At 48.7% G+C, this 404648-nt stretch carries 369 protein-coding genes, 1 tRNA gene, 3 rRNA genes, 1 pseudogene and 8 riboswitches; of the genes and pseudogenes, 116 read left to right on the top strand and 258 right to left on the bottom strand.

Features of this window, described 5'->3' with window-relative positions:
* From DFR62_RS12105 to DFR62_RS12010, 21 genes and pseudogenes are all read right to left on the bottom strand, one after another.
* Positions 1 to 87: ribosomal RNA gene (locus DFR62_RS12105) — 16S ribosomal RNA — on the bottom strand; the annotation flags it as partial.
* 472 nt (positions 88 to 559) lie between these two features.
* Positions 560 to 1897, bottom strand: a complete 1338-nt coding sequence (locus DFR62_RS12100; RefSeq protein WP_121300614.1) for an NCS2 family permease — start codon at positions 1895 to 1897, stop codon at positions 560 to 562.
* Between the two features lie 109 nt (positions 1898 to 2006).
* Positions 2007 to 2108, bottom strand: a riboswitch (purine riboswitch).
* 114 nt (positions 2109 to 2222) lie between these two features.
* Positions 2223 to 3761, bottom strand: a complete 1539-nt coding sequence (gene guaA, locus DFR62_RS12095; protein ID WP_101189849.1) for a glutamine-hydrolyzing GMP synthase — start codon at positions 3759 to 3761, stop codon at positions 2223 to 2225.
* Between the two features lie 126 nt (positions 3762 to 3887).
* Positions 3888 to 3989: riboswitch (purine riboswitch) on the bottom strand.
* A 31-nt stretch (positions 3990 to 4020) separates the two neighbouring features.
* Positions 4021 to 6207: a transglutaminase TgpA family protein gene (locus tag DFR62_RS12090; protein WP_121300613.1), complete on the bottom strand. Its 2187-nt coding sequence runs from the start codon at positions 6205 to 6207 to the stop codon at positions 4021 to 4023.
* Entirely contained in the window at positions 6204 to 7379 is a 1176-nt protein-coding gene (locus tag DFR62_RS12085) for a DUF58 domain-containing protein (protein ID WP_241663060.1), read from the bottom strand. The genes DFR62_RS12090 and DFR62_RS12085 overlap by 4 nt, the downstream gene beginning before the upstream one ends.
* A gap of 35 nt (positions 7380 to 7414) precedes the next feature.
* Positions 7415 to 8365, bottom strand: a complete 951-nt coding sequence (locus DFR62_RS12080; protein WP_101189847.1) for an AAA family ATPase — start codon at positions 8363 to 8365, stop codon at positions 7415 to 7417.
* 178 nt (positions 8366 to 8543) lie between these two features.
* Complete coding sequence (gene nadE / locus DFR62_RS12075; protein WP_121300611.1) at positions 8544 to 9377, bottom strand: ammonia-dependent NAD(+) synthetase; 834 nt, start codon at positions 9375 to 9377, stop codon at positions 8544 to 8546.
* Between the two features lie 12 nt (positions 9378 to 9389).
* A complete protein-coding gene (locus DFR62_RS12070; RefSeq protein ID WP_121300610.1) occupies positions 9390 to 10859 on the bottom strand; it encodes a nicotinate phosphoribosyltransferase in 1470 nt (489 codons plus the stop codon).
* 479 nt (positions 10860 to 11338) lie between these two features.
* Positions 11339 to 13024: a dihydroxy-acid dehydratase gene (gene ilvD, locus DFR62_RS12065; protein WP_121300609.1), complete on the bottom strand. Its 1686-nt coding sequence runs from the start codon at positions 13022 to 13024 to the stop codon at positions 11339 to 11341.
* Between the two features lie 336 nt (positions 13025 to 13360).
* Positions 13361 to 14797 carry an aldehyde dehydrogenase family protein gene (locus DFR62_RS12060; RefSeq protein ID WP_121300608.1) on the bottom strand — a complete coding sequence of 479 codons (1437 nt, stop codon included), beginning with the start codon at positions 14795 to 14797 and terminating at the stop codon, positions 13361 to 13363.
* Positions 14798 to 14812: 15 nt separating this feature from the next.
* Positions 14813 to 15886 (bottom strand): annotated as a pseudogene (locus DFR62_RS12055) (homoserine dehydrogenase); the annotation flags it as partial.
* Between the two features lie 10 nt (positions 15887 to 15896).
* Positions 15897 to 17090 (bottom strand): M20 metallopeptidase family protein, encoded by a 1194-nt coding sequence (locus tag DFR62_RS12050; RefSeq protein ID WP_121300606.1) that lies wholly within the window; start codon positions 17088 to 17090, stop codon positions 15897 to 15899.
* Positions 17091 to 17110: 20 nt separating this feature from the next.
* Positions 17111 to 18310, bottom strand: a complete 1200-nt coding sequence (locus DFR62_RS12045; RefSeq protein WP_121300605.1) for a cystathionine gamma-synthase family protein — start codon at positions 18308 to 18310, stop codon at positions 17111 to 17113.
* A 60-nt stretch (positions 18311 to 18370) separates the two neighbouring features.
* Positions 18371 to 19567: a M24 family metallopeptidase gene (locus tag DFR62_RS12040; protein WP_121300604.1), complete on the bottom strand. Its 1197-nt coding sequence runs from the start codon at positions 19565 to 19567 to the stop codon at positions 18371 to 18373.
* Between the two features lie 177 nt (positions 19568 to 19744).
* Entirely contained in the window at positions 19745 to 21448 is a 1704-nt protein-coding gene (locus DFR62_RS12035; RefSeq protein WP_121300603.1) for a PucR family transcriptional regulator, read from the bottom strand.
* 87 nt (positions 21449 to 21535) lie between these two features.
* On the bottom strand, positions 21536 to 22201 hold the full coding sequence (locus DFR62_RS12030; RefSeq protein WP_121300602.1) for a GNAT family N-acetyltransferase: 666 nt from the start codon (positions 22199 to 22201) through the stop codon (positions 21536 to 21538).
* Positions 22202 to 22363: 162 nt separating this feature from the next.
* Positions 22364 to 22507: a hypothetical protein gene (locus DFR62_RS17415; RefSeq protein ID WP_158290796.1), complete on the bottom strand. Its 144-nt coding sequence runs from the start codon at positions 22505 to 22507 to the stop codon at positions 22364 to 22366.
* Between the two features lies 1 nt (position 22508).
* Complete coding sequence (locus DFR62_RS12025) at positions 22509 to 23741, bottom strand: helix-turn-helix domain-containing protein (RefSeq protein ID WP_121300601.1); 1233 nt, start codon at positions 23739 to 23741, stop codon at positions 22509 to 22511.
* An 89-nt stretch (positions 23742 to 23830) separates the two neighbouring features.
* A complete protein-coding gene (locus tag DFR62_RS12020; RefSeq protein WP_121300600.1) occupies positions 23831 to 25093 on the bottom strand; it encodes a S8 family peptidase in 1263 nt (420 codons plus the stop codon).
* A 237-nt stretch (positions 25094 to 25330) separates the two neighbouring features.
* On the bottom strand, positions 25331 to 26989 hold the full coding sequence (locus DFR62_RS12015; RefSeq protein ID WP_121300599.1) for an alpha-glucosidase: 1659 nt from the start codon (positions 26987 to 26989) through the stop codon (positions 25331 to 25333).
* Between the two features lie 106 nt (positions 26990 to 27095).
* Positions 27096 to 29117: a penicillin-binding transpeptidase domain-containing protein gene (locus DFR62_RS12010; RefSeq protein WP_121300598.1), complete on the bottom strand. Its 2022-nt coding sequence runs from the start codon at positions 29115 to 29117 to the stop codon at positions 27096 to 27098.
* Between the two features lie 274 nt (positions 29118 to 29391).
* Between DFR62_RS12010 and DFR62_RS12005 the strand changes: the two genes are divergently transcribed.
* On the top strand, positions 29392 to 30675 hold the full coding sequence (locus DFR62_RS12005; protein WP_121300597.1) for a glucose-6-phosphate isomerase: 1284 nt from the start codon (positions 29392 to 29394) through the stop codon (positions 30673 to 30675).
* An 83-nt stretch (positions 30676 to 30758) separates the two neighbouring features.
* Here DFR62_RS12005 and DFR62_RS12000 read toward each other — a convergent pair whose 3' ends face one another.
* The 7 genes from DFR62_RS12000 to DFR62_RS11970 form a co-directional block, all read right to left on the bottom strand.
* Complete coding sequence (locus DFR62_RS12000; protein ID WP_121300596.1) at positions 30759 to 32375, bottom strand: glycoside hydrolase family 13 protein; 1617 nt, start codon at positions 32373 to 32375, stop codon at positions 30759 to 30761.
* Positions 32376 to 32387: 12 nt separating this feature from the next.
* Positions 32388 to 33407, bottom strand: a complete 1020-nt coding sequence (locus tag DFR62_RS11995; RefSeq protein ID WP_121300595.1) for a LacI family DNA-binding transcriptional regulator — start codon at positions 33405 to 33407, stop codon at positions 32388 to 32390.
* A 13-nt stretch (positions 33408 to 33420) separates the two neighbouring features.
* Positions 33421 to 34236 (bottom strand): carbohydrate ABC transporter permease, encoded by an 816-nt coding sequence (locus DFR62_RS11990; protein WP_101189832.1) that lies wholly within the window; start codon positions 34234 to 34236, stop codon positions 33421 to 33423.
* On the bottom strand, positions 34236 to 35096 hold the full coding sequence (locus DFR62_RS11985; protein ID WP_121300594.1) for a carbohydrate ABC transporter permease: 861 nt from the start codon (positions 35094 to 35096) through the stop codon (positions 34236 to 34238). The genes DFR62_RS11990 and DFR62_RS11985 overlap by 1 nt, the downstream gene beginning before the upstream one ends.
* A gap of 76 nt (positions 35097 to 35172) precedes the next feature.
* Positions 35173 to 36477 carry an ABC transporter substrate-binding protein gene (locus DFR62_RS11980; protein WP_121300593.1) on the bottom strand — a complete coding sequence of 435 codons (1305 nt, stop codon included), beginning with the start codon at positions 36475 to 36477 and terminating at the stop codon, positions 35173 to 35175.
* A 258-nt stretch (positions 36478 to 36735) separates the two neighbouring features.
* Entirely contained in the window at positions 36736 to 37608 is an 873-nt protein-coding gene (locus DFR62_RS11975) for an ROK family protein (RefSeq protein WP_121300644.1), read from the bottom strand.
* 21 nt (positions 37609 to 37629) lie between these two features.
* Positions 37630 to 39240, bottom strand: a complete 1611-nt coding sequence (locus DFR62_RS11970) for a glycoside hydrolase family 13 protein (protein ID WP_121300592.1) — start codon at positions 39238 to 39240, stop codon at positions 37630 to 37632.
* Between the two features lie 163 nt (positions 39241 to 39403).
* Between DFR62_RS11970 and DFR62_RS11965 the strand changes: the two genes are divergently transcribed.
* The gene (locus DFR62_RS11965; RefSeq protein WP_121300591.1) at positions 39404 to 39988 is read left to right on the top strand and encodes a biotin transporter BioY; all 585 of its coding nucleotides are present in this window, start codon (positions 39404 to 39406) and stop codon (positions 39986 to 39988) included.
* A gap of 36 nt (positions 39989 to 40024) precedes the next feature.
* Here the strand turns inward: DFR62_RS11965 and DFR62_RS11960 are convergent, their stop codons facing one another.
* A complete protein-coding gene (locus tag DFR62_RS11960; protein ID WP_121300590.1) occupies positions 40025 to 40981 on the bottom strand; it encodes a ketopantoate reductase family protein in 957 nt (318 codons plus the stop codon).
* 350 nt (positions 40982 to 41331) lie between these two features.
* On the bottom strand, positions 41332 to 42414 hold the full coding sequence (locus DFR62_RS11950) for a YkvI family membrane protein (protein ID WP_121300588.1): 1083 nt from the start codon (positions 42412 to 42414) through the stop codon (positions 41332 to 41334).
* Positions 42415 to 42587: 173 nt separating this feature from the next.
* Between DFR62_RS11950 and DFR62_RS11945 the strand changes: the two genes are divergently transcribed.
* Both DFR62_RS11945 and DFR62_RS11940 read left to right on the top strand, forming a co-directional pair.
* The gene (locus DFR62_RS11945) at positions 42588 to 43151 is read left to right on the top strand and encodes a TVP38/TMEM64 family protein (RefSeq protein WP_338324979.1); all 564 of its coding nucleotides are present in this window, start codon (positions 42588 to 42590) and stop codon (positions 43149 to 43151) included.
* Between the two features lie 80 nt (positions 43152 to 43231).
* Positions 43232 to 44008 carry an alpha/beta fold hydrolase gene (locus tag DFR62_RS11940; protein ID WP_121300587.1) on the top strand — a complete coding sequence of 259 codons (777 nt, stop codon included), beginning with the start codon at positions 43232 to 43234 and terminating at the stop codon, positions 44006 to 44008.
* A gap of 59 nt (positions 44009 to 44067) precedes the next feature.
* Here the strand turns inward: DFR62_RS11940 and DFR62_RS11935 are convergent, their stop codons facing one another.
* Together DFR62_RS11935 and DFR62_RS11930 are read right to left on the bottom strand one after the other, a co-directional pair.
* On the bottom strand, positions 44068 to 44844 hold the full coding sequence (locus DFR62_RS11935; protein ID WP_121300586.1) for a 3-hydroxybutyrate dehydrogenase: 777 nt from the start codon (positions 44842 to 44844) through the stop codon (positions 44068 to 44070).
* A gap of 24 nt (positions 44845 to 44868) precedes the next feature.
* Entirely contained in the window at positions 44869 to 46188 is a 1320-nt protein-coding gene (locus DFR62_RS11930; RefSeq protein WP_121300585.1) for a GntP family permease, read from the bottom strand.
* Between the two features lie 198 nt (positions 46189 to 46386).
* Here DFR62_RS11930 and DFR62_RS11925 point away from each other — a divergent pair, with 198 nt between their 5' ends.
* Positions 46387 to 47268 (top strand): LysR family transcriptional regulator, encoded by an 882-nt coding sequence (locus DFR62_RS11925; RefSeq protein ID WP_121300584.1) that lies wholly within the window; start codon positions 46387 to 46389, stop codon positions 47266 to 47268.
* Between the two features lie 44 nt (positions 47269 to 47312).
* Here the strand turns inward: DFR62_RS11925 and DFR62_RS11920 are convergent, their stop codons facing one another.
* The 5 genes from DFR62_RS11920 to DFR62_RS11900 form a co-directional block, all read right to left on the bottom strand.
* A complete protein-coding gene (locus DFR62_RS11920) occupies positions 47313 to 48119 on the bottom strand; it encodes an ion transporter (protein WP_121300583.1) in 807 nt (268 codons plus the stop codon).
* A gap of 227 nt (positions 48120 to 48346) precedes the next feature.
* Entirely contained in the window at positions 48347 to 49042 is a 696-nt protein-coding gene (locus DFR62_RS11915) for a class F sortase (protein ID WP_121300582.1), read from the bottom strand.
* Positions 49017 to 49817: a DUF4397 domain-containing protein gene (locus DFR62_RS11910; protein WP_121300581.1), complete on the bottom strand. Its 801-nt coding sequence runs from the start codon at positions 49815 to 49817 to the stop codon at positions 49017 to 49019. The genes DFR62_RS11915 and DFR62_RS11910 overlap by 26 nt, the downstream gene beginning before the upstream one ends.
* Positions 49818 to 50012: 195 nt before the next feature.
* Complete coding sequence (locus DFR62_RS11905; RefSeq protein WP_121300580.1) at positions 50013 to 50678, bottom strand: reverse transcriptase-like protein; 666 nt, start codon at positions 50676 to 50678, stop codon at positions 50013 to 50015.
* 36 nt (positions 50679 to 50714) lie between these two features.
* A complete protein-coding gene (locus tag DFR62_RS11900) occupies positions 50715 to 51395 on the bottom strand; it encodes a potassium channel family protein (protein WP_158290793.1) in 681 nt (226 codons plus the stop codon).
* A gap of 213 nt (positions 51396 to 51608) precedes the next feature.
* Between DFR62_RS11900 and cysK the strand changes: the two genes are divergently transcribed.
* From cysK to DFR62_RS11880, 4 genes are all read left to right on the top strand, one after another.
* Positions 51609 to 52526: a cysteine synthase A gene (gene cysK, locus DFR62_RS11895; protein ID WP_121300579.1), complete on the top strand. Its 918-nt coding sequence runs from the start codon at positions 51609 to 51611 to the stop codon at positions 52524 to 52526.
* A gap of 149 nt (positions 52527 to 52675) precedes the next feature.
* Positions 52676 to 53464, top strand: coding sequence for an ABC transporter ATP-binding protein (locus tag DFR62_RS11890; protein WP_058381454.1), 789 nt, complete (start codon positions 52676 to 52678; stop codon positions 53462 to 53464).
* Positions 53448 to 54203 (top strand): ABC transporter permease, encoded by a 756-nt coding sequence (locus DFR62_RS11885; RefSeq protein WP_121300578.1) that lies wholly within the window; start codon positions 53448 to 53450, stop codon positions 54201 to 54203. Before DFR62_RS11890 ends, DFR62_RS11885 begins: the two co-directional genes overlap by 17 nt.
* Positions 54204 to 54234: 31 nt before the next feature.
* A complete protein-coding gene (locus tag DFR62_RS11880; RefSeq protein ID WP_121300577.1) occupies positions 54235 to 55227 on the top strand; it encodes an ABC transporter substrate-binding protein in 993 nt (330 codons plus the stop codon).
* 47 nt (positions 55228 to 55274) lie between these two features.
* Here DFR62_RS11880 and DFR62_RS11875 read toward each other — a convergent pair whose 3' ends face one another.
* The 8 genes from DFR62_RS11875 to DFR62_RS11840 form a co-directional block, all read right to left on the bottom strand.
* On the bottom strand, positions 55275 to 56822 hold the full coding sequence (locus tag DFR62_RS11875) for a Na/Pi cotransporter family protein (protein ID WP_121300576.1): 1548 nt from the start codon (positions 56820 to 56822) through the stop codon (positions 55275 to 55277).
* A gap of 128 nt (positions 56823 to 56950) precedes the next feature.
* The gene (locus DFR62_RS11870; protein ID WP_121300575.1) at positions 56951 to 57805 is read right to left on the bottom strand and encodes a YusW family protein; all 855 of its coding nucleotides are present in this window, start codon (positions 57803 to 57805) and stop codon (positions 56951 to 56953) included.
* Positions 57806 to 57928: 123 nt separating this feature from the next.
* Positions 57929 to 59227: an MFS transporter gene (locus DFR62_RS11865; protein ID WP_121300574.1), complete on the bottom strand. Its 1299-nt coding sequence runs from the start codon at positions 59225 to 59227 to the stop codon at positions 57929 to 57931.
* A gap of 112 nt (positions 59228 to 59339) precedes the next feature.
* Positions 59340 to 59687, bottom strand: a complete 348-nt coding sequence (locus tag DFR62_RS11860) for a hypothetical protein (protein ID WP_167456533.1) — start codon at positions 59685 to 59687, stop codon at positions 59340 to 59342.
* Positions 59688 to 59808: 121 nt separating this feature from the next.
* Positions 59809 to 60954, bottom strand: a complete 1146-nt coding sequence (locus tag DFR62_RS11855; protein WP_121300572.1) for a glycerate kinase — start codon at positions 60952 to 60954, stop codon at positions 59809 to 59811.
* 255 nt (positions 60955 to 61209) lie between these two features.
* Entirely contained in the window at positions 61210 to 61662 is a 453-nt protein-coding gene (locus tag DFR62_RS11850) for a hypothetical protein (RefSeq protein WP_101805356.1), read from the bottom strand.
* A complete protein-coding gene (locus DFR62_RS11845; protein ID WP_121300571.1) occupies positions 61655 to 62476 on the bottom strand; it encodes a DUF3100 domain-containing protein in 822 nt (273 codons plus the stop codon). The genes DFR62_RS11850 and DFR62_RS11845 overlap by 8 nt, the downstream gene beginning before the upstream one ends.
* A gap of 200 nt (positions 62477 to 62676) precedes the next feature.
* On the bottom strand, positions 62677 to 64710 hold the full coding sequence (locus tag DFR62_RS11840; protein ID WP_121300570.1) for a Na+/H+ antiporter: 2034 nt from the start codon (positions 64708 to 64710) through the stop codon (positions 62677 to 62679).
* A gap of 140 nt (positions 64711 to 64850) precedes the next feature.
* Here DFR62_RS11840 and DFR62_RS11835 point away from each other — a divergent pair, with 140 nt between their 5' ends.
* The 3 genes from DFR62_RS11835 to DFR62_RS11825 all read left to right on the top strand — a co-directional run bounded on the left by DFR62_RS11835 (position 64851) and on the right by DFR62_RS11825 (position 67160).
* A complete protein-coding gene (locus tag DFR62_RS11835) occupies positions 64851 to 65228 on the top strand; it encodes a YidH family protein (protein WP_121300569.1) in 378 nt (125 codons plus the stop codon).
* A gap of 186 nt (positions 65229 to 65414) precedes the next feature.
* Positions 65415 to 66551, top strand: coding sequence for a CapA family protein (locus DFR62_RS11830; RefSeq protein ID WP_121300568.1), 1137 nt, complete (start codon positions 65415 to 65417; stop codon positions 66549 to 66551).
* Between the two features lie 12 nt (positions 66552 to 66563).
* A complete protein-coding gene (locus DFR62_RS11825; protein ID WP_121300567.1) occupies positions 66564 to 67160 on the top strand; it encodes a hypothetical protein in 597 nt (198 codons plus the stop codon).
* Between the two features lie 85 nt (positions 67161 to 67245).
* Here DFR62_RS11825 and DFR62_RS11820 read toward each other — a convergent pair whose 3' ends face one another.
* A complete protein-coding gene (locus DFR62_RS11820) occupies positions 67246 to 68088 on the bottom strand; it encodes a YitT family protein (protein WP_121300566.1) in 843 nt (280 codons plus the stop codon).
* A 247-nt stretch (positions 68089 to 68335) separates the two neighbouring features.
* On the opposite strand from DFR62_RS11820, the gene DFR62_RS11815 reads away from it, so the two are divergent.
* Positions 68336 to 69553: an EAL domain-containing protein gene (locus DFR62_RS11815; protein WP_121300565.1), complete on the top strand. Its 1218-nt coding sequence runs from the start codon at positions 68336 to 68338 to the stop codon at positions 69551 to 69553.
* A 50-nt stretch (positions 69554 to 69603) separates the two neighbouring features.
* Here the strand turns inward: DFR62_RS11815 and DFR62_RS11810 are convergent, their stop codons facing one another.
* Both DFR62_RS11810 and DFR62_RS11805 read right to left on the bottom strand, forming a co-directional pair.
* Positions 69604 to 70467: a PPK2 family polyphosphate kinase gene (locus tag DFR62_RS11810; protein WP_121300564.1), complete on the bottom strand. Its 864-nt coding sequence runs from the start codon at positions 70465 to 70467 to the stop codon at positions 69604 to 69606.
* A gap of 191 nt (positions 70468 to 70658) precedes the next feature.
* The gene (locus DFR62_RS11805; RefSeq protein WP_121300563.1) at positions 70659 to 71309 is read right to left on the bottom strand and encodes a hypothetical protein; all 651 of its coding nucleotides are present in this window, start codon (positions 71307 to 71309) and stop codon (positions 70659 to 70661) included.
* 441 nt (positions 71310 to 71750) lie between these two features.
* Here DFR62_RS11805 and DFR62_RS17410 point away from each other — a divergent pair, with 441 nt between their 5' ends.
* Positions 71751 to 71921: a hypothetical protein gene (locus tag DFR62_RS17410; protein WP_158290794.1), complete on the top strand. Its 171-nt coding sequence runs from the start codon at positions 71751 to 71753 to the stop codon at positions 71919 to 71921.
* 47 nt (positions 71922 to 71968) lie between these two features.
* Here DFR62_RS17410 and DFR62_RS11800 read toward each other — a convergent pair whose 3' ends face one another.
* Both DFR62_RS11800 and DFR62_RS11795 read right to left on the bottom strand, forming a co-directional pair.
* Positions 71969 to 72409 carry a VOC family protein gene (locus DFR62_RS11800; protein ID WP_121300562.1) on the bottom strand — a complete coding sequence of 147 codons (441 nt, stop codon included), beginning with the start codon at positions 72407 to 72409 and terminating at the stop codon, positions 71969 to 71971.
* A 71-nt stretch (positions 72410 to 72480) separates the two neighbouring features.
* A complete protein-coding gene (locus tag DFR62_RS11795) occupies positions 72481 to 72903 on the bottom strand; it encodes a hypothetical protein (RefSeq protein ID WP_121300561.1) in 423 nt (140 codons plus the stop codon).
* 253 nt (positions 72904 to 73156) lie between these two features.
* Between DFR62_RS11795 and DFR62_RS11790 the strand changes: the two genes are divergently transcribed.
* From DFR62_RS11790 to DFR62_RS11780, 3 genes are all read left to right on the top strand, one after another.
* On the top strand, positions 73157 to 74014 hold the full coding sequence (locus tag DFR62_RS11790) for a GNAT family N-acetyltransferase (protein WP_121300560.1): 858 nt from the start codon (positions 73157 to 73159) through the stop codon (positions 74012 to 74014).
* Positions 74015 to 74104: 90 nt separating this feature from the next.
* Entirely contained in the window at positions 74105 to 75430 is a 1326-nt protein-coding gene (locus tag DFR62_RS11785) for a Glu/Leu/Phe/Val family dehydrogenase (protein WP_338324980.1), read from the top strand.
* Positions 75431 to 75570: 140 nt separating this feature from the next.
* Positions 75571 to 77385, top strand: a complete 1815-nt coding sequence (locus DFR62_RS11780; RefSeq protein WP_121300559.1) for an LTA synthase family protein — start codon at positions 75571 to 75573, stop codon at positions 77383 to 77385.
* Between the two features lie 38 nt (positions 77386 to 77423).
* Here the strand turns inward: DFR62_RS11780 and DFR62_RS11775 are convergent, their stop codons facing one another.
* Positions 77424 to 78224, bottom strand: coding sequence for an SDR family NAD(P)-dependent oxidoreductase (locus tag DFR62_RS11775; RefSeq protein ID WP_121300558.1), 801 nt, complete (start codon positions 78222 to 78224; stop codon positions 77424 to 77426).
* Between the two features lie 214 nt (positions 78225 to 78438).
* Here DFR62_RS11775 and DFR62_RS11770 point away from each other — a divergent pair, with 214 nt between their 5' ends.
* Both DFR62_RS11770 and DFR62_RS11765 read left to right on the top strand, forming a co-directional pair.
* Positions 78439 to 79020, top strand: coding sequence for an MEDS domain-containing protein (locus DFR62_RS11770; RefSeq protein ID WP_158290795.1), 582 nt, complete (start codon positions 78439 to 78441; stop codon positions 79018 to 79020).
* Positions 79021 to 79153: 133 nt separating this feature from the next.
* A complete protein-coding gene (locus tag DFR62_RS11765; RefSeq protein ID WP_121300556.1) occupies positions 79154 to 80176 on the top strand; it encodes an STAS domain-containing protein in 1023 nt (340 codons plus the stop codon).
* 19 nt (positions 80177 to 80195) lie between these two features.
* Here DFR62_RS11765 and DFR62_RS11760 read toward each other — a convergent pair whose 3' ends face one another.
* Entirely contained in the window at positions 80196 to 80558 is a 363-nt protein-coding gene (locus DFR62_RS11760) for a DUF3784 domain-containing protein (protein ID WP_241663082.1), read from the bottom strand.
* 534 nt (positions 80559 to 81092) lie between these two features.
* Positions 81093 to 81827: a phosphatase PAP2 family protein gene (locus DFR62_RS11755; RefSeq protein ID WP_121300555.1), complete on the bottom strand. Its 735-nt coding sequence runs from the start codon at positions 81825 to 81827 to the stop codon at positions 81093 to 81095.
* A gap of 180 nt (positions 81828 to 82007) precedes the next feature.
* Here DFR62_RS11755 and DFR62_RS11750 point away from each other — a divergent pair, with 180 nt between their 5' ends.
* Together DFR62_RS11750 and msrB are read left to right on the top strand one after the other, a co-directional pair.
* Positions 82008 to 82514: a TlpA family protein disulfide reductase gene (locus DFR62_RS11750; RefSeq protein WP_158290848.1), complete on the top strand. Its 507-nt coding sequence runs from the start codon at positions 82008 to 82010 to the stop codon at positions 82512 to 82514.
* A gap of 16 nt (positions 82515 to 82530) precedes the next feature.
* Positions 82531 to 83643, top strand: a complete 1113-nt coding sequence (gene msrB / locus DFR62_RS11745; RefSeq protein WP_121300553.1) for a peptide-methionine (R)-S-oxide reductase MsrB — start codon at positions 82531 to 82533, stop codon at positions 83641 to 83643.
* A gap of 64 nt (positions 83644 to 83707) precedes the next feature.
* Here msrB and DFR62_RS11740 read toward each other — a convergent pair whose 3' ends face one another.
* From DFR62_RS11740 to ilvA, 5 genes are all read right to left on the bottom strand, one after another.
* Positions 83708 to 83941: a hypothetical protein gene (locus DFR62_RS11740; protein WP_058381483.1), complete on the bottom strand. Its 234-nt coding sequence runs from the start codon at positions 83939 to 83941 to the stop codon at positions 83708 to 83710.
* The gene (locus DFR62_RS17405; protein WP_158290847.1) at positions 83904 to 84071 is read right to left on the bottom strand and encodes a hypothetical protein; all 168 of its coding nucleotides are present in this window, start codon (positions 84069 to 84071) and stop codon (positions 83904 to 83906) included. The genes DFR62_RS11740 and DFR62_RS17405 overlap by 38 nt, the downstream gene beginning before the upstream one ends.
* Positions 84072 to 84100: 29 nt before the next feature.
* Positions 84101 to 84313 carry a hypothetical protein gene (locus tag DFR62_RS11735; RefSeq protein WP_121300552.1) on the bottom strand — a complete coding sequence of 71 codons (213 nt, stop codon included), beginning with the start codon at positions 84311 to 84313 and terminating at the stop codon, positions 84101 to 84103.
* A 33-nt stretch (positions 84314 to 84346) separates the two neighbouring features.
* Positions 84347 to 84703 (bottom strand): hypothetical protein, encoded by a 357-nt coding sequence (locus DFR62_RS11730; protein ID WP_121300551.1) that lies wholly within the window; start codon positions 84701 to 84703, stop codon positions 84347 to 84349.
* A gap of 461 nt (positions 84704 to 85164) precedes the next feature.
* Entirely contained in the window at positions 85165 to 86451 is a 1287-nt protein-coding gene (gene ilvA, locus DFR62_RS11725; RefSeq protein WP_121300550.1) for a threonine ammonia-lyase IlvA, read from the bottom strand.
* A gap of 205 nt (positions 86452 to 86656) precedes the next feature.
* Between ilvA and DFR62_RS11720 the strand changes: the two genes are divergently transcribed.
* The 3 genes from DFR62_RS11720 (at position 86657) to DFR62_RS17400 (ending at position 89632) form a co-directional block, all read left to right on the top strand.
* Positions 86657 to 87580: an oxidoreductase gene (locus tag DFR62_RS11720; RefSeq protein WP_241663165.1), complete on the top strand. Its 924-nt coding sequence runs from the start codon at positions 86657 to 86659 to the stop codon at positions 87578 to 87580.
* A gap of 111 nt (positions 87581 to 87691) precedes the next feature.
* Positions 87692 to 88579 (top strand): fructose bisphosphate aldolase, encoded by an 888-nt coding sequence (locus DFR62_RS11715; RefSeq protein ID WP_121300548.1) that lies wholly within the window; start codon positions 87692 to 87694, stop codon positions 88577 to 88579.
* An 882-nt stretch (positions 88580 to 89461) separates the two neighbouring features.
* Complete coding sequence (locus tag DFR62_RS17400; RefSeq protein WP_167456532.1) at positions 89462 to 89632, top strand: hypothetical protein; 171 nt, start codon at positions 89462 to 89464, stop codon at positions 89630 to 89632.
* A 50-nt stretch (positions 89633 to 89682) separates the two neighbouring features.
* Here the strand turns inward: DFR62_RS17400 and DFR62_RS11710 are convergent, their stop codons facing one another.
* The 3 genes from DFR62_RS11710 to DFR62_RS17395 all read right to left on the bottom strand — a co-directional run bounded on the left by DFR62_RS11710 (position 89683) and on the right by DFR62_RS17395 (position 92089).
* Complete coding sequence (locus tag DFR62_RS11710; RefSeq protein WP_121300547.1) at positions 89683 to 90165, bottom strand: YehS family protein; 483 nt, start codon at positions 90163 to 90165, stop codon at positions 89683 to 89685.
* Between the two features lie 88 nt (positions 90166 to 90253).
* Positions 90254 to 91837 (bottom strand): class I adenylate-forming enzyme family protein, encoded by a 1584-nt coding sequence (locus DFR62_RS11705; protein WP_277751613.1) that lies wholly within the window; start codon positions 91835 to 91837, stop codon positions 90254 to 90256.
* Between the two features lie 114 nt (positions 91838 to 91951).
* Positions 91952 to 92089, bottom strand: a complete 138-nt coding sequence (locus DFR62_RS17395; protein ID WP_167456531.1) for a hypothetical protein — start codon at positions 92087 to 92089, stop codon at positions 91952 to 91954.
* A 134-nt stretch (positions 92090 to 92223) separates the two neighbouring features.
* Here DFR62_RS17395 and DFR62_RS11700 point away from each other — a divergent pair, with 134 nt between their 5' ends.
* Complete coding sequence (locus DFR62_RS11700) at positions 92224 to 92685, top strand: BsuPI-related putative proteinase inhibitor (protein ID WP_121300545.1); 462 nt, start codon at positions 92224 to 92226, stop codon at positions 92683 to 92685.
* Positions 92686 to 92732: 47 nt separating this feature from the next.
* Here the strand turns inward: DFR62_RS11700 and DFR62_RS11695 are convergent, their stop codons facing one another.
* On the bottom strand, positions 92733 to 93254 hold the full coding sequence (locus DFR62_RS11695) for a YcxB family protein (RefSeq protein WP_121300544.1): 522 nt from the start codon (positions 93252 to 93254) through the stop codon (positions 92733 to 92735).
* Between the two features lie 107 nt (positions 93255 to 93361).
* Here DFR62_RS11695 and mug point away from each other — a divergent pair, with 107 nt between their 5' ends.
* From mug to DFR62_RS11680, 3 genes are all read left to right on the top strand, one after another.
* Positions 93362 to 93907 (top strand): G/U mismatch-specific DNA glycosylase, encoded by a 546-nt coding sequence (mug, locus tag DFR62_RS11690; protein ID WP_121300543.1) that lies wholly within the window; start codon positions 93362 to 93364, stop codon positions 93905 to 93907.
* A gap of 140 nt (positions 93908 to 94047) precedes the next feature.
* Positions 94048 to 94548: a DUF2798 domain-containing protein gene (locus tag DFR62_RS11685; RefSeq protein WP_121300542.1), complete on the top strand. Its 501-nt coding sequence runs from the start codon at positions 94048 to 94050 to the stop codon at positions 94546 to 94548.
* 87 nt (positions 94549 to 94635) lie between these two features.
* A complete protein-coding gene (locus DFR62_RS11680) occupies positions 94636 to 95385 on the top strand; it encodes an SDR family NAD(P)-dependent oxidoreductase (RefSeq protein ID WP_121300541.1) in 750 nt (249 codons plus the stop codon).
* Between the two features lie 42 nt (positions 95386 to 95427).
* On the opposite strand, the gene DFR62_RS11675 is transcribed toward DFR62_RS11680, so the two are convergent.
* Both DFR62_RS11675 and DFR62_RS11670 read right to left on the bottom strand, forming a co-directional pair.
* Positions 95428 to 96204, bottom strand: a complete 777-nt coding sequence (locus DFR62_RS11675) for an SDR family NAD(P)-dependent oxidoreductase (RefSeq protein WP_121300540.1) — start codon at positions 96202 to 96204, stop codon at positions 95428 to 95430.
* A gap of 16 nt (positions 96205 to 96220) precedes the next feature.
* Complete coding sequence (locus DFR62_RS11670) at positions 96221 to 97786, bottom strand: AMP-binding protein (RefSeq protein ID WP_121300639.1); 1566 nt, start codon at positions 97784 to 97786, stop codon at positions 96221 to 96223.
* A gap of 499 nt (positions 97787 to 98285) precedes the next feature.
* Between DFR62_RS11670 and DFR62_RS11665 the strand changes: the two genes are divergently transcribed.
* The gene (locus DFR62_RS11665; RefSeq protein ID WP_241663176.1) at positions 98286 to 98876 is read left to right on the top strand and encodes a TetR/AcrR family transcriptional regulator; all 591 of its coding nucleotides are present in this window, start codon (positions 98286 to 98288) and stop codon (positions 98874 to 98876) included.
* Positions 98877 to 98929: 53 nt separating this feature from the next.
* Here DFR62_RS11665 and DFR62_RS11660 read toward each other — a convergent pair whose 3' ends face one another.
* Genes DFR62_RS11660 through DFR62_RS11645 form a run of 4 tightly spaced genes read right to left on the bottom strand, consistent with a single transcriptional unit; the run spans position 98930 to position 102518 of the window.
* Positions 98930 to 99919: an SPFH domain-containing protein gene (locus DFR62_RS11660; protein WP_121300538.1), complete on the bottom strand. Its 990-nt coding sequence runs from the start codon at positions 99917 to 99919 to the stop codon at positions 98930 to 98932.
* Positions 99920 to 99948: 29 nt separating this feature from the next.
* A complete protein-coding gene (locus DFR62_RS11655; RefSeq protein WP_241663177.1) occupies positions 99949 to 100728 on the bottom strand; it encodes a TPM domain-containing protein in 780 nt (259 codons plus the stop codon).
* Positions 100725 to 101753 (bottom strand): TFIIB-type zinc ribbon-containing protein, encoded by a 1029-nt coding sequence (locus tag DFR62_RS11650; RefSeq protein ID WP_121300537.1) that lies wholly within the window; start codon positions 101751 to 101753, stop codon positions 100725 to 100727. The genes DFR62_RS11655 and DFR62_RS11650 overlap by 4 nt, the downstream gene beginning before the upstream one ends.
* 48 nt (positions 101754 to 101801) lie before the next feature.
* Positions 101802 to 102518 (bottom strand): PspA/IM30 family protein, encoded by a 717-nt coding sequence (locus DFR62_RS11645; protein WP_121300536.1) that lies wholly within the window; start codon positions 102516 to 102518, stop codon positions 101802 to 101804.
* Positions 102519 to 102833: 315 nt separating this feature from the next.
* Here DFR62_RS11645 and DFR62_RS11640 point away from each other — a divergent pair, with 315 nt between their 5' ends.
* Positions 102834 to 103649, top strand: a complete 816-nt coding sequence (locus tag DFR62_RS11640; RefSeq protein ID WP_121300535.1) for an alpha/beta fold hydrolase — start codon at positions 102834 to 102836, stop codon at positions 103647 to 103649.
* A 233-nt stretch (positions 103650 to 103882) separates the two neighbouring features.
* A complete protein-coding gene (locus DFR62_RS11635) occupies positions 103883 to 104602 on the top strand; it encodes a 3-ketoacyl-ACP reductase (protein ID WP_121300534.1) in 720 nt (239 codons plus the stop codon).
* A 41-nt stretch (positions 104603 to 104643) separates the two neighbouring features.
* On the opposite strand, the gene DFR62_RS11630 is transcribed toward DFR62_RS11635, so the two are convergent.
* Both DFR62_RS11630 and DFR62_RS11625 read right to left on the bottom strand, forming a co-directional pair.
* Entirely contained in the window at positions 104644 to 104871 is a 228-nt protein-coding gene (locus DFR62_RS11630; RefSeq protein ID WP_121300533.1) for a hypothetical protein, read from the bottom strand.
* Between the two features lie 94 nt (positions 104872 to 104965).
* Complete coding sequence (locus DFR62_RS11625; RefSeq protein WP_135449683.1) at positions 104966 to 105154, bottom strand: hypothetical protein; 189 nt, start codon at positions 105152 to 105154, stop codon at positions 104966 to 104968.
* A 223-nt stretch (positions 105155 to 105377) separates the two neighbouring features.
* Here DFR62_RS11625 and DFR62_RS11620 point away from each other — a divergent pair, with 223 nt between their 5' ends.
* Positions 105378 to 105665 carry a hypothetical protein gene (locus tag DFR62_RS11620; RefSeq protein WP_101189774.1) on the top strand — a complete coding sequence of 96 codons (288 nt, stop codon included), beginning with the start codon at positions 105378 to 105380 and terminating at the stop codon, positions 105663 to 105665.
* Between the two features lie 99 nt (positions 105666 to 105764).
* Here the strand turns inward: DFR62_RS11620 and DFR62_RS11615 are convergent, their stop codons facing one another.
* From DFR62_RS11615 to DFR62_RS11605, 3 genes are all read right to left on the bottom strand, one after another.
* Entirely contained in the window at positions 105765 to 107075 is a 1311-nt protein-coding gene (locus DFR62_RS11615) for an endonuclease (protein ID WP_121300531.1), read from the bottom strand.
* Positions 107076 to 107671: 596 nt separating this feature from the next.
* Positions 107672 to 108223: a DUF488 domain-containing protein gene (locus tag DFR62_RS11610; RefSeq protein WP_121300530.1), complete on the bottom strand. Its 552-nt coding sequence runs from the start codon at positions 108221 to 108223 to the stop codon at positions 107672 to 107674.
* 82 nt (positions 108224 to 108305) lie between these two features.
* Positions 108306 to 109109, bottom strand: a complete 804-nt coding sequence (locus DFR62_RS11605; protein ID WP_121300529.1) for a metallophosphoesterase — start codon at positions 109107 to 109109, stop codon at positions 108306 to 108308.
* Between the two features lie 601 nt (positions 109110 to 109710).
* Between DFR62_RS11605 and DFR62_RS11600 the strand changes: the two genes are divergently transcribed.
* Positions 109711 to 110469, top strand: coding sequence for an alpha/beta fold hydrolase (locus DFR62_RS11600; protein WP_167456530.1), 759 nt, complete (start codon positions 109711 to 109713; stop codon positions 110467 to 110469).
* Positions 110470 to 110532: 63 nt separating this feature from the next.
* Here the strand turns inward: DFR62_RS11600 and DFR62_RS11595 are convergent, their stop codons facing one another.
* Both DFR62_RS11595 and DFR62_RS11590 read right to left on the bottom strand, forming a co-directional pair.
* Entirely contained in the window at positions 110533 to 111030 is a 498-nt protein-coding gene (locus DFR62_RS11595; protein WP_121300527.1) for a ferritin, read from the bottom strand.
* Positions 111031 to 111367: 337 nt separating this feature from the next.
* Positions 111368 to 111616: a PF20097 family protein gene (locus DFR62_RS11590; RefSeq protein WP_121300526.1), complete on the bottom strand. Its 249-nt coding sequence runs from the start codon at positions 111614 to 111616 to the stop codon at positions 111368 to 111370.
* 190 nt (positions 111617 to 111806) lie between these two features.
* Positions 111807 to 111986, top strand: a riboswitch (cobalamin riboswitch).
* Positions 111987 to 112153: 167 nt separating this feature from the next.
* On the opposite strand from DFR62_RS11590, the gene DFR62_RS11585 reads away from it, so the two are divergent.
* Complete coding sequence (locus DFR62_RS11585) at positions 112154 to 112696, top strand: hypothetical protein (protein WP_121300525.1); 543 nt, start codon at positions 112154 to 112156, stop codon at positions 112694 to 112696.
* Complete coding sequence (locus DFR62_RS11580) at positions 112693 to 113652, top strand: ABC transporter substrate-binding protein (protein WP_121300524.1); 960 nt, start codon at positions 112693 to 112695, stop codon at positions 113650 to 113652. The genes DFR62_RS11585 and DFR62_RS11580 overlap by 4 nt, the downstream gene beginning before the upstream one ends.
* A 129-nt stretch (positions 113653 to 113781) precedes the next feature.
* Here the strand turns inward: DFR62_RS11580 and DFR62_RS11575 are convergent, their stop codons facing one another.
* The gene (locus DFR62_RS11575; protein WP_121300523.1) at positions 113782 to 114588 is read right to left on the bottom strand and encodes an IclR family transcriptional regulator domain-containing protein; all 807 of its coding nucleotides are present in this window, start codon (positions 114586 to 114588) and stop codon (positions 113782 to 113784) included.
* A 188-nt stretch (positions 114589 to 114776) separates the two neighbouring features.
* Here DFR62_RS11575 and DFR62_RS11570 point away from each other — a divergent pair, with 188 nt between their 5' ends.
* The 8 genes from DFR62_RS11570 (at position 114777) to DFR62_RS11535 (ending at position 122671) form a co-directional block, all read left to right on the top strand.
* Entirely contained in the window at positions 114777 to 115544 is a 768-nt protein-coding gene (locus DFR62_RS11570) for a dioxygenase family protein (protein WP_121300522.1), read from the top strand.
* A 114-nt stretch (positions 115545 to 115658) separates the two neighbouring features.
* Entirely contained in the window at positions 115659 to 116492 is an 834-nt protein-coding gene (locus tag DFR62_RS11565; protein ID WP_121300521.1) for an alpha/beta fold hydrolase, read from the top strand.
* 66 nt (positions 116493 to 116558) lie between these two features.
* A complete protein-coding gene (locus DFR62_RS11560) occupies positions 116559 to 118217 on the top strand; it encodes an SLC13 family permease (RefSeq protein ID WP_206662502.1) in 1659 nt (552 codons plus the stop codon).
* Between the two features lie 21 nt (positions 118218 to 118238).
* A complete protein-coding gene (locus DFR62_RS11555; protein WP_121300520.1) occupies positions 118239 to 118973 on the top strand; it encodes a carboxymuconolactone decarboxylase family protein in 735 nt (244 codons plus the stop codon).
* A gap of 3 nt (positions 118974 to 118976) precedes the next feature.
* On the top strand, positions 118977 to 119663 hold the full coding sequence (locus DFR62_RS11550; protein ID WP_241663100.1) for a CoA transferase subunit A: 687 nt from the start codon (positions 118977 to 118979) through the stop codon (positions 119661 to 119663).
* Entirely contained in the window at positions 119660 to 120304 is a 645-nt protein-coding gene (locus DFR62_RS11545; protein ID WP_121300519.1) for a 3-oxoacid CoA-transferase subunit B, read from the top strand. Before DFR62_RS11550 ends, DFR62_RS11545 begins: the two co-directional genes overlap by 4 nt.
* A gap of 37 nt (positions 120305 to 120341) precedes the next feature.
* Positions 120342 to 121481: a muconate cycloisomerase family protein gene (locus tag DFR62_RS11540; protein ID WP_121300518.1), complete on the top strand. Its 1140-nt coding sequence runs from the start codon at positions 120342 to 120344 to the stop codon at positions 121479 to 121481.
* A complete protein-coding gene (locus DFR62_RS11535; RefSeq protein ID WP_121300517.1) occupies positions 121478 to 122671 on the top strand; it encodes a thiolase family protein in 1194 nt (397 codons plus the stop codon). The genes DFR62_RS11540 and DFR62_RS11535 overlap by 4 nt, the downstream gene beginning before the upstream one ends.
* A 40-nt stretch (positions 122672 to 122711) precedes the next feature.
* On the opposite strand, the gene DFR62_RS11530 is transcribed toward DFR62_RS11535, so the two are convergent.
* The 3 genes from DFR62_RS11530 to DFR62_RS11520 are packed head-to-tail and all read right to left on the bottom strand — an operon-like array spanning position 122712 to position 125186.
* Positions 122712 to 123161, bottom strand: coding sequence for a biotin/lipoyl-containing protein (locus DFR62_RS11530; RefSeq protein ID WP_121300516.1), 450 nt, complete (start codon positions 123159 to 123161; stop codon positions 122712 to 122714).
* A gap of 14 nt (positions 123162 to 123175) precedes the next feature.
* Positions 123176 to 124198 carry an alpha-ketoacid dehydrogenase subunit beta gene (locus DFR62_RS11525; protein ID WP_121300515.1) on the bottom strand — a complete coding sequence of 341 codons (1023 nt, stop codon included), beginning with the start codon at positions 124196 to 124198 and terminating at the stop codon, positions 123176 to 123178.
* Between the two features lie 22 nt (positions 124199 to 124220).
* Entirely contained in the window at positions 124221 to 125186 is a 966-nt protein-coding gene (locus DFR62_RS11520) for a thiamine pyrophosphate-dependent dehydrogenase E1 component subunit alpha (protein ID WP_112233304.1), read from the bottom strand.
* 351 nt (positions 125187 to 125537) lie between these two features.
* On the opposite strand from DFR62_RS11520, the gene DFR62_RS11515 reads away from it, so the two are divergent.
* From DFR62_RS11515 to DFR62_RS11505, 3 genes are all read left to right on the top strand, one after another.
* Complete coding sequence (locus tag DFR62_RS11515; RefSeq protein ID WP_121300514.1) at positions 125538 to 126017, top strand: DUF2975 domain-containing protein; 480 nt, start codon at positions 125538 to 125540, stop codon at positions 126015 to 126017.
* A gap of 9 nt (positions 126018 to 126026) precedes the next feature.
* Positions 126027 to 126236: a helix-turn-helix domain-containing protein gene (locus DFR62_RS11510; protein ID WP_121300513.1), complete on the top strand. Its 210-nt coding sequence runs from the start codon at positions 126027 to 126029 to the stop codon at positions 126234 to 126236.
* 80 nt (positions 126237 to 126316) lie between these two features.
* On the top strand, positions 126317 to 126742 hold the full coding sequence (locus DFR62_RS11505) for a hypothetical protein (protein ID WP_121300512.1): 426 nt from the start codon (positions 126317 to 126319) through the stop codon (positions 126740 to 126742).
* A gap of 72 nt (positions 126743 to 126814) precedes the next feature.
* On the opposite strand, the gene nhaC is transcribed toward DFR62_RS11505, so the two are convergent.
* From nhaC to DFR62_RS11490, 3 genes are all read right to left on the bottom strand, one after another.
* Positions 126815 to 128209 (bottom strand): Na+/H+ antiporter NhaC, encoded by a 1395-nt coding sequence (gene nhaC, locus DFR62_RS11500; protein WP_121300511.1) that lies wholly within the window; start codon positions 128207 to 128209, stop codon positions 126815 to 126817.
* A 320-nt stretch (positions 128210 to 128529) separates the two neighbouring features.
* Positions 128530 to 129057 (bottom strand): DinB family protein, encoded by a 528-nt coding sequence (locus DFR62_RS11495; protein WP_121300510.1) that lies wholly within the window; start codon positions 129055 to 129057, stop codon positions 128530 to 128532.
* Positions 129058 to 129147: 90 nt separating this feature from the next.
* Positions 129148 to 129501 (bottom strand): helix-turn-helix domain-containing protein, encoded by a 354-nt coding sequence (locus DFR62_RS11490; RefSeq protein ID WP_121300509.1) that lies wholly within the window; start codon positions 129499 to 129501, stop codon positions 129148 to 129150.
* A gap of 192 nt (positions 129502 to 129693) precedes the next feature.
* On the opposite strand from DFR62_RS11490, the gene DFR62_RS11485 reads away from it, so the two are divergent.
* Positions 129694 to 130374 carry a GIY-YIG nuclease family protein gene (locus DFR62_RS11485; protein WP_121300508.1) on the top strand — a complete coding sequence of 227 codons (681 nt, stop codon included), beginning with the start codon at positions 129694 to 129696 and terminating at the stop codon, positions 130372 to 130374.
* A 67-nt stretch (positions 130375 to 130441) separates the two neighbouring features.
* Here DFR62_RS11485 and DFR62_RS11480 read toward each other — a convergent pair whose 3' ends face one another.
* Positions 130442 to 131086 carry a DUF1643 domain-containing protein gene (locus DFR62_RS11480; protein ID WP_158290807.1) on the bottom strand — a complete coding sequence of 215 codons (645 nt, stop codon included), beginning with the start codon at positions 131084 to 131086 and terminating at the stop codon, positions 130442 to 130444.
* A 117-nt stretch (positions 131087 to 131203) separates the two neighbouring features.
* Positions 131204 to 132331: an NADH-dependent flavin oxidoreductase gene (locus DFR62_RS11475; protein WP_121300506.1), complete on the bottom strand. Its 1128-nt coding sequence runs from the start codon at positions 132329 to 132331 to the stop codon at positions 131204 to 131206.
* Positions 132332 to 132488: 157 nt separating this feature from the next.
* Between DFR62_RS11475 and DFR62_RS11470 the strand changes: the two genes are divergently transcribed.
* On the top strand, positions 132489 to 133517 hold the full coding sequence (locus DFR62_RS11470) for an NADP-dependent oxidoreductase (protein WP_121300505.1): 1029 nt from the start codon (positions 132489 to 132491) through the stop codon (positions 133515 to 133517).
* 409 nt (positions 133518 to 133926) lie between these two features.
* On the opposite strand, the gene DFR62_RS11460 is transcribed toward DFR62_RS11470, so the two are convergent.
* The 4 genes from DFR62_RS11460 to nadB form a co-directional block, all read right to left on the bottom strand.
* Complete coding sequence (locus DFR62_RS11460) at positions 133927 to 135090, bottom strand: iron-containing alcohol dehydrogenase (protein ID WP_421958187.1); 1164 nt, start codon at positions 135088 to 135090, stop codon at positions 133927 to 133929.
* A 179-nt stretch (positions 135091 to 135269) separates the two neighbouring features.
* A complete protein-coding gene (gene nadA / locus DFR62_RS11455; RefSeq protein WP_121300502.1) occupies positions 135270 to 136364 on the bottom strand; it encodes a quinolinate synthase NadA in 1095 nt (364 codons plus the stop codon).
* A complete protein-coding gene (nadC, locus tag DFR62_RS11450; RefSeq protein ID WP_121300501.1) occupies positions 136361 to 137215 on the bottom strand; it encodes a carboxylating nicotinate-nucleotide diphosphorylase in 855 nt (284 codons plus the stop codon). Before nadC ends, nadA begins: the two co-directional genes overlap by 4 nt.
* Positions 137212 to 138768 carry an L-aspartate oxidase gene (gene nadB / locus DFR62_RS11445; protein WP_121300500.1) on the bottom strand — a complete coding sequence of 519 codons (1557 nt, stop codon included), beginning with the start codon at positions 138766 to 138768 and terminating at the stop codon, positions 137212 to 137214. Before nadB ends, nadC begins: the two co-directional genes overlap by 4 nt.
* 99 nt (positions 138769 to 138867) lie before the next feature.
* On the opposite strand from nadB, the gene DFR62_RS11440 reads away from it, so the two are divergent.
* The 4 genes from DFR62_RS11440 (at position 138868) to DFR62_RS11425 (ending at position 142096) form a co-directional block, all read left to right on the top strand.
* Entirely contained in the window at positions 138868 to 140001 is a 1134-nt protein-coding gene (locus DFR62_RS11440) for an IscS subfamily cysteine desulfurase (protein ID WP_338324986.1), read from the top strand.
* Positions 140002 to 140137: 136 nt separating this feature from the next.
* Positions 140138 to 140512, top strand: coding sequence for a GntR family transcriptional regulator (locus tag DFR62_RS11435; protein ID WP_121300499.1), 375 nt, complete (start codon positions 140138 to 140140; stop codon positions 140510 to 140512).
* Entirely contained in the window at positions 140512 to 141384 is an 873-nt protein-coding gene (locus tag DFR62_RS11430; protein WP_121300634.1) for an ATP-binding cassette domain-containing protein, read from the top strand. The genes DFR62_RS11435 and DFR62_RS11430 overlap by 1 nt, the downstream gene beginning before the upstream one ends.
* Position 141385: 1 nt before the next feature.
* On the top strand, positions 141386 to 142096 hold the full coding sequence (locus tag DFR62_RS11425) for a hypothetical protein (RefSeq protein ID WP_121300498.1): 711 nt from the start codon (positions 141386 to 141388) through the stop codon (positions 142094 to 142096).
* A gap of 64 nt (positions 142097 to 142160) precedes the next feature.
* On the opposite strand, the gene DFR62_RS11420 is transcribed toward DFR62_RS11425, so the two are convergent.
* The 7 genes from DFR62_RS11420 to DFR62_RS11390 form a co-directional block, all read right to left on the bottom strand.
* A complete protein-coding gene (locus DFR62_RS11420; RefSeq protein ID WP_121300497.1) occupies positions 142161 to 143096 on the bottom strand; it encodes an acetamidase/formamidase family protein in 936 nt (311 codons plus the stop codon).
* A 288-nt stretch (positions 143097 to 143384) separates the two neighbouring features.
* Positions 143385 to 143999, bottom strand: coding sequence for a DUF998 domain-containing protein (locus DFR62_RS11415; RefSeq protein WP_121300496.1), 615 nt, complete (start codon positions 143997 to 143999; stop codon positions 143385 to 143387).
* A gap of 154 nt (positions 144000 to 144153) precedes the next feature.
* On the bottom strand, positions 144154 to 146088 hold the full coding sequence (gene ltaS / locus DFR62_RS11410; protein ID WP_121300495.1) for a lipoteichoic acid synthase: 1935 nt from the start codon (positions 146086 to 146088) through the stop codon (positions 144154 to 144156).
* A 126-nt stretch (positions 146089 to 146214) separates the two neighbouring features.
* Positions 146215 to 146955: a hypothetical protein gene (locus tag DFR62_RS11405; RefSeq protein WP_121300494.1), complete on the bottom strand. Its 741-nt coding sequence runs from the start codon at positions 146953 to 146955 to the stop codon at positions 146215 to 146217.
* A 4-nt stretch (positions 146956 to 146959) separates the two neighbouring features.
* A complete protein-coding gene (locus DFR62_RS11400; RefSeq protein ID WP_121300493.1) occupies positions 146960 to 150724 on the bottom strand; it encodes an AAA domain-containing protein in 3765 nt (1254 codons plus the stop codon).
* A 281-nt stretch (positions 150725 to 151005) separates the two neighbouring features.
* Positions 151006 to 151746, bottom strand: coding sequence for an SDR family NAD(P)-dependent oxidoreductase (locus tag DFR62_RS11395; RefSeq protein WP_121300492.1), 741 nt, complete (start codon positions 151744 to 151746; stop codon positions 151006 to 151008).
* A gap of 68 nt (positions 151747 to 151814) precedes the next feature.
* Positions 151815 to 152369, bottom strand: a complete 555-nt coding sequence (locus DFR62_RS11390; protein ID WP_121300491.1) for a DUF1697 domain-containing protein — start codon at positions 152367 to 152369, stop codon at positions 151815 to 151817.
* Between the two features lie 142 nt (positions 152370 to 152511).
* Between DFR62_RS11390 and DFR62_RS11385 the strand changes: the two genes are divergently transcribed.
* Positions 152512 to 153387 carry a sulfurtransferase gene (locus DFR62_RS11385; protein ID WP_121300490.1) on the top strand — a complete coding sequence of 292 codons (876 nt, stop codon included), beginning with the start codon at positions 152512 to 152514 and terminating at the stop codon, positions 153385 to 153387.
* Positions 153388 to 153463: 76 nt separating this feature from the next.
* Here DFR62_RS11385 and DFR62_RS11380 read toward each other — a convergent pair whose 3' ends face one another.
* From DFR62_RS11380 to DFR62_RS11360, 5 genes are all read right to left on the bottom strand, one after another.
* A complete protein-coding gene (locus tag DFR62_RS11380; RefSeq protein ID WP_121300489.1) occupies positions 153464 to 154711 on the bottom strand; it encodes an AI-2E family transporter in 1248 nt (415 codons plus the stop codon).
* Positions 154712 to 154905: 194 nt separating this feature from the next.
* Positions 154906 to 155592 (bottom strand): FusB/FusC family EF-G-binding protein, encoded by a 687-nt coding sequence (locus tag DFR62_RS11375; protein WP_175578522.1) that lies wholly within the window; start codon positions 155590 to 155592, stop codon positions 154906 to 154908.
* A gap of 228 nt (positions 155593 to 155820) precedes the next feature.
* Positions 155821 to 156075 (bottom strand): hypothetical protein, encoded by a 255-nt coding sequence (locus DFR62_RS11370; protein WP_101189719.1) that lies wholly within the window; start codon positions 156073 to 156075, stop codon positions 155821 to 155823.
* A gap of 129 nt (positions 156076 to 156204) precedes the next feature.
* Complete coding sequence (locus DFR62_RS11365; protein WP_121300488.1) at positions 156205 to 156714, bottom strand: pyridoxamine 5'-phosphate oxidase family protein; 510 nt, start codon at positions 156712 to 156714, stop codon at positions 156205 to 156207.
* Positions 156715 to 156853: 139 nt separating this feature from the next.
* Positions 156854 to 157879, bottom strand: a complete 1026-nt coding sequence (locus DFR62_RS11360) for an SDR family oxidoreductase (protein ID WP_121300487.1) — start codon at positions 157877 to 157879, stop codon at positions 156854 to 156856.
* Positions 157880 to 158264: 385 nt separating this feature from the next.
* On the opposite strand from DFR62_RS11360, the gene DFR62_RS11355 reads away from it, so the two are divergent.
* A complete protein-coding gene (locus DFR62_RS11355; RefSeq protein WP_121300486.1) occupies positions 158265 to 158735 on the top strand; it encodes an SRPBCC family protein in 471 nt (156 codons plus the stop codon).
* Positions 158736 to 158843: 108 nt separating this feature from the next.
* On the opposite strand, the gene DFR62_RS11350 is transcribed toward DFR62_RS11355, so the two are convergent.
* Entirely contained in the window at positions 158844 to 159302 is a 459-nt protein-coding gene (locus tag DFR62_RS11350; RefSeq protein ID WP_121300485.1) for a DUF1579 family protein, read from the bottom strand.
* A gap of 24 nt (positions 159303 to 159326) precedes the next feature.
* Positions 159327 to 160022: an MgtC/SapB family protein gene (locus tag DFR62_RS11345; RefSeq protein ID WP_244201658.1), complete on the bottom strand. Its 696-nt coding sequence runs from the start codon at positions 160020 to 160022 to the stop codon at positions 159327 to 159329.
* Positions 160023 to 160365: 343 nt separating this feature from the next.
* Between DFR62_RS11345 and DFR62_RS11340 the strand changes: the two genes are divergently transcribed.
* A complete protein-coding gene (locus DFR62_RS11340; protein ID WP_121300484.1) occupies positions 160366 to 160851 on the top strand; it encodes a DUF2975 domain-containing protein in 486 nt (161 codons plus the stop codon).
* Positions 160852 to 160937: 86 nt separating this feature from the next.
* Positions 160938 to 161303, top strand: coding sequence for a PH domain-containing protein (locus tag DFR62_RS11335; protein WP_121300483.1), 366 nt, complete (start codon positions 160938 to 160940; stop codon positions 161301 to 161303).
* A gap of 124 nt (positions 161304 to 161427) precedes the next feature.
* Here the strand turns inward: DFR62_RS11335 and DFR62_RS11330 are convergent, their stop codons facing one another.
* The 11 genes from DFR62_RS11330 to DFR62_RS11280 all read right to left on the bottom strand — a co-directional run bounded on the left by DFR62_RS11330 (position 161428) and on the right by DFR62_RS11280 (position 172225).
* Positions 161428 to 163272, bottom strand: coding sequence for a helix-turn-helix domain-containing protein (locus DFR62_RS11330; protein WP_121300482.1), 1845 nt, complete (start codon positions 163270 to 163272; stop codon positions 161428 to 161430).
* Between the two features lie 15 nt (positions 163273 to 163287).
* Positions 163288 to 164760, bottom strand: coding sequence for an aldehyde dehydrogenase (locus DFR62_RS11325; RefSeq protein WP_121300481.1), 1473 nt, complete (start codon positions 164758 to 164760; stop codon positions 163288 to 163290).
* Positions 164757 to 164957 carry a 4-oxalocrotonate tautomerase gene (locus tag DFR62_RS11320; protein ID WP_112233143.1) on the bottom strand — a complete coding sequence of 67 codons (201 nt, stop codon included), beginning with the start codon at positions 164955 to 164957 and terminating at the stop codon, positions 164757 to 164759. The genes DFR62_RS11325 and DFR62_RS11320 overlap by 4 nt, the downstream gene beginning before the upstream one ends.
* 5 nt (positions 164958 to 164962) lie before the next feature.
* The gene (locus DFR62_RS11315; RefSeq protein WP_121300480.1) at positions 164963 to 165757 is read right to left on the bottom strand and encodes a 2-keto-4-pentenoate hydratase; all 795 of its coding nucleotides are present in this window, start codon (positions 165755 to 165757) and stop codon (positions 164963 to 164965) included.
* Positions 165754 to 166548 carry a 2-keto-4-pentenoate hydratase gene (locus DFR62_RS11310; RefSeq protein WP_121300479.1) on the bottom strand — a complete coding sequence of 265 codons (795 nt, stop codon included), beginning with the start codon at positions 166546 to 166548 and terminating at the stop codon, positions 165754 to 165756. Before DFR62_RS11310 ends, DFR62_RS11315 begins: the two co-directional genes overlap by 4 nt.
* Before the next feature lie 58 nt (positions 166549 to 166606).
* Positions 166607 to 167617, bottom strand: coding sequence for a 4-hydroxy-2-oxovalerate aldolase (dmpG, locus tag DFR62_RS11305; protein ID WP_121300478.1), 1011 nt, complete (start codon positions 167615 to 167617; stop codon positions 166607 to 166609).
* On the bottom strand, positions 167614 to 168525 hold the full coding sequence (locus tag DFR62_RS11300; RefSeq protein WP_121300477.1) for an acetaldehyde dehydrogenase (acetylating): 912 nt from the start codon (positions 168523 to 168525) through the stop codon (positions 167614 to 167616). The genes dmpG and DFR62_RS11300 overlap by 4 nt, the downstream gene beginning before the upstream one ends.
* A 12-nt stretch (positions 168526 to 168537) precedes the next feature.
* Positions 168538 to 169542 (bottom strand): catechol 2,3-dioxygenase, encoded by a 1005-nt coding sequence (locus DFR62_RS11295; protein WP_241663101.1) that lies wholly within the window; start codon positions 169540 to 169542, stop codon positions 168538 to 168540.
* An 18-nt stretch (positions 169543 to 169560) separates the two neighbouring features.
* Positions 169561 to 170037 (bottom strand): flavin reductase family protein, encoded by a 477-nt coding sequence (locus tag DFR62_RS11290; RefSeq protein ID WP_121300476.1) that lies wholly within the window; start codon positions 170035 to 170037, stop codon positions 169561 to 169563.
* Positions 170038 to 170049: 12 nt separating this feature from the next.
* Positions 170050 to 171552, bottom strand: a complete 1503-nt coding sequence (locus DFR62_RS11285; protein ID WP_121300475.1) for a 4-hydroxyphenylacetate 3-hydroxylase family protein — start codon at positions 171550 to 171552, stop codon at positions 170050 to 170052.
* Positions 171553 to 171796: 244 nt separating this feature from the next.
* Positions 171797 to 172225, bottom strand: coding sequence for a hypothetical protein (locus tag DFR62_RS11280; RefSeq protein WP_121300474.1), 429 nt, complete (start codon positions 172223 to 172225; stop codon positions 171797 to 171799).
* 223 nt (positions 172226 to 172448) lie between these two features.
* On the opposite strand from DFR62_RS11280, the gene DFR62_RS11275 reads away from it, so the two are divergent.
* The 4 genes from DFR62_RS11275 to DFR62_RS11260 all read left to right on the top strand — a co-directional run bounded on the left by DFR62_RS11275 (position 172449) and on the right by DFR62_RS11260 (position 177393).
* Positions 172449 to 174038, top strand: coding sequence for an ABC transporter substrate-binding protein (locus DFR62_RS11275; RefSeq protein ID WP_121300473.1), 1590 nt, complete (start codon positions 172449 to 172451; stop codon positions 174036 to 174038).
* Between the two features lie 195 nt (positions 174039 to 174233).
* Positions 174234 to 174557, top strand: coding sequence for a PadR family transcriptional regulator (locus DFR62_RS11270; protein ID WP_121300472.1), 324 nt, complete (start codon positions 174234 to 174236; stop codon positions 174555 to 174557).
* Entirely contained in the window at positions 174550 to 175581 is a 1032-nt protein-coding gene (locus tag DFR62_RS11265) for a DUF4097 family beta strand repeat-containing protein (protein ID WP_121300471.1), read from the top strand. The genes DFR62_RS11270 and DFR62_RS11265 overlap by 8 nt, the downstream gene beginning before the upstream one ends.
* A gap of 138 nt (positions 175582 to 175719) precedes the next feature.
* Entirely contained in the window at positions 175720 to 177393 is a 1674-nt protein-coding gene (locus DFR62_RS11260; protein WP_121300470.1) for a DUF2207 domain-containing protein, read from the top strand.
* Between the two features lie 202 nt (positions 177394 to 177595).
* On the opposite strand, the gene DFR62_RS11255 is transcribed toward DFR62_RS11260, so the two are convergent.
* From DFR62_RS11255 to DFR62_RS11225, 7 genes are all read right to left on the bottom strand, one after another.
* Positions 177596 to 179683: a GAF domain-containing sensor histidine kinase gene (locus DFR62_RS11255; protein ID WP_121300469.1), complete on the bottom strand. Its 2088-nt coding sequence runs from the start codon at positions 179681 to 179683 to the stop codon at positions 177596 to 177598.
* Positions 179684 to 179980: 297 nt separating this feature from the next.
* Positions 179981 to 181666 carry a peptide ABC transporter substrate-binding protein gene (locus tag DFR62_RS11250; RefSeq protein WP_121300468.1) on the bottom strand — a complete coding sequence of 562 codons (1686 nt, stop codon included), beginning with the start codon at positions 181664 to 181666 and terminating at the stop codon, positions 179981 to 179983.
* A 175-nt stretch (positions 181667 to 181841) separates the two neighbouring features.
* Complete coding sequence (locus DFR62_RS11245) at positions 181842 to 182522, bottom strand: protein kinase family protein (RefSeq protein ID WP_121300467.1); 681 nt, start codon at positions 182520 to 182522, stop codon at positions 181842 to 181844.
* Positions 182523 to 182628: 106 nt separating this feature from the next.
* Positions 182629 to 183513: a proline iminopeptidase-family hydrolase gene (locus DFR62_RS11240; protein WP_121300466.1), complete on the bottom strand. Its 885-nt coding sequence runs from the start codon at positions 183511 to 183513 to the stop codon at positions 182629 to 182631.
* 80 nt (positions 183514 to 183593) lie between these two features.
* Positions 183594 to 184373 (bottom strand): aspartate dehydrogenase, encoded by a 780-nt coding sequence (nadX, locus tag DFR62_RS11235; RefSeq protein ID WP_121300465.1) that lies wholly within the window; start codon positions 184371 to 184373, stop codon positions 183594 to 183596.
* 130 nt (positions 184374 to 184503) lie between these two features.
* Positions 184504 to 187653 carry a bifunctional cytochrome P450/NADPH--P450 reductase gene (locus DFR62_RS11230; protein ID WP_121300464.1) on the bottom strand — a complete coding sequence of 1050 codons (3150 nt, stop codon included), beginning with the start codon at positions 187651 to 187653 and terminating at the stop codon, positions 184504 to 184506.
* 76 nt (positions 187654 to 187729) lie between these two features.
* A complete protein-coding gene (locus tag DFR62_RS11225; RefSeq protein ID WP_121300630.1) occupies positions 187730 to 188305 on the bottom strand; it encodes a TetR/AcrR family transcriptional regulator in 576 nt (191 codons plus the stop codon).
* Positions 188306 to 188471: 166 nt separating this feature from the next.
* Here DFR62_RS11225 and DFR62_RS11220 point away from each other — a divergent pair, with 166 nt between their 5' ends.
* A complete protein-coding gene (locus tag DFR62_RS11220; protein ID WP_121300463.1) occupies positions 188472 to 189164 on the top strand; it encodes an AIM24 family protein in 693 nt (230 codons plus the stop codon).
* 77 nt (positions 189165 to 189241) lie between these two features.
* Here DFR62_RS11220 and DFR62_RS11215 read toward each other — a convergent pair whose 3' ends face one another.
* Positions 189242 to 189724: a hypothetical protein gene (locus DFR62_RS11215; RefSeq protein WP_121300462.1), complete on the bottom strand. Its 483-nt coding sequence runs from the start codon at positions 189722 to 189724 to the stop codon at positions 189242 to 189244.
* 450 nt (positions 189725 to 190174) lie between these two features.
* Positions 190175 to 191161, bottom strand: a complete 987-nt coding sequence (locus tag DFR62_RS11210; RefSeq protein WP_121300461.1) for an aldo/keto reductase — start codon at positions 191159 to 191161, stop codon at positions 190175 to 190177.
* A 256-nt stretch (positions 191162 to 191417) separates the two neighbouring features.
* Between DFR62_RS11210 and arr the strand changes: the two genes are divergently transcribed.
* Positions 191418 to 191834, top strand: coding sequence for an NAD(+)--rifampin ADP-ribosyltransferase (arr, locus tag DFR62_RS11205; protein ID WP_121300460.1), 417 nt, complete (start codon positions 191418 to 191420; stop codon positions 191832 to 191834).
* A 131-nt stretch (positions 191835 to 191965) separates the two neighbouring features.
* On the opposite strand, the gene DFR62_RS11200 is transcribed toward arr, so the two are convergent.
* Both DFR62_RS11200 and DFR62_RS11195 read right to left on the bottom strand, forming a co-directional pair.
* Positions 191966 to 192961 carry a bile acid:sodium symporter family protein gene (locus DFR62_RS11200; RefSeq protein ID WP_121300459.1) on the bottom strand — a complete coding sequence of 332 codons (996 nt, stop codon included), beginning with the start codon at positions 192959 to 192961 and terminating at the stop codon, positions 191966 to 191968.
* Positions 192958 to 194361 carry an FAD-binding oxidoreductase gene (locus DFR62_RS11195; protein WP_121300458.1) on the bottom strand — a complete coding sequence of 468 codons (1404 nt, stop codon included), beginning with the start codon at positions 194359 to 194361 and terminating at the stop codon, positions 192958 to 192960. The genes DFR62_RS11200 and DFR62_RS11195 overlap by 4 nt, the downstream gene beginning before the upstream one ends.
* A gap of 531 nt (positions 194362 to 194892) precedes the next feature.
* On the opposite strand from DFR62_RS11195, the gene DFR62_RS11190 reads away from it, so the two are divergent.
* Positions 194893 to 195594, top strand: a complete 702-nt coding sequence (locus DFR62_RS11190) for a FadR/GntR family transcriptional regulator (RefSeq protein ID WP_241663102.1) — start codon at positions 194893 to 194895, stop codon at positions 195592 to 195594.
* A gap of 228 nt (positions 195595 to 195822) precedes the next feature.
* On the opposite strand, the gene DFR62_RS11185 is transcribed toward DFR62_RS11190, so the two are convergent.
* From DFR62_RS11185 to DFR62_RS11175, 3 genes are all read right to left on the bottom strand, one after another.
* Entirely contained in the window at positions 195823 to 196008 is a 186-nt protein-coding gene (locus DFR62_RS11185; protein WP_121300457.1) for a hypothetical protein, read from the bottom strand.
* A gap of 93 nt (positions 196009 to 196101) precedes the next feature.
* The gene (locus DFR62_RS11180; RefSeq protein WP_121300456.1) at positions 196102 to 196548 is read right to left on the bottom strand and encodes an SRPBCC family protein; all 447 of its coding nucleotides are present in this window, start codon (positions 196546 to 196548) and stop codon (positions 196102 to 196104) included.
* A 168-nt stretch (positions 196549 to 196716) separates the two neighbouring features.
* Entirely contained in the window at positions 196717 to 197319 is a 603-nt protein-coding gene (locus tag DFR62_RS11175; protein WP_121300455.1) for a DUF2238 domain-containing protein, read from the bottom strand.
* 119 nt (positions 197320 to 197438) lie between these two features.
* On the opposite strand from DFR62_RS11175, the gene DFR62_RS11170 reads away from it, so the two are divergent.
* The 3 genes from DFR62_RS11170 to DFR62_RS11160 all read left to right on the top strand — a co-directional run bounded on the left by DFR62_RS11170 (position 197439) and on the right by DFR62_RS11160 (position 200448).
* The gene (locus DFR62_RS11170; protein WP_121300454.1) at positions 197439 to 198278 is read left to right on the top strand and encodes a DUF4097 family beta strand repeat-containing protein; all 840 of its coding nucleotides are present in this window, start codon (positions 197439 to 197441) and stop codon (positions 198276 to 198278) included.
* A gap of 15 nt (positions 198279 to 198293) precedes the next feature.
* The gene (locus tag DFR62_RS11165; RefSeq protein WP_121300453.1) at positions 198294 to 199109 is read left to right on the top strand and encodes an alpha/beta fold hydrolase; all 816 of its coding nucleotides are present in this window, start codon (positions 198294 to 198296) and stop codon (positions 199107 to 199109) included.
* Positions 199110 to 199248: 139 nt separating this feature from the next.
* Positions 199249 to 200448: a cytochrome P450 family protein gene (locus DFR62_RS11160; RefSeq protein ID WP_121300452.1), complete on the top strand. Its 1200-nt coding sequence runs from the start codon at positions 199249 to 199251 to the stop codon at positions 200446 to 200448.
* Positions 200449 to 200558: 110 nt separating this feature from the next.
* On the opposite strand, the gene DFR62_RS11155 is transcribed toward DFR62_RS11160, so the two are convergent.
* The gene (locus DFR62_RS11155) at positions 200559 to 202061 is read right to left on the bottom strand and encodes a phytoene desaturase family protein (RefSeq protein WP_121300451.1); all 1503 of its coding nucleotides are present in this window, start codon (positions 202059 to 202061) and stop codon (positions 200559 to 200561) included.
* 245 nt (positions 202062 to 202306) lie between these two features.
* Here DFR62_RS11155 and DFR62_RS11150 point away from each other — a divergent pair, with 245 nt between their 5' ends.
* Together DFR62_RS11150 and DFR62_RS11145 are read left to right on the top strand one after the other, a co-directional pair.
* Entirely contained in the window at positions 202307 to 202900 is a 594-nt protein-coding gene (locus DFR62_RS11150; RefSeq protein WP_121300450.1) for a class I SAM-dependent methyltransferase, read from the top strand.
* 237 nt (positions 202901 to 203137) lie between these two features.
* Positions 203138 to 203243: riboswitch (SAM riboswitch) on the top strand.
* A 97-nt stretch (positions 203244 to 203340) separates the two neighbouring features.
* A complete protein-coding gene (locus tag DFR62_RS11145) occupies positions 203341 to 204468 on the top strand; it encodes a 5-methyltetrahydropteroyltriglutamate--homocysteine S-methyltransferase (RefSeq protein WP_121300449.1) in 1128 nt (375 codons plus the stop codon).
* A 141-nt stretch (positions 204469 to 204609) separates the two neighbouring features.
* Here DFR62_RS11145 and DFR62_RS11140 read toward each other — a convergent pair whose 3' ends face one another.
* Complete coding sequence (locus tag DFR62_RS11140) at positions 204610 to 205656, bottom strand: aldose epimerase family protein (protein ID WP_121300448.1); 1047 nt, start codon at positions 205654 to 205656, stop codon at positions 204610 to 204612.
* Between the two features lie 50 nt (positions 205657 to 205706).
* The gene (locus DFR62_RS11135) at positions 205707 to 206858 is read right to left on the bottom strand and encodes an ROK family transcriptional regulator (RefSeq protein ID WP_121300447.1); all 1152 of its coding nucleotides are present in this window, start codon (positions 206856 to 206858) and stop codon (positions 205707 to 205709) included.
* 104 nt (positions 206859 to 206962) lie between these two features.
* Between DFR62_RS11135 and DFR62_RS11130 the strand changes: the two genes are divergently transcribed.
* Genes DFR62_RS11130 through DFR62_RS11115 form a run of 4 tightly spaced genes read left to right on the top strand, consistent with a single transcriptional unit; the run spans position 206963 to position 211782 of the window.
* Positions 206963 to 208150 carry a galactokinase gene (locus DFR62_RS11130; RefSeq protein WP_425273632.1) on the top strand — a complete coding sequence of 396 codons (1188 nt, stop codon included), beginning with the start codon at positions 206963 to 206965 and terminating at the stop codon, positions 208148 to 208150.
* Complete coding sequence (gene galE / locus DFR62_RS11125; RefSeq protein WP_121300445.1) at positions 208147 to 209148, top strand: UDP-glucose 4-epimerase GalE; 1002 nt, start codon at positions 208147 to 208149, stop codon at positions 209146 to 209148. Before DFR62_RS11130 ends, galE begins: the two co-directional genes overlap by 4 nt.
* A complete protein-coding gene (gene galT / locus DFR62_RS11120) occupies positions 209145 to 210641 on the top strand; it encodes a UDP-glucose--hexose-1-phosphate uridylyltransferase (RefSeq protein ID WP_121300444.1) in 1497 nt (498 codons plus the stop codon). The genes galE and galT overlap by 4 nt, the downstream gene beginning before the upstream one ends.
* A gap of 43 nt (positions 210642 to 210684) precedes the next feature.
* A complete protein-coding gene (locus DFR62_RS11115; RefSeq protein WP_058381611.1) occupies positions 210685 to 211782 on the top strand; it encodes an ABC transporter ATP-binding protein in 1098 nt (365 codons plus the stop codon).
* Between the two features lie 385 nt (positions 211783 to 212167).
* Here the strand turns inward: DFR62_RS11115 and DFR62_RS11110 are convergent, their stop codons facing one another.
* From DFR62_RS11110 to DFR62_RS11075, 8 genes are all read right to left on the bottom strand, one after another.
* Complete coding sequence (locus DFR62_RS11110) at positions 212168 to 214198, bottom strand: beta-galactosidase (RefSeq protein WP_121300443.1); 2031 nt, start codon at positions 214196 to 214198, stop codon at positions 212168 to 212170.
* Positions 214199 to 214595: 397 nt separating this feature from the next.
* A complete protein-coding gene (locus tag DFR62_RS11105) occupies positions 214596 to 216320 on the bottom strand; it encodes a glycoside hydrolase family 35 protein (protein WP_241663124.1) in 1725 nt (574 codons plus the stop codon).
* Between the two features lie 57 nt (positions 216321 to 216377).
* Positions 216378 to 218588, bottom strand: a complete 2211-nt coding sequence (locus DFR62_RS11100) for an alpha-galactosidase (RefSeq protein ID WP_121300442.1) — start codon at positions 218586 to 218588, stop codon at positions 216378 to 216380.
* A 456-nt stretch (positions 218589 to 219044) separates the two neighbouring features.
* Complete coding sequence (locus DFR62_RS11095; protein ID WP_121300441.1) at positions 219045 to 219872, bottom strand: carbohydrate ABC transporter permease; 828 nt, start codon at positions 219870 to 219872, stop codon at positions 219045 to 219047.
* Complete coding sequence (locus DFR62_RS11090) at positions 219869 to 220816, bottom strand: carbohydrate ABC transporter permease (protein ID WP_121300440.1); 948 nt, start codon at positions 220814 to 220816, stop codon at positions 219869 to 219871. The genes DFR62_RS11095 and DFR62_RS11090 overlap by 4 nt, the downstream gene beginning before the upstream one ends.
* Positions 220817 to 220927: 111 nt before the next feature.
* Complete coding sequence (locus tag DFR62_RS11085; protein WP_121300439.1) at positions 220928 to 222226, bottom strand: ABC transporter substrate-binding protein; 1299 nt, start codon at positions 222224 to 222226, stop codon at positions 220928 to 220930.
* A gap of 147 nt (positions 222227 to 222373) precedes the next feature.
* Positions 222374 to 224182 (bottom strand): cache domain-containing sensor histidine kinase, encoded by a 1809-nt coding sequence (locus tag DFR62_RS11080; protein WP_121300438.1) that lies wholly within the window; start codon positions 224180 to 224182, stop codon positions 222374 to 222376.
* On the bottom strand, positions 224142 to 225719 hold the full coding sequence (locus DFR62_RS11075; RefSeq protein WP_241663123.1) for a response regulator transcription factor: 1578 nt from the start codon (positions 225717 to 225719) through the stop codon (positions 224142 to 224144). The genes DFR62_RS11080 and DFR62_RS11075 overlap by 41 nt, the downstream gene beginning before the upstream one ends.
* A gap of 390 nt (positions 225720 to 226109) precedes the next feature.
* Here DFR62_RS11075 and ade point away from each other — a divergent pair, with 390 nt between their 5' ends.
* Positions 226110 to 227864 carry an adenine deaminase gene (ade, locus tag DFR62_RS11070; protein WP_121300436.1) on the top strand — a complete coding sequence of 585 codons (1755 nt, stop codon included), beginning with the start codon at positions 226110 to 226112 and terminating at the stop codon, positions 227862 to 227864.
* 175 nt (positions 227865 to 228039) lie between these two features.
* Here ade and DFR62_RS11065 read toward each other — a convergent pair whose 3' ends face one another.
* Positions 228040 to 229137: a D-alanyl-D-alanine carboxypeptidase family protein gene (locus DFR62_RS11065; protein WP_121300435.1), complete on the bottom strand. Its 1098-nt coding sequence runs from the start codon at positions 229135 to 229137 to the stop codon at positions 228040 to 228042.
* A 410-nt stretch (positions 229138 to 229547) separates the two neighbouring features.
* Positions 229548 to 230516, bottom strand: a complete 969-nt coding sequence (locus tag DFR62_RS11060) for an NAD(P)-dependent alcohol dehydrogenase (RefSeq protein ID WP_121300434.1) — start codon at positions 230514 to 230516, stop codon at positions 229548 to 229550.
* 501 nt (positions 230517 to 231017) lie between these two features.
* Here DFR62_RS11060 and glcT point away from each other — a divergent pair.
* The 3 genes from glcT (at position 231018) to DFR62_RS11045 (ending at position 234996) form a co-directional block, all read left to right on the top strand.
* A complete protein-coding gene (glcT, locus tag DFR62_RS11055; RefSeq protein ID WP_121300433.1) occupies positions 231018 to 231860 on the top strand; it encodes a glucose PTS transporter transcription antiterminator GlcT in 843 nt (280 codons plus the stop codon).
* Positions 231861 to 232046: 186 nt separating this feature from the next.
* Positions 232047 to 234107, top strand: coding sequence for a glucose-specific PTS transporter subunit IIBC (gene ptsG / locus DFR62_RS11050; RefSeq protein ID WP_121300432.1), 2061 nt, complete (start codon positions 232047 to 232049; stop codon positions 234105 to 234107).
* 97 nt (positions 234108 to 234204) lie between these two features.
* Entirely contained in the window at positions 234205 to 234996 is a 792-nt protein-coding gene (locus DFR62_RS11045) for an endonuclease/exonuclease/phosphatase family protein (protein WP_121300431.1), read from the top strand.
* A 163-nt stretch (positions 234997 to 235159) separates the two neighbouring features.
* Here the strand turns inward: DFR62_RS11045 and DFR62_RS11040 are convergent, their stop codons facing one another.
* Complete coding sequence (locus DFR62_RS11040) at positions 235160 to 236098, bottom strand: Gfo/Idh/MocA family protein (RefSeq protein WP_121300430.1); 939 nt, start codon at positions 236096 to 236098, stop codon at positions 235160 to 235162.
* A 362-nt stretch (positions 236099 to 236460) separates the two neighbouring features.
* Here DFR62_RS11040 and DFR62_RS11035 point away from each other — a divergent pair, with 362 nt between their 5' ends.
* Entirely contained in the window at positions 236461 to 237897 is a 1437-nt protein-coding gene (locus tag DFR62_RS11035) for a carbon starvation CstA family protein (protein ID WP_121300429.1), read from the top strand.
* 163 nt (positions 237898 to 238060) lie between these two features.
* Here the strand turns inward: DFR62_RS11035 and DFR62_RS11030 are convergent, their stop codons facing one another.
* The 9 genes from DFR62_RS11030 to DFR62_RS10990 all read right to left on the bottom strand — a co-directional run bounded on the left by DFR62_RS11030 (position 238061) and on the right by DFR62_RS10990 (position 248753).
* Positions 238061 to 238777, bottom strand: coding sequence for a GIY-YIG nuclease family protein (locus DFR62_RS11030; RefSeq protein ID WP_121300428.1), 717 nt, complete (start codon positions 238775 to 238777; stop codon positions 238061 to 238063).
* A gap of 186 nt (positions 238778 to 238963) precedes the next feature.
* Positions 238964 to 239611 carry a vWA domain-containing protein gene (locus DFR62_RS11025; RefSeq protein WP_121300427.1) on the bottom strand — a complete coding sequence of 216 codons (648 nt, stop codon included), beginning with the start codon at positions 239609 to 239611 and terminating at the stop codon, positions 238964 to 238966.
* An 82-nt stretch (positions 239612 to 239693) separates the two neighbouring features.
* Positions 239694 to 240680, bottom strand: a complete 987-nt coding sequence (locus DFR62_RS11020) for a macro domain-containing protein (protein WP_121300426.1) — start codon at positions 240678 to 240680, stop codon at positions 239694 to 239696.
* A gap of 214 nt (positions 240681 to 240894) precedes the next feature.
* Positions 240895 to 242391 carry a glycerol kinase GlpK gene (gene glpK / locus DFR62_RS11015; RefSeq protein ID WP_121300425.1) on the bottom strand — a complete coding sequence of 499 codons (1497 nt, stop codon included), beginning with the start codon at positions 242389 to 242391 and terminating at the stop codon, positions 240895 to 240897.
* A 36-nt stretch (positions 242392 to 242427) separates the two neighbouring features.
* Positions 242428 to 243267 (bottom strand): MIP/aquaporin family protein, encoded by an 840-nt coding sequence (locus DFR62_RS11010; RefSeq protein ID WP_121300424.1) that lies wholly within the window; start codon positions 243265 to 243267, stop codon positions 242428 to 242430.
* 393 nt (positions 243268 to 243660) lie between these two features.
* On the bottom strand, positions 243661 to 244329 hold the full coding sequence (locus tag DFR62_RS11005) for a type 1 glutamine amidotransferase domain-containing protein (RefSeq protein WP_121300423.1): 669 nt from the start codon (positions 244327 to 244329) through the stop codon (positions 243661 to 243663).
* A 108-nt stretch (positions 244330 to 244437) separates the two neighbouring features.
* Positions 244438 to 245250, bottom strand: coding sequence for a TspO/MBR family protein (locus DFR62_RS11000; protein ID WP_121300627.1), 813 nt, complete (start codon positions 245248 to 245250; stop codon positions 244438 to 244440).
* Between the two features lie 218 nt (positions 245251 to 245468).
* The gene (locus DFR62_RS10995; protein ID WP_121300422.1) at positions 245469 to 247739 is read right to left on the bottom strand and encodes an excinuclease ABC subunit UvrA; all 2271 of its coding nucleotides are present in this window, start codon (positions 247737 to 247739) and stop codon (positions 245469 to 245471) included.
* 264 nt (positions 247740 to 248003) lie between these two features.
* Positions 248004 to 248753: an LPXTG cell wall anchor domain-containing protein gene (locus DFR62_RS10990; protein ID WP_121300421.1), complete on the bottom strand. Its 750-nt coding sequence runs from the start codon at positions 248751 to 248753 to the stop codon at positions 248004 to 248006.
* Between the two features lie 311 nt (positions 248754 to 249064).
* Between DFR62_RS10990 and DFR62_RS10985 the strand changes: the two genes are divergently transcribed.
* Positions 249065 to 250117 (top strand): aromatic acid exporter family protein, encoded by a 1053-nt coding sequence (locus DFR62_RS10985; RefSeq protein WP_338324991.1) that lies wholly within the window; start codon positions 249065 to 249067, stop codon positions 250115 to 250117.
* Positions 250118 to 250260: 143 nt separating this feature from the next.
* On the opposite strand, the gene DFR62_RS10980 is transcribed toward DFR62_RS10985, so the two are convergent.
* The 3 genes from DFR62_RS10980 to DFR62_RS10970 all read right to left on the bottom strand — a co-directional run bounded on the left by DFR62_RS10980 (position 250261) and on the right by DFR62_RS10970 (position 252478).
* Positions 250261 to 250779 carry a YfiT family bacillithiol transferase gene (locus DFR62_RS10980; RefSeq protein ID WP_121300420.1) on the bottom strand — a complete coding sequence of 173 codons (519 nt, stop codon included), beginning with the start codon at positions 250777 to 250779 and terminating at the stop codon, positions 250261 to 250263.
* Between the two features lie 129 nt (positions 250780 to 250908).
* On the bottom strand, positions 250909 to 251775 hold the full coding sequence (locus DFR62_RS10975) for a hypothetical protein (RefSeq protein WP_121300419.1): 867 nt from the start codon (positions 251773 to 251775) through the stop codon (positions 250909 to 250911).
* Positions 251768 to 252478 (bottom strand): beta propeller repeat protein, encoded by a 711-nt coding sequence (locus tag DFR62_RS10970; protein ID WP_121300418.1) that lies wholly within the window; start codon positions 252476 to 252478, stop codon positions 251768 to 251770. Before DFR62_RS10970 ends, DFR62_RS10975 begins: the two co-directional genes overlap by 8 nt.
* Positions 252479 to 252678: 200 nt before the next feature.
* Here DFR62_RS10970 and DFR62_RS10965 point away from each other — a divergent pair, with 200 nt between their 5' ends.
* Complete coding sequence (locus DFR62_RS10965) at positions 252679 to 253488, top strand: CPBP family intramembrane glutamic endopeptidase (protein ID WP_158290826.1); 810 nt, start codon at positions 252679 to 252681, stop codon at positions 253486 to 253488.
* Positions 253489 to 253579: 91 nt separating this feature from the next.
* Here DFR62_RS10965 and DFR62_RS10960 read toward each other — a convergent pair whose 3' ends face one another.
* The gene (locus tag DFR62_RS10960; RefSeq protein ID WP_121300416.1) at positions 253580 to 254257 is read right to left on the bottom strand and encodes a metallophosphoesterase family protein; all 678 of its coding nucleotides are present in this window, start codon (positions 254255 to 254257) and stop codon (positions 253580 to 253582) included.
* A 369-nt stretch (positions 254258 to 254626) separates the two neighbouring features.
* On the opposite strand from DFR62_RS10960, the gene DFR62_RS10955 reads away from it, so the two are divergent.
* The 4 genes from DFR62_RS10955 (at position 254627) to DFR62_RS10940 (ending at position 257767) form a co-directional block, all read left to right on the top strand.
* Positions 254627 to 255145 carry a TetR/AcrR family transcriptional regulator gene (locus DFR62_RS10955; protein ID WP_121300415.1) on the top strand — a complete coding sequence of 173 codons (519 nt, stop codon included), beginning with the start codon at positions 254627 to 254629 and terminating at the stop codon, positions 255143 to 255145.
* A 147-nt stretch (positions 255146 to 255292) separates the two neighbouring features.
* Positions 255293 to 256441 (top strand): MFS transporter, encoded by a 1149-nt coding sequence (locus DFR62_RS10950; protein WP_121300414.1) that lies wholly within the window; start codon positions 255293 to 255295, stop codon positions 256439 to 256441.
* Between the two features lie 144 nt (positions 256442 to 256585).
* Positions 256586 to 257038 carry a VOC family protein gene (locus tag DFR62_RS10945; protein WP_121300413.1) on the top strand — a complete coding sequence of 151 codons (453 nt, stop codon included), beginning with the start codon at positions 256586 to 256588 and terminating at the stop codon, positions 257036 to 257038.
* A gap of 90 nt (positions 257039 to 257128) precedes the next feature.
* Positions 257129 to 257767, top strand: coding sequence for a peptidoglycan-binding domain-containing protein (locus tag DFR62_RS10940; RefSeq protein ID WP_158290825.1), 639 nt, complete (start codon positions 257129 to 257131; stop codon positions 257765 to 257767).
* 144 nt (positions 257768 to 257911) lie between these two features.
* On the opposite strand, the gene DFR62_RS10935 is transcribed toward DFR62_RS10940, so the two are convergent.
* A complete protein-coding gene (locus tag DFR62_RS10935; protein ID WP_121300411.1) occupies positions 257912 to 258754 on the bottom strand; it encodes an aldo/keto reductase in 843 nt (280 codons plus the stop codon).
* Between the two features lie 224 nt (positions 258755 to 258978).
* The gene (locus DFR62_RS10930; RefSeq protein ID WP_241663127.1) at positions 258979 to 261738 is read right to left on the bottom strand and encodes a M14 family metallopeptidase; all 2760 of its coding nucleotides are present in this window, start codon (positions 261736 to 261738) and stop codon (positions 258979 to 258981) included.
* 296 nt (positions 261739 to 262034) lie between these two features.
* Between DFR62_RS10930 and DFR62_RS10925 the strand changes: the two genes are divergently transcribed.
* Entirely contained in the window at positions 262035 to 263492 is a 1458-nt protein-coding gene (locus DFR62_RS10925) for an amidase family protein (RefSeq protein ID WP_121300409.1), read from the top strand.
* Positions 263493 to 263707: 215 nt separating this feature from the next.
* On the opposite strand, the gene DFR62_RS10920 is transcribed toward DFR62_RS10925, so the two are convergent.
* Positions 263708 to 264259, bottom strand: a complete 552-nt coding sequence (locus tag DFR62_RS10920; RefSeq protein WP_121300408.1) for a TetR family transcriptional regulator — start codon at positions 264257 to 264259, stop codon at positions 263708 to 263710.
* A gap of 154 nt (positions 264260 to 264413) precedes the next feature.
* On the opposite strand from DFR62_RS10920, the gene DFR62_RS10915 reads away from it, so the two are divergent.
* Together DFR62_RS10915 and DFR62_RS10910 are read left to right on the top strand one after the other, a co-directional pair.
* Positions 264414 to 265343 (top strand): DsbA family protein, encoded by a 930-nt coding sequence (locus DFR62_RS10915; RefSeq protein WP_121300407.1) that lies wholly within the window; start codon positions 264414 to 264416, stop codon positions 265341 to 265343.
* A 15-nt stretch (positions 265344 to 265358) separates the two neighbouring features.
* A complete protein-coding gene (locus DFR62_RS10910) occupies positions 265359 to 265664 on the top strand; it encodes a monooxygenase (RefSeq protein WP_121300406.1) in 306 nt (101 codons plus the stop codon).
* Between the two features lie 341 nt (positions 265665 to 266005).
* Here DFR62_RS10910 and DFR62_RS10905 read toward each other — a convergent pair whose 3' ends face one another.
* The 7 genes from DFR62_RS10905 to DFR62_RS10875 all read right to left on the bottom strand — a co-directional run bounded on the left by DFR62_RS10905 (position 266006) and on the right by DFR62_RS10875 (position 274935).
* Positions 266006 to 267238: a DUF1572 domain-containing protein gene (locus tag DFR62_RS10905; protein WP_121300405.1), complete on the bottom strand. Its 1233-nt coding sequence runs from the start codon at positions 267236 to 267238 to the stop codon at positions 266006 to 266008.
* A gap of 26 nt (positions 267239 to 267264) precedes the next feature.
* Positions 267265 to 267420: a hypothetical protein gene (locus DFR62_RS17390; protein ID WP_158290828.1), complete on the bottom strand. Its 156-nt coding sequence runs from the start codon at positions 267418 to 267420 to the stop codon at positions 267265 to 267267.
* A 98-nt stretch (positions 267421 to 267518) separates the two neighbouring features.
* Complete coding sequence (locus DFR62_RS10895; protein WP_158290829.1) at positions 267519 to 269177, bottom strand: SWIM zinc finger family protein; 1659 nt, start codon at positions 269175 to 269177, stop codon at positions 267519 to 267521.
* A 234-nt stretch (positions 269178 to 269411) separates the two neighbouring features.
* On the bottom strand, positions 269412 to 270752 hold the full coding sequence (locus DFR62_RS10890; RefSeq protein ID WP_121300402.1) for a uracil-xanthine permease family protein: 1341 nt from the start codon (positions 270750 to 270752) through the stop codon (positions 269412 to 269414).
* Between the two features lie 31 nt (positions 270753 to 270783).
* Entirely contained in the window at positions 270784 to 272085 is a 1302-nt protein-coding gene (locus tag DFR62_RS10885; RefSeq protein ID WP_121300401.1) for a glycosyltransferase, read from the bottom strand.
* Positions 272075 to 274114: a glycosyltransferase family 4 protein gene (locus DFR62_RS10880; RefSeq protein WP_121300400.1), complete on the bottom strand. Its 2040-nt coding sequence runs from the start codon at positions 274112 to 274114 to the stop codon at positions 272075 to 272077. Before DFR62_RS10880 ends, DFR62_RS10885 begins: the two co-directional genes overlap by 11 nt.
* Positions 274115 to 274476: 362 nt before the next feature.
* Complete coding sequence (locus DFR62_RS10875) at positions 274477 to 274935, bottom strand: hypothetical protein (protein ID WP_121300399.1); 459 nt, start codon at positions 274933 to 274935, stop codon at positions 274477 to 274479.
* Positions 274936 to 275260: 325 nt separating this feature from the next.
* Here DFR62_RS10875 and DFR62_RS10870 point away from each other — a divergent pair, with 325 nt between their 5' ends.
* The 3 genes from DFR62_RS10870 (at position 275261) to DFR62_RS10860 (ending at position 279154) form a co-directional block, all read left to right on the top strand.
* Entirely contained in the window at positions 275261 to 276217 is a 957-nt protein-coding gene (locus DFR62_RS10870) for a calcium/sodium antiporter (RefSeq protein WP_121300398.1), read from the top strand.
* 248 nt (positions 276218 to 276465) lie between these two features.
* On the top strand, positions 276466 to 277350 hold the full coding sequence (locus DFR62_RS10865; protein WP_121300625.1) for an oxidoreductase: 885 nt from the start codon (positions 276466 to 276468) through the stop codon (positions 277348 to 277350).
* Between the two features lie 268 nt (positions 277351 to 277618).
* Positions 277619 to 279154, top strand: a complete 1536-nt coding sequence (locus DFR62_RS10860; protein ID WP_121300397.1) for an FAD-dependent monooxygenase — start codon at positions 277619 to 277621, stop codon at positions 279152 to 279154.
* A gap of 130 nt (positions 279155 to 279284) precedes the next feature.
* Here the strand turns inward: DFR62_RS10860 and DFR62_RS10855 are convergent, their stop codons facing one another.
* A complete protein-coding gene (locus tag DFR62_RS10855; protein WP_121300396.1) occupies positions 279285 to 279611 on the bottom strand; it encodes a hypothetical protein in 327 nt (108 codons plus the stop codon).
* A gap of 221 nt (positions 279612 to 279832) precedes the next feature.
* Between DFR62_RS10855 and yfkAB the strand changes: the two genes are divergently transcribed.
* The 3 genes from yfkAB (at position 279833) to DFR62_RS10840 (ending at position 281976) form a co-directional block, all read left to right on the top strand.
* Positions 279833 to 280963: a radical SAM/CxCxxxxC motif protein YfkAB gene (gene yfkAB, locus DFR62_RS10850; protein WP_121300395.1), complete on the top strand. Its 1131-nt coding sequence runs from the start codon at positions 279833 to 279835 to the stop codon at positions 280961 to 280963.
* A 292-nt stretch (positions 280964 to 281255) separates the two neighbouring features.
* Positions 281256 to 281789 (top strand): DUF6773 family protein, encoded by a 534-nt coding sequence (locus tag DFR62_RS10845; protein WP_121300394.1) that lies wholly within the window; start codon positions 281256 to 281258, stop codon positions 281787 to 281789.
* Positions 281776 to 281976 carry a helix-turn-helix transcriptional regulator gene (locus DFR62_RS10840; RefSeq protein ID WP_121300393.1) on the top strand — a complete coding sequence of 67 codons (201 nt, stop codon included), beginning with the start codon at positions 281776 to 281778 and terminating at the stop codon, positions 281974 to 281976. The genes DFR62_RS10845 and DFR62_RS10840 overlap by 14 nt, the downstream gene beginning before the upstream one ends.
* 775 nt (positions 281977 to 282751) lie before the next feature.
* Here DFR62_RS10840 and DFR62_RS10835 read toward each other — a convergent pair.
* The 3 genes from DFR62_RS10835 to DFR62_RS10830 all read right to left on the bottom strand — a co-directional run bounded on the left by DFR62_RS10835 (position 282752) and on the right by DFR62_RS10830 (position 288462).
* Complete coding sequence (locus DFR62_RS10835; RefSeq protein ID WP_121300392.1) at positions 282752 to 285730, bottom strand: tetratricopeptide repeat protein; 2979 nt, start codon at positions 285728 to 285730, stop codon at positions 282752 to 282754.
* A gap of 524 nt (positions 285731 to 286254) precedes the next feature.
* Entirely contained in the window at positions 286255 to 286407 is a 153-nt protein-coding gene (locus DFR62_RS17385; protein ID WP_158290831.1) for a hypothetical protein, read from the bottom strand.
* A gap of 183 nt (positions 286408 to 286590) precedes the next feature.
* Positions 286591 to 288462, bottom strand: coding sequence for a PDDEXK-like family protein (locus DFR62_RS10830; RefSeq protein WP_121300391.1), 1872 nt, complete (start codon positions 288460 to 288462; stop codon positions 286591 to 286593).
* 288 nt (positions 288463 to 288750) lie between these two features.
* On the opposite strand from DFR62_RS10830, the gene DFR62_RS10825 reads away from it, so the two are divergent.
* Positions 288751 to 289206 carry a deaminase domain-containing protein gene (locus tag DFR62_RS10825; RefSeq protein WP_121300390.1) on the top strand — a complete coding sequence of 152 codons (456 nt, stop codon included), beginning with the start codon at positions 288751 to 288753 and terminating at the stop codon, positions 289204 to 289206.
* 42 nt (positions 289207 to 289248) lie between these two features.
* Positions 289249 to 289533, top strand: coding sequence for a hypothetical protein (locus DFR62_RS10820; RefSeq protein WP_121300389.1), 285 nt, complete (start codon positions 289249 to 289251; stop codon positions 289531 to 289533).
* A gap of 128 nt (positions 289534 to 289661) precedes the next feature.
* Here the strand turns inward: DFR62_RS10820 and DFR62_RS17480 are convergent, their stop codons facing one another.
* The 11 genes from DFR62_RS17480 to DFR62_RS17380 form a co-directional block, all read right to left on the bottom strand.
* A complete protein-coding gene (locus DFR62_RS17480; protein ID WP_206662507.1) occupies positions 289662 to 290522 on the bottom strand; it encodes an MAG6450 family protein in 861 nt (286 codons plus the stop codon).
* A gap of 1 nt (position 290523) precedes the next feature.
* Entirely contained in the window at positions 290524 to 291588 is a 1065-nt protein-coding gene (locus DFR62_RS10810; protein ID WP_121300388.1) for an AAA family ATPase, read from the bottom strand.
* On the bottom strand, positions 291578 to 292714 hold the full coding sequence (locus DFR62_RS10805) for a GmrSD restriction endonuclease domain-containing protein (RefSeq protein ID WP_121300387.1): 1137 nt from the start codon (positions 292712 to 292714) through the stop codon (positions 291578 to 291580). The genes DFR62_RS10810 and DFR62_RS10805 overlap by 11 nt, the downstream gene beginning before the upstream one ends.
* Positions 292715 to 292764: 50 nt before the next feature.
* Positions 292765 to 294009, bottom strand: a complete 1245-nt coding sequence (locus DFR62_RS10800) for a restriction endonuclease subunit S (protein WP_121300386.1) — start codon at positions 294007 to 294009, stop codon at positions 292765 to 292767.
* Positions 293984 to 295567 carry a type I restriction-modification system subunit M gene (locus DFR62_RS10795; RefSeq protein WP_121300385.1) on the bottom strand — a complete coding sequence of 528 codons (1584 nt, stop codon included), beginning with the start codon at positions 295565 to 295567 and terminating at the stop codon, positions 293984 to 293986. The genes DFR62_RS10800 and DFR62_RS10795 overlap by 26 nt, the downstream gene beginning before the upstream one ends.
* A 72-nt stretch (positions 295568 to 295639) precedes the next feature.
* Positions 295640 to 298399: a type I restriction endonuclease subunit R gene (locus tag DFR62_RS10790; RefSeq protein WP_121300384.1), complete on the bottom strand. Its 2760-nt coding sequence runs from the start codon at positions 298397 to 298399 to the stop codon at positions 295640 to 295642.
* A gap of 443 nt (positions 298400 to 298842) precedes the next feature.
* Positions 298843 to 299058: a hypothetical protein gene (locus DFR62_RS10785; protein ID WP_121300383.1), complete on the bottom strand. Its 216-nt coding sequence runs from the start codon at positions 299056 to 299058 to the stop codon at positions 298843 to 298845.
* Positions 299051 to 299626 carry a DUF3990 domain-containing protein gene (locus DFR62_RS10780; protein WP_121300382.1) on the bottom strand — a complete coding sequence of 192 codons (576 nt, stop codon included), beginning with the start codon at positions 299624 to 299626 and terminating at the stop codon, positions 299051 to 299053. Before DFR62_RS10780 ends, DFR62_RS10785 begins: the two co-directional genes overlap by 8 nt.
* A gap of 537 nt (positions 299627 to 300163) precedes the next feature.
* Positions 300164 to 300820, bottom strand: coding sequence for a hypothetical protein (locus tag DFR62_RS10775; protein ID WP_121300381.1), 657 nt, complete (start codon positions 300818 to 300820; stop codon positions 300164 to 300166).
* 33 nt (positions 300821 to 300853) lie between these two features.
* Positions 300854 to 301519 (bottom strand): hypothetical protein, encoded by a 666-nt coding sequence (locus tag DFR62_RS10770; RefSeq protein WP_121300380.1) that lies wholly within the window; start codon positions 301517 to 301519, stop codon positions 300854 to 300856.
* Positions 301520 to 301816: 297 nt separating this feature from the next.
* Complete coding sequence (locus DFR62_RS17380; protein ID WP_158290797.1) at positions 301817 to 301972, bottom strand: hypothetical protein; 156 nt, start codon at positions 301970 to 301972, stop codon at positions 301817 to 301819.
* 214 nt (positions 301973 to 302186) lie between these two features.
* On the opposite strand from DFR62_RS17380, the gene DFR62_RS10765 reads away from it, so the two are divergent.
* Entirely contained in the window at positions 302187 to 302453 is a 267-nt protein-coding gene (locus tag DFR62_RS10765) for a hypothetical protein (RefSeq protein WP_121300379.1), read from the top strand.
* Positions 302454 to 302480: 27 nt separating this feature from the next.
* On the opposite strand, the gene DFR62_RS10760 is transcribed toward DFR62_RS10765, so the two are convergent.
* The 4 genes from DFR62_RS10760 to DFR62_RS10745 form a co-directional block, all read right to left on the bottom strand.
* Complete coding sequence (locus tag DFR62_RS10760; protein ID WP_338324982.1) at positions 302481 to 303773, bottom strand: M48 family metallopeptidase; 1293 nt, start codon at positions 303771 to 303773, stop codon at positions 302481 to 302483.
* Positions 303774 to 303960: 187 nt separating this feature from the next.
* Positions 303961 to 304203 (bottom strand): hypothetical protein, encoded by a 243-nt coding sequence (locus DFR62_RS17375; RefSeq protein ID WP_101189601.1) that lies wholly within the window; start codon positions 304201 to 304203, stop codon positions 303961 to 303963.
* A complete protein-coding gene (locus DFR62_RS10750; protein WP_121300378.1) occupies positions 304200 to 304406 on the bottom strand; it encodes a DUF2061 domain-containing protein in 207 nt (68 codons plus the stop codon). Before DFR62_RS10750 ends, DFR62_RS17375 begins: the two co-directional genes overlap by 4 nt.
* Complete coding sequence (locus tag DFR62_RS10745; RefSeq protein ID WP_121300377.1) at positions 304399 to 304623, bottom strand: hypothetical protein; 225 nt, start codon at positions 304621 to 304623, stop codon at positions 304399 to 304401. The genes DFR62_RS10750 and DFR62_RS10745 overlap by 8 nt, the downstream gene beginning before the upstream one ends.
* Positions 304624 to 304802: 179 nt before the next feature.
* On the opposite strand from DFR62_RS10745, the gene DFR62_RS10740 reads away from it, so the two are divergent.
* The gene (locus DFR62_RS10740) at positions 304803 to 305093 is read left to right on the top strand and encodes a hypothetical protein (RefSeq protein WP_121300376.1); all 291 of its coding nucleotides are present in this window, start codon (positions 304803 to 304805) and stop codon (positions 305091 to 305093) included.
* Positions 305094 to 305140: 47 nt separating this feature from the next.
* Here DFR62_RS10740 and DFR62_RS10735 read toward each other — a convergent pair whose 3' ends face one another.
* The gene (locus DFR62_RS10735) at positions 305141 to 307726 is read right to left on the bottom strand and encodes an ABC transporter permease (protein ID WP_121300375.1); all 2586 of its coding nucleotides are present in this window, start codon (positions 307724 to 307726) and stop codon (positions 305141 to 305143) included.
* The gene (locus DFR62_RS10730) at positions 307723 to 308406 is read right to left on the bottom strand and encodes an ABC transporter ATP-binding protein (RefSeq protein WP_121300374.1); all 684 of its coding nucleotides are present in this window, start codon (positions 308404 to 308406) and stop codon (positions 307723 to 307725) included. Before DFR62_RS10730 ends, DFR62_RS10735 begins: the two co-directional genes overlap by 4 nt.
* Positions 308407 to 308660: 254 nt before the next feature.
* Here DFR62_RS10730 and DFR62_RS10725 point away from each other — a divergent pair, with 254 nt between their 5' ends.
* On the top strand, positions 308661 to 308891 hold the full coding sequence (locus DFR62_RS10725) for a hypothetical protein (protein ID WP_121300373.1): 231 nt from the start codon (positions 308661 to 308663) through the stop codon (positions 308889 to 308891).
* Between the two features lie 84 nt (positions 308892 to 308975).
* Here DFR62_RS10725 and DFR62_RS10720 read toward each other — a convergent pair whose 3' ends face one another.
* The 3 genes from DFR62_RS10720 to DFR62_RS17370 all read right to left on the bottom strand — a co-directional run bounded on the left by DFR62_RS10720 (position 308976) and on the right by DFR62_RS17370 (position 310951).
* Positions 308976 to 309980 (bottom strand): sensor histidine kinase, encoded by a 1005-nt coding sequence (locus DFR62_RS10720; RefSeq protein ID WP_121300372.1) that lies wholly within the window; start codon positions 309978 to 309980, stop codon positions 308976 to 308978.
* Positions 309981 to 309982: 2 nt separating this feature from the next.
* A complete protein-coding gene (locus DFR62_RS10715; protein WP_121300371.1) occupies positions 309983 to 310666 on the bottom strand; it encodes a response regulator transcription factor in 684 nt (227 codons plus the stop codon).
* A 117-nt stretch (positions 310667 to 310783) separates the two neighbouring features.
* Positions 310784 to 310951: a hypothetical protein gene (locus DFR62_RS17370; protein WP_158290798.1), complete on the bottom strand. Its 168-nt coding sequence runs from the start codon at positions 310949 to 310951 to the stop codon at positions 310784 to 310786.
* Between the two features lie 148 nt (positions 310952 to 311099).
* Positions 311100 to 311199, top strand: a riboswitch (purine riboswitch).
* 298 nt (positions 311200 to 311497) lie between these two features.
* Here DFR62_RS17370 and DFR62_RS10710 point away from each other — a divergent pair.
* On the top strand, positions 311498 to 312700 hold the full coding sequence (locus tag DFR62_RS10710; protein ID WP_121300370.1) for an MFS transporter: 1203 nt from the start codon (positions 311498 to 311500) through the stop codon (positions 312698 to 312700).
* An 81-nt stretch (positions 312701 to 312781) separates the two neighbouring features.
* On the opposite strand, the gene DFR62_RS10705 is transcribed toward DFR62_RS10710, so the two are convergent.
* Complete coding sequence (locus DFR62_RS10705; protein ID WP_121300369.1) at positions 312782 to 314140, bottom strand: aspartate aminotransferase family protein; 1359 nt, start codon at positions 314138 to 314140, stop codon at positions 312782 to 312784.
* Between the two features lie 21 nt (positions 314141 to 314161).
* On the bottom strand, positions 314162 to 315628 hold the full coding sequence (locus DFR62_RS10700) for a CoA-acylating methylmalonate-semialdehyde dehydrogenase (RefSeq protein WP_121300368.1): 1467 nt from the start codon (positions 315626 to 315628) through the stop codon (positions 314162 to 314164).
* 148 nt (positions 315629 to 315776) lie between these two features.
* Here DFR62_RS10700 and DFR62_RS10695 point away from each other — a divergent pair, with 148 nt between their 5' ends.
* Positions 315777 to 317393: a PucR family transcriptional regulator gene (locus tag DFR62_RS10695; protein ID WP_121300367.1), complete on the top strand. Its 1617-nt coding sequence runs from the start codon at positions 315777 to 315779 to the stop codon at positions 317391 to 317393.
* A 34-nt stretch (positions 317394 to 317427) separates the two neighbouring features.
* Here DFR62_RS10695 and DFR62_RS10690 read toward each other — a convergent pair whose 3' ends face one another.
* The 8 genes from DFR62_RS10690 to DFR62_RS10655 all read right to left on the bottom strand — a co-directional run bounded on the left by DFR62_RS10690 (position 317428) and on the right by DFR62_RS10655 (position 326968).
* The gene (locus DFR62_RS10690) at positions 317428 to 318903 is read right to left on the bottom strand and encodes an aldehyde dehydrogenase family protein (RefSeq protein WP_241663085.1); all 1476 of its coding nucleotides are present in this window, start codon (positions 318901 to 318903) and stop codon (positions 317428 to 317430) included.
* Positions 318900 to 319646, bottom strand: a complete 747-nt coding sequence (locus DFR62_RS10685) for an SDR family NAD(P)-dependent oxidoreductase (protein WP_121300366.1) — start codon at positions 319644 to 319646, stop codon at positions 318900 to 318902. Before DFR62_RS10685 ends, DFR62_RS10690 begins: the two co-directional genes overlap by 4 nt.
* Positions 319647 to 319659: 13 nt before the next feature.
* A complete protein-coding gene (locus DFR62_RS10680) occupies positions 319660 to 320733 on the bottom strand; it encodes an isocitrate/isopropylmalate dehydrogenase family protein (RefSeq protein ID WP_121300365.1) in 1074 nt (357 codons plus the stop codon).
* 5 nt (positions 320734 to 320738) lie between these two features.
* A complete protein-coding gene (locus DFR62_RS10675) occupies positions 320739 to 321965 on the bottom strand; it encodes a M20 family metallopeptidase (protein WP_121300364.1) in 1227 nt (408 codons plus the stop codon).
* Positions 321943 to 323436, bottom strand: a complete 1494-nt coding sequence (gene panF / locus DFR62_RS10670) for a sodium/pantothenate symporter (protein WP_121300363.1) — start codon at positions 323434 to 323436, stop codon at positions 321943 to 321945. Before panF ends, DFR62_RS10675 begins: the two co-directional genes overlap by 23 nt.
* Positions 323433 to 323714: a YhdT family protein gene (locus tag DFR62_RS10665; protein ID WP_404467088.1), complete on the bottom strand. Its 282-nt coding sequence runs from the start codon at positions 323712 to 323714 to the stop codon at positions 323433 to 323435. The genes panF and DFR62_RS10665 overlap by 4 nt, the downstream gene beginning before the upstream one ends.
* 304 nt (positions 323715 to 324018) lie before the next feature.
* Positions 324019 to 324963 carry an Abi family protein gene (locus DFR62_RS10660; RefSeq protein WP_121300362.1) on the bottom strand — a complete coding sequence of 315 codons (945 nt, stop codon included), beginning with the start codon at positions 324961 to 324963 and terminating at the stop codon, positions 324019 to 324021.
* 16 nt (positions 324964 to 324979) lie between these two features.
* Positions 324980 to 326968 carry a penicillin-binding transpeptidase domain-containing protein gene (locus DFR62_RS10655; RefSeq protein ID WP_121300361.1) on the bottom strand — a complete coding sequence of 663 codons (1989 nt, stop codon included), beginning with the start codon at positions 326966 to 326968 and terminating at the stop codon, positions 324980 to 324982.
* A 446-nt stretch (positions 326969 to 327414) separates the two neighbouring features.
* Between DFR62_RS10655 and DFR62_RS10650 the strand changes: the two genes are divergently transcribed.
* From DFR62_RS10650 to DFR62_RS10640, 3 genes are all read left to right on the top strand, one after another.
* The gene (locus DFR62_RS10650; protein WP_121300360.1) at positions 327415 to 328269 is read left to right on the top strand and encodes a CPBP family intramembrane glutamic endopeptidase; all 855 of its coding nucleotides are present in this window, start codon (positions 327415 to 327417) and stop codon (positions 328267 to 328269) included.
* A 135-nt stretch (positions 328270 to 328404) separates the two neighbouring features.
* Positions 328405 to 328827: a hypothetical protein gene (locus DFR62_RS10645; RefSeq protein WP_121300359.1), complete on the top strand. Its 423-nt coding sequence runs from the start codon at positions 328405 to 328407 to the stop codon at positions 328825 to 328827.
* 98 nt (positions 328828 to 328925) lie between these two features.
* The gene (locus DFR62_RS10640) at positions 328926 to 329486 is read left to right on the top strand and encodes a hypothetical protein (RefSeq protein ID WP_121300358.1); all 561 of its coding nucleotides are present in this window, start codon (positions 328926 to 328928) and stop codon (positions 329484 to 329486) included.
* Between the two features lie 171 nt (positions 329487 to 329657).
* Here the strand turns inward: DFR62_RS10640 and DFR62_RS10635 are convergent, their stop codons facing one another.
* The 3 genes from DFR62_RS10635 to DFR62_RS10625 all read right to left on the bottom strand — a co-directional run bounded on the left by DFR62_RS10635 (position 329658) and on the right by DFR62_RS10625 (position 332029).
* Positions 329658 to 330134, bottom strand: a complete 477-nt coding sequence (locus DFR62_RS10635; RefSeq protein WP_121300357.1) for a DinB family protein — start codon at positions 330132 to 330134, stop codon at positions 329658 to 329660.
* Positions 330135 to 330299: 165 nt separating this feature from the next.
* Positions 330300 to 331040: a nucleotidyltransferase domain-containing protein gene (locus DFR62_RS10630; RefSeq protein WP_121300356.1), complete on the bottom strand. Its 741-nt coding sequence runs from the start codon at positions 331038 to 331040 to the stop codon at positions 330300 to 330302.
* Positions 331041 to 331144: 104 nt separating this feature from the next.
* Positions 331145 to 332029 carry a TIGR01777 family oxidoreductase gene (locus DFR62_RS10625; protein ID WP_121300355.1) on the bottom strand — a complete coding sequence of 295 codons (885 nt, stop codon included), beginning with the start codon at positions 332027 to 332029 and terminating at the stop codon, positions 331145 to 331147.
* 179 nt (positions 332030 to 332208) lie between these two features.
* Between DFR62_RS10625 and DFR62_RS10620 the strand changes: the two genes are divergently transcribed.
* Positions 332209 to 333468 carry a dicarboxylate/amino acid:cation symporter gene (locus DFR62_RS10620; RefSeq protein WP_241663086.1) on the top strand — a complete coding sequence of 420 codons (1260 nt, stop codon included), beginning with the start codon at positions 332209 to 332211 and terminating at the stop codon, positions 333466 to 333468.
* A 958-nt stretch (positions 333469 to 334426) separates the two neighbouring features.
* Here DFR62_RS10620 and DFR62_RS10615 read toward each other — a convergent pair.
* The 8 genes from DFR62_RS10615 to DFR62_RS10580 form a co-directional block, all read right to left on the bottom strand.
* Positions 334427 to 335191: an SDR family NAD(P)-dependent oxidoreductase gene (locus tag DFR62_RS10615; protein WP_121300353.1), complete on the bottom strand. Its 765-nt coding sequence runs from the start codon at positions 335189 to 335191 to the stop codon at positions 334427 to 334429.
* 1 nt (position 335192) lies between these two features.
* On the bottom strand, positions 335193 to 336131 hold the full coding sequence (locus tag DFR62_RS10610) for a 3-hydroxyacyl-CoA dehydrogenase family protein (protein WP_121300352.1): 939 nt from the start codon (positions 336129 to 336131) through the stop codon (positions 335193 to 335195).
* A gap of 81 nt (positions 336132 to 336212) precedes the next feature.
* A complete protein-coding gene (locus DFR62_RS10605) occupies positions 336213 to 337529 on the bottom strand; it encodes a GntP family permease (RefSeq protein WP_121300351.1) in 1317 nt (438 codons plus the stop codon).
* A 31-nt stretch (positions 337530 to 337560) separates the two neighbouring features.
* Positions 337561 to 338841 (bottom strand): histidinol dehydrogenase, encoded by a 1281-nt coding sequence (gene hisD, locus DFR62_RS10600; protein WP_121300350.1) that lies wholly within the window; start codon positions 338839 to 338841, stop codon positions 337561 to 337563.
* 129 nt (positions 338842 to 338970) lie between these two features.
* On the bottom strand, positions 338971 to 339957 hold the full coding sequence (locus DFR62_RS10595; RefSeq protein WP_121300349.1) for a LacI family DNA-binding transcriptional regulator: 987 nt from the start codon (positions 339955 to 339957) through the stop codon (positions 338971 to 338973).
* A 378-nt stretch (positions 339958 to 340335) separates the two neighbouring features.
* Entirely contained in the window at positions 340336 to 340695 is a 360-nt protein-coding gene (locus tag DFR62_RS10590) for a hypothetical protein (RefSeq protein ID WP_121300348.1), read from the bottom strand.
* Positions 340696 to 340765: 70 nt separating this feature from the next.
* Positions 340766 to 341212, bottom strand: coding sequence for a DUF4385 domain-containing protein (locus DFR62_RS10585; protein ID WP_121300347.1), 447 nt, complete (start codon positions 341210 to 341212; stop codon positions 340766 to 340768).
* 86 nt (positions 341213 to 341298) lie between these two features.
* Positions 341299 to 341964 (bottom strand): alpha/beta family hydrolase, encoded by a 666-nt coding sequence (locus DFR62_RS10580; protein ID WP_121300346.1) that lies wholly within the window; start codon positions 341962 to 341964, stop codon positions 341299 to 341301.
* A 139-nt stretch (positions 341965 to 342103) separates the two neighbouring features.
* Between DFR62_RS10580 and DFR62_RS10575 the strand changes: the two genes are divergently transcribed.
* Together DFR62_RS10575 and DFR62_RS10570 are read left to right on the top strand one after the other, a co-directional pair.
* A complete protein-coding gene (locus tag DFR62_RS10575; RefSeq protein WP_121300345.1) occupies positions 342104 to 342358 on the top strand; it encodes a hypothetical protein in 255 nt (84 codons plus the stop codon).
* Between the two features lie 24 nt (positions 342359 to 342382).
* Complete coding sequence (locus DFR62_RS10570; protein ID WP_121300344.1) at positions 342383 to 342943, top strand: maltose acetyltransferase domain-containing protein; 561 nt, start codon at positions 342383 to 342385, stop codon at positions 342941 to 342943.
* Positions 342944 to 342994: 51 nt separating this feature from the next.
* Here the strand turns inward: DFR62_RS10570 and DFR62_RS10565 are convergent, their stop codons facing one another.
* The 3 genes from DFR62_RS10565 to DFR62_RS10555 are packed head-to-tail and all read right to left on the bottom strand — an operon-like array spanning position 342995 to position 344959.
* Positions 342995 to 343492: a methylated-DNA--[protein]-cysteine S-methyltransferase gene (locus tag DFR62_RS10565; RefSeq protein WP_121300343.1), complete on the bottom strand. Its 498-nt coding sequence runs from the start codon at positions 343490 to 343492 to the stop codon at positions 342995 to 342997.
* Entirely contained in the window at positions 343489 to 344391 is a 903-nt protein-coding gene (locus DFR62_RS10560; RefSeq protein WP_121300342.1) for a DNA-3-methyladenine glycosylase family protein, read from the bottom strand. Before DFR62_RS10560 ends, DFR62_RS10565 begins: the two co-directional genes overlap by 4 nt.
* Entirely contained in the window at positions 344384 to 344959 is a 576-nt protein-coding gene (locus DFR62_RS10555) for a bifunctional transcriptional activator/DNA repair enzyme AdaA (protein WP_241663138.1), read from the bottom strand. The genes DFR62_RS10560 and DFR62_RS10555 overlap by 8 nt, the downstream gene beginning before the upstream one ends.
* 219 nt (positions 344960 to 345178) lie before the next feature.
* On the opposite strand from DFR62_RS10555, the gene DFR62_RS10550 reads away from it, so the two are divergent.
* Positions 345179 to 345757 (top strand): biotin transporter BioY, encoded by a 579-nt coding sequence (locus DFR62_RS10550; protein ID WP_121300341.1) that lies wholly within the window; start codon positions 345179 to 345181, stop codon positions 345755 to 345757.
* Positions 345758 to 345853: 96 nt separating this feature from the next.
* On the opposite strand, the gene DFR62_RS10545 is transcribed toward DFR62_RS10550, so the two are convergent.
* The 3 genes from DFR62_RS10545 to DFR62_RS10535 form a co-directional block, all read right to left on the bottom strand.
* Positions 345854 to 346843, bottom strand: a complete 990-nt coding sequence (locus DFR62_RS10545; protein WP_121300340.1) for an NAD(P)-dependent alcohol dehydrogenase — start codon at positions 346841 to 346843, stop codon at positions 345854 to 345856.
* On the bottom strand, positions 346843 to 347592 hold the full coding sequence (locus DFR62_RS10540) for a DUF4386 domain-containing protein (protein ID WP_121300339.1): 750 nt from the start codon (positions 347590 to 347592) through the stop codon (positions 346843 to 346845). The genes DFR62_RS10545 and DFR62_RS10540 overlap by 1 nt, the downstream gene beginning before the upstream one ends.
* Positions 347593 to 348146: 554 nt before the next feature.
* Positions 348147 to 348380, bottom strand: a complete 234-nt coding sequence (locus DFR62_RS10535; protein WP_121300338.1) for a hexameric tyrosine-coordinated heme protein — start codon at positions 348378 to 348380, stop codon at positions 348147 to 348149.
* A 355-nt stretch (positions 348381 to 348735) separates the two neighbouring features.
* Here DFR62_RS10535 and DFR62_RS10530 point away from each other — a divergent pair, with 355 nt between their 5' ends.
* Positions 348736 to 349587, top strand: a complete 852-nt coding sequence (locus DFR62_RS10530) for an SDR family oxidoreductase (protein WP_121300337.1) — start codon at positions 348736 to 348738, stop codon at positions 349585 to 349587.
* A 300-nt stretch (positions 349588 to 349887) separates the two neighbouring features.
* On the opposite strand, the gene DFR62_RS10525 is transcribed toward DFR62_RS10530, so the two are convergent.
* From DFR62_RS10525 to DFR62_RS10515, 3 genes are all read right to left on the bottom strand, one after another.
* Positions 349888 to 350772: an SAV1803-related protein gene (locus DFR62_RS10525; protein ID WP_121300336.1), complete on the bottom strand. Its 885-nt coding sequence runs from the start codon at positions 350770 to 350772 to the stop codon at positions 349888 to 349890.
* Between the two features lie 395 nt (positions 350773 to 351167).
* Positions 351168 to 352151, bottom strand: coding sequence for an ornithine cyclodeaminase family protein (locus tag DFR62_RS10520; RefSeq protein WP_121300335.1), 984 nt, complete (start codon positions 352149 to 352151; stop codon positions 351168 to 351170).
* A 27-nt stretch (positions 352152 to 352178) separates the two neighbouring features.
* A complete protein-coding gene (locus tag DFR62_RS10515) occupies positions 352179 to 353489 on the bottom strand; it encodes an MFS transporter (protein ID WP_121300334.1) in 1311 nt (436 codons plus the stop codon).
* 181 nt (positions 353490 to 353670) lie between these two features.
* Here DFR62_RS10515 and DFR62_RS10510 point away from each other — a divergent pair, with 181 nt between their 5' ends.
* Positions 353671 to 354186, top strand: a complete 516-nt coding sequence (locus DFR62_RS10510; RefSeq protein ID WP_121300333.1) for a helix-turn-helix domain-containing protein — start codon at positions 353671 to 353673, stop codon at positions 354184 to 354186.
* Positions 354187 to 354301: 115 nt separating this feature from the next.
* Here the strand turns inward: DFR62_RS10510 and DFR62_RS10505 are convergent, their stop codons facing one another.
* The 5 genes from DFR62_RS10505 to DFR62_RS10485 form a co-directional block, all read right to left on the bottom strand.
* The gene (locus tag DFR62_RS10505) at positions 354302 to 354799 is read right to left on the bottom strand and encodes a GerW family sporulation protein (protein WP_121300332.1); all 498 of its coding nucleotides are present in this window, start codon (positions 354797 to 354799) and stop codon (positions 354302 to 354304) included.
* Positions 354800 to 355307: 508 nt separating this feature from the next.
* Positions 355308 to 356246, bottom strand: a complete 939-nt coding sequence (locus DFR62_RS10500) for a magnesium transporter CorA family protein (protein WP_121300331.1) — start codon at positions 356244 to 356246, stop codon at positions 355308 to 355310.
* Positions 356247 to 356498: 252 nt separating this feature from the next.
* Positions 356499 to 357257 (bottom strand): class I SAM-dependent methyltransferase, encoded by a 759-nt coding sequence (locus DFR62_RS10495; RefSeq protein WP_121300330.1) that lies wholly within the window; start codon positions 357255 to 357257, stop codon positions 356499 to 356501.
* An 18-nt stretch (positions 357258 to 357275) separates the two neighbouring features.
* On the bottom strand, positions 357276 to 357566 hold the full coding sequence (locus DFR62_RS10490) for a DUF5316 family protein (protein WP_101189552.1): 291 nt from the start codon (positions 357564 to 357566) through the stop codon (positions 357276 to 357278).
* Positions 357567 to 357997: 431 nt separating this feature from the next.
* Positions 357998 to 358552, bottom strand: a complete 555-nt coding sequence (locus tag DFR62_RS10485) for a GNAT family N-acetyltransferase (RefSeq protein ID WP_121300329.1) — start codon at positions 358550 to 358552, stop codon at positions 357998 to 358000.
* 143 nt (positions 358553 to 358695) lie between these two features.
* Between DFR62_RS10485 and DFR62_RS10480 the strand changes: the two genes are divergently transcribed.
* The 3 genes from DFR62_RS10480 (at position 358696) to DFR62_RS10470 (ending at position 360876) form a co-directional block, all read left to right on the top strand.
* Complete coding sequence (locus DFR62_RS10480) at positions 358696 to 358917, top strand: SHOCT domain-containing protein (RefSeq protein WP_068872156.1); 222 nt, start codon at positions 358696 to 358698, stop codon at positions 358915 to 358917.
* Between the two features lie 88 nt (positions 358918 to 359005).
* Complete coding sequence (locus DFR62_RS10475) at positions 359006 to 359335, top strand: four-helix bundle copper-binding protein (RefSeq protein ID WP_083388992.1); 330 nt, start codon at positions 359006 to 359008, stop codon at positions 359333 to 359335.
* A 59-nt stretch (positions 359336 to 359394) separates the two neighbouring features.
* On the top strand, positions 359395 to 360876 hold the full coding sequence (locus DFR62_RS10470; RefSeq protein ID WP_121300328.1) for a phytoene desaturase family protein: 1482 nt from the start codon (positions 359395 to 359397) through the stop codon (positions 360874 to 360876).
* A 38-nt stretch (positions 360877 to 360914) separates the two neighbouring features.
* Here DFR62_RS10470 and DFR62_RS10465 read toward each other — a convergent pair whose 3' ends face one another.
* The 4 genes from DFR62_RS10465 to DFR62_RS10450 all read right to left on the bottom strand — a co-directional run bounded on the left by DFR62_RS10465 (position 360915) and on the right by DFR62_RS10450 (position 365014).
* Positions 360915 to 362288 (bottom strand): sensor histidine kinase, encoded by a 1374-nt coding sequence (locus DFR62_RS10465; RefSeq protein ID WP_121300327.1) that lies wholly within the window; start codon positions 362286 to 362288, stop codon positions 360915 to 360917.
* A complete protein-coding gene (locus DFR62_RS10460) occupies positions 362285 to 362962 on the bottom strand; it encodes a response regulator transcription factor (RefSeq protein ID WP_121300326.1) in 678 nt (225 codons plus the stop codon). The genes DFR62_RS10465 and DFR62_RS10460 overlap by 4 nt, the downstream gene beginning before the upstream one ends.
* On the bottom strand, positions 362959 to 363912 hold the full coding sequence (locus DFR62_RS10455; protein WP_121300325.1) for a YncE family protein: 954 nt from the start codon (positions 363910 to 363912) through the stop codon (positions 362959 to 362961). The genes DFR62_RS10460 and DFR62_RS10455 overlap by 4 nt, the downstream gene beginning before the upstream one ends.
* A 118-nt stretch (positions 363913 to 364030) precedes the next feature.
* Positions 364031 to 365014 carry a F510_1955 family glycosylhydrolase gene (locus tag DFR62_RS10450; RefSeq protein ID WP_121300324.1) on the bottom strand — a complete coding sequence of 328 codons (984 nt, stop codon included), beginning with the start codon at positions 365012 to 365014 and terminating at the stop codon, positions 364031 to 364033.
* 163 nt (positions 365015 to 365177) lie between these two features.
* Here DFR62_RS10450 and DFR62_RS10445 point away from each other — a divergent pair, with 163 nt between their 5' ends.
* A complete protein-coding gene (locus DFR62_RS10445; protein WP_121300323.1) occupies positions 365178 to 365804 on the top strand; it encodes a DUF1541 domain-containing protein in 627 nt (208 codons plus the stop codon).
* A gap of 35 nt (positions 365805 to 365839) precedes the next feature.
* Here the strand turns inward: DFR62_RS10445 and nagA are convergent, their stop codons facing one another.
* The 13 genes from nagA to DFR62_RS10380 form a co-directional block, all read right to left on the bottom strand.
* A complete protein-coding gene (gene nagA, locus DFR62_RS10440; protein ID WP_241663050.1) occupies positions 365840 to 366979 on the bottom strand; it encodes an N-acetylglucosamine-6-phosphate deacetylase in 1140 nt (379 codons plus the stop codon).
* A gap of 859 nt (positions 366980 to 367838) precedes the next feature.
* Positions 367839 to 369866 carry a TRAP transporter permease gene (locus tag DFR62_RS10435; protein WP_208640410.1) on the bottom strand — a complete coding sequence of 676 codons (2028 nt, stop codon included), beginning with the start codon at positions 369864 to 369866 and terminating at the stop codon, positions 367839 to 367841.
* On the bottom strand, positions 369863 to 370288 hold the full coding sequence (locus tag DFR62_RS10430; RefSeq protein ID WP_241663155.1) for a DUF1850 domain-containing protein: 426 nt from the start codon (positions 370286 to 370288) through the stop codon (positions 369863 to 369865). Before DFR62_RS10430 ends, DFR62_RS10435 begins: the two co-directional genes overlap by 4 nt.
* Before the next feature lie 31 nt (positions 370289 to 370319).
* Positions 370320 to 371300: a TAXI family TRAP transporter solute-binding subunit gene (locus tag DFR62_RS10425; RefSeq protein WP_121300321.1), complete on the bottom strand. Its 981-nt coding sequence runs from the start codon at positions 371298 to 371300 to the stop codon at positions 370320 to 370322.
* Positions 371301 to 371474: 174 nt separating this feature from the next.
* Complete coding sequence (locus tag DFR62_RS10420; RefSeq protein WP_121300320.1) at positions 371475 to 372476, bottom strand: LLM class flavin-dependent oxidoreductase; 1002 nt, start codon at positions 372474 to 372476, stop codon at positions 371475 to 371477.
* Between the two features lie 89 nt (positions 372477 to 372565).
* Positions 372566 to 376003, bottom strand: a complete 3438-nt coding sequence (gene metH / locus DFR62_RS10415; RefSeq protein ID WP_121300319.1) for a methionine synthase — start codon at positions 376001 to 376003, stop codon at positions 372566 to 372568.
* Positions 375996 to 377843 (bottom strand): bifunctional homocysteine S-methyltransferase/methylenetetrahydrofolate reductase, encoded by a 1848-nt coding sequence (locus tag DFR62_RS10410; protein WP_121300617.1) that lies wholly within the window; start codon positions 377841 to 377843, stop codon positions 375996 to 375998. Before DFR62_RS10410 ends, metH begins: the two co-directional genes overlap by 8 nt.
* A gap of 104 nt (positions 377844 to 377947) precedes the next feature.
* Positions 377948 to 378050, bottom strand: a riboswitch (SAM riboswitch).
* A 103-nt stretch (positions 378051 to 378153) separates the two neighbouring features.
* Positions 378154 to 378987, bottom strand: coding sequence for a DUF6920 family protein (locus DFR62_RS10405; RefSeq protein WP_121300318.1), 834 nt, complete (start codon positions 378985 to 378987; stop codon positions 378154 to 378156).
* Positions 378988 to 379251: 264 nt separating this feature from the next.
* Positions 379252 to 380313: a copper resistance D family protein gene (locus DFR62_RS10400; RefSeq protein ID WP_121300317.1), complete on the bottom strand. Its 1062-nt coding sequence runs from the start codon at positions 380311 to 380313 to the stop codon at positions 379252 to 379254.
* A complete protein-coding gene (locus DFR62_RS10395; protein ID WP_121300316.1) occupies positions 380310 to 380885 on the bottom strand; it encodes a copper resistance CopC family protein in 576 nt (191 codons plus the stop codon). The genes DFR62_RS10400 and DFR62_RS10395 overlap by 4 nt, the downstream gene beginning before the upstream one ends.
* Before the next feature lie 432 nt (positions 380886 to 381317).
* Complete coding sequence (locus DFR62_RS10390) at positions 381318 to 382832, bottom strand: sodium:solute symporter family protein (protein ID WP_121300315.1); 1515 nt, start codon at positions 382830 to 382832, stop codon at positions 381318 to 381320.
* Positions 382833 to 382948: 116 nt separating this feature from the next.
* On the bottom strand, positions 382949 to 384340 hold the full coding sequence (locus DFR62_RS10385; RefSeq protein ID WP_121300314.1) for an LLM class flavin-dependent oxidoreductase: 1392 nt from the start codon (positions 384338 to 384340) through the stop codon (positions 382949 to 382951).
* Between the two features lie 113 nt (positions 384341 to 384453).
* A riboswitch (SAM riboswitch) is annotated at positions 384454 to 384562 on the bottom strand.
* A gap of 171 nt (positions 384563 to 384733) precedes the next feature.
* Positions 384734 to 384955: a hypothetical protein gene (locus DFR62_RS10380; protein ID WP_101189535.1), complete on the bottom strand. Its 222-nt coding sequence runs from the start codon at positions 384953 to 384955 to the stop codon at positions 384734 to 384736.
* A 250-nt stretch (positions 384956 to 385205) separates the two neighbouring features.
* On the opposite strand from DFR62_RS10380, the gene DFR62_RS10375 reads away from it, so the two are divergent.
* On the top strand, positions 385206 to 386000 hold the full coding sequence (locus DFR62_RS10375; protein WP_121300313.1) for a hypothetical protein: 795 nt from the start codon (positions 385206 to 385208) through the stop codon (positions 385998 to 386000).
* Between the two features lie 41 nt (positions 386001 to 386041).
* Here DFR62_RS10375 and DFR62_RS10370 read toward each other — a convergent pair whose 3' ends face one another.
* The 6 genes from DFR62_RS10370 to DFR62_RS10345 all read right to left on the bottom strand — a co-directional run bounded on the left by DFR62_RS10370 (position 386042) and on the right by DFR62_RS10345 (position 392651).
* Positions 386042 to 387034 (bottom strand): tRNA dihydrouridine synthase, encoded by a 993-nt coding sequence (locus DFR62_RS10370; protein WP_058381748.1) that lies wholly within the window; start codon positions 387032 to 387034, stop codon positions 386042 to 386044.
* Positions 387035 to 387275: 241 nt separating this feature from the next.
* Positions 387276 to 388376, bottom strand: a complete 1101-nt coding sequence (locus DFR62_RS10365) for a threonine aldolase family protein (RefSeq protein ID WP_121300312.1) — start codon at positions 388374 to 388376, stop codon at positions 387276 to 387278.
* Between the two features lie 33 nt (positions 388377 to 388409).
* Positions 388410 to 389351 (bottom strand): sensor domain-containing diguanylate cyclase, encoded by a 942-nt coding sequence (locus DFR62_RS10360; RefSeq protein WP_121300311.1) that lies wholly within the window; start codon positions 389349 to 389351, stop codon positions 388410 to 388412.
* A 217-nt stretch (positions 389352 to 389568) separates the two neighbouring features.
* Positions 389569 to 390414, bottom strand: coding sequence for a DegV family protein (locus tag DFR62_RS10355; protein ID WP_121300310.1), 846 nt, complete (start codon positions 390412 to 390414; stop codon positions 389569 to 389571).
* 212 nt (positions 390415 to 390626) lie between these two features.
* Positions 390627 to 391799, bottom strand: coding sequence for an acyl-CoA dehydrogenase family protein (locus DFR62_RS10350; RefSeq protein ID WP_121300616.1), 1173 nt, complete (start codon positions 391797 to 391799; stop codon positions 390627 to 390629).
* 21 nt (positions 391800 to 391820) lie between these two features.
* Positions 391821 to 392651 carry a MetQ/NlpA family ABC transporter substrate-binding protein gene (locus DFR62_RS10345; RefSeq protein ID WP_121300309.1) on the bottom strand — a complete coding sequence of 277 codons (831 nt, stop codon included), beginning with the start codon at positions 392649 to 392651 and terminating at the stop codon, positions 391821 to 391823.
* Between the two features lie 97 nt (positions 392652 to 392748).
* A riboswitch (SAM riboswitch) is annotated at positions 392749 to 392867 on the bottom strand.
* Between the two features lie 356 nt (positions 392868 to 393223).
* Between DFR62_RS10345 and DFR62_RS10340 the strand changes: the two genes are divergently transcribed.
* Positions 393224 to 393979: an SDR family NAD(P)-dependent oxidoreductase gene (locus DFR62_RS10340; protein ID WP_121300308.1), complete on the top strand. Its 756-nt coding sequence runs from the start codon at positions 393224 to 393226 to the stop codon at positions 393977 to 393979.
* A gap of 77 nt (positions 393980 to 394056) precedes the next feature.
* Here the strand turns inward: DFR62_RS10340 and groL are convergent, their stop codons facing one another.
* Positions 394057 to 395688 carry a chaperonin GroEL gene (gene groL / locus DFR62_RS10335; protein WP_121300307.1) on the bottom strand — a complete coding sequence of 544 codons (1632 nt, stop codon included), beginning with the start codon at positions 395686 to 395688 and terminating at the stop codon, positions 394057 to 394059.
* 37 nt (positions 395689 to 395725) lie between these two features.
* Positions 395726 to 396010, bottom strand: a complete 285-nt coding sequence (groES, locus tag DFR62_RS10330; RefSeq protein WP_058381756.1) for a co-chaperone GroES — start codon at positions 396008 to 396010, stop codon at positions 395726 to 395728.
* Positions 396011 to 396206: 196 nt separating this feature from the next.
* On the opposite strand from groES, the gene DFR62_RS10325 reads away from it, so the two are divergent.
* Positions 396207 to 396977 (top strand): CPBP family intramembrane glutamic endopeptidase, encoded by a 771-nt coding sequence (locus DFR62_RS10325; RefSeq protein ID WP_175578549.1) that lies wholly within the window; start codon positions 396207 to 396209, stop codon positions 396975 to 396977.
* A gap of 431 nt (positions 396978 to 397408) precedes the next feature.
* Here the strand turns inward: DFR62_RS10325 and tatC are convergent, their stop codons facing one another.
* The 3 genes from tatC to DFR62_RS10305 form a co-directional block, all read right to left on the bottom strand.
* A complete protein-coding gene (tatC, locus tag DFR62_RS10315; protein WP_121300305.1) occupies positions 397409 to 398182 on the bottom strand; it encodes a twin-arginine translocase subunit TatC in 774 nt (257 codons plus the stop codon).
* 20 nt (positions 398183 to 398202) lie between these two features.
* Entirely contained in the window at positions 398203 to 398415 is a 213-nt protein-coding gene (locus DFR62_RS10310) for a twin-arginine translocase TatA/TatE family subunit (RefSeq protein WP_121300304.1), read from the bottom strand.
* 90 nt (positions 398416 to 398505) lie between these two features.
* Positions 398506 to 399138: a redox-sensing transcriptional repressor Rex gene (locus DFR62_RS10305; RefSeq protein ID WP_121300303.1), complete on the bottom strand. Its 633-nt coding sequence runs from the start codon at positions 399136 to 399138 to the stop codon at positions 398506 to 398508.
* Positions 399139 to 399269: 131 nt separating this feature from the next.
* Between DFR62_RS10305 and DFR62_RS10300 the strand changes: the two genes are divergently transcribed.
* Entirely contained in the window at positions 399270 to 401213 is a 1944-nt protein-coding gene (locus tag DFR62_RS10300) for an ABC-F family ATP-binding cassette domain-containing protein (protein ID WP_121300302.1), read from the top strand.
* Between the two features lie 364 nt (positions 401214 to 401577).
* Here the strand turns inward: DFR62_RS10300 and tsaD are convergent, their stop codons facing one another.
* The 7 genes from tsaD to DFR62_RS10265 all read right to left on the bottom strand — a co-directional run.
* Positions 401578 to 402597: a tRNA (adenosine(37)-N6)-threonylcarbamoyltransferase complex transferase subunit TsaD gene (gene tsaD, locus DFR62_RS10295; protein WP_121300301.1), complete on the bottom strand. Its 1020-nt coding sequence runs from the start codon at positions 402595 to 402597 to the stop codon at positions 401578 to 401580.
* Positions 402590 to 403045 carry a ribosomal protein S18-alanine N-acetyltransferase gene (gene rimI, locus DFR62_RS10290; RefSeq protein WP_121300300.1) on the bottom strand — a complete coding sequence of 152 codons (456 nt, stop codon included), beginning with the start codon at positions 403043 to 403045 and terminating at the stop codon, positions 402590 to 402592. The genes tsaD and rimI overlap by 8 nt, the downstream gene beginning before the upstream one ends.
* Positions 403042 to 403734, bottom strand: a complete 693-nt coding sequence (gene tsaB, locus DFR62_RS10285; RefSeq protein WP_121300299.1) for a tRNA (adenosine(37)-N6)-threonylcarbamoyltransferase complex dimerization subunit type 1 TsaB — start codon at positions 403732 to 403734, stop codon at positions 403042 to 403044. Before tsaB ends, rimI begins: the two co-directional genes overlap by 4 nt.
* The gene (gene tsaE / locus DFR62_RS10280) at positions 403731 to 404183 is read right to left on the bottom strand and encodes a tRNA (adenosine(37)-N6)-threonylcarbamoyltransferase complex ATPase subunit type 1 TsaE (protein WP_121300298.1); all 453 of its coding nucleotides are present in this window, start codon (positions 404181 to 404183) and stop codon (positions 403731 to 403733) included. Before tsaE ends, tsaB begins: the two co-directional genes overlap by 4 nt.
* Before the next feature lie 119 nt (positions 404184 to 404302).
* Positions 404303 to 404375: transfer RNA gene (locus tag DFR62_RS10275), tRNA-Asp, on the bottom strand.
* Between the two features lie 9 nt (positions 404376 to 404384).
* A 5S ribosomal RNA gene (gene rrf, locus DFR62_RS10270) occupies positions 404385 to 404500 on the bottom strand.
* Positions 404501 to 404562: 62 nt separating this feature from the next.
* Positions 404563 to 404648 (bottom strand): 23S ribosomal RNA (locus DFR62_RS10265); the annotation flags it as partial.

Genomic DNA, 404648 nt, shown 5'->3' with positions numbered 1-404648 from the left:
GAGCAAGCTCCACTATCTCCGCTCGACTTGCATGTATTAGGCACGCCGCCAGCGTTCGTCCTGAGCCAGGATCAAACTCTCCATTATAGAGTAGTTGATTGCTCAATACTGCTGGCGCATCGCCGTCTCGAAAGACGCGCGATTCGCTTGATCTGCCGAAGCTGATCAGTACGTTTGCCGCGATCACTCGCGGCTGTATTGTTGACGTTTTGCTGTTCAGTTTTCAAGGTTCATGTTGTGCGCCTCTCTTGGCGACTTGACTAATATAGCACGCTGAAAAAATCCCGTCAAGCTTTTATGAGAAACTTTTACTCTTCTTATTATAACGTAATATTCTAAATATTCAACTAAAAAATTATTACAGTTTTGAAAGGAGTTAGCTTCCTTTCATACAAATACTTACCTCCTTCCCCAGTCGTTAATAATGGTGTCTGTAAATAGAAAGATAACCATAAATGAAACACTCATCACCGATTCATTTAAATGAGTTTTCTTCTATATAGAAGAAAGATTTCTTATATATACAAAAAAGCCGCCGACATAAGCCGGCAGCTTCTCTTTAAGCAAGAAATATAAAATACAAAACGAAGATAACAAACAATCCATACATGATAGGATGAATTTCTTTTCTTCTGCCTGCGACCATCATCGTGATTGGATAGAAAATAAATCCGATTGCGATCCCCGTTGCGATACTATAACCGAGCGGCATCGCGATCATTGTAAGGAACGCTGGAACAGCGATTTCAAATTTGCCCCATTCAATCTGGCCAAGAGCTGACACCATCAAGACTCCGACGATAATCAACGCTGGCGCCGTGACCGCACTCGTGATCACTGACAATAATGGATAGAAAAGAATCGCAACCAAGAAGAGGATTCCAGTAACTACTGAAGCAAAACCGGAACGAGCTCCGGCTGCTACGCCTGATGTCGATTCAATGTACGAAGTCGTTGTCGATGTTCCGAAGATTGCCCCGCTAACTGTTGCAATTGAATCAGAGAGCAAAGCTTTTCCTGCACGCGGTAATTTATTATCTTTCATCAAGCCCGCTTGGTTTGCAACTGCCACCAATGTTCCAGCTGTATCAAAAAAGTCTACAAACAAAAATGTTAGGACGATAACCAAGAATTGAATAGTCATCAATGAACCAGGATCATTGAAGATTGGTTCTAGCGCGACGCCGAATGTCGGCGCAAGGCTTGGAACATTCAAATCGATGATGGCAGTCGGGAAGCTGATTACTTGGAAGATCATCCCGACTACAGCAGCGATTAAAATTCCGAAGAAAATTCCACCCTTCACTCCGCGAACCATCATGATCACTGTGACAAACAAACCAAAAATCGCGAGTAAAGCTGAACCAGTCGTCAAATCTCCGAGTCCCACAAGCGTATCGGGATTGCCTACAACGATTCCTGCATTCTGCAGCCCGATAAATGTAATATAAAGCCCGATACCGGCACCGACTGCATATTTCAGTTGGGCTGGGATGGCGTTGATGATCGTTTCACGAATGCCTGACAATGTCAGCAGAATGAAAATCAATCCTGAAACGAGCACTCCAGTCAAAGCAGTTTGCCACGGCACTCCGTACGTTAGAACAACTGTATAAGAGAAGAAAGCGTTGAGCCCCATGCCTGGCGCCAGAGCGAGCGGGTATTTAGCGACGATCCCCATTAACAGGCTGCCGATAGCGGCTGCTAAAGCCGTTGCCATAAATACTGCTCCGTAATCCATTCGGAGGGCAGGATCTAAATCAGGAATCGAGTCCATCGTCAGCGTCAACGGATTGACGACCAAGATATAAGCCATTGCCAAAAATGTTGTTAAACCACCAATGAATTCCTGACGGTAGTTTGTTCCAAGTTCTTCAAATTGAAAATACTTCTTCATACATAATTCCTCCGTATGCTTTTGTATAAGTCTACGAAAAAAACGCATACAGCGATTTGCCGTATGCGTCCGATTATCCCCGCCCGAAAACAGAGAGTCCGCCTATTTTATAAGGCGGACAAAAAATCGTAGTCGGATCATTTACGGTGAACCGGTAGAGACTCTCAGGCCATATTCCTGAATTTATACGACAAGCTTATTTAATTTCATTTATAGAATACCACGATAGGTATGGAAAAACAAGGTGAAACACGAACAATTATCTATTTTTTTAACTGAAAGTTCGTAAAATAGAAAAACAGCTGCTAATGGCAGCCGTTTGTTTCTATTCCCACTCGATGGTTGCAGGTGGCTTACTCGTAATATCGTATAATACGCGATTGATGTGATCTACTTCGTTGACGAGGCGGACGCTGATTTTCTCGAGCACATCCCATGGGATACGCGCCCAATCTGATGTCATGCCGTCGATTGAAGTAACTGCGCGGATACCGATTGCATAATCGTATGTGCGGGCATCGCCCATGACACCGACGCTGCGGATATCCGGAAGCACCGTGAAGTATTGCCAGACGTCGCGATCAAGGCCGGCTTTTTTGATTTCATCGCGCAAAATCCAATCCGATTCGCGGACGATTTCAAGTTTTTCTTCAGTGACAGCCCCCATGATGCGAATGCCGAGGCCTGGGCCTGGGAATGGCTGACGCCAAACGATTTCATCTGGCATGCCAAGCTCGGTGCCGAGCGCACGCACTTCATCTTTGAACAAAGTGTTGAGCGGTTCGATCAATTCGAATTGCATATCTTCCGGCAATCCGCCCACGTTGTGGTGGGATTTGATTGTTTGGGCAGTCGTTGTGCCGCTTTCGATAATATCTGTATAGAGCGTCCCTTGTGCAAGGAAGTCCATGCCTTTCAGTTTCTCTGCTTCATCGTCGAACACATAGATGAATTCATTGCCGATGATTTTGCGTTTCTGTTCAGGATCGCTGACACCTTCAAGTTTTTTCATGAAGCGCTCGCGGGCATCGATCTTGATGACGTTCATGTGGAAACCGTCGGCGAAGGTTTTCATGACGCTTTCCGCTTCCCCTTTACGGAGCAAGCCGTGGTCTACGAACATGCACGTCAATTGATCGCCGATTGCTTTGTGGATCAAGACGGCAACAACTGAAGAATCGACGCCGCCGCTTAGTGCGCAAAGGACTTTCTTGTCGCCCACTTGCTCGCGGATTTTCGCGATTTCCAATTCGATGTAGTTTTCCATCGACCATTCGTCTTTCATGCCGCAGACATCGAAGACGAACTGGCGGAGCATTTCGTTTCCGTAAACGGAATGGCGGACTTCCGGATGGTACTGGACGCCGTATAGTTTACGCTCTTCGTTTGCCATTGCTGCAATCGGGCAGCCAGGGCTTGTAGCGATGACATCAAACCCAGGAGGCGCCGCTGTGACGAGGTCGCCATGGCTCATCCAGACGATTTGTTCTTCTGGCACGTCTTTAAAAATGGAGCTTTCTTTCGTCAAGGTTAGTTCGGCTTTGCCGTATTCGCGGTTGGAAGCTTTTTCGACCTTCCCTTCCATACGCAATGCCATCAATTGCATGCCGTAGCAGATGCCGAGTATCGGCAGTCCCATTTCAAAAATTTCCGGATCGATGGAGAATGCATTTTCGTCATAGACGGAATTCGGTCCGCCTGAGAAGATGATTCCTGTTGCGTTCATTTCTTTGATTTCTGTCGCGGTAATCGTGTGCGGATGGAGTTCGCTATAGACACCGATTTCACGGATGCGGCGCGTGATCAATTGGTTGTATTGGCTGCCGAAATCCAAGACGACGATTTTTTTCTGTTCCTTCAACATAGGGCTGACTGGCAAATCCTTCACCTCTTCTATTCGATTCAGGCCACAATATAAAAAAGAACGCGAAAAAATCACTCCTCGCGTTCTTGTCCTCTACGTTAAAAAGACGAATGCGCATGCAAATAAGCATGCGTCATCCGCCTTCATAGTCAAGTCATTTCCGGTGACTTGGTAGAGACATCCGAACCGTATCATCGGACATATATGAGGGCACTGTATTCTATAATTTTCTCAATTGTACAGGCTAGTGTTTTCAAAATCAACCGCTTGTCCGATTGATTAAATTTTCCCAACTTTCCTTCAGTTTCGGCCAGTCGACTGATTCGGCGTCCCCACCGTACACGGATTTTTCATACGCTGCCGTCAATTTCGTCATCTCTTTCGTTCCAAAGAATGAATCGACGTATTCAGCATAAGAGCGCAATGTTTGGCCTGGCGCTCGTTTTATTCCATAAAGCTCCAGTTGCTTCAAGAGCCGCAGATAGGCTTTTTCAAAGGTTTCCGCGTCCCCCACTTTACGGCGGTAATAAGGAATCAACACTTTGGGCATCCATTTCTTGCGGATCTTGAATAGCATGAATGCGAGCAATAACAAGACGATTGTTGCTGCGATGAGCTTGCCAGCCTGTTCGGAGACAAAAGCAAGGAAACGCTCACCCACTGTTGGGCTGGCATTTGTTCCTGCGTCGCCATCCGGTTGTTCTGGCTGCGCTTCAGGTTCAGGTTCAGGGCGGTCGGGCATCTCCTCTTCTTCCGGTTCCGAAGCGTCGATTTCCAAATCGAAATCAATGGAAGAGGATCCAGTGAAACCGATGGTCGGCTCGAACATCATCCAGCCCACGCCTGGCATGTAAGCTTCTACCCAAGAATGCGCGTTATTATTGGTGACTTCGTATACGTCGTAGCCATCTACTGTATCGATGACTTCGCCTTCATTGAAGCCTTTCACCCAGCGTGCTGGAATATCCAATGAACGCAACAAGACGACCATCGAAGTTGAGAAATTATCACAATACCCCCGCTGCGTCTCAAAAAGGAATTGATCAACATAGTCTTGGTCTTCCGCTGGAATAGCTATATCGCTTTGGCTGTATTCAAAGCCATTGGTGCCGAAATAACGTTCGACAGCCTGTGCTTGGCCGTAAACAGTATCTGACCCGGCAGCGATTTCTTCCGCTAGTTCCCCAACCCGCTCCGGCAATTCATCAGGCAATTGCAAGTAGCGGTCGTATTCTGGCGGCAGTTCAGACAGTTGTTCCGTATCTGTTTCACGCAATGCTGTCAGGCTGTAAGAAGGTTCACTATAGAACACTTCATAGACATCCGGTTCAAAAGCGGTATTCTCTTGCAATGTGTCAAAGCGCTGCTGGACCGGATCATAACGATAATCCAGTGTTTCTTCCATTAAGAATGAAGCAGTGCCGTAAGGATAGAGAACGAACGGAAACGGTAGCTGCATATCCACTAGGGCTGAAGAACGCTCTTCCCCTGCTGGCGGAAAGTCTGTCGTAACTTCATCGCCGTTTCGGTAAAGCTGCTCATCCGCATCTTCTTCCGAAAGCTCCCAGCCCTTTGTGGTATAGACATCTTTTACTTCGACTTTCCAGTACTGACCTTCTTCGACTTCCGCCCTGAAAACAGTCGCATCATCAGAAACGAACGAGCCCCCAAGCTGTGAATCATCAACGCCGTAACCGATGCGCCCGACGCCTCCTTCACCGACACCTCCTTTTCCGGAATAGGAGGTGATGTACGGAACAGGGTCCGGCCAAATTGGATCTGCTTTTGGCAGATAAAACGCAAGCGCGGTCGAAGCGACCAACAGTAGTAATAAGGGAATCGAAAAGACTAGCAGTTTATCCGTTTTCGCTGCTGCGCCGTGTCGTTCCATCCATCTGGCCAAATGCAATAAGCCTGCTAGCAATAAGCCGATGACCATGATGCGGACAATCGCTGCATCGCCCGAATAAGGACTGAATGTATCCAGAACAGCAACGAAAATGACCGTCAAAAGATAGAATAAGAAGATGCTAAGGCGGAAACTGACCCAATAATGGATTAGATAGATAGCCATCCACAACAGCGCAAAGAACAGAACGGTGCGAAATACATCAGTGGTTGCCTGCCAATCTTGGCTGAAAAGCGCCGATAAGCTGATACTCGCCTGCTCCACGACAAACCGTATGCTTTCTGCCGTAAAGAAGAGATTTCCTGTGTAAACATAGACGATAAACCACAGAATATAGAACAACTTCAAGGGACCAGTGATCCACCACGGAATGTCAAAGAATGCCATCACGAGACCCAGTGCCACAAAAGCCAAAAACAGCCGGTGATGGCCGGTTTCGGTTAATTCGATGACAGGGCGCAACCATTCAGACAACAAGAAAAATACCAAAATATACAATAAGCCCATAAATACTTTATTTTTTCTGATCGATGTCATGAACGATTCGCCTCCATAAACGCCGAAGCGAAATTCTCTGGCCCGATAACTTTTACGTGGAAGCCTTTAGATTTTGCATATTGATGGTTTTTTTCGTCTTCCGGGGTGACCGACTGGCCAGCTTCTGTCACGACCAGGCACAAACACTGGCTCAAACTCGTTACGTTCCGGCGGATTTCATCGACCATTTCGCGTGACAACGAACCCGTTACATAGACTAGGCTCGACACTCGGACTTGCTTCAAATCCTGTCCGACAACCGCTTCGATCGGCCGGTCCAAATCATCCTGGACTTTCGCCAAATGATAGAGCGCGCGCTGCAATTGTTCATCGCTTTGGATCAGCGGGAAAAAGGCGCGCGGCGTGCCGGCGGATAAATAGGCGACACTGGCATGGGATGCCACTACAGAAGTGAGAATCGAAGCGATTAGCTCGACTTGAATTTCGAAGCTTTCGGATGGGGAACGGTCATCAAGCAAGAACAAATCTTGCGATTGACGGTCTTCGAATTCTTTCGTGCGCATCGTCTGCGTTCGTGCAAACGATTTCCAGCGTATCCAGGAGACCCGGTCTCCCGGCTGGTAATCGCGGATACCGCTCGCCATCGTGGTATCTTTCACTAAAGTAAATGGCGCCGCGATCGAACCTTGGTCAAAACTGGAACCGATGGGGCGGTACATCATTTCAACAGTGTTCGGATAAACTAGGACGGACTGGCGGGCTGGCAGCAGTTGGCGTTTTTTTACCCACCCGAAAAAATCGGCGGTTTCTACCGTGACGCCTTCTAAAACATGTTCGCCTCTTGGCATTTCCCCGATTTCATAAGTCCAGGAAAATTCACGGCGAAATCCCGGGAGCAGCAGCTGACGGCCTGCATCGGCCATGCGGACTTTAAGCCGTGCAGATTGTGCCTGTTCCTCGAGGACGGTGTAAAGCAACGGGAACGGAAACGCCCGCCGAACGGTGACAGTAGCCGAAAAACGGTGGCCGCTCCGCACTCGCGGGGTATGGACTACCCGTTCTGCGCGCAAATTCCGCAACGGATAGAACGACAGCAAGACAGAGTATAGAATGAAAGGAACAGATACGTAGAAAATGAACCAACTGACGAAGCCGCCTTGGAACATGGCGAACGAAAAAGTCAAAAAAAGCAGGATGAGCACAAATATCATCCTGCCCGAAGAACTTAAAATTTGTTTGACCCGCTTCATTGATTCACAAGCCTTTGTACAGGAACACGCGTCTTAGCGATGATGCGTTCCGTTAGTTCTTCGGCTGTAATCCCGTCATAGCGGGCTTCCGAACGGAGCATGATGCGATGGCCAAAGACGAATTTCGCCAAGTACTGGATATCATCCGGCGTGACATAATCACGCCCTTTGAGCATGGCATAAGCTTGTGCCGCCTTCATCAAGGCTATCGAGCCGCGCGGGCTGACACCGAGATAGACATAAGGGTCGCGGCGGGTTTGAGTCGCCAATTCTACAATATAAGTACGGATCGTATCATCCACGCGAATCGTCCGCACTTCTTCCTGCAATTTGAGCAGTTCTTCTAGCGTCAGCACTGATTCAAGCTCTTCAATCGGCGGAATCGACTGGGAACGGGTCAATACTTCAATTTCTTCTTCTCTCGTCGGGTATCCCATTTTCACTCTCAGCAAAAAGCGGTCCAATTGCGCTTCCGGCAATGGATAGGTTCCTTCATATTCAATCGGGTTTTGGGTCGCCATGACGAAAAATGGTTTCGGGATCTGCATCGTCACGCCATCTGTCGTAACTGACGCCTCTTCCATTGCTTCCAATAATGCGGACTGCGTTTTCGGTGACGTCCGGTTGATTTCATCCGCTAAGACGATATTGCCCATGATCGGGCCAGGGCGGAAATGGAATTGCATGTCTTTCGGGTTATAGATGGAAACGCCTACTACGTCTGAAGGCAATAAGTCCGGGGTGAACTGGATACGTTTGAAATCCGCCCCGACTGATTTTGCCAGCGCCCGGACAAGCATCGTCTTGCCGACGCCCGGAACATCTTCAAGCAAAACATGGCCATGCGATAATAAAGCGACCAGACTCAACTCGGCGATTTCGCGTTTTCCGATAATCACTTTTTCGATATTATCTATGACTTTTCCTAATCGTTCTGTCGCTTTCATATCGGTTCCTCCCATATAAGTGAAAAAGGTTTTGAATAATCACAATCTTATTGCCATCATATCGGATTCCAGGCGATAACTCAACTGAGCCATCACGGCATGCCGGTTTGAAGGATTCCTTTGAACCACTCTTGAAATTGAAAAAACGGGAAAAGCATATGCTTTTCCCGTTGTCTTATTAATTATTTTTCCAGAAGTCATCGAAAATCGTCACCGGCAAATTGCGCTTATGCTGGGTTTTCAAGTAATAGCCTTCCAGCTTTTCACGCGCATCGTCGGCAATTTCCTTGCCTTCCAGATAGTCGTCAATTTGCTCATATGTGATGCCCAGCGCGACTTCATCCGGTATGGCCGGTTTGTCTTCTTCCAAGTCGGCGGTCGGGATTTTTGTATACAAATGCTCCGGCGAGCCAAGTGCCTTCAGCATTTCACGCCCTTGACGCTTATTCAATCGGAACAATGGCACTACATCAGCTGCGCCATCGCCGTATTTCGTATAGAAACCGGTAATCGCTTCAGCTGCGTGGTCAGTACCGAGCACGACCGCATTGTGCATGGCCGCAACCGAATATTGCGCTTTCATGCGTTCACGCGCTTTTTCGTTGCCTTTGGCAAAATCCGTCAATTTGATGCCTTCCGCTTCTAGTGCGCGGTCGCTGCCATCGACAGCTTCTTTGATGTTAATGGTATAGACTTTCGTCGGCTGGATAAATTGGATGGCATCCTGTGCGTCGTGCTCATCGGATTGGACGCCGTATGGCAAGCGCACACCGTAAAAGCTATAAATTTGATCGCCTGCTTCCTCGTTCAGTTCATCGACTGCCATCTGTGCCAGTTTACCGGCAAGTGTCGAATCTTGACCGCCCGAAATACCGAGCACAAAACCTTTCAGAAATGAATGGTGCTTTAAGTATTCTTTGAGGAATTCGACCGTACGCTTGATCTCTTCCTGTGGATTAATAGAAGGCTGCACCTTCAATTCATTGATGATCTGCTGTTGTAATGTCGACATGTGGATCCTCCCTTATTTGTTCGTGAATTCTTGAACCGATTCCCGCACTTCCTGGATATTCCGCATTTTATTGTTCCAACATTTTTCGCTTAAATCAACTGGGTATTCTTCCGGATTAAGCGATCGCTTATATTCATCCCACAGCAAGTCGAGCGTCCCTACCGCATATTTTTGTATTTCATTGAGCGGCGGATTTTCATAAACGACTTCGCCTGCTTTAATGACTTGTTGATGGATGTTGACGGCATCGAAATTGGTGACGAATTTCGAGACGAATGTATGGACGGGGTGGAACATTTTCAAACGTTCTTCAGAAGCCGGGTTTTCATCATGCATCGTGATGTAGTCACCTTCTGATTTTCCGTTTTCCCTATCTATAATCCGGTAAACGTTTTTCAACCCGGGCGTCGTCACTTTTTCCGCATTGCCCGAAATTTTGATGGTGTCTTCCATTTCGCCTGCACTGTTTTCAATTGAAACGAGTTTATAGACTGCGCCAAGTGCCGGCTGGTCATATGCAGTAATAAGCTTTGTCCCGATTCCCCATGCATCGACCTTTGCTCCTTGCGCTTTCAAGTTGAGGATGGTGTATTCATCCAAATCGTTGGAAACGACCACTTCGGTATCAGGGAACCCTGCCTCATCGAGCATTTTCCGTGCTTCCTTGGATAAAAAGGCAATATCTCCGCTGTCTAAGCGGATGCCGCGGAAGTTGATTTTGTCACCGAGCTCCTTCGCCACTTGGATAGCGATCGGCAAGCCAGATTTCAACGTGTCGTAAGTATCGACTAAAAAGACGCATTCACGATGGCGCTTTGCATATGCATGGAACGCCTCGTATTCGTCTTTATAGGCCTGTATCATCGAATGGGCATGGGTGCCGGCTGCTGGAATGCCAAATAATTTGGCGGCACGGGTGTTGCTCGTTGCTTCCAAACCGCCAATATACGCTGCGCGTGTGCCCCAAATCGCTGCATCCATTTCCTGTGCACGGCGCGTACCGAATTCCATGACGCGTTCTGTGCCGACGACTTGTTTAATGCGGCTTGCTTTGGTGGCAATCAAAGTCTGGTAGTTGACGATATTCAGAAGCGCTGTCTCGACCAATTGCGCTTCCAAAAGAGGCGCTTCGATGCGAATCAGCGGTTCATTTTGGAAAACGAGCTCGCCTTCGACGACTGAATAAACATCCCCCGTAAAACGGATTTCTTTTAAATAATTTAAAAAATCATCCTTATAGCCAAGTTCGTTGCGCAAATAATCAATGTCGCTTTCCGAAAAATGGAAGTTATTCAAATAATCGAGTACTCGCTCAAGCCCCGCAAATGTGGCATAACCATTGCCGAATGGCAATTTCCGGAAAAACAATTCAAAAACTGCTTTCCGTTCATGCATCCCATCCGCCCAATAGGTTTCCGCCATATTGATTTGGTATAAATCGGTATGTAATGCCAAGCTATCATCTGCATAACGCGTTTCCACAAAAATCCCCTTCTTCCACAGTAATGACTATCATTATACATCAAATTTCTTATATTATAAGATGATGAATCGCCACATAGGCCCTATCATTGACATATACCCAAAAATATGAGATAGTATTCAGAGTTAACTACGAGGTAACACATAAATTTTGATGACTGGCATTCTACGCAATGTTTTTGAAGATACTTATTCACACTGGCGCGATTACAGGATCGCAAGGACGTAAAAGAAGGCAGGGTTTACGTTGCTTAAGTTTAAAGCACCCAGTGGAACTATTACCGCGGCAATGAAAGCAAACACTTTCAATGGAAATGATTCCCCGTTCGTTACGGGTTAATATTTAAGTCAAAACACACGGTTGTTACCTAATAAATAAAGGGCTGTCCTCACTTGAGGGCAGCCCTTTTCCAACTCCTGGACGATTTAAAAACAGCGCCGATCCGGTTATATGCCCGGATCGGCGCTGTTTATTTCAGTTATCGATTCAAATAATCCGTAACGGCCCCTTTGGAAGAGCAGGAAACATTATGGGCGTATTTGCCGAGAACGCCTTTGCGGTGAAGCGGCGGTGCGACCCATTCACTTCTGCGCTTTTCAAGTTCTTCATCAGAAACGTCCATAGAGATTTCCTGCAGATCCGAATCGATCGTCACCATATCACCTTCGTGGAGCAAGGCAATCGGGCCGCCCGACTGCGCTTCCGGTGAGATGTGTCCGACGACCAGGCCATGCGTGCCGCCCGAGAACCGTCCATCGGTCAGGAGCGCAACGGATTCGCCCATGCCTTTCCCGACGAGAATCGCTGAAATCGACAGCATCTCCGGCATGCCCGGACCGCCTTTTGGCCCGACATAACGGATGACCAATACATCGCCATCATTGATTTCGTTCGCCATGACCGCTGCAGTCGCTTCTTTTTCATTATCGAAGACGCGCGCTGGGCCTGTGTGGCGGTTGACTTTGACACCAGACACTTTGGCAACCGCGCCTGTCGGAGATAGATTGCCTTTTAGGACGATCAACGGGCCGTCTTTTCGTTTCGGGTTATCGAACGGCATGATGACGTCTTGTCCTTCTGTCAGGCTCGGTGCTTCCTGCAAGTTTTGTGCGACGGTTTTGCCGGTGACCGTCATGCAATCGCCGTGCAAATAGCCAGCTTCGAGCAACATCTTCATAACTGCCTGTACCCCGCCTACGCGGTGAAGGTCCTGCATGACGTATTTGCCGCTCGGTTTCAGGTCCGCAATATGTGGAACCGTTTTTTGAAGACGGTTGAAGTCATCGATTGTCAAATCCACTTCCGCAGCGTGTGCAATCGCAAGCAAGTGAAGGATGGCATTGGTAGATCCGCCAAGCGCCATGACGACCGTGATGGCGTTTTCGAACGCTTCTTTGGTCATGATGTCTTTAGGATAGATGCCAAGTTCGAGCAAATTGTGCACCGCAGCACCTGCCGCCTCACAGTCCGCTTCCTTGTACTCAGACACTGCCGGATTCGAAGAACTTCCAGGCAAACTCATGCCCATCGCTTCAGCTGCTGACGCCATTGTGTTCGCCGTATACATGCCGCCGCATGAACCCGCACCAGGGCATGCACTGCATTCGATTTTGCGCAGCGCCGCGTCATCGATTGTGCCGTTATTATGCTGGCCGACGCCTTCAAAAACAGAAACGATGTCGATATCCTGGCTATTATAGCGCCCGGCCGCGATGGTGCCACCGTAAACGAATACTGCCGGCACTTCGGAATTTGCGATGGCAATCAAACAGCCGGGAATGTTTTTATCACAGCCGCCGATTGCGACAAGCCCGTCCAGACTTTCTGCGCCGACGACCGTTTCAATAGAATCCGCGATGACATCGCGGCTCGATAGTGAATACTTCATGCCTTCGGTCCCCATCGAGATCCCGTCGGAAACGGTGATCGTATTGAAAATGAATGGGACAGCCCCGGCCTCTTGAGCACCTTTTTTCGCCGCTCTTGCCAGTTCATCGATATGTATATTACATGGCGTGACTTCGCTCCATGTGCTTGCGATGCCGACCATCGGCTGCTCGAAACCTTCATCCGTCACTCCGACCGCCCGCAGCATTGCCCGGTTCGGGGCTTTCATCGGCCCTTCGCTGAAAACCTTACTCTTGATGCGCAAATCCTTCTTCATAAGTATCCTATCCTTTCTTTTCTATGTATCTGCTCTGCGGATTCACAGGGTACCTATTAACGGCCCCTTAGATCAACTAGCTAGCAGCGAGGAAGTGATTTCCTGGCTGATTTGAGTTTCTCTTTATTATAGAGGACATTTTTCAGAATTCAACGAATAAAACGATAATTAATAATAATATTTCACAATTTGTCACAGATATTATATATGTATCCGCTTTCATATGGTATAAAAGCTTTTCTGCCCATTATTGATTAATTCGATGTCTAAATTTACATAGTGCGCTATAACAATGAAAAAGCACATAGCTTGCCGGCTATGCGCTTCGTGCTTCAGCTATCCCAATTTAAAGCAGACCACTTTCGTGTCAGTCATTTCCTGGATGGCAAATTTGACGCCTTCCCTGCCGAGCCCCGATTGCTTAACGCCGCCGAACGGCATGGCATCGATCCGGAAATCGCTGCTGTCATTGATCATGACACCACCCACTTCGAGTTCTTCGATCGCACGGTGGGCATGGTCGAGATTTTTCGTAAAGATTCCGGCCTGCAGCCCATAATCGACGGCATTTGCCCGTTCGATCGCTTCATCCAAACCAGCCACTCGATAGAGCAATACGACCGGGCCGAAGATTTCTTCTGCTGCGAGCGTGCAATCTGCAGGCACATCGGTGAGTACCGTCGGCGAGTAAAATGCGCCGTCACGCTCGCCACCCGTCTCGAGCGTAGCACCTTTATCCAGTGCTTCCTGGACCAACCCTTCGACGCGCTTCGCTTCTTTTTTCGTGATCAACGGACCCATATCCGTCATTTCAGATTGTTTATCGCCGACGATATAGCGTTCCGTTTGCTCGACGAATCGTTCTTTAAACAGATCGAATACAGGATCTTCGATATAGACCCGCTGTACGCCGAGGCAGTTTTGCCCGGCTGCCCAAAATGCGCCCGATACAGATGATGCCACCGCGTCTTCCAAATCGGCGTCTTGCAAGACGATGACCGGCGAATTCGATCCGAGTTCCATACCCACTTTTTTCAGCCCTGCTTTTTTGGTGATCGCAAGCCCGGTCTCGACGCCTCCGGTAAAGCTGATCATCCGGACAGCAGGGTGTTCGACTAAGACATCCCCTATTTCCCCGCCTCTTCCGGTGATAACGGAAAGTATTTTTTCCGGCAATCCCGCGTGTGAAAAGGCTTGCGCCAATAACAGCGCGCTAAGGGGCGTGACAGTTGCCGGCTTAACGATAATGGCATTGCCCGATGCAATGGCCGGGCCGACTTTATGCGCCACCAGATTCAGTGGATCGTTGAACGGCGTGATTGCCCCGATGATGCCGAGTGGAAAGCGCCGATAATAGCCGACTTTGCCGATTCCGCCAGGTGATTGGTCGAACGGAATCGTTTCACCGGTAATGCGCCGCGCTTCTTCTGCGCTCAAGCGCAAAGTTTCAACTGCCCGTCCCACTTCTTTCCGTGCTTCTCGAATGGTTTTGCTGCTTTCTTTAGAGATGGTGCGCGCATAGTGTTCTGCGTTCGTTTCGATATAATCCGCTGCTTTTCCGATAATTTGCATGCGTTCAACGACCGGCATCCGTGCAGCAACTTGTGCGCCTGATTTAGCTGCCTCAATGCACGTCTCCATATCTTCTTTCGTTGCGGCGGGTACCCGGTCGACAAGAGATCCATCCTGAGGGTCGGTGACGTCGATCCATTGTTTTCCGTCTATCCATTCACCTGCCAGAAACATTTTCCGGCCTTCAACATGTGTCGCCATCTATTCCTCCTCCTTTCATGACCGTACCGCTTCTCTTGCCTTTGCGATCGTCAATAAGTCGATGAGCAAGGAAAAGCCGGTTTCCGTTTTACCGGCTCCTGCGCCGCTCAAGGTGACAGGTCCCAATAGGTCGGTTTCATAAGTGATGGCATTGAGCGCTCCTGAAACGGAAGCGAGCGGGTCATCCAGCGGCACTTTTTCCGCTGCCACTTTAGCTGAAACCACCCCGTTTTCTTTTTTGGCTGTGGCTACCAGCTTCCAGCGTTTCCCTTCCGTGCGTGCTTGTTCGATCAGTTCCGGGGTCATTTGCGAAATGCCCGTGCATTCAACGTCTTCGACTGATAAAGGCATGCCCATGACATGCTGTGTGAGGATGACGATTTTATAGCGCGCATCGAGTCCTTCGACATCACTCGTCGGATCCGCTTCAGCATAGCCAAGCTTTTGTGCTTCCTTGAGCGCAGATTCATAGCTTTCACCTTCGTCCATTCGCATGAGCATGAAATTGGTCGTGCCGTTCAAGATCCCGCGAATCTCCGTGATGTCATTTCCGGCAAGCGCCAGTTTAGGCATCCGCAGGGCAGGCGTCCCACTCATGACCGTACCTTCAAAGCCCCAGGAGACGTTATGCTTATTTGCCAAAGATGATAGTTCCTGGTAAGCGAGCGCAACCGGCCCTTTATTGGTCATGACGACATTCTTGCCGCTTTGGAAAGCTGCGCGGCAATGGTCGATTGCCGGCTGGCCGGTTTTCACGTCGGTATAGGATACTTCCACTACGGTGTCGGCATTCGATTGCCGGATTGTCTCCAGGCTGTTCCACCCTGTGACGAGCCCTTCTGTTTTCGGATAGCTTTCCAAACTTCCGGTCTTTTGTACAACGTCCAAGACCGTTTCGAGATCGAGCCCGTCCGGATGGTATAACGAGCCTTTCTTGAAATCGGATATCGCGACGACTTTCGCTTCAAAGCCTTCTCGGTCCCGCAGGCTTTGCCGTTTATTGTGCAGGATTTCCGCGAGCCCTTGGCCGACGACGCCGAACCCGATAAATGCCAGTTTATGTGTCATGCTTTCCCTCCTGTTCTCCTTGCTCGCCCGTTCAAGTGAAAAACTCGATTGCCGCGTTCGCTAAAATGGCAGCGCCAAGCGGCAAACTGCGTTCATCGATATCGAAATACGGCGTATGCAAATCCCGCTCGATTCCGTCATCCAGCGAACAGCCGAGGAAAAACATTGCCCCCGGCAACTGCTGCGTGACATAAGCGAAGTCTTCGCCTCCCATGCCGAACGCCTGATGAATGAACTTTATAGATGGATCCGTTTTTTGGATAGCTTTTGTGATCTGTTCATTCACATGCCGATCATTGATTAACGCAGGCTCTCCCCGCTGGTAATGGAAGGAATAATCGCCGTCCAGATGTTTCGCGAGTGCGAATGCATCGCGGATTTCCATTTCGAGCAGATCACGCGTGCCGGCTGAATAGCTTCGCACAGTTCCTTCCACTTGAACTTCGTGCGGGATGATATTGCTGGCAGTTCCTGCATGGATTTTTCCGACACTGACGACTGCGGGTTCGAGTGCGGATACTTTCCGCGGCACGATGCCATGCAGCGCCTGTAAAACGAGGCCGAGCATCCAAGTCGGGTCGCTGCCGAGTTCTGGATAGGCACCATGCCCGCCGGTTCCATGAATCGACCCATGAAACACATCGACGTTCGCCATGCTGATGCCGTCATGCATTTGTACTGCACCGACTGGTAGCCATGGGCACATGTGAAGAGCAATCGCCAGCTCCACTTCGTCGTAAGCGCCCGCTTGCAACAGATACGGTGAGCCTGACATGGATTCGTCGTCAATCATTTCTTCTGCCGGCTGGAAAATGAACTTGACTATTCCGCCCAATGGCTTGTCCTGAAAGTAGTCCGCGAGAAGCGAAGCGGTGCCGAGCAGGATGGCGGCATGCGCATCGTGCCCGCAGGCGTGCATGATTCCTGTAGTTTTCGACCGGTAATCGCATGTATTCGCTTCGTCGATCGGTAAAGCATCGATATCCGCACGCAGTGCTATTACCGGGCCCTCGCCTTTTCCGAGGGTTGCGATTACGCTCGTCTCAAAGCCGATCCCCCGTTCGACGGTAATGCCATCGATAGTCGCCAAAACAGATGCGATAAAATCCGCCGTCTCGAATTCCTGGAAGCTCAGTTCCGGGAATTGATGCAGCTTCCGCCGCCATTCACTGAGTCGGCTGCTCATTTTTTCCGCTTTTGTCAGGAGTTCATCTTTGTTCTCCATGTTTACACCCGGCTTTCCGATTAGACGTTCATCACCGTTTCGACGTGCTGGAATGCCTGCTCAAAATCGTTGATGATGTCTTCGATTTCCTCGATGCCGCAAGAAACGCGGATCAAACCTTCTGGGATGCCCATAGCGGCGCGTTCTTCCGGTGTGCATTCCACATGGCTTGTCGTACGCGCCGGGCCGACAGTCGTCTCGACCGCCCCGAGATTTGCGGCACGATTCGCATATTGGAGTTTCGGCAGCAAATCACGCACAGTGTCGACGCCTCCTTTTACGGAAAAGCTCAGCATGCCGCCGAAGCCTTTCATTTGGCGTTTGGCGATATCATGGTTCGGATGCGTTTCGAGCCCTGGATAAAAGACGTCTTCGACGATGTCTTTCGTCTGCAAGTATTTGGCGAGCGCCATGGCGTTCTTGCTTTGTTCGCGGATGCGCAAATGCAAAGTCTTCATGCCGCGCAGTAGCAGGTAAGCGGCCATCGGGTCCATCGTCGCGCCGTTGATTTCGCGGTAATGATAAACCTGTTCGACTAGTTCATGCGATCCGACCAGTACACCGCCGAGTGCATCCGCATGCCCCCCGAGGAATTTGGTCGCGCTGTGGAGAACGAGATCGACGCCATCTTCAAGCGGATTCTGGTTAATCGGTGTGCCGAATGTGTTGTCGATAATGACCAGCGCCCCTACTTCATGACCTGCTTTTGCCATGCGTGCAATGTCCGTGATTTTGACAGTCGGGTTGGTCGGCGTTTCCAAATAGAGGATCTTGCAGCCCTTTTTGAGTTCCGCTTCAATTGCCTCATGATCACCGGTATCGACGAGTGCAACATCGATTTGCTGGCGTGGCAGGAATTCCGTGAAAATTTTATTCGTGCCGCCGTAAGTATCTTTGATCGAGACGATGCGGTCGCCAGGCACGAGGAAAGTCGCAAGCGTATTGCTGATGGCCGCCATACCGGTCGAAAAGCTCGTCGCTGCTTCAGCGCCTTCGAGCAATTTCACTTTGTCTTCGAAAGCCTGAACGGTCGGGTTCGTATTGCGCCCATAAATATGGCCTTTTTTCTTGCCGATCGCAACGTCGTACCAATCGTCCATATCGTCATACGTATAGGCGACGCTCAAGACGACCGGCACTTGCGATGCCCCGTGTGCCAAATAATCTTTTTCTCCGCCCCAGACTGCTTGTGTGGATTGATGAATTTTTTTGTTTGTCATGAACTCACTCCTCAATTTTTGAATGCCTTCTAGGCAATGTTGGTTTTTTATTTCAATCAATCAGGCGCCGCCTTGATAGCCGATCAAATGCCCTTTCGTGAACAAGCCTCTCGGCATATTCGCCAGCGTTTCACAGCCGGTTTCCGTCACGCGGAAGGTTTCGCTCACCTCAAATCCCGAATCATCGAACCACATCGCCGGAATCATATGGAAGGCCATGTTCGGCTCAAGTATCGTGCGGTCGCCCATCCGGATGCTTGCGGTATGCTCGCCCCAGTCGGGCGGGTAATTCAAGCCCACCGGATAGCCGATGCGTGCTTCTTTTTCAAAACCGTAACGGGCGATTGTTTTTGTCCAAGTGGCACAGATTTCTTCCAAGTATATGCCCGGCTTGATCATCGCCAGGCATTCGTTGATGCCTTCTGTCGTCACATCCGCAAGATGCTGAAGCTCTGCATCAGGCGTCCCGATAAACACGGTGCGTGCCAGCGGCGAATGATAACGTTTATAACAGCCCGACAATTCTAGCGTGACCGATTCTCCTTGTTTGTAGCGCTTGTCGGTCCACGTGAGGTGGGGAGCTGCCGTCCGTTCACCCGTCGGCAAAAGCGGCATGATCGATGGATAATCACCGCCGTGTTCTTTCGTGCCGCTCACTTGCACTTCAAGTATCCTCGCCGCGACGTCGCATTCACGGACACCTTCCCCAATCATTTCCATGCCTGCTGCCATCGCCTTTTCTGAAAAACGTGCCGCACGTTTCATGTAAGCGATTTCAGTATCGGATTTCACTAACCTTACCCAATTGACCAAGGAGGTGGCATCGTGAAAACGGGCATTCGGCAGCCCTTTTTGCAGGCTGGCGAAACATTTCGCGGTAAAGTAATAACTATCCATTTCAACACCGATCGAACGCCGGTCCTGGCCGATTTGCGTCAATATCTCCGCTACGAAATCCATCGGGTGGCGCAATTCCGTTTGGACATAGATTTCCGGATAAGCAATGATGTTGTCGTGATAAAGCCAAGTAGTGATCTTCGCTCCATTTGCATCCATAATGCGGCCAACCCATATTGGCTGATCTTCGTCTTCAATGACAATGAGCATCTGGTGTACATAGAATGACCAGGCATCATATCCAGATAAATAATTCATATTGGCAGGATCGGTGATGAGCAGCACTTCAATGCCTTTGTCTGCCATCCGCTGTTTCGTTTTTCTGATACGCCCCTGATACTCTGCAGTTCCAAACGACATGGGGAATCCCCTCCTTAGTTCACGATTTAAAAGTCGGAATAGTCAATCTTTTATTCTTGTGCTCAGTATACCTGCCAGGCTTCTTTTAATTCATCCGTCATAGTGTATGAAAATGCGTGCAGCGCTTTAGTCAATTTTTCCACACAAAAAAGCCTTCTTGACTTAGAAGGCTTTCATTCAAGCATCATTCGGTTCAGTGGCCCGGATGCGATAGGTGCGGACGCATAATTCCAATAGAAACAAATCGTCTGGATCGACAAGCGACAATCCGGTCAATGACTCGATTTTACGCAAACGGTAGAGTAGCGATTGCCTGTGTAAATTCAAGGCGCGCGCCGTTTGGCTGACATTTCCCTGGTAATGGTTATAGGCTGAGAAAGTGCCGATCAGGTCCATTTGCCGCTGCTGGTCATACTCGACGAGCGGCTGGATCGTCGACAGGATGATGTCTTTCATCCCTTCGGTTTTTGCCAATTGCAAGAGCAGGCGATCCGCACGGGTATCGCGGTAATCCATGCGATGTCCCGGCCCTTTTTTCATGCGACCGATCTCAAGTGCCGCTTTCGCATGCTGGAAACTGCTGCTGAACCCTTTGAATCCTTCCGCATGATCGCCTATGCCCCAAGACAAAACGACTTCCGGCAATAAATTCCCTAGCCGCCGTTCGATCAAATCGAGGAAATTGATTTGGTTTTCCTGCCCGCTTTCAAGCGGCTTTTCCAGGAAGATGATCAAATATCCGTCGGCATAACCTGTCATCAGTGTACGTTTCATAGCATGCGCTGCGTAGTGGATTTCTTCTTCAATATAGGCAACCATGCTTTTCGACCACTCTGTATACGAACTGCGGTCGGGTTCTCGGCGTTCGAATAATTCACGGAAATTCTCCGGGCTTCCGGCCAGGCCAATGTATGGAAGCTCCAGGTCATAGCCGAGTGCACGCGCCCGGGAAGCCGCCTGCTCTTTGGTCGTAAACTCCCCATTTGCCAACTCGCGGACGAAATCCATCCGAAGTGCCGCTTTTGTCTCTTCCACTGCGTTTTGCCTAGAACGCCATAAGGAAATCGTCGTTGCGGCATGTTCCAGCACATGAACCGAAAAGACATCGAGACGCCCATCCCCTGCATTTTCCGGCAGTTCGACGAATATATAGCCCTGAGCTTCCTCAGATACTTGAAGCACCGGTACTTGGACGATTTTTCGCCCGCCCATTTCTCCGCTGCGGAATTTCTGGATCATCGGGTCGCGGTTTCCTTTTGGAGTTTCCTGGCGAATCGGGAAAACCCCTTTGCCGACCTGCTGTTCCCACGCTTCCAGTTTGGTGCGCGAAAAACCGGCAGCTGCTTGCACTGCCCCGTATGCATCCGTAATGAGCAGCGCACTGTCGAGCTCGCGGCGGATATAGGCAGCGATTTTCTCCAATTCCGCATCCGCCAGAATCAATTTCAATAAATCCTGCTGCACTTGTTCCGAACGTTGCCGCTCTTGACGGTGCAGATCGTTTAAATCGATCATCACTTCTTCGATGACCGTTGAGAAGCGCAGCTCCCACGGCAGTTCAATGAGCAGGAATGCCTGCTCTTCGGCCATTTCTGCAATCTCTTTGGGAATTTCAAAAACGTGCCGCCCCATCGCGATCATGAGGGCGGCTGCCCCAGAATCGATGATGTCCTGGACAAATCCGCGAAATGTCTCCAACTCATTTTTACATCCCATCGCAGTCGTCAATACCAGCTCATTGCGGCGTACGAAATTCTCCACCGGCATTTCCATGACCGACACCCAGTGCACAGGCTGCGAATGTGCATATTCTTTGGCTGTACGGACGACCGCCCCTTCCAACAATTCATAATCCAAGACATCTTGCACGGTCAGTTGCATATGATCCCCTCCGCGCTACATTGGTTTCTGCCAGTATAGCAAAAACAAACCTTCCGAAAAAGTAAGTGTCCGAATAATCAGAACTAATTATAAATGAAAAGGATTTTTCCATTCCATCAATAAAGCATAATCATGGGACTCTTCATCATCTAAATATCCCGGAACTAGGGTCACCGGCATGCGGCCGCAACTGAGCAAGAAGCTGATGACTGGATCCCTCAGCTCACCCGCCAGCACATTTTCTATGTATTGTTCAGCGGACAGTTCGTGCGCGTAACGATGATACCCTGGCATGCGCCCCCCGCCCACGAGACGCTCGAGCCCGTCCGCAACGACCCGCTCATACATCGCTTCCATCAATAACTTGCCAAGTTTCAGTTTGCGGAATTTCGGCTTGATGCCGATGTCGACAACATACAGCGATTCACCGTCTGGGTCATGCGTTCCGATCGATCCCGAATCAGTCACTTGTTCCCATGTATGTAAAGGACGATTGGGATCGAATTTCGTGAGCATCCCTGTCATGGACCCTGCGATTTCGCCATCGATCTCTACACAGATTGCGCCTTCAGGATAAAAGGCGATATGGTTTCCAAGTTGTCGCTCGTTCCATAACAAATCGGGAGGGAACGGCGGCGGAAAACTTTCACGCTGGACTTCGATCAAGCCAGAAAAGTCTTCTTCTGTGTAGGTCCTGATAGTCGCTAAAACCGGAGGCCCATCCTTGAAAACGTATTGCTGTTTTTTATACATTGTGTCGCCGCCTTTCTTTTTGATTAGTTTACCCTAAGAGAGTGCATATACACAGTAGTAGGGATGAGAGGAATGAGGCGAGTCTGAGGTTAATGGCTTTGGAAACTTAAAATTCGCTAAAAAGAAAAGCTTGCCGAATTGGCAAGCTTTCCTGTTGTTCTATTATACTGGCGGCAATACCTGTGGTCCGTTGATTGTCACGTTTCCATCAGCATTTTCTGCTTGTGTTACGATTTGAGGCAATCCAGCCGACAAAGTCAAGATTAGCGCTAAGGTTGCACCAACCAATAATTTTTTCTTTTCCATGTTATTCACCGTCACTTTCCAGAAATTGAGTTTGATAGTAATAGGCTTTCTGCCAATCTTGCTGCTCTTTGTAATAAGCCGCAAGCTCTTCAGAAAGATGTTTGGTGTCTTTTATATAACCATATTTTTTGAAAAATGGAAACATTTTATCTTCTTTATAGTTCAAAAGTTCTTGTTGGGAAAATTCTCGTTTCCCGTAGTAATCACTGTATAACTTAAAGTATTCTTCATCTTTCGGGGTCCCGGGCATACGCAATTGTTCGATCAGGCCAACTGTTTCTTCTTCACTTACGCCTTTTAGTTCCAGCAGATTGACGATGACCGCTTTGTGTATATAGCTTCCTGGCTGCAACACATCTTTGAGCTCCGAAAACAGCTCGAATGCTTGGCTGTCTTGCTTCTGGCTCTTCATTAATTCCGCATAATTGTAAAGAACCGATTGATACAATTCATGCTGATGGGTCAAATGGGCGTTGCGTTTTACCACTTCATATAAGCTTGCGGCTTGAGTGCTTAGATTGCGCCTTGTGTAATTAATCGCGAGCAGCAATTGCGCATGCAGCAGACGGATATAATTGTGGTGCATCTCGTAAGAACGCACTGCCCGCTCCGCAAAATATGCAGAAAGCTCCAGACGGTCATGTACTATTAAAATTCTTGCTTTTTGATAATAAAATTCTCCTTCCAGTTTTTGCGGAATGCTTTGAAGCCCTTGATCCAACCTGTACATCAAGTCCATTGCTTCTTTTTGCTGGCCTAAAGTAGTGAAATAGAGCGCCTGAAAAAATCGGCTCATCCATAACTCGGGTGCTGTAAAAGAAGCTTTCAGCTTTTCAAGCAGCTTTTGCTGTGCTGACGCTTTGTCCATCTGCAAATCCAGGACATAATAGCGGAATTTATACAATTCGTATTGATTCACCAGGTCGGTTGATTGCAGGTAATCGTCCTCATCCAAAAGCTCTTCATAGATTTTATGCAAATTGTCGAGATCGTAATGAAGTGCGCAATCGATAAAACGCCCCAATTGCTGTTCAAGCCGCTTCTGGTGTTCCAGTTCTTTTTTCAATTGCACGCCCATTTTCAAAAGCAGCGCTTCGTAAGTTTCTTCGTGCGGCGTATAGGTATTGGATTCGATTTTGCTCAAATGCGATACGGAACAGATGCCATCAGCAAGCTGTGACTGTGTGAGATTATGCTTGAGCCGATAATATTTAATCACAGAACCGATGTTCATAAACTCACCTTTCTTTGTCAGAATATATAAATATTAACACAAAAAAACAAGCCTGGCTGTTACAGCCGGGCTTGTTTTCAGGCGAACTCTTATGGCAGGCGGTAGAATCCGAATCCAGAAGCGGAGTCGTCTCCAGATCCTGCATAATAGCCGGATAGAATGTCGTTGTTCGCTGCGCGGTTTTGAAGGTCGCCGCGGACTTGCGTGTGAGTTGCAGATGGGTTTGCTGCCCAGATTTTAGCTGCAAGGCCGGCTGCATGTGGAGATGCCATCGATGTCCCACTGATTGTTGCATAGCCTCCGTCATACCAAGCGGAGTAAATGCTTGCGCCTGGAGCCGATACTTCTACATCATATTTCCCGATGGAATAATCGCCAGCATATTGGCTGTATCCGCGTGAAGAGAAATCCGCTACGCGGTACGTGCCATTTTGCTGCACATTCTCAAGAGCTGCTACCGCTACGGCATTTTGCAATGCACCCGGGAAGCCGATCGATCCTTGGTACGGGCCTTCATTGCCTGCTGCTGCAATGACAAGCACGCCTTTACCGTATGCGTAGTTGACCGCATTCGTGATCAAGCTGCTTTCTGCTGAAGAGCCAAGAGACATATTGATAACCGTCTTCTGGTTCAAGGCTGAAGCCTGGTCGGCTACGTGACGGATGGCCGTTGCGATATCATCGGCAGAACCGGATCCGTCATCGCCAAGCACTTTGTATCCCCAAAGGTCCGCTTGCGGCGCTACGCCGTACAAGCCGCCATTGCCGTTCGCAAGTGCTGAGCCGGCTACGTGCGTCCCGTGCCCTTGACGGTCCGTGCAAGAACCGTTGCGGATGCTGGTTCCGATAGTGAAGTCTTTACATTGTTCAACGTTCGCTGCAAGATCCGGGTGGCTAGTGTTGACGCCTGTGTCCAGGACTGCAATGTTGACGCCTGACCCGCCGCTTGTTTTCGTGATGGAACTGTTATTATAGATTGCTTTAATGCCCCAAGGAGTGGACTGGGATGCAGCCATTGCTTGATAGCGCGCTTGTGGTTCAAGTGTTGTCGTTTCCACTGCATATTCAGGCACTTTTTCAATCGTTACATTTTTGTTTTTCTTCAAGGCTTCGAATTGCTTTTCAGTCATATCGGTTGTGAAGCCTTCGCTATTGAAATCCCAGTGGACGCCGTATTGGTCTTTCGCTTTTTCAAGGTCGTTTTTCCCTGGCATATCCACGAGCACACGGATCGTCTCATTTGCGTTCGCTTTTTGTGCGTCTGGAGCTTCATTTGCTGAAACCCCCATTGCTGGTACTAGCATAGTCGCTGCCAGCATGGCTGTCGTAATGAATTTTGCTGATTTTTTCATCTTTCGAATCCCCTTTTCCGAATAGATTTGTATGGCCCTGTGCAGCAAGCGGCGTCCCGCCTGTTGTCCTGCGGCTGTTGCCATGCTTTAAATCTAGCAGAGAAAAACGAATTGTGTAATTGGGAAAATCCTTGCCCAGGAAAGCTCCTTATAACCAAAACATAACTTTATACCCACAACTATATTCCTTCAAATGAGGAAAATGAGAACATTAAAAAAAGCCGCTCGATGCGGCTTTTAATTCAATAAATAGACACGCGCTTCGTACGGCTGCAGTTTGCCATCGACATAGCTGTCGTAATTCGACAACAACAATTCCCCGTCGACCGGGTTCCACCAAGAACATGTATCATCATCGAGGTGGGAAATGATCAAATAACGCGCTTCCCCGTATTCACGTGTATAGGCATAAACATACGGACATTCCAGATACGTCAGATGCGTGCTGCCGTAAACCAACGCTTCGTGGTCTTTTCGCAGTTTCAGCATCTTTTTATAGAAAGACAGGACCGATTGGGGATCTTGCTGCTGTGCTTTTACATTGAGCCAATTGAAATTTGGGTTTAGCGGAATCCACGGTGTGCCGCCTGTAAAGCCGGCGTTTGCGCCAAAATTCCATTGCATCGGCGTCCTTGCGTGGTCGCGGCTGATTTTCTTGATGGTCTTCATTAAATCTTTGTGAGGGACCCCTTTTTGGCGGTTATAGCGATACATATTCTTCGTCTCGATATCGCGGTACATATTGATGTCATCGAACGGCGCATTGGTCATGCCGATTTCCTGCCCTTGGTAAATGAACGGCGTGCCTTGCATGAAAAAGTACATGCAGCCTAGCGCGGTCGCACTTTCCCGCCAATGCTCCCGATCGTTGCCCCAGGTTGAAACCGTGCGCGGGCGGTCGTGGTTTTCCAAGTACAAGGAATTCCAGGCAATCCCTTGCGCACTGCGCTGCCAGCGATCAAGGACGATCCTCAAATCGTCGACGTCGACACCCGCGCTTTCTTCATCCCACGCTTCTTCGTGCGCTTCCAAATGGAAGATCATATTGAATTTACCTTCTTCTTCGCTGATCCATTCGCTGATTTCATGCGCCCTGACGCTGTTCGCCTCACCGACGGTCACGACATCATAACGGTCAAAGGTTTCACGCCGCAATTCTGCCAACAGCTCCTGAATTCCTTGGACATTCGTCATCTTCTCCCAGGCCGGCACATAATTCAGCCCCTCCGGATTCGGCATGTCCGTATACTCTTTTTTCAAATGATTGATGGCGTCTACGCGGAAACCGTCAATTCCCTTATCGAGCCACCAGAGGATCATATCGTAAATCGCCCGCCGTAATTCCGGGTTTTCCCAATTCAAGTCGACTTGGCTCTTGGAAAACAAATGAAAATAATATTGTCTTGTTTTCGGGTCATAGGTCCAAGCCGGCCCGCCAAATATGCTTTCCCAATTCGTCGGATGATCGCGCCAGACGTACCAATCGCGTTTGGGGCTGTCTTTCGACGATTTTGATTCCAGAAACCACGGATGCTGGTCGCTTGTATGATTCAATACCAGATCCATCATGATTTTCATGCCGCGGGAATGGATGTCCTCAAGCAAACGGTCAAAATCATCCATCGTCCCCATTTCATCCATAATCGCTTGATAATCGCTGACGTCATACCCGTTGTCGACATTCGGTGATTTATAGACGGGGCATAGCCAAATCATGTCGACACCGAGTTCCTGCAGATAATCGAGCTTTGCCCGGATGCCGTTCAGGTCCCCCAACCCGTCGCCGTTCGTATCGAAAAAACTGCGCGGGTAAATTTGATAGACTACCGCTTCTTTCCACCATGTTTTTTCAAGCTCATCCCCCTCTTCCTGCTGCTGCGGAATTGATGTGCTCATATTAACTGCTGGCAACCGTTGTTTTTTATATACTATACGCCTTTTCCCAAGAAAGTCCTCTTTGCCTGCATAATAAAAACCGCCCGCAGCATGCGGACGGTTTCGGTCAATTATTCAAGTAATACTGTTCCATGGCATTAGCCGAAAAGCCTGCAACGTAATCGCTGCCGCCATCGTCTTCGATCGATTCAATCATCATTGCCAAAATGAAGTCCTGCTGTTCAGCGTGATAGGAAACAAAGAACCCGTTTTCTTGCCCATCTTCACCGAGAGCACCTTTCAATTCAGCTGTGCCGGTTTTTCCGGCAATCGGAACAGCGTCAATATCGGCCGATTTGGCATAGCCGTCCGTAACGACATTGCGGAGGTTTTCTTGAAGCACAGCTGCATTGCCTTCACTGATCAAGCCTTCTTTCCATACTTGTCCAGCTTCTTCGCTGGCGTAAAGCGTCGGCTCATAAATCGTGCCGCCGTTCAGGAACGGCTCGTAAACCGAAGCGAGATGGAGGATATTGGCGAGCATCTGCCCTTGGCCGAACGACGTGTCCGCGAGTTGCCCTTCGGATCCGAGAGTGCCATCATTGGAAATCTGTGAACTCTCCAACTCGATGGCGAACGGCAATTCCTCCCCGAATCCATAGGCAGTCAGGCCGTCAATAAATGTTTCCGTCCCCATCTCAAGCGCCTGCCTCGCGAAATAGATATTATCCGAGTAGACAAGCGCCTTGTTCAAATCAATCGGATTTGGCGCTTCCGGATGCAAACGTGATACGCGGTACGATCCCCACGAGCTGTCTTTTTGCCATGTCTGGCCGTTGATTTCGAGCCCTTGCTGCGGATCGAGCGTTCCTGCTTCCATGCCGATGGCCGCTGTCACCGGTTTAATGGTCGACCCCGGGGCATAACTTGCGGCAAAACGCGTGAACAGCGGATTCAATGGATCTTCCGACAATTCCGTGTAACGTTCGCCGCTGATGCCTGCAATGAATTCATTCGGATCAAATCCCGGAGAGCTGATGAGCGCCAAAGTTTCGCCGTTTTCAGGCGAAACCGCAGCAGCGCTTCCCGGTTCCCCTTGCATCGAATCATAGACGGCCGTCTGCAATTCAGCGTCGATGGTCACTTCGACGTCTTCTCCAGCTGTCGGCTCCTGTTCAGCGAGGACGATATCTTCCGCCCCTTCTTCCTGTTTTTGGATCAGGATGCGTGCACCGCTCTCGCCGCGCAGCTGTTCTTCGAGACGGCGTTCAAGGCCTTGGCGGCCAATCAAGTCGTTCGCCCCGTAGCCTTGGCCTTTTAATTCTTCCAATTGCTCTGCCGTAATCGAGCCGATATAGCCGGTCAAGTGGCCGAATGCTTCGCCGTAAGGATATTCGCGCATCGCCGTTTCCTGATAAGTGACGACATCGCTCGCTTCCACGTCAGCGATCAATTGTTCCGCTGATTTCGACGCTTTTGTCAGCGGCACGAATTGATCCGGCTGAACCCAACTTTGGTTCAGGCTTTCTTCAACCGATTCCACCGTCAACCCAAGAAGTTCAGCAGCCTCAGCTATATCGCTGTCTCCTTCCAGCCGGTCCGGCACCACGCCAAGATTATAGCCGGTGCCATTGATAGCCAAGCCGCGCCCTTCACGGTCCACAATCTCCCCGCGTTCAGCGGCTTCTGTCCGCACTGCGACTTCATCGCCTTCTTCAAGATTCTTGAAGATCAATGACGGGTCCCATTCGACAAACCAGTTCTCTCCACTTTCCTGCTCTTCGTGTATCAGCGAAACCGTTTGGTCGAATTCAACCGGGCCGGCAAGCGTCTCCATCGTGATAGTAAGCGGAAACTCGGCCGGCTCCGCTTCGTCCCATTCCGCATCTTCCTGAGCGGCGGTATAGCTGACTTCAAGGTTTTCGATGCCGAGGTCCTCAATCAATTGCTGCTGCCGCTCATCGAACGCTTCTTGGGGAAACGCTTCTTTCGAGCCTTGCGTCAAATAGTCTTCATACATCGCAGTGAACTCCTGCTCATTCCAATGGCCGACGTATTCATCCAATCGATCTTCCGGTGTCGGCTGCGGTTGGCATCCTGCCATGGCGAGTACCCCTGTACCCGCTGCTATTGCTATGTATCGTTTCATTTCGATGACCTCCTGTAGCTTTCTAGCTAACGCTCTTGCATTGCCCCAAATCTCCCTTAATAAAGCGGAAAATTAACAGGACGCAAAAAAATAGCCAGTCTGACTTCATTAACTACGTGAAACACCCAAGCTAATTGAAGTTTCTTTTTATTTTACCAATAAGTGGCACCGAAGCAAACCCGATTCACTCGATTTCAAAGCTTTTCAGTTTTTCTTGCTGGATATGCTTTCATTTCCTCCACTATGGTAAAATCAGTAATCATAGAATAGGAGGATGCTTATGATCAACTTAACATATTCACAAGCGATCGAGTCTGCAGTAGATCTCAAAATGAAAACACGTTTGCAGCAAATCCAGGAGGATCTGTATGCAAAAAAAGGAGCTGGCTCCGATTTCCTCGGCTGGCTTGACTGGCCATCTTCATTGCCTGAGGATTTCCTGGCAAAAATCGAAGATACTGCCAAAGCGATCCGCGAAAAGGCTGACGTTTTGGTCGTTATCGGAATCGGCGGTTCCTATCTAGGGTCAAAAGCCGTCCTTTCTGCGCTGTCGCCTTATTTCCAGAAAGACGAGCAATTGGAAGTGCTGTTTGCGGGACATCAAGTGAGCGGTGAATACTTGAAGCAATTGCTTGAACACTTAGAAGGCAAGGAAGTCGTCGTCAACGTCATCTCGAAATCCGGCAAAACGACAGAGCCAGCTATCGCGTTCCGTTTCCTGCGCGACTATATGGAAAAACGCTACGGCGACGGTGCGGCCGAACGCATCATCGTGACGACCGACGCTGAAAAAGGGGCACTTCGCCAATTAGCGGAAACAAAAGGCTATCAACGCTTTATCGTGCCGGATGATGTCGGCGGGCGCTACTCCGTCTTCACAGCAGTTGGGCTGTTGCCGATTGCTGCTGCCGGGCATTCAATCCGTAAGCTGTTGGACGGTGCAAAAGAAGCGGAAACAACTTACCGGGATGCTGGCCCTGACCATAACCCCGCAATGCAATACGCGGCGATCCGCCATCACCTGTATGTCCAAGGTTATACGACAGAAGTGAACGCCATCTTCGAGCCGAAGCTGTCGTTCGTCCAGGAATGGTGGAAACAATTATTCGGTGAAAGTGAAGGAAAAGAAGGAAAAGGCATCTTCCCGGCATCGGTCGTCTTCACGACGGACTTGCACTCACTTGGCCAATTCATCCAAGACGGGCAGCGCAACTTGTTCGAAACCTTCCTGCTGGTAAAAGAAGCACAGGAAGACCTGGAGATTTTCGAAACACCTGAAGACGGCGACGAATTGAATTACATTGCCGGCTTGTCCTTGCAGGAATTCAACCATATTGCCCATAAAGGCACATCGAACGCCCATTTGTCCGGCGGTGTTCCGCAATTGAGCTTGACCGTGGACCGCATTGACGAATCCCAAATCGGCCATTTGCTGTATTTCTACATGCTGAGCTGCGCGTATAGCGCTTATCTTCTTGGCATCAACCCGTTCGACCAACCGGGCGTCGAAGAATATAAGAACAATATCTTCAAGCTGTTAAAAAAACCAGGATTCTAAAAAAAAACGCTTTTCCCGACCAGCCTTCTGGCCAATCGGGAAAAGCGTTTTTCAATAGTTAACTGGATCTTCGTGTTGTATAGTTAAGCTAGCTTATATACCCGTGCTTCATACGGTTTTAATTGATGCAAGTCACGGTCCTCGTAATTGGCGAGCAACAGTTCTGCGCCTTCTGGTTCCAGCCAAGTGCATGTCGTGCTTCCTAGGTTCGAAAGGATGAGCACTTGTTCTTCACCTTGCGTACGTGTATAAGCGTACACATCCTCGCAATCGGTTTCGGCCAAATCGTAGCTGCCATAAACCAATACGTCCATGTTTTTGCGCAAGAAAATCATTTGTTTATAAAATGACAACACCGATGCCGGATCTTGCATCTGGCTCTCGACATTGAGCCATTCGAAATTCGGATTCATCTGCAGCCACGGAGAGCCTGTCGTGAATCCGGCATTGTCCTCCCCATTCCATTGCATCGGCGTGCGGGAATGGTCGCGGCTTGTCGATTTCAACAAAGTCATGATTGCATCGTGTTCCATGCCTTCCGCCAAGTTATAGAAATACAAATTATGCGTATGGACGTCGTCATAATGATGGATTTCCTCGAACGGCGCATTGGTCATGCCGATTTCCTGGCCCTGATAGATGAACGGCGTGCCTTGCATGAAGAAATACATGCAAGCGAGCGCTGTTGCACTTTCACGCCAGTATTCGCTGTCATTGCCCCAAGTCGAGACGACGCGCGGCTTGTCGTGGTTTTCGATGAACAACGCATTCCAGCCAACGCCGTCGACCGCTTTCTGCCAGCGCGTCAAGACGGTTTTCAAGTCATTGACGTTTATCCCTTGTTTGACATCGCTGTCCCAAAGCGTCAAATCTTCGAATTGGAACACCATATCGAATTTGCCGTCTTCTTCGCTGATCCATTCGTCGATATCTTCCGCATAAACGCCATTCGCTTCCCCGACCGTCATGATGTCGTATTTTGCAAAGGTCTCATCGCGAAGTTCCGCAAGCAACGGCTGAATGCCGTCAACATTCATCATTTTTTCCCATGCCGGCACCCATGGCTTGTCCTCTTCGATCGGCAAATCCGTAAAATCTTTTTTGATGTGGCTGATGGCATCGACACGGAACCCATCAATGCCTTTATCGAGCCACCAATTGACCATTTTATAGAGCTCTTGACGCACTTCTGGATTTTCCCAGTTTAAATCAGGCTGCTTTTTCGAGAAGATATGCAGATAGTATTGCCCCGTCTTCTCATCAAGTTCCCATGCCGGGCCGCCAAAAATGCTCTCCCAGTTGGTCGGGCGGTCACGCCAAACATACCAATCGCGTTTCGGGTTATCGAGCGACGAGCGCGATTCCAAAAACCATGGATGTTCATCGCTCGTATGGTTGATAACCAGGTCGATGATCAATTTCATGCCGCGCGCGTGTACTTCTTCGAGCAAACGGTCGAAATCCGCCATCGTTCCAAGTTCATCCATGATCTCCTGGTAATCGCTGATGTCATAGCCATTATCGTCATTCGGCGATTTATACATCGGGCAGATCCAGATGACATCAATCCCCAGTTCCTTCAAATAATCCAGTTTTTCCGTGACACCGTTGATATCCCCGATGCCGTCTCCATTCGAGTCATTGAAGCTGCGTGGGTAGACCTGATACGCCACTGCTTCTTTCCACCATGTTTTGTTCATAATCGTTTCCTTTCAAAGACTTTGACAAGATCCTCTTTCGATCAATGTTGCCGGAACGATGATGTTCCGGGGAGGTGCATTGTCATCGTTTATTTTTTCCAATACCAGATTCGCCGCTTCCATTCCAAGGTCAAAAATCGAAATATCCACCGTGCTGAGCGGGGGCTTTAAATGGCTCGACAAAGTATGGTTGTTAAACCCGACAATCGACACATCGGCCGGTACAGCAATATTCAAATCTTCCAAATAACTGATCACTTCATAGGCGACCAGGTCATCGTGCGTGACGATGGCTGTAGGCGGATTTTTCTGTTCCATTAAATTGCGGATCGCCTGCTGCTCGTGGCCTTCCATCTTTTCCTGTGTAACCACATAATCCGAAGTGAACGGAATCCCTGCTTCATCCAGCGCTTGCCGGTAACCGCTCAAGCGGTCCGCAGACACGATGAAATCGGATGCCCCGCCGACGAATGAAATGTCCCGGTGGCCGAGTGAAATCAAATGGCCCACCACTTCTTTCGCAATGGCGACATTATCATTGTCAACATAGGAAATGGCATCCGGGCGCGTGTAAGGACGGCCAACCACTGAAAACGGAATGCCATTTGCGAGCAGGTAATCCATGACTTTATCATCGATTTTCGAATACAGCAAGATAATGCCGTCAACACGCTTGCCTTGTGTCATCGCCACGACTTCTTCGTAGATTTCCTGCTCAGTCGCACTGGTCGATAAATACAGGCCATACTGGCTGTGGTGGGCACTGACAGAAATGCCGCGCAACACTTCCGGGAAGAATGGATTCTGGAAAGCAAGCGTCGTGGAATTTTCCATGATGACGCCGATCGCTTTGCTTTTTTTCGCTACCAAATTGCGTGCCTGGAAATTCGGGTAATAGCCGAGCTCTTCCATGGCTTTTCGCACTTTGCGCTTTGTTTTCGGGGTGATCTTCGGATGATCCGCAATAACCCTAGAAACTGTCGCCGGCGAAACTTCCGCCAGTTTCGCGACATCTTTAATTGTAATTGCCATTGCGATTGCCCCCTTATTTTACAGCGCCATCCGAGACACCTTTGATGATCGAGCGCTGCGCAAAGAAATAGAAGATAATGACCGGAATGATCGCCAGCGTAAGTCCCGCAAGCGCCAAATGCCATTGCTTCGTATATTCGCCGAAGAAGAAGAACATCTTCAACGGAATCGTTTCACTGCCCGTCGTATTGATGACCAGCGACGGCAACAGGTAATCGTTCCAGATCCAGATGATATTGAGTATGGCGACCGTGACAGTGATCGGCTTGAGGATCGGGAAAATGATATGCCAAAACACTTGCCAACGGTTCGCCCCGTCGATTTTCGCCGCTTCATCGAGCGATTTCGGGACATTATTCAAAGCACCATGATACAGGAAAATCGACAGGCTCGCACCGAAACCGATATACATGAAAATCAGTCCGCCGCGGTTCAGCATATCGAATTGGCCGAATACCGTGACGAGCGGAATCATCACCGATTGAAACGGGATGAGCATCGCCGAGACAAACAGGAAAAACAAGAATGTGGATATCTTGCTTTTCGCTCGCGACAACGCATAAGCAGCCATCGCCGAGAACAAGACGATGAGCACGACGCTGACAACGGTGATCAATAAAGAATTGAACAAAGTTCTGAGAAAGTCGAGTTCCTGAAATGCCACGATGTAGTTATCGAAGCTCCACGCTTCCGGAGGGCTCGTCGTGTCGAGGAAAATTTCCTTTTTTGATTTGAAGGAATTGACGAACATTAAGTAAAAAGGCAATAGCCATAGAATCGCCAGTGCGACGCCGAGCACTTCAACTTTTATATTCCAGCGGTTGCGCATTACATTTCGACCTCCCGGCGTTTATTGATATACACTTGAACGAGTGCAATAATAGCGACGATCAGGAAGAAGATGATCGCTTTTGCCTGAGCATAGGCGAAGGCATTTTGCACAAACGCTGTCTTGAAAATTTCCATGGCGACCATTTCCGTCGAATTGTACGGGCCGCCCGCTGTCAGCGATAAGTTCTGGTCGTACAGCTTGAATGTATTTGATAAAGTCAAGAACATACTGACTGTGAACGCCGGGGCAACAAGCGGAAAGATGATGTAGCGGAAGCGCTGTACGGTCGATGCGCCGTCAATTTCAGCCGCTTCGATCAACTCTTTCGGCAAGCCTTCCAAATAAGCGATGTAGATGACCATGATATAGCCGGCCATCTGCCAGCTCATCAGTATGACCAAGCCCCAGAACCCAGTTTCGGTTGTCGACAGCCATGCCTGCAAGCTTTCCATCCCTACTGCCTCCCCGACACTGGCAAACACTTTCAGGAAAATGAACTGCCAGATAAACCCGAGGATCAAACCGCCGATTAAGTTCGGCATGAAAAAAGTCGTACGCAGCAAGCTACTCGTCTTGATTTTTGATGTGACGATCAACGCGAGTGAAAGCCCGATGAAATTGATCAAAATGACGGACACAACCGAGAACTTCGTCGTGAACCATAGCGAATCGAGGAAACGCTCATCCGTGAACAAATTCAGGTAATTCTGGAACCCGACGAATTCGCCGGTTTGAATACCGTTCCACGCTGTAAATGAATAGAAAAGCCCGAGCAGCATCGGCACAACGACGACTAGTGCCAACGCCAACAATACAGGCGCTAAAAATAACCAATAGGAAAGATCCCGTGTACGCATAGTTTAGCCTCTCTTTCTAGTTAAGCCCCGAAACAAAACAAAGCAGCACAATGGCTGCTCTGGTTTGATGGACAAATTACTCTCCGCGGCTCGTTTCCCATGCCGCTTTCGCTGAATCGACCACTTCGTCCCAGCTCGCTTCATCGCTCAAGTATTTCTGGATGCCAGCGCCGAGTTCATCTTCACCCCATCCAGTCGGATAGCCCATGAAGACCCAGCCAATTGTTTCGCCGGCTTCTGAAGCGTCGTAAATCGCTTTGGACATTGGATCCGTAATTTTCGATGTGTCATAACCTTCGTATGCCGGGATAAATTTAAAGTCTTCCAAAACAGCTGTTTTTCCAGTATCGGACGTGTAGAGCCAATCGAGGAAATCTTTTGCTGCCGTTACGACTTCTTCATCTTGGTTCGAGTTGACGCCCCAATACATCGGCACGCCGACCGGCAAGCCGCCGTCTTCCAAGCCTTCAACCGGGATCGGCATCATGCCGACGCCTGAATCCGCGAGTTCCTGGTCAATTCCTGCAATCGAACCGTAAACCCAATTACCTTGCTGGATGATCGCCACGCGCTCAAGTGAAAATAGCTCTTCTACTTGCTGTGAATAATCCAGGCTCACAGTTGGCTGTTTGGAATACTCGTTTTGCAAATCAAGGATTTTCTTGAATCCTTCGCCGTATTCGAATTCCACTGTATCTGCATCGTATGCCGTCAAGACGTTATTATCGAATTCAGGCGCGAGGAAAGTGTTCGACAAATGAAGCCCTGTGACCCATGTTTCTTTTCCTGGCAATGCAAAGACAGATTCAAGGCCGAGTTCGTCTTTTTTCGAATCAAGCGTCTTCACGGCTTCTTCCAAGCTTGCATAATCCGTAATCGAGGCCGCATCGATTCCCGCTTCTTCGAACAAGCGCGTATTGTAGATAAATCCGTAGCCTTCCTGGTTGTACGGCAAACCGAGCACTTCCGATTCGACTGTCACCCCGTCCAATGTGCCTTCAAGCGCTGCATCTGCGGCGCCTGTATCGGACAAGTCAGTCAAGTTGTCTTTCCAGTCCGCTACATCTTGTGGCCCGCCAATGTTAAAAATAGCCGGCTCATTGCCTGAAGCAAAACGGGAACGAAGCGCAGCGCCGTAATCTTCCCCGCCGCCGACTGTCGTGATTTCGATATTGACGTCAGGATTTTCTTCTTCGTATTGTGCGACGACATCTTCGAACTGGTCTTTGAACTCCACTTTAAACTGGAAGATATCGACTGTTACTTGCTCCCCGCCGCCTTCTGCCGTTGAGCCTTCATCCCCTGAACTGCATGCTGCAAGCGCCCCCGCAGACAGTAAAACAGATGCCAATAACCCCTTGCTGAACTTTAATTCCTTCACTTGAACTCCCCCTTTGAGTTGTTGTGCAAACGATTGCACGATAGAGCAGAAAAAAATGGAAACTCCTTGGTAAGCGTTTCCAACTAATAATTATTAACAGATTATCACAATGAAAACGTTTGCACAATCTATTTTTAAAATATTTCAATTGTTTTTATGTTGTGCAGGCAATCTATAAACAACCGGCACCCTTCACGGCCTGCGCCAGCCTTTTCACTCGGGCATGGCACAGGCTTCAGGACCTTTGAACTCTTATCTTTATTTATCCAAAACGAGCAGCGCTGCCCCAAGCATGCCGGCATCGTTTTCGAATTGTGCCACTTCCACCGGTAATGGATTCAATAGCACTTCCCCCAATTGGCGCTTTAGTTCACCCATCCATGCAGAGGCCGATTCCGATACACCACCGCCAATGATGAGCATGTCCATATCGAAGATCGCCTGTAAGCTGCTGATGTAGATTGCCAAGTCCTCGGTGAAGTCAATGACCAGCTTTTGCGCTTGGGCATCTGTTTCAGCCAGTTCGAATAATTCGGGCGGCGTCACCGAAAGCCCCGCTTCCTTGATACGGCGTACAAGGGCCGTACCCGACAGGTATTGCTCTGCACAGCCAAGACGGCCGCAAGCGCAGCGTGAACCGTTCGGATACAAGATCATATGGCCCAGTTCTGCAGCCCCGCCGTGCGGGCCGCCGCTCAACAGCTTGCCATCCCAGATGATGCCGCCGCCAAGCCCCGTGCCGAGCGTGATGCAGACGACGCGCCCGAGCCCTGTTGCGGCGCCGAATTTCGCTTCAGCGAGCGCCGCGCAATTGGCATCGTTCTCCACTTCCACGTATCGCTCTGTCGCTTGTTCCAGCGGTGCTTTGACCTCTGTCCCTGTCCAGCCCGGGAGCATATCGCCTGCGAAAACGATGCGCCCTGCTTTCGGGTCGACAAAGCCGTGCGTTCCGATACCGATTGCGGACACATCAGGATGCTCCTCTAAAAACAACAGCACTTGACGCTCCAAATGCGGGTACAATGGAAACTCCGTTTTCACTTGACGCTCTGCGAGTATCCGTCCCTCTGCATCAATAACCCCCATACGGATTTTCGTTCCCCCAATGTCTACACCAATTACTTTACTCATTTTCCCCATCCTTCCTTAACCTCATTCACCTATTTTTTGATGGCCCTCATAAAAGCATAAAGCTTCATATGGCCTTAGCTTCATTACGCCCTGATTTTCCTGCGGAGGGTAATTTCCGATCAGCACTTGGCCCGTTGGCAACGGCAGTTCACGCGGCGTTTCGGAAAAATTGCAGTAAACCGTCAATTGCTCATCCGCTGCACGTCGTGTATAGGCAAAAATCTCTTCGTCTTCACGATGCAATAGCTTGAAATTGCCTTTAGTGATAACTTCAAGTTCTTTTCTGAACGCGATCAATTTTTGGTAATAGCCAAATACCGAATCCGCTTCGTGACGTTTTTCTGCATTGATCTCAGGATAATTGGGATTGACTGAGATCCATGGGTCGCCTTTCGTAAAACCGGCGTTTAGAGAGTCGTCCCACTGCATCGGCGTTCTGGCATTGTCACGGCCTTTTGCGTGGATTGACTTCATGAGTTCTTCGTGCGGAATGCCTTGCGCGCGCTTTTCCTTATACATATTCAAGGTCTCGATATCCCGGTACTCATCGATTGATGAAAATGCCACATTGGTCATGCCAAGCTCTTCCCCTTGGTAAATATACGGCGTCCCTTGCAAGAAATGAAGGCAAGTGGCGAGCATTTTCGCCGATTGCTTGCGGTACTGCGCGTCATTCCCGAAACGCGAGACGATGCGCGGCTGGTCGTGGTTGTTCCAATACAAGCTGTTCCAGCCTTTTTCAAAAAGCTCCACTTGCCATTTCTCCAGGTTTTCTTTCAAATCCGTGAGGCGCAGCGGCTGGAGCTCCCATTTTCCGCTTGGCCCCTGGTCCAGGTTCATGTGTTCGAAAGTGAAAATCATGTTCAGTTCGCGGCGATCCGGGCCCGTATATAATTTCGCGTCTTCCGTCGCGGCGCCGGGCATTTCCCCAACCGTTACGATGTCATAATCGGACAGCACTTTTTCGTTCATTTCCTGCAAAAATTCATGGACGCGCGGCCCGTTGAAGAAGTGGGGTGTGCCATCGCCATCGATGCCATCCGGAAAATCCTGGTCTTTGGAAATCATATTGATGACGTCCATGCGGAAGCCGTCGACGCCTTTATCAAGCCACCAGCGCATCATCTTATACACTTCATTTCGCAGTTCCTCGTTCTCCCAGTTCAAGTCAGGCTGTTTCTTGGAAAACAGGTGCAGATAGTATTGCTCTCTCTCTTCATCGAATTGCCACGCCGACCCGCTGAAAAAAGAACGCCAATTGTTCGGCTGGTCTTTCCAGATGTAATAGTCAGGGCGCTGCGTAAACCAATTGTGTTCGTCAGACGTATGATTGACGACCAAATCCATGACAAGGCGCATCCCGCGCTCGTGAACTCCCTCAAGCATCCGTTCGAAATCATCCATCGTCCCGAACTCCTGCATGATTTTTTGGTAGTCGCGGATGTCGTAGCCATTGTCATCGTTCGGTGAATCGTAGACAGGGGAGAGCCATAACACATCCACGCCGAGCTCCGCCAGATAATCCAGCTTGCGGATGATTCCTTGGATGTCACCAATCCCGTCGCCATCAGAATCCATGAAACTTCTCGGATAAATTTGATACACCACTGCTTTTTTCCACCACTCCGTCATAGTCTCGCCTGCTTTCCTGAAGATTCATTCATTTCTTTTTATCATACGGAAAATTGGAAAAGAAACACAGAACTTTTTAAGTAAACCTTTTATAAAAATAAGTTGACTTAAAATAACTCATTCTTTATACTCGGTTTTAGTACATAAGAAGTGGAGGATTTTCATGACAACTTCAATAACCAGATCCAGCAATCATTCGCGTACCTTAACACTCGTTCACATCGCCATGTTCGCAGCGCTCATGGCGATCGGCGCCAATATTTCCTCTTTCCTGATCGTCGGGGGCGTGCCGATCACCTTGCAGACCTTCTTCGCAGTTCTTGCCGGCATTCTGCTTGGCAAGCGTCTCGGCGCTGCTGCGATGATCGTCTATGCCGCAATCGGCCTTGCCGGCGTCCCGGTCTTCGCCAAGTTTTCAGGTGGCATGGACACATTGATCTCGCCGACATTCGGCTTTATCCTATCTTATATCTTCACCGCTTTTGCAGCAGGTTGGATTGCAGAAAAGATGCCTTCCAAAAAAGGATTTATCTTCGGAGCTCTTGTAGCGACAGCGATCAATTACGTGTTCGGCACCAACTGGATGTATGCCGCTTATAAATTATGGTTTGCCGCGCCGGAAGGCTTTACTTACGGCATGGCATGGGCTTGGATGGCGGTACCTCTTCCAAAAGACGTGCTGCTCGCTGTCTTTGCCGGCCTGTTCGGCTTCCGGATGCAGCCCATCATCAAGAAATACTTGCCTTAACAGGAACAGCCAGTTGCCGGAAACCCGGCAACTGGCTTATTTTTGTACGCTCGGTTCGTCGACGCGCAGCTTGTAATTCTGTTCGATGATGCGGATCAACCCAGCCAGGCTGGCATTGACGGGCGTTTCGATTCCGTGTTTTTTCCCCAGCTTCACAATGCCGCCATTGATGACTTCGATTTCGGTCTGGCGTTTCTTCAAGATGTCCATGAGCATCGATGATTTATTGCCGCCGATATCCTGCCGGCCCATTCTCAGGCATTCCTCTGCGACCGCTTCTGCGTCTGCATCCACCCCTTCCGCACGGGCGACAAGCACCGCTTCTGCCGTGACCGCACGCAGCAAGCCCTCCCCTTCCTGTGTATTGAGGATGTCGCCGTTCTTCAGGCGGGTGAGGGCGGTTACGGAGTTGAAAGCGGCATTGACGAACAATTTATTCCAAATGACGGCGTTGACGTCTGCTGACACTTCCGTTTTCATGCCCGCTGTACTCAATTTTTCGGCAAAAGCTTTGAGTTTCCCGCTGGCAGCTTCTTCTTCGACATTGCCCAAATAGTTTATGCCCCAGCCCCTATGCAGAATTGTGCCATCGTGTTCAACGCTCGCGCCATGGCCAAGTGTCCCGGAGACGACCGTATTCATCGGAAACAATTGTTGGATCGTTTCGGCGTTCCCGATGCCATTTTGCATCGTGACGATCACCGTCTCCTCAGCCAGTTTCCCACGCAGTTTGCCGAGCACCGCTTCATTGGCCTGGGCTTTCAACAGGACGAGCAGGATATCCACTTGCTCATCGGCTTTCAACTCCTGTACAATCTCCAGCTCGATTTGCGTAACCGAATTATCTTTTTCGACGATGCGCAAGCCTTGCTTATTGATGGCTTCCACGTGTTGATTCAAGCGGTTGTATAAGCGCACTTCTTCCCCGCTTGCCTTCAGTTTGCCTCCAGCTAAACACGCCATCGCGCCGGCCCCGGCAATTAAAATCTTCATCCCATTCCTCCTCTATATATGTCTACTTTCTTTCTTCACTATACCAAAAAGGCCTTCTGCGTGGCAGAAGGCCTTTTCTTAGTTTGACAAGAAACTCGTAATAATCGTATTTTCCGAAGCTTATTGCTCGCTTTCCGTGGGCTCGCGCCCAAGCCTCCTCATCCGCTTCGCTGCTTGCGGGGTCTCGGTCGTCTCGCTGATCCACTGGAGTCGAGCAAACGCTTCTCCACATACTCAGATAGAATATTGATTTTTGGTTGTAGAAATAGTGATTTCCTTTTTCATTCATAACGGATTATAGACTTCTTCAACACTCTGAAAAGGCCTTCTGCGTGGCAGAAGGCCTTTTCTTAGTTTGTTGCTTTCTTTTCGCGCTGGGCTTTGTCGTTTTTGCCGACTTTGCGGATATCCGCCAAAATCAAGGCCCCGATCAACAGCAAACCGAGATAGCCGACTGCCGGGTACAGATAATTGACCAAAGCTGTAAAGCCGACGAAGCTGAGTGCAAAGGCGATCAATCCCGCAATGATAACGAAAATGCGGAATTTCTTCGTGCCGATTTCCGTGAACCGTGCAGAGAACGACAGCAGCATGCTGACAGCCGTATTGTAAATCATCGCAAAAATAACAACAGCCATGATGATTCCGAGAATTGGGGAGATATCATCCCCGATAGCGAGCATTGGCAAATCCGCTCCCCCGACAACATCCACTTTCGCGAATATCGCCACATAGCTGAGCAGGATCAACACGCCGAAACCGAGCCCGCCGATCAAACCGCCGCGTGCCGCCACTTTCTCATCTTGTTCGGCACCGCCCATCACGAGCGACATCGAGGCCCCAAGCGCGATGGCGAGTGACACGTAATTGATTGCCGACAATAGCCAGTTCGGTGTAGCGGACAGCTGTTCTTTCGCAACCGGGTCGAGTGCGCTGAAACTGCTGTCCATCGTGATGACACTGTAAATAGCGATGCCCACTACCATTAAAATCAAAAATGGCGTAATGCTGGAAATGACAGTGATAACTTTTTTGACATTCATCATGATGGTCACGATGACCAAGACAATCATGATGCTGCGCCCAAATGCCGGCGCCAGATCAAATTGTTGGGAAAAGATCGATCCAGCTCCCGCAATCATAACGACTAAAATACCGAATAAGGTCAAAATCAATGTATAGTCGATCACTTTCCCTAGCCATTTCCCGCTGATACGGTAGACGACATCTTCATGTGAAGTAGTTTGCATGCGGCTTCCAAGACGCGTCAAGATCATCCCGATATACCCGAATAATGCAGTAGCGACCAAGACGCCGCCTGCACCCCAATAGCCAAAACTGGTAAAATATTGCAAAATCTCTTGTCCGGACGCAAAGCCAGCGCCAACAACTATTCCGATGAAGGCACTGGCTATTTTTAAGCTTCTTTTCATAAAATCCTCTCCCTTTTCTTGGTGGTGGTTGATCTGGATGGTCGAAAAAATGTTTTTATGTAGATAATTTCTCATACCCCTAACTTAGGGGGTATCAAACAAATCCTTGCTTTTCAGTACCTTTTCGCTTATTCTTCCTTATTAGTAACAGAAGCTGAAAGGCGGGGAGAACAGTGGATTTGGCTGAGTTCGAGCAAGCGATAGAAAACTTCATCGGGCATGCGGGACTTTGGGCGCCACTTTTGTTCATAATGCTTCATTTGATCCGGCCACTATTGTTCTTGCCGGTCATAGCCGTATGCATCGCAGGCGGGTTTCTTTTCGGTTTTTTCCAAGGGGCTATCCTGTCTTTTATCGGATTGACACTGATGAGCTATATTTCATATATGATGATCAATAAATTTCCTCGCTTCCGCTCCAAACTCGCCGCCTTGAAAGACAAATGGTTTCCTGACCGCAACCTAACCGTTTCCCAAGTGATGATTCTGCGGGTCATGCCCTTTGTGCATTTTCACCTGCTGTCATTTTATTTGATGGAGATGACTAATACGCGCCGAGAATATATGTATTACTCCGCACTCGGTTTGATCGCCCCAGCTATCCTGTATACCGCTTTCGGCAGAGCCATTTCGGAATTCCCCTGGTACACGACACTCAGCATGTTCCTATTGCTCGCTGCCATTTTCAGCTTTATCGATAAATGGCAAAGCCGCAAGCATAAATTGGATAAAACCTGACAAGCGCAGACGGGCTTCCGTTTGCGCTTGTGTTATTGAGGTATAGTAATACAGTACATAGAGATGAGAGGAAGAAAACAATGCCTATATTCACCCAAAACGATATTAGCCTATATTACGAAGATATTGGAAGCGGCCAGCCGCTTCTCCTGTTTCATGGATTGACCAGCAGCTCCGCCATGTTTTACCGCGAGATCGGCTTTTTCCGCACGAAGCGCCGCATCATCGCATTGGATTCGAGAGGCCATGGCCACTCGGCAAAACCCGATTCCTATACACTCGACAACCATATTGAAGATGCCGCCGCTTTACTGGACCATCTGGGGCTGGAATCAGTCGATGTCATCGGAGTATCCATGGGCAGTTATATCGCACAAGGATTAGCGGCGAGACGTCCGGAACGTGTGCGCAAATTATTATTGGTCGCCACCAAATCCTACGGCGAGCAATCTTCCATGGCCGAATTGTTCGAACGCCATGCAGAAGATTTCAACGGCTTATCTATCCACGACAAGCTGGATCAAGCACAAGCCTATATGTTCCACCGTTTGACGGCGGTCAAGAAATGGCAGGAAAAAACGGCCCAGGACAGCCCCCAACTGACCTTGGAGCAGCAAGGCATCGCGTCGAACGCCCTAGAACGTTTCGATTTGCGTCCCGAAATTACTGGCATCACCGCAGAAACCTTAGTCATCAGCGGGCGCTATGACGAATTGAACCCGCCTGATAGAGGACGCGAGACCGCCCAGCTCATTCCGCAAGCAAGTTTTATGGAATTCAAGCGTTCGGGCCATGCGCCGAACGTCGAACAGCCCCGCCTGTTCCTCGGCATCGCTGAAAACTTTCTCGACGATTGAGTTTCATTTAAAAGCCTATATAAAAATAAGAAAGCACGGCGCAAAAATGCGCCGTGCTTTTATTGTGCTGTATAGCCGCCGTCAAGGACCGCTGCCTGCCCGGTGATGCCGCGGGCTTTATCGCTCGCGAGAAACATCGTGTAATCGGAGATTTCCTGCACCGACAACAAGCGTTTCTGCGGAACCAATGGGTAGATGACTTCTTCTAACACTTTTTCCAGCGAGACATTGCGCGTCTTCGCCAAATCGCCCAGCTGATTGCGCACGAGCGGCGTGTCGACGTAACCCGGGCACATCGCATTGACCGTGATGCCATGCGCTGCGCCTTCTAGCGCCGCGACTTTCGTCAAGCCGATGACGCCGTGCTTGGCGCTATTATAAGCCGCTTTTCCGGCGAAGCCGACGAGGCCATTGATCGACGCCATATTGATGATGCGTCCGAAGCCTTGTTTCTTCATGATCGGGAAGGCATGCTTGGTCGCGATAAACGGCGCGACCAGCATGATCTTGATCAGCAATTCGTATTTCTCGGTCGGAAATTCTTCGATCGGCGAGACGTGCTGCATCCCCGCATTATTGATCAATACATCCAAAGAACCGAATGTTTCCACTGTTTGATCGATGGCTGCCTTAATTTCATCTTCACTGGTGACATCACATTTGATGCCGATGCAATCAAAGCCCTGCCCCTTCAACTCATCCGCAGCTTGTTGCACTGCTTCTTCGTTGATATCGGTCAACACGATCTTTGCGCCTTCTTTGGCAAAATCCACGCTAATTTCATAGCCGATGCCGCTCGCGGCGCCGGTGATCAATACAACTTTCTTATCTACCATAATGGAATCCCTCCGGATGAAAAATTAAATTCCTAGTCCTAAACTGAACAGCACAATCGCAATCGCCAAGCCGATCAACGGCACAATTACTGTAACAGCACCCATTGCGCCGTAAGCGGCTTTATGGGTCTCGCCGCAAATCCCTTGAATCGTCGTAACGACATAACCGTTATGGGGCAATGAATCGAGCGCACCGGAAGAAATCGCGATGGTCCGGTGAAGTGCTTCTGTGTTGACGCCCATATCGATGTAATGAGGGGCAATCAATGGCAAGGCGATGACCTGGCCACCGGATGCAGACCCTGTAAGGCCAGCAATGACACTGACTGCCACGGCGCCACCGATTAACGGGCTTCCTGGAATGCTTGTCATGGCATCGACTGCTACTTGGAAAGCCGGCACTGCTTTTGCAACGCCGCCGAAGCCGACAACCGCTGCCGTATTGCCGATAGCGATCAATGCACCGATCGTTCCATCCGTCAATGCTTTGCCGAGGTTCGTGAAATATTTCATATTCAATAAGTACGTGGTGATAACACCGCCGAGCAATGCCAAAATCAAGGCTGACGTGCCCAGTGAGTCGTGGAAGATGAACGACACAGCCAAAACGACCAGCAGCGGAATCAGGCCTGTAACCGGATGCGGTAATGCGCGATCGGCCATTTGCGGATCTGATTCACGTGCTTCAAAACGCTCGCCTTTTTTCACGGCTTTGTTGATCATGCGCTTCAACCACCAATAGCCGAATACCGCCATGAAGACAGCGACGATGATGCTGACTTCCCAGCCAGCGTATGGGCTGGTGTTCAAATACTCAATCGGGATCCAGTTTTGGATCTCTGGTGACCCTGCAGAAGTCATCGTGAACGTAACAGACCCGAGCGCAAGCGCTGCCGGGATGAAGCGGCGAGGCAGGTCCGCTTGCTTGAACAAGCTGAGTGCCATCGGATACACCGAGAACGCAACGACGAACAAGCTAACGCCGCCGTATGTCAGAACCGCACAGGCAATGACAATCGCCAGTACTGCTTTTGACAAGCCGAATTTCCCGACCAGCCATTTAGAGACGCTGTCTGCAGCCCCTGTATCTTCCATGACTTTACCGAATATGGCCCCGAGCAAGAACATCGGGAACCACGAGGTGATGAAGCCGGAGAAGCCGCCCATATAATTCGATAGTAAATTGGCCTCTCCCTCGCCCACTAATTGCGGAAACAGTGGCAAGCCGCTGAGTACTGCGACGAACAATGCCGACAATGGGCCGGCAATCAACAAATTGACGCCTCTCATCGTCAACACGATCAATAGAATAAGTCCTCCAACCATTCCGATCATACTTAACATGATAAATCCCCCTTTTGAATGTGTTACGGTTTTTCGAACAAATTGGAAACGCTTACTTTTCTTTTCGAAAAGCATAGATGAATTGTCTAAATATTTAGTCCCGAAACCTTTTAATACTATACAACGAAGAAATTGATAGGTAAAATGAATAATTATAATAGCTTCCATAGATTTTAGTTATAGATAAGGAGCATTCAGATGGACATTCGACAACTCAGCTATTTCATCGAAGTAGCCAAACACCAAAGTTTCACAAAAGCTGCGCAAGCCCTCCACGTGACACAGCCAACACTCAGCAAGATGGTTAAAAACCTTGAACTGGAAATGGATGTGTCTTTATTCGACCGCTCTTCCAGGAAAGTACGCTTGACCGACGCCGGAGAAGTCGTCTTCGTACAGGCACAGAAAATCGTCAATAGCCTCGATGACCTGTCCTCTTCGCTCTATGACATCATGAACTTAAATAAAGGCAAGATTAAAATCGGCTTGCCGCCGGTCATCAGCACCTTGTTTTTCCCGACCATCATTGCAGCGTTCCAATCCCGCTATCCCGATGTGACCGTCATTCTGATTGAAGACGGCGCCAAGAAAGTAGAGGAAAAAGTGGCCGACGGCGAAGTGGATCTCGGGTTCGTCATGCTCCCTGTCGATGCCGAACGTTTCGATGTCGTTCCTTTTGTCGATCAGGAAATTAAACTGCTCGTCCATGAAGACCATCCACTCGCGAACCAGGAAACACGTGATTTGATCGATTTCCGAGACGACCCGTTCCTGCTTCTCAGCAAGGAATTCACGCTTAATGGGCGGACTGTGGAATTTTGTCGGAGCGAAGGATTCGAACCGAAAATCGCCTACGAAAGCTCACAATGGGATTTCATCGTGGGCATGGTCGAGAAAAACCTCGGCGTCACTTTGATGCCGAAACTGATTTGCGACCGCGTCTTGGACGGCCCGTTCAAAACCGTCTCCCTGACACAGACCTTCCCATGGCGGCTCGGCATCATCATGGCCAAGAACCGCTATGTGCCTTACGTATCCCGCGAATTCATCACACTTGTCAACCAGCTCCCGAAAGTATGATCCACTAAAAAGAAGCTGCCCATTTAGGCAGCTTCTTTTGCTTACTAATATTTCCGGTCGACAAGTGTTTGGATCATGCTTTTCAGTTCGCCGACTTCTTTTCTCAAATCTTCAATTTCCGATGTGTCTTCTTTGATGCCTTCGAGCTCAGCAGTTTCCTTGTCGATTTCATCTGAAATCTTCTGTGCGTTATTGACGATCTCCCCGACGATCAAGTTGATCATCAGGAAAGTTGAAACGATGATAAAGGAAATGAAATACAGCCAAGACCATGGCTCCGCCGCAAAAACCGGGCGGAAGATTCCACTCGCCCAGGATTCCAAAGTGAAAATCTGGAACAGCGAGATGAGCGAAAGCCCAAGATCGCCGAAATATTCCGGTTCAATATCTGCATAAAAGAACGTTCCGATAACCGCATAGACATAAAAGATAATCGACATAAGCAAAATGACGCTCGTGATGGTCGGAATGGCCATGAACAAAGCCGTCACGACACGGCGCAGCGACGGAATGGTCGACACCGTCCGCAGCACACGCAGCACGCGGAAAATCCTCAACACGCTGATAAACGGTGAGTTGTAGAGGATAAGGCTCCCGACGACGATGATGAAATCGAAATTATTCCATGCATTGCCGAAGAATTTCGCCCGGTAAACATAGAGCTTAGCGAGAATCTCCAAAGCAAAAAATGCCAAGATGATGATATCCAGTATCAACAGCCATGCCCCGTAGTTCTCCGCAATCGACGGATAGGTCTCTAAACCGACCAACAACGCATTGATTAAAATTAAAACAGTGATAAATGTATTGAACCGCGCACTCTCCACGATCCGCTTCAGTGATTCCTTCATAGGGCGATAGACGACTCCTTATATAATCTGATATAACCGATATGCTTATCATGCAATAAAGATCCATCCAATTATATCATGCACTTATATGGAAGTTGCTTTTCAACTGGACTGTCCCTAAAGGATTGTTGCAAAAATGTGACGGTCCCAAAGTTCCCTTGTCCTTTGCGATGATAAGAAAACCAAAATCATGCATCAAAAAAAAGCGCCTCCAAAGAGACGCTTTCCTATTCTTGCACAAGCGAGGCGTAGACAATCAAGCGTTCCTCTCGTGTTCCCCGGTCATAATCATAGGTTCCGGAGCAGGTAATCAATACCAGCTCAGGGGATGAATGATATCCGAAGACCGAATCGACATCCGCCAAATCGAGCGGCACCGACTCCATTGTATGGACCTTGAACCGCAGCTCGCGATCGTCGCCGGCTACGACAATTTCATCTCCCGGCTCGAGCTCCGTCAAGTCCCAAAACACAGCCGGGCCATCCAAATCATCGACATGTCCCGCTATGACCGCCCGCCCTCTTTGGCCAGGACGGTAGCCCGGCGAAAACCAGCTTAGTTCCTCGCCATTATCCGGCACCGCCATTTCCCCCGAGTCGGTCACGCCGAGATGCGTGACATCCGCTTCCAACCCAATGGATGGAATTGACAGCGTCTCTGGCGCGATGCCTGGCTGGTTCAGTTCATTGATCGGGTTTGCCGCCTGCTTCGACTTCGGCTTGGCCGCCGGTTTCTCTTTCTCAGCGGCTTTCGCTTTCTCTACTTCTTTCGGTTGTTCTGTCCAAGACGGTTCTGCCTTGACGGCAAAGCCGACTTCCGCACTGCGGATACTCACTTCATCTTGCGGGGCAGACGTACATCCTGCAAGAAATACGACAGCGAGGAGCAATGCGAATTTATTGAAATCGTTTTCTCCACACAAGCCCACCAGCTGCTACTAAGAATAACGCGCCACCGATCAACAACCACATGGACTGGGATTGTTCTGGTGTACCAAGACCAGTTGTCGGCATTTCGTCTGGTGAAGCAGCTGCTTCGTAATCGACAAGCGCGATCACTTCAAGCGAATCGACTGTGTTCACTGCAAACACTGAGTAGACTGTATCTGCGGCAAGTTCAGTTCCTTCAAGCGGCAATACTTGGGTGCCATCCGGCAAGCGGATTTCCAAGTCATATGTGCCAGGGTCTACTTCGGCATAATCCGTGATAGATGGGAACTCAGCTCCACTGAACAAAGCATCTCCACCGATGATTCCAACATCAACTGCTGGAGCATCTGGGGACAAATGGCCGACGCGGATTTTCGCCTGGCCTTCAGTGACTTCCATGGAATCTTCAGCTACTACAAATTCGATGGACTCCAAGAGGTTGGCTGCTGCGACTGTATAAGCTTTACCGGCTTCCACTTCCAAGTCAGCCTGCAAAACGCCTTCTCCTGCTGCATATTCAGTACCTGCAGCGAATACTTCTACATCATGCGTACCAGCCGGGACTTCCAAATATCCGGAATCCGTTTTGAATGGTACTTCTTCGAGCGTTAAATCACCGTTGACGTAAACATCTACTGCAGGGGCATCAGGCGAAGCGTGCAACACCCGTACTTTTGCCATGTCACCATGGTTGTCAGCCATGACCAGAGATGCGAGAAGCGAAAACAACACCAGCATTGCGACGAGAGAGACAGATAACTTCTTCATGTGTCCAACCTCTTTCCATATAGTATTTGTATAACTTTTGTACACCTCATTTATACACCCTCTGCAATAGAATTTCAATAGATATCACACTATTCTGATAAATTTGAGTGATTTGGCATGGAAAGTGATACAAACTTACATAGAATAGAAAAAGTTGCCAGAAATACTTCTTCCTGGCAACTTGCGTGTATGGGTTCAATTATCTGCATTTAAATCAATGAGGCTTTCAATCACGATCTCGCCTAGGGCTTGCGTGGCCAAGCGATCCGCCTCAGCGTTTTCTTTCCTTGGCACGAATTCATATTCGGGATGGACGCCAATTTTCTCCAAACGCTGGTCGATCCGGTCCGCCCAGCTCGCCAAAGTTTGTTCAGGCACTGCCCATTCCCCGCTCATCTGGTTGACCAAGGTTCTCGAATCACCTACAAAACGAACAGGGAGATGGTGGACACCGAGCAATTCAAGTTCTTGCACTGCCATCGACAGCGCTGCATACTCCGCTTCGTTATTGGAGGCGATTTCGTCGATCAGTGCATTTTTCCTCAAGCGATATTCTTTGCCATTTTGCTTGAAATAAATTGCGCAGCCGAGGCCAGCCCGTTTCGACTGGAGGTCGAATCCGCCATCGTAATAGGCCGTAACGTCATGCGGCTCCGTCTCCACTTCCTTAACGTAGTTCTTCAATTCTTTGATGCTCCAATTGCTGTTATGCCGATCAGCAAACTGCAGGCGCTTGGTGCGGCCCGTACGTTCGAGATCTTGCGCCACTAACAGTGCTTCACTTGCTTCAAGCTCCTCGGAGAGAAATTGCACCACTTTGTTTTTGGGTGATTTATAGGTCCAATCAATCCGTACTTTCATTCAGCCACCGCCTTTCTCTAGCGATTGCGCTGCCGCTTACAGCCCTTTGTCTTCAAAGCGCTTAAGATCTTCTTTGTGGCCCATCGCGATTAAAATATCTCCTTCTTCGATCGAATCTTCAAGAAGCGGCGCGATATTGACATCTTCGCCATGCTTGATCGCCAAAATCATGCAGCCGTAATCTTTGCGGATATTCAGTTCACCGAGCGTTTTGCCGATGACTTTTTTGGATGCCGCTAGTTCAATGATGCTGTAGTTTTCCGACAGATTGATATAGTCGACCACTTTTTCGGAATCGATATGATGAGCCGTCCGGACGCCCATTTCATATTCAGGCTGGATGACCCGGTCAGCCCCGATGCGTTCCAAGATCTTCTGATGCTGTTGGTCACGTGCTTTCACCCAAACCTTCGGTACACCCAGTTCTTTCAGCATGAGAGTACATAAAACGCTTGCCTGTAAGTCGTCACCAATTGCGACGATGGCGTACTCAAAATTCCGGACGCCAAGCGATTTCAAGCTGCCTTCATCCGTCGCATCGGCCGTTGCGGTGTGGCTCGCATAGTCCGACATCGTACTGACTGTTTCCGGGTTGGAGTCGATCGCCATGATGTCGTGCCCCATTCCGTAAAGCTCTTTGCAGACACTGCTTCCGAAGCGTCCAAGCCCGATTACCACTATTTGTTTTTTCACATCTGTCCCTACTTTCCATTGCATGATTCGAACGATTTCCCGTTACCAAAATAGTACGCTACCAATTGGCATTTTGTCGAAGATTTCATCCCACCCGACTTCATAGCCAAAACACTTTCTTCTATAAAATATGCCTTCCGCCATTGTCTCCTCAAACAAGCGAATGGCACGACCTTTCGCTTTGTACTACAATAGAACAATATCCCTCATATCCGATAGAGAAAGGTTGTTTAGTTGATGAAACCATTTGAATCCATTACTGACCTGATCGGCGATACGCCTGTTGTTAAATTGAACCGCATCGTCCCTGAAGGCGCAGCGGACGTCTATGTAAAATTGGAAATGTTCAACCCGACCAAAAGCGTCAAGGACCGGGCGGCTTACAATATGATCAAGCAAGCTGAAGAGTCTGGTGCCTTGAAGGCGGGCTCGACAATCATCGAACCGACGAGCGGCAATACCGGCATTGGCCTCGCGATGGTTGCTGCAGCGAAAGGCTACCGCTCCATCCTCGTGCTGCCGGATAATGCTACTCAAGAGCGCATCAACTTGCTGAAAGCTTTCGGTTCGGAAGTCGTATTGACGCCAAGCGATGACAAAATGCCGGGGGCGATTCAAAAAGCACTCGAATTGCGTGAAACGATTCCCGGAAGCTTCATCCCGCAGCAATTTGAAAATCCGGCCAATCCCGATGCCCACCGCGGCACGACGGCGCTTGAGATACTCGAGCAAATGGACGGGCAGCTTGACGCCTTCGTTGCTTCGGCTGGAACAGGCGGCACCATCACCGGAACCGGTGAAACTTTGAAAGAACATTTGCCGAACCTCCATATAACAGTTGTCGAACCGAAAGGCTCTCCTGTCCTGTCAGGCGGCAAGCCAGGCAAACATAAGCTGGTCGGCACCAGTCCTGGATTCGTGCCGGATACATTGAATACGGCGATCTACGATGAAATCATGGCGATTGAAGACGAAGACGCCATCGAGATGTTCCGCCGATCTGCCCGGGAAGAAGGCGTCTTTGTCGGGCCTTCTGCGGGCGCAACCATTTATGCGGCCATCGAAATCGCCAAACGGCTCGGATCCGGCAAAAAAGTATTGTGCATCGCCCCGGATACCGGCGAACGCTATTTGAGCATGAACCTATTTGAATGAATCTCGATTCTAAAAAGAGAGGCTTCTGCCTCTCTTTTGTTATGTCTGAAAACTTTTTCCCAAGAATTATTGACAATCCCTATAAAACTACTATACTTTATTAAATAATATCCGATTGGAAAGGTAGGTTTTATAGCCGGTGAATTATTTTGTTTATTGAAATCCAGCACATCAACAAAATCTATACCGATAAAGATAATAATGCCAATACGGTATTAGAAGATATAAACCTTGAGATTCCGAAAGGCCAATTCGTCTCGATCCTCGGCCCTTCCGGTTGCGGCAAGTCGACTTTATTGTCGATGATTGCCGGCCTCACTTCCGCTTCTTCCGGCGGCATCGTCGTCGACGGAAAAAATGTGCAGAAACCGGGGAAAGACCGCGGCATGGTGTTCCAGGAAGCCGCATTGTTCCCCTGGATGACGGTCACAGAGAATGTCGTCTTCCCGCTGCGCAAGGAAATGAATAAAAAACAGGCGATTGAACGCGCACGCCATTTCCTGCAGATGGTCCAGCTCAGTAATTACGCCGGCCATTATCCACACGAACTGTCTGGCGGCATGCAGCAGCGGGTCTCGATCGCCCGTTCTCTCGCGATGGACCCGGCTGTGCTCTTGATGGATGAACCGTTCGGCGCGCTCGACGAACAAACGCGCAGCCGACTGCACGGACAGCTCGAGAAGATTTGGATCGATACACAGAAAACGATCGTCTTCGTCACGCACAGCATACAGGAATCGATCAAATTATCGGACCGGATCGTGGTGATGGGCACGCGTCCCGGCACCGTCATCGCTGATATCGAAGTCGACATTCCGCGCCCTCGGGACGAACATAAACAACAAGTCGCCGCACTCGAAGAGCGCATCATGGGGCTGTTGAAAGGCGAAATCGACAAAGTCATAAATGAGGAGCTTGCTTATGAAGCCCGCAGTTAAGCGCCTCATCTTTTTCGCAGCACTCATTTTATTCTGGGGGCTTGGCTCCCATTTCGAATTATGGCATGAAACCATCTTGCCCTCCCCGTTTAGCGTGTGGGATGCACTTGTGGCAGGCTTTGCCGACCTCACTTTAGTCTATGATTTAGTGGCAAGTTTCCGCCGCCTGTTGATCGGCCTTGCCGTTTCCTTATTGATCGGCACCGCTCTCGGTATTTTGCTGGCACGCTCGAAGACGGCCGATGATACGATTGGCTCGATGGTGCTCGCCTTGCAAAGCGTGCCGAGCATCATCTGGCTGCCGCTTGCGATGATGTGGTTCGGCCTCGGCGAAGGCGCTATCATCTTCGTTGTCATCTTAGGCGGCACATTCGTCATGACACTCAATGTACGGACGGGCATTAAAAATGTCAATCCGCTCTACATAAAAGCAGCGCGCACGATGGGATCTACCGGCATCGACTTGTTCTGGAAAGTCATCATTCCGGCTTCCATCCCTTATCTCGTAACCGGTGCGCGTCTCGCCTGGGCATTCGCCTGGCGTGCACTGATGGCCGGCGAGCTGCTAAGTGCCGGACCAGGACTTGGCTATACATTGCGTTACGCTTCCGATTTCGGCAATATGGCGCTCGTTATCGGCGTCATGATCATCATCGGTGTCGTCGGTGCAGTCGTCGACCAATTGATTTTCCAACGCATCGAAAAGAACGTCCTGAAACGCTGGGGACTCGAATCCTAAAACCCAAAACCATTTGAGGAGGAATTATTTCATGAAAAGATCCGGACTTATTTTAACGACACTTGCAGCTGCAGGAATCTTATCAGCGTGCGGCGCTTCAGGTGCTGCGACAAGCGATTCCGAAGATACCGTCGTACTCGGCTATTTCCCAAACCTTGATCACGCAACGGCAATGGTCGCCAAAGACCAGCAGTTTTATGAAAGCAATTTACCGGAAGGCACCAATGTCGAATACGTCACATTCGCTGACGGCTCCGACTTCATGACGGCCCTGAAAACCGGTGATATCGACGGCGGCTTGGTCGGCCCAGGGCCTGCAATGAACAACTACACGAATGGTGCAGATGTGCGCATGATCGCCGGCGGTGCGAGTGGCGGAACAGTCGTCATGGCACGTGATGGCAGCGGCATCGAATCCATTGAAGATATTCCGGGCAGCACATTCATCACCCCGCGCGTCGGCTGCACGCATGATGTCCAGTTCGAGACGTACATGAAAGAGAACGACATCACATCAAACCGCATCGGCGGTGAAATGATTCACCAAACGGGAAAACCGGCACAATATGAAGCGATGTTTGAAACGGGCAAAATCGATGTCGCTGTCGCACCTGAACCTTGGGCATCTGTTCTTGCCCAAAATACCGGTGCCAAAGTGATCATCGAACCGGATGAAATTTCATTTGGCACATCACTTCCGGCATCTGTCCTTGTCACTTCGAGCGAAATGATCGAATCCAATCCTGAAACGGTTCAAGGAATAGTCGATGCGCACGAAGAGGCAACTGCTTATATTAAAGAAAACCCGGAAGAATCCAAAGAAATCGTCATCTCCACAATTGACGATATCACTGGCCAGGAACTCGATAAGTCCGTCATTGACGGAGCTTGGGGCAATATGTTCTTCAGCACGGATATCGATGGCGATGAAATCCAAGCCTTTGGCGACTCGTCATTCGACTTGAAATTCCTGAAAGAACAACCTGATTTCAGCGAATTGACCGATACACAGTTTTTGAACTAACTGGAATGAACGAAACCCCTCACCAGAATAAGCGGTGAGGGGTTTTTTCATGTCCGCTGCGCTTTTTCAAGCCTTGCAACAGCGCGCCAAGCATGGTAAATCAACCGGTCGAACCATAACAAGGCATCGACTTTTTTCAAAACCGTCGCGAGCTCCGTTTCGTTTTTTGCAGCACGGACGTAATATTCATTGCGCCGTGCTTTCCGTTCGGCAGCCATTTCTCCCGAAGCGGAACTGAATTCCTTGGCAAGTTCCGGCAATTGTTCGTCTTCGGTCATTTCCGTTTGTGCTTTGTCGAGCAGCGGCATCCACTTTCCGGTGAGGCCAGGATGGACCAGGTAGGCTTCCCGGCCGATCGGCTCTTCGATCACTTGCAGCAGGCGATCGACATGGTCAAGCGTATGGAGAATCTGGACATGCCGCTGGAATGCTTCTTGCGGCATGGACTGGATTTGGTCGAGAAACGTACGTATTTCCATTGCCGCCCCATGCAATGTATCCACTTTTCGCCGGTCCACAGTGCCATCACGCAGCACCATCCGCATGAGCTGCATCAACTCCGATAACACCAATTGGATGGCCTGATGCACCGCTTCGAGTGCGACTTCGGGCAGCTTGGCGACTTGCGGGTTGAGATGCTGGACGAATGGATTGCCTTTTTCAGGGACAATTTTTTCGATTAAACGAATGAACGGGCGGATCAGCAACGCAAAGACCAAAACACCGAGCACATTAAACAAAGTATGGAAAATGGCGATGCCGAATGCAGCGTCGAATTCATCAAAGATGAACACGGTGATAGCGGCGGTTGCCTGCAATAATTGCGGCGTCAATATAAGTGCCAACACCGCTGTCCCGATATTGAACAACACATGCGTCAAGCCTGCCCGTTTCGCGGCTGTCCCCGCCCCGATTGCGGCAAGAATGGCGGTGAGTGTCGTCCCGATGTTTTGGCCGATGACGAGATATGCCGCCTGTTCAAATTCGATAACCCCCGAAAATAAAGCTGTCAGTGTGGTCGCGACAGCAGCGCTCGAAGATTGCATGATGATGGTCATCACAGTGCCGATCAACACGAGCAGGAAAATATTCGTCAGCCCTGCAAACGAAACGGCTTGCTGCAGTTCCCCCATCCCTTCCTGCAATACGCCAATGCCCAAAAATAATAGCCCGAATCCTGCAAGAACCGACCCATAAGCCATGTTTCGCTCGGGCAGAAACGTTTTCAATAACACCCCGAAACCGACGATGGGCAGCGCCCAGGCTTGCAGGTCCACTTTAAAGCCAATGAGCGAGACGAGCCAGCCAGTGCTGGTGCTGCCGATATTCGCCCCCATGATCACGCCGACGGATTGCGCAAAGCTGAGCAATCCTGCACTGACAAAGCCAATCGTCAAAAGTGTAATGGCAGTGGATGATTGGATGATGGCTGTAATGAGAGCTCCGGAAAAAATGGCACGGCCAGTACCTCCCGCGAAACGGTTCATCCATCCCTTGATGAATTCCCCAGTCAGCTCTTTCAAAGAACCCGTCATCATTTGCATACCGAGAAGAAATAAGCCAATCCCCCCCAGAATCACCAAAAGCATCCCCATCACAACCACCTCCTTTGATTTACAGTGTAAACGAAAACGAAGATTTTTACTGAAAGAAAATCGGCTGTTTTTCCGCTGGTGAATTATAACCACTCAAAAAAGAGTCTTCCGCAGAAGGCTCTTGCTCTTTACTTCATATCATGGGAAAACTTAATCTCTTCCCCACCTTTATAATCGACTTCCAGATCGAAATCCTCTACTTCAGCCGCATCGATCGACAATGCTTGCAGAACTTCAGCTTTCATGTCATCGATGGAACGGGCTGTCGTGATGTTAACTTGGCCGAGCAACTGTTCCATCTCATCGAGTGCTCCTGCCCCTTCGCTTTCCGATCCATCACTGCGCTCAATTTCCGCTTCCCGCTCATCGCTTTCGAAATCATAACTCGATTCGCCGCCTCCCGCAAATGTCAGTTCGAGTGAGAATTCATCGAGTTCTTCGGATCTTGCGCTGTTTCTCACATTGTGGTCAATCTCCATTTCTTCGCCCGAATCGAATTTCACATCTAGTTCAAACTCGCGGACCTCCGCTTGCTCGGCATTGACCGCTTCCAACACTTCGCGCTTGATGTCTTCTAGTGGGCGTGCCGTTGAAAACTGGATGGCCTGGAAAAGTTGCGCAAATTCATCCTGGGCTTCCTGGCCAGATAGCCGGTCTCCCGAATCGCGCTCGATTGAAGCTCGGTTGCGGTCGTAATCGAATTCCCATTCACGGTCATCCGTGAACTCTAAATCCAAGTCGAATTCGCGGATCTCGCCGTTTGATGCTGAAGATGCTGTTTGGTTATCTGGCGCTGCCTTCTCCGTGCTGTCCGCTTGTTCAGTGGACTCTCCTTGCACTTTACCGCTATCGCCATTCGTTGCACCTGTCTGTTGCTGCGTTGCATTTTCGGTATCTGCTGTTGTCGTTTGGCTCGTATCTTGTCCTGTGCCGCATCCTGCCAATAAAATCACCGCGGCCATTCCTGCCGTCATTTTCTTCATCTTCAAACACCCTTTCTCGCTTTATGATAGTTCTATCATATCCGCCTGGACTGAGTGACTGCTGAGGAGAACATTAAAATTCCATGAGAATGAAAAAAGCGGAGGCATCCAAGCCTCCGCTTCTTATGAAATACTAGTTTCTTGATTACGCCAAAACCAAATGACAACGGGCACCAATAATAATGACAGGATTCCGCCGGCAAGCGACAGCACCGCAAAACTGGTACCGGCTACGACTATCCCCGACATGCCGCCGCCAGTCGCACCGGCCAAGGCGATCAGTACATCGACCGACCCTTGTGTTTTCGCTCGCGCTTTCGGTTTTGTCGAATCGACAATCAATGCCGTGCCGCTGATCAAGCCGAAGTTCCAGCCGAGCCCGAGCAACGCTAATGCCAGAATCAGGACAAACAGCGAATCTCCAGGAGCGAAAGCCGCAACAAGCCCTGCTGCAAGCAAGGTCACCCCGGCTGCCACGACCATCGCGACGCGCCCCGCTTTGTCGACCAATACCCCGGTCACGAGCGACGGCAAATACATCGCCGCGACGTGGATGCCGATGACCATGCCGATCGCATTGAGGCTATGGCCGTGATGGCCCATATGCACCGGTGTCATGGTCATGATCGCAACCATGACGATTTGCGTGATGACCATAACCGTTGCACCGAGGAAAACACCGCGGCTATTGACCGCTGGGCCCGCTACTTCTTCTTCTCCTGACGCGGCTTGATCCCGCTTTTGCTGATCGCTGATAAAACGCGACACCATGAGCGGATCCGGGCGCAACAGCGCAAATAACACGATGCCTGCCAGTATGTATGCAGCTCCCGCTAAAATGAACGGGCCGGCAAGTGACGGAACCCCGATGGATTCAGCGAAACTTCCCATGACGCCAACAAGATTCGGTCCGGCAAATGCACCGAACGTTGTCGCCACCATAGCGATGCTAATGGCCGTTCCACGCTGCTTCGTGCTTGCCAAGTCTGTTCCTGCATAACGCGCTTGCAGATTCGTCGCCGTTCCTGCCCCGTAGATGACAAGCGACAGGAACAACAGAAAGACATTCCCCCAGATCGCGGCAAATACGACACCGACCGAACCGACACCGCCTGTCAGAAAACCAGCAGCCAAGCCCGTCCTGCGGCCAAAACGCTGCGACAAGCGCCCAACGACGAGCGCGGCCCCAGCTGATCCGAGCGTAAAGAGAAAGACCGGAAGCCCCGCGTAGCTTTCTGTGCCGAGCATATCCCGTGCGAGCAAAGCGCCGACCGTAATTCCGGCAGCCAGTCCCGCTCCGCCGAAAATTTGCGAGAGCATGACAATCCATAAGGTGCGCTTATACAAGCCCTGCAATTTTTCCGGCGATTCAATATAGCTTTCAAGCATTTGACTGTCTCTTTGCGTTCTTTCGTTAGCCATCGTACGGCCTCCATTCAAAAGTTAAATAACAGCTTCATTATAGCGCGTTTCCTTTTGCTATGGAGGATGGAATTCCAGGCATAAAAAAAGAGCCAGTTGCGGCTCTCGTTTTTTAAACAGCCTGTTTGCTGCTTTCTTCCACTTCGCGGCGCCATTTTCTTAGCGCACGCCGTTGCCTTGTGTCCCGGACTGTGTACCCTTTTGCACGGCCAAGCAAATGGATGCGCTCTGCTTCATGCGCGGAATCGATTTGCCCGAGATGAATCGCCAGAAAGAATTCCAAAAAGCGGATCGCTTCGATCTGTTCTCCAGTTGAAGTCGGATCTAACCTGTCCAGATTCAATTTCATTCGCTGCAAATCCGGAGCCCCGGGTTCATGGACTTTGGAAAAGCGTTTATAAAAAGCCATCATGTCTGAATACAAACTGCTGGTTTCTTTCCGAAGCTTGCTTCTGGTCATCACGGGAAACCCCTCCTTATTTTCATTTCGTCCGCATGTATCTATGCTTTAGGCAGTTAATGATTTCTACCCCTTTTCGCATTTGGCTACACCTGTTCCAAAATGAAAATTGTCCGGATGGTTAATTTGATTGTGGCTGATTGTCCAAATAAGCGTTGAGAATTTCCGCTGCCCGTTTGCGCACATGCACATAGGCATTGTCCATTGATTGTTTTTCGGTCACCGCTCCACCTGATACTGAATGCACTTCTTCGAAAAAGTGCATCAAGTCTTTGCGACTCTCGGGATCGATCACGCCGGATAATAAGATGACCGGCTTGCCATGGACAGCAGCCGCTTGCGCAATGCCAAAAGCCGTTTTTCCGGATAAAGTCTGCTGGTCGGACTTCCCTTCACCTGTGAAAATCAAATCACTCGACGCCACGCTTTCTGAAAATCCCGAAGCTTCAAGAACGACATCGATTCCGCGCTTCATTACGGCCGGGAAAAATGCCAGAAACGCGCCGCCAGCACCTCCTGCAGCCCCCGCCCCTGGATAGTCATGCAAAGACACGCCAGTCTCATTCTCCACGATATCGGCGTAATGGCTTAACTTTCGGTCCAGCGCCTCCGCCATCTTCCGATTCGCGCCTTTTTGAGGACCGAATACACGCGAAGCGCCGTTTGGCCCGGTCAGTGGATTATCGACATCACTCGCGATGACAAAATAGCAATCCTGAATACGCGCATCAAAAGAACTTGTATCTATCGTATAAAGTTTATCCAGTGCCCCAGCTCCTAGCGGCAGCAGATCACCTGAAGCATCGAGAAATCGCATGCCAAGCGCTCGCAGTATTCCTGTGCCCCCATCATTCGTCGCGCTGCCCCCAAGCCCGATGATGAAATCTCGAAATCCGGCGTCAAGCGCATGGCGTATCAATTCCCCAGTCCCTTCCGTCGAGGAATGCTCCGGGTTGCGCTCATTTTGTGAAAGCAAAGTTAATCCGGATGCCTCGGCAATCTCAATCACGCAAGTCTCGGCGTTCCCGAGCACTCCGTAACTGGCAGCGACCGGCTTTCCGAGAGGACCTGATACTTGATGCGTAACCATGCGGCCGTTTGTCGCTGCGATCAGATTCGCCATGGTGCCTTCCCCGCCATCCGCGGACGGCAATTCGATGACCTCGCTATCTGGCGCTGCATCCATTATCCCTTGTGCCATTGCACGTGCCGCTTGTTCAGCTGAAATGCTGCCTTTAAACGAATCCGGCGCCACAATAATCTTCATCCAATTCCCCCAATCTGAATAAATGCGATCGTCCAAAAAAATCTACCTATATTGAATGTACAAGTTTCAAAAAGTTGCGGCAAGATGTTTAAGTACGATTGGCATGTGGTAACTACTTAACAGAAGCGTTTAATGAGCTTCCCCTTCACCCCCAAATTTTTTGAAGGCCCGATGCAGGCAACTGCACCGGGCCATTTCTTTAGGTGCGCAATCAAAAAAATCCCCGCAGCAAATATTGCTGCGGGGATTTCTTCTTTAAATGATGCCTTGCCAGCGCAAGATCACTTCAGCGATCAACGCTGAGCCAATGAAAGTTCCGAGGAAGACCGCGATGGCGACCAAAAAGCTCCGGAAGCCCAGTTTGCGAAAATCTGCCCAGTTCGATCCGACCGATATGCCGGCATAAGCGAGAATCGGTGTGGCAAGCGCCAAAATACCGATCTGGCTTGTCCAGGCAACGACATAATCCGAACCTGGAAACCATGGCAAGGAAATGATAATGGCGAGTATGCCGATATAGCCGACTGCCGGCATGCTGAAGGGCAATGCTTTCTCCAACATCAACCCGACGAGGCTTACCGCAATCAAGACAAGCATTCCCGGAATCGCTTCCCATGGCAAGACGTCCATGCCGAACCAATTGCCGATCAAGGCGGCGACGCCGAAAATAGCCAATACCCAAGTCCATTCGATGACACTCTTAAGCATTCGGCCCGCCTCCTTTCGCAGCTTTTCGTTCCGATCGTCTCATCATGATGCTGTACAATTTCTCCGTCAGCGGCAAGCCGATGAAGATACTGAAATACAAACCGGTGGAAAGCGACAATAAATTACTCGCCCCCGCAAAAGCGACAATCTGTTCCTCCAATTCCGGATAAGCCCCGATCAGCGAACCACTGGCCGCAGCCATCATCGACCCGCTCCCGACGCCCGATGCCATGGCGAACGACAGAGGATGCAGCGGCGTCGCCGTCGCAAGCAATCCAGATATCAAGCCGAGAAAAACGGCTCCGAACACTGTTCCGAAAATATAGACCGCCATGACGCCGCGGCCCTCTGGCGAAGAGAATCCGAATTTGTTGACGATCAGCCCGACATTCGGCTCACGTGCAATCGAGTGGGTCATGCCGATACTTTCACGACGGAATCCGAGCAGCACCGCAAGCGGCAGCGCCAGGAAAATCGTTCCCAAATTGCCAAGTTCCTGCAACAAAAGCGCAGGCCCCGCTGCAATGATCGCTTCAATTTGCGGCCCGATCGTAACGCCAATTTTGGCAATGAGTAAAGTCACCCCTAAAATAATGAGCGGTTCTGCATTTTTGGCGTTTTTCTCGGAAATGAATGGCGTGAAATACAAGCCAAGCCCCAGAAAGAATGCGTATAGCATCGGTAATAATAGAATAACTCCTGGCCCCACAGCAATGCTGAACTGGCCGATCGCTTCTGTAATGGCTACCAAAATGAATGCAATTGCATGCAAACGCCAATCCTTAATGACGGTTTTCAATTCTACTTTCTCCATCGTTTCTCCTCGCTTTCTTCGGAACTGACAGCGATTCTTCAATCAAACCGCAATCCATAAACATAGTCTACGCTATATGACGGACGATTCAATAGATTTTTTAAATTTTGTTCGTTTTTTATTCCGAAGAAAGCATGTCATTTACAGAAGTGACAGATTTTTCAATCCATTTGAAAAAGCAGAAGCCTAAGCTTCTGCTTTTATTCCGTCGGATCGTACAAGGTGACGCTCTCGATGTAATTGATGTATTTCCTTAATTCTTTTGCCTGCTGCCGTGTGATTTCCCCAGCATCATACATATCGTAGATTTTGGCGCGTCCCATGTCCATGACATTGATGCGCAACTCCTCTTTTTGCATCTCGTAGCGTTCATCGTACAAGGTTTCGGGCCGTTTGAGACGGCTGATCATTTTCCGGTACTCGGTCAAAACTGCTTCGACGATGTCTTTGCGGGATGCTTTTTGATGATAGGCTTCCAAATTCTCCAGTGCAGCTTCAAGCGCCTTCAATTGCACCTCGCGGCCCACCTGGTATTCGACCAGCCGGATTTCCTCGTCCTGCCAATTCTCCCCGCGGAACCTGCGCCATGCACGGATCAATTTCCCTTGCAAATAAATCAATGTGGAACGGGCGTTATGGGCAATCGCCTCTTCACGTCGGTTCAGTGAATGCTCGAACGCTTCGTAGACCTCCCGTTCCATCCCTTCTGTCTTCTTCAGCCTTTCGATAAAGCGGCGCTCGGCTTTCAAAGCCCGCAGCCGCACTTCCTTCATGCGGCGCTGGTATTTCTTGTTCGCCTCTTTCGCTTCTTCACCTTCCGGCTGCACTTGCTGGAAGCGCAAACGGTATTCGTCCATTAATTCATAGGCTGCGGTTTCATTCGCTTCACTCAGTTCGGATTTTATGCGGGCGATCGATGCAAGCAGGAGGCGGCGCCTTGCTTCTTCCAAGTCGATCTTATCGTCGTCTTCGCCGCCTGCCAATTTTCCTTTACTGAGCAACGGCAAGCATGCAGTCGCAAGTAACAGCGTCAAAAGAATCGTCCCGACGGCGAGGAACAGCAGCAATGAACGTTGCGGGAAAATATAGCCGCCTTCAATGATCATCGGTAAGGACAAAATTCCGACCATCGTCACCGTCCCGCGTACGCCTGTCAGGCTGACGAATAAAGTCAGCTTGAGGCTTGGCTTTGCGGCATCTTCCATTTTGCCGAAACGGTATTCGTAGTGGGAAAATAAATAGGCCCAAATAAAACGGATGCCGAGCAGCATGGCGGTAATCGCCAAAACATACGACAGCAGGACGCTTTCATCCATACTCGGATTTTCCAACGCGCCGCTCATTGCGCCCGGGATGTTGAGCCCGAGCAGCAAGAAGATGATGCCGTTCAGCACGAAGGTGATGATTGTCCAAATGTTTTCCGTCAGCATCTGCTCTTCTGCGACCAGCGCTTCGGTATCTTCCTGCACAAGCGAATGGACAATTCCCCCAACGACCACGGCGATAACGCCGGATGCGCCTAACAACTCTTCCGCGATGACAAAGATGATAAACGGCGTCATGATTTGCAATAGCGAATGGAACGTAACATCATTGATCCCTTGTTTGCGGAACAATAAGCGGATACCGACGAACAGCAAAGCGATCACAGCTCCAAGAAGTGCACCCGCCAAAAACTTATAGGAGAAATTAAAAATAGCGGAGTATAGCGAGAAGGTCCCAGTGACGACTGCGGCGACTGCATAATTGAATGCGACGAGCCCCGAGGCGTCATTGATCAGCGACTCACCGCGCACTAGGCTCAGGACATTGCTCGGGATACGGACGCGCTGCGAGATGCCATTCACGGCCACAGGGTCCGTCGGCGATAGGATGGCAGCGAGTGCGAACGCAGCGGCAAGCGGAATGTCTTCAATAAGCCAGTGGATAAAGTAACCGCCGATCAAGGTCGTCAGCAGCACCAGGATGACGGCGTTGCCGAAAATCGGCCCCCGCATGCGCCATAATTCCTCGCGCGGAAAATGCCGCCCATCGTTGAACAGGAGCGGTGCGATGAACAGCAGCAGAAACCATTCGGCTTCCAATTCAAATGTAAAATCCTCGAAGACCAGCACGATGATCGTCCCGAGCGCCACTTGGATAAGCGCTGCCGGCACTTGCGGCACGTAGTGGCTCACTACATTGGAGACGAGAAGCGCGATCAGCAGGACCAGGATAGTCAGCAATAATTCCATCGATATTCCCCATTTACTTGTGATGATATGTGTATACCCCGTTTATGTTTTCGGTTATCCATTTCTTGCTTAGTTTCTAATTAGAATACATCCGTTTCGGGTAAACTAGAAGAAAGTACCGGTCGAAGGAGGTCCAGAACTTGTCACGTCAATCCTACCGCAAGGAAAAAAACCAACTGACTTATACCCAGCAGCACCTCGCCAACGAGCGCACCTATCTCGCTTGGATCCGCACAGCGATTTCCATCGTCGGCGTCGGGTTCCTGGCCACGAGCCTGCATTTCACGATGGGCGTCGTGCGCAATCCATTTGTCGATTTGTTCACGATCATACTCGGCATCTTCGCTTGTATTTTCGGCCTGGTCATTATTTTTACGGCCACGCGCACTTACCGGGAAAAGCGCCAACAGATCATCCAGGAAACCTTCTACTCCTCGAATTTGCGCATCAGCATGATTTCCACGATGCTGTCGATCATGATTATCATGGTCATCATCTATTTCTTTATCATTATGTGAATCATTTGCGGCTGAAGTTTATTAGCTTTCAGATCTGCCGCTAAAAGACAGGATATTTATCATACTTAACCCATAAAACTCCTAGTTATTTCCTCACGGATATAGTATTCTGAAATCAATCGATTTGACGAATACACGCTGTTCCCGCCCTGTTGTCTGGGCAGGACACCCGAAAGGAATTGACTCATGGCGACTCTCCCAAAATGGTTTATCGTTTGCCTGGCTGCTATCGGAACTTTGGCTATCAGCGGTGAACAGCCGTCGGCGGCTGACTCCGCCCCGCATGAATTTACTTTGCGCACTGCTCCGCTTGCGGTGATGCCTGAGCGATTGGCGAGAAACCACCGGGTGAGCTTGTCGGCAATCGGTGATGTACTCATCCATGAGCCGCTTTACGAAGATGCCAAGACAGGCAACGGGTATAATTTCGATTCCATGTTTGTGCCAATCCAGCCTTTCCTGGACTCTTCCGATATCACCGTCGCCAATTCCGAAAGCATTATCGGTGGCAGCGAAATCGGTGTATCTACCTATCCATCATTCAATAGCCCGTTCGAGCTGGGGGATGCCATGAAAAACGCCGGAATCGATGTTGTCTCCATGGCGAATAATCATACTTTGGACCGCGGTGTCCAGGCAATCGAGAACGCCATCTCCCATTGGCGGGATATCGGCATGGTGTCAACCGGTTCTCACCTGTCCGCAAAACAGCGTGCCGACATTCCGGTGATTGAGCGCAACGGCATCACTTTATCATTTTTATCCTATACATATGGCACCAACGGCGTCCCGACACCCGCCGGCCGGCCACATTTAGTCAATCGCATCGACCGGGAGTTGATCCAACAGGATTTGGCGTATGCGCGAAAGCATTCCGATGTAACGGTGTTAAGCCTCCATTTTGGCAATGAATACGAACCGATGCCGACGCAAGAACAAGCGGACCTCGCCCTGTTTGCCGCTGAGAACGGCGCAGACATCATCCTGGGCCATCACCCTCACGTCCTCCAGCCGCCTGCCTGGATTGACACTGCAGATGGACGGCGCAGCTTCGTCTTTTACTCACTCGGCAATTTCCTGTCTGGGCAAAAAGGCGTCGAACGGCGGATTGGCGGCATTGCCCATGTGGATATCGAGAAACTGGAAACTCCTGAAGGCTCAAGCATCGCCATCACCAACCCAGCGTTCACCCCGACCTTTGTCCAGCACGACAGGTTTACGGATTTTGAAGTTTTATTATTGAAAGACATCAATGACGAATGGAACGCCAATACGAAAGCCCATCTTGCCACTTGGATGACAGAACTGGAATTCCGCGAATAAAGGAGTGAATTGATGATGCAGGACTGGAAAACGGAGGAACGAAAAATATATACCCCTGCCGCCGAAGCCCACGCCGTACACATCCCGAAACAATTCTATTTTGTCATCGACGGCCATGGAAGCATCGGGTCTGAGGATTTCCACGAACGCCTTCGCGTATTGACTGCCCTGTCGGAAGCGGTTCGGGCGATGCCAGGACACGGCTATTGCCCGCCTGGATTTGCGGATTACTCCATTTATCCGCCGGAAACGCTCTACCATACAGACAACCAAGACGGACTGCCAACAACTTTCTCGTTGATGGTCCGCCAGCCGGATTTCATCGATAACGAAACGATCGACCGTGCGTTCAATTTGATCCACAAAGAGCGAAAGTTCCCGCTGCTTCCCGAAGTGGCATTCGAGGAGTTCGAAGATGGGCTATCGGTTCAATTGCGCAGCTCCAAAAAGCTTGAACCGGCCGGGGACGCTTTTAAGAAAATCGACCATTTCCTGCTGGCGAATGCCTTGAAGCGCCGCAACTTCCACTACCGCGAGATTTATCCAGGACATGGCCGCGATTTATTTGATGAAGTGGTGTACCGCGTGTTTGTTGAGGAAGCGCAGTAGCTGCCTGTCATGTGAGGGATTCAGCAAGCAAAGGAAAAGCCGTCCCGAAAAGTGTCTTCGCACTTTTTCCGGACGGCTTTTTCCATTACATCTGATTTTTCTTATAGTTTTCGTCTCGCCGGAAGTTCCCGACCACTTCCATCGTCTCGGTGATGCTGACGAAGGCATTCGGGTCGATTTCCCGGATCAAGGGCCGGACAAATGCCAGCTCGTAACGGGTGATGACGCTATGCAGCACTTTCACCTTGGCGCCAGTATACGCGCCTTCCCCGTCCGTTACCGTAATCCCGCGGTACAGGTTCGTCAATAGTTTCTTCTTCACTTCGTCGCCTTTTGCCGTCACCACCATCAAGCTGAGCTTAATATGGCGCGTATGGATTCGGTCGACGACGATGCCCGTGATATAAATTGATGCCATCGTGTACATCGCAAGCTCCCAGTTGAAGATAAAGCCCGAGATGAACACGACGCCGCTGTTCAAAGTGAACACCATAAAACCAAGCGGGATGTCGCGTTTCATTGTCAGCAACAGGCCGATGACGTCAAAGCCGCCGGTCGACCCGTAAAAGCGGATTATGATCCCGACTGCAGCGCCTGAAATGACGCCGCCGAAGACCGATGACAACAAGGCATCTTCTGTCACTTGGACAATCGGGATATACAGCATAGCAATCGACGTGACGGCCACCGAGAAAATACTATTGGCGATAAAGGTCTTGCCGAGTTTCATCCACCCGACAACCAGGATCGGCAGGTTCAGCAAAATCAACCAAATCCCCGAGTTGACCGGCGTCATCAAACCGAAAATCATAGCAACACCGGTAACGCCTCCTGATAAAATTTCATGTGGCAGCAAAAACATATTGAAAGCGATCGCCATAACAATGGAGGCAATGAAAATTGCCCCGAGGCGGTAAAATTTGTCCATTTTTTATTCTCCGTTCATCTAGTGGTAATGAGCGATGCCCGCATTCCGTTGATGGCGATGGGGCAAGGCAGCGATTCACATTATAGGGGGTGCGATCATAGAAAAGCAAGCACTTCTGACCGGATTTACAGTTTCTTTTCATTCACGGAATATTCGTCATTTGAATAGTGTTTCAAAAGCTTCAATTGAATGCCAGAAAAATTAAGACTAAAATAGAAGAAGACAGTGCACGGCGAGGAGAGATATTATGGATCCGTTAGACATCATCGACAATATGGACAAAATCATGCCAGTGTTCCAGCCGATCGTCAGTGCCGTCAAACACGACGTCATCGGCTACGAACTGCTCGGCCGCTACTTAGAACCGGACGGAACCAAATCACTCGGCGAATTCTTCAACGACCCGGAAGTTCCGGACGAGTACAAAACTGAAGTGGACCAAAGACTGCTCGAAATGGCACTCGATCAATTGCTTGCCCAAAACAATGACTGCCTACTGTTCATCAACCGCAACGCACGCCAATTGATGGCAGGAGACGGCGAAGATTTCCTGAAGACCCTGCTCGAATACCAGAAACGTGGCTTTCCGCTCGAACGCATTGTCCTCGAAATTACGGAGCACGATTTCAATGATGATTTCGATACACTCAACCACTTGCTTTTGTATTTCAAAACTTACGGGATCCAGATTGCTGTCGATCATGTGGGCGCGAAAAGTTCGAACATCGACCGCATCCGCCAGTTGCGGCCGCATATCCTGAAAATTGATATGAGCATCAGCCGCCACCATCAGCCCGATGCATTCCAGGACATCATCCATTCCTTATCGATGCTTGCCCACCGCATTGGCGCCCGCCTGTTATACGAATACATAGAAGACAACCATCAATTGTATTTCGCTTGGAAACACGGCGGGCATTATTACCAAGGCTATTATTTGGCCCATCCGGACCCTGCCCTGCTGACGACGGATTCCTTGTCCATCCATGTGGGTGATCAAGTAAAGGAATTCGTCCACCGCGAAAAAGCAATGGTTGGCGAACGCTTGGCCTATACCGCCCGTTCAGAAGAAAAACTCAAACGCTTGATGGGCAAATGGCAAAGCCCAGACTTTGCCGACCAGTTCATCCAGGAAGTGCTGCCGCTTTTCGAAACGGAAAGTTTCCGCATCTATATTTGCAATGGCGACGGGGAGCAAGTTTCCTCCAACTTCCGGAAAACTTCCGGCAGTTGGCAAGGTGAACCGCAGCAAATCGGTTCACACTGGGCTTTCCGGCCATATTTCCTGGAGAATATGATGCTTATGAAAGCGAGTCATAAAGGACGGCTTTCGGACATCTACGCCGATATCGAAACAGGGGAAATGATCCGCACATTCAGCTATCCGCTATCGGACGAATGCTTCCTGTTCATCGATTTAAGCTACGAATTTATTTCTGAAAATGATTATTTATTGTTTCAATAAATCACAGTCAAAAAAGGAACCCGAAGCAGCATATGCCGCTTCGGGTTTTGTCATTTCGCTTCCTTTTCCAGCTTGTCGATGTAATGCTTAAGTTTGTCTTTTTGCTCACCACTGATCTCAGGCAGTTCCGGGTTGATTTCCTCCAGCATTTCCACCATCACCCGGGCGATGATCAAACGGGAATACATCTCATCATCTGCCGGCAATATATACCAAGGAGCATGTTCTGTAGACGTGTTTGTCAGCATATCCTCAAAAATGTCTTGGTAATCCGCCCAATGCTCGCGTTCTTCGACATCGCTGAAGGAAAACTCCCAATTCTTCTCTGGGTTTTTCATGCGTTCGAGCAGGCGCTCAGTTTGTTCTTCTTTGGAAATATTAAAGAAGAATTTCACAAACGGAAAACCGTTCTCGAACATATAACGTTCGAAGTCATTGATCTGGCGATAGCGCCGGTTCCAAACTTCGCCGTCGATCAATTGATTGGGCAGCGGCTCTTCTTCAAGGAGATTATGGACACGCGTCGCAATCACTTCTTCGTAATGGGAACGGTTCAAAATTCCGATTTGCCCGCGCTCTGGCAAAGCTTTGTGCAAGCGCCATAAATAATCATGCTTCAATTCCTCTTCGGTCGGTTTTCCGAGCGTCGTCACTTTCAGCCCTTGGGCGGTCAAGTTCGAGAACAGGTAAGTGATAGCTTCATCTTTTCCAGCCGCGTCCATTGCCTGAAGGGCTACCACAATGCCTTTTTCTTCTTCTGCATGAAGCCGGACATGCCATTTTTTCAGTTCTTCAATCGTATCCTTCAATTGCTGTTCGATTTGCCCGGGTTCGGTGCCTTTATCTTCACGTGTCGGCCAGTCTTTCAAATCCACTTTGCGCCCAGCCTTCACTTTGTATTGTTGGGTATCCATGAAATCACTCCTTGAAATATAAATGGTTTTCTTTCCATACCCTTTTTCAGCATTTGGAATTACAGGGCTTTTTTCTCAATCTGTTATTTAATCTTTTCCCACCACAAGCTAGCAAAGGCTACACACAACTTGCACAAAAAAGCTCCTTCGAAACCCATACAGAGTCTCGAAGGAGCTTTTTCAATTGTGGACTATTCGTAGGCAATCGAACCGTCTGCCTTCTGTTCATACGTAATGTCTTCTTGTTCCATCAAGGAAATCAAGATTTCGGCTTTGTCGTCCGCTTGCTCTTTTTGGCGGTCCAGGATTTCATCCAGTTTCTCATGGATTTCCTCGACCTGGTTTTTCTGCAAAGTCTTTGTCATTTCACGCGTCAACTCGATTTGGGCAAAATGATAGGATTCCAATTGTGCAAGACGTGGATCGTCCGTGTCGAGTTCTTTGGACAATTGCTCCAACTTTTCCTCCATCTCATTGATATGGAGTTCGGTGAGTGAATTATGGTCATACAGGCGAATCAGTGAATTGCTCACTTCTTTGAGCACTTCCTCGCTTTTCTCGCTTTGGAAAATATACTGCTGGATTTCATCTTGTTCCGCATTCGCCGTCGAACGCTCCTCATTCCACGGAGCGACATAACTCGCGAAGGAATACACGTTCCATAGGATGAACAGCAGTAAAATGCCGCCACCGGCTTTCAGCCAAAGTCTGCGGCGGTGCGGATCTTTTTTATTGGATCGAAAATTTGGCGGTTCAGCCCCGGTTTCGGCGCTTTTTTCCGCTTCAATTCGATTGGATTCATTATGCGGATTACTGTCTGAAAACTGATTGTAATTAGCCATGTTACCCTCCGGACATCTATTCGTAACACGATTGTAACAAAAAACATTCAAAATAGCATCCGTTTTTTAAAAGAATCCAAGAAATTATGACAAAATTCGACAAAGTAATGCCATTTTTTTCGTTTCTCTTGGCCAATAAAGCGTCTCTCCATCACCCGCTTTGAAAGGTTAGTCCACCGCTTTTTTCGGGTAAACTACCTGCAAGCATCACCATCTCATCCAATTATCTTGTCATTGATCCACCATCCTTTTCTTGATGGCGATCAGAAAGAAAGGCGGTCTTTTTTATGCGCATTTCCTGTATGGGGAGTTTATTGATTTCAATTATCCTCTCGATTGTATTGACCATTTTGCTGAACTTGCTATTTTTCTAGCTGCCGCTGTAATTGCCGGGCCTTGGCCGCGAAAGCTTTGTATATATTAGAAATGGAGGAACTCCAGATGACCAGAACATTCGTGATTTTATTGATCGTGTCGGCGCTGTTGTTCATCGGATTCTATTTTGCCATTACGCTCTATAACCGTTTTGTCGGAGGATTTGTTTCAGCGGGAATTGAATTCCAAACAGCAGTCACCTTATCCGAAATGCTGTCATCCCATTTCCAGCCGTAAACTTCTTCAGCTAACGAAACCCCATCGCCTGAGCGATGGGGTTTCTTTTATTCACTGGGATTTTGTTGTGTGTTTCCCGCTTCAGATTTGCGGTAATCGAATTGCCATTGCACGCCGAATTTATCTTCTACGACGCCGTATGCTTCACTCCAATAGCTCTCCTCGAATTCAAAGATCACTTTGCCGCTTTCTGCCAGCTTCTTGAAATCGGCTTTCATTTCGCCCAGCTCTTCCGAACGGATGGACACGTGGAAATTGCTGCCGAATGTCGCCGGCTTGCCTGGCATCGCGTCCGATAGCAGCAAGTAATTGCCATAGAGCGGAATCGCCGCCTCCAAGATCAATTCCTTTAAATCCTCGTCGAGTTTCGATCCCGGGTTGTCGCCGTAATGGATGACGGAAACATCGGATACGCCAAAGACGCCTTCATAATATGACAACACTTCTTTGCAGTTTCCGTTAAAAATGATTTGTGGATGGATCGCCACTTCTTCGCCCCCTCTTGAACTGTCCGTATCGTCCTCTTTTCCCTTCCATTTCCAGCACTAAACTCGTGCATTTACTTCCAGGCGGGTAATTTTTTCATAAATGAATAGACGATCGGCCCCAAAAAGATGGCCGCCAAGAATAGATAAAACGATACCGAAGCGATGAGTACCGTGAAAATGCCGCTCCATAAAGCCGCCACCAAATACAAAAACAATAAAAGCACTGCCCAGACGATGCTGATGCGAAGAGCCGCATTTTTCATCCGGATGCGTCTTAGCGCGGCCAATCCCAATGACAACAAAAAAGCGGGTACCACCATCCACATTAACGTACTTGTTGCCATATCACCTCTTACGTCATCGTTCAATAACAGCGTGTCCGAACTGCCAGAAGTCACCATCGTCACCAACAGCCCGACAACAGTGATCAATGCATAAAGCCCCAAGCCGAACAATAGATCCTTGACCAATTCCACCGCTTTCCAGTTTTCCAACGCCTTCCCTCCTTGTCGTTCCCGGACTTTTTTCAGCTGCCCAGCATTCCGGAAAACAATTCGCTATTCCGTTTAGTTCGCCGCCATCCTGTGTTTCCCCTGCCGCCCATCCAAATCAGAACGGGTGCTTTGCAGAATCGGGATGCCGGCCCCTTAAAAATTTTTTCGTTTCATGGCTGTTTCCGCTTTGTAGTCATGGCCGGAATACACTAAAATTATTATGCAACTATTGACCTTCAAGGAGTGACGATACATGAACGAAACGATCCGCCAATTGACCGGTGACGACTTACAGGCTTTGCAGGACATGGATACCGGCATCGATGATGATTATGTCATCCGGGTATTCGACCGGATTTCCACAGGGCCGAACCGTTTATTCGGTTTGTTCCATGACGGCCGCCTGGCGAGTATCGGCGGCTATACCATTTTCGCAGGCAGCTATGCCATGCTTGGGCGCATGCGGAGCGATGTGCGCTTCCGTGGCCAAAGCCTATCCTCAAAGCTGATGGCCCATGTCCGGGATGCGGCACTCGTTCATCCGGGCATCCGTTTTGTCGGCGCCAATACACAGGAGTTCAATCTTCCGGCACAGCGCGTTCTCGAAAAAATCGGGCTGACCCGCCAAGCTGAATTGTTTTCCGCCATCGCCACGAATGTAGAGACTTTCGAAAGCGGCGCGGCAGTTTGGCGCAAAATCGAAAGCACCGAGGAAAAAATGCGCTGGCTCGAGGCGGTCTACATCCGTTCGGGACGGGTTTTTCCATTCGAATGCTATTACCCGTTTCCTGCAAGCCCGGATCTTTTTTCTGGCCAAGCGCTTGCACAATGGGACTTCTATGAAAATCCGGCCCGTGACCGGATCGTCATCACCAAACACGATGTGAAGAAATTCGATTACTTGCATACACTTTACCCTTGGGACGATTTATTTGAGCAGCCAGGGTTATGGGAAACCTTGCACGCACCACTCGAGAACATCCGCCGTGGTTCTGAGGAAGGCGCTTTTGTCTGGATGGATCTGACCCGCAAGCAAACAGGAACATTGCCGGAAGGTCATCCTTTCGATTTGCCATCCCCCTGGTTTTTATACGGCACGGATATCCATTAAGTTGTTCTCCTCCCCTTCTAAATGTTTAAGGCTCATTCTTAATAGGAAGACATAGAGTATAGAAGGAAAACACCCAAGGAGGAGAACATAATGACACAGCAGGAACATCGCCAAGAAGAAGTAGCAGAGGATTTGAAGCAGGAAATGCCGGTAAAGGAAGTGAAAAACGGCGTCGAGCTTTCGAACCCGCTTGAAATTGTCCAGCGCATGCTCGAAGTAGCGACCCAAGAACTCGAGCTGCCACAAGGTGTATACGAAATTCTCAAAAAGCCGAAGCGCATCTTGAAAGTATCGATTCCCGTACGCATGGATGACGGGACATATCGCGAATTCGAAGGCTATCGCTCCCAGCATTTGGACGTGCTCGGCCCGACAAAAGGCGGCGTCCGGTTCCACCCTGGCGTGACAGAAGACGAAGTCGCAGCCTTGTCGATATGGATGTCGATGAAAGCGGCCATTCTCGGAATCCCATACGGCGGCGGTAAAGGCGGAATCGTCGTCAATCCAAAAGAGCTGTCCGAACGGGAACTCGAGGAATTGTCCCGCGGCTTTATCCGCGAACTCGAACCGATCATGGGGCCTGAAAAAGATATCCCGGCACCGGATGTCAACACGACGCCTCAGATCATGGGATGGATGATTGATGAATTTTCCCGGCTGAAAGGCAAAAACGTGCCCGGCACGATCACCGGCAAGCCTTTGATTCTTGGAGGATCGGAAGGACGCGTCGAAGCGACCGGACGCGGCGTCGTCTTCACCATCGAAGATGCCGCCAAGAAAATGGGGCTTGAACTCGAAGGAATGACTGCAGTCGTTCAAGGCTTCGGGAACGTCGGATCGATCACCGCCAAATTATTACATGAACGCGGCGTGAAAGTGCTCGGCATTGTCGACGCTGGCGGCGGCATCTATCATAAGGATGGCCTGCCGATAGAAGAGTTGATCGGCTACGCCCAAACGACGGGCACGGTTGCCGGATACAATGGCTACGAATCGCTCAGCAATGAGGAATTATTCGCAGCCGATGTGGACATATTGGTGCCTGCCGCGCTTGAAAACCAGATCACTTCAGCTACCGGCCCGACCATCCGCGCCAAGATTGTGGCGGAAGCGGCGAATGGGCCCACGACACCGGACGGCAACGCCGCGATGGAAAAGAACGGCATCACCGTAATCCCGGATATTCTTTGCAATGCGGGAGGCGTTACGGTTTCCTATTTCGAATGGGTGCAAAATACGACCCATCTTCGCTGGACCGAGCAGGAAGTGAACGAGCGGCTCCACACCGAAATGACAGAGGCTTTTGACGATGTTTACGAAATGAAAGAACAAAAAGGCTGCACGATGCGCGAAGCAGCGTATTTGGTCGCTGTTGAACGCATTGCCCAAGCGATGGAAGCACGCGGCTGGATTTAGGAGAAGAGGCTGTTCCAAGAGCTCATGAAACAAGGCTCTTGGGGCAGCCCCTTTTTTCTTTTTGCCCGCGGATGTTTCCGAACGCCTGTTTACAGGTAGTGAATAGGAAAGGCCCTCACCGCCAGAAAAGGAGCACGACGATGAAAACAATCGATTACTGGGTCTATTTGGCCTTTTCCGCATTTAAATTATTTCTCTTCAGCTTATACACCGATACGCCGTTCAGCTTCGGCTTTTTCATGATCAGCTTCTCGAGCGCATTGATTCTTTCGAGCTGGACTTTATTGATTGATGCCCGCAAGCGGCGCTGGATTTTACTGTCGCTTTTGGCGCTCCACAGCATCCTGCTGATTTCGGACGTCTGGTATTACCGCTATTTCGGGGATCTGTTATCCGTTCAATTGATTCCCTCGATGACGCAAATGAATGATGTAGGCGGCGGCTTTTTGAGCTTGATCCGCTGGACGGACTTTTTCTTTTTTGCTGACTTCCTGCTGTTTCTCGCCTTCATTTTCGCCTTGAAAAAGCGCAGCCTAGCGCCAAGGCAGGCGACGAACGGTAAACTGGCAGCTGTGATTGCTGCAGTCGGCCTCTTGATATTTGCCGCCCCGCTCCTTACAAGCATCGCAAAAGGCGAACGCTGGCTGACGGGAGACGCTACCAGCAATATGCGCGAATACTACGAGCTTGGGTTTTGGGGCTACCATGGCTATGATTTCGGAAAAGGTGTCGTTTCCATTTTCCGCGAGCCCGAGCCATCTGAACGGGACAAAGCTCTGCTCCAGGAAGCTGCCGCAGAAGTCAGTACAGAAAACAAAGGCGAACAGCCAAATATTATCCTCGTCCAGCTGGAATCGCTGCAGCGTTCTGTCATTGGCCAGGAAATCGGCGGTGAAGAAGTGACGCCTTACTTGAACCAGCTCGAGGAGGAAATGCTGTATTTCCCTTCTTTCCATCATCAGACCCACGAAGGGCGCACATCGGATGCAGAATTCGTCATCAACACGTCGCTTCACCCGCTGCGCACAGGCTCTGTCTATACACGCTTCCCTGACAGCACGTTCGCCCCGCTTCCGGAAGCTTTGCGAAAAGGCGGCTATGATACAGCGGCTATGCATGCTTATGAAGCGAGCTTTTGGAACCGCAATACCGTGTATGAACATATCGGCTTTTCCCGCTTCTTCAGCGAAAAGGATTACCCTGATACGGAAAAAATCGGCATGGCGATCAACGATGAAGATTTTTTCCGGACTTCAGTCGAGCACATCCAAAAATTAGAAGAACCGTATTACGCGTTCATGATCGCCTTGAGCAGCCACATCCCTTTCACGATCCCTGAAGATAAAAAAGAGTTGTCGCTGCCGGGTTATGAAGATGAGTTGGTACAGAATTATTACCATACTGTCCATTATGTCGACGGTGCGGTCGAAGTGCTCGTCGATGAATTGAAACAGCAAGATATGTGGGACGATTCGCTGGTCATTTTCTACGGCGACCACGATAGTGGATTGACCGAAGAAGGGCGCGAAATGGCGACTAAACTTGACGCCAATGGAACAACAGAACAATTCGAATTGTTCCGGGAAGTCCCATTGTGGATCAAGCCGCCCAATCTTCCGGAAGGTGAAACGATCGAGACCGTCGGCGGCCAAATCGATTTGGCACCGACCATCCTGGAACTTGCAGGCATCGACCAAGGATTTATGCTCGGCACTTCATTGCTGTCGGACACTGAAAGACTCGTCGTTTTCCGCGACGGCTCGTTCCGAAAAGGCGATGTGTATTTCGAGCCTGACCTGACGTCTACCCCTGGATCAGGTGAATGCTACTCAATCGACAGCGGTGAAAAAATTGACGATGCGGATTGTGAGCCGTATATCGGTGAGGCGCTCGATCAATTGCGCATTTCGGATACCGTGATCGAAGACAATGGGCTGGACTATATCGAACAATGAAAAAAGCGTTGGACTCCAAGCTTGAGTCCAACGCTTTTTTATCTCATGACGCTGCCGCCGGAAATCTTCACCGATTCACCGACAATATTTGGGGCGGCATCCGTTAATAGGAACGCAATCGTTTGGGCGACTTCTTGAGGAGTCGACAGCCGGTTTGAAGGAATTCCCGACTGCGCTTCCTCCATCGCCTGCTCAATAGAGATTCCTTTTCGCTCCGCTTTTCTTTGGATGCTGGACCTTGCCATTTCCGTATCGACATATCCCGGGCATACCGCGTTGACTCGGATGCCGTGCTCAATCGCTTCCAAGGCCATTGACTGGGTCCAACCAACCACCGCGAATTTGCTTGCTGCGTAGGCCGTGTTTCCGGCAGTTCCGCGAAGACCTGAAAGAGAAGCGAGATTGACAATATCGCCTCTGCCTTCTTCCATCATGCGCCGGTATACCAATTGTGTCAGCATAAATGTCGATGTGTAATTGATGTTCATCAAGTGTTCCAAAAATTCCTGGTCCAGTTCTTCCACTTGCTTTCCGCCCGCTGCTCCGGCTGAATTGACCAAGCCGCCGATAAAGCCGAGTTGTGTTTCAGCGGTTCTGATCAGATTCTCGCGGCTATGAGGGTCCGTCAAATCCGCCGTTTGAGCATGCAGTTGACTGTCATCCATCATGGTTTTCAATTCGTTTTCCAACTGCTTCAGTTTTTCCGCATCGCGCCCAGTGATCGTCAGTTTCGCACCCATCTGCGCCACTGCCTTGGCTGTTTCCCAGCCGATGCCGCCAGTCGCGCCGGTGACCAAAATATGCTTTTCTGCTAATGCTTGTTTATCAAAAATACCCATGGATATACGCCTCCCTTGTGTGCAGTGTTTCCCTTAATCCCAGCGCATTTAAACATGCAAAGCAACTAACAGCTTAGAAGCGACGTAAAGGCACCATATGGTATATACTAATGGGAAGTGCACAAGTGCTGTCATTTTTTTCACTTCCAGCTATTTTATGGCTGAAGACGAATTTCATCACTATTTGGATTATCCGTTATATGGAGGGAAAAAAATGAACCAAAAAATGAGCGATTTCACCGAAACTTTGCGCCAGACCGATTACGCGCATATTTTATACCTGACTGAACAAACAGATGTTTATATAGAAAATGCCGTATCTTATGTCTTAGACGGCGTCCGAAATGGCGACCGTGTCCTGTTCGTCGAAAATCCCCGGATTTATCCCCAGATTGAAAAAAAGCTTCAGCAGCTATTGACTGCCGAAGAGCTGGATTTAATCCATTATGTCAACAACTTCGATTTCTATTGGCGCAAAGGGAACTTCCATCCCGAGGCCATTTTGGAATATTTTGAGAGCGTCGTTGGATCTTTCACTGCGGATGGACGGAAGTGCCGGACCTGGGGCCATATCGAATGGGGCAGCCAGGAAAATATCGACCAGAAAATCATCGACTATGAAACAGAAATCGACCGCTCCGTCCCACGGCGTAAAGTCGTTTCCGTTTGCGCATACGATGCACGCCGTGTCTCGGATAGTTTGCGCGAACGGCTCATGTATTGCCATGGCTATTTGATGAAAGACCACAGCATTTCCGCATTATCATTTTATGACGATCAAAAAGCCCGGAACTAAAAATTCCAGGCTTTTTTTATTTTCACCGCAAAGCTCTTTCGGATTGATGCATATTTCCTGCACACTGAGGGAATACTGAAACAACTGCCATCATATGGCAATGCTCGTATAGAATGAAGTGGAGGATACAACCATGAAAAAAGAAATCACAGTCGGCGCAGCCGAGTTGAAATGGGATTTGGAAACCGGGGAAGTGCTCTTCGATGGCGGCGATGTCGTCTTTTTCTGGACTTCTGCTATGGAAACCTTTTTCGACACCATCCGGGAAATCACCGGCACCGAAGCGACTGATCTGGTGCTTGAGACCACCGGGTTCAGGCAAGGAATCGTTGTTGGGGAAGGTTTCCGCGAACTGAAGAATATCGATGCCAGCAATGTGGTCGAATGGATTTCCAATACGTATGCCCCGGCTGGCTGGGGCAAAGTGGAAATTGTCGAGATGGACATCGAGCAATACACGTTCACGATGCATATACAGGATGATTGGGAATTCAAAATGAACCAATTGAACCGCAAAGGCACTAAAGGAATTTTCGTCCCTTCCCATTACGCCGGCGTTTTAACGGGATTATTCGGCCAGAACTTCTGGTACCGCACCATCCGCTACCAAAACGACGAACAGCCTTACAGCATTGTGGAATATTACCCGTCGGACGTCACCGTTCAGCAAAATATCCGGGAACTCGCAAGAAGACAGGAAGACCAACAAATCCGCCAGCTTGAAGAGATGGTCAACGAAAAGACCGACATGCTACAGAAACTGGTGCGTGAACTTTCTTCCCCTGTCATTCCGGTGCTTGAAGGCATCATCGTCGTGCCAATGATCGGAAGCTACGACGAAGACCGCACAGAAGACCTGATCAACAACACATTAAACGAACTACCAAAGCATAAGGCAGAATTTTTGCTGCTTGATCTGACAGGATTAAACCGCAATATTTCAGAGCATACCGCGCAGCTGATCGATAAATTAGCGGCAGCTGCACGTTTGCTCGGCACAGAAACGATTCTGGTCGGCGTTTCGCCGGAGCTCGCCATGATTATCACGCGGACGATGCAGGACCTGTCGAAATTCGAAACTTTGCAGAGCCTGCAGCATGGCATCTATTATGCGCTTGGCCGAAGCGGACGTTCCATCAGCCCAAAAAACAAGTGAAACGAGAAGTTATCTCGTTTCACTTGTTTTTTTCATGCCCTCTGGCAGGCGGCTGTTTCAAGAACCGCCCGCCTGTATTCATATAAATCAAAGCCGCTCCGGTAAATCCAAGAAACAAGGCGACGCCGATATAAAACATCCAACTTTTCTCAAGCAACATGCCAGCAAGCCAAAACAGCATACTGAATGCCAAAGCGAATAATAACTTCCCGATAAAACGGGCCATAGCCGGGCCGTCGTATTTCGCTTTTTCTTCTTTGGGCATCGTGTTATAGCCAGCGATTAAAAAGGTGCCTTTGCCTTGCAGCATATAAAGCCCTAGGAGCACCAGCATGAGCGCCACCCCGCCGATTACCAAAGCTCCAGATTTCATTTCATCCATTGAACCCCCGCCTTGCCGCTTGAATTCCTTCTCTATGTTTTTCATTCGGCAAAGACTCAGAAATTCCTTTTCAAGCATAAGAAAATCCCGCACCCGTCTTCCCTGTGCAGGATTTTCTGTCAACCACTTCCACATTTTCCGTTAATGTGTCCAATTTTTGAATGAGAATACCATCCCGATGATGACAACAGCTATCCCGCCGAAAATGAGCATGGGCAACAGCCCGACAATGTCGGTCATCTCAAGGGCACCTCCTTTTTTCTAATCATACGCCCATATTCATAAAAACGCCACAAAATTGTTTGATTTTTCAGTCACTATCGGTTGCGCTGTTTACTGAATAAAACTAAGATGACAATAAGAACCGCTATTAAGGCTATCAACACCATCAAGCTGATTGGGATCCCGAAATTCATCTTCCATTCACCTGCCCTCCTGTCTGGGATAAGAGAATTTGGCATGAATGAACCAGCATCTCCATCAATCATATTCAGCTAGTAAAAAAAGCCGCCGGCAAACCCGGCAGCCGTATGTTTACAATTTATCGATAACGGCCCGGTAAACCGGCGCCAATACTTTACGCAAGGCTGTAACAGGCGGCACTGGGCTTCTCTGTTGCCATTGAATCCATTCGAGCGCCACCAGGCTCAACACTAGCCAAATGGTGCCGGCGATATAGCCTGCCAGGACATCGCTTGGAAAATGCGCTCCCAGATAAATCCGGCTGATGCCAATCAGCACGATTAATACACTGAGCCCGAAAACCGATGCCCATTGCAACCACGGTTTCTGCTTGGTGCGGACGACCAAATAAATAAGAAATCCGTAAAAGATCAGTGAGCCCATCGAATGGCCGCTCGGGAAACTATAGCCGACTGCATCGATCGTTTCATTGATGCTCGGCCGCTCCCGGCTGAATAAGTGCTTCAATAAAACCGTTAACAGCGAGCCGCCGCCGACTGCCACTAAATAGAACAAGACACCCCATCTGTCGCGCATCTTGACACCCAATATCCACAAGACGCCAATCGACATCAATACAAGAAACCAAACAGACCCAAGCTCGGTGATGATAAACATGACCGTGTCCATCCAGTTGCTTCCAATCGCTTCCAGTAACCGGATGGTGACAGCATCAAATACGGCCAATTCCTGATCTAGCATTTCATCAGCCAGTTCTGCAAACAAGACAATGAATAATGATGCCAGTCCCAGGCCAACAAGCAACACGATAAAAGCAAATCCCGATAATTTCGTTTCTCTATCCATCCAACCGCTCCCATACTTTTACTTACCGTCAGTTTACCCGACTTTGCCGATAAGTATGCCGCATCCTTTCAGTTCCGTGGTTCAAAGGCCTCTATTTGGGGAATAACTCAAATAGATAGCAATTCCAGCAAGAAAACGCCAAATTCTTGCTCATTGCCTCCACCTGGAAGGATGATCACCATGAAACTACCACTCCGGCTGCTTATACTAGCCGCCCTTCTGCTCACTTTCACTTCCTGCTCGGAAGCGTTATCGGAAAACCGCGGCCCCGCGGCACCTGATTTTGCATTGCCTGACCTCGACGGCACTGTCCACCATCTCGCAGACTACGAAGGCGAAAAAGTCTATCTGTTCTTTTGGGCATCCTGGTGCTCGATTTGCCTTTCCGGATTGAACGAACTAGAAGAATTGGCCGAAAGCGATAAAGACTTCACGATCCTCACCGTCATCTCCCCCGGAACATACGCGGAACGAAATGCCAATGAGTTCAAAGCTTGGTTCTCGACCATCGACCATGACGGCGATTTCATCGTCTTGCTCGATGATGGAGGAGAGGTATTCGGGCAATTTGAAATGGAGGCCTATCCTAGCTCTGCCTGGATCAACTCCGCTGGGAGAATTACCGAACAACGCACCGGCCACGTGACCAATGATGAAATACTCGAATTGATGAATTCGATTCGCTAGAAAGGCGGAACCACTGATGAAACAATATTTTCTACCCCTGCTCTTATTATTGCTGTTAGCGGGCTGTTCAAGCGAAGCAGTTACCGACTCTACTACCGCCTCCTCCTCCTCTTCTTCTTCGGAATCGCGCTTTCCCGATAATCCCAACGAAGAACTGGAATTCGATACCGAAAACCTGGAAGACATTTGGTTTGCCGGTGGCTGTTTCTGGGGCGTTGAAGCCTATATGGCACGCATCTACGGCGTCTATGAAGTGACGTCCGGCTATGCAGGCGGAACGATTGAAGACCCGACTTACGAAGAAGTGCTGACAGGCGATACCGGCTATGCCGAAACCGTCCATTTGCGCTATGACCCGGAACGCGTTTCGCTCGAGGAGCTGCTCGACCGTTACTTCCTGATCATCGACCCGACACTCGTCGACCAGCAAGGCAATGATCGCGGCAACCAATACCGGACCGCAATTTTCTATGACGACCCATCCGCTGTGGCGGCAATCGATGAGGCCATTGCCGATGAGCAGAAAAAATACGATAAGCCGATTGTTACCGAAGTCGAGCCGATGACAAATTATTATCTCGCGGAAAACTACCATCAAGACTATTTGGAGAAAAATCCAGATGGCTATTGCCATGTTGATTTCACAAGCTTAGAAGACCAAGAAGTTCCGCAATTGATCGATCCGGCTGATTATCCGAAACCGGATGAAGAGGAAATCCGTGAGATGCTGACGGATGAACAATACCGCGTCACCCAGGAAGACGGAACGGAGACTGCATTCGATAATGAATACGATGGCTTTTACGAGCCTGGCATCTATGTCGACATTGTCACAGGCGAACCGCTCTTTTCTTCCAAAGATAAATACGATTCCAAGACCGGCTGGCCGAGCTTTACGAAGCCAATCGACCCGGCAGTCGTCACCGAGCACGACGATCTTTCCCTGTTCGGTATGCAGACCGAAATCAGGAGCCGCGCGGGCGATAGCCATTTGGGACATGTCTTTGAAGACGGGCCTGAAGATGCAGGCGGTTTGCGCTATTGCATGAACAGTGCAGCACTGCGTTTTGTGCCGCTCGAAGAGATGGAAACGCAAGGTTACGGATACCTGACCGACAAAGTAAACTGATAACAAACAAAAGCCGGAACCCCGTTCGAACGGGGTTCCGGCTTTTTGGTGATGGTTTCGCCATTTATTGGCTTTCGGCCCGCTTCACCAAGCGGCGTTCCAAAATGCCTTCGACGATCATAAAATTTTCGTGGCATTTCGGGCGGTACCGGCCTTTAGCAATGCCTTCGATCGTCAAGCTGCTGACGCCATATTTCATGCCTAAGTGTTCCGCAGGAAATTCTTCAATATGATAGAAATACAAGATGCTGTAGACGGCCTCATCGCTGAGCCTGTTTAACTCGTGTGCTGTTGTCATAGCGTTCGACCTCCCCATCAGGATGCTCCCCGGTGCGCCCGGCTTTATATTGTTGATAACCTTTAATAAAGCGCTCATAGCTGGCTGCAAAAGCAGCGCTGATTTTTTTCATCTCGTTGTGGTTTCCCATATTGAACACTCCCATCAAAAGTTTACCGCTCAGTAAGTTTCCACCAGATATTTTTCAATCCGGTTGAATCCCCTGTAGCAATCTCTTCTCACATGGCCGGACAGCAAATCCTCCAAAGACTCAGCGCTAATCTGAAAGCGCTGGGCCAACTCTTTAGTTTCATAGCCTTTCACTTTCCACAAGTACAGGATCAGGTAAATGTCTTCATCGCCCAGTTTAATTAGGTCACTCCGATTACCCATTGAAATTACCGCCTTCCACTTGGTTTGGATTATTTACGCTGGCTGTTCCAGGCAGCCAATCGCTGAACTCAGCCTTGTAACGAATACTTTCGGTGACTCATGGCAACGGATCCTTACCCAAAACCCGTCTTCATGGGGTTCAGCTGTCTGCAGGTAGTCCGTCGGCAGCGGCATTGGGTGGGAGACAAGCGCCTGGATAAAAACAGGTAGCTCTTCATGGCTCATCCAAACATCCACTTGATTGATAGCTGTACCGCCGTTATCATAGCCGAGAAACCGGATCGTCCCTCCTGTAGTCCCATTGCCGATTCGGGTGCTGCTTTTCACTTGTGATTGTGATTCTTGCCAAGCGTTCCCCAATGGCTTAACAAGTTCTCCCCTTTCTTCCATACCGTTCTCTCCCTTTTTTCCGTACTAAAAAAAGCACCGGAACAGACTCCTCTATCCAGAGGAGAATACTTCCGGCGCTGTGCACAGCTCTATAGTCTGTCACATTCAACCAAAGTTTAAGTTTCCAGTTGCACAGAACCGGCAATCCTCGTTCTCTGCCCCATCCGAAAGCAACCATACACTTCACTCGATGCCACTTGCTTACAAAGCGCTAACCGAAATGGGAATCCATATTTTGTATAAGATGATGTGATAGTATCAGCCTACAATATTTCACATTTCTTGTAAACCCTAAATTACTGAATATTTAAATTAATATTTTATTATCATTTTTATGTTTATTGTTGATAAAAATTACTTTCTTTTAGTCTAAGCGAATCAAAAGAGCATTGCTACTTGCTGGGGAATGAAAAAACTGCGCCGCCCGCTTAAAAAACACAGCAGGCAGCACAGCCCTCAAATTAGATCAGCAAGTTGAAAAGCAATGAATCGTTATTGATGTCTTTATACGGGAACCCGTTTTGCGCCATGCGTTCAACGAGCGGCCCGTAATCTGCCGGGTCCTTCAATTCGATCCCCACCAATACGGGTCCGTGTTCCCGGTTATTTCGTTTTGTGTATTCGAAGTGGGTGATGTCATCCTGTTCGCCAAGCACGTCTCCCATGAATTTCCGGAGGGCACCCGCGCGCTGTGGGAAGGTCACGATGAAATAATGCTTCAACCCTTCATAGATCAAGGACTTTTCCTTGATTTCCTGCATGCGTTCGATATCGTTATTGCCGCCGCTGACAACGCAGACGACATTTTTCCCGCGGATTTCTTCCCGGTAAAAGTCGAGTGCCGCTACCGATAACGCGCCGGCCGGTTCTGCGACGATGGCATTTTCGTTATATAGCTCGAGGATAGTCGTACACACTTTGCCTTCTGGGACCGGCACGATGTCATCCAGTACTTTTTGGCAGATCGCCATCGATAGATCCCCGACTTGCTTGACCGCCGCCCCGTCGACAAACGTATCGATCGTATCCAGACGGGTCACTTGGCCTTCCTTAAGGGAAGCTTTCATGCTCGCCGCGCCTTCCGGTTCGACGCCGATCAGTTTCGTTGCAGGAGAAACGCCTTTCAAATACGTTCCAACACCAGACGCCAATCCCCCGCCGCCGATTGCGCAAAACATGTAATCGACTGGTTCCTGCATATCATTGAGCACTTCGACTGCGACTGTTCCTTGCCCTGCGATCACAGCTTCCGTATTGAATGGATGGACGAAGGTTTTGCCTTCTTCCGAACAGACTTCCATCGCTGCCGCAAAGGCATCATCGAAGCTATCGCCGATTAAGACGACTTTTACATACTCGCCGCCAAAGCGTTTCACTTGAGAGACTTTCTGGCTCGGTGTCGTAAGCGGCATGAAAATCTTGCCTTCGATGCCGAGCGCCTTGCAGGAATATGCAACGCCTTGCGCATGGTTGCCGGCGCTCGCGCAGACGACGCCTTTGGAACGTTCGGATTCGGTCATGCTGCGGATGAAATTATAGGCGCCTCGCAATTTGAACGACCGGACCACTTGCTGGTCTTCGCGCTTCAAAAAGACATTGCAGCCATAGCGTGCCGAAAGAATCTCGTTGCGCTGTAAGGGCGTCCGGATGATGACATCCTTCAGCGCCTGATTGGCGACCATAATATCGGCCACGGTCACCTCTTTAGCAACGACTTCCCTTTCCAGCTCTGTGATGTTTTTTGCCATCTGATTCACCCTCTTCATTTTGATTATTGAATTACTCTAACACATCAGCGAGCTTTGTTGTGTAAAAATTTAGACAATTTGATGATCTTTTCACAAGATTTTCGGTTTTTCTCGAATGTATGCGGTTTCAATTTTCAAATGGGGTAAACTAGATAGAAAAAGAAGCTTTACGCAACATTTATTTTTTAAAAGGGGAGATGATTTCTTGGAGGACGTCCATCATAAAATCGCCATTATCACAGGCGGCAATAGCGGCATCGGATGGGAAGCCGCCAACATGCTCGCCGGTCAGGGCTTCTCGATTCTGCTGGCAGTCCGCGATTTGGTCAAAGGCGAAAATGCTAAACGGGAGATCCTCGATTACCATCCCGAAGCGACGGTTGCTGTTTTGAAACTCGACTTGGCCGATCTCGCCAGCGTCCGCCATTTTGCGGACAGCTACAAAAAACATTTCCGTTCACTCGATTTACTAGTCAATAATGCGGGGATCATGATGCCGCCATACGGAAAAACGAAAGACGGCTTTGAATTGCAGTTCGGCAGCAATTACCTCGGCCATTTTGCGTTGACCGCCCACCTTCTGCCGCTGCTCGCGAAAACTCCAGGATCGCGTGTCATCACACTCGGAAGCCTCGCGCATAACCGCGGCGCGATTGATTTTGATAATCTTGACGGCTCGAAAGGCTATCGCCCGAAAAAATTCTACAACCAAAGCAAGCTTGCCAATATGCTGTTTGCGATGGAACTTGACCGGCGGCTGAAAAAGCACCACATCCAGACGATCAGCGTCGCCTGCCACCCCGGCGTTTCTGCCACTAATATCTTCAAGATCGGCAAATACGATGCGCCGGTGTTGCTGAGGGATTTCGCCAACCGCTTTCTCCAGCCGCCGGACATGGGAGCGCTCGCTACCGTCCACGCCGCAACAGAACCGGATCTCATAGGCGGTGAATACATCGGCCCTGCCGGCAAAGGCAGGAGAAAAGGCTATCCCGCACTCGATACGCCCCACCCGACTGCCGTCGACGAAGCGCTTGCCCGAAAACTATGGGACGTGGCCGAGCAGATGACAGGCGTCCGCTTCGACTTTGAAACAGCCAAAAATCCAGGCGTTTCTATTGAAGATTAAGGTGTACGACAATTCTGAAATCTTTTTTTGATGAAAAACCCGATTATTGGTACACTTAGCAGGGAACAGGATTAATGCAGTCAAAATTTCTTAATCTAAGGAGCTGAGACGATGAACACAAAACAATTTGAAGTAATGAAAAACGGCAAGGGCTTTATCGCTGCACTCGACCAAAGCGGTGGCAGCACGCCAAAAGCGTTAAAACTTTATGGCGTTAATGAAGATGCTTACTCCAACGAAGATGAAATGTACGACCTGATCCACGAAATGAGAACGCGCGTCATGACGGCCCCGTCATTTTCGTCGGATTATGTGCTCGGCGCCATCCTGTTTGAACAGACGATGGACCGCGAAGTATACGGCAAATACACAAGTAATTATTTATGGGACGCGAAAGGCGTCGTTCCTTTCCTTAAAATCGATAAAGGCTTGGCGGATGAACAGAACGGCGTTCAATTGATGAAGCCAAACCCGAATTTGAACGAGCTGTTGAAGCGTGCGGTCGAACGCAATGTCTTCGGCACGAAGATGCGCTCAGTCATCAAAGAACCGAATGTGGAAGGCATCAAGCAAGTCGTCGACCAGCAATTCGAAGTGGCGAAAGAAGTCATTGCTGCAGGACTCGTTCCGATCATCGAGCCGGAAGTTGACATCAACAGCGCAGACAAAGAACGCATCGAGGCTATGCTGAATGACGAAATCCTTAGCCATCTCGATAAGCTCAGCGATGACGAGTACGTCATGTTGAAATTGACGATTCCGACGCTGGCGAATTTCTATAAAGAATTGATCGACCACCCTCGTGTCGTGCGTGTTGTGGCATTGTCCGGCGGATATCCGCGCGAGCAGGCGAACCAGAAGCTTGCTGAAAACAAAGGCTTGATTGCCAGCTTCTCACGCGCCTTGTCAGAAGGCTTGAACGCTGATCAATCGGATGAAGAGTTCAACACGATGCTCGAGAAGTCCATCAAAGAAATCTACGAAGCATCCATTACATGATATAAAAAAAGCGCTCCCTTTGTGGTGCGCTTTTTTTCTTATGGGTTGAATTAAAAAACAAAACTTCAACAGATTGCAGCGGAAATGTAAAGGATGAAGATTGCGCTTCAAGGGGACGCTTTCTGAGGGGGCCGGCTTCAGCCGCTTCCCTCGCTAGCGCTCAGTCCAGGGTCTTCAGCTCGTCCTGATCCCTCCAGAGTCGCCCCTTTCCGCTCCATCTCTAGTTTTAGAGAGGAAATGAAATTCATCACACATTGAAGTAAGCGTGAATTATTTTAATCATCTTCGTAAATTCGAATTGAACAGCACACGAAACTTCTCTGCAATTATCAAGTCCAGCTAAGCGTCGCCACCAGCGGATGAAGACAACTAACAGTGACATTTCTTTGCATATAATATCCAATGAAATCTTAAAGCCGAACCGCGCATATGGGCGAGCCGATGCCATAAGACAAGCGTCCTTCTTGGCTTATGGCTAAAGGCCAGCCCTAAGCGGTAGGCGGCTGCTTGGTGATGAAAAGATCGACAAAATATTCGTCTCACTCATAAGCTTAAATAAGCATCATCCACAAGCGGATGAACATGTGAAAAAGAGATATTTTATCACTCAAAAAATTCAGTGGAATGTAAAAGCCGAACCGCGCACAAACCTGTTCTCAACTTTCGCTATGCTCAAGCATCACGAATAAAGAGCTGCTCCCACATCTGCGAGCAGATGCGTCGCAAATGAATGGGCTCAACTTCCTTTCGCCAATTCATTGGCTCATTGCGGGAGGCCAGCCCTAAGCGGGAGGCGGCTGCTTGGTGATGAAATCATCAACGAACGATCCACCTCACTCACTTGTTTCATTTTCGAACACCCCACTAAAAAGGAGGAATTGTATGTTATATTTTCTGGTTCCGATCGCTATTGTTGCGGGTCTTGGCTTTATCGTCGACCGCCGGCGCAGAGCTTCTGCCTATTACGACAAGCCTACCCATCCGGATGCCAAGCCTGGCGATAGCTCGAATTACACGATGGGCGACAATCGCTATACGAGCGGCGGCGAATAAGCACCAAGCAAAAAGCCGCAGCACCCGATTTGGGATGCTGCGGCTTTTCGTTATGGACGATAATTGAGCGTGATGCCTTTGAGGAGATTGCGCATGAGCTGGTCGCCCAGTTCTTTATAGTTTTTATGGCCTTCTTTCCGGAGAAAGGCGCCGAGTTCGCCTTTGGACACGTTGATCCCAGCCAACTTCCATAAATCGAGCAAGTCTTCGCTCGTCAATTCCAGCGCGATGCGCAGCTTTTTCAAGATTAGGTTGTTGATGTGCTCGCCGCTTACTTCAGGCGGGCCGGAGTTACCGGGCTTGGGGCCGCGGTTGAAGGTGATCAGCCCGTTCAAGAAGCGCTCCAATTGGTCGTTTGCCAATGGGATATTGGCTTCTGCCCCTTCATCGTCTGATTCCGGCGTTTTCGTTAAAATCAATGGCACATCGACGGCATCCACTTTCTCGCCACCGAGTGCGAAAATTTCTTTTACATCGCTATTTTTCAAATCCAGCGCATAGCGCAGCCGGATCAAAATATCGTTATTGTCCATATGAAAAATCCTCCTGCCATGTTCTATTCAAATCCTGTTCCATCATAACACAGAGAAATGGCGCCCCGGAGCATCAGGGCGCCATTTTTCAGCGTTCGACAAACGTATGGCGGAACCATGTATATTCGCTGATATGCAGTTCGCGCAATTGGTATTTCAAAATCTTGCCTGAAGCATTGCGCGGCAATTCATCCGCGAACCTGAATTTCTTGGGCGCTTTATGCTGCGGCAAATGCTCGAGCAAGTATTCGGAGAGTGCTACTTCGTCGATTGGCGACCCGTCCTTTGGGACAATGACGACACCGACGATTTCGCCCCATTCTTCTTCCGGAATGCCGACGGTCGCCGCTTCCTGGACTTGCGGATGACGATTCAACACTTGCTCGATTTCGATGGAATAAATATTATTCCCAGCAGAAATGATACGGTCGGATTTGCGGTCGACAAGCGTAATGTAGCCGTCTTCATCGATTGTCGCGAGATCCCCCGTCAACAGCCAGCCGTCCCGGAATGCTTCTTCGGTTTCTTCCGGCATATTGTAATACGATTTCATGATCGTCTCACCGCGCATGACGAATTCGCCGACTTGGCCAGGCTTAACGTCGTTCATTTCTTCGTCGACCACACGGACGTGGGTCATATACATCGACTTGCCGCCCGCTCCCTCTTTATGGGCATGCTCGCTTGGCAGCAAATAGACGCCTCCCGGTCCCCCTTCAGTGAGGAAGCATAAATTGTAAAACTGTTCGTGGCCGAAGAATTTCATAGCCCGCGCGACAAGGCCATTCGGCATCGGGTCGGTCCCGTACATGCATTTGCGGATCGTGCCCAGATTATATTTTACGCTCTCAGGTGCTTCCATCAACGCATGGTACATATCTGGCAGTCCGAAAAACACCGTACAGCCGTCTTGATGGATTGCGTTGACTACATCCCGCGTCGCGAATTCACGGAGAATAGTTTGCGGTATGCCGAGCATGACCCCGGTCACAAGAAACAAATTGAGTTGGGAAGGATGGAAAAACGGCGCCGCATGAAGCAAACGGTCATCATGATTGACGCCCGTCCCGAGAATGAACGAAGTGCTGACATTGACAATGCGTTGATGGTCAAAAAGCGCTCCCTTTGGTGGGCCGGTCGTCCCCGAAGTATAAAGGATTTCTGCATCGTCTTCCGGCAAGATGTCGACTTTTGGCTCCGAGCGATCATCGTCCAGTACTTCGTCCCAACTGAGATGCGCTTCAATTTGTGCTTGCGGATAGACGATCACCTGATGCAGCAGATCGTCCAATTCTTTCGCTTCCGCCACTAAGCTTTCGAATTCATTATCGCTAAACACATAAACTGCATCCGACTGGCCGAATAGATAGCCCGCTTCCTCGGCATTCAGCCTGTAATTGATCGGAACCACAACGCCGCCTGCTTTCAACGCGGCAAAAAACGCAATAACGTACGCATCCGAATTCTTCATGAACAGCGCCACTTTATCGCCCTTTGAAATTCCCTCCCGCACCAAGCCGTTCGCCAAGCGATTCACTTCCGCGTTCAATTCTTGATACGTGTAGGATTTCCCTTCAAAATTCAATGCCATTAATTCGGGCTGGCGCGTCGCATTCATCGTCAACGATGTTGTGATGTTCATTTCCCATTCCTCCTTTGTTTGCTCATGAATCTCCCCTTCTGCCTGATCGGTAGTTCTTCAATATTATAATATTCTGAAAATATAGTCAATATACCAACAATTGGAAATAAAAAAAGACTCTTTTCAGAGCCTTTAATGTCTCAATTAATTCATCATTAAGTAGATGAGATACAGCGGAATCAATCCCATCGCCATGTATTTGGCGACTGTGAATGTGCTCATGCCGAGGCATTTCATCTTTGCAAACAGCGCTTCACGGAAATCATTGAATAATCCGGGCATTACAAGGCCCTCCTTCAGGGTATAGTGCTAGTATAGGACAGCAAGAGGGCCGAAGAACAGCACAATGCATTCGTTTCTGTAACTTTTTACGGCCTCTTGCGGTCTACTCTATAGACAAAAAGGGGGCGAACCCGATGATGCAAAAAAACGCAATCAGCTGGCTACTGCTATTGATGGCCGCTTTGATGCTCGCGGCATGCGGTACCGAAAGCGATAATCTGCCGGAAGATCCGGAGTCAGGGGGTGAAATCATCGAAGGTGAAGTGACATCGACCATAGAAGAAACCGACAATGGAACTTACCGCTATACCGTCAAGAACGATACGCAAGAAGCGGTGACATTCAACTTCACGAGCGGGCAGCGCTATGATTTCACATTGACCGATGAACAAGGCAATGAAGTGTTCCGCATGTCGTCTGTCAGCATGTATACCCAGGCGCTCGGCGAGGAAATCCTGCGACAAGGCGAGGAGCTTCAATACGAGATCCAAGTTCCGGAAGCCAACCTTGAACCTGGCACCTATACGCTAGAAGTATGGATGACGCCGACACAAGGCACGAATTATCCAGCAGAAATCGAGCATACGATCGAATAGAAAAACCGAACCGCCAAGCGCGGTTCGGTTTTTTCGTCCATTCAATTTCAAGTGCTTGCCGGAACTTTTTCAGCCAATAGCTTGCGCAATGACTCCAGCTCAGGCACCGCCTTTTTCGGTACAATCAGTGCGGACATGGCGCTATTATACAAATACAAATTGACCGCATCCTCCCCATACTTTTCGATGCCCGACCAGCGCACATGCGTCTCCCCATTTTTCGTCACTTCCCGGATTCCCTCTGAATCAATGAACAGCTCACGGGTGCCGAGCAAGCCTTCGTTTTTCCCTTCGTTAACCATTTTTCGGCTCATGCGTTTAATATTCCAATGGAAATATGGCGGAAAGAAGATGATCCACAAAGCCGCGAATAGGATGAAAGGGATCATCAGTCCCCACACCGACCAATCAAAAATCGGCCCCATCACGAACGGCATCATCAAATAAACAATTGGAATGACAAAGCGCTGGATCGTCAATGAACGCTTGACCGCTTCGGAATGTTTGGCATGATAAAGGTTGAAATCAACAAATTGCTGTTCCGTCAATTCATACGAAAATTCCTGCATCGCGCAGCTCCTTTTAGCAAATCAATTAACCATTGCCATTTTCTTCTATTATACGATGGTTCAGTGCAGAATATATTATATTTTTTTGATACGCTAATACTCTGCAAATGCATTTATGTGAAAGGAGCTTTCTTGTGGAACTCACACCCATACCGGATCATTTGAAAGACCATCTCGATATCCTGTTCGTCGGATTCAACCCAAGCATCCGTTCAAGTGAAACTGGCTATCATTACGCCAACCCAAACAACCGCTTTTGGAAAATCCTTTTTGAATCCGGACTGACACCAAGAAAATATGCCCCCGAGGAAAACCACAATTTGTTGGAACTCGGCTATGGTTTGACCAATATCGTCGCCCGCCCGACCAAAGCGGCAGCCGACATTACAAAAGAAGAATACAAAGAAGGCGCCGAACAATTGAAACAAAAAATTGAACGCTACCGCCCAAAAGCCGTCTGTTTTGTCGGCAAAGGCGTCTACCTCCAATTCAGCGGTAAAAAATCAACACATTGGGGCAAACAGCCGGATTCGGTCATTCCGGGAGTCATCGAATACGTCGCCCCTTCCTCAAGCGGACTGGTGCGCATGAAACAAGCTGAAATTGTGGAAATTTACGAAGGCTTGCACCAATTGATCGATAACAATCAATAATAACTTCTACTAAATCTTCACAAAACAGACACTTACGAAATTCGCTTCCTGATTGCTATAGTGTTGGAATGGTTGTTGAAGCAACACCTTTCGCCCTGTCTTTTCAATGGGCGCCAATACAGTAGAAACGGGGAACATTCATGCAACAAGACAAACGACTGCCTCATAATGGCAAAGAAGGGCTGCTTTACGGCTCGCTTATAGTGACGATGACTGTGCTGTTGATGAGCAGCTACAGCGTCCTGCTTTACACAGACCATTTGACGATGGACACCATATGGAGCATTCTCAAAATCATGCCAGTCATGTGGATCAGCGCGATGGTTCTTGAAGCAGCTGTCTTCGGAAGAATCGCGGAATCGTTAACAGCCAAACTGTCAAGCACTTCGTCTTCTTTCCATCAAAAGATTTTATTGCGCATCGTCTTCACGGTCATCGGCATGTCGGTCGCGATGACCTTTATCGGTGACATGGCCGCCAACGGTTTCCACGGTGAGATCTTCAGCAACTGGCTCGCCAATTGGCCGCGCAATTTCTTCATTGTCCTGATGGCGGAAAGCTTGCTCATCCAACCGCTGGCTCGCCTTGCGATGGTCAAGCTGCACGCCGCACAAGACCGCAAAACAGCTATTGCGCAATAAGCTCGCTCCCTTCCTCGCTGCTGATTATCCTTCCTTTATTGCGGGTAAAGAAATAAATGAAGTTATCAGCATAAGGAGGAGATGTACGTGGCAAAAACAGCAATCATCACGGGCGGCGGAAGCGGGCTCGGGCAATCCACCGCACTGCGCTTAGCACAGGAAGGCATCAATATCGCAGTTGTCGACATCAGTGAAAAAGGCGGCAATGAAACGGTAGAGAAAGTGAAAGCACTCGGGCCGGATGCCATCTTTATCCGTGCAGATGTATCAAAAGCACAAGAAGTGAAAAACTACGTCGACAAAACGGTCGAGCATTTCGGCTCGATCGATTATTTCTTCAACAACGCCGGAATTTCCGGAAGCGGCAAACAATTCCTCGATACCGATATAGAAGAAATCGAGCAAATCGTCGCCATCAATATGCTCGGGGCGCTCTATGGCCTGCGCTACGTCGCAGAAGTAATGGTCAATAACGGCGGCGGGTCAATCGTCAATACCGCATCAAGCGCCGGCGTTATCGGCCAGGAGACCGTTGTCACTTACTCTGCGACCAAGCACGGCATTGTCGGCATGACGAAGTCACTTGTCGCCGAATACGCCAAAGACGGCTTGCGCGTCAATGCCGTCGCGCCAGGCCCAACCGAAACGCCAATGGTCAAAGCCTATTTCGACGCCAACCCGAAAATGAAACAAAGCGCAGAAGAAGGCATTCCGCAAAAACGGCTCGGCACTGCAGATGAAGTCGCTGAACTCGTGGCGTTCCTGCTGACATCAAAAGCGCAATACATCAACGGTGACGTCATCCGTATCGACGGCGGATTTACCAGCACGAAATAAACAAAAAAGGTTCCAAGGGACAATTCCCTTGGAACCTTTTTGTTATGCGCCGATTCCTGCCCCGCCGCATACTTTCAATACTTCGCCTGTGACATAGCTTGCAGCCGGTGATGCCAAATAGGCGACCGCTTCGCCGATATCCTCCGGCTGCCCAGGACGCTTGATCGATTGCAGCTCGAGCGGATAGTTGACGCCTTTGGTGATGGCGGTCTCAACCGGCCCTGGCGCGACGCTATTGACCGTGATGCCGAACTCGCCGACTTCTTTTGCGACCCATTTCGTGAAGGCGATGATGCCGCCTTTTGACGCGGCATAGGCAGGGCCTGAACGACCTTGCCGTTCGCCGTCTTCGCCGTAGGAAATGGCGCCGCCCATCATGCCGGAAATCGAGCTGATGTTGATGATGCGCCCGCTCTCTTGGTTGACCATATGCGGATAGATGGCTGCTTGCGTGAACAAGAACGTGCCGCGCAAGTTCGTCTCGATATCGCGGCTCCAATCATCGTCCGTCATATCTTTCAAGCTGAGGCGTGAAACGGTACCGGCGTTATTGACGACAATGTCGATTCCGCCGAATTCCTCTACCGTTTCGTGTATCGCCCGTTCGACTTGCGCCCTGTCGCGGACGTCCACTTGCAGCGCCAACACGCGGATGCCTGGAAACTCCGATTCCAGCTGCTGTTTTGCATCATCACAATCCAGAATATCCGTCAAAACGATTGAAGCTCCCCGTTTTGCGAGTGCTTTTGCGCAGGCAAAGCCGATGCCGCGTGCGCTTCCGGTGATGAGCGCCACTTGATTGTTTAATGTGTTTTCCATGCAAACTTCTTCCTTTCTATTCAGCTAATTTCTTCAATTCGATTTCTTTCAATTTATGCTTTTGAATTTTGCCGACAGACGTGCGCGGGAAGTCTTCGACAAACTCGATCGCTGACGGCACTTTGAACTTCGCGAGCTGGCCTTTGCAATAATCAATCACTTCTTGTTCCGTCGTCGTTTGCCCTTGCTTCAGGATGACGAATGCTTTTAATGCTTCGTCATGCATCGCATCCGGTATCCCGATGACAATCGCTTCATAGACGGCGGGATGCTCCATGATGACATTTTCCACTTCGCTTGCGGCGACATTCTCACCGGCGCGCTTGATCATATCTTTTTGGCGGTCGACAAAATAATAGAAGCCATTCTCCGACTTGCGCGCCTTGTCTCCTGTATGGAGCCAGCCGTTCTGCAAAGTTTGATTGGTCGCTTCTGGATTATTGAAATAAGCTTTCATGATCGTCTGGCCGGGAATGCCTTCAAGCAAAATCTCTCCCGGATTCCCGTCCGGCACTTCATTCCCTTCTTCATCAATCAGCTTGATGCGAGAGCCTGCGATCGGTTTGCCGACACTTGTATTGTCCTTAGCGCCTTGCAATGGATTCATCAAAGGCGGCGCAACCGTTTCTGTCATGCCGTAAATCTGGTAAAGTGCAGTGTTATAACGTTGCTCAAACGCCTTTAGTTCTTCGGAAGTTACCGACTGGGCGAAAATGACTGCCCGCAGTTTATTACTCCGCTCATCTTCATCATATGGCTGCGCAAGGATCATGCGGATCGGTGCCGCGAAGAGCGAACCGAGCGTTGCACCTAAACGTTGAATTTGGCGCCCGTAGCGGCTCGCACTGAAGCGTTCGGTGATGGCGACGCTGCCTCCCGCAACCAAACTCGGCATGATCATATAATACTGGCCGTTGCCGTGGAACATCGGCAAGACGACAAGCGCACGGTCTTGTTCAGTAAAGCCGATATGCTCCGCCACAGCATGCCCAGTGTAGATGTAATTAGCGTGCGTAATGAGGCAGCCTTTCGGTTTCGATGTCGTTCCGGAGGTATACAAAATCGCTGCCACGTCTTCCGGCTGGATATTCGCTTCCGGCACTTCGCCCGAGAATTCCCCAATCATTTTGTTAACGCTTTCAAATTCACCCGACTCATCTGTGCGGGCCAGGACAATCTGACGCAGCTTCGGGAGATTCACTTGGATGGATTTGAACTTCTCGATGTATTCCGATTCCGTGATGAGCATGACCGATTCCGAATGACCGATCAAATAATCCATTTCGGCTGCAGTCGACAGGATATTCGTCGGCACCATGATGGCTCCGAGCTTTGCGAGGGCGAACCAGCAGACGACAAATTCCGCTGAATTTGGCAAATGGAGCGTCACTTTATCACCCTTGCGAATGCCGCGTGTGTATAGCGCGCCGCTGAACTTTTCCACCCGCTCCAAAAATTCGCCATAACTGTATTCTGTCACTTTTTCCTGATTGTCTTCAAAAACCAGGAAGGGCTGCTCGCTGCGTTTTTTGCACTGGGCGTTTAAGAGATCGATCAATGTCTGTTGAGCTGTCAAAATCATCAACATCCTCTCTCATCTTGTCAATTCCATAGACCGCAGTCTATAATCTATAGACTATAGTCTATTCAATCCAACAGAGCTTTGTCAATTGTTTTCAAACAATTCAGTCGAATTATAGAATACACTCCATTACAGATACCTGTTTTATTTGAGATTCTACTGTAGACGATATTCCGCAAAACAGCTGGCTTTCCTGGGGGCTTGCGCTGAACTAATTCGGGCTTACTGCCCGAATGGATTTCAGCACTTCGCTAATCCCCAAGGAGTCTGCGCTGTTTTGCTCCATATCTATTGAATAGTTCAGATGAAACGAAGTGGAAGGCGGCGACTCCTGCGGGAATAGCATGAGTCTTGAGACCCCGCAGGAAGCGAAGCGACCGAGGAGGCTCAAGCCATGCCCGCGGAAAGCGTCCGCCTGAAACGACTTCATCACTTTCTTTTACTATACCGATATCTCTCATTAGTGTTATATGCTTAAACTAGAAGAAAGGTGGCCAATATGACGAGCAGACAGGAAAAAGCGATTGAAACGAAAAAACGCATCCTCCGCACGGCACTGGCATTGTTCAGTGAAAAGGGTTTTGACCGGGTATCGGTTGATGAAATTGTCCGAGAAAGCGGAACTTCCAAAGGCGCATTCTATGGGCATTTTACGTCCAAGTACGACATCTTCCTTGAAAAGTTCAAGGAAATCGACCAATTCTACAGCGACTTCCAGAAAAGCCTGTCCGATAGTTTGCCGGCAGAGCAAAAGATCCGGAAACTCGCGATCGCCCAAATGGAATATTTACGGGATGAAATGGGACGGGACGGCATCCGTTCACTCTATACTTATGCACTTACCCCATCCGTCGACAATTACCTGTCCGATACGGAACGCCCGCTTTATGCGATTCTCGAACAATTGGTTTCCGAGGGCCAAGAAAAAGGCGAATTGACATCCTCTGCATCTTCTTGCCGGCTTGCGCTGCTGTTATCCCGCAGCATGCGCGGGACGCTCTATGACTGGGCAATCTTTGACGGCGACTTCGATTTGGCCGGTGAAATCGACGGCTGGCTGGAACTATTGTTCCGCGGTATCCGCAACTAACTAAAAAAACAGGAAGTGAGCGATAAGCTCTCTCCCTGTTTTTTTATGGTTTGTTACCCGACTAGCTTTTGCCCGCAATTTGGGCAGAACTTGGCGCCGCTCACTTTCTCGCCGCAATTCGGGCAGAAGTTCGGGCCTTGCTGCTCGCCAGTGCTGCCTGAAGAGGCGGTAGAACCGCCACCCGTTTGACCGCTCGCACTGGATGATTCTTTTTGATCGTCCATCATTTCCTTGGCGATATTCATCCCCATCATCATCCCGGCCATATCAGACGCGGTATTCGATCCTGATGATTTGCCCATCGCATCGGCAACGGACATCTGCTGGTATTTGGAGACATCACCGACCATGCCGTGCGATGCGTTTTTATTGATCATGTCCTGGATTTCTTTCGGGTAGTTGAAGCTCATCACTTGGAATCCGGTCACTTTCATGCCGTCGTCCATAATTTCCATATTCAAATCATCTTGAATGCCCTTGCCAATCTCGTGGGAATTCGACTGCAAATTGAACATGTCCTTGCCTTCACGCGTGATCCATTTCATCAATAATTGGTCGAGCCGTGCGGTAATGCGCAGCTGGACGTCTTCAACGAGGTAGCTGTCTTTGACACCGGCGACTTTGTCGATCAAATTGACATAATCATTCACTTTAAAATGGAAAGTGCCGTTCGCGCGGATCGGCATGCCGCCTGGAAGTTGCGGTGCGGGTATATTGATCGGGCTTTTCGTGCCCCATTTGACGGTGAATTCCTTCGTATTGACGAACAGCACTTCGACCCGCATGCCGCTATTGAAGCCAAAGCGGAAGCCTTTCAAGGTCGACAAAAACGGCACGATTTCAGAGACGATGTCGTACTCGCCTTCTTGTTCAAAAATCCCTTCTATCTTGCCGTTATTGAGGAATATCGCGTCCTGGCCTGGCCGGATGATCAACCGGCTGCCTTTCTTGATTTCCTTATTCGTCCATTTCCAAAAAATCATATCGTCGCGGAACTCTTCCCATTCCACCACATCTGAAAATTGATTGCCGAAAAATGCCATGTTCTTCATTCCTTCCTCTGTTCGATTGCCTAGAAGCTGCGGCCGCCGCCGCTGAATGAACGCCCGCCGCCGGTCATGCCGCCGCCTCCGCCGAACCCGCCACCGTCTTTATTTTTTGGTATTTTGCTGCGGGTTACGGTTTTATTGCGGAAGCGGTCATCCTGGCTGCGCACGCGTGTATGGTCGCGGTCAACATAAGTTCCTGGGGTTGTCGTCACCCTGCCGCCGGCGTTATAAAGCATCGATCCGACGATGATGCCTGCGAGCAGTAGCGCGATAGCTAAATGAAACCAGGTTTTTAAAAAAATGCTTTCGGGATTGACACCCGGCCGGTATTCCATATATTCGCTTGAAGTGACGACGGTTTCTTCGAACGCATCCGCATAATCGCCCGATTGCATCTCAGGGATAATCTGGTCAAGCACGAGATCGACACGCTCTGAATCCAGCGTCCGCTCGGCCGTGCCAAATCCCGCGAGATACACTTCACGGCCGCCGATATCGATCGTCAATAGTACCGCATCTTCACGGCCGGTGCTGTCGGCGCGATCATCGAAGAAATCGCCCATATAGCCTTCGATCGATTGCCCTTCCGTATTATCGGTCGTCAAAAACAAAAAATCCACGTTTTGTTCCGCACCGTATTGCTCTGCCAAGGCTTCCAGTTCCTGCGTTTCTTCGCCACTGAGCAAGCCGGCTTCATCGTGAATCAAATCACCGGTTTGTGCTGAAACGGACAATCCACCAATGAAAAACAACAGCAAGGCTAATACTGGCATCCATACCCATTTACAATGAAAATTCCTCACCACAAGACACCCCCTACCGCAAAGGCGATGGCTTTCATGACCGCAAAACTCGATACGGCGATGCCCGTGAACCACAGAGCGACTTTGCCGGCACTGATCGGCGGCTTGCCGACCACTTTGCCAGTTTGCCCGTTCATCGCAAAGGTATGCTCTTTATTGTCGAAATCGTAATACACCATCCACACTGGAAATAAGGTGTAATAGACTTTCTTTTTTTGCGCGTCGATTTGCTTGTTCGTGTAGCTGACCGATGAATAACCGGAAATGGTCGTGCTGATATAAGCATCGATATACGGGACGATTTTCGATTCGACACGTGAAAACAATTGCTCGTCGTCGAAATCGTATTTTTCGGCTAAGTAGCCCGCCAAATACGGCATGCGGAAATCTTTCAATTCGCTGTAATCGTAAGGCTCCAGTTTATCCATCAGCACATCGTCCATTTTTTCGGAAGCATCCGCCGGCACTTTCAAATAACTCAAATCGATTTCCCGGAACACGTCATAAAAATTCGTTTCTGTATAAATCGTATCGCCGCTTTGATAGGTCCGGACTTGCGTGCCGATGGCCTGGATATGGGCTTCGCCTTCGATATCGTAAAGCCAGAACGGCACATACATGCCGGTCATTTTCTTGATGCGGTCGCCGCTCATAAAGCCGCGAGGGGTCAATCGCCCGCCGCGCGTCCATTTCTTGAACGCTGCGACCGCTTCATCTTTGCTGACGGTAAACGGAATGACTTTGGCCGGGGCGAGATCTCCCGTCAACCGGTCTGCTAATACCACCGGCGCCCCGCAGAAGCTGCAATGGGTCGCGGTTGTTTCCGCTTCCGTCAGGATGATCGCCCCGCAGTTTTCGCAATGGTATTCTTTCGCTTCGCCTTCACCGAATTTCCGTTCGATGTTCTGTTCCGGAAAGGTCTCGATGTTTTCTTCATGGCCGCAGCTTGGGCAGCTTAAATGGCCCGAGTCGCTGTCGAACGCCATGTCGGCTCCGCAATTCGGGCATTTGTAATGGATGACCAAACGAGTTTCCTCCCTTCGTGCTTCAGGATCGCGTCCAGTTGCCGGACATTACTCGTTCTTTCCGATTTGGCTCTTCAGCGCTTCCAGTTCAGCGTCCACATTGGTGCCTGATTTCAAGGACTCGAGTTCCTCGTCGACATTCGGGCCGTCATCGTATTTTTTCGCCAAGTCCTTGATGCTCGTCTCGGAACTTTTATTGAGTTCAGCCATCGCTGCCGATTCGTCCAATTGCTGGTTGATTTTCTTCTCCATCGCATCGAATGCCGAGATGCGTTCGCCTGCCCCTCCGACACTGGACGCGAAATCATTCATGCGCTGCTGCGTCTTCGCAACTGCCGCTTTGCCTTTCAGTTCCTGGCGACGCGATTCAAGCTCGCCGATATCGCTCTCTAATTTATCGTGCATTTGGCGCATCTGCTGCGTATTCGTCGCCGCGAGTTCGACCGCCGTCTCTTTGTCCGTCACGCGTTCCGACAGTTCCGCCTTGCGCTGGAGGAATTTCCGGGCGTCGTCTTCATTGCCCGCTTCAAGCGCCTTGACTGCGTAGCGCTGCATATCGTCCATCTCTTTCTTCAACTCATCAAGTTCGCGGCGCTCGCGTTTCTCTGCCGCCATGATGGCAGCCGTCTCGGATTTCACTTTGCCAAGGTCGCTATTCAAATCGCGCAAATACTGATCGATCATCTTTTCCGGGTCTTCTGCCTTATCCAGCATTGCATGGATATTGCTCGTCATGATGTCTCTGAAACGTTTTAGGATTTCCATTTTCATTCTCCTCTTCCATCGATTTATTTGGCCGTGGCACAAGCCTTGTTACCTGTCAGATTACCCTTTGCGCCAAACACTTAACCCTTCCGTCCAAGTTGTTGGCGGAATAGTATGAATACGAAAGTATGGCTCGATCGGTTTCATTTGATTTCGCTGGAATGAAAAGAATCGTCCTCTGGCACCGGTGAAAAATCACACCTCTTTTGAACTAAAGATATTTCAATTAAAGATTATTTTCGCTTTCGAGTTTACAGAAACTTCGAAAAAGGAAATAGAAGGGAGTAGTTAATCAAAACTCTAGGAGGAACTTTAGTGGGACATTATATTCAAGTTGAAGAAAACGTGAAAATTCATGTAGAAGATATCGGCTCAGGACAGCCGGTTGTATTTCTCCACGGCTGGCCATTGAACAACAAAGCGTTCGAATACCAGACGAGCCTGCTTGCGAAGAACGGCTTCCGCTATATCGGCGTCGACATGCGCGGTTACGGAAAATCCGATAAGCCATGGTCAGGATACGATTACGATACAATGGCCAAAGACCTTGAAGCGGTCGTCAATGAGCTTCGCCTTGAGCAATTCGTGCTCGCCGGCTTTTCGATGGGCGGCCCGATCGCGATCCGCTATTTGACGAAATTCGGCCAGGACAATGTCGCCAAACTACTATTGATGGGCGCTGCAGCCCCGATCTTCACGCAACGTGACGATTTCAATGTCGGCATGAAGCCTGAAGAAGTGGACGACATCATCGCCCAAATCGAAAAAGACCGCCCGGCGTTCCTTGCAGAATTTGCGGACCTGTTTTTCGAACAGAAGCATTCTCCGCAATTCCTGGATTGGTTCCAGTCGCTGGCGCTTGAAGCAGGCGCGCATTCCACGCTGAACTCAGCCGCTGCCTTGCGCGATGAAGACTTGCGCGGCGAGTTGTCATCCATTACGGTTCCGACAGCCATCTTCCACGGCAAAAAAGACCAGATTTGTCCTTACGAACTCGGCGAAATCCTGGACAAGGAAATCCCGAACTCTGTACTCGTACCGTTCAAAGATAGTGGACACGGCATCAATGCCGATGAGCCGGAGCGTTTCAATAATGAACTGCTAAACTTCCTGAAAAGTTCAGGCGTCTAATCCATATTCACGCCAAAGCAAAATCCAGCCTCCCACATTTGGGAAGGCTGGATTTTTTAATTCACGCGGAATGCCGCCGCAAATGACCGCACAATGCTTTTTAATCTTTTTCGGGCCTCTGTTTCATTTCTACTCAAGACGCCTTGCATGCATTTCCGAATCAAATCACAGATAATAGGAAAGTATTTAATTACGGGACGGCTTTGGCGTACCTGAATTTAAGGAGTGTTACGATGCAATCAATTAAAGGAAAAACAGCGATCATTACGGGCGGAGGACGCGGCATTGGCCGTGCGACAGCGATCGCCCTAGCTAATGAAGGCGTCAATGTCGGGTTGATCGGCTTGAAGCAGGAAAACCTCGACAAAGTGTCCGTCGAACTGCAAGATGCGAATGTCAAAGTGGCAACTGCCTCTGCCGACGTTACGGATCTCGCTGCGATTGAACAAGCAATCGAGAAACTCAAAACCGAACTAGGCGATATCGATATCCTCATTAACAACGCAGGCACCGGGAAATTCGGCGGCTTTTTGGAATTGTCACCGGAAGAATGGAAAAACATCGTCGACGTTAATTTGATGGGCGTTTATAACGCAACACGCGCCGTACTTCCTGGTATGATCGAACAAAGTTCAGGAGACATCATCAATATCTCGTCCACTGCTGGACAAAAAGGCGCACCGGTCACAAGCGCTTACAGCTCTTCCAAATTCGCTGTCATGGGCTTGACTGAATCGCTTGCACTTGAAGTGCGCAAGCACAACATCCGGGTCACGGCATTGACGCCGAGCACAGTCGTCACGGACTTGGCCCACGAGTCCAACCTGATCACCGGTGACGCAGAACGCGTCATGCATCCGGAAGATTTGGCCGATTTGATCGTCGCCAGCTTGAAATTGCATCCGCGCGTTTTCGTCAAAAGCGCTGGATTATGGTCGACCAACCCGTCCTAAACAAAAATGGAGCTTGAGGCAATCCCCTCAAGCTCCATTTTTTATTTGCGTTCGTTATCCGGCACGTCACGTTCGTCTTCTTCAGATACATGCTTCGAATACTCTTTCGCATCTTCCTGCTCGTCCCGGCCTTTTTCTTCGCTGTAATTCGTTGCTTCATTATCTCCGTCCAAGGCTTCTTTTGTTTTATTGATCGCTTTATCGATTGCAGACTCATGAGCGCCGACTTGCTTTTCAGGTGTGCGGCCTGCCGTTCCTTTTCTAGCCATACAGCAATTCCTCCTTATCGAGCATTTTGTATACTGTACCCGCTTGACCGGAATTTACACCTGCATGAATAAAGAACCTATGGCAATCCCCCCGTTAAAACATTCCGCTTTCGTGGTTATTGCGCCCCGCTTGCCGGCTCGCATCCGCAGCAGCAGAATCCTGGTTTGCAGTATTTGCTTTTTTATCTAAGCTGTATTTCTTTTTGGTCAATTTATCCACTATATAACTGCCGATAAACAAAGCCCCAAAGAATCCCCAGAAAATCCACATCATCCAATGCATGAAATTCTCCCCTTTCATTTCAATTATTACTCATTTTCCCTTTGACTTATAATACGTTTACAGCTGCATAAAGTTTCAAAAATCGGTATTTTCAGTAATTTTATAATCTACTAAGCTACTCTTTTGAAGATTGCCGTAAATATCCAAGTGTCTTTAGGAAACTACTGATCATCTTATACTGTCTTTATTCATATTAATTCCCTATAAAATTGGAGGCAAAACTATGTGGTTCCTATTCGGGCTGATTGCAATCGCAGCCACCAGCGTAAATCTTTATCTGTATGCAATTGGCAAGGATTATAAATTAGCGATGGCCATGGGACTGTCGTTTACCGCTCTGACCCTTGCGGCTGATTACAGCATGGTCGCTGATTGGGTCCGCGCAGAAGATTGGTCTGCACTATTGGACGTCGTGCCGATTATGTCATCAGCGCTATGGGTGTTGACAATCATCTCGATTGTGTTGAATATAAGCCCCATGCTTTTAGAATTCAAAAGCTCGAAAGAATGATTGCGTTTCTGCAAATATCAAAAATCCCCGCAGTCCCTTTAATAAGGCTGCGAGGATGAAAGTGTTTTTATTTAGCATTAATAAATCATCAGCAACTGCCTACCAGATCGATTCCGCCCATTCCGGATAATCGACGAACGGGTTGCGGTTGCCTTGGATGTCTTCGATTTTCTCGTTGCGCTGCTGTTCCCAAGCGCTGACAGGGTCTTGCTCGTGCCATTCGAGCAACACAGAGATCTTGCCGTGGTAAGGCGTCGAGCCATTATTCACCAAGTCATTCAGTTCCAAATCTACCGCGTCGCCCGATTCATAACGAACCGCCATATAAAACAGCATCCGGGCGACATCGCCTTTCACTTCATTCGGTGGCTCCCAGGAAGTCGATGTGCGCAAGCAGCCATCGCAGCCGCTGACGGTACTGCCGCCGTAATCAAAGTCCAGGTTGCCGCGCAGCCCGTTCACTTGCACATCGGTCGGGCGCAAATGGTGGATATCCGTTCCCGCTCCCATTGCTGTCCCGAAGCTGCCATGAGACTTCGCCCATGTGTGCTCACGGTTCCAGTCGCCGACATTGCCGCCGTTCAAAGATTTCGAACGCGACTCGCCCGTATACAATAACAGCACGTTATTCGGATTATTCGGGTCTTCGTCCGTTATTTTCAAGGCATCCCATACTTGTGAATAGCTGAGTTGCGTATGGCCGTCAATGATTTCATGAAGTTCCGCTTTCAAAGCAGATCCTTGCAAACCAGCGGCTGTTTCATAATAACCAGACGGCACAGGAGTTGGATCTGGATCTGGGGTTGTCGTTTCATCCGTCTCCTCTACCGCATGGCTTCCTAAGTATGTAAATGTATCTGCAGGATACGCTGTCCACTCAGCCGAAGGATCAAACGCATCATTCCCTGCGCTGTCGCCGGACAGGATATCCGGATTGCGGACCAGTGTGACATCTTTCATGTTTTCAATGCGTGAACCTACTTGGCCGATCGAATCGATAGGAGATCCGGATTTTTCAAGTACCAATGCGTCATCGCCGTTAAAATTAACCACGCTGTTATTTTGCAGATCTCCCTTGCCTTGAATCGCTGAATCCGCGCCGCTATGGTAAATAACTACCGTATCACCGCTTGCGACAGTACCGGAAAGCGCCATTTCGCTCTGGGCGTACGTGCTGCCATTTGTATACAGCGAGACTGAATAAGGGCTCAATTCAACGGAAGCACCGGTCCCGTTATAAATTTCGATCGCTTTATTGAAGCTGCTGCCTTCAATGTATTCAGAAATGAAAAGATCACTTGCCGGGGCAGCTGCCTGCACCGCCGTTTGCGAAGCCGGCACCCAAAGACTCGCGACCAACCCTACCGATAGTAAAGCCTTTGCTGATTTGTTCCATAAGCTGTTTTCCATCTTATTGTCGTCCTCCTTTTTTGTAAAAGCGTTTAGCTAGGGAGTGCTGATTTGCTGGGTTCCTTTTGTAAATTATTGAGATTTAATTATTCTAATTTACAGTTTTTTCTTCTCACACATCCAAGCTTACAGAACGCCTTTTACAGCGTCAATGTTATTTAGTAAAAATTACGTAAAGTTAATAAAACTAGAAACCTTTGCAAAAGCCATTTGATCGGTTTGCCCAAACATATATAAATAAAAAGGGGGAAAAGTTAGCTATAACCAGACTTCTCTTCCCCCCCCTCTACTTATGTCACTGCAGATAATTCCTGACACGTAAACCTATTTTTCAAAAAAGTATTTTGCATATCCACTCACTGAATCGATTTGTCCGGAACAAAAAAGATCATCCAGGAATAGGATGATCTTTTCCACATTACATGAGCGGATATTGTCGTGCTGGCTATGCCATGGCTGCATCGAAAAATTTGTTGCGAATATAGGTTGGTTAAGTGCAGATTTGGTTTCACAGGCCCTCTGCTGAGCTTATTCGTGACAGAAGGCGCTTTCTAGTAAACTGCGGGAAGTTAAATTTTGCTGGTCGGAGTTTCTCTTTAACCAGTTGCTGGATAAGTTATTATGCCCTTGTCGTTTACGACGGCTTCGGCTCCCCACATCCCCACTTCGTGCTCGACGATGTCCACTGCCCCTTTTTTGCCATCGATAATGTGAAAAACCCGGTGGCCATTCGCTGCTAAGTAATTGCTGATGAGCAGTCTGTGGCAACGTGATGGATGACGCTCTGAACAGCAATAGGCAACCCGTTTGACTTCCGCTTTTTCCAGTAGTTCAGTGATGCCCTGCTGAAATTCTTCCGTCAATGTGTAATCCGCATAATTATGAAAAGACTGGTTGCGCCAACCGGCATTCCTGTCTTCTTCAACCTCCTTCGACTTCCGGCGCCTGCCGCCAAGTTTCGGGAAATGCTCATAGTTGATCCCTTCGGCTGCTAGCCACACGGGAAACTCATCCTTGGAAAACTGGGGCCATTTGCGGCTTCCCGGAAACGCCCGGACATCAGCCAGAAGCTCGATTCCGGTTTTCTTCAGCATCGCATCAAAAAATTCCTGTGAATGGCTGGAATGGCCAATAGTATAAATGTCCATAAGCAATAGACCTGCCTTTCCAATAAGCTTTTACTTGCCTATACCTTCGGAAAGAAGTGCATAAACTTAAATAGGCAATCCATCAGATTTCGATGATTTTCAACGCCGAATTGATTTCTTCCTGAGCCGAATTGCTGCGCCATTCATGCGGATAATAACCAAGCGGATTGCAGATGCAGTCGATGCCTTTGAATTCTTCATGATAGCGGGTGTGGATATGACCAAAAATCATTTTTTTGACGCCATACTTTTCAGCCAGTTTCCCGATTTCTTTGCTTCCCATCATCGCATTGAAAAAATCCCAGGAAAGGTCTTTTTTCACTTGGACAAAATGGGCAAACGGCACAAAATGGCTGACCAGGATGATGTTCTTTTCTTGATGATGCGACAGCCAGCTCTCCAGTTTCGTCAAGTACTTATTGGTTACTGTTACATCATCCTCTGGCCAATGTGCATAGGCTTTGTCTGGCCAGGTAAAATCATTGAAACGGCCTGCTGAAAACTCCTGCTCTGTAAACCCTTCTATTCCGAATGTATAATCGTACCATCCGCCATCGCCGATCACGACCCATTCCTCATTCAAGGAAACCGGGCCATTTCCCAGATTGCCCTTGAACTCCAGCAGTTTTTCATACGCATTAGTAGAATCCTCGTGGTAAAGATCATGGTTGCCATGGACAAATAAAATTTGAAGATCCGGCAATTCATTTTGCAGTTGCTTTAGTAGTGCCAAGCTTTTTTCCGGTCCCGCTGTCATATCGCCGCTGATTATAAAGACATCCGGCATATGCTGTGCCAGCGACTCTTTCAGCAACCCGACAATATCAGCTCCAGTCTTTTTGTGATTGAGCCCTTCGTGAATATCAGATAAGATGGCGATTTTCAATGTCCTTCCCCCTTCAACCGCTTGATTAAATATTTTATTGATTGATTATTCACTTTATTTATACAGTAGTAGTTTTCCTGTCTTGCACTCTAACTAAACTCGTTTGTCTTGAAGCGACTTGTCTTGGCGGATGAAAAGTAGGAGAAACTTGTACGTAAAGAGAATCTGAATTTATATTCCGCATCACAATGAACTACCGCCAGCAAAACCGCCTTCAAAGATGGGAGATAGATGGAGTGGCATGATTAAAGCGGCCAGCACAGCTCTACTGCAATATCTGCTTTAGAGCGCTTTCGGTAATCCAAACAGAATCAGCCTGATGAAACCCCTCTTTTTTCCTGCTTCAGTATGAGGGTTATTGCCTTGACCACAGTAATTATCGTCGATTAACATAGTCATAGCCTAATATGTCTGATATGACGTATTGTAAAAAGAAAATATACATTTCTTTTTCAGAATTAAGTCCCCATACAAGTGTTAGTTTTATATAACTTAAGTTAATAATTTCCAAAATCCAGAAAGGGAAATTATTTATAATTTTAATTAGTAGATTGTATATATATTTCTACTAGATAGGATTTTAAATAATTCGGTAATGATAATGAAAAAAATTCTAAACAAAAAAATCCTACTCATCTCGCTTTTCACACTAGCTTTACTCGTCATTCTGAGCTTCACTATCTTTTTTATCTGGTCTCAAAATACATTTGAAGCGATAGATGCTGACCAAATCGAAATAAAGGAAGTTATAGAACCCGAGGACGGGTGGTATATCTATAGGGCAGAAAATGCTGATAAAGGGTTGATCCTCTATCCCGGTGCAAAAGTCGAACCTGAAGCATATGCCTATTTGGCTCAAGAATTATCGAAGCAAAATATCACAGTCGCCATACCTTCAGTCAGATTAAATTTATCAATATTAGATGTTTCAAAAGCGGATGAAATCATCGAAAGTGACGACAGCATCGAGTGGTATGTTTCGGGCCATTCCATGGGAGGCGCAGCAGCCGCTATGTATGCCGATCAGCATTTAGATCGCGTCAACGGGCTCATATTGCTTGGGGCATACGCAGCAAGCAATGACTATTTAAGCGAATCCAACTTACCCGTTTTATCCATCAGCGGTTCAGAAGACGGCTTAAGTACGCCTGAAAAAATTAAGGAAAACAGCTCGAACTTGCCGGAAACAACGGATTTCATTGAAATTCCAGGCGGAAACCACGCTTATTTCGGCGTATATGGGAGTCAATCCGGTGACAATGAAGCGCAGATCACCGTTAGTGAACAACAAAAAATCATCGTCGATTTAATTGTGGATTGGTTAGAAAATGATCACTCCTCAAGTCAGAGTGAGTCGTGAAAACTTTATAATCCACATAAAAACAGCACACGCTAAGCCGTGTGCTGTTTGTTTTCCACCCTATTATTCTTCCAGTTTTCTTGCAGCAAACTCGTCGTCCATTTTCAGGAAATACTCGCCGCCTTCTTCGATGCCTTTTATGCGAATGATCATGTCGCGGAACATTTTTTCTTCTTCCATTTGTTCTTCAATAAACCAATCCAAAAATGAAAGCGTAGCATGTTCCTGCAGTTCATCTGCCAAGCTTACTAATTTATATATGTTTGCCGTCACTGACTTTTCCTGTGCAAGTGACGCTTCCACAACATCCAAAGCATTTGCATATTCGTTTCTAGGTTCTGTCAACGCCTGGAGTACGGGCTGTTCATCCATTGTCACCAAGTAATGATAAAATTTCATCGCGTGTACATGTTCTTCTCGTGATTGGATCAAATAGAAGTTGGCAAATCCGTGATACCCTTTTCCTGAAAAGTATGACGCCATCGCTGTGTACGCATGTGCTGCCTGAAGTTCGTTATTGAATTGAGCGTTTAACGCTTCTGTCAAATTTGTTGGTAACATGTTGAACTCCTCCTCTATCTTGTTTAGCGTCATTATAGCACGTGTGTTGATCAACCAATAAATGACAGACCGCTCCTGTTGCGCGCAAAATGATCGCATAGCAATATTGGGCAAGCCATCCACTCAAGAAGAAATCATAGTTGGCCCCGGGGCGGTCTTGACCTTGCTGCGATATGTGCGCTTGTAGGAAGTGTTGGCTGCACAGCCGCTACTGATCAAATCTGCAATTAATGACTTGAATACTTCATTTATTCAAAGCAAAAAAGAGCAGCGACGTCGCTGCTCTTTTTTATTTGATAGAAAATCTAATTTGCCATTTTTCTCAAGTGAATAAATGTTATTGTTCTTGTTCATTGCTTTCATAATCAATGATGACCTTCTTGCAAGATTCACACAGAAAAGCATCGACATGGTTGATGGAAAAACGGCTTTGTTCCGATAACAACACAGAACCTTTAGTCAGGCTCGGTTCAGCACTCAGTTTGGATACTTTCGGCACCCATGCGAGTCTTGTGCCACTCTGAATAAATCCTTTTTTCATTTCCGATTGGCAAAATGGGCATGTCAGGCCATTGTGCTTTTCCATAGTTCCCCTCCTTAAAGTTTTGCGATAACACTCATTTCCCTGCTATTGTTCAATTACCCTCAAAAATTAGGCATATGCCCAGCTGATAAAACTTTCATCCCCCTTCCCCTATTCTAACGACTCATGCTCTAAACATTTTCGTCCAGCCCTCCTAAACTCAAATCAAAAGTGCTACACTGAAACTAAGTAAATAATCATGCAGGGAAAAGGTGCTGATTCGTCAGCGTAACAGGGAATCCGGTGAAAATCCGGAGCTGTTTCCGCAACTGTAAGTGCGTATGAAATAAGAGATGCCACTGGGGAGACCCGGGAAGGCCTTAGAGTAAAGCGATGCACAAGCCAGGAGACCTACCTTTTTCTGAACGTATTTTTGCTCTTCGGAAGATAAGAGGATCTACGGCAACTTTTTCCTATGGACAGCTTTGTGCTGGATATTCGCAATCGTGCCACTCTCTTCGTTGAGAGTGGCTTTTTTTGTCTCTTTTAGAAAGCGATACGTCTGCTGATATTTACGGACACTATTTTGGAGGTGAACAGATGAAAAAAGACATGCGCTACCTGTGCTACCCGTTCATGAGGGAAAGCGCTTCAACGGTTGATTTCGAGATCCGCACCGATTCCTTGACGACGCGAATCGGCGAAGCCATCGCGGTCAACGATGTCCCTCAAATCATCGATGATTTGCGCTACCTGCAGCCGATGGTTTACCACTTGAACGGCTCGGTGCGCGGGAAACTCGCCATTACCGAACAAGACCTTGCCGATCTCAGTGACTTGTACGACCGTTACGTGGCGGAAGTGAAAGAAGAAATCGACCAGTTCGTCCTGCCGCAAGGAACGCACGGTGCCTGTATTCTCCACGTATGCCGCAGCGAAGCGAAAAAGTCCGTCCGCGCCTTGCACCATGTGACGCTTGAACGCGAAGTGCCGGAGCATTTGATGGACTACGCCAACCTGCTCGCCAATGTCTTTTTCGTGATGGCCGTCTATGCCAATAAGCAGCACGGCGTCGATGAAATCCCGTTCGTCAGCAAGTCCTATCCAACAAAACGCATGAAGAAAAAGGAGACTCACTCATGAAAATCAAATCATTTCTCTTACTCAGCATTCCACTCGCTTTAACTCTCGGTGCTTGCCAAGACGATACTGCCGAAGCACCGGCAACAGACGAAACAACTGAAGAAACCTCAACTGAAACTGCAAGTGAAGCATCGTACACGGTCACCGATGACCGCGGCGAAGAACTCGAATTCGAGCAAGCACCTGAAACGATCGTATCGCTTATCCCGAGCAACACCGAGATCGTCTTTGCACTCGATGCCGGAGATCAATTGGTCGGCGTAACCGACTATGACAACTACCCGGAAGCGGCACAGGACATCGAACGCGTCAGTGATTCCGTGGAATTCAATGCCGAGAAAATCATCCAGCTCGACCCGGATGTCGTTTTGGCTTATTCAACCGGCGAGGAACCGCCTGCCCTAACACAACTTGAAGATGCTGATATTCCGGTATTCGTTATCGAATCGGCTACTTCATTCGACGAAGTATACGGCGATATCGAACAAATCGCCTCTGTTCTTGCCAAGGAAGAAAAAGGCGCTGAAGTGATCGAAGGCATCCAAACGCAAATCGAAGATATCCAAGAACGCCTCGCAGCGGTCGAAGAGCAAAAAGAAGTGTACGTGGAAATCAGCCCGTCTCCAGAAATCTACACAACCGGCAAATCGACGTTCATGCAGGAAATCCTTGACCACGCCCAAGTAACCAACGCCTTTGAAGATCTTGAAGGATGGCCGAGTATCTCCGAAGAAGAAGTTATCACCCGCGATCCCGAAATCATCTTGACGACCGTTTCTTACGTCGAAGATGCGGTCGGTGATATCGAAGCACGCGACAGCTGGTCTGCCGTAGAGGCAATCGAAAACGACGAAGTGCACTTCATCGATTCCGACATCACTTCCCGCCCTGGACCGCGCATCGGCGAAGCGGTGCAGTTGGTTGCGGAAACGGTGTATCCTGAATTGATAGAATAGATCTATTCATTCACTGCAAATCCTATTTCAGAAAATGAATAAACGATTCATAAAACCACAAAAAGCGTAGCCGGAGTTAACTGGCTACGCTTTTTTCAATTTCTACTTCCCAAGTATCATCTCTTTTCCTTAAAGATGGGGCGAACTGTTTGCTGAAGCAATTGCTTGGCTGATGTTATTCGAACATTCCCGAAGTACTGGCAAAAATTCATCCCGTAACATTTGCTTCGAGATGCGCCCTGCATGCACCGAACAATTGATTGCTGCAATCGTTTTGCCTTGTGCATCACGGATTGGGACGGCAATGGAGCGCAAACCTTCTTCAAATTGCTGGTCCACGCCTCCCCACCCTTTGTCATAAACATCTTTCAATACATCTCGAAGCTCTTCCTTGGATGTGATCGTTTTATCAGTAAATTGCTCATACTGGAAAGAATCCAAATGTGCCTCTAATTCTTCTTCAGGTAAATTGGCTAACAATACATGTCCCATGGACGTCGCATAAGCAGGCAAGCGTGAACCGACATCCAAGTTAATCGACATGATACGTTTTGCAGAAACCCGCGCCACATACAAAATGTCCGTCCCATCCAAAATGGAAATCGAACAGGATTCTCCTGTCTTAGCAACAAAATCCCGCATGAACGGGTGCGCCATGCTCCATGTATTGTTCGATGCCAGGTAAGCATAGCCCAGTGACAAAGCGCGTGCTGTCAAACGGAAAATACCATTTTCCGATTCCGCAAAGCCAAGATGCTGAAGCGTCAAAAGAATCCGCCTTGCCACCGGCCGGCTCAGGCCCGTAAGCTTGGAAACGTCCGTTACGGACAAGGCATGATTTTTTTCTGAAAAGGCCTGAATCACTTGCAGGCCGCGGTCCAGCGACTGGATATAGTCTCCCGAGTTTTTGAAATTGTCTAATTCTTTAGTTGACATAAAGAGATCCCCCTTGTTAAGATGAGCTTGTACGCTAAACGTAATATTGTACGTATATCGTACAATAGATGATTACTTCTTGCAAGCGCTTTTGCGTATTTTTTTATATTCCCGTGTGAAGGCGTTTTCATCACTGTTTAGTCTCGGATCAAAAGAACACTATTACAAACCATTAGGAGGAGATCGGCATGACAAAAACAAGCACTACAAACCCGCGTGTACTAGGAGCTTATGAAGGGTTCGTCAAACATTTGAAAAACTTCCTGGATGAGCAGCAATTCAATCACGAAGAATATACGAATTTCGTAAAATGGGCAGATCGTTTAGGGCGCAGCGGAGAAATCCCGTTGTTCTTGGACGTCTTCGTTGAAACGCATGTTCTGGAATCAAAATACAAAGATTCACCAGGCACAGAGCCTTCCTTGCTAGGGCCATATTATGAAGAGAATTCACCTGTCCTCGAGAAATCACCATTTGTCATGCCGCAACGTGATGACGAACCTGGCGACAAACTGGTCTTCACAGGAAACGTCAGCTCCACAAACGGGCCGCTAGCACATACGAAAGTCGAATGGTGGCAAGACGATGCAGACGGATTGTATTCCAATTACGATTCCCCTGCCCCTGATTTCAATTTGCGCGGCCAGTTTGTGACAGACGAAAACGGTGATTTCGAAGTGCATTCGATCGTTCCGATTCCTTACCAGATCCCGACAGACGGGCCAACTGGCGAATTCACGTTCGCTGCAGGCTATCATGCCTACCGTCCGGCACACATCCATATCAAATTCGAGCATGAAGGCCATGAAACCTTGATCACTCAAGTATTTTTTGAGGGAGACAAGTGGCTTGAAACCGACGTAGCGGGCGGCGTCCGTGAATCACTGTTGACGAAACTCGAAGACAAAGGCGACCACAAAGAAGCTTCCTTGAACTTTGTCATGCGCGCTGAATAACGGAAAACTTAAATAAAACCGGCAATAGCGGTTAAAAATCAATACGGCTGTCGAGAAATTCTCGGCAGCTGCTTCTTTTTAAACACTCCCACTAAATATGCTAGAGGTGAAAACATGGAACTGTATACAGTACAAGTGAACGGCAACACCATTCAAGTGGCAGATACCCCAGGTGAAAAAGGCCCCATCATCGCCATCCACGGACTAACCGGCACACATAAGAACATGCATTATTACAGCCAGACTTTCGGCGGTGATTACCGCGTCATTTCCGTCGATTTGAGGGGACGCGGCAATAGCTCTGAAGCAGACGAAGATACGTCCATCTTCAAGCATGCAGATGACATCATGGCTTTGCTGGAAGCATTGAAAATCGAAAATCCGATCCTACTCGGCTTTTCGATGGGAGCGTTCATCTCGGCGATTGTAGCCAGCCGCCTCCCTTCCGTCCAAGGACTCATCCTCCTCGACGGTGCCGCGACAGCATCCGAACATCAAAAGAAAATCGTCAAGCCTTCCCTCGGCCGGATCAGCCGCGATTTCGATTCGCAAGGCCATTACGTCGAAGAGACGAAGAAAATCTATTCGGGCCTCGGCATTGAATGGACCGATGTTTTACAGGATATCGCAGAGTACGAAGTTGAAAAGGCGAACGGCCATTGGGAAAACAAATCGACCGAATCCCGGATACTCGCCGATTTCGAGAGCTTCTATTCATTCACCCCAAAAGAAATCGGCCCTAAGATCACATGCCCTGTACTGCTTGTCTATGCGGAAGGCGCAATCGGTTCAATGCCTCCTTTGTTCTATTTAAGCGATTATGAAGAAACGCAAAGATCGATTTCGCGCATCGAAACCGTCATTTCAGGCGCTAACCATTACCAAATGGTGTTTGAAAAGCGCCAGGACATTCTCCAGCCGGTCTCGGAATTTCTCGGACACCTGTAGTCTGCCATAAACTCAGCAAAAAAAAAAAAATCATACTTACACCAACAGGTGAAGGGGAGGAATTGGATGGCTTTTTCATTTAAGGGGTTAAACAAAAGCATGTGGAAATCGCACAAACAGACGAAGGATTTATTGACGATGGCTGAAATTCGGCAAGGCGGTGCAGCCGCCGTCGATTCGCCAAGAAGCGGAAAACAACGCACATCAAACATTGCCGACGAGAAGACCCAACGCAACGATTCTTATAACTTAATGCAAAAAATCGGCTTTTTCCTCGGGCCGCTGCTGTTTTTCATCATCTTGTTTGCCCTTCCGCTGTCGGACCTGAGCTTCGAAGGAAAAGCGGTGCTCGCCGTGACGGCGTGGATGGCGGTTTGGTGGATTTCCGAAGCCATTCCGCTCGGCATCACTTCGCTCATGCCACTGGTCTTATTGCCTGTATTGGGCGCGGTCGACGCGGCCACCACCGCATCCAGCTACGGGGATAATTTAATCTTCCTGTTCGTCGGCGGCTTCGCACTTGCCTTGGCACTTGAGCGCTGGAACCTCCATGAACGCATTGCACTCACGATCATTTCGGCTGTCGGCGCGAGCACGTCCGGCCTCGTTCTTGGCTTCATGCTCGCAACCGGCTTCTTGTCGATGTGGGTATCGAATATGGCGACCGTCATGCTGATGATTCCCATCGGGACGGCCATCATCGCCAAAGTGGTCACTTTAATGAAAGAAGACAATGTTTATTCGAAAGATGAAGAAACGAAATTCACGAAATCAATCATTTTTGCCATCGGCTTCGGCGGTACGATCGGTGGCAGCGCTACCTTGATCGGCACCCCGACCAATTTGATACTGGCCGGTCTGGCAGGTGAATTGCTTGGCATTGAAATTTCGTTCGCACAGTTCTTCTTGTTCGCATTTCCTTTAGTCTCCATGTTGATGATAGTAGCCATTCTATACATCACCAAAATCGCGTACCCAATGAACGTCAAAAAAATCACCAACGGCAAGCAGTTTGTCACTGACCGGAAAAAGGAACTTGGCAAGATGTCTTACGAAGAAAAAATCGTCCTCGCAATCTTCAGCTTTACGGCTTTCATGTGGATGACGCGGACTTTCATCTGGTCAGACATCATCCCAGGCCTTAGCGATACGATGATTGCGATGGTCGCAGCAATCCTGTTGCACGCAATTCCTGCCAGCGGCAACACCGGCGAACGCCTTCTTGGCGGTGATTCATTGAAAAACATGCCGTGGGGCGTCTTGCTGTTGGTCGGCGGCGGCCTGGCACTTGCAGCAGGTTTTAACGGAACAGATCTCGCCGGTTGGATCGGCAATCAATTGCTTCTACTGGAAGGGACTTCTTACATCGTCATCCTGACAGCCACTGCGCTGCTCGGCATCGCAATGACGCAGATGACGCCGAATACAGCCACTGTCACGATTCTTGTCCCGATTGCTGCGGCACTGGCTCTCGCGATCGATGTTCACCCACTGCCACTGATGACTGCTGTTGCTATGGGCGCCGGATTCGCGTTCATGCTTCCGATCGGTACACCGTCGAACGCCATCATCTTCGCGACAGGCAAGATCACGATGATCGACATGGTCAGAAAAGGCACCGGCCTCACTCTGCTCGCGCTCATCCTCGTTACCTTATTCGTCTATTTTGTCTTGCCTGTCGTTTTCGGCATCAACCAACATGAATACCCGGCAAATTTAAAATAATCACTTCATAGGAGGGCACTCATGAGCAAAGCATTGCAATATTTCAAGGAAGTCTATGACACAGTCCCGGACTGGGTCCAGAAAATGCACGACTACAGCCCGCAAGTACTGGATACGTATACCGGCATACGCGGTGAAATCATGCAGGACGGCGCACTCACCCGGCGCGAGAAAGATGCGCTGATCGCAAGCATGAATGCGGCCCGCCTTTATCGCCGCAGCATGATCTTCCATACAAAAGGCGCCATCGATTTCGGCTATTCCGTGCCCGAACTTGCTGAATTTTTCCTGACCGCCTATCTCTATAAAGGCGACCAGGCGATCCAGTTAGCAATTGAAGCCATCTCCTATGCATTGGAATTAAACGACCGCCCTGCCCCGCTCCCTTCTTCCTCGCCAAAAAGCGCCGGAGAAGGCATCGAACTGATCATTTCCTGGCTCGGCGATGAAGATACTTCCTATTTGGAACAAGTGAAAGCACTCGTCGATGCACAGGATGAAGAAGCGCTGCACAAGAAAATCATGGGTGATGGACTGATTTCCTCACACTTGAAACATTTGAACATGGCAGGCAATTTCATTGTCGAGCTGAACGGCGAAGGCGCAAGCCCGTGGATGGAAAAAGCGCGGGCTGTAGGCGCTTCTGAAGCAGATCTTGCGGATATCGGCTATATCTGCATTTTGACAGCGGGCATACCTGCCTGGTTCGAACTGAGCGATTCATTGAAAGCAAAAAATCCCGGAACGGAGGAATAACCCATGGCAATGATACAACACGAGATAACCGATGCACTTTCCTGTGTCAAATCGGGAGATACGATACTCGTCGGAGGATTCGGCCTCATTGGTGCCCCGCTTACTTTAATCGAGGCATTAACCGAAAAAGACGTGAAGGATTTGACGATCGTCAGCAATAACCTAGGCGAATCCGGCAAAGGGCTTGGGAAACTATTGAACCAAAACAAAATCAAAAAAGGCATCGGCTCCTATTTTACGAGCAACCGTGATGTTGGCGATAAATACCAGAACGGCGAGATTGAACTCGAACTCCTCCCTCAAGGGACGCTCGCCGAATCACTGCGGGCCGGCGGTGCTGGACTTGGCGGCTATTATACGACGACCGGTGTCGGCACTGATCTCGCAAAAGGCAAAGAGGAACGCGAAATCGATGGCGTCCAGTACATCCTGGAAAAAGCGATCCGCGCGGACGTTGCTTTGATCCGTGCCCATAAAGCCGATACGCTCGGCAATCTTATCTATTACAAAACCGCGCGCAATTTCAATCCGCTCATGGCGACAGCTGCGAAAACGGTCATCGTGGAAGTGGATGAAATCGTCGAAGCCGGCGAACTGGATCCTGAAGCAATCGTCACACCGTTCATCTTCGTCGATACCATCGTCGAAGCCAAGCAAGTGTTGACGAAAAAAGGAGTGGTAAGCAAATGACGGTGCAACTGAACAAAACTGAAATGCAGCATATGATTGCCAAACGCGTGGCGCAAGAACTAAAAGGCCCTTGTACCGTTAACCTCGGCATCGGCATCCCCACTTTAGTGGCGGAACATATGACCGATGACCATATTTACCTCCATACGGAAAACGGCTTACTCGGCGTCACCGATGTTGACGATGAATCGGTCGACCCGAACCTCGTCAATGCCGGGAAATTGCCGGTCGGCGAAGCGGTCGGCGCATCGTTTTTCAATAGTTCCGATTCATTCGCGATGATCCGCGGCGGCCACGTCGACGTCGCAATACTCGGTGCTTTGCAAGTCGACGAACACGGCATCATCGCAAACTGGGCTGTACCTGGCAAGAATATCATGGGCGTCGGAGGAGCAATGGATTTGCTTGTCGGGGCGAAAAAAGTCTTCGTGACGATGAGCCATACATCGAAAGACGGCAGCCCGAAATTACTGAAAGAATGCACATACCCGATCACTTCCACGCGCCAAGTCGACATGATTTTCACAGAACTCGCCGCATTCAAAGTGGCCGATGGAAATCTTGTGCTCGTTGATTTGATGCCCGGCGTCACACTTGAAGAAGTCCGCGAGAAAACGGAAGCTTCATTCACAATAGAATAAAGTGGTTTTGAACGCATAAAAGGAAAGTAGGGTTATTATGAAAATCCATTCGCTTGATGTCTACATTCTCGATTTGCCGATCATCCGCCCGCACCAGCTGGCCATGCATACGATTACCGCTCAGGCGATCGTTGTCGGATGTGTTCGCGACGAAGACGGCCGTGAGGGCTGGTCGGAAGTCGCCACTATCGGCGGCGCTTCTTACGGTGAATCGACACCGGAAGCGATCAAGGCGAATATCGATGCATACATTACGCCACTGATCATTGGAGAAGACCCAATCCATTTCGACCGCATCATGCATAAGGTGTCCAAACAAGTGCGCGGCAATTATTTCGCCAAAACGGTCGTCGAAGGAGCGATCATCGACCTTGCGGCCAGAAGCAAACATGTTCCGGCCTTTGAGCTGTTCGGCGGCCAGATCCATAAATCACTGCCGATCGCCTGGACTTTGGCGAGTGGCAATACCAATACCGATATCGAAGAAGCCCAGGAAATGCTCCGGACTAAACGCCATAATATCTTCAAGCTTAAAATCGGCAAGGGCGACCCGTTCAAAAATGTCGAGCATGTACGCGCCATTAAACAAGCGATTGGAGATGAAGCGCGCATCACGGTAGATGTTAACCAGGCATGGGATGAAGATACATCCAATTACTGCATTGCCGCTCTTCAAGACGCCGGCGTCTCCATGGTCGAACAGCCTTTACAGACTTGGGATTTCGAAGGCATGTCCCGCCTGGCCTCGAAGTTCAATGTGCCGATCATGGCCGATGAAGCAGCGACGAGCATTCAAGATGTGTTCCGCATCGCCAAAAACCGCGCCGGCAATTCCATCGCCTTGAAACCGTGTAAACATGGCGGGTTGACGCAGACGAAAAAAGTCGCCGGCATTGCAGAAGCTTCAGGGCTCGGGCTTTACGGCGGCACGATGATCGAATCGAGCCTCGGTACGGCGATGTGCGCACAACTCTACGCGACCATTCCAGAAATGAAGTTCGGCACAGAAATCTTCGGGCCGTTATTGTTCAAGGATTCGATTACGAAAAACGCCATCGAATTCTCTAATTTCGAAATCGTCATCCCGGATGGGCCAGGTTTCGGCATGGAAATCGATAAAGAAAAAGTGAAGCATTACGCAAGGCCGAGTGCTTCAGGAACGGAGCTGAGAGTGTGAAGAATATCGTCATTGTAGATTCTGTCCGCACCGCCATCGGCAAACTCGGCGGATCCATTGGAAACGAAACCGTCGACCGGCTCGGCGCCCATGTGATAGAGGAATTGATCCACCGAACACAATTTGATAAGGCGGCTGTCGATGAAGTCATCCTGGGTCAGGCCAAGCAAAGTTCAGACGTTTCCAACTTGGCGCGTGTCGCCTTGCTGCGTGCGGGATTGCCGGTCGAAGTGCCGGGCTACACCATTCATCGGCAATGCGGTTCGGGCGTCCAGGCGGTCAACTCTGCCTCCCAGCAAATCGCCATGGGGCTTAGCGACGCCATCATCGCTGGGGGCGCTGAATCGATGAGCACCGCCCCCTACTACGTCAATAATGTCCGCTTCGGCACCAAATCTGGCGACGTGCTATTGAAAGATCCGAACACAGCGAGCCAGCCCGGATCCCAGCCAACTGAAACGTACGGCGAATTGAATATGGGCATCACCGCGGAAAATGTTGCTGAGAAGTACGGCATCTCACGGGAGCAGCAAGATGAGTTCGCGTTCGAGAGCCAGCAGCGGACGGCACGGGCCATCGCCAATGGCCATTTCGACAGCCAAATCGCCCCGTATCCGGTCAAGACGAGAAAAGGCGTGACTGAGTTTAAAACCGATGAGCATCCTCGTGAGACTTCACTTGAAAAACTCGCAGGCTTAAAACCGGTCTTTAAAGAAGGCGGCACCGTAACCGCCGGAAATGCCAGCGGGCGCAACGACGGCGCAGCTGCACTCCTGATCATGTCGGAAGAAGCGGCGCAGAAACGGGGCTATCAACCGAAAGCCCGTGTCGTCGCACAAGCGTCTGTCGGCTGCTCGCCTGAACTGATGGGCATGGGCCCTGTACAAGCAACATTCAAAGCGCTCAAACAAGCGGGCTTGAAAATCGAAGACATCGACGTCATCGAGCTGAACGAAGCCTTCGCTTCGCAGGCCGTCGCCTGCATACAAGAGCTCGGTGCAGACCCGGAGCGCGTCAACCCGAACGGCGGCGCCATCGCACTCGGCCATCCGATCGGCGCGACAGGCGCAATCCTGTTGACGAAACTGACGCACGAACTCGAACGTACCGGCAAGAAATACGGTGTGGCCACATTATGCATCGCCGGAGGCATGGGCATCGCAACCATTATCGAAAATTTGAATGCATAAAAAGACGCAACCGATCAAACCGGTTGCGTCTTTTCCTTATTCATAATCCTGCTTCATCGCGGATGTCCTGTTCGGTGATCGACCCGCCTTTCCCAGTGCCTTTGACATCTTCAAGTTTAACGCCCAGTTCTTTGGCTAGATGGCGCAGTCTCGGCGATACGCGGGTAAAGCTCGCGGTCTCTTGTGCCGCTTCGTTTTCTTCCGCCTGTTCGAGGTGGACTTTTTCAGAAGCCCCCGTGTTCTCGGCAGCTTGTCCTTTCGGATCGATAACTGCAAGCAATGTGCCGGCTTTCGCGGAATCTCCGCGCTTCACGTGAATCTTCTTCACCGTTCCGCTCGTTTCGGCACGAATTTCTGACACCGCTTTTTCCGTTTGCACTTCACACAACACGGCGCCTTCTTTGACGTAATCGCCCTCGTCCACGAACCACAGGACAATCAAGCTCTCATCGGTATCTTCAGACAGCTTCGGCAAAGTCACATCATGCATCCAATCGCCTCCTCTTACGCTTCATCCATCATCTGTTTGACTGTCTCGACAATTTTATCCGGGCCTGGCAAGACGAAATCTTCGAGCACATGGCTATACGGAATCGGCACATCCGGAATTGCCAAGCGCTTGATTGGCGATTCAAGTTCATAGAGCGCTTCTTCCGAGACGATGGCCGCGATTTCAGCAGTCATGCCATACGAACGGTAATCTTCATCGACGACGACCAGCCGATGCGTTTTCTTCACTGAATTGATGATGGTGTCTTTATCGATCGGCGCCAAGGATCGCAGGTCGATGACTTCCGCTTCGATGCCATCTTGTGCCAATCGCTCTGCCGCTTCCATCGCATAATGCGTCATCATCTGGATGCCGACGATGGTTACGTCTTTCCCTTCCCGCATGACATTCGCTTTGTCGAGCGGCACGGTATACGATTCTTCCGGCACATGGCCGACAGCATAATCAAGCTGGTCCATCCAGCCGAGTCCTTGAAGCGATTTATGGAACATGAACACAACCGGATTGTCGTCGCGTATCGCGGACGTCATCATGCCTTTTAAGTCATACGGTGTACTCGGCGCGACCACTTTCATCCCCGGCATATGCGCAAATGTCGCATACAAAGTCTGCGAGTGCTGCGCAGCATCGCTATAACCGCCGCCGACCGAAGTCATGAGCACCATCGGCAAGCGTACATTGCCTCCGGACATATAGGGGATTTTCGCCATATGGTTGTAGATCTGGTCCATACAGACGCCGAAGAAATCGACGAACATCAATTCTGCAATCGGCCGCATGCCTTCTGCCGCTGCACCGATCGCCGCACCGATAAACGCCGTCTCGGAAATTGGCGTATCGAGCACACGCTCCGGCCCGAATTTTTCCATCAAGCCTTGCGTGGAACCGAAAATGCCGCCGTATTTTCCGATGTCTTCACCGAGCACGAATACGTTTTTGTCGTTCTCCATCTCCTGGGCAATCGCTTCCGCCATCGCTTTATTGCCCGTCAGCATTCTTTTTTTCGCTGTCTCCATTTCGGAATCTCTCCTTTTCGGATTAAGATGTAAAGACGTCATCCAATGCGGCTTCAGGTTTCGGATAATCGCTGTCGCGTGCAAATTGGTACGCGTCGTCGACTTCTTTTTTGGCGCGTGTTTCGATTTCTTCCAGTTCCGGTTCATTCACATGTTCCGCATCCAAGAGCTGCTGGCGCAGTTTCATGATCGGGTCGCGCGCCCGCAGTCCCGGCACTTCTTCCTTGTCCCGGTATAACTCGGGATCGCCCTGGAAATGGCCGAGGAAACGGAAAGTTTCGATTTCGATGATTGTCGGGCCCTGTCCGTTGCGTGCCCGGTTGACCGCTTCTTCGGACGCTTTATACATTGCGACAGGGTCATTGTCTTTTACGTAAGCACCCGCCACGCCATATGCCGACGCGCGCAGATCGTTCGATTCGACCGAAGTCGATGCCGTTTTCGGTACCGAGATGCCATACGAATTGTCTTCTACGACGATGATGAGCGGTAAATTCCACAGCGCCGCCAAGTTGAGCGATTCATGAAACGCTCCAGCATTCGCTGCGCCTTCACCGATGAATGCCACGGCGACCCAGTCTTTTCCCTTCATTTTATTGGCCATAGCCGCACCGACCGCATGCGGAATGCCGGCTGCCACGATGCCGCCGCATGAGAATTTCACTTCCGGATCGAACAAATGCATATGCCCGCCTTTGCCTTTTCCGAGACCTGATTCTTTTCCGAAAATCTCCGCCGTCATTTTCTTCAAGTCGACACCTTTGGCGATGGCGTGATGATGCGGACGGTGCGGCGCGGTTACCGTATCGTCTTTCGTCAAATGCACCATCATGCCGGCGGCGGCTGGTTCCTGCCCGGTTGCGAGATGCATTTCACCCGGCACGGGGCCTTCACCGATATTGAACACCGGTGACTTGCCTTCCGTATACGCCTCCACCATCTGGTCTTCGTAATAGCGGATCTTGACCATTTGCTCGTACATCCACATCAGCTTGTCGACAGATACAGAAGGCTGTTTTTCTTCGAACTTAGTCACTGCTACTCCTCCTTTTTTACTCCATAAATTCGGATGGCGTGCGACAAATTCCATAGGCCTAAACACTCTCAGTGTACTCTTCTTCAATAAATATTTCAATATTCTGATAATAAAAGACTAGAGAATTTACAATTAAGATGATTTTCTTTAATCAACAAGCACAACTTGTTAGAAACTGATTAAAAACACAGCTACACATCCTTCCCTTTCAAAATTGTAATATCGCTAAACGACAATTATTTATTGATAAACGATAAATAAATCGCTATACTTTAATTATTAACAAGCAAAGAGGTGTGTTTTATGAAACGGGAGACTTTGTTTTTAAAAGTGGTGCTGTTCCTCATGGCGCTGCCGGTCATCGCGTTATGCATCTTCGTGGTGCTGCCACTTTCGAGCATTATCCAGGACGGGCCGGACCAGCTGGCATTTCTGCAGTATGTCTTTATCTTCATGCTCTACGCAACCGCGGTCGCTTATTTCCTGGCGCTGTACCAGACGTTTAAATTATTGAGTTTCATCGATGACAACACCGCCTTTTCTGTGCGCTCAGTGAAGGCAATCAAAAACATCAAGCTGTGTGCCCTTGCGATCACGGGCATCTATTTTCTCGCGATGCCGCTGTTTTACATGATCGCAGAAATCGACGATGCGCCAGGCCTCATCTTGATGGGCGCTGGCATCGGTTTCGCCGCATTCGTCATCGCCGTTTTTGCAGCTGTTTTGCAGAAACTGCTGACGCACGCCATCGACATCAAATCAGAAAATGATCTTACGGTCTGAGGTGATCTAATGCCAATCGTCATAAATCTCGATGTCATGCTCGCTAAGCGCAAAATGAGCATGACCGAGCTATCCGAAAAAGTCGGCGTCACCATGCCCAATCTGTCCATCCTGAAAAACGGCAAAGCGAAAGCAATCCGTTTCTCGACGCTTGAAGCCATCTGCAAAGTGCTCGACTGCCAGCCAGGCGATGTATTGGAATACCAGGAGGAAGAATAGTCCTGACTTCCTTCGCTTTTTGAAAACAGTAAATTTCAGAGCATCTTGCTCATTCTTCGAAACCAAGGGAGGAAAAGATCTTGCTGACAAAACTGGTCGCTGCATTTAATCTAGCCATGTCGTTAGGCGCGTTTTTTATGGGCATTTCCATGCTGCCGTTCATGGGGATGTTCGTGGAGTTCCCGCCCGAGTGGGTCGGCGTCATGCCTTTTACTAGTTGGCCTGCTTTAGCTATTTATGGAATGGTTGTCTTTGGAATCGGAAACGCTGTGGCAGCAGTTTGCGGATTCACTAAGAAAACGCGGACATGTTTTGTCGCTACTATTAGTTTAGGAATCCTGTTATCGCTGAGCGCGGCGTTGCCGATTGTATTGCTGGGCGACTGGTATTTGCCGCTCGTGTTCTTTTTCTTCCTCAGTTTCATCCAAATAGCACTCGGCTTGTACGGCGTTTTCAGCAAGCACAAAACCGATTCCCAGGCTAGGAAGGGAATCCTTAACCAGTAGAAATATAGAAAAAGGGCTGTCGCTAAGATCATGAAGATGACTTGGCGACAGCCCTTTTGGCTTGCTTAGCATTCACTTTACTGGAGATTTTTCAATATACGTCAAGGTTTTCCCGCTCACCCCAAGCAACACCGTCAAAAGAGGCGACAGCAAGCAGAAGAATGCAAACGGTAAATACTCCAATGTAGAAACATCCAACACCGACGCGATGAAAATCCCGCAGACGCTCCACGGCACGAGCGGATTGACGACCGTCCCAGCATCTTCCATGACGCGGCTCAAGTTCTTTCCGGCCAGTCCGACTTTTCCGTACGATTCACTGAACGCTTGTCCCGTCAGCAAGATCGATAAGTATTGTTCCCCGACGAGGATGTTCGTGCCGATCGCCGTCAAGGCGGATGCGACGATGACAGATGACACTTTTTTCAGCAGGCTTTCGATTTTCGCCAGCAAACTTTGAATGATGCCGAGTTTGAATAATAATCCGCCCATGCTGAGTGCGAGGAGCACTAAAGCGATGGTGAAGAACATGCTTTCCATGCCGCCCCGTGAAAGCAGTGCATCGATTTCGTCAATGCCGGTCGATGATTCGTAGCCGCCGAACAGGATGCCAAGCATCGACGAGGCTTGCAGGCTCTGGTGGAACAAGGAAACGACAAGCGCTACCGCTGAACTAGCAGCCAAAGTCAAAACCGCGGGTACTTTGAATACCGTCAAGGCGATCAAGACGACGAGCGGCGCCATGGCGTACCAATGAATCAACCCCGTCTCAAGCAAGCCTTCCTTGAACAAGGCGATGTCTTCTGTATGGTCCAAGGTAACCGACGGCGATAACAGACCGAAGAAGATCAGCGTCAGGACAAAGGCAGGAATCGTTGTCCATCCCATATTGCGGATGTGTTCGAAGAGATCGACACCGACAATGGAAGCAGCCAAGTTGGTCGTATCCGATAACGGCGACATCTTGTCCCCAAAAAAGGCACCCGAAACGATTGCGCCTGCCGTGATCGCCAGCGACAAATCCAGCGCTCCGGCGATACCGATCAAAGCAACACCTACCGTCGCCACTGTCGTCAAGGAACTGCCGACAGACAGCCCGATGATCGCCGTGACGATAAAGACCACTGCAAAGAAAAACACAGGCGTCACCAGGCTGAACCCGGCATAGATCAAGGTCGGGATCGTCCCGCTCATCATCCAACTGCTGATAAGAATGCCGATGAAGAAGAACAAAAATACGGCGCCCATTCCTGCGCCCGCGCCTTCGATCAAGCCCCGCTCCAGTTCGCGGTACGATAATTTTTTAGCCAGCCCGTAGCACATCAACAATAAGATCGCCAGTAAGATCGGCACATGCGGAGCCGCTTCGAATCCGATGATGCTGACGCTGATGATCGCGACGACCAGTGCGACGAGGGCTGCCGCTTCTTTTGTACCCGGTGATAAAATCGCTTTAATATGAAACATGTCCAGTTCCTCCTGTATTGTGAAAATAAAAAAAGAAAACCACTCATCCCTAAAAAAGGGACGAAGGTTTTCTCCGCGTTACCACCCTAGTTGATGTTCCACTCCAGAACATCCACTCAATTGACCGTTGAAACTACAGATGGCGTAATTCACCCCGATTGCTGCCTGGACTTCCACCGACCGTCCAGTCTCTTTGTGCTGCGCGCAATGAGCCTACTCATTCATCATTCAATATTAGTCGTTGCTTTTTGCAATTGCCTTAAATCTTAGCATCTCCCCGGGAGAAGTCAAGCGGCTTGTTGCGGTTGGACATTAAAATATCATTTTCGTTGATTTTGCTTCTCCAGCATCCGTTTGAGGATTCGGATCTGCCCCCGGTGGCTCGTTTCATCTTCCACGACATGAAACCAGAGAAAATACTTATTATAGACGACTCCGTTATCATACTGACCTTCTTCGTATAACCAGCTGTCGTCGACATTTTCCATAAGTGACAGTGTGTGGTCCCGGACCTTTTTTAATTCAGCCAAGTAATAATCAAGCGGCTGGTCGCGAATTTCATTTCTTGCCCTGTCCCCCAGTTCAAGCGGGACGAGCCATTGATCGAGCTCCCGCTCCGTCAAGTCACGGTTTTCGAATGCGATGACCTGGTGGACAAATTCAATTGCCGCTATATGCATCAAGAGCGCCCCAATCGAATTTGCATGCCCGTCAGCCAAATAATCAAGCTCTTCAGTCGATAAGCCTTCCACATTCGCCAATGTAACCGCGCGCGTATAATCGAGCATCGACATAAGCTCACCGATCTTCGGTGAGAATCCCGTTTGTTCTGTGATTCGGTAGTCCATCCTGTCGCCTCCTTTTAGCTTGTAAGCCTTCATAGGCAATGAAAAAGACTGGATTGTCCAGTCTGTTTCTGTCTTTCCTCTATAAAAATACTACGCCAAGCTGAACTTCTTTTTGATCCGTTTCACGATATCCGCTTCTTTGCTTTGGATGAATTCATTGGCAATCTGCTTCACCATGCTATTGATTTCTCTATCCATCTCCGTCTTCATCCTAACCCGGTCAATCGCAACACCATTCGGCGTAAACTGCCTGCCCGCGAGTTCATCGAGCGACACATTGTACAAGTCCGCCATTTTCACCAGCAATTTGAGGTTTGGTTCACCTTTCCCTGTTTCAAGATTGCTATAAGTTGCACGCGCAATTTTCAAGTGATCCGCAACCACTTGCATCGATAGTTTATTCTGCAGTCTGAGTGCCTTTAGGTTTTCAGCTAGTTTTGGCATAGATTTGCTTCCTCTCAACATCGTTTTAAGTGCTTTATCCACTGGAGCATTGAAGTCACAACTTTCTTCACAAGAATAAATGCCCCACAAATAACGTCTGTATTTTATAATTAAATAGTAACATAATAGCAATTAAGTTATAATCACAATATCATATAAATTTGGAAATAATTATAGATAGGAAGTTGACTTATGCTAAAAAACTTGTTGAACAAATGGTTATCCACGCCTATCAAAGAAGAAACGATCGATCTTCCTCCGGCTCCGGCATCAAAAGTATATTTATATGAACCAAATCAAGCCGCCCTAAAGCAAGTGATGGAATCCCCTGAAATTCCTGGAGAAGCACCAGGCTATGTCTATTTTGTGCAAGAGCATATGAATGGCTCTTTTAAAATCGGCAAAACCAAGCATGTGGAACGCTATATGAACCTTTTCGTTGTGAAGCTGCCTTTTGAAAACAAATTGATCCATTTGATCAAATCCGGCAACCACCATCAAACAAAATCCGCCTTCCATAAGCATTTTAACGATAAGCGGCTTGAGGGTGAATGGTTCTCTTTGAACCAGGATGATGTGGCATGGCTGAAAGCCGGCGACTACCCTGCAGCGATCCAACAGACCATTTCAACCACTCAAGCCACAGTGATTTCTTCTTCAGCCGCAATCAATAAAGACGAAAAGCCATTAACTCCAAAACAAGCCGAATTTGCTAAAACCCTGCTCACCAAGCTTGAAGACCGTTATGAACTGGCTGTTGATTTTTCTCAGCTGACCCATAAAGACTTGAACCGTATGAGCGGCTATTTCCGCTTTAAAAACCAAGGTGCATTGAATAATTTGGTGTCGGCTGGAGTGCTGAAAGAAAAATAATGGACAGTAAAAAGGCGCCTTCAAATGAAGACGCCTTTTGATTTTATCTTCCTATTCTAAGTGTCTACTAAAGCAAAGCTTCCATCTTATCTAACCAGATAACCCGGTCCGCAACCGTCGCGGGTTTCGGGTGGCGCGGGAAACCATTATCAGCTGCCACCCATGCTTTCGCGTGTGCATACGACTTTTCTGGGCTGCCCTCTTGGAACAAGCCGAACTGTGCAGCGAGCCTTTTGGCGACAGTCGATGAGCCCCAGGCAAAAATGAGATGATCTGCGGACGCCAGTAAAGCTCGACGCTCTTGCGCATTGTCTTCTTGAAATAGCGAGTGGGACATCCCCATTCTATTGAACTTGTTTTCAATGATTTTGAAGTTCCCGATGTTCCCTTCGCAAATATCCGATAAATTGATGAGCGTGATCAAATTCCATTCTTGCCGCTCCATCAAGTTCATCAACTGGTATTGCGTCGGATTCGGTTTGGTGGGGATCCACTCCGCGTCCCGGGGGCTATTTAAAGTTTCGCCAGCTTGCGCACAATTGGACGGGTTGATCATGATGATCACCGCATCTGCTCGCGTGGTAAAGACGCCATTTCGCCTGATACGTGCCTCGCGGCGCATGAGAATCTGTTCGTTCTCTATTTCGGCATGATAAAACTTTGCCTCGACCGAAAAGATTTGCTTCAAGTGCTCAGCTGGAATCAGCGACACATAATCACTCCTCGTATACGTATTCTTCATTTTTAGTCTATCAAATATAAAAGATCCGTGTTTTCCCTTAGACCAAAAAGCTCCCAAGCCATATCCGGCTTGGGAGCTTGCTGTTCTTTATACTTTCGCGTCAACTTTGACCATGCCATAAGAAGTGATGGCGTTCCACATCGTTTCCGGGATGTCGAGTTTGCCGACCAGTTCTTGAGGGATCGTTTCGTTGATGTCTGCTTCGTTTCCTTGCTTCACTTTCTCGGTCCATTCCGGGTCGACCAGTGCTTGACGGCCCATGACGATGATGTCCGCTCCTTCTTCAAGTGCGGCTACCGCGTGTTCAGGCTGCGTCACGCCGCCGACTACAACAAATGCGACGCGGCCATCGATTTGTTTAGACAGGATTTGGACGATGCTATCCCCATCTTCCATGCCGCGCGGTGCTTTTTTGAATTCCATCAGCGACACGTGGATATAATGGATGCCGCCTTCGATCAAACGCTCAACCAATTGTTGCGTTTCTTTGATCGTATAACCGACAGATTCTGCATTGTTTTCTTCCGGTGACAAACGGTAGCCGATGATGAAGCTGTCGTCTGCATGTTTTGCAGCTACTTGTTTCACTTCATCCAAGACCGCTAATCCGAACTTCAAACGATTCTCTAGGCTGCCGCCCCACTCGTCTTCACGCTGGTTGTAAGTAGCTGAGACGAATTGCTGGATCAAGTACGTATTGGCACCGTGGATTTCCACACCGTCAAATCCGGCTTCGATTGCGCGGCGAGTCGTTTCACCGAAATCGCGGATGATGTCGGTGATTTCTTCTCCTGTCAAAGCGCGCGGTGTCGGCTTGTCCGCAGATTCTGCGATGGCGCTCGGTGCGACCGTTTCGCCCGCTTGGATCAAATCCGGCTGGCCTTGGCGACCGCCGTGCTGCATTTGCAGGATGGCTTTGCTGCCTTGTGATTTCATTTCAGTCGCGAGTTGCTTTAAGCGCGGCATGACGTCATCTTTGAATGCGACAAATTGGTTCGGGAAGGCGATGCCGTTTTCCGAAACTGCGATGCAGGCAGAGACGAATAGGCTGCCGAGTCCTGCGCGGCGCTGGTAATACGAAAGTTCGCCATCTGAGACAGTGCCATCTGGATTTCCTGAATAGGTCGTCATCGGTGCGACGCCTAAACGGTCAGATAGAACAACGCCGTTTGGCAACGTAATTTCTTCGAATAATGGTTTGTATTGCGGATTCATTTAATTACCTCTTCCTTTGAATTAAAGTTAGTTATATTAAAATATCATAGCCTTAGGACAACTACAACAATACGAGCTTGGCGAGCTGGAAATTTTACTTCCTTTCTTTGGGAGTGGTACGCTCTTCTATGCAAACTTATTCCAAGGAGGAATTCATATGACACCAAACACATACAAAGAAATCCAATTGGCGAACCGCCCTGAAGGCACACCGACTGACAGCGACTTTAATTTTGTCGAAAAAGACATCCCGACAATCGGCACGAATGAATTATTGCTGAAAACTTTATACCTTTCTGTCGACCTGTATATGCGCGGTCGCATGAAAGACCAGAAATCCTATGTGGCACCGTTCGAATTGAACAAAGCCATTACTGGCGGCGTGCTGGCGGAAGTTATCGAATCGAATTCCGATGATTTCAAACAAGGCGATATCGTTACTGGCACATTGGACTGGGCACAGTATAATGTGGCGGATGCGAAATCAGTGCAAAAAGTCGATCCATCCATTGCACCGATCACGACTCGTCTCGGGATACTCGGCTTGACTGGCCTAACAGCCTACTTCGGCCTGCTCGATATCGGCAAGCCGCAACAAGGCGAAACGGTCGTCGTCTCAGGCGCAGCAGGAGCTGTCGGTTCAGTCGTCGGGCAGATCGCCAAACTGAAAGGCGCACACGTCGTCGGCATCGCCGGTTCACAGGATAAGATCGACTACCTGATCAACGAACTTGGATTCGACGCAGCTGTGAACTATAAAGACGATAACTTCAAAGAAGCATTCAAAAAAGCCATCCCGAACGGCGTTGACGTCTATTTCGACAATGTCGGCGGCGAAGTATCGGACGCGGTCATTTTTGAAATCAACCGCAACGCACGCGTCGTCTTGTGCGGCGCCATCTCTGCATATAACAACCCAGAAGGAGATATCGGCCCACGCATCCAGTGGAAATTCATCACGACGAGCTCGATGATGAAAGGCTTCACGCTCGGCGATTACGCGCATGATTTCAAAACCGGCGCACAAGATCTCGGCAAATGGCTGCAAGAAGGCAAGCTGAAATACGAAGAAACAATCGTAGAAGGCTTTGAGAAAACACCGGAAGCATTCCTTGGCCTATTCGAAGGCAGCAACCTCGGCAAGCAATTGGTGAAAGTCGCTGACCCTGAGTTCGCTAAACTGTAAATCTCACTTTCTTCTATAGAAACACAAAAGCTGAAGCGGGAACCTGAATGGGTTCCTGCTTCAGCTTTTTATGTTTCGTTCCAGCCGGACGCTTTCGGGCCCACAGGATGTGGGTCATGCAGCTGGCGCGACAGGACGTCGCGCTGCCAGCTGCCAGGGCACAGTCGCTGACGCTAAAAACCTCCTGCTCAACTCTCACAAAGTTCGAGCTTCGCAAACGAATGACTTCGTTCATTCGCTTGCAGGGTCTTCGGCTCGTGTCGCTCCTTCGCTTTGCTGCGTCACTGCTCCCTTAGGAGTCGCCGGCTTCCACTTCACTGACATAAGCAGAGATTCATATCTCATACTTGAAGAATTCTTTTGTACTATGAACCCTTCTTTTCAAGTAAAGCTTCCTAACTTTTTCATATCACACCGTTTTCTTTTCAGCGACTTCTCCTGAATAGGCGGCATGGTAGATTGCGTAAATATCTTCTCTCTCCAGCGGCATCGGGCTTCTCGCCAAGATTCTTGTTTGCTTGATGCCATCGTCCGCCAAGCTGTCCAAGGCGTCTTCCCCAATATCGAAGCCTTTCAGCGACACGGGAATATTCACGTCGGCAACGAGTTTTTTCAACTCCTCTACGCATGTATAGGAAGCTTGTTGGTTATCCATTTGTGTGATGTTAACGCCCATCGCCTCGACGATCTCCTTCATTCTCTTCTCACAGCTAGGACGGATATAGCCCATGACGTACGGAAGCAAGACTGCATTGGATTCACCGTGCGAGATATGGAACTGGCCGCCAAGCGGATATGCCAAGGCGTGCACACCGGCAACGCCGGCATTGAAAAAGGCCAACCCTGCCAAATAACTGCCGTAGCTCATATTCGTGCGCGCTTCTTTGTTTTCCCCGTCTTTTACTGCCGTGCGGATCGACCCGCTGATCAAGCGGATTGCCTGCAACGCCAGGCCGTCTGTTACCGGGTTGGCGTTTTTCGAAACATACGCCTCCACTGCATGTGTCAACGCATCTATGCCTGTAGCCGCTGTCACTTTCGGCGGCAAGGAAATGGTCAATTCCGGGTCGACAATCGCCACATCGGGCAATAAGTAATCATGCGTCACGACATCTTTCGTGGACTCCAATGACAACACGGCAATATTGGTCACTTCAGAGCCGGTCCCGGACGTCGTCGGAATCAAGATTTTTGGGATGCCCTTATCGACTAGCGCCCGTTCACCCGTCAAATTCAGGTAGTCGGCCACTTTCCCTTCATGGGTCGCCAGGACGCCTGCTAATTTCGCCAGGTCCAAGGCACTGCCGCCGCCAAGGCCAATGACCAAGTCGAATTTATTTTCTTTCGTATAAGCAACCAATTTTTCACCGACTTCGAGCGGCGGTTCCGGCACGACTTCCGTATAGATGCTCGTCTTCCACCCTTTTGCTTCGAGTGGTTCGACGATTTTTTTCGTCATCCCCAGCTCTTCCAAAAACGGGTCGGTGACGATGAGGATATTGCTGGCGTTCAGGCGATCCGCTTCGCTCGTTAAATGCTCCAATGCGCCCCAGCCGGTATAGCTGATCGGCATGAATGTAAGTTTGCTCGACACGTCATCCACTCCATTTCGGTCTTTTACGATACCGGAATTAGTTATCGCAGATCATTTTATTTTCTCGCCACTCAATTGTAATTATAAATGTCTTAAAATTCAATCTACTAAAAGCGTATAAAACCCGCTGCCCATTTCCAGGACAGCGGGTTTTCTTCCTATAGCATCTTCGCTAAAGCCATCTTCGCTTCACTCGCCGTTTTCTCATCCACTTGGATACGGTTGAGGACACGTCCTTCCACCAGTTCTTCCAAGATCCACGTAAAATGCGGCAAATCGATACGATTCATCGTCAGGCATGGGCACATAAAAGGATTCAAGGAAACAATGTCGCGGTCCGGGTAATCCTTGATAAGCCGGTTGACGAGATTCATTTCCGTGCCGATCGCCCATTTGGATCCCGGTTCGGACGCTTCGATCATATCGATGATGTATTTCGTGGAGCCCGCAAAATCAGAGGCGCTAACGACTTCATACGTACATTCCGGATGCACGAGGATGTTGCGGTCTGGCTCTTTAAGGCGCAAATTGTCGACGTGTTTCGGCAAAAAGTTCATATGTACCGAGCAATGCCCTTTCCAGAGAATCACTTGCACGTCTTCTACTGTACAATCGAGTTCAAGTTTTTGCTTGATCGGATCCCACACCGCCATGTGTTCGAGCGGAATGCCAAGCTTCACTGCAGTATTGCGCCCTAAATGCTGGTCGGGCAAGAACAGCATGCGCTGCTTTTGGGACAAGGCCCATTCGACCATTTCTTCAGCATTCGAGGAGGTCACGGTAGCTCCGCCGTTCCGCCCGACAAACGCTTTGATGGCCGCGGTCGAGTTGACGTACGTCAGCGGGACGATGGTGTCACCGAAAAGCGCCTGCAGTTCTTCCCAGGCCCGTTCCGTCTGGTCGATATTCGCCATATCCGCCATCGAACAGCCCGCCCGCATATCCGGCAAAATAACCGCCTGGTGCGGTTCGGTCAAAATATCTGCCGTCTCCGCCATGAAATGGACGCCGCAGAACAAGATGTAATCCGCTGTCTGCCTCCCTGCGATTTGCGACAATTGCAGCGAATCGCCTGTCACATCGGCATACTCGATCACCTCGTCTTTCTGGTAATGATGGCCGAGGATATAAAGCCGGTCACCAAGCGTCTCACGCGCCTGTTTCGCCCGTTTGTGCAATTCTTCAGTCGACGCGGTTAAATAGGATTTTGGCATTGCATCTGCCATTTGCAGTTCTTCAAGCAAAGAAGTCATGTTGTAAGTACCTCCTTAGGGGATATGGAAAGATTCATGCTCATGTCAAGATTCGATACGCTATGTGTCAAGGCACCGATGGAGATGACATCGACGCCGGTATCACGATAATGCGCCAGCTTCTCGAGATCGATGCCGCCTGACGCTTCCGTGCGGATGGACTCCGGCACGATCTGCGCCCAACGCCGCATCGTCTCAGGTGTCTGGTTGTCGAACATGATGGTATCGGGGCGTGCCTCAATCGCTTCATGCAATTGAGCTTCCGTTTCCACTTCGACTTCAATCATCGTCATATGGCCAAGGGCCGCACGTACTTTTTTCACCGCTCCGGTAATCGAACCGGCTGCCGCGATGTGATTGTCTTTTAGCATGACTGCATCATACAATCCATTTCGGTGATTGAAGCCGCCGCCTGCGCGGACAGCGTATTTTTCAAACATGCGCAGTCCCGGTGTCGTCTTGCGGGTATCGACGATGCGCGTATGTGAAGAGCCTAGCGCGTCGACACAGTTCGCGGTCAATGTCGCGACTGCACTCATACGCTGGACCAGGTTCAGCAATACACGTTCCCCGGCAAGCAGCGAGGCAACCGGCCCCGTCAGTTTGACGACTGCATCCCCTGCCTGAACCCGGTCCCCGTCACCTTTCAAGAGCTCGACCGTGACCGAGGCATCAAGAATGCCATATCCCCAAACGTAACATTCGAGCCCAGCGATGATGCCCTCTTGCTTCATGCGGACGATCGCCTCCCCGGCATCGCTATCGGTAAACAAGACGGATGACACATCGCGGTCTCCGATATCTTCGATTAAAAATTGCTTTAACGCTTGTTCTGCTTTCAAACGGTTCATAGCACTGTCTCCTTGGAATGAATTTTACGCTCAACTATACTTGCACCCTGTTTCGATAACTCGATGACTTTTCCGCTCCACTGCTCTTGCGCTTGCGGGATATCGATCCGGTAATGGCCGCCCCTGCTTTCTTCGCGTAACAGAGCAGCCGTGGCAATGAGGCTGCTTGCCGTGCTTCGATGAATCTGTGCAATCAGTTCATCGGGATGGTTTCGAAGTGTATACGAGCGCAGCGGATGCACCTCGAGAAACCGTTTCAACTGTCCAGGATCTCTCAATATTCCTACTGCACGCGTCATTTCGTTTTTCAGTTCATTTTCATCATCCGCTTCGAAAGTGGCAAATGTTCTTTCAAATGACGCTAGAGGCAGTTGCCATTTGGTTTCCTGTTGCTCCAGCTCTCCAGTTATCCGTTCAGCCAGCCGATGACCGAACACCAGCCCTTCCAATAAAGAATTGCTCGCCAGCCGGTTCGCACCATGCACGCCGGTCGATGCCACTTCGCCGATGGCAAAAAGCCCCTCTACCGAAGTTGCGCCAAAGCTGTCCGTCTTCACCCCACCCATATGAAAATGGGCTCCAGGACGCACCGGCAACAGCTCACGACAAGGATCGATTCCGTGACTGCAGCAATTTTGATGGATTGATGGAAAATGTTGATTGAAATCAGCCAGTTGCCTGGCATCAAGATACACAGGCCCATTCTGTTGCCAATGCCATTCGATTGCCCTCGCGACGACATCACGCGGTGCGAGTTCCATAAGCGGATGGATGCCGTCCATGATGCGCTTGCCATCCCTGTCCACCAGCCAAGCACCTTCCCCGCGAACCGCTTCCGAGATCAGCCCGCAAGACTGTTCGCCTATTGTCAGGACAGTCGGATGAAATTGGACAAACTCGACATCTTCCAGCACAGCACCCGCGTGATAAGCGAGCGACAACCCATCGCCCGTTGCGACGGAGGAGTTCGATGTCTGGCTGTATAATTGGCCGATGCCGCCAGTCGCAAGCACGACGCGGCGGGCACGGACGACCGAGCGCTTACCGGAAGAATCGGAGACGAGGACACCGGTACAGCGCCCTTGTTCGGTGATCAGTTCCAAAGCTTGATGGAATGGCAAGCGGGTTATTTTCTTTGCAGTCTCTTCGATCAAAAATTGCATCAGCATTTTCCCGGTTTGGTCGCCTCCTGCATGCAAGATGCGCCTTGTGCTATGCGCTCCTTCCATCCCTAGAGACGGATTACCGTGGCGATCCACATCAAACGGCAAGCCTTGGGCAATCAAGTTCGCTATGATTTCGGCTCCTTCATGGACTAAAATATCGACCCGCTCGACATCTGCGTGATGGGCTGAAGCGAGCATGGTGTCCGAGGCATGGGAATCCGGACGGTCATCTATGCTGATGCTCGCGGCAATGCCGCCTTGTGCGAGCGTAGTATTTCCCGTGGCTGCGTGTTCTTTCGTCAGCAATGCAATGGAATACGAATCGGGAAGCGAACGGGCAAGCATCAGCCCGGCGGCGCCTCCTCCGATAATGCAAACATCAAACAAACTTTACACCTTCTTTACAAGTGTCTTGACACCATTAATGACATAAAGATAGAGTGATTACAAGAAGAAAGTCCATTCAAGGAAGGAATTTGATGAGAGATGATGATTTATCTGGACTCAGCTGCAACCGCACCGATGAGAAAAGAAGCGGTTGCCGCCTACGCAGAAGCAGCGGAAAAAGCATTCGGCAACACGCAAAGCCTACACGACGCTGGATCCGCTGCTGCAGACTACTTCGTTTCATGCCGCAAGTTATGGGCAGAATTCCTGAACGTCCGGCCCGACGGCATTTATTTCACCGGCAACGCTTCCGAAGCGAACCAGCTCGCCATCCGCTCGCTGCTGAACGGAAGGCCCACAGCTTGCCGGCAGATCATCTCCACTAAACTTGAGCATGCTTCCGTACTTTCAGTTTTGCATGAACTCGAAAAGAATGGCTACACGATCGATTACATCGACGTCGACCGCTTTGGCCAAGTGGATATGACAGCCTTCGAACAGGCCGTGGATGAAGAGACGGCTCTTGTCATTATGCAGCTGGTCAATTCTGAAATGGGCGCAGTGCAGCCGGTCAAAGAATGCACGCAAATTGCCAAGCGTTTCGGCGTGCCGCTTCACTCGGATATCGTCCAGGGATTCGGGAAACTGCCCGTCGACATCGGATCATGGGGCGTCGCTTCCGCTGTTTGTTCAGCGCATAAAATCGGCGGTCCTAAAGGCGTCGGCATCGCCTATCTAGATCCGTCCATCCATTGGCAATCGGTGTACGAGGGCACGACGCATCAAAACGGATTCCGCGCGGGAACAATTGATGTTCCGGGTATTGTCTCCGCAACCATCGCTGCAAAGCACGCAGTGATTGAACAGCCTCAAAGCTACGACCATGCGCGATCTCTTCAAGATTACCTACTCGAACATTTGCCCGATGGCGTGATTGCAACAGGCGATATCGCCACGAAATCCCCATTTATCCAAGGCTTGATCCTGCCCCATGTCGAAGGGCAATGGATGATGCTCGATTGCAACCGCGCGCAGATCGCTATCTCCACCGGCACTGCCTGCAAAATCGGCTATGGCGAAGCGATGTCCGCGATGCTTGCGATGGGAACAGAACCTGATACGGCGCGAAAATTTGTCCGTATTTCCTTTCATCAAGCAATCAGCACACGGGATATCGATGAGTTTATCCGAGTCGTTGAAAAGTCATTGGCCGAATTCACCCCTTCCTCTTGAAAGCCGCGATTCCAGCGGCTTCTTTTTTTTCGCCTAAATTTTTCTGACAACTTAATTGACAAAAAACATCTTTCGTTATATGGTTATACACATAAGTATATAACCATTAAACCAAGCCAACCTAGGAGGTGTATTCATGATCAACCCATCCGATCCGACAAAGCCATTGTTCCTACAGATCCGCGAATTAATCGAAGACCAAATCGTCAACGATCAATTGAAAGAAGGCGACCAAGCCCCATCCACCAACCAATTGGTCAATTTCTACAAGATTAATCACGCCACCGTGTCAAAAGGCATCACCCAGCTCGTCGATGAAGGAATACTTTATAAAAAGCGAGGGATCGGCATGTTTGTAGCAGAAGGCGCAAAGAACACTTTAGTCCAGCAGCGAAAAAAGGCATTTGTCGACAATTACGTCACCCGCCTGGTGCAGGAAGCGGAAAAGCTCGGCATCACCGAACAGGAAATCATCGAATTGATCAAATCCACGAAAGGGCGTGATGCATGATGGCAGCTTCAGTCCAGCTCGATCACGTAACATTGAAATTCAAGAAATTTGAAGCTTTGAAAGACGTATCGCTCACACTCGAAGCCGGGAAAATCCATGGCTTAATTGGACGAAACGGTGCAGGCAAGACTTCTCTATTGTCGTTGATTGCTGCTTTCCGCGTACCTACGTCTGGCAAAGTGCTCGTCGACGGCTCCCCGGTGTTCGAAAATCCGGAGAAAATGGAACAAGTGGCGTTCGTCTACGATAAGGACTACAAGGAAGAAACCGAGAAAGCGAAGAAATTGATCGCACTTGCTTCCCATTACCGCCCTCATTTCGACATGGATTATGCGGAGCATTTGATCAAGCGTTTCAAGTTGCCCATCGATAAATCCGTCAATAAATTATCGAAAGGCATGCAGTCGGCGCTGAATGTCGTCATCGGCCTCGCCAGCCGCGCACCCATCACGATTTTCGATGAAGCCTATCTCGGCATGGACGCGCCGGCACGCGAGATCTTCTATAAAGAGATCTTGAAGGACCAGGAAGAACATCCGCGAACGTTTATCCTATCGACCCATTTAGTGTCGGAGATGGATTATTTGTTCGACCGTGTCGTCATCATCGACCAAGGCCAGCTTGTATTGAATGAACCTTTTGAAACACTCGAAGCACGGGGGGCATCGGTGACCGGCGCAGCAAGTGATGTCGATGCGTTCACGGCAGATATGAAGCAATTGAACGCACAGCAACTCGGCGGCACGAAATCCGTGATGATCTACGGGGAACTCGACGAATTGAAACGCCAAGAAGCCCATACCATGGGACTCGAAATCGGGCCAGTTGCGCTTCAAGATCTATTCATCCACTTAACCGAGGAGGCGAGTTAACATGATTTCTGCACGCTATAAGAAAGTTGCAGCCGCGGTCTTTTCCGATATGTTCAAATGGAGTTTGTGGTTCTTCTCCATCCTTTTCACGATCCATTTGGTAAGAGTATTTTGGCTGAATGGAAGCACCAACCAAATAGAAGGCTTCTTCATCTTCGCCCAGTATTCTGTGAACATTTTCATGCTAGTTGTCGGCATCATGGCGGCCTATGTATTCATGAGCCGGCATATCCAACAAGGCATCAGCCGCCGGGATTCTTATATCGGCACTGCGCTTGCCGCCACCGGACTGGCATTATTCGCGACGCTCGTGCCACTCATCGTCAATGGGCTTCAACATTTGCTTGCTGAAACGATCTCATTGCCTGTCGAGTTGGATACGGCCTCTGCTTTCGAGACAACAGGCGGTTGGGTTGCTGCTGCGATTGCGCTGTTCCTAAACGCTTTGACTTTCTTTTTAGCCGGCTGGCTCATCAGCATCGGCTATTACCGCTTTGGCTGGATCGCCGGTTTCGCCTTTATCGCCTTGTCGTTCGTCGTCTTCGGCCTGAATGATTATCTATGGAAGCCTGCGAGCAACGTGGTCGGATGGATGACTTATCATCCGCTCGAAGTGGATTTCTGGCTGACCGCGCTCGGATCGTCGACAATGATTTTGGTTTTGTTTTCCTTGATGCGATTGCTGACGAAGCGCGTGCCGATTAAAATGTAAGTACTCAAAAAAGCTGTTCCAGAGACGATGTCAATCATCTCTGGAACAGCTTTTTTATTAATACTTAGCGTATCGCCCCGTGCGGCAAAATGGCGTGTACCCCTTTGACGCCGTTGACGATCTGTGTGACGTGCAAGTCGACAGCGACACTCGCGAGCGCGGTCGCTTCCGTTTTCGATAGTGAATGAAACTGTTGGATCAAACCGACCATTTCATCAAGCGCGGTTGCAGCCGCTTCGTTCAAGTCTTCATCAAAGCCGAACGTCACCCAGCCCGCAGGCGTCTTCGCTTTCGGCATATGAAGTTCCATGTCTTCGTGCAGCACAACCGTCAACTGGACATGATCCATCGGGCATTCGATCGCCGTCCCCGAATTCTCTCCGTCTCCTTGCACAGCATGCCCATCGCCGAACGACAATAGTGCTCCTTCGACTTCAACCGGCAAAAACAACGAGCTGCCTCGGACCAGTTCCTTGCAGTCGATATTGCCGCCTGTTCGGTACGGTGGTGATGTACGATGCGTGCCCACCTCTCCTGGCGAAAGGCCGATGAGCCCGAGAAACGGCGACAAGGCAACGCTGAATTCCTTGCCGGATAAGGTGCATTTTCCGGTCATTTGCTCCCGGTCCAGTGTCCAGTCCACTTGCAGGCGTTCGCTATTTGCAATGCCGAGTTTCTCGTTTTGCCAAGCCGGTGTGCCGCCAGCCCAATTGCGCCCGTACCAGCCCGGCCTATTTTCGTCGATGCGCACTTCGAGCACCATTCCGGGCTTCGCGCCTTCGACCGCAATCGGCCCAATCAGTGGATGGCCAAGCGTTTCTTCGTTCTCACGCGAGCTGTAGATCACCCGCTCTTCGCCTGCATGAGCCGAATAGCCCCACTGGATATCCGGCGTCTTGGCTTCGATGGTATCGCCTGATTGAATCGACAAAATCGGTGCATAATCTTTATTGAATGAAGAATGGAGGTTTTCGGATTTGAGTTCAATTTTATGGTTCATGAGTTTCCCCTTCCGTATACACGGTTTCATTTGATTATAGCGTCACAAAACTATGTTGACAGAAAAAACCTGCCGCTTTGTATGGCAGGTTTCTGTTTAAGCGCTGCGTTTCCGAAATGCACGCCTTTCTGCATATAGAACGCACTGGGCACAGACGACAACCGGCTCGTTGTGGTCATCAAAATACTTTCGCGGTTCACGCGCTTTCTGTTTGCACACTGCGCATTTCTTTTTAAATAGTGAAAACATAAGATGTCGACTCCTTTGATGACGGGATTCAGCTTAATCTTATTCTTTCATAGTAAAAAGCATAAGAGAAGTAACAAGCATCCAAAGTTGCAGCGCACCGATATTGAGTCGTTCGACCAATCCGAAATACGGCCAGCCTTGTGCGAAGAAAACCGCGGTCGTCCCGCCGGCAATCAGGATGAAGATGCCTGTAGCCAGGGAATAATTCCCATACCTTTTGAAATTCGCGTCTTTCCGAAGCCCGATGCCGACCAAAAGCGGCGCAAGAATCGTTAAGGGAACAATCAAGGCGGTGACTACCAAATGCATGACGCCGATAAATGTCATCGGCGCCCCTGCCGCATCTTGTGGAAACAAGCCGTAGCTAATGGATACTAGATGCATCGCTAGGAAAATCAGCATTCCTACGCGCACCAGCTTTGGAGCAAATCGTCGAAAAACAAGATAAGCACTACCAGCAAAGCTAATCGAACAAATGCCGTATAAAACCGTAATAACTGTCAGCATTCCCCGGTCCGGTGCCCCTTGAGCCGTCAAATCGCTAATTGGCTGATGAAGATGGCTGTAGCCTTCCCATAACCAACCTCCCAGGAGAACATGGAGAACGTATAAAAACACAGCGATTGCTCCGAAAATCGTCAGTTTCTGTGCCATGCTGAACAGCTCCTTTTCAGGTTTTTCCGTCCATATGAATTATTGCCATTATCGCCCGTTTGACCCCATTTGCCAATACAACAACTCAGAAATATCATTCCATAGAAAAAGATGCCCGTGAACCAAAGCTCTGGTCCGCGGGCATCTTCTGTTCTTATTGATTTATATCTGTCGAGGATTGGTAGTAATAATCCGACGGGTCGACTGGCGTGAAGTCGTTCGGCGTATAGAATCTCAACAAGTCGCCGTTGACCACTTGGTCCGACAACTGCAATTCGTATCTACCGTGCTGCTTCAAGGTCTCGGCTTGTTCGAGCTGTTGTTCTTCAAGCGGCAAGCCGGTTTCGGGATCGTAGAACGCTTCGCCGATGGAATAGACATCGGGGCTGACATAATCGCCATTGCGGAACATGACGAGTTCTTCATGTTCTTCCGACAATAGATCGGTACCGAAATGCACGTACTTCTGCGTTTCCACACCGAGCAGATGCATCACTGTTGGCAGCAGGTCAATCTGGCCGCCATATGTGTCGTTGATGCCGCCTTCCATGCCCGGTACGTGGATGAACAACGGCACGCGCTGAAGCTTGGCGTTCTCTACCGGCGTGATGTCTTTTGACAATACCTCAGACATCGCCTCGTTGTGGTTGTCGGAAATGCCGTAATGGTCGCCGTACATGACGATCATCGTATTGTCCGCAAGACCGGACGCTTCAAGCTGTTCGAAAAATTGCTTGATCGCTTCGTCAGCATAACGGGCCGTCTGGAAATAATTATCGACGCTCGCATCGCCTGTCGTCCCTTTTTCGATGGTCGCCAGTTGCTGGTCCATTTTATAAGGGAAATGATGCGCCACGGTGATAAATTTCGTATAGAACGGTTCCGGCAGCGATTCCAAAATCGGTGCCGACTGCTCGAAGAACGGTTTATCCATCAAGCCGTATTCTGCCATATCCGCTTCGGTCGTATTCGGATACGATTCGATATCGAAGAAATGGTCGTAGCCGAAAGACTTGTAGATTTCAGAGCGGTTCCAGAACGTCCCGTTATTGCCATGGAACACAGCCGATGTATAACCTTCATCTTTCAAGATGGCTGGAGCCGATTGATACGTGTTCTGCCCTTTCGTAATGAACGCAGATCCTTTCGGCAAGCCGAATAGGGAGTTTTCGAGCATGAATTCAGCGTCCGAAGTTTTACCTTGCGCTGTCTGATGGAAGAAATTATCGAAGTACATCGTATTCGGGTCATCCATCATCGAATTCAAGAACGGCGTCACTTCTTCCCCGTCCAGTTCATAATCCATCAGGAACGTCTGGAACGATTCGAGGTGCAAATAGACGACGTTCATGCCTTCCGCTGCACCGAAATATTTTTCATTGGGGCTCGCATAATTAGATTTCGTGTAGTTCAACACTTCCGTATTGTCGTCGCTGTCCGCCATAACCCGCTGCGAAGAAGCTTTCAAGGTCTCCGCCGTGTCGTATAGGGCGTAATTATACATCCCTAAATACTTGACGATGTATGCGCGGTCAAAGCCGCGTGTCAAAAGGTCCGGGCGGTCCGATTCCGCAAGCGACAAATTAAAGAGGGAAATCAACAAAGCCGCCGCAATTATCGGCAAGGCCATTCTCTTTTTGATGATGCGCATGTCTTTTTCCGTCCGCTTGGAAATTACCCATGCGCCGAGGATCAAGACGTCCACAAAGAACAGGAAATCCATCGGTTGGATCAAGGTCAGGACACTGCCCCCCAAATCGCCGAAGTTCTGCGTTTGGAACAAAGTCGGCAACGTGATGAAATCACTGAAAAACCGGTAATAGACGACATTGGCATACAACAGGATCGACATGCCGAGATAAATCACAAGCAGCGCCCAGTATTTCCGAGTTCCTTTGAAGAACAGCGAGAAACTCAATAATAACAGCGCCGAGCCTAAAGGGTTGATCGCCAGCAAGAATTCCTGCAGCGCCCCTTCGACTTCCAGCGTAAATTGGGTTTTTTGCGAGATATAGGTTTTCGCCCACAACATGACAACTGCCACGAGAAATAAGGGCATGTAGCTATTCATTTTCATTTTATTTTTCATTTTGCATTACACCTTTTCATCATCGATTATCTGAAAGCAGTCTAACGTACCTGCCTTTAAAGAAACAAACTCTATTGTACTCCCATTTTCCGGGAATTCAAAGTTTGAAGCGGTTTTTTAGGAAGGTTACGCATTTTTCATCGCTTCGCGCCATTCGACAAGTTCCTTTTCTTCGATCTGTTTTTCAAGCACTCCATCCCATGCGCCAAGCCGGGAATTCCAGACACGCGCGTAGAAGAGGTCCTGTTTTTGGTCGTATAATTGAAACTCGATGCACGGGATGTGTTCGGTACCAAGTTCTTCACAAGATGAAACGTCCGAGACGATCACTTGATAGCCATCTTCTGCACTGTTTTTTTCTTCCGTCAGCAGCTCATGGATGCGCTCGGTATCAGCATTCCGGCTAAGTGCGTAACGGTAGGAGGGTAAGTTTTGCCCACCTTCTTCAAGCACATCTTCTAACAGCCCATAACTATCGTGCACGGCACTGAAGGACACGATGGCTTCATCGTCTTCCATCGCTTCTTCGAAAATGCCTTTTTCCAAATGGCCATGGCCTTTGTCGGTCAGCCGGTAGCCTTTTGCGTCGAGGCGGATTAGCTGCGTGCTGTGCATTTTATCGATCAAATCGCGGATGAACAGCTCTTCGACAAACAGCATCTCAGCAAGCGCTGCAGGGCGGCGGATGTCTGCTTCTTGAAACGCCAGCAGCAGCATCTTCATCAAAATGTCCATTTTGAGCCGCTTGACGCGTGCAAACGACACGTCATAGGAAACTAGCGGGACATGCCACGCAAGTTCTTTAACGATCGTCACGTCTTTGTTCGACGCCACTTCCGAACGCAGCCTGTTATTCAGTTTGTCCATTTGTTCACCCCTTCTGCAGCACTTTTACGCCTTGTTTTTGTTCGGCCACATCGAGCACATGCTGATACATCCGTTTTGTCTGTTCTTTTTTTGCACGCTGTGTGAACATCGCGGAACTGCCGACCATCACGAGTAATTGCTTGGCGCGCGACAACGCGACGTTCAATCGGCGGTAATCTTTCGCGAAGCCGATATCGCCGCGGTCATTGTGGTTATTGCGGACCATGCTCAGGAGGATAATCTCCATTTCGCTGCCTTGGAATCGGTCGACCGTGCCGGTGCGGATCAGTAGATGCGGCAAGCGCATTTCCTGGTCGATCATGCGCTGCAGCCGTTTGACTTGTTCGCCGTAGAATGAAATGACACCGACCGTTTTCAGCTCATCCGATGGAATCCGTCCGGCCGCTTTCGCTTCGGCCACCGCATCGTTAAGTTCCGCCAGCAGGCGGCTGATTTCTGCAAGTTCCGACGGGTTGAATAAGCTTTTCCCGCCGCTCATGCGCTCCTCGAAATACGCCGGTTCGTTCGGCAAATCGAGCCACATCAAGTGGTTATGGCGTTTGACGGATGCCGACTCAAGGAAATGGTCGCGTTCTTTGTCTGAATCAGCCAAGCCGCATTGCAATTGGACATTCTCGTCTTTGTAGAACGGCGAGATCGTTTTCATGATGTCTTCGTGCATGCGGTACTGAATGGCGAGCATCGTCTTGTTGGTCTCCGGCAAGTTTTTATACAAGCGTTCGAACAGCGATTCTTCGAGCAGTTTCTCGAGTTCACGCTTTTCTTCAAAGCCGCTGCCCTCTTTAATCATTTCTTCTAAGGTCTCTTCCAATGTATCGTTGCCGAGCAATGGCGGCAATTGGTGATGATCCCCGACCAAAATGACTTTCTTGCCTTTGAGCATCGGCAATAATAGTTCAGGAGGCGTCGCTTTCGACACTTCGTCGACGATAACAACATCGAATACCGGATAATTGTCCTGGAAATCCTTGCGCGCTGATGCCACGCAAGTCGTTCCGATGACATTGGCGTGTTTGATATACAGTTTGCGGATTTCATCCAAATCGTGCTCGTTCGCCGACTCGAGCAGCCCAATCCATTGCTTCTGCACCGATTGCAATAAAGGGAAGTTTTTCTGCTCTTGCTTGAGCGATTCCACATCGAATGACAAACTGGCGAGTTGTTTCGCGGTTTCTTCGTACGCTGCTTCTGGATCCGTTGAAAGAATGGTTTCCAAAGCTTGAAGTTCCTGCTCTTTCTCTGTTTGACGCCGCACCGCTTCGGCAAGTTGCGCTACAATCTCCACGATTCGCTGTTCGGCTTTCTCAAATGCTGTTTGTTCATCGAGCAAACGGGCTTGCTGCTGCTCCAAATCTGCTGCCGCTTGAACCGAATCACTTTGGTCTTTCCGTAGCTGCGTCAATTGCATTTCGTGATCGGCAATCGCCTGTCCGATATCTTCCGGTACTTCAATCGAGACAAACAAACTGGCCACTCGTTGTTCGATGCGCGAAAGTTCTTCACGCTGCCGTTCGAACTGCTCAAGCCCCCGTTCGTCCAAGTCCAGGTAGCGCTGCCTTTGCTTTTCGAGTTCGATGTACAGCGCTTTTTTCAATTGGCCAAATGCACGTTGCGACTCTTCTATATAAACATCGGCGGCTTTTAGCATCGCGCCTCTCCGCCAAACATCGTTCTGCCGTTTGTATAAGCCGCTCAGTGCTTTCGTGAGCACGCTCGAATCGATGTGCTGCGAATTTTTCAGCACACCGCGCAGCTTTTCAAGAAACTCATCGATATTGGCCGAGGTGAATGATTCCGCTTGCAACAAGGCGCGTTCTTTCACTTGCGCCGCATCGATGCCAGAACCTCCGAGCAATTTCTCGACATAGCCGATCGCTGAAGTGACACTGGTATTATAGGCTTCGAGTTTTTTACGCTCGGCCATCTTGTCGCGGATCATATCGAGTTTGCTGAGTGAGAAAGTGATTGCCGGCACTTCTTCGATCTGTTGTTCATTCATCACATCAAGCAAGCTGTCGATTTTCTTCATGCTCTCGACTGTTTCGAGCACGGCTTGCTTTTCCTTAGCTTTCGCCATCACTTCATCGCGTTTTTCTTCAATCAATGCCATCTCGCGGCGGAGTGCTGACAACTTTTCATTAAGCTGAGTGGACTCACGTACGCGTTCGAGTTGCTCGATCGTTTCAGTTGTTTGCTGCTGTTGTTTTTCAAACCATTCGGGCCCATGCCCGCTATCGATCAAACTTTGCGCTTTATCGATTGCCGTTTGCAGAGCGTCCATTTTCTCTTGAATACTTTGCTTGCGGCTTTTTGCTTGCCGCTGTTCGAGCTCGAATGCCCGGGTTTTGTTTTGCAACGGTTCGATGGATGACTGCAATTCGCGTTGTTTCGCTTGGGCTGTCTTTTTATCTTCCACGGCTTGCTTCCATTTTTCAAAAACCGGCTGCAATTCCGCGTAGGCTTGTTGCGTTTCTTTAAGCTTGTGGGCGACTTCTTGTTCGCGAATTTCACGCGCCTCGAACTGCGCCGTGATTTCTTTTAAGGTGTGGTCTTTCCAATACTGGCCGACATTTTCTTCGATGAATTTCTGTCCGTCTTCTTCGATGCTTTCGGTGCGCCCGACGCGCAAGATGCGAATGTCTTTATGGGCAAGCAAACGCCCGAGCGCATTATCGACTGCCAGATTCGACTGGGAAGCAACGAGCGTGCGCAAGCCTTTTTTCGCATTTTGCAGGCAGATTTCCGAAATGACCGTCGTCTTGCCGGTTCCGGGAGGCCCTTGAATGACATACAAATCTTCCGCTGACATCGCCCCTGTCACCGCTTTCTGCTGGAATTCATTCAAGCGGTTGTGGAACTCAAGCTTTGGCATTTCTTTTAGCGGCGCCACATTCGGCCGCTCCTCAAATAATAGGCGATCGAGCTGGGGATTGACCGCGAGGCCTTTCTCGAGATTGGTGAAGCCCTGGCGCAATCTCCGGATTTGGCTGAGTGCCGCGAAATTGCTGAACACGACTTCCTTCTTATGAAGAGCATGCGCTTTTTCGCGCAGTTGCTTGATGATGTATGGGTTCAATTCGATTTCGATCGCGCGGTTTTTCGTCTTGAGGACACTGCCGACATCGCCGTCGATGCCGGTCAAACGGACGCTCAAATTGCGCAGGTTTTTCCATTCTTTGTCGTCCATGCGGCAGCCCGTCAAGGTGATGCGGCTGAAGTCGTGGCTGAACGCTAAATTCGAATAACCTGTCTTGATATCGGGAATATCCATGCCCTGTTCCTGGATTTTCAAATAACCTTCCCAGCTCGAGATGCGCTTTTTCACGTAATCCGAACGCTCTTTCGCTGGCGTCATCCGGTTGATCAAATTCATGAACGCCACCGGCACCGGCTCGCGCGAGTTATTGAATTGGATTGATTCCTCGCGCTGCCAATTGGTGCCGAGCGCCTGATAGGCTTTTCTGAGCGTCACGTTGGTCACCAATAATTGATGGTTGGCGAACACGCAGTGAAGCACAGCGAGTTGCCCTGACGCTTGGTTCGTCAGCCGCCCTGTCTGTTCTGCACTGAACAGTAGCGCAACCGAAAGAGAGCCATCCGCGGTCGACGGATAGCGTTCAAGAAATACTTGAAACGGTTTGTCCGCCATAAAAAATGAGCGTTCGCTGATGCCGAACCCTCTCATCTTTTCCGATGCGGTTTTAGTTAGACGTATAGACGTCTGGTATGTTTTTGTCTGCGTTGCCATTGTGTCATCACCTGTTCCGCCAAACTGAAAAAGCCGAATAGCCCGGCTGGTTTCTTCGGGTTTTCGCTGTCGATCGTATCTTCTAATCATATCACCTGCAGGGCCTTTATGTTTTCTGAACTTATGTATTTTACCGGAAACCCTTCTTTTGCCTCACCTAGTTTCCACTCGCCAAGCGCTGATAAAACTTCCACGTCACCGAGGAAATCAAAAAAACACCTATGTCTTGGACGAACCATCCAAAGCACAGGTGTTTTCGAATACTGCTACTGCATTCACGGTTATTGCGCGGTATAGCCCCCATCAACCAGGATGGTGGTGCCGGTGGTGAAGTCATTTTCACTAAGGAAAATAATCGCGTGGGCGATTTCATCCGCGTTTCCGAGACGGCCGATTGGATGCTTGCTGACCAGCTGTCCGTAGAATTCTTCGCCGAGCGCTTCACGGCTAACCATGCCGGATTCGACATAGCCCGGAGCGACAGCGTTGACGCGGATATTGTGCTTGGCATATTGGAGCGCCAGGGATTTCGTCATGAGGTTAACCGCGCCTTTTGATGCGTTATAGGCAAATGCTGCTCCTTCGCCGACACTTCCCAGAATCGATGAAGTATTGATGATGGCGCCGCCTCCATTGTTCATCATATGACGGATTGCGTGCTTCGCGCCAAAGAAGATGCTGTCCTGGTTGACTGCGATAACTTTATGGTAATCCTCATAGCTCAGCTCGTGTGTCTCCGTCAACGCGCCGATGCCTGCGTTGCTTACGAGAAGATCAATTGTGCCGAATTGTTCGATCGCGAAATCGATCATCTCCTTTACCGAATCCTCGCTTGCTACATCCACTTTAATGAACAGGATGTCGCCATCGTTCTTCAAGCTCTCTGCCGCCTGTTTGCCGCCTTCTTCATTAAAATCGGCAACGACTACTTTTGCGCCTTTCGCTAAATATGCTTTTGCCGCCGCGAGCCCGATGCCGGAAGCCCCGCCTGTCACCACTGCCACTTTGCCTGCCAAATCCATCCTGATCGCCTCCAATTCCAAATTTTGTATCATATTCATCTTATCAGAATTATCCATCAATTAATAAGTTATTTCGGTGACTTTTCTTCCAGTTCCTTCATTAAATTGTAAATCTTTCGGACAGTATTGACGTTGCGGACGGTGACCAGTTTATACAGCTTGGTCCCGACGATTTTTGCCATTCCACTTTTGGTTACATCCCTTCGATCAACCGACCAAAGAATTGCTCCGGGCACATATTGTACACGGTCGATTTCTTGCTTCAAGGGCAATTGCTCCAGCCCGCCTTCATCATCGACTTGTTGCCATAAAAACAATACATCGCTTTTCAAGCGTTCATCGTTGGCCCATTTCGGCGGGACCGCTTGTGCAATACGGCTGTATTCGTCGAATGAATAAACGAGCACCTTGATGCGCAGTCCGAAATGTTCAAAAATCGCCTGTTCAGACACAAACGTCACTTGCTCTTTATTGCGGGCGTCTTCGAAGACGATATTCCCTGAATTAATATACGTTTTGACCGACGACATGCCTGCTTGTTCGAACGCTTCTTTCAGTTCTTTCATATTGATTTTATTGTTGCCGCCGACATTGATTCCGCGAAACAGCGCTGCATAGATCATGGACATCTCCCCTTTTGAAAAATAGCGGACTAGCAAATGGAGCTGGTCGTCATACTATCCGTTTTGTTAGAAACCTAATTTTTGACGGAGTTCTCATACAAGGCGTACAGTAAAGACAACTACACGAAGGAGGAGTTCTTAGATGAATGATATTCCATTAATCGTGACAACCGATTGGCTAGCCGAGCATTTGGATGATCCTGATTTACGGATTGTGGATGCCACGGTATTCATGAAATTTCCGGAAGCCGGCGGGCCGCCGGAAGTCGAATCCGGCAAAGAGTCCTTTGCACAAGGCCATATCCCGGGCGCCGTGTATGCTGATTTGCTCGGGGAGTTGACGGACAGCGAATCGGATTTGCCATTCACGGTGCCACCGCGCGACGCATTTATCGGCAAAATGACCGAGCTCGGCATCGGCGACGGCACACGCACCGTCGTCTATGATCAAAACGCACTCGTCGGCGAATCGGTTGCCGCTTCGTACTGGGCTTCGCGACTCGCGTGGCAATTGCGCTACGAAGGATTCGGCCAAATCGCCATTTTAGAAGGCGGTTTGCAGAAATGGCAGGCGGAAGGCCGCGACTTATCAACAGACCAAACGTTCTATCCAAAAGCCAGCTTCTCAGGGCAGCGTCGCAGTGATATGCTCGCCACGAAAGAAGACGTCCGAAAAGCCATCGATGACGAACAGACCATTCTCATCGATAGCCTGTCGCCGGAAGAATACGAAAGCAGCCACATCCCAAGCAGCCAAAACGTCTTTTTCGGCGTTCATGCAGACGAACAGTCAAAAGCATTGTACGATGATGAAAAACTGCGTGCTGCCTTTGAACAGACCGGCGCACTCGATCCCGGCAAAAAAGTCATCACATATTGCGGAGGCGGCATCGCGGCAACGTGGAACGCCTTGATGTTGAATAAACTCGGACAGCCCAACGTGGCCGTATACGACGGCTCCATGAACGAATGGACAAGCGACCCGTCTTGCCCGGTCATCAAAAGCGAAACTCGTTAATACAGGAAAACTCTCCGCTAACTTCGTTGGCTGGGAGTTTTTTTGCCTGCGCGACCGATCCATCGTCCGTTGGAAACTACTCGATTTTCTTCTTACGTTTCAGCAGCTTTTTCTTTTTCTTTTCGGAAACCAAAGGCTTCGGTGCTGGATTGTAATCATCGGCATACATGCCGGTATAGGATTGGTACCATGTGAACAAGTGAACCAAGATCACTTTGAGCACCGCATAAGCTGGAATGCCCAGTATCACTCCCGGCAGCCCGAACAAACTCCCAGCTGTCAAAAGAACCGCGATGATCGTGACCGGATGGATATTCAAGCTGCTTCCAAGAACGAGCGGTTGCACCACACGCCCTTCCAGCGTTTGTTCAATCGTGAAGACAGCCAGTACTTTTAACAACATCAACGGAGAATGCAACACGATGGCGATGACGACGATTGGGATGACGGCGATTGGGATGACGGCGATAAACGTTCCCAAAAACGGAATCAGGTTTAACGCGCCTGCCAGTATGCCGAGCGTCAATGCGTATTCGAGGCCGATGATGCTTAAACCGATCCAGAACATCAAACCGACAAAGAATGCGACGAGCAGCTGGCCGCGAATGTATTGGCTGATCTGCATATTCATTTCACGCAGCAAGCGGTAAGTCTGCTCCCGCATGCGCGACGGCACGAATTTCATGATGTGATACGGCAGATGATGGCCGTCTTTCAGCAAATAGAACAAGACGAAGGGCGTCGTGATCAACGCCAGTACCGTCGTCGACACAATGCCGAAGACATTGCCGATGCCGCTGACAGTCGTCCCTACCACTTCATCGGCTTGCTCCGTAATCGATGTCGATAAATCGCCTTCGCCTCCCGTCAATTGCGTCTGAAGCCTCGACAGCAAATCATTCTGGAAGAACGCGTCGACTTGTGCGATGAAACGGTCCACATACTCACGCCAATTATCCAACAGGCTGATGGTCTGCTCACGGATAACCGGGATCAAAGTGGCAATGCCCCAGACAATCAGGCCAATGATTGCAATGAGAACGATCGAAATCGCCCCGATGCGATGGATTTTCTTCGACTCCATCCAGTCGATCAACGGATTGAGCAGATAATACAGGACTCCTGCCATGATGAGTGGCAAGCCCATGACGCCGAACAAGGCCACAAGCGGCTCGAAAATGAAGCTGATTCTCGGCACCAATAGGATGTTCAATTGAATCAATAACAAAATGATCAGCACAGAGACCGCTTTATTGTTCAGCACCCACTTCATGAACCAGGAAGCTGCAAGGCTGAACGCTGTTTTATTCTGTTCCGGTCCCATCGAACCCACCCTCTCCAAAAACACAATTGGTTTTGGCTTATACCAAACACGGTGCGCCGGCAGCAGTGGCAGAGTTCGTGATTACAGATAAAGTACCCCCATCCCTGCCATTTCACACCGCTCCGGCCGTTGAGAATCAGAACTTTTTTTAAGACAAAAGCTCCCCAGCATTTGCTGGAGAGCTTTTGGGTCATTTATTTTTGCAGCCGTCCGACGAATTCATCCAGACGCTCCAAGGTATCGATGTGTTCATTGCAGGTTTCGCTGTTTTGGCAAATATAATTGCCGCGCTTGATGAACTGATCCTGGGTGGATCCTTTCGTTTTCGCGATGAACATGCCGACCTCACTGTGGCGGTTGCAGATCGAGCAGATGCCTTGTTTCGAACTGCGCGTAAAGCTGCCGTGGATTCCCTGCAACTGCCCGTCTTGTGCCGTTACCAAGTACATCACATTCGAGCTTTCAATCCACCCCAGATAGGATATGCGTGTAAAGTCCAGTGATTCAAGCTTCGGGCCTTTGAGCTTTTTCGCTTTTGGAAACAGCTTCTTCAATCCAGCAAGCGACACTTGTTTAAAGGGCACAAGATAAGCTTCCAATTGCTCCAAATAAGTATCAGCTTGCGCTTGATCTGCTATGGCCGTCAATGGCGAAAGCAGCGACGACTGTTCTTCAGTAATTAATGGAAACAAGCCGAAAACCTTTTCCTGCGCCAAATGCCGCAGCACCTCCACTACTTCCCGGTCGTTGCTCGCCGCCTTGCCATTGACCAGGATTTTCGCCTGGTTTTTGATAAAGTTAAACTGGTCATTGCGGATGAATGCTTCCACCCGTCCACCGACGATGTTGTTCTCAGCACGTTTCTGTTCTGTTTGCGTCATTGTTAGACACTCCTTATAAAGTAGATTCTTTTATTTAATAAGGAAGCCATGTGCTGAAATGACGCGTGATGGGCGATTCAGTTCTTGCTTGCCCCACACAAAGGATCGCCATTCCATACAGGCTTTGCGTGAGTTGTTCCTGACGCTGACAATTGATTACGGATTGCCATCTGATATCACCCCTTTCGCTGTAATTTTTTCTCATCTCAAATTAAGCTATTGAATTGCCTACGCCTTGCTGGAGTAAGCCAATTGATGATCGACGAACACTTTGCACTCGATCGTAAAAAAGCCGCCGACAGTGGCTTTCAAGTCTTTTATGCCTTCGGATGTTTTCAGTTTGCCGTTCAACTCTCCGCCAAAGCTGAGCCCCAGATTTTCATCCTGCAATTGGCCGTCCACGAATAACTTTTCGCCTTCAAACCATCGATTTTCAATGACGATATGTCGGCCTTCATGTGTGAATTCGAAGCTTTTCTTCATTTAAGCCCTCCTTGGGAAATCCGACTTATCTTCCACTATCATCCATTTCTTCTTTAAGTTTATCATAATAGTTCGTCAATAAAAAACAGCATCCGTTAGAAGCGGATGCTGTTTAATCTGTAATTTCAATTATTTATTTGGCTTGTTAAAATCGACGGTGTCGTTCAGTTCACCGTCATTATCACCTACGGAATCTTTGCTCGTCAGTTTTTGCGCAAACTTCTTCACGGTTTTCAGCGTATTGCCTGACTCCCAATATTCCGCAGTTTCCGGTGTTACTTTGATCAGCACTACATTCGGGTCATCGTAGCTGGTCTCCAGCATTTTATCGAAGATCGGGTTCCAATATTTCTTCTTGCGCTCCAGGTCTTCCATAAATTCAGCCGTCCCGCTGATGGAGACGTAGGATTTTCCGGCATATGCCAAATTAACGGTTGGATTCGATGCAATCTCGTCGTATTTATCCGTATCTTTCAAGGTCACGAACCATAAATCGCCGTCAAATTCGGTCTCCTGCGTTTGCATCGGCCGCGACACGGGCTTGCCGTCCACGACTGTCGTCATCATCGCAACCTTAATATCCTTGATAAGATCTTTGACTGTTTCCACTGCTTCTTCACGTGTATGCTGTTCAGCCATCTTGTATCTCCTCCATTCAACTAGTAACCTGCGATTAATTAAGTACAGTCTCTTAGTTTCCCGCAATGAATTGTCGCTAAACTTTGGAAGAAATCCCTGAAAAAGTATGCGCTTTATCCAGTCATAAACATGTCGAGATTTACGTATTCGCCTTTCTTGCTTTCCATTCTCCCAGCACCGCTTGTTCCTTATCGTCATCAAGCCCTGCTTTACGCTCCAAAGCTTGGTGCCTGAGCTCCCATTCACGCGTATCACGGATCGTTTCTGAAAGCGGGCGGAACGTGAGCCCTGTCTCAAGCGCTTTATCGATATTAAGCGACAGGAAGCCTTCCATCTGCTCGCTATCTGGTATCCATAAAGGCAGCTCCATCCAATAGCCGATCCCGTTTTCAAGGAGGAACGCTTCATCCACCCACACAAATTCCGCATCGCTCTTCAATGCTCTTTTACATTCGTCCAAAAAGGCTTCCATCGTCAAGGGCGATTCGGGCCCCGCCGCATTGAAAATGCCGCTATTTTGTTGTTCGACCATGCCGATGATCCATTCCGCCAAATCCCGGACGTCGATAAATTGGATACGTTTGTCTTTACGGCCGGGCGCCAGAACTTTGCCGCCCTTCGCCACGCGATTGATCCAATAGCTGAATCGCCCCGTGAAATCATATGGCCCGACAATCAGCCCAGGGCGGACGATGAGGCAGCGCCTGGGAAATTGCTGCTCCACTTCCTGCTCGCATAAGAATTTCAGTTCGCCATAGTATTCATTATTCGGCCGATTGGTCTTGCCTTTTGTCATCTCTTCCGCATCCGGCAGAGACATCTGGCCGACGGGATGATGCTCACCGATACCTGGGCTTTCCAATTCATCGTAAACAGAAGCGCTGGAGATAAAGGTGTAATGTCCAGCGCGACCTGCGAGAAGCTTCGCCGATTCACGGACCACACGCGGCACAAACCCGCATGTATCGATGACCGCGTCCCACTCGCCCTTTTCAAGCGCAGACAAATCGCCTCCACGGTCGCCGGTCAATTTCTCTACTTCCGGAAAAAGTTCCGGGTTTTCTTTTCCACGGTTGAACAGCGTGACTTTGTGCCCCCGCTTTAACGCCGACTCTGTGAGAAAGCGCCCTAAAAACCGGGTGCCGCCGAGAATCAGGATTTTCATTGCGATTCCTCCTGTCACTACTTTTATAGCCCAAGTGCTCAAAATCCATCTCTTCAAGCATATTCGCCAAAAAATTTTCAAATTCCTTCCTCTCTGGATTCGATATTAATTGGCGCAGCTTTATTTAGTTTGAATATTCTAATTATTTATTGTAATTTAGCTTCATTTGCTATATAATAGTAGTGCCTAATTTATTGGAACACGAATTCATTCTACTTCCCTTCGCTTTGCATTCACTTCATTTTGTTTGAAGAATTGGCGATTGTTTTGGCGACATCAGTTGAAATAGGCATCAAGATTTCCCGCACCGTTTCAAAACTATGAGGCGAAGAACGATTCGATCCTCACTTCCCGTACCCGGAGCACGAACGAGGAGGAGCATGGTATGTGGAATATCAAAAAAAGCGTTTATATTGACCGGCCGATTGATGAAGTTTACCATTACGCAATCAACCCGAGCGATTGGTTCCAATGGTACGTCGGCCTTTCGGAACCCCAAAACCTGGTTGGCCAAGGAGAGACCGGCACGACCATGAACATGAAATACACGATGCTCGGAATGCACTTGCCGATTGAAGTTGAAGTCGTGGAAACGGGCAAAGATGGCAACGGCTATACATGGAGAGGCACCGTCAAAGGAGCGATCACGTCCGATCAATTCTGGACCTATATCCCGGAAAGAAAGGGCGTCGAAATCTCTTTGGACATGAATTATGAACTGCCTGGTAAATTGGTGGGCAAGGTCGCCAATAAACTCATCATCCAAAAATTGATGAACAACTCGATGGAGCAAACCTTGAACAATTTAAAAGCCGTCTGCGAAACGTCCGACACTTACAGTATGAATGCGGACTGAAACCCCGTTCGCCGATCCGCCAACTGATCTTGGCATTCGCCAATTTAAAACAGCTGCCCATTGGGATGGAAAATCCATCCCAATGGGCAGCTGTTTTTTTTCGTCTAATTAAGGTTTTCTTCTATAGTTAAGCCTGAAATCATGCTGCCAATGAACACCGTCTGCTGATTGTTCCCAAGAACTTTCAATAAGGTTTCCTGTTTCATTCACTATACCGCTGAACCGCTGATGAAAATCGAGCGGCGAGAAATCGGGCTCGTTTCGCCACAATTTCCAAAGGCCTTCTTGAAAACTCATCTCGTATAAACGCGTCACGCCGCGCGAATCAAAATAATGCTGCACGTATTGCCCTTTCGCATCGTCCCAATCATAGATGATCATGCTACTTGGAAATTCAGGCTTATCGATTTGTGTGCGTTGAACGACATATCTCTCGTCTAGCCACTCGAAACTTGCCTCACCTGTAATCGGTGTTGGTTGAAGCTCCGGATGATAAACTTCGATTGCCCAAGTCCCGACAAAGAAATCCAGACGAGCCATCATTTCTTTCCGTGTCGATGGCGGCATTGTATAGTCACCTCCAGAAATGAATTAAGTAATCACTTTTATGACAGCTGTTGATTTCTGTAAGTCCTTGACCAGCTCCATTTCTCGGCCAGTCTCTCCACCTTCTATCGAAAAAATATATTTCGAAATATTTTTACTGCCGTATAGCGCTCCATCTTCGATACGAAAGTCGATGATAATCAAGTGGTGGTCTTCAAAAGCACGGCTAATCTTTGAAAAACTTTCTTGTTTATCTTCGGCTATTACCGTTATTTGTCTTTGCTTAGAGCTAGGAATATACTTTTTTTCTAGTTTTCCAAGCACAAACAGGACAACCAATACAATAAAAGTAGCTAACACAGCTACGTAATACATCCCAATGCCTACCACCAGACCAAGGCCTGCAGCAACCCAGATTGAAGCCGCTGTTGCCAAACCTTTTACCGATTTCCCATGGACGATAATAGTGCCCGCTCCAAGAAAACCGATGCCACTGATGACATAGGATGGAATACGGCTAGGATCGAATTGGATTGGTCCGGTGCTATTTTTCAAGAAATGATCAAAACCGGTGATGGAAAGCAGCATCATCAAACAGGCGCCGATGCCAACCAAAAGATGTGTGCGAAGTCCGGCAGGCTGTTTTTTCATTTCTCTTTCCATCCCGATAAGTCCACTTAATAGGGCAGCCAGTATAAGCCGTAAAGTGATGAGGAGATAATCATCTGGTAAAAAATCCACATTCATCCCTCCGATACTTATGGAGTCTATTATCATTTTATACCCCTTAAAGAGCTGATTCATTCTTTATGGCATATGTATAGTCATTACCATCCCAAATTAGAAATGCCTGGGTAATTTGACGCCAGCTAGGCAAGCCATACAATGGATCTCTAAGTTTCTATTTGCATTGATATTCTATTTCCCGATACTTAATTAGAATATCTCCTCTCGAAGGAGTCATTACATCGGAAATCTATGCTTTATCTAAAGCATAAATTTATTTAATATCGATATATATTTATTGATAATCGATAAATCATCTGGTAAATTCAATATAAGTAGTCTGAACGGAGGGGTTTTCATGAAAGCAAAGCGCGCGTCCACGCTTTTTTTGAGAGGGGTTCTGCTGCTGATGACGGCTGGGATGATCGCCTTATATGTGTTCGGTTTACCTGAAATGGCTGAAACAGAAGCAGCACAGGATCCGGAGACAGCGTATCTTCAACATCCTTTTTTGATATTGGCTTATCTCTTCTTTTCCCCCGTCCTGATCGCGTTCTACCAAACGTTCAAGCTGCTCAGTTACGTCGACCGTGGCGATGTTTTTTCGGATACAGCACTTAAGGCACTGACTATCATCAAGTATTGCGCCCTTGCAATCGTCCTCTTTATTGTTCTCCTCGAACTGGCTACGATCTTGTTCGTCGATGATGACATCACACACATCATCACGCTCGGAGTTGTTGGCACATTCGCTTCTGCAGTCGTGGCCGTTTTTGCCGAATTGCTGAGGGAATTGCTGAAAGATGCGATTGCAATGAAATCCAATAAGGATTTGACCGCCTGAGTTCCAATCGAATAGGCGTTCATTTTTATAGCCCCCTTTTCCGACATATGCCATACTGGTATCAACAATAATGAGGGGGAATTCAAATGGCAGAATTAAACGCAATGATGGGCTGGACCTTCCTGCAGGAAATTGATGTGCCGGACTCGGTCAAGGACTTGCTGGTGGACGGCGAAAAAGCAAAAGTCGCCTATAAAACCGTGCGCGATACCGCTGTCGTAACAAACAAGCGCATCATCATTTCCGATAAGCAAGGCTTGACCGGAAAAAAAGTTGAAGTTTACACCATCCCATTCGCTTCGATCAATATGTACTCGACCGAAAATGCCGGTACCTTCGATGCCAATGCGGAAATCCAGCTTTGGACAAGAGCCGGAAACTTCAAACTGAACTTGAATAAGAAAGTCGATATCCGCAAACTGGATAAGATTATTGCGGAAGCGATTCTTTAATCTCAGTAAAACAGCCTCTTTCTTCAAGAAAGGGGCTGTTTTACTATTCTTTCATATCTCCGATACATTGCTTCTTCAACAATAAGCATAAGAAAAAAGCCTAGAAGAAAATTCCCCCAGACCCTTAAAATTCCCCTATGACTTTCAGTGCTTTCAATGCCAATAGCAAATCGAATTGTGTTTTGGAATCGCGCAGATCCAGATTGGCGATTTCACTGATTTTGTTGACTCGGTACCGGAGGCCGCTGACGGACAATTGCAGGTTGCTTGATGTCAATTCCAGATTGCCGCCGTTCATCAAAAACTCATATAGCGTATGCATATAATCTTTCTGCTGTTCGGATTCCCCATACAATTGCCCTAATTGCAGTTCAGCAATTTTGCGGATCGCCTGCTCTTCCTGGGAATGGATGAGGATGCCAAGAATACCGAGCTCCCTGAAATTCATTGTTGGTTCACGTTCGGTCGTGAAGCGTGCAGCAGTCATCGCTTCGCTCATCCGGTCGCTTACCTGATCGAGGTCACGACTCGTCGAGCTGACACCGACCTGGCATTTGATTTTCGAATGCGCTTTATGCAGCCGCTTCAGAAACTGCTGCGGCCCGCCGTGCATGAGCGTATGTTCAGCCGATTCCGGGATAAAGCATAAGATGCCATTCGCGCGTTGGACTTGGAGCACTTCATAATCGCGCTCCTGGAAAAACTGAATCACTTCTTCGTAAATATTAGTGAACATCGACAAATTGCCTTCTTCGTTGAATTCGTTATAGCCGAGCGCCAAATACGCGACATGGTAATCGCCGGACACGTCGATATTAAGCAGGTTCATCTCGCGGACGATCTGTTCTTTCGACTCAAACCCGTCCATCAGCATCTTCTCGAACAATATCCCTTTGGTCCTAACATTCGCTTCCATGATGTTTTTATTATTCAGATGCACCAAAGCGCAAATCGACGCAAATCGGCCCAGCAGCATCCTGTCGATTTCGGGCGGTGCTGACCTTTCGTGCCCATAGACGAATGAACAATAACCGATAACGTGGTTCTGTATATAGATGGGAGCCGAAAGCCGGCTCGAATGTTCAAATTGAAGAAACTCGGTTTTTTGGATCGGCCATTCGTTCAGCCGTTTATGGAACGGGGCTTGTAAATGCGTTAATGCCCCCATGTCAATATTTTCGAACTCGATGATCTGCCCTTTTGTATTCTCGACAATCATCGGTTCTGTTATGTGTTTTTTGAGTATGCCCAAAATGTTTTTTAATTGGTTCGACCGGATCAATTCATCTGTTAATTCATTATGGATATCGATGACCATCTGCAGGCGGTTGCGTTCTTCTTCCACTTGGGAAAACGGAACAATCTCCTCCGTTGGCCCGATTTCCATGAAATGCTCGTATTCTGCTGGAGCCCATTCTTCGAGCAATTTGCCTTCCCATTCGCAAGATTCATCCCCACAAGCTTCGCAAGCCGATTCTTTGAAAAAGACATCCTTGCCGATCAAGGTTGAAATATATCCACTGGCAAAGCCGCATAATGTATAGCATACCGGTTTGACAGTTGTCAGCTGTTCATCCCGATAAGTTTCCGCCTCAAAAGAATGGTGCCATCTCCCTTTCAGCAAAATGGATGCCACTTGATCTCCCGAAATCTCCACTTGCTTGACGTCTACATTGACATTCGCCTGTCCCCAGGCTTCGTGGATAGCAGGACCATGAAAAATGAGCCCCAGAATGTCCATATCCTGTTGTTCTTTAGCGGCAAGTGCCGCATCGCGCCCTTGCGACCAGCCAAACTGGAAAAAGCTTTTTTTCACTTTTTCCAATCCCAACATCTTTATCAATTGCAGCTGCCAACTGGCAAAAGACGCCCGTGGAAATTCCACGGGGCGGTCTTCAGGAAATTTACGGGACTGCTTTTTGTCCATGCTGCCCCACATCATTTGCATAGGAGTCATGTTGTGTACCATTCACTTCGCCACCCTTCAGTTCAAGGCAATGCAGATGTTCTTCGCTTCCGTAAAGAATTCGAGGCTATGGTGTCCGCCTTCACGGCCGATTCCGCTTTTCTTGAATCCGCCGAACGGTGCTCGCAGATCCCGGACAAACCAGCAATTGACCCAAATCGTGCCGGCCCGTACGCCGTGTGAAATGCGGTGCGCCCGCTTCAAATTCTCCGTCCAGACAACTCCATTAAGCCCATAATCCGTGTCATTGGCAATTTGCAAAGCTTCTTCTTCCGTATCAAAAGGTATGATCGTCACGACCGGCCCGAAAATCTCTTCCTGGCAGATTCGCGCTTTCGGATTGTCGTGCACGTAAACTGTCGGCTGCAGGTAATAGCCGTTTTGGATGTGTGCAGCAAGGTCCGGCGTACTGCCTCCTGTAACCAGCTGGGCACCTTCTTCTTTCGCGATGTCCAAATAGGATTTCACTTTATTGAAATGCTCTTCGCTGACCAGCGGCCCCATTTTCGTCTCTTCTGCCTGGGGATCGCCGACCACAAGTGCTTCCGCTGCAGCTTTGAATTTCTCGATGAATGTATCCAAGATCGACCGCTGGACGAGGATTCTTGAACCGGCGAGGCATACTTGCCCGGAGTTCAGGAATGCCGCTTGGATCGAAACCGGAATGGCTTTTTCCAAATCAGCGTCTTCAAATACTATATTAGCCGCTTTGCCCCCAAGTTCAAAGGAGAACTTTTTCAAGCTGTCGGCCCCGTTGCGCATAATCGCTTTCCCCGTTGCAGTTGACCCTGTGAAAGAAATCAAATCGACGTCGGTATTTTTCGTAACGGCTGTGCCCACTACGCTGCCTTTGCCGTGTACGACATTGACGACACCATCCGGAATGCCGGCTTCTTTCGCGATTTCACCGAGTAGCGAAACAGACAAAGGCGTCATTTCCGCCGGTTTGATCACAATCGTGTTGCCAGCTGCAAGGGCAGGGCCCAGTTTCCAAGTCGTCAGCATGAACGGCGCGTTCCACGGCGTAATAAGCCCTGCCACACCAACCGGCTCATAGCGCGTATAGTTCAAGAAAGCGTCTTCCATCGGATAGGTTTCGCCGCCCCGTTGTTCGACGAAATCCGCGAAGAACTTCAAGTTATGCGCTGCCCGCGGCACTTCAGCCGTAAACGCGTGGCTGTATGGCTTCCCGACATCCAAAGCTTCAAGGCGCGCGATTTCTTCTTTGCGCTCCAAGATGATGTCTGCCATGCGGCGGATTTTAGCACAGCGCTCCGCGACCGCCATCGTACGCCACGGCCCGCTATCAAATGCAAGACGTGCAGCCTTGCACACTTTTTCGACGTCTTCCTCGGTCGCTTCGGCTACAACAGCGATCACTTCCTGAGTTGCCGGATTCTTTACCTCGAAGGTCTGGTTGTCTGAAGAGGCTGCATATCCTCCATCGATGAAATGCTGGACTTCTTTTACGTTCGCTTCTACCGTCGTCATTTGGATTCCTCTTTTCTTTTTGAAATCGATTGTCCTGCAATGCCCCAGTGCGTCGTCGGCACTTCGGTCAACAGGATGCGGATATTCTCTTTCGGTGCGCCGAGCACATCGGATACGGTCGCTGTCACTTCGCTGATCAGCTGCTCCTTTTTCTCCGGCTCTCGCCCTTCTGCGATCGTGATTTGTACGAATGGCATGCTGTTCACTCTCCTGTCTTGAAACTGGTGTGGATTGTCCCGAACCCATCGAATGAAGCGGTGAAATGATCTCCCGGTTCGATATGGACTGCTTGCGTGATGGCTCCGCTCAATACGACTTGCCCTTTGCGGATGAACTGCCCGCGTTTCGCGAGCTTGTTGGCCATCCAGGCGATAGCGTTCGCTGGATTGCCCATGACAGCCGCAAGCGTGCTCGTTGCGACCACTTCTCCGTTCTTGCGGAATACGACACCGCCCAGGCGCATGTCCACCTGTGCTGGGTCAAGCAATTGGTTGCCGAGGATATACCGGCAGGAAGAGGAATTGTCCGCCACGGCATCGAGCAATGTGAACTTGAATGCTTCGAAACGGCTGTCGATCACTTCGAACGCCGGCAGCACGTAGGCAGTCGATTGGATGATTTGAGCTGGGGTGATGTACTCCCCCTTCACATCTTCTTTAAAGACGAACGCCAATTCCGGCTCGAGCTTGCCATGGATGAAGCGCTCGATCGAGTGGCTCTGGCCTTCCTCTAGGCTCATGTTTTTCAGCAGCACCCCGTAGGATGGCTCATGTACGCCCATCATCTGCTGTTTCGCTTTACTCGTCAGCCCGAGCTTCCACCCCGACACGCTCGTCCCTTCTTCGCGGCATTGCTTCTCGACCAGTAACTCCTGGACATCATAGGCTTTGTCTTCATCAAACCCTGGGATGTCTTTGGCGAATTGCGGCAGAGTCTGGACTTTATGCTGTGCCTCGAATAAGTCTTCGACAATTTGCTCGGTCGTTATGGTTTTCATTCAACGTTCCTCCCATCCGTAAAGCTTGCCGTCACTGAACCAAGATGCGCGAACTCGGCTGTGAACGTATCCCCATCCTGGATCGGCAAAGCTTTCGTAAATGCCCCCGACAGGACGATTTCGCCAGCTAGCAGCGGCACATTGTAAGCTGACAAGGCATTCGCGAGCCACGCAATCGCATAAAGCGGATTGCCAAGCACTGCAGCGCCTGTCGCCGACTCCAGAAATTCACCGTTATGGGAAACGTTCATCCCGAGACAGCTCAAGTCGAGTCCTTCGAGCTTCGTCGGTTTCGAACCCATGACGACGAGCGCGGACGAGCCGTTGTCGGATACGGTATCTTCAAAGCGGATGTTCCAGTCTTCGATCCGGCTGTCGATAATTTCAATGGCCGGTACGATATAATCCGTCGCTTCGATAACATCCAGCGGGGTCACATTCGGCCCTGTCAGGTCTTTTTTCAGGACGAAGGCAATTTCACATTCCACTTTCGGCTGCAGCAGGCGCTCGAGCGGCACTTTGTCGCCGTCCGAATACATCATCGTGTCGAACAGATGGCCGTAATCCGGCTGGCCGACGCCGAACATTTCCTGGATCGCTTTGCTGGTCGCACCGATTTTCTTGCCGATGATGCGGGCCCCTTGCGCCCTTTTTTCTGCGACGTATTGCAATTGGATTTGGTAAGCGTCATCCAAAGTAATGTTCGGAAAACGCTCGCTCAAGGGCGCAATCGGCTTTCTCGTTTTTTCTGCTTCGATCAATTCATTCGCAAGCTGTTGGATCACAACCATGGGAGCAGTCCTTTCTTCTAAAGGAAAAGGCCGTTAAATTCACTCAACGGCCGCCTTTTTATTTCACTAATTCTTTCGCTTTAAGATCCTGGGCCACATCGATGATCCAGTCTTCCTGGCCAGCTACCGCATGGCGGCGGCCGAGTTCTTCAATGATGGCGACAGGGTTCAAATTAAACTTCTCTGCCGCTTCCCGCACGTGAAGCAGGAAGCTATTATAGACACCCGCATAGCCGGTAGCGATATTATCGCGGTCGAGTATTTGCGGATATTTGAAGACAGGAGCGACAATCTCTTCTGCCGTGTCCATCAATACTGTCAAATCGATACCGGTTTCGATATTCATTTTATTCAATACAGCTACCAAGACTTCTGTCGGTGCATTGCCAGCGCCTGCGCCAAGGCCGCGTAATGTGCCATCGATCTGGTCGGCTCCTGCTTCGATTGCAGCGATTGTATTGCCGATGGATAGCCCCAAGTTATTGTGGGCATGGAAGCCGACATTGATTGAAATGCTGTCTTTCACGCGAGCGACGCGATCCCGGACACTTTCCGGAACAAGTGCCCCGGCAGAATCAACAACATAGACACAGTCTGCTCCATAGCTTTCCATTAGTTTCGCTTGCTCTGCAAGTACTTGTGCAGGCTGGGTATGGCTCATCATGAGAAAACCGACTGTGCCGAGCCCGCTGTTTTTCGCCTGTTCGAAGTATTGCTGCGTGACATCCGCTTCTGTGCAATGTACGGCCACACGGAGAATGTCGATTCCATATTCTGCCGCTTTGATGATTTCCGGTCTCGTGCCAAGCCCCGGGACGAAGAGCGAGGCGATTTTCGAACCGCCCTTATTCGCCACGGCCTGTTCGATCAGCGACCATTCGTCATGGGTGGAGAAGCCTTGCTGGATTGTCGAGCCCCCAAGCCCCGAGCCGTGGCTCACTTCGATCACCGGCACGTGTGCTTCCGCTAATTGGCTGACGACAGAAGCGACGAATTCGGGTGAAAAGGAATGGCTGACTGCATGAGACCCGTCACGCAATGTCGTATCGGTAATGATCGGCGCTTTCATACAATCACGCCTCCTTTTTTCAGCAAATGGCTGGCGAATTGTTCGCCGACTTGTTGTGCCGCTGCCGTCATGATATCGAGGTTCCCGGCATAATTCGGGAAGAAATCCCCAGCTCCTTCGACTTCGTTCAAAATGATCACCGTCGGCAACTCGCCCCACGGCGTATGCCGGACATCGATATACGGCTTCGCTTTCAAACGGTAGCCGGGCACATAACGCTGCACGTCCGCGACCATTTTTCCGATGGACTCAAGGACCGCCGCCTCGTCTGCTTCTTTATGCAAGACTGCGTAGACCGTGTTGTTCATCATGATCGGCGGCTCTGCTGAGTTGATGATCGGCACGGCGCGGGCTGTGTCCGCACCGCCGATTTTCTGGCAGGCATTTGCTGTTGTCATCGTGAATTCATCCAAATTTTGCCGTGTTCCGGGCCCTACCGACACACTGGAAATGGTCGCGATGATTTCGCTGTATTTCACCGGCGCGATACGGTTTACTGCATAGACGAGCGGTGTTGTCGCCTGGCCGCTGCAGGAAATCATATTGACGTTATCTACTTCAAGGTGGTCGCCGAGATTGATCGCCGGCACGACATACGGCCCAACCGCTGCCGGTGTCAGGTCAATCGCGATGATCCCTGCCTCTTTCAAGCGCGGTGCATGGGCCATATGGGCTTTCGCACTTGTCGCATCGAAGACGATGCGGATATCCTCTGTCTCCAGCACGCCATCGATGCCGCGATCCGTGGTAGAAATCCCTGCTTCCGCTGCGCGTTTTAGGCCTTCGGATTCCGGGTCGATACCGGCCATCAATGCCAGTTCCATAGCCCCGTCAGTCTTCAGGATTTTATACATTAAGTCGGTTCCGATGTTTCCGGACCCGAGAATTGCTGCTTTGATTTTTCCCATGGGATCCTCCTTTTATTCAGCGGCTACTTTTAACGGGACAGTTGCAGGAGCTGGCGTGCCGTAAGTCCAGAATGAATCCGGGAAGACTGCGCCGATCCATGTATCACCGTTGCCCGGTACGTCTTTCATCTGCCACGTAATCGTTTTCCAGTCTGGATCCATGATCAAGTATCCAGCATCTCCGAACAATTCGACGCGGTTGCCGCCCGGCTCGTAAGCATACATGCAGAACGCCTGGCTGACGCCGTGCTTGTTCGGCGGGATTTCAATGAAATGGCCGTGGTCCTTTAACAGGTCTGCGACATCGTATAAGTTTTGTGGAATGCCATACCAATAGCAGACATGGTGAAGTTTCCCTTTGACACCGTTCGGTTCTTGCATAAAGGCAATTTCATGTACCAGGTTGGAAACACTGTTCCAAGTACCGATGACATGGTCATTATCTTTGATCTGTTCTCGAATCTTAAAGCCGAGCGTTTCAACGAGGAATTTCGTATCTGCTTCAGGATTGCTCGACATCAAGTTGATGTGGTCGAGCCGCCGGACCGGCACACCGTATAATGGGCGCTTCTGGCTGCGGGACAGAAGCTTCGAGCGTTTGGCTTCGTCGCATTCGTAATATTCCACTTCCCAGAGCACTTCCATTTTATGGCCGTCCGGCGTTGTAAACTGATAGGCGGGGCCTTGGCCATATTCTTCTTCCGACCAGCCGAGGCCGTACCCGCTCTGTTCGAGCACTTTTACGCGACGTTCCAAAGCTTGCGGTGAAGTCGTGCGCCAAGCTACATGGCCAAGTCCCGCCTCTTCAGCTTCCGTTACGATCAGGGAGTACTTATAGCTATCTTCATAAGCGCGCATGTAAGTTTTTTCTTCGACTTGGTCAACGATCTCCATACCAAGCATATCCGTGTAGAATGCCACTGTTTCTTTCGGCGTTGGAGACAATACTTCGACGTGGACGATTTGGGCGACATCAAAAATCGGTTCTTCGGATTGGCGTGTCATTTCGTTTGTCATGTTCAGTTCCTCCCTTTATTAAAGGACCGCATATTGCGGATCCAGTTCTGCATATTTGCCGCATGAGAACAACAATGGATCGCCGTCTTTTACGAGCATTTTTTCAACCCGCCCGATGAAGATCGTATGATCCCCTGCGAGCACTTCCTGTTCGACTGTGCAAATGACTTGGACGAGTGAGCCCTTGACAAGCGGAAACCCGTTTTCTTCACAAAAACTGAATGTGCCATCACTCGGAATCTGCCCCGCGAATTGCTTCGAGATATTCACTTGTTCTTTTGACAAGACGCTGACGCCGAAACGCCCGCTCGCTTTGATCAATTGCAGCGTTTGTGCACGTTCACCGATCGACACGGCGACCAGCGCCGGATTGAGCGATATGGACATAAAGCCATTGGCTGTCATGCCATGGTATTCACCTTCAACATCCGTAGAGATTACCGTTACCCCAGTGGCGAACTTACCCATTGCGTTGCGGAATTCACGACTATCCATATTGAGCCCTCCTTAATTTGTTGTAGGAACTTTTTCTTTCCACACTTCGTTTGTCCAGCCATTCAAGTCATAGTCACTCATTGCTTCATCAACAAAAGATTTAAATGATTCCGCGTTACCCGATCCGATTGAATGGTACATCGCTTCCAGGCGGATATTTTCATGATTTCCTGCATAGTTCACTTCATACAGTTCGTGGCGGCCGCCGAACTCGGTACCAATCGCATCCCATACCATTTTCAGCAATTTGACGCGTTCTTCTGCAGTGACGCCTGTCCCTTTGTAATATTGATCCAAATACGGGCGGATCTCCGGGTTCAGGAAATCTGCGGAGCTCGATGGCAACTGGATCAACCCGCCAGCAACAACCTGTTCAAAGATTTTCTTCACTTTTACCCATACTTCGGGAGCCAGTACGCGGTAAGCAGCTGCCGCGACTCCGTTCGGGATTGGCGTACCGTTGCGCCCAACATCCGGATTCATTGCCATTGTGTCCGACAAGCTCCAAATCATATTGCGAAGTGCTACCACTTCACCGATATTTGCTTGCACACCGCGGAACTGATGAGTCCCAGAGGCTTCAGTCGCTTTCATCAAAAGACCTGTCATGAAATCGAGCTTGACCCCAAGGCGTGCACAGCCGTGGAAGCTGAAGCGGTTGACGAAATGCGTCTCCGGCACGAAACCGTTGGAAACTTCCACGTTGTTGTAGGCCAGGACGTTTTCCCAAGGGATAAAGACATTATCAAGAACAATGACAGCATCGTTTTCATCAAAGCGGCTGGACAGCGGATAATCAAACGGCGAGCCATTCGTCTTCGCGTTTAATTCATATGACTGGCGGCTGATCATCTTCAAGCCCGGTGCGTTCATCGGCACAAGGAAGATCAGCGCATGGCTCGTATCCCCTTCGCCAAGTTCTTTCGGCCCGTAGTTGGCGACGAAATTATAATTCGTGAGCGCTGCAGCCGTTCCGACCATTTTCGCACCGCTGACGACAATGCCGTCGTCCCGTTCTTCAATAGCCCGCACGAACACTTCCTTGTTTTCATGAAGTGATTTCGAGCGATCCATCTGAGGATTGATAACTGTGTGATTGACGAAAGGCATCTCGCGTCCCGCTTTTCTATACCAAGCTTTCGCGTTTTCTTCAAAGCCTACATAATAATCCGAATACGCTTCGAGATGCCCAAGGAACGATGCTTTATAGTCGGGGGTTCTGCCCATGAATCCGTAGTTCAGCTTCGACCATTCCACAATGGCATCACGTGCGCCAAGGAGATCTTCTGCATTACGTGGAGTGCTGAAGAACCGATGGGTCCGGTCACCGTATTCGTTGATCGTCGTCAGTACGTCCTGCTTTTCCGGGTCGTGCAGCGCATCGTACATCCGTGCATAAGACAAAGCTGAATTCCGGTAAGCTGGGTGCGTCGTCACATCATCGATTTTTTCACCATTCAGGTACACCACTCGGCCGTCCCGTAAACTCTCCAGATATTGTTCTCCAGTAAACATGAAATCACTCCGTTTCGTTAAGTTTGATAATGTAGGCCATACATTTGATTCAAACTATATAGCGTAATGAAAACGCTAACAATAACAGCAACTGTCGAGAAAATTCCTTGCAACTGACATAAAGTGTTCAAAAAATACTGAATATTAAATCTTTAAATAATGTGTGTAAACAAGAAAAAAGCACCGGGCAATGGATTGCCCGGTGCTAAAAAAATCATTCAGAAATTATTGTTCTTATTCATAACTACTTCCTTATTTTCTTGTATAATTTCCAGCCGGCAAGCGCGAGGGGCGTGGCGCCGAGAATAAAGAAAAAGAATGGCAGGAAAAGAGACGTCACCGACAATAGCGAAGTGACTGTCAGCAAATTCCTCGGCTGGTTTTTGACTTCTGCCAACCCCATAAAGCCGAGCGCCATCAAACTGAAGAAAAAGATGCACGCGAGCGGCAGCCCTAACGATAAGCCGATTGTGTGTTCAAAGCTTTCATTCGGATAGACTACATCATAGGCAGCGTGTGCCATATACATGACAGCTGCGAATAGCAGCGTGGCACTGGTCTGGAACAGTGCTTTGTTTTCGGTCGTCGTGCTTTTCTTGAAGAATACGATCAAGGCGATATTTCCTGCAATGAGTGTCCCCCAACTGATCAATAGAAATGGCCATGGATTCAAAAGTCCCCTTCTTTCCCTTATCCTGTCGATAAGTATGGTGTTTACCAGTCTAGTATAAAATGACTAAATATTTATAATAATCACATAACCAAACTTTCTTCTATTATACTAAAATACATGCACTTCATTACGCTAAATTAATCCGTCAATTCCCGAAAGGAGGCTCTGGGGTAGTTACATAGCTTTATCGTTCTCTACTCGATCCCACAAAAGGAGTGTTTCAATGATTAAACGATCCACGAAAATGCTTGCCTTGTTGACTATGTCCCCCTTTCTCTTGATAGCGTGTTCCGGTGGTGATTCCGGAAGCGAACAATCGGCTGAACAAGATACGCTCATTTTCGCACGCGGCGGCGATGCGGTCTCGCTCGATCCTTCTGAAGTGACGGATAACGAATCCGAGAATGTTGCGCAAAGCATACTCGAAACATTGACGACTTTCGCGGAAGGCGGGACGACTGTCGAACCGATGCTTGCGACCGAATGGCAGGAATCAGACGATGGGCTGACCCATACCTTTACGCTCCGTGAAGGCGTGAAATTCCACGACGGAACAGATTTTAATGCAGACGCCGTCGCCTTTAACTTCAATCGCTGGATGAACGGAAGCGGTGACAGCTTCCCGATGTACGGCACAGTATTCGGCGGCTATGCAGGCGACGAAGCCCATAATATCGAATCCGTCACGGCCGTCGACGAATTCACGGTCGAAATCCAATTAAGCCGGCCGCAGCCAACGCTTTTGAAAGATTTGGCGCTGACGCCTATGTCGATTTCCAGCCCCGCAGCGATTGAAGAGTCCGGAGATGATTATAGAAGCAATCCGGTAGGCACCGGCCCGTTTACGTTCCAGGAGTGGTTGCCGAATGAGCGGATTGCCCTGGAAAAAAACGACGATTACTGGGTTGATGGCCTGCCGAAGTTGGAAGAAATCATTTTCCGCACAATCCCGGACAACTCTTCCCGTCTCAATGCCTTGCTGAGCGGCGAAGTGGATCTGGTCGCCGGTTTGGATTCCGAATCCCATGAGCAGATTGAAGAAGAAGCTGGGCTCGAGCTTTATTCCCGTCCCCCTCTCAACCTTGGCTACCTCGGCATGACATTGACGCATGAACCGTTCGACGATCCACTCGTCCGCCAGGCGCTTAGTCATGCAGTGAATAAAGAAGCGATGGTCGAGGCATTCTTCGGCGAAGGGGCGATTCCGGCGAAAAACGTCATCCCGCCTGCTGTTGAAGGCTACAACGATGATATCGAACCGTACGCTTACGATCCGGAACGGGCGAAAGAATTGCTGGCTGAAGCTGGGCTCCCCGACGGATTCAGCATGGAACTCTACGCGATGCCGGTATCGCGCCCGTATATGCCAGACGGCGCCAAGGTCGCTGAATATCTCCAGTCCAATTTTGCCGATATCGGCGTCGATGCAGAAATCGTCACGTTTGAATGGGCAACGTATATCGAAAAAGCGATCAATGGTGAAGCCGATACGTTCCTGCTCGGCTGGACCGGCATGAACGGCGATGCGGACAATTTCATCTATACGCTTTTGCACGGTGACAATGTCGGTTCGACCAACTCGACGCAATACGATAACCCGGAACTGAACGCCTTATTGGACCAAGCGCGGATCATCACTGACCAGGAAGAGCGCAATGAATTATACCGTGAAGCGCAAGTCATCCTGCACGAAGATCCACCGATCATCCCGCTCGTCCATACGTCACCGTCGCTTGCAGGCAAAGACAATATCACCGGCTTTGACCCGCACCCGACAGGACGTGTCATGACTTCGGAAATCGACTTTGAATAATTGCCTTACCAGCTGGCTCCCCTTTCTACATAATGGGAGCCAGCTTTTTTATGTTTATAGACAGCTATTTGAGCAAAGAAAAAATAATTTTCAATTAATTCTACACAGTACCTTGCATTGAACAATACTAGATGATATATTATTCATTAATCACTACTGTTTATAAAATACTAGCTAGGAAAGGAGGAAACTCAGATGAACATCCAGTTTAAAAAAGGCGTGTTGAATTTATGTGTCCTGGTGTTGTTGGATAAACAAGACCGCTACGGCTATGAACTCGTCCAGAAAATCTCGAGCCGCATCGCCATCTCGGAAGGCGCCGTCTATCCCCTGCTGCGGCGGCTCACAAAAGAAGGCTATTTCACCACTTACTTGCAGGAATCAAGCGAAGGCCCGCCGCGGAAATATTACTCGCTCACCGAACTCGGCCGTACGTATTTACAGGAACAGCTCAAAGAATGGAAAAGTTTCACGGATGGGGTCAACCAACTAATTGAAGAGGGTGTGCAAAATGACTGAAAACCAATTTTTGCAAGAACTTGAAACAGCGTTGAAACGATTGCCGAAAGAAGAACAGAACGATATTCTCCAAGACATCCGCGAGTATTTTGCGAACGGCAAGGCAGATGGCAAAACCGATAGCGAAATCGCCGATGAACTCGACTCGCCGCAGGAAATTGCCGATGAACTGATCGAGTCGTTTGATTTCAATCAAAGCGATATTAGTGCGGCGGCGAATGAACTGACAGAAGATAAATTCGATCAAGTCGATATCCAAATCGATAATGGCATACTGACGATTGCTCCTTCAGAAGACGGCAAGATGCATGCCGACATCACCGATAAAAGCTACCGCCAGCAGCTGAATGTCGATATCCTCAACCGGACGCTCGTCATCACCTTGAAAGAAGAGCCAAGAAAATGGGGCATCTTCAGCTTTACCGGCAGCATGAAATCACCGAAGCTAGACGTCCGCTTGCCAAAGAAACTGTATGACAAAATCCAAATCGATTCCGACCACGGCATGATCACTGGCGAGCGACTCGACAGCCGCCAGTTGTCCATCGAAACCGATAACGGCCGCATCGAGCTTACGCACATCACGGCGGACCAAGCGAATGTCGAATCGGACAACGGCGATATCGAATTGGCACATGTACAGGCAAAGAAACTGAAAGTCGGCACCGACAACGGACAGCTCCAGCTGCGGGACATCCAGGCAGATGAACTCCATGCGTCAACGGATAACGGCGCCATCGACTTGAAAGACATCAAAGGCAATGTCCGCGCGAAAACCGACAACGGGCGCATTCGCTTGTCGACTGCGGACCTTGACCGCACAATCAGCCTCGAAACCGACAATGGCGCCATCTCGGTCGAGACCCAGGCGCAGCCAAAAAATGCGACAATCCGCGCGAATGTCGATTGGGGAACCGTTTCCGTATTCGGCATAAAAAACCGACACAGCGTCTTCGGCAGCGGAGAGAATGCGGTGGATTTGCAGTCGGATAATGGCAGCATCACGGTTGAATTAGTTAATTGAATAAGCGATTGATGCACGAATGGAAACCAGGCAGGGAACTTCTTCCCCGCCTGGTTTTTCATTTCATCCAACCGGCTGCGTCCTGATATGAAACCTTCTCCCTTCTCATCCGTACTGCTATACAAGAGGTGATGAATCGTGAAGAACAAAAAAGTGTTGGCATTCGTTTTGTTCATTTTCTTGCTGCTCGTCCCGGTCCAGGCGTTTGCAGTTGATTTCGATATTATGGAAGTGCAGATCGAAGCCCAGTTGAATGAAGACGGTACGGCAGATGTCACGGAACAATTCACGTATGAATTCGAAGATGAGTTTAATGGCATCACGAGAAGCTTGATTCCAAAAGAAGGAACGTCGATCGAGGATTTCACGGCAAGCGACAGCCGTCGGGATCTGGAAGTGGAAGCCGAAGACGGCCTGTACAAAATCTACCGCTCGGGCAATGACGGCGATTCGATCCAAGTCGAACTGAACTACCGGATCGTCGGGGCTGTCGAGAAGTTTGAAGACGGCGCCGAGTTTTACTGGCCGTTCTTTGATGCAAGCAACGAAAGCGAGTACGGCGATATGACGATTACAGTCATCCCGCCTGCCCCGGCAACAGAAACCGAAGCGCTTGGATACGGCGAGGCGTTTGATACCTCGAACGTTACGGAAGACGGCACCGCGGTTTTCGATTTAGGCAATGTACCATCCGAAAAAAATGCAGATATCCGCGCAATTTTTGAACCAGAATTGTTCCCTGGTGTCACAGCGCAAGACGGTACGGTGCGCGATGAGCTCGCGGATGACCGTGAAGAACTCGAAAACGAGGCAGCAGCGTTCGCCCGCAACCAACAAATCGCGAAATCGGCTGGGATTCCCGCCATCGTGATACTTGGCGCGCTTCTCATCGGGCTCGTGCTATTTTCTTGGCTGAAGGCGTCGAGACGTAAACGAAGTGTCCAAAGCGGCACTTATGAATTTTTCGTACCTGAAGGCTCAATGAGCATTCCCGCCCTGCTTCATTTTACGAACCCGAGCTATGTAGCGGCGAACGGCATGTCAGCGGCGATTTTGGATTTGATGAGAAAAGGCAAGATTCGCCAACTCTCGGAAGAACATTTCGAACTGGCCGACCGCAGTACCGACCACCCGCATGAAGCAGTATTGATTGGGCTATTGTTCGATACAATCGGAGATGGCCAGGAGTTCACGCTTGAACAAGTTGAGATCTATACGAAAAATGAACTTAATCACGAAGACTACAACGCAGCAACCGCCGAGTGGAATAAAGAAGTAAAAGCCGAAGTAACGGCTCACGACTTTTATGAAAAACACGTCGGCCTGCGCTGGGCGGTCGGCATTCTGAGCGCGGTCTTCATCGGCCTCGCCATCGTTTCAGGCATTTACGGGCTCTTGCCATGGATGGCTTTGTCTATTGCGCTTGCAATGCTCGCTCTTGGGTTTGCGATTGGCTATTCGCCGATCACGCCCGAAGGCCACCGTGTGCGCTACGAATGGCGCAGCATGAAAAACGCTATGGACCAATTGCCGACCGAGCAATGGGAACGGCTGACTATGGACGAAAAGCAGCGTGCTTATGCGTACTTACTCGGCAGCGACCAGAAAACGGCTGAGCGAAAAGCGAATGCCTTCACAGCCGCTGAGCCGGCAAACGATGTCTCTGGCTTCGCGATGAATCCAATCCTTATGACGGCCGTATTCGTCTCGGCCAGCACCACGACCAGTTCGAGCGCCAGCGCAAGCGGCGGTGGAATGGCCGGGACTGGAGGCGGAGTCGGCGGTGGTGGCGGCGGCTCGGGCGCGTTTTAAAACGATAGCTAAAGCAAAAGGAGGATGGCAGCTGCCATCCTCCTTTTCGCATCTATTGAGAAACATAGGTCATTCTTGATGTTATGAACAAAAGCGGAACGTGCCCGGCTGGAATGGCGCGCAAAAAAGCTGCCGAACTTTCTCGACAGCCTGGAGACTCCCCTTGCTTTGTATGAAGAATTTTCTTTATGGAGGGGTGAGGTCAGTCGCGAAGAGCTGGAAGCTTTCCGTCCGGCTCCTGTTCGACCGGAAACTTCGTGAAAAAGATAGTGCCTTCGGGTCCTGTCTCGATAGTGATCGTCGCATTATGGCGAGCTGCCACAGCGTAACAGATACCCAGCCCAAGGCCCGTGCCTTCGTCTTTTGTCGTATAGAAAGGCGTGCCGATTTTTTCGATGATGGCAGGATCGATGCCGCTGCCCTGATCCTGAACTGCCAGCACCACGAAGTTTTCGTTTTCCGGATAGGTGCCGATGGTCAGAGTCTGCCCTTCCCCCATCGCTTCAAGCCCATTGCGATATAAATTGATGATCAATTGCCGGATTTCATTATGATTCAACAACAATTCCGGCACTTCCTGTGTATAAATGCGGATTTGTTTGTTCTGATTGGACGTATCGATTTTGATCAACGGGGAAATGTCCTCGAGAATGGTATTCAAGCTCATCATTTTCATATCGGAAGTCTGCGTATTACCGACCGATAGAAATTCAGTGATGATCGCATTCGCCCGGTCCAATTCACCGATCATCAAATTGAAATGGGAGGCGTGCGGCTCTAATTGCTCGTTGCTTAACATCAATTGCAGGAAGCCGCGTACCGTTGTCATCGGATTGCGGATTTCGTGGCTGATCCCTGCTGCCATCTGGCCGATCAGATCCATATTGGCGAGCCTTTTCAGTTCTTTTTCGTATTTCTTTTTCTCTTTGATGTCTTTCAACATACAGCATATGCCGTCATCAAACGGATAGGCGGTAATTTCAAACCAAAAATCATGCACATCGGATTGAGTTTCAAAGCGGACTGTCACCCGGTCATTCATGGCTCGATGGAACTCGGTATAGGTGATGGTTCCCACAGTTTGCGGAAACACCTCCCAAATGTTCTTGCCAAGCACTTCCTCCACTTTTTTCCCTCCCGGAAAAAAATGATGCTTGTTGACATAGGTGTATTCCCAGTCTTTATTGAGCACAAAAAAACCATCCGTGATACTTTCAATCACGCTGTTGACCCGTTTGTTCGCAGCATACAACTCACGCGTCCGCTCTTCGACCATGCCTTCCAATTGATCCATATACAATAAATTCGAAAACACCGGGGCAGTGGCATCGATAATGGATTGCGCGAACGAAACCGGCAAATCAACAGCCTTTTTCACCCCCACACAAGTACATGACGCAGAAACGATACCATGCACTTTCCCCATGGAAACCATTGGAAGAAGCAGCAGTTCCCCGCGACCACCCATATCGGCCCGGATTGGCTCTTTCTTTGATAGAGCCCGCTTGATCAGCTCTTCATAATTATCGGTTAAGCCCTTTTTGGCAAGATGTTCATGCCAGTCCTGTTCGGCCACCTCACCCGCTGCGTGAAACCTAATTGGCGTGCTGCCTTTCGCGCTCGACGGCTTGATGATATGTGCGGCAAAATCCCCGGTGCCAACTGCCCGTTTCAAATAATCGAAGCACACGTTCAAGCTTGCCCGAATCGTCGAACAAAAAGACAACTCTCGGGTGAGGTCGAGCAATAGTTGCTTTTCCGTCAACAACTTCTCCTTTTGATTGAGGGCTTTCGCGTTTTGGATCGCGACGGCTGCCATGTTTACGTAAGCTTCAACGCTTTCAATCTCTGATGGCGTTAAATTCATCGGTATGCCGTAATTGAACAGGAACACCATGCCAATGAATTCCTTTTCAGAGGAAATCGGCAGCGCCAATAAGGAATTGATTCGGAAGGCTCCCACCGGCGTCAAATCCGGCCGATTATCTGTCGACGTATCCGCTATGTAGATGGTTTTTCTTTTCTCTATTAATTCCGCTGCCAGTGGGTCAGTTTTCGGATCGATAATTTGTGACTGCAGTGTTACGCCGCTCATCATCTCCGGTTTTCCCGCAAAGCCACGGTAAGTGCCATCGCCTTCCGGCAAAAAAATCCCAACAGAATCGCACCGGACAATTTCCTCCGAAATGGCCATTGTGACTTGCTGCAGAACTTCATGCAAATCCAGTTTCATATTAACAATGCGTGTGATGTTCGCAAGCCTCGAATACCGCGATTGATCATTCACCATACAATAACTCTCCATTCCCGCCAACTGATCGTTGGAGTTCATCTGCCACTATCTATTAAAAATTTCTTTTCGGATCACTCTGTTCATCTGTCTACAATATTACTATATTGTTTTGGTTACAACCGATTTATTTGTTAATAAATGTTTATTGTAATTTTTCCCCTTTTAAATAATGAATACCTAAAGTCAATTCCACTTGCTTGGGAACTAGCCTGGCTTGAAATGAATGCCGATAGAAGGTGAAAACTTTCGCGACAATCTAAAAAAGGAGGATGGCAGCCGCCGTCCTCCTTTTCATTATTCTCTTCCTGCGATATACGCCCATTTATAGCTGAAATCACCCGTGAACGGATGCGTGATGACATCATGCACATATGGTTTTTGCAGCGCCATGCTGCCGAACTGATACATATTGGCAATGGCCGCATCTTCTTCAACGAGGATTTTCTCCACTTCAGCTAACGCTTGCCAGCGCTCTTCCGGTTTCAGGGCAAGTTCGCCGTTTGCCTGTTCCAGCAATTCATCCACTTGTTCATTGGAATACGCCATTGTGTTTTGAGGCGATTCGGTCGCGAACAAATCAAGGAATGTGATCGGGTCCTGGAAATCCGGGCCCCAGCCTGTGCTTTGGATATCGTAATCCTGTGCTTCGTTTTTATCGAGCAGGACATTGAACGGTACTTGGCTCATCTCCAGCGTCAAGCCTTCCAGATTGCCTTCCATCTGGTCTTTCATATAGGCATCGATCTTTTTAGAAAGTTCCGTATCGCCGCTTAAGTACTCCAAGCTCACTTCCGTCAGCCCTTCTTCCTCCAAGCCTTTTGCCCATAAGTCTTTCGCTTCCTCAGCATTGAATTCCATCATATCCCCATTGAGCTGGCGGAAATCTTCATTGTTCGCATCAAATGTGAATTCCGTCGGGACCAAGAAATCTGCCGGAATCGACCCGTTGGCAAGGACGACATCCGCCAAATCCTGTTTATTGAATGACAGCGCCAAAGCTTTGCGTAATTTCGGGTTCGCAAGCGGCGTCGGTTCACCTTCGCGCTCCTGGTTGAACTGCAAATAATAGACAGACGGCTTCAAAACGCGCACGACTTCTTCATCTTCCGCGTATTGCATGGCAAATTCGCCTGCCAAGCCGGCACGGTCCGCTTCCCCTGTCTCATATAAATTAACACCGGTCCCTGGATCCGGAACGATATTAAATTCGACCTTATCTAATTTCACCGTTTCCGCATCCCAGTATTCAGGGTTTTTCTCCAGCTCCCACGATGCTGCAGTTGCATCCCAGTTCGCCAAAATGAACGGCCCGTTCGACAACAGATTTTCTGAATCCACGGCGTATTGATCTCCGTGTTCAGTGACGTACGCTTCCTTCTGTGGATAAAACGTACCGAACGCCATCAAAGACAAGAAATAAGGAATCGGGCGTTCAAGTGACACGACCAGCGTCTGGTCGTCTTTTGCAGTAATGCCGAGTTCCGACTTGTCCAGTTTGCCTTCTGCAATCGCAGCGGCATTCTTGATCGTTCCCGCCATCATATACGGGCCGTAAGTCGAGCCTGTTTCTGGGTCCGCTGCACGCTGCCACGCGAAGACAAAATCATGCGCCGTCACGGGCGAGCCATCAGACCAGTTTGCATCGCGCAGCTTGAATGTATAGGTCAATCCGTCTTCGCTGATTTCAGGTTCGGCCGAAGCTATCGCCGGTATGGCCGTATTCTGTTGATCCAGTCGGTAGAGGCCTTCGCCGGCATTGTTCAACATAGTGAACGATACCGCATCGTCCGCCAATACGGAATCCATCGTCGGAATTCCAGACCCTGTCGTTAAGCGCAGTTCCTGGACACTGTCCAGTTCTCCATGCCCAGCTTCACTTTCCGTATCAGATGCCGATTCCTGATCCCCGCCGCAAGCTGTAAGCATCGCAGCCAAACTGGCCGTCATCAACAAAGCCCAAGCTTTATTTCGTTTAATCATTATGAAGCCTCCTAAGTCTATTGCTCTAGTTCATTTCCCCTCCTATTATATACAAATAATAATTTTCTTGAAAAATATATAAAATTTTGAATTTAATAGAGTTGATATTGTCAGTTATTTATTTCAAAAAAACAACAGGATTTCCAAGAGCCGGAAAGTCTGTTGTTTGCTAAAATTATTTGCGGTAGTTTATTTGCTTGGATACAATACGCATGAATTCTTCAAACGAGGCAGAATAGCGGTTCCAATGGTGGTACCATTTGCGGATCGTGTCGAGCAGCCAGAATGGCACCGGTTTGCCGTCGATGATCGGGTAATATTCCTGGTACGCTTTTTTCAAATGCTCCCAGCGGAAATCATTGCCGGGCTTGATGTATTCGGACACATCGAGCAGCTTTGCGCGCCCGTCCTGCAAAATGATGTTTTTCAAATGGATATCCCGGGGATTCAAGCCGATTTCACGAATATAGTCGCGCGCTTTTTCCACATCTACGATGGCCTGTTCAGGAACGTAAATACCTTGCAGCAGGCAGTCGAATAAAGTTGGGCCTTTCTCAAATTTCAACACAAGCATGCGCTCATTTCTTCCATAGCAAGTCGAGAAATAAACAGATTGGCCGATTTGTTCATATACTTGTGCCTCAGCTTCGAGCTTATCCTTTTTGCCTTCTGCGTATACCTTGAATGCATATTCGGGGAAGTTTTCGGATTGGAACACGGCCGCATCCGTCCCGACGCCGATGCAGCGAAAGCTATCTGCCATTCCCACGATTGTCACGGGTTCATTATCAGGATGCGCTGTCACGGTGACAGCCGACAAAGCTTGCGCCGCCAGTTGCCATTGATCTTCATTCATGCCCATCTCTCCTCTGATCGTTCACGGTTTGTTCTATTGAAATAACGAACCGCCCATGTGTTGGCGGTTCGTCTTTATCATAGCATCAGTTCTCCAATTTTCCCTTTTACGCACCCGGCTTCATTTCCTGGCGATTGACCCATTCGCGTACGGTTTCCAGATACGCATCGGGTTCTTCGATCGCCGGCATGTGTGAACTGTTTTCAAACACATGAAATTCCGCATCCTGGACGAGGCTCGTGTAATATTCAGTCGCAGATGGTGTCGCTTCATCGTACCGGCCGCAAGTAAACAAAGCCGGAATAGCGATTTCCTGCAGGCGCTCCGTCGCGTCGAAATGCTTCAAGGTGCCGGTGACCGTGAATTCCGATGCCCCCCACATATAGTTGTAGACACTCGGGTTCAGTTGATCGAGATCTTCCGACAACTCCTTTGGCCATGGGTCGACGCGGCACATATGGGTTTTATAGTATTTCATCACAGCTTCCCGGTAATCTTCGGAATCGGTTGTCCCTTGCTGTTCACTCTGCACTATCGTCTTTTGCACCTGCTCCGGAAATTGCTTCAAATAAGCGCGCTGGTCCCGCTCCCAGCGCTGTGCATCGAGTGCAGGCCCCGAGAATATGACACTGCGCACGCCTGGTGGTTTTGTAAATAAATAAGACGCGGCGAGCATCGTCCCCCAGGAATGGCCCAGAAGATGAATTTCTTCCAGTTCGAGCGCTTGGATCACTTGCACGAGCTCTTCGACGTAGCGGTCCACTGTCCAAAGAGACGCATCTTCCGGCCGCTCCGATTTTCCGCAGCCCAACTGGTCGTATTGGATGACCGGCCGCTCTGCCCCTAGTTGTTGCAGCGGGTCGCTATCGCTGCTTTTCATTCCCGGTCCGCCGTGCAATAGCAAGAGCGGAATACCAGGGCCTTTGCCTGTAATGCGGTACCATACTTTGCCCCCAGTCACGGGAATGAACCCTTCTTTGACATGTTCCATTTCTTCGTACCCCTTTCCCTTATCACTGGCTATTTACTTCATTGTAAACTTTAAAAACCCTTTTTCTCCGCTGGCGTATATTAATTCCCAATCCTCAATGCCTTGCTTTTATTCTGGAGCACCGACAGAATGCTGAGTGCCGCCAGTAAACTCGTTTTCGGGTTCGCTGCCATCTGGTTGTTTTCGACTTGCAGGTGCATCTTGCCGAAATCCCCTTGCGCTTCAATCGTATGTGTATTGCGTTCAATTTCCGGATCGACGATGATGCGCACTTTCGTCTCGTGCACCCCGATGCCTGCAATCGCAAGCACCAAAGCCACATTGATATTTTTCGGGAATTTGCCGACAGCATCAAACGCCGTCCCATCAAATAGCACTTGTTCACGGTCCGTCTCCATCCCGAGTGACATCGGCGATTTCCGCGTCGTCAGCTGGACAGATTCCAATCCACCGAGCGCCCTTGCTGACTGCAACACATCCAAACCGCCGATTGCGCCCGACGGCAGATAGATCTTCGTGCTGTTCGCATCGGCTAATCCGGTCAGCTCATCCAGGAACGCAAAGTCTTTGAACACGCCGATGCTGCTGACAATGAGGTCTTTTTGACGTTCAACCACCTGCTTTATGAACAGCCTTGCCGCATCCACTGTCACAGCTTCCACAACCGTATCGACAGGAGCCGAAAGAAATTCGTCTAAGTCAGTGTAAAACTCCATGCCAAAGCGTTCTTTTAAACGCGTTCCGGCTTCCACGTTGCGCCCGAACACCGCGGTGATGCGCCCATCTGCCATGCTCTTTTCATTCACTTGTTCGAGCAAGTAAGTGGCGATATTGCCGGTTCCGATAATGCCAATGTTCATGATAGCCCCCTCCTCTTGAAAATCTCCTTACTCTTCTTTACCCGTAAATAGAAAAATGCCACCTTCGAAATCGGCTGATTTCATGGAAGGCGGCATTTCATTATCTATTTAAATTGTTCTGTTGCTTATGTTACGAAGCCGACCAGACGTCTTTCGCAAACCGGCCGGATTGTTCAAGTTCCGCGAGCCACGCCAACGCTTGTTCATGCGTCACGCCTCTCAGTTCCTGATAGCTGCGGATCAAGCTTTGCTCTACGGCTGGCGCCATCTTGCCGCCGTCTCCACAAATATACAGATGTCCGCCCTGTTCCAACAGCCCGAGAATTTCCTGTGCGTTTTGTTCCATCAAGTGCTGCACATAGACTTTCTCTTGCTGCTGTCTCGAGAAGGCGCTGTGCAACTCGATCAAGCCAAGCTGCTCGGCTTGCTTCAATTCTTCTTCATATAAGAAATCCTCTTGTGCATGACGGCAGCCGAAATACAGCTGCGCTGCGCCGAGTTGCACTCCTTGTTCTTTCAACCCTTTTCGTCCTTGGATAAAGCCGCGGAAAGGCGCGATGCCGGTTCCTGGGCCTACCATGACGAGCGGTGTTTCCGGGTTTTCCGGCAATTGGAAAGCAGTTTGAGGCGTGCGGATAAAGCAAGCGATCTTATCGCCTGCTTCGCGCTTCGCCAAATAATTGGAAGCGACGCCTTCGTATTCTCCTGTGCCGCTCCAAGCCGCTCCTTTCACGACACTGACCGTGATGCTCGCTTTGCTGGATGAGACACGCGGCGAACTGGAGATCGAGTAGTAGCGGGCTTTCAATGCCGGCAATAAAGCCAAAAAGTGCTCGAATTCCATCTCGCATGACATAAAGCGTTCCAGCAATTCAAGCATCGTTAAACGCTTCGCGAGCACTTCCCGTTTATACGTCTCGTCTTCCACCAATTGTTCAAGCTCCTGTTTATGCGGCGGGCACGGATTGCTTTTCGCGAGTTCGCGGAGTTGCGCGCGCGTTGCTGGTTCCTGTAATTCCACGTAGCTTGCGAGCAATTGTTCGAGCTGGACCGGCTGGCCGGTCGGCAAATGGTTCGCGCGTCCAGAGCTTCCTTCCAGAACTACATGCTCTTCACCTTTCAAGCCGAAACGCGCCAATACACGGCCCACCAATTCCTTGGAATTCTCCGGCAGCACGCCAAGATGGTCGCCTTCTTGATACGCTGCCCCTTCAGGCAACCGGATCTCGATATGGCGTGTACTGCGGTCCGCTGTCTTCAATAGTTCTTCATTGCCGGCAATTACTGCCGTAAACGCATCATATGCACGCGCTGATGGGGTATGGCTGACGCCGCTGATGAATTCCATCGTCAACTGGTTGGTTGCTTGTGCGTTCGTTTCCAAGTCGAGCCCGAAACGTTCGGCGAGTGCTGGCCATAAAGCTTGCTGCCATTTTTCCAGCTCCCCGTCAAAATCTTCGCTGGCATCGCCTTCGCCGCGACCGATGAGCTGCGTGGCGCCTGCTGCCGACAGCTGTTCATCGATGATGCTCGGCACGCGCTGATAGGTCGTTGCCCAGTTGCGGTCTCCGCAGCCGAAGACGCTGTATGTGACGCCTTCAGTGGAATCGGCCATGGCCAGCCATTCCATAAAGCGCACCGCATTGTCCGGCGGGTTTCCGTTATACGAAGCCGATACGATGACAACCGCCCCTTGTGTTGGCAGGTTGCCGGCATAGTCATCGAGCGCAGCTACTTGTGACTCAAAGCCTTTAAAACGTGCCGTTTCCGAGAGCTCCCGGGCGACGCCTTGTGCTGTCCCAAGGTTGGATCCGTAAAGCACCAATAGCGGCGTGCCGTGCGAATCGATGGCTTGCTCGGCTTCCGGCGCTTGTTCTGGCTCTTCCGCAACTGGCGCTTGGAACATCTGCACTTTTCGTCTCGGTTTCACTTTCATCGTCAATCCGTCCGGTTTGAAGGTCAAAGTTTCTTTCACTTCAAGTTGATAATCGGTATGGTCGATCAGTTCGAAATGCTGAAGCACCATGCCGAGCACGAGCACCGCTTCGTGAAGCGCAAATTGCTGGCCGATGCATGCGCGCTGTCCGTTGCCGAACGGCTTGTATGCATGATGAGGGATTTTCGAGATGTCTTCGAAGCGCTCCGGCCGGAAACTTTCTGCGTCTTGTCCCCAAACGCTTTTATCGCGGTGGAGTTCCGGAATGAGTAAAGTGAACGCTTCACCTTTTTCGACTTCATACTTGCCGGCAAGCGTCGTATCTTCTTTCGCATAGACGGAAAATGCCGGTGCGGTCGGCCACAGTCGCAGCGCTTCATTCAAAATCATGCGCACGTATTTCAATTGCTTCACTTGCTTGAATGAAGGCGTCGCATCACCAAGCACTTCGTCCACTTCAGCATAGGCTTTTTCAAGTTTTTCCGGATGCTTCAATAGGTACTGGATCGCGAATGACAATAAGCCGCTCGTCGTTTCGTGTCCGGCAATCAAGAATGTGATGATCTGGAAGCGGATGTTCTCATCATCCAAGGACTGCCCGGTTTCCGGGTCTTTCCCTTTCAGCATATGCGCCAGCAAATCATCTTCTCCCTGATCGCCTGCTTCTTTGCGCTCTGCGATCAATTCGTCGACCAAGTTAAACATATAATCGATGTCTTCCTTGAATTGCTGCTTCGAGCGCACCATCAATTTGTCCTGGATGCCAAGACGCTGCGTCTGGCTCATCGATTCATCCAAAGCACGCACCATCTTCTCGATGAACGGATGAGAATCCTCACGGTAAAAGCTATTGAAGCGGTAATTGAACCCGCACAGGCCGATCGTATCAAGCGTCAACCGCGTCATATCATCCGGCACATCGATTTCTTCGTTCGGATTGAGACGTGCCCATTTCTGCACCAATTGCGACGCGAGATCGATCATTTTCTCGTGATAGCCTTTCATCGCTTGCTGACTAAAGCTCGGCAACAGGATATTATGGGCTTTCTTCCAGTTCGGCTCTTCGGTTCCGCTCGTAAACAAACCGTCTCCTCCAAATGCGCGGACTTTCTGGAGAGCCGGCCCGATCTTTTTATCAAAGCGCGTCTCGTCACAGATCTCCGCGGCCAGTTCCGCACTTGATACAAACGTGCTGGCACGTCCCGGAAAATGGAATTGATAGATCGGCCCAAGTTCACGCGCTTGCTTCATGAACGATTGCACCGGCTTTTCTTTATCGATCAATGGCAAATTGCCAAGCGGGCCGTAGGATTTCGGTTGTGGAAGGTTTTTCATTTCAATCATGGATTAGCACCTCTTCTATAAAATTAAAAACGGAATGAATATTCATTCCTATAAAATGAGAAAAAAACTGGCATCATCACGAATGATGACGCACAGCATCCCAGCAGCTTTCCTCGACTCCTGCCAGTAGTTCCGCCGAGGCTTCAAGTTCCCCTACGCGGATCAATTGATAGAGTTGCAAAAAGCCGCCGAAGATAATGGCGATGAGCGCCTTGGACGGAAGCTCACGGATCTGCCCTTGCTGTTTTCCTGCCTCGAAGAAATTTTCGAGGATCATCAGCAAATGGCTGAATTGCTCACGGCTTCCGGCGTCCAGAAAATAAGCGGATGTATGGGTTTTAATGAAATACAAGGCATGATCGTGCTCGTTCGTAAAACGGATCATCCCTTGGAATAAATGATGGAATTGCTCACGAATGCCCGCTTCCTCAGGATAGTCTTTTTCCAGCGTTTCCTTGAACAAGGTCACATAATGCTGGAACAAGGTGTTGACAAGCACTTCTTTATTGGCGAAATAACGGTAAATCGTCCCCGCCCCGACTTTGGCATCGGTCGCGATCATCGGGATGGTCGTGGCATCAAAGCCGCGTTCGGCGAACAAAGTGAGTGCGCTGTCGAGAATATCATCTCGTTTAGTGGTGGATGTCGGCATCTGGAAAAATTCCTCCTTTTGTTGCGGAATGAACATTCATTCTCCGACAGTTTACTCCTTCCCTCGTTGAAAATCAATGAATAACCCGAAAGTGCATGTCACCAAAATGAAACGATTTCGCTGCCTGCCCGTATAGCATAGTATCCAGTTAAAGGAGGAATCATTCATGTCGAAGTATTCCATCAAACAATTTGTCCAGCAAACGAAACAGGAAGAAAGCGCGCGCGATTTTTTCGAGCTTGAAACTGACCGCCTGCTCGAAGTGAACTTGAATGGCCAAGTATGGGCTAAAGCGGGCTCAATGATTTCCTATGAAGGCAATATCAAATTCGAGCGCGAAGGCATGCTCGAGCACGGCCTCGGGAAATTCGTCAAAAAAGCGCTCAGCGGAGAAGGCGCCCAGTTGATGAAAGCGAACGGCCAAGGCAAACTCTACGTCGCAGACAGCGGCAAGAAAATCACCATTTTAGATCTTGAAGGCGAAAGCATTTTCATCAACGGCAACGACTTGCTCGCATTTCAGAACGGGCTCGACTGGGACATCAAATTGATGCGCCGCGTCGCCGGAATGATGGCGGGCGGATTGTTCAATGTCCGACTGGAAGGCCACGGACTCGTCGCGTTCACTTCCCATTACGAGCCGCTCACTTTGCTCGTCACGCCGGATACGCCAGTGTTCACCGACCCGAACGCGACTGTTGCTTGGTCGGGCAATTTGGAACCGGATTTCGTCACCGACGTGCAGTTGAAAAGCTTTTTTGGCAGAGGCAGCGGAGAATCCGTACAGATGAAATTCTCCGGCAACGGCTTCGTCGTCGTCCAGCCGTTCGAGGAAATCTACCACGCGCCACAAGGCTAATAAACAGATTACCTAATAACTACTGCCCTGCGGCGATTAGACATTGCTCTAATCACCACGGGGCAGTTTGTTTTGTCTTAAAAGCTAATGTTCCACTGTTGTTTCAATTGCGAAAGCAAATCCTCTGGAGGATTATAAAGGAAATACGTGACACCTTCTTGATCCAGTTGAATCGTTCCGTCTTTGTAAAAGTGAATCAAATACATATGCTCGTCCGTGCGATTGGCTACCGGCATATTGTAAAGCATCATCCGGTAGCTGCCAGGCTGCTCGAGCAGATCGGCCCTTTCTTGCAGTTCCGCTTCACTCGCTTGAATCAGCTCTTCTCCATTCAACCGGTCGATCAGTTCATCGGCTTTTTCCGGCCCTTCGATGAACGTTTCTTCATAGCCTGCGGTTTTGGCCGAAGTATAAGTGCTTGAAACGAGTACCCCTTCGTATTCCCCGCGGTGTTCGATCGCGAGAGTTTCTGGGCTTTCCCCGACAGTACCACAGCCAGCCAAGGTGGCGATGACGATCAGTAAAGATGCCGTTATCGATATTGCAGCCGAAGCTTTCATGTTGACCCTCCAGTTCTTATCCTTAATCTATAGTATAGCAAATGGCAAATTTGTAAAATTAAAGATAAATAAATTCAGCGCTCAACGTATATTCCGGTAAAAATAGCTGGTTCATTCACGATAAAAGGTTACAGGGTATTGACCGGAACCTTTTATCAGAGTGTTGAAGAAGTTACAGCTATTCATTCATAAAGTGTCTACTCAATTAGTAAGAAAATATAAATATGTGTGAGAGAAAAAATTCTGCAACACTAGTGAAGTGAAAGCCGGCGACTCCTGCGGGAATAGCACGAGTCGAAGACCCTGCAGGAGCGTCAGCGACGAAGCGGCTGAGGCCGTGCCCGCGGAAAGCGTCCGGCTGGAACGAAACGTGAGAGGTTATCAAAATTTCTCCACACCATAGCAAAAGGTTCCGGCCAGCAGACCGGAACCTTTTGTCGTTCTCTATTATCATTTTTTCGGCAATACAGCTTTCGGGGACACAAGGCCTTTGTCGACGAGTTCGTCCCAGAAAGCAGACGAGATATCAGCTGTCAGTGCGGCTAAGTCTTCCTTGATGCGGTCTGGGCGTGTGGATCCGGTGACAACCGCTTTGACCGCAGGATGCGCCGTTGAAAATTGTAGCGCGGCATCTTTCAAATGCACGCCGTGGTTTTGGGCAACTTCGTTAAAACGCGCCACCCGCTCTTTGATTTCTGGCGTGATTTCTGCGTAATCGAAATGATCGCCGCCAAGCAGAGCGCCGGAGTTGAACGCCGAGCCGATGACTAGGCCGCCTTCTGTTTTCTCGGCAAGCGGCATCATGCGCTCAAGTGCGCGTTCATGTTGCAGTAAAGTATACTGCGTCGCGGACAAGCTCAAATCAGGATGTACTTCTTCAAGTTCGAGTGCGACTTCGATCGGCGTGGTCGTATTGACGCCAAGGCCCCATGCTTTGATGACGCCTTCGTCTCTTAAGCGGTCGAGCACTTTGAAAGCGCCTGTTCGAGCTTCATCGAACTTCGTGACCCATTCATCGCCAAGAAAATCCGGTGAGATATCGTGCACATAGACCATATCCAAGCGGTCTGTTTTCAAGCGTTTCAAGCTGTCTTCAATCGAACGCAGCGTGCCCGATTCCGTGTAATCGGTCTGGATTTTATTTTTGCGGCCGAATTCGAACAGCCCTTCTTTTTCCTCTTCTTCGTCCAGCACGATGCGGCCGACTTTCGAGCTCAGTAAATATTCGTCGCGGTTGTATGAAGGTAAAATCTCACCGAGCCGCAGTTCTGCAAGCCCAGCCCCGTAAAACGGCGCCGTATCAAAATAACGGATGCCTTCATTCCAAGCCGACTCGATCGTCGCCATCGCTTCGTCTTCCGGCACGTCCCGGAACATATTGCCAAGCGGCGCTGTGCCAAGGCCGAGTTTATGTTTGATTGTCACATCATTTTTCATTCGTGAACACCTCTTCTTTAATAGTTAAAACATATACCCATGTCTACCCGTTGAAAGAGCCGTTAAACGAATGAAATCCCAGTTATCGGCAGACATGACAATAGCCCGATTTCTCATGGTCAGACATGAAAAACCGGGCTATGCGCGTTACTCTCTCCTATTATTATACCTGAAAGAAAAATGTATTTGCAGACTACTTTTTCGGAAACGGCTCCCCTATACTCAGGATATCAAACTGAAAATGGGAGGCAACACGATGAATGAATCGACAGAAGTTTTGGACCTTGGCCCCTTCTTCCACGGAACGAAAGCACAACTGGCAGTCGGGGACTTGCTGGAATCTCAGAATCCTTCCAACTTCCAGGACAAGAAATCCAATTACATCTATTTCACCGCCACACTCGACGCGGCGAAATGGGGCGCGGAACTCGCCGCCACGGATTTGCCGGAACGGATCTACATTGTCGAACCGACAGGCACATTCGAAAACGACCCGAATTTGACCGACAAGCGTTTTCCCGGGAACCCGACACGCTCCTACCGCTCCAAAGAACCATTGAAGATCGTGGCGGAACTCGCTGCCTGGGAACGCCATAGCGACGAGCAGATCAAGCATATGCTCGGCTCGCTGAAGTCGCTTCGCGAACAAGGCAAAGCGGTCATTATTGATTAAGGTTCACTCTTTAGAACATCGTTATTGCTGAGTAGTGATCCACAAGAAAGTGAATGTCTTGCCACCCCTGTATCTTTCATCACTCAAAAAACCACCCAAATGACGGGTGGTTTTTGCATACATAGATTCACTTATTTAGATCCGGAATCTACCGCCGGTTTAACCCGCGAGGCGAGTTCCGGATTTTCTTTATTAGGCGCTGCGGCTGGTTTTTTTGACCAGATCGTCGCCAAAATCGGCCCAGAAATATTGTGCCAGATTGCGCCCCATACGCTTGGCAGCGCAGCGAGCGGGCTGAAGTGGGCGGTGGCCAAAGCAACACCGAGTCCTGAGTTCTGCATGCCGACTTCGAGTGAAATCGCGCGGCGGTCTGTTTCGCTGAGGCCCATAAGCATCGCAATCACATAACCGAGCATCAAGCCGAATCCATTATGCAAGAATACCGCAAGGAAGACGATGAAGCCCGAGCTGATGACGTTTTGCGCATTGGCGGCAGTGACGGCCGAAACGATGATGAGGATCGCTGCCACCGAAATGAGCGGCACGACCGAGATGCTTTTCGCGACCGCTGCCGGGAATAGGCGCTGGACGAGAATCCCGAGTGCGATCGGCAGGATGATTACCTGGATGATGGACATGAACATCGACATCGGATCGACCGGCAGCCATTGCCCCGCGAGCAACAACAAGAGCAGCGGCGTCATGATCGGCGCCATTAAAGTCGACAAGGACGTCATCGCGACCGACAAAGCCAAATTTCCTTTTGCCAAATACACCATGACGTTCGACGCCGTCCCGCCCGGCACACAGCCGAGAAGCACGAGGCCTGCCGCAAGTTCAGGCGGCAGATTCAACACATAGGCAATGGCAAAGGCCGCGAGCGGCATGACGAGAAACTGCGCGGCCACGCCGACAAATACCGGCAGCGGGCTTTTGGCAATGATCTTAAAATCCACCGGTTTGAGCGTTAAGCCCATCCCGAACATGACGACGCCGAGCAGGATCGTGATATAGGCGCCGAACCCGACAAACGCTTCAGGCAGGAAAAACGCCAGCAAGGCAGCCAAGATGACCCACACAGCAAAATATTTTCCAGCGATGGCACTCAATGATTGCAATACTTTCATTTAATCGTCTCCTTTGTCTCCACTTTAATGTTTTTGCCGGGATTCAATAGATTGTTCGGGTCCAGCGCCCGTTTGATTTTCTCCATGACGTCAAGCGCCGCTCCGTGTTCTTGCTGTTGGTATTTCTGTTTGCCGAGCCCGACGCCGTGTTCGCCTGTACAAGTCCCGCCGCGTTCGAGCGCGTACTCGACGATGCGCCCGTTAAACTCCTGCGCACGCGCCACTTCTTCAGGGTCTTCCATATTCATCATGATGAGCGCATGGAAATTGCCGTCGCCGACATGGCCGACGATGCCGCCCGGAAGCCCGAGCGCCTGCAGGTTTTCCCGTGCATGGCCGACTGCGCCTGCAAGTTCTGAAATCGGCAGGCAAACATCCGTGACCATCATTTTTTTACCGGGAAAGCCGTGGATATAGGCATAGGCCAAGGTATGGCGTGCTTCCCATAATTGATTGCGCGCCGCCGTATCGGTCTCAAAAGCGATTTCTTCGCACGCATGCCCCTGGACGATTTCTTCCATAAACTCTACGTCTTGCTTGAGCCCTGCTTCATTGCCATGGAACTCCAGGAACAAAGTCGGCTGTTCAGGGTATGCCGTTTCACTGTATTTGTTCGCCTGCTTCATTGATTGTTCATCGACCAATTCGACGCGAGCAATCGGAATGCCCGCTTGCAAGATCGAGACGACCGCTTCGACCGCATCTTTCACGCTCGGAAATGAAGCGCGAGCCGCCGTAACGAATTCTGGAATGCCGTACACTTTCAAGGTCATTTCCGTAAAGCAGCCAAGCGTCCCTTCAGAGCCGACGAATAGGCCGTTTAAATGAAGCCCGGAAGATGATTTCGCGGCTTTATTGCCGGTATGGATAATGGTGCCATCCGCCATGACCACTTCAAGATCGCGCACCTGGTCACGCATGACGCCGTATTTAACGGAAGTCGTGCCGCTCGCATTGGTCGCCGCCATGCCGCCGAGCGTCGCGTCCGCTCCAGGGTCGACGGTAAAAAACAATCCGTGTTTCTTCAATTCCTTATTCAATTGCGTCCTCGTGACACCCGGCTGGACCGTGACGAGGAAATCTTCCGCATCGACATGCAGCACTTTATTCATCAAGGAAAAGTCGACGGTAATGCCGCCCTGTTCCGGGATGACATGGCCTTCAAGGCTCGATCCGAGGCCGAACGGGACGACCGGAATCGCGTATTGCTGGGACAGCTTCATGATTTTCGATACTTGCTCCGCCGTTTCCGGAAATACGACGATGTCCGGCAATTGCATGGCATGATAGGATTCATCCCTGCCGTGCAGCTCCTTGATCGTCTCGTTGACGCTGATTTGTTCGCTTGTAAGAAACTCCGCCAAATTGTGCAGGATTTTCTCCTGATGAGGAATTGCCATTTCATTTCGCTCCTTTGTGGTTATTCACACTATTTAAATTTAATTTCAAAATTATAATAGGGAAAAGCTTATTGAATCGTTCCAGGCGGACGCTTTCCGCGGGCATGGCTTGAGCCTCCTCGGTCGCTACGCTTCCTGCGGGGTCTCAAGACTCATGCTATTCCCGCAGGAGTCACCGCCTTCCACTCTTAATAAATACTAATTATTAGATATGGAGGAAAACAGCGCAGACTCCTTGGGGAATAGCGAAGTGCTGAAATCCATTCGGGCGTCTAGCCCGAATTAGTTCAGCGCGAGCCCCCAGGAAAGCTAGCTGTTTTGTGGAATATCGATTGCGATGCCCTACCAAAAGTCTTACAACAGCATGCATACACACCGATACATCTTCATACCTCCGAAAATTGGTCCTACCAATTAAACCAATTATACATAATAATCTGAAAAGTACAATGTGTATTTTCAGACATTTTGCATTTCTTTCGGTATGATGAAAAGAGAACGCAAAAAACAAGTCAGCAGGGAGAGAGTTCCGTGTTATTGAATCCGAAAAAACGCACCTATGAATTAGTCGTCGAACAGATCCAAACGCTGTGCTTGGAGAACAATGTGCCCCCTGGCGGCCGTCTTCCCTCCGAGCGGGATTTGGCGAGTTTGTTCGGCGTCAGCCGCAATTCCGTCCGCGAAGCGTTGAAAGGCCTGGAAAGCAAAGGCTTTCTCGAAATCCGCCAAGGCGGCGGCAGTTTTCTCTCTGAGACGAAGCACGATATGCTCGGCAATGAGCTCGGCACGCGCATCGATGCGGCGGAGATCCAGTACATTGACGATATGCTTGAGCTCAGGCGTGCGTTCGAAGTCGAAGCCGCCTCGCTTGCAGCGCAGCGGGCGACGCCAGAGAACTTGTTGGCGATCCGCGAAGTGCTCGGGCAAATGGCATCAGCGGCACACGATCCCGAACTCGGCGTCCAGGCTGACGTAGATTTCCACCTGCAAGTCGCAAACGCTACCAAAAACCGATTATTGATCGACTTGATGGAAACTCTTGCCAAGCGGCTGGAGGAAAATATCCGTGCTACAAGGCGCCACCGCTTCACCGACGCTGAACGCCACCAGGATACGTACAATGAACATGAAGAAATCTATTTGGCAATCGAGAGCGGTAACGCCGAGCTGGCCAAGCAATTGATGAGCGAGCACATCTCTCGCATCCGCTCGGAATTAGATCGCTCCACATAAAAAAGGGCAGTCCTGAAATTACTTCATTTCAGGACTGCCCTTTTCGATTTATATAATTAGCCGTTTCTTACTTGATCAATTCCTTGCCCCCAGAATCGCCGGCCGCTTCAATACCTGTTTCTTCCTTTACGAAGAAGAACGATTTGAACACCATTGCCACGATTGACCGCGAGCGCAATGGATTTTCACTTCCAGAATAACTGGAGGCTATGCGCTGCGCGCGAAACTTTATTGATGCGTCTTCATACTCTCAAGCGCCGCGCCGAGAACGAGGCCCACCCCTGTCCCTACTCCTGCCCACATAATATTCCCTGTTAAGATCAATGCCAAAGCTGCACCGATTGCCGTGCCCATCACCAGCCCCAGACCGGTAAAAGGCATCTGGGAATAATCAAGCTTCTGGTTTGTCTCCATTTTCGCTACACTCCTTCAAAAATCGACTGTCACTCCCGATAAGAAAAGCAAGCTGAAAACCACCCACTTGTCTTTGGGACCTGCTTCTTTCGATTATTCGGTTTCACTAATGTCTTTCAAGTTTTGCAAGGTCTGTTCAACCGAGTTGTACATGAGCTTCTTGATGTAAATCGTGTTGGCCAATTTCCCGAATATGCTTCCGGGGAGTTCATAGTCCATCTCGAATTGAATCTCGGTGCCGCCGTCTTTCGGGATATAGCGCCAGGTTTGGGTCCCGTCAAACGCGCCGCTAATGAGGCATCGCCACACGTATCCATCTTTTACAGCCGCATTTTCCACAACCAATACATGCAAAGCCAGGCTTCTTCCGAAAAAATAATACCTCAAATTCATGCTCGTGCCTTTCTTTCCCGTGCCGATCAAATCTTCCGCTTCGGACAATCCGGCATACCATTGGTACCAGAGCAGCGGATTGGTCGCAAAGTGATGAACTTCCTTTACCCGCCGGTCGATGAAAACCGTGTTCCTTACTCTCCACATGCCGTCACCCTCCCTTGCCCAAACATTTCCGGTCTTGCCGGCTAGCGGTGGAACGTTTTCTACGCCCTTCCTATAGTTATTAATATAGCATGTTTTCGATTAAATAAACTGACTTTTCTGATATTTATAGTAAAATGTCGTTAAAGGAATTTGCAGAGCGGCCAACTATCATTGCTTCTTCACATATAAGCCCCTGCGCCTTAATTTCAAAATGACAAATGCGGTAATCGCCCCGCCGATCAATCCCATAATCATGTCGATCATCGTATCGTCGGGATCCCTGCCCTGCGCCGTAAAGCTGAATAATTTATCGCCGGCAAATTCGAGCAGCTCCCATACGGCTGCCGCTGCCAATGAAAACGAAATCATATACAAGGCAACGAACGAATCCGGCAACTCGGACGCTCCCCCATTTCGCAGCAAGCGCCTTAAAATGATCCAACTTGCATAGCCAATCCAAATGCCGGAGAAGATATGGAGAAAATCATCGAAATGGTTGATCCGGTAGCCACCCCCGAACGTGCCGATGACGACCGAAAAAAAGATGAAAAAATAGACAATGCTCGCAAAAATGGCCGGCAAAGGATACCCGAAACGCCTCTGGACGAGTGCCAATCCAATCATCACAAGGACGGTGAGTGCGCCCATGAACATTTTCGTGCCGTTGCTTTGTGTGTACATATAATAGATGCCCGCAATCAGTGAGGCTTGGACCGACCACCAAACGACCCGTTCCACGGCAATCGCCCGCCTATTTTGCATGGATTCCATTATGACCACCCTTTCTATTCCCAGATCTGGCTCTTGTTCTATATATTCAACGCTTATGGAAAAACGCCTGTCAGTGTAAAGCCTGTTTCCTATTCTTTTCATGAAAGGAGAAAAAGCAGATGAAAACTTTTTGGAGGCTCGTCCTTATCCTCGCCAGCTTGACCTTGCTCGGAATTGTCATTGCCGTCTATATCCTTGGGCAAGCCGATCCGGCACAGCAGGAAGTGCTCGATGAACAAAGCTTCACCGAGGAGATCGAGAACATGGAAATCACGGTTGAAAATTCCCGTGTGGAAATTATGCCAAGCGATGACGCAAGATCCCGTATCGTGCTGTTGGGCAATGACGACGACTTCACCTTAAATACCGATTCTGCAGGCGGGCGCCTTGCAATCGAAATCGAAGACCGCTCCCCGTTCTTCAATTTCGACTTCAACCGCTCCTATACACTGCAAGTTTATGTGCCAGCAAGCGGACTCGATTCCCTGTCGGCTGAGAGCAATAACGGAAGCATCGAGGCGAATGATATCAGGGCCGCGGAGTTCACGCTTGAAGCAGACAACGGGCGCATCGTTTTGGAGGCAGTTGACAGCGAGACGGTCGATGTCGAAACGGATAACGGCCGCATTGAATTGAACGACATGGAAGCCGACATCAGCGTCCGCTCATCGAATGGCCGCATCATGTTCAGCGAAGTGGCAGGCGAACTGGAAGCCCAGGCAAATAACGGCCGCATCGAATTGGAAACGGACACGCTTGATTTCCCTGTCGATTTCGATACGGATAATGGGCGCATCGAAATCCGGACCGAAACCGAACCGGCAAACGCCCGCATCGAAGCGCGCATCGATAATGGCAGCATTGGTATATACGGTCGTGAAAATGAAGAGACCGTGTTCGGCAGCGGCGACGTATTGATCCGTCTAGTTTCGAATAATGGAAGCATTACTGTTGAATGAAGGGAATGAGTTAATATGTCTTTGAAACCAACAGCTCTGCGCTTGGCAGATACGAGGGAACTAAGCTATATCGAGCGCGGCGATCCACACGGCACTCCTCTCATTTTCCTACACGGGCTGGCCGATTCCTGCCACACTTTCGATTTGCTGTTCGCTTGCTTTCCTGAACATCTGCGCACCCTTTCCTTCACACAGCGTGGGCACGATGGCATCGATCTGCCGGAACTGACGTATCGAACAGAAGATTTTGAAGCGGATTTGCTGCAGTTCATGGATGCCAAAGCTATTGGGAAAGCCTTTATCGTGGGTGCATCCAGCGGGGGATTTGCCGCCAGGAGTTTTGCCGCGAAATATCCGGAGCGGACGCTCGGGCTCATCTTAATCGGCTCCTCTTCCGAACTCGGCAACCAGCCAGAAGTCGTCGCCATTTATGAATCCACTTTGTCACGCTTAACGGATCCCGTCAGCCCCGAGTTTATCCGAGGATTCACCGGTGGACTTTTAAATAAACCGGTTCCTGCCGATTTCTTGGAGAAGATGTTCAGCGAGATCCAAAAAGTTCGGGCACGTGTATGGAAAGAAACGAGTAATACTGCATTGAATGAAAAATTCCCTGGTCTCCTTCATCAAGTGACGGCTCCAGCGCTTATTATTTCCGGAAAAGAAGATGCCCTCGCTTCACCAGAAGATCAGCAAAAGCTGGCTGCTGCCATCGCTAACTCCCAGCTGTGCATCCTCCCGCAGCTCGGGCACATGCTCTACTGGGAAAGCCCAACAGAAGTCGCAAAGGCCATCATACGGTTTGTCGATAAAGTAGAAAAAAGCTTCTAGCTGGCCAAACCATTTCACCGGAAAATTGCTTGGACCGAAAGAACGGCCTTCCATATTTCTTTAGAGAAGGAAGGAATATGAAAAATAGGCGAGTAAAAGCCATCCGCCTCAGGGTATAGATAAAAAAGGAGGCATTTCAATGGACTTGCATGACAAAGACAAAACACAATTATTCAGCCCTGAATTCACCCGAAACCCTTATCCCGCTTACGAGCGGCTGCGCGAAGAAGACCCTGTTCACCAGGTGCGTTTTCCGGATGGCCAGCTCGGTTGGCTCGTGACGCGCTATGCGGATGCGGAAGCCGTATTGAAAGACCCACGCTTTATCAAAGACTTTTCGAAGCTGTTCGGCGGCAGCATGGACGAGATGAGCGTGTTCACCCAAAACATGCTATTTTCCGACCCACCTGACCATAAAAGGCTGCGCGGGCTCGCACAAAAAGCGTTCACGCCGAAAATGATCGAAAGCATGAAACCGCGCATCCAGGAAATCACCGACGAATTGCTTGAGGGATTCGAAGGCAAATCGAGCGTCAACTTAATTGACGAATTCGCCTTCCCGCTCCCCATCATCGTCATTTGCGAAATCTTGGGCGTCCCATCACAGGACCGCGATAAATTCCGGACATGGTCGAACTCGCTCATCGAAGGCACGAGCGGCGAAGCAGGCGTTAGCGTTTATGAGCATATGAATGAATTTGTCCGCTATCTCGGCGAATGGTTCCAAAAAGTGCGCCAACAACCGGGAGACGACTTGATCAGCCGATTGATCGAAGCGGAGGAATCGGGCGACCGGCTGACGGAAAAAGAGCTGTACGGACTGGTTTCCTTGCTGATCATCGCAGGACACGAAACGACCGTGAACTTGATCGGCAACACCGTACTCACGCTATTGAAACATCCCGAACAACAGCACGAATTATGCGTACAGCCTGAACTCATCGGCCCAGCCATCGAAGAATCGCTGCGCTTGAATGGACCGGTCGAATTCAGCACCTCCAGATGGGCCGCAGAAGACATGGAATTTGGCGGAAAAACTATCCACCGGGGCGATTTGGTCATCGTCGCTTTGAACGCTGCGAACCATGACCCCGAGCAGTTCGATAACCCGGAACTGTTCGATATCCACCGCGAGAAAAGTGCGCATTTGGCGTTTGGCAAAGGCATCCATTTCTGCCTTGGCGCCCCGCTCGCACGGCTGGAAGGCCATACCGCAATCGACGGCCTATTGAAACGCTTCCCCGGCATGGCGCTCGCTGTCCCGGAAAACGAACTCGAATGGCGTCCGGGCATGATTGTCCGCGGCGTCCGTGAACTTCCGGTGACACTCGAAAAATGAATATGCAAAAAGGCGATGCCATTGACTTGTTAAAGTCATTGGCATCGCCTTTTGAATTGTAAACAGCCTAAGCCGTGAGAACGGAAAAACCGTCTCAGGACTGTAGATTTTTAGTTGTTTTCATTATCGCGCTTGACGATCTTATCACTCACTTGCTGGCCGCTCAAGGTCACCATTGGCATGCCGCCGCCCGGGTTGACGGTACCGCCGACAAAATACAGATTGTCATACAGTTCGCTTTGCTTCTTGTGCTTGAAGCCGCCGTTTTTGTTCTTGTCGGAAACCGTGCCGTAGATCGCGCCGCGGTCCGAACCGTAGATGCGCTCGATATCATGCGGCGTCCAAACATCGCGTACGACGATATTATCGCGCAAGCCGGCGAGCCCCATGCGTTCGAGCTTATCGATGACACGCTCTTCGAATTCCTTGTACTGCTCCGGTGTGAACGGGTTATCCTGGATATACGGGATATGCGGCAGGATTTTGATATTCTCATGCCCTTCTGGCGCCTGCGTCGGGTCGGTCTTATTGACGTTGACGAGATAGATTGTCGGTTCGTCCGGCAGCTCGTGGCGTTCGAACACCTTGTCCATCTGCTCTTTTAAATTGTCCGAGAAGAAGAAATTATGGTGGTTCAGCTGTGGATAGCTCTTCTTGACGCCGAGATGCAAGACGAGCCCCGAACTTGCCGGTTCGTATTTCTTCTCCAGTTTATCGACAAACTCATGCTCCGCTTTGACCATTTTTTGATAGAACGGAATGACTTCCATATTCGATACGTAATAATCAGCGGTTTGGAAGCTGCCGTCTTCGAGTTCAATGCCGGTGATTTTGCCTTCCGCACTTGTTAAGGCACGGATCACGCCCATGCCCGTATGGATCTGGACGCCTATTTCCCGCGCCAATTTTTCCATTCCGCCTGCCAAATTGTGCATGCCGCCCGGCACATACCAGCAGCCTTGCGCGTGTTGCATATAAATCATCATATTGAGCACGGCGGGTGCGCTGTACGGCGAAGACCCTACGTATTTTACGTAATAAGACAGCATGTCGCGCAAATGCGGATTCGTGATGCGTTTTGAAATCGCGCTGTACATCGTTGAAGTCAAATCAAATCCGGTTAAAGTTGCAAGGATGCCGTTTTGTGCGACTGCCTCTTTTGGCGATTCGAACCCTTCTTTCAAATAGCTTCGCTCGGTCGTTTCGTAAATCTTTTTCGCGTACTTCAGCAATGCGTAATATTCTTTCATATCTTTTTTAGACAAAGCCGGGTTCGCCCGTTCCATCAAACGAAGGTCATGGTACAAGTCGATCACCGTGCCGTCCGGGAAAAACGAGCGCCACTCACGCTCTAAGCGCTGCATCGGCACATAATCTGTCATGTTTTTGCCGCTGCCTTGGAACAGGCGGTCAAAGATATGCGGCATCGTCAAAATCGACGGGCCCAAATCAAACCCAAACCCGTCCCGCTCCAAGCGGTTCACTTTCCCGCCGATATGCTCGTTCTTTTCATATAACGAAACCTCATAGCCTTTTTGCTGCAATGAAATCGCCGCCGACAAGCCCCCAAGGCCGCCCCCGATTACGATTACGGATTTTTTCGCTTTCCCCATATATGTACCGCCCCTTTTTCATTGAAATATGTACTCTTCGTTTTGCCTGAAATCGCTTTTAGGGAGATTCTTCAGCATCATGCCATTGTCCTTGTTATTCCCTTCATAATAAGCTTAAAAACGCTTATTGTATAGTTTTTGTATAATCCTAGATGAACCGTTCATTCCAGAAGTAAACAGGATATCGAACGGGAAAAGTGGAATGGTATAAATACAGGCAATTCAAAAGACAGGAGTTGATCGCTATGGGTGGATTTCTGCCCCATATATACGACACGGCCATGAAACCGTTGGAGAAAACCCGTTTTGAGAAGATACGTAAAAATCTCGTCCAGCAAGCAACTGGGCGTGTGCTCGAAATCGGCTTCGGTACAGGAGCGAACTTCCGCTATTACCAACATGCCGAACGGGTCGACGCCATCGAACCGAATCCGGAGATGAGCAAACAGGCAGAAAAGCGCATCCGAAAATCAAAGACACCGATCCATACGTACGAAGCGGTGGCAGAAGAACTTCCTTTCGCCGATAACAGCTTCGACACCGTCGTCGCGACTTTGGTGTTCTGTACGATCCCGGACCCTGTCAGAGCGCTCGAAGAAATCTACCGCGTCAGCAAACCCGGAGCCCGGATCTTCATGTTCGAGCATGTCAAAATGGACCAACCGCTCATGGGCAAGACGCAGGAATCCTTGACACCCATCTGGAAAAAGCTATGCGACGGCTGCCATTTGAATCGCGATACGCTCGATTTGGTGAACCGTTCTCCATTCGAAGTCATGAAGGTGGACTCCTATTACGGCGGGCTGTTTTTGACCATTGAAAGCCGGAAACCGTGGTGAATTGTAGCTGTCCCTGTGCACGGCACAATTATGACTATTTATGCGAAAGCATGAAAATGCACAAAAAAATCCAAAGATGCATATTCTACGGTATTCGCCATTCATTCACCCTGTATATAGGTTTTCCTGAATTGTGTGGTACACAGGGACAAAAAAATAATTCCCAATTCCCTTGCAATTATCCGAAGATTGCTTTAATGTGAACCACATCAACCAGCAATTAACTTAATAATCGATTTCTTATCAAGAGAGACGGAGGGATTTGGCCCTATGAAGTCTCAGCAACCGCCCTGATTCAGGACAAGGTGCTAATTCCAATAGGCGTAAGCCTAGAAGATAAGAAGAATGTATTTTCCATAAACGGGGCTTTCTTCTTTTCGAAGAAAGTCCCGTTTTTTATTTCCACCACCCACACTAAAAACAGAAAGAAGGAATTTCACATGACCCACTCAACGATTCAAACAAACCCAAAACTAACAACCGCTCCATTCAAGGCGGATCACGTCGGAAGCCTCCTGCGCCCCGACAGCATTCACGAAGCACGCAAACAGTTTAAAGAAGGCACCATCACATCAGAACAACTGCGGGAAATCGAGACGACGGAAATCAAGCGTATCGTCGACAAGCAAATCGAAGTCGGCCTCAAAGCAGTGACGGACGGAGAATTTCGCCGCACATTCTGGCACACTGATTTCATGGCGCATATTAACGGCTTTGAAGGCTACACACCGGAAAAAGGCTATCAGTTCAAAAACGTCGAAACCGAAGCTTACGACGTCCGCAACATCGGCAAGATTTCATTCAATGAAAACCACCCATTCATCAGGGATTTCATCGAATTCAAGGAAATCGTCGATGGCCGAGCGGTGCCGAAATTAACGATTCCAAGCCCGAACCAATTTTTCAATCAAGGCATTCGCGATGAAGCCATCTATCCGGATCTGGAAGATTACGCGAAAGACGTCATCCAAGCTTACCGCGACGCTTTCCAGGCGTTTTATGACGCCGGCGCGCGCTATATCCAAATCGACGATGTCTATATCGCTGGCTTATCATCGCCGGACATCCCGTTCAACGACGGCAAATACAATCGCGAGTATTTAATCGACTTGGCGCTTCGCGTTGCAAACGGCGTGCTGGAAGGCAAGCCGGAAGACCTCGCCGTGACGACTCACCTGTGCCGCGGCAATTATCAATCCGACTGGGCATTTGAAGGCAGCTATGCATTGATCGCGCCTACCTTGTTCGCCAAAGAAAAAGTCGATGGCTTCTTCCTTGAATACGACGACGACCGCTCCGGCAGCTTCCAGCCACTTGAGCACATTCCAAACGGTGGGCCAAGAGTCGTGCTCGGCGTCTTCACATCGAAAAATGGGGAACTTGAAGACAAACAAGCAATCAAAGCACGCGTCGCAGAAGCCGCTAAACACGTGCCGCTCGAGCAGCTATGCATCAGCCCTCAATGCGGATTCGCTTCGACCCATCACGGCAATATCCTCACCGAAGATCAGCAATGGGACAAACTGCGCTACATCGTGGAAGTTTCTGAAGAGATTTTCGGAGAATGAATGAGAAAAGGCAAGCGCGGAGTTCGCGCTTGCCTTTTTGTTCGGAATAATTTTGTGGTGCACAGGGACGTTTTCATACCCTAAGCCACTCACACCGCGGTTTCGGCTGGCCGAATTGTGTCGCGCACAGGGACAGCACTACTACACAAACCGATACACCGTCCGCGACTCAAACGCTTCCTCTGCTTTCAATATCGCAGAAGGAAAATGCGGATGATGGATGGAATCTGGCATGCCTTGTGTTTCGAGGCATAGCCCGAGCTGATTTTGAGCCGCCACGCCTTTGAATGAATACGGGCCGCCGATATGGTTGGCGGTATACAAGACGACTGCCGGCTCTGTTGTTTCAACCTGCAAACTGCGCCCGCTTTCCTCGTCTTTAAGCTTGATCACCGGCTTAGCTTCTTTATCCAATAGGAATGGATGGTCATAGCCGCCGCCGACGAGTTCGATTTGCGGATGCTGCGAGTCTGTCCCTTCGCGGATGGTTCTGCGTTTGCGGAAATCAAATAGTGGATCTTCCTCTACCGGCACCAACTTACCCGTCGGCAACATGTCTTCGTTTAACTCCGCGTAGTGGCCGCTTGGGATGGTCAGTTGATGATCCACAATCGTCCGCTTGAAATCGCCGCTCAAATTGAAGTAGGAATGGTTGGTGACATTCAGCAAGGTCGTCTTATCGGATACAGCGGAATAGGAAACCGCCAATTGATTTTCATCGCTCTTCACGATGTAGCGGACCGTCATCGTTAGATTTCCAGGAAACCCTTCTTCTCCGTCTGGGCTGAAATGGGTAAATTCTACGATCGACTCGTTTTCGGTTTCAATCATTTTCGTTTTCCAGACGGCTGCGTGAAAGCCGCCAGGACCGCCGTGCAAATGCTGGCCATCGGAATTTTTGGCGAGCTGGTAATTCGTTCCCTCTATTGTAAAAGCGCCTTCTTGGATACGGCCGGCAAAACGCCCGACGACGGCACCGAAATAATGCGGATTGCTTCCGTACTCTTCCCATGTATCGAAGCCGAGTACAACATTCTCCAGCAAGCCGTCTCGGTCTGGCGCCAGGATTTCCGTGATGATGCAGCCGTAGTCGAGACACGAGAGTTGAAAACCCTTGTCGTTCGTCAGTGTATAGCGCGTGATATCTTGGCCATTGATTTGGCCGAATATTTTTTTAGTAATTGCCATCTTGTTGATCACCCTTCCAATGTTTATATCCCCATACACAATCACTCGCTTTACGTCAGTTCAAAAACGTCCACCAACAACAGCGTCACTGCCCCGATTAACGTGGCGTCGTCGCCAAGCTTGGTAATTTCCACTTGCGTCCGGCTTGCCGATTGCGTCAATGCAGACGCCCGAATCGTTTCACGGATCGCCGGCAGGATGAATTGCTGCGCTTTGGAAACGCCGCCGCCGAGAACGATTTTTTCTGGATTGATGATATGGATCAGATTGGTCAACCCAACGCCCATCGCTCTTCCCGCTTGTGTCAGTACCTCGATGCATGCTTCATTGCCGCCCAGCGCTTGCTCGAAAACTTGTTCCGCACTCAGTGATTGCGCTGTTTTCTCGCTGATGTTCCGCGTGATTGCCGGTCCCGCGACAAAGGTCTGCAGGCAACCGCGGTTGCCGCATTCACACACCTGACCGTTCAGGTCGATTGTCATATGGCCGATCTCCCCGGCGATATCGGAGGAGCCATGATATAGCTTTCCTCCGATGATCATCCCTGCGCCCACGCCACGGCCGATATTGACCGCAAGCATGCTCTCGAGTTCACCATGATCGCCGAACCAAAACTCCCCAAGCGCCATGGCGCGTGCATCATTTTCCACTTTTACTTCCAAACCGAACGTATTCTCAAGCTCTTCTTTGATCGGGATATCGGCAAGCCCTAAATTCGGTGCCACCAAAGATACCCCTGTCTCGACATCCACCACCCCATGCATCGCAACTCCGATGCCGACGACGTCTTTCCCTGTCGTTTTCAAAAGGCAGTCTTGGATGCAGCGTTTCAAGGCGTCGAGAAACTTTTCATTATCGGTCGGCAATTCCAATTGGGTTTCGGATCTTTCAAGCACTTTTCCAGAGAGGTCCGCCACGATGCATTCGATCGAATCCGGTCCGGCATCCACTCCGAGAATGCAAAAAGCGCCGTGATTGATGACCAGCATCGTCGGCTTGCGGCCGCCTTGCGATTGTCCGACATCGCTTTCTTCGACAATGTTTTGGTCGATCAGTTCTTTTACATTGCTGCTCACTGTCGGGCGAGTCAAGTTGGTCTCGCGCGCAATCTGCGCCCTGGAGATTGGCCCTTGCGTTCTGATTTTATTGAGGATGATCGATTTGTTCATCGATTTCATCCATTGAAAGCTGCCTTGGCGCATGCTAATTCCTCCGTTTTTAAAGTTTTCAGTTTCTTTATTGAATAGTTTAACAAAATACCATATACTTATGTTAATTAAATTAATTTACAAAGTATTGGAGGGACATGATGACACAGCCAGATTTGCTGCAAAACTACCAGGATATCTTTCAGACCACTGACACACCGCGTTCTTTCTTCGCACCCGGCCGCATCAATTTGATCGGTGAACATACCGATTACAACGGCGGCCATGTATTTCCTGCCGCGATCTCACTTGGCACTTACGCCATCGCGAGAAAACGCTCTGACCAAACATTACGTTTTTATTCGATGAATTTCCCGGATGCCGGCATCATCGAGTGCACACTTGGCGATTTGTCTTTCAACCCGGATCACGACTGGGCGAACTTTCCGAAAGGCATGATCCATACATTTATCGAAAACGGTTTTTCGATTCCTTCGGGCATGGATATCTTATTTTACGGAGATATTCCAAACGGCGCCGGCCTCTCCTCTTCCGCTTCTATTGAAATGGCGACAGGCGTTGTGCTTGAAGAGCTATTCGATTTGGAGATTGAGCGCCTGCAGATGATCCGCCTGGGGCAGAAAGTTGAAAACGATTACCTCGGCGTCAACAGCGGCATCATGGACCAGTTCGCCATCGGCAAAGGCAAAAAAGACCACGCGATGCTGCTGGATTGCCAAACACTGAAATTCAGTTACGCACCGGTCGAATTGAACGGCTACGAGATCGTCATCATCAATTCCAATAAACAACGGACGCTTGCTGCATCCAAATACAACGAACGCCGCAGCGAATGCGAACAGGCTTTGATGGATTTGCGGATAGAATTGCCGATCGATAGCCTCGGCGAATTGACCGGCGAACAATTCGAGCAGCACAAGCATTTGATCGCAAACGACATCAACCGAAAACGCGCCAAGCACGCTGTCTACGAAAATGAACGGACCGTGCGTGCGCTCAGCGAACTGGAACAAGGACATATCGAAGCGTTCGGAAACTTGATGAATGCCTCCCATGTCTCGCTTCGTGATGATTACGAAGTTACGGGCGCGGAACTCGATAAAATCGCGGAAACGGCATGGGGCCATCCCGGTGTCATCGGCGCACGGATGACCGGGGCTGGATTCGGCGGCTGTGCGATCGCGATCGTCGAGCAAGCACAGATCGATAATTTCAAAAAAACACTGACAGCAGTCTATAGCAAAGATTTCGGCTATCCCCCATCGTTTTACGAAACGAAAATCTCTGACGGGGCAAAAGAGCTAGTAGAGGAGTGGCAATTATGAGTGTATTGGTATTAGGCGGAGCGGGCTATATCGGTTCTCACGCAGTTTATCAATTGATCGACCAAGGCATGCAGGTCGTGGTCGTCGACAATTTGGAAAATGGACACCGGCAAGCGGTCCACCCGGAAGCGGTTTTTTACGAAGGCGATATCCGGGACGCAGACTTCCTGGATACAGTATTCGAAAATGAATCGATCGTCGAAGTTCTTCATTTTGCCGCCAATTCACTGGTCGGTGAATCAATGGAAAATCCGTTAAAGTACTTTGACAATAACGTCTACGGCACCCAGGTCCTGTTGCAGGCCATGACAAAACACGGTGTGAAGAACATCGTCTTTTCTTCGACAGCCGCCACTTACGGCGAGCCAGAAGCCGTACCGATCACCGAAACGATGCCGACGCATCCGACTAACACTTACGGCGAAACCAAACTGACGATGGAAAAAATGATGAAATGGATGTCTGTGGCACATGAATTGAAATTCGTCTCCTTGCGCTATTTCAATGTAGCGGGCGCACGGGCGACAGGCGAAATCGGAGAAGATCACCGCCCCGAATCCCATCTCGTACCGATCATTTTGCAGGCAGCCCTTGGACAACGTGAGGAAATCACCGTTTTCGGCGACGATTACGACACGCCGGACGGCACGTGCATCCGCGACTACGTCCATATCGAAGACCTCGTCAACGCCCACCTGTTGGCACTCGACTACTTACGGAACGGCGGAGAAAACGACGTCTTCAACCTCGGCAGCAGTCAAGGCTTCTCGGTCAATGAAATGATTTCCGCTGCGCGCTCTGTCACCGGCAAAGACATCCCTGTCAAAATCGGGCCGCGCCGGGCAGGCGACCCAAGCGTTCTTGTCGCCAGTACAGAAAAAGCGACACGCATTCTCGGCTGGCATCCAAGCCATACTTCGGTGACGAAAATCATTGAAGATGCCTGGAACTGGCATTCCGCTCATCCTGCCGGCTACGGAGAAGAGGTTAAGCTATGATTCACCAAACGCTTGCCGGACTCATCCATAAAGCCTTGGCAACTGGTTTGATCGAAGCTGACGATATCGATTACGCCCGCAACCAGGTCATGCACTTGCTTGAACTGGACGCCTTCCCGGAAGGCGCTGTCGAACCAATAGACGACAGCATCCCCAATTTATTGGAAGAGCTCATCGACTACGCAGTTGAAAACGGCATTATCCAAAACCTCTTGGATGACAAGGAAATGCTGTCGGCGAATATCATGAACTGTTTCGTCGCCAGGCCTTCCGCCATCAATGCCGCGTTCAACGACAAATACGCGGAATCGCCAATCGCTGCGACCGATTATTTTTACGAACTGAGCCAAAACAGCAATTACATCCAAATGAATCGGATCCGAAAGAACATTTCCTATAAACACAACAGCCCTTATGGTGAGATGGACATCACGATCAACTTGTCTAAACCGGAAAAAGACCCGGAACAGATCAAACGCGAACGTGAAATGAAGCAAACGCTCAGCTACCCGAAATGTTTATTGTGCAAGGAAAACGAAGGCTACGTGGGGCGGATCGGTTATCCGGCACGCGCCAACCATCGCGTCGTCAAGATTCCGCTCACCGGGGAAAATTGGTATTTCCAATACTCGCCTTACGTCTATTATAATGAACACAGCATCCTGCTTTCCGAAGAGCACCGCGACATGAAAATCGACCGCGGAGGCTTTGAACGATTGTTGAAGTTTACTGAACAGTTCCCTCATTATTTCGTCGGTTCGAACGCCGATTTGCCGATTGTCGGCGGATCTATCCTAAGCCACGACCATTACCAGGCTGGCCGTTATGAATTCGCGATGACGCGCGCTGAAGATGCGTTTTCGTTCCACTTGGATTCATTCCCGGATATCCGGGCATCTGTCGTCAACTGGCCGATGTCGGTCATTCGCTTGAAAAGCAGCAATATCGATGAACTGGTGGATGCCGCAGATGAGATTTTGCAGATTTGGAAGCAGTATTCGGATGAAGCGGCAGACGTCATCGCCTTGACCGGGGATACGCCGCACAATACGATCACGCCGATTGCCAGAAAACGCGACAGACTGTTCGAAATCGATTTGGTGTTGAGAAACAACCGCACGACAGAGCAGCATCCTGGCGGGATTTTCCATCCCCATGCAGATGTCCATCACATCAAAAAAGAGAATATCGGCTTGATCGAAGTGATGGGGCTCGCTGTCCTGCCGCCGCGCTTGAAACAAGAACTGGAACAAATCCAGGAATTCCTGCTCGGTGAAACGAACCGTGTAGAACCCGCTCATCAAGACTGGGCAGAACAATTAAAAGCGCAATACGGTACTGTCGCGAACCGAGAACAAGCCGAAGCGCTCGTGAGGGAAGAACTGGGCAAGAAATTTGTCCGGATCTTGGAAGACGCTGGTGTATTAAAAGAACCTCAAGCGTTCAAGCGATTTATCCATGCCGTCAATGAACAAAAAGCAGAAACCATTTAACCGCGATTACAAAAAGCACTTACATACATTGGGAGGGATTTATATGGCAGGCTTGACTTTAACGAATATCCGAAAAGAATACGAAAAAGGGGTTGTGTCCGTTCAGGACTTCAATCTGGAAATCCGCGATAAGGAATTTCTCGTACTCGTCGGCCCTTCTGGCTGCGGCAAGTCCACTACCTTGCGCATGATCGCAGGCTTGGAAGAAATCACGGATGGCGATTTATATATCGGTGACAAACGCGTCAACGATGTCTCGCCGAAAGACCGCGACATCGCGATGGTGTTCCAGAACTATGCATTGTATCCCCACATGAGCGTCTACGACAATATGGCGTTCAGTTTGAAGCTGCGCAAAATGAAAAAAGACGAGATCAAGACACGCGTGGCGAACGCCTCGAGCATCCTCGGCCTTGACGATTACTTGGACCGCAAACCGAAAGCGCTGTCAGGCGGCCAGCGCCAACGTGTCGCTCTAGGGCGTGCCATCGTACGCGATGCAGAAGTGTTCTTGATGGATGAGCCTTTGTCCAACTTGGATGCCAAACTGCGTGTGCAGATGCGCACCGAGATCCAAAAGCTCCATCGCCGCCTGCAGACAACAACTATTTATGTCACGCACGACCAGACAGAAGCGATGACGATGGCGACCCGCCTTGTCGTCATGAAAGATGGCTTTATCCAGCAAGTCGGCTCGCCGAAAGAAGTATACGACAAGCCGGACAATATGTTTGTCGGCGGTTTCATCGGTTCGCCGTCCATGAACTTCCTGCGCGGGAAAATCGTTGGCGATTCGTTCGTCATGGGCGATGTCAAAGTGCTCGTCCCTGAAGGCAAGCTTGCGACACTGCGCGACCAAGGATATAAAGACAAGGAAATCGTCCTAGGCATCCGTCCGGAAGACATCCACGATGAACCTTTGTTCCTCGACCATTCACCGCATACGAAAGTGAAAGCTTATGTAGAAGTGGCGGAATTGATGGGTTCGGAGATCATCCTGTACTCGAATGTTAACGAACAGGATTTCGTGGCGCGCGTCGATGCCCGCTTCAATGTAGAATCCGGCCAGACGATCGACATGGCCTTTGATATGAATAAAGCACATTTCTTCGATAGCGAATCGGAATTGCGCATTAAATAAAAGGAAACCCGGCCGAAGTTCTGGCCGGGTTTTCCTGTATGTAAAGAAACTCAGGAAACCGTATTTTCCGAAGCTTACCGCTCGCTTTCCGTGGGGCGGGAATCGAGCCTCCTCGTCACTGCGTTCCTGCGGGGTCTCTCAAACCCGCTAGTCCCACAGGAGTCGAGCGAACGCTTCTACAAATACTCAGACAGGTCATTGACTTCTAGGTGTAGAAAAGGTGAACATCTTTTTTATTTCAAAGCGGATTATAGAATTTTTCAACCGGGCAGTTTCCCCAAAAATTTCCAACAGTAAAAATCCATGCACCCGCCCCCAACCGTTGGAATGATTTCCAATAGCCGGGCGCTGTGCATGGGTTTTTGTTTGTTTCTATTACAACTGCTTATACTTTCGCTAAGATGAAGACGCCTTTGGCTTCGAGTTCCACTGTCCCGCTCAATTGCTGAGCAGTTAGCAGTTCTTTATACTGGCTGTCTTTCAAGTCGATCGATTCTGCTTTGTTGTTGTGGTTCAACACGAACAAATACGTCTGCCCGTCTTTGACGCGTTCGGTCGTTTCGACGCCTTCCGGTACGGAAAGCAAGGGCTCGACACCCGCTTCTTCGCATACGGTTTGCAGGAAATCGACCAAGAACTCTGCGTCCGGGCTCGAGGCCACGTACCAGGCTTTTCCTTTTCCGAACTCGTTGACAGTCAGGACCGGCATGCCTTGATAGAAATCAGAGCCGTATTCAGCGACTGCTTGCGCGCCTTCTGTGTGGATCAAGTCGAACAGCAAATTGCAGGAATAGCTGCCGCTTAAGCTTCCACGAGATCCGGTCACGACGATTTCATTCGTTTCGTCCGGATGCAGCGCATCGATTTCCTCTGCCCAAATGCCAAGCACATTACGCAATTCGCCTGGGTAGCCGCCGAGTGTCACGATATCGGTTTCGTTGACGATGCCGCTGAAGAAGGTCGTGATGAACGTGCCGCCGTTTTCGACGAAGCGCTCGACTTTTGCTGCGTAGCCTTCTTTGACCATATACAATACCGGTGCGATGACGACATCGTATTGGCTCAAGTCTTCTTCGACGCCGACCATATCGACTTGGACGTTCAATTTATACAGCGCGTCGTAGTATTTATGGACTTCATTGACATAATCCAGCGACACGGATGGCCCGCTCGACAGCTCTGTCGCCCAGCGGTTTTCCCAGTCGAAGACGATCGCGACTCTAGCGTTGACTCGCGCATCGAGCAAAGTATCGCCCAATTGGTTGAACTCACTGCCGATTTGCGCCACTTCGTTGAAGACGCGCGTATTTTCATGTCCCACGTGTTCAATGACCGCGCCGTGGTATTTCTCGCAAGCCCCGACCGAACGGCGCAGCTGGAAATACAGGATCGTATCCGCCCCGCGGCCGATTGCCTGGTAGCTCCACAAACGCATGACGCCCGGGCGCTTCAAGGAGTTGTACGGCTGCCAGTTTTGCTGGCTCGGCGTCTGCTCCATCAGCATGAACGGCTGCCCGCTCTTCAATCCGCGCATCAAATCGTGCGTCATCGCCGTATAGCTAAACGGCGTATCGATCGCTGGATAGTTATCCCACGACACAACGTCCATTTCTTTTGCCCACTTGAAATAATCGAGCATCGGATACGTGCCCATCAAGTTCGTCGTGATCGGGATGTTCGGCGTATGCTTGCGGATTGCGTTGTATTCAAGCTTATAGCAATCGAGCAGGCTGTCCGACTGGAAGCGGCGGTAATCAAGAGAAATCCCTTGGAAGTCTGAAACGTTGTCTTCACGCTCTTCGCTGAGGATATTCGGTGCGACGATTTCGTCCCATTCGTAGAACGTGTGGCCCCAGAATCCAGTGTTCCAAGCTTTGTTTAACTTTTCAAGCGTGCCGTATTTATCGCTCAGCCAAACGCGGAAAGCGTCCTGGCAATTATCACAATAGCAATAGCCGCCGTATTCGTTCGACACATGCCAAATCAAGACCGCCGGATGGTCTTTATAGCGCTCGGCTAGTTTGTCGGCGATTTTCTCGGAATACTCGCGGTAAGTCGGGCTATTCGGGCACGAGTTGTGGCGGCTGCCGAATTTGCGTTTTCTGCCGTAGAAATCAACGCGCAAGACGTCCGGATATTTTTTCGCCATCCACGCAGGATGCGCTGCCGTGCTTGTAGCGAGGCATGTGTAAATGCCGTTTTCGTACAAGCGGTTGATTTTGTCATCGAGCCAGTCGAAGTTGTACGTGTCTTCGTTCGGCTGATTGAGCGCCCATGAAAAGACGTTCAAGGTTGCGACGTCGATGCCAGCAAGCTTGAACATGCGCACATCTTCGTCCCAGATTTCTTGTGAATCCCATTGTTCCGGGTTATAGTCCCCGCCGTGCCAAATCTTCGGCAATTTATCGTTGATCATTTGATTCCATCCCTTCTATGTATGTTGAACCAAGAATTTTCACCATCAATATTCCGCGAAGCAGCTTCTTAAAACACTTTGCTCAACTCTCACTATGTTCGAGCATCGCAAATGAATAAACTCAGCTTCCCTTCGCTTATTCATTTCCTGCGGGCTTGCGCCGAACTAACTTGGGCTTAGACGCCCAAGTGGATTTCGGCACTTCGCTTTCCCGCGGGAAAGGTGTTGACCGAAGCTTGCAAGGTCAATCCTTTGCGACGCAGTGCGCAGCGCTGTGGGAGCAGTTTCTTTTGCGATGTAATGCGCAGCATTATTGAGCAGTACGGTTTTCTACGCTGTTTCGCTCCATATCTTATAAATTAGCGAAAAACGGACAACATCTTCTTAGTATTAGTTTTCAGTCAAGCTTCGGCTGATCGAGCAATTGGATTTGATCCGTTGTTGTATGTTCCAGTTCCAATACGACGATTTCGTTGTGTTGTTTTTTCAATAATGGGCCTGGCAAGTACAATCGTTGCTGCGGGCCGGCGGTGTTCCAGTAGCGGCCGAGGTTAAAGCCGTTAATGAAGACATTGCCTTTTGTGAATCCGTGCGTGTCGACGTACGTGTCCAAGCCTTCTTCGGCATCAAACGAGCCGCGGAAGAATTTCGGGAAGCGTGAGTCTTCTCCCGCTCCGTAGCTCCCCGGCAACTGTTCGAGCTCCACTTTGAACATGTCCCAGTAGAAGAAATACTGTTCGCCGAGCCATAAATTGTTGACCAAGCCTTTCGGGTCCGTCAAATGCTCTCCGTAATTGGCGCGCCCCATATTTTCCACGAGAATCTCGAGCGTATTTACCGCTTCCGGGAAATCCAGTTTCAGCATTTTTTCCTCGTCGTTGATATATGTCGTTGCGACATGGCGGCCGTTGATGTAAATAAACCCACGGTCGCGGATATCTTTTGAGCTGACTTTCAGTTCGCCCCGCCGGTTGACGGTCGTCCGGTACAGCGTGTAGCCGTAAGCCTGGCCGATATCTTCCATCGACAGCGGCACAATATGCTCGACCTTGTCGCTGATCGTTTCCAACACATCGAACAAACTAGCCGATTCGGTCAGCGTAACAGTTCCATACGCTTTCGCAGAGACGTTCTCCTCGAAATCCGCTGGTACTTCCCGGTACTCACTTAAGACTTTTTTGACCGCCTTGTATTTCTCCGTAATTGCGCCGCCTTCTGTCAGCAAGCTATCGTAATCGTAGCTGGTGATCGTCGGATAATAGACATCGTAGTGATTGGCGCCGTTCATGAAGCCGAAGTTCGTTCCGCCGTGGAACATATAGAAATTGACGGAAATGTTCTTCTCCATGATTTCCTTGAAAACCGAAGCGACGTCGTCCCCGCTCCGCACGGTATGCTCTCCTGACCAATAATCAAACCAGCCGATCCAAAACTCGGTGACCATTTTCGGTGAATCCGGCTTGAAGGCATCAAGTGCTTGGAACGACTCTTCCACACGCGACCCGAAGTTCAAGGTCGTCGTCACATCCGGCATCGAGCCTTGCGTGATAAAGTCCGGACCGTCTGAAGTGAACAAGAAGGTATCGAGCCCGTGCTGTTCATATTGTGCTTTAAAGAAATCAAGGTAGGCCGAATCGTTGCCGTATGCGCCGTATTCGTTTTCGATCTGCATGGCGATGACCGGGCCACCGTTTTGATACAGATGCTTTTTGAATTTCGGCAGCAACTCCGCGAAATAATCTGCCACATGCCCAAGAAAAGCCGGATTGCTGCTTCGCAACACCAAGTTTTTGTCTGTCATCAGCCAGGACGGCAAGCCGCCCATTTCCCACTCTGCGCAAATATACGGCGCCGGGCGCAGGATGACATACAGCCCCAAGCGATGTGCCAGCTCGATAAAGCCTTCGATATCCGCCATTCCGGAAAAGTGGAATTGGCCTTTTTTCGGTTCATGGAAATTCCATGGGATATAGGTTTCGACCGTATTCAACCCGAGCGCTTTTAATTTCTGCAAGCGATCTTCCCATTGTTCAGGCACGGTGCGGAAATAATGCATACCCCCGGACAAGATTTGGAACGGCTCTCCTTCAAAATAAAACGATCCATTTTTAGCAGTCAGCACATCGACGCCTCCTATGTAAGATTCCACAAGGCGGTTAAGCTTTGCGGAACTGTCCAGTTACACTCGCGTTAATTTATAAATAATAGAAGAAAAATCAGAAGGATGTTGATTTTGGCGGTAACGATTGAGCTGCAGGCCTGCTCCCATCAATTCATCCCCGTAAAACGTATCGTCGATCCCATCGATGGCGTATTCGAATTCGGGGTTGAGCCCTTTGAAGAATGCGCGTGCATATCCTGGGTTCGGTTTGGCAAGAACTTGGTAATAGCCGAATATGGCTTCGCTTTGGTCATCTGCCACGACCATCCAGCTCGTCACGTTGCCGTCTTCTGCAAATGGGCTGGCAAGCCGATAAAATTGCCCTTGTTGGATGAGCGAACGGTTTTTTTTATAGAAAGCGATTTGCTCGGCAACGATGGCTTTGTCATCATCGTTCATCTTCGTGACATCGAGTTCGTAGCCGAATGCGCCGAAATACGCGACATCCGCACGCGTCTTCAGGCTCGTGATGCGTCCCACTTGATGATTCGGCACTGCTGAGACATGCGCGCCCATCGAACTGATCGGATAGACCATCGACGTGCCGTATTGGATCTTCAAGCGCTCGACCGCATCGGTGTCATCACTCGTCCACCCTTGCGGCGCGTAGTAGAGCATTCCTGGGTCGAAGCGGCTGCCGCCTCCTGCACAGGATTCGAACAAGACATCCGGAAATTCCGAAGTCAATCGTTCGTACAAAGAATACACGCCAAGGATATAGCGGTGGACCACTTCCCGCTGGCGGTTTGCCGGCAATTCTAACGAGCCCACTTCTGTCATATAGCGGTTCATATCCCATTTCACATAGGAAATCGGCGCATCACGCAGTACGCCAGCTACCAAGCCGTGGATATAATCCACCACTTCCTGGCGGGAGAAATCCAACACAAGTTGATTGCGGCCATGCGAGCTTTTGCGATTCGGCACATGAAGGATCCAGTCCGGATGCGCATTGTACAATTCGCTCACTTTCGACACCATTTCCGGTTCGAACCACAAACCGAATTTCATTCCCAAATCGGCAATATTTTTCGCCAATTGGCTGATGCCGCTCGGCAATTTGCGCTTGTCTTCAAACCAATCGCCGAGAGATGACGTGTCCGCATCGCGCTTGCCGAACCAGCCGTCATCTAGGACGAACAGCTCCACGCCCAATTCCTTGGAAGACTTCGCGAGTTCCAAAATTTTTGTTTCATCGAAATCAAAATACGTCGCTTCCCAATTGTTGATCAATACCGGGCGTTCCCGGTCGCGCCATGTTCCGCGCGCCAAGCGGTTTCGGTAAAGCTTATGATAGGTCTGGCTCATATCGTTCAAGCCATCCGGCGAATAGACCATGACCACTTCCGGTGCCTGGAAACTTTCGCCGCTTTCCAACAGCCAATTAAAATCAAATGGGTTGATGCCGATCATCAATCGCGTCACATCATAATGGTCGACTTCGACTTGAGCCAGGAAATTGCCGCTGTACACCAAACTCACGCCGTACACTTCGCCGTGATGCTCGGTAGTCGACGGGCGCTTCAATGCCAAAAATGGATTTTGATGGGCGCTGCTTGTGCCTCTTGTGCTGCTGATGCTTTGAAGGCCTGGCACCAATTTGCGGTTGTGGACATGTCGCTCCCTGACCCACGCGCCCGACAACTGCACCATCTCGAAATCCGAATCCGGCAAATCGATGCTCGCACTCATTGCTCTCGTCAAATTGACGTCTCTTTGGCCGTGATTAATAAAACGGGCAGAGCGAGTGATGGCGTTCAGTTGTTCAAAGACGCTATAGGACAGCTGGATTTCCACATCGATCGCTTCGTCGTACAAAGAAATCTCCAAGGCGGTAGCTTCTTCGTCTTGCTCGACATATGTCGCGGGCAAGCCAGCGAGCTTGTTTTTCCCTTGATGGATGGTGTGATTTTGATAGACGAAGTTTGTGATACGGCTGCCGCCTTGTTGCAGAACTTGATACGCAGGCTCGCGAAAATCCGTCGTTCCGTATGCCGGATATTCCTGCTTGAGAATATCGAGTGAAAACACCAAATCGCCTTCGTAAACGCAAGCGGTATTCGGCATTTCCTCGATATGAAACAAGCGCTCGAACGATTCCCGGTGACGCAGTTTCTTGCCGTAATACAGCTGGCCGAGCTGTTCATTTTTCAAGATGCTGAAAATATAGCTGGTCTTCTCGGTTTGCAGATGAAACTCACGTGTGGCGTCGTTATATAAAATCGGCACAATTTACCTCCTACTCGCAAATTAGATAAAGTAGACTTCTTACCCGCTTCGGGCGCTCTGGGCATAGCTCCCGCAAGAAGCCAGGAAAATAGCCTGTCTTCTTGCTTCGCTTAGCCCCTGGACGCGCCGGCGCTGATTAATTACTTAAATTGAAGCAACTATCTTCTCTACTCCTAATCAGATATGGAGCAAAATAGCGTAGAAAACCATACTACTCCCACAGCGCTGCGCACTGCGTCGCAAAGAATTAGCCTCAATCATTTCAGCTAATTCTTGCCTGCGGGAAAGCGAGACAGCCGAGACCCTGCAAGCGAATTAACGAAGGGAACTGAGCTAATTCGTTTGCGACGCATTTACAAAGTAAATGTGGGAGCAGGGCTTTTGGCGTAGCGACGAAGCGGCTTGGCGCTCGCCCGCGGCAAGCGTAGCTATTTTGCGGAATATCACTCACAAAACCTACCCTTTAACCGATCCCATCATGCCGGCAACAAAGTGCTTCTGCATGAGGAAGAATACGAGCGCTGTCGGCAATGTTGCGATGACGATCGCTGACATGATGACGCCATAGTCTGGCGAGTAGCTCGAGCCGAGATTCGAAATCAAGAGTGGAATCGTCCGTTTTTCCGGTGATTGCAAAATGACCAATGGCCATAAATAGTTATTCCAGCTGTTCATGAAGGCAATGATCGCCGCAGCTGCGTATGTTGTTTTCATGGTTGGCACGTAGATTCGGAAAAACACGCCGATCTCACTCAAGCCATCGATGCGTCCCGCTTCCACCAAATCTTTCGGGAACATTTTGGTGTTTTGGCGGAAGAAGAAGATGAAGAACGCCGTAGTCGCTGTCGGCAAAATGACTGCTCCGAGCGAGTCGATGCCGATGAGCGGTGCCGTTTCGCTGATGCTGCCGAACATGCGGTATAAAGGAATCATGATCGCCGCAAACGGGATCATCATCGACAACAGCAAAATGGTGAAAATGATGTCTTTTCCTTTGCTGCGGTGGATTTCAAACCCGTAGCCGGCAAGCGAGGCCAATAACAGCGTCAAAAAGGTCGTAATGATCGCGATAATGGAAGAATTGATCAAAGCTGGAACGATGTCCACTGTTGCGAAAAGGGTTTTCAAGTTTTCGATTAAATGCGTTCCCGGAAGTAAACGCCCTTGCGTCACATCGACCGATTTATTAGTGATGCTGGTGAGCATCCATAGGAATGGGAAAATGGAAACAATCGCCGCGACACTGAGAAACGTATAGATGAAGATTCGTTTTAAGCTGTTCATTTTTTCTCACCCGCCACTCTGAATTGGATAATTGAAAGGATCACTACGAGTATTACGATGACATAGGAAACGGTTGACGCGTAACCGAAGTCAGGCGTGTATTCAAATGACAAGTTGTAAATGTATTGTGAAATCGAAATCGTTGCATTCCCTGGGCCGCCATTAGTGATGTTGACGATTTCATCGAAGATTTGCAATGTCCCGATCGTGGAGGTAATCGATGTGAACAAAATGATCGGCTTGAGCATCGGGACCGTAATTTGGAAAAACTGCTGGAACGAGCTGGCCCCGTCAATTTTTGCCGCTTCGTAAATCGATTTGTCGACGTTTTGCAAAGCCGCCAAATAGAAAATCATGTTATAACCGGTCCATCTCCATGTAATCGCCAAAATGATGACGACTTTCGCCCAAAACGGATCTGCTAAAAAGTTGATCGTCTGTGGAATGAAACCGAAATTGATCAAAAATTGGTTGACGATGCCATCGATGCCAAACAAGTATTTAAAGACGACTGAATAGGCAACGAGCGATGTGACACAAGGCAGGAAGATCGCAATCCTGAAAAAGCTCTTGAACTTCAATTTCGGGTCATTCAATAACACCGAAAAGAACAAGGCCAAGACGATCATCAACGGCACTTGGATCAGCAAGTAAATCGTTGTATTGGTCAACGCCGCGATAAAGGTCGGGTCGCCGAACAATCTGCGCCAGTTATCGAGCCCCACATATTCGAGGTTCGCTCCCATTCCTGACTGGAACGACAACAGGAATGCTTGAACCATCGGGTAAAAGTTGAAGATGGTGATGGCGATGACCGAGACAATGATAAACAGCCAACCTACTTTTTTCTTGAAAAAAACACCGGTTTTTTGGCGCCTGCTCTCTTCGTATTTAGTGCGAACCGGAAGATCCACTTCGGCTTTCTTTGTTCCTAGTTGGCTCATGCTCCTCATTCCTCCTATAAAAAAACCTTGAGCTGTGCCCAACTGGTAAGTGATAAAGCACTTCTACCAGTTCGTCGGCGGCAACTCAAGGCTTCATGTATTTCCGATCAATTATTTGAGTTGTGCTTCAGCTTGCCCTTGGACATTTTCAAGTACTGTATCCAGTTCTGCGCCGTTCAAATAATCTTGCATTCCAGTGACCAGGATGTCTTCGATTGCGTATGTGTGAAGGCCATAATTGACTGCTGGAATTTTATCTGTCCATGTGGAGAGGTCTGTGATGAGCTGCTGCCCGCCGAAGAACTCGTCTTCCACTGCGTATGCATCGCCCTCAGCTGCCGGTGAATATGTTCCAAGCGCGCCGATGTCTTTGACCAGTGTTTGATACAAATCAGGATTTGAGCCGAATGTGTTCAATAAGAAGTCTGCTGCTTGTTCTTTGCCGTCCACATTCAGTACGTACCATGAGCTGCCGCCTAGGTTGGATGCGTTGACTGCGCCTTCCATATCCAAGCGTGGCATTGGAACGACTGCCCATTTGCCGGATTGATCAGCTGCTTGCTTGACGCTTGGCGTAATCCAGTTTCCGGTCGGTACGCTGGCTACATCGCCGCTATTGAACGCACCGACAAATTGGCTCCAGTCAGAAACGATTTTCGCGATGTCCGCATCCATCATTTCTTTATATGTTTCAAAGCCTTTTTCAAGAGTTTCGTTTCCTGCAATGTTCGGTGTCGAACCATCTTCTTCGACATACCAAGATCCGTTCGTCTGGATCATCATGCGCACTTGCGCCAAATCGTTCGGATCCAAAGTCAGCATGTTCTTACCTGTCGCTTCTTTGACGTCTTTCCCGATTTCAATGTATTCCTGCCACGTGATGTCTGTTACGTCTTCGACTGAGTAGCCGGCTTCTTCAAGATAGTCTGTCCGGACATACAGTGCTGCAACGCCAGAGTCGAACGGCAATCCGTATTGCTCGCCGTCAAAGCTCGTCGTTGCGATCTTGTAATCCGCAAAGTCTTCGGAATCGATGACATCCGTCAATGGATGGAATGCATCTGGATACGCTTGCAGGAAGCTTTGTGCACGGTAGTCTTCGATCAAGACAATATTCGGCATGCCGTTCGTTGTCCCTGAGCTAAGCCCCGTGTTGAGTTTTTGGATAATATCGTCTTGCGCATTTTCAATGATGTTCACTTCGTAATCGCCATCGCCATTGTAAGCTTCTTTTGCATCTTCAAGAGCTGCAATGTTGAAAGCCGGATCCCAAGCCCATGCCGTAATCTCGTCTACGTCAGCTGAACCTTCTGATCCACTGCCACCGCTCGCCTCTTCATCCCCAGAAGAACAAGCTGCTAATGCGGCCATGCTCGCTGCCGCCAAAAACATAAGATTAAACTTCTTCATTTGAAATCCCCCTTTTTGTAAGCGCTTAACTTTTCGCCTTGTAAACAGTATAGCGGCCAAAAAAAAAGATTGTTAGCACAATCTTTAGGTGTTCTATCCGAAAATTTTTAGATATTTCAATTTTCTATCTTTTTTCTTGTACTATTATTAGGTTCTTGGAATTTCGTTGGCTTTTGTGGAACTATCGACTTTCTGGATCGGCAATTCCACTTTCACTTTAGTGCCTTCGCCTTTGACGCTCGAGATGTCTACGCCGTATTGGTCGCCGTAAAGCATCTGGATGCGCTCGTGGACGTTGCGGATGCCGATGCCGCTGAACAGATGGCGTTTTTCCTTGATGTCTTCTTTCGTGTGGTCACCTTTGATTTCCATGCCGTCGCCGTTATCGACGATTTCGCACAACAAATTGTCGCCTTTTTGGGACACCAAGATTTGCACGAAGCCTTGTTTTTTCTCATTGAACGCATGGAAAAACGCATTTTCGATAAATGGCTGCAAGATCAATTTCGGCAATTGGCAGTCCAGGCAATCCGGGGAAATGAAGAAATTCACTTTGATGCCATCGCCGTACCGCGATTGGTTGATCAGCACATAGTTTTTCAAATCCGCTATTTCCTGCTCGACGGTAATGGTCTGCTCGACATTGCTGAGGGCATTTTGCAATAGCGCAATCAAGGCGTGAATCATATCGGTCGCTTGCTCTTTTTTGCCTTGCTGGATCATGAACTTGATCGACGCCAAGGTATTGTAGATAAAATGCGGGTTGATCTGGTGCTGCAGCGCCATCAATTCTGCGCTGCGCTGTTTTTGCTGCGCCTGTATCGCCAAATCTACGTATTCCTGCAATTCATTGAGCATGGAATTAAACGCATTGGCGATTTTCTTCGCTTCGTAGCCGCCGGTTTCAGCGACCGGCACGTTGAAATCGTGTTTTGCCATGGTCGAGATTTGCTTAACCAGGCGGCTAATCGAATTGGTCATGCGCCGCGAAATGATGAACACGACAATGACCGCGAGCAACACAATGCCAAGGCTGATGAGCAGGATTTCCTTTGTATTGACAAGATTGGCGAGCACCGCATCTTTATCTACCAAATTGACCAAGTACATATTGTAAGTCGGCAAATATTGCGCCATCAGCATATAATCCTTGCCGAACACTTCTACGTCTTTGTATTCCAGCCTCTCCTCGTCCACTTCTTGCGCCAAAGCCAGCAATTCAGGAGACTCTTGGCCGATCATTTCCTCTTTATTTCCAGAGACGATTTTCCCTGTGGCATCGACCAACATGACTTCATTTTCCTCGCTTGTGTAGCCCTCGTAAAAACCTTTGAGCTGGGCTTCGCGAATCGGGAAATACAGCACACCGTAGATTTCACCAGTCGACCGCTCCATCAACGCTTTTGTCGCGACGATCATCGGCTCATCCGCGAAGGACGTCGATGGCAAATACTGATACAGCAGCCGGTTCGGCCGATTGATTGTATATTGCGAAATAGGGTGATTGCGCAGCGCTTCCCACGACACCGGCCAGTTCGTGTAATTGACATTGTACAGACGTTCGTTATTGCCGAGCACAATCATGTTGGTATCATACGACTCGACGGTACGGTAAATGCGCTCGATCTGCTCGCTGATGTCGTGGTAAGAGCTGTATGTTTCCAAAGTCGTGGCGTTCGTCTGGGTCAGCACCCGTTTGATGGTACCGTTATTTTGCACTTCATTCGTCGCCGCTACAATCGCAAAGCTATAATCTTCGAATTCATTTTCAATCTGTTCCAATGCTCTCGAGTTCGAAATGCTGAAGGTGTCCATGAACAAATCCGAAGACATTCGGATTGAGCTGAACGTGATCAACAGCGAAACGGCTACGATGCTGATGACCATGATCAAGAACATTTTGATGAACAAGCTGTTATTTCTTAAGATGCGAAAAGCCTTTTTCTTCATGTTCATTACGGGCTTGGAGCTCCTTTCGATAACTGCCTGGAGACATCCCGGCTATACGCTTGAACACTTTGCAATAATAGCTGTGTTCCGAATAGCCGACCATGCCGCTGATGTTCGAAATGGACACCGTACTGTTTTCCAGCAATTCCATGGATTTTTTGATGCGCACCCGGTTCAAGTATTCACTGAATCCTTCTTTATGGTGCGTACTGAAATAAGACGACAAATACGACGCGTTGAAATGGAAATGGTTGGCGATTTCAGACAACCTCAGCGGCTCGGTGTAATGAAGCTCGATATACTCCAGAATCTTGTCGAGGTTATTGGATTCATTCGCTTTGTCTCCTAGGTGGATGATTTCCTTCACTTCTTCGAGGAAGGCATCGAGCAAACCCAATGCTTCATTGACATCAGCGGCTTCATTGATCGTCGAAAAATAGCTATATTTCTTCTGCTCAAGCTCTTGGGTATCGTATTTCATGGCATCCAATAAGACAACGATGTTGAAGACGATATTGCCCAAAAACGATTTGAACTCGAAACTGTCATTGTTGTAGCGCCCGGCCAAATACTCGACATGGTTTTCCAGATACGTGAAAGCGGCATTGAACAGCCGGTCCTTGAACATCTCAATGAAGTGATTCAAATCGAAATTTGCTTGTTTTTCATTTTCCAGCGGCAATTCACCGAAGAGGAACAGCTTGTCTTCCGGCAAATAAAATTCATATTTCTTCATCTTTGCGAATCCTTCATCATGCGCTTTCTTTAAATCTTCGATGGCATCGACCGGCTCGCACATCATCCATCTGCTTTCTTGCGATTGAGCTGCCTGCTGTTTGATGGCTTGTTTGACGATTTCCAGCTGATGCGGATGGAAATTCAGTACCATCAGCGCATCCACGTCACTTGAATTCAAGATAAGAATCGGCAATTCTTCCAGCATGGATCGTTCCAAAGCCGTTTTCAGCTGGAGTGGATCGGCGTTTTTGCCACGGATTGCCAGTAAAGCGAAATGGCTGTTCGGCAAAACATCGGATAGCCCGTCCCGGTCGACAGGCAAATGATATCCTTGAATCACGCCTTCCAATAACTCTTCTGTGGTCGGTTCCGCCTGCGCCGCCGAAACGCAATGCTGTAGCCCCGGAATGCGGTCCACGACACGGTTCAATATTTTCAACAGCTCATGCCCATTCAACTTGGGCTTTAAAATATAATCGGCGACGCCGTTTTGGAACATCGACCGGACATATTCGAAGTCTTCAAAACTACTCAAGACGATGAATTCCGTATCGGGAAACTCCGTTTTCCCTTCTTTCACCAAATCGATACCGTCCATGATCGGCATGACGATGTCCGTGATGACGATATGCGGCGCAAATTCTGCAATCAAGCCCATCGCTTCTTTGCCATTCGAAGCTTCCCCCACAATTTGAAAGCCTTCCTGTTCCCAAGCAATATAATTAATGATCCCCTGTCTGATCAACATCTCGTCGTCAACAATCAGAACTTTGCACGCTTCTCCCATGATTTTTACCCCCATCATATGAAACTCATCGGTCAATTCCGAGCCCTTACACCATCTATTTCTCTGCTTGGCATGCTCGACCTGTCCATCCTCGTGGCAATTCTCTGAATTCTTTTTCTTGTTGATATGTTACCACCTTTTGAGCGGATTGGGATAGTTCCCAGGTTCTGACTTTAGAATCGGAAAACATCTAGACGAATTGTGTCTTGTAGAGTGAGAATTGTGTCATGCACAGGGACGGTTTCACACCCACCTCCACTGGTCACGGGTTTTCCAACGTCCGAATTGTGTCGCGCACAGGGACATTTTCTTTTTTCACTAGAGCTTCCGCTCGCTCTGCTGTAGAATAAGGCAAAACTTAACTCGCGTTCAATCCCCGATCAAGCATCTAAAGGAGCGAAATCAGCCATGAAAAAAGCCCAACTGAAAAACAGGATCGCCGCCGCCAACAAACGGAAAAAAGCAGACCTTGTCATTCGCCATGCGTCGATCGTCAATGTCTTCATGAAAACCTTGACGACCGGAGACGTAGCGATCAGCGACGGCGTCATCGTCGGAATCGGCGACTACGAAGGCATCGAGGAAATCGATGCAACCGGCAAGTTCATCGCACCCGGCTTGATCGATGCCCATGTCCACATCGAGTCGTCGATGGTGACGCCCCAGCAGTTTTCACGAGTCGTGCTGCCGCACGGCGTGACGACGGTCATCACCGACCCGCATGAAATCGCCAATGTCAGCGGAACGGCGGGACTTGAATTCATGCTAAAAGATGCAGATCAGGCCATGCTCGACATTAAAATGATGCTGCCGTCGTGTGTCCCGGCGACGCCTTTTGAAAATGCAGGTGCCCGGCTGTCCGCTGAAGACTTGATTCCTTTTGTTGGGCGCGATTCAGTACTCGGCCTGGCAGAAGTCATGGATTTTCCGGCGGTGCTTCAAGGAGACGAAGCGATGCTCGATAAACTCCTGCTGAGCCGGCAAATTGACGGCCACGCAGCAGGCCTCACCGATAACGATATCAACGTCTACGGCACCGCCGGCATTTTGACGGATCATGAATGCGTGACGAAAGAGGAAATGGCGGCGCGCATCGAACGCGGGCTTTACGTCATGCTGCGCGAAGGTTCGGTCGCAAAAGACCTGCACGCGCTGCTCGAAGGCGTGACCGAACAAAACGCTCATCGCTGCTTATTCTGCACCGACGACAAGCACCTCGATGATCTGATCGAAGAAGGCAGCGTCGATTACAACGTTCGGACGGCTATACGCTACGGAATCAACACCATCACCGCTATTTCGATGGCGACCTTGAACGCTGCCCAATGTTTCGGGCTGCACCAAAAAGGCGCCATCGCCCCTGGTTACGATGCAGATTTTGTCCTGCTCGATAATTTGGAAGAATTCACGATTGCGAAAGTCTATAAAGGCGGGCAACTGGCAGCAAAAGACGGCCGCTATGCAGAGCCTGTAAATACGGCCTGTGACAGCTCATCGGTACGGGAGACGATGCGCATTGCCGAATTGTCCACGGACAATCTGCAAATTCCAATGGGGGCCAATGCGAGCGCCCATGTCATCGGCATCAACCCAAACAAATTGATCACCGAGCATTTAATTGAAGACGTGCCAGTCGCTGACGGCACGTTTGTTTCGAATCCGGCAAGTGGCCATTTGAAAATCGCCGTCATCGAACGCCACCGGGCAACCGGCAATATCGGCCTCGGCATCGTCAAAGGGCTGGGACTCCAAAACGGCGCCATCGCCACAACCGTTGCGCACGACTCTCATAATGTGATTGTGGTTGGGACGAATGACGAAGATATGTTGGCGGCCATCCGCGCACTGCAAGAATTGCAAGGCGGGCTCACCGTCGTCCAAGACGGACAAGTCCTGGCGAGTTTGTCGCTGCCAATTGCCGGCTTGATGTCCGACGAACCGTTCGCCGCCGTGTATAAGCAGCTGAAAACAATCGATAAAAGCTTGCTTCAGATCGGCGCCCCAACACATTTTAACGCCTTCCTGACTTTGTCGTTTCTGTCGCTGCCGGTCATCCCTCATTTGAAACTGACCGACCGGGGATTGTTCGATGTCGGGAGTTTCCGGCATATTTCCGTTGCTGTCCCTGTGCACGACACAATTCAAACGCCAGAAAACGACTGAGAGTGTTTATATGGCGGGGGTTTTTTGTTGGACACGCCTGAACTCGCCCCTGTGCACCACACAATTTAAGCAAAAAACATGAAGAATGCTCCACTTACCCGGAGCATTCTTCATGTTTTTTTCGATAAAGTTATAGACGATCCAGCTTATGTATAAGAGAATCTTTTTACCTCATTTATTTACCTAAAATATTGAAGTACTCTTCAAGTGTTTTTCCAGCAGCTTTGATTTTAGTAGCATTATCCTCGCCTATATAACGGAAGTGCCACGGCTCGAACATGTACCCCGTGATGTCTTCCTTGCCTTGTTGATAGCGCAAATGGAAGCCATATTTATGAGCGTTTGAAGCCAGCCATTTTCCTTCTTTTGTGTTCGCAAACGACTCTTCAAACCAGTGTGCTTGATTAACTCCGCCTAAATCAAAGGCTAGTCCAGTCTGGTGTTCAGAATGTCCAGGACGGGCGCTGAACCGGTCAGCTTTTGTTTTTCCATGTTTTTTCACATAGTTATTATACAAAGTGTTTTGGTACCAATAAGAACGGTATGAACTCGTGATTTTCAATATAACACTCTGTTTTTTCGCATCAGCAATCATAGCGTCCAATGCTTTTTTAGCCGTCGCATTTACTCCAGGATTATAAGTTGAAGGCAATGCATACTTTTTGTTCACAATCAGAATGCCATCCACATATTTGCCAGGTGTATCTGTCGAAGGAGCCGGATATTTCGATGGTGCTGCTGTTCCGATTTTCGCTAAGTAGTCAGAATGAACATAGCCCGTTTTTGCGCCGTATTTCACTTTGTACCAAATGCTACTCTTTGAGATATACGATACTTTTCCGTTTTTAGGAATTTGCAACACGATCTTGTGTTTTGTCGAAGCCCCAGTACGGAGGTTCACGTTACTTTTCGCAAAGTGGGTTTCCGGAGTTGCTTTTGGTGGTTCCGGCGCAGCTTCCTCGATTTTCGTTATGTAGTCGGAATGAACATAACCCGTTTTCGTACCATACTTCACGTGGAACCAAGTACCGCTCCCCGAAATGTACTCCACTTTTCCGCCCTTCGGAATTTGCAACACGATTTTATCTTTTAATGAACCGCCAGTGCGGAGGTTCACATTGCCCTTCGCCACGTGAGTTGCTGTCGATGCCTCTGCTTGAATCATACCGAATTCGGTATTGCTCAAAGCATTTCCTGTAGGCATGACGGAAATAGCCAATGCGAGTACCGCTGTTGAGACAGCCGCTTTTGTTGTCAATTTATTTTTCGTCATAAAAACCAACTCCCTCTCCTGTCGCCGCAACTTAGTTATATACAAAATTCCGCTTGTACATGTCGAACACCGTGATAGATGATTTTGGCTTCGTTCATGATTATATCATCCAGATTAGCCACTTCCTGCGAACAATTTATAGTATCATAACCACTATCTTTTATTTCACCAGCAATAAATCTGATCTTCCACCCTCTTCATATGCCTTCCTCTATTACTTCTCGAATTGATATTGTGGCACCCTCAATTTCAAAATATTTCTAAATCATTAAAACCTACGCTTGCAACTGCAATAAAGCGACCAACTATTTAACCTTTAAAACGCAAAAAAACTCCCTAAATCAGAGAGCTCCTTCATGCGTTTTTCTCTAGTATTCCATCTTAAACAGGGCCGTTCAAATAAAAGAAATTCAATGCCGAATCACAACATTGCCTTTTTTCGCTCCACTCTCCACGTAACGATGCGCCTGAGACAACTCTTCTAGCGGAAATATCCGATCAATGACCGCACTGATCTTCCCTTCTGCAAACAAGTCACACAAATAGCGTAAGTCGTGGGCTTTGTAATCCGCTACGCCCACAAACACTTTCTGCCCCTTCTTCCTCCCCGTTGTAAATCTCTGAAGAACTTTGCCGAGGCTCGGATTGCCGATTAAGTAAACGCCCGTTGCTTTCAATGAACCCATGGCTTGTGAAAAAGTATTTTTCCCTACGATATTCAAAATGACGTCATAAGCTTCGCCATTCGCCGTAAAATCTTCCCGCTCGTAATCAATGACTTTGTCCGCTCCGATCGATAAAAGCATGTCCAGTTTTTCCTGCCGGTCGATCGCTGTCACTTCTGCTCCTTCGTGTTTAGCGAGTTGGACTGCGATGGTTCCGATGCTGCCGCCCGCTCCGATAATCAACACTTTTTGCCCGGCTTGGATATTGGCTTTCCGGAGAAAAAACAATGCATTCATTCCGCCTGTCGGAATCGTGGCAGCCTGTTCATAATTCAACTCCTCCGGCATGTGGACGATCGCATAACGGGCCGGTAAACACACATAATCGGCATTAGCCCCGAGTTTCAATCCGGGCGATCCAACCACACGGTCGCCTTTCTTGAAGTGCTTCTGTCCTGCTCCAACACTGTCCACTATCCCGGCAAATTCCTGCCCCAATACTTTCATTCTCGGCTTTCGGGCACCGAATAATAAACGCATCGGAAGACGTAAATACATAGGGAATGTAAAGCTGCGCATTTCACAATCCCCTGCCGTCACAGTAGATGCCAGAACTTTAATGCCGATTTCATTATCCTTTGGCACCGGTTTTTCAAGTTCTTGCAGCTCTAGGACCCCAGGATCCCCGTAGCGCTTACAGACCATCGCTTTCATACTCTCTCCTCCTTTTTTCTATATAATAGAAAGTTCTTCTGGCAATCCCACTTCCGTCGTTTCACGAGTTATCTTTCATCTCAGGCGAAATTTCATGCTTTCACAGCCATCCACCTGGAGGGAATACACGCAGACACCCATTTCGTATACCTTTTAGTTCCACTTTTCCGCCATCGATTCCTGCCTAATCGCGCTGTGCTCTATCGCTTGCCCTCGCTGCCCCGCTAGTCCACCTCATGCAGTGGCACGCACATGACTATATGCAATTATTCCCGCCGAATTGTGTCTTGCACAGGGGCGACTTCACACCTAAACCCATTCCCACCGCCATTCTCCTCGTCCGAATTGTGCCATACACAGGGACAAAACGAATACCACAGAAGGACAAAACCGACACCACACACCACATCCCAAATCTCGAGCTTGTTTTTTTATCCCCATTTCCTGTATAACTTGAATTATGCTTAATACATCAAGGCGATCTTTTGAACGGAGGAAATCATGGAACAGCTATTGACCATCGAAAAAGTATTGAACAACAATGTCGTGATCGCCCGCCATGATGCCTATAAGGAAGTCGTCTTGATCGGAAATGGCCTTGGCTTCAACCGGAAAAAAGGCGATGTCATTTCATTCGATCACGCCGATAAGACGTTCCTGTTAAAAGACGAGGCGGAAAAGGAACAATACGTCAACATGATTCCGCATATCGATGAAGACCTCATCGCATTTATCAACGACCAGCTCTTATACATCGAGGAGCAGATGGGCACCGAGTTGAATGAACACATCCACGTCGCATTGACGGATCATTTGTCTTTTGCCATCAAGCGCATTCAGCAGAACATGCAGTTTTCGAATTCGTTCCTTTTCGAAATCGAGTCTTTGTATCCGAAAGAATACCAAGTGGCTAAAGGTGTCGTGAAAGCCTTCCAAAATCACATGGGCATTGTGTTTCCGGAAGGTGAAATCGGATTTATCGCGCTTCACATCCACAGTGCCGTGACCGACAAATCCTTGCGCGACATCAACCGGGACCACGCGCTTATTTCGCGCCTGACGGAATTGATTGAAGATGGGTTGAAAGTCGACATCAGCAAAGACAATGTCAATTACCACCGCCTGATCCAGCATCTGCACCGGGCGATCGACCGTATCCATCACGGGGAATCACTGGGCGATGAAAATAAACTTCAAGAGCTATTGAAAGCCGAATACCCCGTGTGCTATAATCTGGCTTGGAAGCTCATTAAAGTAATGCAAAACCAATTAAAAAAGCCTGTCGACGAAGCGGAAGTGCTTTATCTGACGATTCATTTGCAGCGCTTGACCCATACAAACTGATTCATACGTGTTACTGATTCGATCAGGCATGAGTATGAAAAGGTACAACGGTTAATCCAGGGGAATTCTCCCCTTTTTTACCGATGCCTTTTCCGCTCATGCCTTTTTTGTATGCTTTTGCTTCCGCCATATGCGCTCCATCACGTTTGATCCGCATTCATTTTTACCAATAAAGGAGGAAATTTTATGTCTACTAATGTATTCGGCACATTGCAAAAAGTCGGGAAGGCATTGATGCTGCCTGTCGCACTCTTGCCCGCAGCAGGAATTTTGCTGGCATTCGGCACAAGCTTTTCACAAGACACATTTGTGGAAGCGGTACCATTCTTCGGCACCCCTTGGGTCCAGTCATTGCTCTTCATCATGGCTGAAGCCGGCGGTGTAATTTTTGATAATTTACCACTGCTCTTTGCGGTCGGCGTCGCGATCGGCTTAGCCGGCGGTGACGGGGTCGCAGGACTTGCCGCGATCATCGGCTATTTGATCATGAACGTCACGATGAAAGCAATCGGCGGCATCACACCCGAGATGGCCACTTCAGATCCTGCGTACGCCATGGTCCTCGGCATTCCGACCTTACAGACCGGCGTCTTCGGCGGGATCATCGTCGGGATATTAGCCGCGGCGATGTACAATAAATTCTTCAATATCAACTTGCCGCAATTTCTCGGCTTCTTCGCCGGAAAACGCTTTGTTCCGATCATTACCGCATTCTCGGCATTGTTTCTCGGTGTCGCGATGTTCCTCGTCTGGCCTTTCGCACAGAACGGCTTGAACACATTGTCTTATTTCATGCTTGAAACGAACCGCACACTCGCTGCCTTTGTATTCGGCCTGGTGGAACGCTCGTTGATTCCTTTCGGGCTTCACCACATTTTCTATTCGCCGTTCTGGTTTGAGTTCGGCACGTATACGAATGCGGCTGGCGAAATCGTCCGCGGCGACCAGCGCATCTTCTTTGAACAGCTGCAGGACGGCGTTGAATTCACAGCCGGCACGTTCATGACAGGGAAATTCCCGTTCATGATGTTCGGCCTTCCAGCAGCGGCACTTGCGATCTACCACTGTGCACGCCCTGAACGCAAGAAAGTCGTCGGCGGCATCATGGCTTCTGCTGCCTTGACTTCATTTTTGACAGGGATCACTGAACCGCTTGAATTTGCATTCCTTTTCGTAGCACCAGTGTTGTTCGGGATCCACGCAGTATTCGCTGGACTCTCGTTCATGATCATGCACATTCTTGATGTTAAAATCGGCATGACCTTCTCCGGCGGCCTCATCGACTTCCTATTGTTCGGCGTCATGCCGGGCAGAACGGAATGGTTCTGGGTTATCGTCGTCGGATTGTTCTTCGCAGTCATTTACTATTTCGGCTTCCGCTTCGCCATCACGAAATTCAATTTGATGACGCCAGGGCGTGAAGACGAAGAAGCAGACGAAGATGGCGATTCAGCCGTTGCCGGTGAATTGCCATACGAAATCCTGCAAGCGATGGGCGGACAGCAAAACATCACCCACCTTGATGCCTGCATCACCCGCCTGCGCGTCAGTGTTGAAGACAAGAGCGCAGTCGACAAGAATAAATTGAAAAAACTCGGTGCTTCCGGTGTCATGGAAGTCGGCAACAACATCCAAGCGATTTTCGGGCCTGTTTCCGATAACCTGCGAGGGCAAATGCAAGACATCATCAACGGCAAAACGCCGCGCACGAAACAAGATGTCTCCCAGATCATCGACCAAGCGAAAGACGCCGGAGATGCACCGGTACGCCTCGGCACCGTTGATTTCGGCATCCCGATCACAGGCGACATCCTGCCGATCACCGATGTACCGGACCAAGTCTTTTCCGGCAGAATGGTCGGCGACGGCTTTGCGATCAAACCGTCTGAAGGCAAAGTATTTTCGCCAGTGAACGGTGAAGTCGTCACTTTGTTCCCGACGAAACACGCAATCGGTTTGAAAGCAGACGATGGAACTGAATTATTGATCCATATCGGCATCGATACCGTCCATCTGAAAGGCGAAGGCTTCACTGCCCATGTCGAGCAAGGCGACCTTGTCGAACAAGGACAATTATTGATGGAAATGGACCTCGCCTATATCGGCGAACACGCCCCGTCCATCATCACGCCGGTTGTCTTCACGAGCCTTCAGGAAGGCCAGCAAGTGAACATCAAAACCTCCGGCCACGTCGAGTCGAATACGAAAGACCTGATCGAAATCACTGGCGGGAACGAAGAAGTCTAAAAAGCTTTCCTTGCCAGCTTCACACCCGGACCCGCGCGAATTGCTTCGCTTAGGTCCGGGTTTTCTGTAAAATAGCTATTCTTGGAGGAATGAACCGATGAAACTACTGACTTTGAATTGCCACGCTTGGCACGAAGAAAACCAGCTGGAGAAAATCCGCCACTTGGCACAAGCCATTGCCGAAAAGGAGTATGACGTCATCGCCTTGCAGGAAGTCAACCAGTCGATCGACGATGAACCAGAACATGTCGTCAAGCACGACAATTACGCACGGGTCCTGCTTCAGGAGCTGGAGCAACTCGGCGTGACAGGCTATTCGATGGTATGGGATTTCTCCCACCTCGTCTACGGACGCTACGAAGAAGGGCTGGTGATCTTGACGCGCCACCCGGTCATCGATGAACATAGCTTTTTCGTCAGCCAAAGCACCGACAAGCATTCCCCGAAAACGCGGAAGATTGTCGGCGCAATGATCCATTACAAAGGCCAGCCCTTCACGTTCTATTCCTGCCACACCGGCTGGTGGCACGATGCGGAAGAGCCGTTCCAATTCCAGGCCGACCAGCTGCTTGGGCAAATGAAAACAGAAGCCCCTGCTTTTTTGATGGGCGACTTCAATAACGACGCCTCGCTCGAACAACAAGGCTATGCCTACTTATTGGAAAATGGGTTGCACGACACCTACACACTGGCCGAGGAAAAAGATGCCGGCATCACCGTCCAAGGCAAAATCACCGGCTGGAGTGACAACAAGCAAGACTTGCGCATCGATTTGATCCTGTCCACCGAACCCTTCAAGGTCAAATCGTCGAAAGTCATCTTCAACGGCGACCACAAGCCGCTCGTATCGGATCATTTCGGGGTGGAAGTTCAGTTGGTAATGAATTAGCGAAGAGTCAGCTGAGCAAATTCATTTGCGACGCATTTGCGCAGTAAATGTGAGAGCAATGGTTTTATGTGATGCTCGAACTAAAATAACTAGACAAATAAAACCGCTTTTCCCCCACATATGCTGGACGGGAAAAGCGGTTTTTTTCGTTGACTGTTTTTCATTAAAGCAAAAGCTTCGTCACTTGCCGGGAGATCTCGTGCGTGTTGATTGGGGACTCTATTTGGCCTTTGTGCACGCAGCGGATAAATTCATCGAGTTCGTAATACATCGTATCGAACTCATGCGGGACGGAAATGTCTTCGGTCGTGCCGTCGCGGTATTTGATCAGCACATGTTTCGGGTCGCTGATTCTATCGATTTCAATGACGCCGTTTTCGCCTTGGATTTCACTCGGCAAATATGAATCCGAAATCTTCGAATACATGACAATCGCTTCGCATTCGCCGTAATCGAGAATCATGCTGCCTTGCCCTTCCGCACCGGTCGACAACAGGTAGCGGTTGCGCAATACGGCATCCGGCTCTCCCGCCAAATGGACGAGCGGCGCCAAACCGTAAACGCCGAGATCGGTTTTCGCGCCGTTGCCGAGTTCCGGCTTGAACGCGTTCTCGACGATGCCTTCTTTATATTTATCATAGCGGGATGAATACTGGTTGTAATGGAATACGTAGCGGCGGACCGGGCCGATTTTATGCAGCTCTTCTTTCAGCCGCAGGAAAGTCGGCGTCACGGTCGACTTCATCGCTTCCATATAAGTCATGCCGGTTTCTTTTGAAGCCGCAATGACTCTGTCCATCTCGTCCAGGCTGACAACGGCCGGCTTTTCACAGAGCACATGCACGCCGTGTTGCATCGCGAGCAAGCTTTGTTCAGCGTGAAATGCATTCGGCGATGCGATATAGACCGCATCAATATCGCCTTCTTCGAACATTTTCTTCATGTCCGTATAGACCGCCTCCACCGCGTATTTCTCCGCAAACGCGCGGCCGGTCTCTTCCGTCCTTGAATACACGGCGCCGATGCGGAAATCGGGGTGTTGCTTCGCTGCTTTGATAAATCGATCGGTGATCCAATTCGTGCCAATGATGCCGAATTTCATAGTTGGTTCCCTCTTCTCTTTATGTACTTACTTTCAAGCATAGTGCAATCGTGTCCCTGTGTCACACACAATTCCCACACAATTCATTTCCGTGGAAGTCCCAGCCCTTCCCCCTCTATTTACTTGTATCTTAGGATAATGAAATTCAAGATATTTTTTTCTAATATTAAAGCATCCAAAAAATATTTAGTCCCCCAAACCTATTGGATACGCTTCCAAATCCACTATTGTTATCAACTATCTATCGCTTTGCCATAAATAAATAGAAATATTAGTTTTTTCGAAATATTAACTTTTATTTTCTGAAAAAGATGCTATCATGTGTTATACGATATATCACTGACACCAGGAGGACGACGCATATGATTACATTTTTCGCAGCACTTGCACTCTTAATATTGGGATACATGTTTTATTCGAAATTCATCGAAAAAGTATTCGGCGTCGACGACCAAACTCCAACCCCAGCTTATGCGCAGGCCGATAACATCGACTATGTGCCGATGAGCTGGTGGAAAGGCAATTTGATCCAACTTTTGAACATCGCAGGCCTTGGCCCAATCTACGGCGCTGTAGCTGGCGCATTGTACGGGCCCGTTGCTTTCATCTGGATCGTCGTTGGCTGCATCTTCGCAGGCGGCGTCCACGATTACTTCTCCGGCATGATGTCCATGCGCCACGGCGGAGCGCAATTCCCGACATTGGTCGGGCGTTACCTCGGAAAGAACGCGAAAGTCTTTATCAATGGCTTGTCGCTCGTGTTGATGCTGCTCGTGGCGGCTGCCTTCACGGCCGGCCCAGCTCAATTGATCGCACAAATCACACCAATCTCGTTTATCTGGGCGCTTGCACTTATTTTTGCTTATTTCGTTCTCGCAACGATCTTGCCGATCAACCGCATCATCGGACGCATCTACCCGCTACTCGGCGGCATCCTGTTGTTCATGGCCATCGCGGTGGCCGTAGCACTCGTGTTCTCCGGCAAACCGATGCCGAACCTAACATTCAGCAACTTACACCCAGGCGAACTGCCGATCTGGCCACTCCTTATGGTCACGGTCTCTTGCGGCGCGATCTCCGGCTTCCATAGCACGCAAAGCCCGATCATTGCCCGCACGATGAAAAAAGAAACCGACGGCCGCAAAATCTTCTACGGCGCCATGGTCATCGAAGGCATCATCGCCTTGATCTGGGCGGCAGCTGGCATGACTTTCTTCAACGGCACAGAAGGACTCGGCGCAGCACTCGCAGCAGGCGGGCCATCTGGCGTCGTCAACGACATCTCGATCTCGCTTCTTGGAACTTTGGGCGGCATCCTCGCGATCTTCGGCGTCATCATCTTGCCGATCACGACAGGTGATACCGCACTTCGCTCTTCGCGCATGATCTTGGCTGATTTATTGTCGAAGTTCACCAAAACTGACGGCACCTTGCGTATCCTGTTAATCACCGTCCCACTCGCCATCCCGACGTTCTACATGGCAACGATCGACTACACCTTCTTGTGGCGCTACGTTGGCTGGACCAACCAAGTGGTTGCAACCTTCATGCTGTGGACAGCGACCATGTATTTGCTCAAGAACTACAAAATGCACTGGATCAGCGGCGTGCCGGCCATGTTCATGACAGGCGTCGTCTCCATGTACATCTTCTATGCACCCGAAGGCTTGAACATGGAATACCACATCGCCGCCATGATCGGCTCGGTCATCACCTTGGCTGTCGCTTTATGGTATATCGCGCAGATCATGAAGTACCGCGCTGCGAAGCAAGTGGATTCGGAATATGAAGCTGTTTAAAAAATACGGAAATGATTAAGAGCCTCGGACTTATGCGGTCCAAGGCTCTTTTTATGAGTATCTATAAGGCTGAACTTCTTATATAGCACTGAAAGTCCTTATCCCATTACTTCAATCTCAGCCCTCTTTCAATAAAGTAAAGAAGACTGCTTCTCTAAATATTCTATTCTGTTTCTTCGATGCGATAATTCTTATTTTCAATAAAACTAATAATATTAAAAAATTCTTGTGGACTTGTTTCGAACCACTCACTTCCCGGAGAATCGACGCTTTTACTTCCGTTTATCGTAAGTATCTTGTGAATTACAGTTTCCAGCATTCGAGGGTGCTTCGTAGTAAAAGTCTCAATAATGGGTTTCTCAGGTAATATTGTTACACCTTGAGAGGTGATCCTTACTAAGGGATCTCCTTCTGTCATTCCAATCTTACATCTCCATGTGGAAGAATTTTTAAGAAGTGCAAGTTCTTTATAAGAGGGAAAATAATATAAGTAAACTACCCCTGTATTCTCTTCAATTTCACTAAATTCATCAATTGAATCGAATTCAGTGGAATCTATTTCTTCAACAGTTCCTTCATCATAATCATTGTTTTCTTTTTCTATGATTGTATTTTCTTCATCATGTAATTTTATTCTCCAAAAACCTACACTAGGATTTTCAGCATTTCCTTCATCAAGTAGGGTTTTTAAAGCTTTTTTTACTGTTCCAACATTGTCTGCTCTCCCTGGTGTGCCTCCTCTTAACTGGTGAACTGCTTTCACTTCTTCAATAATAACTTTTCTTTCAACCGTTTTGCCTTGGTACAACTCAATAATTAATTCTCTACATATTGAGGGTATAAGTGGAAGCCCCTTATATTTATAGCCATTTACCTCCATTTAAAAACTCCTCTTAAAATTATTTTTATTATCCCACTAATTATAAATCATCTATAGCAATAATATAATATCATTCTAAGGGTGATCTTTGGCTCTTTAAATATATAGTTAAATTTATAATAGATGTAGAATCTATTATGGTATTTTTATATACTCAGTTTCCTTAAGCAATGATAAAAAGAATCTTCATTTCTTCTCTCTGGCTCTATAATCCCGCTCAATTTCCTGCTTCCAATCCCGGCCAATCTTTTTCCCGGTCCGGAACGAACTCACCGCTTCGCTCAATACTTGATAATTCAACTCCGTCCCTTCCGCATCCGCATGGTAATCCACCGCAAAATCCTCATCCACACCGAACTTTTTCGCCGTCGCGACCGCATCGATGTTCGCACCGAGGAAAATGAACTCCCAACCGCTCGTCTTCTTCGAAGCAATCATTTCATGGATTTGCTTATACGTGTATTCACAGCTGGAGTTTTCTAAGCCATCTGTTGTAATGACAAACATTACCCTGTCGGCTTGATGCTTTTTCAATGTCCCTTTTTGCGCGTTGTTGATTTTCTGGATTGTCGAGCCCACCGCGTCGAGCAAAGCCGTCATGCCGCCTACTTCGTAATCGCTATCGGTCATCGGTGAAATGCCTTCGAGGGAAATCCGGTCATGCAGCAATTCGTATCCGTGGTTGAACAGCACCGTCGTCACGCGAACCTCGCCGGGGAGCTTTCGCTGCTTGTCAATCAGGGCATTAAAGCCGCCGATCGTATCTTTCTCGAGCCCTGCCATCGAGCCGCTCTTATCAAGAATAAACACCAATTCCGTCGTTTCATTTCTCATTATCGTTTCCTCCTTCGGGTTACTTGCTACCCCTAGGATACGATTTCCCCATAGAAAAAAGGTCGCTTCGAAAGCGACCTTTTTACGAACCAAGAAGCGCTTCATCAAATGCAAACAAGGCTTCATTGATTTCAAAAATATTGTATTGTTCCCGCTCGATGAAATAACGGACGATCAAGTCGAATTTATGGCTGTTCGACAAGCGATAGCCTGCCGTTCCGAGCAATTCTTCTGTCTCATCGATATCCAATTCGAGCGCAATCGCAAACGCCAGGATGGTCTTTTTCTTCGGTGTGTAGCCTGGGGAATTTCTGATTTTGGAAAACAGCTTCTTGTCGAGATTCGCCTTTTTATAGGTCTCGGCATCGGTCATCCCTCGTTCATCAATGAACCTGAACAGCCGCTGTGAGAAGGATTCATCCACCTCTTCCAAGAACTCTTCTAGGCTCAATTGCTGCTCCACTATTTCGATTGGTGCAGACATCGGTATTTCCATTTCCCGCCGGTCTTGATAACGACCAGCCCGTTCTTCCAAAACCGCCGCTTCCTGTTCATCGATGAACGCTTCAATCGATTCGTAAAGCTTCTGGCTGATGCCGAATGACTGCTTGTCCAACACGACTAGATAGACATCCATATCGTGCCCGCCCAGAAAGGCATCGATTTCTTCCGTGGCGACCCTTAATGCCGGTTCTTTCGGATAACCGAAGATGCCGGTAGAGATGAGCGGAAACGCGATCGACTCACAGCCAAGCTCGATGGCAAGTTCCAGCGAGTTGCGGTAGCAATTGCGCAGCAACATTTCCTCGTTTCGCCCGCCGCCTTCCCATACCGGTCCAACCGTATGGATTATGTACTTTGACTCGAGTTCAAAGCCGTTGGTATGCACCGCTTCCCCGACCGCACAATGGCCGACCCGGTCGCACGCTTCCTGCAGCTGCTTCGGACCCGCTGCCCGGAAAATCGCCCCGCACACGCCGCCGCCCATCTTCAGGCTGGAGTTTGCGGCATTGACGATGGCGTCTGTTGTCATTTTGGTGATGTCGTTGCGCACGATTTGCAGTGGCATGGGCTCATCCCTTTCTGTTTCTTGTCTCTTTTCATTTTACCACCCGTTGTGTCCCTGTGCGCCACACAATTCTGGCTCCCTTGATTCGCTAGAAAGTCAAGCAGAGCAAGGGTTTTTTGTGTTCCGCGGACGGCTTGTTGTCCCTGTGCATCACACAATTTGCATAGAAAAACACACGCGACAGACAGTCGCGTGTGTTTTTTCTGTTGGAAGATTAGTTTTTAAATGCTCTAGTCGCTTCAACTGCTTTTTTCCAGCCATCGTACAGTTTTTCACTTTGTTCAGCAGGCATATCGCTGGTAAAGGTTTTATCGACTTTCCATTGCTGCGCGATTTCTTCCTTACTTTCCCAGAAACCAACCGCCAATCCCGCTAAATAAGCTGCGCCGAGCGCTGTGGTTTCCTGGATGACCGGACGTTCAACTGGCACGTCCAAAATGTCGCTCTGGAATTGCACGAGGAAATCATTTGCCACAGCTCCGCCATCCACACGCAAAGTTTTCAGTTCGATGCCCGCGTCTTCGATCATGACGTTCACGACATCTTTCGTCTGGTAAGCGAGCGATTCAAGCGTCGCACGGATAAGATGCGCCCGTGTCGTGCCGCGCGTCAAGCCGAAAATGGCGCCGCGAGCGTCCGTATCCCAGTAAGGCGTGCCGAGCCCGACAAATGCCGGCACCATGTAAACGCCGTCTGTCGATTCGACAGATGTAGCATATTGCTCACTTTCGGGCGAAGTGTCCAAGATCTTCAAGCCGTCACGCAGCCATTGAATCGCAGAACCGGCAACGAAGATACTGCCTTCAAGCGCGTATTCCACTTTGCCATCGATGCCCCATGCCAATGTCGTCAACAAGCCGTGTTCGGAAACGACGCCTTCTTCCCCTGTGTTCATCAGCATGAAACAGCCTGTTCCGTAAGTGTTCTTGGCCATCCCTTTTTCGAAGCAGGCTTGCCCGAACAACGCAGCCTGTTGGTCACCAGCGATACCGGCAATCGGCACTTCATGGCCGAAGAAATGGTAATTGATTGTATTGGCATAGACTTCAGACGATTGACGGACTTCCGGCAACATGCTTTTCGGCACCGTCAAAATATCCAGCAATTCCTGGTCCCATTCCAAATCATAAATATTGTACATCAGCGTACGGGAAGCGTTGCTGTAATCGGTGATATGCGCAGCGCCGCCAGATAGTTTGTAGACGAGCCACGTATCGATCGTCCCGAACATTAAATCGCCATTTTCCGCTTTCTCCCGTGCGCCTTCGACATTATCCAAAATCCATTTCACTTTCGTTCCTGAGAAATAAGCGTCAATCAACAGGCCTGTTTTCTTACGGAACAGCTCTTCATGCCCTTGCACTTTCAATTCGCCGCAAATATCCGCAGTTTGTCTGGATTGCCAGACGATCGCTTTGTAGATTGGTTTTCCCGTGTTGCGGTCCCACACGACAGCCGTTTCGCGCTGGTTGGTGATGCCGATGCCTGCCACTTGGCTTGCTTCTACATCCGCTTTTCGCAAGGCTCCTGCCATACAAGCTAAAACTGAGGTCCAGATTTCATTCGCGTCATGCTCTACCCAGCCCGGTTTCGGGAAAAACTGTTCAAACTCCTGCTGTCCAGTTCCTACAATTTCTCCTTTGTGGTTGAACAATACCGCCCGTGAACTCGTTGTTCCTTGGTCAATCGCCATAATGTAATCTTTAGTCATCAATTATTCCTCCTCGAATGGTGTTTTGATCAATCGTTATTTGTCATCGACTAACGTGTCTTCGATTTCATTCGCTACAGTACGGCCTTTTTTCAATTCGGCGCTTGCTGCTCCAATCAAGATGCCGGCCATTACTATGCTCAAGCCCCAGAACAACAGGCTGTAATCACTTGTGAAGAAAGCTTTATAGAAAACCGCGCCATAAATACCGCCGAAAATCGGTCCGACAACTGGCACCCAGGCATAGCTCCAGTCCGAACTACCTTTTCCAGGAATAGGAAGCAAAGCATGTGCAATACGGGGGCCAAGGTCACGCGCCGGATTGATGGCATAGCCTGTAGTGCCGCCGAGCGACATGCCGATTGCAATAATCAAAGCTCCAACAATCAAAGGATTCAAGCCATCTGTAAAGTCATTGGCGCCGATGAACAGCAACCCCATCACCAACACAGCAGTTCCAATGATCTCACTGACTAAATTCGAAAATGGGCTTCGAACAGCGGGACCCGTGGAGAATACAGCTAATTTCGCTCCTTGATCTTCCGTAATCTTCCAATGTGGCAAGTAATTCAAAAAGACGATTACTGCGCCGATAATCGCGCCGATCATTTGGGCGAGAATGTACATTGGCACTTTCGACCACGGAAATTCTCCTACTGAGGCCAAACCAAAAGTTACCGCCGGATTGACATGGGCTCCTGAAAAACTGCCCACTGCGTACACCGCCATGGTAACGGCGAGCCCCCAGGCAATCGTGATGACGACCCATCCGCTGCCTTCCGCCTTGGAATCTTTCAAGACCACTCCTGCCACTACACCACCGCCGAAAATAATCAGGATCATGGTCCCAACCACTTCTGCTAAAAACTCTGACATCGCTTAACACTTCCCTTCCTTTTAAAGCAAGAGCTGTATAAATGTCCATAAAAAAATCCGCAATTAATGAAAGTTCTCCTTGATAGAAGTACTCATTAATGTGCGAATCTCCAGGTCTCCAACACAACTCTTAACTTGTTATCTATAAGGTATACTTAAAAGAAAGCGCTGTCAATATATTTTCTGAATTTTTGTTTAAATATTCCTATTCGCTCTCCGAATCTTTTTTCATTTTACGGCTTCAAATAATGCCGCTGCCGCTCATCTTGCGCTGAGAAAAGATTGCATGAAAGCTGACGCATGAGTTTCCTCATTTGAATAAAAAAAACAGGGCTTTGCACGAAAACGCTGCAAAGCCCTGCTTATGGAGATGGCGGTGTCGCCAACCATCATTTAGTTGTTTTTCTTATCCAATGCTTTGACCAATTCCTCAGCCAATGCTTCAGAAGCAAACGGGTCGCGGCCCGTCAATACTTGCTTGTTGCCCCACACCACTTTTTCGTCAGCAGTGTAATCGGCAACTTCGCTCATCTTGCCTTCTAAGCTGAACGGCAGGATCTCTGGGAGTCCTTCCGGTTCAACCGCTTCCGGATATCCGGTGACGTTCAGTCCGGCGATGATGCTTTGGCCGTCTGGGCGTTTCGTCCAGATCAATGGTGCCGGGCCGTGGCACACAGCCGACACGATATTGCCGTTGTCATATACAGCGTTGATGATCCCGTGAAGCGTTTCATCTTCTGCGAGGTCGTACATCGCTCCGTGACCGCCGACGATAAATATTGCGTCGTATTCTTTCGCATCTACGTCAGACAGTTTTTTCGTATTGTCCGCAAGGCCCGATTCATACATTTCTTTGTATTTGCCTTCCGGGTCATACTCTTCGCTGATGCTGACCTCGTCAAGCGTCGGTTTGCCGCCTTTTGGCGAAGCGAGCTCCACGTCATGGCCTGCATTCTTCAAAATTTCCATCGGTGCGAACAATTCTTCTGCCCACCAGCCGGTTTCGTAATTATTTTCCGTATCTTTATGTCCACTTGATAGCACTGCTAATACTTTAGCCATTGATAGTTCCTCCTCTGAAAATCATTCTGTCACTAGTTGTTCCCGAATGTTTTCGGATTTAAACAAACTTACAATTCCCGCAATTTTTTATTACAGGAGCTCCCTTTCCTAAACCGTCTTATGTTTCGGAAAAAGGGATTTTCCGTTTTTAAAGAATGTCCACACTACAGCAATCAAGAAAATGACGATGCCCGCTAGCAAAGCGCCTTGAATAACAGCCGCCATCTCTGGGTCGAGCGTCCCGCTCATATAGGCACTATAGATCCCGAAGAACGCCCAGGCAATCGGAATCGGAAACGCCGCGTTTTTGAACCGCGACAAGTAAAACAGGACAAATACGACGGCAACGCCCAAGACGATGAGTGTCCAGACAGAATCGGAAATGCCGAAGCCGTCCCACTCCCATTGCACCAAGGACAGCGAAATGTTGACAATCGTCGCGATAAATACCCACGCGCCGTACAACGTGAACGCAAGCCCCGGCAGCAGCGACGGAAACTCAGAACGGTGTTTGTAGATTCTTTCCACAATGAACAGCAAGGAAAACAACAAGCCTGCAATCAATATCGTCGAAACGCCCAGCCATTCATAAGAAAACACGACGATCCAGCCCATATTGAGCAGCGAACTCGCGATGAATAAAGGCGAGATCAACAGCGTCAACCGGCTGACTTTCGGATCTTTTCGCTTGATGAACAAATACACGAGCGTCACCAGCACGAGCGTGTAGATAACGCCCCAAATCGAAAACGTAAACGGCGCCGGCGAGATGAGCGTCATGTACTTGTCCGAAATATCTTTTTGCGTGTTGCCGTTAAAGAACCCCGACGAACCCAAGTAATTGACGCCAAGCGTCACAAAATAAGCGACCAAGTTCAGTATCGCGAACAGTTGGGTTTTCTTCAATGTGCGTTCATCCATGATGGTTTCATCCTCCCGAAAGATAATAGTCACTGGCAATATGTGCCTCTTGCTTTCTATCTTCCCGTTTTTGCCAGTCAACAAAACGGTTTCCCGGAATGAATCGGGTGAATTGTGTCATGCACAGGGGCGTTTCGACTGGAGAATGCTGCTGCATCAAGGTTTCTGATACTGAAATTGTGTCATGCACAGGGACAGAGCGCTTCCACGCTGCCGCTCTATCCCTTCACACCGTCTCTCAGCCATTTCGCCGTCAATGTATCCGCTTCGAGCATCTCTTGCGGCGTGCCTTCAAACAGCACTTCGCCACCTTTTTTGCCGCCGCTCGGGCCCATTTCGATGACCCAGTCGCTCGCTGCAATCAAGTTCAAGTTGTGCTCGATGAGGATGACCGAATTGCCTTTGTCGACGAGTGCTTGAAAGACGTCCAATAGATGGGCATTGTCTCGCGTGTGCAAACCGAGTGAAGGCTCGTCCAATAAATAGATCTGCCCTTCTTTTTTCAAATGGCTTGCGAGCTTCAAGCGTTGCACTTCGCCTCCGCTCAATGAACCGGTCGTCTGCCCAAGTGTCAGGTAGCCGAGTCCCACGTCTTTCAACGTATCCACTTTTTTGACGATTTTCGGCATTTCCAAATACTCATTCGTTTCGTCAATCGTCAACTCCAAAATTTCCACGATGTTTTTGCCTTTGTAACGGTAAGACAAGGCTTCATCTGAATACCGCGTGCCCTTGCATGCTTCACAGGTCACCGTCACGGGATCCGCAAACGCGACATTCGGCGTGGTGATGCCTTTGCCTTCACATACCGGGCAGGCGCCCAATGAATTAAAGCTGAACAAGCCCGCCGGCTGTCCGCTTTGTTTTGCCAAAATCGACCGGATGTCGCTCATGATGCCCATATAAGTCGCCAGCGTCGAACGGCTGGACGTGCCGATGCTGCCTTGCCCGACCGCAATCGTTTCAGGATAATTGCCGGTAAATGCGCCGAACATCAATGAACTTTTCCCCGAACCGGAAACGCCGCATACCGAGACGAGGGCATTCTGTGGAATTTCCACACTGACATTTTTCAAATTATTATCGGAAGCATGTTTGATCGAAAACGTGTTTTCAGCTGTTCTCGGCTGTTCATTCACCGTTACGGTGTGGTCCAAATCAGTGAGAGCGGAAGCTTTTCTCAGGCCTTCCTGCCCGCCTTGATAGACCACTTCACCGCCGCTTCTGCCTGCGCCCGGTCCCATTTCGATGATTTCATCTGCCGTCTTGATGACCGCCAGATTGTGTTCGATGACGACGACAGTATTGTAGTTGTCCCGTATGCTTTCCAGCATATGCGTCAACATATTGATTTCTTCCGGATGCAAACCGGCACTCGGTTCATCGAAAATATACGTGATGTTGTTCAGGCTGCTGCCTAGGTGGCGCGCGATTTTCACGCGCTGCGCTTCGCCGCCGGACAAAGTGCCCATTTTGCGCGACAGGCTCAAATAGCCGAGCCCCAAACCGACCAGCTGTTTCACGCTCGGATGCGCCTGCTGGGCAATCGACTTGCCGATCGGGTCGCCGATTTTCTCCAGTTCACCGAGCAGTTCCGTCAATTCCAAACGGGCATAATTGGCGATGTTCAAGCCGTTGATTTTGCACTCCAGCACTCTCGGGTTCAATCCCGAACCTTCACAAACCGGGCATGGGGTACGCGTCGTCAGCGCCAAGACGTCTTCCTGGGAGACGATTTTCAGTTTCGTCAGGTCCCGGTTGATATACAGGCGAATAAACCTCGGAAGGAGGCCATCCCACTCGATGTCGCGATCGCCTTCTTTGTAATAATAAGTGCTAAATGCACGTTCTCCTTCCGGCGGTCCGTATACGAGCAGGTTGTATTTTTCTTCCGTGAAATCTTTGATGGGAAGATCGGGGTCGAACAATCCGCCGTCTCTCATCCATCTGCCTTGCCAACCAGGAGGCGCCAGCGGTTTGAAGCGTACCGCGGACTCCCGGATTGATTTCGTGTGATCGATTAGCTTGTGGATATCCGGCGTAACGACTTCGCCGAAGCCATTGCATTCCGGACAGTTGCCGAACGAACTTTCACTCGAAAATTCAGTCGCCGAGCCGATCGGCGGACTGCCGATTCTCGAGAACAATAGCCGGATCAACGGATCGATATCCATATACGTGCCGACCGTCGAGCGCGAATTGCCCCTGACTGGCTTTTGTTCTACGACCACTACCGGGCTCAAATGCTGCATCAAGTCTGCATGCGGCCGCTCGTATCTCGGCATCTGGTGCCGGATGTACAGCGGATAGTTCAAGGTCATCTGCCTTCTGCTTTCCGTCGCCAAGGTATCGAACACAACCGAACTTTTCCCCGAACCCGACAAGCCGGTAAACACATTGATCTTTTCTTTCGGGATATTCAAATCGATATTCTTCAAATTGTTTTCACGAAGCCCTCGCAATATGATTTCATCTCGTTTTTCTGGCATGTTAACATTCTCCTTTTCCAATCCGATCAGTGGATTACACTACTATATAGAAACGTTCCCTATTTCGGGGTGGTTCACACAACCAGTTTGTCCCTGTGCACCGCACAATTCCCGCACAATTTATCAGAGTATAGAAAAAGACGCATCCGCCAGCGCGGATGCGTCGAATAATTGTGTCGTACACAGGGGCGTTCTTCCACCGAAATGCTGTTACACCAAGGATCTGACCCTCCGAATTGTGTCGCGCACAGGGATATCCACCACCTATTCCACAACCACCAGCTCGCCCTTTTGTCTGTCAGCTACAGAAATACGTTCCCCACTTTCAAGCGTAATGTCGGCTACCTGCTCCTCGCTACGTTCGTCCACATAAACGAACACCATTCCCTCTATTTCAGCCCAAACAACCGAGCCTTCCTGCGCAACCTCCAGATTCAATAAGCCGTAGCCTGCGGGTGAATATTCATAAACTGCAATCGCCGGCAGTTGATCGATCGTCAGTGCAAATACCGTCAGTTCGCCCTCGATCCATTCATCCTGTTTCGATATTTCGACGGCCTCTCTATTCAAGGTGTAGTTTCCTCCGTAATGAAATTCGAGTTCTTGCCACACATCCTGCTGTGCGGGAAATTCTCCGGTTGTCCAATTACTAACTTGCTGAATGTCGCCGTTTTCCCCCACCTGCAAAGTCACGCCCATCTCCGGCGTTTGTTTGTCACTGACGTCAAAATGCCCGACCGCTACCCCTTTTTCGTATTGTTGCGGCGCGACCACGAACTCCCGCTCCGGATATTGAAGCGCTAAGTATTCGATCACTTCTTCATATTTCTCTGCATGCGCTTCGGTTTTCATATAGGATTGATAGGCGAAAAATCCAATATAGCTTATTACTAATAAACCACTCAGCACGAGAGCCCATCGTTTCCGTTTTTTAAACACGAAAAACAGCATTCCTATCGCCAGCAACGCGCCCACCCCAACCACCACGAACATCAAATTTTCTGCCGGATTCATTTAACTCACCTCTTCCATTCAAGCTAAGAGTACAGCAATTTCGAATCGGCTCAGTCACTCTTTGGCGTGACCGCTTCATCGACATTTGGTCCTCTCCTATTACTACTAAGCTAGCACATCGAACGTGATTTCCGCTTCATAATTCCATGAAATTGTGTGGCGCACAGGGGCGCATACACACCAGAAGCCTGCTAGTTCAAACTTTTCGACTGCCAAATTGTGTCGTGCACAGGGACACAAGGCCTTTCCCCTCGACACGGATGATATACTGAAAATACAGACATTCTACGCAAAGGAGACAGTGGCTAGACATGATACGATCTTTTCAATTCGCCGGCAGCCGAATCGTAAAAACCGGCATAGCGATATTTTTGACGGCCACTATTTGCCTTTGGTTCAACTGGCCGCCAGTCTTTGCGGTCATTACAGCTATCGTGACAATCGAGCCGACCGTCAGCGATTCGATCAAGAAAGGGCTGGTCCGCTTTCCTGCTTCGGCTATTGGTTCAGCCTTTGCCGTGTTCTTTATCACCTTATTCGGGAATTCCCCGATTACATATACACTTGCTGCGGTCGCCACGATCCTGGTGTGTTTCAGGCTCAATCTCCATGCCGGCTTGCTGGTGGCGACGTTAACCTCTGTCGCGATGGTGGAAGTTATCCATGACAATTTCCTGTACTCGTTCTTCATCCGTTTAGGGACGACAACGATCGGCCTGGTCGTCTCGACCGCCGTCAATATGCTTGTGTTCCCGCCAAACTACAGCACCGCTATCCTAAAAAGCATCCACAGTATCAGCGGTCGGGCCGGGGGCATGCTCGAGCACACAATCCGCACAATCCTCTTCGACCGGGATGCAGGCTTGCAGGAAGATAAGAAAATCGTTAAGCAACTAACGACGGAAATCCGCAAGACCGAACAATTGATCCATTACCAACGGGATGAAGCCAGTTTGTATCCATGGGTGCGTAACCGGGAAGCCGAACTTCAGATGGCGGAGAGGCAATTGCTGTTTCTCGACAATTTCGAGTACCATTTGAATGCATTGCTTCGCGTCCCCGTGCAAGATATTCAGTGGACACAAGCCGAGCGGGAAACCATTATGGATGCCGTGTCGGCGCTTGCCGACGATTTGCAGCATTCCATCGATTACAATCACGACAAGCATCAGGATCAATTAAAAAGCATCACCGACCTGTTCTGGGAAAACAGCAAACAAGTGCCGTCAAATGACGCCCCGCACCCTACACTGTTCCCCCCGGAATTCCGGATCCTCTATGAACTTGTTACCATTTATGATTTGGTCGATAAATTTTTCGACCCGAACAGCGTAAAGGCTGTGCAGCAAGCAGAAAAATCATAGAGACAAAAAAGGCCGTGCCGGAAACTCTTCAGTTTCTGGCACGGCCTTTTCGGTTGAATTGTGTGGCGCACAGGGACATTCCAGCCCACAAATGCCGCTACTACAACGATCTCATCGCTGGAATTGTGTCTAACACAGGGACACTAAATTTCCTCCATCCCCAACGCAATCCGGATATGCGCCAAATGATGCTCTTCGTGCCACGATAGTTTCGCCAAATTTTCCGCAACGCGAACTTCGCCGTCTGTTTCGTGGATGAAGACGCGGTCCAATTGCGTACCCGTCACATAATTCCCGAGTGCCACGATCCGTTCGTTCAATCCTTCTAACATCCGGATGGAACTTTCCACCGGCAATCGGTTGTCCGGCAGATACGCCCATTTGTCCTGGTCAAACTCAGACACGGTCGGTTGGTATTCCGTCAGCGCCAGTTTCAGGCGCTGATACAAAGACAATTGCGAATCCGCAATATGATGCACGAGCTGCCGGACCGTCCAGCTGCCTTCCCTGTAAGTCTTGGCCAACTCCTCATCGCTCAAGGAATCCACCACCTCGCGAAGACGCGTCGTGTAGCTATTGATTTCGTTAAGCCATTTGTTGACTTCTTCATTCGTTACTTGTTCCGGAACTTGCATTTGCCCAATCGGAAATTGCACATCCATTTGCCTAACCCCTTTTCCAAGCGCATTTAGAAAACGCTCTCTTCACGCTCAATATATCAATGGAGATTCCATTTGTAAACATGCCTTGGGTGTACTAGAAATTGTGGCAAAATCACCATCTGCCCGCCATCATTCCTTATAATATTCCACACTTTCCGTCGCTCCTAATTCCACTGGTGTAATCGTGATGCTGCCGCCTTCTTGAATCAACCCATCCTCGCCAAATTCCGTCCCCGGCTCCAAGGTGATCGTCAAGGTCGGTTTGCTTGGATCCCCTCTCACCACAAGCGTGTAGATGCCGAATTGTTCGGTGTTTCGGATGTTATAATAATAAAGTTCCCCATCATTTGCATACACCAATTCATTATTGTCCGACATGAAATAGTTCTGCGGATTGCCTGGCTCTATCCATTTGCCGATCAGGCTGACCGCGACATTTTGATAGCTGACGTAATCGCTGCTTCTGAAATTATAAATTTGATGGTCGATGGTGCCGTAATCGCTCGTTTTATACGTCAAAGCCGCAATATCTTCGGCGGTCCATTGGAGTTTATAGCCTTCATCTTCCAGCACTTTATATGCCGAACTGCCTTCTAGCACACCCACTTCCCGACCGAATAAGAGGCCTTTTCGCTCCAACCGGGCCGTCTCTTTCTTCATTTTCGGGTATTCTTTCAAAATCAATTCATGCTCGCCATTTTCCGATTCCGCGATCAGCACATTCGCATCGCCCATATAATAGAAGAACGTCGTATTCGCCGTAAACAAACCGATCGCGATCAGCGCGAATCCCCATTTCACATAAGCGTTCGAAAATAGCCAAGCGGCCCCGCTCAATAGGAAACCGATAATGCCATAGTTAATCAAATAAAACTGCCATTCATGAATAAGCCAGTACCCTCTCGGTTCGGCAATCCCGATAAGCAAGACTTGAAAAATCGCCAGTATCATCCCCGCGGCAAGCAATGAAATTCCGATTATCTTTTTTCTATTCATTTCGCATCCCCCGCAAATCAAAATGCGCCATGATTTCTTCGTAAAGTGCATCCCCCGAAGAAATCGAATCCCATGTCACACCGGCATTCACGCTCCGGAAAATAAGTGTTTCCGCCTCACCGCTCTCGCCGTCCCGAACCGCTGCCAAATAACCGGTTTGCCCGCTATCAATGAAATCGATGTGCATTTCTTCATAGCCATGTTCAAGGTCTTGCGTAGCGGTGCGTGAAATGCTGCCGACGCTCCACCCCTGCCCACGGCTATCGGTTCTCAAGATGCTGATGTTTTCCGGCCCGCGCCCTCCGTAAACAATGGCAATGTTACCGGGCGATATGTACATATTGCTCCGTGAAATATCATCGAGATAATCGCTGATGCGCGCGTACCCCAATTCATGATCGTCCGGCACTGGAATCCAGCTCTCGCCTTCATTCACCGTGACGAAAAGTTCCGTTTCATACATCACGTAATCTTGTTCCGTGTCGACTGGCAACACGGCTTCCTTTGTTCCTGGCACCGGGTGCGACATAATTTTATCGACATCCGCCGTCACTTCCGGGAGCGGCGGTGCTTCGGCAATCGCAGGGCTCTGTGCCACGTACTCTGAATTGATGCTGGCGATGGTGTCCGTACTCACTTTGAAAGCCCCGTAACTCAACACGAGCGCCAACAAGCCGACTAAACTGATTTTCAAAACCTTCATAGCATTCCCTTTCCAAAAAGTAGTAATTCCATTTTAACACGCTTCCGGAGCAGCAAACGCCTAAGCGTTATTCTCTATTCCATTCAAGAGAAGTTCTGCGATTCCAGAAGTTCCATTTCTTTCTGCTGCAATGCAAAATCGTGCTACTATAAGAGCAAAATACGATTCGTTCTGCACTTTAACGAAAGGCGGCGATGAGGATGGTCGGGAAAAAGAAGCCACGGTTTGTTCTCGGTTTGAAGACAGTCGCATCCATCGTCTCGATTTCTTTTTTGCTGCAAATTTCCGGCAATCCGTTCCTCAACAGCATCATTATGCTGCTCGTGTTCTATATCGTCCTGCCGGTATGGATCTGCAGCCACTACTTCCAAAAGCGGGGCGTGACACTGCGCCAAGTCGTCTTTGTCCAAGGCATCGCCCGCTGGCTGTTGCCGATTGCCGGGCTCAGTTTGCTGATCATGATTTTCTCCACGAGCATCTATTGGCTGTTATTGCGCGGGCTTATGGCCATCGCTCCCGCCCTCGTCAACCTCTTCCTCACGCCGCAGCCGCTCCCGGATGTGTTCTGGTATATAGCGGCGACCGCTTTCATTGTCGCCATCATCGCGCCAATCGCGGAGGAATTCGTCTTCCGCGGCGTTCTCTTGAATCAGCTGATGGACGTATTCGGCTTGTGGAAAGGCATCGGCATCACGAGCTTGATCTTCGCCGTCTTCCACCTCAATTTTTTCGGCGCCTTCCTGTTCGCGGTCATCGCATCTCTCCTCTATGTCAAAACCGGCAATTTGCTCGCGCCGATTTTGCTTCACATCGCTAACAACCTACTCGCCGTCTACCAAGCCTTCGCCGACACCTCGTTTATGGACTGGCTGACGGTGACGAGCGTCAACGACCTGTATACAAAAGCCGCACCAAACCTCGTCGCTTTGATTATGAGCACAGTATTATTGCTGCTTATGATTGGCTGGCTGGCACGTAGCTTGAAAGACGAAAAATCAGCTATTCGGTAAATCAACAATCTTCAGGAACAGGTCCTCACATTTTATTGATGAATTAAAAAATGCCCTGGCTATGAAAAGCGCAGGACATACCTCATTGCGATCAAACTTCTTTCCTCACAAAATAAACCTGCTCACCCGGCAGCTCCAAACAATTCAACTGCCCGCCATACACCGCGCCCCCATCGATGCCGATGATGCGGTTATCGCCAAAATAAACGCTCGTATCATCCGACCCTCTCAGCTTAAATGTCGGCGTGTGGCCGAAGACGACTTTCTTATCACCTACATAGCCTTGATGAAATTCATCGCGGATCCACATCAATAAATACGGATCTGTCTCTTCAATCGCAACGTCCGGCTGAACGCCTGCATGCACGAATAAATAACCATCTGCTTCGTAATAAAACTTCGTCTCTTTCAAAAACTCGATATGCTCCCAAAACAGCTCCATCGCCGGAAGCTTCATGCCTTTTATGGAAGAATCGTAACTTTGCAAAGTGGAAAGCGCCCCGTTGCGCACCCAGTTTCCCGCTGCGCCGGTTTCACCCCTCGCTGCTTCCAGCATCATTTGGTCGTGGTTGCCGCGCAGCACAATCGCTCCTTGTTGCTTCAACTCGACGACCCTCTCCAGCACTCCTTTGGAATCCGGACCGCGGTCCACATAGTCACCGAGTAAAATCAGCTGGTCATTCGATGCGTCATACTCCACTTTCTCCAGCAACTTATTGAACAAGTCCAGCTCTCCGTGAATATCGCTGATGGCTAAGATCCGTTTCATCGTGTGCACCTCCTGCTTCCCGTTTTCCAAAACAACTGTCATTTAGCACATTGCCTGGTATATGCGTACTTCCCTATTGGCAATCAAACTCCTGCCAAAACGTTCTTCATTTCACACTTACCATCTTCATCCAATTCTTTACCCTTCGCGTAAACAGCATAACCCTTCCCCTTCTTTCAGCTTGAACGGTTTTCGCTTAATTGTGTCTGACACAGGGACACTGAAACTCTACATCGCCTTTGGTATAAGGAATCTTGGCTCTCAAATTGTTCCTAACACAGGGACAATAAGCTTTTCATTTGCACCTATCGTCCATAGCTGTTATTTTTAGAGTGACCGTTATATCTAAGTCAATGGAGGATGGAGACCATGAGCACGAAGAAAGAAGACTTACTGGTAGCTGCAGAACAACTGTTTTACCAGCACGGCTTTCATGCCATTGGCTTGAAAGCGATTGTCCAGGAAGCCGACGTGGCGCTGATGACGCTGTACAATCATTTTAATTCCAAAGACGAACTGATCTTGGAGATCTTGACCCGCAGATCGCAAGTCTATATGGATTATTTAGAACAAGGTAAGCAACAAGCAAGCGGATCCGTCGCACAACGGCTGGCGATTGGCCATTTGAATTGGCTAAAGGATACAGCTTCCAATGGCTGCATGTTTTTGCGGGCGAAAGAAGAATTCGTCAGCGAGCCCAATCACCCGATTGTCCAGCTGGTGACGAACCATAAAGAAGAAACAAAACAATTGTTCCTATCGAACGGGCTCACGCCTTCCGAAGCGACTCGCTTGTCCTTGCTCTTTGAAGGAGCCGTTTCCTTGGCCGAATTTTCTCCATTGGACGAAGTCGAAGATGCCTTGATGACTTTGGTGCAACAGTTATAAGTAAGCGAATCGCTTACTTTTTTTACCCCAGAAATATAGTGACCGTTCTATCTATAAAAAGGAGTTGAGAATATCCCAGAAAATCGTTTTATTTTTTTAATTCGAAAATGTAGTGACCGTTCTATCTAATAAAAGGAGTGAATTATCATGTGGAAAATCGTTTTACCTGGCATCGCCATGATCGGCGTTACCTATGCGTTCGCCAGATACAGCTTCGGCTTGTTCTTGCCGGAAATCAGCAGCGCCTTAAATTTATCTGAAAGCCAGTCGGGGTTGATCGGCTCGGTGGCGTATGCCGCCTATACACTAGCCTTGGTGACAGCGGCTATCTTCATCCATAAAATGAGCGCCCGCCACGTCGTGTTGTATTCCGGCGCCTCTGCCTTTATCGGCATGCTCGGAATGGCAGCATCGCAAGGCTTTTACACACTCGCCATCAGTGCGTTTATCGCAGGGCTCGGCAGCGGTTGGGTATCGCCCGCCTTCAGCCAAGTCGTCGCGCAATCGCTTGAGAGCCGCGAGCGCGATAGAGGCAATACGTGGATCAATACCGGCACGAGCGTCGGAGTCGTTGCGAGCGGCCCTGTGGCACTGGCATTTGCCGAACAGTGGCGCTGGGGCTATGTGCTGTTTGCGATTTTGGCGTTCTTGACGCTGTGGTGGAATGCACGTGCGATCGATCGTCCGGAAGAAGAACCGGAACAATCCACCGGCAGCCAGTTTATACTGAGCCTGCTCGGCCAAGCGCGCTTCATGATCCTCGCGGCGATCGGCATCGGCTTCAGTTCTTCCATCTACTGGACCTTTTCACGAAGCTACCTAACCGAAGTGCACGATTTCTCGGTACCGGAAAGCATAATCTTCTGGATCGTCATGGGCGCAGCCGGCATCATCGGCGGCATTGCTGGAACCATCATTCAACGCCTCGGGCTCGGCTGGTCTTACCGCCTGGGCGTGTTGGTGGCGACCGCTTCTCTTGTCACACTGGTAATTCCGCACGCTGCCGCCATCTACTTGTCCGCGGTCCTGTTCGGCATCTCGTTCATTTTCATGACCGGCTTATTCATCGTCTGGGGCACACGCCATTTCCCGGATACGCCTTCTGTCGGCGTGAGCTTGTCGTTCTTCTCGCTCGGCATCGGGCAATCGCTCGGCTCAATCGCGGCGGGCATCTTGATCGACGGCATGTCCTACCCAATCGCCTTTTTATCATTCGCGGTGATTGGCTTGCTGTTTATCTTCATTAAAACAAATGCCCAGCCAGTTTCGACACAAGGAACCGCTGCACAGCCGTAAGCCCTGTCCCTGTGCACCACACAATTCCCACACAATTCGTTCTGATGAATGAAGCATCGTTTCCGTTTTTTAGTTGGAAGGAATCCACCGCTTTAAAGAGAATGGATACGTACCATCACTATTCATCAGAAAGGAGACAATATCATGGAGAACAATCAATTACTCCGCATGGACAACGTCGGCCTCGTCTTAGAATCGCTGGATGACGCTATCTCATTTTTCGAAGAAATCGGCCTGCAACTCGAAGGCCGAGGCATGGTTGAAGGTGAATGGGCGGGACGCGTCACGGGGCTTGGCGACCAACAAGTCGAAATCGCCATGATGGCGACGCCGGACGGACATAGCCGGATCGAACTGTCGCGCTTTCTAGAACCGGCTGTTACCAGCGATCACCGGACAGCCCCGGTCAATTCACTCGGGTATTTACGCGTCATGTTCGCAGTCAAAAATATCAACGACATAGTCGCCAGACTCACGACACACGGCGCCAAGCTCGTCGGCGAAGTGGTGCAGTACGAAAACGCGTACCGGCTATGCTATATTCGCGGACCTGAAGGGATTCTTGTCGGCCTTGCGGAACCGCTCGGGAATGAATAAATATTTGACCGTGATTAGATTCGGAAATTCGCTGTTTTTTCAAAAAAGTGGGTATACATGAAGCAATTAAACACTTGGGAGGAAACCGGCATGAAGAAAATTTGGCTTCCACTATTGCTGGCATTTGGGTTATTCGCTGCATTTTCCCTGCCCTTTGATTCAGTTGCTGCTACAAGTCATGGATCTGCCGCAACAGATGACCAATTGCCCGAAAACCTCGAGAACCTGATGGACATCGCCCCGGAGCATCAATTCACGCTGCGCCAAGGCAGCAAACGCATCGAAGTGAAACTCCTCCAATGGACATTGAACGATTATGGGTTGAAAACGGAAGTAGATGGCACCTTCGGCCCGAAGACCGAGCGGAACGTCCGGCAATACCAGCAGGATAAAGGCCTCGTGGTCGACGGCATCGTCGGCATGTATACATGGGTCGCCATTTACGCTGAACACCAACAGCCTCCGGGTGACAATGAACTGCCGGCGAGGCTGAAAAATTTAATGGCAATCGCGGCGGAGCATCAGTTTATCCTTCGTCAGGGCAGCCAGCGCATTGAAGTGGAGCTGCTCCAATGGACATTGAACGACTACGGACTGAATACCTCGGTTGACGGGATCTTCGGGCCGGAAACCAATCGGAACCTTCGACAATATCAGGCGGACAAAGGATTGAACGTCGATGGCATTGTCGGTGTGAATACGTGGACGGCGCTGTACGGGGAATATTAATTTTCTTAAAAGCATGCAATAGCTAGAAGACCCGCCGATCCGTTTAGGGATTGGCGGATCTTCTAGTTTGTTGCAGAATCTGATTTTTTTGAATGAAGTTCAGCACACATCATTTTCAAATAGCTTAAGCTACTTAGCTTTCCATCAAAACTCCTCATACGTCGCCGGGTCCATATCAAACAACCTGCCATCCAGGCGGGACAATTCCGAAATCGCTGCCATTTCGCTATCGCTTAATTCAAAATCGAAAATGGCCAGGTTTTCGCGCTGGCGCTCAGGCGACGTGGAACGCGGGATCGACACCGAGCCGATTTGGTATTGCCAGCGCAACACGACTTGCGCGATGGTTTTATGATGGGATTTGGCAATTTGGCTGATGGTGTCATTCGACAGGATATCCTTCGCTCTGGCGATTGGACTCCACGACTGCGTTTGGATATTGAGATCCGTATGCACTTTTCGCTGATGTGCCTGGTTGAAGAACGGGTGCAATTCCACTTGGTTCACGCTCGGCGTGACGCCCGTCTCTTTGATGATGCGCTCCAAGTGCTCAGGCAGGAAATTGCTGACGCCGATCGAGCGGACGAGCCCCCATTTCTGTGCGTCGATCAAGGCTTGCCACGCTTCCACATACGTGTCTTGATTTGGCAGTGGCCAGTGAATCAAATACAAGTCGAAATAATCCACTTGCGCGCGGAATAACGATTCCTGGATCGCCACCAAAGCTTTTTCGTATGTGTGATAGCGCCCCGGCAGCTTGGACGTCACCCATAGCTCTTCTCGTGGAATGCCGCTGCGCCGAATGCCTTCGCCGACCGCGCCCTCGTTTTCGTAGTTATACGCCGTGTCGATCAAACGATATCCCGCGTTGATGCCGCTGCTGACGGCGTTCGCTCCTGCATTTCCCCACAGTCCGTATGTACCGAGCCCTGTTACCGGTAAACTCGTGCCGTCATTTAATGTCACTTCCGGAATTGCTTTCACCATCTACTTCCACTCCTCTCAAGTCTGTTTTCAGATTACTCTTACATCTTCATGAATTCAAATCATTCGGCTTCCGAAATTTCTCTGGCAAATAAAAAGAGATCCGCTCCATTATCGAATGGAGCGGATCCCGAATTGTGTCGTGCACAGGGGCGTAGCGTTAGACAAACGCCGCTATCTCAAGGTTTTCACCTAGAGAATTGTGTCTAACACAGGGACATCACCAACTACTGCTTCTTCCCTTTTCCTTTCCCTTTCTCCACCACTTCCGCTTCAACGCTCACTGCATCATAAATCGAATTCGCAATGAAGCGGTAGCTGTGCTCGGTATGGGCACGGAATGCGAGAGAGTTGGCAAACAAATTAAACGTCGTCTCTCCCTGCTCAGCTGTTATGGCCATCGTTTGGCCTTGTGCCTGTTCATAGCCAGGCCACCAGCCGGCGAGGTAGAAATCGTCGCTGTCCTGGAAGCTTGCGAGCACTTCTGCGCCTTCCGGAACTCCAGAAATCCATGAACCGGTCGTGACGTAGAGATTTTCTTCCTGTTCGTACCCAGCAGTCAACGGATGCTCCGCGACATCTGCTTTCACGAGTCCTTCGTGTCTGCTTCCGGTGCTCGTATACGCAAATCCTGGAAGCAAGCCGCTCTTGCTTACTGCGTTAAGTGCAGGTGCACCGATCCCGACAAAGGTTTTGCCGGTGACTTGTGCTGCGTTAAATGAACCGCCATCGCTGACGATGACATCCGCTGCTGCAGCGTCCGTCAGTTCAAAGCCGAGCTGGCGCAACGAGAAGTTCAGCTGCGCAGTACCGGTTGCCGCAACACTCGGCTGCTCCAGCACTTCAGTTTCGGCATTTTTGCCGTTGCCGAATACTTGCGTTTCAAAATAATAGTCATCGGCATACGCGCGAAGGTCGTTCGTCGCAACGACGAAATCACCTGCTTCCGCTTTGCCTTTGCTTTCCGTCAACACTTCCACCGTCTTGCCGTCAGCAAGCAGTGCGTTGACGACGCGGATCGCATCGTTCGTAGAGTTCTCGAGAATTTGTTTCGGCGGGTTTCCTTTTACCGTGCTTGTCGGAATGACCGCTTCTTCAAGTTCTTGAGTTTTTCCATCGAACAAACCTTCCGTACGAACTTCTTCCAAATCAAAGCCTCTCAAATCGGAGAAGTTGACGACGATCGGGTCATACATTGCGTCCCAATCGGAAACATTATCGCCTTCATAGAGCATGGCATTCGCCAAGCCGCGCTTCGCCTGATCCATCGGCACGATGAATGTGCCTTTCGGATAAGTCACACCGTCCACCTCTACAGGTTTCACAGTCTTTTCAACTTCCACGCCGTTGCGAATCAAATAATCCGCCATATTATACGCTTCCAACGCATTCTTCTGGTTCTTGTCATCTGTTGGAATTACGTAATAATCCGGGAAGAAGTTTTCATTGTCTCCGCGGTCGCGGCCAATCACTTCACCCGCCGCATTGACGTAATATTCATCGACGGCACGGTTATCTTCCCCGTCCACGCCGCGTTTGAAGATCTCCAACTGCTCTTTATACAATTGGTCTTTATTATCATGCACATAATTCGCTGCACCAAGGCCGCTGCCGACTAACGCATTATAACCGTCTTGGCTCAATGTCGGCACTTCGATCGTATGGCCAAGCGCACCGTGGAGCATCGCGTAAATCGCCGTGTACGCTGGCGTCATATCATCCCAACCGGAACCATAACCGTCTTTGGCAATGAAATAAGACGTCAGCTCGGAATTCGCGATTCCCGCCTGCCCCATCGCATTCGCTTGATCCATCATATTGTCGATCAATAAATCGTATTCAAAGTTCGGGTTATGCGGTGGTGTTGCCGGTTCAATCAAGAACCCATCCACATAGCCATGGAAATCCACGAATGATAGCGGTGTCCATTTCGACAGCACTTCATTCACTTGCTGCGTTTCCACTTGCGTTTGGTACGCATTGTCACGGTTTAAGTCAAAGCCCTCGGCGTTCGCGCGCGTATTGGCCGCTCTGCCATCTGGGTTGCTCGTGAACATATAGAGGAAAATCGCATCGTCCAAAACTTCGTCCACATTCAAGTTCTCTTCGAATTCCGTCTCGCCGTCTGTATTCATGAATTTCACTTCATCTTCCAAAGCGAATTTCTCCAACAACTCGACTTGCACATCCACTCCTTCTACTTCATCCGGGTGGATATTATTGAACCAGATCGGCACTTGGTAATCGCCCATCGTATCGTTCTCGAGTTTTTCAATCAAACTTTCCGGATCTTCGAGTGCAGTCGGCAAAGTTTCATTCAAATACTGATCGACCGCTGCCTCATCTCGAGCCAAAATGACGAAATGAATATCGCGCCCTTCCACCGTTTTGCCGACGGTCTGATACTCGAGGTAGCGATCGTTGTCCGCATCTTGTTCAGCGGCTTCAAAAATCTCATCGATCGCCGGTTTTAATTCATCGTAAAACTTGAACTCATCGTAGACATTCAATTCGACGGTCGCTGCCGCTGTGTCGCCGCTTGCCGAATCAATCAGCGCCAGTTCATAATCACCGATAAATTGCTGGTATTGCGTGCGGATCGTGCGGTTGGACAAATCATCCGTCCCGTACAACAAACCGAATTCCAGCACTGCGGTGATTTTATTCGTGCCTTCTACAAAAGAAGGTTCTTCAACAACGGTGATGAACGGGTCGCCATTATAGCTTTGGCCTTCTGTCCATTGCTGCCATTCGGAAAGTGGCTTTCCTCCGAACTGGAATTTGACATCTTCCAAATCGACCCCTTCGCCTAAATCAGCTGACACTTCGACAGTGCGCGCTTCGGTCAACGAAAAGACCGAACGGCTCACTTCAAGCGCCGTCGCTTGTTCAGTCGCGCTAGCCCCCGTTTCATTTGCGGCCATTGTCGGCACAAACGCTGACAATACCAGCGCTACCGAGAGCCATCCTGCAAAAACTTTTTTCATCCACATAACATCCCTTCACCTTGAAATTTTTATTACCAGCTCTTAATATAACAGAATATTTCGTATTCCGAAGTAGGCAAAAGGATTAATTCTTAAAAATAGGACTTTATTCCAGTTATTGCAGCATCTATTAATTGTGTGATGCACAGGGACGTCGCAACATAAAAATCCTTCCACAACAAGGTTTTGAGCCGTAGAATTGTGTCGTGCACAGGGACACGAACCAAAAATTTATGCAAAATTAGGAATTCATGTACAATTAAAGGCAGTACATCATTATAGCGAGGAGCATACATATGGAAACAAGTACATTTAAACTGATCGAAGCGACCATCGAAGACATCCAACAAGCGTTCCGCGACCAAAAACTGACGTCCGTCGAATTGGTCCAAGCCTATCTCGACCGGATCGAAGCACTCGATCAAAACGGACCGAAAATCAATTCCGTCCGGGCAATCAATCCAGACGCGTTGGCAGTCGCAGCCGAGCTGGACGAAAAACGCGGACAGACTGAGCAAGGCCCGCTCTACGGCATTCCAGTATTACTGAAAGATAATATCGAAACAAAAGACAAGATGCCGACCACTGCTGGCACCATCGCACTTGAACACAATTTCGCGAAAGATGATGCTTTCGTGGCGAAGCAACTGCGCGACGCAGGTGCCATCATTCTCGGCAAAGTGAATTTGAGCGAATGGGCATATTTCATGTCACAAGACGGCCCGAGCGGCTATAGTTCACTCGCCGGCCAAGTGAAAAATCCGTACGGCGTCGATGTTTTTGAACCAGAAGACGTCGGCGGCTCGAGTTCGGGGACGGGAGCCGCGATTGCATCGAATTTCGCGGTGGTCGGCGTCGGTACCGAAACGTCGGGGTCGATCCTCAGCCCATCAAGCGCCAATTCCATCGTCGGCATCAAACCGACTGTCGGGCTCATCAGCCGCTCGCGCATCATTCCGATTGCTGAAAGCCAGGATACCGCTGGACCGATGGCACGCACCGTGACGGACGCGGCAATCTTGCTCGGCGCCATGACCGGCGTCGACGAACAAGATCCGGCGACACTAAAAAGCGAAGGCCAGGCACTCACTGATTACACGTCGCACCTCAAAACAGACGGTCTGCAAGGCGCACGCATCGGCGTCGACCTATCGTTCTTGAACAATGAAGCACCAGAAGAACGCGCCATCATGGACGCGACAATCGAAGAAATAAAAGCACTCGGCGCCACCGTCGTTGAATTGACGATTCCCCAGCAGGAGTTTGAGTCGGACGTCTTATGGTACGAATTCAAGCGCGGCGTCAATGATTATCTTGCGACGACACCAGCCGAAGTGCCGGTCAAATCGCTTGCGGATGTCATCGCCTTCAACCAGCAGGACCCTGAGCGCCGCATGAAATTCGGCCAGGCGGAACTGGAGAAAGCGCAAGGCTTAAGCGACGATCCGAACGACGCGACTTACTCGGAGCACCGCGAAATCGACTGGCGTTCTTCTACTTCAGAAGGCATCGACCTCGTCGTGAAAGAACACCAACTCGACGCATTGCTGTTCCAAAACAACCGCGGCGCGGCGATGCCGGCCAAAGCGGGCTATCCGTCCATTACGGTACCCGCCGGCTATGCGAGCAGCAGACATCCGGTTGGCGTTACGTTCAGCGCCCAGGCATTCAGCGAAGCTCGGTTGATTGAACTGGCTTATTCTTATGAACAGGAAACGCAGAAACGGATCGCACCGGATCTGGAATCACACTAATTTTACAGAGACGAAAAAACACCCTCCACTGAGCGCGCGGCATTTTTACCGGCGTTTCAATGGAGGGTGTTTTTGGCCTGAATTGTGTCTTGCACAGGGACGAAATTTCAATCCTGATGAGCCCTGCAAGCTCTAAACCCTTCCCTATAAGCGTTTCATGAGATTGGGGATTTCCAGAATTGTGTCTTACACAGGGACAGCTTTCTCCCCCCTGCTCAGTCCAAGCCATGACGTATATAAGGAAGCGCCGCTTTGATGAACTCTTCCGGTGGCAGTTGGGCGTTTCGTTTCCATTCCACCGACGCACCGTAGATTCCCCAGCTCAGCATGACCGCCGTCAAGGACAGCGTCTGCGCTTTTTCAGCTGGATGTTGTTTCGATAGCAATTTGAAGAAAATCACTTCGAGCTGTTCCCGGATGATACGGGCGATTGTCTCTTCGTAGCCGCTATGGCAGCGATGAGAGATGGCCTTCTGGAAATTCGTTACCGCTTCAAAAATGCCGGTGAAGGTTTCTTCATCGAGCCGGCGGTTTTCGTACACAGCGGAATCCAAGTTCACCAACAGCACTTCGGATAACGCCTTTTCCAGCAAGTCGTAGATATCTTCAAAATGATAATAGAAGGTGGCCCGGTTGATTGCAGCTTCTGCCGTGATATCTTTGACGGTAATATCTTTGAACTCCTTGGTTTCCGAAAGCGTGATGAAGGAATCCATGATTGATTTACGGGTGCGGATGACGCGCGGGTCTGTTTTTGACTGTGCCATTTTCAATCACTCCGATTTTTTAGACAATATGCGAGATGTGTTGCATAAGCAACACATCGGCCAAACTATTGGTATTGATGCTTCTCATTTTGGCTTAGAATTCAAATAGATAGCAAATGAAATGCTTGAATGAAACCGATTGGAGGAAAACGATATGAAGAACAACGATAACTTAATGTGTGATATCGAGACAGGGATTTGCGGTGTCGCAGAAGAAGAGCAAACGGGCTTGATTAATTTCAGCCAGCCACAGAAAACGATTACGCTGTATTATGTAACGGATCCGATCTGTTCCCATTGCTGGGCGATCGAGCCGGTGCTTCGCCGGTTCACTGAGCAGTACGGCGATTACTTCAAATTCCAGACGGTGATGGGCGGTTTGCTGGAAAAATGGCATGACGGGCCGATCGATCCAGCCAATGGTATTTATAAACCGGCAGATGTCGCGGGCCACTGGCGGGAAGTCGGGGAACATTCCCGCATGCCGATTGATGGCTCGTTGATGATCGACAACCCAGTGCACTCATCCTACCCGCCTTCCCGCGTGTTCAAAGTGATCCAAGGGCAGTATGATAACGCCAAAGCGAATGAATACTTGCGCCGCGCACGAGAAGCGCTGTTTGCGTTCAACCGCAATATCGCAGACGACTCCGTGATGGTTGAGATTGTAAATGGCATGGGGCTCGACGGCGAAGCCATCTTCCAGGCAGCTCAACAACCCGCCGCACAGCAAGCCTTAACCGAAGACTTTGCACTGGCCAGAAGCCTTGGTGCCAGAGGTTTCCCATCGATCATTATGATCAATGAAGACAATAAAGGCGTGAAAATCGTCGGCGGCCAAGCCTTCGATAAATACGTGGCGGGCTTGGAACAAGTGCTGAATCCGCAAAAGCCGCAAGCCAAACAGCCGCCGGCACTGCCGCAATTGCTTGAGCAAGAACAATTATTGTTCTCCAAGGAAATTGAAGTTATGTACGATCTGGCAAAATCAGACGTCCCCGCTTTTATTGAACAAGCGCTTTCGCACACACAATACGAAGCGAATGAAATTTTAGGGGAAACTTATTACAAAACGACAATATAATGAGGAGTGATCGAGATGGCGTATATTTTACAGGTGGATTTCAAGATGGACGGGCCGTTCGGCGAGGAAATGGCCGCTGCTTTTTCAGAGCTGGCGGAAAGCATCAACCATGAGGAAGGTTTCCTCTGGAAGATTTGGACAGAGAACGCGGATGCTGGTGAAGCCGGCGGGATTTATCTTTTTGAGACGAAGGAAGCAGCCGAAAAGTATATCGGCATGCACGCCAAACGCTTGGCAGGCTTTGGCATCCCTCATGTGAACTCGAAAATATTCAGCGTGAACAATGCTTTGACGGAGATCAATCACGGCCCGCTTGGATAATCGGAATGGAGAAGATGCGCATAAGCATCTTCTTTTTTTATCCGACAAGAAACAGATGCCCCTCCCCACAATCAGCACAAAACGAATCAGGGGTACCTGCTTGCCTCATGTTCAATTCATTTCAAAAATAAGCAAGCACTCTGTGAATGCCCCTTTAAATTTAATCAACTCAACACAAAACACCCTCTACCAAGCGAGTGGCATCTGCCGTTACTCAGGTACAGGGTGTTGTCGGTACTATTCATTTCTCCTGAATTGTGTCTTGCACAGGGGCGTCAAGCTACACAAACCCCTATAGATCAAGGGTTTTGTCCGCACAATTGTGTAGTGCACAGGGACATTCACTTTCTCCGCGGCACATACGCATACGCCTTATCGTCTTCTGTCACTTCAACCAACACTTCAGACGGAACCTCTTGTTCTACTTTCTGTTGCTGGTCGATCTTCACGGGCGCCAGTTCTTTCAAACTCTCCAAATTGCGATACTTCAAGGCTTTCAGGCCGAAGTTGATCTTCACTTTATAGTTTTCTTCGATGCTTTTCACTTTCTCTTCGATGCTTTGAATCAACGCATGATTCTCCTCCACGATCTCTGCCAAGGTCTGCGATTTCACGTCGGCTTCTTCGTAATTCCGGATGGTCCGGAGATACGGCTCGTAGCATTCCTGGATAAACTGCACATTCAACAGCAATAGTTCCTGTTTGGCGTTGAAACGCCCGATAAGTTGCTCGTACTCTTTTTTCACCGGGGCCTCTCCCCATTTGCGCAGCGTTTCGTGCTCTTTCAAACCTTCGACGCTCACGACGATTGCTTGCAAGTCTTTTGTCAGCACTTTCAAGTCCTGCAGCGTCGCCGTGTAAAAGCCTTCGATTTCCGCGTCTTCCACACCACCGAGTGTTATGCCGTTTCGCCGGAAGCGTTCGATGACTTCTTTGAAATAGCCGAAGCGCGCGTCAATCTTCCCGGCGAAATCGTGTTCGCGATGTTGGATGAGCGTCTCGAGTTTTTTCTCCATGCTCTTCAAGGAACTTTGGATTTCCATGAGTTGCTGCTGGCCGACCACGGTCGTCAACAAGCTCATGCTCGCATGGGCAACGAGCCCAGGGTTCACCCGTTTCACCAACACCGCCTGCTCGTATATCCCTTTCACGCCGTCTTTTTTCACCGCCGGCATATAGCCCTTGCCGTTGACCCGCTCAATCAGCGTCATACTCTTATCCTTCAAGCCCTTCACAACTTCCGGGCTGAACTGCACACGGAACGTCCGGCTTTGATGGAAAATAACTGCTCCGTCTTTCAGCGTCTCAGCGATCACCGGAATCATATTCGCCGGGATCTCGATTCGCTTGTAGCCGTTCTTGACGAGTTCCGCGTCCTCCACTTCCGTCACGACCGGGTTCAAATGGCTGTCGTCGTCTTCGGGTTCCGGTTCCTCCACTTCAAGCTCTTCCGTCGCGCTTTCACTAGGCGTTTCTTCTATTTGAACAGATGCGTCTTTATTCTTTCTGAAATAAATAAAGGCACCAACTAATACAACTAAAACTGCCGCAATCAAGAGATAAATATATTCCATTAGCTACGCCCCATTTCTTTGGTAGTTCATATTTTACTAAAGAAATTGCCATAAAAGATAGAAAGAAGCTTTTCATCTTTGGCCACTGGAGTCGCAATCATTAAAAGAGTAACCGCCTTCTCCCTGCCAGGATTGTAGGTGGTTACTCTTTGCTTGGGAACATCTTCAATTTGGCCAGCCACTCTTATACAACCTGTACCGCAACGGCTGAGTGTTAACTCACTCAATTTTACATGTCTAAAATATAGCATTTAAAGTTTCTCTCCAGAGGGCAAAACCATTATTCCAACTTAATCTTCCCCAACTCATCCAACAGCGCTGGACGTTTCGGATACATGAACTTGATTTCTTCGACCAACCGAGATGCCGCTTGAGTGCCGAGCGCGTTTTTGAATGACTTGATCTTTTGACAGGCAGTCCAATAGGCTTTGCGGTTGGAAGCCCGATCGATTTGTCGGTAAATATAGGCAGTATAGATTTCATTCACTTCATGCGGATAATCCGCCAACAGATGTGGATACAGCTGCTCGATTGCAGAGATATCCCTCCGGCAATAATCCAGCAGCTCTCCCATCCTCTTTTCTTCAATTAGAATCCCCAGATACAAAGGCCGGCTCCTCGGACGTTTTTTCATCTCGGCCAGAAGCGCCTCTAACTTGTTCGGCCATTGCTCGGGATTCACTAAACTCTTCAGCTTAACGTAATATTCTTCCTCTCCTTCCAGTGCAAACTGAAAGCTGAGGTCAATCATCTCCGCTGTGTTGCCCATTCCTTCGTACGCTTTAAAACGCAGTTTTTCCCATTCATACAAAAGCCCCGCTAAGTCCGCATCCAGCCTTTCTGACTCTCTACATAGCTGAAGGGCTTTCTCAAATTCACCGGTTTCCAATGCCTGCCAGATCTGAGTTCTTCGGATTGCCGGATAGTGTTTGAATTTCGCGTAAAACGCGTCGACTGTTTCCTGTTCTCCCTGCTGTTGCAGCACCCAAAGCTGGTACGCGCGGAACCGCTCTTCTGTATAATGATACGTTTTATTTTGCATTTCCTTGCCGGCAATTAACTTTTCAATAAAGTCATAAAATTTGCCGGCAAAGTCGCCTTTTTCGTTCCATCGCAAGATAGATTCCACCAAATCATTCGGTGCGTCTGTCATGTCCTGATCCAATCCAAATAGGATATACGGATACAACAGTTCAAGCATCCTATCCACTGTCTCTTCATCCACTTCGCCCGGCCACTCGGCAAGCGCTTCGTCAACCTTCTCCAAGCTTTCGTAAATCGCTGAACTGATCTCTCCGGATGAATCGTCCGCAATTTGCAGCATGGCCGTACACTCCCTGATAACGACCAAACTGAGTCGGATAATCTGTTCGGCATCATCCTTCGAATCCAAGCCATCCAAAAACTCGAGCACTTCCTCAACGCCTTCAAGTGCCTGGTCTGTCCGCTCCCACTCGATAAAACCATTGCGGACAGCTCGGTAAGCTGACAGCTGAATCATCCGGCGTGCTTTTTCTTCATCCATCTCGCCCGTCTCCGCGAATTTCTCCGTCAAATAATGATGAACGGCTGGCTGCTTCTCCACCAGCTCTTCCAAGATATCCAGCAGCTTCGCTTTTTTCAGTGTCTTTAATTGTGCCAGCACATCTACCGCAGTCGTACCGTTCACTTCTTTATACTCACGGATCGCCAGGCACACCGCCACTTCATGTTTGCACAGCGAATCCGATTCAAACGGGCACGTGCAATAAGAACCGACAATCGTTCCATCTTTCCTTAAATTGATCGACACCTCGTACTCCTGCGTGCCCGAAACCAAAGCATGCCAACGGTTCGGCGCATCTTCCGTCAATCGTTCCACGAAACTCTGATTATAATAATCCAAACCGCGCTTATAAAGCTTTGCCGGCACAGTTGTTTTCAGGTTGTTTAAGTTCATGACAATTCCCCCTGGCTTGATTATAACCTGCAGGGCTTCGGGCTTGAATAGGAAGTTCTTTTGGGGTACAAATGGTGGCCCATTTGAAGGAACAAAACACAAAATCACACCCGCCATGTTGCTGCAGCGGGTGTGATTTTCTATCGGATATGGACTTGGTTAGTAATGGCCTTTCTTCGCGTCATTACTGCCAATAAACTAAATGGAATTTGATACATAGCGGCGTAATTTCGCCTATGCGTTTTCTTTTTCCACGGGCTCCTCGGGGATGATTTGGTTCAAAGCAATTGCCATAAAGCAGGCGATGGTTATGCCAGATCCGCCGAACAACAATTTGATGACTTCCGGAAACCCGTTCATCGCATCGGGTACTTGACTTAAGCCGATTCCAAATACCAAAGACAATCCAATGATGATCTTGGCTCTTTCATTTAAAGGCTCTGATGTCAGTATGGCTATGCCGGTTAAGGTAATCTGAGAAAAAATGATGACGGTGGCGCCGCCAATAACTGCTGGGGGCATGGTGGAGATAAGCGCGCCAACCTTAGGGATAAGGCCTGCTAATATTAAAAACCCAGCGCCAACAGCTACGACATACCGGCTCATTACTTTGGTAAATGCGATCATCCCTACATTTTGGCTAAACGATGTGTTCGGCAAGGAATTAAAAATCGCTCCGAGAGATGATGTGAACCCGTTGGCTATGACTGAGCCCGAAAGCTCTTTTTCCGTGGGTTCCCTGCCCGCTCCCCCGGTCGTCATGGCGGTCACATCTCCAACGGTCTCAACAGATGTCACGATAAACATGATCATCATCGGGAGGATAGCTCCCCAATAAAATTCCATCGGGAAATAAAATGGCTGAGGAACGGAAAACCAGGAAGCTTCTCTGATGGGGCCAAATTCGACCATCCCGAGCGGCAGCGCCACCATATAGCCAATGACAATACCGATTAAAATGGAGGACGTTTTCGCCATTCCTTTTGCATATCGATTTAGAAACAGCACAATGGCAAGTACGAGTAAAGCTACCAACCAGTTTTTAGCTGACCCGAAATTTGGAGATCCACTGCCTCCAGCCATCGATACGATCCCTGTAGGCAATAGGGACAAACCGATTGTCAGAACGACTGTACCGGTGACAATTTTCGGGAAGAATCTTCTTACTTTCTTGATGAAAAACCCTAAAGCTCCGCCAAATAAACCACCTATCAAGCTGGCACCCAGTAATCCGCCTATGCCGTAGGAGCTGGCGATAACGAGATTAGTCGGCAGAAATCCAAAGCTCGTCCCCATCACGACCGGGAGCCGTGCCCCGACCAGCCATATTGGGTAACATTGGATGATCGTTGCAATCCCAGCCATGACCATGGCGCTTTGAATCAAGATCGTCAAATCCGCTCCGGTGATGCCGACCGCACCCGCGATGATAATCGGAACCGCCACATTCCCTAAAAACATCGCGAAAATATGCTGCAACCCTAATGGTATGGCTTCTCTTAATGGAGGTACGCCATCCACATCGTATTTGTTTGTATTCCTAGCCTTTGTGTCAGCTCCAACTACTTCCTTCATACAACACCTCTTTTCAATTTTTATTCAGCTATTATTCAATCTCCAATATTTTCTTCACCGCATAATCCGCGCCTCGTTCTCTTGAGAAATTGCGCCAATGCAGCAAATTGTCTTTAGAACTCTCTTCTAGCTCAGTAAATGCCTGTGCCAATTGTTCTGTGCTGAAATTATTCGGATCCAGCACTCTCCCCAAATTATTCTTCTCAATATCATAGGCAATATTGAACTGATCGCTGGAGAACGGTAAGATGACCATCTTTTTCCCATGGTACATCGCTTCAGTTAAGGTGTTGCAGCCGCCGTGAAAGACCACGGTATCGACATATTGCATAAGCGCGACTTGAGGAATAAAACCTTCGATGATCGTATTGGGCGAGCTGTATTTTTTAAGTTCCTCCGCATGGCTGCCTGCCGAAACAATCAACAGCGCATCAGGATGACTTTCCCTGGCCGACAGGATGAGTTTTTCCAGCACGTCTTTTCTATTCGATAAAAAAGTCCCTAAACTGATCATAATTTTCTGTTCTTTCGTCTCTATCTTTTCCATCCAGTCTTCATCTAACGCAACCGCTTCAAATGAATTTCCTATGAACAGTTCTTTCGGGTTTTCTTCACTTTTTTCGATATTGTTGAAATCAAAATAGTTGTAGATCACCGCGATTTCAGAGACTAAGCTGAACGCATTGCTGATTTTTTTAATCGACTTATTTTCACTGATAATATTGTTAAAGACTTCAGTAAACTCCCGTTGCGTTTGGGTGGAAACTTGCTTTAACTTCTTCAAATCTTCTTCCTCGACCGTGATCGCCTCAGGCCAGCTTTTCGGCACATTGAAATACCGTCCATCTCTTGGAATGGTATTGGGATGAGGCGGGCAAAACGTCACAAAAGGCAACCCCAAGAAATATAAGCTCAGCGTAACCGAATACGATAAGATGTCCACCACATAGAGATCGACATCCATGGACTCGTCTATCGTCTTGATCTTATCGATCAGCTCTTGCGGATTATAAAGCATATCCGCCTTCCGGTGGCGGGACTGGGTGATCAGTGTTTCCACCGCCCCTTTTTTGGTCGACTCGAAGAATTCTTCTAACCTCATTCTCTCCGTATCCGGCTGCACGGTGTCTTTACTGGTCCCTGTATTTTTATTGGAACTGATGTCGATTTCATAAAAAGCCAAATTCTCTTTCAAGATTTGTTCTTTGAATTCGATGCTGCAGCCAACTGTCACTTGTGCACCCTGTTCCTGAAAACTTTTGGCTAACACGAGCAAAGGGTTAAAATGCGAATAAAATGGCGGACTGACGACAAAGATCTTTTTATACTTCATTTTCATTTTCTCCTTTTAAAGATAAATAAAATGACACAAACTCATGTGAAATCTTTTGGATAGAAAAGTTTTCATCTACTGTTTGCTGCCCTGCAGCTTGAATTTGTTTCACGGCGTCTTTATCGATTTTAGGATCATACAGGTGTTTTTCCGTTTCTTTGGCAATCGTTTCGCCGTTGCTTGTGTCGATCAAAAATCCATTTTCCCCATTCTTCATATAACTCTTAACTCCGCCTTTGATCGGGCCAAGAGTCAGGAAACCGATCGACATCGCTTCTAAAATAGCGATGCCAAACTCTTCTTTTATACTAGAGCACAAGTAGATATGGGGATAGTCAAAGTCTCTTTTGATGATGTCCCTTTCAAGTAATCTAATATCCACATTCGACATAGCCCCTTTATGGATGAACCTGTCTTTGAACTCGGGATGCTGTTGTAGGAAATCCTCGAAAAACTCCATCACCATTTCTTCTTCTTTACTCGGCCGCTCCAGGTCACCGCCAATGATGAGAAGATTATGGGTTTCCGAAAGCTTGGAGTTTGCCCACGCTTTTAACAGTTCCATCTGCCCTTTTAACACAGCCAATCTCCCGACGTTTAAGATGACAGGCTTCTCAAAAAAGCCTTTACTTGTTTCATTCCATTCGATATGGCGGTTGGAATAGGCAGCAATCGCTTCCTCATCAATGGTTTGGCCTGTTTGTATGCCTTCACCGATCATTTTAATTTTTCCATTTACATCTTCATCTTTGAATTGAGGGAAATAAACCGCAAGTTCTGTTTTCACATCTCCATTCCCGATGCCAACGATTCCATTGCTTGTGTGGATTAATTCGTCACCTATTTTGATCTTGTTCAGTTTTTCAATAAGCTCGTTGAAACCGAGTTCTTTTAACTGCCCCGTTCCCTCAAACATGTTCCGGTGCGGGTCTGGCGTTAGCGTAAAGACCAATTTGCTATTTAACTCTTTGGATAGATGGGCAACCGCTTTAGACGCGTTGTCTAAAAACCGGATATGAAAGACATCGGGCTTTATTGCTGATTGTTTTAAATATCTGGCTATCTGCCGCTTGATAAACAACTCTCTTTTGATGAACTTATCTGATCGAGACTGGTCCAAATAGATCGGTAGCCTGATAAAGACGTGTTTATCTCCATGAGAGCTGATAAAGGGCTTGTTCAATTCTTGGGTGATCGTAATCGTAAATACATGGGCTATGCGGCTGTCTTTCGAGATCTCTTCACCCAAGCCTTTTAATAGTACGGCTAGGCCGCCATTATTCCCTTTTCCGCTATCTTCAAAATCCCCGTAGAACATCGACTGTAAAATGGAAATTCCCGGCTTTTCAAAGGTGAAGTCTGTCTTGAGAAAGTCCATATAGCTATCAATAAACACCTGGTTTTTCTTGTTTCTTACATGCTCCTCCATAAAGGACTGATCGATAGTTTCCGTTGGATACAAATTCATTAATGCATTGATTCCCTGGATCTTTATGCCATCCGGGTAATCCGAGGCTAATAATTTATAGATAGCATCTTTGAATCCTTGTCTGTTAAAGCGATCGATATAGTCCAGCAAGATGGAAACGATTTCTACATCCAGTTCGTATTTCTGGAGCATCACTAAGATATCGTCATCACTTAACATATCTAAATTGCATTCAATGCAAATATCCAAAACATGATAGAGCTTTTGGCTATCGTACTGTTGGTTCACGAATAAGTCTTTTATTTTTCTCTCTATTAGTTGCTTGTTGTCATCATGGATTAAATGTAAAACCGCATCTACGATAAAGCGGTCTGTCGTTGGATGCTCTCCCAAAAACGACAGCAATTCGTCTACTTCGTGTTCACCTAGCTGCTTATCCAGCTCTAGTTGCTTGATCGTTCGAATTTGCTCGACCACTCTTTGTTCATCGGAGTTTATTGCCTTGCTGTTATTTATGTACTCGTCTAAAAATTGAAGAGGATAACTATAGTTACTTTCCTTGTCATAAACACGATTTCTGAACTCAATAAATTCGTTCATTTTTCATCCCCCGATGCTTTCAGCAGATTAGTTTCTCCCTATTCTATACCACAGGAGGTGCTACTATATACGCATACGTCTGTTCATTCTTTTTAATAAAACGAACGATGCCAATTAATGCCAAAAATATTGAAGCAATTAGGGGCAAATATACTTCATTCCTTATACATCATTTCTCTGTAGCGCCTAGATAACTAATCCGTTAGATAGAAAGGATACACAATACTTTCCTCTCTCCTTCAAGCCACTTGCTGGGTGCGGGACAATAAAAAAACACACCTGCCAAGTTGATTCAGCAAGTGTGGAAATCGATTATGTGTTTGAAGAAAAGCTATTGCAGCTCGGTCATGCGGCTAGCTTGCTTATCCCTTATGAACAGCTGTGATTTCTTCCATCAATCCGACCCAGTTATCTCTATTAAAATCATATAACTCCAGCTCGGTCTTTCTCAAAACCATGTGGAGGCTGTCGAATTTCTCGTCTGACCGGAACCGCCACCAGCTTTTCGCGGTGGACGTTTTCGTGCCTGGCTCAAAGTAAGTCAAGGTGATTTCGGGATCGACGATGTCTTCCACCCGGTCGATATCCAACAAGTTATGCGGGAAATCGATATAAAGACCGAGCGCCGCTTTATGAGGCGTGATGGATCCGATTTTATATTCCGAATGCGCGTCCCGCTTCTCAATCATGTCACTCCAAGGAACTGGGTTGTCGCTCAAGATCAAAACCTTGCCGTCCTCACTTGTCTCAACCCGGCAATTCGGCAGGCTGTTGAAGACGTCTGTCATCTCGTTCATTTTTTGTTCGACCATTTTATTCATTAGGCTATCCATCCTTTCAACTCATCTATCATTTATGAATGCTGCACTTCCGATTAGACAAGGCAACTCCGATTATTTTCTGTTTCACTCTCTGTTATTCTATCACGCAGATCTGCTTGCTCCTTGTTTAAATTTTATTTCACCAGACCGGCTCAATCCTGCAACCTATTTACGCGAATAAAAGACAGTGGATTCGATCCTTTATTTCCAACATCATCCCGCTAACCAGTGTCGGTTTTTATTGGATTTGAACTGGTTTAAAGGGTATGGTCATAGAAAGGAGCAAGTCCTATAAACAGAAAAACTGGAAGGACGTGATGGCCTGATGACTTACATTTTATTATTGGTCGGCTTCGCGCTGTTAATCAAAGGCGCCGACTTTTTTGTAGAAGGATCGTCAAAAATAGCGCAAAGTTTGAGAGTATCGCCGTTATTGATCGGCTTGACCGTTGTCGCTTTCGGCACCAGTGCCCCGGAAGCGTCCGTCAGCTTTATCGCCGCATTGGAAGGAAGCAGTGAAGTGGCGATCGGGAACGTCGTCGGCAGCAATATCTTCAACATCACGCTCATCTTAGGTGCCACTGCACTCGTTTTCCCGTTGATGGTCCAGAGCGACACAATCCGCAAAGAAATTCCGTTCGCCTTGCTCAGTGCCGTTGCGTTGCTCGTGTTGATCAGCGACCAGCAGCTCCAATCTTTGGACAGCAACCTCATCACGAGAACGGAAGGCATTGTGCTGTTGCTGTTTTTTGCCATCTTTCTCTACTATATCTTCGAAGTGGCACGGAAAGACCGCCGCAACAGCGAAGACACTCACGCTGACACTGCGAATAAATCCAGGCTAAAAAATTCGCTGTTAACGGTTGGCGGGCTTGCTGGCATCATTTTCGGCGGCAGCCTCGTCGTCGATAACAGTGTCCAGATCGCCCTTTCACTTGGAATGAGCGAAACTTTGGTCGGCTTGACGATCGTCGCGGTCGGCACATCTCTTCCTGAGCTGGTCACTTCGATAACGGCCGCGCTGAAAAGACAAGTCGACATCGCGTTAGGGAATATCATCGGCAGCAATATCTTCAACATCTTCTTTGTGTTGGGCACTTCAGCCGTGATTCACCCGTTAACCGTCGACTCGAAAATCTTTACGGACATCTTTCTGATGATCGCCGTGACCATTTTGCTGATGGTTCTCTCCAGAACCAAGTACACGGTTTCGAGGATTGAAGGTGGGCTCTTAGCCGCCATCTATCTCGTTTATTTAGTCTTTATCATCGTGCGGAATTAACCAGACTTAACAGGGGCAGCGCCTAATTTTTCGGCGCCGCTCTTTTTTCTGCGACTTTACCAATCAAGAATATAGAAAAATCCGTCCTGAATCCTTCATGTGTAAACGATAAATTGTAGCGTATTGTCAGAATCGTTTAGAATTGTGTCGTGCACAGGGACATTTTCTCACCCGATTATCAAAAGCTACATTAGGGTACATGTTAGTAGAATCTATCACTAGGAGCTGAGCTTGTGGAATTTAATACAATGACAGGAAAAACGGCCATTATCACAGGGGCCAATAGCGGACTCGGACTAGAAACGGCTAAAACCTTCGTCCGGCTAGGGGCGCGGGTCATCTTGGCTGTCCGCGATCTCGACAAAGGGAAAACAGCTGAACAAGAAATTAGAGAAGAATCTCCTAAGGCACCTATTGAAGTCATGAAACTCGACTTGTCCGATTTGGCTAGCGTACGGGATTTTGCAGAAACCTTCATCAGCCGCTTCGATTCACTCGATTTGCTGATCAACAATGCCGGCGTGATGACGCCGCCTTATGCAAAGACGAAAGACGGCTTTGAGCTGCAGTTCGGCAGCAACCATCTCGGGCATTTTGCCTTGACTGGCCTGCTGCTCCCTTTACTGATCCACACCGAGAATTCGCGGGTGGTGACACTCAGCAGCCTCGCACACCGAAATGCCGCCATTGACTTTGACAATCTAGACGGCTCAAAGGGTTATAAAGCGATGAAATTTTATGGCCAAAGCAAACTGGCAAATTTGATGTTCGCCACAGAGCTCGATAAGCGGCTCAAGCAACATGGCTTATCGACACTGAGCATCGCTTGCCATCCCGGGATTTCTTCGACCAATCTGTTCAAGATTGGCGGTCGGGAAATGCCTCGCATTTTCAAAGGGCTCATGAACCGCTATTTGCAGCCTGCCACGATGGGCGCACTTCCGACCGTCTATGCCGCAATGGCATCTGGCATAACAGGCGGCGAATACATCGGGCCGGATGGCAAAGGCCAACGCAGAGGCTATCCGACGTTAGAAAAACCGGATCCAGCCGTGAATGATGAAGCCACTCGCCAGAAACTGTGGGAAGTGTCTGAACAGCTGACCGGTGTCACGTTTGATTTCAATAACTAACACATTTGAACTGAACATGTTAAAGACAATAAAAAGAAGCGTATGCGAGGTCTCCTTCCGAGGGAATTCTGCATACGCTTTTCTGGCATTTCGTTTATTGAGCATGCTGATGCTTGAAACCCTTCAATTAAGGATATAGTAGCTGTACAAGGTTTTTTTGTTCGGTATCACGTGCTTTCAATTTTTCTTATACCTAATTATTCAGCTTCATACGATACTGGAAACAAAATTCATCAACAGGCGTGATACTCATTAGGAGGTCTATATCATGAACCCACAAATCTTAATCGTCGGAGCGGGCCCCACCGGCCTGGCTTTGGCCTATAGCCTGGCGCGTCAAGGCGTGCCGTTTCGCATCATCGATCGAAATTCAGGAACCGGCACCGCGTCACGCGCGCTCGCTGTGCATGCGCGCATCTTGGAGCATTATGAGCAATTCGGCCTCGCCGAACGCAATATCGAGCGCGGGCATCCGATTTTATCGCTCGATGTCAGCGACGGCAAAAAAGTGCGAGCCCAAGTGAAATTCCATGAACTCGGCAAAGGGCAGAGCCCGTTTCCGTTTATCTTGAGCTTGCCGCAAGACGATCACGAAGAAATTCTCGTCGACGAATTAAGCAAAATCGGCGTCGAAGTGGAATGGAACACCGAGTTGATTTCGTTTGAAAACACAGAAGATGGCGTGAACACCGTCATGCAAGAACTTGGAGAGCCGGTGGAAATAGCGGAATTCGCCTATGTATGCGGATGCGACGGCGCCGGCAGCATGGTCCGAAAAGGATTGGATCTCGATTTTCCTGGCGGCACGTACAAGCAATTGTTTTTTGTCGCCGATATCGAAACCGCAAAACCGGTCGACGACATGGAAAAGATGGACATGTACATGGACAATGACGGCTTTATGCTCTACATGAACGTCCGCAACGCCCACACGAAACGCATACTCGGCATCGTGCCCGAGGAATTCAACGAACGCACCGATGTTCAGTACAGCGAAATCACCGATTATGTTGAAAATAAAATCGGTGTGAAGGCGTCCAAAGTCAATTGGTTTTCAACCTATCGCGTCCATAATCGTGTCAGCGAAAAATTCACCAAAGGGCGTATCTTCATCCTGGGCGACGCCGGCCATCTGCACAGCCCGACCGGCGGACAAGGCATGAACACCGGCATCGGCGACGCCATCAACCTCGGGTGGAAACTCGCAGCGGTCGTGCAAGGAAAAGCCAATCCCATTATATTGGGCACTTACGAACAAGAACGCATCGCCTTTGCGCGCCGCTTGATCGCGACGACCGACAAAGCGTTCCATACGATTGTCAATCAAAAACTGCCCGGGACTTTATTGCGGGATTACGCAGTGCCTTACGCCTTGCCGTCGGTATTCAAATTTTCGTTCGCTTCAAAAAATGCATTTAGAATTTTGTCCCAAATCCACATCAATTACCGCAGCAGTCTCTTAAGCAAAGGCAAAGCCGGCAAAATCTTCGCCGGCATGCGCTTGCCATGGATTGAAACCGCAAACGGCGATAATTTCGCGCCGCTGCGCTCCGTCGATTGGCAAATCCATATCTATGGCAAAGCGACTCCTGAACTCATCGACTTTGCCCGCTCGCAGTCGCTTGAGCTCCATGAGTTTGCCTGGGAATCTAGAATGAAAGACGCGGGATTCAAGCAAGACGCGCTGTACTTGATCCGGCCGGATGGCCATGTGGCGCTTGCGACTGAGAAGCAATGGCTGCGTGTGTTGAAGATGTATTTGGAGTCTTTTGGAATTGTGGCGTTTGGAGAGAAGTCAGATTGAGACAGCAATGAAAACACACAAAAAAAGCCGCATCCATTGACCCTTGAGGTTTCTGGATACGGCTTATTTTGCATGCAATTGCAGTATCTACCCTGAATATATTTCGACACAGAGCGATGATTTATTTGAATCAAGCATTTAATTTAAAGCGCTTTGCCTTGCCATACATGCTTTTTCTGGCTGTTACGTCATTCAAATCTGCAATAATGACCTTCGGGCTTGAAGGGCCTAGTATGGTCGATATATAACTAACTTTAAATGTATAAGTAGCTTTTAACCGGAAGTTTCGATATTCAGGCGAAGCTTCCGTAGTGGTCCAGTAAAAAACATTGCCATCTGTATCTATTAAAGAGACGACCCGATGTTCGTCGTTTGTAAAGCATGACAAAAACTCAAGATCCCTCGTATATTCCATACCTTTTTCGAATCCGTTCACTTCTTTGATCGCTAGCACCATCGAAACGCACCTCATTCCATAGTGATATGCTTTTAATATACCGGAACACACGTTTGATTACTAGCAAAAAGCTCAAAAAAATAGAATATTTATTTAAAAAATGATAAAAGGATAAGTTAAAATAGTTCACACCCTTTATGGCATATTAAACAAGCTCTTGCGCGAGCCATATGAAAAGCGCATACTTAAGAGTCGAAAAAATGATTAGGAGTACGATACATATGGAAAACCAGGCAACAACACTTAAACAGATCACCCCCCAATACGATCCATGGGAAGCGTATATGGATATTGAAGACCACGGGAAACTGACCTTATCCAGCATCGAATTCACCACGACGTATTTATGCAATATGCGCTGTGAACATTGTGCGGTCGGCTATATGCTTGAGCACAAAGATCCGGACGCGCTTCCGATCGAATTGCTGTTTTCGCGCCTCGATGAAATCCCTCATTTGCGGACCATCAGTTTGACGGGCGGAGAGCCGATGTTTTCGAAAAAATCGGTCGCCAATTATGTCTTGCCCCTCCTGAAATACGCCCGTGCACGCGGCATCCGCACCCAGATGAATTCAAACCTGACCATGCCGCTGGACCGCTATATGGAAATCGCCCCTTATTTGGATGTCCTGCACATTTCCCATAACTGGGGTACCATCGATGATTTTGTCGATGGCGGATTTGCCAATATGGAACGTAAGCCATCTCGTGAGCGCCGGGCTGAACAGTTCCAGCGCATGATCGACAACAGCCGCGCACTCGCAGAAGCAGGCGTCATGGTCTCGGCAGAAACGATGCTGAACAAGCGGACCCTGCCTCATCTGAAGAACATACATAAACAAATCATTGAAGAAATGAAATGCGCGCGCCACGAAGTGCATCCGATGTACCCAAGCGATTTCGCCAGCCAATTGGAAGTGCTGTCGCTCGATGAAACGAGAACAGCGATCCACGAATTACTGGATGCCCGCGATGAAAATGTCTGGATGCTCTTCGGTACATTGCCGTTTTACCCGTGCAGCCAAAACGACGAAGACATTCAACTCCTGAACCGCATCCACGCAAGCAAAAACGTCACCGTCCGCAATGACCCGGACGGACGATCACGGCTCAATGTGAACATCTTCACCGGCGAAGTCATCGTCACCGATTTCGGCGACACACCCGCGATGGGCAATATCCAGCACGATTCGCTGCCGGCAATGCTTGACCGCTGGCTGGAGCGACCATTAGCCAAAACAATCGCCTGCCATTGCCCAGCGGCCAAATGCCTCGGACCGAATTTATTAGTGAAAGATGCCTACTACCCGGACATCGATTTCACCGTCCAAAAATCAAAAATTACCGTTTAAATGAAAAGCCCAATCCTGTGTGGGAACCTCCCACCGGATCGGGTTTTTGCGTTTCAAGAGGGTGAAGACATCCTACAAGAAACTAGAGAAATGGATCTGTAATGGGATCATTCTTCTAGCCTCTTTCTATCTTACTCAAGAAACTTGCCTGTAATTTCGAGATCTCTAATCCTCCCTTTACAATAGTATATATGACTAAAAGAACATTTTAAATTACAAAAAGACACATATATATTTCTTTTCAAATTATTATTAAGTACACTTACTTTAAATGGTAAAGGAGGCGTATATCGTGGGGCTTTTCAAAAAATCTGGCATTAAAGACGAACGCATCACCAATACTAAAAATAAAATTTATGCAGAAATTCATATTTTGGTTATGGTGATCGCAGTGGTTTCAATTGTTTTCAAATATTTCATTTACAATCGTGGTATCGAAAGCGTCACAACAGAATTATTAATCCTCTTCTTAAGCGCTGTATATTTTATGTATCGATCAACAAGTCTCGGTGTATTTTCCGCTGAAATTGAAATGCATGATCGTGAAAGCAAATGGCCGCAACAAAAGAAAAATCTGGTCGCAAGTATCACGCTCGGCGTTGTTATTGCGCTCGTCTTTGGTACGAACAGTGCCGTTCAATACGCAGACGGCCTGCTTCAAAGCATCTATTATTTCTTTCTGACTGCCCTCGTTTCATTGATGATTTACTTACCTTTTTTCCTTATTTTCATAGTAGGTGGAAATGAAATCCTCAAGAGAAACAGTGAGAAATCCATAGACAGAATGCTCCATGATGAGTCTGGTGATAACGATGAAAAACATTAAGCTCAAAATGGCCCGGACCGAACACGATCTATCCCAGGCTGAACTTGCAGACCGAATTGGTGTGTCTCGCCAAACAATCGGTCTCATTGAATTAGGCAAGTATAATCCGACGCTGACTCTTTGCTTGGCAATCTGCCACACACTTGGCAGAACACTGGATGACTTGTTTTGGCAAGAACCTGAATAAATACTTTACTAGAGTGGATCATATCCACTCTTTTTTTTATGGTTTTCTAATTAACTTTCCACTTAAAAAAAGTGAGCCACAACCGAACTGCTAAAGCAGGCGAAGGTGACTCACTATAAGATATCATAACTTTCAGGAAGACTTTCTATATATTGTCACTGCCAGTGATAAAATACCCAATAACGCCGTTTTAAAACTCCTCATTTATCAAGGATAATCGGCATATACCATGTTGTAGAGGGTATATGTCGATGTTGAAAAAGGAGGTGATTTTGAATGAAATCCCTTCTGGAAGAACGGCTGCATCACCTGAACTGAGCACTTACGGCCAGTCATCTCGATGATTTGGTCGATAACGCTTCTACGCATAATGTATCATATTTCGACTTTTACACACGATCGTTTACGGAGAATGGGAACACCGTAAATCCACTAAATTGAACCGAAGGATTCATCGAGCGAAACTCCCTTAAACCAAAATCACCCATGATTTTGGTTTGGCATTCCAACCGAGTCTTAACGAGCAACGAAACAATGACCTATCGGTACATTGTGAATGGCGAAAACCGGCTTCTCCTGGGACCGCCAGGTGTCGGCAATACGGATCTGACGATATCACTTTTGCATTGGAAGCTTTCATCCAAGGCTATAGTGTCCTGTTCCTTATCGCAACGGATCTGGTCGCGGAGTGTCACAAGGCATGGTCCAAAGAGACAGTCACTCGTCTCCTCAAGAAATGGACATGACTGGATTTGATCATGTTGGATGAGGTCGGCTATTTTCCCTTCAACGATAAAGCTATTTTTTTATAATAATTAAACTTAATCGAATTTCCCGATTCTTTATATATCATTACTAACATACCACAAACTTGAAACAACTCTTTTTTATGTTGCACTAGATCTTTTGAAAAAATATTAAAAGATTCTTCTAAGTGCTCTTTTTCTTTCTTCTTTGCTTTCAATAAATGGTATGCGATACCTAAATTCAGGTGAGTCACAGCAACATCTCTGTGATTTTCAGGCAAATAATTTATACGTATTCGAAGTGCTTTCTTATAAACTTTTTCAGCCCCTTTATAATCTTCCAAATGCCGAAGTGTAACACCGAGTACATTAAGAATATTGGCCTGCTCTAAAGCTTCACTTTCAAGTAGAGGCACAATTTCTTGGTAAATAACTTTTGCATCTTTATATAATCCCAAATCACGTAGTACTTCACCTTTATCTTTAGACATGCTAATAAACATTTTTACATCATGCTCATCTTTTTGATTTTTCAAAATCTTTATTCCTTCGTTAAAGCATTCAATGGCTTTCTCAAATTTTTTATAGTGAGCGTATGTTACTCCTAGATTCTGATAGCCGTATACTAGTTCAATACTAGTGGAATCATATATTAACTTACGAATTTCTAAAGACTGCTCCCCATACATAATTGATTTCTTCTCATCTTCCTTTTCTACTTCAAGTTGCATATAAAGGGAATATGCTTTAGCTAGGTTATGAGATGGATTTAATTTTGACAAAATTCTAATTGCACTATTTAAATAAGAATCTCTTAAAAGTAAATTTTGTTTTTCGGTTGTATAAATCATAGTGACGTATAAATAGGATTCCGCTACGTCTGCATGTTCGTATCCTAAGTTTTCTATTCTCTGCTTTAACACCTCTTCATGAATTCCCTTAGCTTTTTCGTACTTTTTCAAACCCCATAGTGCTTCTGCTTGATTTGCTTTTAAAACAAAATACTCCCTACATCTAAGCATTTCCAATTCTTCTAAAATACTTAGTCCTTTATCGAACATTTTTAAAGCTTTATTATAATCAAATTTTTTTAATTTCACTAATCCCCCATTGCTTAATTTCATCGCAAAATTAAAAGTATTTTCTTGTTGATCACTTTGTAAAGATAACTCGCTGTAATAATTTGCTTTTTCTAAAAATCCAAGTTGTATATAAATAAAAGTTAAGTTACCATACAATTCGTTCTTTAAACTTTGAAGTTCCTCTTGTCTATTAACGTCTTCTAGCATGTCAATAATTTCTAAAATCATTATTTCAGTCTGTTTATAATCTTTTCTTACTGCATAATATTTTATCTGTAAGATTGTAAAATGTAATATCTGTAGACTTTGATTTTCTTTGTCTAATTTATTAAAAATTTCTCCGGTTGCTTGAATATAAATATTTGCTTTGTCAATGCTTGTATAATAAATATAATAAGCAGCTAAGGTGGAGTTAAGATGATATAGAGCTCTAATATCTTTATTTTTGTTATTCACGAATTCAATAATTTCATTCAGTAATCTATCATAATTTGGAGATGTCAAAAGTGGGCATATTTTATTGATATTTGAAATAAAGTCTTCGGGACTAACCAATTCTTTTGCATGATAAAATGTTTCTTCTAAAATATATTTAAGGTAGTCTGGATGAGTGGAATAATCGATCGTGAGCAAAATAGCTTTATTATAATTGTAAACTTTCTCCACAATTAGAGCGTATCGTTCTGAATTTTTTTTGAGATTTTTTAATAAATATTCTCGCATTAGACTATGCATTGTATATTGGGATAAGTCTTTGTTATATGTAACAAAGTTACATCCTTCGATAAAATTTGCACGTGTTTTTATTAAGTCATCTTCTTTTAAAAATAATGTGTCATATAACTTCTTGTCCCATCCCTTCGGAACGGAAAGAACCTCTAAAATAGCTCTTTCTTCATGGTTTAAATATTTCACAAAACGCTCTACGACTTTTTCTAAATTCCCTTCGAAATCTTTTGAAGTGGGAACACGAGCTAAACCTATTTGATTATAAGTTTTTATAGCAAGATCTAAATAATATGGTATTCCTTTTGTAGATATAAACAACGCTTCTGAAATTTTTTTATTATTTATATAACTACCTCTCAACAGTTCGCAAGTCTCTTCGAAGTCAAATGCTGACACTTCAAATTGTATTAACCCCCACTTTTTTTCTTTCTCGAGTTGCTCCCGCCCGAAGCTAATAACACTAACCTGAGTTAAGGATTGTATGAGTTTTTCTACCCATTCGAAAGAATTTCTCACTAAAAATTTGCCTTGGTTTAAATTACCTATATTCTCCAATGTATCTAAAATTAAAACACTGTGAACTTCTTTAGACTTAACAATTCGATTAAAATCCTCTGCCCATAATTTTACTAGGAGCATCTCAATTTCCTCTGCCTCTAATTCTTCCAATTGCTTAAAGTCTTTAAAGCCACTCTGTTCCTGCCACTTCTTAAACTTATTTAAAGCTTTAAATCCAAAATTAGCTGTCTTAGGTACAATCCCTATCAATGGAGATTCTTCAAAAATATTGTAAATATTAGCCGACAAATCTCCTTCTTCTAGAAAGGGTAGAGTAAAGTCTTCTTTGATTTTCAAGTTAGGGTTTACTTTCTTCCAATAATAAGCATATGCTATATTAAAAGATGGGAAACGAGCAAATTTATAATGTTTTTTAACTGATCCACTTAAAGAGACTAATGCCTTACTAATGCTATGGTATTGCTTATACTCAAAATCTAAATGAAGACAAATATACTCATCTCTTTCAATTAATTTTTGTTGGACTATTCTCTTTAGAGAACTTTTTCCAATTCCACCTATACCATGAAAGTGAAGGTGTGGAGTATTTTTTTTCGAGAGAAAGTTTTCTATTGCTGATATGTATTGCGTTCTTCCAATGTACTTTCTATTAATCATTTCATTGATTTCTTTGTTCATAGATAATTTCACCCCATTTTTTTAATTTAAACAAATTATATATATATCTAGACCTTGAAGTTTTATGTACTCTATTCTAATCTAGCCCAATCAAGTAATAATTACTGTCTTTTTTTCATAGAAAATATCAGCTAAATTACATAATTTCATTTTTCAACCAAATAGTTTTATAAAATATTAATAGTCATAAAGATTTTTTCATCTAATCCTCTTAATTGAATCATTTTCCCCTCTTACAAAACACGAATAATAATTGCTTCAAGTCAAAGCCAATTATAAGAATTGCTATTCACAATCAGAATAGACAGTACTTCAGCAATTATTCTTAATTTCGCTTTCATAACTCGATGCCTGCTCCCCCTTCATACATCTTAACTTCGCCACTTCTAAGTTCTTTAATTGGGAAGTCTTGATAGCGGGCTTCTTTAGACACTTTAAGCTGCTCATAACTTCGTACCTTCTCGTCAGCTTTAAATAGTTTCGACATGATAATGGAAATTTCCCGTCTTGCGTTCCATCACCAATTACTTTGCCCCATCAATTGGAACACCCAGCAAAATTTCGAGTTCCATTTCTTCCTGATTGAATCTCAAAATAACGACACGGTCTGCTAAATCCAAAGTATTCGGGTTGAACGCACCGAATCCAGTACCGCCGGTCCGGGCGGTAGTCTTCACAAAAACTCGCTCATGTCACCACGTCGTACCCACGTTCGTTCACTGAATCTGTCATATTAACGTTCCTGTACATAGCAACATATAGTTCGCTCATGCGCCCAGTCAAATGGCACAATTCACGCGGGTCCGCTCCCCAAGTGATTGAATAACCTACTTTTGTGTCAGTGCCATTTTGTATCACCCTTAAATATCCGAACTCGCCATGCTCACCGCTTCAATTTTCGCCAATAATTCCTGGTGACGCGGATGCTGGAAGAGCTTGGTCATTTCCTCAGCCACTTGCTGTGCGTCTTGCCAGTCTTCGATTACTTTAATGTTTGAATAAAGCCGTGTATAGGCAGCTGTTCTTAACTTTGAAACTGCCTTGAAAGTTACTCCTAGCATTTCCAACTCTCTGATCAATGCCACTCGGTCTTCTCCTTGCAGTGGGCCCAGTTCGAGTATGAGTTTTAGCCTCCCATCTCGCAATTGATCAAACCAGAATAACAGTGCACCATTATGCCACCACCAGTCAAAGCGGCTCATGCCGTATCGTTCTTCTATTCTTGTAAAGGCTGGTACTACAAATGATGGGTTTCGCCAATGATAGTTCCGCTCTGCCTCCGCAATATGGTGCTTAGCACAAAATAAGTCGAAAGCTTCTTTTGGTATTGGCGGGACAGTTGATTTGTTCAAGACTTTTTCTAGTTTGGATTCCGTTACTTCTTCTACTTCTTCTGTCGCATCTTCCATTACTTCAACGGACTCCGCAATCTTCCGAAACAAGTCATTCAGTTCCGGTGCATCATACAAAACGAACATGCTCTTCAACACTTCCTGCTTGGACGCCCATTCGCCGACATCTGTCCATGCCGTATAAATTTTTGTATACCGTTTTCCTTCCTCTTTACCGCTTTGCTGGAAGCTAACGTCCCGCTTTTCCAACTCCGTCAGTAAGCGATATCTCTCCACATACGGGATTGGACCCAATTCTACGGTTATCTTCAAACGTTCACCGACTTGTCGTTCGAACCAAATGATGAACGCCTGGCCGAGCCAATACGCAGATGCCGGCTCCCCCAGCGTCTCTTGGAAATCAGACCAATCCGGCAAGATGAAATGTGGGAATCGGATATGCGCCGCATAGGCTTCTTCTGGCATGTCCGCTTCTTTGACGAAATCGAGGAACGCTTCCCGGATGACGTTGCCGCCGATGTTGAAGACAAAATCAATGGTCTTTTTCTTGGCGCCATAGATTTTCCGCAGTGCCGTTTTCTCCGACTCATCTAACTTGGCAAGTTGCTTATAAATGCTTTTGTAGACCGCCTGTTTCTTGAAATTGTCATTCTGGCTCAAGAATAGGAAATCGATAGCGTTTTTATTTTCATCATACACTGTCAGCGCCAGTTCCACCGATTCCGCGTCATGGACCAATTGCTCTTTCAGGACTTCTATGTAAAACGATAAAAAATCATAAATGGCATCCGCGGTCGTTTCTTTCGAGAACTCGAGTTGTTGCTCAATGATTTCAAGTACGTCCTCATAGCCTAAGAGTAAATAGCTGTCATCCGACGGCTCCTCACTTGCCAAGGTCAAAAAGATCGGCAGCACCGTGTAGCCTGGCTCCTGAAACTCAGCTTTCGCATAAGCCAAATAATCCACAAGCTGTCCGTCCGACTCGCCGGCATGGAATTTGTTTTCGATGACGAGTACCAGTTTCTGCGACGGCACATGGACAAGCAGATCGATCATCCGGTTCGTATGCGTCTTCACTTCCCGCGACACTTCCGCATCATGGAATGAACTATAAAGAAACGACAAAAAGTCGATGCCGTCCCCTTTTCCTTCGTTCTCCGCACGCATCACAAGACGCGTCAGCAATTTCTTCAAAAAGAAACTGCCGAGCTGATGCGTCTCATTCGGATCAAGCAGCCACGCCAAAATGTTCGAATGGCGAATTTCAAACTGATCCACCCGTAACACTTTCAGCGGATTGAATTGATGGAACTTCTGATGCAGCCGGGCGAATTCTTTTGAGTGTTCGAGTTGTGCGATTTGTTCTAGTGAGTGGGTCATAACAAGCTCCTTACTTAAAGATGGGGATATTTTCCTTCTATTTTATCATTTGATTAAAGAGGGATGCAGATTATTTAGATAATTATCTATAAAATTTAATATAATCATCTATACTTATAATAAGAACTTTTGCTACAGCCTACTAAACGTCAGAGAGGAACAGTGATTATGTACATACTCCATAACAATCACTCAATTGAAGAAATTTACTCTAAAATAAAAATCCACTAATTTTATTTGTTGTTTTAAATCTGTTATAATAATAAAAATGTTTTTAAAAGGTGACTTATGCATAAAAAAATCTCCCCTATCCATAGTAGAATGCAACATCGAGCAGAGAAGTTAAGAGAACAGTTGCCAATGCCTTTGTCTTTTACCGGTAACTTAGGATTAGCAGAGGTCAGAATAAAAAAAATCCCAAGGAAACTGAAGGCCCATAGTTCAATTAATGATAAGAGCTCCTCTCTTGGGGCAAATGGATACATTTTTTTAAAAACTAAGAGAAAGTTTAAAACTTATAAAGTGAAGTTAAAAAATTCCAATACTTTTCTTGACAGAAAGTTTGATACAGAGGCTAAAGTTTTAGAATATATAGCCGGATACTTAAGTAATAACACTAATACTAGAGGAGAAATTTTTCTGTATACCGAAAAAAAACCGTGTATTAGTTGTGAAAATGTAATTAAACAATTTAAAAATAAATATCCAGGAGTCCTTATAAAAGTTTTTTGGGATCGATCGTAATATGTAATTCGTTTATAATTTCTATAATTAAGGAGGCTTATTATGAAACTACCTACATCAAAAGAACTAGATTATTATTTAAGTCTTGAACTTTTAAAACAAAGTAGTAAAGGCTACAATGCTAAAGATGTAGCAATAATTGTCCTTGATGAGTATGAATATCTTTCACATAAAAGTGATATTCATAAATTTATGATCTATACTAAAATTCAAAAATACTGTAAAGAAAACTCAATACAACTTGATCACATAGATAAAGAAATTAAAACACTCAGCGAAAGAGACAGTATTGCAGTGCCTCAAAAAGAACTTGTTACTTTTACATGAATTACTTTTCTTAAAAACCTTAAAATTACATTTATTAAAAGCTCCACTTAATTCCAATTAAAGGAATTAAGTGGAGCTTTATAATTTTTGAATTAACTATCTTAAAATCAAATATAAAGTTATACTAGCTAACCATTATCACTGACCTTGTGGTTTGTTTCAAATCGTAGAACTTTAAAAGTGTCTTTGACTCTGTAACCAAAGCATCTATACTTTTGGCTAATTCTAAATTTCATTATCTTTATTTGGTTATATTCAGTTCCTCCAAACCAATTCTTTTTACTTGGAGTATATTCTTTATAATCCAAACCATCAGATTTTAAAATTTGTTCCCAATCCATTTCTATAAATTCCTCGAATTTATTAATAAATAATTTTCGTTGTTCAATTGATAATGTTTTAAATCCATAATCTTCTTCTAATTCTTCAAAAGACAGTTTAGTATTATTAAACCTCTGAATACAGTAACATGATTCGTCTATTAAACCTTTCAAATATAATTCCTCTGTAATATCTTTTGAGGTAATTAAATTTTTAATCTCTATAGTTTCACTGTCGTTCTTTTTTACTTCCAAATTATTTTTGTCTTTATATATCTTAGTTTCAAATGAAAAGACATACTTGTCTCTTTCACAAGCTTCTGCTAAACCGTAGTTATTTATTTTATCTGTAAAATCACACTTATAATGATCAGTATTAACATGTAACGCATCTAAATCCCAAAAAGGCTCATCTTGAATAATTTTACTTAAAATAGATTTATATCGTTTCATTTCATCGGATTTCCTATATTGTGGTGCTGTCAAAATATCATGAAAACTAACGCTTTCAAACAGTATTATTGAATATAAATGACTGGGCTTTAATAGACTAAAGTGATTATCAATAGCAATTTTGTAGACTTCGATTATTCTTTTAAACTTAATAAAAAAGTCTTCAGAGTTCTCGAACTGGTTTTCTAATGAAAGTTCATTTAAGATTATCTCCATCTTAGTTTATTCCTAGTAGTACATCTAGATCATCGTCGAATTGATCAAATAAACCTGGAATTTGATAAGTTACTTTTCCTTTATTATTAAATTCTATTGGAGTAATCTGAGATAAACTTCTCTTGTCAAGTTCAAAATAATATGCCGAAACTTCTTCTATATTTATTTGCCCCTTGTAAATAGCTTTTCTTAATCCATTAAATATATGATCACTATGTGATTCAACTATTAATTTCACTTCTTTAGTGCTAATAAAAACCATGAACTCTGTTAATCTAGACTGTGCTCTTGGATGTAAATGTATCTCAGGGTTTTCAATTATATTTATATCTCCTGGCTTCGATGCTAACAATGTAATTAAAAGTGAAATGACATAACTTAAACCTGCACCAACGTTTTTAGGGCGTACAAATCTACTATTCATAATTTTATATTGAGCTTTTACACTGTCAGTTCCCTCAATGTTTTCAGTTCTTATTTCTCCATTCAGAATATAATTCAACCAATAATTAACTTGGGCTTCTAATGTTGAACTGATAACTTTATCTTTAATTAACTCAGTAACTATTGGCTTTGTCTTATTCTTTTCAAAATAATCAACGGCAAACTCTCCCAGTAATCCAATCTCTGTAATGTCACTATAATTTAGACTATATAAATCTTGGTTTCCTATTCTATGGGAGGATAAGTATTTGATCTTTTTATTTGAAAAGTTTAAATACTTCCCTAATTCGGAATCACTATTAGTTATTTCAGCTTTTGTTTTCCCGTTCTTATCCTCAACTTTAATATTAACTTCCTCACTATTTTCCGAAAAAATTTTTAACTCAATCTCTTTAGAATTAGTAATAAAGTTTCTTGATTCTTGAAAAGTACCAAGCGATACTAATAATCCATTGAGTGGGTTATTAGTTTGTGAAGCAAGATTTTGCGCTGCTAGTAATAATGATTGAATTACCGTTGATTTGCCTGAGGAATTCATGCCGACTAAGAAAGTAAAACTAGCGAAGTTAATTTCTGTACTCTCTATAGATTTAAAGTTATTAATTTGCATTTTAGAAAGCATGTTCAATATCCTCCTTCATATTATTTACCATTTCAAAAATAGCTGGGACTACCAAACCCCTTCCCCTATCAATAGTCAATAATTTATTCAGTTCATCATTTTCTAATAGGAAAGTGATTTTCTTTTTAATTACTTCTTTATTTCTCTGACAATCCTCTACTTCCCACCCCGACATAAGGCTAGTCAAAGCTTCAAATAAAATCATATTAATAGGCTGTCTTCTTCCATTGACTTTTAATCTTCTAAAAGCCTCTTCATTCATAATTATATGATTACAAATCATGGAGTTGATAAAATTCTTTTTAATCAACTTTATCTCTTCATTAGAACAGTTATTTAAGTATTCCATAGTTTTTCCAAGAAATTCATCAATATCGTTCTTGTATTCAATTTGGTGCCCATTCGCATCTACCAATAAATTAAAATTCCATTGATTAAATGCAATAGCTCTTAAAATTAAATATTTATCTTTCATCCGCTTGGATTGAATACTGTTTTGAGTAGCTTTGATAAAATTAGGATTTTCAGCGATTTCTTTAAGTAATACCGTTGATTTTCCTTGGTATAACGCATTTCGCATCTCTTGATTGTTTAACGGGGTGCCTCCACGATTTACTCGATCAAAGATATCAAATTTAATTCTGTCAGGTGTTGGTGGCTTTATTATTTGTGCGATTATTTGAAAATCTTCAAAATTCGCTTGATGTTTTGAATCAAGGTCGGCAAAATAAAGATTATTCAAGTCTTCCAAAATCCTTAAATTTTTCAATCTAAATTCGTTATTTAAAAAAGAGAAAAAAGTTGTTAACCTCTGTCTTCCATCAACGACAATTAGTTTCCCTTCTTTAGATTCATTCAAATAGAATATAGGAAGTGGAATTCCCATTAATACTGATTCAATTAACTCTGATTTCTGTCTTGGATTCCAAACATCTCCACCTCTTTGAAAATCCGGATCCAATACAATTTGATCTTTCTTGAATTTTCTATACAGTTGAAAAATAGGATATTGATCTCTTTCAACTTTTATTTCTGCATGTGGATATATTACTTCTATATCGTTATTTCTACTTAAATTTACAAGTTCATTTTCTTCGCTTTCATAATCTAATAACTGCTTTTCCATACCAATCAACTCCTTCTTATCAAAATAAAAAAACCAGTAATGCGTCGATGTTATATAAATATCCCTTCCATGAATCCTTTCTTTTGTTCTTTAATGGCTAACAACTTTTCATTTTCTTTTTTTATTTTTGCATCAAGATTTTTCAAGATACAGCTTATTTTCTTCTGTTCTTTAACTGAAGTAGGTGCCAAAAATTCAAAATCTTTCATGTCTGCTTGAAAAAGATGAGGGATTGAACTTCCTGAAACTTTCAAGTGAATCAGTCTCTTAAAATCTGCACCGAGTAATACTTGATATAGATAGTCTGGTATAACTTCATCAATCATTCTTACAAGCATCATAGTCGAATTAATAGTAGCTTCTTTAGGTAAATTTTTTACTATTGCAGGATTTCCTAAAGACCCGTCTTTCGAGAAAATAACATCATTTTCTTCCAAAGCTATTTCGATTGATTCTTTATACCGAAAATCTGTGATTTGATCACACTTATCCCATTGGATTATGCCTTTATTAATATGTTTTCCTGCTACTAAGTATGCACCATTTTCAACATACTCTTCTTGTTTCAAACCTTTCCATCCAAGTCTACCTTTAATAATCGCTATGTCACCTAACTTGAACCTCTTCCACTCCGGAAACTCCCCACCATCCTCATCCTTAAACCGCAACTCCTGCGAGAAAATCTTTTGCATCATCCCTTTTTTAAACTCCTCAAGCTCTTCAATTTTCTCTTGTTGCTTATTAGTTTTTCTATTTAGCAATTTTAAAAAAGAAGATATCTTTTCCTGTTCTTCTATACTCGGAATTCCAATTAAAAATTCTTGTATTTGTTGAAGATTTAAAGCTTCTCTGGTTTGTCCAACTTGATCTCTAAATACATTTTTTTGTCCTTTGCTTGATTCTAAAAATGACTTTAAGAAGTATGGAACTAATAGTTTATTGGGCCTTAAAATGCAGACATGTTGATTAACGTTTGCAGTAGGAAAATTTAACGGTACCATTGCACTTCTTCCAATAGAAGCTCCAGTTATATTAAGCAGCACATCCAATTCCTGGATTTCACTTTTTTTCATTTTGTCATTCACTTCTGGAGTAATGTAAGCTATATCCTCTAACTTTATGCCTGAAAAATGGACGTTTTGACTTCTTATTAAAATTATTCCTTCTTTCTTTTGATAGACAGCACTTCCTCCTCTCGGAGTAACACCACTTCCTATGAAACTCAAATGTTTACCTAGTTTTTCTCTTTTCCATTCCCCTTCAAACCCTTTAAATCTCAACTGAGGTACGTTCATTTCCCATGACCCCCAATTCCTTGAAATACTCTTCTAGCTTTTTGTCGATCTCGGTGATTTCCTGGTCAATTTCCTTTAGGCGCACTTGAACTGCTTCGAGATCTACCGGCTCTTCTTCGACGAAGGTATCGACGTAGCGCGGGATGTTCAAGTTATAATCGTTTTCTTTGATTTCTTCTAAGCTTGCGGCGTACGAATATCTGTCAATTGTTTCGCGCGAGATGTACGTTGCGATAATTTTCTCAACGTTTTCGTCAGTCAAGTTGTTCTGGTTTTTACCTTTCTCGAAATCGTTCGAGGCATCGATGAATAGTACATTGTCGTCTGCCTGGCGATTCTTCTTGAAGACAAGGATCGTCGTCGGGATCGATGTGCCGTAGAAAATGTTCGCTGGCAAGCCGATGACTGCATCAAGGTAGTTCTTTTCTTCAATTAAGAATTTACGGATTGTGCCTTCCGCTGCACCGCGGAACAGCACCCCGTGTGGCAAGACGACTGCCATCGTGCCGTCGTCTTCAAGTTGATGGATCATGTGCTGGACGAACGCAAAATCGGCTTTTGATTTCGGCGCAAGCTTGCCGTAGTCACGGAAGCGGTCATCATCCAAATATTTCGCATCGGCACTCCATTTTGCGGAATACGGCGGGTTGGCGACGACTGCGTCAAAACGCATATCGATATGGTGCGGATTCTCGAGTGTATTGTCGTTGCGGATATCGAAATCCGTATAGCGCAAATCGTGCAGGAGCATGTTCATGCGCGCCAGGTTAAACGTAGTCGTCGTCAGTTCTTGGCCGTAGAATTTGCGTACTTTCGCTTCTTTTGCGACACGCAGCATGAGCGAGCCCGAACCGCAAGTCGGGTCATAGACGCTCTTCATGTCGGTCTTGTCGTGCGTGACGATTTTCGAGAGGATTTTTGAGACTTGCTGCGGCGTATAGAACTCCCCCGCTTTTTTTCCGGCGTTTGCCGCGAACTGAGAGATCAAGTATTCATAGGCATCCCCGAGCACATCGATATCGACATCGTCATGCAAAAACGGGATGTCGTTAATACTCAGCATAATTTTCGCAATCAGTTGCGAACGTGATTTCACGTCGCGCCCGAGCTTTGTTGAAGTAAGGTCCATATCGTCAAACAAATGCTCGAAGTCTTGCTGGCTTTCGGTGCCGAGCGTAGACTCTTCGACTGCTTTGATCGCTTTATGCAAGAGCTCCACATCGAATTTCCCTTTGTCGCCTTTCGGAATCTCGCGGATCATGTGCGAGAACAAATACTGGGGCTCGATGACGAAGCCGATTTGCTCCAAAAGCATTTCGACAAGGCCTTCGCGGTATTCTTCGTCTTGCCACGCGTCTTCATAGGAGATATTGTCTTCTTCCAATAATTTCGCGATGCGCGCTTCGGTTTTCTCGGATAGATAACGATAGAAGATTAGCCCAAGGATATAGTTTTTAAAGTCATACGCTTCCATTTGGCTGCGCAGATCATTGGCCATCGTCCACAGTTTTTTATGCAGTTCCGCCTGTTGCTGGCGCTGTTTTTCGGATGTTGTCATGATGATTCTCCTTTGGTGTTTTACTTGAAGTTACGGAACAGCCGCACCTGTTGGATGCGGCTGTTTGCCTGTTTACGAATAGAGTTTCGTGTTTGACAGGATAAAGTCTTTCAATTGCTGGACACGTTTGCGTTTTTCCTTGAACGGCGCTTTCACGGCGTCGCTGATTTCCTGGTCCGGTGTGACGCCCGTATATTCATATTCTCTCACGAAATAATCAATTGTGCCTTCTGCAACATGTGTTTTTTCTGCCATGGCGCGGATTTCCTGCTTGCGCCTCTCCTGTTCGAAGTCGTGAAACTTCTTATCTACTGAATCTTCGTTCGTCAGTGTTGGTGCAACGCCTTGCAAAAACTCCAGCAGCAAATCGCGCTTCAAGCGCATTTCGTCGCTTGATGCTTCGTTAACTTCTTTAATCGCGCGTCTAACTGCCGAGTCACGCTCTTTGGCGTTCGTGAAATCGGTTTGTCTGAGGAGCGCTAAGATATAGTCGACATTGATACGGTCGGTCTGCATCAATTCGATTTCAAAATCGACGTCGTTGATGACCGATACTTTGTCTTTTTCGTTTTTCTCTTTTTCATAGAGCGCAAGGTATTTGCTGCGGAAGTCGGTGTACATCTGCGGTGTAATTCCCATGTCTTCGAACGTGAACTCATATTCGACAAAGGTTTTTAGCTTCGTCAAGATCCGTGTTAAATCGCGGAATGCGACAACGAATTCTTTCTGCTTCGACTCGCCTTCCAGTTTATCGACTGCTTGCGGATCCACCGCGACGTCGAGCAGTTTGTCGAGCTGATCGCGGAAGTCCGCTAGATATTCCTCGTATTTCTTCATAAGGACGGTTGATGTATCGCCGGTTTGCGAGAACAAGCGGATCGCCGTATCGGTTTCTTCTTTCAAGTTCCGGTAACAAACTATATTGCCGTAAGTCTTCTTCAGCCCTTCCACGCGGTTCGTGCGGGAATACGCTTGAATGAGACTATGATGCTGCAGCGGCCGGTCGATGTATAAAGTGTTGAGCTTTTTCGCATCGAATCCCGTTAGGAACATATCGACGACGATCACTAGGTCGATTTGTGCCGCCTTCACTTTTTTCGACACATCAGAGAAATACGACGCGAAATTATCTGTCGAGTGGTTCGTGCCGAATAATTGGTTGAAGTCAGCCATGATCCGCTCCAGCGAATGGCGGGAATGCTCTTCGTTTTCATCACTTTCTTCATTCGGGGTATACGTGAAGATCGTTGCGACTTTCAGCTTACTGTCAATTGCTTTAAACAAATCATAATATTTCACTGCCGCTTTGATGCTTTCGACAGTGAACATGCCGGTATAGGTCCGGTTATGGGTTTTCTTGTAATGGATGTCGTTGATGTGTTCTGCAATGAGGCGCATGCGGGCGTCCGCCATCCATAATTCGTTCTGGTCGATGCCTGGCACTTTCGTGACATCGTCGACGCCTTCTCTTTCTCTGATGGTCCGGATGTATTCGACCGAAAAGCCTAGCACGTTGCCGTCTTTAATCGCGTCTTTGATCAAGTAAGTATGGAGGCATTTATCGAACAGATCGGTCGTCGTCCGACCGTCTTGGCTTCTGTTATCGACAAAGCGCGGCGTACCGGTAAAGCCGATATATTGAGCGCGCTTGAAATGGCGCTGGATAAGCAAATTCATTTCGCCGAACTGGGAACGGTGGCATTCATCGATGACGAAAATGATTTTCTCATTTTCATACTTCTTTAAAATCTCTTGGTAACGTTCCGTCTTTACCGCATTCGCCATCTTCTGGATCGTCGTGATGATGCGCTTTTGCGACGGGTCATTCAGCTGCTTGACGAGGACACCTGTTTTCGTCGTCCGGTCCACCGAATCTTTCTCGAATTTATTGAACTCTTCCATCGTCTGGGCATCCAAGTCTTTTCGGTCGACGAGGAAAATAACTTTCTTGATGTCTTCTTCCTGCGCCAAGAGCTCACTCGCCTTGAACGAAGTCAAGGTCTTGCCGCTCCCAGTCGTATGCCAAACGTAACCGTTCTTCTCTTGTTCGACAGCCTGTTTCAAGATGCGCTCGACTGCATAGATCTGGTACGGGCGCATGACCATCAAATGCTTGTCGGTATCGTTGATAATCATATAGCGGCTCAGAATGTTCTGCAGCCGCTCAGGCTCGAGGAACGAATCCGTGAACTCATCAAGCTTCGTGATGCGCTTGTTCTCTTCATCGGACCAGAAGAACATATGGCTCTTCATCGGCTCGCGGTCGGAGTTTGCGAAATACTTCGAGTCGACACCGTTCGAGACGACGAAGAGCTGCAGGAAGTTATACAAACCCCCGTAGGAATCCTTCCGGTAGCGCATGATTTGATTGAAGCTTTCATTATAATGAAGCCCCCGCCGCTTCAGCTCGATCTGCACGAGCGGCAAGCCGTTGATGAGCAGCGTCACATCGTAGCGGTTCGTATAGCGCCCGATCACTGTCGTCTGGTTCGTCACTTGCAAGTGGTTGTTGTCGAAATTCTGCGTATCGAATAAACGCAGATAAAGCGTGCTATTATCATCGCGGCTGATTGTCTGCTTGATGCGCAGCAGCTTCGCCGATTCATAGACGCTCTTACCTTCGATGACCAACAACAAACGCTCGAACTCCTTGTCCGACAGCGGTGTGCCCTCCAAGTTCTCCGCGTTTAGCCTATTGACCTGGTCACGGAAATTCGCTTGTAGCTTTTTGATATCGGGTATCTTCACTTTTTCATAGCCCAGCCCTACCAGTTGGGCGATCATTTCGTTTTCCAATTGTGCTTCGGACTGTGTCCGGGACTCGTAAACCATCTTCATCCCCCTCAAAATACCGACCTGTAATTAATGTAATTTTATCACAGAAGGCGGGTCTATTTCCTTATTTGAAGAAAAATAGGTGGGATTTTCCATAATTATTATTAATAATAATAGTGAAATACTTAAAGCAATTAAAGATAATAATAATTTGTTTTTACATTCCAAAAAATTAAGGTTTTTAAATTTATTTTAACCCAAATTGTTTAATTGACTTATTCTTTAAATCCTAAGTTTAGTAAAAACCTAATTTAGAGTAACTATTCATTACCTTAATATTTTATTCGCCAGTCAGAAGATATCTTTTGAATTAAAACAAATAGCATTAATTTGTGTAATTTTAAAGATAGTTTCTTTTTCGTTTTAAATCTATTTCATCTTAAAAGCAACATTTTTCAAAGTATATTAAACTAAAAAGACTTCTCTAGAGAGAGAAGTCTTTAAACATTCATAGTATTAATATATTTATGGTGATAAATCTTTTCACTCCAGTACTGAGCATCGTAGTGAAGACATTGCCCGTCAGTTTCAATTATCATGTTGATAAACTTATACTCCTTGATGAGTTTTCCAGCGGTTTGCAAATCAACTCCATAATCTTTCTGCATATGGAGAGCGATATATTGAATGTATTTTGCTACTTCTTCTCTATTCACATTTATCACCCCTTTTAAACTCTAAAGCATCAAGCGCCTCTTTTGAATGGAAAGATATTTGATGATCTTGGGGGAAAGGATATTTCGTACCTACGATTTTCTGCATCAGCTCTTTGTAAGTTTCAATAACCCCAAACTCATAATCATCCATGAGGTTACTAATTTTACCGTCAGCTAAAGGGCCATATACCAAATCGTACTTGTTATCCAAGTTATTATGGATCAATTTCTTATGCTTTCGATTGGCAAAAATAAACGCCGCCCATTCTTCGTTTATTTCAGTAAAAAATAAGCAATTCAATCCTTCTAACTTCTTTTTGTCTAAGAAAAAGTTAGCAACCATCCTCTCCGAAACAATTCCTTCACTTCTTTTCAATTTACTATGGACAGTTCTTGTCCATTGTCTAGCCTGATTGTAGTTAGCTGTTAGGTAAAAACCCTGGCCAAAATCCGCTCTTGAATTACCTTTTTCTAATATTATACCCCCTTGCAGACTTAATAACCACTTTTCGAGGGTCCCATGGTATAAAATTGTGGGTATATCATTAATATTGTTGAATACTTTCATTACCTTAACCCACTTTCAAAAACTGTTTTATATAACAGTTTACTTTTCATAAGTTAGAAAATAAAAAATGACTTTGAAACAAGTCTATCATATAGAGAACTTAGATATTCCTATTAAAAAATTATTGATTTATGTATAACCTTCTCCTTTTGCCTCAGTCGGTATTAGTTAATTTATAAACCTTTTTAATCAGTTGATGATTCGGAACTGCTGGATTTTCAGCTGTAATATTAATCTTACAGTTATATACCCAAAACGTTCTGGAAACATCAACTTCGAGTAGCTAATAAAATTATTCATTTAAATTAGTCCCTTGATTATTTAAAAGACACAATTCCCTCTATTTTAACTTGGCAAAGATAGCAGAAGTTGCCTGGTGATATAAGCCCTTATTGTTTTTTACACGGCTTGTAGCAACGTTGCATTCTTGATTATACAAAGTCTTAATAAATATTGTGAATCTCTGATTTGACTTTATGACTATTGTTAAACATAACAACAAAAGATCAGTGTAGATGTAAACTTTTTTTATATCTTCTATTCCTCACCCATCTCTTCCAACGCTTCCGGATAAGTAATCGTATTAAACACTTCCCCAGTCTCTACGTCTTCCATCTCGATGATGACTTCGTAACTGTCAGGATCTTCCCCATTAAATAACTGATACAAGGAACCGACGACGCCAAGTGTCATCGTCGCAAAGCCGTCGAAGCTGTTTTCATACGCTTCACAGTCGACTTGGACGGTGAAATGGTCGTAATTATCGGAGGATTCGATTGCCTGGATGGACGGGTAGTCACCGGATTCGGTGATGGTGGTGGTTGCTTCTTCGACGCTTGTTGCGACTTCTTCCATCATTTCTTCGTGCTGGGCTTTCGACATTTTGTAGGTGATGGAGCCGTCGTCATTGACAGTCGCTTCTTCTGCGTTGTCGACATTCGCTGCGACTTGTTCCGGGTCTTCGCCTTCGAAGAACGAGGACGGAATGGTCACTTCGACATCAAACAACCCTTCATCGACGCTGACGCCCCCGCCTTCTTCACCTGATTCCGCTTCTTCTGTGTCTTGCGTCTCGGTCATCGTATCGGCCGCTCCGCCGGTTTCCTCAACCGGTTCCGTTTCGGGTTCGCTGTCACTCGAACAAGCGGCGAGTGCCAAACCGCTCGCTGCGATGATTGCTGCAAATTTCTTCATCAAGCATCCTTCTCCTTTTGTGGTTTCTCCGTTTTATTCCTCCGTACTGAAGAACACATTGTCCCAATTGCCGTCTTCAAAGACCAAGAGGATCGGATCGTCTTGTTTCACCATATTGGTCACTTTGCCTTCCAATGTGCCGCCTTCATAGACTTCTCCGTTCAATTCAGGTTCCACAACAACCGAAGTCCAATCATATGGCGAGCCGTCGCTGCCGATAAAACTGAAGTTCATGGCGTCTAAATACCAGGCGTAATCTTCTGTTTCTGCTTCAACGAGTGTCGCTGTCACGTCAGCCATCAAGTATTCATGGCCTTCTGCAGGCTCTTCGTTGAATTCGTTCGTGCTTTGGATTTCTTCCCACGCTTCTTCGCCGCGCGTAATGGAATTGACGGTGATTTCCGCTTTCCCTTCGTAGGAATTGGACTCATTGTCGAAGATGGTGATGTCGACCACTTTCGTCTCGCCGACCGCTACGGGGTTCGAGCGTTTGCCCGCTTCCGACTCTTCCGTTTCCTCTTCCGTTGCTGCTTCATCAGCAGGCTCTTCTTCTGCTTCGCCGACTTCTTCTTCCGTTTCTTCTACACTTTCGGAAGCTGTCGTATCTTGTTCCTCACTGACCTCGGTCGTATCCGAACCGCAGGCGCTGAGTGTCAATGCTGCACCGATCGTTCCTGCCGCAAACCATTTTTTAATCATTCTTCTCGTCCTCCTCATTTCTTTGGTGTCCGGTGAATCAAGATGTCATCTTGTGTCATCTATCGTTCATCGGAATGACTAATAAATGTTAAGTTGTTAATGCCAAATTATACTAGATGAAATATATGATTACCAATTAAATGGGTTATTTCACTAACATTACCTATTCATCACAAAAAGATAACAAACTCAGTGAAAGGGATGTTTTAAAGCACCAAAAAAGCCTGTGATTACACAGGCTCTCATTTCAAATCATATTTTATTATCTGCAGATCCTTCACCAACGATGGTGTCCTCTCAATCCTCTTCTTCCTCTTCACCATCATCCGTATCCGTCATCGTATCATCGGCGCCGTCGTTTTCTTCGAGTGGTTCCGTTTCCGGTTCGCTGTCGCCTGAACATGCGGACAATGCCAATCCGCTTGCGAAGACGATCGCTGCGAATTTTTTCATTTCAACCATTCCTCTCTAGTAAGGATTTTGAGGTTTATTCCTCCGTGCTAACTGTCCGGGCCATTTGCGGTCATTCACCAAGCTGTTGCTAGTTGCCAAATAAATGGGTGTTACTCCCTGCCTACCCGCCTATTGCAAACACATAACATATTCAGCCGAAATTCCAGTAACTTTTGTTGGCTCAATTCCGTCTATCTGCCAAAGGGGTGAAGCCATGAAGCGCTTGAGTCTGCTCGTATTGTTCTTAAGCTCTCTATTATTCGGCTGCATGCAAGAACCGCAGATTACTGAATCCGAAGCCATCGCAATTATTGAAGAGCTTCACACCAATTCATTTGGGACAGCAGAAGTGATTTCCATCGACTATGGCTGGGGGCGCTATGAAGTGGAGTGGGAAAACGAAGGGAATTGCGAATGGGGCATCGATCATGTCGACGGTGAGGACGGCCAGGTGGAAATGAAACAAGCGTCGATCTGTTAGCGATCGGCGCTTGTTTGGTGAAGTCTATTAGTAGCCTTGTTTCAGCATTTCCATGAACTCTTCCTCGGAATCTACGCCCATTTCATCAATAGCGCTTAAACCGTCGGGTCCTTCAAATGTTGGATCGGCACCATTTTCGATAAGCAGTTTGGCGCTCTCGTAGTCTTCGTACATGACGGCAACTGCTAAGGCCGTTGTGTAATAATCGGATGTGTTCACCTTGGCCCCTGCGTCTACCAATGCTTGGATCACCTCAAGGTCGCCCCAGTGGACGGCGTACATCAAGGCATCAGAGCCTTCCGAGTCTTTCGCATGAATGTCCTCACCGTCAGCGAGTGCTTGTTCGACACCAGCGACATCACCTGCTGCTGCGGCTGCCATGAGCGGAGTCTCACCTTCGATGCTATACATTTCATCGTAGAACGCATCGTCAAATTCGGGTAAGAACGAATCGGCAATAGCTGAGGTGGTGGCGAACACGCCAAGAACTCCAGCGTACGCCAAGCTCAAGACAAGAGCAATGGCGACTGCCCCAAGAGCGATGCGCCCGTGTTTCGGCTGGTAGAATTTGACGTCGGCCTTGCTGAACCAGTCAATCGATTGGATGCGCTTTGGCAAACGCGGATGCGTCGACAATACTTCAGCCAGCCAAACGAATGCATTCGATTCCGTCGTGATTTGTTCGCGGTACGCATCTTCGTTTACTTCGATGTAGGCTTTCTTGCCGATGCCAAGCAGCGTCAATGCGCGTTTCGCGGCGGCAGCATCTTGAATTTCGTAGGCGGCGTGGCGATCGCATGTGTATTCACACGAGCGACTATACGCCGTACTGAGGAACGGGATGAACCCAGCCGGCATGATCAACAGGTTTTTCCAGACGTGGCGGCGTTTTACGTGAGCCAGTTCGTGGGCGATGATAAAATCCAGTTCATCTTGGCCTTGCTCGCGCGCCAGTTCAAACACTTCCGAATACAACACGACCATGTCGCGCCCGAAGAAGCGTGTTGCAAAAGCGTTGAGCGCCCCTTCGGATTGGATGACGAAGACGTCCGGGACTTTCTTTAATTCCATTTGCGCTGACAAGGTCTGCACACGTTCGTAGACATCCGGAAATTGGCGCTCGTGGATGCGCACGCCGTTTCCACGGATCGACCCAAGCATCACCGCATTGGTGAACAGCAAAAATGCGAAAATCGCCAAGGCAATGCCGATACCAACAATGGAGATGGCTACCAATACATAAATCAACACACTGAAAATTACGCTAAGAATAAAATAAATGCTCTCTCTATCTGATTGAATGTTTGTCTTGCTCATCATTTTCTCCCTCTCGATTTGGAATATCTTACATATAATAGCACTTAATGCTCATTTGTAGAATAGATTTTTGGGGTGTAGGATAAATTATTTTTATGACGTAGGTGAACTAGTCCTTCAAGCTTTCGGGTAGAGATAAATGCATATTAAAAAACGCCGATCTCCAGTAGATTGGCGTTTTTTGGATGGATTATTTTTTGTTTTGTGCTCTTTTCTTTTTTAGCCAGGCAATCAGTAAAATGTACAAGGCAGAAAGAACGAGGGCGATCGGAATCAGCCATAATATGTATTCAACATAAGAAATGCCGGTTCTTTGATAAACGACTGTCCCAAGCCAAGTGACGAGAAATACTAAGGGGAAAAAGAGTATCGGGTCTTTCTTCTTTGAAAAGATCGGCTCTGTTAGATGTTCTTTGATTTCAGGCCAGCTCAAATGCGTTCACCTGCTCTCTGTTGTTTTTTGCGGCGCTTGTTCTGGACGATGGGCCGCAGCACCCCATATACGATGAAGCCGGCAATCAAGGAGCCGATAAAATAGACCCATCCCGGTTCGCCGCCGAGTAGGTAGCTCACCAAAAACGCGATAGTGCCATATGCCACTGCCCAGGAAATGGCCTTAACTGCACGGTTAGTCATTTCGGTTATCCTCCAAGCTAGTTTGTGTCTTCTTTTCTTTTTCTAGCCGCTTCTTTTCCATGCGCGGCCAAATAAATACAGAAAGAAGAAACCCGGCAATGACGGAGCTGATGACCAGATTCCAAACTGGCTTTCCTTCTATGATGTAACCCATAATAAAGGCGACTACGCCATAAATGGGTATCACCAATAACGCATTTTTCCATCGGTTGTTCATTTTTTCTCCTCCCAGCTCTACTCCCCTGTTACCCTTAGGGAATACCTGGAAACCTTTCCAATAAGATAGCAGACTGATTTTCAAGAAGAACTTCAGCAATTGGGAATTTGTGTTAAACTGTGAACAATAAAACAGAAACTCATCTTAGATTGGCATCCATCACAAGGAGGCTATCCGACATGGAATACGCCGCAGCCAGTGGCATTTTGCTCGTCTCGCTGTTTCTCGCCTTTCAGCTCGGTAAGGACTATTCGCGAAAAGGCAAATACATCATCTGGGGCATCACGACGATGTTCGTGATTTGCCCGTTGTTTTCTTGGCTTGTCAGTATGGGCTATGCCCATTACGAGCGAAGTGGGTGGGCTGCAGTGGCGATGCTCGCGATACTTTACCCCAGCACGTTCATCACCGGCTTGGTTTTATTGCTGATTGGGATTTTCCACAAGAAAGACACTGTTCGCAGAATTTGAATCTCTATACAAAAACGCGCTCCGCCAATTGGCTGAGCGCGTTTCCTTTATGCGTTTTCCTGTTTCAAGCTTTCAATGATGTTGTCGTTTTTAATCTTCGCGATCGAGTACAGCATTGCCGCACCGACGATCAGGAAGATGACGACGATGACAAAGGCGACACTGCCCCATGGCACCGCAAACCCGTAACTGAAGGTCTGGTTCAGCGCATAGTGCATCGCGAACATCGCCGCGAAACTGATCGGCAGACCGTATGCGAGGGCTTTGACGCCGTAAAATAGGCTTTCGTAACAAATCATCTTGTTAAAGCCTTTCGGGGTCATGCCGACCGAGCGCAGCATGGCGAATTCCCGTTTGCGCAATTGAATGCTTGTCGAGATGGTGTTGAAGATGTTCGCGATGGAAATGAGCGAGATCAAGGTGATGAACCCGTATGTGAACACTTGCATCAGCAAAATGAGTTGTTCTTGTTGCTGTCGCCGCTGGAAGACGTTCGAGACATTGATGCCCCCTTCATTGATCTCCAAAATCTCCGCTTCTGTCTTCATCGGATCACTCGTCGCAAGTGAGATGAAAGGATACGTGTCTTCAGCGATGAATCCGAGTTCATCGAGTGCATCCATCGGGACGATCAAATCGAGGCTGCCGGGATAAGAGGTGGTGACACCGGTTGGCGCTTCGTCCGTCAACGCAGCGATTTCGACATTTGCGAGTGTTTCCGGGTCGATTTCCTCGCCCATTTCATTGATGGAACTGCCGAGAAGTTCGATTGTCTCGCCGACTTCCGCTTTAATGGTCTTTGTTTCATCGATGGTACCGGACATGCCGTTCTGGTAGACCACTTCATCGATGACGATGGCACGCGGCGTTTCCTGGCCGAAGCTCGTCGGCTCCACGCCGACTTGTTGTGCGTATTGTTCGAAGTTTTCATTGTCCATGGCATATACCGAAACGTTGTAGAGGTAACGGTCTTCAATGAGCATCGCTTCGCCCCGTTCGATTTCTTCCATCAACACTTCCGGCAAGCGGTCTTGTGTGATATGTGCCTCTCCCACTGCTTGGCGGATGAAGCCCGCTTCGGTCACATCAGGAAGGCTTGCATATTGCTCGAGGCTGTCTTCGTTCAAATCGCCGCCGTGTAATTGGATATCGTATTGCAAGTCGCTTTGCGTCATTTCCAGCGAGATTTTCAAGTTATTGGTGAAATAGGTCACCGACAAGAACAAGACAATCGAGATAACTAGTGAAAAGACCGTCGCCAAATAGCGCTTGCGGTTGCGCTTCAAGTTCTTCAAGCCGATTTCCGCTTCCAGGCCGAACAGCTTGCGCACCCATTTCGATGTCTTCACGGCTTTCCCAGTCAATTTGATGTCTTGCGTTTGGCGGATGGCGTCGATGGCAGAAATCTTCGACGCTTTTTGTGCCGGGATGTAAGTTGAAATCAAGATCGTCAGCGCCGAAACGGCGATTGCGACGACAAGCATCATCGGCGTGACAACGACTTCGAGCTGCACACCGACATTGAGCGCGTCTTTCAAGAAGGTGTTGATGAATCGGAAGGTCAGCCAAATGCCGCCAAGTCCTGCAACAATGCCGAGCGGGATGCTGATGGCGCCGATGATGGCCCCTTCGAAAAACACCGAATTGCGTTTCTGGCGTTTGGTCGCCCCGACGCTTGCGAGCATGCCGAGATGACGTGCACGTTCGGAGACGCTGATGGCGAACGCGTTGTAGATGAGCGCCACCGAGCCGATAACGACGATCCCCATGATGATGCCGACCAGCGAGAACATCGTCGTCCGCAAATTATCGTTTTGCGTCGCGCCGTATAAGCGCAGGAGGTCCGAGTTGAAATCGACCGACGGGATGCCTTGTGCTTTGGCAAACGCTTTGGCGTCTTCGAATAAATCATTGTTGATTTTCGAGGCGACAACGTAACCATCGAAGGTCTCATCCGCTGCGGCAGTGGCCGTATCGGTAAACCCGACGACGCTCACCATTGGCAGCCAGGACACTTCCCAGCTCGGACGTTCGATGATGCCGACGATGTCGAAAGTCTGTTGTTCCACGTTGACCAATTCCTCATCGATCGTGTCGCCATCGCGGTACTGCAAGGCGTCGAACTCTGAGAGCTTGCGGTTTTCCAAACTATGCATGCGTTCGCCGATGCCGGCAGTCAAGGTATCGCCGACTTCGTAGGTCTCTTCGGAGCTATTGTTCAAAGTTTCCGAGATGACGACTTCATTGGCGTTTTCAGGCAAGCGCCCTTCTGTGAGCGCAAGCGGGAAATGGTCCATGCCTTGTGCTTCGAAATTGCGAAAATAAAGGTAATGTTTCGTGTCGGTCTTGGTGCTATCAAAGTCGGCAAAACCGTCGCTCGTGACGATGAGCTGCTCGGTGTTTCCGTCTTGTTCGATCGCTTCGAGCTGTTCGACATTCGCGTCTTGATACTGCACATGCCATTCGCCGTTTCGTTCGATGTCTCCCCGAATCAATAAATCGAGAAACGACACGCCGAGCGTTGCGACCGCGGTGATCATGGCGACGGAAATGATGGCGCCGATGATGGTGACGAGCGAGCGCCGTTTGTTTTCCTTTAAGTGGCGGACGGTGACTTTATTGACGATGTTCATGGCCGGATGACCTCGTCTTTGGCGATTTTGCCGTCTTCGATCGAAATGACGCGGTCCGCTTGCAAGGCGATACGCTCATCGTGCGTGATGACGATCAACGTCTGCTTGAAGGTTTTGTTGAACATTTTGAGAAGCTCCATGATTTCCTCGCTGTTTTTGCTGTCGAGGTTCCCGGTTGGTTCATCCGCAAGCATAATCGCCGGGTTGCTGACGAGCGCACGGCCGATCGACACGCGCTGCTGTTGGCCGCCGGATAATTGGTTCGGCAAATGGTTGAGGCGTTGATCGAGCCCGAGTGCTTCGGAGATTTTGCGGAATTGATGTTTGTCGACGCGTTGTTCATCGAGCAGCATCGGCAACGTAATGTTTTCCTCGACCGTCAATATTGGGATCAAGTTGTAGAACTGATAGATCAAACCGATTTGGCGGCGGCGAAAAATCGCCAATTGCGTTTCGTCCAATTGGTAGATGTCTGTGCCGTCGATTGATACATTGCCGCTGGTCGGGCGGTCGACGCCGCCGAGCAGGTGAAGCAAAGTCGATTTGCCGGAACCCGATGGCCCGATGATGCAGATGAATTCGCCTTTGTTGACGGTGAACGACACATCGTCGAGTGCGGTGACTGCCATTTCATCCTTGCCGTATACTTTTGATAAGTTTTTTACTTCCATGATTGTCATGAGTGTACCCTCCGTTTGGTTACTGTCTAATTTTACTATAACGGCGTATGATGACTGCCCGGTGACTTTCAAGTGACAATCCAGTCACTTAAGGAAAATTCGATAAAGGTCTGTTCTAGCTCACTTGAAGTGGAAGGCAATTTCCAGATTTTGATTTCATGTTACAATTTAATTATCAAAACTCCTATTAAGCTCAGTTTGTTTGCACAGGTTTACAGTGAAACAACTCACCTATTATAGAGGAGGGGCAAAACGTGGATTTTTTATTGTGGTTTATGATCGGTTTCATTCTCATCGGATTGCTTGTATTCCTTTTAATGAAAAAACGAATGGAGACGAAGCTCGCGCATGTTAAAGCACACCCGGACAGCGAGGAAGCTTCAAGAGATACCAAGCACATGGTTTGGTGGGTATGGAGCGTTACTGCTTGGGGCGTTGTTAGTTTGGCGCTCGTCGTTTGGTGGTTTAATAGCACGTCCGGATAACCGTTAATTTTAATTGAAAAAGTTGAGCAGAAATTCCACGGATGCGGAGTTTCTGTTTTTTCATTCCACAGAAAAAAGCAGGCGCTAAATCACCTGCTTGTAGAATTTGATATGGAAGCGGGTGCCTTCATTCGGCGTGCTTGCGACTTCGATGTCGCCGCTTTGGCTGGTGACGATGCTATAGGCCATCGCGAGGCCGATGCCGACCGAGTCATCGCCGGCGTTTTCGCCTTTATAGAAGCGTTTGAAAATGTACGGCAAATCTTTTTTAGAAATGCCGCTGCCGTTGTCTTCGATGCGAACACCAGTGTACAGTGCGTTTTCGCTATAGCGAATGGTGAGCTTGCCACCTTCCCCGGTATGTTCGACGCAGTTCTTCAAAATATTGATGAGTGCTTCTGTCGTCCAGTTGAGGTCGCCCGTAAATGCCGCTTCCCGATCTCCTTCGATCTCGAGCTCCTGCATTTTGATGTCCATCGGGATAAGCAGCGGTTCGACCGCTTTTTCGATGAGTGCCCAAACCGGGATGCGGTCTCTTTTGAAATGAATCGTGCCGGCATCGATCTTCGATAGTTTCAATAGTGACGACACGAGCCAGTCCATGCGCTCGAGTTGGACGTGGAGGTTGCGGATGAATTCGCTACGTTTCGCGTCATCCAACTCGTTGTCGCGCAACAGATCCGCCATGACCATCATCGAGGTGAGCGGCGTTTTTAATTGATGGGAAATATCCGAAATGGCGTTCGTCAGCTTGCCTTTGTCTTCAGTCAGAAGCGCGCCGTGTTCCGACAGCATTTTCGTCACTTTGTAGATTTGTGTTTTCAAGAGGCTCAGCTCGCCTTCGCGGTTGTCGCGCACATCGAGCTGAAAATCGCCGCTGCTGATTTGCTGGAGGAAACCGGACAAGCGCTCGATTTCCCTATAGCGCCACCAAGTGAAAATGAGTGCTGTTGCGCTGAGCAGTAGCGATACGCCGAGCACGAACCACGCCGCGGAATAAGAAATGAAAATGGCAGAGAGAATCGTGCCAAGTGTGCTGATTGTGATAAGTACAACCAGCAGCCAGCGGATTTCACGATTGCGGAGCATCCTTACTCACCCGCCTTATAGCCCATGCCGCGGACTGTTTTGATGAGTTCTGGGCTTGCAGGATCGTCTTCCAGTTTTTCACGCAGCCGTTTGATGTAGACCGTCAGCGTATTGTCGTTGACGAAATCGCCGCCGACGTCCCAGATGCGGTCGAGCAATTGCGCACGCGTCAGCACTTGGCCGAGGTGATTCGCAAAAATGAGCAGCAAGCGATATTCGAGCGCAGTGAGGAGAACTTCATTGCCCGCTTTATGGACTTTGCCGTCCGATGTGTTGATGTGCACATCGCCCAGTTCAACGATGGTTTTCGGCTGCGCATTGCGCTGGTAGCGACGCAGCACCGAATTGATGCGCGACAGGAGTTCACGCACACGAAACGGTTTGGTGATGTAATCGTCCGCTCCCATATCGAGCCCCATGACGACATTCACTTCATCGTCGAACGCCGTCAGGAAAATGACCGGAATGTCGCTTTTCTTTTTCACAAGCGCGCATAGGTCATAGCCGCTGCCATCTGGCAAGGACAAATCGAAGAGGCATAAATCGATTGCCGAGAGCTGCCCTTCGATTGCTGCGGTGGCGTCTTTTGCCGTGTGGCATAACACCGTGGTGAAGCCTTCTTGTTCGAGAGAATATGTCAGGCCGGAAGCGATCGTCCGGTCGTCTTCGACTACGAGTATGTTCATCTGTATTCCCCTATCCGTTTTGAAATGAAAAAAGCCGGTATCGGTAGATTTGTTATCATCTACGATACAGGCTTTCGCTGAAAGTGACTAGCTATTGGCTGGAAATAGTGGAAAATCTTAAGAATTGCCTTTTGACTTTTTCGCTTTTTTATCGGCGTTTTCAGAGCTGTAGATAATGCCAAGCGCCATGAACGCGATGCCGAGCGCAGGCGACATATCGCCCGTGAAACTTAAAATCAAAAAGATGAACCCGAGCATGAGAAAGACGTGCCCTGTCGATTTCATCGTCTCCACCCTTTCTTATTTTGCCGTATTTTCCATTGTAATGAAGTATACGGCTGTTCCTTGAAAAGGTTTCGACTTATCAAGAGGTCTGACGTCCGTTGTATATTCTCTTGCATAAACCCTGTTTATATAGTAAGCTGTTCAAAGTGAATAACCCCCATAATCTATCTGTATAACCTTAAGAATACGGCTTAAGGGTCTCTACCAGGAACCGAAAAATCCTGATTACAGAAAGCGATCTTTCGTTTTCTGTAATCAGGATTTTTTTATTTTCTGACGATACTTCTACAAGTTGAGCTTACAAAGCCTAGAAATGAGAAGAACGCTTAGTTTACAAGCAAAGATATGGAGCAAAACGGCGCAGACTCCTGGGGGACCAGCGAAGTGCTGAAATCCATTCGGGCATATAGCCCGAATTAGTTCAGCGCGAGCCCCCCGGAAAGCCAGCTGTTTTGCGGAATATCTGGTGAATGTAATAGTAATGTAACTTATCCATTAAAGGGTGCCAAACAGTAAAACTTGTATATATGAAAGGAAGCGTATGTTATGAATTTGAAAGTTTATATTTTAGCCTTGGCCACCGTGGCTGTCGGGCTTGTCGAACTGATCGTCGGCGGCATCTTGCCGACCATTGCCGAAGAGTTCGATGTGTCGGTGAGCGCTGCCGGTCAATTGATCACTTTGTTCGCTTTGATTTACGCGGTCGCCGGACCGGTGTTGCTGATTGCAACCAGTCGCTTCGAGCGCAAGAAAGTGTATTTGATTTCCATGTTCATCTTTTTCCTCGGAAACATCATGACTTTCTTCAGCCCGGACTTCACGTGGATGGTCATTGCCCGCGTTATCACCGCGGCGAGTACGGCGCTCATCGTTGTCTTATCACTGACGATTGCCGCGAAAATCGTTGAGCCGCCTTACCGCGCGAAAGCGATCGGCCTGATCTTTATGGGGATCAGCTCGTCGCTCGTGCTCGGCGTTCCGCTTGGCATTTTGATTGCCGATGCATTTGGCTGGCGCGTCATTTTCCTTGCGATCGCAGCACTTTCACTCGGTTCGATGGCCTTGATCGCGCTTTACATCCAGCCGATTCCTGGAGGCACGGCGATTCCGCTTAAACAGCAATTAAAAGCGGTCGCGAGTGCGAAAATCGGCACCGCCCACCTCGCGACGCTGTTCATGCTCGCCGGGCATTACACCGTTTATGCGTACTTCACGCCGTTTTTGGAAACGACCATGCAACTTAGCCCGTTCTGGGTCAGCGCTTGTTATTTGATTTTCGGCATCGCGGCAGTGAGTGGTGGCGCGATAGGCGGCACCTTGTCCGATTCAATCGGTTCGAAAAAGAGCATCTTGATCGTCATCTCGGCGTTCGCCGTCAGCTTGTTCGTTCTTCCGTTCACGACTTTCTCGCTCGTCATCTTCTTGCCGGTAATGGTCATTTGGGCGGCGCTCAGCTGGGCACTTGCCCCACCGCAACAAAGCTATTTGATCGAAACCGATCCGGCCACATCCGACATTCAGCAGAGCTTCAATAACTCGGCGCTGCAAGTCGGCATCGCGCTCGGATCTGCAGTCGGCGGCCTCACCTTGACGCAAACCGGCTCAGTCACCAGCACTGCTTGGGTCGGCGCGGTTATTGTACTCGTTGCGCTTGGCTGTGCGGTATTCTCGATTACGCGTCCGAAAATCGAACGCAACGTGAAACCGCAGAAAAGCCCGAACTATAGCCAAAACGCTGAACAACATTAATAACATGAGTTAACAGATGAAAGCCCACCAGGAAATCAATCGATTTCCTGGTGGGCTTTTTTGTGCCAAACTTTATTCGACTCATTCATTTTCTTTGAACACTTTTTGAAGAACCGCCACGATAAATTCAAAGTCTTCATCTGTAGACGATAACGGCGGGCTGATTGTCAGTACATTATTGAATCCAGCCACCGTGTCCCCGTTTTTCCCAATGATCAGGCCGTGTTCTTTGCAGCCGTTTATAATCTTGGCTACGCGTTCAGCTGTTGCCGGTTCTTTTGTTTCTTTATTTTCCACCAGTTCAATGCCCAGCAGAAACCCTAAGCCACGCACATCACCCACGTACGGATGGTCTGTTAAATTCGCCAACTCTTTCAACAAGCGCTCCCCGAGTTCACTGGAACGTTCTATCAGGCTCTCGCGTTCAATGATTTCAATGTTTTTCAGCGCGACGGCACAAGCTGCGGGATTGCCCCCAAATGTATTGATGTGCCGGAAGTGGCTGTTTTCTTCCTCGGTATCGAATTGGTCGTAGATGTCTTTGCGGATTGCCGTAACGGAAAGCGGCAAATACGCACTGGTCATTCCTTTTGCCATTGTGATGATGTCGGGCTTGATGTTGAAATGTTGATGGCCAAAAGCTTTCCCGGTCCTTCCAAACCCACAGATCACTTCATCTATGATGAGCAGAACCCCGTGCCGTTTGCAGATTTCCTGTACTTTCTTGACATAGACCGGATGCGGGATCAAAATGCCGCCTCCTGTAATGAGCGGCTCCATGATGATACCCGCGATGGTCTCCTTTTGTTCCCAAATAATCTTCTCTTCAAATTCCTGGGCACGCTGAAGGTTATAATCTTCAACCGATTGCCCTGGAGGCCGCCTGTAATTGTCAGGTGGGGCGACGTGCAAAAAGCCTGGCGACAGGGGTTCGTATTTATACTTGCGTAACGCTTGGCCTGTTGCCGATAAAGCGCCCATGGAACTTCCGTGATATGCACGGTAGCGGGAAATGAATTTAAAGCGTGAAGGTTCTCCGTTTTGCTGATGATATTGCCTCACCAGCTTGAACGCTACTTCGTTTGCATCGGAACCGCTATTGGAATAGAAGATTTTATACTCTCCGCCCAGCAACTCATTCAGTTTCTCAGCGAGAAGAATGGCTGGTTCGTGGCTTTGCGTCATCGGGACATACGCCAGCTTTTTCATTTGTTCTGCCGCTGCATCAGCCAACTCCGTCCGTCCATATCCGACATTGACACACCAAAGACCCGACATCCCATCCAGGTAACGATTGCCTTCGTGGTCAGTAATCCACGCGCCCGCTCCCTTTTCCACGACCATTGGGCGCTTTTTTTCATTATATGAGGAGATTTGATGCCATAGGTTTTCCTTGTCTTTTTCCGCTAAAGTGAGTGCCTTTTCTTTTGCTGACTTCATTGCACGTGCCTCCCTTTTCATTTAGAACGCATGACGGGCTGTTACCATCTTTTTGCGGGTGTAAAATTCAATCCCATCGCGTCCATTTGCATGCAAATCTCCATAAAATGATTTTTTATAGCCCGAGAAAGGAAAGAAAGCCATTGGGGCAGGGACACCTAAATTGACTCCGAGCATTCCGGCATCTATCTCTTCCCTGAACTTGCGGATTGCTTTTGCGCTATCAGTGAATAAGCATGCGCCGTTCGCAAAATCGGATTGATTGGTTAACTCGATGGCTTCATCCAAGGTTTCCACTCGTACAATCGAAAGAACCGGGGCAAAAATTTCTTCTTTCCAAATCTTCATGTTTTCTGTAACTTCATCAAAGATGGTCGGTCCGACAAAATAGCCGCCTTCAGGACTTTGGTCTCCTCGGCCGTCCCGCAGTAAAGTCGCCCCTTCTTCAATACCTGATTCAATATAAGCATGCGTTTTCTTTTTATGGGAATCGCGGATCACCGGACCTAGGAAAACATCTTGATCGAGTCCATTGCCTATCGTCATTTGATCAGCTTCTGCTACTAGCCTTTTCGACAGTTCATCCGCGGCATCTCCTACAGCGACCACGACTGCACAAGCCATGCAGCGCTCTCCAGCAGAACCGAAGGAAGCGTTGATGACATTCGTAATCGTCAAATCCATATCTGCATCCGGCATGACAATTGTATGGTTCTTCGCTCCCGCCAGTGCTTGGACCCGTTTGCCATGAGAGGTACCTGTTTTATAGACATACTCAGCGACCGGCTGGGAGCCAACGAACGAAACGGCTGGAATATCGGGGTGGCTTAAAATGCCATTAACAATATCATGTGCACCATGGACGATATTGAAAACACCATCTGGCAATCCGGCTTCTTGAAACAGTTCTGCCAGGCGGTTGGCAAGTAAAGGCGTCCGTTCAGAAGGCTTTAGGATGAATGTGTTTCCGCTGGCAATTGCCAATGGGAACATCCAGCATGGCACCATCATCGGAAAATTGAACGGCGTGATGCCCCCTACTACACCGATCGGATATCGGTACATGCCTGATTCTACATTGGTTGCAATGTCCGGCAATTGCTGCCCCATCATTAAAGTCGGTGCTCCTGCAGCGAACTCGACACATTCGATGCCCCGCTGCACTTCTCCGTAAGCTTCATTGAAGTTTTTGCCGTTTTCTTTCGTAATTATCGTCGCCAGCTCATCCCAGTGATCCACGAGCAACTGCTGATATTTGAACATGATCCGCGCCCGTTGCGGCACCGGTGTTTTTTTCCACGTAGAGAAAGCTTCTTTAGCTGAAGCGACCGCAGTTTCCAAATCCTCAAAAGTCGAAATGGGCACTTCTGCTAACAATTCACCTGTTGCCGGATTTGGCACTTCTTCATATTCGTCTGTATTTGATTTTACCCATTGTCCACCGATGAAGTTCATCAAAGTTTTCTTTTCTGTATCTACTGTAGTCATCTTTACTTCCTCCTGTCTCATGCGTATTGTCTTTTGCCACGTAATTCTTTAAACTACTTAGTGTACTTTACAAATAATTCTGTCTACTTTCAATTAACATTTTGTCAAACGCACGTACGGAAAATTTTACTTTATGGAGGCCAACATAATGGAGAAATTAACGTTAACAATCCGGCATGTGCTGGAAAGAAAATCTTTTCAAGGTGCACGGTTAATTGCTGGCCACGAGGGCTTGGACCGGGAAGTGAAGTGGTCCCACGTCCTTGAAGTGCAGGATTTAGATTCTCTGATTAACGGGGGTGAACTCATTTTAACCACAGGTGTGGGCCTTCAGCTTGACCTAATGACTCAATTTCATTACGTAAAAAAATTGATCGATCGCCATGTCTCTTGTTTGTGCATTGAAATTGGCCCCTATTTCGAAGAAATCCCTGAGGAAATCATCAAGTTGGCGGATTTTCACGCATTTCCGATTATCATCTTCGAAAAGAAAGTCCGGTTTGTTGATATCACACAGGATTTACATACATATATCATCAATCAACATCATCAAATGCTTTCGCAATTGGATACTATGTCCCGAAAATTTAACTCATTGTCCTTAACGCATAATGGAATCCTGAAAATTCTTCAAGAATTGAATCATTTCTTCAAGCAAAGTGCTATTTTTATAACCGAAAAACCAAAACTCTATTATTATCCTTCTGAAAGCAAAGTGTGGGAAACCCAAATACGCCTTTTATTGGAACAGTCCTCAGGCCATTACGCAGAGCCAAATTCTCTTGCCGTGGGTGGGCAATCGTTCGCGATACTCCCGGTAGAGGGCCTTGGCCAAGTTCTCGGACATCTGTGTCTTCAAAGAAGCCAGGCAGTTCCAGAAGATTTTGCCTTCCTCATCCTTGACCGCGCGGCACTCGCTATTGCCCAAATTCTGTTGAGGGATCGGACCATCGAGGAGCGTAAACAAAACAACGAAGATGACTTTGTTCGCAACCTGATCAATGGACGTCCTGTAGATGATGAAGACCTGCAAACCTTTGTTCCAGTCCCAAGTAAGAATATGTATTACCGGATTTTCCATATTCAACTAGCTATCTCTGAAAAGAACCTCCACCCGAGCGATTGGGAAGAAATCAAACTTCAGCGTTTGATGAGCATCCGGACCCTGCTGAAGCGCTGTGGCTTTTTTCCTGCTCTTTCCTGCAGCAAGAACAGCATTACCGCAATTGCTTGTTTTTTGGCAGACAATCGGGTGAAGGAAGAGAAAAGCAGGTCACTTCAAGCAATTGAGCAAATCCGGGAAATGAATGGCAGCAATTATATCGATGGCCAGTTATGCCAATTCGGCATCAGTTCGGTATACCAGGCGTTCTCTCAAGCCAATAAAGCTTATGCCGAAGCATTGAAAGTCGAGGAAATGTGTCAAAAAGGAGTAGCGGAATCGCCTTTTTATGAAAACCTTGGACTCTATAAAATATTATTGGAAATTAAGGACCCTGATTTTTTAAGAACATATGCCGACAGTTATTTAGCTCCGATTTTTGAATACGATAATAAAATGGACAGCAATTTATTTGAAACCTTAGCCGTTTACCTTGAATCCAATGGTTCTAAAAAAGATACTGCCGAACGCCTATTTATTGTTCGGCAGACACTTTACCACCGACTCGAAAAGTTGGAAATGATTCTTGGAGCGGATTTCATGGCACCAGCGAACCGCTTAGCTCTTGAAAGTGCAGTGAAAGCCTATCGGATTTTGCTATAATCCGTACCAAATCGTCCGCTTGAGAATTCATCTTCTAATTTCCATACTTCACGGCTATATTTTTGATTTCCAAGTAATTACGGAGCGCGACGAAGCCTTTTTCCCGTCCGATTCCGCTTTTTTTGTAACCGCCAAATGGCATTTGAATGCCACCCGCCGCTCCGTAATTATTGATAAATACTTGTCCAGCCTTTACTTTCGCAGCGACAGTGTGAGCAACGTCTATGTCTTTTGTCCAAACTCCAGCAACGAGTCCGTAATCCGTACTGTTAGCTAAATTGATTGCTTCTTCAGCTGACTTAAAAGTGAAAACAGACAGTACGGGGCCGAAAATTTCCTCTTGTGCCACAGAACAATGCGGCTCTAAACCATCGATGATCGTCGGTTCAATATAGAATCCACCTTTTCCACCCTCAGGATTGACTGCACGTCCCCCGGCAATGATCTTTCCTTGCTGTTTCGCTTCATCGATGCGTGCCATTATTTGCTTAAATTGTTTTTCATTTAAAATCGGTCCAATATCGGTATCTCTTTCACCCGGGCCTACTTGAAGCGATTCGAATTTTTGGCGTAGCCTGTCTAAGAACTCTGCTTTGCAGCTTTCTTCAATCAATAGTCTTGAGCCAGCCGAGCAAGTCTGCCCGGCATTTTGTATGATTGCCCGCGTAACCCCTTCGACTGCTTTGTTCCAATCAGCGTCAGCGAAGACAATGTTCGGTGATTTGCCCCCCAGTTCCAATGTTGATTGAACCACATTTTCTGCAGCTGCTTTCATGACTGAGATACCGGTTTGAACCGATCCAGTGAACGTTACATGGTTTATGCCTGGATGCGCTACAAGAGGCGCTCCGACTTCCTGCCCTAACCCTGTAAGATGCTGAAAAATTCCCCTCGGCAGTTCACTAGCAGCAAACCATTCTGCAAGCGCATGGGCAGATAAAGGTGTATCTTCAGCGCTTTTTACGATGACGGCATTTCCGGTGGCAAGAGCTGCACCCACACTTCGCGCAATAATTTGCAGTGGATAATTCCATGGAACGATATGGACGGTGATGCCCACAGGTTCCAATACCGTGACATTTAAAAGCCCATTTTCTATCGGGATGGTTTCCCCTGCCACTTTATCAGCTGCGCCACCATAAAATTCGAAGTAACGCGCTGCCGCTTCTACATCTGCGTATGCTTGGCTCAAAGGCTTGCCAACGTCTTGGCATTCACGCGCTGCCCATTCATCGCGATGGTCACGGATATGCTGCGCCAAACGGACGAGCAATTGCCCGCGCTCGAACGGTTTAATATTTTGCCAGGCATCACTTTCAAATGCTGTCTGCGCGGCTTGAACTGCCCGTTCCACATCTTGTCCATTGCCCCTTACAATTTCCGCTAACTTATGCCCATTGGCTGGGGCATAAACAGAATAGACATCTTCACGCTCTTCTCCGATCCATTGTCCATCTATTAAGAGTGGAATCCGTTGAACTTTTTCGGAATTCATCTCCTCTTTACTCATAAGCCTCTACCTCCATCCACATGAAGGACTGCTCCGGTCACCATCGCCGCTCTATCTGATATTAGATAGGAAATTGATTCTGCAATGTCACTAGGGGCCACGAGCCTCCCCATTGGCACACTATCGGCGAAAATTTGTTTTTTTGTTGTTTCCACATCCGCTCCCGATGCAGCAAACTGTCCGAGCATGCCCGTGTCTGTCGGGCCGGGATGTACCGTGTTCACCCGGATTCCATGCGGTGCAAGTTCGATCGCCAATGCGCGTGAAAAACTTTCTGCTGCTCCTTTTGAAGCGATATATGCCTGAAGGCCGGGTCTTGGACGGACGGCTGAAATAGAAGCAATCGTTATAATGGATCCTTGATTTTGCTTTTTCATATACTTGGCTGCCTCTTTAGAAGTAAGAAACAAGCTCGTGACGTTAACGTTCATCAACTTATGCCAAAGCTCTAGGGAAACGTCTTCTATTGGAGATGCAGACTGAGCCATTCCGATGGCGTTCACTAGACCGTCTATTTTTCCAGATTGTTTATGAGCTTCCGCAAAAGCACCTGCTACCGCTTCTTCATCCAAAATATCAACGGCCACAGCCGTGAATTGTGAATGATCCTGGTCTTTCATCGATTCTTCTTTCAAGTCCATCCCAATCACACGTGCACCTTCCGCTAATAGCTTTTCGCTGATAGCTTTTCCCATCCCGCCACCAGCACCGGTGACGACCACTACTTTTTCACTCAATTCCATTTCCACACGCCCTTTATGTGTATTGTGCGTTCAATTTTTCGATAATGGCTGTGCCCATTTCCTCTGTTGTCGCTTGCCCGCCGATATCTTTTGTCAATACACGGTTCTCTTCCAGCACTGCCTGTATCGCGTTAATCACTTTGCCTGCAACTTCTGTTTCTCCTATATGCTCTAGCAGTAAAGCAGCTGACCAAATCTGAGCTATCGGATTAGCGATTCCCAACCCTGCTATATCCGGAGCAGAGCCATGGACTGGTTCGAACATGGATGGATAGTCTTTTTCAGGATTGATATTCCCTGAAGGCGATAAGCCCAGGCCACCGACTATCCCTGACCCGAGATCTGATAAAATATCACCGAATAGATTAGAAGCGAGCACCACTTCAAAGCTTTTCGGACGCTGGACGAAATAAGCAGCCAAAGCATCGATATAATACGACTCTAATTCCAGTTCCGGAAATTCCTCGCGCATGACGCGCTCTACACATTCGTCCCATAATGTGTTCGTATGAATGATCGCATTCGATTTTGTAGCACTCGTCACTTTGCACTTCCCATGTTTTCTGGCATACTCTCCGGCTGCACGAGTGATTCGCTCAATTCCTTTACGGGTCATGATTGTATTTTGAATCGCCATTTCCGATGACTCCCCTTTAAACATTCGGCCACCGCTATTCGAATATTCCCCTTCGGCATTTTCCCTGAAGATCGAAAAATTAATTCCTGTTTTGTCTTCCAGCGGAGAAGCGATATTCGGCAATGATTGAACTGGCCGGTAATTGATATACTGGCGGAATTCCTTGCGGATCGGCATGATCAACTCCCAGATGGTCACTTCATCTTTAACTCGAGCGTCTCCAATGGCCCCAAACAAAATGGCATCTTGCGGCATCAGAATGTCCCGCCAATTCTCGGGCATCATGCGTCCGTGCTCCAAGTAATAATCCGAACTCCAATCCAATTGTTCTAACTGAAATGAAATTTCTGGTTCCAACTGTTCCAGTTCGCGCAATATGCGCAATGCCTGCGCCATTACTTCTTTTCCGATACCGTCTCCTTCGATGATAGCAATTTTATATGACCCCATTCTGTTTACACCCGCCCATTCAAGAATCGAAGTGCGGCTTCTTTAAAGATGGCCGTAGTCTCAGCGAGTTCTTCAATGTCTACATATTCATTGAGTTGGTGAGGAATTTCACGATCTCCAGCACCAATGGTGACAATAGGGATGCCCTCCATGTGCAGGAAAGTTCCATCCGTCGCTCCTGGCACCCCGTTGTAAATAGGTTCCTTGCCGGTAATTTCCTCGACCGCGCCATAGATTGCCTTTACCACTGCATCTTCTTTAGCTGTTGCGGTGGGTGGGCGATTATCGAGTACCGTTAAATCGATCCGGCAATCCGAATCCTCCGCTTTCATATCGGAAACGATTCCTTCGATTGTTTGGAGCAATACGTCGTGATTTTGCTCCGGTACCGTGCGAATATCGAGCGTCAAGCGGCAATGGTCAGGGATGACATTAATCTGTGCATCTCCAGTTACAGGGGACTGGATAATCGTCGGGGTTATCGAAGGCCATCTTAGATAAGGGTCTTCCCCGAGGCGTTTTGTCTCAGCCTTTTCAAGTTTTTCTATTTCCGTAATGAAACGTGCCAAGCGCCAATTCGGATTGATGCCGCTCCAAGAGATTGCGCCGTGGGCCATTTTTCCGTGAAAATCAACTTGTAAACGAATGGCCCCACGTTGCGCGATGCATACATTATTTTCTTCCGGCTCACAGATAATGGCACCATCGACACCTTTTGCCCACCCTTGCTTTATGAAATGTTTGATACCAAGCATGAGGCCTTCTTCATCACAAGGAATACACAAGATGATTTTGCCGCTGAATTCTTCTTCATCTTGTAAAATCGAGTGGACCGCTGTAATCATACACGCCAGGTTTCCTTTCGTATCATTCGTGCCTCGGCCATACATTCGTCCTTCCACAATCTCCGCCCCGAATGGATCGTATTTCCAAGCATTTCGATCTCCTTCCGTCACGACATCCGTGTGCCCTTCAAACAACAATGTTTTTCCTGGCTTTCCAGAATCAATGATGCCGATTACATTCGGCCGTCCAGGAACGACTTCTTCTATATGTGTTTCAATTCCAATTTCCCTCAGATGATCAGCGACGTAATTCGCTACTTTCTCCTCGTTGCCTCCTTCTACACCTTCACCTCTATAAACACTCGGAATCTGTACCAGTTTCTGTGTCAAGTCAATTACGGCTTTACGATCCCTTGTATAAGAATCACTCTTCAGTCGCGTATTCATGTTTTAATTGCTCCTTTCTCGCTTGTTTAAAGCTATGTGCTTTTCGTTCAAATGCCAGGCTTCCTCCTACAAATGCTAAAAACGATAGAAGAACTGGCAACGCTACTGTATGAAGCCCGAACAAATTGCCATTCGCCTGATTATAGAAATGTAGACCGACATAGCTCGATATCCCCATAATCATCGAAGCAATGGCCCCATATTTATTGCTGTATTTCCAATAAAGCCCCATGACGATCGGCCAAATGAATGCAGCTTCCAAACCACCGAAAGCGAAAAGGTTCAAGAAGATCAACAGATCCGGCGGGTTCAGCGCCAACATATAAACGATAATTCCAAGAACTGCCGTTACTCCGAAGCTTGCCCGTTTAACGGTTTTCATGGATGCATCCGGTTTGATGTAGTTTAAATACACATCTTTTACTACAGTCGAACTGACCAAGATCAGCAACGAATCCACTGTCGACATAATGGCAGCCATTGGTGCAGCAAGCACAATCCCAGCTAGCCATGCCGGCAACACTTCCATCGAAATGAGTGGAATTACGGTATCTCCTACTTCAATACCTGGAAGGATCGGCCGTGCAAAGACCCCGATTAAATGCATATTGAGCATAATGATCCCTGTGACGATGGTTCCGATAATCAACGCGCGGTGCATAGAAACAGAGCTTTTATAAGACATAGAACGAACTGCAATTTGCGGCAAGCCAACCACTCCAACCCCGACTAAAATCCAGAAGGAAGATACATATGCTTTCGATAGATTTCCTTCATTCCCATACGGGGTGATTAGATTCGGGTTCTCGCTGACTAAATCTCCTATAATGTTAGGGATACCGCCTCCCGCAATGATTACAGCTACAAGAAGAACGAAGGTCCCTACTACCATAACGGCGCCTTGCACCGCATCTGTAACAGCTACTGCACGGAATCCACCGATTGTTACGTAGACTAATACTGAAATGGCAAATATGAACAATGCGGTATTATAAGAAATCCCTGTCAATGATTCGACAAGCCGGGCTCCTCCAATCCACTGGGCAGCCATTGCGGAAAATAAGAAGACAATAATCGCAAAAGCAGATAGTAAGACCACTGCTGTGCTTTGGTAACGCATCTTCAAAAAATCCACTAAAGTGATTGCGTTATAACGCCTTGCTAGAATGGCGAACTTCTTCCCTAGAATCATTAACACGAAATAGCCGGTCACTACCTGAGACATGGCCAAAAGAATCCATCCAAAGCCCATCGTATAAGCTGTACCTGGTCCTCCAAGAAAACTGGAAGCGCTTCCATAAGTTGCTACCATAGTCATCGCTAGAACAAATCCGCCTAGCTCTCTACCGCCAAGGAAGTAATCTTGAATAAAGCCATCGCCAGAAGCTGCTGTTTTTCGGCTAGACCAAATCCCGATAAAGAATATAATCACAAGAAATACTAGCATTGGAATTATTACCGGCCAATTCATACCTCATCCCCCTCTTCTGTAAACGGCACTTCCTTGAAGAAAAAGCGAACGACTAAAATAACTAATATGGCAATCGTGATGAACCCTACAATACAACTATAGAAGAACCAACTTGGTAGTCCGAAAACATACGTATATTCTTCTACCGGCCTTGATCCTAAACCATAAGCAAAACCAAACCACCAGATAAAATTGAAAATAGCTAATGCTATTCCGATTAATGCTTCCCGATTGGCAACCTTAAACCGCCAGTCTTCATTTTCTTCCATCCCCTTCATCTTTCTCCCCCCAGTCAAAATTTAAAATTAAAATTATAAAATAATTCTAACTTATTAAAAAAATATTATATTGGACATTATGTAAATAAAATGCGAGCTATTTCTCCCATAAAGTAAAAGATGGGCGATATACTTTCTCTTTTGACAAGTTATATAGATGAAATAAATAAAAGCCTGCCAGAAAATCAATTGATTTTCTGGCAGGCTTTTCATAATTTAAGCATTTTCTTTATTATAGAAAGAAGTTTTTCCGTCTATTGAATTTATTATCATCCTTAGAACTGAATAAATTTAAACTCATAATTTATAAGCGAAATCCAGATTCTCTCATCACTATCACATACGGTCTTTCCGGCAAAACTTCTTCCAACTCGCGTATCAATTCCAACAACTCCCGGGTGAATGACTCGTACTCATCCGGTGGCGACACCACTTTCAACAATTTGATCAGTGACGCCGTCGTCCCACGAGTGATATAGCCTTTTTCCTGATGCAGTTGCGCTTCGAGTTTCCCCAGTTCAAGCGGTGACCTTAACCGGAACGAATACAGCACTTCTTCATGCGCTGCCTTATTGCGGAACGGAAACGCGATCGACAGGACCTCGTCGAGTTCCGCTGCACTCAGTGTGATGTCGTATTCGCCTGCGTCGTCTGCGAAATCCTGCGCGATTCGCGTACGCAAGTCTTGGTCGATAACCGTATAAAAGTTCGTGATCTGGCCGAGTGACAGGAAATTGACGAGCACCCAGAGCGGCAAGTTCTTGTTCTTTTCATAAAACTCGCGAAGCTCCGGATAGCGCACGCGGTGGCGCTTCCTGTGGCTTTCGATCAAATTATTGAGCGTCGCCGTGATACGGTCGCGTTCATGGAAATGGATGTCGTCCGGGCTGTAGTTCTGGTTGTCGAGGAAGCTGTCGACTTCCGGGTAGCGTTCGGAAAACCGGTACGCTAGCTTGGATTTGATGCTGCGCTCGAACTTCAGTAATTCCCCGAGCACCAGCAAACGCAGCTTGCGGTCGAATTGGTACAGCGCAAGGATATGACCGAACGTCGTCCCAGCTTCGTACAGTTCTTCACCGTACGGGTTTTTTGTCTCATCGCGCTCCAGGAACGGTTCCTTGTAGCCGTCAATGAGCGCGTAGTAATTGTCGCGCGACAGCACGCGTCTTGCGGCCGCTTCGTCTTCTACAATGAGTCCACGGCTTTTCAAGATCGCGAGCTGTTCGTCATGCGTGGCAAAGCTTTTCATGTCTACCTCTCCCTGGTTAGTCATCACTGAACAATTCGCTGGCAATGGACGCCGCATCTTCCTCATCTTCCATCATGACCGCCGCGGATAAATTGCCGACTTTCGGGTCGTAGCCCGCGAACCAGCCCATGTCGCCGTCATCGGTCTTGATGACAGCTGTCTTGCCGGCAAGCTCGTGGCCGTCTTCTTCTCCGGCTTTAACAAATGCGGCGCGGACTAATTCCGCTTGCTCTGGGCTGAGGAGCTCTTGCTTCAAGTTTTCTTCCTCCGCGTCTCCTAAAAGAATCGGTTTTTTCATTTCGCCGTCAGCTAAAAAGGTGCCGTACATGGCTGCGGCATGGAGGATGTTGACGCGCACTTGGCTCTGTCCGGAGGCGGAACTCGCGAGTTGTCCTTCCGAGCCGAACGTGCCGCTTTCCGAAATTTGCGAAGCCGTAATCGGCACCGGATAGTCAAAGGCTGTGCCGAAGCCGAATTCATTCAAGCCTGTTAAGAAGCTATCGTCTTGCATATTGGTCGCTTGGATCGCAAAGTAGATGCTATCGGAATGGACGAGCGCTTTTTCCAAGTCGATCGGGTTTTTAACACCCGGATTCGGACGGGTGATGCGGAAATCGTTCCAAGACGGGTATTTCTGCCACGTCTCTCCGTCAATTTCGATGCCTTCCGCGGGATCCAGCGTCCCTTCTTTCATGGCAACGGCCGCCGTGATTGGCTGCATCACATAAGACGGCGGATAAGTCGCAGCCGCCCGGTTGAAGAACGGCTGGCCGGGATCATCCGTGAGTTCGCGGAAACGGCTTTCCTTAATTCCTGGAATGAAATCATTCGGGTCGTAAGCTGGCGAACTGACCAATACATGCGTCTCGCCTGTGTACGGATCGACCGCAGCGGCAGTGCCCGGTTCCCCACCCATTTCTTGATAGACTTCCTGCTGCAGATCGGCGTCAATCGTGAGTGTAATCTTTTCCCCGGCTGCCGAGGAGTTATCGACGGCGGTGATCGTTTCGTTTTGGGCGGTCTTTTCAATCAAGATCTTGCCGCCGCGTTTTCCGCGCAACTCGGTTTCGAAAATCTCTTCCAAGCCTTCGCGCCCGACGATGTCGCCTTGGCCATAGCCTTGCCCGCTGCGCTCTTCTAACTGTTCAGCCGTGATCGGCGCGATATAGCCAGTCAAATGCGCCAGCGATTCGCCGTATGGGTAATCGCGCATTTTCACTTTCGTGCGTTTTGTTCCGGGAATCGCAAACAGCCTGTTTAATTTCTCACGGTCCGGCCCCACGGTTCCGAGCGGCACGTAATGATGCGGTTCGACCCACGGCTTTTCGAGTTCTGCGTCAATGTCTTCGACGGACAAATCCAAAAGCCCGGCGAGCCGCTCCGTGTAATCATCGCGGTCAAAATTCCCCGGCACGACGCCGATTTCGTAGGCATCCGTATTGCCAGCGATGACGCTGCCGTTGCGGTCGACGATTTCGCCACGCTCGGTATCGCTGATTTGCACGGATACATTATCGTCTTTAGATAGATTCGGCAAAATGAAAGATGGATCCCATTCCGCAAACCATTCACCGTCTTCGTTTTCTTCCGTCTCCTCGTAAACAAAGCTCAGCGTCTTGTTGAATTCGATCTCGCCGATGACGCTGTCCATTGAAATAGTCAACGGAATGTCCGCCGGCTCGTTTTTCAGCCACGGTTCTTCGCCCAATTGCCAATCGATGTCGCGCTCCGACAGCGACAATTGCTCTTCAAGTTCCACTTGCCAGTCAATGAACGTCTCTTCGCCGAATGCTTCTTTGGCACGCTCCGTCAAAAACTCTTCGTACAGCGTGTCGTATGCGCCCGCTTGCCACAATTCCATGAATTCTTCTGCACGCGGTTCCGGTGATGCGACCGTCTCCGGTTCCGTTTCTTCCGGCACTGGCACTTCCGCTTCCTCGTCTGAACACGCCGCAAGCGTAAGCACCGTGCCAACCCCGATCATCCACAGCTTCCTTTTCCCCATTGCTACCCCTCCGTCTCCTTAGCCCTTTTTACCATCTTACCCTGAAACCGCTTGCTTCAATACGGTAATTTTTGGATTAGGGGTTTGAAAACTAGAAATCGAGGCCTTCTTTGTTCAACAACAGCCGGTATAAATATTCCTTATACACTCTTACAAAGACAGTTCAAGGTATGGAGCAAAATTGCGAAGACTCCCGCGGGAAAGCGAGATAGCCGAGACCCCGCAAGGCGCGAAGCGACTGAGGAGGCTTGGCGCTCGCCCGCAGGAAACGAATAGACGAAGTATTGCTTCGTCTGTTCGTTTGCGATGCTCGAGTGTACCGAGAGTTGAGCAAAGCTTTTCATAGTAATTTTGCGGAATACTAACATTTAAAACGAAGAATCGCATTCATAATGAAACAAACCGCCCCATCTTCCGTATAATTAAGGAAGAAAAGGAGGCCATTTATGTTCGCTGAAATGAAATCGCGTTATTTGATTCTCTTCACTATCCTCGGCGTCATCGCGACCTTGATTATTTTCATGCTGATTGGCGCGGATCCCGTAACGACCGAAATCGCGGTGCAGATTGCCTTTTATATTGTTGTCCCGTACTTTTTCTTTCATTATTATTGGAGCAAGAACCCCGATTGGTCGTTCAGTGAAGTCTTGACTACCAAGGGCATCAAGCCATGGCTTCCTGGCATACTCGGCATGGTGCTCGTGTCTATTGCGTTTTCGCTGGCGATGTTCTGGCTGCAGCTCGCGATTCTTTATCCGGCGTTTCCATGGCTTGCGGAATTATTGCTCGCGCCGATCGAAACGCCGGGTGGTGTCGGATATGAATATTTCACGTTGCTGACGCTGGTGATTCTCGCACCAATTGTAGAGGAATTCGTCTTCCGCGGCGTGTTCTTGACACGCTTCGCGGCGAAAACTTCGATGTGGGGCGGCATCTTGATTTCGAGTTTATTGTTCGGCGTATTGCATCTCGATTTTGTCGGCGCGTTCTTGTTCGGCATCATCGCGTCACTATTGTATTTGCGCACCGGCAATTTATTGCTGCCGATCCTGTTTCATATGCTCAATAATGCGCTGGCGGCGTTATCGATTTATGTGCCGATCGACGAGTTTTTCGCAATCGATTGGTTTATCGTAACGACGGCTGCCGACATTGAAGCGAAAGCGGTCGCCAATATTATCATCATGGCTATCAGTACGTTGCTCACCGCTTGGATCATCTACCGGCTCGCCAAAGGCTTGAAGGACAAAGCGCATAATCACAACCTCGCTGAACCCTTGCCAGAAAGCGACGTGCAGTAAAGAAAATTGTCGATGTTCTGTCACGCCCCGTTCATATAGCGTTTATATTCGTGCGGTATGATACAGTCATACGAACTCAGGGATGTTCCAGCGGCTCAGTTCGCCGCGGCGCCCTAAAGCTATAGGAGGATTTTCATGAATAACACAGCTACACCGCGCAATAATTCTTTAGAGAAAAAATGGAGCTTGCGCTTGATCCAGTTTTCGGCCATCTTCGGATTTATCGGGACGTATCTCGGATCGCATATGGCGGGACAGATGGATTATGCGCTGCGCCCGATTCACGCACATATTTTGCTCGTCGGCTGGCTATCGGTTTTTGCCTGGGGCGTGTTCTACCGCTTATACACGGTCAAGTACAAAAAGCTCGTCACCATCCACGGCTTTTTCGCGATGATCGGTGCAGTCGGGCTAACCGCCGGCATGTGGTTCTATAACTTGAATCCGTTCAATATGAACGATACTTTCGTCTTGATTTTCTTCATCGCAGGCGGCACAATTTTGCTGCTAGCGTTCTTATTGTTTGCGGTCATCACGTTCTTGACCGAAAAAGACTGATAAAACCGCCCGGGTTCATCCGGGCGGTTTTTCATTTCCCCCTATTCCATGAAATACCGTATAATGGAAGCATCGTGAGACGGAAGGGGAAATTACGGATGACCCTGCAAAACTTAATCCAAAAACGCATGCTCGTATTGATCGGCCTAGTGCTCGCCGCAGCGTTGATCATCGCGCTCGTGTGGAGTTCGGATACAGTCGATACCGCACAACAAGCAGTGCGCGATGGCGACGATGATCTCGTCTTGACGCCGGTCTATGAATTAAACGGCCGCGCCTTGTTTTTCTACATCCGCGGCAATGATAATTTCGGGGCGGCGACTGCCACAGAATCCTGGTTCGGCTGGCGTCTCGAACAGAAAACCGAGGGCACCATCCCTTCAATGGATGACCCTAACCGGATCAATAATTACGTAAGTCACGAAGATGGCTTTGTCTACGGATTATTTGATCCTGCTGACGGACGCCACGTCCAGATTGGCGAAATGCCGGCCGATCACTTGCTGTTGGGCGAGCGCTTCCCGACCGAATTACTGGAAGAAACGGGGCTTGCCGGAAAAGCGGTGTGGTTTATCGAAAACGCACCTGAAGAACGCCCCATCCCGCTCCAATTGCTCGATGCCGATGGGCAGGAATTGCAACGTTTGGAAATGTATTAAAAGAACCGCCCAGATCCGTCTGGGCGGTTTTGTTATGCACTAGTGTTTCTACTATATTGAATAAAGTAGATCGTGAGAGTTTTAGATTGGAATAGTTTTGATGTTCAGTTTTTCTTCTTAATAGTATTCGCCGCCCGGCTTTGGGTTGGCCTTAAGCGCTGGACGTATGACTTACTTGATAGCCTCCAAAACCTCTTCAATCTGCTCAATGTGGCGTCGTTCATGCTCGGCTATGAGAGTGAAAATACTGTTGGCAGGAATATCTCCAAATCGAGGATGGAACACGACATATCGTTCGATGTATTCGTTCTCATTTAAAAAAGCTTCGGTTGCGTTTCTTGAGTTTTGCAGCATTTTGATGCAGTCTTCTGCATTCCTGTGGACAGTGGAGGGCTCCTGCTGTGCCTTCATTTTCACTGAACGGTCCCGCACGATGGAGAAATCTTTCTCCTCAGCATGACCTATTTGTTTTTGCTGCACGGCGTTTTCCACCAGTCCGATAAAATTCACCTCAGCCACTGCCAGATGCTCGACCACCTGTGCAACCGTCCAACCTCCAAGTACCGTAGCAGTGTTTAACTCGTAATCATTTAAATCTCTTAACAAACTGATCAACTTTTCTCTCGTTTGAATGAATGACTGATCCATGATTGCTCCTCCCTTAGATGTGTATGAAATCCAGATTTTATTTCAATTTCATCATATGGTATGGACACGAATGAGTGCTTTTATATATTGGAGGACCTCTTTTTTAGGCAATATCAACTCTCAACTTTATCAGAGCCAAAATCTAAATTCTTTTAAACTGCAATTTTAAAGCTTCTCCGTATTCCTCTCAGCTTCCGCTTTCCCGATCGAAAACCCGTCAAATAAGCGGCCGCCGTAAGGCTCGAGCACGCTTTCGACAAATTCGATAATATGTGCCGTTTCGTCGGTCCGGTAAAAATGCTCGAATGCCTCGACAAACCGGACGGCCAGTTCGTGGTCATGCGCTTCAAGTGAACGGATGACCCATTTGGATGAGCCGATCCATTTTTGTTCTGTGCGCAAAATGAATTCGCTCACCAAATCCGAAAGCGTGTTGACGCAAAACAGCCGTTCTTTCCGGTCGTCGCTGCCCCGCAAATCGTCCAGCACATCGGTGATGAAATAGCGTTTCGTGCGGATCGTATCCGTGCTCCATGCTTCCGGGCCTGCTTCGAGCAAGGCTTTCGCTTCTTGCTGGATGGCCTCCATGACGCCTGAATCTTTCAGGATGATGCCTTCGCTGACCATGCGCGGCATGCTTGGCTTCGCAGCTTTCCGGTCTTTTTCAAAAAAGTCCTTGTACGAACTTAAGTTATAAACAAATACTTCGATCGGCCAGCCATAAAAAATCATCGATTCACGATATGAACTCATCAAAGTTTCATCGAATACGACAATGTCCAAATCCGACGTCGCCGTCTCTTGCCCGCGCACCACACTTCCTGCTAGCAGCGCTCCGCGGCAATGGCGGAAATTCGTTTCGACAAATACTTTGGCTGTGTGAATCGGTTCCCAACGTTGTCTCATTACTTTCCCCCACACTCTCTTTCTATCAATCTTTCCCTAGCATACCCTACCTGATGCACTAGTGCGCACAAAAAAAGACATTCCCTTGAATGCCTGTAAATCTGTCAATTATTCAAGTCAGCCAATGCGCTTCCGACACCCGGATAGCGGAAGCGGAAGCCTTCACGCACGAGCCGCTCCGGTACGACCCAACGGCTTTTCAAAATCAATTCGGTCTCGGTCCGAAGTGCGGCAGCCCCGGTTTCAAGCATCCATTTCGATGCCGGAAGACCGGTCCGGCGATTCATTGATTGCCGCAGCACTTTCATCCACTCTTTATTCGTCACGGGATTCGGTGAAGATGCGTTGAAGACGCCCGAGAGTTCATCGCGGTGCTGCATGAAACGAACAGTCCGGTACAGATCTTCGATATGGATCCAGCTGAACATCTGCCGGCCATTGCCTTGTTTTCCGCCGAGCCCATATTTCACGAGCTTGCGATAAGGTTCCATGACACCGCCGTCACCGAGCACGATTGCGATGCGCAGGGCGACTTGGCGCGTGGCGGGCAGTTGGAATGAAAAGAAGCTGTCTTCCCAGGCTTTTGCGACTTCTACGGAAAATCCGCGTCCCACCTCTCCGCCGCCTTCAGTCATCGGGCGGTCTTCGGCATGGCGGTAAATCGTCGCCGTGCTGGCATTGACCCATAATTCAGGAGCAGTGCTGCACGCTTCGATTGCCCGTCCGATCGCTTCGGTCGTCTCGGTGCGCGAATTGAAAATCTCGCGTTTATTCGCTTCCGTGTAGCGACAATTGACGGATTTCCCCGCAAGGTTGATCACCAATTTCGCCCCGTCGAGCGCATCTTTCATGCTATGTGTGTCGTCCCATTGAATATGCTCCGATTGACGTGAAATGATGTAAACGCGGTATCCAAGACGCTCGTATTTTTCTTTCAAATACGTTCCGATAAACCCTGTACCACCTGCGATGACTGCTTTCTTGACCATATTTTTACCTCTTTTCGCCGTAATTCTATCATGTTAGACGACGGACCTGTGGTAATAGTTGCAGTTTTTTAGGAAATTGCTTCCCAAGCAGAGAGGTCTGTTGAAACTGTTGCTTTTGTTCCGCTTCGGTTACACTAGTTTTTATGTGTTTCCTTAAATCAAGAAAGTTGGTGGATGAATTGAAGAAAAAGAAAGGCTTAACTTTTAAAGTCATCAGTGCTTTGATCTTAGGTGCGATCACGGGGCTGCTTTTAAATCTGTTTGCACCTGAAGTTTTCGCAATACTCAATCCTTACGTCTTCGTGCCGATCGGGCAGATTTTCCTTGCCCTCATCAGCATGCTCGTTGTACCGCTCGTGTTCCTATCCATCGTCCTCGGAACTGCGGGACTTGGCGACCCGGCTAAGCTCGGCCGTATCGGCATCAAAACCATTTCTTATTTCCTGGTGACGACGACTATCGCCATCACCATTGGTCTCGGCTTATCTGCACTTGTCCAGCCGGGCGCTGCAGGTGATTTCGATATCGATGCCGCGACTTATAGCCCGGATGATGCCCCGTCAATTGCCGACACGCTGCTCAACATCATCCCAAAAAACCCGCTTGAAGCGATGACCGAAGGCAATATGCTCCAGATCATCGTCTTCGCAGTATTTGTAGGACTTGCTTTGACTGCGCTTGGCGATAAGACAAAAGGCATCTTGAGCCTGGTCGAACAGGGCAATGAAATCATGATGTACCTGGTCGGGATCGTCATGCGTTTTGCGCCATATGGTACCTTCGGATTGATTGCGACAGCGATCGGCTCGCAGGGCCTTGCCGCTATTCAGGCGATGGGATCTTACATGCTCGTCGTCATCGGCGCCTTGTTGATCCATGCAGCCTTTACCTACGGCGGCACCGTTTACTTCATGGCGAAGAAAAGCCCAATCTGGTTTTTCAAAACCTTTATGCCGGCCATGACGGTCGCTTTCAGTACATCCAGCAGCACAGGCACGCTTCCGGTCTCCATGGAAGTGGCGCAGCGTGACTTGAAAGTACCGAAGTCGATCAGTTCATTCGTCCAGCCGCTCGGCGCGACAATCAACATGGACGGCACGGCAATCATGCAAGGTGCCGCGACGATGTTCATCGCGCAGGCATTCATGGTCGACTTGACGATTGGCCAATTATTGACGGTCGTCTTGACCGCAGTGCTTGCCAGTATCGGAACCGCCGGAGTTCCAGGCGTCGGCTTGATCATGCTCGCAATGGTCTTATCGAGCGTCGGGCTTCCGGTAGAAGGCATCGGCCTCGTACTCGGGATCGACCGTTTGCTCGATATGTCACGCACGGCGATCAACATTTCCGGTGACGCAGCTTGTGCATTGATGGTTGCAGAAACCGAGAAAAAGCACGGCTTGGAAACAGAAGAAGTCTTGAACCCACAAGAAGCATAAAATAGAAGCAAGCCTCCCGGCGATGTCGGGAGGCTTTTTCTGTGGAGAAATGTGAAATGAAGTGATAGGAAAAGCTTCCGCTTTTTGACTGCGTTGCAGGGGCACGCTTTCCGGAGGGCTCGCATTGAGCCGCTTCGTCGTTACGCAAAACCCCGCCTGCTCAACTCTCACGATGTTCGAGCTTCGCAAACGAATATGCTCAATACCTTTCGCATATTCGCTTGCAGGGTCTCAATTGTCTCGCTGATCCTCCCGGAGTCGGCCCCTTCCACTCCGTCTCTAGTTTTAGAAGCAAAGAAATTTTCTTGTTCACTCAACTGAAATTGCGGAAACTTGTAGAATATTATAGCTTAAGTCATCTTCGTCAAAGTATAGAAGTAGAAAAATTCCGATCCACTTCTAAACTTTTCAGCTCAAGCACAAATGTGATTGATACTAGTTTCGGGAAGCGATTTCCCCGCTAGCCGGCAACTGATTAGAGAAACACAACAATCTAAACAGCCTACATGCAATGAAATCTCTCAGCTGCCTAGCGCCAAGGGTGAGCCGACGCAGTAAGACAGGCGTCCTTCCTGGCTTACTGCCAAAGGCCAACCCAAAGCAAGGCAGCGACTACCCACATGATACCCGAATCGAATGCCAAAGCGGTTTGACATGCAAACTCTTACTATCTGCTTCAAACTTGTCCTGGGAAGCGATTTCCCCGCTAGCCGGCAACTGACTACAGAAGCAGAACAATTTAAACAGCCTATATGCAATGAAATCTCTCAGCTGCCTAGCGTCAAGGGTAAGCCGACGCAGTAAGACAGGCGTCCTTCCTGGCTTACTGCCAAAGGCCAACCCAAAGCAAGGCAGCGACTACCAATAGCATGCACAATTAGCACACCGTAATTTCTCAACACTCAAACCCTAGCTACCTTCATCTACATGCCACTTAAGAAGCATGAAACCACTCTTCTTAAATCGCTGTCCAGCCGCCGTCGACTTTGATCGTTTCGCCGGTTACGAAATTCGACAGGTTCGACGCCAAATACAACACCGCACCGGATGTATCTTTCGGCTGCGACAAACCGTCGAGCAGGATGCGGCGGTTAACGTCTTCTTTAAACGCTGCATCTTCGAATTGCTTCTCCGTGAATTCCGTCTCGACGAATGTCGGCGCAACGGCGTTGACGCGAATCCCATGCTGTGCCCACTCGACCGCGAGCGCTTTGGTCATCTGCACCATGCCGCCCTTGCTCGAGCAATAGGCGGCACGCTTGATGTAGCCGACAAATGCCATTTGCGATGCGATGTTGATGATGCGGCCGCTTTTTTGCGCGAGCATGTATTTCGCTGCTGCTTGGCTCGCGAAAAACGCCGACTTTAAATTCAAGTCAAGCACCGTATCCCAATCTGCTTCCGTTACGTCCATCGCCGGTTTCGCGATATTGACGCCGGCGTTGTTGACGAGGACATCAATTGTGCCGAACTGAGTGGCGGCAGTGTCGATTAACTTTTTCACTTCATTAATATCACTCAAATTCCCGGCGACCGCGATGCAGTTTGGGTTATGGGCGCGCAGTTCTTCGAGCGTGGCATCGAGCGTTTCTTGATTTCTACCGGAAATCGCAACGTTTGCGCCGAGTTCGGCGAACGTCAGCGCAATGTCTTTTCCGAGGCCTTTGCTGCCGCCGGTGACGACGACCGTCTGTCCTTTCAGTTCCGAGAAATAGCTATTCATCTTAGCCCTCCTGTTCCAAATCGTTTTTCAAAAACTGGATCAAGGTCTGTTCGCGTTTGCGGTTGATCCCCTCAGACACTTCCGGCTCCCAGTTGTAGAAGCCTTCGCCTGTTTTATCCCCGAGCTTTTGCTGTTCGACCAACTCCGACAAAACCTTTCCGGAACGCTGATCGTCCGCTAATTCTTCAAATAAATAATTTGAAATCGCTGAGAACACGTCGAGCCCACCCATATCCGCTGTCATTAAAGGCCCTGTCACCGGAAGCCGCCGCCCGATGCTGTACGTGACCGCCGCATCGATGTCTTCCTTGCTGGCAGCGTCCGCATCCAATAAGGCTTGCGCTTCACGAAACAACGCGTATTGCAGGCGGTTGCCGATGAACCCCGGCAGTTCTTTGTTCAATAAAATCGGCTTTTTATTCATCAACTTTAATAAAGCCATCGTGCGCTCGGTCGTCTCCACTTCGGTCTGTTCGCCATTAACAACTTCGACGAGCGGAATCAAATGTCCTGGATTCCAGAAATGAGCGACGATGAAGCGCCCTGGATGTGCCATCTCCTCAGCGAGCAGAGAAGGCTTAAAGCCGGACGTATTGCTCGCGATGATGACCGATGGATCGGCCAAACCTTCCAGTTGCTTGTACAACTCGCGTTTCAATTGCAGATTTTCAGGGACGACTTCCAGAATGAATGTTGCATGCTGTATCGCGTCTTCGAGAGATGTCGTAAAGCGGATTCGGCTGCGGATTTCCTGTGCTTCATTTCCATCAAATAACCCATTGTCGGTCATGACGATAAGTTTCTGCGCCAAGCCTTTGTTCGCATTCGCTAGGTCTTGTTCGTTGATGCCGTAAACGGTCAGCATGTAACCGGACCAGGCTGCGGACAGAGCGATGGAATGGCCCATCGTCCCAGCTCCGAGTATTGTCAATTTCTCCACATGAATGCACCTCTTTTTAGAATGGATAATATAAGGAAACCCAACAACTTCCGGTTGGGAGAGCTGTTGGGTGTGTAAATCTTATAGACCGATTGAGAATAAAATCACAGCGAGTACCGCACCGAGAAGCGGCACGACAACGGACAATGCGCCGAATGCCGGGTAAGCGTCGCGGTGGGTCTCCCCTGCGATCGAACGGATCGTCGTGACGACATAGCCGCCTTGAGGCAAGGAATCAAGCGAACCGGAAGAAATCGAAACGGTCCGGTGCAAAGCTTCCGGGTCCACACCCATATCGAGATAATGAGGCGCGAGCAAAGGAAGCGCAATCGCCTGGCCGCCGGAAGACGATCCGGTGAGACCCGCGATGACCGCAACGGCTAGCGCCCCGCCGATCAATGGGCTGCCCGGGATGCCGGTCATGACATCAACAGCTGCTTCAAAAGATGGTGTCGCTTTGACGACTCCCCCGAAACCGACGACTGCAGCGGTGTTGGCGATCGCGATGACCGCACCCATCGCGCCGTCGCCGAGCGCTTTGCTCAAGTTGCGGATGAATTTGATGTTGATCAGGCAAGTCGAGATGATCCCGCCCGTCAAGGCGATGATCAATGCAGACGTGCCGAGCGAATCATGGAAAATATACGAGAAGCCAAGGACAATCAGGAGCGGAAGCATGCTAAGGAGCGGATTCGGCAGCTCCTTGCGCGTTTCGTTGTTCGGGTCGGTCGGGCGTGACTCGAACTGTTCCCCTTTCGCTTTCGCTTTGTTGATCATTTTCGTCAGCCACCAATAACCGAAGACCATCATGAAGACCGCGACGATTGCGCTGACTTCCCAGCCGGCATATGGCGAAGTGCCGAGGAATTCAATCGGGATCCAGTTTTGGATTTCTGGAGATCCGGCTGACGTCATCGTGAATGTCGTCGAGCCAAAAGCGAGTGCCGCTGGAATAAAGCGGCGCGGCAAATTCGCCTGTTTAAAGAGGCTGAGTGCCATTGGATAAACCGAGAAGGCGACGACGAACAAGCTGACGCCGCCGTATGTAAGGACGGCACAGGCAAGCACGACTGCGAGTGCTGCGCGTTTCATCCCCATCTTGCCGACAATCCAACGCGAGACGCTGTCAGCAGCGCCCGTGTCTTCCATCACTTTCCCGAAGATGGCCCCTGTCAGGAACATCAAATACCAGGATGCAATAAAGCCGGTGAAGCCGTCCATGTAATTCGTCAAATAATTGGCCGCCCCTTCTCCCGCCAGCTGCGGGAATAAAGGCAAACCGTTCAATACTGCCACAAACAATGCCGTCAGCGGCGCTGCAATCAGCAAGTTCATGCCGCGCATCGTCAGGACAATGAGTAAAATCAATCCACCAAACATGCCGATTAAACCGAGCATCTACTATTCCTCCCATACCACCTAAATAGAATTAGTTCTTGCCGTATCTTCTGACGCGGAGGAGTGCCTGCTCGGCATGCCCTGCGAAATTCTCAAGTTGGCATAAGCGCGCGGCATATTCCCCGATATAGGCGCTCGCTTCCGGTGTTGTCACTTTCTGGTAGGTGACGGTCTTGATGAACTTCCCGACCCATAGCCCGCCGGTGTAGCGTGCTGCGCCTTTTGTCGGCAAGGTATGGTTCGTGCCGATGACTTTGTCGCCATATGCCACGTTCGTTTCCGGTCCGAGGAACAAGCAGCCGTAATTGGTCATGTGCTCGAGGAAATAGTCCGGGTCTTCCGTCAGGATCTCGACGTGCTCAAATGCCAAACGGTCCGCTTCGATGCGTGCTTCTTCGATCGAATCGACAAGCAAGATTTGACCGTAATCTTCCCAAGACACGCGCGCGACGTCTGCTGTCGGCAAAGTCTCCAATTGGCGGTCGATTTCTTTCACGGTTTCATTGGCGAGTTGTTCGGAAGTCGTGATCAAAGCCCCTGGTGAAGTCGGTCCGTGTTCGCCTTGTCCAAGAATGTCCGTTGCGACCATTTCAGCATCCGCCGTATGATCGGCAACAACCAAAGTTTCGGTCGGCCCTGCGAACAAGTCGATGCCGACGCGGCCGTAAAGCTGGCGCTTCGCTTCCGCAACAAACGCGTTACCTGGCCCGACGATCATATCGACCGCTTCGATCGTTTCCGTGCCGATCGCCATCGCGCCCATTGCCTGAATGCCGCCAAGCAGGTAAATTTCATCCGCTCCGGCAAGGGACATCGCTGCGATAGTCGCATGCGGAATCTCGCCGTTAATTGGTGGTGTACACGCGATGACGCGGTTGACGCCTGCCACTTTCGCGGTCAAGACGCTCATATGAGCGGAAGCGACCATTGGATAGCGTCCTCCTGGAATGTAGCAGCCGACGCTGTTGACCGGGATGTTTTTATGTCCCAAGATCACGCCTGGAATTTGTTCCACTTCCACATCATTCAAGGAATCGAGCTGCGCTTCGGCGAACGCTTTGATGTTCTTTTGTGCGAACTTGATGTCTTCAATAACGCTATCTGGAACTTTGGAAACGATTTCATTTATTTCCGCATCCGACAAGCGGAACGATTCAGGTGCCCATTTATCGAATTTCTCGGACAGTTCACGAACCGCCGCATCGCCGCGCGTTTCCACATCTTTTAAAGCCTCTGAAACGATCTGCGAAACTTTCGAATCGTTTGCACTCACTTCTTCTTCTGATTTACCTGCTTTCAATACTTTGACCATTATAAAAACCTCCATCTTCTTTTTCTTGCATACGTATTCAAAATAGAATAAAACGCTTACTTGAATACGTATGCAAACATGTTGTTAAGAACAAGAATATTTTAATTATTGCAGAAAGTCAACCACTGTTTACGTGGTCTTCCTTTCCACAAAGCTTCCTTCGACCTCGACAGCCTGCGCCTGGCCTGTGTATTCACTGATTTCCCCCAACAAATAATTGACCGTTTCATCGACCATCTTTTCGATTGGCTGCTCCCACGTCGTCAGTTCATATGCAGGCCAAGACGCCATTTCGATATTATCGAACCCGATCACTTTTACCTGTTCCGGAATTTTTATGCCCTGCTTACGGAAAGCGTCCATAACACCTAGTGCCATGATGTCGTTCGCCGCAAAAACGGCAGACGGGACCGCTCCGTCCGACAGGATTTTCTGAGCAGTTTCGTAGCCTCCGTTATAGCTGAAATCCGAACTGTATTTTTTGTATGCGATGCCTCGCTGTGCCAACACTTCCGCAAATCCCTGTTCACGTTCGCGGCTTGTCGAGGTGTCTTCATTTCCGGAAATATACACCATCGGCCCCGTCCCGCTTTCCGCTAAGTATTCCGCGATTTCCCGGCTGGCGTTTAAGTTATTGCAGCACACTGAGTGGAAGTGGCTGCTCGTCAATTTGCGGTTGAAGAAGACCAGCGGGATGTGGTTCACCTGGAATGCTTCTGCGACGTTCATCGACATGGACGCATCGGTAATGATGACGCCTGCCACGTTGTAATTGAGCAAAGTCTCGATGTCTTCGCTTTGGATTTCGTCATTATTGGTATGTACGAACAACACGCTATAGCCGTGCTTTTTGAATGACGTGGTGAATTGCTTGAGGACTTGCGGATAGAAGGGATTCTGGACGCCTTTCATGACCAGCCCGATGATTTTTGAACTGTTGGTGATCAGGCTTCTGGCGTATTCATTCGGCCGGTAACCGAGCTCTTCGGCCGCGGCCAGCACTTTTTGGCGGGTTTTTTCAGTAACTTTCGCTCCGTCGAAAAACACTCTGGACACAGAAGACTGCGAGACTCCTGCGAGCTTTGCGACATCCTTGGCATTGACAGTCGATTTCATATACGTTCATCCTTTTCCGTTGATCTGCTTGGCTTTCAGATTACACCATCCCTAGCGATTTTGCATCTGTTTGCTGGGAAATGAATATTGGGGGAATGAAAAGAAGTGAGAGGAGAAGCTTCCGCTTTTCGACTGCGTTTCACGGGCACGGCTTCCGGAGAGCTCGTCTCGGGAAGCGATTTCCCCAATCGATAAAATATCACATCATCTTCATTTCACAAACAAATCGCTTCATTCCACAAACAAACCGCTTAGTTCCACAAACAAACCTCTCCATTCCACAAATAATCGCTTCATTTCACAAAAAAACCTCTTTATTCCACAAACAAATCGCTCCATTCCACAAAAAAACCGCACCCGATTGTGGATGCAGCTTCGCTATTCTTGCTTCAAACTTTTCCTGAACACATCCCAGCTGCCGTCTTGCCGTTTGGCGAGGAGCACGTCGGGGTCTTCGTTGCTTCTGTAGATTTCAGCGCCTTCAGCGAGGAAGTTGGAAGATAAATCAGCGCTTGGCATGACTTCCGGTGCCGTCGACTGAGTGATGGCACCGAGTCTTGTCGATTCGCTGTATTCGCTGCCTTCCAGTTCGCCTTCCCACAAGTACTCTTCGCCTTCAACGATTAAAATGCCGGCATAGGACCCGGTCTCTTCGCCATTGCTGAAAGTCTGTTCGCTGCATGCCCCGAGCAACAGCAGAGCGGCGATCAAGGCCATCGCTTTCCAAAACCGATTCATTCACATGCCCCTCCTTTCGTCTCGTTTATTCGACGTTTGATGAACGCCTCTGTTTCATGCCTGAACCGCTTCAGCCATATTTTTTCTGATGTTCTTTTTTGCGACGTAAATAATCTTCGTCTTCGCGGATCTCGTCCCATCGTTTTTTGAAGATTGCAGCGGACTCGGCTTTTTCTTCGTCAATCTCGCGGTCTTTGATCGAGCCGTCTTCGTTGTATTTGCGGCCGCCTTTGTAATTCGTGTAACGCCGTGCGCGGGTGTAGCCCATTTGGATGAATTTGCGGGCCATGTCCATGCCGACAAAATCATCCTTTTTGCGGTATTCTTCGAACAGCTCGGAAATTTTGTCGCACGATTCCTGGGCGATGTCCGGCGTCTTGAATCGCCAATGGGGGAGGATTTCACTTTTGTACGGTTCCACCATCAACACGCCTTGCTCGCCTTTGCCGACGCGGTACAGTTCGGGGTTTTTCCGCAAGTCCAAGTTCTTATAGTCTAGATCGTAATCGAATGCCATGCTGCACCCTCCTTTTGGAGAAACTATACCCTGTCGCGCTGCTTGAAAAACGGCATGAAAAAACCGCCTCAGTGGGCGGCAGTTCATTACGCATGTTCGATGCTCTTTTTCGAGAAAGCGTGGATATCGGTGATGACGTCTTTTAAGACATCAATCGATTTCAACGGGTCGCCGATGAAATCCATGCCATGGTTGACGTCTTTTAAGACGTGCGAATCCAACTCCTTATTGGCTTGGAGTTCTTCCATCCGGCCGCGGTCGTAATAATGGTCTTTGTTGCCGATAAAGCTCAGCGCCGGATTCGGGTATTGCTTCATCGCCCGGAAAACGTCCTCGTGCTTGATGAGCGGCGTCAGCCAGACGGTTTTCGCGCCTTTGAATTTCTTACGCTCAAGTTCGTTGGCAAGCGCGATCGTTCCGAGCGATTTGGCGACGAGGAAGAATTTTTCATAGAGGCTGCCTTTCAATACTTGGTCAATCACTTGCTTGACGTCGTGTTTCACCGCTTCGTCGATTTCCGCCATCGTGTACTCGTCGTATAAAGGATTCGTGTAATCGTAATTGATGCGCAGGATGTCGTATTCCTGTTCCGCAAGCAACCGCTCCGTGTAATGAAATAGCGGGCTTTTCGCAGTATAGCCGATGCCCGGCAGGAAGATCGCGAGTTTTCTCGTTTGGTCTTGGTTCAGGACGAGGCTGTAGTTGATTGCTTGGCCTTTATCCGTTGTAATGGTTCGGTTGATCGTTTTCATTGTTTCCACTCCTTTCCTATATTATAAAGTTTTTCATGTTAATTGCATGTAAATTTTTCAAAGAATTCGAAAACTTCATGATGGCTCTTTTTTCTACTCTGTTATAATATCCATATCATGAAAGTTGGAGGCGGGTCTCATGTGGAAAGGCATTCGATGGACTGCGTTTTCGGTCCTATTGGCCATCAGCATCCTATTTGCCGTCAAAGGCGTCCAAGTGTGGCTGATGCGCCATGCCACAGAACCGGTCGCGATCCATTTTTATTTTTTTGAAATCGCTGAATCGGTGCTGCCGGGCAATCTCGTGTCCTATGCCGTGGCGTTTTTCGTAGCGGCATTCATTACCGCAGTCGCGGGATTTGCCTTTATCGCGAGGCGGTTATTCGGATTTTAATTTGAGCGGGAAAGAGGGATTTTGATGCATACAGAAAAAGACAAAATGCTGGCTGGTGCGCTTTACCGGGCGGATGATCCGGTACTTGTGCGTGAGCGCGTCAATGCGAAACGGCTATTGCGCTTATTTAATAAATCGATGGAAACCGACAGCCAGGAGCGCAAGCGTTTCATGAGCCAATTGCTCGGCTCGAGCGGTGACCATTTGTATATCGAACCGAACTTCCGCTGCGACTACGGCTACAATATCCATGTCGGGCATAACTTTTTTGCCAATTTCGACTGTGTCTTCCTCGACGTCTGCGACATCCGCATCGGCGATAACTGCTTGGTCGGGCCTGGCGTCCACATTTATACGGCGACCCATCCGCTCGATATCGAACAGCGGCTGAGCGGAGTCGAATTCGGCAAAGCGGTGCGCATCGGCAATAATGTGTGGATCGGCGGGCGCGCTGTCATCAATCCAGGCGTCACGATCGGCGACAATGCCGTCATCGCATCCGGCGCGGTCGTCGTCAAAGACGTGCCGGCGAACACCGTCGTCGGCGGCAATCCGGCAGTCGTCATCAAGACCATCGAAAGCTAATCTGAAAAATAGGAAAGGGAAGCAAATCGATTGGATTTGCTTCCCTTTTTTTCATGCCTTAACTGACTGGCGATTCCGCACCGCTTGCTCGTGCTTCAATAGCCATTCTTTACGGGTCAGGCTGCCGGCGTATCCCGTCAATTTACCATTCGCCCCGATGATGCGGTGGCACGGGATGATGATGCTGATCTTGTTTTTGCTATTGGCATTCCCCACTGCCCGCATGGATTTCTCGTTGCCGACAGCTGCCGCGATATCGCGGTACGAAGCTGTTTCGCCGTAAGCAATATCAGGCAGCGCTGCCCAAACTTTTTGCTGGAATTCGGTGCCGGAAGAAATGCACGGCACGGTGAATTCCGTTCGCTGTCCTTTGAAATATTCGTCCAGTTCCTGTAAAGCGTCTTTCAGCACTTGAGGCGTGTCCGGTTGCACCTTATGCAGCGGCTGTTCCCGTTCGCTGAAATAAAGCGACACGATGGCTTGTTCGGTACCGGTGATTTCGACGACGCCAATCGGCGATGGATAATCCACTTGATGCAGTTCATTCATAATAATACCCTCCATAAATAAAATGTCGCGTACGCTTGCCAGCCTGCCCAGTTTTCCGCCAAATTCTCAATCTCGGCAATGCTCGGTTTTTGTTCCATCCCCAATTGATGCTTCAAGGCATTGTGCAATCCGACGTCCGATATCGGAAACGCGGAAGTAAAGCGCAGGCATTTCATCATGACGTAGTGCGCGGACCACGGCCCGACGCCTCTGATCGCCACCAATTGTTTTTCTACTTGCTGCTCGGTTTTTTCAAGCAGTTCGTCTTTCACGAGACGCCCGTCAGCGATTTGCTCGGCGATGTGGATAATGTATTCCGCTTTTCTCCCCGAAAATTGCAGCGTTCTTAATTGTTCCACTTCCAGCGATGCGATTCTTTCAGCGGATGGAAAGGCCCAATATTCTACTCCGTCCACTGTATGTGAAGTGCCGAAGTGTTCGATCAAGCGCCGTTTTAACGTATAGGCGAAAGTCAAATTAATCTGCTGGCCGGTGATGGCCCAAACGAACGCTTCAAATAAATCGGGCATGCCCATTATCCGGAGTCCCGCGTGCCTCTCCACAACTTCCTGGAGGACGGGATCGCTTGCCGCCATCGCGTAAAACGGCTGCAGATCTGTTTCCAGGTCGAACCAATCCTTCACGTATTGGACAACTGCCTGTTTCCCTTGTTCAGTCGGCGGATGATGCAGAAATTCGATATGCAAGGCACTGCCGGAATGACTCAAATCGAATATGACCATTTCATCTTCAATCGCCAACAGCTTGGTGAGACGCTCATCCTGAATTGTGTGAAGCAACTCTTGATCAGAACGCCCGAGAATGGCCAGGCATTCCGTGAAATTAAAATCTGCCGGCGTGGGAATTTTTAGCCGCTGTGTTTCCGTTTCGCTATCCATTCCGCCCCGCTCCTTTCTCTTTCCGGTATTGTCCCGGAGATTGCTGTTTCAAATCCCGGAACACTTTATAGAAATGAGACGTGCTTTGAAAGCCGGTCTCGAGGCAAATCTCCAAATTCGTTTTGTCGGTGTTCGCAAGTAAATATGCCGCTTTGTCGATGCGGATTTTCTCCAAATAACACCGCGGCGTTTCGTCTGTTTCCTGCTTGAACAGCCGGTCTACATAAGATGGGCTCATGCCGACATGGGCAGCCACTTCTTCCAAGCCGATTTTTTGCTGGTAGTGGTCCGTTAAAAAAGTGATGACTTGCTGTGTGAATTCCACATAAGGCGATTGTTCAATTTCAGGCTGGCATCTTTTGCATGCCCGAAATCCGCAATTCTCCGCTTCTTCAATGGAAAAATAGAATTCCACGTTGCGCTTTTTCGGCTTGCGCGATCGGCAGGACGGCCGGCAATAGATCTTCGTCGTTTTCACGCACGTGAAAAACAAGCCGTCGTATTTCCGGTCGCAATCCAGGATCTTCTCCCACATTTCATCGAACGTGAACTTCGCTTCCATTTCCATAGCCACCGCCTCCCCTCTTTTCTCTATCTTATCTCTTCTCATTTTATCATTACAGTTTCCAGCATTCGTCCTCGTTTTTGCACTTATGGTCTGAAGCCGGGAGATTCGATCTGCTGTTAATTGCCGAAAAGCATATTGACACCTTCTGACACGTTCGGATATTATTGAGTTAACTTATTTTATAAATTAGTTAACTCAATTACGAAGGGACGTTTTCACATGGCACACTCAAACAAAAAATTGCGGATGATGATCGTGACGGCTTTGTTCGCCGCCATTATCGGTATACTCGCTCAAGTCACCATTCCTTTGCCGCTCGTGCCGATTACCGGGCAGACTTTGGCAATCGGCCTTGCCGCCACAATTCTAGGCGCACGCTATGGCACATTGTCCATCTTGGTGTATCTCGCAATCGGCGCTGCTGGAATCCCGGTGTTCGCCCAAATGTCAGGAGGCTTGGGCAGTTTGTTCGGGCCGACGGGCGGCTATCTATTCGGCTTCATCCCGACCGCTTTCGTCATCGGCTATTATCTCGAGAAGATGGGCTTTACGCTCATGAACGCTATCATCGCCAACATCCTCGGCATGTTTGTCGCACTCGGCTTTGGAACGGTTTGGCTGAAGGTCTTCGCGGAACTTTCCTGGACTGGCGCCTTTATGGGCGGATTCGCGCCATTCGTTCTCGTCGGCGTCATCAAAGCCGTGCTCGCTGCGTCGATCGGCATCTCGGTGAGAAACCGTTTGTCATCAGCGAAGCTTTTGCCTAGTTTGGAAGCACGTAATCATTCTTCTTTATAAATAGCTTCATCTCATTAAATTGAAAAGGAGAGTCAAAACCGAACGTCGGTTTTGGCTCTCCCTTCGTTTGAACAATAAGCTCGGACATGGGCCTTGTTAATCACTAACAGCCGCAAGCTCGTCAGGCCTTATCACATTTATAACTACATTGCCCCGCTTATGCCCTGTTTCCACGTACCGATGGGCTTCGGCCATTCGATCTAAAGGATAGCTTCGGTCGATGACGGATTTGAGCTTTCCGGCTTCAATCAATTCATTCAAAAAAAGCAAATCTTTCTTGTGCATGGGCGCTAATCCGCTGATCAATTTCTTGCCGCCCCTGATTGAGGTTGAAAACATCTGCGCGAATTGAGGCACTCCTGCAACTGTTGCTAAATAAATCCCTTTTTCGGTCATGACGCGTTTGCATTGGGCGAAGGAAGTTTTCCCTACCGTATCAAAAATCATGTCATAGAATTTAGCTGAATCGGTAAAATCCTCCAAGGTGTAGTCGATTGCGTAATCAGCCCCTAATGACTTCACCAGTTCAATATTTTTGCCACTGCACACCGCTGTAACTTCTGTGCCAAAAATTTTAGCCAATTGGACGGCATAAGTGCCCACACTGCCCGACGCACCGTAGATCAACACTTTCTGCCCTTTCCGGATATGCCCTTTATCCCGCAGGAAAAACAACGCAGTGGTGGCTCCAAAAGGAACAGAAGCTGCCTCTTCAAATGTCATATTCACCGGCTTGATGGCAATGGCGCCTTTTTCTTTGATGCATACGTACTCGGCATTCGCGCCAAGTTTTGTATTTGTTCCGCCAACCACCAAATCCCCTTTTTTGAATGACTTGATATCTTTTCCCGTCGCTTCCACTTCTCCGGACAGTTCAGAACCCAGTATCCCGATTCTTGGTTTTTTGAATCCAAAGAACAGCCTGACAGCAAATGGATCCGCCCTTCGCACTTTGCAATCTCCAGATGTGACGGTTGTGGCATGGACCTTTATCAATACTTCATCTTCTTTCGGGCTTGGTTTTTTCACTTCTTTCAGCACCATGACTTCCGGCGGCCCATAGGTTTCGTGGACACTGGCCTTCATTAGTGAACTCCCCCTTCATAGCTGGGCTTCAGCGGTTTTATTTCGGGTATTTTCTTTCCTCTAGTCAATAGCCAGATGGCTAATGCCAACTCTCCTATGGCTCCAGGCACTGCTACGATCAGTATAAAGACGGTTTCATACTCAGCATAATTAGCCAATAGGATCTTCGCGGAGTTATCGATTAGGTAACCTAAGCCTGCCAGCATGACGAGAATTCCCAAGAATGCAGGGATGAATCGGGACTTGAAGGCCAAATAACCGATGAGCAGCAGGTGAACCCCGAAGAAGACGAGTCCAATCATCCATCCATTTTTGAAAGCATCAATCAACAACATGACTTGGGCATTCAATTGGCTCGTTTCCAATGCTCCCAAATAAATATCTTTACTCAACAGCTGTAAAACGCTCACAAAATTAAAGATGGCCGCTGTGAAAATTGCCGTATAGACCAACCGGAAAAGTGCCGCCAACAATGCGAGGTTTTGATTGACTTGCTTCAATAATACATACAAGCCCCACGAAACAATGACATCCAGTACAAGCACAATGACAAAACTGGCGATAGCCAAACGGAATGACAAATCATTGGCCGTGATATTCGCTACAGTCGCCGCGGCATTTCCAGGGATGATCAGCCTTTCGATGACAAAGAAATTTGCATACAAAGCGAATAGCGCCATGAGAACCAATCCCCCACCCACAATCCTGGCGTAGAAAATTGGCGAGTTTCCGTTAATAGCACGCTCCATTTTAATCCCTTCCTTCAGTTTTTAAAACCAACTGCGCGTATTCAGCCATTCCGGCAGTAAAGTTTTTGAAGCCAGACCATTTTCCTCCTTCCATTAATTGATACTCTTATCCTCCTACCATTCTCTCCGGCAGCCCCACTGTTTTGCTCTTCATTGCCTAGCTATTTCAGAGAAAAGACGCTGCACGTTATAAAATCAGAATATTCTTACTTTAATGAGTTCAACACTATACCTGTTTCCTGCATTTAGCAATTTTAACTAACTTTCTGGCAGTACAACTGGCTGTCCCATGAAAAGAACCGCTTATATCTCTTTTTAAATGGCGGCTGAATCAAGCAACGGAGTGCAACTAAACTTAGATTGCTGAAGGAACTACCCCGGACCAGCAGCTTGGCAAGAAACCGATTTGCTGCTGCACCGTTTAGAGTGGACATACCGCGGCTCGCCACGGGGCATATGGAGGCAATATTAAAAAGACGAATCCCCCTTTTTGCGGCTTCGTCTTTTGCTGATCTGCTATTATTCAAATTGTTGTTTCCAGCGGCTGCATTGAATCAATCATTCCAGTAATTATTGGCTGCTGCCACTGTTTGAAAATGAATGGCCACGACTTGAGAAGCAAATGTCAAACTGTCTGCATTATTGGCGTATACAGGACGCAGCTTTTTCCGTACGCTTTCATCCGGTTGAGTCATCCCTACAGCTTTGCGTGCCAGTTTCACTGCTAACTTGTAGCCTTCTTCCGGCGTTTCTGTCTTCAATGTTGGCAGCCATGATTCCTCAGTCATTGAAATTCCTCCTTTGATTTCCCATCAGGTTTATCCTGTGCTCTATTTCCAAATAAATGTGTAGCTGTTCTTAACCATCTCCTCCACTCTTGTGGCCTTAAAATCGCTGTCCGAAAATGCATTATAATGTTCTAATACCCCATTTACAGAATTTTAAGATAATAAATTCACAGCTTATCCATATACAGCTAAACTGTATATAAAATTAGTTAATAAAACTCCTCGGCAAAAGAGAGCGGAATTGTGAGGAACTGGTGAGTAGCGCTTATGTCTGTTTAAGTGAAGTTTCTCCCGGGTATGCCATGGAAGTATAAGTAAAAACAACCGTAACAAACAACCCGAGGAGGAATTTAGAATGGCAAACGAAAAAATACTAATCACCGGTGCTGGCACCGGATTCGGCAAAAATATTGCGTTCAGCTTGGCGGAAAAAGGCAAATCTGTCATCGCGGGTGTTGAAATCATTTCACAGGTTTCTGCTTTGGAACAGGAAGCGAAAGAGCGCGGCGTATCGATGCAAATCGAAAAATTGGACGTCACGAACCCGAAAGACCGCGAAAAAGCATGGGGCTGGGACATTGATGTCTTGGTAAACAATGCGGCAGTATCTGAAGGCGGATCCCTCGTCGATATCCCGGAAGAAAACTTGCGCCACCAATTCGAGGTCAATGTATTCGGCCCGGTACTATTGACGAAAGGCTTTGCACGTCAAATGGTCGAAAAACGCTCCGGCCGCATCGTCTTCGTCTCTTCTGTATCCGGCTTGATGGCAGACCCGTTGATGGGACCTTATTGCGGCACGAAACATGCGACTGAAGCCTTCGCAGATTCCTTGAGCAAAGAGTTGCAGGAATTCAATGTGGAAGTGGCGACGATCAACCCAGGGCCATATTTGACAGGCTTTAATGACCGCGAATTTGAAACGTGGAAAAACTGGCAGTCTGATTCGGAAAACACAGTCTTCGACTACGAGAAAGCCGCTTTCCCTTACGAGCAATTCGATCCGAAAGAAGTCACCGAACCGTCGGTAAAAGTGATTCTTGGCGAAACGAATCAATACCGCAACGTCATCCCGGAAAAAATGATCCCACAAGTGAAAGAACGTATGGAAGCCATGTGGAGCAAAACGACTACTGAAGGGCTGGGCGAGCGTAATGAAACCGTCCAGAAATCCTACGAGATCGAACCAGGCACTCCAGCTGAATAAGGTGTGAATGTGAAAAGCCCAGAGACATGATCTCTGGGCTTTTTTATGTCTACAGACTTTCATTGATTAAGTTCTAACTCACTTCCAGACTTCTACGGGTGTCGCATTTTTTTCATACATAAGTACGCCACTCTTGAAGATCTTACACGCGAGTTTCATGAAGTTTCATACGCTGATGGCGAGAATCACAGTAGCAATCATGATTTCCATCCATGGCATCGTTTTAATAGTGACAAGCGCATAATGAGGACGCCGGGTGCGGTAAAGGAAATATAGCTTCCGATCGAAGCCACATTCGCTTTAGCTGCTTTCAAGAACTATATGCAACTCTCGAAGAAGCTTATCTTTAATCATTGGTTTCAATGCCGCTTCAAGTTCTTTTTTATTTTTGAAACTATCGTTGTATTTGTATTCATATAATAGGTTTATTAATTTCACTCTCGAAGTTTGAGGATGTATCCCTTTGCTCTTAAACTTCGGATAAGTTCGATAAAATTCTTCCATCTGTTTCTTTTGAATTTCTTCTTCCCTCGCTCTCCGTTCTTCCCTACCCTTTGTCCATTCTTCTTCCCATTTTCTTCGACGTTCTTCTATCTCTTCTTTGATTTTCTCTTTCCTTCTGCGTCTCGTCTCGTGAAAATCAAACGGGGTGTCGTGATAAGTTCTGCCTAATGCTTCTTCCATTGCTTTCACAATAAGGATTGCTTCATCGTCATTTAAAAAGGATCTTTGGCGACAAACTTTCATCCACTCTGGCTTGGGTATGAATTTGTCCACATACCATTCTTCAATCATTGGTTTTAAATAGGCGTCGTAACCTATTGCCCCAAGTTCAGGCGGTGCTTCTTTAATGATTAAGACGTGTAGGATGGTGTGTTCAATCAAATCACAATAAACCAATCTCTCTTTCCGCTGGTATTCAAATGGAATATTGTTTTCTTTAATGAACAGCTGGTCCGATATCTTCAGTACCTTAATTTCGTCGATGTGGTGACAATATAACCCCTCGCCAGACCTTGTAAACTTACCTCTTGTGATGTTTTTAATCTCACCATTCATAAACCGTTGATACGACTTTTCGCTGAAATAATCATATTGAGATGGTCCATACTTCTTGAGCAAAAATTCGATGGCTTCATCATAAGACTTCGCAAGTAGTTTTTCATACTCTTCGTACGCCCCCATTAAATGCCCCCCTCTACCACTTCGACTTATTTTTTCATATTACTACCGAGTATATTTTATATTTATCTAATTGCATATGGAATTTACAGATCATTCCACTATTTGTCTATGAATGAATGCGCTTTTTCCATTTAAAAATCCACAAGCGGCTCAATGCTGAGAGTTTGAACCTGGTTTTTTCTGTTTCCATTCGCGGTATCGTTTGATGTCTTTTGGCAGCCAAAAAAATAAAATAGATGACGCAAGATTCTAGACTGTCATCACGAAAGAATTATCAATTTATGCTTTGGAACTGTGTCGTACTTCAAATTAACATGAGAATAGAAATTGATAATTGATACGAGCACAAAAAACTGCCCAGAGGCTTGGCCTCTGGGCAGTTTTTCCGCACTCTTTTACAGTTCAACATCCGTTCCGAGTTGGCCATCTTGCGCTTTCCGGTAAACTCCTTTGGCGACTGCCAGATCGAAATACGCCGCCCCGACACATTTGAAGAACGTGATCTCTTCTTCTGTCTCGCGTCCTACACGTTGCCCCGTCGCGAGTTCGGTCAGTTCTGCATGAAGCCGATCGAATGACCAATTGCCCGAATTCGCAGCGTGGATCAGCTCGCCTGCTTCATCCTGCACGCCGGCAAGATCATCCGCGACGATTTTATTCGCCCGATCAATCGTTGTCTCATCCATTTCGCGCATATGCGGCAAATAAGAGCCGACACCGTTAATATGAGTTCCCGGTTTCAAGTCATTGCCATCGAATACCGGTTCTGTCGAGCGCGTTGCACAAGCGATGATGTCCGCTGATTCCACGGCTTGTTTGGCGCTGGCTGCGATTTCGATTTGCGCCTGGACACCGAATGCTTGCAGTTGTTCTTTAAAGCGCACAGCCTTTTCTTCTGTGCGGTTAAACAATAAGATCGTCTCGATGTCCCGGACTTCGAGCACGCCGAGTACTTGCTCGAACGCCATGGCGCCGGTCCCGATGACTGCGAGCATTCGGCTGTCTTTCCGCGCAAGATGGTCGGTCGCGATGCCACTCAGTGCGCCTGTGCGCAGACGCGTCAAATACGAAGCCGTCATCATCGCAACGTGCTCACCGTTTGTGGCATCGGATAATAAAATCACTCCTTGCGTCGTCGGCTTGCCTTGTTTCGGGTTGTCCGGAAAAATCGTCACCACTTTGACGCCTGCGAGTTCTTCCTGTTTATCGGCACTCGGCATGTATAAAGCAGATGCCTGTCGCTCTGGAAAATCGATGACGGTGCGGTGTGGATTGTCGATTTTTCCTTGTTGCTTGGCGTGAAGCAAGGCGGCCACATCTTGAATTGCGTCGTGCATTTTATAGCTTTGTTGAATTTGCTGTTCGTTGATGATTTTCATGAGGCCCTCCTAAAGAAAAAGAGCCGCTTATGCGCGGCTCTCTTTTGCAATTGTTGCGGCTGGTCGTGCCGCTTGTTGTTGTTTCAAGTCCTTGACTGCCCAGATGGATACGAGCGAGATCAACGCAGTGAAGATGATGTAGATCGCAACCGGTACATACGAATTATCGAAGCGCGCAAGAAGAGCCGTCGCAACTAAAGGTGCCGTACCGCCTGCAAGCGCAGCACCGATCTGATAGCCGAGTGTAACCCCAGTATAGCGCACCTTGGCATCGAAAATCTCCGAGAACATCGTGCCCAAAACGGCAGTAATCGGCGCCCAAATGACGCCCAGCGCGATGATTGTTGCCAGTACAAGCATTAGGACAGAGCCTTGGTGAATCATCCAGAAATACGGGAAAGCGAAAAGAGCCATCCCCGACGCTCCCGCAATATAAAGTTTTTTCCGGCCGATACGGTCAGACAATGAGCCCATGATTGGAATCAGGATTGTCGTGATGATCGTCGCGATCATCACTGCACCGAGTGTCGCTGTGCGCGAGAAACCGAGGTTCGTGGTGGCGTAGGAAACGATGAACGTCCCGAAAATATAGAACGGCGCCGTCTCGACGACTTTTGCCCCGATGGCGATCAATACTTCACGCCAATGGTATTTCAAAGTTTCAACAATCGGTACTTTCGGGATTTCGCCAGATGCCTGGACCGCTTTGAATTCCGGTGTTTCGTCAACGCCTTTGCGAATCCATAAGCCAAACACGACAAGCAAGGCGCTCAAAATGAATGGCACGCGCCAGCCCCAAGTCATGAAGGCATCGTTTGGCAGTAAAGTCATCAGCCACAAGGCAAGTGTTCCGAGAACGAGTCCGATAGTGACACCCATTTGTGGAATACTGCCGAACAAGCCACGTTTTTCAGGCGGGGCATACTCGGTTGCAAGCAATAATGCGCCGCCCCATTCGCCGCCGATGCCTAGTCCCTGGATGAGGCGCAGCGTGATCAACAGGATTGGTGCCCAAATGCCAATTGCTTGGTACGTCGGCAACAAGCCCATGCCGAATGTCGCGATGCCCATCAAGCTGAGCGTGATGACCAAGGTTTTCTTGCGGCCGATGCGGTCGCCGATATGGCTGAAGATGATACCGCCGAACGGGCGGATGAAAAAAGCCAAAGCAAATGATGCATACGCCAGCATCAAGCCGACCGTCGGATCTTCATTGACAAAAAATAATTGGTTAAAGACCAGCGCAGCCATCGTCCCGTACAGAAAATAATCGAACCATTCAATTGAGCTCCCCACAAGACTCGCTGTCAGGACGCGGCGTGTTGTTTTCTTATCCAAACTGATTTCCCCCTTTGAGTTATAAAATTGAAGTGACACTTTAATTTCTCCCTGGGAATAGTTTAGATAACTATCAATTTTCTGTCAATATGATTATGAAATTAATTTCATCGAGGTTTGCCCCTCTTCTCCAGCCTCCTGTATGATAAAAGGAGCATGTAAAAAAAGTGAGGAATCTGTTATGGCTGATCCATCCATCGGCACGACTTTAAAAAAGCTGCGCAAAGAGCGCAAGCTGACATTGAAACAATTGGCGCAAGAAACGGGTGTCTCGATCAGTTTCCTGTCCCAAGTGGAACGCGGCAAATCGAGCGTCACATTGGAATCGCTCAGGAAAATCGCCGACGCGCTTCATGTCGACCCAAGCGTCTTTTTTGCAGAACAAGAGGACAGTGACTGGACATCACGGCTGGAGCGATTTTATTACAAGGACCTGACGCAAGGCGTAAAAGAAGCGAATTTCGTTCCCATTCTCGTCACCTTGAACCCTGGCGATAGCGAAGGGAATCCCTTTGCCCATAGCGGCTATGAATTCCTGTTCGTTGTCGAAGGCGAATTGACCGTCGAAGTTTCAGGCGAACGCTCGACGCTCGGTCCTGGCGATTCGACGATGTTCGATGCCAGCCAAAAGCATTATTGGTTCAATTTAACCGACCAGGCAGTAAAGTTCCTGTTGGTATCGTCAAAAACGGTTTAACCGAATGCCTAAGAGCACTTTGAGTTTTAGGTATTTTACTGATTTGAGCCGTAGAAAAACCACCTGGAGATCAATCCCCAGGTGGTTTTCGCTTTAGTCACTATTTCATTCTACTTCAGCTGCTATGCCCCATGCCTTTCATTTTCTTGCCTTTGCCCTTCTTTTCACAGCGTTTTCCCGCTTGCATACGCTTTTTGTGCTTGCCGCCTTTGCTTTTGTTCTGGCTCGCAGCCATCAAAAATCCGAGGCCGGTCATCATGAGCGGCAGCATGACGATGAGTTCAATCGGCACAATGGGCCGGTAGACGGTCTTTTCCGCCGTCACGTCGTAGATGCCGACAGGTTTGACTGAGAACGATCCGCCTGCCCCTTCCCCGTGCCCACCTTCAAACTCCTCGAAACCTGGCGATTCCGCGTCTTTGTCTTCCCGCTCATAGCCGCCGCCAGCACCTGCCCCGACGCTATAGCGGATTCGCGCCACTGGAATGATGGTCCTGCCTTGCATCTCGATCGGGTCACCGTAGACAAGCGAAACATCACGCGCACTTGAAAACTTTTCGAAAATTGGTCGTACCGGAGACGATTGGAACGGAATCATTTCTTTTTCATCCATTTTCTACACTCCTTTTTTGACGATGAATTCTCATGGCCAAGGCAGCAGTAATGGCAAGCGGCATAGATCCGCACTGTCGATTGTTAGTATATACATTCGCCCCGCCCGCCACTAACCCTCTAATTATTTCGGGAAGGAATATATTTGGTAGATTAGAGTACTCCTAAATTCTACAATTGATTTTCAAAGTGCTAAACACATTCATAAGCTTGACTTTTTAATAGTCATAGAGCCTAATAAAATTTGTTTTCCCGAGCTGTCTAAGTGTTTGGAGAAGCGTCCGCTCGACTCCGGTGGATCAGCGAGACGACCGAGACCCCGCAGGGAATGAATGTGCGAAGCAACGCTGAGCATATTCATTTGCGACGCTTGAGCGGAGCGAAAGTAGAGCAAACCGAGGAGGCTTGGGCGCGAGCCCACGGAAAGCGAGCGGTAAGCTGCGGAAAACACGACTTCCAACAACTACCAGAATAAAAAAACGCCTGGATTTATCTCCAGGCGTTTTCGGCTAAAATATTCTTCTTTTCCATAGAGAGACGGCGATCACCAGCATCAAAATGGCTGAAAGGACCAGTGTCGTAATCCATGAACCAGGCTCCTGCCCAGAAACAGGCAATGCCACGTTCATGCCGAAAAAGCTGAAGATCAAGGTCGGAAGGGTCAAGAATACCGTGAAAAGGGTCAAGGTTTTCATCGTATTGTTCAATTCATTCGATATGAGCGAAGAATACGATCCCGTAATGCTGTCCAAGATTCTGGTATACAGCTCGGTCGTTTCAATTCCTTGGTTGTTTTCGATTTTCACATCTTCCAACAAGTCTTCATCGTCTTCATACAATTTGATGGAATGCGTACGGAACAGCTTCGTGATGACATCCCCATTCGCTTTTAAGGATGTCAGGAAGTACACCAAGCTTTTCTCGATCTCCATGATCTTATAGAGTTGCTTGTTCGTTAAAGAATCCTTCAAATTGCTTTCGATTTTGAGGCGCTGTTTGTTCAGCTTCTTCAACTTCATTATGTACTGGGTAGAAATCGACAACAACACTTCAAGCGCAAAGCGATTTTTCATCGACGTATTCACGTTTTTCTTGAGGACGTTTTCTACTGAGTTCGTCGCTTGGCTGCAAATGGTGACGATGAAATCTCCCCCTAAAATGATGCCGATGGGGATTGTAATATAAGAGTCGAGCTGCGGGCTGTTATCATCGACAATTGGAAGATCGTTAATGATCAATGTGCAATTTGTCTCTTCGTCATATTCAATCCGTGCGCTTTCTTCCAAATCCAATGGGTCTTCTAAAAATTCGATGGGGATATTAAAGCGTTCTACTATTCCCCTGATTTCCTCTTTTGAAGGCGCCACCATATTGATCCAACTATTCTTTTCGAAGGCATCAATTGTCTGTAGAGCTCCGCTAGCAGAGGTTTTATGTATGGTAATCATGCTCTATCCCCCTTTTATTTTCATCTGAAAGCCTCGCCTATAGAGACACTTCTAGTAATTTTGACTGCAGCGATTTTACTTCCAGACCTTTACGAGTTTACCCGAATTAGCTGCAAATCTAACTTTTTCGAAAAGCTGCAGTTTCATTTTTGATTCTCATGAGTGGAATGAAACACCATCAGCCAGTCATATATAGAATTTCGAGTATATAAAAAAGCTGTTTGGATTTTTTCTCCAAACAGCTTTTGATCTTCAAATATGTGCGATTGCTTCAAAGGTGACGGCATGCTGAGCGTTTTTCGGGTATTGCCCGTATTCGTAATTGGACGACACGATGATGTCCTCGAAGCCATGGCTGCCAAGCAACAGCTTGAATTCCTCGACGCCGTACCAGCGCATCGGGAAACGTTCGAGTTCAGTCTGGATCAGCTTGCCGCCTTGCCATTTCTCGTAGCGGTTATGCGACACGGAACATTGCTTGATCCAATCGACTTCGACGGTCTTGCTCTCGAGCGTGATGACTTCGCCGGCTTTCGTCTGCCAGGTCCGTGTTCTCGGCCGGTCGATCTCAAAGCCTTGCGGAACGTACAAATCAACGAGCAACCGTCCGCCCGGTGCCAGATGCTTGCGGAAATTCTTCAAGGCTTTGATTGCCTGTTCGCGTCCCGCCAGCAGTTGGAACGTTCCCGCCGGCAAAATGATGACGTCGTATTCGACATCGATGCGGAAAGTTTCCATATCCGCTTCGAATAATTTCGGATGCAAGCCGCGTTCTTTGCAATGGGCGCGGCAAATATCGAGCATTTCAGATGAACTGTCGAAGCCGTCGATGTGAAGGCCGTCTTCCAGGAGCGGCACGAGCAATCGGCCTGTCCCTGTAGCAGGTTCTAAAATACGCCCTTCATTCCCGGCGAGGCGCTCCCTGTAGAACTCGACGTCGCCGAACGATTTGCCGATCGGCTTATCGAGGTCATAAACTTCCGCAGATAACGAACTATAATAGCTGAGCATGACATCCCCCTCTTTCGTTTAAGAAAGTATGAACAATCCGTAAAGCGCCAACACCAGATTCGGCAACGCGAACAGCACGAGGTTTTTCACTTTGGCGTTGCGCGCCTGCTGTGCCCGGCGGCGTTCCGAACTCGTGTTGAATGAAGATTTCACTTGCTTGCCTGCTGTGATGGACGAGATGACCGCCCAGACAAGTGCGATAACGGCGACTGCGCCCGCGATCGGGAACAACAGCGCCCAATCATCCGCCAGGAAAGCGATAAGTGCGATAAGGCCTGATACGAGAAGGCCGAGTAGAAAATGCTTCATAATAGTATTCCTCCTGTAATTCTAGTTTCCTTCTTATTTTACTAAATGAGGAAGGCTGTGGGAAACATTGCGCAAAAAAAGATGTGGGAACTTTACGAGTCTTTTTCTGTGTGGTCGAGAAAATCAGAAACCCGTATTTTCCGAAGCTTATCGCTCGCTTTCCGTGGGCTCGCGCCCAAGCCTCCTCAGTCGCCTTGCGCCTTGCGGGGTCTCGGTCGTCTCGCTAGTCCACAGGAAAGATAAGGTCGACCTACGGGAGACATTATCTTTGCGAAAGTAATGCGCAGCATTATTGAGCAGAAGGGGTTACGAGCGAACGCTTCTCCAAATACTCAGATACAATATTGATTTTTGAATGTAGAAAGATGATTTCATTTTTATTCATAACGAATCATGATTTTCTCCACCACTCTTAAAAGTATAGGTGAGTTTCATTCACCTTTTTCAGAACGCCATTCCGATTTCAGCATGCCGTAGACGACACTGTCGACGAAATGATCGTAGAGCCATTCTCCTTGGCGGATCACGCCTTCTTCCGTAAAGCCGAGGCGGATTGGGATGTTGCGGCTTTTCTCGTTGCCGACCGCTGCGCGAATCTCGACTTTATTGAGCCCACGCTCCGTTAGCGCATAATCTGTCAGTGCTCCCGCCACCCTTGTCATGATGCCCTTTCCCTGGTATTCGGTATCGAGCCAATAGCCGATATAAGCCGTCTGTTTCGCTTCATTGATCTCATTGAAGCCGGCGATTCCGGCCAATTCACCTTGATAGACGATTGCGCAATTCAAGCTTTTGCCGAGTGCGAAACTTTCGGCGCCGGACTGGATGAAATTTTTCGTATCCTCAACGGTTTTCGTGTGATCGAGCCACGGCAGCCATTCCTTCAGTGCAGCACGCGAACGATCCGTCAATTCAAAAATCCGTTCTGCATCTTGTATCTCGACCAATTTCAACGCCAACTCTTCATCAATCTTATGTACAAACATCCTGCTTCCCCCTTTTCCTGAATTATCCATAAGCGTAGCATATCTAGCATCTTACAAGAATATATTTTTGTAACTTAAAAAGACGCAATTTTCAGTCTTATAGCGTAAACTGGAAGAAAAGAAAGCGAACGGAGTGAACGCTTATGTTCAGGCTCTTTATTGTCCTCGTCGCTTTGATGGTCGTGCTCATCATCCTTTGCCTTGTGCTGTTTTTCATTCGCCATAAACCTCATAAACTGCCACCTCCCCACCACGAAGCTCAGTTATTGAAAGAGCGCTTTTCGCGCGGCGAGTTGTCGGAAGACGAGTTCCGCAAGCGCATGAAAGAACTTGAGCAGAAGCCGGGGCTGCGCAAAAACGGATAGAATTTACTAGCCTTTGTTTAATTTTCTGCCAGTCGGGAAATCCAAGGAATAAGCGAATGAACATAATTCTTATAGGAGGTTTTACGGAATGGTAGAACATGCAAAACACGCAGAATTGTCCAAGACGCTCCATGACTGCATGGTGGCGTGCAACCATTGTTTCGATGCTTGCCTGAAAGAAGACGATGTGAAAATGATGGCCGAGTGCATCCGGCTCGACCGCGAATGCGCCGACATGTGTGCTTATTTGGCACAAGCCATTGAACGCAACTCGCCGTTCGTCTCACAGCTCGCAAAAGTATGCGCGGAGATTTGTGAAGCCTGCGGAAACGAATGCAAAAAACATGACCATGACCATTGCCAAAAATGCGCGGAAGCTTGCTTGAAATGCGCAGAAGCTTGCAGACAAGTGGCATAAGAAACACGCGTCCGGCTGAACTGCCGGGCGTTTTTTCGTGGGAGAAATGAGGGGACATGATGACAAAACGCATATTGGTTGTTGGTGCCGGCATCGGCGGATTGACGGCCGGATCCTTGCTGGCAAAAGAAGGCTATGAAGTGACCGTGCTCGAAGCCGCAGCAGAAATCGGCGGCTGTGCCGCAAAATACAAACGCCACCCGTATTTATTTCCGGTCGGCGCCACACTCGGCATGGGACTCGAGCCCGGCGGCATTCATGAACGCGTATTCCGCCACCTCGGAAAGCCAATGGACCTCGAACCGCTCAAGCGGGTGATGGAAATGGTTCACCCGATAGGCACCTTCGTTTTCCATAAAGACCGCAGGAGGCATGTGCGGGAACTGGCTAATCATTTTCCAGAGCATAAAACCGCCATCCTATCGTTCTATGCAGAACTATACCGCACGGCGCGTATCACCCGCACATTAATGGGGCCGCTGCCTGCGCTGCCGCCAGCCAACGCGCGGGAATGGGCGGCGCTCACGAAAGCTTTGCGCCCGGTTCATTTGCGCCTGCTGCCGAAATTCCAGCTGACGCTCGGCGACGTATTGAAAAAGCACGGCCTCCACGAACTCGATGCATTCCGCCATGTGCTCGATGGGCTGTTGATCGATAGCATGCAGACGACGACGGAAGATGTCTCGTATTTGCTCGCGGCCGTGGCGCTTGATATCTATCACGAAGGTGCTTATTACGTCCCGGGCGGCTTGTACCGTTTCGCGGAATTGATGGCGGACAGCATTAAAGAAAACGGCGGCAAAGTGAAAAAGCCGCGCACCGTCCAGACGCTCGAACATAAAGATGGTGTCTGGCATGCCAGCGACCAGCGCGGCAATTCGTACGAAGCGGATGCCGTCGTCTTCAATGCGCCGATCCACTTATTGACCGAGCTGTTGCCGGTCGATCATCATCACCGGTTAAAGCGCCCGCTGCAAGAAGGCATCAGCACCGAAACCTGGACGACTTTGACTTTGTATTTGGCGATCGAGGCGGAGAAGCTGGCAGAACCCCTTCCCGAGTTCCGCCAGCTCTCGAGCGGTACGGCCATGGACGAAGGGCATCATTTCTTCATGTCGGCCTCGCGGATGAATGACCGGCTGCGCGCTCCCGAAGGCTTCCAGACGGTGACCATTTCGACGCATTCGAAGCCGGGCTATTGGCAGTCGCAGGAAGATTACGAAGCGATGCGCACCGAGCTTTCAGAACGCATGCTGGACTTGATCGAGCAGCATATCCCGGGCTTCCGTTCGGCGATCGTCCATGTCGAAAGCGGCGCACCGCTCGCCTGGCAGCATTATACCGGACGGCCGAATGGCTATGTGGGTGGTTTCGCACAGACTTTGGATGCGGCGTTATTCAAATCCATTTCGCATCATAGCGGGTTGCCGGGATTGTATTTGACAGGCGACCATATCTTCCCGGGCGGCGGCACGATCGGCGTCGCCGCAAGCGGCATCCGTTGCGCTCGCTCGATTTCCGGAAAGGCTTTGCTGACGTAAAAACACCCGCCCTCAAGTTCGAGGGCGGGTTTTGTGCGTTAAATATCCTGTTTCGGCAGACGGATGCTGACGCTTGTTCCGGCTCCTGCTTTGGAATTAAAAGCCAACGAACCGCCGTGCAATTCGACAATTTCCCGGACAATCGACAAGCCGATGCCTGCCCCGCCGCCAGTCCGGACGCGCCCTTTTTCAGCACGGTAAAAGCGTTCGGTGACATGCGGCAAATGTTCTTCAGCAATGCCGCTTCCCGAATCGATGACTTCGAGCAGCGCTTCACCGTTCGATGCCGACAAGCGGATCAAAATTTCGCCCAATGATTCGGTGTAAGCGATCGCATTGTCGAGCAGGTTGATGAGCACTTGCAGCAGCCTGTCTCCATCGCCTTCAATTAACAGTTCTTCGTCCAGTTCCGCCCGGACGCGGAGCTGTTTTTTGCGCCATTCGACTTCCGTTTTTTCAACCGCTTCCCGGACGACTTCGGCGAAAGCGAGCAATTCGGTGTTCAATTGCCCTTTGCCACCCTCGAGCCTCGTCAAATCAAGCAATTGATTGACGAGCCGCTCCATCCGTTCGGATTCGCTGTACAAGATGGCGGCGATTTTCGCCTGGTCATCGGCAGGCTTTTGGAGCAGTTCGCTATAGCCTTTAATATAGCTAAGGGGCGTCCTTAATTCGTGTGACACGTTTTGCAGGAATTCGCGTTTATCTTCATCCTGCGCTTGGATCGAGGCGGCCATCTTCTCGAACGAGCGCGCCAGTTCCCCGACTTCATTGTCGGCAGTCACGCCCGTACTCCCTTCAAAACGGCCCGCTGCCATACGGTCAGCAGAAGCTCCGAGCGCTTCGAGCGGCGCCGTGTATTCGATGTGGATACGCCGGCGGATCCATAATAGGGCCACGAGTGCCAACACACCGGCCGCGATGAGCACCGACAGGACATTGAGGAAAGCTTGCAATAAATCCGATACCGGCCGGTAGACGAGCGCGACGGCAGTCAATTCACTGCCTGTAATGACCGGTACCGCTGCGCCGATCAAATCTGAGCCAAGATATGCATTTTGGCGTTCGATGATGACGGTTTCCCCTTGTGACAAGCGCTCGCGTTCCTCGAATGTGATGATGACGTCTTCTTCAGGCGCCTGCAGCGGTAAAGCCGAACCGAGCACCATCGGATCATCGACCGTCACTGCATCAAGCCCCGCTTCCTCCAAAAATTTATGGATCGAATCAAGCGAGCCCTCGTCGTTTTCATAAGCATTCGCCAACGCCCCTGCCATCTCCACAAGCTGCGCACGCTCGCTGTCGACATAAACAGCGTCGTAAATGGAGATCGCCACAAACGCCAACAGCGCAATTCCCGCCAAACTAATACCTGCGAACAGCCACCATAATTTCGCATTGATGCCTGTCATCCGGCCACCACCTTATAGCCGAGGCCCCATACGGTTTCGATCGCCGCACCGGCATCGCCGAGTTTGATGCGCAAAGTCTTGATATGGGTGTCGACGGTACGTGTCGTTACATTCAAGGCCTGCTCGCCCCACAGCTTCTCCATCAATTGTTCACGCGAGAACACTTGCCCAGGATGTGCCAAAAACAGCGCCAATAAATCAAACTCCTTGCGCGTAAGTGTGACTTGCTTGCCGTCTGCGGTCACGCGGCGCATCGTTTCGTTCAATTCGATGCGCCCATTGGAGAGTACAGGCTCCGGTTTGAAGGCCGCCCCTTTTGCGCGCCGCAATATCGCTTCAATCCGCGCCAGCAATTCGCCGCGGCTGAACGGCTTTATTAAATAATCATCGGCACCGGCGCGCAGCCCGTTGATTTTATCGGCTTCACTGCCGGCGATCGCCGTCAGCATCAAAATCGGCACGTCCGAAAACTCCCGCACCTGCCGGCATACGGAAAAGCCGTCCTGTCCCGCCATCATGATATCCAAAATGACGAAATCGATGTCGCCTTCGCGGATCCGCTCGATGCCCCGTTCGCCAGTTGACGCCTGCTGGACCAAATATCCCGCTTCATTCAGCGTGCGCGCCAGCAAGTCGCGCATCGTTTGTTCATCGTCGATTACGAGAATGTTCATGGCTGTGCCTCCCTGATCACTATGGCGTGCGGCCCGGATGACACCGGAATTTCCGACAGCTTTTCGAAACGCTCCGTATCGATGACGGTAACCGTATCGCCGTCTAGGCTGCTGACGTATAGACGTCCGGCCTGAAGCGTTCCGTAATACGGGTTGTCTGCAACGGACATGCGTGCCCGTTCGATCAAATCTGCCCCGAGCTCGACGACTTCATGCGAACCGTGGTTCAGGACATAGAACGAATCTTCATCCGCGAGCACTTCGATCGGCATCAAGCCGACGTCGATACGTTCCGTCACTTCCTCCTCAGCCAAGGAATAATTCACCAGTTCCCGGTTCAATTCACCACTTGGGCCGTGGCCGCCGACCAAGAGCTTGCCGTCCGTATAAGCGAGCCCGTTCGGCCGGTCGATGATGCGATGGCTGGCCGTGATTTCCAATGTTTCAGGATCCATTGCCTGGACGCTATGGCCGTAGACATTCGCAGCGAAGATCTTGCCGTCGCCATAAGCCAGGCTTTGGGGATGTTCATCCGTTTCCGCCGTCGCTTCGACTGCGAACGGCTCGACCGAAACTTTCGACACGCGGTCTTGTGTCGCATGCGCTGCGTATAAAGCGCCATCCACTTCCAGCAGCTTCGATACGCCCGTCCCGACTTCCCCGATGGCATCAAGTGCTTGCGTCTCGAAATCGAATGCGTACAATTGCTCTTCTTCGACCGACGCCAAAATGAGCCGCCCATCGACCATTGCCAGATCCGATGCGACAAAAGGCAATTCCAATTCGCCGATGATGTCCTCAGAATCTGCATCAATGACCGTCAGCAATGGCTGCTTCAGATGCGCGACCAAAATCAATTCGCCTCCGTCATCCGGAAATACATACAATTCTTTTTCGCTGCAGCCTGCAAGCAACAACACCAGCAGCAACCCGAAGATCCTAGCTTTCATTTTCCTCATCCTTTTTCAATCGTTGATGAAAGTATACAACGAAATTGTGAAATCCATTTGAAATCCGCTCCGCGCATAATAAAAAAACCGGAAGGCGCTCCTCCCGGTTTGTGAATCGTTATTGCACTTGCCCTGACTTCAAGATTTGTGTCCAGTTTTCACCGGCATCTTGCGTCATCCAGGCATGGCCTTTCGCTGTATAAATCGCCAGTTGCTCCGCATTCTCTGGATGCTGCGCGAGGTAGACAACACCGTCTTCTGTCATCTCCGGCAAGGAAATCTCCTCTTCGCCGCCTGACAGATCACGTTTCACGAGTTTTGCTTCTTCGCTGTACGTGCCGTAATAAAGCGCGTCTTCACTGAAGAATGCAGCGGTTCCGAGTTCGCCTTCCGTGATGCGCGTGAAGCTTTCGCCGCCGTCTTCAGACAAGAAGATTCCCTGGTTCGACGCTGCTGCGATCATCATCGAATCGTCGGGATGCATCGCCAGATACGTCACTTTCCCGTCAAGCCCTTCTGCTGCTGTCTGCTGCCATGTCTCTCCGGCATCGTCGCTTCGGTGGAAGCCGGTTTCCATTTCGGAATTCGCCTGCGGATTGAAGACGAACAAATTGTTAGTATTATAGCCGACTGCCATTTCATGAAAATCCGTCTCTCCTTCGAATCCGAGATCTTCGAAAGTTTCTCCCCCGTCATCGCTGCGTTTGATGCCGAGTGGATTTTGCATGCCGGATTGCATATCAGGATGCCCTGACGACATAAAACCGGTAGCTGTCGCGTTAAAGCCCATGAAATCATGATATTGATCTTCTATTTCTGTCCAGTTTCCATCGCGATGCACCTTCAAGCCGTGATGCGAAGCGAAATACAATCCGCCGTTTTCTTCGATATAGCCCATGCCATGGACATGGTCCATCACGCCGTCAAACGGGACTTCCAGCTCCATTGCCGCACTATCCACAGCTGAAGCCGTTTCGGTTTCCTCAGCTGATTCAGGTGCCGTGTCGCTCGGATCTTCTGTTTCCTCTTGAGCCGTTTCTGCGCCGCAAGCTGAAATGAACAGCCCGGCTGCGATCACCGGCCATAACCAGTTCTTTTTCATCGCTCGATCTTCCTCTCTGTTGTGCTATTTCTATAGTTTCATGGTCCGAATAAAAGGTCAACTAATTGCGCAAAATGATGCATCTTTGTCACAAAATACATACCTCGCCACGTATCGGGTATGTGGCAAGTAGAACAAGATTTTCAGGAAACGAGGGAATTGTATGATCAGGAAAAAACTCATGATGGGCAGCGCATCAATCGCGGCAGCCCTGACACTTGCCGCGTGCGGAGGCGAGGAAGCGGATAATTCAGCCGCTCCCGAAGAACAATCCGAGACGACTAACGAAGCAGGTGAAGTGCTCGAAGAGATCGATGACCCAGAAGAACGTGAAGAAAGCGATGGCCACGGAGGCATGGACCATTCGAGCGATGGCGAAGTGCCGGATGAGTTGATGGAAGCCGCTAATCCGACATATGCTGTTGGGGATAAGGCGACCATTCAAGCAGACCATATGCCGGGCATGGATGGAGCCACAGCGACCATCGCCGGTGCATACGACACGACTGCCTACAGCGTCAGCTACACGCCAACTGACGGCGGGGCACCTGTCGAAAACCATAAATGGGTCATCCATGAAGAACTTGAAGATGCGCAAGACGACCCTTACGCTGAAGGCGATGCCGTGACGCTCGCGGCTGACCATATGGAAGGCATGGAAGGCGCAAGTGCAGCAGTCGACAGTGCGGAAGAAACGACCGTCTACATGATCGATTTCGAAAATACCGAAACCGGAGAATCAGTCAGCAACCATAAATGGGTTACAGAAAGCGAATTGACCGCTCAGTAACCAAAAGAATGCCTGGATTGTTCCTCCAGGCATTTTTAATTTGCCGAAAAAGCGATTTCCCCACGGCATACAGTCAATTCCACCTCCAGCGCTTCCGTCAGCAGCACAAGGTCGGCGTCCATACCGACCGCAATCTCGCCTTTTTTGGAAAGACCGAGCGCCTTAGCAGCATTGCCTGAACTCATCTGGACCAGTTCCGGCAAACTGCATTTACACAATTCCTGGACATTCCGGATGGCACGATCCATCGTCAATACACTGCCGGCGAGTCTGCCATTTTGAATCCTTGCGCCCGTTTCATTGACCACGACGGCCTGGCCGCCGAGATCATACTTTCCGTAACCGAGGCCTTTGGCGCGCATCGCATCGGTAATCAAGATCAAGCGTCCGGCACCGATTTGTTGATACGCAAGCTCCACCGCTGCCGGATGGCTGTGGATCAAATCCGCAATCAATTCGACACGGAATCGCGTATCCAACATGGCCGCGCCCACCACACCGGGTTCGCGATGATGAAAGGCCGACATTTGATTGAATAGATGGGTCATGTGCTGCGCTTTTGACGCAATCGTTTGTTCATAAGTCGCTGCCGAATGCCCGATGGAAGCAATGACGTCCGATTCAATGAGTGCCTGAATGAATTCTTCCGCCCCATCGAGCTCGGGCGCCACCGTAACGATGCGGATGTTGCCGCCGCTCAGCGCTTGCCAGCGTTTGAATAACGCAAGGTCAGGCTTGCGGAAATGTTCAGGGTTTTGCGCTCCTGCTTGTTCCCTAGACAGAAATGGCCCTTCAAGATGAATCCCGAGCAATTCCGCTCCCCCGCTCACGCCCACGTAATTCCCGGCTGTTTCCACAGCACGGGCGATTTGATCCGCGGTTTGTGTCATCGTTGTCGCAACAAACGCTGTCACGCCTTCTTCTGGCAAAGCCTGAGCCATTCCCGAAAGCGCCAGATCGTCCGCATCCATGGCGTCGAACCCGTTCGCGCCGTGCACATGGATATCAATGAAGCCCGGCATTAAGATCTTGCCGCGCCCGTCAATTTTTCTGGCGCCTGATGAGATTGAGTCACTCACTTGCTGGATGCGCCCGTCCGCGACTAGCACATCCGCCCGCTCCGCACGATCCACATTGACTACTAAAACATCCTTGAATAGTAAGTCTTCACCCACTTCGAGACCTCCTCCTATCAAAATGATCCGCATCTTTCTTTTCTGCTCCCACATCTCACTTGCTGTCTTTATGGCCATTATACAGGATGACGCTGCTTGTCCTGTCTATTGGTGAATGAACCGGGCGGGAGTTGCGGAAATATTGAAGATAGCGAGGGTTTGCTGGTCGAATTATTACCGTGTTCTATTTATGCTTCAGCAAAATAGTCGCCGCCCTGCTTTGGGTTGGCCTTTAGCAGTAAGCCAAAAAGAACACTTGTCTTACTGCGTCGGCTCACCCTTGGCGCTGGACCGCTTAGACATTTCATTGTGCGAAGACTGTTTAAGTAGATCTGCTTCTTTATACGTTTCCGGCTAGCGGGGGAATCGCTTCCCGAGACGCGGCGTCTGGCAAGTTAATGCTTGAACTAGAAATATTGTTGGCGGGTCAGAACTGATTAGCTCCTTCATAGCAAAAGTGACATAAGCTACAAAACACGACACATTTTTCCATGTTCTATTAAGCAAACAGAAGAAATTTACTTCCTCTCTAAAACTAGAGACGGAGTGGAAGGAGGCTGACGCCTGTGGGACCGCGCGGGCTGGCGAGACAAACGTGCCACGCTCCTTGGCACGTTGGCTCAACACCCGCCCCATCTCCGGGTAGCTGAAAGCGCGACGTCCTGTCGCATCAGCTGCATGACTCACATCCTGCGAGCCTCAAGCAGCCCCCTGCAACGCAGTCGAATAGCGCAAGCTATTCTACTTACTTATTTACTTACTTAGTCTTTATACTTTTTCAAAAACAAGTTCAAACTCACTACCGCCAACCTGCACAGAAAAACCGCCAGAAATTTTCCTGGCGGTTTCATTTCATTCTTCAGGCCGTTTTCGGCGACTGATTTTTCTTTCGTGCATTCATGTAATTCAAGGCGAAGATCCCGAGGACGATGATTAGGCCGATCGTATCCGTCAAGGTTTCGGGGAAGATCGTCATCAATGCCCCGATGCCGAGCAGGATTCGCGTCACGACATTCATGCGTGTCTGGAAATAGCCTTCTGCCGCAGCACTCAGTGCGATGATGCCGATAATCGCCGTGATGGTGATCATGATGATTTCGAGTATCGGTGGCAAGGCGAATTCTGTCGCGTTGACGGCTACATCTGTCGTATCGATCATCAGCATCGCTGGATTGTAGACAAACAGATACGGAATGATGAACCCGGCGATTGCAAGCTTCAAGGCATTGAAGCCGGTTCGCATCGGATCCCCGCCGGACACCCCGGCACCCGCAAAGGCGGCCAGTGCTACAGGAGGCGTAATGTTCGCGAAAATCCCGAAGTAGAACACGAACAAATGCGCAACGAGAACCGGGATGCCGAATTCAGCAAGCGCCGGTGCTGTCATGGTCGCTGTGATGATGTACGCCGGGATGGACGGCAAGCCCATGCCAAGCACGATCGATGCAAGCATTGTCAGGAACAAAGTCCAGAACAGGGAGCCTGCGCCGAACGCCGTGATGGCAGACGTCATGACCGTCCCGAAGCTTGTCAGGCTGACGACGCCGATGATGATCCCGACGACCGCACAGGCGATCATGACGGAAAGCGATTGGCGCGCGCCGTTTTCGAGCGCTTCAAGGATATCGCGTACGCCCATGCGCGTCGATTTGCGGAATGCCGCAACGACGACTGTCAGGACGATTGTGTAGAAAGCGGCATAAGCGATCGGCATGCCGGTGTAGAGCATGAACACAAGCCCTACGATCGGCAATAGCAAATGCCCTTTTTCTTTCAATACTTCTTTCGTGCGCGGCAAGTCAGCTTTCGGAATGCCGCGTAAGCTGTCTTTGCCGGCGCGGAAATGGACTTGCATGATGACCCCGAGGAAATACAGGACCGCTGGCAAGAGTGCAGCAAGCGCAATCGTGCCGTAGGCGATGCCTGTCGTCTCGGCCATGATGAAGGCACTGGCCCCCATGATCGGCGGCAAAATTTGCCCGCCGACCGAAGCACTCGCTTCGACGGCGCCTGCGAAGTTTTTATTGTAGCCGATTTTTTTCATTAAGGGGATGGTGAATGCACCGGTTCCAACGACGTTGGCGATTGCGGAACCGTTGATGCTTCCCATGAATCCGGACGAGATGACCGCTACTTTCGCCGGCCCACCTTGCTTGGATCCGGCTAGCGCCATTGCCAAGTCGTTGAACAATTGGCCCATCCCCGATTTCGCGAGGAACGCGCCAAACAGGATGAACAGGAAGATGAATTGCAAGGACGCGGAAATCGCTGTCGAATACAAACCTTCCGTTTTCAAATACAGCTGCCCGAAAATATCGCCGAGGTCAAACGGACGCGTCATGAGCATATCCGGCATCCACAAGAAATGGCTGATGAACGGATAGACCAGGAACACGAGCGCGAGAATTGGCAGGATGATGCCGGTTACGCGGCGCGCCGCTTCGAGAACCAAGACAACGGTTGCGATGGCCATGATGATATCGAGCGTATTCGGAATCCCGCCGCGCGTCGTCATGATCGCATCATATTCATAGATTAAATACCCAGCGGTCGCCAAGCTGAATAAGAACAAAATCCAGTCATAGAATGGGATGCGCGTCTTGTCCTGCTTTTTGAATGCAGGATAGACCAGGAACACAAGCCCCATCCCGACTGCTACGTGAATCGAGCGCGCTTGAAGTGCAGGCAGTGGATTGAATGTCACCCATAGGTGATAAAGGGAATATGCGATGGCGATCGCCGCAATGGCAAAGACGATATTGCGGCTGCGCAATTTGCGGACTTTGGCGTCCACATCGTATTTCTCCAGCACTTCCTGGTTAAGGTTTTTGTCTTCTTCGTGCGCCGAGACGCTCTCAACATCTAAATCCCGGTTGTCTTTGGTCATAATGTCTTCCCTCCTACATAATTCCATAAATGAATATAGTCGACCGAAATCTGGAACGTTTCATAATCATCGGCTAAGGCGTGCAGCGGGATTTCCCGGCCGCCTGTACGTATGACGGTCTGGGCATTTTCCGAAACAGTCAAATTCAGTTCTTCGAATTCCCGGTCGATCTGCATATGGACGAATCCGTCATCTGACGGCAAAATCGTGCCATCTGACGGCACCCCTGCCCCGAATGTCTTGAAATGGGTTTCCGTCAACAGCAGCGTCTGTCCGTTGCGTTCGTAGTATTCGCGCCATTCCTCTTTTTCGACCGAATGGATCCACGATAATTCGAACGCCTCTTCCTTCAAATAAAACCGCTCGCCACCCGTTTCAAAGGCAATGACCGGCAGTTTTATCAGCAGGAAAAAAAGGAGCACCGCAATGAATGCTCCTCCCCCCAAAAGCTTTTTATTGTTCACTATAGTAGCGTTCAGCGCCTGGGTGCAATGGCGCCACTAGGCCTTCTTGCGCTTTTTCAAGCGTGATGTCGGTTGCTGCCTGATGGGAATTCCCGAGTGTTTCCAGGTTGTCGAAGAAAGTCTGCGTCAATTTGTAGACATCGTCTTCGCTCATCTCTGAATCGACGATCAAAGCATTCATGATTGCTGCAGTCGGAACCGCTTCTTCGTTTCCGTACGTGTCTGCAGGGATTTCAAGTGCAACGAAATAGCTCTTGTCCTGCGCAATTTCCTCTACATCGGCAGGGTCAATCGACACCATGCGGATATCAAGTGTTTCAGAAAGCTCCAAAAGCGATGCGTTCGGCAAGCCGCTCGTCAAGAACGCTGCGTCCAATTGGCCGGCACGCAAGCCATCTGCCGCTTCTGCATAGCCGAGGTAATCAACTTCGATATCGTCATATGTAATGCCGTGTCCTTCAAGAAGCGTGCGGGCATTGACCTCAACGCCGGAGTTCTGGTCACCGACGGCGATGCGTTTGCCGACAAGGTCATCGAAAGTTTCAATGCCGGAATCCTCTGTCGTGACGATCTGCACATAGTTCGGGTAAAGCGCAGCGATTTGGCTGATTTTGTCTGTCGGCTCGGTGAAGCTTTCCTCTCCTTCAACTGCCTGGCTGACAACATCGCTCATCGTGAACGCCATTTCGATTTTGTCTTCCTTCATTAAGTTAACGTTTTCAACTGATGCGCCCGTTGTCTGTGTACGGGAGTTGACGCCGTACTCATTGCTGTAAACATCTGCGAGCGTAGAACCGATGATATTGTAAGGGCCGGATGCACCGCCCGTTGCGATTGTCACGATGTTCGATTCGAGGCCTTCTCCGCCGCCCTCGCCGCCGGATCCTGCTTCTTCACCGCCGCCGCAAGCTGCAAGCGTCATGGCGCCAGCGACTACAGTCGTGAAAGCGCTTAATTTATATTTGTTCATATGTTCTCCTCCTAATAGGTTTTTCACTATTATAAAGGACAATTTCCTTAAATAAAAGGCAATATTGCATATTCTCAGTTTTTATAAAGTTTTCCGAATACTTATCCACCTAATGTATTCCATTATCAGGAAAATACTAAGAAATCCTTACTTATATTGGATTTCTTAATACATTCACTGCATATTAAAGGCTTCAGCCAATAGGCGAACGGTGTCCATGCGCGCTTGGTGGCCGGCGATATTTGGGATAATGGTGATCTCGTCGGCCCCAAATTGTTCGGCGACGGTTTCGATTTGCTGTTTAACTTGTTCAGCCGTCCCGACAAGCATGCGGCCCCTGTTGCGCTTGACTCGTTCTTGTTCCGCTGCACTGAGGCGCCGTTTTTCAGCGGTCTCGACCGATGGGTAATACGGCGGCTGGAAATCGGATTCGACGAACAACAACCATAAATCGAATGCTTTGGCGAGCTGTTCGGCTCGCTCTTCCGTCTCGCCCACAATGGCGAAAACGGCGATAGCAACATGCGGCTGTTCACGCAATCCGGACGGGATGAAAGTTTCCCGGTAGCGTGCAATCGCATCGATTCCCGCTTTTTCAGGACGCGCGAAATGCGCATAGGCATAAGCCATGCCGCGTTCAGCCGCGAGTTTCGCCGAGCCTTCGCCAGTCCCGAGCAGCCAAAGTTCTGGCGCTGTCTCTGTGATCGGCGTCGCTTCCAGTTTCTGGAACCGATGTTCACGATCGGTTTCATCAGTGAAGTATTTCTCTAGGTCAATGAGTTGCTGGGCATAAGGGACACGCTTGCCTTTTGATTCATTGAGCGCTTGGTTGACGAGCCGGAAACTCGGCGACCGCCCGATGCCGAGGTCGATCCGGTTCGGGTGCAGCGCTTCAAGCAACCGGAAATTCTCCGCCACTTTATAGGCGCTGTAATGCGGCAGCATAACGCCGCCAGAACCGATACGCAGGCGTTCGGTCAGTGTCGCGAGGTGCATCATGAGCATTTCCGGCGAACTGCCGGCAACTGAAAACACTTGATGATGTTCAGCGACCCAATAGCGCTTGTAGCCTGAGCGGTCCGCCAGTTTCGCCAATTCCGCCGTCGAGCGCAGCGCGGAAGCTGCCGTTTCGCCTTCATCGATCGGCGAGTAATCCAAAATATTCAAGACGGTCATACGTCCGCACCTCCTTTAACTCTCTATTCTTCATCATACCACTTGAACACAAAGAAAAACGAAGCAAGGGTTTCCCTGCTCCGCTTCCTTTATTCTACATTGAAATAACGCGCATCCGGGTGGGCGAAGACAATCGCCGATACCGATGCTTCCGGGTCCATCATGAATTCTTCCGTCAAGTGGACCCCGATGTCTTCTGGTTTGATGAGGCCGAACAGTTTCGCCTGGTCCTCCAGATTCGGGCAGGCAGGGTAGCCGAACGAGAAGCGCTGCCCTTGGTATTTCGCCGCGAACCGGTCACGCATCGAGAAATCCGTCGCGTCTGGGAAGCCCCATTGGTCGCGGATTTCCTGATGAATGCGTTCTGCGAATCCTTCCGTAAGTTCCAAAGCGGTCGCTTGCAGTGCATGGCTCTCGAGGAAACGCCCTGCCTCTTTCAAGCGTGTCGCTTCCGCACGTACCCCGTGCCCTGCCGTCACTTGCATGAACGCGACGTAATCCATCTCGCCGCTTGCGGTTGATTTCAAATAATCAGCCAGACAGAGGAATGGCGCTTTAGCTTGGCGCGGGAACGTGAAGCGTTCGATTTCCGTCTTGGCGTCTTTCGGGTCGTAGATGATGACATCGTCTCCGTCCGATTGCGCCGGGAAGAATTGATACATCCCTGCCGGCTTCAACATTCCCGACTGGAGAAACTTCGTCGCAAGTTCGTGCAGTTCCACCGCCCGCGCATCGCCTTGCTGCAACAGTTTGTCGCTATAGCCGCGCAGCCCCAAGTGATGGCCGATCAATGTGCGCATATTGACGTACGGGTATAGATGCGCGACTGAATACTCTTTCGATACATGCCTGCGCAAATCGTTCGGCACGTAAACAGGCGCATCTTCGCGCACGGTCTTGACCGGTTTTTCCAAAATGGCGACAGCGCCTTTTTCGGCGCGCGCTGCATCTTGTGCTTGGCGCTTTTCCTGTTGGGCGCCGAGTTCTTCAAGCAAGACTGCTTTTCCCGCGCCGCTTTGCAGTCGGTTCGCGAGGTCCAGCCCTTGCATCGCGTCTTTGGCGTAAATGACCGGTCCGTTGTATTCGGCGGCGATTTTCGTTTCGGTGAAGCGTCGGGACAAGGCCGCACCGCCGACTAAAATCGGCACATCGATATCCGCTTCACGGAAATCCTGTGCCGTCAGCACCATCTGCTTGGCGGATTTCACGAGCAGCCCCGACAAGCCGACGATATCGGGCTGTTCTTTACGGATCACTTCGATGAGTGCCGCCGGTGTCACTTTGATGCCGATGTCGATTACTTTAAAGCCGTTGTTCGACAAGATGATGTCGACCAAGTTTTTGCCGATATCGTGGACGTCGCCTTTGACGGTCGCGAGAATGACCTTGCCTTTGCCGCTATCGTCCGCTTTCTTTTCCATAAAGCCTTCGAGATACGACACGGCCGCTTTCATGACGCCGGCTGATTGCAGCACTTCTGCGACAATCAGCTGGTTGTCGTTGAACAAGCGCCCGACTTCCGCCATGCCTTCCATGAGCGGGCCGTTGATGATCTCGAGCGGGTCTTCGTACATCTCGCGCGCTTTTTCAAGATCGGGGATGAGCCCTTCTTTCGTGCCTTCTAGAATATAGTAAGCGAGACGCTCCGGCACGGTATCCGGAATATCGTCTTCCGTTTTTTCTTTTTTCTTGTCGCGGTAGAAATCCGTGAAGTCCGCCAAGTTCTTATCGGTTGTCTCGAACAATAACTCTTCCGCCATCTTCACTTCTTCTTTCGGAATCGACGCAAAGCGCTCGAGCTTCTCGGTGTTGACGATCGCGTAATCAAGCCCGGCTTGCGTGCAATGGTAGAGATAAACGGCGTTCAATACTTCGCGGCCGACCGGCGGCAAGCCGAACGACACATTCGACACGCCAAGAATCGTCAAAGCGCGCGGCAGCTTTTCCTTGATGAGGCGGATGCCTTCGACCGTTTCCACCGCCGAGCCGATGTATTGCTCGTCGCCTGTTCCGACTGGGAACACGAGAGGATCGAAAAGGATGTCTTCCGGTGCGAGCCCCCATTTTTCCGTCAGCAATTCGTACGAACGTTCCGCAATTTCAAGTTTCCGTTCACGCGTGACCGCCATGCCGATTTCGTCGATGGTGCCGACGACGACCGAAGCGCCGTATTTTTTCACGAGCGGCATGACTGCATCGAAACGTTCTTCCCCATCTTCCAAATTGATCGAGTTGATGATCGCTTTGCCTTGCGAGAATTTCAGCGACGCTTCGATGACGTCTTCGTCCGTAGAATCGATGACGAGCGGCACTTTCACTTTTTTGACGACTTCCTGCATGAATGCCGCCATGTCTTCAAGTTCATCGCGGTCCGGGTTCGCCAGGCAAATATCAATGACGTGCGCCCCGTTCTTCACTTGGGCGCGTGCGATTTCCGCCGCTTCCTCGAACTTCCCTTCGATAATGAGCCGCTTGAATTTGCGCGAGCCGATGACGTTTGTGCGTTCGCCGACAAACAGCGGGCGCATCGACTCGTCGTATTCGAGCACTTCGATGCCCGACACCGCATGGCCATGGCTTGTTTCATTGCGCTCGCGCGGAGCCAGCCCATCGACCGCTTCACGCACCGCCGCGATATGTGCTGGCGTCGTGCCGCAACAGCCGCCGACGACATTGAGCCAGCCTTTTTCAGCAAAGCCACGCAGTTTTTTCGACAGGGATTCCGGCGTCTCGTGGTAATGCCCTTCCTCGTCCGGCAGCCCGGCGTTCGGATAGCAGCTGACATAGCCTGTCGACAGTTCAGACAGCGAACGCAAATGATCGGTCATGAATTCCGGCCCTGTCGCGCAGTTCAAACCGACAGAAAGCGGCTTGATATGTTCGATCGACACATAAAATGCTTCAATTGTCTGCCCGGCGAGCGTTGTGCCCATCGGTTCAATTGTTCCTGAAATCATCACCGGCAATTCCACACCGGTTTCTTCAAAGGCATCGCGTATCGCAATCGTCGCCGCTTTGACATTGAGCATATCCTGGCTTGTTTCCAGCAACAATAGATCCACGCCGCCTTCGATCAAGGCTTTTGCCTGCACCTGGAAATCGGTTTTTAATTCATCGAAAGTGATGCCGCCTGTCACCGACAAGGTTTTCGTCGTTGGGCCGAGTGCGCCCGCAACAAAGCGCGGCCATTCCGCCGTCGAATACTTCGCTTGGCTCTTTTTGGCGATTTCCACCGCTTTTTTATTGATTTCCGCTGCACGATGGCCGAGCCCGTATTCATCGAGGACGACCGGCGTGCCACCGAATGTGTTCGTGCAGATGATGTCAGCGCCCGCTTCCAAATAAGCGTCATGCACTCCTTCAAGCACATCGGGGCGCACAATATTCAAGTATTCATTGCAGCCGTCGTATTCTTCGCCGCCGAAATCCTCGGCAGACAGGTTCGCATTTTGGATCATCGTCCCCATTGCGCCGTCGATGATGAGGATGCGTTTTTCGAGTTGCTGTTCAATTAGATGTTTAGGCATAGGCACGATCGCTCGCTTTCTTTAAATCTAGTTGTCGGATGTGGCGGATCAATTCCACCGTCATGTCGTAGCGCACAAATGGCGTGATCAAATAAATGCCGTTGAATAATTCCGCTGCGGTATCGATCAGTTCTTTCGCGATCTGGATGCCTTCCGCGGTCGCTTTGTCCTTGTCTTCGCCGCAAGCCCGCATGCGGTCGAGCGCTTCTTCGGACAATTTGATGCCCGGCACTTCATTGTGCAGGAAGTCGGCGCTGCGGATGCTTGTCAGCGGCATGACCCCGAGGAAAATCGGCGTGTCCAGATGTTTGGTCGCCTCGTGAATTTCGATGATTTTCTCTTTTGTATAGACCGGCTGCGAAATGAAATAATCCGCCCCGGCTTCGATTTTCTTCTCGAGCCTTTGAACAGCTCGCTCCACGACGCGGACATTCGGGTTGAACGCGGCGGCGACAGAGAAATTCGCTTTTTTCCGCAACGGTTTCCCAGAAAATGAAATGCCTTCGTTGAGCTTTTTGATGAGCTGGATCAATTCCATGCTTGATACATCATAGACGCTTGTGGCGCCCGGGAAATCGCCGACTTTTGTCGGATCGCCCGTAACGGCAAGTATGTCGTGTATGCCGAGTGCGTCTAGCCCCATAATATGTGATTGCAGGCCGATCAAATTACGGTCGCGGCACGTGATGTGCGCGAGAGGTCTGACGTCCTGCTTATGCTTGAGGATCGAGCCCATCGCCATATTGCTGATGCGCGGCGAAGCGAGTGAATTGTCAGCCATCGTGATGGCATCAATGCCTTCTGCGTCCAATGCTTTTGAACCTTCGAGGAATTTCTCGATATCCAAATGGCGCGGCGTATCGAGTTCGACGATGATGGTCCGTTCGGTTTTCGCTTTTTCGTGCAGCGGCTTATCTTTCAAGGCTTCTGCTTCACGGATAACGATCGGTTTTTTCTCTTCGACTTTCTTTTCGGTGATCGGCTGCAAATGGCCGATGCGTTTTTTCACCGCTTCGATATGTTTCGGCGTCGTGCCGCAACAGCCGCCGATGAGGCGCACGCCTTCTTCGCGCAAAAGTAATGCCGCACGGCCGAAATAATCGGCTTCTGATTCATAGACGATGCGCCCGTCTTCGATATCCAAAAGCGAAGCGTTCGGGTAAGCCGACAAAAAGGCTTTTTCCGGCAGTTCGACGCCTTCGAACGCCTGAATCGTATGGTGCGGGCCGAGACGGCAATTGACGCCGACGATTTCCGCACCGAGCGCATCGAGCCGTTTCAATCCTTCGTTCAAGCTCATGCCGTTTTGGAGGATACCGGGCTCATGCATGGATAATTGCGCAATGAGCGGCGCATCGGTCAGTTTCTTCAAGTGGCTGACGGTTGCCGCGAGTTCCTCGAAATCGTAATAAGTCTCGAGCAATAAGCCGTCAGGGTCGCCTGACAATAGATGCTGGGCTTGCTGGTCAACCATGGCGACGATTTCATCAAGCGTCGCATCGCTTTTGCGGATGCCACGGATGCCGCCGATCGTGCCGACGACAAACTGCCCACCGTCTTTTGCGGCTTTATTGGCAATGGCAATCGCCGCTTTATTGATCGCCTCTGTCTGTTCTTCGAGCCCGTAGCGCGCCAGTTTATGGGCATTCGCTCCGTATGTGTTCGTTTGGATGATGTCCGCCCCGGCTGCGATATAGTCGCGGTGGATCTTCTCGATCACTTCCGGGCGCTGGATGTTCAATTCCTCGTTGCAGTATTCGATGCCGTAGGAGTACAACAGCGTTCCCATGGCGCCGTCCGCCGTCAGCATCCGTTTTTTCAGTTCATCTAATAACATGATTCGTCCTCCTCTGTCTGATTTTGCCGTGCAGCTGCGGACGCATCGATATGAAACAAAAAAAGCCTTCCATGAAAAAGAAGGCTTTACGATATCGGACTCGTTCCTTTTCATCTGCCAGGCGTGTGCCTGCTGGAATTAGCACCTGACCGCAAGCGGCTGGTTGCTGAAGCGTCATCGGGCCAGTCCCTCGACTTCTCTAGATAAGAATTCACTATGCAGTTTTCAGTATTCCCACATGATACCCCCTGCGGTGATTTGGGTCAAGGTGATTTATCAAAAAACAAAGAACTTTCTGTTACATTTCTGATCTCTACCAGGCATCCGGGACGCGCGGGTTGAATTTGGCGGCTTCGACGGTGAATTTATACCAAGTGAAGGCTTGGCCGTTGATGATCCACGTGATGTCGATGCGCCGCGGGATTTCGATGCCGTCGACTGTTTGCCATTCATGCACTTCTGCGATGCACGGCAAGCGCTTGGCATCTTCCCCGACCTCTTTATAGCGCATCGCGCGCGCCCGCTTCATGCGCCCTGTTTCATCAAACTCGAAAGTCACATTGGCGGTCGACCCGTTATAGGTCATTTCCGCTTCCACGGAACGTTCGTTGCTGTTCAAAAAACGCACGTATGGGCTGAATACCAGCCCAGGCAGCCAGGCCATCTCCATTAAAAAGCGCTGCAAAGCCGATTCATCGAGCTTGCCGTCGGGCATCGCCCGGTTGATCGGCACGAGCCCCGCGAAGCGGATGCGCATGCCTGCGCGGCCGTCCCGAAAACTGTCGGACCCTGTGACGAACAAGCCATCCACTTTCATGCGCGCTTTCCAATAAAACGACGGCGGTTCAACAAAACTGTATTGCTCGGCGGTCGATTCGGTCCATTCTTCCTGGTCAGGCTTGGTTTTCATCCAGCCCACTTGCTTTACATAGACGCCCATCACTTGTTCGCGGCCGATTGCGCCGCTTGCTTCCAGCCATTTGGCAATCGGTTTCGGGAGATTACCCGTTCTTGCCTGTTCCACTTCCCCGGCGTGACGGACTTCCGGCCACGTCGGCTTGACGAGCCGCGTCATGTCTTTGTATTTTCGGTAAGCTCCGAATACCCCAAGTGATGTCAATGCTAAAACCGGCCATCTGCGTTTCATGCCACATACCCCTCTCCGATTTTGCTGCGCTGTTACCCGAAAACTATTTCCTTTGTAGTTTCTTTCGACACAGCAGCTGTTTTCCCTGCCTAGTGAAACAATAGAAAACGCCTCCGGAAGTTGGCCTTCCGGAGGCGTTCGGTATTCGTCAGCTCGCTTTTTCAAGAGCCGGTTCAAGATATTTTTTCTCCGCCGGCCCCAAATTTTCGAGTACAGCATCGTCAACTGGTGTCTGAGACTCACCATTCCAGGGATGGCTTTTCATTAAAATAGAAAACTGAACATTAATCCAATATAAGTCGCTGCGACAAACCCTAGACCGAAGATGAACGACAACCATTCAGGCAGCTGTTTGCGATAGCCAAGCCATTGCAAGCCCAGGAAGATCAGGCCGATCGCCATCATCAAGAAACCGTCGATATTCGGCGTCCATACCGCATGGACCGGAAGATACTGCGGTCCTGCGACCCATTCGACAAATGGCGCGCCGCCTTCCATCCGGAACGTTTCGTTGATATTATGCGGCGGGGCAAGCTTGCTCATGAAAGCGGTGATCAATAACACCAATAGCAGAAGCCAGCTCTCCACTTTGAGCCAAGAGCGGTTCGGCTCATCGCTTCGGGACAAGACGGCATTGATGAACGCTGCAAGCAAGAGCGGCACGATACTCAAATGCTTCAGCAGCAAGAGCTGTCCGTACGGCAAAATCCACGAGCTCGCGTAATCTTCCGGCGCCACGAAAAACAGCATGAGCCAGATGCCGCTGCCGATCAAAATGATCATCAGGACAACAGAAAACGGCGTAAACCATTTAAGAAACGCGCGCCAATTGCGCCCGTCGCGCAAAAACCAGGCGATGTGGATCAATACGCCTGCCCATAATACGAGCGCCAGAAAATGAAGCGCATGCCCGGCAAATCCTTGCCAGTCCGCAATGGACGCAGCGTGGCTCGCATAAGCCACATTGAGCACGCTGAGCACGAGCCAAAACGCGCGGAATACCCACGATCCGTCGCGCCACACCACGATCAACCATGCCACCGCCATCAAGGTACCGAATACATAGCTTTGACCAGCGCGAAATTCCGTCGTGACATCAACGATTGCTTGCATCATTCCGAAGCTTTCCGACAGCAGCAAAACCAGCTGGATGACAGGTGGTGCAAGTAACAGCGGAATAAGCGCAAGCGCAATCAAGAGCAGCTTTTTCGGAACCTCAATAAGCGGCTTTTTCTCCGATTTGACGCAGCGCAAGACGACATCCCCTGCAAGGAACGCCAGCACTACATAAAGAAAAAAATCCGACAGTGCGATCAACCAGCTCATCGTTTTCTACGCATCAGGACAACTGCTGCGATCAATAGGATAATGGCGATGCCCGCGATGATCAAGGTCATGCTGGAACCATTATTTTCTCTCGGAGCTTCCGGGTCGCCCGCTGCCGCTTGCTCCATACCAGTGGCTTCCGTTTGCTCTGTTTCCACAGCTACGTTCTCATCAGCTTCCGGTTCAGCTGATTCTTCAGCCGGCTCCTCTTGTGCCGCTTCTTCATCGCCTGCCTGCAGCTCAAAAGCAAGTGACCCTTGGATCGGATGACCATCTTCGCTCAGCACATCGTATTCCACGACATAAGCACCGTCCTCAAGCACCTCAGCCGGCGTACCGATCAATTGGTCATCCATAACGGCCACTTCACTGAAATCCACAGCGGTCCCGTCCATTGTCATCGTCATGGAACTGCCTTCTTCAATACCGGCACTGAAATCAAGTGCAACGGCTACAACCGGTTCGGTTACGAGCTCCCCTTCAGCCGGCGTCGAGGCTTCGAGCACAGAATGCGCTTGTGCTGAAATCGGAAACACCAGCAATGCGCTCAATAAAATCATCGTTTTCTTCATCGGAATAATTCCTTCTTTCTCGTTAGGTCAAATCATTTTTTCATCAACTCTTTTCAGCCTATTTCATTTGAACAGAAGAAACAAGAGCGGCGCACTTGGATTTATGAAATTTTCCTGAAGATTGGCGGGATAAGAAAAAGCCCCGAATGATTTCGGGGCTTTCCTAGGATGTTCAAGAAGTCTATTAATCCATTGTGAATTGGAGAGCAATCGTCACTTCTACATTTAATATTCAATGTTCTAGATAAGTATTTGGAGAAGTGTTCGCTCGACTCCAGTGGATCAGCGAGACGACCGAGACCCCGCAAGCAGCGAAGCGGATGAGGAGGCTTGGGCGCGAGCCCACGGAAAGCGAGCGATAAGCTTCGGAAAATACGATTTCTTAAACTTGTCGACAGCTGAAAAAGCCCCGAATGATCTCGGGGCTTTTCTTTACAATCCGCGAACCGCTTCCTGCGAAGTCTTTTCGCGCTTTCTCAAGGTTTCAGCAAGCAGGCTCACCGTAATCATCGACGTGAAGCCGAGGATCGAACTGAAGAACATCGCCTGGAAAACGTGTTCGATGATGCCGGTTCCGGTCAAAGTCATATAGCAGCCGGCACCGCTGACGACGGAAGCGATGGCACCGGATTTATTGGCATGCTTCCAGAAATATCCAAGGCTGATCGGCGCTGCGATGCCGCTGATGATCGCCGAGGTCCCAAAATTCGTCAGCAAGGCTAAGGATTCCGGCCGGTTGATCGACATATAAAGCGACACAAGGCCGATAAAGACCAGCGACACTTTCGAGGCTTTCAGTACTTTGGCGTCGAGTTCCTGCTCCGTCAGATTCTTGTTTTTATAGAGAACCGGCACTGCCAGCACTTTGAACAAATCGTTGCCGATGCTGTTGGTGATGCCAAGGTACAAACTGTCGGTCGTTGACAGGATCGCGGAGATCAATCCCATGACGAGCAGCGCGACGATGACAACCGGGAAAGCTTCCATGATGTATGCCGGAATAGCACTGTCAGCTGACGAAAGGCCCGGCAAGATGATGCGCGCCGCAAGTCCGGCGAATACCGAGAAGATCGACAGCGTGAATAAAGAGACACCGGCGGATAAAGTGAAGGTTCGCAAGTCTTCCTCTTTTTCGACCGTCAGCACTTTATTCATCAAATGCGGCAGCAATACGAATGAAAACAGCAGCCACTGGATGCTCAAGATGGCAAAGCCGCTATAGAACGGCCCGCCAGTCGACAACGGCGAAACAAGTGCCGGGTCGATTGCGCGAAGTTCCGCTTGCAGCGTGCCGAACACATTCCATCCGCCGCCGATTGTCCATAATAGCGAGATGAATAATAACAGCGACACGACCGCCATCGTCGCCCCTTGGATGCCATCGCTGACGATCTGCGCGAACGCGCCGCCAAGGCTCACGTAGACGACGGTGATGATGACGCCGATCGCGATGCCCCATAAATATGGAATGCCGATGACCGTCTCGAACATCGTCGCGAGTCCCACATTCTGCCCGACAATATAGTAGATATTGAACAACACCAATAAAGCGACGAGTACGCGCAAGGCTTTACTGTGGTAACGGTTGCCGAGCCACTGGGGAATCGTCAAGCTGCCGCCATTTTTCTGCCCGTAGCGCCAGAAGGTTTTCGTGAACAGCAACAGGCCGAGCCATGTGACCCCGAAGCAGCCGATCGTATACCACAAAGTCGACAAGCCGTATGTATACGCCCAGCCCGGCACGCCGAGAAACAAATTGGCGCTAGCGTAAGAGGCGCCGAAGCTCATGCCGACAACAGCCGGGTTGACTTTGCCTTTCGCGATGGCAAAGCCTTTCATCGATTCACTATGGGCTTTGCCTTTTTTGCCGAGCCACGTCGTCAGGGCGAAATAGCCGACGAGCATTAATGCAATCAGCGGCAATAACCAAGATGTTTCATTACCCATTGCGTTCGCCTCCTTTCGTTTTCGGTTTTGGGTAAAGTTTATTCCATAAGGTCAGCCCGACGATCCAAAAGACGGCGACGGCGATCCAATAAGCTGTCAGCATGCGCATTCCTCCTTTAATTTCTAGCCGGTTCATGCAAGTGCTTGAACGTTCTGCCCGGATGATTGTCTTTCAATTGCGCCTGGCCTTTGCCGTAGATTTTCTCGCGGTACGTGCCTTCCGTGTATTCTTTCTGCACGAGCCCACGCTCCTGCAAGACCGGAACGACCAATTCCACAAAGTCCTCGAAGCTGCCAGGCGCGAGCGTGTAAGCCAAATTAAAACCGTCAACGCCTGTTTCATCTCTCCAACGCTCGACTTCATCGGCTACTTGTTCCGGTGTGCCGACCGCGACAGGACCTCTGCCGCCAATGCCGACAAATGTGGCGAGTTCCCCGATGGTCCATTTTCTATCCGGGTCGGCACGCGTGAACACTTCGACCGCCGATTGCATGGCGTTGCTTTGGATGTATTCGAGCGTATCTTCGGGATCGTATCCGGAGAAATCGATGCCGGTCCAACCACTCAGCAAGGCGAGTGCGCCTTCGTAGCTGACATGGCTTTTCAAGGTTTCGTATTTCTCTTGCGCTTCTTGTTCGGTCTTCCCGACAATTGCGGTGAAGGTAGTATAGACGAGCACATCTTCCGGATTTCGGCCATTCGCTGCGATGCGTTCTCTGAGTGCGTCGACGCCTTTTTTCACGACGGGAATCGTCGGCCCTGCCGTAAATACCGATTCGGCGTGCTTCGAGGCGAATTCCCTGCCGCGCGGCGAAGCTCCTGCCTGGAACAATACCGGCGTGCGCTGCGGCGACGGTTCGGATAAATGAGCGCCTGGCACTTTAAAGTACGTGCCTTCGTGGCGGATATCGTGCACTTTTGACGGGTCGGTATAGACTTTTGACTGTTTGTCGCGCACGACCGCGCCATCTTCCCAGCTGCCTTCCCATAATTTATAGCAAACGTCCAAATACTCGGCCGCGAATTCATAGCGTTCGTCGTGGCTCATCTGGTCATCGAGCCCGATATTCACTGCGGCGCTTTTCAAATAGGAAGTGACGACGTTCCAGCCGATGCGCCCTTTTGTTAGATGGTCGAGTGTCGACATGCGCCGCGCGAAGGTGTACGGATGTTCGTGGCTGACAGATGCCGTGACCCCGAAACTCAAATGCTTTGTCACCGATGACATGAGCGGCACGACCAATAGCGGATCGTTGACCGGCGTCTGCACCGCATTGCGAAGCGCCGCATCGCGCGTCCCGCCATAGACGTCGTAGGTCCCGAGCACATCGGCTAAGAACACCGCGTCGAACTTCCCTTTTTCCAATAGCTTCGCAAGCTCGATCCAATATTCGCTGTCCTTGTATGTATGCGACCAGTCGTCCTCATGCAGCCACAATCCCGGCGACTGGTGTCCGCCTGCACACACCATCTCAAAAGCGTTCAAATAAATCCGTTTCTTCGTCATCGTCAAATTCCTCCTTTTGAAATCGTAATTTCCGCAGCCCCTAGTGAAAATAAAAATAGCCCTCTTTTCTCAATAAACGAGAAAAGAGGGCTATTTGAATAGTCGGGTCCGCTCTCTTATCTCCCAAGGAATCTCTCCTTGCTGGAAGTAGCACCTTCCTGATTGATATCAGGGGTTGCTGAAGCGTCATCGGGCCAGTCCCTCGGCTTCTCTGGATAAGATTATTAAATTAATCCCTATCTTAATACTAGGAAATAAAGAAGTCAACCGAATTTTCAAAAATAATTTATTTCTTTAGAAAGCGGATGGGCGAGTCTCCATAATCTCCGGGGATTCTTCTGTCTTTTGCACAGAAAAACGCCAATCCCCTGCAATGGGAATTGGCGTTTCCTGTTATTCTTCCTGCCCGCGTGGTGCTTTTGGCGGTTGGCACGTATCGCATTTGCGCTGGTTGTTCTTATTGAACTTCGTGAAAGTCTTCTCGAAGTTATTGCCGCATGCGCATTTGAACAAGAGCTTTTGGGAGAATCCGTGGTATTCCGTCGACAATAACTTGCTGTCGGAATTGTTGTTGACGAATGTCCGGATTTTATCGATCGTCCATCGTTTATTCATTCTGTTACACCTCAATTTAGGATTGGCTGGAGGCTTTTGGGCATCCATTGCCTTGGGACAACGCATAGTTGCCTTAAGTCATCTATTATAGCACGCCTCGAGCCATTCTGTAGCATTGTTCATACCTGACTGGCAAAACACCTTCTGCCAAATACGATCTGTAAAAAATTTGAATCTTTTTGTAGATTTGCTGCGTATAATTTAACTGATAGCAACATACATCCATTTCACGAATGAAAGGCATGATCTCATGGGCATTGTCACATTAGTCATTTTGATTTTCTTACTTCCTTACGTCTGGTTTCTCTGGACTGGCATCAGCAATAAAACAGGCATGATGGAGAGATACCGCTGGAAAAAACCGCTGGCTACACTCCTGTTACTGGTCATCATCAGCGCAGCGCTGAATTGTTTTTATTCCAACGCCTACCAGCTGGCATTTTTCCAGAACGGTGTTGAATTGATGGTCGGCCTCATTGTCGCCGGTGCCTTCCTGGTGATTCTGTCGATCATCAATATTATCGTCGGCATCGTTTATAAAAACGCCCCCAAATCGTTCCACAACCCGAAAGTGGCTTGGACAGTTTCAATGTTCCTGTGTGCCACGATCCTGTTTTTCATCGTCTGGGTTTATCCTTTGGCGGAAAAAGCATCGTATATCACACAGCTCGAGTCAGCGATTGCCGCTGCAAATGAACAGCAAGATGGCGAGGAAATCACTGTCGTGTTCATGAGCTCCGAAAAACAATGCGTCCGCCGCAGAACCGAGAACTGCAACTCGAGCGATTACCAAAACGCTTTTTTCGTCCAAAATAACTTGGACGAGACGAAGCAAGTGCAAGTGCAAATACGTGCGCTCGACCACGAGCAAAACGAATTGAAATCTGTGGAGTCCAAGATCATGACGCTTCAAGCAGGCGAACTGAAACTAGTCGAGACAGAAGAAACATCGGACCAGGAAAGCATTTGGAGCCGCTCTTCATTTGAAACCGAAGTCCGGACGGCTTCTTACCAATCCATCTATCGTTACCGCGACGCCAATTAAAAAAATCCCTTTCCGCCTAGTTGCGGGAAGGGATTTTGCTTTTACGATTCAGTGTGCGTGCTGCTTCCTGCAGCGACCAGCTGGAATGCATCCAGCAAAGCGCGCACTTCATCGGTCGTCTCGGTGTGCATCAAATCATTGCGGAGTTCACCTGCACCGCGTACGCCACGCACATAAATCTTGAAGAAACGGCGCAACGGCTTGAAGGCGATCGGCTCGGTTTCCGTCGAGTATTTATCGTGAAGGTCCAAATGCAAGCGCAACAGGTCGAACAATTCCTGCGTGCTGTGCTCACGAGGCACTTCCTCAAAAGCGAACGGGTTATGGAAAATCCCGCGCCCGATCATGACGCCGTCGATGCCGTATTTATCTGCCAGCTCCTGGCCGGTCTTGCGGTCCGGGATGTCGCCGTTAATGGTGATCAAAGTATCCGGTGCGATCTCGTCGCGCAGCGCTTTGATTTCAGGAATGAGTTCCCAATGCGCAGGCACGGCGCTCATTTCCTTTTTCGTACGCAAATGGATCGACAAGTTGGCGATGTCCTGCTCCAAGACATGCGTCAACCAGCCTTTCCATTCGTCGACACTTGTGTAGCCAAGGCGCGTCTTGACGCTGACAGGCAAACCGCCCATTTTCGCAGCTTGGATGATCTCCGCAGCGTTATCGGGATAATTGATCAAGCCGCTGCCTTTTCCTTTGGCGGCAACGTTCGGTACGGGGCAGCCCATATTGATGTCGACGCCTTTAAAGCCTTGCGCCGCCATGCCAATGCTCATCTCGCGGAAATGCTCCGGCTTGTTGCCCCAGATATGGGCGACGATCGGCTGCTCATCTTCTGTGAACGTCAAACGCCCGCGTACGCTGTGGATGCCTTCCGGATGGCAATAACTTTCCGTATTTGTAAACTCCGTGAAATATACATCAGGGCTCGCCGCTGCCGCTACGACATGGCGAAACACCACATTTGTCACATCTTCCATCGGCGCCAATACAAAAAATGGCTTCGGCAATTCACGCCAAAAATTCTCTTTCATAACTCAATTCCAATCCTTTCCTTACGGGATGAAGCATTTCTTCATCCAAAAATTCACTGTCATCTATAGTAAGAATGCAAAAATATCAAATGGTTCACTACGTCTCGCTATCTTTTCTTAACCTTATACAGTTTACACGATTCCGCGCGCTGTGGAAAGAGAGGCGCTCCTGCTTCCGCTTGAACGCAAAAGCCCTTCCCGCAATCCGAAGATTGCCTGGAAGGGCTGAATAGACCATCTTCTATTCACTAAAGCGTTCTTTCATCTTTTGATCCAATCGCTTGAACGCCTGTTGAACCAAATCTGCTGGTATTTCTGCGTACCGGTCTCCCATCGACATTTCAAAATAACACGACCCGCTGGCCATTTCTTTCAAATAACTGGTGATGCCGATTCCTGTTTCTTGCTCAAGCTCCACGATGACCGGTTCTATTTCTTCTTTAGGATGCGCGAAATGGACATGGAACATATTCGAAACCGGCACTTCCGGCAAAGTCGCGATGTCCTGGCAGGAATTAAAGAGCACAGCCACTCGCTTCGCAGCTTCGAAATACTGCCCCATCTTCCCGGATCGCTCGTCGAAAGAATAATCGGCCGAGATGATATACGGATAGAGGCTGATCAAATCGCCCCCATGCCGCCTCTTCCACACTTTCGATTGCTTCATGAACGCTTCGTCCCCAGCCAGGATGGCGCCGGCAATTCCGCCGATTCCTTTGTATACGGATAAATAGACGCTATCGAATAAAGCACAAATTTCCGTTGCAGACTTTTCGTAATAAGGAGTGACTTCCAGCAAGCGTGCGCCGTCGAGATGAAGTTTGATCTGGTTTTCGCGGCAATAGTGCGAGATTTGTTCCAGCGTCTCGAAGCTTGGCAATTGCCCGCCAATTTCACGCTGCGGCAATTCCAACAGCACCGCTGCCACTTCCTCGTCCAACTCCGCCACATCTTTCAATTCCACGACACGGTCCGGGTCCGTCAAATACACCGATTCAATGCCATGCAATTCTTTCAACCCATCTTCTTCATGGATTTCCAAATGGCTGAGCGGATGGTAGGCCACTCGTTTCAGCCCTTTATCGTCGCACCAAATCCGCAGCGCAATCTGCTGTGCCATTGTGCCGCTCGGGAAGAAAACTGCCGTCTCTTTTCCTAAAAACGCCGCCATCTTCTCCTGAAATTCTTCAATAACCTGCCCACTTCCATACAAATCACTTTCGACATCATCCGCGACGTTTTCAAAAGCCTTTTTCAACACGCCGGCGTTGCGCGTGCCGTGATTCGCCAATTGATACGTCGCTTGCTTAAAGGCCGCTTGCAGTCGATTGAGTTCAGCCAATATCCCCACTCCTCAAAAGGCATTATTTTGAACTTAATAGAACGTATAGCGGTTCTTCCCTGCTTTTTTCGACTGATACAATGCTTGGTCTGCTTGTTGAAGAAGTTCTTTCAAATCACAATCCCCACCGGCCGCATATTGGGCAATGCCGATGCTCGCCGACAGCGGGTAATCGGCTTCCCAATCACTCAAGCTGTCGAGCAGGCGATTTGCCCAGCCGCTCAATTCTTCGGCACTGGCTGGTTCGGTAAAACAGACCAAAAATTCATCCCCGCCAAGGCGGATCGCCAAAGCATCCGGATGGACGGCAGTAAACTGCTGCAGCTTTGAGGCCACTTCTTTTAATACCACATCTCCTGTGTCATGGCCGTATAGATCATTGACCTTTTTAAAGCCATCCAAATCGAGGAAGAAGACCGCGCCTCCCGCCTTTGAATTTCCTTCAAAGAATCGCGTGAGAAAATGGCGATTGTACAGATCCGTCAACGAATCCCGGTATGCAAAGCGCTCGAGATCCAAGTAATAAGTGAACATCCGCACAATCCGCTGCAATAAAGTGATGCTTTTTGTATCGAACTGGCTTTTTTCATCGTTCACCGCACATAAAGTGCCGAACCGCTCCCCATTAATGAATGAAATCGGCAGCCCCAAATACGAGCGTACATTGGCCGCTTCGAGCTTTTCCTCAAATGCTCCCAGTGCATGCCCGTCTTTGACATCTTCATAGACCAATGGCTGCTTGTTCTTGAAATCGATGCGGCTGCACAGCGAATCCTCCAAATTCAACACGAGGCCCTCCGCTATGGGGATCGCCGTATCGTTCGGTGAATGCTTCAAGATTATTTGCTGGGCTTCGCTCATGGAGCTCAAGTAAAACAATTGATCCGGCAAAATCTCTTTGGCCAGGCCGATTACATCTTCCGCCAGCTCATCAAAATTCTTATACATTTCCAATTCCCGAAATGTCACCATCATTACGCACCTCAATTAGTGTTAGATTTCTTGTTCATCTTCTTTTGGTAAATTAATCTAACAGCACTTGTAAATAGCCAATATTTAACTATATTTATTAAAGTTTAACATAGAACGGCAGCCCGTGAAGCTTTCTTCAAAGACAGTGAAATAACAAAAACCCCGGATGGCAGCGCATGAATACGCAGTCCATCCAAGGTTCATGGTGATTTTTCCTGATTTAATAACTGACCCAGCTCAAGCCGGTCGTGCCTTCTCCGGCATGGACGCCCACACAGACGCTCAATGGGATGACGTCCACTTTAAGTCCCGAAAATTCCTTCATCAATTCATTTTTCCACTCTTCCGCACCGGCTTCATTATTGCAATGAATGACCGCCACTTCCGGCACCATGCCAGTTTCCATATCCGCGCGCAAGGCCGAATTGACGCTTTCCTTAGCGCGTTTGTTTGAACGGACTTTTTCTTTCATCGTCGTGACACCATCCACGAAAGTGATGACCACTTTGATATTGAGGATATTGCTGAGAAACGCCTGCGTCCCTGACACCCGTCCGCTTTTATGCAATTGGTTCAAACTCGATGGAATGAACGATAGATGCGATTTGGTGGTTAATTGATTGATGGTCTCTACGACTTCTTCGGGTTCTTTGCCGGCTGCGAACAATTCGTTGCCGATTTCGATCATTTTCCCCATCGGGAACGAACCGATTTTCGAGTCGACTGGATACACTTTGAAATCCGCCATCTCGGCAGCTGATTGCGCGCTGTCGAATGTGCCGGACAGGCCGCTCGACAAATGAAGCGCCACAGCAAAATCATAGCCTTCCGCTTGCAGTTTTTCATATAAAGCCATCATTTCGCCGATGGCCGGCTGTGAAGTTTTCGGCGACACTTTCGCCGCACGTAATTTATTATAAAATTCTCCCTGCGTCAGGTCGATCGACTCGCGGTACGACCCGTCGTCAAACACGACACTAAGGGGCAATACATAGACATTATGCCTTTGGATGAATGCATCATCCAATTGCGCTGCTGTATCCGTGATCCATGCGATTTTTTTCATTCTAAAAATTCCCCTCTAGATGCGAATTCCATATCGGAAGCAGTTGTCTGCTCTTGTTAACGTACAGGAGGCGCAGCCACAGCGGCTAGTGACAGATGTCACATAAGGAAAAATTAATGTAAGCGTCGACATAATTTGCACTTATCTCCGTAATTTCTTTCCAATTATAAAAAGAAAAAAGCCGCAGATCCCTGAAGATCCGCGGCTCCATCTCATTTAACCGGTTGTTTCGATTTCGCTTTGCCAATCGCAAAATCCGCAAGCGACGGAATGAGCATGTCTTCCATCGGCGGGTTGTGAAGCCCCGCCCGCACATCGCGGTAATAGCGCTGCAAAGGCGATTTTTCCGACAGGCTGTGTGCACCTGCGACGCGCATCGCCAAATCCACGATATCGACAGCTGAATTCGTCACCGCGACTTTCACGGCCCCGAGTTCCGCAGCCATCTGCGAGCGCTGTTCGTCGTCCGATTCGTCCCATTGTTTCGCGACGGAATAAAGAAAATGCCGCGCCCGCTGCAATTCCAATTCGATTTGGCCAATCTTTTGTTTCACGTTCGGCAGCTCGATAATCGGCCCGTTCAAGCTATTCGGTGAATACTCCTGAGCAAAGCGGATTGCGTAATCCTGCGCGGCCTGTGCGATTCCGAGATAGCACGCCGGAATATGCAGCAGCCATCCAGCTGGCTGCTTTTTCCCGGGCACACTGATTTCGACCAAAGCTTTTTCCTCCACGTGAACATTTGTCAACACCAAATCATGGCTTCCGGTGCCGGTCATGGCCACGCTATCCCAGGTTTCGTCGATCGCTATACCGTCAGCCGATCGCGGAATGAGAAAGTAGCCGACTTCTCCGGTCTCTTCAATCACAGCGGTCACGTTGAAGTAATCCAATACCGGCGCCATCGACGTGAACGACTTGCGTCCATCAATGACCCACGAATCGCCAACTTTTCTCGCTGTGGTGGACGGCTTGCCGCCTCTTGTCGGGCTGCCGGTCTGCTTTTCGGTCGCGCAATTATTGATCAATGCGCCACGCGCTTTGATGTCGTCAAATAAAGCTTCAAGTACCGATTCTTCCCATTTACCGGTCTCGCCCAAATCTTGAACGATGCCCATATGCCAGCCGATCGATAATCCCGTCGACCCGTCTGCTCGGCTAATTGCTTCCTGATAGCGCAGCAACTCAGACAAAGAAATGCCCGCTCCGCCGTATTCTTTCGGAATCGTCAACGCGGGATAGTTGATCGCTTTCAGCTCATTGAAATTTTCGAAAGGAAATTTTCGTTCCGAATCGTTATGCGCGGCCCGTTCCGTAAACGGTGCGACTGTTTCATTCAATATGTCCATGCGTTCTTCAAATGTCTTCGCTTTTAGGATATCCATCATTCTTCACCTTTCTCCTATCTATTGCGTCCATTCCTCCGTCAAAATGAAGCCGTCGTACTGCTCATTCGACTCGATATATTCCTGGAACTCCTCGGATTCGTAAGCGTCTTTCAAATCTTTCGCCCACTGAGTATCCGCGTTTTCTTCCTCGATTGTCACCACAATCCGATGCTGTTCGGGCGTATTCTCGATTTTCAAGGCATCCGTAATCTTGCGGTCCGGCGCATTGGCAATATAATTGCCGTTGACGACGCCAAAGTCGATATCCTGCAGCGACACCAGGATCTGCGCTGGGTCCAAGACTTTCAAGTCCAGGTCATAATCCGCATTTTCCACTGCGTTCAAATTAAAATCCGTCACGCCTGCATCGTCTGACACCGTCACCCACCCGAGTTCCTCGAGTATGCGCACTGCGCGTTCCTGATTGACCGGATCATTCGGCAAGCCGACAGTCGAACCATCCTTCACCTCATCCAAAGATTGATGATGCACCGAATACAAACCTTGAGGCGCGCTCGGCACAAAAGCGATCCCCGTCATGTCCATGCCCAATTCCTCGTTGATCCCTTCCATATACGCTGTGCTCTGGAAAATGCTCGCATCGATCGAGCCTTCCTGCATCGCCGGGTTCAACTGCATGTTTTGGGAAAAAGTTGTTGTATCCACTTTATACCCTTTCTCCTCCAAAATAGGCAAGATCCCTTCCTTGAATTGCTGCTCATACGTCCCGACGCCAAAGCCGACACGCACTTCTTTCTTGTCTTCCCCCGAAGCTTCACCGCTATCGCCGCATCCCGCTAATAATAGCGCACCCGAAATCCCGAGCACTCCAATCAAACGCTTGTTCATCTGCCATCTCTCCCTGGTCTTTTTTATTTTGAATGAAATATGGCCAAATAGAAAAACCCCTCTTCATAAAAAAGAAGAGAGGCTCACCGTCCGGCTCTTCTCATCTCTCAAATGCTCACGCACCTGCTGGATTTGGCACAGTTTCAAATTGGAATTCCAATCTGTTCCGCTGCCGAAGCTTCAAAGGGCCAGTCCCTCCACTTCTCTGGATAAGAAATTATGTACTCAGTTTTAATGACGAGTAATTTGATATGATTAATACAATATCAGAGCTTTGATTTTATCGCAATAGAGGATTTCGAAATCATACTATAAAAACACTTCTCCCTACTAAATTGGAAAGGAGTGTTTCCATGTACTGTTTCTTGCTGAGATATTTTGTATGTTTCTTTGCTAGCAGGAAAATAGTGTATAATCTTCATTTAAGAACTCTCATAATTCCAAACACTCTAATATTGAATTTTCCAGTTTATAAAATGCTGTTTCTTTCACTTCAGCAGCCAGCACAATCTCATGAGAGTTTCATTGTTTCTGTACACTTGCTATCTATTCATTTCAATGGAGGGATTCACATGAAGTACACGGTAATCACAGGCGCCAGCTCAGGAATCGGATATGAAGCTGCTGTGGCTTTCGCGACACGCGGCAAAAACCTTATTCTTGTGGCAAGAAGGGAAGCCGAGCTCAACAATCTAAAAGAAAACATTCAAAGCATGAACTCGGATCTGGACGTCGTCATCAAACCCACTGACCTATCCGACAGCGGGCAGGTCCATGCACTATACGAAAGCCTCAAAGAATACGATATTGAAACCTTCGTCAACAACGCCGGCTTCGGAAACAGTGCTACCGTCGCTGAGCAGGATGTAACTAAAACGGAAAAGATGCTGCGCGTAAATGTTGAAGCACTCACCACGCTTTCCACTCTTTATGCACGTGATTATGCGGACCGGGAAGGTGCACAGCTCATCAACGTATCCTCTGACTTGGGATACAGAATCGTGCCAAATGCCGTTACATACGCTGCGACCAAATTTTACGTGAGCGCCTTTACAGAAGGTCTTGCCCAGGAACTGCAGGATAACGGAGCTCGGTTGAAAGTGAAAATCCTCGCACCATCCATGACAGAAACCGAATTCGTGAAAACGGCGCGGGAGATCGATGACTTCAGCTATAGCGACAATGTGCAGAAGTTCCACACCGCAAAAGAGATGGCACAGTTTATGCTGGAGCTTCACGATAGCGAACAGATTGTTGGGAAGGTCAATAGTGAGACCTATGAGTTCGAGTTGATGGATCCGGTTTTTCAGTATACTTCGAGAAAGTAAGCTCCCCTATAGTTCCGATATCAAAAAATCCCCTCTCACATAATGTGAGAGGGGATTTTTCTAAATGGGCTGATGGCTTACATCATGCCGCCCATGCCGCCCATATCAGGCATGCCGCCGCCAGCTGGTGCTGGTTCTGGCAAGTCTGCTACGACTGCTTCAGTTGTGAGGAACATAGCTGCAACAGATGCTGCGTTTTGCAGTGCAGAACGCGTCACTTTCGTTGGGTCTACAATGCCTTGTTCAAGCATGTTGACCCATTCGCCTGTTGCCGCGTTGTAGCCGATGCCGACTTCTTCCGTTTTCAGGCGGTGAACGATGATCGAGCCTTCAAGGCCAGCGTTCGTTGCGATTTGGCGAACCGGCTCTTCAAGTGCACGCAGCACGATGTTGATGCCTGTCGCGACGTCGCCTTCTTGCTCTGTCGCAATTTGCGCCACTTGGTTGTAGACGTTGATAAGCGCTGTACCGCCGCCTGCCACGATGCCTTCTTCAACCGCTGCGCGTGTTGCGTTCAATGCGTCTTCGATACGCAATTTACGCTCTTTCAATTCTGTTTCAGTTGCTGCGCCGACTTTGATGACTGCTACGCCGCCAGCAAGTTTCGCGAGGCGCTCCTGCAGTTTTTCGCGGTCGAATTCAGAAGTCGTTTCTTCCAATTGGCTGCGGATTTGCGCCACGCGAGCGATGATTTTCTCGGAATCGCCATTGCCTTCAACGATTGTCGTATTATCTTTAGAAACGACGACTTTCGCTGCGCGTCCAAGTTGTGCAATGTTTGTGGATTTCAGGTCAAGACCGAGGTCTTCTGTAATCACTTCAGCGCCAGTGAGAGCGGCAATGTCTTCAAGCATCGCTTTTCTGCGATCGCCGAATCCAGGAGCTTTCACAGCTACTGCGTTGAATGTGCCGCGCAATTTGTTTACGACAAGTGTTGCCAACGCTTCGCCTTCAACATCTTCAGAGATGATGAGTAGCGGTTTGCTTTGCTGGACGACTTGCTCAAGCACTGGAAGGATTTCCTGGATATTGCCGATTTTCTTGTCAGTGACAAGGATAAACGGGTTTTCAAGAACTGCTTCCATTTTATCGGAATCTGTCACCATGTATGGAGACTGGTAGCCGCGGTCGAATTGCATCCCTTCTACAACGTCAAGTTCCGTCGTGAAGCCGCGTGATTCTTCCAAAGTGATGACGCCATCGTTGCCGACGCGCTCCATTGCTTCTGCGATCAATTTGCCGACTTCCTCGTCGCCAGAAGAAATCGCCGCTACTTGAGCGATCGATTCTTTGCCTTCGATTTGTTGAGAAATGGATTGCAATCCAGTAACCGCGCTTTCCACAGCAAGTTCGATGCCGCGGCGGATGCCGACAGGGTTGGCGCCAGCTGTGACGTTCTTCAAGCCTTCACGGATCATCGCTTGTGCAAGAACCGTCGCAGTCGTTGTACCGTCACCTGCGATATCGTTCGTTTTGGAAGCAACTTCCGCCACAAGTTTCGCGCCCATGTTTTCAAACGCGTTTTCAAGCTCGATTTCTTTGGCGATCGTTACGCCATCGTTTGTAATAAGCGGCGTCCCGAATTTCTTCTCAAGCACGACATTGCGCCCTTTTGGCCCAAGCGTTACTTTGACTGCGTCCGCTAATTTATCTACACCTTGCAGCATCAAGCTGCGTGCATCTTCACTGAACTTAATATCTTTTGCCATGATTCGGTTCCTCCTATTAAATAGAATTTATGCTTATTTAGCCGACAATCGCAAGGATGTCGTTTTCACGTAAAATTAAGTATTCTTTGCCTTCGTATTTCAATTCTGTGCCCGCATATTTCGAAAAGACGACGCGGTCTCCTTCAGTTACGTCCAGCTCTGTGCGCTGTCCGTTTTCACGGATAAGTCCATTCCCTACCGCAATCACTTTGCCTTCCTGCGGCTTTTCCTGTGCCGTTCCTGGCAAGACGATTCCGCTAGATGTCTTTTCTTCCACTTCGACGAGCTCAATGATGACACGATCTCCTAATGGTCTTAACAATTGAAACACCCTCCTCAAATTAAGTAACTACTAGTCGCTTAGCACTCTCAACCTCTGAGTGCTAACCCATAGATAAGTTTAATAAAATCTTCAGTTAATTGCAAGCAGAAACCCTAGGCCGTTTTGAATTCTTTGCGCCTTTTTCCGTTAAGCCCTACAATAAAAGGAGCACGTGAAAAGAAAGGAATTTAACTACATGACCTCAACCGATAAAACCGCCTCTCCCTCGAAAGCGAAAGGGTATAAGCGCAAAAACATGCGTACGCCGCTCCTGGTCCTGCTCGTCTTCGTAGCCGTTCAGCTCATGCCGATCCTCTTTATCGGCCCGACACTCGGCTATTTCCGCGACCAAGGGCTTGACGATGCCACAGCTCGCGCTTCCACATCCGGATGGCTGATCTTCCTGACGATGGGCGTCGGCTTTTTAGTTACAATGATCCTCATCTTGCGCGACCGCAACTTCTTCAATATTTGGAAAGGCAAAAAATCGAGCCTCCCCGCTGCAATCGGCTGGGGTATCCTCGGTTTTCTGTTGTTGATCATCGGCCAATCAATCGCTGCCATGATCGAAATGGCAATCGGCATCGACCCGGGATCCGCCAATACCCAGACGCTCGTCCGAATCGCTGAAGTCGTGCCGTACGCGATCATCGCGGTGGTCCTGTTCGGCCCGATCCTCGAAGAACTCGTCTTCCGCAGAGTCGTCTTCGGCTCCTTGAACCAAACGATGAACTTCTGGATCGCCACAGCCATCTCGGCGCTCGTCTTCGCACTCGTCCATCTCGAGTTCACGCATCTCCTGCTCTACTTCACGACCGGACTGATCCTGGCAGCCCTCTATCAGCGGACCAAGCGCATCCTTACCCCAATCATTGCGCACATCCTGCTGAACGGCTACGTCATGCTCATCCAGCTCAATATGGACAAAATCGAAACCTTCATCAAACAAATGGAAAATCTGCAATAACCCAAAAACCGCCACTCCTTTGTTGGAGCGGCGGTTTTTAATCTCTATAAGAGAAAAATAAGAAGATACGATAGTATTGAAGTTGGCATCAGTTAGCTAGGAGGTAACTAAAGTGTTGAGTGCGTGATGAAATGTCCGTTCCACTCTAAAATTAGCGACGGAGCGAAAGGGGCTGACCCCTGTGGGACATAGCGAATGAATAAGTGAAGAGAAGCTGAGCTTATTCATTTGCGACATATCTGCTTGTAGGTATGTCGCAGGGGCTTCTTTGTCACATCGGCTCAACACCCGCCCTATCCCCGGGCAGTTGAAAACGCGACGTCCTGTCGCTTCAACTGCATGACCCGCATCCTGCGGGCCCCAAGCATTCGCCAGGAGCGCAATCTCCTGTCCCCACCCCATTTTCTTTCCAAACAAAAAACCTCCCGCCATCATTTCGGCGGAAGGTCTCCTGTCTGTTCTTCAATTGCCTGCTGCTGTTCTGCCCGCAGGAACTTACGATATCCGATGCGCGCAATGATCACACTGAATTCATAGAGCAAAATCAGCGGCAAAGTAACTAGCATATGCGAGACAATATCCGGCGGCGTAATGAACGCGGCGATTGTCACCAGCGCCAAGTACGCATACTTCCGGTACTTCGTCATCATCATCGGCGTCAAAATGCCGAGACGCGTCAAAAACAGCATCAACACCGGCAGCTGGAAGATAAAGCCGAACGGCAAAGTAATTTGGAACAAAAACTGGAAATACTCATTGATCCCAATCGTCTCCTGGATATCCAGGTTCTCCGAAATATTGAGCATGAACCCGATGACGTACGGGAACAGCACCAAATAGGAAAACGCAATCCCGCCGATAAACAAGGACAAGGAAAATGGGATATACCCAAGCGTCACTTTTCGCTCCCTGTCAGAGAGTCCGGGACTGATGAATGCCCAAAATTGGTACATGATCAATGGCGACGTGATGATCAATGCCAAAATCATCATGACTTGCATATATATCTTAATCGGATCGGTAATCTTGAACGCGTTCAGCGTCAGATTCCGCGCCTCTTCACTGAACTGCAAATAGCGGATCAGCGGCTCGGCGAGGAAGAATCCCGCAATGAGCGCGAACAGAAAGAAAACGACTATCAAGGTCAGCCGTTTTCTGAGTTCACCTATATGTTCAACTACCGTCATTTCATTTTGTTGGTTCATCGGACAAACATCCTATCGTGTTACTTGTGCTCGTCTTTCTTGTCTAGATCGTTTTTCTTCGCTGTTTCGACTTTCTTGTCATCTTCATCGTCATCAGCCAATCCTTTTGTCGCGTTTTTGAATTCGCGCAAGGAAGAACCGAATGCTTTACCTAGTTCCGGCAATTTTTTCGGGCCGAAAATCAGCAAGGCAACAATCCCGATGATGATTAAACTTAGTGGACCTGGAGCCATATCAGACACCTCCTGTAGTATGCTTCTAGTGTACATGAAACACGGCCTTTTGGCTATTTGCAATGGCCGTTCAAATGTGAAGGTTTTATGTTAATCATGCTTGATCTGATAGATCAAAGTCTGCAGTTCGACCGATAAATCAATCGTCTGGACACGGATATGTTCAGGCACAGAAATGCGTACCGGCGTGAAATTGAGTATGCCTTTAATGTCTGTCTGCGCGAGCCGGTCGGTGACTTCCTGTGCCGACCGCGATGGCACCGTCAAAATGACTACTTCGACGCCGTACTGCTTAATCTTCTCTTCAATCAAATCCGGATGGTACGTATCGATGCCGCTGATCTGCTTCCCTTCATGGGGGCTGTTCGTATCAAAGGCGAGGATGATTTTCGTGTTGTGATTGCGGTGGAAATTGTATTTTAAAAATGCGCTGCCGAGGCTGCCGACACCGATCAAGGCGACATTCGTCGCTTCGTCCTGGTCTAGCGTCTTGCGGAAAAAAGCCAAAAGCTCCTGCACATCATAGCCATAGCCTTTTTTGCCAAGTGCGCCAAGATGGGAAAAATCGCGGCGGATGGTCGCCGAATCAATTTTCATCGCTTCGCTCAACTCCTGCGAAGAAATGCGCTTTTGTCCAGCATTGGCAAAATTCTGGAGAAACCGGTAATACAAGGGCAGCCGCTTCGTTGTCGCTTGCGGGATTTTATGGGATTCGTCAAGCATGGGATCGCTTCCTTCTGAACTGTTGTCAAATCGTATCAATCTTACATGACAGGCCTTGATATGTAAAGGCTTGCGTAATTGCGAAGCGCCCGTCCATCAGCTACACTTAAGAAGAATAGAGGTGACCCTAAATGATCGTATTGCAAGTCAATCAAATCCATAAATCATTCGGTGCCGAGGAAATCATCTCAGGCGCCAAACTTGAAGTCCAGCACCGTGACCGGGTCGCACTCGTCGGCCGAAACGGTGCCGGAAAATCCACATTATTGAAAATCATCGCCGGTGAAATGTCTTACGACAGCGGCGATTTGATTATGCCGAAAGATTTGACGATCGGCTATTTGGAACAACAAACCGACTTGAATTCAGACGCCACTGTATGGCAGGAAATGATGAAGATCTTCGCCCATTTCCGGGACCAGGAAGCGAAGCTGCGCCAACTTGAAGCGGCGATGGCCGATCCAGATATCTACAACGATGCAGAACGCAACGCCAAGGTCATGCAAGAATATGACCTCCTCCAGACTCATTTCAAAGATGCCGGCGGGTATCAGTTCGAAGCCGATACGCGCGCGGTCTTGCACGGTATGAAGTTCTACGCTGAAGACTATGAAAAGAAAATCACTTCCCTGTCAGGCGGCCAGAAAACCCGCCTCATGCTTGCGAAGCTTCTTCTTGCCAAACCTCAGCTGTTGATTCTCGATGAGCCGACCAACCACTTGGACATCGAAACCTTGAGCTGGCTCGAAAATTATTTGAAGAATTACCCGGGCGCTTTGCTCATCGTCTCGCATGACCGTTATTTTCTCGACCAAGTCGTCACGCTCGTTTACGAAGTGTCACGCAAGAAGGTCCGTAAATACACCGGCAACTACAGCCGTTATTTGAGCGAAAAAGCGAAACAATACGAACTCGACCGCAAACATTACGAGAAAGAGCAAAGCGAGAAAGCCAAGCTGGAAGACTATGTCGCCCGCAACCTGGTCCGTGCTTCGACGACGAAAATGGCGCAAAGCAGACGCCGTGTCCTCGAGAAAACCGACTGGATGGAAGCTCCGGAAGGCGACGAAAAATCAGCACGCTTCGGCTTCGACATCCAAAAACAAAGCGGCAACGATGTCTTGAACGTCCAAGCCTTGTCTGTCGGCTATGGCGACCAGCCGGTGTCGAACAACATCTCGCTGAAACTTTACCGCACCGACAGCCTCGCACTTGTCGGCCCGAACGGTGTCGGCAAATCGACGCTGCTCAAGACCATCATGAAAGAATTACCTGCACTTGCAGGTGACATCCATTACGGCACCGGCATCCAATTCGGCTATTACGACCAGGAACAAGCGAACTTAAAAGGCAACAAGCTCGTCCTCAACGAATTATGGGACGACTACCCGCATGTAAATGAAAAAGACATCCGGGGCATCCTCGGACGTTTCTTATTCACTGGAGACGATGTCCTGAAGCCGGTATCGACTTTATCGGGCGGCGAAAAAGCGCGTGTGGCACTTGCTAAGCTCATGATGCAAAAAGCCAATGTCCTGCTGCTTGATGAGCCGACCAACCATTTGGACCTCGACAGCAAAGAAGTGTTGGAAAACGCCTTGATCGACTATCCAGGCACATTATTATTCGTTTCCCACGACCGCTATTTCATGAATCGAATCGCCACAAAAGTGGTAGAACTGTCCCGAGACGGCACAACCGAGTATTTGGGCGATTACGATTACTTTGTAGAGAAAAAACTCGAAACTGAAGAACTCGCGGCACTTGATGCACTCGAAGCAAAAGCGAAACAGCCGGAAATCCAAACGTCTGCCTCCACTTCACAAATCGACAAAGAAGCCAAAAAGCTCGAACGCCAGTTAGTAAGGAAAAACACCGAAATCGAACAGGCGATGGAATCACTCGATGAAGAAATCGCAGCGATTGAAGAGCAATTATGCGAACCGGATATTTTCCAGGACCATGAACGCGTCATGCCGTTGCAATCACGTCTCGAAGAGCTGAAGCACTCACATGAAGAAACCATGGCCGAATGGCTCGAACTGCAAGAACAACTTGAAGAAATAAATTCCTGACCGCATACTGGGTATGCGGTTTTTCTTTTCCCTACATATAGGTCAATACCATTTACCAAAATAAATATTTCCACAGATTTGTACACAATAGAAGAGTTGTAAAATCAACTATCAACAGAGTTACAAACATTATCCACAGGACCCTTTTCTTTTATCCACATAGTTTTCCACCTTCAACTCCACAATATATAGGAAATCCACTATTTATCGATAGGTTGTTAACAGCTTATTCACAAATTGTGCATAAGTACAAATGTTCTCTATTGACAGAAAATACATTTCTATGTCCTTGTAAGATTTGGATATTATTCATAAAAAAAGAAGCATTACCGCAATTCTCACTAAATTGCGGTAATGCTTTCAGTTAAATCCATGAACTCAAGGGCATGCCCGGGCGCCCATTCATAGCCATATCTCCTGTTAATCCTTTTTCGTACATAACCGTTCCAGCCGCTGCAATCATAGCTGCATTATCTGTACAAAGCGGCAGCGGCGGAATAAAGAAGGGGATATTCTCTTTTTCAAAAGTCTCAGTCAGCGATTGGCGTAAGCCTTTATTGGCTGCTACACCACCGGCTGCAATCACTTGTTGAACGCCAAATTCCCTTGCTGCACGCAAAGTTTTGGACGTTACAACTTCCACGACGCTGTTTTGGAATCCTGCGGCAACAGCTTCCGGTACAGGCGTTTCCCCGCGCTGCTTCATATTGTGCATATAATTCAACACAGATGATTTCAATCCGCTGAAGCTGAAGTCATAGGATCCTTCTTCCAGCCAAACCCGCGGAAACTCGACCGCTTCCACACTTTGATGCGCCAATCGGTCGATATGCGGCCCGCCAGGATATGGCAAGTTCAATGTCCGCGCCACTTTGTCGTAGGCTTCTCCTGCAGCATCATCCCTAGTTTCTCCGATGACTGTAAAATCACCATGTTCTTTCATGAGGATCAACTCAGTATGCCCTCCGGAAATGACCAACGACAAAAGCGGGAATTCCATTTCCTGCTCTAATCGATTCGCATATATATGGCCTGCGATATGATGAACACCAACTAGCGGCAAGCTATGCGCAAACGCAAACGCTTTTGCTGCATTAACACCAACTAGCAAGGCTCCGACTAAGCCCGGTCCTTCTGTAACCGCCACTGCAGACAACTCGGATGGTGTTAACTCCGCCTGCTGCAAGGCTTCTTCAATTACAATCGTGATTTGCTCGACATGATGTCTCGATGCAATTTCCGGCACAACGCCACCGAAGCGCTTATGGCTCTCAATTTGCGATGCCACCACATTGGAGATGATTTCTGTCCCGTTTTTTACGACTGAAGCCGCTGTTTCGTCGCAACTCGTTTCTATTCCCAATACATAAATGTCTTTATTCATCGAAATTCACCCACATAACTATGGCATCTTCCTGATTATCCGTATAATAACCTTTTCGGATGCCACCATTTTTGAATCCTAGTTTCTTATATAAATTAAGCGCAGCTATATTGCTGACACGTGCTTCCAATGTCATCAATTTCGCCCCTTGCGCTTTTGCAGTTTCTATTGCCTCTTTCATTAATGCTTCCCCAAACTTCTTGCCCCGTTCTTTGGGGGAGATGGCGATATTCGTAATATGTGCTTCGTCCATGACAAGCCACATGCCACAGTAACCAACGACTCCTTCTTGCGTTTCAGCCAACACATAATAAGCAAATTCGTTTTTCAGCATCTCTTGCTCAAATGCCTCTTTTGTCCAGGCTAGCGTAAACGATTGCTTTTCAATCTCGTACACTTCATTTACATCATGAATAGTCATTTTCCGAAATTTCACTGATTCGCTCATTGGCCTTTTCCTTCATCCGTTTTTGCAAGATTCGCTTCCGCTTCTGTAATCCGGCGATATTCAGGAACCGTGTGGTGTACTTCTTTCGCTTCTTCAGCCGCTGCCAATGCAATCAAATTCGATGCTCTTGGCAGTCTATTTTGGTACGGTGCAAAATAGGCCAAGTCCCCAAGCATTTCCTCAATTATTGAACGATGAATTTCAAGGTCAGTCCCTGTAAACAAAACAGATTGTCCATGTGCACGGACTTGTTCCAAAAACGTCTTGAAGTCACTATGGCGATCTGAAAGGACCGTTGACAGCTGACGCCCATCATAAAGTGCAGTAAAAGCGGTACCGCGTCTTGCATCCATCACAGGGCAAATCAGACCATTAAATCCCTGCCCGTTCGCTGCGAGAACCTTCAAACTTGATACAGTAGTCAACGGAATTTTCAACGACCACGCGAGAGTTTTCGCGATCGTCAGGCCAATTCGAACTCCTGTATAGGATCCAGGTCCTTCTGCAACAACAATTTGCGTTAAATCACCCGGAGCAATTTTCGCTTTTTTCATCAAATCCTCTACTGCAGGCATAGCAGTTAAGGAATGATTGATCTTTAAATTTTGAGTTTCTTCTATTAATACTGTATCGTCTTTCACCAAAGCGATAGCTAGCGGCGAATTCGACGTATCGATTCCTAAAATCATTGCATTAGCTCCCTGCATAAGTTTTCGTAACGGACACCATGCGGCTGAAACTCCACTTCACGCCCTTCTTCAGACAAGCGGCGAATGACAATGTCCAAGCGTTCCTCCGGCAAATAATCCTCGATGAACTGAGCCCATTCAATTACTGACACAGCTTCTTCTGCAAACAATTCATCAAAACCAATATCTTCATCACTATTTTCCAAGCGGTATACATCAAAATGATTCAGATTTAATCGGCCTTCATATTGCTTAAGGATAGTGAAAGTCGGGCTATTGACCGTTCGTTCGATGCCGAGCCCTTTGGCCAATCCCTTAGTAAAAGTCGTCTTTCCTGCCCCTAGGTCACCTTCCAGTGTTAGAAGATCTTGAGGCTGTAAAAGCAAAGCCAATCGAATGGCAAGTTTCTCTGTCTGTTCCGGCGATTGCACTGTAATTGTAAAGCTCATGTCTCTTCACCTCGTTTGAGTCTTTTCATAGTTTAGCGGAGATAGCCGTCCAAATCAAAATATATTGTTTCCATAGAAAAAGAGCACAGCGGGTTCGCTGTGCTCACTTTTTGGAATGACGGTCCCGACCGGGATCGAACCGGCGATCTCCTGCGTGACAGGCAGGCATGTTAACCGCTACACCACGGGACCAAAATTATAGACCAGCGACGTCCTACTCTCACAGGGGGAAACCCCCAACTACCATCGGCGCAAAAGAGCTTAACTTCCGTGTTCGGGATGGGAACGGGTGTGGCCTCTTTGCCATCATCACTGGACTTTTGAGCTTGTTCGCTCAAAACTGGATAAATCGACATTGTGGGAAACAGTTTTCAGTTTGTTGGTTAAGTCCTCGATCGATTAGTATTCGTCAGCTGCACGTGTCGCCACGCTTCCACCCCGAACCTATCTACCTCATCGTCTTTG

Source organism: Planococcus citreus (assembly GCF_003664125.1).
GTDB classification, from domain to species: Bacteria; Bacillota; Bacilli; order Bacillales_A; family Planococcaceae; genus Planococcus; species Planococcus citreus.
Note: the sequence above shows the minus strand (reverse complement) of the source record. Positions and strands in the feature narration are given on the sequence as shown.

Bases quoted from the DNA above. Each gene is read 5' to 3' on its own strand.
- DFR62_RS11595 (WP_121300527.1), bottom strand. From the start codon at position 111,030: ATGTTACCAACAAATTTGACAGAAGCGTTAAACGCTCAATTCAATAAC.
- DFR62_RS10615 (WP_121300353.1), bottom strand. From the start codon at position 335,191: ATGAATAGCTATTTCTCGGAACTGAAAGGACAGACGGTCGTCGTCACC.
- DFR62_RS11910 (WP_121300581.1), bottom strand. From the start codon at position 49,817: ATGAAGAAGTTATCTGTCTCTCTCGTCGCAATGCTGGTGTTGTTTTCG.
- DFR62_RS12090 (WP_121300613.1), bottom strand. From the start codon at position 6,207: ATGACATCGATCAGAAAAAATAAAGTATTTATGGGCTTATTGTATATT.
- DFR62_RS11920 (WP_121300583.1), bottom strand. From the start codon at position 48,119: ATGAAGGAATCACTGAAGCGGATCGTGGAGAGTGCGCGGTTCAATACA.
- DFR62_RS10960 (WP_121300416.1), bottom strand. From the start codon at position 254,257: ATGAAACGGATCTTAGCCATCAGCGATATTCACGGAGAGCTGGACTTG.
- DFR62_RS10885 (WP_121300401.1), bottom strand. From the start codon at position 272,085: ATGAAGTATAAAAAGATCTTTGTCGTCAGTCCGCCATTTTATTCGCAT.
- DFR62_RS11850 (WP_101805356.1), bottom strand. From the start codon at position 61,662: ATGCTTAAGAGTGTCATCGAATGGACTTGGGTATTGGCTATTTTCGGC.
- guaA (WP_101189849.1), bottom strand. From the start codon at position 3,761: ATGTTGAAGGAACAGAAAAAAATCGTCGTCTTGGATTTCGGCAGCCAA.
- DFR62_RS10520 (WP_121300335.1), bottom strand. From the start codon at position 352,151: ATGAAAATCATCAACGAACAGCAAATTCAACAAAGCTATAAAATGCAC.
- DFR62_RS11025 (WP_121300427.1), bottom strand. From the start codon at position 239,611: ATGAGAAATGAAACGACGGAATTGGTGTTTATTCTTGATAAGAGCGGC.
- DFR62_RS11905 (WP_121300580.1), bottom strand. From the start codon at position 50,678: ATGAAAGTACGGATTGATTGGACCTATAAATCACCCAAAAACAAAGTG.
- DFR62_RS11610 (WP_121300530.1), bottom strand. From the start codon at position 108,223: ATGGACATTTATACTATTGGCCATTCCAGCCATTCACAGGAATTTTTT.
- DFR62_RS10345 (WP_121300309.1), bottom strand. From the start codon at position 392,651: ATGAACAAGCGTTTGATTGGAGTGCTCGGGATTTCGGGTGCGCTATTA.
- DFR62_RS10305 (WP_121300303.1), bottom strand. From the start codon at position 399,138: ATGCTTGACGAATCCCATAAAATCCCGCAAGCGACAACGAAGCGGCTG.
- DFR62_RS10510 (WP_121300333.1), top strand. From the start codon at position 353,671: ATGGCTGATCCATCCATCGGCACGACTTTAAAAAAGCTGCGCAAAGAG.
- DFR62_RS10460 (WP_121300326.1), bottom strand. From the start codon at position 362,962: ATGAACATTCTCGTAATCGACGATGAACAAACGATGCGCGACTTGCTG.
- nadA (WP_121300502.1), bottom strand. From the start codon at position 136,364: ATGACTTCTTTGCTTGAAGAACTGCAAATGGCAGATGCAATGCCAAAA.
- DFR62_RS10800 (WP_121300386.1), bottom strand. From the start codon at position 294,009: ATGAACGTACCTCAGTTGAGATTTAAAGGGTTTGAAGGGGAATGGAAA.
- DFR62_RS11615 (WP_121300531.1), bottom strand. From the start codon at position 107,075: ATGGAAAACAGCTTATGGAACAAATCAGCAAAGGCTTTACTATCGGTA.
- DFR62_RS12010 (WP_121300598.1), bottom strand. From the start codon at position 29,117: ATGAAACGATACATAGCAATAGCAGCGGGTACAGGGGTACTCGCCATG.
- DFR62_RS10385 (WP_121300314.1), bottom strand. From the start codon at position 384,340: ATGACGAAGAAACGGATTTATTTGAACGCTTTTGAGATGGTGTGTGCA.
- DFR62_RS10955 (WP_121300415.1), top strand. From the start codon at position 254,627: ATGAGCACGAAGAAAGAAGACTTACTGGTAGCTGCAGAACAACTGTTT.
- DFR62_RS10795 (WP_121300385.1), bottom strand. From the start codon at position 295,567: ATGACAACATCCGAAAAACAGCGCCAGCAACAGGCGGAACTGCATAAA.
- DFR62_RS12080 (WP_101189847.1), bottom strand. From the start codon at position 8,365: ATGAAAGCGACAGAACGATTAGGAAAAGTCATAGATAATATCGAAAAA.
- DFR62_RS10705 (WP_121300369.1), bottom strand. From the start codon at position 314,140: ATGAAGTCAGCAAAAGAAAAGGCACTCACTTTAGCGGAAAAAGACAAG.
- glpK (WP_121300425.1), bottom strand. From the start codon at position 242,391: ATGACTAAAGATTACATTATGGCGATTGACCAAGGAACAACGAGTTCA.
- DFR62_RS11475 (WP_121300506.1), bottom strand. From the start codon at position 132,331: ATGAATCCGCAATACAAACCATTATTCGAAGAAATTACGTTGCCAAAC.
- DFR62_RS11780 (WP_121300559.1), top strand. From the start codon at position 75,571: ATGAAAACAATCGATTACTGGGTCTATTTGGCCTTTTCCGCATTTAAA.
- DFR62_RS17480 (WP_206662507.1), bottom strand. From the start codon at position 290,522: ATGGAGATAATCTTAAATGAACTTTCATTAGAAAACCAGTTCGAGAAC.
- DFR62_RS11460 (WP_421958187.1), bottom strand. From the start codon at position 135,090: ATGCCGATCAGCTATACCGGCTGGGGCGCATTGGAGCATTTAACGAGC.
- DFR62_RS11250 (WP_121300468.1), bottom strand. From the start codon at position 181,666: ATGATTAAACGAAATAAAGCTTGGGCTTTGTTGATGACGGCCAGTTTG.
- DFR62_RS11325 (WP_121300481.1), bottom strand. From the start codon at position 164,760: ATGACGACGGTAGAAGCGAACGTAAAAGAAGTCCAGCATTTCATCGAT.
- DFR62_RS11620 (WP_101189774.1), top strand. From the start codon at position 105,378: ATGTGGTTCCTATTCGGGCTGATTGCAATCGCAGCCACCAGCGTAAAT.
- DFR62_RS11415 (WP_121300496.1), bottom strand. From the start codon at position 143,999: ATGGCACAGAAACTGACGATTTTCGGAGCAATCGCTGTGTTTTTATAC.
- galT (WP_121300444.1), top strand. From the start codon at position 209,145: ATGATTCACCAAACGCTTGCCGGACTCATCCATAAAGCCTTGGCAACT.
- DFR62_RS17400 (WP_167456532.1), top strand. From the start codon at position 89,462: ATGTTATATTTTCTGGTTCCGATCGCTATTGTTGCGGGTCTTGGCTTT.
- ltaS (WP_121300495.1), bottom strand. From the start codon at position 146,088: ATGAAAAATAAAATGAAAATGAATAGCTACATGCCCTTATTTCTCGTG.
- DFR62_RS11430 (WP_121300634.1), top strand. From the start codon at position 140,512: ATGGCAGCTTCAGTCCAGCTCGATCACGTAACATTGAAATTCAAGAAA.
- DFR62_RS11865 (WP_121300574.1), bottom strand. From the start codon at position 59,227: ATGGCTAACGAAAGAACGCAAAGAGACAGTCAAATGCTTGAAAGCTAT.
- DFR62_RS10450 (WP_121300324.1), bottom strand. From the start codon at position 365,014: ATGAAAAAGAACTGGTTATGGCCGGTGATCGCAGCCGGGCTGTTCATT.
- DFR62_RS11335 (WP_121300483.1), top strand. From the start codon at position 160,938: ATGGCAGAATTAAACGCAATGATGGGCTGGACCTTCCTGCAGGAAATT.
- DFR62_RS10820 (WP_121300389.1), top strand. From the start codon at position 289,249: ATGAAACTACCTACATCAAAAGAACTAGATTATTATTTAAGTCTTGAA.
- DFR62_RS11840 (WP_121300570.1), bottom strand. From the start codon at position 64,710: ATGGAATTATTGCTGACTATCCTGGTCCTGCTGATCGCGCTTCTCGTC.
- galE (WP_121300445.1), top strand. From the start codon at position 208,147: ATGAGTGTATTGGTATTAGGCGGAGCGGGCTATATCGGTTCTCACGCA.
- DFR62_RS12035 (WP_121300603.1), bottom strand. From the start codon at position 21,448: ATGCAACTGACCGTGCAAGATGTCTTGGATTATGAATTGTTGGAAGGG.
- dmpG (WP_121300478.1), bottom strand. From the start codon at position 167,617: ATGAAAGCGCCGATCATTACCGATACGACATTGCGTGACGGGTCTCAT.
- DFR62_RS10895 (WP_158290829.1), bottom strand. From the start codon at position 269,177: ATGAACTTAAACAACCTGAAAACAACTGTGCCGGCAAAGCTTTATAAG.
- DFR62_RS11715 (WP_121300548.1), top strand. From the start codon at position 87,692: ATGAACACAAAACAATTTGAAGTAATGAAAAACGGCAAGGGCTTTATC.
- DFR62_RS11090 (WP_121300440.1), bottom strand. From the start codon at position 220,816: ATGAGCCAACTAGGAACAAAGAAAGCCGAAGTGGATCTTCCGGTTCGC.
- DFR62_RS10630 (WP_121300356.1), bottom strand. From the start codon at position 331,040: ATGAGACAACGTTGGGAACCGATTCACACAGCCAAAGTATTTGTCGAA.
- DFR62_RS10745 (WP_121300377.1), bottom strand. From the start codon at position 304,623: ATGAACAACCGATGGAAAAATGCGTTATTGGTGATACCCATTTATGGC.
- ilvD (WP_121300609.1), bottom strand. From the start codon at position 13,024: ATGAAGAAGGATTTGCGCATCAAGAGTAAGGTTTTCAGCGAAGGGCCG.
- DFR62_RS10980 (WP_121300420.1), bottom strand. From the start codon at position 250,779: ATGGATGTGCAATTTCCGATTGGGCAAATGCAAGTTCCGGAACAAGTA.
- DFR62_RS11255 (WP_121300469.1), bottom strand. From the start codon at position 179,683: ATGGTGAATGATCAATCGCGGTATTCGAGGCTTGCGAACATCACACGC.
- DFR62_RS11785 (WP_338324980.1), top strand. From the start codon at position 74,105: ATGACACAGCAGGAACATCGCCAAGAAGAAGTAGCAGAGGATTTGAAG.
- DFR62_RS11225 (WP_121300630.1), bottom strand. From the start codon at position 188,305: ATGCCGACATCCACCACTAAACGAGATGATATTCTCGACAGCGCACTC.
- DFR62_RS10635 (WP_121300357.1), bottom strand. From the start codon at position 330,134: ATGGATCAGTCATTCATTCAAACGAGAGAAAAGTTGATCAGTTTGTTA.
- DFR62_RS17405 (WP_158290847.1), bottom strand. From the start codon at position 84,071: ATGGGAAACCACAACGAGATGAAAAAAATCAGCGCTGCTTTTGCAGCC.
- DFR62_RS10605 (WP_121300351.1), bottom strand. From the start codon at position 337,529: ATGCTCGGTTTAATCGGCATGTTTGGTGGATTGATTTTACTCATTGTC.
- DFR62_RS11245 (WP_121300467.1), bottom strand. From the start codon at position 182,522: ATGAATGAAGATCAATGGCAACTGGCGGCGCAAGCTTTGTCGGCTGTC.
- DFR62_RS11315 (WP_121300480.1), bottom strand. From the start codon at position 165,757: ATGAAAACCATAACGACCGAGCAAATTGTCGAAGACTTATTCGAGGCA.
- DFR62_RS11310 (WP_121300479.1), bottom strand. From the start codon at position 166,548: ATGGTTGTGATCCAACAGCTTGCGAATGAATTGATCGAAGCAGAAAAA.
- DFR62_RS10915 (WP_121300407.1), top strand. From the start codon at position 264,414: ATGAAGAACAACGATAACTTAATGTGTGATATCGAGACAGGGATTTGC.
- DFR62_RS11485 (WP_121300508.1), top strand. From the start codon at position 129,694: ATGCTAAAAAACTTGTTGAACAAATGGTTATCCACGCCTATCAAAGAA.
- DFR62_RS10730 (WP_121300374.1), bottom strand. From the start codon at position 308,406: ATGACAATCATGGAAGTAAAAAACTTATCAAAAGTATACGGCAAGGAT.
- DFR62_RS10405 (WP_121300318.1), bottom strand. From the start codon at position 378,987: ATGAAACGCAGATGGCCGGTTTTAGCATTGACATCACTTGGGGTATTC.
- DFR62_RS10830 (WP_121300391.1), bottom strand. From the start codon at position 288,462: ATGACCCACTCACTAGAACAAATCGCACAACTCGAACACTCAAAAGAA.
- DFR62_RS11885 (WP_121300578.1), top strand. From the start codon at position 53,448: ATGAAGCCCGCAGTTAAGCGCCTCATCTTTTTCGCAGCACTCATTTTA.
- tsaB (WP_121300299.1), bottom strand. From the start codon at position 403,734: ATGATTTTAGGAATCGATACGTCGAATTCGCCGCTAGCTATCGCTTTG.
- DFR62_RS10645 (WP_121300359.1), top strand. From the start codon at position 328,405: ATGAATAACACAGCTACACCGCGCAATAATTCTTTAGAGAAAAAATGG.
- DFR62_RS10540 (WP_121300339.1), bottom strand. From the start codon at position 347,592: ATGGAGCGTGCTATTAACGGAAACTCGCCAATTTTCTACGCCAGGATT.
- DFR62_RS11395 (WP_121300492.1), bottom strand. From the start codon at position 151,746: ATGGATTTGGCAGGCAAAGTGGCAGTGGTGACAGGCGGGGCTTCCGGC.
- DFR62_RS11355 (WP_121300486.1), top strand. From the start codon at position 158,265: ATGTGGAATATCAAAAAAAGCGTTTATATTGACCGGCCGATTGATGAA.
- DFR62_RS11045 (WP_121300431.1), top strand. From the start codon at position 234,205: ATGAAACTACTGACTTTGAATTGCCACGCTTGGCACGAAGAAAACCAG.
- DFR62_RS11290 (WP_121300476.1), bottom strand. From the start codon at position 170,037: ATGGATAGTCGTGAATTCCGCAACGCAATGGGTAAGTTCGCCACTGGG.
- DFR62_RS11005 (WP_121300423.1), bottom strand. From the start codon at position 244,329: ATGGCTAAAGTATTAGCAGTGCTATCAAGTGGACATAAAGATACGGAA.
- DFR62_RS11570 (WP_121300522.1), top strand. From the start codon at position 114,777: ATGACAAAAACAAGCACTACAAACCCGCGTGTACTAGGAGCTTATGAA.
- DFR62_RS10695 (WP_121300367.1), top strand. From the start codon at position 315,777: ATGGAGAAATTAACGTTAACAATCCGGCATGTGCTGGAAAGAAAATCT.
- DFR62_RS11140 (WP_121300448.1), bottom strand. From the start codon at position 205,656: ATGGCAATTACTAAAAAAATATTCGGCCAAATCAATGGCCAAGATATC.
- DFR62_RS10360 (WP_121300311.1), bottom strand. From the start codon at position 389,351: ATGATGGTGACATTTCGGGAATTGGAAATGTATAAGAATTTTGATGAG.
- DFR62_RS11975 (WP_121300644.1), bottom strand. From the start codon at position 37,608: ATGAGTAAAGTAATTGGTGTAGACATTGGGGGAACGAAAATCCGTATG.
- DFR62_RS11770 (WP_158290795.1), top strand. From the start codon at position 78,439: ATGAACCAAAAAATGAGCGATTTCACCGAAACTTTGCGCCAGACCGAT.
- metH (WP_121300319.1), bottom strand. From the start codon at position 376,003: ATGCCTAAACATCTAATTGAACAGCAACTCGAAAAACGCATCCTCATC.
- DFR62_RS10675 (WP_121300364.1), bottom strand. From the start codon at position 321,965: ATGAATACGCGACTGAAGAGTGATTCTTATACAAGGGATCGTAAAGCC.
- DFR62_RS10905 (WP_121300405.1), bottom strand. From the start codon at position 267,238: ATGGAATATATTTATCTCTTGATTGCGGCAGTTTTAGTTGTATTAGTT.
- DFR62_RS11540 (WP_121300518.1), top strand. From the start codon at position 120,342: ATGAAAATCCATTCGCTTGATGTCTACATTCTCGATTTGCCGATCATC.
- DFR62_RS10530 (WP_121300337.1), top strand. From the start codon at position 348,736: ATGGCAAACGAAAAAATACTAATCACCGGTGCTGGCACCGGATTCGGC.
- DFR62_RS10470 (WP_121300328.1), top strand. From the start codon at position 359,395: ATGACAAAACGCATATTGGTTGTTGGTGCCGGCATCGGCGGATTGACG.
- DFR62_RS11370 (WP_101189719.1), bottom strand. From the start codon at position 156,075: ATGAAGAAAAGCTTCGAATTCACACATGAAGGCCGACATATCGTCATT.
- DFR62_RS11020 (WP_121300426.1), bottom strand. From the start codon at position 240,680: ATGCCACTGCAAATCGTGCGCAACGACATCACCAAAATGACAACAGAC.
- DFR62_RS12060 (WP_121300608.1), bottom strand. From the start codon at position 14,797: ATGGCGACACATGTTGAAGGCCGGAAAATGTTTCTGGCAGGTGAATGG.
- DFR62_RS11200 (WP_121300459.1), bottom strand. From the start codon at position 192,961: ATGAAAGTATTGCAATCATTGAGTGCCATCGCTGGAAAATATTTTGCT.
- DFR62_RS11060 (WP_121300434.1), bottom strand. From the start codon at position 230,516: ATGAAAGCGATGGTCTGTAAGCGCTACGGGGATCCTGGGGTCCTAGAG.
- DFR62_RS11855 (WP_121300572.1), bottom strand. From the start codon at position 60,954: ATGAAGATTATTGTGGCGCCGGATTCGTTTAAAGGCAGCATTTCAGCT.
- DFR62_RS11880 (WP_121300577.1), top strand. From the start codon at position 54,235: ATGAAAAGATCCGGACTTATTTTAACGACACTTGCAGCTGCAGGAATC.
- DFR62_RS11155 (WP_121300451.1), bottom strand. From the start codon at position 202,061: ATGGGGAAAGCGAAAAAATCCGTAATCGTAATCGGGGGCGGCCTTGGG.
- DFR62_RS10750 (WP_121300378.1), bottom strand. From the start codon at position 304,406: ATGACTAACCGTGCAGTTAAGGCCATTTCCTGGGCAGTGGCATATGGC.
- DFR62_RS10480 (WP_068872156.1), top strand. From the start codon at position 358,696: ATGTTCAGGCTCTTTATTGTCCTCGTCGCTTTGATGGTCGTGCTCATC.
- DFR62_RS10525 (WP_121300336.1), bottom strand. From the start codon at position 350,772: ATGGGGGCGTACGAAGAGTATGAAAAACTACTTGCGAAGTCTTATGAT.
- DFR62_RS11495 (WP_121300510.1), bottom strand. From the start codon at position 129,057: ATGGACTACCGAATCACAGAACAAACGGGATTCTCACCGAAGATCGGT.
- DFR62_RS10495 (WP_121300330.1), bottom strand. From the start codon at position 357,257: ATGCTCAGCTATTATAGTTCGTTATCTGCGGAAGTTTATGACCTCGAT.
- DFR62_RS11220 (WP_121300463.1), top strand. From the start codon at position 188,472: ATGTCGAAGTATTCCATCAAACAATTTGTCCAGCAAACGAAACAGGAA.
- DFR62_RS11730 (WP_121300551.1), bottom strand. From the start codon at position 84,703: ATGGAAGAAAGGGGAGAACTTGTTAAGCCATTGGGGAACGCTTGGCAA.
- DFR62_RS11330 (WP_121300482.1), bottom strand. From the start codon at position 163,272: ATGGTACACAACATGACTCCTATGCAAATGATGTGGGGCAGCATGGAC.
- DFR62_RS10940 (WP_158290825.1), top strand. From the start codon at position 257,129: ATGAAGAAAATTTGGCTTCCACTATTGCTGGCATTTGGGTTATTCGCT.
- DFR62_RS10355 (WP_121300310.1), bottom strand. From the start codon at position 390,414: ATGAAAAAAATCGCATGGATCACGGATACAGCAGCGCAATTGGATGAT.
- DFR62_RS11320 (WP_112233143.1), bottom strand. From the start codon at position 164,957: ATGCCATTCGTACAAATCACGATCGCAGAAGGGCGAGAGCCGGAGAAA.
- DFR62_RS11030 (WP_121300428.1), bottom strand. From the start codon at position 238,777: ATGGAGGTAAATGGCTATAAATATAAGGGGCTTCCACTTATACCCTCA.
- DFR62_RS10910 (WP_121300406.1), top strand. From the start codon at position 265,359: ATGGCGTATATTTTACAGGTGGATTTCAAGATGGACGGGCCGTTCGGC.
- ilvA (WP_121300550.1), bottom strand. From the start codon at position 86,451: ATGGCAAAAAACATCACAGAGCTGGAAAGGGAAGTCGTTGCTAAAGAG.
- DFR62_RS11670 (WP_121300639.1), bottom strand. From the start codon at position 97,786: ATGATTTTGACAGCTCAACAGACATTGATCGATCTCTTAAACGCCCAG.
- ade (WP_121300436.1), top strand. From the start codon at position 226,110: ATGAAAAAAGCCCAACTGAAAAACAGGATCGCCGCCGCCAACAAACGG.
- DFR62_RS17395 (WP_167456531.1), bottom strand. From the start codon at position 92,089: ATGCCCGGATTATTCAATGATTTCCGTGAAGCGCTGTTTGCAAAGATG.
- DFR62_RS10950 (WP_121300414.1), top strand. From the start codon at position 255,293: ATGTGGAAAATCGTTTTACCTGGCATCGCCATGATCGGCGTTACCTAT.
- DFR62_RS10680 (WP_121300365.1), bottom strand. From the start codon at position 320,733: ATGGGGTCATATAAAATTGCTATCATCGAAGGAGACGGTATCGGAAAA.
- DFR62_RS11215 (WP_121300462.1), bottom strand. From the start codon at position 189,724: ATGAAAGCTTCGGCTGCAATATCGATAACGGCATCTTTACTGATCGTC.
- DFR62_RS10475 (WP_083388992.1), top strand. From the start codon at position 359,006: ATGGTAGAACATGCAAAACACGCAGAATTGTCCAAGACGCTCCATGAC.
- DFR62_RS11635 (WP_121300534.1), top strand. From the start codon at position 103,883: ATGCAATCAATTAAAGGAAAAACAGCGATCATTACGGGCGGAGGACGC.
- DFR62_RS11750 (WP_158290848.1), top strand. From the start codon at position 82,008: ATGAAACTACCACTCCGGCTGCTTATACTAGCCGCCCTTCTGCTCACT.
- DFR62_RS10740 (WP_121300376.1), top strand. From the start codon at position 304,803: ATGGAATACGCCGCAGCCAGTGGCATTTTGCTCGTCTCGCTGTTTCTC.
- DFR62_RS11820 (WP_121300566.1), bottom strand. From the start codon at position 68,088: ATGGACAAATTTTACCGCCTCGGGGCAATTTTCATTGCCTCCATTGTT.
- DFR62_RS10375 (WP_121300313.1), top strand. From the start codon at position 385,206: ATGGGCATTGTCACATTAGTCATTTTGATTTTCTTACTTCCTTACGTC.
- DFR62_RS10710 (WP_121300370.1), top strand. From the start codon at position 311,498: ATGAATTTGAAAGTTTATATTTTAGCCTTGGCCACCGTGGCTGTCGGG.
- DFR62_RS11935 (WP_121300586.1), bottom strand. From the start codon at position 44,844: ATGGTAGATAAGAAAGTTGTATTGATCACCGGCGCCGCGAGCGGCATC.
- DFR62_RS11735 (WP_121300552.1), bottom strand. From the start codon at position 84,313: ATGGGTAATCGGAGTGACCTAATTAAACTGGGCGATGAAGACATTTAC.
- DFR62_RS11195 (WP_121300458.1), bottom strand. From the start codon at position 194,361: ATGGCAATTCCTCATCAGGAGAAAATCCTGCACAATTTGGCGGAGTTT.
- DFR62_RS11265 (WP_121300471.1), top strand. From the start codon at position 174,550: ATGACTGAAAACCAATTTTTGCAAGAACTTGAAACAGCGTTGAAACGA.
- DFR62_RS12015 (WP_121300599.1), bottom strand. From the start codon at position 26,989: ATGAGCACATCAATTCCGCAGCAGCAGGAAGAGGGGGATGAGCTTGAA.
- DFR62_RS11845 (WP_121300571.1), bottom strand. From the start codon at position 62,476: ATGGAGAAAGTAGAATTGAAAACCGTCATTAAGGATTGGCGTTTGCAT.
- DFR62_RS11995 (WP_121300595.1), bottom strand. From the start codon at position 33,407: ATGGCAATTACAATTAAAGATGTCGCGAAACTGGCGGAAGTTTCGCCG.
- DFR62_RS11590 (WP_121300526.1), bottom strand. From the start codon at position 111,616: ATGGAAAAGCACAATGGCCTGACATGCCCATTTTGCCAATCGGAAATG.
- DFR62_RS10790 (WP_121300384.1), bottom strand. From the start codon at position 298,399: ATGGTTTACGAGTCCCGGACACAGTCCGAAGCACAATTGGAAAACGAA.
- DFR62_RS11695 (WP_121300544.1), bottom strand. From the start codon at position 93,254: ATGCAGGAATTTTCGTATGAATTGACGGAACAGCAATTTGTTGATTTC.
- DFR62_RS17370 (WP_158290798.1), bottom strand. From the start codon at position 310,951: ATGAAATCGACAGGGCACGTCTTTCTCATGCTCGGGTTCATCTTTTTG.
- DFR62_RS11340 (WP_121300484.1), top strand. From the start codon at position 160,366: ATGAAAGCAAAGCGCGCGTCCACGCTTTTTTTGAGAGGGGTTCTGCTG.
- nadE (WP_121300611.1), bottom strand. From the start codon at position 9,377: ATGTCGACATTACAACAGCAGATCATCAATGAATTGAAGGTGCAGCCT.
- DFR62_RS10340 (WP_121300308.1), top strand. From the start codon at position 393,224: ATGAAGTACACGGTAATCACAGGCGCCAGCTCAGGAATCGGATATGAA.
- DFR62_RS10420 (WP_121300320.1), bottom strand. From the start codon at position 372,476: ATGACCGTCTTGAATATTTTGGATTACTCGCCGATCGATGAAGGCGAA.
- yfkAB (WP_121300395.1), top strand. From the start codon at position 279,833: ATGGAAAACCAGGCAACAACACTTAAACAGATCACCCCCCAATACGAT.
- DFR62_RS11815 (WP_121300565.1), top strand. From the start codon at position 68,336: ATGGATCCGTTAGACATCATCGACAATATGGACAAAATCATGCCAGTG.
- DFR62_RS11790 (WP_121300560.1), top strand. From the start codon at position 73,157: ATGAACGAAACGATCCGCCAATTGACCGGTGACGACTTACAGGCTTTG.
- DFR62_RS10665 (WP_404467088.1), bottom strand. From the start codon at position 323,714: ATGAAGGGGATGGAAGAAAATGAAGACTGGCGGTTTAAGGTTGCCAAT.
- DFR62_RS11525 (WP_121300515.1), bottom strand. From the start codon at position 124,198: ATGGAGACAGCGAAAAAAAGAATGCTGACGGGCAATAAAGCGATGGCG.
- DFR62_RS11360 (WP_121300487.1), bottom strand. From the start codon at position 157,879: ATGAAAATCCTGATTCTCGGCGGCACCCGGTTTTTAGGGCGCTTTCTC.
- DFR62_RS11095 (WP_121300441.1), bottom strand. From the start codon at position 219,872: ATGAACAGCTTAAAACGAATCTTCATCTATACGTTTCTCAGTGTCGCG.
- DFR62_RS11375 (WP_175578522.1), bottom strand. From the start codon at position 155,592: ATGACGCAAACAGAACAGAAACGTGCTGAGAACAACATCGTCGGTGGA.
- DFR62_RS11760 (WP_241663082.1), bottom strand. From the start codon at position 80,558: ATGGATGAAATGAAATCTGGAGCTTTGGTAATCGGCGGGGTGGCGCTC.
- DFR62_RS11685 (WP_121300542.1), top strand. From the start codon at position 94,048: ATGCAACAAGACAAACGACTGCCTCATAATGGCAAAGAAGGGCTGCTT.
- DFR62_RS10875 (WP_121300399.1), bottom strand. From the start codon at position 274,935: ATGAATAAAATGGTCGAACAAAAAATGAACGAGATGACAGACGTCTTC.
- tatC (WP_121300305.1), bottom strand. From the start codon at position 398,182: ATGAACCAACAAAATGAAATGACGGTAGTTGAACATATAGGTGAACTC.
- DFR62_RS11150 (WP_121300450.1), top strand. From the start codon at position 202,307: ATGGGTGGATTTCTGCCCCATATATACGACACGGCCATGAAACCGTTG.
- DFR62_RS11160 (WP_121300452.1), top strand. From the start codon at position 199,249: ATGGACTTGCATGACAAAGACAAAACACAATTATTCAGCCCTGAATTC.
- DFR62_RS11270 (WP_121300472.1), top strand. From the start codon at position 174,234: ATGAACATCCAGTTTAAAAAAGGCGTGTTGAATTTATGTGTCCTGGTG.
- DFR62_RS10650 (WP_121300360.1), top strand. From the start codon at position 327,415: ATGTTCGCTGAAATGAAATCGCGTTATTTGATTCTCTTCACTATCCTC.
- DFR62_RS11175 (WP_121300455.1), bottom strand. From the start codon at position 197,319: ATGGAATCCATGCAAAATAGGCGGGCGATTGCCGTGGAACGGGTCGTT.
- DFR62_RS10690 (WP_241663085.1), bottom strand. From the start codon at position 318,903: ATGAGTAAAGAGGAGATGAATTCCGAAAAAGTTCAACGGATTCCACTC.
- DFR62_RS11405 (WP_121300494.1), bottom strand. From the start codon at position 146,955: ATGGACAAACTGAATAACAGGCTGCGTTCGGAAGTGGCGTCGAACAAA.
- DFR62_RS10370 (WP_058381748.1), bottom strand. From the start codon at position 387,034: ATGAAAGAGAATTTTTGGCGTGAATTGCCGAAGCCATTTTTTGTATTG.
- DFR62_RS12005 (WP_121300597.1), top strand. From the start codon at position 29,392: ATGCTTATGATCAACTTAACATATTCACAAGCGATCGAGTCTGCAGTA.
- DFR62_RS10935 (WP_121300411.1), bottom strand. From the start codon at position 258,754: ATGGTGAAAGCAATTCCGGAAGTGACATTAAATGACGGCACGAGTTTA.
- DFR62_RS10720 (WP_121300372.1), bottom strand. From the start codon at position 309,980: ATGCTCCGCAATCGTGAAATCCGCTGGCTGCTGGTTGTACTTATCACA.
- DFR62_RS11665 (WP_241663176.1), top strand. From the start codon at position 98,286: ATGACGAGCAGACAGGAAAAAGCGATTGAAACGAAAAAACGCATCCTC.
- DFR62_RS11080 (WP_121300438.1), bottom strand. From the start codon at position 224,182: ATGAACATGAAGAAAAAGGCTTTTCGCATCTTAAGAAATAACAGCTTG.
- DFR62_RS11660 (WP_121300538.1), bottom strand. From the start codon at position 99,919: ATGGCATTTTTCGGCAATCAATTTTCAGATGTGGTGGAATGGGAAGAG.
- DFR62_RS11990 (WP_101189832.1), bottom strand. From the start codon at position 34,236: ATGCGCAACCGCTGGAATATAAAAGTTGAAGTGCTCGGCGTCGCACTG.
- DFR62_RS11960 (WP_121300590.1), bottom strand. From the start codon at position 40,981: ATGAAGATTTTAATTGCCGGGGCCGGCGCGATGGCGTGTTTAGCTGGA.
- DFR62_RS10700 (WP_121300368.1), bottom strand. From the start codon at position 315,628: ATGACTACAGTAGATACAGAAAAGAAAACTTTGATGAACTTCATCGGT.
- DFR62_RS10835 (WP_121300392.1), bottom strand. From the start codon at position 285,730: ATGAACAAAGAAATCAATGAAATGATTAATAGAAAGTACATTGGAAGA.
- DFR62_RS11520 (WP_112233304.1), bottom strand. From the start codon at position 125,186: ATGTGGATGTACGAGCAAATGGTCAAGATCCGCTATTACGAAGACCAG.
- glcT (WP_121300433.1), top strand. From the start codon at position 231,018: ATGGAACAGCTATTGACCATCGAAAAAGTATTGAACAACAATGTCGTG.
- rimI (WP_121300300.1), bottom strand. From the start codon at position 403,045: ATGAGCGAATCAGTGAAATTTCGGAAAATGACTATTCATGATGTAAAT.
- DFR62_RS11930 (WP_121300585.1), bottom strand. From the start codon at position 46,188: ATGTTAAGTATGATCGGAATGGTTGGAGGACTTATTCTATTGATCGTG.
- DFR62_RS11825 (WP_121300567.1), top strand. From the start codon at position 66,564: ATGATGCAGGACTGGAAAACGGAGGAACGAAAAATATATACCCCTGCC.
- DFR62_RS10585 (WP_121300347.1), bottom strand. From the start codon at position 341,212: ATGGCATTCGATTACGATCTAGACTATAAGAACTTGGACTTGCGGAAA.
- DFR62_RS12025 (WP_121300601.1), bottom strand. From the start codon at position 23,741: ATGAACATCGGTTCTGTGATTAAATATTATCGGCTCAAGCATAATCTC.
- DFR62_RS11440 (WP_338324986.1), top strand. From the start codon at position 138,868: ATGATGATTTATCTGGACTCAGCTGCAACCGCACCGATGAGAAAAGAA.
- DFR62_RS10380 (WP_101189535.1), bottom strand. From the start codon at position 384,955: ATGAATAAACGATGGACGATCGATAAAATCCGGACATTCGTCAACAAC.
- DFR62_RS10575 (WP_121300345.1), top strand. From the start codon at position 342,104: ATGTGGAAAGGCATTCGATGGACTGCGTTTTCGGTCCTATTGGCCATC.
- DFR62_RS11645 (WP_121300536.1), bottom strand. From the start codon at position 102,518: ATGGAAATCCTAAAACGTTTCAGAGACATCATGACGAGCAATATCCAT.
- DFR62_RS10945 (WP_121300413.1), top strand. From the start codon at position 256,586: ATGGAGAACAATCAATTACTCCGCATGGACAACGTCGGCCTCGTCTTA.
- DFR62_RS10880 (WP_121300400.1), bottom strand. From the start codon at position 274,114: ATGAACGAATTTATTGAGTTCAGAAATCGTGTTTATGACAAGGAAAGT.
- DFR62_RS11530 (WP_121300516.1), bottom strand. From the start codon at position 123,161: ATGCATGATGTGACTTTGCCGAAGCTGTCTGAAGATACCGATGAGAGC.
- DFR62_RS11765 (WP_121300556.1), top strand. From the start codon at position 79,154: ATGAAAAAAGAAATCACAGTCGGCGCAGCCGAGTTGAAATGGGATTTG.
- DFR62_RS10400 (WP_121300317.1), bottom strand. From the start codon at position 380,313: ATGAGCTGGTTGATCGCACTGTCGGATTTTTTTCTTTATGTAGTGCTG.
- DFR62_RS11515 (WP_121300514.1), top strand. From the start codon at position 125,538: ATGAAACGGGAGACTTTGTTTTTAAAAGTGGTGCTGTTCCTCATGGCG.
- DFR62_RS11805 (WP_121300563.1), bottom strand. From the start codon at position 71,309: ATGGCTAATTACAATCAGTTTTCAGACAGTAATCCGCATAATGAATCC.
- DFR62_RS10310 (WP_121300304.1), bottom strand. From the start codon at position 398,415: ATGGCTCCAGGTCCACTAAGTTTAATCATCATCGGGATTGTTGCCTTG.
- hisD (WP_121300350.1), bottom strand. From the start codon at position 338,841: ATGGTCAAAGTATTGAAAGCAGGTAAATCAGAAGAAGAAGTGAGTGCA.
- DFR62_RS10735 (WP_121300375.1), bottom strand. From the start codon at position 307,726: ATGAACATCGTCAATAAAGTCACCGTCCGCCACTTAAAGGAAAACAAA.
- DFR62_RS11085 (WP_121300439.1), bottom strand. From the start codon at position 222,226: ATGAAGAAGTTTAATCTTATGTTTTTGGCGGCAGCGAGCATGGCCGCA.
- DFR62_RS10445 (WP_121300323.1), top strand. From the start codon at position 365,178: ATGATCAGGAAAAAACTCATGATGGGCAGCGCATCAATCGCGGCAGCC.
- DFR62_RS10760 (WP_338324982.1), bottom strand. From the start codon at position 303,773: ATGATGAGCAAGACAAACATTCAATCAGATAGAGAGAGCATTTATTTT.
- DFR62_RS11300 (WP_121300477.1), bottom strand. From the start codon at position 168,525: ATGGGAAAAATCAAAGCAGCAATTCTCGGGTCCGGAAACATCGGAACC.
- DFR62_RS11940 (WP_121300587.1), top strand. From the start codon at position 43,232: ATGCCTATATTCACCCAAAACGATATTAGCCTATATTACGAAGATATT.
- DFR62_RS10890 (WP_121300402.1), bottom strand. From the start codon at position 270,752: ATGAAGGAAGTAGTTGGAGCTGACACAAAGGCTAGGAATACAAACAAA.
- DFR62_RS11230 (WP_121300464.1), bottom strand. From the start codon at position 187,653: ATGATTGAAATGAAAAACCTTCCACAACCGAAATCCTACGGCCCGCTT.
- tsaD (WP_121300301.1), bottom strand. From the start codon at position 402,597: ATGAATAAAGACATTTATGTATTGGGAATAGAAACGAGTTGCGACGAA.
- DFR62_RS10825 (WP_121300390.1), top strand. From the start codon at position 288,751: ATGCATAAAAAAATCTCCCCTATCCATAGTAGAATGCAACATCGAGCA.
- DFR62_RS11010 (WP_121300424.1), bottom strand. From the start codon at position 243,267: ATGTCAGAGTTTTTAGCAGAAGTGGTTGGGACCATGATCCTGATTATT.
- DFR62_RS12050 (WP_121300606.1), bottom strand. From the start codon at position 17,090: ATGGAGAACAAAGATGAACTCCTGACAAAAGCGGAAAAAATGAGCAGC.
- DFR62_RS11275 (WP_121300473.1), top strand. From the start codon at position 172,449: ATGATTAAACGATCCACGAAAATGCTTGCCTTGTTGACTATGTCCCCC.
- DFR62_RS12000 (WP_121300596.1), bottom strand. From the start codon at position 32,375: ATGAACAAAACATGGTGGAAAGAAGCAGTGGCGTATCAGGTCTACCCA.
- DFR62_RS11565 (WP_121300521.1), top strand. From the start codon at position 115,659: ATGGAACTGTATACAGTACAAGTGAACGGCAACACCATTCAAGTGGCA.
- DFR62_RS11135 (WP_121300447.1), bottom strand. From the start codon at position 206,858: ATGCGCCAAGGCAGCTTTCAATGGATGAAATCGATGAACAAATCGATC.
- DFR62_RS11700 (WP_121300545.1), top strand. From the start codon at position 92,224: ATGATGCAAAAAAACGCAATCAGCTGGCTACTGCTATTGATGGCCGCT.
- DFR62_RS11365 (WP_121300488.1), bottom strand. From the start codon at position 156,714: ATGGCTGAACAGCATACACGTGAAGAAGCAGTGGAAACAGTCAAAGAT.
- DFR62_RS10595 (WP_121300349.1), bottom strand. From the start codon at position 339,957: ATGAAATCGACTGTCAATGCCAAGGATGTCGCAAAGCTCGCAGGAGTC.
- nadX (WP_121300465.1), bottom strand. From the start codon at position 184,373: ATGAACATTGGCATTATCGGAACCGGCAATATCGCCACTTACTTGCTC.
- DFR62_RS10325 (WP_175578549.1), top strand. From the start codon at position 396,207: ATGACCTCAACCGATAAAACCGCCTCTCCCTCGAAAGCGAAAGGGTAT.
- DFR62_RS11630 (WP_121300533.1), bottom strand. From the start codon at position 104,871: ATGGCTAGAAAAGGAACGGCAGGCCGCACACCTGAAAAGCAAGTCGGC.
- DFR62_RS10485 (WP_121300329.1), bottom strand. From the start codon at position 358,552: ATGTTTGTACATAAGATTGATGAAGAGTTGGCGTTGAAATTGGTCGAG.
- DFR62_RS11710 (WP_121300547.1), bottom strand. From the start codon at position 90,165: ATGGACAATAACGATATTTTGATCCGGCTGCGCTATGCGCTGGATTTG.
- DFR62_RS11510 (WP_121300513.1), top strand. From the start codon at position 126,027: ATGCCAATCGTCATAAATCTCGATGTCATGCTCGCTAAGCGCAAAATG.
- DFR62_RS11810 (WP_121300564.1), bottom strand. From the start codon at position 70,467: ATGGATACCCAACAATACAAAGTGAAGGCTGGGCGCAAAGTGGATTTG.
- DFR62_RS10805 (WP_121300387.1), bottom strand. From the start codon at position 292,714: ATGGAAAAGCAGTTATTAGATTATGAAAGCGAAGAAAATGAACTTGTA.
- DFR62_RS10930 (WP_241663127.1), bottom strand. From the start codon at position 261,738: ATGAAAAAAGTTTTTGCAGGATGGCTCTCGGTAGCGCTGGTATTGTCA.
- DFR62_RS11165 (WP_121300453.1), top strand. From the start codon at position 198,294: ATGTCTTTGAAACCAACAGCTCTGCGCTTGGCAGATACGAGGGAACTA.
- DFR62_RS10465 (WP_121300327.1), bottom strand. From the start codon at position 362,288: ATGACAGGCATCAATGCGAAATTATGGTGGCTGTTCGCAGGTATTAGT.
- DFR62_RS11775 (WP_121300558.1), bottom strand. From the start codon at position 78,224: ATGGGTATTTTTGATAAACAAGCATTAGCAGAAAAGCATATTTTGGTC.
- DFR62_RS10970 (WP_121300418.1), bottom strand. From the start codon at position 252,478: ATGAAGGTTTTGAAAATCAGTTTAGTCGGCTTGTTGGCGCTCGTGTTG.
- DFR62_RS10775 (WP_121300381.1), bottom strand. From the start codon at position 300,820: ATGAAGAAATTTGCAGCAATCATCGCAGCGAGCGGTTTGGCACTCGCC.
- DFR62_RS11875 (WP_121300576.1), bottom strand. From the start codon at position 56,822: ATGGGGATGCTTTTGGTGATTCTGGGGGGGATTGGCTTATTTCTTCTC.
- DFR62_RS10490 (WP_101189552.1), bottom strand. From the start codon at position 357,566: ATGAAGCATTTTCTACTCGGCCTTCTCGTATCAGGCCTTATCGCACTT.
- DFR62_RS11380 (WP_121300489.1), bottom strand. From the start codon at position 154,711: ATGGGACCGGAACAGAATAAAACAGCGTTCAGCCTTGCAGCTTCCTGG.
- DFR62_RS11560 (WP_206662502.1), top strand. From the start codon at position 116,559: ATGGCTTTTTCATTTAAGGGGTTAAACAAAAGCATGTGGAAATCGCAC.
- DFR62_RS11285 (WP_121300475.1), bottom strand. From the start codon at position 171,552: ATGTTTACTGGAGAACAATATCTGGAGAGTTTACGGGACGGCCGAGTG.
- DFR62_RS10855 (WP_121300396.1), bottom strand. From the start codon at position 279,611: ATGGTGCTAGCGATCAAAGAAGTGAACGGATTCGAAAAAGGTATGGAA.
- groL (WP_121300307.1), bottom strand. From the start codon at position 395,688: ATGGCAAAAGATATTAAGTTCAGTGAAGATGCACGCAGCTTGATGCTG.
- DFR62_RS11210 (WP_121300461.1), bottom strand. From the start codon at position 191,161: ATGAAAAATGATGTGACAATCAAACATAAACTCGGCCTTGGCACAGCG.
- DFR62_RS12100 (WP_121300614.1), bottom strand. From the start codon at position 1,897: ATGAAGAAGTATTTTCAATTTGAAGAACTTGGAACAAACTACCGTCAG.
- DFR62_RS10770 (WP_121300380.1), bottom strand. From the start codon at position 301,519: ATGATTAAAAAATGGTTTGCGGCAGGAACGATCGGTGCAGCATTGACA.
- mug (WP_121300543.1), top strand. From the start codon at position 93,362: ATGCATTTATGTGAAAGGAGCTTTCTTGTGGAACTCACACCCATACCG.
- DFR62_RS10860 (WP_121300397.1), top strand. From the start codon at position 277,619: ATGAACCCACAAATCTTAATCGTCGGAGCGGGCCCCACCGGCCTGGCT.
- DFR62_RS11295 (WP_241663101.1), bottom strand. From the start codon at position 169,542: ATGACAAACGAAATGACACGCCAATCCGAAGAACCGATTTTTGATGTC.
- DFR62_RS10435 (WP_208640410.1), bottom strand. From the start codon at position 369,866: ATGACCAAAGACAACCGGGATTTAGATGTTGAGAGCGTCTCGGCGCAC.
- DFR62_RS10990 (WP_121300421.1), bottom strand. From the start codon at position 248,753: ATGAATCCGGCAGAAAATTTGATGTTCGTGGTGGTTGGGGTGGGCGCG.
- DFR62_RS10975 (WP_121300419.1), bottom strand. From the start codon at position 251,775: ATGAATAGAAAAAAGATAATCGGAATTTCATTGCTTGCCGCGGGGATG.
- DFR62_RS11490 (WP_121300509.1), bottom strand. From the start codon at position 129,501: ATGCCAAAACTAGCTGAAAACCTAAAGGCACTCAGACTGCAGAATAAA.
- DFR62_RS10350 (WP_121300616.1), bottom strand. From the start codon at position 391,799: ATGGATATCCTAAAAGCGAAGACATTTGAAGAACGCATGGACATATTG.
- DFR62_RS11600 (WP_167456530.1), top strand. From the start codon at position 109,711: ATGAAAAAAATTCTAAACAAAAAAATCCTACTCATCTCGCTTTTCACA.
- DFR62_RS10505 (WP_121300332.1), bottom strand. From the start codon at position 354,799: ATGGATGAAAAAGAAATGATTCCGTTCCAATCGTCTCCGGTACGACCA.
- cysK (WP_121300579.1), top strand. From the start codon at position 51,609: ATGAAACCATTTGAATCCATTACTGACCTGATCGGCGATACGCCTGTT.
- DFR62_RS11145 (WP_121300449.1), top strand. From the start codon at position 203,341: ATGACCCACTCAACGATTCAAACAAACCCAAAACTAACAACCGCTCCA.
- DFR62_RS11075 (WP_241663123.1), bottom strand. From the start codon at position 225,719: ATGATGGGGGTAAAAATCATGGGAGAAGCGTGCAAAGTTCTGATTGTT.
- DFR62_RS11985 (WP_121300594.1), bottom strand. From the start codon at position 35,096: ATGCGTACACGGGATCTTTCCTATTGGTTATTTTTAGCGCCTGTATTG.
- DFR62_RS10995 (WP_121300422.1), bottom strand. From the start codon at position 247,739: ATGCCAGAAAAACGAGATGAAATCATATTGCGAGGGCTTCGTGAAAAC.
- DFR62_RS10560 (WP_121300342.1), bottom strand. From the start codon at position 344,391: ATGGATAGCGAAACGGAAACACAGCGGCTAAAAATTCCCACGCCGGCA.
- DFR62_RS12020 (WP_121300600.1), bottom strand. From the start codon at position 25,093: ATGAAAAAATCAGCAAAATTCATTACGACAGCCATGCTGGCAGCGACT.
- DFR62_RS17380 (WP_158290797.1), bottom strand. From the start codon at position 301,972: ATGAAAAAATTCGCAGCGATCGTCTTCGCAAGCGGATTGGCATTGTCC.
- DFR62_RS10840 (WP_121300393.1), top strand. From the start codon at position 281,776: ATGAAAAACATTAAGCTCAAAATGGCCCGGACCGAACACGATCTATCC.
- nhaC (WP_121300511.1), bottom strand. From the start codon at position 128,209: ATGTTTCATATTAAAGCGATTTTATCACCGGGTACAAAAGAAGCGGCA.
- DFR62_RS12040 (WP_121300604.1), bottom strand. From the start codon at position 19,567: ATGTCGTTTGGAACTGCAGAGTATCAGGGGCGTATCAGAAAAACGAAA.
- DFR62_RS10590 (WP_121300348.1), bottom strand. From the start codon at position 340,695: ATGAATCGGTTTTGGAAAGCGATGGCCTTGATCGCCGCTCTGCTGTTG.
- DFR62_RS10425 (WP_121300321.1), bottom strand. From the start codon at position 371,300: ATGAACAAATATAAATTAAGCGCTTTCACGACTGTAGTCGCTGGCGCC.
- DFR62_RS11065 (WP_121300435.1), bottom strand. From the start codon at position 229,137: ATGACGAAAAATAAATTGACAACAAAAGCGGCTGTCTCAACAGCGGTA.
- DFR62_RS10685 (WP_121300366.1), bottom strand. From the start codon at position 319,646: ATGGAATTGAGTGAAAAAGTAGTGGTCGTCACCGGTGCTGGTGGCGGG.
- DFR62_RS10535 (WP_121300338.1), bottom strand. From the start codon at position 348,380: ATGACTGAGGAATCATGGCTGCCAACATTGAAGACAGAAACGCCGGAA.
- tsaE (WP_121300298.1), bottom strand. From the start codon at position 404,183: ATGAGCTTTACAATTACAGTGCAATCGCCGGAACAGACAGAGAAACTT.
- DFR62_RS10925 (WP_121300409.1), top strand. From the start codon at position 262,035: ATGGAAACAAGTACATTTAAACTGATCGAAGCGACCATCGAAGACATC.
- DFR62_RS17410 (WP_158290794.1), top strand. From the start codon at position 71,751: ATGACCAGAACATTCGTGATTTTATTGATCGTGTCGGCGCTGTTGTTC.
- DFR62_RS11110 (WP_121300443.1), bottom strand. From the start codon at position 214,198: ATGATCAACGATAAATTGCCGAAGATTTGGCACGGCGGGGACTATAAC.
- DFR62_RS10810 (WP_121300388.1), bottom strand. From the start codon at position 291,588: ATGCTTTCTAAAATGCAAATTAATAACTTTAAATCTATAGAGAGTACA.
- arr (WP_121300460.1), top strand. From the start codon at position 191,418: ATGAATGAATCGACAGAAGTTTTGGACCTTGGCCCCTTCTTCCACGGA.
- DFR62_RS10870 (WP_121300398.1), top strand. From the start codon at position 275,261: ATGACTTACATTTTATTATTGGTCGGCTTCGCGCTGTTAATCAAAGGC.
- DFR62_RS11170 (WP_121300454.1), top strand. From the start codon at position 197,439: ATGAAAACTTTTTGGAGGCTCGTCCTTATCCTCGCCAGCTTGACCTTG.
- DFR62_RS11435 (WP_121300499.1), top strand. From the start codon at position 140,138: ATGATCAACCCATCCGATCCGACAAAGCCATTGTTCCTACAGATCCGC.
- DFR62_RS11240 (WP_121300466.1), bottom strand. From the start codon at position 183,513: ATGGAACATGTCAAAGAAGGGTTCATTCCCGTGACTGGGGGCAAAGTA.
- DFR62_RS10865 (WP_121300625.1), top strand. From the start codon at position 276,466: ATGACAGGAAAAACGGCCATTATCACAGGGGCCAATAGCGGACTCGGA.
- DFR62_RS11900 (WP_158290793.1), bottom strand. From the start codon at position 51,395: ATGCAATGGAAAGTAGGGACAGATGTGAAAAAACAAATAGTGGTAATC.
- DFR62_RS11675 (WP_121300540.1), bottom strand. From the start codon at position 96,204: ATGGAAAACACATTAAACAATCAAGTGGCGCTCATCACCGGAAGCGCA.
- DFR62_RS11950 (WP_121300588.1), bottom strand. From the start codon at position 42,414: ATGAAAAGAAGCTTAAAAATAGCCAGTGCCTTCATCGGAATAGTTGTT.
- DFR62_RS11575 (WP_121300523.1), bottom strand. From the start codon at position 114,588: ATGTCAACTAAAGAATTAGACAATTTCAAAAACTCGGGAGACTATATC.
- DFR62_RS11185 (WP_121300457.1), bottom strand. From the start codon at position 196,008: ATGGAGACAAACCAGAAGCTTGATTATTCCCAGATGCCTTTTACCGGT.
- msrB (WP_121300553.1), top strand. From the start codon at position 82,531: ATGAAACAATATTTTCTACCCCTGCTCTTATTATTGCTGTTAGCGGGC.
- DFR62_RS11000 (WP_121300627.1), bottom strand. From the start codon at position 245,250: ATGGATGAACGCACATTGAAGAAAACCCAACTGTTCGCGATACTGAAC.
- DFR62_RS11180 (WP_121300456.1), bottom strand. From the start codon at position 196,548: ATGTGGAGAGTAAGGAACACGGTTTTCATCGACCGGCGGGTAAAGGAA.
- DFR62_RS11580 (WP_121300524.1), top strand. From the start codon at position 112,693: ATGAAAATCAAATCATTTCTCTTACTCAGCATTCCACTCGCTTTAACT.
- DFR62_RS11385 (WP_121300490.1), top strand. From the start codon at position 152,512: ATGAATGATATTCCATTAATCGTGACAACCGATTGGCTAGCCGAGCAT.
- DFR62_RS11585 (WP_121300525.1), top strand. From the start codon at position 112,154: ATGAAAAAAGACATGCGCTACCTGTGCTACCCGTTCATGAGGGAAAGC.
- DFR62_RS10715 (WP_121300371.1), bottom strand. From the start codon at position 310,666: ATGAACATACTCGTAGTCGAAGACGACCGGACGATCGCTTCCGGCCTG.
- DFR62_RS11965 (WP_121300591.1), top strand. From the start codon at position 39,404: ATGACAACTTCAATAACCAGATCCAGCAATCATTCGCGTACCTTAACA.
- DFR62_RS11830 (WP_121300568.1), top strand. From the start codon at position 65,415: ATGGCGACTCTCCCAAAATGGTTTATCGTTTGCCTGGCTGCTATCGGA.
- DFR62_RS11470 (WP_121300505.1), top strand. From the start codon at position 132,489: ATGACACCAAACACATACAAAGAAATCCAATTGGCGAACCGCCCTGAA.
- DFR62_RS11350 (WP_121300485.1), bottom strand. From the start codon at position 159,302: ATGCCGCCATCGACACGGAAAGAAATGATGGCTCGTCTGGATTTCTTT.
- DFR62_RS12085 (WP_241663060.1), bottom strand. From the start codon at position 7,379: ATGATATTTGTGCTCATCCTGCTTTTTTTGACTTTTTCGTTCGCCATG.
- DFR62_RS10640 (WP_121300358.1), top strand. From the start codon at position 328,926: ATGACCCTGCAAAACTTAATCCAAAAACGCATGCTCGTATTGATCGGC.
- DFR62_RS10765 (WP_121300379.1), top strand. From the start codon at position 302,187: ATGAAGCGCTTGAGTCTGCTCGTATTGTTCTTAAGCTCTCTATTATTC.
- DFR62_RS11420 (WP_121300497.1), bottom strand. From the start codon at position 143,096: ATGAACCATAAAATTGAACTCAAATCCGAAAACCTCCATTCTTCATTC.
- DFR62_RS10545 (WP_121300340.1), bottom strand. From the start codon at position 346,843: ATGAAGGCCAGTGTCCACGAAACCTATGGGCCGCCGGAAGTCATGGTG.
- DFR62_RS11400 (WP_121300493.1), bottom strand. From the start codon at position 150,724: ATGGCAACGCAGACAAAAACATACCAGACGTCTATACGTCTAACTAAA.
- DFR62_RS11550 (WP_241663100.1), top strand. From the start codon at position 118,977: ATGGCAATGATACAACACGAGATAACCGATGCACTTTCCTGTGTCAAA.
- DFR62_RS10655 (WP_121300361.1), bottom strand. From the start codon at position 326,968: ATGGGGAAAAGGAAGCTGTGGATGATCGGGGTTGGCACGGTGCTTACG.
- DFR62_RS10500 (WP_121300331.1), bottom strand. From the start codon at position 356,246: ATGATTACCATACATAAAACCTCTGCTAGCGGAGCTCTACAGACAATT.
- DFR62_RS11425 (WP_121300498.1), top strand. From the start codon at position 141,386: ATGATTTCTGCACGCTATAAGAAAGTTGCAGCCGCGGTCTTTTCCGAT.
- DFR62_RS10985 (WP_338324991.1), top strand. From the start codon at position 249,065: ATGATACGATCTTTTCAATTCGCCGGCAGCCGAATCGTAAAAACCGGC.
- DFR62_RS10625 (WP_121300355.1), bottom strand. From the start codon at position 332,029: ATGGTCAAGAAAGCAGTCATCGCAGGTGGTACAGGGTTTATCGGAACG.
- DFR62_RS11870 (WP_121300575.1), bottom strand. From the start codon at position 57,805: ATGAAGAAAATGACGGCAGGAATGGCCGCGGTGATTTTATTGGCAGGA.
- DFR62_RS10390 (WP_121300315.1), bottom strand. From the start codon at position 382,832: ATGGGTAATGAAACATCTTGGTTATTGCCGCTGATTGCATTAATGCTC.
- DFR62_RS10965 (WP_158290826.1), top strand. From the start codon at position 252,679: ATGGTCGGGAAAAAGAAGCCACGGTTTGTTCTCGGTTTGAAGACAGTC.
- DFR62_RS10570 (WP_121300344.1), top strand. From the start codon at position 342,383: ATGCATACAGAAAAAGACAAAATGCTGGCTGGTGCGCTTTACCGGGCG.
- DFR62_RS11740 (WP_058381483.1), bottom strand. From the start codon at position 83,941: ATGACAACAGCACACGAGTTAAACAGGCTCAGCGATGAGGCCGTCTAC.
- DFR62_RS11035 (WP_121300429.1), top strand. From the start codon at position 236,461: ATGATTACATTTTTCGCAGCACTTGCACTCTTAATATTGGGATACATG.
- DFR62_RS10780 (WP_121300382.1), bottom strand. From the start codon at position 299,626: ATGAAAGTATTCAACAATATTAATGATATACCCACAATTTTATACCAT.
- nadC (WP_121300501.1), bottom strand. From the start codon at position 137,215: ATGAACCGTTTGAAAGCAGAACAAGCGTTAAAGCAATTTTTAATCGAA.
- DFR62_RS10580 (WP_121300346.1), bottom strand. From the start codon at position 341,964: ATGAAAACGATCAACCGAACCATTACAACGGATAAAGGCCAAGCAATC.
- DFR62_RS11555 (WP_121300520.1), top strand. From the start codon at position 118,239: ATGAGCAAAGCATTGCAATATTTCAAGGAAGTCTATGACACAGTCCCG.
- DFR62_RS10555 (WP_241663138.1), bottom strand. From the start codon at position 344,959: ATGGAAATGGAAGCGAAGTTCACGTTCGATGAAATGTGGGAGAAGATC.
- DFR62_RS12030 (WP_121300602.1), bottom strand. From the start codon at position 22,201: ATGTATAAAAAACAGCAATACGTTTTCAAGGATGGGCCTCCGGTTTTA.
- DFR62_RS12045 (WP_121300605.1), bottom strand. From the start codon at position 18,310: ATGACAAACAAAAAAATTCATCAATCCACACAAGCAGTCTGGGGCGGA.
- DFR62_RS10920 (WP_121300408.1), bottom strand. From the start codon at position 264,259: ATGGCACAGTCAAAAACAGACCCGCGCGTCATCCGCACCCGTAAATCA.
- DFR62_RS11755 (WP_121300555.1), bottom strand. From the start codon at position 81,827: ATGGATAGAGAAACGAAATTATCGGGATTTGCTTTTATCGTGTTGCTT.
- DFR62_RS10660 (WP_121300362.1), bottom strand. From the start codon at position 324,963: ATGAAAAGCTTTGCCACGCATGACGAACAGCTCGCGATCTTGAAAAGC.
- DFR62_RS11860 (WP_167456533.1), bottom strand. From the start codon at position 59,687: ATGACCAGAAGCAAGCTTCGGAAAGAAACCAGCAGTTTGTATTCAGAC.
- DFR62_RS11970 (WP_121300592.1), bottom strand. From the start codon at position 39,240: ATGACGGAGTGGTGGAAAAAAGCAGTGGTGTATCAAATTTATCCGAGA.
- ptsG (WP_121300432.1), top strand. From the start codon at position 232,047: ATGTCTACTAATGTATTCGGCACATTGCAAAAAGTCGGGAAGGCATTG.
- DFR62_RS10565 (WP_121300343.1), bottom strand. From the start codon at position 343,492: ATGAATGAACTGCATCAAGTGGATTATCCATCGCCGATTGGCGTCGTC.
- DFR62_RS10395 (WP_121300316.1), bottom strand. From the start codon at position 380,885: ATGAAGAAAACGATGATTTTATTGAGCGCATTGCTGGTGTTTCCGATT.
- DFR62_RS11625 (WP_135449683.1), bottom strand. From the start codon at position 105,154: ATGCATTGGATGATGTGGATTTTCTGGGGATTCTTTGGGGCTTTGTTT.
- DFR62_RS10455 (WP_121300325.1), bottom strand. From the start codon at position 363,912: ATGAAAGCTAGGATCTTCGGGTTGCTGCTGGTGTTGTTGCTTGCAGGC.
- DFR62_RS17415 (WP_158290796.1), bottom strand. From the start codon at position 22,507: ATGGAAAAGAAAAAATTATTGGTTGGTGCAACCTTAGCGCTAATCTTG.
- panF (WP_121300363.1), bottom strand. From the start codon at position 323,436: ATGAATTGGCCGGTAATAATTCCAATGCTAGTATTTCTTGTGATTATA.
- DFR62_RS10550 (WP_121300341.1), top strand. From the start codon at position 345,179: ATGGCACACTCAAACAAAAAATTGCGGATGATGATCGTGACGGCTTTG.
- DFR62_RS11390 (WP_121300491.1), bottom strand. From the start codon at position 152,369: ATGATCTATGCAGCGCTGTTTCGCGGAATCAATGTCGGCGGCAACAAT.
- DFR62_RS11040 (WP_121300430.1), bottom strand. From the start codon at position 236,098: ATGAAATTCGGCATCATTGGCACGAATTGGATCACCGATCGATTTATC.
- DFR62_RS11545 (WP_121300519.1), top strand. From the start codon at position 119,660: ATGACGGTGCAACTGAACAAAACTGAAATGCAGCATATGATTGCCAAA.
- DFR62_RS11115 (WP_058381611.1), top strand. From the start codon at position 210,685: ATGGCAGGCTTGACTTTAACGAATATCCGAAAAGAATACGAAAAAGGG.
- DFR62_RS11925 (WP_121300584.1), top strand. From the start codon at position 46,387: ATGGACATTCGACAACTCAGCTATTTCATCGAAGTAGCCAAACACCAA.
- DFR62_RS10300 (WP_121300302.1), top strand. From the start codon at position 399,270: ATGATCGTATTGCAAGTCAATCAAATCCATAAATCATTCGGTGCCGAG.
- DFR62_RS11130 (WP_425273632.1), top strand. From the start codon at position 206,963: ATGATGACACAGCCAGATTTGCTGCAAAACTACCAGGATATCTTTCAG.